This window comes from Sphingomonas sp., from assembly GCF_035998645.1.
GTDB lineage: Bacteria > Pseudomonadota > Alphaproteobacteria > Sphingomonadales > Sphingomonadaceae > Sphingomonas.
The window spans coordinates 574201-1019083 of record NZ_DASYHL010000003.1 but is presented as its reverse complement, the minus strand read 5'-3'; the positions used below and the strand labels follow the sequence as shown (position 1 = coordinate 1019083).

Here is a 444883-nt window from a genome sequence, read left to right as displayed (position 1 = left end):
GCGGCTTCAACGCTATCCGGCTCGGCATCAAGCGTCAGCACGACCTGCGCCGCCTCGCCCGGCGCCAGCGTGCTGACGACGCGATAGCCCGCGCCCTCCAGCAGCGGCTGGATGAAGGTGCCGAGCCAGCCGGTGTCGCCACCGCCCAACAGGCACAAAGGCGCAGCTTCGCTGTCGGAATCCGGTTCGCCATGTTCGCCGAACAGCCACATCGGGTCGAGCATCTCGACCGGCTCGCCATCGATCAGTGCCACGCCCGCGATCGGTCCGGGCAGGCTTGCCGGCGCAATCTCGGTCGGCATCGCGACGATGTCGGCCGGTTCGGCGATGGCGTAGGCGATCTCGGTCATTCCGTCGCGCAGGCGCAGGATCGATCCGGTGCGCTTGGGGTCTGCCCCCTCGACCGCGGCGACCGGCAGGATGCGATCGTCGATGGTCAGGCGCAGGCGGCCCGCGCTGCGATGGATCGCCCCCGCGCCGACCTTCTCGATCCGGTCCACGACCTCCAGCGGCACCGCACGCCGCGCGCCGTCCAGATCGGTGAACACCAGCGCCAGCGCGCCATCGTCAAGCGTCGCGCACGCCTCCTCGACCTCGACTTCGCGCGCCCGCTCGAACTGCAGCCCGGCATCACGCGCCAGCCCCGCGCAATCGAGCAGCAGCATCGGACAGCCGCTGTCGGGCAGAGTCTGCCCGGCATAGATCCCCGTCGCCATGATTGCGGGCGCCGCGGGCTTGATCACCAATTCCTCATTGTCGAGCACATCATCGACGCGCAGCGCATAGCTGCCCTCGCCCATGCTGACGATCGCGACCATCGGATAGCCGCTGCGCGCTACCGGCTTCAGACCCAGCTGGTCGGCCAGCACGATCATCGGCAGCCGCCGGTCGCGCAGCGTGACCACCCAGGCGCTGCCGATGCGGTCGACGCGGATCGCATCGCTGCGCTCGCTGACGATTTCCTCGATCGCCTGACGCGGGATCGCGAAGGACTGCCCCCCTGCCCCCACCACGATCGTTGGAATGATCGACAGGGTCAGCGGCACGTGGATCAGAATGCGCAGGCCACGGCCCGGATCATTGTGCAGTTCGACCCGCCCGCCAATCTGCTCGATCGCCGCGCGGACCACGTCCATCCCGACGCCGCGCCCCGAAACTTCGGTCACTTCGTCCTTGGTCGACAGACCGGCCTCAAAGATCAGCGCCAGCTTGGCGCGTTCGCCCAACGCACGCAGTTCGCGCTCGTCACGGCCGGTGTCGGCCAGTTTGCGAATCACCCGCTCGATATCGATGCCGCGCCCGTCATCCGAGACCTCGACGACGATCTGGTTGCCCGACTGGCGCGCGGATACGGTCAGGCGGCCATTCTCGCGCTTGCCCGCCGCGCGGCGCTCGGCCGGAGGCTCGATGCCATGGTCGATCGAATTGCGGATGATGTGGACCAGCGGATCGCGCAGCACCTCGATCATCTCGCGGTCGAGCTCGACCTCGGCGCCCTCGACATTGAGCAGCACCGATTTGCCCAGCCCCGCCGCCGTATCGCGCACCATGCGCGGCAAGGCGGAGAACAGCGCGTCGATCTTCTGCATCCGCGTCCGCGTCACCGTGTCGCGCAGATCGGCGACGGTCGCCGACATCCGCTCCAGCGCTGCTTCGACTTGCGGATCGACCTCGGCACTGCGCAGCCGGCGCGTCAGCTCGTTGCGCGCGAGCACCATGTCCGACATGCCGCTCATCATCCGGTCGAGCAGATCGACGTTCAGCCGCACGCTGCGGCTCTGCGCACGCTGCGCTACCGGGGCGCTCGGTTGCGCCACTTCGACAGCCCCGCCCGCCAGTGCGGCGATCAGCAGATCCTCACCGGTATCGTCCAGCGCCGCGCCCGCGTCGATCGCCTCGACAATCTCGCCGATCCGGTCGACCACGCCCAGCACGGCATTGACCAGCGCGCGATCCGGTACGCGATCGCCCGCGCGCACATCGGCCAGCACATCCTCGGCCGCATGGCTGAGCCGCGCGAGCCGGGGCAGATCGAGGAATCCACAGCTGCCCTTGACCGTGTGTACAAAGCGGAAAATCGCGTCGAGGCGCTCGCGGTCCCGCGGCGACGCCTCCCAGGCGACGATCTCACCCGACAGCGCTTCGAGCGTTTCCCGCGTCTCGGCAATGAATTCTTGTAACAGATCGTCCACGGCCGCCCCCACACCACCGTGCGGTCATTGCATCGACACGGTTAACAGGTGGTTAGAGCGAGGTCGGTGGAACCCGCAGACTCGTATCTCGGATCGGCCAAGTAATGTGCGCGGCCGAACGATGGGCTGTGGGTCAGCGTGCAAATACTCCCGTATTTGCACGGAGTACCCCCCGCTGCTGAATTGGTTTACCCAAATTGAGATCGGTGGGCGCCGGGTTATAACACCCAAAGCTTATTGGCCACTTGGGGGATCGGATGCCGACGCGACTTGACGTAATGCGTCTCAATTGCAGGTTCGTTACCCGAGTGCTCGGGGAAGAAATCTACGCCGCGACCCTAGACCTGGCGCATCGGCTGCCGCCCGATCTCGCGCGCGCGCGCATGGTCTGCATTCCAATCCTGATCTCCGTCACCCGCGACCTGATCGACCGCGAGATGCGCGCCATAGCGGTGGCGCGCGGCCCTTCGATCAATGCCATCGCCTCATCGCTCGACGTCCCGTTCGAAACGGCGCGACGTAATGTCCAGCGCATGGCGGACCTGGGCTGGGTAGAGATCGGCCATGGCGGCGGGGTGTCGCTACCCACACCTATGCCCCGCGCGCTTGCCGAATGGTGCATCGATCTGGGCGGACGGATGCGCCGTGCTGCCGACCGGATGGAGGCGCTGGGCGCGACCGATCCGGGTTCGCTCGGCGAAGGCACCTGCGACAATAGCTACATCCTTGCCGCACTCGATCTGATGCTCGTCATGGCCGGCACGTCGCAGCATTTCGGCCTGCGCTTTACCGAGTTGCTGCTCATCCACTTCGTTTGCACCGCCAGCGTCGTGCATCTCAACGCCCAGTCGGCGGGGACGGCGCCTTTCGCGCGAGCCGATACCGCGCCCGACCCCACCCAGCGCATTTTCATTCCGATGTCCCAACTTGCACGCGTGCTCGGCTTATCGCGCTCGACGGTGTACCGGCTCGTGGCCGATGCGGAGCGCGCAGACCAGTTCGAGCGTCGCGGCAATGGCGTGCGGGCATCCGACCGCTTCCTCAACAGCCCGGCGTATGTCGAGGCGCTCGAGCTGGTCTCAGGGCGTAGCGCAACCTTGTTCTCTCGGGTGAAGCGGCACCGCTGCGGGCTGGGCTGCACCGCACTGGATCACGTCCTGCGCCGCCCGCGCCCGTGGCGCCAGAGCCCAGGCGTGGCGCAACACGCGCACGCGGGGTAGCGACGTCGGCGTCTTGCGCATCTCCCGCCGGGCGCTAGCTTCACGGGATGCGCCTTCTGCTGCCCGCCTCGCTGTTCCTGTTATCGGCATGCGGCATCGATCCCGCCCGCGACACGCAGGTTTTGCAAGTCGCCCGCGACATCGGCAGCGACCGCTATGCGGCAACCGAGGTTCGCAGTTGCGGCGCCACCACCGACTTCGCCACCATCGTCCGGGTGGGCCGCGCAAGCGAACCCCAATCCGATGCCGTCGAGGTGTTTGTGGCGGACAGCGACCATGGCAAGGCCACCGCCGGGATGGGCGGCTCGATTTTCATGAACGTCGTCTGGACCGCGCCGGGCAAGCTGGCGATCGTCCATGACGAGCGCGGTCGGGTGTTCAAGCGCGTGGCCGAAGCGAAGGGAGCGGCGATCCAGTTTCGCGGCTCTGGTGCCGCGCCACCCGAGTGATTCAGCGCGCCCTCCCATCGTCAGCCCGGCCTTGAGCCGGGCCAAGGCTTCTTCTTCGACGTTAGAGAGGACAAGCCCTGTCCCGGATCAAGTCCGGGACGACGATCGTGTCAGGCGGCAGCCCCACCACGCCAAACCTCCCGAACCGCCATCACCCCCTCAAACAGCGGCGACCCCACAAACGCCGCCAACCACCCCTGCACCCGCACCAGATCCTGCGCCGCGAACCACTCCCGATTCACCGCAGCGAATTGCCGCACGAAAGGCAGGATCGCCGCATCGGCGAGGCCAAACCGAGCCCCGCCCAGATATGCGCCCTGCGCCAACCGAGCCTCGAGCGCCCCAAGCATCGCCAGCCCCGCCGCACGGTGATCCACGCCATCCGCCGCGTAGCGCTCAGGATATTTGTACCGGTCGAGATGCCCCTTGAACGCGCCGTCATTCGCCGCGATCAGCGCCGCGTCATCGCCCGCCAGCCAGTCCTCCGGGTCATTGCGCGCCAAGGCCCAGCGCATGATGTCGAGGCTCTCGTCGATCACCCGACCATCAGGCAGCACCAGCACCGGCACGGTCCCCTTGGGCGAGGCGGCCAGCATCTCCTCCGGCTTGTCGCGCAGCTTCACCTCGCGATGCTCGACCGCCGTCCCACTCACCGCCAGCGCCAGCCGCGCCCGGATCGCATAGGGGCAGCGGCGGAAGCTATAGAGGATCGGGTCAGTCAGGATCGCGCTCCGGGAACACCGCACCGACATGCGCCTCGCCGCGCTTCTCCGCCAACAGCGCCTGACGATGCCGCTCGGCATAGCTGGCGCGCTGTTCCTCGGTGCGCGTGCCGATACAGGCCGGGCAGCTGACGCCCTCGACAAAGTCCGCCGACGCCTGCCCCTCCGGGCTCACCGGCATCCGACACGCGCGGCACAGCACATGCTCGCCGACCTCAAGCCCGTGCTTCACCGCGACCCGCTCGTCGAACACGAAGCACTCGCCGTCCCACAGACTGCGATCCTGCGGCACCGCTTCCAGATAGGCGAGGATGCCGCCCTTGAGGTGATAGACCTGCTCCACCCCCTCCGCCTTCGCGAACGCGGTCGATTTCTCGCAGCGGATGCCGCCGGTGCAGAACATCGCGATCTTCGGCGTCCGCCCCTCCGCCTCGATCTCCGCACGCTTGGCGCGGAACCAGTCGGGAAATTCGCTGAAGCTGCGCGTCTGCGGGTCGATCGCGCCGCGAAAGGTGCCGATCGCCACCTCATAATCGTTGCGCGTGTCGATCAGCACCGTGTCCGGATCGGCGATCAGGTCGTTCCACTCGGTCGGCGCGACATAATGGCCGACGCCCGCGAGCGGATCGATATCCGGCTGGCCCATCGTCACGATCTCGCGCTTCAGCCGCACCTTCATCCGGTGAAACGGCATTGCGGCGGCGTGCGAGAATTTGACGTCGATCTCCGCGCATCCGGGCAGTGCGCGGACATGGTCCAGCACCGCGTCGATCGCCGCATCGCTCCCGGCAATCGTACCGTTGATCCCCTCCCGCGCGAGCAGCAGCGTGCCCTTCACCCCGTGCGCGACGCACAGGTCGAGCAACGGGCTGCGTAGCGCCGCCGGATCGTCGAACCGGGTGAACTGGTAGAGTGCCGCGACGCGGACCGGGCCGTCCATCAGCTGAGCTTGAACGCTGCCCCGAACAGCAGCACTTCGGCGTCGGGTGGCGACACTTGCAGCTCGCCGCCGCCCTGCGTCACCAGCTGGTGCACCAGATACGCCGCCGCCGCGCGCGGGGTCACCGGCGAGTCGCCGGTATCGCCGCTCAGCGCACCGCGTAGCTCGCCGTCCAGCACGATGCGCGGACCCTGCGCGCGCACCACAATCTCGACCATGTCGGCGCGCGCCTCGGCACCGATATCCAGCTGCCCGCCGCGCACCAGCGCGTCGCCGCCGATCAGCGCGAGGTTGAGCAGCACCTTGATCACTTGCTTGGGCAGCACCGGATCCTCGACCATCCAGCCGATCGACACGCGATGATTGTCGCCGAACAGCCCGTCGATCGCCGCCTGCGCCTCACGCGTGTCGACGGTATCGCCAAAGCCCCCCGCCGCGCCGAACGCGAGGCGGAAGAACTTCAGCTTGTTCGCGCTCGCCTTCGCGCTCTCCGCCAGCAATTCCAGGCAGCGCGCGCGCATCTCCGGATCATGCTCGTCGGCAAGCAGCTCAAGCCCATTATTGAGCGCGCCCACGGGGCTCAACAGATCGTGGCACAGGCGCGAGCAGAGCAGGCTGGCAAAGTCGGTCGGCGAAATGTTCATCCCACCCCTTTGGCCCAGCCGCGCCGCCGCTGCAAGCGCGGCAAACCACGATATGCAATGTTCTCACGACAAAATGTCAGGTTTTATTGACAAGCCGATTCTTTGGCGCAATATGTAAGGAAGACCTGACACCGGGTCGTGTCTTTTGAACAGCAAAGCGGGCGGCGTGCGGAACAGGTTGAAAGTGCTGCGCGCCGAACGCGACTGGAGCCAGGCCGAGCTTGCCGGGCGGATCGACGTGTCGCGTCAGGCGATCAACGCGATCGAGACCGGCAAGCACGATCCCTCGCTCTCGCTCGCATTCCGGCTCGCGCGTCTGTTCGGACAGCCAATCGGGGAAATCTTCAATGACGGGAATGACGATGACTGAACGCTGGGGTGAGCAACAACATGCGGCGCGCGCGGATCGTAGCAGGCGTCGCAATCGGTGGCTGACGATCGGGGTGGTCGCGCTGCTGATCGCGATCCCGTTCGCGATCGGGGTGGCCGACGGCATTCGCGGCGCGGCGGGCGACGGGATGCCGTTGCCGATCCGCTCGGCGCTGATGCTGGGTGTTGCGGCGTTGATCCTGGCCTATCTGTGGAGCAGTTGGCGCGCGGCCGACGAATATCACCGTGCGACCGCCACGCTCTGCCTCGCTGCCGCAGGCCTGGTCGCGTTGGTGGTGCCGCCGGTCGCGGAAGTCATCGCCCCCATGTTCGGCCAGACGCTATCGTTCGACCTGCCCTGGGCGCTCGCAGTCGTCGCCGCGATCGGCACCTGGCTCTGGCGTCGGCGCGGCTGAGGTTTCCCGCATTTCGGCATGTGCGCCGCGCGACGCCCCTTTCGTCGCGCGGCGCACCCGGCTAGCGTGCGGCAAAATTCATGGAGGGGATCGCATGTACCGCTTTGCACTGACAGCGTTGACGGCTCTGGCACTGGCGGCACCCATCGCCCCCGCACTCGCCCAGACCCGCGCGGCCCCCGCCGACGCGGTCAAGCTCGACACCAAGCGGATCGACGCGATGCTGGCGAAGATGGTCGCCGATGGCCGCGCGGTCGGCGGCTCGGTGCTGGTGTGGAAGGACGGGCGCGAGGTCCATTTCGCCGCGCGTGGCGTCGCGGATCGTGAGGCTGCCCGCCCCTTCGCCCGCGACACGCTGGTGCAGATTTATTCGATGACCAAGCCGGTGACCGGCGTCGCCCTCATGCAGCTGTGGGAACAGGGCAAGTTCCGCCTCGACGATCCGCTCGCCCGCTACCTGCCCGATTTCGCCAATATGCAGGTTCAGGACGGCACCGGCCCCGATGGCAAGCCGCTATGGCGCGCTGCCAGCCGTCCGATCACGATCCGCGACGTGCTGCGCCACACCGCCGGTTTCGCCTATGGCGACGGCCCGACCGCGGCACACAAGGCGTTCGCGGCCGCCGACCCGCTCAACCCGCAGAATACGCTGGCGGAATTCGGTCGCCGTCTGGCCAAGGTGCCCCTGCTCTCCGAACCCGGCACCGAATGGCATTACAGCGTCGCGGTCGACGTCCAGGCGCTGCTGGTCGAGCGCCTGTCGGGCATGAAGTTCACCGACTATGTCCAGAAGCACATCTTCGACCCGCTCAAGATGCGCGAGGCCGGCTGGCACCAGCCGATGGACCGCCTCCCCCGCTTTGCCGCCACCTATGTGAAGGGGCCGACCGGCATGACCCGCCAGCCAGAGGCGGCGATGCGCGAGCGCAACTTCCCCGGCGTGCCGCTGACCATGGGCGGCGCCGGCATCGTCGCGCCGATCGACGATTATATGCGCTTTGCCCGGATGCTGCTGAACGGCGGCGAGCTGGACGGCGCGCGCCTGCTCAAGCCCGCGACGATCCGCCTGATGGCGACCGATCACCTCGACCCCGCGATCAAGGAACGCGAATGGCTGATGGGCAAGATCGACGGCGGCTTCGGCGTCAACTTCGCCGTCCGCACCGCCCGCCCCGCGACGCCGGATCGCAACCGCGGCGCAGTCGGCGAATTCTTCTGGGACGGCGCGGCGACGACATTGTTCTGGGTCGATCCGGCCAACAATATGGCGGTGGTGTTCTTCGTCCAGACCTTCCCGTTCGACACCACGCTCCACACCGACATCCGCAAGGCGGTGTACGGCGCGGACTATCTGGGACCGAAGGGGGATTGAGTCCCCCCACATCCATTTGTGCTGAGCCTGTCGAAGCACCTGCCCCGACAGCGGTGGGACAAAGCCCTTCGACAGGCTCAGGGCAAACGGAGTCGGGGACACCCCTACCGCCCGTCAAACCCCTCGCGCGCCTTGGCCACCGCGTCGAGGTTCGCCTCAGCCCAGTGCCACACCCCGCAAAACGCCTCGCCCAGACTCTCGCCGAGCGGGGTCAGCCGATAGTCCACGCGCGGCGGCACCACTGCATGCACTGTCCGCGTCACGAACCCATCGCGCTCCATCCGCCGCAGCGTCTGCGTCAGCATCTTCTGGCTGATCCCCGGAATCGCCCTCGACAGCTGCGTGAACCGCAGCTCGCCGCGCTCATCCAGCGTCTCGAGCAGGATCATCGACCATTTATCGGCGACCGCGCCGATCAGGTCATAGACCAGCGCATCGACCCGCGGATCGCTCGCATGCCACTCGCCATTGCCCATCGCCCACACTCTCTTTTCGGTAAGTATAATTCTTTCGGGTGCCTTCTTTCGATACGATAGCGCGCGCCTAAATCCCCGTCACCACATCCCATGGAGACGCAGATGAAACAGTCCGGCAACACCATCCTCATCACTGGCGGCGGATCGGGCATCGGCGAGGCGCTCGCCCATCGCCTGCACGACGCGGGCAACACCGTGATCGTCGCCGGCCGCCGCCGCGACGCGCTCGACGCCGCGATCGCCGGTCGCGCGAACATGCACGCCATGAAGCTCGACATCGACATTGCCGAGACAATCGACACCTTCGCCGCCGACCTGATCGCGGCGCACCCGGCGCTCAATGTCGTCATCAACAATGCCGGCGTCATGCGCTACGAGGATCTGTCCGCCCGCCGCGACCTGACCGATGCCGAGGCGACGATCACCACCAACTTGCTCGGCCCAATCCGCCTGACCAACGCTCTGGTCGATCATCTGAAGGCGCAGGACGACGCGGCAATCGTCAACGTCACCTCCGGCCTCGCCTTCGTGCCCCTGGTCATCGCCGCAACCTACAGCGCGACCAAGGCGGCGATCCACAGCTACACCCTCTCACTCCGCGACGCGCTGGCGGGATCGGTGGAAGTCATCGAACTCGCCCCGCCCGCCGTCCAGACCGACCTCACCCCCGGCCAGCGCGAACGTGCCGCCTATCAGCCGCTCGACGATTTTGCTGACGAGGTAATGGCGCTGTTTGGGCAAAACCCGACGCCAAAGGAAGTGCTGGTCGAGCGCGTGCGGCCGCTGCGCAACGCCGAGGCCGAAGGCCGCTTCGACGCAACGCTCGAGCAACTCACTGCGATGGTGAAGGGCGCGCAGCATTGATCACCCCGTCGCCCCGGCCTTGAGCCGGGGCCGGGCTTCCTCAAGCGGCTTGCGCGCGCTCCACATGTTGGAACGCGCTCGTCAAACTCCGCGGCGTCCCCGCAGGAACTGCACGACCACGACAACCAGCGCGACGACGAGGATGAGATGGATCAGACCTCCGGCCACGTTGAGCGAAAAGCCCAGCAACCACAGGATCAGCAGGATGACGGCGATTGTCCAAAGCATGTTGATTCCCCTTTTGGTTCAAGGGAATAACCAGGTCGGAGCCGAAACGTTCCGCGAGACCCGCGCTGGCGGGTCCGAAGCGGCGTTTCGTCAGCTTGATTCCACCTCCACCCGCTCAAACCGCCCATGCAACCCGCGCGCGCCTGCGCGCCACGCCGTTACCGCGTCCCCCGCGACGATCACCCACAGCTTCCCGTCCGCCGCCGCCATCGCTGCGTCCGTAGTCGATGGTGTTGAGTCGCCCGAAGGATGCGAGTGCCAATAGCCAATGACCCGCTCCCCGCCCCCGCGCTCGGCCCGCAACGCCGCGATCAGCGCGCCCGGATCGATCTCGAACCGCCGCGCTGGATCGTCCGCAACATTCGCCTCCACGCTCGCCCGCTCGACCCCATCGGCACCGAACAACAGCCCGCACGCCTCCAGCGGCGCCGCGTCGGCCGCAGCACGCTGGATTAGCGCGATAACACAGCTTGAAATCCGTAAAGCCATTCCCATTTCCCTACAGCAATGAACCGGGGGGTTTCCACACTCGAAGCGCGGATCGCGGATGCAGCAGATGGCTGGCGGCTCGACCGGGCTTTGGCGGATGCGCTCCCCACGCTGTCGCGTGAGCGGATCAAGGCGCTCATCTCCACCGGCAACGTCACCGGCCCCGACGGCCTGATCCGCGATCCCAAGAAAAAGGCGCCCGGCGGGGCGCTATTCACGCTAAACGTCCCCGAACCCGAACCCGCGCATAACGAGGCGCAGGACATCGCGCTCAACGTGGTGTTTGAGGATGAACATCTGATCGTGATCGACAAGCAGGCCGGGCTGGTCGTCCACCCCGCCGCGGGCAATTTCGACGGCACGCTGGTCAATGCCCTGCTCCACCATTGCCGGGGCAGCCTGTCGGGCATCGGCGGCGTCGCGCGACCGGGCATTGTCCACCGCATCGACAAGGACACGTCGGGCCTGATGGTCGCGGCCAAGACCGATCGCGCGCATGTCGGCCTTGCCCGCCAGTTCAAGGATCACTCGATCGACCGCCGCTATCAGGCGATCGTCTCGGGCCGACCGAAAACGTCAGGCGGATCCGTAGATGCACCACTTGCGCGCTCACCCCAAAACCGCAAAAAGATCGCCATCCAGCCGGGTGGCAAGCGCGCGGTCACCCACTGGACGCTCGTAAAGCCGCTGTACGAGGCAGCTCTGGTCGAATGCCGCCTCGAAACCGGCCGCACGCATCAGGTGCGCGTGCACATGGCGTCGCTCGGTCACCCGTTGCTCGGCGACCCGGTTTATGGTAGAACGAAAAAAGAACACCGGGACGTGCTGGAAACCTTGGGTTTCGACCGCCAGGCCTTGCACGCCGCCCGGTTGGGGTTCATCCATCCTATCCATAGTCACGCTTTGGCGTTCGATAGCGAAATGCCGGCGGACATGCAGGAACTGATGGCTAACCTCATCGTATAGTAATTCTGACTCGTCCAAATGGAGGGTCGACCGGCGTCCTCGCCTATAAAGGGGGGAAGCCCAATTAAAGGGAGTAAGTGACCATGGCCCGCGGAAGCAATGTCCCGGCGACGATCCCAGCCCTCGGCGGTGAGGCAAGCCTCAACCGCTATCTGGCGGAGATCAAGAAGTTCCCGATCCTCGCGCCCGAGCAGGAATATATGCTCGCGAAGCGCTTTCAGGAGCATGGCGACCCCGAAGCGGCCGCGCAGCTGGTCACCTCGCATCTGCGCCTCGTGGCGAAGATCGCGATGGGCTATCGCGGCTATGGCCTGCCGGTCAGCGAACTGATTTCCGAAGGCAATATCGGCCTGATGCAGGGTGTGAAGAAGTTCGAGCCCGATCGCGGCTTCCGCCTCGCCACCTATGCGATGTGGTGGATCCGCGCCTCGATCCAGGAATTCATCCTGCGCTCGTGGAGCCTCGTGAAGATGGGCACCACCGCCGCGCAGAAGAAGCTGTTCTTCAACCTGCGCCGGATGAAGGCCAAGCTCGACGCGTTCGAGGACGGCGACCTCAAGCCCGAGGATCTGGCCAAGATCGCCACCGATCTCGGCGTGACCGAGGAAGAGGTCACGTCGATGAACCGCCGTATGGCGATGGGCGGCGACACGTCGCTCAACGTGCCGATGCGCGAAGATGGCGAGAGCCAGTGGCAGGACTGGCTGCAGGACGATAGCGCCCTGCAAGACGAGGTCGTTGCCGAAGCGCAGGAAGCCGATGTCCGCCACTCGATGCTGGTCGATGCGATGGACGAGCTGAACGAGCGGGAGAAGCACATCCTCACCGAACGCCGCCTGACCGACGATCCCAAGACGCTCGAAGAGCTGTCGCAGGTCTATGGCGTCAGCCGCGAACGCGTCCGCCAGATCGAGGTGCGCGCGTTCGAAAAGCTGCAAAAGGCGATGATGCGCCTGGCCGGCGACCGCCGCCTCCTCCCCGCGATGTAAGTCGCGGTCGGGGGCGGATGGACGACACCACCGACGCAATGGGCGGCGCGCGCCCGCTCCCCGACCTTGGCCATCTCGACGGAATCGGCATCCAGCCCGTGAAGCCCAAAAAGCCCCGCAAGCCGATCGGCCGCCGCATCCTTGGCTGGCTGTTCAAGGGCGCGCTCGCATTCGTGCTGGTGTCGGTGGCGATGGTGACGCTCTACCGCTTCGTCCCCCCGCCCTTCACGCTGACCATGATGGGCGACATCTTCACCGGCCATGGCGTGACCAAGAAATGGGTACCGCTCTCGCGCATCGACGCCGACATGGCCCGCGCCGCGATCGCCGCCGAGGACAGCAGCTTCTGCACCCATTCGGGCTTCGACTATGACTCGATGGCCGCGGCGATGCTGCGCAACGCTCAGGGCGGGAAAGTGCTGCGCGGCGGGTCGACGATCAGCCAACAGACCGCGAAGAACGTCTTCCTGTGGCAGGGCGGCGGCTATTTCCGCAAAGCGCTGGAAGCGTGGTTCACCGTCCTGATCGAGAATATCTGGGGCAAGCGCCGCATCATGGAAGTTTACCTCAACGTCGCCGAAACCGGCATCGGCACCTACGGCACCGAAGCGGGTGCGCGTCGCTATTTCAAGAAGGGCGCCGGCAACCTGACCCGTGCTGAGGCAGCGCGCATCGCCGCTGTCCTGCCGCTGCCCAAGAAGCGGGCGGCCACCGCGCCCAAGGGCTTCACCCGCCGCTATGGCAATTCGATCGCCGCGCGTATCGGCGTGGTCCAGCGCGAGGGCCTCGACGCCTGTCTGCGCTAAACTCCCCTCCCTGAAAGGGAGGGGTCGGGGTGGGTGCGCGCGTCTGCGGGCCCAAAAGACTCTAGGGAGAGGGCATGACGGGTCGCCGAAGTGGCAAACGTCAGTCGACCCGACATGCCCTCCCTACGCCCCTCCTACACAATAGGAGGGCGAGCGGGTCTTATTTCTTTTCGGCGGGAACTGCCTTTTCGATCGCGTCGCCGGCCTTCTCGGCGGTTTCGCCCACGGCCTGCGCCGCTTCGGTGATCGCCGCGTCCTTGCGCGTCTCGGAATTGTTGCTGAGGAAGTAAAAGGCGCCGACGACCACGATCACCAGCGCGATGATCCCGAGGATCAACCCGCCGCCACCACCGCGCCTCTCAATCACTGTCGTGCCGCCGCCAGCGTTGCGCTCGGTCACGCGCTCGGCAGTCATACCATCGGTGCGCTCGACAATCCGTTCTTCAGTCATCTCTCATCTCCCAACAGGAACATTGGCCGCCCAACGCCGTGAGCAAAGCCATTGTTCCCGTTGTGAAATGTTCAGGGAAACCCTCAGAACGGCAGCTTGAACCCCGGAGGCAGCGGAATGCCGCTCGACAGCTTCGACATTTCCGCCGACGCCGCCGCGTCCGCCTTCGCCCGCGCATCGTTGAGCGCGGCGGCGACCAGGTCTTCCAGCATCTGCTTTTCCGACGGTGCCAGCAGCGATTCGTCGATATCGACGCCGATGATCCGCCCCTTGGCGCTCGCCTTGACCTTGACCAGCCCGCCGCCCGACGCGCCCTCGACCTCGATCCCGTCGAGGTTCGCCTGCGCCTTGGTCAGCTCGTTCTGGACGTTCTGCGCCATCGCCATGATGTCTTCGATACTCTTCACCCAAACCTCCTGTTTTCGCGGGTCCAGCCGATCAGCTCGGCGGCTGGAAAGGCTTCGAGCGCGGCGGCAACCACCGGCGAGGCAAGCACGGCATCGCGCTCCGCCGCCTCCAGCGCCGCACGCTCCTCGTTCAACGTCTGCTGGCCCGGCGCATCGACGACGCGCAACGACCAGCGTTTGCCGAGCACGCGCCGCAACGCGTTTTCGAAATCATGGACCAGATCTGCCGGGATGCCGTGACTGCTGACCTCGACCACCGGCTCTTCCAACCGGATCAGGCGGACAAGGTTCCGCACGCGCGCCGCCAGATGCACCTCATGCGCGTCCGCCAGCCGCTCGACCAGTTCGGCCATGTTGCGCGGCGCGGGTGCCTCGGCCGGTGCGCTCGGGGCTGCGGCCGGTGCCGGCCCGCCCATCGGCGCACCCTCGGCAATCTTGCGCGCCAGCTCACCCGGATCGGGCAGGCTCGAGGCGTGGATCACCCGCAACAGCGCCATCTCGCACGCCTCGATCGGCAGCGCGGCGCGGATCACCTCGTCATGCCCCTTCAGCAGCAATTGCCACAGCCGGTGAAGCGCCGGAAAGCCGAGCTTGCCCGCCCATTCACCCAGCGACGCGCTCTCCTCGGCCGCCTGCCCGGGGATCACTTCGTTCCCCAGCTTCGCGAGCGTCACGCGATGCACCGTCTCCAGCAGCGACTTCAGCACCGCCTGCGGATCGACGCCCAGATCATATTGCCCGCGCAGCGCCGCCAGCGCGCCCGCCGCATCGCCCGCGATCACCAGCCCGAACAGGTCGCGGATCGCATTGCGGTCGGACAGGCCGAGCATGTCGCGCACCGCATCGGCAGTGACCGCCCCGCCCTCCATCCCGGCATGCGCAATCGCCTGGTCGAGGATCGACAGGCCATCACGCGCCGACCCTTCTGCCGCGCGCGCGATCATCGCCAGCGCCTCGGGCTCGGCCTGCGCGCCTTCCTTGTCGACCACCTCACCGAAATGCGCGGCGAGCTTGTCCGCTGGAATCCGCCGCAGGTCGAACCGCTGACAGCGCGACAGCACCGTCACCGGCACCTTCTGCACCTCGGTCGTCGCGAACAGGAACTTCACATGCCCCGGCGGCTCTTCCAGCGTCTTGAGCAACGCGTTGAACGCGTTCTTCGACAGCATGTGCACTTCGTCGATGATGTAGATCTTGTACCGCGCGCTCACCGCAGAATAGCGCGAGGCATCGATGATCTCGCGGACATCGTCGACGCCGGTATGGCTGGCGGCGTCCATCTCGATCACATCGATATGCCGCCCCTCGGCAATCGCGCGGCACGGTTCGCACACCCCGCACGGATCGATCGTCGGCCCGCCCTGCCCGTCCGGACCGATGCAGTTGAGCGCCTTGGCGATCAACCGCGCAGTCGAAGTTTTGCCGACCCCGCGCACCCCGGTCAGCAGGAACGCATGCGCCAGCCGGTCGCGTTTGATCGCGTTCCCCAGCGTCTGCACCATCGCATCCTGCCCGATCAGCTGGGCAAAGGTCTGCGGGCGATATTTACGCGCAAGCACGCGATACACGCTGTCCCGCGGCTGAGGCGGTTCGTCGAGGCCAAGGAATGAATCGGACATTGCGAAGGACCCTAGCGGGTCATGCGGCGCGCGTCATGTAGGGAAGGTCCGCGCCAGAACGACCGGGAACGAAAATCGTTACGGCGGCTTCCGCCCGCTAGGCCACGAGTCCGCGCTGGCGCGACAATCTGGCACCCTCCCCGCGATTCAGGTACGCTCCACGCCGCGACATGGATTCGGGGGGCCGCCATGAAAGACAGCGCGACGCCGGGGCTGGGACAGCAACTCATCTTCCAGCTGCTGTATCCCGCCTTTCTCGGAGCCTTCATCTTCGCGATCTGGCAATCTCCGCCCGGCTGGCCATGGTCATGGTGGGGCAGCGACACTCCGCCTTGGGGCGTACTGCTGGCAGTCTATTGTGCGCTGCAATTCGCCCGGACCCATGCTGCGCGAACCGATCGCCTATTCTGGTTGTTCGATGCCGCCGAACTGATCGTGCTGATCAGCGCATTTTCCCGCTTGGGCTATGGCGGCCCGGCTCCAGGGGATCAGGCGCCGCCGGACGGCGGAGCGCTCCTTTTGATGATCGCCCTGTTCGTCTTGCCCCCGCTGCGCTGGTTCTTTTTCGGCGAACGCTCGGCGCTGGGATCGTGGTTTGCGGGTCTTTCGGCGCTGGCAGTGGTGGGGTTGGCGCTGGCCTTTTCGGCAGCGATCAGCCCTTTCGTGGCCTTTTGGATCACCGCCATCGCGCTGCTCGTCTATGTCGCCTGCTTGCTACTGCAGGATTACGCCCGCTTCGGTCCAGGCGCCGTCCCCCCGCCCATCGACGCGCCGTAGCGCTGTCACTTCAGTTCACTCGAGCCTGCTCGAGACGATGCGCCTAATTGGCTGTCACGCTGGAGTGAAGGTGGGAGCCGGGACGACCCGACACGAAAATCGTTACGGCTGCTTCCTTCCGGATCTGACCGGGTTGGCGACGGCATCGTCCGCCCGACTCCCGCGGCGCAGATAGGCCGACTGTCGCGCGATTGCAATGACTCCGCCGCATGTCGCTGCTAAGCCGCTGCGCGATGCGCATTTTATTGCTGGGCGCCGGGGGGTTCATCGGCCGGCATATCCTGTCCGAACTACTGGCGAGCGGCCATCAGGTCCGCGCCGTCGCGCGCGATGTCGCGCGGCTGCGCGAGGCGGAGCCGGGCGCGGAGTGGGTCGCCATCGACCTCGCCCGCGCCACCGATCCGGAGGACTGGCGCGCGCACCTGTCCGGGATCGACTGCGTGGTCAACGCCGCCGGGGTGCTACGCGGCCCGGAGATGCAGGCTGTGCATGTCGACATGCCGCGCGCGCTCCACGCCGCATGCAAGCGCGTCGAGGTGCGCCGCGTCGTCCTGATCTCCGCCGTCAGCGCGCGGCCTGATGTCGCGACCGATTACGCCGCGACCAAACTCGCGGGCGAAGCGGCATTGCGCGACTCGGGGCTGCGCTGGACCATCTTCCGCCCCTCGCTGGTAATTGCGGAAAGCAGCTATGGCGGCACCTCGCTACTGCGCGGCCTCGCCGCCCTGCCCTTTGCCCAGCCGCTCGCGGGCGATGGCGACTTCACCTTCTCCCCGATCCATGCCGACGATCTCGCCCGCTCGGTCCGCCTCGCCTGCGAGGATTTGTGGTTCGTCGGCCAGAGCTTCGAGCCCGCTGGCCCGGAAACGCTCACCCTGCGCGAGTTGATGACGCGCTACCGCAGCTGGCTCGGCCTCGGCCCCAGCCGCTTCGTCCGCGTGCCGATGCCGGTGATGCGCGCGCTCGGCCGGATCGGCGACCTTGCCGGGTCCGGCCCGATCTCGACCAACAGCCTGACCCAGCTCGTCGCGGGCAACGCCGCCGACGGCACCGCTTTCGCCCAGGCGGTCGGCTTCCGCCCGCGCAGCGTCGCGCAAGCGATGCGCGACCGCGCCGCCGGGGTGCAGGATCGCTGGCACGCGCGCCTCTTCTTCCTCGCCCCCGCGATCCGCTGGGGCCTCGCGCTGCTGTGGCTCGCCTCGGCGCTGCTCGGCCTGTTTGCGGGCCGCGCACAAACGCTCGAATGGCTCGCCGCGATCGGAGCGCCCGAGGGTGCAGCGCTCCCGCTCCAGATCGGCACCGCCCTGCTCGACCTCGCCATCGCCGCGCTCGTGATCCGCGACCGCACCGCACGCACCGCCACCGCAGCCCAGCTCGCGGTCGTCACCGGCTACACGCTCGTGCTGACCCTCGGCCTGCCGTCGCTATGGGCCGATCCGCTCGGGCCGTTGCTCAAGAACATCCCGATCCTGCTGCTGATCCTTGTCCATGGCGCGATCGGAGACCGGCGATGACCTATCTGCTGGTCAAATGGGTGCATATCCTGAGTTCCACCGTCCTGTTCGGCTTTGGCGCAGGCACCGCCTGGTATCTGTGGAACGCACACCGCAGCGGCGATCCCGCGACGATCGCCAGCGTCGGCAAGATGGTGGTGCGCGCCGACTGTATCTTCACCGGCACCAGCGGCGTGGTCCAGCCGGTGAGCGGCCTGATTCTGCTCCACCTGCTCGGCATCTCGCTGACCGAAAGCTGGGTGCTGGCCAGTGTCGCGCTCTATCTGATCGCCTTCGCCTGCTGGGTGCCCGTTGTCGGCCTCCAGATCCGCGCCCGCAACCTCGCCCGCGCCGCGCTCGCCAGCGGCCAGCCGCTCGGCCCCGATTATCACCGCGCGATGCGGCTCTGGTTCATCCTCGGCTGGCCCGCCTTCCTCGGCCTCACCGCCGTCTTCTGGCTGATGGTCGCCAAGCCGCAATTATGGTGAGCGGTCAGGCGAGGTGGCGGGGTTCGTCCATCGCCGTATGGAGGACGCGCACGACATGCAGGTCAGTACCGCGCTTGTAGAACAAAATCGCGTGCCGACCGACCACCCAGCGCCGCACCTCACGGGCACCAACAATGCGCCCCGAACCAATCTCCGGCCGCTCGCGCAACAACTCAAACGCCGCGTTGATCATTTCGGCATAGGCGAATGCCTGCTCACTGCCCCATTCGCGCGCACCAAATCGCCATATCTCCGCCAGATCGCGATGGGCGCGTCGCGAAACGATCAGTCTGAGCGGAATTGCGACCTCGTCTCGTTCAGATGAGTCTCGCGCATCTCGCGCTTGAACGCTTCGAAATCGAACTCGACAAAGCCGCTCGCCTCGCCTCCCTCCAGCGCAGCGATCAACTCGGGCGTCACCCAATCGTCGCCTGTCAAATCCGCGCGGATGAGATCGCGAACATAGGTCTCCGCATCCTTGTAGAGCCCGGCCGCGACCCGCGCCTCGATCACCTCACGCAGATCGTCGGGGAGGAAGACTGTCAGCGTCGCCATCGGTGAAATGTCAGTTCTGGCGGTCAGCTTGTCAACCGGATCGGACCCATTTCCACCCATATCGGACCAATCACCCGAACAACGCCCCGACCAGCTCCCCCACCTTCGCATGCGCCGCATTCGCCTTCGCAGACTCCAGTCCCGGCGCATCGAGGTAGAAGGCGATCAGGATCGGCTTGCGCGCCGGCGGCGTTGCGATCGCGATCGTGTTGAAATAGCCCTCGCCGCTCGTGCCGGTCTTGTCGCCGACGCGCCAGTCCTTGGGCAGCCCGGCGCGCAGCCGGTCCTTGCCGGTGGGCGACGCTTCCATCCACCCGATCAGCTTCGCGCGCGACGCCGCCGACAGCACATCGCCCAGCAGCAACCGGTTCATCAGCCACAGCATCGCGTCGGGCGTGGTCGTATCGCGCACCTCGCCATTGCGGACGTTATTCAGCGACGGCTCGTCACGGTCCGATCGGGTGAGCTGGTCGCCCGCGTCGCGGATAAACTTGGTCAGCCCGCGCGGTCCCGAAACCTGCCCGAACAACAGGTTCGCGGCGCTGTTGTCGCTCATCACCACCGCAGCCTCACACAGCGCGTCGATCGACATCGCGCCCTTGGCCAGGTTCGCCTTCACAACCGGCGCATAATCGAGCAGATCGGCCTCGCCGAACCGGATTTCGCTGGCGAGGTTCAACTCACCCCGATCGACGCGCGCCAGCACCGCCGCGACGAGCGGCACCTTGAACGTCGAGCACATCGCAAACCGCGCCTCGGCCCCGTCCGAATAGCGCCGACCGGTGCCGCTATCATACACCGCCAGCCCCAGCCGTCCGCCGGTTTCAGCCCGAATGCGGTCGAACGGCCCGACCTTCTGCGCAAAGGCAGGAGCGGCGGCGAGCGCAGCGGCGCCCATCATTACGGTGCGGCGAGTCGTCATCATCATCGTCCCTGCATATCGCGATGTTCTGAAGGCAGGCTGACCGTCAGCCCGTCCAGTTCCGGCGTCAGCACGATCTGGCACGACAGCCGGCTGGTCCGCGTCGCCCCGACGGCCAGGTCGAGCATATCCTCTTCCTCCTCGCTCGGGCGCGGCAACCGGGCGAAATCTTCCGCCGCGACGATGACGTGACAGGTGGAGCACGCCATCTGCCCCTCGCACGTCCCCTCCAGCGGCATGCCGCGCGCCTGGCCAATCTCAAGCAGCCGGTCGCCCGCAGCCGCCTCGGCCTCGGCGGCAACAGCCCCATCGGGCGTCAGGAACCGCACCTTGATCATGCCGCGATCCTCTGCGCGCGGGCGGCGGCGTCGATGCGCTGGATGGCGTCCAACAAGTCCTCCTCAGTGGTATAGCGGCCAAAGCCCAGCCGGATGCTCGACCGCGCCTCGGCATCGCTCAGGCCCAGCGCCTGCAACACATGGCTCGGCCGACCCGATCCGCTGGCACAGGCCGACCCGGCCGAAAAAGCGATGTCGCGAAGCTCGGACATCAGCCGCGCAACGTCCAGCCCCGGATAGCGCAGGTTGAGATTGCCGGGATAGCGCTCATCCTTCGACCCATTCAGCGTCCAGCCCGCGCTGCCCAGCGCCTGAAACCCCGCGCGGAACAGCTGCGCCGCATGCGCCCGATCCGCGCCAAAGCGCTGCTTGGCCAACGCCGCCGCCGCGCCGAACCCGGCGCACAGCGCGGGCGACAATGTCCCCGACCGCCCCCCCGGCTCCTGCCCGCCGCCATGCAACAGCGGCTCGAGCGTCACGCCATCGCGCACCCACAGCGCCCCAACGCCCTTCGGCCCATGCACCTTGTGCGCCGACACCGCGACCAGATCGACGCCATCGGGGATCGCCACCCGCCCGAACCCCTGCACCGCGTCGGTCAGCATCAGCGCGCCCGCTGCCCTGGCCAGCTCGGCCAGCGCCTCGACCGGCTGGATCACGCCAATCTCGTTATTGACCAGCATCACCGCGACCAGCCCGGTCCCCGGCCCGATCGCCGCGCGCGCGGCATTCAGGTCGACCAGCCCGTCCGACCCGACCGGCAGCACCGTCACCGCGCGCCCGCGCCGTGTCTCCGCCGCCACCGTATCCAGCACCGCAGCATGCTCGGTCGCGATCGTCACGATCCCGCCACTGCTGCCCTTGATCGCCCAGTTCAGCGCCTCGGTCGCGCCGCTCGTGAAACTCACCGTCCCGCCAGCGGGCATCAGCCCGGCGACCTGCTCCCGCGCCACCTCAACCGCCGCCTTGGCCTTACGCCCGGCCGCATGCGCCGAATGCGGGTTGGCGAACTCATCGCCCAGCCACGGCAGCATCGCGGCGCGCGCCTCGGGCGCCAGCGGCGTCGTCGCCTGATAATCGAGATAGATCATGCCGCGCGGCTCCCGGCATCGGCGGCAATGTCGATCCACTGGTCGATAAAGGCGCGGATTTCCTCCGCCGTGGTGCTCCACCCGGTGCTGACCCGGATCGTCCGCGACGCGACCTCGGGATCGACGCCAAACGCCTGCAATACCCGGCTCTGCTTCAGCGTCCCCGATGCGCACGCGCTCCCCGCCGACACCGCAAAGCCCTTGAGGTCGAACCGGACGAGCTGCGCCGCGGCGCTCAGGCCCGGCATGGCGATCGCGCTGATATTGCTCACCGTTTCGCCATATCCCATCAGCTGCTGCCCGCCATAGGATTTGAGCGTGCGGAACATGTCGACCCGCGCTTCATGCCTGTCCATGTCGGGCAGCCCCACGCGCCGCGCCTGCCACGCCTCGACCGCGGCGGCAAAGCCCAGCACGCCCGGCAGATTCTCGGTCCCCCCGCGATAGCCAAACTCCTGCCCACCCGGCGCATCCAGCAACGCGAGATCGCCGACCAGCAGCGCCCCGACACCGATCGGCCCGCCCAATTTGTGTGCCGAAAGCACGATCAGATCGCCCTCGCGCGGAAAGCGGTTGAGCGCGAACATCTGCGACGCATCGGTCACCATCACCCCGCCGCCCTCGGCGATCATCGGCGCATAATGCTCGATCGGCTGCACCTTGCCCGTCTCGGGATTGACCCACTGGATCGCGATCACTGGCCGGTCGCCCACCGCCAGCGCATCGGCGAGCGCATTATAGTCGACATCCCACTCGCCATTGACCGGCAGCACGCCCGCATCCGGGGCCGCGCGCAGCACCGCGTCATGCTCGACACTCGACCGCCAGCGCCGCCCGCCCTTGGCCAGCCGCATCGCGATGCCCAGCGCCTCGCTCGCCCCGCTGGTAAAGATCACCTGCCCCTGCCACCCCAGCGCTGCCTTGATCCGCGCCCGCGCATCCTCCAGCGCCGCCCGCGCCGCGCGCCCCTCGGCATGGGGCGAGGACGGATTGGCCCAACGCAGCATTCCTTCGATCATCGCCTCGCGCGCTTGCGGCAGCATCGGCGTGGTCGCGGCATGGTCGAGATAGATGCGCTGGGTCAGGGGAATCGTTCCAATTGCTTGTCGGGGCGTGAGGACTATATAGCCTGCACCCGTTTCCGCGCTACCGCGCGCCCATCACAGAGCAGGTCCACTTTGCCCGAAGTCATCATTCCCGGTCCCGAAGGCCGCCTCGAAGGGCGTTTCGCCCCCGCCCCCCGCCCCCGCGCGCCGGTCGCGATGATCCTGCATCCGCATCCCAATGCCGGCGGCACGATGAACAACCGCATCGTGCAGGAGCTCTACAAGACCTTCCAGCGCCGCGGTTTCGCGACGCTGCGCTTCAACTTCCGCGGGGTCGGCAAGAGCCAGGGCACGTTCGACAACGGCATCGGCGAGCTGAGCGACGCGGCGAGCGCGCTCGACTGGGTACAGAGCTTCCACCCCGAGGCATCGACCACCTGGATCGCCGGCGTCAGCTTCGGCGCGTGGATCGGGATGCAGCTGCTGATGCGCCGCCCGGAAATCCGCGGTTTCATCTCGGTCGCGCCGCCCGCGAACATGTACGACTTCACCTTCCTCGCCCCCTGCCCCAGCTCGGGCATCATCATCCAGGGTGATGGCGACGAAGTGGTGACGCCGGGCGCGGTGCAGAAGCTGGTCGACAAGCTGCGCACGCAAAAGCACATCACCATCCACCACGACACCATCCCGCACGCCAACCATTTCTTCGAACATGAAATGGACCCGCTGATGCGCAGCGTGGACAATTATCTCGACATGCGCCTCGACCCCAACTCGCCGATCCGGTGACACTCAAGTCCTCCCCGGAACGGGGAGGGGGACCGCCGCCGCAGGCGGTGGTGGAGGGGGCCCGAGGCAAGCGAATTGCTTCGAGGAGGGCCCCCTCCGTCAGCGCTACGCGCTGCCACCTCCCCGTTCCGGGGAGGATTTTGGCTATGCTTTCCGCCCGCCGCACCGCATGATCGCCGCATGAAGCAATCCACCGCGATCAAGATCGCCGCCGGCGTCGCCGCTGCCACCATTGGCGGCCTGTTCCTCTACTCCCGCGCGACCCGCCCGCCGGTGATCAACCCCAACGTGCCGAAACCGGCCAAACCGGTCGACCTCACCCGCTACACCGGCACCTGGTACGAGCTCGCGCGGCACGAGAATCGCTTTCAGAAGGGCATGGATTCGGTCACCGCCGACTATGGTCTGGAGCCGAACGGCAAGGTCAGCATCGTCAACAGCGGCATTCGCGCCGGCGAAACCGAACGCGACGTCAGCGAAGGCACCGCGATCGTCGCGGACGAGGACACCGGCGCGAAGCTCAAGGTGTCGTTCTTCGGCCCGCTCTACACCGGCGACTATTGGGTGCTCGACCATGGCGACGCGTATGACTGGTCGATCGTCGGCGAGCCGTCGGGCCGCTACCTGTGGCTCCTCGCCCGCGCCCCCCGCCCCGACCCCGCGCTGCTCCAGACGCTCCTCTCCCGGGTCGAGGAACTCGGCTACGACCGCTGGGCGCTGCGCATCACCCAGCATCCCTGATCGGCTAGGGGACGGTCCAGATCAGCACATTCACGACCAGCACCGCTGCGCATACGATCATCAGCACGCCCTTGGTCCGGCTGCCCCCGGCCCGATCGCCCTTGCGGATCATCGTCACGCCGCCCCACACCAGCACGATGGCGGCGATGGTCAGCAGCGAGAGGGTCGTGTTCGCGGCAGTGGAGAGTTCGGGTCGCATGCCGCTTCCTTGCACGCCCTCCCCGCCCCGTCGAGATGCCCCGATTTATTGCGATTGCCTCGCAATAGAGAGCTCGCTAATGGCGCTGATAGATAAAGCTTTGGCCGCATAAGCTCGCAATGGGTTGCGCGCCATCGTCCCGCCATTTAGCGGAGCCCGCAAATGTCTGACCGTAACGCCATCCCGCTCGCCCCGTCCGCCGCGCTGACCGTGGAAACCGTCACCAGCGTGCGTCACTGGAACGAACATCTGTTCAGCTTCACGATCACACGCCCGCAAAGCTTCCGCTTTCGCTCGGGCGAGTTCGTGATGCTCGGCCTGCCGGGCGAAGGCCGCCCGCTGCTGCGCGCCTATTCGATCGCCAGCCCCGCCTGGGCCGAGGAACTCGAATTCCTCTCGATCAAGGTGCCGGATGGCCCGCTGACCTCGAAGCTGCAGCTGATCCAGCCGGGCGACCAGCTGTTCCTCGGTCGCAAGCCGACCGGCACGCTCGTCACCGACGCGCTGCTGCCGGGCAAGCGGCTGTTCTTCCTCTCGACCGGCACCGGCCTCGCCCCGTTCCTCAGCCTCGCACGCGATCCCGACGTGTACGAGATGTTCGACCAGATTCAGCTGGTCCACTCGGTCCGCCGCGTCAGCGACCTCGCCTTCCGCGAGGAGCTGGAGGCGCAGCTCGCCGGCGACCCGCTGGTTCAGGATCAGGCGCTGGTCCAGTTCAGCTACCTGCCCACCGTGACGCGTGAGCCGTTCCCGACCAGCGCTCGCATCGGCACGCTGATCGAAAATGGCGCGCTGTTCACCGGCCCCAACATGGCCGGCGAAAAGCGTCTCGACCCCGAAACCGACCGCATCATGCTGTGCGGCAGCATGGAGATGATCAAGGATCTCTCCGCGATGCTGGACGGCATGGGCTTCGAAGAAGGCTCGAACAGCAAGCCCGGCCACTACGTCATCGAACGCGCCTTCGTCGGCTGACCAATGCCGTCGCCCCGGCGCAGGCCGGGGCCGCCAGAGGCTCATTCCCCGATTGCCGACCCAGCGATGGTAACGCTATCACCTCTCCGAACGACCATTCGGAGAGCAAGGCGATGCCCCATACCCCCCTGTCACGACGCAGCTTCATCGAAGCCACCGGAGCCCTCGCCGCCACGCTGACGACCACCACCGCCAGCGCCGCCTCGCTCCAGTCTACCCCGGCGCAGCTCAAGGGCCTCCCCCTCCCCGGCGGCGTCCGCCTTCCCAGCACCCCGCCGCGCCGCAAGCGCGACGACAGCGTCGGCATCGCGATCATTGGCCTTGGCGACTACGCCCTCAACCAGATCATGCCGCGCATCGAACAGGCGGAGCGCATGCACATCAGCGCGCTCGTCTCCGGCAACCCGGACAAGCTGCGCCAAGTCGGCGACGCATACGGCGTGCCCGCGGACGCGCGCTATTCCTACGCAGACTTCGACAAGATCGCCGCCGATGACCGGACGCAGGCGGTGTACGTCATCCTCCCGACCGCCTTTCACGCCGACTTCACCCTGCGCGCGTTCGCCGCCGGCAAGCACGTCCTGTGCGAAAAGCCGATGGCGCTATCCAGCGCCGAGTGCGAAGCGATGATCGCCGCCAGCCGCCGCGCCAACCGCAAGCTGATGATCGCCTATCGCTGTCATTTCGAACCGTACAATGTCGAGGCAATGCGCCTGATGCGCGACAAGGCGGTCGGCACCATCCGCCTGATCCGCACCGAACAATCCTATCGCGCAGGTCAGACCACCCCGGCCCAAAACTGGCGCTTCAACCGCGCGCTCGCCGGCGGCGGCCCGCTCGAGGATTACGGCCTCTACGGCCTGCAATCGGCGCTCTACCTCAGCGGCGAGATGCCCGAAAGCATCAGCGCCACCAGCTTCCAGCCCAAGGGAGACCCCCGCTTCACCGAAATTTTCGCGCACGTCGCCGCGCAGCTGCGCTTTCCCTCGGGCGCGGTCGCGCAGCTCGCGACCTCCTATGACTCCGCAGGAGCCAATCTCTCCCAGGTGCGCGGCACCGACGGCACGCTGATCCTGGACCCCGCCACCGGCTATGCCGGGCAAAAGATGCGGATCGAAGGTCAGAACGCCCGCGACTTCACCCCCGGCGACCCGAACACCCAGTTCGCCGGCCAGCTCAACCACTTCGCCAACGCCATCCGTGACAACAGCCCGATCCTCACCCCCGGCGAAATGGGCCTGCGCGACATCCGCCTGATCGAGGCGATCTACGCCTCCGCGCGCACCGGCCGCACCGTCGCACTCGCCCCGGATGCCCGGATGCGCGGATAACGCAACAGGGGGAGCCCCGGCGACACCGGAGCTCCCCCATCTGCACGTCCGCGCCGCTTACGCCGCCATCAGCGCCGCACGACCCCTCGACGTATATCCCGCCCGGCGCGACTTCGAGTCACCGATTTCGAACTTGTCCGCCTGCTCCGTCAGCGCCGATACCTCGCCGGTCAGGTTGCGCGCCGCAGCCGCAGTCTGCTCGACCATCGCCGCATTTTGCTGGGTCGAATGATCCATCGCCCCGATCGCGGCCGAAATCTGCGTGATCGCGGTCGACTGCGCCTGATTGTCCGCGGCGATATCGCCCAGCAGCGTATGCACCTCGCTCACATCGCCGGAGATATCGAGCAGCGCGGCATCCACCTTCTGCACCATCTCCACCGCCGCGCCGATGTCGGTCTGCGTCGCGGTCAGCTGGTCGCGCGCGCGCCCGGCCTCTTCCTCGGCCCGCATCGCGAGCGCGGAGACGAGGTCCGCCACCACCGCAAAGCCGCGGCCCGCCTCACCGGCGCGCCCCGCCTCGACCGCAGCGTTCATCGCCAGCACGCGCGTCTGGAACGCGATCTTGTCGAGCCCCTCGATCACGCTGTCGATGCCCTTGGCCGAATCCGACACGCGCGTCATCGCCTGCACTGCTTCATCGGCGACGCTGCGCCCGCTGGTGACAGTGGCGATCGCACCATCCGCGCGCTCGACCGTACGTCCAGCCGCAGCCGCCGTCGCCTTCAGCCGCGTATCCATCTGCGTCACCGCCGCCGATGTTTCCTCAAGGCTCGCCGCATTCGCCTCGGTGCGCCGCGCCAGATCCTCGGACGCCTGCGTGATCTCGCTCGATCCGGTCCGGATCGCCCGCGTGCTCTCCGCAACCGACCCGATCAGCCCGCGCAACGACGCCAGCGCCGCGTTGAAATTGGTCTTCAGCTCGACATAAGCGCCCGGGAACTCGGCATCGATCGATGCCGTCAGGTCCCCGGTGGTCAGCGCCGACAGCCCGTTGCGCAGTGACGTGGTGACCACCTGCTGCTCGGCGGCAAGCCGCGCATCCGCTTCGGCCCGGTTCACTGCGGCCATGCGGAACTGCTCGACCGCGCCGGCAATATCGCCCAGCTCATCGGCGCGCTCGCGGAACGGAACCTTCGCCTCGCCCCCCTGCGCCAGCGTCGTGGTCGCGTCGGTCAGGTCGCGCAACGGCGCCGCAATCGTGCGCGCCAGCAGCCACCCCATCAGCAACGCGACCAGCGCCGTCAGCGCCGCGCCGCCCCACACCGCCACATTGGCAATCGTCGCCATGCTCGCCTGCTCGGCGCGCCGCTCGGCAATCACCTCATCCTGACGCGTGAGCAGCTCGGCAACCACCGCGCGCACCACCGGCAACTGCTTCTGCCCCGAAATCTCCTGCGCCCGCGCCCGCGTCTCGGGGTTGGCGGCCAGCGTGATCAGCTCGGCAAAGCGGCGATCGTTCAGGTCCTTCACCTCCGCCGTCAGCTTGGCAAAGCGCTCGCGCTGGTCGGCCAGCTTGACCCGCTCATCAAATTCCTTCGCCGCCTTGGCGAACACATCCTGATTGGCCTTATACTCGTCGAGCAATTCGGCGCGGCCCAGCATCGCATAGCCGCGCAGCGCATTTTCCTGCTGGATCACGCTCGCGAGCATCTCCGACACCAGTTCCTTGACGCGCAGGCTGTTCACATTCTCCAGCGTGCTGCCGCGCATCGCGCTCAACGACATGGCGACCACCACGCCCGACGCACAGACCATGAAGATCGCGAGTGCAAAGGACAGCACGATCTTGCGCGCCATTTTCAGGTTCGAGAAATAGTTCACCAAAGCCCCTTTGTGTTGAACGGCCGAAAGGACCGGCCACCCGACGGCGCCAGCCGGGGCGCGCACTCACAAGAGGTCGACCCTGCGTCATTATAGGAGGGGCCGACCGCGACTGGTGAAATGACTCAACGATTTTTCGCCCGCGGCCCAAGGTCCGCGACCGCCATCGTACCGCTTATCTCGCCGCGTGCAGGAACATCGTTTCGGCCCCAGCGTTAGGGGGTGATCGTCAGGCGATATGACCGCTGCGACCTTCAATGAGAGCAAAATCCATGAAAACCACTTTACTCATCGCGGCCGCCGCCGGCGCGCTGCTGTTTTCCGATGCCGCTGCAGCGCAGACGCAGCCACAGCAGCGTGGCGACGTCCTGCAGCAATTGTTCGGCGCGATATTCGGCGCGGACGAACAAGCCAGCGAGCGGGAACTCGAGTCCGATTGGAACGCGGGTCGCCGTCCTTTTGAACAGCGCCGCGAGCGGCTTGAAGCCCGCATCGACGCTGCCGTGCGCGATGGATCGCTGAACCGCCGCGAGGCCGATCAGATGCGCCGCGAATATAATGAAATCGTTCGGCTCGAGGCCGACTATTCGGCCAATGGCCGCATGTCGCCGCAGCAGCGCAGCGACCTGCGCACCCGCTATCGCGCCTTGTCGCAGCGGATCGGTGGCCAGGGCGCACAGACCCCCGACCAGGGTGACGGACGTTGGGAGCCGCTGGCGCAGCGCAGCCGCGATTTCGAACAGAAACTTGCCCTGGGTCTGCGCAATCGCACCCTGACCCAGCGCGAAGCGGCACAGCTTCGCGCCGACTGGCGCGCGCTGGCGCAGGTCGAGGCAAGCTATCAGCGCGGCGGCATCGACCAGCGCGAACAGGCTGATCTGTGGGCCCGGTACAATGCCATCGACAACCGGCTGGGCGGCGGCGCTGACGACCGGGCGCGCTGGACCCGTCTGGAAACCCAACTCGCCACGGCCGAACGCAACCGCAGCATCACGCCCGCTGAGGCGGTGCAGGTCCGCGCACAGCTAAGCGACCTGACGCGGCTCGACTCGGCCTACGCGGCTGGCGGCTATACCGCCGATGAGCGGTCGTACCTGACCCGTCGTCACGGCGAACTCGACGCCCTGCTGCGCCAATCCCGCCCGCGCCGCTAACCCAAACGATGCCCCTGCCCCCGGGGCGACCGCCATCAAGGAGCGGTCGGTTTCGGGGGCGGGTGGGACTTTGGGAACTTCACCCATTGAGCGAAAGCCCGGCACGTCAGCCGTTCAGCCCGACCTGCTTCAACGCCAGCGCGCGAATGTCGTCCACCGAAAGTCGCTGACCCCACTGACGCGCGCCTCATCGACCAGCCGCTGCACCTGCGCGACCTTTTCGCTCCGCTTCTGATCACGCCGGATCAGGTCGCGCACATAGTCGCTGGCATTGCTGTACCGCCCGCCATGCGTGCGGCTCTCGACCTATTGCTTCATGGGATCGGGGAGCGAGATGTTCATCGTTGCCATAATTCGTCTCCAGGCCATCTTTTGGCAAAGATTGTCACTCTATCGGCAACGTTGACGCCTGAGTATGCGGATGGTGTAGTCGCGCGGGAGGCAGGCTGCAGCATGATTGTTTCGATTTCGATCAGGTTGCGCACCCGATTCGAGCTCGACGCCCGCGAACCGCTGATGCGGCGGCCATGAGGCTTACGTCGGCACTCCTGCTGCTCGCCACCGCGATCGCGCCCCACGCCGTCGCGGCCGAACGTGAACGGGCAAACCCCGCCGCGGTCGCGGCGCTTGAGAAGGGCGACGAGCGCGCCGCTTATGCTGCAGCCGCGCCGCAGCTCGACGCCTGCCTGAAGGCGCACCCGGACGACGACACCTGCGTCGACCTGGCGGGGTTCGTCGCGTCGCTTGCGGTTGACGTCGACCCAAAGGTGGCGCGTGCACGCTTTGCGACCGCGCTTGCGCTCGCCGACCGTACGGTGCGGCCCGAGGGTGAGGACCATGCCCGCCTCGCCGGCAGCCTTGCGGCGGTATTCGTGAGCGAGGGCCGCGCGCGCGACGCACTGCCGCACGCGCAGCGCTCGGCGCGGCTTTGGGCGGCGGTGCTCGGGGCCACATCGCAACGCGCGATCGACGCGGCGGTGTTCGAGGCGAGCCTTTATGGCCTTGTCGGGCGGGCCAGCGAGGCAGCGGCCCGTCTGCGCCCATTGCTGGCTGCCTCGATTGCCGCGAAAGCAGGCCCGACGGTCGAGCTCGCGTTGCGGCGCGGACTTGCCGACGCATTGGTCGCGATCGGCGACACCCGTGGTGCCGAGGCGGCCTATCGCGATGCCCTGCCGCTGGCGCTGGCGGCAAAGGATGCCGGGGCCGAACAGGCTATTCTTCTCGACCTCGCCAAGCTACTCGCCGCGCGTGGCGAAGCGGCCGCGGCTGCGGTGCTGGCGCGGCGTGTCGCGGCGACCGCACGTCCCGGATCGACGCAGGCGGCGCGCGCCGCCGACTTGATTGCATCGGCGCCCGTCGCGCCTGAAGAAGCGGCGCTGCGCGGGCTGGTCGATCTGATACGCCGGGAGCAGGGCGCGGATTCGCCGGCACTGCCGCTCGCCGAGGCACGCCTCGCGATCTGGCTGGAGGAACATGGTCGCCGCGCCGAGACGGTCGACATGATGAAACGCATCAACGCCGCGCTCGCCGATCCTGCGACGCTGCCGCGTGTACGCAACGGCATTTTCTGGTCATTTGCCGGCTATCACTTGCGGCGCGGCGCGCACGCCAATGCGTTTGCTGCATTCGCCGCCGCGCACCGCGCCGCGCTGCTCGCGTTCCACGAAACTGACCCGATGCTGATCGAGCAGGAAGTTGGCTATGGCGGGGCGGCAATGATCGCCCGCGACAATGCGCGCGCACGGCGGCTGCTGAAGTCGGCCCAGGCGCGAACGCTGCGTCGATTGGCCACGACACCCGACTTCGATGACGCCGCGCAGGCCGAACTGCGCGCACGCGCGCCACTGTTCCGCTGGCTGGTGCGCACCGACTGGCATCTCGCGGCGGCGGGAAAATGAACGACCAGGCATCGACAGGAAGAAGGGCGCAACGCTGCCCCCTTCCAATGTTGGAAATTCCCTGATCTAAACTGATCGGTGAACCCCAACCCGCCGCAATCCCCTCCCAAAACCCCCACGCCTGACACCCGTCGCACAGGTGTCGCGCCACCGTCGCGCGCCTGTCGCCCGCGCGTCGCCCACCTGTCGCGTCATAGTCGCGTCGCAGGTGTCAGCCAGTCGCAAACCCGTCCTGACAGCCCGAAAACCCCCATTTTTCGTCAGCTTCGTACGGACACCCCCGCGACACCGTCAGTCGGCCCCGCTCAGCACCCGGGCATAGGCCGCGGGATCGGCGTTGCCGCCGCTCAGCACCACCAGCAGGTCGGGCCGCGCCTCGACCTTGCCGGCCAGCAGTGCGGCGAGTGCGACCGAACCGCCCGGTTCGATCACCAGCCGCAACTTCCGCGCCGCCCAGCGCTGCGCTGCCCGAACCTCGGCCTCGCTCACCCGCACCCCCGTTGCCCCGCGCCGCGACAGCACGTCGAAGGTCAGCGGGGAGACGCGCAGCGTCTGGAGCGAGTCGCATGCCGTCGGCGGCGGATTGTCGCCGACCGGCTCGATCCACCCCGCCTCCAGGCTGCGGCACATATCGTCCCAGCCCTCGGGCTCGACCACGGTGACCTGCGCATCGGGCAGCGCCAATGCGACCCCGGCGGCAAGCCCACCGCCGCCGCACGGCACCGCGACATAGGCCGGATCGGGCAGCTTCATCTCGGCCGCCTGGGTCAGCACCTCGATCCCCAGACTCCCCTGCCCCTCGATCACCCATGGGTCGTCAAATGGCGGCACCAGCGTAGCGCCACGGGCATGGGCGAGGTGCGCGGCGATCTTGTCGCGATTCTCGGTCATCCGGTCATAGCTGACCACCTCGGCACCCAGCGCCAGCGTTGCCTCGCGCTTCAGAGCCGGGGCGTCGCTCGGCATCACGATCACCGCCGGCACCCCGAGTCGCTTTGCGGCCCAGGCAACGCCCTGGGCATGGTTGCCCGACGAGAACCCGACCACGCCCTTGGCGCGGACATCCGGGTCTAGCGCGGTCAGCCGATGCCATGCGCCGCGAATCTTGAATGCGCCGATCGGCTGGAGCGATTCGGCCTTGAACATCACCGGCACGCCGCGAATTTCGGCCACAAACAAGGGGGTTGGCGGCAGGATCGCCGCCACCTTGGCCGCCGCGTCCCGCACCCCGGCCCTGGTCGGCTGTCGCAATATCGTCACATCTCACCCCGCAAAATTACGATGGTCCCGAAACCACTTTACAGGGGGGACCCCCCACCCTAAATGACCCCTCCGCTGCCCCATGGGACTTCCACCGCAAGGCAGTGTTTTTATCGTCTGCCGCAAGGCAATTGGAGGTCCCTTGAGTTGCACAAGCATCATAGCGCGCTGGGGCTAGCGAAAGCCCTTCGTCCCGTCGAGCCGGTAACGCTCGTTCGTCCGCACGCTGCAAAGCGCGCCGCCCGCTTCTTTGTTGAGAAGTTTCCGGGGACGGTGCTCTACGCGGTCAAGGCGAACCCCTCTCCTGAATTGCTCCAGATCCTCTGGGACAGCGGTGTGACGCATTATGACGTCGCGTCGATCGGCGAAGTGCGCATGGCGCGCCGCGCCCTGCCCCTCGCGACCCTGTGCTTCATGCACCCGGTCAAGGCCGAGGAAGCGATTGAGGAAGCCTATTTCGTCCACGGCGTCCGCACGTTCAGCCTCGATACGATGGATGAACTGGAAAAGATCGTTCGTGCCACCCGTGGTGCGGCCGACCTGAATCTGTGCGTCCGCATCCGCGTGTCGTCCGATCATTCGAAGCTGAGCCTCGCGGCAAAGTTCGGTGCGGAGCCCGAGGATGTTGCCGACCTGCTCGTCGCGACCCGTCAGGCCGCCGACGCGCTGGGCATCTGCTTCCATGTCGGTAGCCAGGCGATGACCCCGGCGGCCTATGCCGAGGCGATGGAGCGCGTCCGCGCGGCGATCGTCGCCTCGTCGGTCACGGTCGACATCGTCGATGTCGGCGGCGGCTTCCCGTCCAGCTATCCGGGCATGGAACCGCCCCCGCTCGAAACCTATTTCGGCGTGATCCACAATGCGTTCGAGAATCTTCCGATCTCGTACAGCGCCGAATTGTGGTGCGAGCCGGGCCGGGCCCTGTGCGCGGAGTACAGCTCGCTGATCGTCCGCGTCGAAAAGCGCCGCGGGGACGAGCTGTACATCAACGACGGTGCCTATGGCGCGCTGTTCGATGCCGCGCATGTCGGCTGGCGCTTCCCGGTCCGCGTCCTGCGCGACGACGCCGATGAAGCGACGGAGATGACCGAATACAGCTTCTACGGCCCGACCTGTGACGATCTCGATCACATGGCCGGCCCGTTCGAGCTGCCCGCGGACATCATCGCCGGCGATTATATCGAGGTGGGGATGCTCGGCGCCTATGGCTCGGCCATGCGCACCGCGTTCAACGGCTTCGGCTCGGACCTCGTCCACACCGTCACCGACGAACCGATGGCGACGCTCTATTCGGGCATCGCGATCGAGCGCCCGACCAACGTCGTCAGCCTCGATCAGTTCAAGCGCCGCGCCCGGCGCTGAACGGCAAGAAAAAAGGCCACTGTCCGATCGGACAGTGGCCTTTTTGCTGATCCGCTTGAGTTACTTGCGGGCTTTGCGAGCGGCGTAGCGCGCATCCCGCGCCGCCTTCATCTCCGCCGCACTCGGAGGCGTCAGACGGACTTCCTTCAGCGCTGCAGCCGCGTCGAGCGCAGCCTGCTCCTCCGCCTTGCGCTCCGCCTCAGCCTGCTTCAGCGCAGCCTTCTCAGCCTTGGCAGCAGCAGCAGCCTCAGCCTTTGCGGCGCGCTCTTCTGCCAGCGCCTTGTCCCGCGCTTCAGCAGCCTTACGGCGCTCTTCCAGCACCGCAGGATCAACTGCGGGCTTCGACCGCAGCAGTTCGAGTGCCTTCTGCTTTGCCCGGGCCGCCGCGGCAGTACGATCCTGAAATGACGGTTCCCTGTATGACGACATGCATGTTTTCCAATGAGTTCAGCCCGTGCTGCGTCAACGCCCGACTGGCGGTCACGCATCCCGGGCGATAAAAATAAATCGGCTCGCCGCAAACTGGCAAGCGCGACCCGCGCTTCGCCATGAGCAATCACTCAGGCCGCAGGTCGCGCCCGAGCGTTACTCCAATCAGGCGCGCCCGTCGAGGATCGCTGCAATCGCCGCAGTCACCTCGCCAATGTCGGCCATGCCATCGACCCGCTGAACCAGTCCGCGCGCCTCATAGATCGGCAGGATCGGCGCAGTCTTGGCGCGATACTCGGCCATGCGCGTGCGGACCGTTTCTTCATTATCGTCGGGACGACGCTTGAACTCGGTTCCGCCGCACACGTCGCAGACACCCTCAACCTTGGGCTGGTTGAAGCTGTCGTGATAGTTGGCGCCGCAGCTGGCGCAGCTGAAGCGCCCAGTGATGCGCGCCACCAGCGCGTCCTCGTCAACGACCAGCTCGATCACATGATCGAGGCTGCGACCGCGCTCGGCGAGCAGGCTGTCGAGCGATTCCGCCTGTGCGGCCGTCCGAGGATAGCCGTCGAAAATCGCGCCCTTGTCGCCGAGCGCATCCAGGCTCTCGCCAATGATGCCGCTGACGATCGCGTCGGAGACGAGCTCACCTGCCTCCATCACCGCCTTGGCCTGCAGCCCGACCGGGCTCCCCGCCTTGACTGCCGCACGCAGCATGTCGCCGGTCGACAGCTGGACCATGCCGCGCTCGCTCTCGAGCCGCGACGCCTGGGTCCCCTTGCCTGCGCCCGGAGGCCCCAACAGGATGATATTCAACTGGCTTCCCCTTCCATGCCCCTGCTTAACGCAGGCGGCCGCCTTTCAGCTTCGCCTTCTTGATCAGGTCGCCATACTGGTGCGCCAGCAGGTGCGACTGGATCTGCGTGACCGTGTCCATCGTCACGTTGACGACGATGAGCAGACTGGTCCCGCCGAGATAGAAGGGGATTGCGAGCGCCGAGACAAGATATTCCGGCAACAGACAGATGACGGTCAGGTACGCCGCGCCGATCACGGTGATGCGCGTCAGCACATAATCGAAATAGGCCTCGGTGTTCTTGCCCGGGCGGATGCCGGGGATGAAGCCGCCATATTTCTTCAGATTCTCGGCCGTCTCCTCCGGGTTGAACACAACCGCGGTGTAGAAGAACGAGAAGAAGATGATGCCCGCGCCGTAGAGCAGCATGTACACCAGGCTGCCATGCTGCAGATACTGGTTGAGCGTGATGATGAGATCGCCGCCCCAGCTCTCGCCGCTCTGCGCCTGACCCGCAAACTGGCTGACGGTCAGCGGCATCAGCAGCAGCGAGCTGGCGAAGATCGGCGGGATCACGCCCGCAGTGTTGATCTTGAGCGGCAGATGGCTGCGCTCGCTCTGCACGCCGCGCTGCGTCTGGCGCTTGGGATACTGGATCAGGATGCGGCGCTGCGCACGCTCCATGAAGCAGATGAACAGGACCAGGCCCGCCACCGCAGCAAGAATCGCGACCAGCGTCACCGGGTTCATCGAACCCGAACGGCCACCCTCGAACAGCTGCACCAGCGTCGTGGGCAAATGCGCGACAATGCCGGCCATGATGATCAGGCTGATCCCGTTGCCGACGCCGCGGCTGGTGATCTGCTCACCCAGCCACATCAGGAACATCGTACCGCCGATCAGCGAGATGACCGCAGCGATGCGGAACAACATGCCCGGCTCGACCACGGGGGCAAGACCCTGCGTCGCGCCCAACGTCTCAAGGCCGACAGCGATGAAATAGCCCTGGATCGCGGTCAGCGCGACAGTGCCGTAGCGGGTATACTGGTTGAGCCGCTTGCGCCCGCTCTCCCCGTCCTTCTTGATCGCCGCAAGCGTCGGCGAAAGCGAGGTCGCCAGCTGCACGACGATCGATGCGGTAATGTACGGCATCACGCCCAGCGCGATCACCGACATGCGCTCCAGCGCGCCGCCCGAGAAGGTGTTGAAGAAGTCGAGCACACCGCCCTGCGTGCGGTCGGCCAGCAGCCCCAGCTGCGTCGGATCGACGCCGGGCAGCGGCACGAAGCTGAGCATCCGGAAGATGATCAACGCGCCGAGCGTGAACCACAGGCGCTTCTTGAGTTCGGTGGCCTGTCCGAACTTGGACAGGTTGAGGCCGGATGCCATTGAATCGGCTGCGGATGCCATTGAACGATTATCCCGGAAACCAAAGCGGCGGAGAAGCGTTCGCCGCTCCCCCGCCGCCCATATAGGTTACTGTCGGAGCAGGGCAATGCGCTTACATCGCCCCGTCCACAGCTAAGTCAGGCCTTTCCGGCCTTCTTGGCGGCGATGACCTTCTGCACCGAGCGATGCTTTGCAGCATGCTTGTCGGCCGCAGGAACGATCGTCGGGATGGTGACGGTGCCGCCAGCCTTCTCGACTGCCTCGATCGCGCCCTTCGACGCGCCAGCGACGGTGAAGCTCAGCTTCGCCGAAAACTCACCCTTGCCGAGCAGACGGACGCCATGCTTGCCACCGCGCGCGAGGCCGACAGCCTGCAGCGCCGCATGATCGATCTCGGTCGCGGTCAGCGTGCCGGCATCGACCAGCTTCTGGATCATGCCCAGATTGACCTCGGCATAGTCCTTGCCGCGCGGGTTGTTAAAGCCGCGCTTCGGGATGCGCATGTGGAGCGGCATCTGACCGCCCTCGAAGCCGTTGATCGCGACGCCCGAACGTGCCTTGGCACCCTTCTGGCCGCGCCCTGCGGTCTTGCCCTTGCCCGAACCGATGCCGCGTCCGACGCGCATCCGGCCCTTGCGGGCGCCTTCATTGTCAGTGAGATCGTTCAGCTTCATGTCGTGCACTCGCTTTCGCTTTTGTCGCGCTGTGATGGGAAGCGCGTGCCCTTAGAGGCTGGACGCGCCAATGTCACCTGAAAAATGCGGGACCGGTGCGGCCTCCCGCGCCGAAGCTGGCCGCAGCCATCGCGCCGTGAGCCACTGACGCACCGGCGTGTCGAACAGCCGATCGAATGCATAGCCGAGCACCGTCACGCCGATCACGAACGCCAACGCGACTCCGGCCGATGGCGCAAGATCCCGCGCCCCGATTAGCTGAAGCCCGGCCAGTGTCACGAGCAGCAACGGCATATGCAACGCGTAGACGGGATAGGACGCCTTGCCCAGGAACAGCGCGACCATACCGGTCCGCGGTCCGGGTTCGAACCGCATCGCCGCCCAGGCGAGCGCTGGGAACAGCAGCAGCACAACCGCCGCGTCAAAACCGAACTGGCCCACCGGCGCCCAGAACACCACCACCAGCGCGCCCGCCGCCACCCACACCGCAGCTGTCGAGCGTATGGGCAGGCGCGACTCGAGGCGGGCGAGCGCCACCCCGGCAAAGAAGCCGAAGCCCGCCCGGCACGCGGCCAGCGCTGCATGCTCGATCGCAAAACCCTGATCGAAGCTGCCTTCAACCGGGATGAGCAGCACGACCCCCGCTGCCAGCGCCAGCAGAACCGCGAGGAGCCGCAGCCCGTGCAGCCACCGCCAGAACGCCGCAAAAGCGATGTTGACGAGCAATTCGAACGCCAGTGACCAGAACGGGCCGTTGAGCGGATAATAGCTGCGCCCATCCACCCAGGGCTGGGGGACCAGAAACAGTGTCAGCCCGGCACTCACCGCAATCGCGCCGACACTCTCGAACGGGATCACCCCGCCTCCCCTTCCCGTCGCCAGGATCGCGACGCTCAGCAGCGCAGCGATCAGCGTCGCCGCAGCGATCGTCGGCATCAGCCGGATCAGCCGCATCGCGGTGAAGCGGCGCAGGTCCAGCGTCCCGTCGGCAAAGCGCGCGTCATAGCTTGCCGCCATAACGATGCCGCTCAGGATGAAGAAGAAGTCGACGGCGAGATAGCCGTGCGCCGGTAGCAGCGGACCGAACAGCGTCGCGGCATGCACCCCGATCACGCTGATCGCGGCGAGCCCGCGCAACCCCTCGATCGCCACGAACCGTCGTTTCACTGCAACCGAATGCCCGCGCATGCCGCCCCCCAAGTCGGCATACCCGTACAGCGGATGCACTCGCGCGCAAGGACGTTTCGGCGCCGTCACCACGTCGCTACGCGCCGGACGCAAAACGGGGACGGTCGCCATGACGACCGCCCCCGCTTGTCTGTCTCAGCCGTCAGCCGGGCGTTCAGCCCTCGACGATCTCGACCATATGAGGCAGCTTGCGGATCATACCGCGGACCTCGGGGCTATCCTCGAGCTCGCTAACCTTGTGCATCTTGTTCAGGCCCAGGCCGATCAGCGTCGCGCGCTGATCCTTGGTCCGGCGGATCGGAGATCCGATCTGCTTTACCTTGATCTTCGCCATATCGCTTACTCCACGATCGCCGCGGCATCAGCCTCGGCGGTCTGCGAACCGCCGCGACCGAGCAGATCGGCAATCTTCTTGCCGCGACGCTGGGCCACTGCCTTCGGCGAATACTGGTCACCCAGTGCCTCGAAGGTCGCGCGGATCATGTTGTAGGGGTTCGAAGTGCCGACCGACTTGGTCACCACATCGGCAACGCCCAGGCTCTCGAACACGGCGCGCATCGGGCCACCGGCGATGATGCCGGTACCGGCGGGCGCCGAACGGAGGGTCACCTTGCCGGCGCCGAAATGGCCCTTGCCGTCATGGTGCAGCGTCCGGCCCTCGCGCAGCGGCACGCGGACCATCTTCTTCTTGGCAGCTGCGGTCGCCTTCGAAATGGCTTCCGGCACTTCGCGCGCCTTGCCATGGCCGAAGCCGACACGGCCCTTGCCGTCGCCCACGACGACCAGCGCCGCAAAGCCGAAGCGCTTACCGCCCTTAACCGTCTTGCTGACGCGGTTGATGTGGACGAGCTTTTCGATCAGCTCTTCACCGCCGTCGTCGGCACCGGGGCCACCACGACCGCGATTGTCGCGACCACGATTGCCGTCGCGACCACGGCCACCGCCGCCGCCACGATTGTCGCCACCACGGCCACCACGGCCACGACGGGGAGCATCGGCTGCAACGGCGTCGGGTGCTGCGCCCTCGACGGGCGTCTGGTTCTGTTCGTCAGCCATCTTAGAACTCCAATCCGCCTTCACGCGCGGCATCCGCCAGCGCCTTGACGCGTCCGTGGAACAGGAACCCGCCACGGTCGAACACGACCTGCGTCACGCCAGCCTGCTTGGCGACTTCCGCGATGCGTGCGCCAACAGCCTTGGCCGCATCGACGTTGCCGCCATTCGTGCCACGGACATCCTTGTCCAGCGTCGAGGCGGCGGCCAGGGTCTTGCCCTGGGCGTCGTCGATCACCTGCACATAGATGTGCTTGCCCGAACGATGCACCGACAGCCGCGGACGGCCGCCCGAACGCGCGCGCAGCGCAGTGCGGTTGCGGCGACGCCGCTTCTCGAAGAGAGAGAGACCCTTGCTCATTACTTCTTCTTCCCTTCCTTGCGGAAGATGAACTCGCCCTCGTACTTGATGCCCTTGCCCTTGTAGGGCTCAGGCTTACGCCAGCGACGAATTTCCGCGGCAAACTGGCCGACGGCCTGCTTGTCGTTGCCCGAGATTTCGACGGTCGTCTGGTCGGGGGTCTTCACCTCCACACCTTCCGGCACGTCGAGATCGACGTCATGCGAATAGCCAAGCTGCAGCTTCAGCTTGCGGCCCTGCGCGTTGGCGCGATAGCCGACGCCGGTGATGAGCAGCTTCTTCGAGAAGCCCTCGGTCACACCGGTCACCAGGTTCTGGACCAGCGTGCGCTGCATGCCCCAGAACGCCTTGGCGCGCTTGGTGTCGTTCGCAGGCTTCACCGTGATGGTGCCCTCGCCCATCTCGTACGAGATGTCGTCCGACGCAGGCATGGTCAGGGTGCCCTTGGGGCCCTTGACGCTCACGATGCCACCTTCGACGCTGGCGGTAACGCCGGCGGGAACGGGGATCGGCTTTTTACCGGTGCGGCTCATCAGAACACCTCCGCAAGCACTTCGCCGCCGACATTCTGGTCGCGCGCCTCGGCGTCCGACAGAACGCCACGAGGCGTCGAAACGATGGTGATGCCCAGGCCGTTGCGAACCTTCGGCAGCTCCTTGGAGCCCGAATAGACGCGGCGACCCGGCTTCGAGACGCGCGCGATCGACTTGATCGCGGGCTGGCCCTCGAAATACTTCAGCTCGATGCGGATGCCGGCCGCGGGGCCCATCTGCTCTTCACTGTAGCCACGGATATAACCCTCGCGCTGAAGCACGTCGAGGACACGCGCACGCAGCTTGCTTGCCGGCGTAAGAACAGAGTCCTTACGGGCGCGCTGGCCGTTGCGGATGCGGGTGAGCATATCACCCAGAGGATCGGTCAATGCCATCTTCGTGATCCTTACCAGCTCGACTTCGTGACACCCGGGATCAGGCCCTTGTTGGCCAGATCGCGCAGCATGACACGTGCGAGACGGAACTTGCGGTAGTAACCGCGCGGACGACCGGTCAGCTCGCACCGGTTGCGGATGCGGGTCGGGTTCCCGTTGCGGGGAATCTCGGCCATCTTCAAGCGCGCGATCAGACGCTCGGTCTCATCGAGCGACTTGTCGTTCGCAATCGCCTTAAGCTTCGCGTAGCGGCCGGCGTACTTCTTCACCAGCTGCTTGCGACGCTCGTTCTTGAGCACGGAACTCAGTTTCGCCATGACTTAAGTTCTCTTTCCCTTACGCGGCCTGCTTCGCTTCACCGTCCGCCTCGATGGGGAACGGGAAACCGAAGAGACGGAGAAGCTCGCGAGCTTCCTCGTCGGTCTTGGCGGTGGTGGTCACGATCACGTCCATGCCGCGCACCTTGTCGATGCGGTCATAGTTGATCTCGGGGAACACGATCTGTTCCTTGATGCCGCAGGCGTAGTTGCCACGGCCGTCGAACGACTTGTCGTTCAGGCCGCGGAAATCGCGCACGCGCGGCAGCGCGATGGTGATGAAGCGGTCGAGGAACTCGTACATACGCTCACGACGCAGCGTCACCTTGCAACCGATCGCCATGCCTTCACGCAGCTTGAACTGCGCGATCGACTTCTTGGCCTTGGTCACGACAGGCTTCTGGCCAGCAATCAGCTCCATTTCGGACGCTGCCTGCTCGACCTTCTTCTTGTCCTGGGTCGCTTCGCCGACGCCCATGTTGAGCACGATCTTCGAGATCTTCGGCACTTCCATCGCATTCTTGTAGCCGAACTTCTCGGTCATCGCCTTGGCGATTTCCGCGTCGTACTTCGACTTCATGCGGGGGGTGTAGGTATCAGCCATCAGATGACATCCCCGGTCTTGACCGCAACGCGGACCTTCTTGCCGTCACGCTCCTCGAAGCGGACGCGGGTCGCCTTGCCGTCCTTCGTCACATGCGCGACATTCGACACGTGCAGCGGAGCCTCGGCGCGCTTCAGGCCACCCTGCGGGTCGCCCTGGCTCGGCTTGGTGTGACGCACGGCGATGTTCACGCCCGACACCACGACCTTGTCGGCCTTTGGCATCGACTTGACGACTTCACCGGTCTTGCCCTTGTCCTTGCCGGACAGGACGATGACCTGGTCGCCCTTCTTGATCTTGGCAGCAGCCATCACAGCACCTCAGGGGCGAGCGAAATGATCTTCATGAAGCCCTTCGAGCGAAGCTCGCGGACCACCGGGCCAAAAATACGAGTGCCGATCGGCTCCTCGTTCTTGTTGACCAGGACGGCAGCATTGCCGTCGAAGCGGATCACCGAGCCATCGGCGCGGCGGACGTCCTTGGCGGTGCGGACGATGACGGCACGGTGCACGTCACCCTTCTTCACCTTGCCGCGGGGCTGTGCTTCCTTGATGCTGACGACGATGACGTCGCCGACGCCGGCGAAGCGACGCTTCGACCCGCCCAGCACCTTGATGCACTGCACCCGCTTCGCGCCGCTGTTATCTGCGACGTCGAGATTGGACTGCATCTGGATCATTGATCCGGTTCCTTCTCTCTTGGCCTACCGGAACATGTTCCGGGGGTTCCAGTTGAACTCTTGAGACCCTTGCGGGGTCTTAAGCGATGTCGGCCCGCTCGGGGGTCGCGTGGGTGTTAACCCGCTCGATCACCTTCCAGGTCTTCAGCTTGCTGATCGGCGCGGTCTCTTCGATCCGCACGGTCTCGCCCGCCTTATACTCGTTCGCCTCGTCATGGGCGTGATACTTCTTCGAGCGCCGGATGATCTTGCCGTAGAGCGGGTGCTTGACCTTGCGCTCCACGTTCACGACCACCGTCTTGTCGCCCTTGTCGGACACGATCTGCCCGGTCAGCACGCGCTTCGGCATGTTCGTTGTCCTCTTACTTCGCAGCCGAGCGCGAGCGCTCGTTCTGCAGCGTCTTGATGCGGGCGATGTCCTTGCGGACTTCCTTCACGCGGCTCGGCTTTTCGAGCTGGCTGGTCGCCGCCTGAAAACGCAGGTTGAATGCCTCGCGCTTCAGGTTGCCCAGCTCGTCGCCCAGCTGATCGTCGCTCTTGGCGCGCAGATCGGTTGCCTTGGTCATCTCTTAACCCTCCAGGTGCGACGTGTCGCCGAGGCGGGCCACGACCTTGGTCTTGATCGGCAGCTTCATCGCCGCACGCTCGAACGCTTCTGCAGCGAGCGGGCCGGGAACGCCGTCCAGCTCGAACAGGATGCGGCCAGGCGCAACGCGCGCTGCCCAATACTCAGGGGCACCCTTGCCCGAGCCCATGCGGACTTCGGCAGGCTTGCTCGACACCGGCAGATCCGGGAAAATGCGGATCCACAAACGGCCCTGACGCTTGATGTGGCGCGTGATCGCGCGGCGAGCCGCCTCGATCTGGCGTGCGGTGATCCGCTCCGGCTCCATCGCCTTCAGGCCGTACGACCCGAAGTTCAGCGTCGCGCCGCCCTTGGTCTCACCCTTGATCCGGCCCTTGAAGGCCTTGCGGAACTTGGTGCGCTTCGGTTGCAACATTGTCTCTAACCCTTAGCGACGGTCATCGCGCGCAGGGCGAACGCCCGACGTCTGCGATTCCATGTTCAGGCGATCGGTCGCCATCGGATCATGGCCCAGGATCTCGCCCTTGAAGATCCAGACCTTGACGCCGCACACGCCATAGGCGGTGTGCGCTTCGGCGGTGGCGTGATCGACGTTCGCGCGCAGCGTGTGCAGCGGAACGCGGCCTTCACGATACCATTCCGAACGCGCGATTTCCGCGCCGCCCAGACGGCCACCACAGTTGATCCGGATGCCTTCCGCGCCGAGACGCATCGCCGACTGAACGGCGCGCTTCATGGCACGACGGAACGCGATGCGGCGCTCCAGCTGATCGGCGATGCCCTGCGCAACGAGCTTGGCATCGACTTCCGGCTTGCGGATCTCGACGATGTTCAGCGACACGTCCGAGCTGGTCATCGACGCGAGCTTCTTGCGAAGCTTCTCGATGTCCGTGCCCTTCTTGCCGATGATCACGCCGGGACGTGCAGCAAAGATGCTGACGCGGCACAGCTTGGCCGGACGCTCGATCACCACCTTGGAGATCGCCGCCTGCGGCAGCGTCTTCATGATGAACTGACGCATCTTGAGGTCTTCAAGCAGCAGGCGGCCATAGTCGGCGCCTTCTGCGAACCAGCGGCTGTCCCAGGTGCGGTTGATCTGCAGGCGCAGACCGATCGGGTTGCTCTTGTGACCCATTATGCTTCTTCCTGCACTTCGCGCACCACGATGCGCAGACGGCTGAACGGCTTCAGGATGCGCGTCGACTTGCCGCGACCACGGGTGTGGAACCGCTTCATGGTGATGGACTTGCCGACCGACGCCTCGGCGACGACGAGTGCGTCGACGTCGAGGTTGTGGTTGTTCTCGGCATTGGCGATGGCCGAAGCCAGCACCTTGCGCGCGTCAACCGCCATCGCCTTCGTGCTGAAGGAGAGGATGTTGAGTGCGTCACCGGCACGCTTGCCGCGGATCAGGCCAGCAACCAGGTTCAGCTTCTGCGCCGAACCACGGATCTGCGTGCCAACCGACAGCGCCTCATTGTCGCCAACGCGACGGGGAGCCTTGGGCTTCGACATGTTAGCGCTTACCCTTCTTGTCGGCCGCGTGGCCCGGGAAGAACCGGGTCGGGGCGAACTCGCCGAGCTTCATGCCGACCATGTCTTCGTTGACCGACACCGGCACGAACTTGCGGCCGTTGTAGACGCTGAAGGTCAGGCCGACGAACTGCGGCAGGATGGTCGAACGACGCGACCAGGTCTTGATCGGACCGCTACGGCCCGAGCTCTCCTGAGCGACTTCCGCCTTCTTCAGGAGGTGGAGGTCCACGAACGGACCCTTCCAAACGGAGCGAGCCATAGGTTAGCCCTTCTTCTTCGCGTGGCGGCTGCGGATAATGAACTTATCCGTCGCCTTGTTGTGACGGGTGCGCGCACCCTTGGTCGGCTTGCCCCACGGGGTGACCGGATGACGGCCGCCCGAGGTCCGGCCTTCACCACCGCCGTGCGGATGGTCGACCGGGTTCTTGGCGACACCGCGGGTCAGCGGGCGGATGCCCTTCCAGCGGTTGCGGCCAGCCTTGGCGAGGTTAGTGTTGCCATTGTCGGGGTTCGACACGGCGCCAACGGTGCCCATGCAGTCCGCACGGATGTAGCGCTGCTCGCCCGAGTTCAGGCGAACGATCACCATGCCGCGATCACGACCGACGACCTGCACATAGGTGCCTGCCGAACGTGCGATCTGGCCACCCTTGCCCGGCTTCATCTCCACATTGTGGACGATGGTGCCGACCGGCATCTGGCCCAGCTCCATGGCGTTGCCCGGCTTCACGTCGGTCTTCTTGCCGGCGATCACCTTGTCACCAACGCCGAGGCGCTGGGGAGCGATGATGTACGCGACATTGGCCTTGCCTTCCGGCGTGTCACCATAGTTGATCAGCGCGATGAAGGCGGTGCGGTTGGGATCATACTCGATCCGCTCCACGGTGCCTTCGACGTCCCACAACCGGCGCTTGAAGTCGATGATGCGGTAACGCTGCTTGTGGCCACCCGCGATGCCGCGCGACGTCACGTGGCCCTTGTTGTTACGGCCACCGGTCTTGCGCTTGCCTTCGGTCAGCGCCTTGACGGGACCGCCCTTGTGCAGACCCGAACGGTCCACCAGGATCAGGCCACGCCGCGCCGGCGAGGTCGGGTTATAATTCTTCAGAGCCATGTCAGTTGACCCCCTGCGTGACGTCGATCGAATCGCCGTCCTTCAGCGTGACGATCGCCTTCTTGATGTCGCTGCGCGTGTAGGGCTTGCCCTTCCAGCGCTTCGTCTTGCCCTTCTGGACGATCGTGTTCACCGCGGTGACACCAACGCCGAAGATCGCCTCGACCGCAGCCTTAATCTGCGGCTTGGTCGCTTCACCGGCGACCTTGAAGACCACCGCATTGTGCTCGGAGACCAGGGTCGACTTCTCGGTGATGTGCGGCGCGACAATCACGTCATAATGACGGATGTCGATCTGCTCCTGCTTCTTAGCCATTGAAGCGCGCCTCCAGCTTTTCGACGGCAGCGCGGGTCAGGACCAGCGTGTCGTGCTTCAGGATGTCATAGACGTTGGCGCCGACTGCCGGGAGGACGTTGACGCCCACCAGGTTGCGTGCTGCGAGGAAACCGTCACCGGCTTCACCGTCGATCACCAGCGTCTTCTTGCCGACGTTGAGGCCAGCGAGCTGGTCCTTGAGCGCCGCCGTCTTGCTCGCCTCGAACCCGTCGAGGACGATCAGCGAACCCGCCTTGGCGTGGCTCGACAGCGCCATCTTCAGGCCCAGCGCGCGAATCTTCTTGTTCAGCGAGCTGTTAAAGTCACGGAGACGCGCACCGTGAGCCTTACCACCGCCGATGAAGATCGGGGCTGCGCGATCGCCGTGACGAGCGGTACCGCCGCCCTTCTGACGACCGAACTTCTTGCCGGTGCGCGACACCTCCGAACGCTCACGCGTCGGACGTGCGGTGCCGCGGCGATTCCACAGCTGCCAGGTGACGACGCGGTGCAGGATGTCGGCGCGCGGCTCGAGACCGAAGACTTCGTCCTTCAGCTCGATATCGCCCGATGCCTTGGCGTCGAGGGTTTGAACCTTGACCTTCACGTTCAGCCCTCCTGGCCGTCGGTCGCCGCAGGTGCCTCAGCCGTATCGGCCGGGGTGTCCGCTGCAGCGGTGTCGTTGGTGTTGGCAGCACTCTTGATGCCGGCGGGGAACGGCGCGTCGGCGTGACGCGCGACCTTGACCGCATCCTTGACATAGAGCCAGCCGCCCTTCGAGCCAGGGACCGAGCCCTTGACGAAGATCAGGCCGCGCTCGACGTCGGTGCCGACGATTTCGAGATTCTGCTGCGTGCGAAACTTGTCGCCCATGTGGCCGGCCATCTTCTTGTTCTTGAAGACCTTGCCCGGATCCTGGCGCTGACCGGTCGAACCGAGTGCACGGTGGCTGATCGAGACGCCGTGCGTCGCGCGCATACCACCGAAGCCCCAGCGCTTCATGCCGCCCTGGAAGCCCTTACCCTGGGTCTTGCCCTGGATATCGACATACTGGCCTGCGACATAATGGTCGGCCGAAATCTCGGCGCCCACGTCAAGCAGACCGTCTTCGTCAACGCGGAATTCCGCGAGGACCGCCTTGGGCTCCACTTCGGCCTTGCCGAACTGGCCACGCTGCGGCTTGGCGACATTCTTTGCCTTGGCGCTGCCTGCGCCAAGCTGGACGGCGGTGTAGCCGTCACGATCTTTTTCGCGAACCGAGACAACCTGCAGCCCTTCGAGGCTCAGGACGGTAACCGGCACGTGGCGGCCATCGTCCTTGAACAGGCGGGTCATCCCCAGCTTCTTCGCGATCACGCCAGTGCGCATGATCTGTTGCTCCTCAATACAGAGGCACCCCGCGGACCATTCCGAAGGGTGCGTGCTTCAGCCCAAATATGCAGTACGAGCCCCCGTCCGGGCTGAATTCCCACCCGAGGGCGGAAAAGACGGGGGACGCAGGCCCGGGCCATTTTCCTTGCGGAGCCTGACCCGGCGGTATCCCTATGTCGTTTGAGCTTTCGCTCCGGGTCGGATCATCGGATCGGGATCGATCCGGCCAGCCCTGCGCGACTCCAATGGAATCGCGAATCTCGTTGGGAGAGCGCGGCCTTTAGGCCAGCTTGATCTCCACGTCAACGCCAGCGGCGAGGTCGAGCTTCATCAGCGCGTCAACGGTCTGGGCGGTGGGCTGAACGATGTCGAGCAGGCGCTTGTAGGTGCGCGTCTCGAACTGCTCACGCGACTTCTTGTCGATGTGCGGGCCACGGTTGACCGTGAACTTGTCGATGTGGGTCGGGAGCGGGATCGGGCCACGGATCATCGCGCCAGTGCGGCGCGCGGTGTCGGCGATGTCGCTTGCGGCCTGATCGAGCACGCGGTGGTCGAACGCCTTCAGGCGGATGCGGATATTGTTGTCCATGTCCCTACCAATGCGAAAGAGCGGGGCGCGTGAAACACGCCTCTTGCTGGTTCATACGCTAAAACGAAGGCGGGCCACTACAGCGGAAGCGGGCGAATGGCAAGAGGGCAAGGCGCAGAAATTTCGCCTAACCCTTCCCTCCACCGTCACCCCGGTCTTCAGCCGGATCACGCTGCCCATCTTCGGCAAAGCGGGCACCCATCTCTGTAAAATGCTCCTCATCCGAAAACCCGCCACCCTCATCGTACAAGAAGAGAGTCACGGGACCGCGCTGTCCCATCGCCCACGCCACCGCATCACTCACGGAAACCGCCTCCAGGGCGTCATAGAGGACATAGGTCGCCGAATCCTGGTCAGGGGCCTGGTCTGCGTCCTTGCAGCTATTGTCGTGCTCCACCGCCTCTACGATCGCATTGATCGTCTTCCAGCGGTATTTGCGAGTGCGGTTGTCGACGATGTTCCAAATCATCTGCCAACGATATCGCTTCCGGCGCAGCCCACAAACAAAAAGCCCGGCCTCCCCTGGGGGAAGCCGGGCTCTTCATTCTCAGCCCTTGCGGGCGTCGATTACTTGTCGATCGAAGCGACGACGCCTGCACCGACGGTGCGGCCGCCTTCGCGGATCGTGAAGCGCTGGCCGATGTCCATTGCGATCGGCGCGATCAGCTTCACGCCCAGCGCGACTTCGTCGCCCGGCATGACCATCTCGGTGCCCTCAGGCAGCTCGATCGTGCCAGTGACGTCGGTGGTGCGGAAGTAGAACTGCGGACGATAGTTCGCGAAGAACGGCGTGTGACGGCCACCCTCGTCCTTCGACAGGACGTACACCGACGACTGGAAGTCGGTGTGCGGGGTGATCGAACCCGGCTTGGCCAGAACCTGGCCGCGCTCGACTTCGTCACGTGCAACGCCGCGGATCAGCGCGCCGATGTTGTCGCCTGCCTGGCCCTGGTCGAGCAGCTTGCGGAACATTTCGACGCCGGTCACGGTGGTCTTGCGGACGGTCGGCTGAATGCCAACGATCTCGACTTCCTCGCCAACCTTCACAACGCCGGTCTCGACGCGGCCGGTGACCACGGTGCCGCGACCCGAGATCGAGAACACGTCTTCAATCGGCATCATGAACGGCTTGTCCAGCGGACGCTCCGGCTGCGGGATCGATTCGTCGACAGCGGCCATGAGCGCGAGGATCGCGTCCTTGCCCAGCGTGTCGTTCGAACCCGACAGGGCGCAGGTCGCCGAACCGCGGATGATCGGAATATTGTCGCCGTCGAACTCGCGACGCGACAGCTCTTCGCGGATTTCCATTTCGACCAGCTCGAGGATTTCCTCGTCGTCGACCAGGTCAACCTTGTTCAGGAAGACGACCATGGTCGGAACGCCGACCTGCTTGGCGAGCAGGATGTGCTCCTTGGTCTGCGGCATCGGGCCGTCGGTGGCCGACACGACCAGGATCGCGCCGTCCATCTGCGCCGCGCCGGTGATCATGTTCTTCACATAGTCGGCGTGGCCGGGGCAATCGACGTGCGCATAGTGACGCGACTCGGTCTCATACTCGACGTGCGCGGTCGAGATGGTGATGCCGCGCTCGCGCTCTTCGGGAGCCTTGTCGATGTTGGCGAAGTCAACCGCTGCGTTGCCCGCGACGTTCTCTGCCAGGATCTTCGTGATCGCCGCCGTCAGCGAGGTCTTGCCGTGATCGACGTGACCGATGGTGCCGATGTTGAGATGCGGCTTGTTCCGCTCAAACTTTGCCTTCGCCATTAGTTTCCTACCTTCTGGATTCTGATTCGCGGCCTTCACGGCGCCACGCGAACGCGGCCCCATAACGGCTGTTTCTAGATAACGCCAGCCTTAGTCGGTTTGGGCTGCGGTGCCGGAGCGGGCCGGCACCGCGGATGCGCCAACGGCGCATCCCCCAAACAAATTACGCCAGCTTCGCCTTCACTTCCTCGGCCACGTTCGGCGGCACTTCGTCATAATGCGAGAACTGCATGCTGTACTGCGCGCGTCCCTGCGTGAACGAGCGGAGCTGGTTCACATAACCGAACATGTTGGCCAGCGGGACCATCGCATCGACGGTCTGCGCGTTACCACGGCTGTCGGTGCCCTGGATCTGACCACGACGGCTGTTGATGTCGCCGATGACGTCACCAAGATAGTCCTCGGGGGTCACGACCTCAACCTTCATCACCGGCTCGAGCAGCGTGATGCCCGACTTCTGCGCCGCTTCGCGCATCGCGGCGCGGGCACAGATTTCGAACGCCAGCGCCGACGAGTCGACGTCATGGTATGCGCCGTCATACAGCAGCACTTCGAAGTCGATGATCGGGAAGCCGACCAGCGAACCGGTCAGTGCCGTCTCGCGGAAGCCCTTTTCGATCGCCGGGATATATTCCTTCGGAATGTTACCGCCCTTGATCTCGTCCTTGAAGACGAAGCCCGAACCGCGCTCACCCGGGGTCAGCTTGACCTTGACGCGACCGAACTGGCCGGTGCCGCCCGACTGCTTCTTGTGGGTGTAGTCGATGTCGACCGGCTTCTTGAGGTATTCGCGATACGCCACCTGCGGCGCGCCGACATTTGCCTCGACCTTGAACTCGCGCTTCATGCGATCGACCAGGATCTCGAGATGGAGCTCGCCCATGCCCTTGATGATGGTCTGGCCCGACTCATGGTCGGTCGAAACGCGGAACGAGGGATCCTCGGCAGCCAGACGGTTGAGCGCGAGGCCCATCTTTTCCTGGTCGGCCTTGGTCTTCGGCTCCACCGACAGCTCGATCACCGGCTCGGGGAATTCCATCCGCTCGAGAATGATCGGGTGCGCGGTGTCGCACAGCGTGTCGCCGGTCGTGGTCTCCTTGAGGCCCGCGATTGCGACGATGTCGCCTGCACGCGCCTCATCGATGTCCTCACGCGAGTTCGCGTGCATGAGGAGCATACGGCCGATCTTTTCCTTCTTGTCCTTCACCGAGTTCAGATAGCTGCCCTTGGTCAGCGTACCCGAATAGATGCGGGCGAAGGTGAGCGAGCCGACGAACGGATCGTTCATGATCTTGAACGCGAGCAGCGACAGCGGCGCATCGTCGGCCGGCGGACGCGAATCCGGGGTCTCGCCGTCGAGCTTCACGCCCTGAACGTCCGGAATGTCGAGCGGCGAAGGCAGATAGTCGACCACTGCGTCGAGCAGCGGCTGAACGCCCTTGTTCTTGAACGCCGAACCGCAAACGATCGGCACGAACGACATCGCCAGCGTACCCTTGCGGATCAGCTTCTTGAGGTCGGCGACCGACGGCTCATTGCCTTCCAGATACGCTTCCATCAGCGCATCGTCCTGCTCGACGGCCATTTCGATCAGCTCGCTGCGATACTTGGCGGCCTTTTCGGCCATGTCCGCAGGGATGTCCTGATATTCGAACTTCGCGCCCAGCGACTCTTCGAGCCAGATGATCGCGCGGTTGTTGACCAGGTCGACCAGGCCCTTGAACCCGCCCTCGATACCGATCGGAAGATACAGCACCGCCGGACGCGCGCCGAGACGCTCGATGATCGAATCCACGCAGAAATAGAAGTCGGCGCCGGTGCGATCGAGCTTGTTGACGAAGCACATGCGCGGCACGCCGTACTTGTCGGCCTGACGCCACACGGTTTCCGACTGCGGCTCAACGCCGGCAACGCCGTCGAAGCACGCAACCGCGCCGTCGAGCACGCGCAGCGAACGCTCGACTTCAATCGTGAAGTCGACGTGGCCCGGGGTGTCGATGATGTTGATCAGATGCTCGGGGCCATTGCCGTCCTCGGCCTTCCACTTGCAGGTGGTGGCCGCCGACGTGATCGTGATCCCGCGCTCCTGCTCCTGCTCCATCCAGTCCATCGTCGCCGTGCCTTCATGCACTTCGCCGATCTTGTAGGACTTGCCGGTGTAATAGAGGATACGCTCAGTCGTCGTCGTCTTACCGGCGTCGATGTGCGCCATGATGCCGATATTGCGATAGCGATCGAGCGGATGGCTGCGGGCCATGATCGTGGTTCCTTAAGGATATGGGGAGCCGCCAGAAGCGACTCCCCGGGATATAGGTAAGAATGTTACCGGAAAAAGACCGGCAACGCCGTCATTACCAGCGGTAGTGGCTGAACGCGCGGTTCGCTTCCGCCATGCGGTGCGTGTCTTCGCGCTTCTTCACCGCGTTGCCGCGATTGTTCGAAGCGTCCAGCAGCTCACCCGACAGGCGTGCCGACATCGTGTTCTCGCTGCGGTTGCGCGCAGACGTGATCAGCCAGCGGATCGCCAGTGCCTGGGCGCGCTCGGGGCGCACCTCGACCGGGACCTGATAGGTCGCACCGCCGACGCGGCGGCTGCGGACTTCGATGCCCGGCTTGATGTTGTTGAGCGCTTCATGAAAGACGCCGATCGGGTCCTTCTTCGCACGCTGCTCGACAACCTGAAGCGCCGAATAGACGATACCTTCAGCGACGGCCTTCTTGCCGTCCAGCATCACGCTATTCATGAACTTCGACAGAACCTGATCTCCGTACACGGGATCGGGCAGGATTTCCCGCTTTTCGGGACGACGACGACGAGCCATCTTGAATTTCCTTCTAAAACTTCAGCCGGTTCCGGAACCTGTCCGGGGCTTACTTTGGCTTACTTCGGACGCTTCGCGCCGTACTTCGAACGGCTCTGCTTGCGATCCTTGACACCCTGGGTATCGAGAACGCCGCGCAGGACGTGATAGCGCACGCCGGGAAGATCGCGAACGCGACCGCCGCGGATCAGGACCACCGAGTGCTCCTGAAGATTGTGGCCTTCACCCGGAATGTACGAAATCACTTCGCGCTGGTTGGTCAGGCGAACCTTGGCCACCTTGCGCAATGCCGAGTTCGGCTTTTTCGGGGTCGTCGTGTACACGCGGGTGCAGACACCGCGCTTCTGCGGGTTCTGTTCCATCGCAGGGACCTTGCTCTTGGCCTTCTGCGGTTCGCGGCCCTTGCGGACCAGCTGGTTAATCGTCGGCATGAAGCCCTTCACCTTCCAATGGTTACTTTGCTGGAGCCATGATTCCGGAAAATACGAAAGGACCCTGGCGGCCCTAAAGCGGCCTCCGGGCCCTGGCGTCTCCAACAACGTTCAGCTCATTAAAGCTCGCGGGACGGAATCCCTGCGAGCGCGCGGCCTATATACGCGCACCCCCGACCGGTCAACGGGGTGTTTGGGCGCGAGTATCCGGTCGCGCGGGGATGCGCCACATATAAACGGTAGCGCCCCCGGCGCGGCGCTTCGCCTCCGGCTTCCAGTCGCCCATATCAAACGCATGGCTGACCACGCGGGTCCCGGGTTTGAGTTGCGCGAACAGCTGCGGGCGCAGGCGCAGATTGACCTCCGGCAGAAGGTACATGGTGACGACATCGGCCGAGCTCAAATCGGTCTCGAACAGGTCCGCCGCTTCGAATCGCACCTTGTCTGCCACACCAGCCTTGCGCGCCGCCGCACTTGCCTTGCGGATCAGCACCGGATCGAGGTCCACCCCCAGCCCCGTCGCCCCGCGTTCCTTCGCGGCGGCGATCAGGATGCGCCCATCGCCGGTCCCCAGGTCGATCACCGTGTCGCCGGGCTTCACCTCCCCCATCTCGAGCATCAGCGCGACCACCTCGCGCCGCGTGCTCTTGTAGGGGACATCCAGCGCCGGCCCGCCAAAGATCGTCGAGGCCGAACAGCTCACCATCGTCGGCAACATGCACCGCGCACCCAGCGCAATCAGGCCAAGCACGATCACCGCCAGGATCAGGGCGGCGATACGGAAGCGAGCGGCGGAGGACAATGCAGACAGCATCCGGTCCGACCCTGCCTTCTTGCGGGCGCCGTGTCCACCATCGGTGGCCGCCGAGATAATCGCTAGGCTTAACGCGATCTTAAACGCACCGTCTTAGGTTCTGCGCCAATGTCGTTCGTGAATGTCCGCCCGGGATCGTCCCCACCCGCGCCTGCGCAATGGATCGTCGCGATCGTCGTGCTCGTGGCGGCGGCTCAGGCGTGGGCCCTATGGCCGTTCTTCACACCGGACATCGGCATCGACTATGTGCCCTGGTTCAACTACGCTGTGACCCATGGTGGATGGCGTGCATTCGCCACCCCATTTGGCAGTTACTCCCCGCCCTACCTCTATTTGCTTGCCCTTGCCGCTCCGCTCAAGGGCGTGCTCTCTGACGCGCACGTCATCAAGGTTGTGGCATTTGTCGGAATGGCGTGGCTTGTCGGCTCGATCTGGCAGCTGCTGCGCGCCCTGAAGACACCGCACGCGTGGCGATATGCATTGTGCGTCCCGGCCCTTCCCAGCGTGATGTTGAACGCGGGCCTTCTTGGTCAGGTCGATGCACTTTATGTGGCGCCTTGCATCATGGCGGTGGCGGCGGCCCTCGAGCGCCGGCACATCACGATGTTTGCCTGGTGCGGCGTTGCCGTGGCGTTCAAGGCGCAGGCGGTCCTCATCGCCCCCTTTTTCCTCGCTATTGCAATCCAGCGTCGCATCCCGCTGGCGCAATGGCTTGCCGCCCCTGCAGCGTTGCTGGGGATGATGGTCCCGGCCTTGCTGGCCGGCTGGCCTCCCGCCGATCTTGCCACGATCTATTTCCGCCAGGCCGGCACGTTCAGCAACGACATCGCGCGCAATGCACCAAATATTTGGTCGCTCGCCGGTATGATAGCTCCCGATTTCGCGCCGCGCCTGTTCGGCCTCGCGCTCGCGACCGCGCTGGGTGCGACCGCATGGTTCGTCGCGAGGATGCAGGTGGTACGGTTCGACAAGGCCGGGCTGGTCGGCATGGCGGCGCTGGCCGCTTTGCTTACCGCAGGGCTGCTGCCACGCATGCACGAGCGGTACTTCATGCTCGCCGACATGTTGATCATCGCCTTCGCCATCGCCCGCGGCACACGCCCCGCATTCGCGCTCGCCGCACTGGTTCAGATCGGGTCGTTTGCGGCGATTACAGGGTATCTGGGCCTCGGCCCGCCGGTCGTCGCGTTGGGCGCGCTGTGCATGATTGCGGCAACGTTGATCGTGGCCAGGCCGCTCGCGATCCCGAATGCAAATGATAATCCCCCAACGGGACGAAATCCGCGACCAGCCATACTGCGGCCCTGATTCCGCTATGATATCGGACAGCGACTCAGTTTCCGGGGAAGTGCGGAGTGAAGATGTTCAGCAATAATCGTTCGCGTGATGACCGTTCCGGCACGTCGCCTGCACCGCTCACGCAGAGCGGCGGCGCGTCGAAGCGCGGCATGTTCTCGGTCATCGGGCCGGACATCGTCATCACTGGCAGCATCCGTGCGACGAGCGAGCTGCATATCGAGGGTCGCGTCGAGGGCGATGTCGATTGCAGCACGCTTGTCCAGGGCGCCGACAGCCAGATTTTCGGCAGCGTCACGGTCGAAAGTGCGCGCGTTGCCGGCGCGATCGAGGGCACCGTCCGCGCCAAGCTGCTTACCGTCGAGCGCACCGCGCGCATCACTGGCGATGTCGAATATGAGACTATCACGATCGAAAATGGAGGCCATGTCGATGGTCGCCTGAAGCATATGAGCGCGATCACCGCCGCGCCACTGCGTGCCGAACCGGTTCAATCCGTCTCGGACCAGCCGATCACGATCGCATCGATCATCGGATCCGACTAGGCCCGATCCTCAGCGTCAAGCGAACAAACGGGCGCGGTTCACACGAACCGCGCCCGTTTCGTAAGGCGCCTCAGTCGGCGACGCGCGCGCCGCCCTTGATCACATCGGTGACCTTGGTCAGCACGGTCACGTCCTTCAACGGATCGCCCTCGACCGCGATCAGGTCGCCATAGCGCCCGACCTCGATCGCGCCGACATCGCTGGTGCGCCCCAGCGCCTCGGCGGCGTTCACCGTCGCCGCGCGGATCGCCTGAATCGGCATCATCCCGTATTCGACCATATATTTGAACTGCCCGGCCGCCGTGCCGTGCGGCATCACGCCCGCGTCGCTGCCAAACACCATCTTCACGCCAGCGGCATGCGCCTTGCGGAAGTTATCGCGCTGGATCTGCCCGATCTCGCGGTCCTTGCGCAGATTGTCCTCGAGCACGCCGTTCTTCTTGCCCTCCGACTGGGTATATTCGGTGTTGTAGATATCCATCGAAAACCAAACCGGCTGCTTGCGCGCGACCGCCAGCCTGATCCCTTCGTCATCGACCAGGCTGGCATGTTCGATCGTGTCGATCCCCGCGCGGATCGCCGCCTTGATCCCCGCAGCACCATGCGCGTGCGCCGCGACCTTCAGGCCCCATTGATGCGCCTCATCCGCGATGGCGCGCATCTCGTCCTCCGACAGCTGCTGCTGGCCGGGTTCGGTATTGCGCGAGAACACCCCGCCGGTGGCGCAGATCTTGATGACCTCGGCACCGTATTTGCGCTGCTCACGCACGATCCGGCGCAACTCGTGCGCCCCGTCGCCGACCGCCACGCCCTTCGACTTGAACGAGGGCGGCAGATAGGTGCTGTCGCAATGCCCGCCCGTCGCGCCCAGCGAATGCGCGCCCGGCACGATCCGCGGCCCGGCGATCAGCCCCTCTGCAATCGCCTGCTTGTACCCGACATCGGCATAATTTTCGGACCCGACATTGCGGATCGTCGTAAAGCCCGCGCGCAGCATCGCCCGCGCATTCGCCGTCCCCTGAATCGCCCAGAAGCTGTCGGTGAACTGCAAGCCGGTATAGCCGCCGTAAACGGGATTGCTATCGAGATGGACATGCATGTCGATCAGCCCGGGCAGGATCGTCTTCCCGCTCAGGTTGATATGCCGGACATCGCTGCTCCAGCGCACAATGCGCGCGTCGGCAATGTTGGTGATGCGGCCATCGGTGATGAAGATCGCGGGATGCTCGACCACCTTGCCGCTGACCACGTCGATCATCCGGTCGGCGGTGACCACCACCGTCTCGGCGCCCGCGGGGGTGGCGGCGGCGAGCGCCAGCGCCGCACCGATCATGCTGAACTTCATACCAATATCCCCTGTCGTGTCCGCAGCACGCTCGCCGCGAACACGATCAAGGTCAATCAGATATGGATCACCCGCCCATAGGCCGCCAGCACGCTCTCGTGCATCGACTCGCTGATCGTCGGGTGCGGGAACACCGTTTCCATCAGCTCCGCCTCGGTCGTCTCCAGCGTCTTGCCGATGGTATAGCCCTGGATCATCTCGGTCACTTCCGCCCCGATCATGTGCGCGCCGAGCAGTTCGCCGGTCTTGGCATCGAACACCGTCTTCACGAACCCGTCGGGCTCGCCCAGCGCGATCGCCTTGCCGTTGCCGATGAAGGGGAAATTGCCGACCTTGACCTCGTAACCCGCTTCCTTCGCCTTGCCTTCGGTCAGGCCGACGCTGGCGATCTGCGGGTGGCAATAGGTACAGCCGGGGATGTTGCGCGGGTCCATCGCGTGCGGATGCTTGCCCGCAATCGCCTCGGCCGCGATCACGCCCTCATGGCTCGCCTTGTGCGCCAGCCACGGCGGCGCGGTGATGTCGCCGATCGCGTAGAGGCCATCGATGTTGGTCTTGCACGCCGGATCGGTCTTGAGGAAACCGCGATCGTCGACCTCGACGCCGAGTTCCTTGAGGCCGATGTCCGCCGTGTTCGGCACGATGCCGATCGCGACGATGACATGGCTGTATTCGCCCGCAACCGCCTTGCCGTCCTTGCCGGTGATCTTCGCCTTCACGCCGTTCTTGTCGGCGCTGATCGACTCGATCTTGGCGCTGGTCATGATATTCATGCCTTGCTTCTTGAGCGCCTTCTCGAGATGCGCGGAGATGTCCTTGTCCTCGACCGGCACGATGCGGTCGAGCATTTCGACCACCGTCACATCGCTGCCCATGTCGTTGTAGAAGCTGGCAAACTCGATCCCGATCGCGCCCGATCCGATGACCAGCAGCTTGCCCGGCATCTCCTTCGGCGTCATCGCATGGCGATAGGTCCACACGCGCTCACCATCGGCGGGCAGGTTCGGCAGGTCACGGGCGCGCGCGCCGGTGGCGAGGATGATGTTCTTCGCGGCCAGCTCGGTCACCTTGCCGTCCGCGCCGGTCACCGACAGCTTGCCCCCAGGCTTACCGGCGCCGGTCAGCTTGCCGGTGCCCATGTGCACCGCGATCTTGTTCTTCTTCATCAGGTGCGTGATGCCCTGATTGAGCTGCTTGGCCACACCGCGCGAGCGCTTGACCACCGCATCCAGGTCCGCGCTGATCTTCTCCGCAGCCAGACCATAATCCTTGGCATGCTGCATGAAGTGGAAGATCTCGGCCGAGCGCAGCAGCGCCTTGGTCGGGATGCACCCCCAGTTGAGGCAGATGCCGCCGAGCACCTCGCGCTCGACGATCGCGGTCTTGAGACCGAGCTGGCTCGCGCGGATCGCGGCGACATAGCCGCCGGGTCCGGAGCCGAGCACGATCAGGTCATAGGATTCAGCCATGTTTTTGCCCCTGGGGAAGGAAGGGTTGGAAGAGTGAGATGGGGTCGGTCGGACTATCCGTCCACCGGCCGTGGTTTGCGGTCCTCGCCGACCGCAACAAAGGTGAAGTTCGCCTGGGTCACCAGCTCGCGCTCCTCGCCATGGCGACAGCGGCGCCAGGCTTCGACCTCGATCAGCATCGAGCTGCGCCCGATTTTGACGATCTGGGCATAGACCGACACCTCGTCACCGACCGCAACCGGCGCGTGGAACTGCATCGAATCCATCGCGACGGTGACGGCGCGGCCCTTGGCGCGGCGCGCGGCGACGAGACCGGCGGCCAAATCCATCTGTCCCACCAGCCAGCCGCCGAAGATATCGCCATAGGCATTGGCGTCGGCGGGCATGGTGCTGACGCGAATCGCGGGTTCGATCGCGGGGGGCTCCCGGTCAGGCATCGTTGCCGCCTTTCACGCCCTGCGGGTTGCGCTGCAGCCACATTGCACGGCGCATCGGCCCCACGCCCATCACGATGATGCACAGGATCGCAATGCCCGTAACCAGCCACACATCCGCCCGCGCGAGCGGATAGGCCCAGCTCGCCAGCGCCCCGATCAGCAACGCGACCGCGATTCCTGCGGCGATATGAAGCGCTTCGATCAAGACACGCATGGCGGGGCGCTCAGGCCAGCAGGCCCATGGGCGATTCGATCAGCGCCTTGAGGACCTTCATCAGCTCGGCGCCATCGGCCCCGTCCACTGCGCGGTGATCGAAGCTGCCGGTCGCCGACATCACCGTCGCCACGCCCAGCGCATCATCGACGATGTACGGACGCTTCTCGCCCGCGCCGACCGCCAGGATCATCGCCTGGGGCGGGTTGATGACGGCGTCGAACTGCTTGATCCCGAACATGCCCATGTTCGAAATGCTGGCGGTGCCGCCCTGATATTCGTGCGGCTGGAGCTTGCCTTCCTTGGCGCGCTGGCCAAGCTCCTTCATCTGGGTCGAGATCGACGCGAGGCCGATATTCGCCGCGTCGCGGATGATCGGGGTGATCAGGCCAGTCGGCGTCGACACCGCGACCGAAATGTCGGCGCGGCTGTACTTGACCAGCTTGTCGCCGGCATAGGTCACGTTGCACTTGGGCACCTGCACCAGCGCGACCGCGAGCGCCTTGATCAGCATGTCGTTGACCGACAGCTTCACGCCGCGCCCTTCGAGGCTCTTGTTGAGCTGGCCGCGCAGCTTGAGCAGCGCGTCGAGCTGGATGTCGACGGTCAGATAGATGTGCGGGATCGTCTGCTTCGCCTCGGTCAGGCGGCGCGCGATCGTCTTGCGGATGTTGCTGAGCTTCTCGACCTCGTGCGGGATGCTCTCGTCATACCATACCGATGCCGGAGCCGCGGCCGGAGCCGATGCAGCAGCGGCGGCAGGCGCTTCGGCAGCCTTGGGCGCAAGGGCAGCACCGGCCTTCGCGTCGGCGACATCGGCCTTGACGATGCGGCCGTTCGGGCCGGAACCAGCGACGCCCGACAGGTCAACGCCCTTTTCGGCGGCGATGCGGCGCGCCAACGGGCTCGCCTTGACGCGATCGCCGTCAGCCTTTGGCGCAGCCGCCGGAGTGGGCGCAGGCGCAGCGGCAGGCGCCGGAGCAGCCTCGGCTTTGGGCGCTTCTGCCTTGGGAGCCTCAGCCTTTGGCGCGGAAACCGACGCGGCATCCTCGCCCTCGGCCGCCAGCACCGCAATGACGGTGCCGACCTTCACCCCGTCCGTGCCCTCGGCAATGACGATCTTGGCGATCACGCCCTCATCGACCGCCTCGAACTCCATCGTCGCCTTGTCGGTCTCGATCTCGGCCATCAGGTCGCCGGCTTTGACCGTATCGCCTTCTTTCACCAGCCATTTGGCGAGCGTGCCCTCCTCCATCGTCGGGGACAAAGCGGGCATCTTGATTTCGATCGACATGGGTGGGGAGGATCCTGTCGTGATATGGGGTGGGTTCTCGCGCCCTCCTTGCGCGATGAACGGCTTGGGTCAACCCCGCCCCTTGCGCTCGAGACCGCGACGCGTCACCACCTGTCACCTACGGAGGGGGGAACTGGTTTCATGCGTACCTATCTGGTCGTGGTCGACGAAAGCCCCGAGGCGCAGATCGCGCTCCGCTTCGCCGCGCGCCGCGCGGTCAAGACCGGCGGCGGGGTCGAGATTCTCGCGCTGATTCCCAAGCCCGACTTCGTCCAGTGGGGCGGCGTGATGGCGACGATCGAGGAAGAGGGGCGGCAACGCGCCGAAGCGCTGGTCGCGGGCGCGGCGGGCACGCTGATCCAGGAATCGGGGCTCAAACCCAGCATCACCGTAGTCGAAGGCGACGGCCCCACGGTCATCCGCGAGATGATCGAGGCGAATCCACAGATCGCCGCGCTCGTGCTCGGCGCTGCCGTCGGCGGCAAGCCTGGCCCGATCGTCACCCACTTTACCAGCGGCGACATGGCGATCCTGCCCGTGCCGCTGATGATCATCCCGGGGAGCCTCGACCGCGAGGCGATCGACCGGCTAAGCTGAGGATCTATGCGCACCATCTTCCTGTCCACGCTGCTGATCGCAGCCCCCGCCGCCGCCCAGCAAAAGTCCGTCGAAGCGCCGAGCCCCGAGCGGCTCAAGGCCGATGTCGAAAAGCTGGTCAGCTTCGGCACGCGCCACACCCTCTCCTCCCCCGAAGACCCCGTGCGCGGCATCGGCGCGGCGCGCAAATGGGGCGCGGAGGAGCTCGACCGGATCGGCGCGGCGTGCGGCAATTGCATCACCGTCGCGCGGATCGGCCGCACCTTCACCGGCCCGCGCGCGCCGAACGGGGTCGAAGTCGTCAACGTCCTCGGCTTCCAGCAAGGCGAAGATCCCAAGCGCGTCGTCATCGTCCAGGGCCATATCGATTCGCGCGTCAGCGACGTGATGGACTTCACCAGCGACGCCCCCGGCGCGAATGACGACGCATCGGGCACCGCCCTGGTGATCGAGGCGGCACGCGTCCTGTCGAAGCACAAGCTCAAGGCAACGATCGTCTATGCGCTGCTGTCGGGTGAGGAGCAGGGCTTGTGGGGCGGCACGTTGCTCGCCGAAACCGCGAAGGAGCGCGGCTGGGAAGTCATCGCCGTCCTCAACAACGACATTGTCGGCAACACCGTCGGCCAGAACGGCGTGCGCGTCGCCGATCGCGTGCGTGTCTTCTCCGAAGGCATTCGCGCGTCGGAAGACCTGCCCGGCCAGATCGGCCGACGCGGCGATGGCGGCGAGGATGACGGCCCCAGCCGCGCGCTCGCCAAGGCGATCGACAAGGTCGCGGATGGAATGCGCGAGTCGGACAAGGACGCGCTCGATGTGTTCGTCGTCCGCCGCCCCGACCGCTTCGGACGCGGCGGCGATCACGAGCCGTTCCTGCGCCTCGGCTATCCCGCGATCCGTTTCTCGGTCGCTGCCGAGAATTACGACCAGCAGCATCAGGACCTGCGCACCGAGCAGGGCCGCGTCTATGGCGACACGGTCGACAAGATGGACTTCCCCTATCTGGCGAAGGTCACCGCGCTTAACATCGCCACGATCCGCCGCCTCGCCAATGCGCCATCAGCCCCCTCAGGCGTGGTGCTCGACGGCGCGGTGAGCGCGGATACCAAGGTGCGCTGGAACGCCGTCCCCGGTGCGCGCGGCTACAAGGTCTATTGGCGCCGCAACGACACGCCGAACTGGACCGACGTGCGCGGCGTCGCCGGGCGGACCGAGACGGTGCTGAAGGATGTGGTAGTCGATGACCACTTCATCGGTGTGTCGGCAGTCGCGGCGGATGGCAGCGAGAGCATCGTGACGTTCGGGACAAGGCCGCCACGGAACTGACCCCAAATCGTCGCCCCGGCGCAGGCCGGGGCCGCCCAGGGGTGAGGGAATCCCGCTAAACTTGGCGGCCCCGGCCTGCGCCGGGGCGACGCAACTTACCGGCAGCAATCCTTGGTCGAACGCCGCACCGTCTTGCTCGGATAGCGCCGCACGGTCTTCACCGGCGCGCGATAGGTGCGGACTTGCTCGACCTCCTCGATCACCTCTTCGGTAACAGTGGTCGTCGTGGTCGCGCCCGACTGGATCACGATCGTCGTCACTGTCGGCCCGGCCATGTAATAGCCGCCACCATAATAACCGCGGGCGTAGCCGCCGCCCTGCGCACCGCATGGGTTAGCGCAGGACGGCGGGGCATACCCCCCCGGGTACCGCTGTGCGGGGATCGATCGCCGCGCGGGGCGCTCGTCCTCGTAATCCTCATCCTCATAGTCCGGAGCCGCGTAGCCCGCGCCATAACCGCCGCCGCCACCGCCGCCAGCCGCCGAGGCATAGCCGCCACCGGCATAGGCCGTGGCCGAACCACCGCCGCCGCCGCTCCAGTCGAGCCCGCTCACCGAATCCCAAACCCGCCCATTGCGGTCGGCCAGCACGGCATCGTCATAGTAACGCAGCCAGCCATAGCCATGTGCCGGGCGGCTCAGCCCCCAGTTCGACCAGTCATCGATCCAGAAGCCACCACCAACCCAATAGCTCGGCAGCGTCCAGCCGCGCACGGGGCGGCGATAGGCGCTCCACCCACCCGGCGCGCGCGTCCCGGCGTGCCAGCGTCCACCGACCATCGGGCCCCAGCGGCCGCCATGCGGGGTGGCGCGCGGCGGATCGATCCGCGTCGCAGGGACCGAGCGCGCCGGATAGCGCGCCGGCTCGCGATCGCGCTGAGCCCATTGCCCATCGCGCCATACGCGCTGCGCATCTGCTGGGGTTGCAACCGCAAGTGCGGCAATCGACAAAGTGGCGAGGGTCAGGGCACGCATCGGCTGGACTCACTGTTCTGGTGACGTGCGACCACTCAAGCGGGCAAGAAGGACCGCACCTCTTAACAGGTTCTTAACATTACCCGCGCCGACTTCCTACCACGGCGGATGGTTAAGAGAGTCCCGATCCGGGTCAGCTGACAAGTCGGGGAGCGAGTAACGCCATCAGCGCCTCACACCCCGCCGCATCCTCGGCATCAAACCGGCCAGTGACCGGGCTGTCGAGGTCGAGCACGCCGATCAATTCGCCGTCATGCACGATCGGCACGACCAGCTCGGCATTGCTCGCCGCGTCGCAGGCGATGTGCCCCGGAAACGCATGGACGTCCTCGACCAGCTGCGTCTCGCGCGTCGCCGCCGCCGCGCCGCACACGCCCCGGCCGAACGGAATGCGGATACACGCCGCCTTGCCCTGAAACGGCCCGAGCACCAGTTCCCCGCCGACATTCCGGTAGAATCCCGCCCAGTTAAGGTCGGGCAAATACTGGCCGATCAACGACGCGGCGTTCGCCATATTAGCGATCGCGTCAGGCTCCCCCGCCGTCAGCGCATCGAGCGCGGCGTGGAGATCGCGATAAAGTTCGGTCTTGGACCCGGCGGCAATGTCGAAGCTGTACATGCGCCGCAGGTGGCGTGTTCAGCGAACTTCGACAAGCCCCCCCCTGATCGTCACCCCCGCGAAAGCGGGGGCCCATCTCCCGGACTGCCCACACACAGCACCGATTCGAGTGTGAAACGCGCACGAGATGGGCCTCCGCTTTCGCGGGGGTGACGGCGAGGATTTGAGTCTAAGGACACCGCACCCGCGTCATCCCGTCCGACATCAGGCTGTTGCCATTAGCGGACAGCGTAAAGGTCCGCGTCGCCTCCCACGTCTCGCCCTCACCGGTATAGCGCGCCGCAACCCGGATTTCCTGCCCCGTGCCCGTCACCCCGGTCACGCTGGCGCTGCTTTCGTAGAAGCGCAGTTCTGCGGGCGCGATCGTCAGCCGGGTGACGTCGCCCCCCTTGCCGCAATCGCTGGCCTTGGCGCTCCACGCGCCCTGAAACGGGGCGGGAATGGTGTCGGTGGCGGCGGTCGCAGTCGGGCGTGGCTCGACCGGATCGGGCAGGCTCAACGGCTCCATTTCCTGCGCATTATTCTGGGTCATATCGTCCAGCGCCGGTTCCTGCGAACAGGCGGCGACGAGGACGAGCGGCAGTATCAGGGTCAGTCGGATCATCCCGTGCCAACGCACCGCGCCGGGGGATCGTTGCGCGAGATGATCAATCGAGCTGGACCCTGCCCCGCCCCGCCTTGATCGCGGACCGCCCCTTTTTCTCGTCCACGCGCCGTGCCTTGGCCGCCTTGCCAGGCTTGGTCTTGATCCGCCGCACCTGCCGCTCCAGCGCCTTGTCGATCAGCTCAACTACCCGCGCACGGGCATCTTCGCGATTGGCATCCTGCGTTCTGAACTTGCGCGCGGTGACCACCAGCTCGCCGCCCGACGTCATCCGGCTCCCCGCCAGCTCCTTGAACTTGGCATAGGCATAGGGCGGCAGTCCGAGTGCAAATACGTTGATGCGCAGCTGCACCGCGGTCGCGACCTTGTTGACATTCTGCCCGCCCGGCCCCGACGCGGCGAGGAACTTTTCCTCGACGATCGCCGCCTCGGGCAGTTCAGCCGGCATCGTCGCCCAGATCGTCCTGAGGCTGCCCGCCCGCAAAGCCGAACGCGCGGAACGAATCCGGGGTCGGCGCCTCGGCATGAATGTCGGGCTTGCCCGGTCGCGGCACGGTCAGCTGCGCGGCGTGGAGCATCATCTTGCGCCCGTTGGCGACGCCGTAAACCGGGTCCCCGGTGATCGGAAAGCCCAGCCCCTCGGCGGCATGGACGCGGATCTGATGCGTGCGCCCGGTTTCGGGATAGAATGCGATGAACGCGCGCCCGTCCTTCTGGGCCAGCATCCGCCAGCGCGTCCGCGCCGCCTTGCCATTCGGGCTTCCGGTCATTCGCCAGCCGCGCTCGGCGCTCGAAATCTTGATCAGCGGCAGATCGATCATCCCCGACGGCGCATCCGGGATGCCATCGATCACCGCCAGATAGCGCTTTGTCACCTGCCCCGCCTCGAACGCCTGCTGGAACCGCGCATGCGCCTTGGGATTGCGCGCCAGCAACAGGCACCCGCTGGTGTCGCGGTCGAGCCGGTGGACCGGCGTCGGCCAGCGCTGAAACCCGAAGGTCAGATTGCCGAGGTGATTTTCAAGGCTGATCGACCCGTCGCGCGGCGGATCGACCGGAAGCCCGGCAGGCTTGTCGATGATCAGCGCTTCGCCGTCGATGAAGAGTACGTGATCCTGGATCATGCGCCCGCTTTGGGCGGGAGCGCGCACAGTTGCAATCATCGAGTTGCCCGGGGCGGGGCCATCTGCCCCGCCCGGGCTGGCATTACGCGATCAGCTTGGTCGCGACCTCGGCAATGCGCTTGCCCTGATAGCGTGCGCCCGCCAGATCGATCGCGCTCGGCATGCGGCTGCCATCGCCGCCCGCGACGGTGGTCGCGCCATAGGGTGCGCCGCCCAGCACTTCGTCGATCTTGCCCTGGTCGGAATGGCCATAGTCCAGACCGACGATGGTCAGGCCGAAGTGCAGCAAATTGGTGATGATGCTGAACAGCGTGGTCTCGTTGCCGCCATGCTGGGTCGCGCTCGACGTGAACGCACCGCCGACCTTGCCGTGCAGCGCGCCCTGATACCACACGCCACCCGCAGTATCCCAAAACGCCGCCATCTGGCTCGCCATCCGGCCAAAGCGGGTCGGCGAGCCGACGATGATCGCGTCATAATCCTTCAGCGCGTCGGGGCCATCGATTAGCGGGTGGGCGCTGTCGGCCTTGAAGCCGGCGGCCTTGACCACCGCCTCGGGCGCGGTTTCGGGAACGCGGCGGATATCGACGGTCGCGCCAGCCGAGCGTGCGCCTTCGGCAACCGCTTCGGCCATCGCCTCGATATGGCCATAGGACGAGTAATAGAGCACCAGAACCTTGGTCATTTAAGTTCTCCTGAAAGTCCCCCCTCCCGCTTGCGGGAGGGGTCGGGGGAGGGAATGTTCGGGAGGGGGCGGACACGCCCTCCCCCAGCCCCTCCCGCAAGCGGGGGGGAGTTTCTAGAAAAAGGGGTGGAGCGGCCCGCCTTGGGAGGGGGAGGTAAGCGGACCGCTCCGGGGGGGCTGTTCAGTCGGAATCGACCAGGACGATTTCGGCATCCTCGATCGCGGTGATCGTGACCGTCTGGCCACCGCTCAGCGCGGCGCCATCGCGGGCGTTGAAGGGCCGGGCGCCTGCCCCGGCCTCCGAGCCGGGGGCGATGGTGATCTTGCCGACCGCGGGGACGAGATAGGCATGCCGCCCCTCGCCGACGCTGTGCGTCACGCTCTCGCCGGCCTTGATCGTCGCGCCGAGCACGCGGGCATCGGCGCGGATCGGCAGCGCGTCGCTGTCCTCGGCAAAGCCGCTCGCCAGCGTCACGAACTTGCCCGAACGCTCGCCCTTGGGGAACGGCTTGGCGCCCCAGCTCGGCGCGCCGCCACCGGCGCGGGGCATGATCCAGATCTGGAACAGCGTCGTCGTCTCGGATTCCAGATTATATTCAGCGTGCCGCACCCCGGTGCCCGCGCTCATCACCTGGACGTCGCCGGCCCCGGTCTTGCCGGTATTGCCCATCGAGTCCTGATGCGTGATCGCGCCGGTGCGGACATAGGTGATGATCTCCATGTCCTTGTGCGGGTGCGGCGGAAAGCCGCTGTTCGGGCCGATCTCATCGTCATTCCACACGCGGATCGCCCCCCAGCCCATGCGGGCGGGATCATAGTAATTCGCGAAGCTGAAATGGTGACGGGCATTGAGCCACCCGTGATCGGCATGGCCCAGACTTTCGAACGTGCGTTTGTCGATCATGGGAACCTCCTTGCTTGAGGTCCAAGATAGGCACGGCGTCCGACGCGTAAATGGAAACGTTTGAAACAGATCGTTTCGGGTTTATACAGGGTGGGTCACTTGGGAGTTCCAACGATGCGCCTGCCCGATTTCGAAGCCTGGGCGATCTTCGCCTGTGTGGTCGAGCATCGCTCGTTCAGCGGCGCGGCCGCCGCGATCGGGGTGAGCAAGGCCACCGTGTCCAAGGCGATCGCCCGGCTCGAGGCGCAACTCGGCACCGCATTGTTCCACCGCACCTCGCGCCGCCTGACGCTGACCGACAGCGGCACCGCACTCGCCGAACGCGCCGGACGCATCCTCGCCGAAGCGCAGGCGGCGGAAGAAGCCGCGATCGATTCCGCCAAGGCGCCATCGGGCCTCGTCCGCATCGCGGCGCCGATCACCTTCGGCATCCGCTTCGTCGCCGATGCCATCGCCGACCTGCTCACCGAACATCCCGGCATCCAGATCGACCTGCGCCTGTCGGATGCGCGGGTGGATATCGTCGCCGACGGCTATGACATCGCCCTGCGCATCGCTGACCTGCCCGACAGCTCGTTACGCGCCCGCCGCCTCGCGCCGGTCCAGTCGCGCGTCGTCGCCGCCCCCGCCTATATCGCGCAGCACGGAACGCCGCGCCATCCCGCCGACCTCGCGCACCATGCCTGCTTCCTCTACGCCAATGCGATCGGCGCGTGGCAGTTTCGCAAGGCCGATGGCGAGGAAGCGGCAGTGCGCCCTGCCGGGCCGCTGATCACCGACAATGGCGACGCGATGATGCCGGCCTTGCTCGCCGGGCTTGGCATCGCCCGCTTGCCCGACTTCATCATCGACCGCGAACTCGCCGACGGTCGCCTCGTCGAGATCCTTGCCGACTGGTCGCCGATGAACATTGCGCTCCACCTGCTCACCCCGCCCAGCACCCTGCGCCCCGCGCGGGTCGAACTGGTGATCGACTTCCTGTCCCAGCGTTTCCGCAACCTCTGCACGCGGGTTTAGCCGCCTCAAACACAAAGGGCCGGCCCGCATCGCTGCGGACCGGCCCCTTGCTTGGGTCAGTGATACCCGGTTTTAGAAATTCACCTGGGTCGAGAAGGTGAACGAACGGCCGCGCGGATCCGCGACGCGCGGCTCCCACGAGCTGCCCGCCCCGGTGTTCGAGTCATAGGTGATTGCGAAGGGCGGGTCGGTGTCGAAGATGTTGCGGACACCCATCGTCATCGTGAACCCCTTCTGCACGCGCACCGTCGCGGCAAAATTGTACAGCGTGTAGCTGTCGACCGTCGCATTATACTCGGGCCGCGTCGCCGAAGCGGGCAGCGCATTGTTGGTGTAGCCGTCGCGATAGATCTGCGAGAGGCTGAACGTCAGGTCCTCGTTGGTCCAGGTGATATAGGCATTGTGCTTCCACTTGAGGCCGAGGTCGCCGGCATAGGTGAAGCGCCCGATCAGGCTGGGACCATAAGGCGAGGTGGGCAGGAACCGCTCGCGCTTCTTGAGCAGGCGCGTGCCGTCGAGGCCAGCCGTCAGCACACCGCCGAACAGGTCGGTGCCGCCACGCAGCGAGACTTCGAGGCCCTGGGTGCGCCGTGATCCGATATTGTCGGCGCGCAGGTCAAGCAACGTGATCGGCGTCCCCGCACCGCCGGCCCGGATCACGCGATCGGGGAACAGCGACTGGTTGAACAGCAGCTGATCGATCGTCAGCGACCCGATCGTATTGTCGACCGCAATGCTCCAGAAATCCACCGACGCGCTGAACCGGGCCATCGGACGGAACACGACACCGCCGCTATACTGCTCCGACGTTTCCGGGCCGAGGTTCAAATTGCCACCGGTCTGCGTTTCGGGCGTGATTGCGGCACAACCCGGAATCGTCGAGTCTACCCGGCCCGCCGTGCACGTCGTCGGGTCGTAGCGCGAGTTGCCCGGGTTGGGCGAGATCGTCACGCCATTGAAGATCTGGTTGAAGCTCGGGACGCGGAAGCCGGTGTTGAACGATCCGCGGAACATCAGCCAGTCGAACGGCTGGAACTTCGCCGAAATCTTCGGATTGGTGGTCGTGCCAAAGCCGGTATAATCATCGACGCGCACCGCACCCCGCACCTCGAGCATCTCGTGGAGCGGGATGAGGATCTCGGCATAGGCCGCCTTCACGTCGCGGGTCTTGGGCGTCAGCGCATTGGCATTGTCGAACGCCGCGTTGAAGATCGCCGGGGAGCCAAGGGAGGCCGCCGACGACCCGTTGAAACCATATTCCTCGCGGCGATAGTCGACGCCTGCCGCCATCTGCACATCACCGCCCCAGATCGCGAACAAGGGGCCGGAGATCGACAGATCGGCCTGCTTCACCTCATATTTGCCCGAATACAGCGCGGTCCCGCGCGCCGAGACGGCATCCAACGCCGCCATCGCCGCAGCCGACTGGGTCAGCGAGAACGGATTGAGGATGCCGCTGTTGAACAGGCCGACAATGCCCGGTGCGCTCGCGCCGGGAGCGGTCGGCGCGCGCGAGTCCGCCCCGCCGACGACTGCACCGGGGACGCCCGACGTGCTGCCTGCGGCAGTGGCGGAGGTCGTCGTGAACACGCCCGTGTAATGATAGCCGCCGCCCAGCACCGACGCGGACTCGCTGCGGGCATAGGATGCGCCGATGCGATAGTCGAAACCGGCGCCGATCGGACCTTCGGCGCCGATCGCCGCGCGGAACGTCTTGGTCTCTGTCGTATAGTCACGGCGACCGCAATCGATGCAGCGATAGCGGAACGCGATCGGCCGGCCATAGTTACCGACGGCGTCCACCGTGCGGTCGCCCGGCGCACCGATCGCGGGGAACACCGAAGCGATGCGATCATACACGTCGTTATACGTCGCCGCCGTCAGCGAATTGAGCGGAAACGCGATCGGCAGCGACGTGTTGTTCGACGAATACTGGTTCTCCGAGAAGCGCTTGGCCGAGTTCGCCTGCGACCCCGTTACTTCGGCGGAGATGCGATGCGCACCGAGCGCAACCGTCGCGCGGCCATAATAGGTCAGCGTGTCGATCGGCTGCTGCAGCACGGCGGCGCGGCCGGTGTCGTAGGCGCAGGCATAGCGCGCGCCCGGCACCGCCCACAGCACTTCGTCATACGCCATGCCGCCGTCGAACGAGTCGCACCCCGCCCCGCCCGGCAGATCGAGGATATTGATGCCGCCATCGGCGCGCTGGGTGCCGCCGGGGAAGGTCAAGCCCGGCAGATAGAAGCCGCCGCCTGCTGCCGTGCTGGAGGCGCTGCCGAGCAGCGTGCCGCCCTGCGTGATGCCGACGCCCGCCGCAGTCGGGTTGATCGCGAACGCAGTTGCGATCGGCGTACCGCGCGTGTCGATCGACAGGCCGCGATTGGGCTGGTTACCGTTCACGAAATCGCGGTCGCGACCATAAAGCACGCCGTTCCAGCTCTTGCTGACGGCGGCCATCACGTTGAAGCCCTGCTCCTTCAGGTCGCCATAGCCGACGGTACCCGACACGCGATAGACCGGGGCGTCGCCCTCTTCGGTGATGTCGGTGAAGCCGTTGAGGGTCACGCCCTGGAAATTCGTCTTGGTGATGAAGTTGATCACGCCGCCGATCGCGTCGGTACCGTAAATCGCCGACGCACCGTCCTTCAGGATCTCGACGCGCTCGATCGCGGCGAACGGGATCTGGTTCACGTCGACCGCCGACCCGGTCAGGCCATGCGCAGCGACGCGGCGGCCATTGAGCAGCACCAGCGTCGAGGCCGAACCCTGGCCACGCAGATTGGCGGCGGACAGGCCGTTGGTGCCGCGCTGTGCGCCGCTGGTCACGTCGCCGTTCGCGGCAAGGTTGTCGGCGCCGTTGCCGTTGGTGCTGAGGAAGCTGATCAGCTGCTCGGGGCTGTTAATGCCCTCACGCGTCAAATCCTCGTTCGAAATGATCTGCAGCGGCAGCGCGCTCTTGGTCGGGTCTTGCTTGATCCGCGACCCGGTGACCAGGATTTCGCGGTCGCTGGACGACTCTTCCTGCGCAGGCGCCGAAGTCGGCGCATCCTGCGCGAATGCCGGAACCGTGAGGCTGCACGCCGTCACGAACAATGCGGTCTTGAACTTCATACCCCAACCCCCTTTTGATCCGGCGCGCATTTTTGTGTCGGCTTCGCCGGAAACCACGAAATTAATCACGCATATTCGCTGTTAGCAAATGCAAAATAACAGCCAAGGCTATAACCTTTGGCTATATCGCGCGATGATGATCTTGACAGGATTCGGCTCGAATCGGTTCAGACCCGTCCGTTGCCCCTCGCCCTGGTACACGCCGCGACTCGTGGAGTCAGGCCGGTTAGAGAAAAATTAACCTTTTGCCTTCATTCCAGCTTAGGTTAATGAATCAGTCGCGTTGTGTGCCACAGGGGGCCTGCAACCGGCACAGGGGAAATCAGCCGATGCGCGTGCTGCTGATCGAAGACGAGCCGACGACTGCCAAGGCCATCGAGCTGATGCTCGCGACCGAGGGGTTCAACGTCTACACCACGGATCTGGGCGAAGAAGGCCTCGATCTGGCGAAGCTGTATGATTACGACATCATCCTGCTCGACCTGAACCTCCCCGACATGCACGGCTATGACGTGCTGAAGAAGGTGCGGGTCGCGCGGGTACAAACTCCGGTCCTGATCCTGTCCGGCATCAACGAAATGGACAGCAAGGTCCGCTCGTTCGGCTTTGGCGCCGACGATTATGTGACCAAGCCCTTCCACCGCGAAGAGCTGATCGCTCGCATCCATGCCGTGGTGCGCCGCAGCAAGGGGCATAGCCAGTCGGTCATCCGCACCGGCAAGCTCGCGGTGAACCTGGATGCCAAGACCGTCGAGGTCGATGGCGCCCGCGTCCACCTGACCGGCAAGGAATATGCGATGCTGGAGCTGCTCTCGCTCCGCAAGGGCACGACGCTCACCAAGGAAATGTTCCTCAACCACCTCTATGGCGGGATGGACGAGCCCGAGCTCAAGATCATCGACGTCTTCATCTGCAAGCTGCGCAAGAAGCTCAGCATGGCGTGCGAAGGCGAGAATTATATCGAGACCGTCTGGGGCCGCGGCTATGTGCTGCGCGAGCCAGAGGAAGCGGCCGGCGCGGTCAGCGCCGTCGCCTGACACCAATTCGTCACGTGGGGCAAAAGGGGGCCGCGCTATCCGGGGGGATGGCGCGGCCTTTTCCATGGCACGCCCCAGTGGCTGCCGGGCGGCGAACGCTTTGATTTTCAAGGAATAAGTGGCGGAGAGGGTGGGATTCGAACCCACGTTACGGTTCCCCGTAAACCGCATTTCGAGTGCGGCGCGATCGACCACTCTGCCACCTCTCCGCGAGGGGTCCGCAGGGCATATGCATGCCGCTCCGTCCGGTCGAGCGGGCGCCTCTAGACCAAGGTTCGCGGGGTTGCAAGCACCTTGCCGCACTCTTCTTGTGCGGACGCGAAAGCGCACTAGATTACAGTCATGACTCGCGCCTCCGACCCGCTCGATCTGGCGACTGCCGGCGTCCCCGTCCCTCCTGTCGCGCATGCGCGCTTCAATCTGGGCGAAGTGGTCCGGCACCGTCTGTTCGATTTTCGCGGGGTAATTTTCGATATCGACCCGGTCTTCGCCAATACCGACGAATGGTATGACGCGATCCCGGAGGATGTCCGCCCGCGCAAGGACCAGCCTTTCTACCACCTGCTCGCCGAAAATTCCGAATCGAGCTATGTCGCCTATGTCAGCCAGCAGAATCTGGTGCCTGACGACAGCGACGAGCCGGTCGAGCATCCGGCGATCAGCGGGTTGTTCGATGAATTGAGTGACGGGCGGTATCAGCTCAAGCGTGAGCACCGGCACTAGGTTTGCCTGGAGAACGCTGAGGCGTTCTGCGGCACCGGGCCGCTCCCCCACCCGGCCACCCATAGAATACACTGGCGTTGGGTGGCCGGGTGGGGGAGCGGGCCGGTGCCGCATTCCGGGCGAAAGCCCGGACAAAAGCCCAACAACGGTTGACTTCCCCCAGCGAATCCCATAACCGCGCCGTTCCTCCCGCCGGGCTTGTCCTGCGCGGGCACATGCTTTTGAAATTGAGAAGAGGCCCATGTTCGCTATCGTGCGCACGGGCGGCAAGCAGTATCGCGTTGCCGCAGGAGACAAGATCGTCGTCGAGAAGCTCGACGGTGAAGCCGGCTCGACGATCACCCTTGGTGACGTGCTGCTCGCTGGCGAAGGTTCTGATCTGAAGTCGACCGACGGGCTGACCGTTTCGGCCGAGATCGTCGCTCAGCAAAAGGGCGAGAAGATCGTTATCTTCAAGAAGCGCCGTCGGCATAACTATCGCCGCAAGAACGGCCATCGCCAGAACCACACGATCCTGAAGATCACCGCCATCGGTGCGCAGGAGACCAAGAAGAAGGCCGCGAAGGCCAAGGCGACCGAGGGCGATGCCCCGGCGGCCGCGGAAGCGTAAGGAGTAACGCGAGATGGCACATAAGAAAGCAGGCGGCTCTTCGCGCAACGGTCGCGATTCGCATTCCAAGCGTCTTGGCGTGAAGAAGTTCGGTGGCGAAGTCGCCATTGCCGGCAACATCCTTGTCCGTCAGCGCGGCACCCGTTTCTATCCGGGCGCGAACGTCGGCATCGGTCGCGATCACACGCTGTTCGCGCTTACCGACGGCCGCGTGCGATTCCACGACGGCAAGCTCGGTCGCAAATTCTGCTCGGTAGAAATGATTGCGGCTGCGGCCGAATAAGCTGGGCACCGTTCGGGTTGCCCGCCAGGGTGACCCGGGTCTCCAACAGGAGACCGCAAAAGGGAGACGGGTCACCCCGGTCTCCCTTTTTCTTTGCTCCCTCCACCCGAAATCGTCGCGGTCCCGTCATCGAAACGGGCCACGGCGCGATGCGAGGAGAGTGTCGATGTTCGCAAGAACGCAAAGACTGATGCTGCGGCCCGGCTGGATCGAGGATGCGCCCGAACTCGCGCGCGCGATCGGACATCACGAGGTGGTGCGTAACCTCAGCCGTGCGCCATGGCCCTATAGTCTGGGCGACGCCCAGGCGTTCCTGCTGACCGAGCGCAAGGCGACCGCCCTGCCCGTCTTCCTGATCTGCGCGCGTGAGGGCGCGACCAGCCCCATCGTCGGCTGCATCGGGCTCGACCGCGTCGAAACCGGCGGCGTCGAACTCGGCTACTGGATCGCGCCGCAGGCATGGGGTCGCGGCTATGCGACCGAGGCCGGCCGCGCGGTGATCGACATCGCCCGCACGCTCCGCGTCCCCACGCTCACCGCCAGCCACTTCGCCGACAATCCGGCATCGGGCCGCGTCCTGCGCAAGCTCTGCTTCCGCCCGACCGGCCGCACGATTCCCCGCCACTCGCTGGGTCGCGGCGGCGAGGATGTGACGGTGGAGTTCGAACAGCGGCTGTCGGACTCGGACTGCACCGATCCCTGCGACCGAATGGCGGCGTGAGGTTCTAAAAGCCCCTCCCCTTCAGGAGTGGCGGGTTGGACTGCCCCCGGCAGTCCAAGCCCAGTCCGGGGACTGGGCGACCCGCCACTGGGTTGGGTTGGGGCCGCCTCGCTCAACCAGCACGTTCGAGCAGCGCGGACCAAACGCCGTCCGCAAACGGCTTGTAGACGATCGTCAGGGGCAGGCACGCAGACATCGCCAGCAGGACCGATCTGCGGTCGCGAAGCCATCCCACACACAGCAAGGTCACCAGAAGCGGCACATAGGTCAAAACAACCGTGACAAGCCGGAGCGCGCTTAATGACAGCACGATCTTAAGCGCGATCATCAAGAGCAGATTGCTTGCGATCATCGCGACGACGACAACCTTGCGATGCGCCATCGCATGATCATCCGGCCCGAGCATTGCGCCCTCGCGCGGGAATATCTGCGTTGCCGCGAAATAATATAGCAACGTCACCACCGCCGCACCTAGGGCGGTGAAATAGTCAACCTCAATGACGTCTTTGAGCAGCCATGTGTTGGTCCAGAAGCTGATCAAATCCGCCAGCATAATCATGCCGAGTAGCGGCGTGAGCCAGCCGATCTTCTGGCTAGCGCGCTTGTCCCAAGTGCGCGAAAATCCGCTTGCGAGTTCTGCGATGCTCAAGCCGAGCAAGATACCGTAAAAGCTGATCAGAAATTCGAATGCGCTCACGAGCCGCCCTCCGCGATACTGCCGATGGCGACGCTATCGGCAACGACACTGTCCGTCGACAGGCTCGGCACGCAGGATGATCGGACGGAGCCAGTTACGCAACACGACTCCGCCCGAAACTCTGGACCTCAGTTAGTGGCTACAGCCTCGCGCCGCACGGTATCCGGCGCGGTTTCCCAGCCGCCGCCCAGCGCCTTGAACAGCGCCACCTGCGCCTCCGCCAGCGCCGCATTCGACTGGGCGAGCGACGCACGCGCCCCTGCCCGCTCGCGCTCGGCGTCGATCCGCTGGAGCAGGCTGTCGCGTCCCGCCTCGAACCGCAGGATCGCGATCCGCGCGGCGTTGGTCGCCGACGCATCGGCGCGACGCAGCGCGACATTGCGCTCGATCTCACCCGAATAGCGCGCCAGCGCCTGCTCGACTTCACGCAGCGCCGTCAGCACCGTGCCGTCGAACGCGGCGAGCGAACCCTCCGCCCCCGCCTCAGCCTGACGCACGCGCGAGCGCGCTGCAGTCAGGTTGGGGAAATTCCAGCTGAGCAACGGCCCGAGCGAGAAGTTGAACGATGAGCTCTTGCCCAGATCCTCGATATTCTGCGCGCCCAGCGACACCGATCCGCCCAGCGTGATCGACGGATAGAGCGCGGCGGTCGCCACCCCGACCCGCGCGGTATCCGCCGCCAGCTGACGCTCGGCCTGACGCACATCGGGACGGCGGGCCAGCAAGGCCTGCCCATCGCCGACCGGGATCAGCGCCGACACGCCCGGCGGGGTCGCGCAGGCGTCGGCCTGCCCGTCCAGCTCCGCCGGCGGCTTGCCGGTCAGCGTCGCCAGCGCATACAGCGCCGCGCGCCGCTCCGCCTCGAACGCCGGCACCTGCGCGCGGGCATTCTCGGCCAGCACGCGCGCCTGATCGACATCGCGAATGGTGCCGCGCCCGGCGTCGACCAGCCGCTGGGTCAGGTCGAGCGTGCGGCTCTGCAGCTGCACCGTCTCGCGCGCCACCGCCGCCTGCGCGGCAAAGCCGCACGCCGCGGCATAGGTCCGCGCCGTCTCCGCGGCGATCGCCACGCGCGCGCCGTCGAGCGCCGCCTGCGCCGCATCGACATCCGCGCGCGACGCCTCGATCGAACGGCTCCCCCGCCCGAACAGGTCGACCTCATAGGATGCGTCCAGCCCGACCCGGAAGAAGTCGCCCTCGACCCCATCCACACCAGCCGGCAGCGCGCCCTGCGCACTCTCCGCCCCGGTGCGCGAGCGGGTATAGCCCGAACTCACACTGGTCCCCGGCAACCGCGCGCCACGCGATTCCGACAGGATCGCGCGCGCACGCTTCAGGTTTGCCGACGCCTGACGGATGTCGGTGTTGTAGGTCAGCGCCTCAACCACCAGTCGGTCGAGCGCGGGATCCTTGAACAGCCGCCACCATTCGCCCTCGACTGCCCCGGGCGAGACCTTGGTCATGCCGGGATCGACAAACGCTGCTGCCGCAGCGGGCGGGGTTTCGGGCCGCTGATAGGTCGGGCCAACCGAACAGCCCGCCAGCAACGCCGCGCTCGCGCTTACGATGAAAAGGCGCTTCATGCTGCGGGCTCCGTCACGGGGTCATGGGGTTTGCGGCCCAGGCGTGCGCGCTGTGCGCTCGCCCAGATGCCAAACTTGCGGCTGATGACATAGAATGCCGGGGTGAAGATCAGGCCGAAGATCGTCACACCGATCATGCCAAAGAACACCGCAACACCCAGCGCCTGGCGCAGCTCCGCCGCCGCCCCGCTCGCGATCACCAGCGGCAGCACGCCGAGGATGAAGGCGATCGACGTCATCACGATCGGCCGCATACGCTGGGCCGCCGCATGCTTGGCCGCCTCGAACATGTCCATGCCCTGATCCTCGTTCTGCCGCGCGAATTCGACGATCAGGATCGCGTTCTTCGCCGCCAGCCCGATCAGCACCACCAGACCGATCTGCGTGAGGATATTATTGTCCATCCCCATCACATTGACCCCAAGGATCGCGGCAAGCAGGCACATCGGCACGATCAGGATCACCGCCAGCGGCAGCACCAGGCTCTCATAGAGCGCAGCGAGCAGCAGGAAGACGAACACCACCGCCAGCGCAAAGGCGATCGTCCCGGTATTGCCCGCCGATTTCTGCTCGAGCGCCAGCTCGGTCCATTCGAAACTCATGCCCTGCGGCAGCGTCTGTGCCGCGAGTGCCTCCATCGAATCGAGCGTCTGGCCGGTCGAATAGCCGGGCTTGGAATCGCCCTGCAATTCGGCCGCCGGATAGAGGTTGTGGCGCACCACGCGATACGGCCCGCTGTCGTTCTTCAACGTCATCACCGAACTCATCGGCACCATCTCGCCCGACGCCGACCGGGTCTTGAGACCCTGAATGTCAGTGGCATCGTCGCGATAGGGTGCGTCGGCCTGCGCCGTCACGCGGAAGGTGCGGCCCAGATAGTTGAAGTCGTTGACATAGGACGAGCCGAGATAGGCACCCAGCGTCGAGAAGACGTTGGACACCGGCACACCCATCCGCTCGGCCCGCTCGCGATCGACATCCGCGGTCAGGCGCGGCGTGCCGGTGTTGAACAGCGTGAAGGCACCCGCGACGCTCTCCTGCTGGTTCGCGCCCATCATCATGCCAAAGGCGGATTGCGCCAGCGCCTGATAGCCCAGCCCTTCACGGTCCTGGATCATCATCTTGAACCCGCCGCCGGTGCCGATGCCCGGAACCGAAGGCGGCGCGATGACGAGGATGTCGCCGCCCTTGATCGGGGCGAGCGCGCCATAGAGCGCCTGCTGGATATCGTCTGCGCTCTGGTCACGGTCGGCATGTGGCGCGAGCCCGATGAAGAGCACGCCAGCATTGGACGCCGTCGAGAAGCTCGCACCGTCAAGGCCGGCAAAGCCAACGACATATTTGACGCCGGGGAGCTTGCGGGCGGCGACGATCGCCTCCTGCACAACACCATCGGTGCGGTTGAGCGACGAACCCGGCGGCAGCTGCACCGCGCCGATCAGATAACCCTGATCCTGCGGCGGAATGAAGCCCGACGGGGTCGCGGTGAAGCGCCACCCGGCCACCAGGATCAGCGCGACATACACCACGCCGACGACCATCAGCATGCGCACCAGCTTCGCGGTCAGCTTGCCGTAATTTTCGGCCAGCCGGTTGAAGCCGCGATTGAACGACGCCCCGGCCCGAGCCGGCAGCCCGCGCCAGCCCGGCGCCGGCTCGCTGTCATGCCCCTTGTGCTTCAGCACCAGCGCGCACAGCGCCGGGGAGAGCGTCAGCGACACGAATGCGGAGATCACCGTGGCCGACGCGATGGTGATCGCGAACTGCTGGTAGAAGGCACCCGAAATGCCCGGAATGAACATCGTCGGCACGAACACGCCGACCAGCACCAGGCTGATCGCGATGATCGCGCCCGACACTTCGTCCATCGTCTTGTGCGCGGCGTCCTTGGGGGATAGCCCCTCCTCTTCCATCAGCCGCTCGACATTCTCGACCACCACGATCGCGTCATCGACGACGATACCGATGGCAAGGACCAGGCCGAACAGCGACAGCGTATTGAGCGAGTAGCCGAACGCCAGCAGCACCGCGAACGCGCCGATCAGCGAAATCGGGATCGCCACGATCGGCACCACCGCCGCGCGCCAGCTTTGCAGGAAGATCAGGACGACGAGCACGACGAGCACCAGCGCTTCGATCAGCGTATGCTCGACCGCGGTGATCGATTCAGAGATGTACTCGGTCGGGTTATAGTCGATCGAATAGGTCATCCCCGGCGGGAAGTCCTTGGCCAGGCTGTCCAGCTCGGCCTTCACCGCATCCGCAGTCGCCAGCGCGTTGGAGCCGGGCAGCTGGAAGATACCCATGCCGACCGCGCGCTTGTCGTTGAGATAGCCGTTGAAGTTGTAATCCTGCGCACCCAGCTCGACCCGTGCGACCTCGCGCAAATGGGTCAGGCGGCCGGTGGTGTCGCGCTTGATGATGATCGCGCCGAACTCGTCGGGTGTGGTCAGACGGCCCTTGGTCTGCACGCCCAGCTCGAACGCGGGGCTGACATTACCATAAGGCGGCGCGCCGACGGTGCCGGCCGCGACCTGAACGTTCTGGCCACGGATCGCGTTGACCACTTCATCCACGGTCATGTCGCGCGCGGCGGCAAGGCCCGGATCGATCCACACGCGCATGTTATAGTCGCGCCCGCCAAACGCCTGCGCCTGACCCACGCCCGGGATGCGCGCGATGCGGTCCTGAACCTGCAGCGTGACGTAGTTGGAGATATACTGGATATCCAGGCTCTTGTCCGGCGAGGTGAAGAACGCGACCATCAGGAAGTCGGGCGAGCTCTTGTTCACCGTCACGCCGATGCGGCGGACATCTTCGGGCAGGCGCGGCTCGGCCGTCGCGACCTTGTTCTGCACCAGCACCTGCGCCTGATCGACATTGGTGCCCTGCTTGAACGCGATGGTGATCTGCGTCTGGCCGTTCCCGGTCGAGGACGACGTCATGTAGAGCATGTTGTCGACGCCGTTGATCGCCTGTTCGATCGGGGCGGCAACCGTTTCCGCCACCGTCTCGGCATTCGCGCCGGGATAGTTGGCGGTCACGACCACGGTGGGCGGCGCGATGTTGGGATATTGCGCGATCGGGAGCGATGGGTAGGCGACGGCCCCAACGATCACGATCAGGATCGAGAGGACCGCCGCAAAGATCGGCCGGTCGATGAAGAAATGCGGGAATTTCATGGCTTGCGCCCCTTACTGGACGGTCGCCTGGCCCGAAGCCGGCGGATCGATGGGACGCGTGGGCGCTGCCTGCTTGGTCGCGTCGGGCGTGATCTTGCCCGCCTTGGGCGTGACCGTCGCACCGGGCTGCAGCCGGCCGATGCCGGTCAGGATCACCCGGTCGGTCGGAGCAAGTCCGTCGCGGACGATGCGCAGCCCTTCGGCCTTCGCGCCCACCTCGACCACCCGCGGCGTCGCCTTGTTGTCCTTGCTCAGCACATAGACAAGGCGGCGGGTCTGGTCGGTGACGATCGCTTCGTCCGGCACCAGCATCGCGCGATAGCTGCCCGAACCGAGCAGGCGCGCACGCCCGAACATCCCCGGCGTCAGGAATCCGGTCGGGTTGGGAACCACGGCATGCGCGCGGATCGTGCCCGAATTGGGGTCCACCGCATTGTCGAGGAACGCCATCTGGCCGTTCCAGCGATAGCTGGCCTCATCGGCCAGCTGGATCTGCACCGGATTCGCCGTGGTGCGCGACGAGCCGCGCTCACCGCGCTGATCCTGCCGCAGGTTCTTGAGGTAAAAGGCTTCGGCCCCCTCAAACTCGAACCAGATCGGGTTGAGCGACACGACGCGCGTCAGCACCGTCTGCCCTTCGGCCACGAAATCGCCGATGCTGACCTTGCGATCGGAAATGCGCCCGCTGAACGGCGCGCGGACGGTGGTGAAGCCAAGGTTCAGCATCGCCTGCGACGCCGATGCGCGACCCGCGGCCAGATCGGCGGCAGCGCTGCGCTCGGCGGCGACGTTCGCCTCCAGCTCCTCGGCGCTGACTGCCTGCGCGCTCGCCAGCGCACGGCTGCGGGCGGTGACTTGGCGGGCATTGTTGAGCGCTGCCTGTGCCCGCGCAATCTGCGCCTGCGCCTGCATCAGCTGGGCGCGATACGGGCGCGGGTCGATCGTGAACAGCGCCTGGCCCTTGCGGACATCCTGGCCGTCGCGGAAATGGACTGCGGTGATGACACCGTTGACCCGCGCACGCAGCTCGACATCCTCAGGTGCGACGAAGCGACCGGTATAATCATCCCAGTCGACGACTTCGCGCTGGAGCGGCGTTGCGACCATCACTTCGGGCGGCGGCGGCGCAGCGGGCGGCTGTCCGCCACCACAAGCACTCAAAGCCGCCAGTGCCACAAAGCCTGCCAGGACACGCATAATCGTATTTCCCCTTATTGCACCGCAGCAATTGGGGAGCGGGAAAAGAGGTTTCAACCCCGCAACGGATAATTTCTGATATTTTACGTTCAGTAATTCAAAACACGGTCAGGCGGCGGCGGTTCCCTGAGGGAGAATCGCCGCTTCATAGTCGCTTTCCGCCTTCTGGATCAGCGCGCGATCGTCGTGGTTCCACGGGTGGAAACCGGGCAGGAAGTAGCTGATCCAGGCGGGAATCATCCGCGTGACAATGCCCGGCGAGACCAGCAGATACTTCGCCACCATCGCCTTGGCGCGCCAGCCGGTGCAGCCATCCTGCGCCATCAGGTCCAGCGTCCCCTCGATCCGGTGCTTCCAGAAGGTGAAGCTGATCAGCAGCATCGTCAGCGACTTGATCTTCCACCTTTTCCACCGGCTCATGCCGCGCGTCGCGTGGAGATAGGTGTCATAGGCGACACCCTTATGCTCGATCTCCTCCAGCGCATGCCAGCGCCACAGGTCTCCATTCGCCTGATCGGCCCCTTCCAGATGCTTCGGGTTCCGGATCAGCTCCGCAGCGAGGATCGCGGTATAATGCTCTAGCGCCATCGTCGCGGCGAGCTGGACGATCTTGGGCCGCGACCGCGCGATCGCCAGCACCTGATCGACGCGCGATTCCAGCCGGGTGATGTCATAGCCATGATCGAGCACACGCTTGTTGAACGCGACATGCTCGCGGCTGTGCACGACTTCCTGAACCGTGAACGCCTTGATCTCGCGCGCCAGCTTCTCGTCCACCCCGTCCCGGAACGCCTTCACGCTCTCGATGAAATAGGCTTCACCCTTCGGAAACGTCACCGACAGCGCGTTATAGAATGCGGTCGCGGCGACATCTCCGTTCAGCCACAGGCGGTCCTGCCGCTGTCCGCGCCCGAACCGGCGGTCGCGCGGGGTGATGGTGAGGTCAGCGGGAGTCTTTGCGTTCGACATGGTTTTGCTCCAAGGCAGTCGGGAACAGACTTATCGCTTACTTACACAAATGTCAATAACGCCCATCTCCGAACGCCGTCGGCTCAGCCCCGAAGAATCACGCGATGCCGCGCTGGAGGCGGCGCGCGCGATCCTGATCGAGGCGGGGCCGCAAGCCGTCACGCTCAAGGCCGTCGCCGCGCGGATCGGGCGCACGCATGCCAATCTGCTCCACCATTTCGGTTCGGCGGCGGGGCTTCAGCGCGCGCTCGCCCGCAGCCTGGCCGAGACGGTCTGCGCCCGCATCGTCCGCCTGATTCAGGAGGCACGCGCCGACGGCCAGGCCCCGACTGAGGACAAGCCACGCCAGGTCGTCGATCTCGCCTTCGACGCCTTCGACAAATCCGGCGCCGGCGCCCTCGCCAGCTGGATGATCCTGTCGGGCAATGAAGATGCGCTGGACCCGATCCTCGAAGTCATCCACGGCCTCGTCGATCAGATCGCCGCAGTCGAGGGCGAAGAATCGGGCGTCGCACTGCGTGAGGATACGCTGGCGCTCGTCCTCATGGCGATGGGCGACGCGCTGCTCGGCGAACAGCTGGCCCGCTCGCTCGACCTCCCCCGTGGCGCCGCGCGCGAAATCGCGCTTCGTCAACTTATCGGCTCCCCGCGCTTTCTAAAGATGTGGGGCCAGGACATTTAATCATGCATTTTCTCGACCAGGCAAAGATCTTCATCAAATCCGGCTGGGGCGGCGGCGGCGCCGTCGGGTTCCGGCGTGAGAAGTATATCGAATATGGCGGTCCCGATGGCGGCGACGGCGGCAAGGGCGGCGACATCATCTTTGAAGCCGTGCCCGGCCTCAACACGCTGATCGACTTCCGCTACACCCAGCATTTCCGTGCCCCGCGCGGCCATGGCGGTTCGGGCAGCAACAAGACCGGCGCGGGCGGCGACGATCTCGTCATCAAGGTGCCGATCGGCACCCAGATCCTCGCCGATGACGAGGAACGTACCCTGCTCGCCGACCTCACCGAGGAAGGCCAGCGCATCGTCTTCCTGCGCGGCGGCGATGGCGGGCGCGGCAATGCCAGCTACAAGACCAGCACCAACCGCACCCCGCGCCAGCACGGCACCGGCTGGCCGGGCGAGGAAATGTTCGTGTGGCTGCGGCTCAAGCTGCTCGCCGACGCAGGGCTCGTGGGCCTGCCCAACGCCGGCAAGTCCACCTTCATCAATGCCGTCACCAACGCCCAGGCCAAGGTCGGCGCCTACGCCTTCACCACCACCCGCCCCCAGCTCGGCGTGGTGCGGCACAAGGGCAATGAGTTCGTCATCGCCGACATCCCCGGCCTGATCGAAGGCGCAGCGGAAGGCGCCGGGATCGGCGACCGCTTCCTCGGCCATATCGAACGGTGCAAGGTGCTGCTGCATCTGGTCGACGCCAATGACGAGGACGTCGCCACCAGCTACCGCATCGTCCGCGACGAGCTCGACGCCTATGGCGCGGGCCTGCTCGACAAGAAGATCATTGTCGCTCTGAACAAGATCGACATGCTCGACGACGAACTGATCGCCGCCCTCTCCGCCGAACTCGAAGAGGCCAGTGGGGCGGAAGTCATCGCGATCTCCGGCGCGGCGGGCATCGGCGTCGACTGGGCGCTCGACAAGCTGCTCGAAGCCATCGGCCCCGACCACGCCCGCGTCAGCGACGACGATGACGGCGCGGAAGAGGTGGAGTGGTCGCCGATCTAGGCAGCTGACCGGATCGCTTTGCTGATTTCCAGGCCGCGTGGTAGTATCCTGCCATGCGCCGCGACCCAGCCTATCGCCCGATCACAGCGGACGAATTCCTTGAAATGGATTTCGGCACCGACAAGAAATTCGAGCTTCACGATGGCGTGATTTATATGATGACCGGCGGCACTCAGGCGCATTCTTGGGTGCAGGGTAATGTTCTGACCTGGCTGCGGCAAAAACTGCGCGGAAGCAGCTGCCGGCCGTATGGGCCAGACATGGCACTGAAGGTTACCGACACCGATGTGCGCTATCCTGATGTGACCGTCTATTGCGGCCAGTCGCCTGACCCGTTCACGGGCGAAACAACGCTTGAGAATCCGACAGTGGTGATCGAGGTGCTGTCGCCCAGCACTACGACATTCGACCAGGGCACCAAGCTTGAGGAGTATCGCGCGATGCCCAGCGTCAGCACCATCGCGTTCATCGACCCCGCAAACCAGTTGTGCCGATCGGTCGAGCGCCAGACAGACGGGTGGCTGGACCAACCTTTCTCGGCGACGCGCGGCATTCCCCTGCCCTCCCTCGACCTAACCATCCCGCACGACGAGATTTTCGCGCGCGACTGATTGGCGCTCGGCCAGCGATGCCCCAGGGTCCAGACCCATAGCTGGCAATGATCGTGATTGCCCTAACGGGTTCGCTGGCAAGGAGCGGCCCGCAGCGCGTAGCGGCGCTACGCGCAAGGGTCGCGACGCAGACCAGCGGGCGCGTCAGGGCAACCGCGGAGCGGCGGGCCGTCACGATCGTTGCCAGCTATGGGTCTGGACCCTAGGTTGCGACCCATGTTGCTTCGCTTCACGCCGCTCGCCCTTGTCGCCATCGCCCTGCCCGCCGCCGCGCAGGAGGAGGAGAAGGAGCGCGAACCGCTGCGCACCCGCATCTATGTCGGGCCGCAGCTCTCGCCCAAGACGCCCGGCGCCAAGGACCTCTCGTTCGGCCCCTTCTTTGAAGTCTCCCGCGCGCGCGGCGACGACCTGTTCGATTTCGAGGCGCCCGATGAGAGCTTCGGCTTCCCGGTCGTCGAAGCCGGCCCCGTCGAATTCGGCCCCGCGCTCGGCTTCAAGGGAAAGCGCAAGGCCGCTGACATCGGCGTTCCGCTGCACGAAGTCGGCTTCAGTTTCGAAATCGGCGGCTTCGCCCAGACCTATGTCGCCAAGAACCTGCGCGTGCGGGCCGAGGCACGACAGGCGGTCAGCGGCCATGATGGCCTGGTCGGCGAGCTGAGCGCCGACTACATCGCCCGCGACGGCGACCAGTGGCTGTTCTCGGTCGGCCCGCGCGTGACGTTCGCCGACGCAAAATATCACCGCGCCTGGTACGGCATCACCGCAGCCGACAGCGCCGCGTCGGGCCTGGCGCAATACCGCCCCGATGGCGGCGTCGAGGGGGTCGGCATCGCCGCCGGCTATCTGCGCCAGCTCAACAAGCGCATCGGCATCAGCGCCTATGCCCGCTACGACCATCTGGTCGGCGACGCCGGAAGCTCGCCCTATGTCCGCACCGCCGGGTCGCGCAGCCAGCCTTCGGTCGGCCTCGCGCTCAGCTACACCTTTGGCGGCGAGTAACCAGCACCGGACAGTTTCGGTTCAGCAATGACCTGCCAAAACCACGGCATCACGATCGCCGGAGGGTAAACATGGTCAGGCTGTTGGTTCTTCTCGCCGGGGTCGCCATCGTCGCCACACCCGTCGCCGAGGCGCAGCGCCTGCGCGAACGGCTGGCCGAACGCGCCGGTGCGCGCGGAGCCGAGGCTCCCGCCGCGGGGATGGTCGAACACAGCTTCGGCACCGACCCGCTGCAAAAGCTCGATTTCTGGGCGGCAAAGGACAAGGCCAAACCCGCACCGATCGTGATCTTCGTCCATGGCGGCGGGTGGAAGCGCGGCGACAAGCGCAACGCGACCGGCGCGGACAAGGTCACGCATTTCCTCGAACAGGGCTATGCCGTCGCCTCGGTCAACTACCGCCTCGTCCCCGCCGCAAAGGTCGAGGATCAGGCCGCCGATGTCGCCGCCGCCTTTGCCTGGCTGCGCAGCAACGCCACCCGCCTCAACATCGACCCGGCCAGGATGGTGCTGATGGGCCACAGCGCCGGCGCGCACCTCGTCGCTCTGGTCGGCACCGACCCCAGCTATGCCCGCGCCGCCGGCTTCGCCCTGTCCGACATTCGCGGCGTGATCCCGCTCGACGGCGCGGCCTATGACGTTCCCGCCCAGATCGCCGACGGCGGGCGGTTCATGCAGGATACCTATGCGCAAGCATTCGGCAGCGACCCCGCGCGCCAAAAATCGCTATCCCCCACCCTCCACGCCGCCGGACCGAACGCCCCCGCCTTCCTGATCCTCCATGTCGACCGCGACGACGGCAAGCGCCAGTCCGAAGGCCTCGGCGCCGCGCTGCGCAAAGCTGGCACCCCGGCTCAGGTCACGCGGATCGAGGGCCGTGGCCTCGTCGGCCATGCAGAGATCAATCGCAAGCTGGGGCAGCCCGACTATCCCGCGACGCCGGTCGTCGATGCGTGGCTGAAGACGCGGTTTTAGGCCGTGAACCTATGACGACCGCTTTTAGCGCGATGGCTACTGGCCCCATTCAAAAAATAGCCACCGATCTCACTCGAACTGAGTCAATAAATACGGAAAGGGTTCTCCGACCGCATTCACGAAAATATACAGTTCGTTAGATATGAAGAGCCGATAGTAATTTTCGTCAGATATCTCCTCGGTACCGAAAATGCCCATTTTCACAGCGTGCGGAGCGCCATCTACTATCGAAAAATGGAAATCCGCTTTCACCTGCATCAGAAATTCAAGCGGCTCACCGGTGTCCAATCTCTTTGGAGTTTCATCTTCCATCAGCCACTCAGCCGTCCCCAACCTTCCGAACAACCCGCGGGATTTTCGAGCGGAGAATTTGAGCTCCTTAAAGGCTACCAACTCGCGGTATTCTTCGCAGGTAACGATTTCATCGTTCGCGAAAAACAAGACCCGAAAGTTTCGCTGGTAGCCTGTGATGAAACCCCTTGGCACCACAGCGCCCTTCAGCGGGCCTCCAAGCATCTCCGGAATAAGACCTTCTTCGCGAGCGCACGAAACACATTGAAAAACGACCATCGTCTCGCCGTGACGCGGCAGGCCATCGGGGATACGCAACTGAAAGAAGAATGCTTGCTGCTTTCCGCACAAACCGCACGACGGTATCGGAAAGCGGTCCGGCAATTGCGGCCTGCCACCGACATACGAAGTCTGGCCTTCGCAACGCCCGTCGCTGACGATGAGAAACTCGTCCATAGTGTTACCCCACACGCCCCCGAAACAATGGGCATATGCATAGCGGTGCGCTGCATCAATCTTAGTTCGGCTGGGTGAACACAAAGGGGCGGTAGTGGCCTGTCCGCTTGGCCGTTTGCCCTGAGCTTGTCGAAGGGCCACAGCCCGCCGTCACAGAGCGCAGGAGTGGCGCGTCGACAAGCTCAGCACGATCGGCGTGAGGCCCCACACACACTTCCCCACTTCCCACATCGCCCGCCGCGCCTGTATGCCGCGCGCGATGAACCTCTTCCCGCCCGCCTCCTGCCCGCGCCTCGTCGTCAAGATCGGATCGGCGCTGCTCGTCGATCCCGATGGCGGCGTGCGGCGCGATTGGCTGGAGGGGATCGCCGCCGACATCGCCGAACGGGTGCAGGCGGGGCAGCAGGTTGCGGTCGTCTCCTCCGGTGCCATCGCACTCGGCGCGCGCCGCCTCAACCTCCCCAAAGGCGGCCGCGCCAGCCTTGAGGATGCTCAGGCCGCCGCTGCCACCGGCCAGATCGCGCTCAGCCAGGTCTGGGCCGAAGTGCTGGCCGCCAACGGCCTCACCGCCGCACAGATGCTGGTCACGCTCGACGATCTTGAGGATCGCCGCCGCTACCTCAACGCCGCCGCGACGCTGGGCCGCCTGCTCAGCCTCGGCGTCGTGCCGATCATCAACGAAAATGACAGCGTCGCGACGGCTGAAATCCGCTTCGGCGACAATGACCGCCTCGCCGCCCGCGTCGCGCAAGCCGCCGACGCCAACGGCGTGGTCCTGCTCAGCGATATCGACGGCCTCTACGACCGCAACCCCGCCCTCCCGGGTGCCGAGCATATCGCACAGGTCAACCAGATCGACGCGCGGATCGAGGGGATGGCCGATCGCGGCTCCGCCTCCGGCATGGGATCGGGCGGAATGGTGTCGAAGATCGAAGCGGCACGGATCGCGGCCAGCGCCGGGGTCAGCCTCGCCATCGCCAGCGGCCGCATCGATCGCCCGCTGTCCGCCGACGCCCGCCACACCATCTTCCTACCCGAAAAACGGACGCGCGCCCGGAAAGCCTGGCTCGCCGGACGCCTGACTGCCAAGGGGGCAATCGCAATCGACGCCGGCGCCGCCGCCGCGCTGACCGAAGGACGCAGCTTGCTCGCGATCGGCGCGACCGCGGTGCGCGGCATGTTCTTCCGCGGCGACCTCGTGACGATTGAGGGACCGAACGGCCCGATCGCGCGCGGCCTCGCCGAGTATGACGCAGGCGAAGCGCAGGCGATCCTCGGCACCCGCAGCGACGATCAGGGCGATATCCTCGGCTACGCGCCCCGCTCGGCTTTGGTCCACCGCAACCATATGGTGCTGCTGTGACCCTCACCCTCGCCCTCACCGGCGCCACCGGCTTCGTCGGCAAGGCGACCGTCGACCACGCCCTCGCCCGTGGCCACCGCGTCCGCGCGCTCACCCGCCGTGACCAGCCGCCGCGCGACGGCGTCACCTGGATCGCCGGCAATCTCGACAGCGAGGACGCGCTTGCCCGGCTCGCCAGCGGCGCCGACGCGGTGGTCCATATCGCCGGGGTGGTGAACGCGCTCAGCCCCGCCGGTTTCATCAACGGCAATGTCCACGGCACCGCGCGCATGGCCGCCGCCGCCGCATCAATGGGCGTGCGCCGCTTCGTGCACGTCTCCTCGCTCTCGGCGCGCGAGCCGCAATTGTCCGAATATGGCCGATCGAAGGAGCGCGCCGAGGACGAAGTGCGCAAATCCGGCCTCGACTGGACGATGATCCGCCCGCCGGGCGTCTATGGCCCGGGCGACATGGAGATGCGCGACGTCTTCCGCATGGCCAAGTTCGGATTCGTGGTGCTGCCCCCCGCAGGCCGCGTGTCGCTGGTCCATGTCCACGACCTCGCCCGGCTGCTGGTGGCGATGGCGGAGAGCGACAGCGGGCGGCACATCTATGAATGCGATGACGGGGTCGATGGCGGCTACAGCCATGCCGAATTCGCCCGGCTGGTCGGCGGCGCAGTCGGCAAGCGCCCGATCCCGATCCACGTGCCCCGCGCCTTGCTCCACCTTGCTGGCCATGCCGACCGCTTCCTGCGGGAGGCGAATGCCAAGCTGTCCCCCGACCGCGCCGCCTACCTGAGCCACCCCGACTGGACCGCGACCCCGCACCACCGCCCGCCGGCCGCGCTCTGGGCACCGCAGATCGCGACCCTCGACGGGCTGGTCCAGACCGCCGACTGGTATCGGTCGCAGGGATTGCTTTAGGCGTCTTAACCGCCCTTGAAATGTTGGATTTTCGCTGCTTGGGTTCAGGCGATGGTTCCGGCCCGCATCCTCCCGCTATCGCGTCGCGCAGACCGCCTGACACTTCGCATGACAACCGCTCAAAATTGTCAGCTTTCCCTCCACGGGGTGTCAGGCACCGCCCCGCTCTCCCCGCAATTCCGCCGCAATCGCTTGGCACTGCGGCACCACCCATCTAAGGACCGCGCATGAGCGACCGTAACGACACCTTTGCCACCATCTCGGCCCAGATCGAGCCCTTCAACAAGAAGGGCGTCGCTCTGAGCGACTCCACCACCTTTGCCGGCGATCTCGAATGGGACAGCCTGACGGTGATGGATTTCGTCGCGGCGATCGAGGACGAGTTCGACATCATCATCACCATGAATATGCAGGCGGAGATCGAAACCGTCGGCCAGCTGGTCGATGCGGTCCAGAAGCTGAAGGGCTGAACCCACGTGACCGACGCCATTGCCACTTCCGACGCTCCGGCTCCGCTGACGGGTGACAAGCCCGATCTGATGAGCAAGTTCGACGCCATCATCGCGGAGCGCAAGGCGCTGCTCGATGCCGGCTTCATCGATCCCTATGCGGTCGTGATGGAACAGGTGAAATCGCCGACCGAGGCGGTGATCAAGGGCAAGGACACGATCCTGCTCGGCACCTACAATTATATGGGCATGACCTTCGACCCCGACGTGATCGCGGCGGGCAAGGAAGCGCTCGACAAGTTCGGCAGCGGCACCAACGGCAGCCGCATGCTCAACGGCACGTTCCGCGACCATATGGACGTCGAACAGGCGCTGCGTGAGTTCTACGGCACGACCGGCGCGATCGTGTTTTCGACCGGGTACATGGCCAATCTCGGCATGATCTCGACGCTGGCCGGCAAGGGTGACTACATCATCCTCGACGCCGACAGCCACGCGTCGATCTATGACGGGTGCAAGCAGGGCGTCGCCGAAATCGTCCGCTTCCGCCACAACAGCGTCGAGGATCTCGACAAACGCCTCGGCCGTCTGCCGCCTGACGCTGGCAAGCTGGTGGTGCTTGAGGGCGTCTATTCGATGCTCGGCGACATCGCCCCGCTCAAGGAAATGGTCGCCGTCGCCAAAAAGCATGGCGCGATGGTCCTGTCCGACGAAGCGCATTCGATGGGCTTTTACGGCCCCAATGGCCGCGGCGTGTATGAAGCGCTCGGGTGCGAGGACGATGTCGACTTCATCGTCGGCACGTTCAGCAAGTCGGTCGGCACCGTCGGCGGCTTCTGCGTGTCGAACCACCCGAAGTTCGAGGCGATCCGCCTCACCTGCCGTCCGTACATCTTCACTGCATCGCTGCCGCCCAGCGTCGTCGCCACCGCCGCGACCTCGATCCGCAAGCTGATGACCGCGCATGAAAAGCGCGCGCGACTGTGGGACAATGCCCGCACGCTGCATGCTGGCCTCAAGGACATGGGCTTCAAGCTGGGCACCGAACAGGCCGACAGCGCGATCATCGCCATCATCCTGACCGATCAGGTTCAGGGTGCCGCGATGTGGCAGACATTGCTGGAAAACGGGCTGTACGTGAACCTTGCCCGTCCGCCCGCGACCCCGGCCGGCACGTTCCTGCTGCGCTGTTCGCTCTCCGCCGAACACACGCCCGAGCAGATCCAGCGCGTGCTGGGCATGTTCAAGGCGGCGGGCCAGGCGGTCGGAGTGATCGCCTGACCATTGGCACTGGCCATGGCCATCTAGACACCGGATGATGAGCGAGAGCAGCATCTCCCGACTGATGCGCCGCGCAACGGCGATGGATTGGCGCACCGCGCTGATGATCGTCGTCGCGCTGCTCGGCGTCGGGGTGCTGGTCCTGCTGCTGATCAACCTGCGCACTGCCGACGTCCAGCGCCAGGCCGCCCTCGCCCGCCAGTCCGACAGCTACGAGATCATGGTGCTGGCGCAGGGCTTCGCCGCCACCGCAGCCCGAGCCGAAGCCACACTCGGCCGCTACGTCGTCGCCGGGGAGCGCGCGGTGGGGCGCGATTATGTCGAGGAATGGAACCGCGCCGGTCGCCAGCTCGGCGTCCTCCAGCGCCGCGTCCAGGGCAATCGCGAGCAGGCGGCACGTTCCGCCCGGCTTAGGCAAGCCTATGACGCCCGCGGGCTCGAACTCGCCGAAGTCGCGCAGAACACCAATTTCGGCCGAAACGAAGCGGCCTATGCCTATTTCAATGAAGCGCGCCGCTCGCCCCATCTCGCCGCCTTGTCGCGAGAAACCGGCGCGATCTTCGACACTGAACGCGCCCTGCTGCGCCGCCATACCGACCAGACGCGGATCACCGCGATCGACGCAGCGGCGGAAACGCGGAATCTCGCCATCTTCGGTGTGCTGCTGGCCTTTGGCGCAATCGCGCTCGGCTGGCTAAACCTGCGCGCAATCCGCGACCGTGCCGCAGCCGCCGCAGAAGCCGATGCCCAGCGCGCACGATCGGTCGAGCTGGAGGCCGCCGTCGCCGCCGCCACCGCCGGACTTCAGGCCGAAGCCCGCGAACGCGTCGCCGCCGAAGAAAAGCTGCGGCAGATTCAGAAGATGGAGGCGGTCGGCCAGCTGACCGGCGGCATCGCCCATGATTTCAACAATATGCTCGCGGTCGTTCTGGGCGGGCTCGAACTCGCCCGGCGCAACCTGCCCGATGGCGCGAGCGATGCACTGCGGCATCTCGACAATGCCGGCGAAGGGGCCAACCGCGCCGCCGCGCTAACGCGCCAGCTGCTCGGCTTCGCCCGGTCGGAGGCGCTGACGCCCGAGGCGATCGAACCGACCGAGCTGGTCGCGGGAATGTCGGTGCTGCTCGACCGCACCCTGAGCGACGGCATCACGATCGAAACCCGCAGCGAAGGGACGCGCTGGCATGTCTGGGCCGACCGGGTCCAGCTTGAAAATGCCCTGCTCAACCTCGCGGTCAACGCCCGCGATGCGATGGACGGGCGTGGCACGATGGTGATCGCTTCGGGCCATGTGGCGCTCGACGGCGAGAGCGACGGCGACTGCGCTCCCGGCGATTATGTCAGCATCGCGGTCAGCGATACCGGCACCGGCATGACGCCAGAGGTCATGAACCGCGTGTTCGAACCCTTCTTCACCACCAAGCCGGTCGGCAAGGGCACCGGGCTTGGCCTCAGCCAGATCTTCGGCTTCGTCCGCCAGTCCGGCGGCGCAGTGCGGATCGAATCGACCGTCGGTGCGGGCACCACGGTGACGATGCTCCTGCCCTGCCACGCGGCGGATGCGGTCGCGGCAACAGCACCGGAACGGGTGACGCCCCGCGCCCAGCTTGATCGCGGGCTCGACATCCTGCTCGTCGAGGATGACCCGCGCGTCCTCTCCGCAACGCTCGCGGCGCTTGAGGAGCTCGGCCACCGCCCGATCGCCTGCCCAGATCCGCTCGCCGCGCCGCGCATCGTCGCCGGCCTGCGCGCGCTCGACCTGATCATGACCGACGTGCTGATGCCCGGCCAGACCGGGCCAGAGATGATCGCCGGCCTCGAACCCCAGCTTGATCGGGTCGCAGTGCTCTACGTCACCGGTTATGCCGGGGAAGCAGAGCAGGACCGCTTTGCCGGGCGCCCGGTGCTGCGCAAGCCGTTCACATTGGTAGCGCTGGAACAGGCGCTGGCGGACGCAATCGCGTCGCAGGCACCCGCCGATACGGTGACACCCTAGATTTACGCGCAACCTTCGATATAGCGGAGGTGTTCATGCCGGGCCGGCCGGCACTTAATCTGTTTGAAGGCGCGAACCGAACCCGATGACCGCACTCGACCGGTACATGGCGCGCCTGATCGCGGTCCCGCTGATCTCCACGCTGTTGATCTCCGCGATGCTGCTGGTGCTCGACCGCATGCTGCGGCTGTTCGACTTCGTGGCAAGCGAGGGCGGGCCGGTCAGCGTGGTGTGGCAGATGCTCGCCAATCTGCTCCCCGAATATCTGGGCCTTGGCATTCCGATCGGATTGATGCTCGGCATCCTCCTCGCCTTCCGCCGCCTCGCCACCACGTCCGAACTCGACGTGCTGCGCGCCGTCGGCATGAGCTATGGGCGGATGCTGCGCGTCCCCTTCATGTACGCGCTCGCGCTAGCCGCACTGAACCTCGCGATCGTCGGCTATATCCAGCCCTATGCCCGCTACAATTATGAAGGGCTGCGGTTCGAGCTGCGCACCGGCGCGCTCGGCGCATCGATCAAGGTCGGTGAATTCACCAATATGGGCGACCGCATGACGCTGCGGATCGAGGAAAGCAAAAACGAAGGCCGCGACCTCTCCGGCATCTTCGTCAACGCCCGCGCGCCCGGCGGCGACATCGTGTCCGCGACCGCGGAAAAGGGCCAGTTCCTGCGCACCGACGATCCCGACGTCATCATCTTCCGCCTGACGAAGGGCACGCTGATCCACCAGAGCCCGAAGTTCGACGTGCCGCGCGTGCTGACGTTCGACGCGCATGACCTGCCGATCGACCTGCCCAAGTTCGAACAATTCCGGCAGCGCGGCGAACGCAATCTCGAGCTGACCCTGCCCGAACTCGCGCGGATCGGCGGCGACGACAGCAAGTCCGAAACGGAACGCGACACCAGCCGCTCCGCCTTCCACTTCCGCGTGGTCGAGGTCGCGACGATGTTCCTGCTGCCTTTGCTGGCGCTGGCGCTCGGCGTTCCGCCCAAGCGATCGACCTCCGCGCTCGGCGTATTCCTTTCGATCGTGATGATCGTCACCTATCACAAGGTCAACGAATACGCCCAGTCGATCGGCAGCCTCGGGCGGATCGACCCGCTGATCGCGCTGTGGGGGCCGTTCCTGATCTTCGCGGCGCTGGTGCTCTGGATGTACTATACGATCGCCTATGTCCCCGGCGGACAGCCGATCGGCGCGCTCGAGAAGTTCTTTGCCAAGGCGTGGAAGGGAATCGCGAAATATCTGCCCGGCCGGCGCAAGCGGAAGGTCGCGGCATGATCCACGCACTCACCGATTTCTTCCCGTCGAAAACCGTGTCGCTCTACATGGCGCGGTCGTTCCTCATCAACACCTTCGCCTTCCTGTTCGGGCTGGTGCTAATCCTCCAGACGCTCGATCTGCTCAGCGAATCCGGGCGCATTCTCGCCTATCCGGGCAATGGCGATGCGCAGGTGTGGCAATATGTCAGCCTGCGCGTGCCCCAGATCGTCGCAACCTTCCTGCCCTTCTCGGTGCTGCTCGGCACGATCATCACCTTCACCACGATGAACCAGAATAGCGAGATCATCGCGCTCAAGGCCTCGGGCCTGTCGGCGCATCAGGTGCTCGCGCCGCTGATGATCGCGGGCCTTGGCGTGGCGATCATCTCCTTCACCTTCAACGACCGGATCGTCTCGCGCGCCAGCACGACGCTCGCCGCGTGGAAGAAGGTCGATTACGGCGCCTTGCCGATCGACCGCGGCGACCGCTCCAACGTCTGGGTCCGCGACGGGACCCACCTCGTCCACGCCCAGCAGATCAAGGGCCGCGGCGATGCTGCGATCCTGGGCGGCGTCACCGTCTATGAACGCGACGGCGCGGTGCTGAAGTCGCTGGTGCGCGCAAAGATCGGGCGCCGTGAAGGCAATGGCTGGCGCGTCGAGGGGGCCGACCGGTTCGATGTCGCGACCGGCAAGCTCACCCCGCTTGGCAGCGTCGTCGTCGCGCAGGGCGTCCGCCCCGACCAGTTCACCCTGTCCAGTGTCGATGCCGAAAGCATGTCGTTCGGCGCTTTGTCCGAAGCGATCGACGACCTGCGCGCCGCCGGCCGCCCGACCAAGGCGCTTGAGGGCGCATTGTGGCACAAGCTATCCGGCCCGCTCTCCGCCGTCCTGATGCCGCTGCTCGCCGCCGTCGCCGCGTTCGGCATCGCGCGCTCGGGCAAGCTGTTCGTCCGCGCGGTGATGGGGATGGGTCTCGGCTTCCTCTACTTCGTCGCCGACAATTTCGCGCTCGCGATGGGCAATCTCGGCGCCTACCCGCCCTTCCTCGCCGCCTGGGCGCCATTCCTGCTGTTCGCGATGATCGGCGAAGCGGTGCTGCTCAAGAGCGAGGAATAACCCTCCCACTGTCGCCCCCGGCTTGACCCGGGGGTGGGCTGTCTGCCTCGTTCAAGGGAAGAGCCCCGGCCCGGGTCAAGCCCGGGCAGACGAAAAGGGCGGCAAGGCATTCGCCCGCCGCCCCGTCCATTTCGACATCGACAACCGAGCGATTAGCCCACCCGCACCTTCATCGTGCTCGCCGCCAGCCGCGCCATCAGCCCCCGCAGCGTCGGGTAGTTCGCCCCCTGATAGGTCGACTCCGCCCCCAGCGCGTCCGACAGTCGCCGGTGCGCCTCACCCAGCGAATGATAGGGCAGGCTCGGCAGCAGATGGTGGAGCGCGTGGAAGCGCAGGCCCACCGGAGCCCACAGATAGGGCAGGAATCCGCCCGGCACGTTGACGCTGTCGAGATATTGCGCGGTCACCGTCAGCGGCTCGCCTTCATTCTCCCACAGATGCGCCACCAGGGTGCGGACCTGATTGAGCACCGCAACGCCCGAGATCACGACCATATAGGTCAGGAACGCCTTGAGCGGCAGCACGCCGGTCGCAACCGTGGCGATCAGCGTCACCGCAACGACGCTCGCGCCAATCTCCTGCCAGCGCCACTGGCGGGCAAACTCGCCCTCTGGGGACTTGCGCTCGAACTTCGGATTGATCTGCAGGCCCGAATAGCGGCCGACGACAACACGGCGCAGCTTCTTCGACAGCAGCGACAATGGCCCCAGCACGCCGAAACGCAGCAGCAACCCGACCGGCATCAGCGTCGACACCAGCAGGAACACCGGCAGCGTCCACGGCTTCATCAGCGCCAGCGGCAAGTATTCGGGATCCTCCACCGTGCCATAGCGGGTGCGCGTATGGTGGATGGTATGAATCCCCTCGTACATGAAGCTCGGCAGCATCATCGGGATGCCGAGCAGCACGTTCCAGCCCACGCGGAATCCCGGCAGGAGCGAATGCTTGAGATGGGTGATCTCATGGATGAACAGGCTCGCGCGATACAGCGCCAGCACCGCCAGCACACCGCTGGCCAATGCCCAGCCCAGCGACGGCGCCAGAATCGCGCCCGCGAGCGCGGCATAGCCGACCGCAGCCGAACCGAGGAAATCGGTCCAGTAGATGCGCGGGCTCGGCGTCTGCAAATCGCGCGTCAGCTCGGCCGCGGCGCGCAGCATCGCCTTGTCATCGGCCATGCCGGACAGACGGATCTTCGCCGCCGGAACTGGCGCACCGGTCGCGCGATCCTGCGCGGCCGCATCAAGGGCAAGACTGTTCATGGGTACAGGCATTGCCAACAGATCGTGGCCATTGCGTGGCATTTCAACAGTCTCCCCATGGCATGCGTGCATCCGGTTGACTTGCACGCGCCAAGGCGTGACTGAATTGACGCAAATCAACGAAAGGTGCCATTTCGTGGCCATTGCCCCGCTCGCCATCCGCCCGGTCAACAGCAAGGCGGACAAGCGCGACTTCATCGAACTCGCATACCGCCTCAATCGCGGCGATCCGAACTGGGTGCCGCCGCTGCGCAGCGAGGTCGCCGGCGCGATCGATCCCAAGAAAAATGGCTGGTTCAGCCATGCCGAGGCGCAGCTGTTCCTTGCCGAACGCGATGGTCGCCCGGTCGGCCGCATCGCCGCGCATATCGACCGGCTCGCGCTCGAAATGCCTGCCGAGCAAGGCTTTGGCCCCGGCACCGGATTTTTCGGCCTGTTCGAGGCTGAGGACGACACGGTCGCGCGCGCGCTGATCAACACCGCTCAGGACTGGCTGCGCAAAAAGGGGATGACCCGCGTGGTCGGGCCAATCTCGCTGTCGATCTGGGAAGAACCGGGGCTGTTGATTGAGGGCCATGACCATGCGCCGACGGTCATGATGGGTCACCACAAGCCAGCCTATCGCAACTACATCGAAGATGCTGGCTTCGCGCCGGTGAAACAGCTCAAGACCTACGATCTCGACATCACCCAAGAATTCCCGCCCTTGGTCCAGCGCATCATCGCGATGGGTGAGAAGAGCGACCGCATCCGCATCCGCACCGTCGACAAATCGCGCTTCGCGGAGGAAGCTGCGCTCATCCTCGGCATCCTCAACGATGCATGGTCGGACAATTGGGGCTTTGTACCGCTGACCCCGCCCGAAATCGACGACGTCGGCAAGAAGCTCAAGCCGATCGTGTTCGAAAAGCTGATCCGCATCGCCGAATTGGACGGCGAGGCCGTCGCGTTCATGATCACCCTACCCGACCTTAACGAGGCGATCGGGCCGCTCAATGGCAACCTTTTCCCGTTCGGCTGGGCCAAATTGCTGTGGTGGCTCAATCGCGGCAAGGCGCGGACGATGCGCGTGCCGTTGATGGGCGTGCTCAAAAAGCTGCAGGGGTCGCGCATGGCGAGCCAACTCGCCTTCATGATGATCGAATATATCCGCCGCGACGCGCTAGCCGATTTCGGCGCGACCCGGGGCGAAATTGGCTGGGTGCTCGACGACAATCAGGGGATGAATGCCATCGCCGAGACGATCGAGAGCAAGGTCAACCGCGTGTACCAAATCTACGCGAAAGAACTCGGATAACCCGACCGAGAGAGAATGCGGCCCGCGGCTATAGGGGACGCCGCGGGCCGCGCCCTCGTCAGCGCTGCGGCGCGAGGGGGTCGAAATTGTCGTCCGCGATCCAGTCCGCACGGGTCTTGCAGGTCTTTCTGGCCAGGCGCGATCCGGTCGTCTTGTCCGTGACGCAGTAGCGGGTATTGGCCTTGGGCGCGGGGGCTTCAGTCGTGGAAGCAGGGTTCGACGGCGCCGGTGCCGTATCGCGGGCCATCGCGGGGACGGCGGTGACTACTGCCAGGGCTGCGGCGGCGGTGGCGATGATCTGACGCATGACTTGGTCCTCTTTGGCTTGGGGGCTGCGGGCCGGCTGGCTGCTCTGCTCTACCCGTGCCTGTGTTAGTGCATTAGTCATGCCAAACACTCGTACTCATATATTTCAATGACTTAGCTTGTCACAAATGCGACAATGCGGAAATATTTCACTGAAGATTGGGAATTCGCGCCAATAGTGCGCAATCGTTTCAGGCGCGCAACTTCACCCAAGTCGGCGCGTGGTCGCTGGCCCTTTCGCGGCCGCGATAGTCCTTGTCGACACCCGCATCGGCAAAGTGATCGGCGGCAATCGGGCTGAGCAGCAAATGGTCGATCCGGAACCCCGCATCGCGCTGCCACGCGCCCGCCTGATAGTCCCAGAAGGTCCACACGCGCCCCGCCGGGAAGCGGGTGCGCAGCGCGTCGGTCCACCCCTGGGCCAGCAGCGCGCGATATCCCTGCCGCGATTCCGGCTGCATCAGCGCATCGTCCGCCATCGCCCGGACCGAATAGACATCATCGTCATTGGGGATGACGTTGTAATCGCCCGCCAGCACCACCGGGAGCTCCTCGGCGAGCAAGTCGCGCGCATGCGCCGAGAGTCGCTCGATCCAACGCAGCTTATAGTCGAATTTCGGACCCGGAACCGGGTTGCCATTGGGCAGGTAGATCGACGCGATCACCACGCCGTTCACCTCGGCCTCGATATAGCGGCTATGCTCGTCCTCGGGCTCGCCCGCCAGCCCGCGCTGGCGCTCGATCGGATCGGTGCCCTTGGCGAGGATCGCGACGCCATTGAAGCCCTTTTGCCCGTGCCACACCGCGCCATAGCCCGCGGCGCGGATATCCGCCTCGGGAAAGCCCTCGTCCGCCGATTTCAACTCCTGCAGGCAGACCACGTCTGGCTGCTGCTCGTTCAGATATTCGATCAGGCGCGGCAGGCGCGCCTTGATCCCGTTCACATTGTAGCTGACGATCTTCAAGGCGCGATCAGACGGCGAAGCTGGTGCCGCAGCCGCAGCCCGACGCGGCAAGCGGATTGGTCACGCGAAACGCCGCGCCACCCAGCGATTCGACGTAATCCACGCTGGCGCCGCGCACCAGATCCAGGCTGATCGAATCGACCAGCAACGTCACGCCATCGGTCTGTGCGATCGCATCGTCGTCTGCTGGCGCATCGGCCAGCTCGAACTTGTACTGAAATCCAGAACACCCGCCGCCCTCGACCGACAGGCGCAGCGTTGCAGGTTTGCCCTGCTTCGCCGCAATCGCGGCAACGCGTGCGGCGGCGGCGGGGGTGAGGCCAATCTCTTGGGAAAGCGCGGTTGCCATACAGGGCAGATAGGCGCGCACGGGCTGCGCCGCAACTAAAACGGAAAAGGGCCGCCCGGTTGTCCCGGTGCGGCCCCGTCCCTCTCCTGTTATCTCGTCTGGATCAGTTGCCGCCGACTGCGGTCATCTGAAGCCGTGCTGCGCTCTGCTCAACCTGTTCGATCACGCTGGCATTCTGCATGAACGGCATCGGGTTCACCGCCTTGCCGTCGACGCGCACTTCGTAATGGAGGTGGCTGCCCGTCGAGCGGCCGGTCGAGCCCATCAGGCCGATCAGCTGGCCGCGACGCACGCGAGTGTTCGGCGCAACCAGGATCTTCGACAGATGGCCGTAACGGGTCTCGATGCCCTTGCCATGGTTGAGGGTGACGAGGTTGCCATAGCCGCCAAAGCGACCCGTGCGGCCCGTCACGCCATCGGCGGTCGCGTAGATCGGCGTGCCGACCGGACCGGGAATGTCGATGCCGGCGTGCATTGCGGCGGTGCCGTGGAACGGGTCGGAGCGGACGCCGAAGCTGCTGGTCAGCCGCATATTCTCGACCGGCTGGAGCGAGGGAATGGCGATAACCGACTGCTCGAGCACGTCGAGCTTCTGCCAGGTCTGGAACAGCGAGCGGAACTGCGCGTCGCCGCTCGCTTCGCCTGCTGCGGCAGCACCCTCGGGCGCTGCCTCGAACGGGCCGCCCATGCCGCCGCCGACATAACGCTCGGGCTGGATCCCCATCTTGCGCAGCTGCTGCTGGGTCAGATGCAGGCGGATCTGTGCGGTGCGCTGCGCCTTGGCGGCCAGTTGCGCCTGACGCGCCTCGACCTGACGCAGCGGTGCGAGAACCTCACGCGCCATCGCGCTGTCGGCATCGAACGAGACGTTCTCGATCGGCAGACCGACATCGGCGGGCGAACCCTTGCCGTTCAGAACACCGGCAATGATCTTCTGGCGCTGTTCGACGCGCGCGGCGTGGACCTTGGCGGCTTCCTTGATGGCGGCGACATCGGCTTCGAGCCGGGTCATCTCGGCGCGCATCTTTTCCATCCGCGCTTCGGGGGTCGCTGCGGTACCGGCGACGCCGGTCGCCATGATCGCGCCGAACGCGGCCTGCGACACACCATAGGCAGAAAAGGTGACGGTGATCGCGGCGACACCGGCGAGGATCGCCTGGGTCCGGCCCGCGACGCTGAAGCGCTTGAGGTCGCGACCATCATGGAAGATGAAATCACGGGTCGTGAAGAGATCGCGGAACCGCGCGACGAAATTGGCGTTGAGTGCAGTGCTGACCATGAGTCCCCGGCAACCACAGACACGCGCCATTACCCTGGCACACGCCCTTGTTTAGCAATCACGTCTGGAAGCAGCCCCTCCGCATCCGACGCATTGGGTTAGAGACTGATCGGGCCCGGCACGGCAAGGCTTTCGTAATAGTCGCGCGTCAGACCGGCTGACTCGCGCGCCGAGTCGTTGAACGGAGGCTTAACCGTTCCTCCAAAGTAACGACCGAGCAGTGCGCGCCACTCCTGACGCGAATCGATCCCCCGCGCGGTGCACAGCGATTCGAACCAGCGGGTTCCCGCCGCGACATGGACGATCTCGTCGTTAAAAATCCGGCTCAGAATCGCCGCAGTTGGCAGGTCGCCCGCCGCTTTGAACCGCGCGATCGTCGCTGGCGTCACGTCCAGCCCGCGCGCCTCCAGCACCATCGGCACGACCGCCAGCCGCGCCGCCGCATCGCCCGCCGTCGCGACCGCGGCCTCCCACAGCCCGGCATGCGCGGGCATTTCGCCATAATGGCTGCCCAGCTGTTTGAGCCGCCGGTCGAGCAGCGCGAAATGCATCGCCTCATCCGCGCCGACCTTCATCCAATCGTCGGTAAAGGCGCGCGGAAACTGCCCGCCGAACCGCCCGACCATGTCGAAGGCAAGGTCGATCGCGACGAATTCGATATGCGCCAGCGCATGGATCAGCGCGATCCGCCCATGCGCCGACCCCTTGCCGCGCTTGGGCATGCGATTGGGCGGGAGCAATTCCGGGATAGCCGGACGCGCAGGCTCGTCGGGCATTGCCACGTCGAACGCGAAGTCCAGCCGTCCCAGCCGCCACTCCCGTGCAGCACGCCGCGCGGCGGCGACCTTCGCCAGCGGATCGGCGGCAGCGAGCACCGCCCGCGCCGCCCCGGCTACCGTCTGGGTCACGCGCCCTGGAGCTCCTTCGCGGCCTCCAGCACTTCGATCACATGGCCTGGCACGCGTACCTTCCGCCACGCGCGGACCAGCGCGCCATCGGCGTCGAACAGGAAGGTTGACCGGTCGATCCCCATATATTTCTTGCCGTACATCGACTTCTCGACCCACGACCCGAACGCCTCCAGCGCCTTGCCATCGGGGTCCGTCGCGAGCGGGACGGTCAGGTCATATTTGGTGACAAACTTCTGATGCTTGATCGTGCCGTCGCGCGACACGCCGAGCAGGCGGACGCCCAGCGCATCGAACTGGCTCTTGAACGCGCTGAAATCCTGCGCTTCGCGGGTACAGCCGGCGGTGTCGTCCTTGGGGTAGAAATAGAGCACCAGCGGCGCCCCCATCATCCCGTCCAGCCGAAAGCCATTGCCGTCGAGATCGATCAGCTCGACCGCCGGAATCTTGTCGCCTTCCTCAATCCGCATCGTCAGCTCCCTTGCGCCTGCGCCGCCGCGACCCAGGCCGTGGCGACCTCCTGCCGATGCTGGTCGAGCGACGCAACCACATCATGCCATTCCGCCGCACCGACCGCGTGCGCGACCATCGCGCGCGTGGCCTCGCCCGGCGGCTGGGCATCGGGCGCCACCAGCCGCAGCGTCACCAGCAGGCGCGTGAGGAAATCATGCGCCGGCCCGATCGTCTCGGGCAACAGCCCCTGCCCCGCCAGCGCATCGACCGCCGCGCGCAACCCTGACGAGAAGCCGGTGCGGTGCACCAGCTGGAGCGTGTGGACCGCGAATTCCAGGTCAACCAGACCACCCGGCAACAGCTTCGCGTCAAGCGGCCCCTTGGGCGGCTTGTGCGCCGCCATATCGGCACGCATCTTCGCCGCCTCCGCCGCGATATCGCGCTGCGGCCGGTCGCCCGACAGCACGCCAGCGATCACCGCCGCCACCGCCTCACGCCCCGCCGCCGATCCGAACACGGTGCGCGCGCGGGTCAGCGCCATATGCTCCCACGTCCATGCTTCTTCGCGCTGGTACCGGGCAAACCCGTCGAGCGAGACCACCAGCGGCCCCTGCGCTCCCGACGGACGCAGCCTTGTGTCGACCTCATACAGCGCCCCCGCCGCCGTCGCGACCGACAGCGCCGCGATCACGCGCTGCGCAAGTCGGTTATAATAGGTAACTGCGCCCAACGGCTTTTCGCCGTCGGACTCGGCAAGGTGATCGCCGGTGAACAGGAAGATGAGGTCGAGGTCGCTGGCATGGGTGAGTGCCCCGCCACCGAAGCGCCCCAGCGCGAGGATCACCAGTTCGCTATCCGGCACGCTCCCATGCCGCACCGCGAACTCCGCGACCGTCGCCTCGGCCAGCACCGCCAGCGCGGCCTCCGCCACGCGCGCATAACCGGCCGAGACATCGAGCGGGTCGCTCGCCCCCGCCACAATCTGCGCGCCCAGCGCAAAGCGCTTCTCGCCGACGATCTGGCGAACATGGTCGAGCAGCCGCTGATAATCGTCCCCCGCCTCACGCCGCGCCATGTCCCCGGCCAGTTCCGCGACCGACCCCACCGGCGCCAGCGCACTCGCATCGATCAGCCCGTCGAGCAGATCGACCCGCCGGGCCAGCGCATCCGCCAGCGTCGGCGCGTGGCTCAGAATCGTGCCCAGCAGCCGTGCGAGCGTCGGTCGCGCCTCAAGCAGATGGAACAGGTTGAGCGCGGTCGGCAGCCGCGAGAGGATCGTGTCGAGCCGCGCCAGCGCCGCGCCAGGATCGGGCGACTTGCCGATCGCGGCAATCAGCGGAGGCAGTGCCGCCTCCATCGCCGCCTGTGCCGGGGGGCTCCGCAGCGCGGCATAGCGTCCGCTGCGCCATCCCTCGATCAGCCGCGTCGCGCCTGCGGGATCGGCAAATCCGGCTTCGGCCAGCCCCGCCTCGGCCACCGCCGCCCCCGTCGCACCACGCCCGCCCTCATCACCGTCAAGCGCATCGTAGATCCGCCCGACGGCCTCGACATGCGGGCGCAACAGGTCGAGCAGGTCGCCGCCACCAGCGAGCCCGTGCAACCGCGCGACCGCATCCAGCGCCTCGCCATTTGGCAAGGTGTGGGTCTGGCGATCGTCGATCATCTGCACGCGGTGCTCGATCGTCCGGAACAGGATATACGCCTCGCGCAGTTGCGCCGCCGCACCCGCATCGATTCGCCCCGCCGCCGCCAGCGCCGCGAGGGCGTCGAGCGTCGCCGGCACCCGCAGCGCGGGATCGCGCCCGCCATGGATCAGCTGGTGGATCTGGGCGAAGAACTCGACCTCGCGAATGCCGCCGCGCCCGCGCTTGAGGTCGAACCCCGGCCCGAACGCCTGGCCCTGCGCATGATGGTCGCGAATGCGGCGGGAAATGCCGCGGATCTCGCGGATCGTCCCATAGTCGATCGCGCGCCGCCATACGAACGGGCGGATCGTATCGAGAAACTCCTGCCCCAGCGTGCAGTCCCCCGCCGCCGCGCGCGCGCGGATGAACGCCGCACGCTCCCATGGCAGCGCCTGCGATTCATAATAGCTGATCGCCGCCTCGGCCGGCAGCACGATCGGCGTCACCTCGGGCGAAGGGCGCAGGCGCAGGTCGATCCGCAGCACATAGCCATCGGCATCGCGCGCCTGCAGGATTTCCACCACGCGCCGCCCGATCCGTACCGCCGCCTCTTCCACCGCATCGCGCTCGCGGTGCGGCAGCGTCGCGGGATCGAAGATCAAAATCGGGTCGATGTCGGACGAGTAGTTGAGCTCATGGCTACCCTGTTTGCCCAGCGCGATCGCGGCGAGCCCGCGCGGCTCGGCCCCCGGCACCCGCTCGACGATCGCCCCCCTGATCGCAGCGTCCAGCGCATAATCGGCGAAATCCGACAGCGCGCGCGTCACCGTGACGAAATCGAGCTGCCCCGAAAGGTCGCCGATCGCCGCCGCCAGCGCCAGCCGCCGCCGCTCGAAACGCAGCCGCCGGGGCAGCGGCATGGTGGGATCATCGATCCGCGCCGCGCTAAGGGGATCGCGCGCCGCATTTGCGATGTCGGCGATCAACGCCGGCTCGCGCTCGATCAGGTGGGACAGGAACGGCGCATAGCGCGCGGCGCGTGCGATCGCGTCGTCAATCTCGGTATCGGATCCAGCCATGCGATTATCGTTTCGGCTGGTGATCAGACAGTTTCTGACCTGTCAAGCAACAAATTGCGAAAGGAGACGTTCTGTATCGCATGGGTTCAAAAGCACCTCGATCGCCCTCAGGGCAACGCGATAGCGGCTATTGGGTTGAAGCGCCACGCACGACCGACGCGATCGGCTTCGCGCTGCGCGACACCTATGCCGACGACCGCGACCTGCCCGACGATATGCGCGAGTTGCTGAGTCAGCTTAGCCGGGCAGATCAACACGGCGGGCGCGACAGCCACGGTTGATTGCTACGAACGCAACCGCGTCAGTCGCGGCTGAGTTCGTCCACCTCGTCCATGATCGTGTCGAGCGCGCTGCGCCCATCGCTCACGCTGTCCGCGCGCGACGGCAGGGTGCCGCCGTTCATCAACGCCTCGAGCGCAACGCGACCACGCGCAACGCGGCTCTTGATCGTACCGACAGCGACGCCGCAAATCTCGGCCGCTTCCTCATAGGCAAAGCCGCCCGCCCCGACCAGAATCAGCGCCTCGCGCTGTGGCTGCGGCAAGTGCAGCAAGGCGCGCTGCATATCCGCCAGCTCGACATGGCGATCCTGACTCGCCGGCGCGGCGAGGATGCGATCGGCAACCAGATCGTCCCACTCACCCTTGAAGCGGGCGCGGCGCATCTGGCTGAGATACAGGTTGCGCAGGATGATGAAGGTCCATGCGCGCATGTTCGTCCCGGCCTGGAACCGCTGACGCGCGGCCCATGCCTTCATCAGCGTTTCCTGAACCAGATCATCGGCAAGATCGCGGCTGCCCGACAGCGAGCGGCCAAACGCACGCAAATGCGGAATCACGACCGCGAGTTGCTTTTTGAACTCGGGGTCGGAGAGCGCAACATGCTCCACTTGCGTGTAATCGTCGGTGTCGCTCATTGGAATCCGTTCGTCTGGCGCAGCGTTCTGCTGCACCTCTAAAGATAGCCCTGTCGGCCCAATCTACCAACCCGGCCGATTAAATCAGCAGGAAGATCGCAAAGATGATCACGATCAGCGTCAGCGAGATGGCGAGGATGTAGCGGGTCATATGCGGGGTCGCCCCGGCACGCGCGCTATCAGTGTCGATATGAATGGGGGGGTCGTTTTGGTCAGCCATGACCCCACAACCCCCCAGAACCGTTTTAGGTCCGTAAGAAATGGAACTATCAGGTCGCCGGCACGGTCGCCTGATCGAAGAACAGCGCCTGGCTGATCGCCGCCTTCACCGTCGAACGCTGGAACGGCTTGGTGATCAGGAAGGTCGGCTCAGGCCGCTCGCCGGTCAGCAGGCGCTCCGGGAAGGCGGTGATGAAGATCACCGGCACGTTGAACTGCGCCAGGATATCCTTGACCGCATCGATGCCCGAGCTGTCATCGGCGAGCTGGATATCGGCAAGCACCAGACCCGGACGATCCTCCATCGCCAGCGCAACGGCTTCGTCGCGCGTGACGGCGACACCGGTCACGTCATGCCCCTGATCGCGAACGATCGTTTCCAGGTCCATCGCGATCAGCGGCTCGTCTTCGATAATCAGAACGCGCGCACGCGTCTGACGCTCGATCTCCGACAGCGCCTCCGACACCAGATCCTCGACCGAATCAGCGGATTCATCGAGCAGATAAGCGGTGTCCTCGCTGGTGAACCCCTCCATTGCGGTCAGCAGCAATGCCTGACGCGAGCGCGGTGCAAGGCGAGCGAGGCGGGCGCGCGCAATCGCTTCATTCTCATGCGGAACCCCGACATCGCCGGGGTCGCGGTCGGCGTCAGGATGGGTCGAGCCCCAGATCGCCTGAAACGTACGATACAGCCCCAATCGCGGATCGACCGAGCGCGGAAATTCTTCAGGCGCAGCGACAATCGCTTCAAGCGTGGCGCGCACATAACGATCGCCTTCGGTCTGGCTTCCGGTGAGCGCGCGACCATAGCGACGTAGAAACGGGAGGTGAGGCGCGAGCTGCTGTCCAAGCGACATGGGAACATATTCTCCTTCGGCGATACCGGCTGTATCGCCACGGTATCGGTGCATTACAAGACGTATGCTGATCCAAAGGAAGCCCCTCCCCGGATTTCGCATCGCCTGTGGAACAAACGAGCTTGGGATTGGTTTCATCCCCGCTGTACGATCTGGACATCGGACAGTTGGCGACTTGCAGCCGCGTATATTTTTGTGCATCCGCCCATTTCCCGGGCAATCAGGGGGACGAGGTGTTTTCGGCCGACGATAAAAGTAAAACACCGCCGCGAACCAGCGGCGATCAACCGCCGCGCAAAAGCGGGGCGGCGCCGCAGGCTGATCGCAATATCGGCGATGCGCTGCGTCGCGTGTATCAGGATGCCGCTGGTGAGGACGTTCCCGACGACCTGCTCGACCTGCTCCGCAAGCTCGACTGATCTCCGCGCCGATGGACGGGGATGAGCTGAAGCGTCGAAACGGCGCTGGCCCCGTGGCCGCAATTGCGCGAATGCCGACTGGGGCCAAGGTGTTCCTGATCCTCAGCGGCGCGTTGCTGCCGCTTGCGCTGATCGCCTTTCTCGCGTCGCTTCAAACCACCCGGATTGCGGATCAGGAAGTCCGAGCCCGGTTGCGCATTGCCATCAGCGAGGCCGCCCGCTCGTTGCGTGGCGAACTCGCATGGGAGCTGCGCGAGGTGCGCAGTGCCCTCCCCACCACGCCGGACCAAGCGCCCAATTGCGGGCGACTCGCCGGCCTCTTCGAACCGCAAGCGGCGGAGGGGATCCGCTATGCCGTGCTCGACCCGGCCAAGCGTCTGGTGTGCGGCCAGCCACTTCCCTCAGTCGCGACGCCTGTCGATGGCGCCGAAACCTCACCGATCCGCCTGCTCCCAGGTACCGGCGCACAGCTGGAGGTCACTGGCCCAACGGGACACACCGCCCGCGCGTTTTTCCCCACCCGCTTCCTCGCCGAATCGGCGGCCCCCACCGGAATGGCGGGCGACTTCGCGCTGGTCCTGATCGCCGCAGACCGGTCGGTGGTGCTGCGCGAACTCGACGCATCCGGCCCGCTCGCCCGGGCCGAGACTCAGATCGTCGATCTGGATATCGAGGATCTGCAACTGCAGATGACCGTGCCGAGCGCACCGGTGACGTCCTCCGCCGTCATTGCCGCCCTCTCACCCTTCCTGATGTGGTTCCTGGCCGCCGCGATCGCCTGGTTCGTGGTCGACCGGCTGCTGATCCGTCCGCTGCGACAGCTACGCACGACGGTCGAGGCGTATCAGCCCGGCGAAATGATTGATCCGATCGCGGGCAGCGACATCCCAGCGCAGGAGATTCGTGCGCTCGGCGATACCTTCCGCGAATTGAGCCAGACGGTGCAGCTCCATGAACGCGATCTCGCCGAAGGCCTGTCGCGCCAGACCAAGCTGACGCGCGAGGTGCATCACCGGGTCAAGAACAACCTTCAGGTCATCGCCAGCCTGATCAACTTCCACGCGCGCGTCGCAGTCGAGCCGGGCGCACTCGAAGCCTATGCCTCGATCCAGCGCCGCGTCGATGCGCTTGCGGTCGTTCACCGCCACCATTATGCCGGGTTCGAAGATACCCGCGGGATCGAGATCCGCTCGGTCATCGGCGAACTCGCCTCCAACATCCGCGCCACCGCGCCTGAGCGCAACGCGGTCGGCATCATGCTGAATATCGAACCGCTGCTGGTGTCACAGGACGCTGCAGTCGCGGTCTCGTTCCTGATCACCGAGATCGTCGAGCTGGCAATGCTGGCGTCGCCGGGTGCGCAGATCAATATCTCGACCCAGACCGACGCGGCCAAGCCCGACAGCGCGACGCTGCGCATCAGCTCCGCCGCGCTGGCCGACTCTCCCGAATTCGCCTCGCTGTACGAGCATCGCTACGGACGCGTGATCGGCGGGCTGGTCCGCCAGCTGCGCTCGCAATTGCATCATGATCCGCTGATCGGCGCATTCGAACTCACCATCGCGATCACCGGCCGCACCTAAACGCGCCCGCACGGCGGCACCGAACGGCCGGCCAAAAAAAAACCCGAAAAAAATTCACGCGCTTTGGAACCCCGGATCAGGTTCGACGTTTTTTACTTCGGATAGTGACCTTTTGCCCCCCCGCTCTCGCTATCCACGACACAGGCCCGGAAGCGTCTACCCCTCCCCCCCCCGGTGACGCTTCCGGGCCTTATTCGTCTCAGCGACGACTCCCATCTCATTCAAATCACACGCGGAACGAAGTCGCGTGCCGGGCATTTCTCCTTCGCACGAATGCGAAACGGAGAATTACCATGCGCAAGATTTTGACGATGGCGATACTCGCCGGTGGCCTCGCCCTTTCGGCCTGCAACACGGTCGAAGGACTGGGTCGTGACGTAGAGTCGGCTGGCGACACGGTCGCCAAGACCGCCGAAGACGCCAAATAAGCGACTTTTGCGCTATTCCCCTGCGGCGGCTTCGGCCGCCGTTTCTTTTTCACGGCGCTTGCGCGTGAACCAGATCGCGACCAGCGACAGGAAATACAGCCCGCACAGCGGCCCCGCGAGCAGCAGCTGCGACCCGATATCCGGCGGCGTCAGCACTGCAGCGATGGCAAAGGCAGCGACTACCGCATAGCGCCACGCGCTCTTCAGCTGCTCATACGTCACGATCCCCGCGCGCTCGAGCAGCATCAGCAGCACCGGCAGCAGGAACGAGATGCCGAACGCAAAAATGAACTGCATCACGAAGTCGAGATAATTGCCGACCGCCGGCAACGCTTCCTGCGTTACCCCGCCGCCCAGATCGCCCTCCAGCCCGAGCAGGAAGTTGAGAGCGACAGGAATCGCGAAATAATAGGCCAGCGCCGCCCCCGATACGAACAACACCGGCGTCGCCAGCAGGAAGGGCAGCAGTGCGCGCTTTTCCTTGCGATACAGGCCGGGTGCGACAAACTGCCACAGCTGGTTGGCGATGATCGGGAAGGAGAACATCAACGCCCCGAAAAACCCGACCTTGATCTGCACCATGAAGGCTTCGAAAATCTGGGTGAAAATCAGCTTGTCCTGCCCCGCCGCCGCCAGCGGATGGACCAGAAACCCAAAGATCGGCTTGGCGAAGTAGAAACAGACGCCAAAGGTCAGCACCAGCGCCACGACGCAGTAGAGCAACCGCCGACGCAGCTCGATCAGATGGTCGAGCAGCGGCGCTTCGCTATTGGCGAGTTCGTCGGTGTCGCTCACGACTCCGCCTTCTTCTTGCGTGGTGCGCGCGGCTTGCGCGTCGGTTCGACAGGGGTATCGAGCGCCGCATCGGCAGGCTCGGCCTTCAGCGCCGGGGGCTCGACCATCGCCGGCGGCGCGTCATCGTCCGGCCCAGCGATATTCGCCGGAGTCGCCCCTTGCGGATTGGGGTCATAGACCGGCCCCGTCAGCATCTTTTCGGGCGGATGCTCGCGCATGATCCGCGCATTTTCCTCCGCCCATTTCTTTTCCATCTCGGCGAGCTCGGACTCGCGGACCATCGTGTCCAGCCCGCTGCGGAACTGGCTCGCGACGCGGCGCGCCTTGCCGACCCAGTGGCCGACAAAGCGCATCGCCTTTGGCAAGTCCTTCGGCCCGATGACCAGCAGGGCGACGATGCCCACCACCAGAAATTCGGGTGCGTTGAAATCGAGCATCGATCAGCCGGTCCGCAAGGCCGCGGCAAAGCGCCGCAGCGGAAATATCAGCGCTCGTCCTGCGCCGGACGCGCTTCAGCCGCAGTGTTCTGCGCCTGGGGCTGCGGATCGACAACCCGCTTCGCCTCGATCTCGGCGGGCTTGGCGGGGGCCTCGTCGTCCTCGGCCATGCCCTTCTTGAACTGCTTGATGCCCTTGGCGACGTCACCCATCATGTTCGAGAAGCGGCTGCCCCCGAACAGAAGTATTACGAGGACACCGACGATCAGCCAATGCACCAGACTCATGCTACCCATCGGAACTCTCCGTTGATTCTGCGCCTATCTAGTCGTCTTCGTCCGGGGTTTCTACCGCTTCCCCGCCACCGGCTTCCGAATGTGCGGCTTCAAACGCCAAATCGACCGGATCGAGCAGCCCGGCGGCGCGCAGATCGTCGATTCCGGGCAGGTCGCGGCGGCTCGCCAGCCCGAAATGGCTGAGGAACTCGGGCGTCGTCGCATACATCAGCGGTCGTCCCGGCACCTCGCGCCGCCCCGCCGGGCGGATCCACCCGGCCTCCATCAGCACGTCGAGCGTACCCTTACTGATCTGAACCCCGCGAATCGCCTCAATCTCCGCGCGCGTCACCGGCTCGTGATAGGCGATGATCGCCAGCGTCTCGATCCCGGCGCGGCTCAGCTTGCGGCTGTCCTCGCGGTCGCGGCGCAGGAAATTGGCGAGGTCCGGCGCAGTCTGGAAATGCCACCGCCCGCCGCGCTCGACCAGCTCGACCCCGCGCCCGGCATAATGCTCCGCCAGCGCCGCCAGCGCCGCCGCGATATCCGCTTCATCCCCGACATAGGCGCGCAGGTCCGCCAGCGTCAGCGGCTGTTCCGCCGCAAACAGCACCGCCTCGACCGCGCGCATCGTTTCATCGGGCGGCGTCATGCCTCGATCCCCCGCAGATACAACGGCGCAAACGCCGACTTCTGGCGGATCTCGACCCGTCCCTGCTTCGCCAGCTCCAGCGCCGCGACGAACGAGCTGGCCAGCGCTGACTTGCGATAGGAACCGCTGGCATCCTCGGGCAGGAAACTCTCAATCGTGCTCCACTCGACCCGCTGCCCGATCAGCTCGGAAACGCGGTGGATCGCATCCTCCAGCGTCATCACCGGGCGCACCGCGACGATGTGCATCACCGGCCGCGTGCGCGCGCTGATCTGGCCATAGGCGGAGATCAGGTCATAGATTTCGGCCTGCCAGCGCGATTTGCGCACCGTCTTCAACCCCTCGGGCGCGCCGCGCGTGAACACGTCGCGCCCCAGCCGATCCCGCGCCACCAGCCGCGCCCCCGCCTCGCGCATCGCCGCCAGCCGCTCCAGCCGCAATTGCAGCCGCAGCGCCATTTCCTCCGGGCTCGGCTCGATCTCCGGATCGCGCGGCAGCAGCAGCGCCGATTTGAGATAGGCGAGCCACGCCGCCATCACCAGATAATCAGCGGCCAGTTCCAGCCGCAGCTCGCGCGCCTCGTTCACATAGGTGAGATACTGGTCGACCAGCTGCAGGATCGACAGCTGCCGCAGATCGACCTTCTGGCTCCGCGCCAGCGCCAGCAACAGGTCGAGCGGCCCTTCCCAGCCGTCGATGTCGATGGTGAGGGGCGCGGGATCGCTCATGCCAGCGCCAGCAATGCCTCCCGCTTGGCGACCAGCGCGTCGATCTCGCCCGCCTCGAGCCGCACGCTTGCCATCGCCCGCTCCAGCCGCGCCAGCGTCACCGGCGGCGCGTCGCTCAGGCGCCCGACAATCTCTTCCATCTCGCCCATCCGCGCCCAGCAATCGAGCACGACGTCGCACCCTGCCGCAATCGCCTGCGCCGCCTTCTCGCCCGCCGTGCCGGTCAGCGCCTTCATGTCGATATCGTCGGTCATCAGCAGGCCGTCGAAGCCGATCCGCCCGCGGATCACGTCGCGGATCACGGTGGGCGACAGCGTCGCCGGGTGCTCCGCGTCCCACGCCTTGAACACGACGTGGCAGGTCATCGCCATCGGCGCATCCTTGAGCGTGCGGAACGGCTCGATATCCCGCTCCAGCGCCGCATCATCGGCATCGACCACCGGCAGCTCATAATGGCTGTCGACCACACCGCGGCCATGCCCCGGCATATGCTTGACCACGCCGACCACCCCGCCCTTCGCCATCCCGTCGAGCATCGCGCGGCCCAGCGCCGCCACCCGCATCGGATCACTCCCGAACGTCCGCCCGCCCACTGCCGGCGTCGTCTCCGGCATGCGCACGTCGAGCAACGGCGCGCAGTTCACATTGACCCCGACCTCGGCCAGCATCAGCGCCAGCGCCTGTCCGTTCGCCCGCGCCGCCTCGATCGCCGATGACGGCGCGACCTCATACAGCGCATCAAACGCAGGTCCGGCGGGAAAGGCTGGCCATTCCGGCGGCGCCATCCGCGCGACGCGCCCGCCCTCCTGATCGATCAGGATCGGCACATCGTCACGGCCGGACAGGTCGCGCAAGCTGTCGGTGAGCGCGCGCATCTGCGCCCGATCGACGCAGTTGCGCCCGAACAGGATATAGCCAAGCGGATCCGCGTCGCGGAAAAACGCGGCTTCGTCGGCGGTAAGGACAGGGCCGGACAGGCCGAAAATGACAGGCTTCATGGCGCGGTTAGAACAGGGGCGCGACCAAGATTCCAGAGGCGCGCTCTAAAAAATCATCCCCCCGCCAGGAAACACGCCTCGCCCGCCGCCTTCAGCTTGCCGCACAGCTCGCGCGCCTGCCCGTTGCTGCCGGCATTCACGCGGAGCCGGTAGAACGTCTTGCCGTTCACATCCGCCTTGGCGATCCCCTTGCCCAGCGGGGCGAGGTAGGAAAACCGCTTCGCCAACCGCGTCCACGCCACATTCGCTTCCGCCTCACTGGGGAAAGAGCCGAGCTGGATCGTCGCGCTGCCCGCCGACGGCCCGGGCGCAGCCTGCGTCGGTGCAGCAGCCTTGGGCACTGACCCGCTCTGGATCGGCGCGACAACGCGGCTCGCGCCCTTGACCGGGGCCGGGCTCGCCTTGGGCGCGGCCTTGCCATCCACCGGAGTCTCCGGCACCGCCGAAACATCGACCGAGCCGTTGGTGGTCGCGCCCTCGCTCGCGGCGAAGACGGTGTCGCCCTCGCCCTCGACCTTCATCCCGCCCGGTTCGTCGGGCTTGACCTTGTAGCTGCCTTCCTGCGCGTTGATCAGCGCGCCGGTGCCCTCGCCCGTCACCGTGCGCTGATACCACCACCAGCCAAACAGCGCGGCGGCGATGATCGCCAGCCCGACCAGTACCAGCAGGATGATGCGCAGCGCCGACGGCCCCTCGCGATATTCATCCTCGACCGTCTCCAGCCACGGCAGCCGGTCGTCATTATAGTCCTCACCCGCGTTCATTCAGCTCAGCTCCTGAACGGCCTCGACCCCCATGATGTTGAGGCCGTTGCGCACAACCTGCCCGATCGCGTCGGCGAGGGAAAGCCGCGCGCGGGTCAGCGGCACATTGTCGGGCAGGATGAAGCGGCGCGACGGATCGTCATTGCCCATATTCCACCAGGCGTGGAATTCGGCGGCCAAGTCATAGAGATAAAAGGCAATCCGATGCGGCTCACGCGCCGCCGCTGCGCCCTCGACCACGCGCGGATACTGCGCGGCGAGCTTCACCAGCGCCAGCTCGCGTGTATCAAGCAGGGACAGGTCGGCATCTCCCGACAGGTCCAGCCCCGCGTCCGCCGCGCGCCGGTGCAGCGAAGCGACCCGCGCATGGGCATATTGGACATAGAAAACCGGGTTGTCCTTCGACGCCTCGACCACCTTGGCAAAGTCGAAATCCATCTGCGCATCGGCCTTGCGCGTCAGCATGGTGAAGCGGACCACGTCCTTGCCCACTTCCTGCACCACATCCGCCAGCGTGACGAAATTGCCCGAGCGCTTGGACATCTTCACCGGCTCGCCCGCGCGCAACAGGCGCACCATTTGGACCAGCTTGACGTCGAACCGCGTCTTCCCCTCGGTCAGTGCGGTCACCGCGGCGACGATCCGCTTGACCGTCCCGGCATGGTCCGCGCCCCAGATGTCGATCAGCTGGTCGGCCGATTGCGCCTTCTGGAAATGATACGCCATGTCCGCACCGAAATAGGTCCATTGCCCGTTCGACTTCTTGATCGGGCGATCCTGATCGTCGCCGAACTTGGTCGAGCGGAACAGCGGCAGCTCGACCGGCTCCCAGTCATCGGGCAACTCGCCCTTGGGCGCTTCCAGCACGCCGTCATAGATCAGGTCGCGCGCACGCAGCCACGCCTCGGCCTCTTCGGGCTTCCCCGCCGCCTGCAGCTCCGCCTCGGACGAGAACAGATTGTGGTGGATGCCGAGCAACGCGAGGTCGCTACGGATCATCACCAGCATGTCGGCGACGGCTTCCTTGCGGAACAGCGCCAGCCATTCGCTCTCGTCCTTGCCGATGAAAGCATCACCATGCTCGCGCGCCAGCCGCTCGCCAACGGGCATGAGATAGTCGCCCGGATACAGCCCCTCGGGGATCTCGATCGTCTCGCCCAGCGCCTCGCGGTACCGCAGATGCGCCGACCGCGCGAGGACATCGACCTGCCCGCCCGCGTCGTTGACATAATATTCGCGGATTACCTTGTGCCCGACCGCTTCGAGCAGGCTGGCGAGCGCATCGCCCACCACCGCGCCCCGGCAATGGCCCATATGCATGGGGCCGGTCGGGTTGGCGGAGACATATTCGATGTTCACGGTGACGCCCGCGCCACCCTGCGACCGGCCATAGGCATCGCCCGCCGCATGGATCGCGGCCAGCTCGTCGCGCCAGGTGCCATCGGTCAGACTCATATTGATGAAGCCCGGCCCGGCGACCGACACCGAAGACACCGCGTCGATCTTCTCCAGCTCGGCCGCGATCTTCTCGGCCAGCGCGCGCGGATTGGTCCCGGCCGGCTTGGCCAGCACCATCGCGGCGTTGGTCGCCAGGTCGCCATGCGTCACGTCACGCGGCGGCTCCACCGTCACCGCGCGTCGCTCCAGCCCAGCCGGCAGGTCACCGGATGCGACCAGGGCATCCAGCGCGGCGTCGAGATGGGCAGCGAAACGGGGATAGAGCGTCATGTGCAGGTCCGATGGTTTCAGGAGGCGGACCCTCTAGCGCAGCGCGCGCGGTTCGTCACGCAATGACGCGGCGTCTCCGTGCAGCGAGCAACCCATCGGCGGCGTAAATCGCAAGGCCCGTCCAGATCAGCGCGAAACAGATCAGGTGCGCGGTCGTCACGCGCTCTCCGAAATAGGTGATCGCCAGCACGAACTGCATCGTCGGCGCGAGATACTGCAACAGCCCCAGCGTCGAATAGGGCAGTCGCCGCGCCGCCCCGGCAAACAGCAACAGCGGCACCGCCGTCACCACGCCCGACAGCACCAGCAACGTCGTCGCCACCGGCTCATTGCCGAACTCCAGCCCGCCATGGGTCGATAGCCAGAACAGATAGCCAAGACCGAGCGGCGCGAGGATCGCGGTCTCCAGCGTCAGCCCTTCCAAAGCGCCGACCGGCGCAACCTTGCGGACGAGTCCATAGAAGCCGAACGAAAAGGCCAGCGTCAGGCTGATCCAGATGCCCTGCCCCGCCCCCACCGCCAGCACCGCGACGCCAATCCCGGCCAGCCCGACCGCCACCGTCTGCGCCCGCCCGAGCTTCTCGCGCAGCAGCACGACGCCCAGCAGCACATTGACCAACGGGTTGAGGAAATAGCCAAGGCTCCCCTCCAGCACATGCCCATTCTGCACCGCCCAGATATAGACCAGCCAGTTGACCGAAATCAGCGCCGCGCTGGCGCTCAGCAACAGCATCGCGCGGCGGTTGCGCAACGCGGCGATGATCGCCGACGTCCGGCCCAGCGCAAGGATGACGATCGCGAGCAGCCCGAGCGACCACAGCACACGCCCCGCAACCACTTCGCCCGCGCCAACCCCCTTCAACGCAAAGAAGAAGATCGGCAGCACGCCCCAGATGCCATAAGCAGCCAGCCCCTGAACCAGCCCGGCGCGGTCGAGGCGCTCGGGCGCTGGGGGCGGATCGGACCGGGCCATCTGCGCCAGATAGGACTTATGCTGCACCGCCGAAAGCCGTGCGGCGGGAAAGATTTGGTTTCGGGCGCGACGGTGCCGCTTCAGTCCTTGGGCGCGTCGTCGCGATCGACCTTCAGCCACCGCGCCCAATCGATGCTGACCAGTGCGACCAGCAGGCCCAGCATCGCCACCTGCAACGCGATCCCCCAGGGACTGGTGAGGTTGGCAAACATCACCTGACCGAAATCCGTCTCGCGCACCTTGCGCGCGGTCCAGCCGTAAAAGGAGTAGGTAAACAGGCGTCCGGTGAAGAATGCGGCGGTAAAGCCCAGCAGCGGCACCCGCGCCAGCCCGACGGCCATGAACAGCTGCGCCGACGGCAAGGGGGAGATCACGAACAGCGCCAGCAGGATCAGCACATTATGCTTGCGCCGCTCCACCGCGACCCGCGCCGCGGCGATGTTGCTTTGCATCCGCTGCGGCAGCCATTTCCCGAAATGCCGCGCCCCGACCGCCAGCACCAACCGCCCCAGCGCCGCCCCCATCGCCCCGATCAGCACCAGCGCCCAGAGCGGCTGATCGCCATTGATCCCGTACAGCACGATGATCGACCAGGTCGGCGGCCCGAACGCGGGCAACAGATTGACCCCGAACGCGAGCAGAAAAAGCGTGACATAGCCCATATCATGATCGGTGCGATCAAATGGCGCGCTAAGCAAGCTGTTGACGAATGTAACATTATATCATTATGGGAGCATCATGTCCGTCAAAGCACCCGCAATCCACGATCCCGCCCATTGGGATTCGGTCTCCACCAACTATGCCGCTGAAGCCGACCGGATGACCGGCCGCTATGCGCAAGCGGCGTGGGAACTGGCCGCCCTGCCCCACGGCGCGCGCGTGCTGGACGTCGCGACCGGCGCGGGCGCTTTGCTGGTGGCGGCGCTGCGTGACGGTGCGGACGCGATCGGCATCGACTTCTCCCCCGGCATGGTCGACATCGCCCAATCCCGCGCTGCCGAGATCACGCCCGGCCAGCGCGCGCTGGTGATGGACGGCCAGCGACTCGACTTCCCCACAGCGAGCTTCGACGCCGCCTTCTCGATTTTCGGCGTGTTCATGTTCCCCGATCCTGCTGCGGGCTTTTCCGAAATGGCGCGCGTGCTGCGCCCCGGCGGCCTCGCCGTGGTTGCGGTGTGGGAGAATGCCGGCGGTGCCGGCCCGGCCCAGCTCTTTGCTCAGGCTGCCCAGCGAATGTTCCCCGAACAGCCGGTACCGCTGCCGATGGCGCGGCTGTTCAACACCCCCGAACTGCTCGATGCCGCCTTTTTTGAGGCCGGATTACAGCCCGCAGCACTCCATCGCGTCGACTATGCCTGGCCCGCCCCACCGATCGACTGGTTCCGCGAGCACGCCAAGCTCGCCTATGGCTGGTCGCCGGTGTGGCAGATGCTCGACGACGCCCAACGCACAGCCTTCGCCGCAGAAGCCGCCGCCCTAGCCGCCGACCTGCCCCCCGAAGGGATCACCTCCACCGCGCTGGTGGGGATGGCGCGGAAGGCGAAATAGACCGTCGGGATCGACCACCTATCTTCCGTCACCCCCGCGAAAGCGGGGGTGACGATAGCGGCCTTAAACCCGCACCAGCCCGTCCAGCATCCGCGCGCTTTTCTGCCCCGGAAACAACGCCGGCATCGCCCGCGCCGGATCGACCCCGAAATGCGCCGCCGCCGCGCTGCCGATCACCGCGTCCAGCCCCGCCGTCGGCTTCAGATCGCGCCCTTCATACAACGCCGCATCGCTCAGCCCCGGCCAGTCGGCGACGACGCGCCCGCCCTTGACCGCGCCGCCCAGCAGCCACGCGACCGACGCCGTGCCATGGTCGGTGCCCTGCGTGCCATTGACCTTCACCGTCCGCCCGAACTCGGTCGCGACCAGCACCATCGTCTTGCCCCACAGCGGCCCGAGGCCGGTCTTAAGCGCCGCAATCATCTGGTCGAGGCCGTTGAGCTGTGCGCCCAGCCGTCCGCGCTGCCCGGCATGCGTGTCCCAGCCGCCCGTCTCGATCATCGCGATCCGCGCGCCATTCTCCGCCGCCAGCAACCGCGCGGCGAGCGCACCCGTCGCAGCGGCATTGCGCCCGTTATTCGCCGCCAGATCGCCAGTCAGCGTCCGCGTCGCCGTCGCCTGTTCCCAAATCGCGTGCAGTTGCGGATCCTCCGCATACAGCATCGCCACGCGCCCGAGCAGATCGTCGGACGCATCGGGCAGGACCGATGGCGCATAGGACGCGACCTCCACCTTCCCACGCAGCGCCATCGGGATCGTCGCCGCGACCGCAATGCCCTTGCGCTCATCGGCGGGCAGCACGGCAAGCAGCCGGTTCATCCACCCGTCCTTGAGCTGATACGCCGCCGCACCCCCCGTCTCGAGCACATTCTGCGCATCGAAATGCGACCGGTCGCGATAGGGCGACGCGACCGCATGGACGAACAGCGCCTCTTTCGCCGCATACATCCGCGCGACATTCTTGAGGTTCGGATGCAGCGCGAACATCGCGTCCAGCTTCGCCACATCGGCGAAATCCTGCGCCAGCACCCCGCGCTGCGCGGCAAACGCCGGATCGCCGACCGGCGCGAGCGTGCCAAGCCCGTCGGCCGCGCCGCGCTGGATAATGAACACGAAGCGGCGGTCGCTCGCCGCCTGCGCAAAGGCAAGGCGCGGCGCGAAGCCCAGCGACAGCGCACCCGCTGCGCCGGTGAGGACAAGATTGCGGCGGTTGATCATCACATTATCTCCGCATGAATTCGGGGGCGACGAGCATGAGCGCGACGCCCTGTGACGCGCTTTCGGCGCGCGCGATCGCCTGGCTCGTCGTGGCACTGAGCGCACCGGGGAACAGCACTGCCGCCCGCGCGCGCGCATCGATCGTATCACGGGTGCGCGCCGCCATCCGCTCCGCCGCCTCGACCCGGCGCATCACCGCATCCGGCCCGGCCCAGCTCGCGGCGATATCGTCGAAGCCCGCTGGCGATCCCGGCCGCCATACTGGCTGGCCGAGCTGGTTCATCAGCCCCAGCACCGCCTCGCCCGGAATCTCGCTTGTGCCGAGCGCGCGCATCGCCGCGATCGACCATTCCCACGGTGTGCGAAACTTGACCGGCTGCGCCACCCACGTCTCGGGCGCCTCGATCAACACGCGATACACGGTCGGCAGGTCGCCGCCGGACTTCAGGAACGCCGCCTCCAGCTTGCCGACCAGCGACGCGGGCGGTTCGTCCCCGGCAAAATGCCGCGCCAGCTTGGTCGCGAGATGCTTCGCCGTCGCCGGATGCACGGCAAGGTCGTCCAGCACCGCCGCCGCCTGCCGCTCGCCCTGCTGGGCATAGCTCTTGCCCAGGATCGTCCGCGACCCCGGCTCATGGATGCGCCCGGCAAACACAAAGCTGCCGGGCTGGCCCTCAAGTCCCGCAAAGCGCGCCGCCGGGCCGCGCGTAATCCCCGCGACGCTCCACCCGGTCATCGCGCGGGCAAATTCGGTGACGTCCGCCTGCGTATAGCCGGTCCGCACGCCCAGCGTGTGCAGCTCCAATATCTCGCGCGCCAGATTTTCGTTGAGGCCCACCCGCTGCGGCCCACCGCGCCGCGCCGCCGCCTGCCCCGCAACGCTGCCCGGCCCGACCGACTGCGCCTGATCAAGGTACAGCAGCATCGCCGGATGCCGCTCCACAGCGTGCAACATGTCGCGGAAACTGCCCAGCACGTGCGGCCGGATCGCGTCGAACTCGAATGCCCCGGCGAGCCCCACCATGGTCTGCTTGTCCGCCGAGACCGCAAAATGGTTCGACCAGAAATGCACCAGCCGCTCAACGAACGGCGTATCGCTCCCCACCGCCACCTGCGCGCGCGCGCCAGCGGCGGTCATGTAGAAATCCCGCCCCTGCTGCCGTCCCGCCTGACGCACCTGTCGCGCGGGGTCCGCAGCCTCGCCATCCGGCATGGCATCGCCCGTGCGGCGCTCCTGCCGCAAATCGCGCTGCACCATCCGCAATTCTTCCAGATAGTCGGCGACTGCGGCGGCAATCACCGGCGTGGCGGGCAACGCCGCAATCGCACCGGGTCGCACATCGAACCGCGCCATCTGCTCGATCAGCGCGCGGCGCGGATCGGCGGGTGCGGACGCATCCGCCCTTCCGCCTAATCCGAACCGGTTAAGGGCAATGCTCGCGTCCGACATGGGCAATATCCCGAAGAGTGACCATCGAACGCTACGCCCGCTTTGTCGCAAATCTGTGCCAGCGGCGCAGTTCGTCGCATCCAGCGCGCGACTCGTCCCCGATGCGTCCGGCGCAATCGCACTTGCATCCTTCGCGCTTGGCATTGCTGCGGCGCAGCATATCAATGGGCGCAAGAACAGAACAATATTGGATGCCGATCTGGCCCTTCAAATCTTCAAGGGAGAAAGATCGTGATCAAGACCTTCATCAGCGCCGCCGTCCTCCTCAGCCTGCCGGTCGCCGCCTATGCGAGCGAGCGCAGCTTCAAGCGTGACGGCGTCACCTATGTCTACACCAGCAAGCGCGACGGCGACGCCACCGTGCTCGAAGGCAAGGCATTCCCCGGCGGCTCGGCCTATACGCTGGTCGTCCGCGGCAAGAACGTCACCGGCCGCGTCGGCGGCACCCCGGTGTCGTTCCGCATCGCCAAGCCGCTTGCGACCACCGTCCAGACGGCTTCGCGCTAAGCGATCCACTCATTCCTCCCCTGAGCTTGTTCAGGGGAGGAATAGGGTCTCCTAGAAGCCCTCCGGCAGTTCGATCGGCCCCACCACCTCGCGATAGCGCGAAATCGCGTAGCGGTCGGTCATCCCCGCGATGAAATCGGCGATATGCCGGCTCCGCCACGGCTCGTCGCTCGGCAGCGTCTCACGCCAGTCCTCGGGCATCAGCGCCGGGTCCGCCGCATAGGCCGCATACAGCCCCGCGATCACGCCATGCGCCATCTCGGCCGCCGCCAGCTGGTGCCGATGGTGATAGAGATTGGCGTACATGAAGCGCTTGAGCGCCCGCTCCTCCTCACGCATTGCATCGGAAAAGCCGCACAGCGCCCGCCCGGCCGCGCGCACATCTGCCGCCGTTTCGATTCGTCCGTCGGCAATCCGCCGCCGCGTCTCTTCGAGCAAATCGTTGACCATCACCCCGATTTGCGCCCGCACCAGCTCGCGCATCAGCCGCTTTGGCGAGCCATCGGGGAACCGCGCCCGCACCGCATCCCACCCCCGCGCGACCAGCGGCACGTCCAACAGCTGATCCAGCGTGAGCAGCCCCGCGCGCAGCCCATCATCAATGTCGTGATTGTCATAGGCAATGTCGTCGGCAATCGCCGCGACCTGCGCCTCCAGCGAACTATGCTGCTCCAGCTCCAGCGGGAACGCCGCGTCCGCCGCCGCCAGCGCCCAGCCCGGGGCCGTCACCGGCCCATTATGCTTGGCCAGCCCCTCCAGCGTCTCCCAGCTCAGGTTCAGCCCGTCCCACCCGGGATAGGGGCAGTCGATGACCATCAGCGCGCGCAGCGTGTTGCCATTATGGTCGAACCCGCCCCGCCCGCTCAGCGCCTCTTCCAGTGCGCGTTCACCGGCATGGCCAAATGGCGGGTGGCCAATGTCGTGCGCCAGGCACAAAGCCTCGGTCAGATCCTCGTTCAGCCCCAAAGTCCGCGCGACCGTCCGCCCGATCTGCGCCACCTCCAGGCTGTGGGTCAGCCGCACGCGGAAATGGTCGCCGTCGGGCGCCATGAACACCTGCGTCTTGTGGCGCAGGCGGCGGAAGCTGATCGAATGGACGATGCGGTCGCGGTCACGCTGAAACGCATCGCGCGGCCCGCGCGCGGTCCCCTTCCCCTCGTCAAACAGCCGCCCACGGCTGCGCGCGGGATCGCTGGCATAGCGGGCGAGGGGCAACACAGCGGACATCAAACGGTTTTCACTTTCTAAGCCCCTCCCCTTCAGGGGAGGGGTTGGGGTGGGGCCTATCCACGCGGGCCACGGTCTCGATGAGACTTGGACGCCCCACCCCCAACCCCTCCCCTAAAGGGGAGGGGCTAGTAAAGTCATTTGACGTCGAGCTTCTCGATCTTCTGCCCCGCCTCGCTGCTCCAGGCAAAAGCCTCAACGCCCTTCTTCCGGATCGCGTTGACGAAGTCCTGCGCCGCCGCCGGCGTCTTGAACGGCCCGACCAGCAACCGGTTGGTAAAGCGCAATGGCGTGGTCCACGCCTGCTTTCCGCGGAACTCGGCCGGGGCATCGGCGACGATCGCCTTCCACGCCTTGGGCAGCGCCTTGACGTCCGCCCCTCCCGCAACCTGCGCCCAATGGCGCGCGGGTTCGGCCTTGGCGGGATCGACCTTGGGCTTGGCCTTTGCCTTGGGGTCGGTCTTGGCCTTCGGGTCGGTCTTCGCCTTGGGATCCGCTTTCGCCGTTACCACGGGCTTGGCTGCCGGCTTTGCAACCGGCTCGGGCTTCGGCTTCGGCGCCTCGACCACCGGAGCGGGTGCAGGCGCAGGTGCAGGTGCAGGCGCAGCTTCCGGCTCCGGCTCCGGTGCGCGACCGGGCATCGGATCAACGCCCAACTCGGATGCGGGGATCGTAATCCCGGCCATGATCCGCGCAATCACACTGTCCTCGCCGCCGACACGCGGCGCTGCCGGACGCGGTGCAGCCTCCGGCACTGGTTCAGGCGCACGCGCAACCTCGACCGGTGCAGGCGCAGGCGCAGGCGCAGGCGGCGGGGCAACCACCGACGCCGTCGCCGCCTCGGCTGCCCGCCGCGCCTCGGCCTCACGCACCGCGCGCTCCTGCGCCGCGCGCGCATCCGCCTCTCGCTGCGCCAGCGCCGCACGTTCCGCCTCGGCGATCCGCCGCGCTTCGGCGTCGCGCTGCGCTTGCGCGACCCGCTCCATCTCCAGCCTTTGCTGCTCGGCGAGCCGTGCCGCTTCGGCGCGGCGCTGCGTCTCCGCCTCCTGCGCCGCGCGCGCATCGGCGAGCCGCTTCGCCTCGGCATCTGCAGCCGCCTGACGTGCAGCCGCCGCTTCCTGCGCCCGCCGATCGCGCGCACTGACCCGCCGTTCCGGGCGCGCTGGCGTCGATGCCACCTCGGGCGCGCGCGGCGGCGGCGGGGCAGCGGCCACTCGCTCAGCTGCGATGAACGGCAAGGGCGGTGCAACCTGGGCATCCGCGACCCGCGACGGGGTGCGCCGCAACTCGCCGAAATGCACCGCAAACGCCTTGTCGGCTGCGGTCAGGCCCGGCAACCGGCGGAAGAACGGGGCCAGCGCAGTCCCCACCCCGCCCATCATCGTCGCCGCGATCCGGTCCGCCCCCGCCGCATCGCCATTCATCGCCAGGATGAACGCACGCGCACGCCACGCCCCCCGATCACTGCGGCGCAGCAGCGGGTCGAGGATCGTCATCGCCTCATCCGTGCGCCCGCTGATCCCCAGCGAATAGGCAAAGCGGCGGACCGTCTCGTCATCGGCGCCGCGCGCCATCGCAATCCGATGCTCACGCTGCGCATGCGGCTGCGCGCCGATCAGGTCATAGGCAAGCCCGCGATCGGAGGCATAGGGCTCCATCGCCACCCCGCCGCGCTCGGCCAGCGCAAACAGCCGCAGCGCCTCGCCCGGCCGCTCGGACCGCACCATCACCATCGCCTGCCCCGCCGCGACGCGCGGATTGCCCGGCGCCAGCGCCTGCGCACGCGCAAAGAACCCCGCCGCAGCCGAAGGATCGTTGAGCCGCGCGCTCAACTCGCCCGCAGCAAGCAGCGCGGGCACGTTGCGCGGATCGGTGGCGAGGATGCGCATCTGCTCGGCCAGCCGGTCGGCATTGGGCGTGGGGGGCGGCGCGATTTCCTGCGCAACCGCATTTGGCGCAACCGCCGGGGCGACCACGGCCAGCGCGGCGCTCAACAGCAAGGAAAGGCGGATGGATCGGGCTGCGCGTGTCATGGGAGTCCGCAGGCTACACCATCCAGGGTCTGAATATCTGCTGTCGTCGCGATGCGTTGGCGATGGGCCGACGCGCAACCGCGACAGGATGCCGGGGGCTCCGCACGCGTCGCGCGCGGAGCCCGTCCGGATTACTGGTTGTTCTGACGGTTGAGGAAGCGCGGGATGTCCAGCGGATCCTTGTCGTCATCGTCCTTCGAACCGCCGCGCGCCGCCGCCATCCGCTCAAACAGCGTGCCGCCGGTCTTCTTGGGCGCTTCGACCGGAGCCGGAGCGGGTGCCGCAACCTCTTCCTCGTCGCCACCGGTCAGCCAGCGGCGACGGATCGTCGGCTCGCGCGGCGGCTCCTGCGCGGCGGGTGCTTCGGGCACCATCGCGTCGGAACCGAGCACCAGCTCGTCCGCAGTGTCGGCGGGCAGCGCATCAGGCGCTTCCAGCGTCAGTTCGTCCTCATCGCGTGCGAGCGGCGCGGTGTCGTCGAACACCACCGGCGCAGGCGCAGGTGCGACCGGCTCTGCAACCGGTTCAGCCTCGGGCTCGGGCGCAGCGGCAGGTGCCTCAGCCGCCGGAGCACCAGCACCCAGCGGGCGGCGCACGGTGCCGAACGAAAAGCTGCGGCTGGTCTCGGGCGCGGCGGGTGCCGCGGGCTTGGCCGACGCATCCGCCTCGATGCCCGTCGCGACGACCGACACGCGGATCTTGCCTTCCAGCTCGGGGTTGAACGCCGAACCCCAGATGATGTTGGCATTGTCGTCGACCAGCTCGCGGATATGGTTCGCGGCCTCGTCGACTTCGAGCAGGCGCATGTCGTCGCCGCCGGTGATCGACACGATGACGCCCTTCGCACCATCCAGCGAGACGCCGTCGAGCAGCGGGTTGGCGATCGCCTGCTGCGCCGCCTCGATCGCGCGGTTGTCGCCGCTCGACTCGCCGGTGCCCATCATCGCCTTGCCCATCTCGCTCATCACGGCGCGGACGTCGGCAAAGTCGAGGTTGATCAGGCCCGGCATGACCATCAGGTCGGTGATGCCGCGCACGCCCTGCTGCAGCACCTCGTCCGCCATCTCGAACGCTTCCTTGAACGTCGTGTTGGCGTTGGCGACCAGGAACAGATTCTGGTTGGGAATGACGATCAGCGTATCGACGAACTTCTGCAGCTCCTCGATGCCCGCTTCCGCCGACAATGCGCGCTTCTTGCCTTCGAACGCGAACGGCTTGGTCACGACGCCGACGGTCAGGATGCCCATGTCACGCGCGGCCTTGGCGATCACCGGCGCAGCGCCGGTTCCCGTGCCGCCGCCCATGCCGGCCGCGATGAAGCACATATGCGCGCCCTTCAGCGCTTCCTGCACATGCTCGATCGTCTCTTCGGCTGCGGCGCGGCCGATCTCGGGCCGGCTACCTGCGCCCAACCCTTGCGTGATCTTCGCGCCCAGCTGGATGCGATGGCTGGCGCTCGACTGCTTCAGTGCCTGCGCGTCGGTGTTCGCCACCAGGAACTCGACCCCCTGCACCTCGGCGCGGATCATGTTCGCGATCGCGTTGCCGCCCGCGCCGCCTACGCCGATCACCGTGATGCGCGGCGTCAGTTCGTCCAGGTCGGGCGGAAGGAAATCGATGCTCATTGTCGTTCAGTCTCCTCGGGGTCGCGCCGGTCTTGAGCTGCCCCCGTCTAACCCCTGTTTCTGCACCATGCGGCGGTGCCGTTCCAGCGTTATCCGCCGCAGCTGACATGAAATGTCAATAATTGGCCCGAAACGCGGCCATCATCCGCTGCAACATCGCCTTCGGATTGCTCCGGATCACCAATTGGCCCCGCGAAGGCTCCAGATTGCGCAGGTCGACCGGATCGGCCGCGGCAAAGGTCGCCAGCCCCGCCAGCGTCGCAAACGCCGGCCCGGCATGCGCCTCGGGCAGCGCGGTCAGGCCGCGCGGACGTCCGACGCGGACCGACCGCCCCAGCGCCTGCTGCGCATAATCTGCGACGCCCTTCAGCTCCGCGCCACCGCCGGTCAGCACGATCTGCCGCCCGACCGGGTCCTCGAAATTCAGGCGCGTCAGCTCCTTGCTGATTTCCGCCATCAACCGGTCGAGCCGCAAGCGGATCACCGCGATCAGCTGCGCGCGCGTGATCCGTGCGCCCTCGCCCTCTTCCTCAAGGCTGGCGGGCGCGATGTCGATCATGTCGTGATTGTCGCGCGGCGTCATATTGGCGCTGCCATAAAAGCACTTCATCCGCTCGGCCTGGCCGCGCCGCGTCCCGAACGCGCTCGCAATGTCGTCGGTGATATCCGCCGACCCCTGCTGGATCGACGACAGGCCGGTCAGCACGCCGTCCTTGTACACCGACACATTGGTCACGCCCGCGCCGATCTCGACCAAAGCCACGCCCAGCTCGCGCTCTTCCTCGGACAGGCAAGCCAGCCCCGTCGCCACCGGCGCTGCGATGATCGACCGCACCTCCAGATGCGCCGAACGCACGCACAAATCGAGGTTGCGCACCGGTGCGCCCTCGGTCGACACGACATGGATATCGACGCCCAGCCGCTCGGCATGCAGCCCGCGCGGCTGCTTGACACCCGCCAAACCATCAAGCGTGTAGCGCGTCGGCTGAGCATGCAGAACCATCCGCCCACCCGGATTGATCGCCTCACGCCCGGCGCGCAGCAGATCGTCAATGTCCGACTGTTCGACGCGATGCCCACCTAGATCGACCTCGAGCCGCAGGATGTTGGACTCCAGCCCCCCGGCGGAGAAGCTGACCCACACATCCTCGATGTTGGTGCCCGCGATCCGCTCCGCCTGCTCGACCGCCTCGCGCACCGCAACTTCGGTGGCGGCCATGTCGGCAATATAGCCGCGCTGCACGCCCCGGCTCTCTCGCTGGCCGGTGCCGAGCACGACCAGTTCGCCGCCATCGCCCTTTTGCGCGATCAGCGCCGACACCTTCGACGAGCCGATATCGAGTGCGGTAATCAGTCCTTCGGGCGCGGTCTTGGCCATGTCTTATTCCCCCTGCACATTCACACTGGCAGTTTCTGCCGCAGATTCAATCTCTTTGCGGATCACCTGCCCCGGCATCCGCACCACCAGCCGCGTCGGATCGCGCAGGTCAAAGCGCAGATAACCGCGCCCCAGCAACCGATCCGCCCCGTCCAGCTCGGCGAACTTGACCAACGCCTTGGCCGCGGCCTCTTCGCCCTCAGGCAGCGCCAGCCGCTCGCCGGTATTGAAGCTCAGGTCCCAACGGCGATTACCGATCCACGTCGCCGCCTTGACCAGCGGGCGCAGCGCAGGCGCCGCCGCCAGCAATTTCTGGTACGCTGGCTGCTGTGCATAGGCGCCATCGCCGATCACCAGCGGCAGATCGGGCATCGCCTCAGCCGATACCGGCTCCAGCAGCACACCCTCGGCATCGATCAGCATGAGCTGCCCCTGATGCTGCCATACCGCCGCCGCCTTGCGCTCGACGATATCGACCACCAGCGTATCGGGCAGGCGGCGCGACACGCGCGCATCGGCCACCCATCCGATCGTCATCAACCGCCCACGCACCTCGTCCAGATCGACCAGCGGCATCGCGCGGCTCTTCTCGTCCAGCGCGTAATTATACACCGTCATCTTGTCGGCGCGCTTGATCCCGGTCACCTCGACCTGCTGCACGCGAAAGCCCGCCCGCCCGACAACTTCCGCCGCCGCCGTGCCGACCACGCCCGGCACGCCGAACAGCACCGCCACGCCGATCAGCGACGCGACCGCAATGCCGGTGATGCTCCACGCGATGATCCGGTGCAGCGTCGCCTCACTCACCGGTACAGCCGCGACCATCCGGTCGAGCAGATGCGGCTGCTTGCGCTTCGATTGCGCGCGGCGCTTGGGCTTGACGGTGGGGCGCTTGGGCGTCGGCTTGCGGCTCATCCCGCCTCCTCGCGAAACGCTTCATCGACGATCGCCTGCACCAGCTGCGGATAGCTCATGCCCATCGCCTTGGCCTGTTCCGGCACGAGGCTCAGCGGCGTCATCCCCGGCTGGGTGTTGACCTCCAGCAGGAACAGCCCGTCCAACCCCTGTTCGTCATCCCAGCGGAAATCCGACCGCGATGCGCCCTTGCACCCCAACAGCCGATGCGCATTGAGCGCGATCTTCTTGCACGCCTGCGCAATCTCATCCGGAATCTCCGCCGGACAGATATGGTCGGTCATCCCGTCGGTGTACTTCGCGTCGAAATCATAGAAGCCGCTCTTGGGCTTCAACTCCGTCACCAGCAGCGCCTTGTCGCCCAGCACTGCGGTGGTCAGCTCGCGCCCGCGAATGAACGGCTCGGCGAGCAGTTCGTCGAACTCCTGCCACGGCCCCTTGGCCTCGGCGCTGATCGGGTTGCCGTAATTCCCCTCGGTCGTGACGATCGCCACGCCGACCGACGACCCCTCATTGACGGGCTTCAGCACATAGGGCCGCGGCATCGGATCGGCTTCGTACAGCGACGCAGTCGACACGACCTGCCCGCCCGGCATCGGAATGCCATGCGGCACCAGCGCCTGCTTGGTCAGCTGCTTGTCGATCGCGATCACCGACGTGACCATGCCGGAATGCGTATAGCGCAGCCCCATCAGGTCGAGCATCCCCTGCACCGTCCCGTCCTCGCCGGGGGTCCCGTGCAGCGCATTGAACACGACATCGGGCTTCGCCGCAGCCAGCTTTGCCGCAACATCGCGGTCCATGTCGATCCGCGTGACGCGATGGCCAAGCGACTCCAGCGCCTCGGCAATCCCCGCGCCAGACATCAGCGACACCGGCCGCTCGGCCGACCAGCCACCCATCAGGACTGCGACGTGGAGGGGGGTAACACTCACGATACTACTCCGTCGCCCCGGCGCAGGCCGGGGCCGCCCTGTGGCGCCGCTTGAACTTCAAAACGTGGCGGCCCCGGCCTGCGCCGGGGCGACGATGCATGCTTCACTTCGCCACCCCCACGCGCTGAATTTCCCATTCCAACTCAACCCCGCTCGCCGCCTTCACTCGCGCGCGCACGTCATCCCCCAGCCCTTCGATATCCGCACTCGTCGCGTCGCCGGTGTTGATCAGGAAGTTGGTATGCTTCTCGCTCACCTGCGCCCCGCCGCGCGTCAACCCGCGGCAACCCGCCGCATCGACCAGCCGCCACGCCTTGTCGCCCTCGGGGTTCTTGAAGGTCGATCCGCCAGTCTTGCTCCGCAAAGGCTGCGACGCCTCGCGCGCTGCGGCGATGCGGTCCATCTCGGCCTGGATGGCAGCAGGCTCGCCCGGTTCGCCACGAAAGGTCGCGCTCACCACGATCGCCCCCTCGGGCAATTCGGAGTGACGATAGGTATAGCCCAGCGCCGCGACCGGCAGCGTGCGCTTCTCGCCCGACCGCAGCACGACTTCGCAATCGACCAGCACATCCTTGGTCTCGCGGCCATAAGCACCGCCATTCATCCGCACGAACCCGCCGACCGTGCCGGGGATCGACCGCAGGAACTCGACGCCCGCGATCCCCGCGTCGCGCGCAGTGGACGATACGAGAATCCCGCTCGCCCCGCCGCCACAGGTCAGCGTCTGGCCATCGGCCTGAACCTTCGCAAACGCCTTGCCGAGCCGCACGACCACGCCCGGCACCCCGCCATCGCGCACGATCAGGTTCGACCCCAGCCCCAGCGCCATCACCGGCACCGCCGGATCCAGATCGCGCAGAAAATCGCTCAAATCCGCGACATCCGCCGGCTCGAACAGCCACTCCGCCGTCCCGCCGCTCTTGAACCAGACGAGCGGCGCCAGCGGCGCGTCGGGGGTGAGGCGACCGCGCACTGTGGGGAGCGCGGCAATCATAGCCCCTCCCCTTCAGGGGAGGGGTTGGGGTGGGGCAGTGCGGCAGGCGGGCGGTCTCGGTGAGACTGACAGGCCCCACCCCAAACCCCTCCCCTGAAGGGGAGGGGCTTAAGAAGTGCGATCCTCACTTCATCCCCCACAATTTCGTCCACTGCTTCCAATAGGACAGGTTCGCCTCGGCCGCCTTCTGACCGGCTTCCTGCAGCGCCGCGACCTGCTTGCCCGTATCGAGCATCGTCTTCGCCGCATCCATCTGCGCCTGCTGCGCGCGCAGGATTTCGCGCTGCATATCGGTGGCGAGGGTGAACCAGTCGCTCATGCCGCAACGCTCCGCTGCGCGTCGACCGCCTCGGCCAGACCAGCCGCCCATTTCGTGATGTCGCCAGCGCCCAGGCACACGATCAGATCGCCCGGCAGCGCCACCTCCGCGATCCGCGCCGCCAGCGCGTCCGCATCGGCAACGCTCTCGGCCAGCCGATGCCCGCGCGCCAGCGTCCGTTCGACCAAAGCCTCACCGCTCACGCCCTCGACCGGCGCTTCGCCCGCGGCATAAACCGGGGTCACCAGCACCATGTCGGCATCGTTGAACGCCTGCGCAAAGTCATCCATCAGGTTGCCGAGCCGCGAGTAGCGATGCGGCTGCACCACCGCGACCACCCGCCCCTGCGCGCTCTCCCGCGCCGCCGACAGCACTGCGCGGATCTCGACCGGGTGGTGGCCATAATCGTCGATCACGATCGCGGGCGGCTGGCCCGCAAAGCCGATCTCACCGACCTTGGTGAAGCGCCGCTTGACCCCGCCGAACTTGGCAAAGCCGTTCTGGATCGTCGCGTCATCGATGCCCATTTCCAGCGCCACGCCAATCGCGGCCAGCGCATTCTGGACATTGTGCCGCCCCGGCATCGGCAGATCGATCCCCTCTATCGAGCGCGTCGTGCCGTCGCGATGGCGGATGATCGCCTCGAACTTGTTGCCGCCGGCATGCGGCGTGACATTGACCCCGCGCACGTCCGCCGACGCCGCAAACCCATAGGTCACGATCCGGCGATCACGCACACGCGGGATGATCGCCTGCACCTCGGGATGGTCGAGGCACAGTAGCGCCGCGCCGTAAAACGGCACATTCTCGACGAACTCGACATAAGCGTCCTTGGCGCGCTCGAAGCTGCCATAGTGATCGAGATGCTCGGGATCGATATTGGTCACGACCGCAATCGTGCCGTCGAGCCGCAAGAAGCTGCCGTCGCTCTCATCGGCCTCGACCACCATCCACTCACTGTCGCCCAGCCGCGCGTTGGAGCCGTACTGGTTGATGATGCCGCCATTGATCACGGTCGGGTCGATCCCGCCCGCATCCAGCAGCGCCGCGATCATCGACGTGGTGGTCGTCTTGCCATGCGTCCCCGCCACCGCAACGGTGGACTTCAACCGCATCAGTTCGGCCAGCATCTCCGCACGGCGGACCACCGGAATGCGGGCGGCATAAGCGGCCTGCACCTCGGGGTTATCGCGCTTGATCGCGGTGGAGGTCACCACCACCGCCGCATCGCCCAGATTATCCGCGCTCTGCCCGATCGTGATCGCAATGCCACGCTTGCGTAAGGCTTCGACGACATAGCCCTCGGCACTGTCGCTACCCTGCACCTTGTAGCCCAGGTTGTGCATCACCTCGGCGATGCCCGACATGCCGATCCCGCCGATGCCGACGAAATGGATCGTGCCGATATCCTTCGCGACACCCTTCACGCAAACGCCTCCCCGCCCTGCGCGATTTTCACCGGCTCGGCCCGTCCCATTCCTGCCGACGCCCAGTCGGCGTCGATCGATTCCACCAGATCCGCCAGATCGCGCACCGCATCCGGCCGCCCGACGCTGCGCGCACACGCTGCGGCATGCGCCAGCCCTTCGGGGTCCAGCCCCAGCTTCTGGATCTGCTTGGCCAGTTCCTGCGCGGTGAACGCCCGCTGCGGGATCGTCCGCGCCCCGCCCGCCGCACTGATCTCGCGCGCATTGGCGGTCTGGTGATCGTCGGTCGCGCTCGGCAGCGGCACCAAAATCGCCGGACGCCCCGCCGCGGTCAGCTCGGCGATGGTCGAAGCGCCCGCGCGCGCGATCACGATATGCGCCCATGCCAGCCGCTCGGGCAGGTCGGGCAGGTACGTCGCGATCTCCGCCGGAATGCCATGCTCGGCATATTTGCGGCGCACCTCGTCAATATCCTCGACCCGCGCCTGATGCGTCACCTGCAACCGGCGGCGGAAATGCACGGGCAGCAGCGCAAGGCCATCGGGCACCACCTGGCTCAGCACCGACGCGCCCTGACTGCCCCCCGTCACCAGCACGCGAAAAATGCCATCCTCCTCCAGCGGCGGATAGGGCCGCAACCGCAGCTCCAGCACAGCCTCACGCACCGGATTGCCGGTCAGATGGGTCTTGTTGGCATAAGCCGGCTTCAACCGCGCAACCTCGGCATAGCTGGTGGCGATCGCCCCCACCTTGCCCGCGACCAGCCGGTTGACCCGGCCCAGCACGGCATTCTGCTCATGGATCACCGTCGGCACCTTCGCCGCGAACGCCGCCGACAGCGCGGGCATCGACGCATAGCCGCCGAATGCCACCACCGCCGCCGGGCGGAACTGGCGATACAGCTTGCGCGCCTGCGACCGCCCCTTCGCCATCGTCCGCAGCGCCTTCAGCCACCCGATCGGCCCGCCGGCAAAGCGCGATGCCGGGACGACATGCGTCGCGATCCCGTCGAACAAATCGGGGAAGCGCACCCCGCGCTCGTCGGAGATCAGCGCAACGCTATGCCCGCGCCGCATCAGCTCTGCCGCCAATGCCGCAGCGGGAACCATATGTCCGCCAGTGCCCCCGGCGGCGAGGACGTAATGCCGTCCCGAAGTCATTTATTGTTTCCTCGAACCGTATAGTTGGAGCGCTTCAGATACGGGTTCCGCCGCGTGAAAGCGAGCAGCAGTCCCATTCCGATCGACAGCGCCACCATCGACGATCCGCCATAGGAAATGAAGGGCAAGGTCATCCCCTTGGAGGGGGCAAGGCCGGTATTCACCGCCATGTTGATCACCGCCTGAATCCCGAATTGGGCCGCCAGCCCCGCCGCCGCGAGCAAGCGGAACGCATCCTCCTCGTCCAACAGCTTGATCAACACGCGCACCACGATGGCCAAGTAGATCAGCGCGATGACGATGCACGCGATCAGCCCAAACTCCTCACCCATCACCGAGAAGATGTAATCGGTATGCGCCTCGGGCAGCTTGAACTTGACCGTCCCGCCGCCCGGGCCAGTGCCGGTCGCGCCGCCACCGGTCAGCACCGCATGCGCCATATCGGTCTGGTAATGCTCCGCCGCCGCCTTTTCGGGATCGGGGAACAGGAAGCTGTCGATGCGCGTGCGCGCGGTGTCGTAGAACAGATAGGCCGCGACCACCCCGGCGATCCCCGCCCCGCCCAGGAACCCGATCGCGCGCGTCGAAATCCCCGACAGCATCAGCAGGATCACCCACACCAGCGCAAAGATCATCGTCTGCCCGAAATCGGGCTGCTTCATCAGCAGAGCGGCGATGATGAAGGTCAGCACGCCGGTCAGCGGAATTACCGGCAGGCTCGGGTCCTTGGCACGCAGCGACAACAGCCACGCGGTGGTGACAATATAGAGCGGCTTCAGAAACTCCGACGGCTGGAACGACGCGATGCCAAAGCCGATCCAGCGCCGCGCGCCATTGACCTCGGCGCCAAAGAACGCGGCAATCCCGACCAGCAGCACACAGATCGCCGTGCCCAGGATCGCTGCGCGCCGGGCAAAGCCGACCGGCAGCATCGACACGACCAGCAGCACCGGGATCGACAACCCGATCCACAGCGCCTGCCGCCAGAAATAGTGCATCGCCGCGAACTGCTTGGTCGAATCCGAATAGCGCTCGGCCGATGCCGGCGACGCCGCCGCCACCGCGACCAGCCCGATCCCGATCAGCAGGAACGCGAGCAGCAACAGGATGCGGTCGATTTCCCAGAACCACAGGCCCAGCGGGGTCTTGCTCCCCCGGCTCAGTTGATCCTCGAACCGCTCGCGCAGCGGCTTGCGCTTGGTCGTCGCGCGAATGACGTCGCTCATGCCAAAGCCTCCACCGCCGCGCGGAACTGGTCACCGCGATCTTCATAGTCGCGGAACTGGTCGAACGACGCGCACGCCGGGGACAGCAACACCGTCTCCCCCGCCACCGCATTCGCCGCCGCCGCACGCACCGCCTCGGCGAGCGTGCCCGAGCGTTCGACCGGCATTTCGCCCTTCAGGATTTCCGCAAACATCTCCGTCGCTTCGCCGATGGTGTAGGCGCGGACAATATGGGGAAAGCCCGAACGGCAGGCGTCGAGATCGGCGGTCTTGGCCTTGCCGCCCAAAATCCAGTGGACGCGTGGATAGGCCGCCAGCGCCGGTGCGGTCGATTCCGCATTGGTCGCCTTGCTGTCATTGACGAACAGCACGCCGTTCCTGGTCGCGACCCGCTCCATCCGGTGCGGCAGCCCGGGAAAGCTCTCAAGGCCACGGTCGATGCTCGCCTGATCGACCCCCAGCGCCTCGCACGCGGCGATGGCGGCGAGCGCGTTCTGCGCATTATGCGGCCCCTGCAACGCGGGCCAGCGCGACTGGTCCATGCAGATGCCGGGCGCGATCTTGGTCACGTCCTCCGCCCGCCCGGAGCGCGCGACCTGCTTCGCCACGCCCTGCGACGCCTCGTCCCCGATCCCGATGATCGCGGCATGCCCCGTGGACTGCATCGCAAACAGCCGCGCCTTCGACGCCGCATAGGCATCGAACCCGTCATAGCGGTCGAGATGGTCCGGGGTGATGTTCAGCAGTACTGCGACCTCGCAATCAAGGCTTTGGGTCAGGTCGATCTGATAGCTCGACAGCTCGAGCACATAGACGCCACCCTCCGGCAACGGCTCCTGCCCCAGGATCGGCAACCCGATATTCCCGCCCAGCCGCGCGGGGATACCGGCGGTTTCAAGGATATGGTGGATCAGCGCAGTCGTGGTCGACTTGCCATTGGTCCCGGTAATCCCGACGACCTTGTGCGACGGAAGCTCGCCACGCGCCTGCGCGAACAGCTCGATATCGCCGATGATCGGGACGCCCGCGTCGCGCGCCTTCGCGGCGATCGGATGGGTGTTCAGTGGGACGCCGGGTGACAGAATAACGGCATCAAACCGCGTCAAATCGGTCGGGAAGCTGACCCAGTCCTTGCTCGTGAAACCAGGCTCTGTCCCCTCCGCCTCGCGATCCGCCTTGAGCTGCTCCCACAGCTTTTCCCGCGCCGCCTGATTGTCATCCCAGCCGAGCACGCTCGCTCCGCCAGCCACCAGCGCACGCACGGTCGCCGCCCCCGACCGCGCCAGCCCGAGTACCGCAAAGCGTTTCCCGCGCCAGGCGCGCGAAACGATCACCGCAGTTTCAGCGTCGCGAGCCCTGCCAGCGCCAGCACGAAGGCGATGATCCAGAAACGGATCACGACCGTCGGCTCGCTCCAGCCCAGCTGCTCGAAATGATGGTGGATCGGCGCCATCTTGAAGACACGCTTGCCGGTGCGCTTGTACCAGAACACCTGGATGATGACCGACAGCGCCTCGACCACGAACAGCCCGCCGATGATCCCCAGCACCAGCTCATGATGCGTGGTGACGGCAATCGCGCCCAGCGCGCCGCCCAGAGCCAGCGACCCCGTATCGCCCATGAAAACCGCCGCCGGCGGCGCATTGAACCACAGGAACGCGAGGCCCGCGCCAACGATCGCGCCGCAGAAGATCGCCAGATCGCCTGCCCCCGGCACATGCGGGATGCCCAGATACGTCGCGAACACCTTGTTGCCCACGACATAGGCGATCAGCATGAATGCCATGCTCGCGATGATCACCGGCATCGTCGCCAGCCCATCGAGCCCGTCGGTCAGATTAACCGCATTGCCGAACGCCACGATCGTGAACGCGGCAAACACGATGTAGAAATAGCCCAGGTCGACGCTGAACTGGCTGAAGAACGGCACATACAGCATCGTCCCGTTCTGCAGCGTGATCACCCACGCCGCGATGCCCGCAATCGCGAACTCGCCGAGTAGCCGCATCCGCCCGGACACACCCGCCGTGCTCGCCTTGCGCACCTTGTCATAGTCGTCGAGGAACCCGATCATCCCGAAGCCGAGCGTCACGAAGATGCACGCCCAGATATATGGATTGCTCAGGTCCATCCACAGCGCCAGCGATAGTGTCAGGCTGGTCAGGATCATCAGCCCGCCCATGGTCGGCGTGCCGCGCTTGGCCAAATGGCTCTGCGGTCCATCGGCGCGGATCGGCTGTCCCTTGCCCTGACGGACGCGCAGCCAGCCGATAAAGCGCGGCCCGATGATCAGGCCGATCAACAGCGCGGTCGCGACCGATGCACCGGTGCGGAACGACAGGTACCGGAACAGATTCAAAATGCCCGGAAAGCCCAGCCATTCGGCGATCTCGTATAGCATCAGCCCCTTCCCGCCAGCGCCGCGACGACCCGCGACAGCCCGACCCCGTTCGAACCCTTGATGAGAACCGCGTCCCCGGCCCGCAGCATCGCATCGAGCGACACGCGGGCGCTCGCCGCGTCGGGCACATGGACCAATTCGACCCGCCCCTCAAGCGCTGCGGCCAGCGGCTTCATCCCCTCGCCGACAAGAAGCACCGCTTCGACGCCTGCCGCCGTTACCGGCTCGGCCAGATCGGCGTGGAAGTCCCCGGATTGCTCGCCCAGTTCGCGCATTTCGCCCAGCACCGCGACGCGCCGCGTCGCCGGCGTCGCGGCCAGCACCGCCAGCGTCGCGCGCATCGATACCGGGTTGGCGTTGTAGCTTTCGTCGATCACCAGCGCCTCGCCGCCAGCGACCTGCGCGGCAAAGCGCGCGCCGCGCCCGGCAAGGCCACCCATCTCGCCCAGCGCAAGGCCGGCCTGCTCCAGATCGCCGCCCGCCGCGTTCACCGCCGCCAGTACCGCCATCGCATTGGCAACCCAATGGTCGCCCGGTTGCGACAGCGTAAAGCTCAGCGTCTTTTCGGCCCCGATCTTCGCGGTGACAAAGGTGCCGCCCGGCTGGCCGTGCATCACCTCGACCGCGCGCACGTCCGCGCCATTGCCAAGGCCAAAGGTCACGATCCGCGCCGCATGCCCGGTCGCCGCAGCAATCAGCCGGTCGCGGTGCGGGCTGTCGAACGGCACGATCGCGGTGCCGCCCGGCTCCAGCCCCTGAAAGATCTCGCCCTTGGCATCGGCGATCGCCTCTTCGCCATCGAAGAATTCGGTGTGCGCCGGCGCAATGGTCGTCACGATCGCGATGTGCGGCCGCACGATCCGGGTCAGCGCGGCCAGCTCGCCGGCATGGTTCATCCCCATCTCGAACACGCCAAAGCGCGTGTCGCGCGGCATCCGCGCGAGGCTCAGCGGAACGCCTGTATGGTTGTTGTAGCTTTTGACCGACCGATGCGCCTGCCCCGGCTCGGGCCGATCGAGGCAGTCGAACAGCGCCTCCTTGGTCCCGGTCTTGCCGACCGACCCGGTCACGCCGATCACCACCCCGCCCATCCGCGCACGGCTGGCATGGGCCAGGCGCTTGAGCGCCTCCGTCGTATCGGCGGTCAGAATATGAGGGTGCGGCGTCTGGGAGGAAACGACCGCCCCCGCCGCACCGCTGGCAAAGGCCTGGTCGAGAAACTTGTGCCCGTCGGTGGTCTCGCCGGTCAGCGCAAAGAACAGCGCGCCCGGTCCAACCTCACGGCTGTCGAACGCGACCGCGTCCACGTCGAAATCCGCCGAAGCCGCCCCGCCTGTCGCCGCAGCGATCTCGGCGGAGGTCCACAGCGGACTCACGCCGCCGCCTCGCGCGCGACGCTCACATCATCGAACGGCAGCACCATGTCACCGACGATCTGGCCCTGCTCATGCCCCTTGCCGGCGATCAGCACGATATCTTCCGGCCCCGCTGCCGCGATCGCCGCTTCGATCGCCGCGCGCCGGTCGCCGATCTCGGTCGCCTGCGGGGATCCCTTCATCACTTCGCGCCGGATCGACGCCGCATCCTCACCGCGCGGATTGTCGTCGGTCACGATCACCAGGTCAGCCCCCGCCACCGCGGCCTGCCCCATCGGCTGGCGCTTGCCCGCATCGCGGTCGCCGCCTGCGCCGAACACCAGGATCAGCCGCCCCGCAGCATGCGGCTTCAGCGCAGCAATCGCCGCCTCGATTGCATCGGGGGTATGCGCATAGTCGACATAGACCGGCGCGCCGGTCTTGCTGATCGCCGCGCGCTCCAGCCGACCGCGCACGGGCTGCAACCGCGCCAGATTGGCAAAGGTCTGCGCCGGATCGCCCCCGGTCGCGATCACCAGCCCCGCCGCGATCAGCGCATTCGCCGCCTGATACCCACCAATCAGCGGAAGGCCGACGCGATAGGTCTCGCCGCCGAACGCAATCTCCAGCTTCTGGTCGAGCAACGTCGGCGCGCGCGACACCAGCCGGATCCTGTCGCCATGTTCTCCGACAGTGATGATCCGGTTGCCGCGCATCCGCGCAATGTCGATCACCCGCTCGCTATGCGGATCGTCGGCCCACACCACCGCCGTCCCGCCGGGATCGAGCACATCGGCAAACAGCCGCAGCTTGGCGGTGAAATAATCCGCCATGTCCTTGTGATAGTCGAGGTGGTCGCGGCTCAAATTGGTGAACGCCGCCGCGCGCACTGGCAGCCCCTCGGTGCGGTACTGCGACAGGCCGTGGCTCGACGCCTCGAACGCCAGATGCGTCACACCCTCGCGCGCCAGCCCCGCGACGTTGGACAGGAACGTCACCACGTCCGGCGTGGTCAGCCCGGTCGACACCATCTCGCCCGCGGTGGTGACGCCCAGCGTGCCGATCGACGCAGCATGATGCCCCGCCATCCGCCACAGCTGGCGCACCATCTCGACGGTCGATGTCTTGCCGTTGGTCCCGGTGACGGCCACCGATGTCTCGGGGAACGGCGCAAAGAACCGCGCCGCGATCCGCGCGAACTCGGTGCGCGGATGGTCGCTTGCGATATGCGCCGCGCCTTCAACCGTCACTTCGGGCCGCGCCACCACTGCAATCGCCCCGCGCGCCACCGCCTCGGCAATATAATCCTCGCCGTTGAAGCGGGTACCGCGAAACGCGCCGAACACGGTGCCCGGCGCGATTTTGCGATGGTCGATGGCGAAACCGGTGACGATGCCCTGCTCGTCACCGCCGGTCAGTTCGGCGAGCTTCACTCGTCCACCCCCGCGCCGAGCGCGGCGGCGGCGGCGGGCTTGCCCTTCGCCTCCGCCTTCCACAGCAGCGGGGTGAGGTCCGAGACGTCCACGTCCCGGCGCTCGTCGGGAACCACGCCCAGCATCGCGCCGGTGCGCATCACGACGCGGTTGACGACGGGGGCCGCGGTCCACCCGGCGGTGGACTGGCCTGCGGACTGCGCGTTACCGATCGGCGAATCAAGCATCACCAGCACCACATAGCGCGGTGCGTCCATCGGGAAAGCCGCTGCGAAGGTCGATACGTTCTTGTTGCGCTGATATCCGCCGCGTCCGGGCACTTCGGCAGTGCCGGTCTTGCCCCCGACGCGATAGCCCGGCGCATCGGCCTTGCTGCCGGTGCCATGCGTCACGATCAGACGCATCAGCTGACGCATCCGCGCGCTGGTCGCCTCCGAAATCACGCGGCGGCCCGCCGGCGCCTTACCCGGTTCGATCTTGCGCAGCGTCGCCGGGCGCCACACCCCGCCATTGATCATCGCGGCATAAGCGCTCGCCAGATGCAGCGGAGTCACCGCGATGCCATGACCATAGGCGGTGGTCATCACCGTGGTCCGCGCCCAGTATTTCGGCCACAACGGCCCGGCCACGCCGCCCAGCTCGATCGGCGCCTTGGTGTCGAAGCCAAGGCCGCGGAACATCGCCTCCATCCGCTCCTTGCCCAGTTCGTCGGCGATCCGCGCGGTCGCGATGTTCGACGAATGGATCAGCGTCTCGGGGATGTTCAGCCAGCGCTTCTGCGCGTGATCGTCGCGGATGCGAAAGCCCCCGACCTGCAACGGCTCGGTCGCGTCGTAGCGTTTGGACATCGACGGCGCGATCCCGGTCTCGATCGCGAACGCCATCGTCAGCGGCTTGAAGGTCGACCCCAGCTCATAGACGCTCTGCGTCACATTGTTGCGGAAATGCTCGGGGTTCGCGCCCTTCACATTGTTCGGGTTGAACGTCGGCAGCGACGTCATCGCCACCACCTCGCCCGTCGCGACATCGAGGATCACGCCCGCCGCGCCCTGCGCCTGGAAGCTCGCCATCGCCGCGCCCAGCTCGCTGTCCAGCGCCGCCTGTGCGCGCAGGTCGATCGACAGTGCCACCGGCTGTCCGCGCTGCGCCGGATCGGTCAGCTGGCGGTCGAGGATATGCTCCATCCCGCTGACCCCCTTGCCGTTGAAATCGACAAAGCCCAGCGCGTGTGCGGCCAGCGTCGCCTGCGGATACAGTCGCTGCGGCTCGCGCGCGAACTCGATCCCCGGCTCGCCCAGCGCATGGACTGCGGCGACCAGCTCGGGCACCGCGCGCCGCTGAAGGTAGGTGAACTTCGCGCCGCTATTCAGCAGCTTGGCGTATTCCCCGGCGCTCTTGCCCGGCAGCGTCGCGGCCAGCATCTGCGCCAGCGCCGCCTTGTCGCCGATCACCCGGTCGGGCCGCACGCCGATCGACCAGGCGTCGATCGTGCGGGCGAGCGGCGCGCCATTGCGGTCGACCAGATCGCCGCGCAGCGGGACCAGCATCGCATTGACGCTCGGCGCACGCTGCGGCTCGGCGAACACCGCCAGCAGCGCCAGCCGTCCGACGATCACCGCAAACGCCGCCGCGAACAACAGGGTCAGGATCATCAGCCGCACATGCGCGACCGCAATCGGCGACGACCGGCTGCCATCGCGTGGGCGGATCCGCGGCGCAGGGGCGACCAGGACCGTCACCGCAATTTGCGCGCCTCCGCGCGGACGCCCTGCATCAGGTCGCCAAAGCTCGAATCCTTGAGCAGGCTGCGATCCAGCGCCGCCACTGCCTTGTCCTTCGCCACCACCGGGGCCGGCGCGACCGCACGCTTGGGCTTGGCAACGGCAGCAGCCGCCACCGCAACCGGTTCAGCCGCCGTCTTCTCGACCACCGCCGGCTTGACCGCCGCGACCGCATCGCTCGCCACCGTCGGGCCGGCCACCACTTCGGGCAGGCCCTGCGGCACGACCATCGCGGCATAGCGCTCGGCGGTCCCATCACCTTCCATCGGGCGCAGCGCCGCCAGCTCGGTATCGCTCGCCAGGAACTGGCGCGGCGTCGGCGCGGTGTAGCGCATCACTTCCCCGTTCCAGCGCTCAAGCTGGGCGAGGTTGGCGCGCGTGTCGAACTCGGTCTCAAGCCCGCGGATATCCTTGTGCGCCTTCGCAATCGCACGCTCGACCGCCTCGACCTTCGACCGCTCGGCCGCGACCTGCGACGACACCAGATAGCACGCCGGCGTCACGACCACGCCGGTCAGGAACCACCCGAATCCGCTCAATGCCTTGATCGCCATCACCGCCTCCTCAACGCCACGCCGGTGCCGCCGTGCGCCGCGCGACGCGCAACGTCGCGGACCGGGCACGCGGGTTCACCGCAATCTCATCCTCACCGGCCCGGATCGCCTTTGCGGGCGGTTCGAAGCTCGGCGCCTGTTCCGCCGCGACCATCGGGCGATGCCGTGATCCCGTCGGCTCGCTCCCGCTGCGTTCGCGCAGGAATTTTTTGACCATCCGGTCTTCCAGGCTGTGGAACGTCACCACCACCAGCCGCCCGCCGGGCTTCAACGCCCGCTCGGCCGCGACCAGCCCTTCCTCAAGCTCGTCGAGCTCGCGGTTGAGGTGAATCCGGATCGCCTGGAAGGTCCGGGTAGCCGGGTCCTTCTTCTCGTGCGGACGGTACCCAAGGGCGCGCCGCACCACATTGGCCAGATCCCCCGTGCGCGCGAGAGGCCGTGCCTTCACAATCGCTTGTGCCACACGTCGGGCCTGTTTTTCTTCCCCGTAATTCCGCAATATCGTGGTTAAATCAGACTCGCTGATTTCGTTAACGAGTTCGGCCGCGGTCATGCCCGACTGGTCCATGCGCATGTCGAGCGGACCGTCCGCCTGAAAGCTGAAACCCCGGTCGGCCTGATCGAGCTGCATCGACGACACGCCGATATCCAACGTCACGCCATCGACCGGCGACAGGTCGCGCACCGCCAGCTCCCGGTCCATCGCGGAGAACGGCGACTGGATCAGGATCAGACGATTTTCGCTCGCATTCACAAGCGCTTGACCGCCTTCGATCGCATCGGGATCGCGATCGAAGGCGGCCACCTCGGCGCCCCGCTCGAGGAACGCACGCGTGTAGCCACCGGCACCGAATGTCCCATCGACATGGCGCTCCCCGGGCACGATGGCGAGTGCGTCGAGCACCTCGGCCAGCATCACCGGAACATGTGGACGATCCTGGTTAACGGCATCGTGGGCGAAGGGCGCGGTCACAGCACCACCCCCTTCTCTTCCAGGCAATAGCGGCACGCCGCCTTGATCTGTTCGGAAATGGTCGGGTGGTCGAGCAAGGTGCGCGGGTTCCACACTTCGATCGTCGCGCCGACGCCCATGAAAAAGGCGTAGCTACCCTTGGGGATGCCCGCGAGGTGGCCGAGCATGCCCGGCAGCACGAACCGGCCCGATGGGTCGAACGCGATATTCTCGCTCGTGCCCACGCCGTCGCGCCAGATATTGGCGTCGGCCTGACCGCGCTCGCCGGCAAACTCGGTCGCGCGCGCGTCGAGCCGCTCCATCAGCGAGTCAAAGAAGGGCTCGTCATAGGCGACCAGGCATTTGTCGGTTTCGTGGGTGGACAGGATCGCGACGCGGGCGTCCTTGCTGTCGGTCGGCTGGCCGCTGTTCTTCTCCAGCGTTGCGCGCAGCCCGGCGGGGATGGCGACACGACCCTTGTCGTCCACCAGCTGTAAGCCAACCCCTCTGTAGCCGCTGCGTGCCACCCTTGCCCCTTGCCTCCCGGGCACGCCTTTCCGCCTGTCGCGGCGCGCCATCGCACGCCCCGGACCCATGATGGCCGACGATAAAGGTTACCCTGTTAACCGCTGGCCTATCGCAAGCAGTCCGGGTTTTCAATGCCTGAACTCGGGATTTCGCGGTAATTTGCCCCACTTGGCGCCTCACCTTACCGCTGTTTTCACTTCATTCGTTAAGTGAACACCTTCTGTTCCACAGGACTGGCAGGGCAAGATGGGGCGATCCGCCGCCGTTCGGGCAGGACGGGCGGACAGTGGCGACAATTCCCGGAAATTCCCGCGGCACGACACGGAGTCGCGGGCGTGGAGCGCTCATTCCCCGGTGGCGGGGGCTGGCGTGATATCAGACGCGGGAGATTCTGCGGTGCGCGGCGCGATGCCAAGCTCGGCGATCGGCTCGTCCTTGGGCTCGGCGGCGCTGTTGGTCACCATGCCCTCGGTCATGTTGGCGACCACTTCAGGCTTGGGCGCGCCCTCGGCGAGCACCGGAGCCTCGTCCCGCGCCGACGAAAAGATCGCGCTCGCCACGCCGATCAGCAGCAGGACGGTGGCAAGCCCGGTCAGTCCGACGCGGACCCGCTGCATACTGGATTGAGGATCGCTGGGCATCGACTTCATAAGCTGTGGCATAAATGTAACGCCTTAACAGCCGATTGTCGAACCCCGTTTTGTACCTTGATTACCCGCGATCAAGCCACTCGGGCACTTGCAGCCCCTTGAGTCGCAGCCACTCCGGATTGTACAGCGTTGAAAGATAACGGAATCCGGTATCGCACAGGATCGTCACGACCCGCGCGCCCGGCCCCAATTCGCGGCCCAGATGCACCGCGCCGGCGACATTGATCCCCGACGACAGCCCCAGGCACAGCCCTTCCTCGGCAAGCAGGCGGCGGACCCACTCCATCCCCTCATCGTCACCGATGCGGAACTGCGTATCGATCGGCGCGCCCTCAAGGTTCGCGGTGATCCGCCCCTGCCCGATCCCCTCGGCCACCGAAGACCCTTCGGCCTTCAACTCGCCATGCGCGTAATAGTTATACAGCGCCGCGCCATGCGGATCGCTCAGCGCAATGCGGACCTTCTCGTCCTTTTCCTTGAGGCCAAGGCCAACGCCCGCAATCGTCCCGCCGGTCCCTGCAGCACAGGTAAAGCCGTCGATCCGCCCCTCCATCTGGGTCCAGATTTCCTCCGCCGTCCCGACGATATGCGCGCGGCGATTAGCGATATTGTCGAACTGGTTCGCCCAGATCGCGTTCGGCGTCTCCTCGGCGATGCGGCGGCTGGTGTGCACGAAATGGCCGGGGTTCGAATAGGGCGCAGCCGGCACCAGCACCAGCTCCGCACCCAGCGCGCGCAGCGTGTCCATCTTCTCGCGACTCTGCGTCTCGGGCATGACGATGATCGTCTTGTAGCCCTTGGCATTGGCGACCAGCGCGAGGCCAATGCCCGTATTCCCCGCCGTCCCCTCGACGATCGTCCCGCCCGGCTGGAGCAGGCCCGTCGCCTCGGCATCCTCGACGATGAACAGCGCCGCGCGATCCTTCACGCTCGCGCCGGGATTGGCGAACTCGCACTTGCCGAAAATGTCGCACCCGGCGGCCTCGCTCGGCCCTTTCAGCCGGACGAGCGGGGTGTTGCCGATCAGCGCGATGGTATCCTGTGCAACTTTCATGGCCGGAACATAGGCACTGCCCCCGCCGCCCCGCAAGCAAGCGAAACTATGCGGGCACCGCCACACGCTTGCCTCGCCCTCCCGCTGACGCCGCTGGGATGCTAAGGGCCACGCCGTGTCGCACCCCGCCCCACCCCGCAAGGCCAGCTTCGCGCCGGTCACCGACGCCCGCACCCGCGTGCTCGTCTGCGGCAGCCTCCCCGGCGACCGCAGCCTCGCCGCGCGGCAATATTACGCGCACCCGCAGAACCAGTTCTGGCGCCTGATCGCCGCCGTCATCGCGCGCGACGACCTCCCCGCCTTGCCCTACGAAGACCGCCTCGCCGCGCTCATCGACGCCCGGATCGGCCTGTGGGACGCGGTCGCCAGTGCCACGCGACCGGGCAGCAGCGACGCCGCCATCGCCCACGCCGAACCCAACGACCTCGCCACCCTCGCCGCCACCCTGCCCGACCTGCGCGCGATCGCCTTCAACGGCGCAACCGCCCACCGCCTCGGCCTGCGCCAGCTCGGGGCAAGCGCTGCGAACTGGACGATCCTCCCCCTGCCCTCCTCCAGTCCGCTCCACACCGTCGGCCTGCGCGCCAAGCTCCCCGCCTGGCTTGCGCTGCGCCTCTTTCTCACCTGACGCCGCGCTTGCCGACGCCCTCCCGCACCCGCTGATCTTCAGCGTGTTGAGCCGCGAATGTCGGCTAAATCGACCCGCCCGAAGCAAGGAACGGCCGCAAGCTCAAAGTCGCGCGGCAAGTGCTCGATCGCCGGAAGCCCCCGTGGCCAGGCGCGATTCCGCCGGGCGGATGAAGTGGATCGCTGACGCACGCCGGTTGCATCTTGCGGCCGCCATTTCTATCGGGGCCTCGGCACACCGGTCCGTGCGGTCTTACAAGGTTAGCGTGTGAACGTGCGTATCGATCAATGGGTCGTCGTGAGCCCCGCGGTCTTCGCCGCCTCGCTCGACGAAAGTGCGGTGCTGCTCGACATTCAGTCTGGCCGCTATTTCGAATTCGATGCCATCGGGTCCGACATCTGGACCCGCATTGCGCAGCCGCGTCAGGTGGAGGCGCTGTGCGCCGATCTTGCAACGGCCTATGATGCTCCGCTCGACCGGATCCAGTCGAGCGTGCTCACCTTCCTGACGCACCTCGCCGAAAAAGGGCTGATCGAGGTACGGGAGGCATGACCGCGCCGTGGCACGGCGCCGCATGACGCTGCACCGCTACCATGTCGGCGGGTGGAGTGTCCGCTCTCCGCGCCCGCTGCCCTATCTGGCCCCCGATGTCGGTCCTGAGCGACCGGACCCGATCGACATCACCTTCGGCGCATTCGATCCGCCCGCCGCTCCGACCCGGACGGTTGGCCCGTTCACCATCCATGGCCCCGACCTGATCGACCTCCACCCGCCGGGCGGCCCACGGCTGCGCATCCGCGACGGGCGCGCGATCATCGTCGCGGACGACGACAACCTCAGCGCAGCGGAAGTCCACACTTTCCTGTTCGGCCCCGCCTTCACGATACTGGCGCATCAGCGCGGCCGCCCACCGCTCCATGCCGGCGCGGTCTCGCTCGACGGGCGCACCATCGGCATCGCCGGTAATAGTGGCGCTGGAAAATCGACCATGGTGCACGCGCTGGTCCAGCGCGGTGCGCGGCTGCTCAGCGACGATCAGCTGCTGATCGACCCCGCCACCCGCCTCGCCTACCCCGCCTATCCCTCGGCCAAACTCTGGGCGGCCAGCGCCGAACAACTCGCGGTGCCGACCGACGACGACGCGCGGGTCAAGCATGGGTTCGACAAGTTTCACATCGACCTTGGCGACACGTTTCTCGACGCCCCCCAACCGCTCGACCTGCTGCTCGTCCTCGCCCCGACCCCGGAGCTGACGGCGCCCGAAGCGCGCCGCTTCACACGCGGAGAGGCAACCGCCGTCCTCTCCCGCCTGACCCACTACGGCGAGGTGGCCAGCGCCGCCGGGCGCGGTGGTGCGATGCTGCAGCATGCCGCCGCCATCGCCGCGCAGGTGCCGGTCTATCGCGTCGCCCGCCCGCTGGATTTCGCGCAGTTCGATGCGCTGATCGACCTCGTCCTCAGCCTGGACGGCGAGGCATGACCGCGATCTGTGGCATCTGGCACCGCGACGGGCGGCCGGATGCAGCGCAGGACGTTGCGCGAATGCGCCGCGCGCTGCTGCCCTATGGCAATGACCGAGCGGGCACGTGGGATGACGGCGCAATCGCACTGGGCATCGGCCTCGCCCGGCTGTTGCCGGAGGACCGCTTCGACCGCCAGCCGCTCGCCGCGCGCGACCGCTTCCACCTCGTCGCCGATCTGCGGCTCGACAACCGCGCGGAGCTGGCCGAGGCGCTCGGCCTGACCCAGCGACTCTCCACCCTCGCCGACGCCGACCTGCTCCTCGCCGCATGGGAGCGCTGGGAGACCGATACCCCCGACCGGCTGATCGGCGACTTCGCCTTTGCGCTATGGGACGCAGAGCAGCGCCGCCTGCATCTGGTCCGCGACATCCTCGGCAACCGTCCGCTCTTCTACCATGCGACCCACGACCGGTTCGCGTTCGCGACCATGGCCAAGGGGCTCCACGCCCTCCCCGACATCCCGCTCGCGCCCGACGCCTTCACCCTGATGGACTGTATCGCGCTCGCCCCCCGCCGCGGCCCGCGCAGCTTCTTCGCCGAGATCAGCCGGGTCGAGCCGGGCCAGCGCGTCACCGTCCATGCCGATGGCCGCATCGATCTGGTGACCTGGTACGACTGGGACACCCCCCGCGACCTCGGCCTGCGCAGCGACGACGATTACGTCGAAGCGATGCGCGCGACCTTCGACACCGCAGTCGCCGCCTGCCTGCGCAGCGACGATCCCATCGGCAGCCACCTCAGCGGCGGCATGGACAGCAGCGCCGTCACCGCCTCCGCCGCGCTCCAACTCGCACAGCGCGGCCAGCGCCTCTCGGCCTACACCCATGTGCCGCTCGCTGGCGCGCGGCTCGATCATTGGGGCGACCGCACGCTCGACGAAGGCCCGCTCGCTGCGCTGCTCGCCGCGCGTCACGCCAATGTCGACCACATCCGCGTCGATGCAGCCGACCGCCAGATCGGCGATGACATGGACGCGCAGTTCCACGCCGCCGAATATCCCCCGTTCAACCTGTGCAATCAGGTGTGGATGACCGAAATCTGCCGCCAGATGCAGGACCGGCGCGAGCGCGTGATGCTCGTCGGCATCATGGGCAACGCCACGATCAGCCAGCAGGGGGTCGACCGGCTGCCCCTGCTCGCCACCACCGGCGCGTGGCCCACCCTGATCCGTGAAGGCGTCGCGCTCCACCGGCGCGGGTGGACGGCGCAGCGCGTCGCATCCTCCGCGATCGGCCCGCTGCTCCCCCCGCACCTGCTCGACGCGCTCCGCCGCCTGTTCCGCGGCAAGAGCCCCCCGCGCGACCTGCTCGCCTATGCCGCGCTCAACCCCGCGCTGGTCGAAAATCCCGACTATCGCGCGCATCTGGAGCAGCTCGGCCACGGCCTCCATTTGCCCAGCCTGCGCAGCCCGCGGGCCCTCGCCGTCAGCATCCTGCGCCACACCGACGTCATGGGCCTGACCGCCAAGGGTCAGCTCGCCCGCTTCGGCGTCGATCAGCGCGATCCGACCGGCAACCGCCGCGTGATCGACCTCACCCTCGCCATCCCGCCGCATCTGCTGCTGCGCGATGGCCAGACGCGGTGGATCTACCACCGCGCCTTCGACAACCGCATCCCGCCCGAAATCCGCAGCCAGGCGGGCAAGGGGCTGCAGGGTGCCGACTGGCCGACCCGGCTAGAACAGGCGCGCGGCACGCTCACCGCCGAGCTCGACCGCGCCAGTCCCACCGCCGACACCCTGCTCGCCATGCCGACCCTGCGCGCACTTGCCGCCGCCGATACCGGCACCGGCCGGGTCACCGACGCCCAGCGTTATGACCAGCGGATCAAGCTGTTGCGGGGTGCGTCCGTCGCCCATTTCATCCGTAAGGCGCAGCGCCGCAACGACTGAATCGCGCGGTACGCCTTCATGTCGCCGCGCCGTCGTTGACCATAATGAGTGTTCGTGTAGGGACTGAACGACGCAACGACTGGAGTTCTGTAATGTCCGAAGCCACCGTGGAAGCCGACACCCCGACCGCGCCGCTGGTTTGGGCCGATCCCGTCTGCACCGAATACGCCGTTGAGGCGCTGACTGCGACCTTCAATGGCGGTGCGGGCGATGGGAACACCGGATCGTAATATTGCTGCCGTCAGACGGCATTAGAGCCACTGAATTACACAGGACTGGAGAATCCGAATGTCTGACCATGTAGTCGCACCGCGCGAAGTCGAAACCCATGACGCCCGCACCCCCTGGACCGATCCCAGCTGCACCGAATATGCGGTCGAGGAACTGACCCAGGCCGGCGGCCCAGGTGTGACCGACAGCGGTATCCTGTCCTGACTTCTTATTGCAGTGGCGCGGAATAGCGCCACCGCCTTTGTCTTCGCAATCGCGCCGCCCGGCTCCCGGGTCGGCGCGATTTTGCGCCTGGCGACTTGGCAGGGTTCAAAATCGCACTGGGTATAAGCACGGATGCGGATGAAACATGATATTGTAACGATGCGACGCAATATGCGTTGAGTGTCTGTTATCCGTTATATCTTGACCCCCGATGCTGCGTACGCAAAGGAAAGTGCCGCTATGAACATGCGTCTCCTCCCCGCCGCCGCGGTCGCGCTGCTCGCGCTTTCCGCCTGTAACCAAGAACCAGAAGTGCTCAGCGAGCGCGCACCCGACCCGATGGAATCGCAACTCGCGAACGCCGCTCCGGTCGAACTGCCGCCGGCGATCAAGGCGACCGTCTCGATGCGCTGCCAGCCCGGCAACGCGCTCGTGTTCGTCGAGTTCTTCGACCGCGACAAGCTGGTCACCGTCGCCACCGAAAAGGGCGGCCCCAAGACCCGCCTGACCGCGCCGGAAGCTGGCCAGCCCTTCACCGCCGAAGGCGGCTGGAAGCTGACCGGCAACCCGACCGCAGCGACGGTCGAAGTTCCGGGCAAGGGCACGCTCACCTGCAAGGGCTGATCGTTCCGACCACCAATCCAACAAAAGAGCCGGTCGACACCGGCTCTTTTTTTGCCCGCAGCCGACCCGGCCCGTTGCGCTCCCCCCGCCGCTGCGTCACGCTATCCCCGGGGGCCGGAGAGGAGCAGACGGCGTGGCAACGATTGCGGTCTACAGTCTGAAGGGCGGCGTCGGCAAAACCTCGCTGGCGGTCAACCTTGCCTGGTGCGCCGCCACCCGCTCGGCCCGCCGCACCTTGCTGTGGGACCTCGATCCCCAGGCCGCATCGACCTTCCTGCTCGGCGGCGCCGGGGGCAAGGCGGTGGCCCAGTCGGTGTTCAGCAAGGATGTCGAACCGGCCAAGCTCATTCAGCCGACCGCCATCGACCGCCTCGACCTATTGGGTGCCGATGCCTCGCTCCGCGGCCTCGACCTGCTGTTCCACGAACTCGACAAGAAGAAACGGCTGGCCAAATTGCTCGCCCAGCTTGGCGGCGCTTATGATCGGGTTATCCTCGACTGCCCGCCCGGCCTCACCGAAACCAGCGAACAGGTCATGCGCGCCGCCGACCTGATCATCGTGCCGGTCATTCCCTCCCCACTCTCCGAACGCGCGCTGGACGAGGTCGAGCGGCACCTTGGCGGCAAGGCAAAGGTACCACTGATGCCGGTCCATTCGATGGTCGACCGCCGCCGCAAGCTCCACGCCGAGGCGCTGGAGCGCAATCCCGACTGGCCCGTCATCCCGATGGCCAGCCTGATCGAATCGATGGCGGTCCGCCGCGCCCCGCTCGGCGCCTTCGCCCCGCGCAGCCCCGGTGCGCGCGCCATCGACACGCTGTGGCAGGCGATCGAAAAGCGCCTCGCCAAACCGCGCAAAGAGAAGCAATGACGCGGCACACCGCCCGCGCCAGCGATCTCGACCCCGATCTGGTGCTGCGCGCCTATGCGATGGGCGTGTTCCCGATGTCGGAGCATCGCGATGACCCCAGCGTCTTCTGGGTCGAGCCACGCCAGCGCGCGATCCTCCCGCTCGACGGCTTCCACCTCGCCCGCTCGCTGCGCAAGACACTCGCCAGCGACCGCTTCCGGCTCACCGCCGACACCGCGTTCGAACGCATGATCGCGCTCTGCGCCGAAAGCGCGCCCGACCGACCCGATACCTGGATCAACCCCGCGATCGAGCGCGTGTTCGTCGCGCTCCACCGGCGCGGCTTTGCCCATTCGATCGAATGCTGGGACGGCGACCACCTCGTTGGCGGACTTTACGGCCTCGCGCTCGGCCGCGCCTTTTTCGGCGAAAGCATGGTCAGCCGCGCCCGCGACGCGTCAAAGGTCGCGATCGCCGCCCTCGTCGCGCGGTTGCGCATCGGCGGCTTCACTTTGCTCGATTGCCAGTTCATGACCGACCACCTCGCGTCACTAGGCGCGGTGGAGATCCCGCGCGACCGCTACCTGTCGTTGCTGTCGGACTCGCTCGGCGAAGGTGCCGCCGGGCTCGCTGCAGCCGCGGGGGGCGCGGCGTCGGTTTCCGCCGATTTCGGCGCGCTCGACCGCCCGGCATCCTCCGAAGCGCCGCCGCCCACCACCTCGCCCCCGGTGTCGGGGAAGGTCATCGCACAGCTCTTGACCCAGACATCATAGATCGGGTGCTGCACAAGGTTGAGCGCCGGGCGTTCCTTGTACAGCCAGCCTGAAAAGGCGCGCGTGAACTTGCCGTCGGTGCCACGAATATCGACCTGCGCAAACGCCCCGGTCAGCTGATCGGTCTCCCACGGCGCGGTCCTCTCGCACGCGCGCAGCCGGACGATCACATCCCCCACACGCATCGCCTGCCCCGGCTTCAACGTCAGCTCGCGCGCCGCACCGTTGCGCTTGTTGAGCAGGCCGAGCACCGCGACGCGCTCGCCCATCGGGGTCACGCCCGTGACCGAGGCGGTCGGCCCGGCATCGACGGTAACCACCTCCGCCCCGGCCCCCGCCGCAACCTCGGGCTGGACCTCGACCGTATCCACGGCGTCGGCCTTGTTCTCCGCCGGCTTGCCCCCGCACGCCGCAAGCGCGATCGGCGCCAACAGCAGCGCGGCAATCCCGACGCGGCGCATCAGGCGCCGGGCGTCCAGGCTTCGTAGTCGCCGGTCGCACCGACCCGATGGCCGCCCTTTTCCATCGCGCCAGGCGGGCGATAGGCGAGCGCACTACCGGTCAGATTAGGCAGCGCAGGCTGTTCCCACACCCGCACCGGCGGCAGCGCGCGGTCGGGCACATCGTCGATCTGGTGGTGCAGCCAGCTGAACCATTCGGGCGGCACGCGGCTCGAATCATTCGACCCCTTGTACATTACCCAGCGGCGCGTGCGGCCATGCATGTCGGCACCGCCCTGATAATAGAGGTTGCCGAGCGCGTCCTCGCCGACCTGCTCCTTGCCGCGCAGCCCGACCCAGGTTCCAAAGGTGGATCCGTTCCACCAGGTGAAGATGTTCGCGAAGATACCCATGACCCGCGCTTTACGCCGCCCGGCGCGGCTGGGCAACGACGATCATCGCTTGATGAACGCGGCCACCGCATCTGCCAGCCCCGGCGTCAACGGACGGCTGGCATCGGCATAGCTAGCAAGGTTCGCGGCACTTCCGTCGCCGTCCACATCCTTGAGGACGTGGTTCATCGCGGGCAGGAGCAGGTACCGGGCCGTGGGTGCCGCCATCCGCAGTGCGTCGGCATCCGCCTGCACGACCTGAAGATCGCGGCCACCCTGCACGATCAGCAAGGGGCCCATATATGCCGTCGCGAGCGCCGCCGGGTCATGCTTGAGCACATCGATCAGATACCCCTGCACGCCAATTGGGAAGATCGGCGCGATGGGCGGCGGCAGCATGTCCACCGGCACGGTCCGCCCCGCCTCGAGCGCATCCAGCAGCCCCATCAGCGCATCCATAAACGGCGCATTTGCCGGATTCGCGCGAAATTGCTCGCGCATCACCACGCCCAGCTTGCGGCCCGGCCCCGCCAGCAGCACCAGCCCGCAGATCGGTGCCTGGCGCTGCCCGGCGGTGAGCGCCACCAGGGTGCCTTCGCTATGCCCGGCAACCCAGACGCACCGCGCGCCCGTCCGGGCCTTTAGCATATTCACCCACGTCACCACGTCGTCGGCATAGCTGGCGATCGTCGCGCTATTGGGGTCGGCGACCGCAGCGCGGCTGCCGAACATACCGCGCTTGTCGATCCGCACGCTGCTGACACCGTTCGACGCAAGGCTCTCGGCGAGCTGACGAAGATATCCCGCAGTGACTCCCATCGGGCTGTTACCGTCCCGATCAGTGGGACCAGAACCCGGGATGATCAGCACAACCGGCGCGCCCTTACCGCCGTCGAGCAATGTTCCTTTGAGCGGTCCGATCGGCCCGGCGGCCTCCACTTCGATGCCCGCTGGTTCCACCTGCTGCGCCATTGCGTTGCCTGCCATCGCCACCACACCGGCCAAGATCACCAATTCGCGAATCATCGCCCAGCCCTCCGAAGCAACGATATCATCAAGTCAGATCCACGCCCCGGCAATGGCTACCAGCGCACCTTGTCCCCGGGCGATATCCCCAGCTCAGCCGCGCGCCCGCCATTGATCTCCAGCACCGCGGCCACCGGCTCGCCCGATTTCACCAGATCCTCGGAAAACGGAATCGTATTCTCGGCGATCGTCGCGATCGTGCCGTCCGCGCGGATAAAGATCAGGTCGAGCGAGCTCGGCGTGTCCTTCATCCAGAAACTCGCTTCGCGCGGGGGACCGCCTTCGGGGGGATAGGGCGCGAACAACATGCCGCCATCGGCCGGAATGCCGGTGCGGAACATCAGTCCCTGCTTCTGCTGCTCCGGAGTCCGCGCGAGATCGACCTTGAACACATGCCGATTCGCGCCGGATTCGATCGTCACGGTCGCCTGCTTGGCCTCCGCCTGCGCCGCCGCATCGCCATCTTGTCCGGCACAGCCGGGCAGCAGCAGCGCCGCGCCCAGCGCCAGCATCAGTGCGCGGTCAGGCCGGCTCCACGACGACCGCGAGCGGCCCTTTTTCACCTTCGACGATGCGCGCACGCAGCGGCTGATCGGGTTCGACGTCATAAATCTCCGCACGGCGCAGGGTTTCCATATGCACGAATATATCGGCCGAATCGGCGTCACGCACCAGAAAGCCATAGCCCTTGAGGCGGTTGAACCATTTGACGATCACCGGTTCAAACGGCCCGGCGTCCTCGATCAGCTTGATCCGGTCGATCCGGTCGCCCGCGCCGGGCCGCAGCCGCATCGGCTCAACGGCATCGGTCAGGTCGATCGACAGGATTTCCTTTGCCTGCAATCCCCGGTCGCGCTGCACCACCGAACATTCGACCCGCGCCCCCTCGGGCAGGCTGCGGCGACCATGCGACTGCAGGACAGAAAAATGGATCAGGATATCGCCGGCATCGGCATCATCGGCGACGATGAACCCGAACCCGCGGGTCACGTCGAACCATTTGACGGTGCCCCAGTGGCTCTCGTCTGCGGTCTCTGGGACGAGCACGGGAATCGAGGCCGGTTCATCCAGCTCTCCCTCCAGGCTCGACACACGCTGCAGGTCGGCTCGCATTACACTATTTCCCCCTGACCGCGGATGTTAACACAGCATTTCCAGAAGGTGCGAATCCTTTGTGATTATCGGTCGTCGAGCAGAAAATCCGGGTCATCTCCCGGATTCATCCGCGCAATCTGCCAGGCGATCCCCGGGGAGTGCCCCGCACGCACCATCGCCGCCACCTGTTTGGCCATGCGATCGCGGTCGGCGGGCTCGGCGGCAAAGGGACCGATTCGCTTGCGCCGGGCGAAATCGATCGCACTCTGCCCGACCCGTGCATCGACCTGCGGCGCGATCGCCTCGACATCATCTGCCTCCACCCCGGCATAGCGCAACGCCTCCCCCACCCGGCGCGCGCCCAGCCCCCGCCGCGCCATCGCCGCCGCCTTGCTCTCGGCATAGAGCCGGTCGTTGACATAGCCGAGTTCGGCGAAGCGTTCGGCAATCTCGGCCGGATCCGGCGGGGTCCCGTCAAAGCCACGCTCGCGGATCTTGCGGGTGAGATAGGCGGCCAGTTTCCCCCGCGTCGTGGCAAAGCGCTCGACATAACGCAGCGCCAGCCGATCCAGCGCGGGGCGGTCCAAAGGCGGGACAGGGCGGCGTTCGGTTCGCATGCGCCTTGTTTGTGCCACACTGACAACCGAATTTGAACGACAGTGCGTAGCAGAGCCGCCTGCATTTCTGGTGTGGGGCCTATCGTCGATGACGGGCGGGTGGCCTGACACGTCAGGGGGCACGGATTTTAGGATATGGCTTTGGACGTCAAGGATCAGGTCGAAACCACGGGCGTGGCGCTGGCACCCACCCCCACCGATTGCACGCTTCCCCGCCGCCTCGCGGACTTCGCGACGCTGGGCGATGCGCTGGACTATGCCGCGCAGGGCGGCCGCGGGCTGAATTTCCACGACGCACGTGGCACGCTGACCCGCGCCTATCGCTACAGCGAGATGCGTGACGACGCGCTGGCGCAGGCCCGCCGCCTGATCGCCGCGGGCGTGAAGCCGCAGGACCGGATCGCGCTGATCGCCGAAACCGGCACCGATTTCGCCTCGCTCTTCTTCGGCGTAATCTATGCCGGCGCCTGGCCGGTGCCGCTGCCGCTGCCGACCAGCTTCGGCGGCAGCCAGCATTATATCGACCAGCTCTCGGTCCAGCTCGAAAGCTGCGACCCGTCGATGCTGTTCTACCCCGCCGAACTGTCGGCGATGGCCGGTGAAGCTGCGCGCCTCAAGGGCGTCGAGGGCATCGACTGGGAGAGCTTCGCCACCCGCGAAGCACCCGAAGCGGAGCTGCCCAAGGCCGACACCAACGACATCGCCTATCTTCAGTACAGCAGCGGCTCGACCCGCTTCCCGCATGGCGTCGCGATCACCCACCATGCCCTGCTCAATAACCTGTCGGCGCACAGCCACGGGATGCTGCTGCAGGACAGCGATCGCTGCGTCTCGTGGCTGCCCTGGTATCACGACATGGGGCTGGTCGGCTGCTTCCTCTCGGTCGTCGCCAATCAGGTCTCGACCGATTATCTGAAGACCGAGGATTTCGCCCGGCGCCCACTCGCCTGGCTCGACCTCATCTCGCGCAACCGGGGCACGACCCTCTCCTATTCGCCGACCTTCGGCTACGACATCTGCGCGCGCCGCATGTCGAGCCAGACCAAGGCGTCGGAGCGCTTCGACCTGTCGCGCTGGCGCGTCGCGGGCAATGGCGCGGACATGATCCGTCCCGACGTGATGCAGAGCTTCGTCGACGCCTTCGCCGATGCCGGCTTCCAGGCCAGCGCCTTCCTGCCCAGCTACGGCCTTGCCGAAGCGACGCTCGCCGTCTCGATCATGCCTCCCGGTGAGGGCATCCTGGTCGAACTGGTCGAGGAAACCCAGCTGTCCGGCGGCGTCAATGGCGGCGACCGCCCCCAGCGCTTCCGCGCGATCGTCAACTGCGGCAAGGCGGTCAAGGACATGGAAATCCAGATCCGCGAAGAGGACGGCACCCCGCTGCCCGACCGCGCGATCGGCAAGGTGTGGTGCCGTGGCCCCAGCGTCATGGTCGGCTATTTCCGCGATCCTGAATCGACCGACGCCTGCATGAAGGACGGTTGGCTCGACACTGGCGACATGGGCTATATGTCCGACGGCTATATCTACATCGTCGGCCGGGCGAAGGACATGATCATCGTCAACGGCCGCAACCACTGGCCGCAGGACATCGAATGGGCGGTGGAACAGCTCCCCGCCTTCAAGCAGGGCGATGTCGCGGCGTTCGCGATCACCACGCCGGGCGGCGAGGAAACCCCCGCCGTGCTCGTCCAGTGCCGCACCAGCGACGACAGCGAGCGCCAGAAGCTGCGCGAGGAAATCCGTGAGCGCGTCCGCGCGGTCACCGGCATGAACTGCGTCATCGAACTGATCCCGCCGCGCACCCTGCCCCGCACCAGCTCGGGCAAGCTCAGCCGCGCCAAGGCCCGCAACCAGTATCTCAACGGCGAGATCAAGCCCTACAGCATCGCGGCATAAGGGCTGACGCCCCCACCAATCCTCCCCCGCCAGGGGGAGGATTTGAAGGGCGACTGCCCGCTGACCTCCATGAGAGCCAGCCCCACCCGCCTGATTTATTTCCCCCGCCCCCGCGATCTCTAACCGATCGCTAACCTCCTCTCGCGTAACCTCCGCGCGTGACGAGCCAGACCACCTCCCAGTTCGCGCGGCCGCGCATCGACATGCGCGCGCTGCTCGGGCTCTATGACCCGGCGGATACGACCGACTGGGGCCCCATCCGCGCGGCCCAGATGAATGCGGGCAGCCAGCTCGCCTTGTTCATGCTCGCCGCCAACGTCCTTGGCGCAACGCTGATCGTCCTCAACTTCGCCAGCCTCGTCCCGATCTGGAAACTCGCAAGCTGGGGCGCGCTCGTCGCCGCGGTCGGCGTGGCGGTCGCCTTCCGCCGCCTGGCCGTGCGCCACCGGACCGAGCGCACTGCAACCCTGCGCGACGTGCGCGACACGATGCTCGACGGCATCGCGCTCGGCGCGGTGTGGTCGATCGCCCCCCTCCTCTTCGGCGCCTCCGCCAATGCGCAGGCGGCAAATGGCATGTGGATCGTGCTGTCGATCCTGATGGTCGCCTCCTCCGTCGCGATGGCCGCGCTCCCGCTTGCCACGATCAGCTTCCTCGTCGTGCTCGGCAGCGCCAATGCAACCGCGCTCGCCCTGACCCAATCCCCCGCGCTCGGCGCGGCAGCGTTGCTCTTCACCGTGCTGCTCGTCATCGCCTGTTTCGCGCGCGGCAAGGCGCTGGTCGTCATCCGCGCGGGCGAGATCGCGCTCGCCGAACGCGACGAAACCGTCAGCCTGTTGCTGCGCGAGTTCGAGGACAAGAGCGCCGACTGGCTGTGGGAAACCGACGCCCAGCGCCGCGTCTTCCGCGCCAACCCGCGCTTCGCCGTCTCGCTCGGCCTCGATCCCAAGGCGATCAACGGCATGCCCTTCCTTCAGGTGCTCGCCGGCGCCGCCTGGGAAAGCGGCAATTTCTCGCAAGGGCTGCGCGACCTCGCCGATTCGCTCAAGAAGCGCGAACCGTTCCGCGACATCCTCCTCCCCGTCATCGTCGATGGCGAGGAACGCTGGTGGGAACTCACCGGCTCGCCCCGCCTCAATGAAGAGGGCAGCTTCGTCGGCTTCCGCGGCGTCGGTTCAGACGTCACCGAAGCGCGCGAGTCGGCGAACAAGATCAGCAAGATGGCGCGCTACGACACGCTCACCGGTCTGCCCAACCGCCTGCTCATCAACGAAGCACTCGCCACCGCGATGGGCGAGGCGGACAAATGGAACGCGCGCTGCGCCTTCATGATGATCGACCTCGACCGGTTCAAGGCGGTCAACGACACGCTCGGCCACCCGGTCGGCGACCGGCTGCTGACGCGCGTCTCCGAACGCCTCAAGCAGCTGATGACCCCGAACGAGATGATCGGGCGTCTGGGCGGCGATGAGTTCGCGGTCGTGGTCCGTGACGCCAATGATTCCGCTGCGGTCGAGCGGCTCGCGCGCACCATCATCGACGTCCTCTCCGCCCCGTACGACGTCGACAACCACACCCTCTACATCGGTGCCAGCGTCGGCCTCGCGGTCGGCCCGCGCGACGGGCGCACGGCGGAGATGCTGATCCGCTCCGCCGACCTCGCGCTCTACCGCTCCAAGGACGCCGGCGGAGGCCATTTCCACGCCTATGAACCCCAGCTCCATGTCGAGGCAGAGGAGCGTCGCGTCCTCGAAATCGCCCTGCGCGGCGCGATCGAGAACGACCAGCTCCACCTGCTCTACCAGCCGGTGGTTCAGGCCGGCACCGGCGCGCTGACGGGGTTTGAGGCGCTGCTGCGCTGGACCCACCCGGAGCTTGGCCCGATCTCCCCGGTCAAGTTCGTGCCCCTCGCCGAAGACGCCCGCCTGATCGGCGCGATCGGCGAATGGGTGCTGCGCGCCGCCTGCATCGAGGCGGCGAAATGGGACGATCCGATCCGCGTCGCGGTCAATATCAGCCCCGAACAGCTCCACAATGCCGGCTTCGCCTCGTTCGTCAGAAGCGCGCTCAAGGAAAGCGGCCTCCCCCCCAGCCGACTCGAACTTGAAGTCACCGAAAGCGTGTTCATGCGCGAAGGCACCGCCGCGGTGCAGACGCTGGAGGCAATCCTCGACATGGGCGTGCGCCTCAGCCTCGACGATTTCGGCACCGGCTATTCCTCGCTCGGCTATCTCAGCCGCACGCGCTTCAGCTCGATCAAGATCGACCGCAGCTTCGTCCAGGGCGCATCCAAGGGGCAGAAAGAGGCGATCGCGATCATCCGCGCCGTCGTCGCCCTCGCCGACAGCCTCGGCATGGCCACCACGGCGGAAGGCGTCGAGACCGAAGACGAACACCGCCTGATCCAGACGCTCGGCTGCACCAAGGTCCAGGGCTATTATTTCGGCCGCCCCCTCCCCGTCACCGAAGCCCGCACCCTCGCCACCCGCGACAGCCAGCCCGAAACCGCGCGCGTAGCGTAAGCCCCCCTTCCCCTCTCCCCTTCAGGGGAGAGGGTGGCCGAGCGAAGCAAGGCCGGGAGAGGGGCAGTAGGATAGGCAAAAGCCGCACCATCAGCCCCCTCTCCCCAACCCTCTCCCCGCAAGCGGAGAGAGGGAGAGGAAATCACCCTAATGGCCCCCCCACATCAAGCGCCGCCGCGGCGAAAGCCGCGAAGCGCACAGCGACCGTCTGCTCGCGATGGAATGCCTAGGCGCGTGAAGCTCGGTCGGCTTCTCTCCGGGCAAGCCGCGCAAAATGACATTGCCGCATCCGAAGGAGGCGTCCACACCGACGGAGATCAGGGTTTTCTGGGGGAAGAATGATGTCGTTCGAATATGTCGCCTATTACGTAGCCATGGTCACGTATCTCGTCCTGTTCGGATCGATCGCGCTGACCCTGCATCGAATGCAGCGCGTGCTCAGCCGGATCGCGGACAAGTTGGAAGCGCCATCCGCGATCGCTGGCGCGCCGCCAAAACCCGCTTCCGGCGCCGCTCTCGGGGACTTCATCGATGGTGGCGAGCAGGCCGGATAAGCGCCGCCGCGGCGAAAGCCGCGAAGCCCACAGCTACCGCCTGTCCGCCATGTACAAGGCCCGCCTGCAACGCGCCCGCGACGCCTTCGACATCGCCGAAGCCGAACGCCGCTCCGCGACGGCGGCGACGAGCGAAAGCCCGCATGAGGAGCCCTTCCCAACGCTACCGGCGCTCGATCAGGTCAAGGGGTGGCGGAAGGGGAAGGGGTGATCGGTTGGCGCTCGCTAGTTGCCGTGTAGGCGGGTGGGCGGGTGGGCGAGTGGGCGAGTGGGCGAGTGGGCGAGTGGGCGTGACGCCCTATGCTGCCGGCTTGCGGAAAATCAACGCGAGTAGGTCAAGATGAGCCATAGTTGACAATCCCAAAATGTTAGCTCAACCTTACCAGGCCCAGCGGATTCGTCTGCGGGTTTATTGGTCGCCTAGCGACACACTGGAAGGAACGTAAAATGGGCTCGACTACCCACCGGATTCGCGTGGCTGATGTGCGCCGCGTTAAGCATCCTGTTTTTCCTGAAATCGAAAAGCACTACATGACCGTACGGGCGCTGGATGTGCCCGTTGGCATTCGCAAAGACGCGAATGCGCGCGACGGCGAAGGCCAAGATCTTCGCAAGCAGGTGTACAAGGAGGTCCAGAAGAGCCTCCTTGCCGAGAACACCATGCCGGGCATCTTTGACCTGAAGAACAAGGGTATCGTCATCCTTGCCGAGAGCGTTCGCAAGATTGCCGATGACCTGTACGAGCTTCAGATCGAGGACGGTCAGGGCATCGTTGATGGCGGCCACACCTATGAGATTATCTGCAAGGCGCAGGCTGAGTCCGACATTCCAGAGGATCAGTATGTCGAAGTTCAGGTCCGTACCGGCGTGGCAAAGGAACTAATCACCGAAATTTCAGCAGGACTCAATACTGGTATAGCCGTTAAGCATCACTCCATCGCCAATCTGGATGGAAAATTCGATTGGATGAAGGATGAAATCGCCGGTCAGCCGTACGCCGATTTGATTGCTTGGCGAGAATCGGACGATGGCGATTATGATGTTCGTGATTTGATTTGCGTTCTGGAAGCGATGAACGTGGTAGACTACCCAAATGATAGCGGTACCCACCCTGTTTCAGCATACGAAGCGCGCGAACGGGTCATGAGAAAGTTTTCGGACGACCACGATCTGCACGAAAACGACCTCGATAAGTCGACGTTTGGAAAGCTACGCCCAATTTTGCGTGATGCACTCGTTCTGTACGACCGGATTCGTCATGATTTCCGCAACGTTTACAACGACGCCGATCTAGGTAATGCAGGCGCCCTCGATATCGTCGAACACGCGAAAGGTAAGAACAAGTTCACCTTCCCTTTCTGCGGGCTACCCGCGTCAGATTGGCGGCTGACAAAGGGTGCGCTTTACCCGCTCTTTGCGGCCTTTCGTAATAAGGTGATGATCGATCCGGAAACGGGCATGGCGAAGTGGGACGGCGACTTTTCGTCCGTGTTGACGCTTTGGGAAGAAATCCAAGTTGAGCTAGCGACCCAAACGAAGGCAGCCATCAAGGATTACGGCCGGAAACCGGACGTCTTGGGCAAATCTCGAGGCCATTGGAACAACGTTCACAAGACTGTGGAGAACCGCCTCTTGCGGGACTTCAAGCGCTCAGTATCGGAAAATCCGACCCGTCAGATGGCGTAGTCCGACTATCGGTACCCGCTTCTCTGCTAAAGGGGGTGGGTACCGGCAAGTTCAGGCTGCATTTCTGCCACTTTGTCGGAACAAAAAAGCCGGGGCTCTCACCCCGGCTTTCCCGTAACCCACACCCGGTTCGAAGTCTTACTTCGACCGCTCCACCTGATCGAAGTCCAGCTCGACCGGCGTCGCACGCCCAAAGATCGAAACGCTGACCTTGACCTTCGACTTGTCGAAATCCAGTTCCTCGACCACGCCGTTGAAGCTCGCGAACGGGCCGTCCAGCACCTTGACCGAATCGCCGATTTCGTAATCGACCTTGATCTGCTGCTTGGGCGCGGCGGCGGCTTCTTCCTTGGTGTTCAGGATGCGCGCGGCTTCGGCTTCGCTGATCGGCTGCGGCTTGCCGCTGCTGCCCAGGAAACCCGTCACCTTCGGCGTGTTCTTGACCAGGTGATAGACGTCGTCGTTCATCGCCAGCTTGGCAAGGACGTAGCCGGGGAAGAACTTCCGCTCCGACTGCACCTTCTTGCCGCGGCGCACTTCGGTCACCGTCTCGACCGGCACTTCGACCGATTCGACCAGCGCATCGAGGCCAAGCCGCGTCGCATCGGCCAGGATCTGGTCCCGAACCTTGTTCTCAAAGCCCGAATAGGCGTGAATGATGTACCAGCGCGCCGCCATGGATTTTCCCGTTATCTGGCCGCTCAGCCCGCAAGGCCGAGAAGGAAGTTCACGATCGCGCCGAACAGACGGTCGACGCCAAAGAAGAAGAGGCCGAGCAGCGTCGCCATGATCAGCACCATGACCGCGGTCATGATCGTTTCCTTGCGGGTCGGCCACACGACCTTCTTGGTCTCGGCCTGCACCTGGCGCATGAATTCCAGCGGATTCGTCTTCGCCACTTTTGCCTCACGAATAAAATGCCCGGCTTCGGGACAGGTTTCTCCGCCCGGCTCCTCACTCAAGGAACCCGGCGAACCCCATCACGCTGTCGGATTGGGGACGCTATCTAGCGACTTGGGTAGAGGGGGGCAAGGGGCTTGGGGGAGGTACCTAATTCCTCCCCTGAGCTTGCTCAGGGGAGGGGGACCGCCGCCGCAGGCGGTGGTGGAGGGGCGGCCGCGCAGACGGCCGTGGCCAGCTCGGCAAAATTCCGCCCTCTGGCGAGGGCGGCCCCTCCGTCGCCTGCGGCGCCACCCCCCCTGCAAGCAGGGGAGGAATTGCCCCCCTCACCGCAAATCCACAACCTCAACCACCGGCAGCGTCACCGTCGCCCCCTGCTCATCCCAATGCCGATAGTTGAACACCGACCCCTCACGCCGCACCCGCGCGACCTTGTCCGGGTCAATCTCCCCGAACACCCATCCCGGCGCATCCATCGCCCCGATCGCCACCACGCCATCGGCGGGAAAGCCCAGGTCGGGCGGGCCATAAATCCCCGCCGCGCCATGGCTGGTGCCGAGCGATGGGGTCCATTCGGCATCTCCCACCACCGAAGCCTGCACGACATAGCATTGGTTCTCCAGCGCCCGGGCCTGCGCCCCCACCCGCACGCGATGATAGCCATGCAGCGTGTCGGTCGCCGACGGCGCAAGGATCAGGGTCGCCCCCGCCTCTGCCTGCGCGCGGACCAGCAACGGGAATTCGACATCGTAACAGATCGCAATCCCGATCCGCCCGAGATCGGTGTCGAACACATGCAGCGGCGATCCCGCGCCGATATTCCAGATCTCGCGCTCGAACCGCGTCATCACGATCTTGCGCTGCGTGCCCATCTTCCCGCTCGGCGCAAACAGCCGGGCATGGTTGCGGAACACCCCGTCGTCCTCGCGCACCGGCAGGCTGCCCGCGCAGAGATGGATGCCGTACCGCACCGCCAGCTCGGCGTGCAGCGCATCGACCCGCTCAACCAGCGCCCCCATCGCCGCGATCGACCCGTGCAGATCCTCGACACTCGCCGCATCCTGCGCGGTCAGCTCCATCCCGGCATATTCGGGGAACACCGCAAGTTTCGCCCCGCCGTCCGCCGCCTCCGCCACCCAGCGCGCGATCTTCACGGCATAATCATCCCACGCGATCAGCTGCTCGACCGGATAAGCGGCGGTGGCGAGGGTGAAGGCGGTCATAGCGCGCGGCTCCAGAATTGCAGCGGATGGGGCGTCTCACCCGCCGCGCCAATGTCCGCCCAGTGCATCGTGCAGACAAGCCCCGGCACCTCGCGATAGCCGCGCGCGGTCCAGAACGCGGCATGGCTGCGTGCGCCCTCAGGCCGCATCGGATGATCGTCGGGCCGAATCACCGAACAGAAGGTGGCAACACGCGCCCCCGCGCGCCGCGCGCCAGCCTCGCGCTGGTCGAAAAACGCATGGCCGATCCCCTGCCCGCGCCATTGCGGCAACAGCACCGATTCGCCGAAGTAAAAGGTTGTGGGAACGTCGAACCCATGCGCCGCGACCGGCTCCAGCACTGCAGCGCCCTGCGCCGCCAGCGGTGAGGCCGTCGCCATGCCGATAATGTCATCGCCATCGAACGCCGCGACCAGCACCGCGTCGGGCGCGGCGGCAAAGCTGGCGAGATACCCGCTCTCATACCCGGCATCGCCGTCATAGAGGTACGGCCACTCGCGAAACACCGCGATCCGCAACCGCGCCAGATCGGCGATGCGATCCTGCACCTCGCCGGGATCGAGCGTGCGGACGCTGATGCTCATCCCCCGACCTGAGCGATCCAGTCGGCGAGGTTGTAATGGACCGACACGCGGGCGATTGCGCCGTCGCGAATCTCGAAAAACGCTCCGGCAGGCAGGACATAGGTCTGCCCGCTCGCCGGCGGCAGCCCCGCGTCGGTCGAGAGGTATTCGCCGTGCACGACAAACTCCGCCGCCGCGCGCGTCCCGTCCGGCGCCGTCATCACCACGATATCGGCCAGCCGCTCGCGGTAGCACCGGTCCATATGGGCCAGGAAATCGCGGAACGCCGCCTTCCCGCTCTGCCGCCCGCCCTGATTGATGTCGTGCGCGACATCCTCGGTCAGGCAGGCAAGCATGGCGTCATTGTCGCCCGCGTTGAACGCCGCGTAATAGCGCTCGATCAGCGCTGCGGTGGCGTCGCGCCCGCTCAAATCAGGGTAATCACGCCAAAGCCGCCGATCAGCAGCACCATCGCCAGCCAGCCGAGCAGCGTCAGCCGCTCCTCGATAAACGCCTGCACCGGCGCGCCCCAGCGATGGACGAGGAAGGCGAGCAGGTAGAAGCGGAAGCCCCTCCCGATGATCGCCAAAATCACGAACAGCGGGAAATTATAGCTGAAAAAGCCATTGGCGATGGTGATCAGCTTGAACGGCAGCGGCGTGATCCCCGCGGTCAGCGTGACCACCGCACCCCATTCGTCATACAGCGCGCGGACGCTCTCGACCTTGCCGCCCAGATGATACAGGTCGATCACCCACTGGCCGATCGTATCGAACAGGAAATAGCCGATCGCATAACCGGCAATGCCGCCCAGCACCGATGCGACGGTACAGATCGTCGCGATCCAATAGGCGCGCTGGCGCTGTGCCAGCATCATCGGGATCAGCATCACGTCGGGCGGAATCGGAAAGAAGCTCGATTCGGCAAACGACACCGCGGCCAGATAACGGTCGGAGTGACGATGGGCGGCCAGCCTCAGCGTCCAGTCATAGAGCGCGCGGAACATGCGGGGCGATACCTCTGCAAGGGAACCGGGGCGCGCCCGGGAAAGTGGCAGGGGAGCTCGGATTCGAACCGAGGGCCTTCGGTTTTGGAGACCGACGCTCTAACCAGCTGAGCTACACCCCTGTGCGGTGCCGCGCTTTAACGACGGTTCCGCAGCGCCGCAAGAGGCTCATTCACGCTTCATCGCTTGCCTTTGCGCCCCTGTGCGGTTAAGGGCGCGCGCTTCCACCGGATACCGTTGGAACTGCGGGAGCACCGGATCGCAAGTCCGGGGCGCTTGGACCGCTAAACTTGAACCGGACGCGGGCTTGTCCCCGTCCAGCGACAGAGTGAGAGCAATGGCAAAGAAAATTACGGGCTATATCAAGCTCCAGGTGCCTGCGGGCTCCGCCAACCCCTCGCCGCCGATCGGTCCGGCGCTGGGTCAGCGCGGCGTCAACATCATGGAGTTCTGCAAGGCGTTCAACGCGGCGACCGGCGAAATGGAAAAGGGCACGCCCCTTCCCACCGTCATCACCGTTTACGCTGACCGCAGCTTCAGCTTCGAAACGAAGCAGCCGCCGGCAACCTACCTGATCAAGAAGGCCGTCGGCCTCAAGTCGGGCTCGAAGGAGCCGGGCAAGGTTACCGCAGGCAAGATCACGCGCGCGCAGCTCGCCGATATCGCGACCGCGAAGATGAAGGATCTCAACGCTAACGATCTCGATGCCGCAACGCGCATCATCGAAGGCTCCGCCCGCGCGATGGGCCTCGAAGTGGTGGAGGGCTGAACCCATGGCTAAGCAGACCAAGAAGCAGAAGGCCCTGGCCGGCACCGTCGACCGCGAAAAGCTGTACGGCGTCGATGAAGCCATCGCACTGGCACAGAAGAACGCGACCTCGAAGTTCGACGAGACCATCGAAGTCGCGCTGAACCTGGGCGTCGATCCGCGTCACGCCGACCAGATGGTCCGTGGCGTCGTCACCCTGCCCGCCGGCACCGGCAAGACCGTTCGCGTCGGCGTGTTCGCCAAGGGCGCGAAGGCGGACGAGGCCCGTGAAGCGGGTGCGGACGTCGTCGGCGCCGAAGACCTGCTCGAGATCGTTCAGGGCGGCAAGATCGAGTTCGATCGCTGCATCGCGACCCCGGACATGATGGGTCTGGTCGGCCGCCTCGGCAAGGTGCTGGGTCCCAAGGGCCTGATGCCGAACCCGAAGCTCGGCACGGTCACCATGAACGTCGCCGAAGCGGTCAAGGCTGCCAAGGGCGGCCAGGTCGAATATCGCGTCGAAAAGGCCGGTATCATCCATTCGGGCATCGGCAAGGCGTCGTTCTCGGCCGCCGACCTGCGTTCGAACTTCGACGCGCTGGTCGAAGCGGTGATCCGGGCCAAGCCGTCGGGCGCCAAGGGCAAGTATCTGCGCAAGGTCGCAGTCTCGTCCTCGATGGGCCCGGGCGTGAAGGTCGACGTCGCCGAGGTTTCGGCGCTCTGATCTTCGCTCCCAAGCGAACCACGAAAAACCCCGGGGGGAACCCCGGGGTTTTTTGTTGCGCTCAGCCCGGCGTTCGCTGACTCCGCCGCCGCCGCAGCCACAGCATCCAGCCGGTAATGGCTAGGGCCGCAGTCAGAAAGCCGGACACGAACACGATCCACCGCCCCGGCTCACCCAGCGCTTGTCCGGAATGAAGCGGATATTGCCAGGCGAAGAAAACGTCGCCTGCGCTGTTCCCATTGTCATGCCGCTGGCCGAGGATGCGCGCGTCGGCCATCGCGACATAGGTCCACAACCGCCCCTGGTAATCGGGGTCGCGGGGATCGAAGGTCCGCACGGCATAAGCGGCATGATCGGGCAGCAGCCGCAAGCTGTGGACGTCGGCACGGTCTTTGGTCACCGCCGCGATCGCGCGATCCAGACCGATCGGCCGCTCCGGCGGGGTCACATCGGGCCAATGCTCATGCAGCCGTTCGCTGACCGGAGAGGCGATCGACACCGCGACACGGCTGTCCCCCGGCCACGCCAGCGTCACCCCGGTCAATGCCAGCACGAACGTGACCGGCCAGCCCCACATGCCCGGCGCACGATGCCAGTCGAACAACCGCCTCAGGCTGCCTGGCCGCCCGGCAACCGCAAAGGCGCTGCGCCATTTCACCAGCAGCGGCACGGCCAGCCACAGCGCAATCAGGTGATCGATCAGCCAGGCCAGCGAGACCAACCCGAAAAACCATGTCATCCATTCGCCCGCCAGCAGATCGACGTGCAGGCCGTAGAGGATGTCCATGATATGCCGCCGGTCGAGCGCCAGCTTGCCGCTTTCGCGCCAGCCGAGCGTGCGTCCGTCGCGCGGGTCGGCGAAGATCTGCACCGCACGCGGCCGACCCTCGCCGATCGGCGCGCGCCCCAGCATCCAGATTGTACCGCGCGGATGCGATGGCATCAGAATGTTGTTCGGCGCAAATCCCGGCAGCGCCGCCTGCGCCCGCGCCACGGCCCGATCGACTGGCGCATGATGCTCGGCCGCGACCGGAACGCTGCGCAAATCGGGGTTCAGCCAGCTGTCCAGCTCGTCATAAAAGGTGATCGCCGATCCGGTCACCGCGAGCAGCAACAGCCACAGGCCGCCCAGGATGCCGAACCAGCGATGCCATGCCCGCGCGAACGGGCGCCAGCGCCGCGATCGAGGCGCCCCCGCCTCCATCAGTAGCGGAACGAGACGCCGAGACGGATGTTGCGGCCCGGCTCGGGCAGGCCCTGCACGATCGCATAGCCCGGAATGCCGCTATAATCGCCGACGCTGGCATGCGCGCGATACTGTTTGTCGAACAGATTATAGACTGCGGCCTGCAGCTCGACGGTGTCGGTTCCGAACGGGCGCCAGCTGCCGAACAGATCGACGACCGTATAACCGGGCTTGTCGATGAACTGAGTGGTGGGGATGAAGCCCAGCTGCTGTTCGCGGAACAGCACCTCGATATCGTTCAGGTCTTCGTACCGCGTCACGGTCGCGCGCAGGCTGAGGCTGGATGACGGATCGAATGCCGCGCTCACCGCCCAATTGTCGCCGACGGAATTGCCGAGCGCAATCTGCTCATACCCCTCGATCAGCCGGTCGTTGAGGCGCGAATCATAATGGTTGTAATAGCCCTCGATCGAGAACGGCCCGGCGCGATAGCCGGCGCGCAGCTCGAACCCTTCCGCCCGGAAGGTGCCGACATTCTCGTAATAGGTCGAGGATTGCGGCGCCGGGCCGGAGCCCAGCTGGTCGAGCACCACGTCGCGAATCTTAGTGCGGTAATAGACCGCGGACGCGGTGATGCCGTCGCGCTGATACTTCACGCCGCCCTCGATATTGTCGACCCGCTCGGGGCGCAGGCCAGGGGCCAGCGAAATCCGGCCCGGCCGCTGCTCCAGCGTAAACGCGTCGCCGATTTCCTTGCCGCGAAACGCCTCGGCATAACCGGCATTGAGCGACAGACCCGGCATCACCTCCAGCGTCGCGCCAGCGTTGACGCTCACGCCATCGCTGTCGATCCCGCTGCGATAGGTGACCTGGTCGAGGTCATAGGCATCATAGCGCGCGCCAAAGCTGAGCAGCAGCGGTTCGATCACCTGCCAGCGATCCTGCAGATACACGCCCGAAAGCGACCCCTTTTCCACGAACTGACCAACGGCCGGGTTCCACGCCCAGGGCTGCCACACTGCCGCCGCCGCAAGATATTCGCTGAGCACCCGGTCCGACCGGTGCTCGAATCCGACCGTCACGTCGTGCCCACCCTTGCGGATGCGCGCACGCGCATCGAAGCCCCAGCTTTCGATATCGGCGCCGTACAGCCCCCAGCGGTCATAACGATCCTGGGTGAATTCGCTGCGCGTCCAATATCCCGTCGCCTCGATGTCGATCCCCGCACCGGTATCCAGGCCATAATTGGCGATGGCCGTCTTGCGCGTCCCCTCGACCCGGAACAGGCGGTCGGCGACGCGCACGGGCCAGTTGGGCCGCTGGCCGAACTCGCCTTCTTCCTCACGCTGCTCGTAACTGAGCGTCAGCCGATGCCCGCCGCCCAGCGCGCCACCCAGCTTGACGAAGCCGAGCTGTTGCTTGGCCCCGGTGCCGCGCCGCGTCGTTCCGTCACCATCGCGGAAATCCTCACGATCGACGTGCACGAACGACCCCAGGATGCCGATGTCCCCGGTCAGGCGCCCATAGACCGTGCCCGACAGCTTGTAGCCGTCGTTGCTGAACCAGCCGGCCTTGGCGATGGCGCCATAGTCGCGCCCTTCGCGCAACAGGTCGACCGGGTCCACGGTACGGAAGCGGATCGCGCCGCCGATCGCGCCGAAGCCCGAATCCGCCTCCCCTGCACCGGCCTGGACCTGCACGGTCTTGAGCAGTTCCGGCTCGATGCTGACGCGGCCGACATGGTGGAACAGCGTCCCGCGCTGCGGCGCGCCGTCGATCGTCACGTTGAGCAGCGAATCCTCGAGCCCGCGGACATAGATTTTCTGCGCGATCCCAAGCGAACCGCCCACCGCGACCGAAGGAACGTTGCGGAACAGGTCGCTCAGGTCATTGGCCTGGGTCGCCTGAATATCCTGACGATTGAGTGCGACGCTGGTCAGCGCGCCGACGACCACCACGACGTCATCGGTTTCGCTTTCGGCCTCTGCGGTCGTGTCGGCCGTCTGCTGCGCATGGGCGGTCGAAAGCGTGGCAAGCATCGCGGCGCCGAGCATCAACGCGGCATGGGCGGTCTTCATCGTCATCAAGGTTCCCCGGTCATTTTCGGGCGCGCCCTAGGTATTATTGCGACTTATTGTCAATAGCGAAATGGCCTCTTCGGATACCGACGACCCGCCCCCTCGCCAAACGCGATAAACTTCGCTATGGGGCAACGCTTCCGCGCCTGCACCTTTCTGCCGCGCGACCTATTGTGAGCTACATGACCTTTTCACATCTCCCCCCACGCCTCGCTGAGGCGCTGACGCAGCGCGGTTACGAAGCGCTGACCCCCGTTCAGGCCCAGGTGACGCAGGACGATGCGCGCGGCCGCGACCTGCTCGTCTCGGCCCAGACCGGCTCGGGCAAGACCGTCGCCTTCGGCCTTGCCATGGCCGAAGACCTGCTGGTCGATGGCGACCTTCCCGCGCCGCGCCTGCCGCTGGCGCTCGTGATTGCCCCCACGCGCGAACTGGCGCTTCAGGTCGCCAAGGAACTGGGCTGGCTCTACGCTGCTGCAGGCGCGCGCGTTGCGACCTGTGTCGGCGGCATGGACGCCTCGCGCGAGCGACGCGCACTGTCGCATGGCACGCATATCGTCGTCGGCACGCCGGGCCGGTTGCGCGACCATCTGGAGCGCGGCGCGCTCGACCTCTCCGCGCTCAAGGTCGCGGTGCTCGATGAAGCCGACGAGATGCTCGACATGGGCTTCCGCGAGGAGCTGGAGGCGCTGCTCGACGCGACCCCGACCGAACGCCGCACCTTCCTGTTCTCCGCCACGCTCGCCAAGCCGATCGTCGCGCTGGCCAAGCGCTATCAGCGCGACGCGCTCCGCATCTCGACCGTGGGCGAGGATCGCGGCCATGGCGACATCGCCTATCAGGCGATCACCGTCGCGCCGTCCGATATCGAACATGCCGTCATCAACCTGCTGCGCTTTCACGAAGCGGAAACGGCGATGCTGTTCTGCGCCACGCGCGACAATGTCCGCCACCTCCATGCCGGACTGACCGAGCGCGGCTTTTCCGCCGTCGCGCTGTCGGGTGAGCATAGCCAGAATGAGCGCAACGCCGCGCTTCAGGCGCTGCGCGACCGCCGCGCACGCGTTTGCGTCGCGACCGATGTCGCCGCGCGCGGCATCGATCTGCCGACGCTCAGCCTGGTCATCCATGTCGAACTGCCCCGCGATGCCGAGGCGCTTCAGCACCGTTCGGGCCGCACCGGCCGCGCGGGCAAGAAGGGCACCGCGATCCTCATCGTCCCCTACCCGCGCCGCCGCCGGGTCGAGATGACGTTGAAGCAGGCCAAGATCAACGCCGAGTGGCTGCCCGTCCCCAGCGTCGAGGACATCAAGGCCAAGGATCGCGACCGGCTGATCGAAAAGATCACCGCCCCGGTCGAGCAGGACGAGGATGATCGCGCCCTCGCCGCCGAGCTGATGGAAAAGATGACGGCGGAGGATATCGCCGCCGCCTTGGTCCGCGCGCACCGCGCGTCGATGCCCGCGCCTGAGGAACTGATCGACCGCACCCCCGGCGAAGGCCGCGACACGCGCGGCGCGGTCCATCGTCCCGGCTTCGACGACACCGTGTGGTTCAGCATGAATGTCGGTCGCCGCCAGAATGCCGATCCGCGCTGGATCCTGCCGCTGATCTGCCGTCGTGGTCATGTGACCAAGAGCGAGATCGGCGCGATCCGCATCGGTGCCGGCGAAACCCGCTTTCAGGTGCCGAGCGCGATTGCCGATCGCTTCATGCGTGAAGTCGCCAAATCGGCGGGGCCGGACGAGGATGTGCTGATCGAGCGCGCCGACGGCCCGCCCCCTCCGGGCACGCGCGGCGACCATGAACCGCGTCAGGGCCGGCCGCGCGACCACAGCCGCCCGATGCACCGCGCCCGCCCCGCCGGCGGCCCGGGCGCTGCCCGCTCGCCCAAGCCCCATCGCGGCAAACCGCCGAAGAAGTGACCCTCTTAAGCCCCTCCCCTTCAGGGGAGGGGTTGGGGTGGGGCCTATCCTCTTGGCCGCTGGTATCGGTGAGATTTCACTGCCCCAGCCCAACCCCTCCGCCGAACCGCAAGCGAGCGAAGTTCAACGGGAGGGGCTAAGGAAGACGCAATGCCCCCCCTCCACATCCTGGTCGACGCCGACGCCTGTCCGGTCAAGGACGAGATCTACAAGGTCGCGTGGCGCCGCGAGGTGGCGGTCACGATCGTCGCCAACAGCTTCATCCGCATCCCCGACCACCCGCTGATCGCGCGCGAGATCGTCTCGGACGGCTTCGACGCGGCGGATGACTGGATCGCCGAGCGTGCCGGACCGAAAACGGTCGTCATCACCGCCGACATCCTGCTCGCCGACCGCTGCCTCAAGGCGGGCGCAGTGGTCCTCTCCCCTACCGGCAAGCCCTTCACCACCAGCTCGATCGGCGCGGCCATCGCCACCCGCGCGATCATGGCCGACCTGCGCGCCGGCGGCGACCAGATCGGCGGCCCTGCGCCGTTCGGCAAGCAGGACCGCTCTCGCTTCCTCTCCGCGCTCGACGAAGCACTGGTCCGGCTCGCCAGGACTTGACCCCCACCCCCCGGGGGGTAAGAGGCACGCCGAACACCGGACCTGCCCGGTACGGCGCGCCGCCTCTTACGGGTTTCCGGCCTGCGCGCCCGTCCATTCCGAGCCCGCACGCATGGAGACTCCCGCATGGCGTGGATCATCCTCGGCATTGCCGTGTTCACCGAAATCATCTGGGCATTGAGCCTGAAATGGGCCGCGACCACCGGCACCTGGCAGTCGGCGATCGTGCCGATCGTGCTCAGCTTCCTCAACATGGCGCTGCTCGCGCTGGCGATGCGCGACATCCCGGCGGGAACCGCCTATGCGATCTGGACCGGGCTCGGCGCGGTCGGGGTCATCATCGGCGGCGTGATGCTATTCGGCGACAAGGTGACGCTGGTACAGGCCGGGTTCATGGCGCTGATCGTCATCGGCGTGGCCGGGACCAAGTTGAACGCGACGGTGTAATCGGGCGCGTCGGCGGGTGACAACCGCCGACGCTCGCCCTATCATTCCCCGCACCGGTGATAAGGAAGCAGTTTTCGATGTTCGCACGAACCGGGCCGCATGTGGTCGCGGCCTCTTTGGCGCTCTCAGCCGCGATCCCCGCGCTGGCGCAGACGGCTGCGCCCGCTCCATCGCCCAGCGCGACCCCGACCGGCGCGCCGCTTCAGGTCCAGCCGCTTCCCACCCCGCTCCCTTTGCCGACCGTCACGGCGGAACAGGCCGAGCAGCTGCGCCGCATCATCGTGCAGGGCCGGATCGCGCACGGCCTGCGCTATTCGACGCAGGCGGCAGAGGTGCTGCCCCCCGACGACACCGGCCTTGTCCGCGCCGCGCTGGATTACGCCCGCGCGATCCATATCGGCCGGCTCGACACCGCCGATTTCCAGGAAGATTGGGCGCTGCGCCCGGCGGCCTGGGATCCCCTGCCCGAATTCACCCGCGCGCTGGCGGAGAACCGCCTCGCCCGCTGGCTCGCTGATCTCGCCCCTCCGTATGAGGGCTATGAGACGCTGCGCACCGGCCTCGCCCGCTATCGCCTGATCGAAGCGGCGGGCGGCTGGAGCGCAATCCCCGCCGGCCCCGACATGACCGTCGGCGCCACTGGACCGCGCGTCGCCGCGCTACGTGCCCGCCTCGCGGTTGAGGATGACAACGTCGCCCGCCTCGGCAACAGCTTCGATGCCGAGCTGAAAGAGGCGGTGATCCGCGCCCAGCGCCGCTACGGCCTCAACCCCACCGGCACCGTCTCCAGCGGCACGCTCGGCGCGCTCAATGTGCCGGTCGAGGCGCGCGTGCGTCAGATCATGGCGAACATGGAACGGTGGCGCTGGATGCCCAAATCGATGCCGACCGACCGGGTCCAGGTGAATATCGCCTCGGCCAGCGTCGCGGTGTTCGAAGGCGACCGCCCGGTGATGTCGATGCGCGGCGTGACCGGCAAGCCCGGCGGCGGCGAGACGCCGATGCTGGTGTCCAACATCCATTCGGTCGTGGTAAACCCGCCCTGGAACGTCCCCGCCGGCATCGCCGCGCGTGAACTATTCCCCAAGGGCGAAGCCTATCTCGCCCGCAACGGGTTCAAGGTGATCGGCACCGGCGCCAATCGCCGCCTGCAACAGGCCCCGTCGCACTCGGCGCTGGGCAAGTTCAAGTTCGACTTCAACAACCCGTTCGCGGTCTATCTCCACGACACGCCGTCGAAAGGCACCTTCTCGCGCTTCGACCGGCTCGCCAGCCATGGCTGCATCCGGCTCGAACGCCCGGCCGACCTCGCCAACCTGCTGATGCAGGGAGACCCGGTATGGACGCCGGAAAAGGTCGCCGAGACGCTCGCCACGGGCAAGACGACGCGCGTCCCGCTGCAGAAGCAGGTCGCGGTCTATCTGCTCTACTGGACCGCTTATGGCAGTTCGAGCGGGACGATGAATTTCCGCGGCGATCCCTATAACTGGGACAAGGTGCTCGCATCAAAGATCGAGGCGCGCTCGGCCACCCAGGCCCAGGCCGCCCGCTGAACAGAACCGGGAGACACACAATGAACTATCGCCGCACGCTCCAGCTCGCCACCGCCCTCGCCGCCGCAGCCGCGCTCGCCGCCTGCTCGGGCGCGTCGGAGGAAACCGCGCCGGTCGAGAACGAGGTCAACGCGATGGAGCTGACCGAAGACCTGCCCGAAGAGAACCTCGCGGAGCCGGCGCCTTTGGTGGTCGAGAACACCGCGTCGGCCCCGGTCGCCGAACCCGCGCTGCCCGACGACGAGCAGATTCAGGACGACGCCGAATCGGTCGGCATGACCGCCCGCGTCCAGCGCGGCGACACCTCCGGCAACCAGACCGCCCCGGCGGAGTAATCTCTCAAATCCTCCCCGGAACGGGGAGGGGGACCAGCGAAGCTGGTGGAGGGGGCCCGAGCCAAGGGTTTCCGGTGCCTCGGGCCCCCTCCGTCAGCGCTGCGCGCTGCCACCTCCCCGTTCCGGGGAGGATTTGCGACCTTGGCGCCTGCGCCCCCGCTTGACTCCTGCCCCCCACCCGCTATGAGCGCGCCTTCGCGTCACTGGGTAACCTGTGCGCGTTCCGTCCGAGACAGTGGGTGTGCGGCAATTGGCCGCACTTAATTTCCCGCCAAGACGGGGACAGAGATTTACTCCGGTCGTATCCGCCTCGCGGGTCGTCCGGGTCAGCCCGCCGGACCCTTCCGGCCCTGACGATCATGCCCCCACGGACAATGGGGATCGGGCAGCCGCCCGGTTCCTGGCGTAACCGCTCCGGCTTTGGCCGGGGCATAGTGAGGAGACAGGCATGGATCGTTCTCAGAAGACCCAGGCCGTTGCCGAGCTGAACAGCACCTTCAACGAGGTCGCAGTGGTGGTCGTCACCCGCAACCTCGGGATGACCGTCAAGCAGTCGACGGACCTCCGTAACAAGGCGCGTGCAGCCGGCGCGAGCTACAAGGTCGCAAAGAACCGCCTTGCCAAGATCGCGATCGAGGGCACCGATTATGCGGTGCTCGCGGACCTGTTGACGGGTCCGACGGCGCTTTCCTATTCGACCGATCCGGTTGCCGCCGCCAAGGTGGTCGCGGATTTCGCCAAGACGAACGACAAGCTCGAAATCGTCGGCGGCGCAATGGGAAGCATGCTGCTCGACGCAGAAGGCGTGAAGGCACTCGCATCGCTGCCTTCGCTCGACGAACTGCGCGGCAAGATTGTCGGCCTGCTTCAGGCACCGGCAGCCAAGCTCGCGTCGATCACCCAGGCACCCGCGGCGCAGCTCGCCCGCGTGTTCAATGCCTATGCGGAGAAGGACGCGGCCTGAGCCGACGTTCATTTGCGATTTTTCGAACCAATCTGAATTTTTGAAGGGAATACCAAATGGCTGACCTGAACGCGCTTGTTGACCAGCTGTCGGAACTGACCGTCCTCGAGGCCGCTGAGCTGTCGAAGATGCTCGAAGAGAAGTGGGGCGTCAGCGCCGCTGCTCCTGTCGCAGTTGCGGCTGCTGGCGGCGCCGCCGCTGCCCCGGCTGCTGAAGAGCAGACCGAGTTCGACGTGATCCTCACCGGCGACGGTGGCAAGAAGATCAACGTCATTAAGGAAGTCCGTGCGATCACCGCGCTCGGCCTGACCGAAGCCAAGGCGCTCGTCGAAGGCGCGCCGAAGGCCGTCAAGGAAGGCGTGTCGAAGGACGAAGCCGAGAAGCTCAAGAAGCAGCTCGAAGAAGCCGGCGCGACCGTCGAGATCAAGTAATCTCACGGCTGCACCTGCAGCTTATGAAGGGGGCGGTCCGGCAACGGGCCGCCCCTTTTCGTTGGGGATAGTACGCAGCGCGCGGTCCAAAAATCCTCCCCGGCACGGGGAGGTGGCAGCGCGCAGCGCTGACGGAGGGGGCCCTCCGGGAACCGAGTCGCTTGCCTCGGGCCCCCTCCACCACCGCCTGCGGCGGCGGTCCCCCTCCCCGTTCCGGGGAGGATTTTTGCCTGCGCCAGCATCCTTGCAGGCAGCTACACCCTCACCGCAGCCGCCTGACAAGCCTCACCGTTGGCGGCGCACCCGCAAGCTGTTAGCGATCCAAACTGATGAACGAGGACAAGGACAGGCCCGCCAGCGTCGGCTTCGGCAGTGACGGCGATGAAATCGCGGCGATCAACGAGATCGAGATCACGTTCGGCGTCACGCTCGACTATGCCGACGCGCCGACCTGGCAAACCGCGGGCGACGTGTTCCGCTCGCTCCAGTCCCGCCTGCCAGCCGACGTCGCGAACACCCCCGACACCTGGAATCGGTTCGCCGCCGCCCTGACGCACGAAACCGGCGTCGATTCCACGACGATCACGCCCGAAAGTCCGCTGCTCGATGAAGGGTCGTCGTGGCGCGGTCTCGGAAATCTCAGCAGGATGATGGCGGTGCTGCTGATTGCCAGCGCGGCGATCGTCGTCCTGCTGCTGCTGGCCCTGCGTTAGGTTCCGCCAGCATCCTTCGGCACGTAGCGCTTCGCCGCCAGCCGCCCGAACCCATCCGCAGCACGCTCGACCCATAGCGGCCCCAGCCGGTCGCTGCCCGGCGCAGGCACGGTACCGACCATGAAGGAGTCGCGCAGCGTGCGAATCGACAGGCCAGCATACCATTTAAGCGCGACCGGCAGGATCGGTACGAACATCGGCTTGCCCTGGACATTGACGACCCGCATCTGGTCGCCCGACTGATTGACCTGACCCTTCAGCATATGGATGCCGCCCGGCGCGATGCTGAACGGCTCCGACCCCGGCGCCATCCGCGCAGCGCCGTGGAAGCCGGCGATCTGCGCGTCCTGATCCGGATTGGCGGCGAACAGCGCCAGCACCGCGCGGACATTGTCGGCAGACTCCGGCCCGCGATTCTGGATGTAGAGCTCGAAATCGATGCTCACCATCCCGTCGCGGATCGCCGCGCGCAGCGGGCGGATCTCCGTCACCAGCGGACCCGGCGGCGGCGGCACCGGCGCCATCACCGGCGCGGCGGGCGCCGGGCGTGGTGCAGCAGCGGGTTGTGGCGCAGGACGCGGCGGCGTCGTCACACCGGCCCGCGCGGGCGGCCCCGGCGTCGGCGGTGCAGCGACTACCGGCGTCTCGGCGACTTCAGCTTCGGCCTCCTCCTCACGACGGCGGCGGCGGCGCCCGGCAATCGCGATCCCGGCGACCAGCCCCACGACCAGCGCAGCAGCCGCGCCAAGCGCAGGCCACAGCCATGCCGGCAGCGTGTCTGATGCCGCATCGGGCGTGACAGTCGAACTGGCCGCAGGCGCAACCGCACCCGGCATCGCACCCGGCTGTGGCGTCGCCACCGGCGTGAAGTCGGACGGCCCGAACCGCGTCGGGCTGGGCTGCGGCGTGGGCTGCGCCTCTGGCGCCGCACTCGACCTCGCCGCAGGTTGCGACGCTGCAGCACGCGGCGACGGCGTTGCGCGCGGCGGGACCGGCACCGCGGTCACCGTCGGCTGCGGCGCGGGCGTCGGCGTGGGAGTCGCGCGCGGCGTCGGATTGGGGTTGATGTCGAAATCACCGATCGGCGGCGTGATGATCGTCGGCCGCTGGCCGCTCTGGGCAACAGCGGGGCTCGCAAGCAGCAGGATCAGGGTCAGCGCGGTGGTCGCGCGAAGGGTCGTCGCAGTCACCCGCCGCGCCTAGCATGGAGAAGGCGGACCCGCGCATCAAAAAATGCGCAGACCCGCCGGAAAAGCGACCCGCCCCGGCGCGAACCGGGGCGGGACAGGGATTACGGGTCAGACCTTGGCCGGAACGCCGACCAGTTCGGCCTCGATATCGGCGTACATCGACGGGTCGTCCTGGATCGCGATCGGCTCCAGATGCATGCCGCCATTGCTGCGCCCGATGCGGAAGGCGGCGGCAGTGCGCCCCTCGCTTCCATCGGGCAGGCGATAGCGGGCATCGGCGACCAGCACCGGGGTAAAGCCGGCATCATCGCCCGCGATCGCATCGACCGCGTCGCGCGGCATCGTCACCATCGCCTCCAGCGTGGTCCCGTCACCCGGCGCGATCGACTGCGCATCGACGCTCGAATCGGCGGGCGGGCTGATCAGCATCCGCTCGATCTCGCTCTGCTGCGCGGCATGTTCGCCCAGCATGAATGCACCGATCCGGACATTGTCGGCGGGCGCGCCACCGGCATTGGCAACGGTCAGCTCGAACCCGACCGTCGCACCGCGACGGCTCATGCCGGCACGGATCGGACGCATCGCCAGCTCAAGCTGCGGACGCCCGCCCGCTGGCTTGGCACCGCCGACCATCGCGGCGATGTCGGCCGGATCGGCATCGACCAGCTCGGCATTCTCCAGCGCCGGCTTGGCCTCATCAAGCTTGGTCCGCGCGACCGGCGCAGCGCGCTCGGCCAGTTCCGGCTCACGGCGCGGGGCGATGAACGCGGGTGCTGCGGCAACGGGGTTAACGTCGAGACGCTCGATCAGCGGATCGGGCTTGCCCCGCTCGGCAACGGGCACAGCAACCGGCTCGACCGGCGCAGCGACCGCAACATCTTCCTCAAGATAGGGCTCATCCTCGCGACGACGACGCAGCAGCATCGCGCCAGCGATCAGCGCGGCAACACCGCCCAGCGCCGCCAGAATCAGCCACGTCGTGCCGCTACCTTCGGTGGCCGGTGTAACCGGCTCGGGTGCAACCTCGGTCACGACCGGATCGGCAACCGGCGGCGCGGCCTGCGTCACGGGTTCAGCCGGTACCGGCGCAGCGGGTGCTGCCTCAGGTGCAGCAGCGACCGGAGCCGCAGGGGCCGCACGCTGCGGAGCCTCGACCGAACGCGCCGGACGCGCCGCACGCGCCTCAGCCCGGGCAGCAGCGGCACGCTCGCGCGCCTCCTGCTCAACCTGTTCGAGAGCGCCGGGAGCGATCGTGCTACGCGACTCAGCCGAAGGCGGAGTCTGCGCGACCGGAGCCTGAATCGGCGGCGGCGTCACCGGCTGGGGAACCGGAGCTGGCGTCGTCGGCACCAGCACGGTCGGCGGGGTCACCGTCTCCTGTGCCAGCGCGGTTGCGGGGAGAGCGGCGGCGGCGAAAAGCAGCGCCACTGCTCGGCGAAGCGCGGGTCGCGCATGATGTGCTGTGTGGGTCATAACGGGGGGTCAACAAGTGGAACCCGCAATTCGTCGCAGCCACACCTCAAAATTGCGGCGAGTTGTTAGCCGGCATCGGCCAGTCGATGATTCAGCTTTACTCGAAGACAAACGGGGACGACTTGCGCCGCCCCCGTGAGTAGTTGGACTTCAACATGAACAGATGTTCAGGGAACGGTCACCGTCTTGAACTCGACACCCTTTAGTTCGGGCAATGCCTGCAGCTGCGGCGTGACGACCTTCAGGTCACCGACAACCACCAAAGTCATCTTGTCGATCGGCAACCGCTTCGCCGCCTCGCTGATCTGCGCATTGGTCACACCCAGCGTCGCCGGGACATACTTGTCGAGCCAGTCGCGCGGCAGGCCCAGCGCGTCGCGCGTCGCCAGCGTGTTGACCAGCGCGCCCGGCGTCGAATTCTGGATCGCGAACAGCCCGGCCATATATTGCCGCATCCCGTTCGCTTCCTCGTCGCCCGGCGGGGTCGTCTGGAGCTCGCGGATTTCCTTGAACACCTCGGTCAGCGACGGCCCGGTCGCGGTCGTCGTCACATCGGCGTTGAAGCTCCACACCGCATTGGTCGGCAGCAGCGCGACCCCCGACCCGGGCGAGTAGGTATAGCCCTTATTCTCGCGAATATTGCGCGTGATGCGCGAGCTGAACGATCCGCCCAACAGCGCATTCATCACCCGCGTCGGGATGTCGCCCGGCGTTCCGGCGTCGGGCGCAGGAAAGACCAGGTTGATCGTCGATTGCGGCGAACCCGGACGGTCGATCAGCAGCACCTGCGGCCCCACCTTCGGATTGACCGGGATCAGCGCCCGCTCCGGCCCCGCGGTCCAGCCGCCGAACGCCTTCTCCACCGCCGCCTTCACCGCCGCCGCATCGAAACGCCCCGCGATGTAGAGGTGCGACCGCTTCGCCCCGAAGTTACCGGCATGCCACGCCTTCAGCTTGGCGGCGTCATAGGCGTTGAACTGCGCTGGCGTCGGCAGCACCCGGCCATAGGGGTGGTCGGTGCCGTAATAGGCCCGCGTCACCGCCGCATTGGCCAGCGTCCCCGGCTGGGTCAGCGCGATCGCAAGGCGGCGGTTCCAGTTCGCCTTGACCCGCGCCAGCTCGGCCTCGGGAAAGCTCGGCCGCTGCGCGACATCGGCAACCAATCCGATCGCATCGACCGTGCGCTCCGACAGCACGTTGATCGACACGCCGGAGGAAGTCGACCCCGACCCGGTGCCGATCCCGCCGCCCATCTCCGCCGCCTTTTGCGCGATCTGCGCCGCGGTCATCCCCGCAGCACCCTCCCGCATCATGTCGAGCGTCAGCCCGGCGAGCCAGGTGTCCGGCCCCTCATTGATCGACCCGGTATAGGTTTGCAGCGACACCACCGCCTTGGGCACGACGCCATAGGGGATCAGCGTCACCTTCATCCCGTTGGCCAGGACATAGGTTTCGCTCGCCGGCACCTTGAACGGCTTGGGCGCGGGGATCGGCGGCGGGGTGGTGGGAAGCTCCTGCGCGGCAACGCCCATCGGCGCGGCGAGCAGGGCGGCAGCCGTCAGGCTGGCGATCATGCGGCGCATCTCACTTGCCTCCTTGCTGAGCGGCGGGCGCGGCGGGCTGGGCCGCACCGGGATCGATGACATAGATCGAGCGGTTGGTCGGGCGCAGATAGTCCTGCGCGGTCTTCTGGATCAGCTCGGGCGTCACCTTGGCGAACCCGTCTTCCAGCGTGTTGACCTTGTTCGGGTCATTGTCGAACAGCGCATAGACGGCGAGCAGGTCGATGAGGCCGATCCGCCCGGTCCCGTCGATCGTCGAATAGAGCGAGGAACGCATCTTGGTCCGCGCGCGCGTCAGCTCTTCGGCGGACACGGGCTTGGTGCGCAGCTCCTCGATCACCGCGTCCACCGCGCTTTTGATCTCGTCACGGCTGCGATTGGCATCATGCGTGAAGTTAAAACTCCACAGCATCGGCCCCTGATAGTTGAACATGTTGCCCAGCGGGAAGTTGATCCCGCCGCTCACCTCGCCCGCAATTCCGGTCTCGGCGACCAGTTTGCGGTACAGGCGGCTGTCATTGCCCTTGACCAGCATCTGGTCGATCAGGCCCATCGCATACCATTCGGGCGTGCCGCGCGGGGGAACATGGTATCCCGCCGCCCAGCCCGGCTTGGGCGCAAGCGCATCGGTGCGTGCGCGATATTTCTCCGCCGTCTGGCGCGGTTCGCTGATGTCGGGCAGCTTGACTGGCGACGCCTTGGGCATCCAGCCATAATATTTCTCGACCATCGCCTTGGTCGCGGCATAATCGATGTCGCCCGCCACCACGAGCACGGCGTTGGACGGCTTGTAGAAGCTGTCGAAGAACTGCTTGGCATCCGCAACCGTCGCCGCCTCGATCTCCTTCAGCTCGCCGTAGAAGTTATGGCTGTTGTACCAGTTGGTATTGGCCAGCATCGGCAGGTCGATCCACGGCCAGGTGCTGTAGGGCTGGTTGAGGACGTTGACCTTCACCTCGTTGCCAACGACGCCCTGCTGGTTCTTCAGCACCTCGTCATTGATCACCGGCGCGGACATGCGATCCGCCTCCAGCCACAGCATCCGCTCCAGCGCATTCGACGGCACCACCTCGAAATAGTTGGTGAAGTCATAGCGGGTCGATCCGTTCAGGATGCCGCCGGCATTGCTGATCGTGCTGATATGCACGCCCTTGGGCGCGTTCTTCGATCCCTGGAACAGCAGATGTTCGAACAGATGCGCAAAGCCGGTGCGCTCGCGCGGTTCGATGCGAAATCCGATGCCGTAATAGACGCCGACCGTCACCGTCGGGCTCAGCGTGTCCTTGGCCAGCACCACGCGCAGACCATTGTCGAGCGTGAAATACTGCATCTCGACCTTAAGCTTTGCCGGCGCGGTCTGCGCCGCTGCGGGCGCGGCTGCCAGCCCCAGCGGCACCGCCGCCCCGGCCAGCGCGAGCGCCGTAACCCATTGTTTTACGGTCATGGTGATCCCCTCACTTGATCCTATGTGTATGAGGCTACCAGTACAGCCCGCAAAGGCGAAGGGGTATTCTCGCCTGCACCTTGGTACAGGTCTTACAGCTCCGGAATGACGATGCCCAGCGGAGCCAGCGCCGCCGCCGCGCGGCTCTTCACCTTGAAGAACCCCGCCGTCGCCAGCGGCCACAAAGCCGCGTCATACGCATTACGCAGTTGGGCCAGCGGATAGCCGTCGGGCAGGCTGTCGCGCAGCGGCCCGACCGTCAGCCACGGCGCGACCAGCGGCAGATCCCCCGGCTCGGGCCATTCCTGCACCAGCTCGACCGGACAGCCATAGATCGCACCCGCGCGCGCCGCAGCATCCGCCACCGCACCCCCGGCAAAGCCGCGCGCGGCGGCACTCCCACAGTCCAGCCCATGCGCGGTGACACCGACCACCCGCGCGGGCGGCGGCAGGCCTAGCGCGTCGAAGCCGCTATCGTCGGCATGGATCACCAGCGCATAGGGGCCGGTCGGCATCGCATCGCCCGGCGCTGGCGGGGTCAGCGGCGCATCGCCATCGAACGCCAGCGGCTCGGCGTCCTCGTCCAGCCCATGCGGATCGAACCGCCCTTCGGTATAGCGGCGGATATTCTCCGCCCGCGCCAGATAATGCTTTCCCCGCGTATGCAGCCCCGCGACCCAGCGCCACGACAGCGTGTTCGACGCCGCATCGCCATCGACCAGCGCGCGCAGGAACAGGTCCGCCCCCAGCTCCCACGGCAGCCGCAAGGTGAAGATCCAGATGCTCGCAAACCACATGCGCGCGTGGTTGTGCAGCCAGCCATGCATGCGCAGCTCGGCAGTCCACGCATCGAAACAATCGATGCCGGTGCGCCCCTCGACCGCCGCCGCCACCCGCCCAGCCAGCGCCGCATCACGCGCCACCGCAGCCCGCGCCGCGCCCAGTCCAGCGACATAGCGCTCCCAAATCTCCGGCCGCTGCTCCAGCCAGCCCTTGAAATAGCCGCGCCACAGCACCTCGCTGACGAACTTGGCGGCATCAGGGCCATGCCCTGCCGTCGCCATCTCCAGCAACTCGCGTTCGGCAATCAGCCGGCGGCGCACCCAGGGGGACAGCGCCGAAACCGCGCCCTGCCCCGGCTCGCTGTCGTAATTGCGCCGCGCGGCATAGGCGCTGCCCATGTTCGGCGCGAACGCTTCGGCGCGTGCCAGTGCTGCGGCGCGAGTCGCTTCCCACTGCGCCATGGCAGGATCAGATCCCGCCCTGCGTCACATCGCGCCCGGTCGCTTCCAGCTGGGTGGTCAGGTCGGCCAGGCACGCCTCGACAACAGCCGCTTCGGTCGCGCGGGCGACGAAGTTCGCCCCCACCCGCCCTTCGCGGAAGAACGGGTAGCTGCCGATCGCCACGCCTTCATGCGCCTTTTCGGTCGCGCGGAGCACATCGGCGACCTCGCTCTCGGCGACCCAGCATCCGATCGTCCCGCTCACCACCGGCTTGCCGCCCTCCAGCGTGCCGGTCAGCGCGTCGAGCATGCCCGCCGTGATGTGCGGCACCCCGGCCATGATGAAGATATTGCCGACCCGAATGCCCGGCGCGCCCGACATGCGATTGGGGATCAGGTCCGCCCCCTCCGGCACCCGCGCCATCCGCAGCCGCGCCTCGGTCAGCCCGCCGCGCGTCTCGTAATAGCTTTCCAGCGTCGCGCGCGCCTCCGGATGGATCACCACCGGAACACCCAGCGCCGCCGCGATCGCATCGACCGTGATGTCGTCATGCGTCGGCCCGATTCCGCCCGTGGTAAAGCAATAGTCATAGCGGGTGCGCACCGCGTCCACCGCCTCGATGATCCGCTCCTGCACATCGGGCACCACGCGCACGTCCGACAGCCGGATCCCCTGCACGTTCAGCCAGATCGCGATCTGCGCGACATTCTTGTCCTGGGTGCGACCCGACAGGATCTCGTCCCCGATGATGACCAGCCCGGCGGTCCAGATGCGCTCGCTCATAATCCCGCCATAGCGCGTGCTTCCAGCCTCGCAAAGTTGCCCTTTAGGCCCTATATGGCGCGCATGAGTGAATATGTTGCCGTAACCGCCGACACGAACTTCGCCCGCGACGGGGCGATCAAACTTTACGGTCCCGATGGCTTCGCCGGGATGCGCGCCGCGGGCAAGCTCGCTGCCGAGATTCTCGACGCGCTCGTCCCGCATGTCGTGCCCGGCGTGACCACGGCGGAGCTCGACGACATCGTCCGCCGCATGACGCTGGATGGCGGCGCGGTCCCCGCGACGCTCGGCTATCGCGGCTACACGCACAGCTGCTGCATCAGCGTGAACCATGTCGTCTGCCATGGCATTCCGAGTGCCAAGACGCTGAAAGACGGCGACATCGTCAATATCGACGTGACGCCCCTGCTCGATGGCTGGCACGGCGACACCAGCCGCATGTACCTCGTCGGCGACGTGCCGCTCAAGGCGCGCCGTCTGGTCGATGTCACCTATGAATGCCTGATGATCGGCATCGAAATGGCCAAGCCCGGCAACACCATGGGCGACATCGGCCACGCGATTCAGCGCCATGCGGAGAAGCACCGCTATGGCGTCGTCCGCGATTTCTGCGGCCACGGCCTTGGCCGCGTCTTCCACGACGCACCCGAAGTGGTCCATGTCGGCCGCCCCGGCGCCGGGCCAGAACTCAAGCCCGGCATGTTCTTCACGATCGAACCGATGATCAACATCGGCCGCCCCGACGTGAAGCTGCTCGACGATGGCTGGACGGCGGTCACCCGCGACCGCTCGCTCTCGGCCCAGTTCGAACATTCGATCGGCATCACCGAAACCGGCTGCGAAATCTTCACCCAGTCGGCGACGGGCCGCCACCAGCCTCCCTACGCCTGATGGCCGAGGGCAAGTTCGAACGCCACCGCCAACCCTGGCGGCAGGACGAAATCCAGAAGCTGCACACGCTGGCGAAGAAGGGCATGGCACTCAAAGCCATCGCCAAGGCGCTGACCCGCAGCGAGGAATCGGTCAAGGACCGCGCCAAGGAAGACGGCCTGTCGATCGCGAAGCTGCGGTGAGGGCTCAAATCCTCCCCGGAACGGGGAGGGGGACCGCGACGCGAAGCGGCGTGGTGGAGGGGGCCCGAGGCACCGGACTCCCTTGCCTCGGGCCCCCTCCACCATGCTGCGCATGGTCCCCCTCCCCGTTCCGGGGAGGATTATGACCTACGACGCCATCATCCTCGGCGCAGGCGCAGCCGGCCTGATGTGCGCGCTCACCGCCGGCCAGCGTGGCCGCCGCGTGCTGCTGATCGACCATGCCGATCAGGTCGGGAAAAAGATCCTGATCTCCGGCGGCGGGCGCTGCAACTTCACCAATCTCGGCATCGCCCCCGACCGCTATCTCTCCGCCAACCCGCATTTCGCCAAGTCCGCGCTACGCCGCTACACCCAGCATGACTTTATCGAGCTGGTCGACCGGCACGGCATCGCCTGGCACGAAAAGACGCTCGGCCAGCTGTTCTGCGACGGCAGCGCCAAGCAGATCGTCGCGATGCTGCTCGACGAATGCGACAAGGGTGCCGTCGAAATCGCGCTCGGCCACACAATCCGCGACGTAACCCACGCCGACGGCAGCTACACCGTCACATGGGGCGACCGCACCGCCGCCGCCCCCGCACTCGTCATCGCCACCGGCGGCCCCTCGATCCCGAAAATGGGCGCGACCGACTTCGCCTATGCCCTCGCGCGCAAATTCGGCCTCAAGGTGGTCGAGCCGCGCCCCGCGCTCGTCCCGCTCACGCTCGGCGGCGACGAGGTGCTGTTCCGCGAGCTGTCCGGCGTCGCCGCCCCGGTCACCGCCCGCGCCGGCAAGACCAGCTTCCGCGAAGCCGCGCTCTTCACCCATCGCGGCCTGTCCGGCCCCGCGATTCTCCAGATCAGCTCCTACTGGCGGCACGGCGACCCGGTCGGAATCGACTTCCTCCCCGACCGCGCGCCCGGCTGGCTCACCGACGCCAAGCGCATCGCCCCGCGCAGCACCCTGCGCAAGCTGCTCGGCGAGGCCCTCCCCAACCGCCTCGCCGACACGCTCGCCGACCAGCTCGCGCTCGACGGCGAACTCCAGCACGCCGCCGACAAGCGCCTCGCCGAAGCCGAGCGCACCCTCGCCGCCTGGACCTTCCACCCCAACGGCACCGAAGGCTACGCCAAGGCCGAAGTCACCATCGGCGGCATCAGCACCGCCGACCTCTCCTCGCAAACGATGGAGGCCCGCACCGCCCCCGGCCTCTACGCCATCGGCGAAGCGGTCGACGTCACCGGCTGGCTCGGCGGCTATAATTTCCAATGGGCCTGGTCGAGCGGCTGGGCAGCGGGAATGGCGATCTAAGTCCCAAAATTCCTCCCCTGCCCCGCAGGGGAGGTGGCAGCGCGAAGCGCTGACGGAGGGGCCGCCGCTGCAAGCGGCGGAGTTTTGCCGAGATGCTCACCGCCGTCTGCGCGGCCGCCCCTCCACCACTCGCTGCGCGAGCGGTCCCCCTCCCCTGAGACAAGCTCAGGGGAGGAATTTTCAATCACCCCCACCCGATTTCGACCGTTGCCGCACCCGCCCCCCGCTGCCACAACCCCGCGCGGGAGGATCGCCATGCGCATCATCGTTCTGGCCCTCGGCCTGCTTCTCGCCACGCCCGCGCTCGCGCAGGAAGCAGCGCCGGCGCAGCTCCCCGCCCTCCAGCCCGATGCTCAAGCCCGCGCCGACACCCTGCTGATCCAGGCCACCGAACACCTCATCGCCGGCCGCCGCGCCGAAGCCGCACCGCTGATCCGCGAAGCCCTCACCCTCGCCGGCCCCGCCGACGATGTCGCAAAGCTCGACGGCGACGACCGGTCCAGCGTCTATTCGCGCTGGCTCGAAGCCCGCACCGCCGCGATGAAGGCCCGCGACTTCGCCACCTTCGCCCGCTGGACCTGGCTCACCGCCGCCTATCGCATGAAGGGCGCGGCCGAGCGCACCACCGAGGCCGGCGCGGTCGAACTCGATGACATCAGCGACCTGTTCTACATGACCTACGGCCTCGTCCTCGCTGGAGACGAAGCCCGCGCCCGCGCCTTCGTCGCCCCCTTCACCACCACATCCGATCCGGGGTTCGAGATCGCCTTCGCCAAGGACATGGCGGGCCGCGCGGTCAGCTTCCAGAATTGGGGTGGGCAGGACAAGCCCCGCGCCGCCCGCCTCGTCGCCTTCGCGATCGCCGCCTTCGACCGCCCCGCCGCCCGCGCGCCCGACCCGGTCCGCGACCTCTACCGCGTGCAAGGCGTGATCCTGCGCACCGCCGGCGACTTCGCCGGAGCCCGCGCCGCCTATGCCAAGGCGCGCAAGCCCGGCACCCCGCCCGCCGACGCCGAACTCGCATTGATGTTCGCGATGGGCGACGTCGACGCCGCCATCCGCATCGTCCAGCAATTGGTCGGCGACAGTCCCGGCAGCCCCCTGTCCCGCCGCGCCGCCGACCGTCTGGTCGAGATCGACGGCCAGACCGGCAGCGGCAACGCCGCGACCATCGCGATCTATGAGCGCGTCTGGCCGGTGTACCTCCGCCTGCTCAAATTCGACGACCTCGCCCTGCAAAATGCCGGATCGATCCTCGCCAACCTCTATGTCGAGACCGGCGACCCCGCGCGCGCCGAGCCGATCCTGACCAGCCTGCTCGCCAGCGCCGAGAAACGCTGGGGGCCGGAATCCAACGGCGCGCTCGGCTATGTCATCGACCTCGCCGGCGCGGTCGAGGCGCAGAACCGCCTCGCCGAAGCCGAACTCCTCTACCGCCGCATCTGGGCGCTCTCGCTGCGCTACGACAATTTCGAGGGCGATGACTCGCGTGAGGCGTTCGCGGGGATCACCCGCACCCTGCTCGCACGCGGACTGGTCGCCGACGCACTCGCCTTCACCGCCGACGGCATCACCCGCGTGCGCGCCGCCAAGGACGTCAATGAATGGCGGCGCATGTTTTACCTGCTCGCCCGCGCCGACGCGCTCGAGGCATCGGGCGCGCTGACCGAAGCGGAAGCCGATGTGCGCGAGGCGCTGGCGCTCGGCGACAGCGACGACAAGATGAACATCGCCGCCGCATTCGACGACCCCAATGTCTACGCCCGCGCCCGCCTCGCGCACTTACTCGAACGCCAGAACCGCGCCGCGCAGGCCGAACCGATCCGCCGCCTGCTGCTCGCGAAGATCGAGGGCAACGACATGATCCCGTGGGAAGGCGAATACCGCACCGAAGCCCTGCGCGCACTCGCCGCCAACCTGACGATGCAGGGCAAGGATGAAGGCGCGCGGCTGTTCGCCACCCGCATCGCCGCCGCCACCCGCATCTACGGCGCGGACAGCCTGCAATTGCTCGATGTCGCCGAACCCTTCGCCCGCGCCCTGCTCCAGTCCGGCCGCCCCGGCGCCGCCCTCACCCCCGCCCGCCTCGCCCTCGCCGCCCGCACCTCAGCCCGCTTCACCGGCGACGCGGCGCGCGCCAACCTCAGCGACCTCGCCCTCGCCCGCAAACGCACCGAAGCCGCCCAGCTGATGGTCGAGGCGGCGTGGAAGGCGAGCAGGGCCGGCCGGTGATCCGGCGCACGGCCCGCCGCATGGTAACCCTCGCGCTGCTGGCGGCAGCAGCCTCCCCCGCCTTCGCCCAGATCAGCGGAGGCTCGATCGGTCGCGGGGCGCCTGCCGATACCACCCAGCCGAGCGATCTTCAGATCGCGACCTGGTTTGATCGCGGCGACACCGAACGCGCACTACAGGCGATCAGACAGGCAACAGGGCAGCCCCCCAAGGCACCGCTCGCGCCAGCCGCGATCGCCATGCTGCTCGATATCGCGTCGGTCGATCTTGGCCACGACCGCCCACCGGTCGCGATCTATCGCCTCGCCTACGAAGCGATGACACACCCCGGATACAAGGATCTGGGCGGTATCCTCGGGCGGCGCGGCCTGATCGCCATCTCGGCATCGACCGTGCGGCTCATGCTGGCAACGGCACTGCTCGAAGAGGGCTATGCGGCGGAGGCGGAGCCACATCTGCGCGCTCTGGCCGATCCGCACATGCAGGGAGAGGGTATCTCGGCCCCGGGCTGGAGACCGGCCTTCCAACTTGGTCTTGCACTCGAAGCGCTCGCACGGCCAGAAGAAGCCGAGCTTCTCTATCGCCGGTTGCTGGCGGGCTGCGCAGCGGGACCGTGCGATCCGATGTTCGCCGACCCGCTCGATCGCGCATTCGTGCGCGTGCTGATTGCGCGTGGGCGTGCGCAGGCGGCGGTCGACTTTGCGGCGCAACTGGCCGAACGCCCGGTCGCCGACGATCTGAACGACTTCCGCCTGATCGGCCGGCTCCTGCTGCTCGCGCGCGCCTTGGCGGCGGCTGGCGAGCCCGCGCGCGCTGAAGCGGCCTTACGCCGGGCAATCGCGCTTGCCCCCGCCCCGCTCACCCGCATCGAACCCGGCTGGAGCTATCCCGGCGAAAATGCCCGGCGGCAGCTGGCCGACCTGCTTGAGGCGACCGGGCGTGCAGAGGCGGCCGAACCCATCCGCCGCCAGCAACGCGACGCCATCGCTGCGTCACCGCGCACCCCCGTCGACGGATCGGCACCCCGCACCGCGACACTCGCGCTGGCGCACAACCTCGCCTTACAAGGCAAGGACGAAGCCTTCGCATTATATGGTACCTTATGGTTGCGGACGGTTGCGTCCTATGGCCCCGCCACGCCGCAAGCGCTCGACGTGGCCGAACCCTATGCCCGCGCGTTGCTCAGCGTCGGTCGCGCCGGCGACGCGCTGCCCCCCGCCCGCGCCGCGCTCGTCACACGCACCTCGGGCCGATTCCTTGGAGACTCGGCCAGCGTCGCGCCGCCCGATATCGCGCGGGCCAATCGCCGTCGCGAAGCCGCGCGGCTTATGGTCGAGGCGGCGTGGAAGGCGAGCCGTTGACGCCGACTTACTTCACCCCCGCCACCCAATCGTCGATCTTCTTCTCCAGCACCGGCATCGGCAGCGCGCCTGTGTCCAGCACCGCGGCATGGAAGCCGCGCGGATCGAACTTCGCGCCCAATGCCGCCTTGGCCTTGGCCTTCGCTTTGAGGATCGTCAGTTGGCCGATCTTGTACGACAGCGCCTGGCCCGGCATCGCGATATAGCGCTCGACCTCGGCGGTCGCGTCCGTCCGCGACATCGGCGAGTTGGTGACCATATAGTCGATCGCCTGATCGCGACCCCACCCCTTGGCGTGCAGCCCGCTATCGACCACCAGCCGCATCGCGCGCAGCATCTCGTCGTTCAGGCCGCCCATGCGCTGATACGGCTCGACCCCGACGCCCAGCTCATCGTGCAGCGTCTCGGCATAGAGCGCCCAACCCTCGACATAGGCGGTGTTGCCGCCAAAGCGCATGAACGCGGGCAGCGCCGCATTCTCCTGCGCCAGGCTGATCTGGAAATGATGCCCCGGCGCGCCCTCGTGCAGGTACAGCGTCTCCATCCCCCAGGTGTAGCGCGTCGGCAGGTCATAGGTATTGAAGTAGAACACCCCCGGCCGCGACCCGTCCGGCGTTCCCGACGCATAGCTGCCCGCCGCATCGGTCTTCTCGCGATAGGCCGGCACCGGCCGGATCTCGAGCGGGGTCTTGGGGATCAGCGAGAATTGCTCGCCGATCCGCGCATCCACCCGCTTGCCGATCGCCTCGAACCCGATCCGCAGCGCGTCGGCACTCTCCGGCTGAAAGCGCTTCTCGGTGCGCAGGTGGGTGAAGAATTCCTGCAAAGAACCTTTGAACCCGACCTTGGCCTTCTGCGCCTCCATCTCGGTCAGGATGCGCTTGACCTCCGACAGCCCCAGATCATGCACATAATCGGCGGTCAGCGGCAGCGTCGTGTTGCTCTCGATCGCATAGGCGTACAACGCAGCCCCGCCCGGCAGCGCCGACGTGCCCACGCTGTCGCGCGCGGCGGGGAGATATTCGGTCGCGAGGAACGCGCGGATCTTCTGGTGCGCGGGCAGGATCACGTCGCGGATCTGCGCGGCATAGGCGGCCTTCAGCCGCGCCTGATCCGCCGCCGAAACGCCCTCGGGGAATTTCGTCACCGGGCCGTAAAAGACCGACTCCTCCACGCCCTGTGCGATCAGATTGTCGAACTGCTCGATCATGTTGGTGACGACCAGCTTTGGCTGGACGATCTTGCGCTGCATCCCCTCGCGGAACAGGCCAATCACCCGGTCATAGGCCGCCGCATATTGGACGTTGCGCTTGAGGTTGTTGTCATAGTCCAGCACCGTCTTGAACGGTGCCGCGCCCTGCCCCGACGCGAAGTCCGGATAGAATGCCTGAAAGCCGGTGAAGTGATCCATCGGCAGATATTTCGACACCGACAGAATTTCCGGCCGGAACCCCTTTTGCGCGCGCAGCTGGTCTGCCTCGAACACGTCATAAGCGATCTTGTTGACGCTGGTCAGCTTCGCCCGGTCGATCTTGCGCAGCGCCGCCAGATCCGCTTCGCTCGCCGCAAGCTCGGCTGCCAGATAGGCATCGGTATAATAATTGCCGAGCTGGTCGGCATAGCGCAGGTCGCCGCGGAACAGCGCGTTCAGCGGGTTGCGCTTCAACGACGCTTCATCGCTCGCATGGAACAGCGCCTTGAGCCGCGCATCCTCCGCCCCCTCGCCCGGCAACGCTGCCGGGGCCGGCTGTTGCTGCGCAGCGGCGGGCATGGCGGACACGCCGGCAAGCAGGGCGGCGAGGAGAAGCGGAACGCGCATTGGGGAAATCCTTGGACTTGGTGTGATATGCGGACGTTACACCCGCGCCGCCCCCGCGCAAAGGCTGCACCGCAATCGCGCAACGATCCCGCGCCTCTGCCCATTTGTTAGGCAGTTGTTAACCCGCACCCGCGCCGTCCCGCGCATTTGCGGGAGAGCCGCAACTGGCACGGCTTGTGCAATGTCGCGCGACAGGGGCGTTCCACTTGATCGTGATCCATTCCGCCGTCACCCTGACCGCGGAACCGGACCGATCGGGACTCGCACCGGCGTCACAGAGGGAAGAAACCGTGAAAAAGATCGAAGCCATCATCAAGCCGTTCAAGCTGGATGAGGTGAAGGAGGCGCTTCACGAAGTGGGGGTGTCGGGCATCACCGTGACCGAGGCCAAGGGCTTTGGCCGTCAAAAGGGGCATACCGAGCTGTATCGCGGCGCGGAATATGTCGTGGACTTCCTGCCCAAGGTGAAGCTGGAAGTGGTGGTCGAGGACGCCCTCGCCGAACGCGTGGTCGAGGCGATCGCCAATGCCGCGCAAACCGGCCGCATCGGCGATGGCAAGATCTTCGTCACCGCGATCGAGACCGCACTGCGCATCCGCACCGGCGAGCGCGACGAAAACGCGATCTGACGACGCCCCTGAAACGGGTTGGCAGCGCGCAGAATTGACGCACTGCAAAAATTTCACGAAGCTGCATTGCAGCGCAAGATGATTCTCCGCACCCGGACCTCAACCGGGGCGGATCAGAGCAAAACAGAAAGGGCTTGGTTCCAATGGCTAACACCGCCGCCGACATTCTGAAGATGGTCAAGGATCAGGAGATCGAATGGATCGACCTGCGCTTCACGGACCCCAAGGGCAAGTGGCAGCACCTCACCATGGTCGCCAGCATCCTGGGCGAAGATGAGCTGACCGACGGCCTGATGTTCGACGGTTCGTCGATCGAAGGCTGGAAGGCGATCAACGAATCCGACATGATCCTGAAGCCGGATCTGGACGCGGTCTGGACCGATCCGTTCTCGGCCACCCCGATGCTGATCCTGGTGTGCGACATCGTCGAACCCTCGACCGGCGAACTCTATTCGCGCGACCCGCGCTCGACCGCAAAGCGTTCGGAGGCGTATCTCCAGTCGCTCGGCATCGGCGACACCGTCTATGTCGGCCCGGAAGCCGAATTCTTCATGTTCGACGACGTCCGCTTCGAGAACAGCTATTCGACCAGCTATTACGCGATCGACGACATCGAACTGCCCGGCAATTCGGGTCGCGAGTACGAGAGCGGCAATATGGGCCACCGCCCGCGCGCCAAGGGCGGCTATTTCCCCGTCGCGCCGGTCGACAGCGCCGTCGACATCCGTGGCGAGATGGTCTCGACCATGCTCGAAATGGGCCTGCCGTGCGACAAGCACCACCACGAAGTCGCTGCAGCACAGCATGAGCTGGGCCTGACCTTCGGCACGCTGGTGCAGACCGCCGACCGCATGCAGATCTACAAATATGTCGTGCATCAGGTCGCCCATGCCTATGGCAAGACCGCGACCTTCATGCCCAAGCCGATCAAGGAAGATAACGGCTCGGGCATGCACACCCACATCTCGATCTGGGACAAGGGCACGCCGCTGTTCGCGGGCAACGGCTATGCCGGCCTGTCGGAAATGTGCCTGTATTTCATCGGCGGCGTGATCAAGCACGCCAAGGCGCTCAACGCCTTCACCAACCCGTCGACCAACAGCTACAAGCGTCTGGTCCCGGGTTACGAAGCCCCGGTGCTGCTCGCTTATTCGAGCCGCAACCGTTCGGCCTCGTGCCGCATCCCGTACGGCGCGGGTGCCAAGGCGAAGCGCGTCGAATTCCGCTTCCCGGACGCGCTGGCCAATCCGTATCTCTGCTATGCGGCGCTGCTGATGGCCGGTCTCGACGGCATTCAGAACAAGATCCATCCGGGCGACCCGATGGACAAGAACCTCTATGATCTGCCGCCGGAAGAGCTGAGCCTCGTCCCCACCGTCTGCGGCTCGCTGCGCGAAGCGCTCGACAGCCTTGAGGCGGACATGGACTTCCTGCTCAAGGGCGACGTGTTCACCAAGGACCAGATCGAAGCCTATGTCGAACTGAAGCGCGGCGACGTTGCACGGTGGGAAATGACCCCGTCGCCGGTCGAGTACGACATGTACTATTCGTCGTAAGACGATCCTTTCGTCGCCGCTTCGGGGGAGGCGGCGCCGGACAGCGAGACGCCCGGACCTGGCAGGGTCCGGGCGTTTTTCGTTGCAGCGCAGCGTGGCCCATCGGCAACGTCATCAAAGCGTCATCGTTACGCCACCGTTGTGAAACGCAAATCGCGCCGAACTGACACGCGCCGGACCTAAGCGCCCCCTCGACTCATCTCGGGGGACACAATGAAATCGATTCTCACTTCGCTGGCCGGCGCCAGCATCGCCACGATCGCGCTCGCCACGGCCGCGCCGGCGCTCGCCCAGTCGGACACCCCCGCCGCCAGCGACGACAGCATCGAAACCGCGCAGGAAATCGTGGTCAAGGGCACCATCGCCTATCGCAATCGCACCGAAGGCGCCGAGCCCCAGCTGGTCTATGACCAGGACTTCTTCCAGCGCTTCGAACCGCTGACCGCCGGCGACGCCCTCAAGCGCGTCCCCAGCGTCACCTTCCTCTCCGACGTGATCGAGAGCGACGGCGCCCGCCTCCGCGGCCTCGACCCCGGCTATACCCAGATCCTGATCAACGGCGAAAAGGTGCCCGGCACCAATGCCGACCGCAGCTTCTTCCTCGACCGCATCCCGGCCGAGCTGGTCAAGCAGGTCGAGATCGTCCGCTCCTCCTCCGCCCGCCGCACCGGCGATGCGGTCGCCGGCACGCTCAACATCGTGCTGCGTGACGGCTATCAGCTCGACGGCGGCTATCTGCGCGGCGGCGCGCTGTTGTTCGACGATGGCAAGGTCAAGCCGAGCCTTGGCGCGGTATTCGGCACCCAGGTCGGCCCGGGCCGCCTGCTGATCGGCGCGAACCTTCAGGGCCGCTACAACCCCAAGAAGAAGTTCAGCCTGCGCTACGGCGACTCGCCCGAGAATGATCCGAACTACGCGGCCAACGAGTTCGACAATCGCGAAGACCAGTCGGACGTGCGCAACGGCACCGACTATGCGCTCAACGCCAGTTACAGCATCGATACCGAAACCACCGATTTCGAACTGTCGGGCTTCTGGGTCCATACCGACCGCCTCGAGACCGAGCGCTCGTTTGAATATGACACCGTCACTGGCTCGCGCGGCTCGGTGCGCAATGGCGGCGACGGCAATCTGCTGGTCGACAATTCGAACATCAACAACATCCTCCAGTATAACTATAGCCTCGCCGCCAAGCTGAGCCACCAATGGGCCGCGGGCGAGACCAAGCTGAAGGGCGGCTTCGCCAAGTTCATCGACAATCAGTGGGAAACCGAAAACGAGATCGAGTTCGACCGTTCGGCCCCCCGCTTCACCGGCGACCGCTTCGACACGCGGATCGTCGACAAGGAGCTGTCGTTCGGCATCGAGCACAAGGTGCCGGCGGGCGACAGCATCGATGTCGTGTTCGGCGGCTATTATCAGGACAAGGACCGCGACACCCGCATCGTCGAGGCGACGCGCCAGCGCTTCAACATGGCGACCTCGCTGCACACCGGCTACAGCCAGTTCGATGGCAGCCCGGAGAGCTTCGCTCGTGAATTCACCGGCTTCGCCCCGATCACCGGCGGCTTCAGCACGATCGAGGAACAGCGCAAGGACCTGTTCGCGCTGGTCGAAGGCAAGTCGGGCGCGATCAAGTGGGAAGTCGGCGTTCGCTGGGAAAACACCAATGTCGCGATCCGCGACCTGACCCCGGGCGGGGTCAGCATCGACACGGATTATGACCACATCCTTCCGAGCGCTTCGGCCAAGATCGAGCTGGGCGATGGCCGCGTCACCATCTCGGGCGCGCGCACCGTCCGCCGTCCGCGCTTCGACGATGCCTCGCCGATCCTGCTTGAGGAGGAACTGGGCGACAACGACTTCCTCGGCAACCCGCTGCTCAAGCCGGAATCGGCCTGGGGCGCGGACCTGGGCTATGAGCATCGCCTCGGCCGCACCGGCGTGGTCGGCGTCAACGTCTTCTACCGCCGCATCAGCGACCTGATCGAGCTGGCCAACACCGGCGTCCCCGGTGCCGCCGACGACCCCACGGGCGACCGCACCTGGATCTATCAGCCGCGCAACACCGGCGACGGCTCGGTCTATGGCGTCGAGTTCGACGTCTCGACCAGCCTGTCGTTCCTCGGCCTCCCCGACACCGGCATCTTCGGCAATTTGTCGCTGCTCGAAAGCGATATCACCGACGAGCTGGGCGAGCGCCGCTTCAACGGCCAGTCGAACATCGTCTATAATTTCGGCTTCATCCAGGACATCCCCAGCTTCGGCGCGGCGTTCGGTGCGACCTATCGCAAGCAGGGTGCTGCCTATGACCGTTTCGTCGCCGAAGAGGTCCGCACCACCTATGGCGCGGACCTCGAAGTCTTCGTCGAAAAGCGCTTCGGCAAGAACTTCACGATCCGCGCGGTCGGCTCGAACCTGCTCGACAGCGCCAAGGCCGAGGTGTTCAACAAGTTCAACACCACCCAGGACCAGATCGACCGCAACTTCGACGAGTACGAGCTGGAGCGCGAAACCGCTGGCCCGGTCTTCCAGGTCATGGCACGTCTGGCCTTCTGATGATGAAGCACCTCACCCTCGCCCTGCTGCCGCTGCTGGCAGCAGGCTGTGCGACCACCGGGCGTCAAGTCCCGGTGGTCCCCACCACCCCCGCCGCGAGCGTCCAGGCGCGCGGCCAGACCGATGCGGTCGGCACCGCCAATGCCGATGCGGCGGACGATCCCGCAATCTGGCGCAACCCGGCGAACCCCGCCGCCAGCCTGATCGTCGGTACGGACAAAAAGGCCGGGCTGCACATCTATGATCTGACCGGCAAGGACCGGTTCTTCATCGATGCGGGCCAGGTCAATAACGTCGATCTCAAGGACATGGGGCCGCTCGGCATCATCGTCGCGGCGAGCGACCGCAACGACCGCAAGAATGCCAAGCTCGCTTTGTTCCGCCTCGACACGGCGGCGGTGAAGCTGATCCCGCTCGGCGTCGTGCCGGTCGGCGCGGGCGAAGCCTATGGCCTGTGCCTGATGGCGGTCGGCAACACGCTGCACGCGTTCAACGTGATCAAGGACGGCACGATCCGCCAGGTCGCGCTCGACCTGACCGGTGCGACGCCGACCGGCACGATCGTCCGCACGATGAAGCTTGGCACCCAGTCCGAAGGCTGCGCCGCCGACGACCGCACCCAGCGGCTCTATGTCGGCGAGGAAAATGTCGGTCTGTGGCGCTTCGACGCCCGCGCCGATGGTCCCGTCGCCGGCACGCTGATCGCGCCTGCCGACGGCCAAAAGCTGGTGATCGATGTCGAGGGCGTGACGCTCGCGCCCGAAGGGACCGGCAATGGCGGTTATGTGATCGTCTCCAGCCAGGGCGACCACGCCTACACCGTCTATCGCCTGTCCGACGAAAGCTATGTCGGTCGCTTCCGGATCGCTGCGGGCAGCACCATCGGCGCGACGGAAGAAACCGACGGGATCGACTTCGCGCCCGGCGATTTCGGTCCCACCTATCCCGGCGGCCTGTTCGTGGCACAGGACGGCTACAACCCGCCCTACGCCCAGAACTTCAAATACGCCGCCTGGGCGGACATCAAGGCGGCACTCGGGATCGAGTAAAGTCTATTTGCAGGACATAGCGCGGCACAAAGCGACACCCCGGTGAAGACCGGCGGCGCGTTGTGCCGCGACATGTTCGCATTCGTGCATTTCGTGCTCCAACAGCAATTCGATACCGCATATTCGAATTGACGAAAAAGCGCCTTCGCCATTCCCTTTCCCCGGGTGCGCGCTAGGGTGTCGGCATGCTGAAACTTCTCGCGCCGCTCGCGCTCCTCGCCGCCCTCCCCGCCGCCGCGCAGACGCCCGCCGAAAGCAAGATGGCCACCACCATCACCGCCGAAACCGACCGCCACGTCGCGCTGCTCGAACGCCTCGTCAACCAGAATTCCGGCTCGCTCAACATCGATGGCGTGACCAAAGTGGGCCAGATGGTCCGCGCCGAGCTCGAACCGCTGGGCTTTGCGGTCGAGTGGATCGAGATGAAGGAAACCGGCCGCGCCGGGCATCTCGTCGCGACGCACACGGGCAATGGCAGGGGCAAGCGCGTCCTGCTGATCGCGCATCTCGACACCGTGTTCGAACCCGAAAGCCCGTTTCAGACCTTCGTTCGCTCCGGCGACCGCGCGACCGGCCCCGGCATCGGCGATGACAAGGGCGGGATCGTCGTGATCATCGCCGCGATGCGCGCAATGCAAGCGGCGGGCACGCTCAAACATGCAGACATCAAGATCGTGCTGACCGGCGATGAAGAGCGCACCGGCGCCCCGCTCGCGGTCGCCCGGCGCGACCTGATCGCTGCGGGCAAATGGGCCGATGTCGCGCTCGAATATGAAAATCTCGCGCGCGATGAAGGCAAGGATACCGGCACCATCGCCCGCCGCAGCTCGACCAACTGGACACTGCGCACCACCGGCAAGACCGGCCACAGCAGCGGCGTGTTCAACGCGACACTGGGCTATGGCGCGGCCTATGAGTTGGCCCGCATCCTCGACGAATTCCGCCGCACGCTCCTCGAGCCCAACCTCACCTTCAACGTCGGCGTAATGGCCGCCGGCACCCCCGCGACGCTCGCCGACAATAATTACCAGATGAGCGCGGGCGGCAAGACCAACATCGTCGCGGCGGAAGCGGTGGCACGCGGCGATCTGCGCGCGCTGACCCCGGAGCAAGAGGCCAAGACCCGCGCCGCAATGGTCGCGATCACGGCGAAAAACCTGCCCGGCACCACCGCCAGCCTCGACTTTCAGGAGGGCTATCCGCCGATGGCCCCGACCGACGGCAACCGCGCGTTGCTGGCCAAGCTCAACGCGGTCAATCGCGACCTCAAGCTCCCCGAAATGGCCGAAATGGATCCCGCCCGCCGCGGCGCGGCCGACAGCGCGTTCGTCGCTGCGGACGTCGACACGCTCGCCGGCCTCGGCGTCGCGGGCGGGAATGCGCATGCCGAGGGCGAATGGGTCGATCTCAAATCGATCCCGCTTCAGGCCCTGCGCAGCGCCGCCTTCATCACCCGCCTGAGCCGCGAAAAGCGCGACTGACGGAACGCTTCAGCATCCCCGCGCGTCGTGTGGGGATGCTGAACGCCCTAGCCCTTAACTGCACGCTCAAGGCCGACGAGTCCGAGCGCTCCTCCACCGATGCGATGATCGCGGTCCTCGCCGATAGCTTCGCCAAGCACGACGTCACCATCACCGAAACCGTCCGCGTCGCCGCGCTGAACATCAAACCCGGCGTGTCATCCGACGAAGGCGAAGGCGATGACTGGCCGGCGCTGCGCGAAAAGATCCTCGCCGCCGACATCCTCATCTTTGGTGGCCCGATCTGGATGGGCCAGATCTCCAGCATCGCCAAGCGCGTGCTCGAGCGTATGGACGCCTTCATCTCCGAAACCGACGATCAGGGCCGGATGCCCTCCTATTCGAAGGTCGCTATCGCCGCGATTGTCGGCAACGAAGACGGCGCGCATTTCAGCTCGGCGCAGCTGTTTCAGGCGCTAAACGACGTCGGCTACACCATCCCCGCCGTGGCCGCCTGCTACTGGGTCGGCGAAGCGATGGGCTCGACCGACTTTCAGGACCTCGACAAGACGCCGAAGAAGGTCACCGAAACCGCCGCGATGGTCGCCGGCAATGCCGCGCACCTCGCCGGGCTGCTCAAGGCCAAGCCCTACCCCGGCCAAGACTGACGCTCACGGAATCAGCAGCGTCGCGCCCATTGTCTCCCCGGCGGCGATGGCGCGATGCGCTTCCGCCGCCTCCTCAAGGGCATAGCGCCGCCCGATCTCAACCTGCAGCACGCCACGCGCGACCAGATCGAACATTCGCACGACACCCGCCGCCCGCTCCTCGGGCGTCGCGTAATAGTGATAAAGCGTCGGGCGCGTGACGAACAGCGAGCCATGCTGGCTCAGCGCCCCCAGATTGACCCCCGTCACCGGCCCGCCGGCATTGCCGAAGCTGACGGTCATCCCGCGCCGCGCAGTGGACTTGAGCGACGCCTCCCAGGTCGATCCACCGACCCCGTCCAGCACCACCGGCACGCCTTCGCCACCGGTAATCTCCCGGACCCGCGCGGCGATATCCTCGCGCTTATACTCGATGACGTGATCCGCGCCGATCGCCCGCGCGCGCTCGGCTTTGTCGGGCGACCCGACTGTGCCGATCACGGTCGCGCCGATATGCTTGAGCCACTGGACGATCAACTGCCCGGTCGCACCCGCAGCCGCATGGACCAGCACCGTCATCCCCGGCTGCACCCGCGCGCACCGCTCGATCAGGTACTCCGCCGTACAGCCCTTCAGCGTCACCGCCGCCGCGACGTCGAACCCGATGCCATCGGGGATCGGCAGCAGCGCGTCCGCCGCGACGTTGCGCGCGCTGGCATAGGCACCGAGCGTGGGGCCGTACGTCGTCACGCGATCACCCACCGCGATGGCGGTGACGCCCTCACCCACCGCCTCCACCACCCCGGCCGCCTCGCTGCCAAGGCCGCTGGGCAACGGCACCGGATACAGGCCCGAGCGATGATAGGTATCGATGAAGTTCAGCCCGACCGCTTCATGCCGCACGCGCGCCTCGCCGGGGCCGGGCGGCGGCAGATCGACCTCGACCCACTCGATCACTTCCGGTCCGCCGGTCCCCCGGATCACTGCCTGCCGCGCCATCGCCTCATCTCCAGTTTCAGGTTGCAACCCGTGCCCCCGCTCGCCACATAAAGCACCATACCCGAACCTCAAATTTTTCGGAGAGCGGAATGCGCAGCTATTTGAAGCACTATATCGGCGGCCGATGGATCGAAAGCGAAGGCGGCACCCGCCATCAAGTTATTGATCCTGCTACCGAATCTTCCACCACCGAAATCACTTTGGGGTCTCAGGCCGATGTCGACAAGGCTGTCGCCGCAGCGCGCACCGCGTTCGAGACCTTCTCGCGTACCAGCGTCGAGGAACGCCTCGCTCTGATCGAGCGCATCATCGCCGAATATCAGAAGCGCATGGACGACATGGCACACGCGATCAGCGCTGAGATGGGCGCGCCGCTCAGCCTCGCCAAGACCGCACAGGTCGGCTCGGGCATCGGCCACCTGATGTCCGCAGCCCGCGCGCTTAAGGAGTTCGAGTTCGAGGAAACGGTCGGCAACAGCCTTGTCGTCCACGAACCGATCGGCGTCGTCGCGATGATCACTCCGTGGAACTGGCCGCTCAACCAGATCGTGTCCAAGGTCGCCCCCGCGCTCGCCGCCGGCTGTACGATGATCCTCAAGCCCAGCGAGGAAGCGCCCGGCTGCGCCGTGATCTTTGCCGAGGTGATGGACGCTGCGGGCGTGCCTGCGGGCGTGTTCAACCTCGTCAACGGCGACGGCCCCGGCGTCGGCACCGCGCTGTCGCAGCACAAGGGCGTCGACATGGTGAGCTTCACCGGATCGACCCGCGCCGGCATCGCGGTCGCCAAGAACGCAGCCGACACGGTCAAGCGCGTCCATCAGGAACTGGGCGGCAAGTCGCCCTCGCTGATGCTGGAGGGCGCGGATGTCGGCGCAGCGGTCAAGGGCACGCTGTTCAGCGTATTGATGAACTCCGGCCAGAGCTGCATCGCGCCCGCCCGTCTGCTCGTCCCCGCCGCGCTGGAAAAGGAAGCCGCCGCCGCCGCTGCGGAGATGATGAAGGCCACCAGCTGCGGCGACCCCGCGCAGGAAGGCCGCCATCTCGGCCCGGTCGTCAACAAGGCGCAGTGGGAGAAGATCCAGGGCCTGATCCGCAAGGGGATGGAAGAAGGCGCGACGCTCGAAACCGGCGGCCCGGGCCGGCCCGACGGCATCGACACCGGCTATTTCGTCAAGCCGACGCTGTTTTCCGGCGTGCGCAACGACATGACGATCGCGCGCGAAGAGATCTTCGGCCCGGTCGTCACGATCATCCCCTATGACAGCGAGGAAGACGCCGTCCGCATCGCCAACGACACCGATTACGGCCTGTCAGCGGTGGTGTTCGGCAGCCCCGAAGCGGTCAAGCGCGTCGCCCCGCGCCTGCGCGCCGGCATGGTCTATATCAACGGCGGCCAGCCCAACCCCGACCTGCCGTTCGGCGGCTACAAGCAGAGCGGCAATGGCCGCGAGCATGGCAAATACGGGCTGGCGGAGTTCATGGAAGTAAAGGCGCTGGTCGGCGCGCTGGCATGACCTAATTCCTCCCCTGAGCATGCTCAGGGGAGGTGGCAGCGCGAAGCGCTGACGGAGGGGCCGCCCTCGCAGAGGGCGGAGTTTTGCCGAGATGTTCACGGCCGTCTGCGCGGCCGCCCCTCCACCCCTCGCTGCGCGAGCGGTCCCCCTCCCCCAGCGAGCTGGGGGAGGAATTGATCAGTCGAACAGCTCTTCCAGAAAGCTCTTCTTGCGCTTCTGCTTATAGTAACGCGGGTCGTGGCCCTGATGGCCGTAACCGCCGCCATAGCCCGGCTGCTGCTGCGGATAACCGCCGCCCTGCTGTGGCCACGGGCTGCCCTGCGGGGGCATCGGCGGCTGCGGGGGCATCGGGGGTTGCGGCGCCTGCGGTGCCATCGGCGCCTCGCCCACGCCACTGCGCTCGATGATCTTGTCGAGCTCGCCACGATCCAGCCAGATGCCCCGGCATTGCGGGCAGTAATCGATCTCGATCCCCTGCCGGTCGCTCATGTGGAGGCCGGTCTTGCACACAGGGCACAGCATTCCGGCAACGGCTTCGGCGGTTCGCATGATCTCTCCTTTTGTTCGGGTTCGGCACCGGCCCGCTCCCCCACCCGGCCACCCATCGGCAGGATATTCTGAAATGGGTGGCCGGGTGGGGGAGCGGGCCGGTGCCGGTTCAGCGCAAGCTGAACATCAAAGCTAGGAACCGCCCGGCCTTCACGCAACCGGCCAGAACCACAGGATCAGCGGCGGCCCGACGATCAGCACGATCAGCGACAACGGCGCACCCAGTCGCGCATAGTCGCTGAACCGATACCCGCCCGGCCCCATCACCAGCGTGTTGCACTGGTGCCCGATTGGCGTGAGGAAATCGCACCCCGCACCCACCGCCGTCGCCATCAGGAACGCCTCGGGCCGCAGCCCCAGGTCGCCCGCGAACGTCGCGGCGATCGGTGCCATCACCAGCACCGTCGCGGCATTGTTCAGGAACGGCGTCACCGCCATCGCCGCCGCCATGATCAGCGCCACCGCGCCCCAGGGCGGCAGCCCCGCCGCCGTCGCCGACAGCCATTGTCCGATCAGCTCGGTCACGCCGGTACTGCGCAGCGTGTCGCTGACCGGGATCAGCGCACCCAGCATGATCAGGATCGGCCATTCGATATGGTCATAGGCGTCGCGCACGGGCAGCGCGCCGAGCAGCACGACCGCCGCAGCCGCCGCAAAGAACGCGATCGTCACCGGCACCGCGCCGGTCGCGGTCGCCGCCATCGCCACCGCCAGCACCGCGATCGGCAACAGCCCCTTGCGCACGCTGCCCAACCGAAACTCACGCTCGGCCAGCGGCAGCGCGCCCAATTCGGTCAGCGTCTGGGGCAGGATGCCCAGCGGCCCCTGCAGCACCACCACATCACCCGCGCGGAACACGACATTGGGCATGCGCCGCACGATCCGCTCTCCCTGCCGCGACACCGCGATCAGATTGATGCCATAGCGCTGGCGCAGCATCAGCGACCCCGCAGTGCCCCCGACCAGCGGCGAATGGGCGGACACCACCGCCTCGATCACCCCGATTTCTTCGCCCTCCGGATTCTCCGGCGCCTCGCTCGTCCCGACAAAGTCGAGCTTGTCGCGCGCGATCACCCGCTCCAGGCTGTCCGGCGTACCGCCCAGGATCAGGATATCGCCCTCGTTCAGCACCGTGTCCGCAAGTGGCGTCGCGCGCACGCCATCGCGCAGGAACATGGTGATCGCGACTTCATATTCGTGCCGCTCGATGAAATCCGCCACCCGCTCGCCATTGGGGGTGGACTGCTCGACGATCTTCGCCTCGGTCGCATAGTCATGCACGTCGAGCGCCTCGCCCATCGTCGGAGCGGCGCGGCGGTCGGCGGGCAGCAGGCGATAGCCAAAGCGCAGGAAGACGAGGCCCACCAGCGTCAGGCCGATCCCGACCGGGGCGTAATCGAACATCCCGAACGGCTCGCCGGTCATCTCCTGCCGCACCCGGCTGACGATGATGTTGGGCGATGTGCCGATCAGCGTGATCAGGCCACCCAGTAGCGACGCGAACGCCATCGGCATCAGGAACACACTGGGCGAGCTTTTCGATTTCTTCGCCATCTGGAACGCGGCCGGCATCATCATCGCCAGCGCGCCGATATTCTTGACCAGCGCAGAGCCGAGGCCGACGCTGGCTGACAGCAGCAACAGTTGCGAACTGACCCGGGTCACCCGCTTCTGCAACAGGCGCATCAGCTGTTCGATCACCCCCGACCGCTGCACCGCGCCCGACAGGACCAGTGCCGAGCCGACGATGATCACGATGTCATCGGAAAAGCCCGAAAACGCGTCCGCGGGCGCCACGATGCCAGCAGCTATTGCCGCCAGCAGCGCCAGCACCGCGACCATGTCGTAGCGCAGCTTTCCCCAGAGAAACATGCCCATCATGCCGATCAGCACGGCGACGGACAGGATCTGCGGCAATGTCATAAGGCCCCCATGCGCGCTTAACGCGACGAGGGCGAGGGGGTTGCGTCGATTAGTGGACGGTCCCGACGGCGCGGTTCACGCTCATCAATACGATCAACCGCTCGATCTGACGCCAGCGGCAGAAATTGATGTGGTTGCCCAGGTCCCGGAACTTGTCCGCCCGCGCCGCCGCTTCCAGTCCCGCATCGTCGCCGAACGCACGGATCAGGTCCGCCGCGTCAAAGACATGGGCACGGTCGGCGAGATAGGGGATGGGCGACATCGGATATCCTTGCAAAGACACGCGCACACACGCACCGCGCGTGCCAGCTTCGCGCGATCCCCGCGTCCCTGCGGCTTGCGTGGGTAAATTGCTGGAAACCATAGACCTTTGCCCCGTGTCGCGCGTGCCGTGACGGGACAGTGGCGTCCCGACGCGGGACGTGGCATGGCGCGGGGATGAGCCGTTCCTCAAAGCCCGCGCCGATCGCCGGCGGCGCCCTCCTCGCCCTCTCACTGGTCGTCGGCACCATTGTCGGCGTGCGTCAGGGCCAACCCTCGATCGGCTTCCTCGCCGGCATGGCCATCGGTATCGCGCTGCTCATAATCGTCGCGCTGATCGACCGGGTGCGCGGGAGTCGTTAGCGCTCACAGCAGCGCGCGGTGCATCCACACCACGCGCCCGACCACGTCGATCGCGCGCACGGGCACGATCGCGCGCCCGTAATCCGGGTTGTCACTGATCAGCTCGACCTCGCCGCCCAATAGCCTCAGCCGTTTGACCGCAAGCATGCCGTCGCGGCGGAAGACATGGATCGCTGCGCGCGGCCCCGGCATCCGCCGCGCGCCATCGACCAATATCTCGTCCCCGTCGCACAGCGTCGGCTCCATCGACGCCCCCTCGACGCGGATGGTCGAGGCCATGTCGGCGCGCACCCCCAGCCGCCGTAACAGCGCCGGGTCGAGCAACAACGGGCTCGCCCGCTCGCTCTCCACCACCCGCCCGCGCCCGGCCGCCGCGCCGGCATCCACCCGCGCCACCGCCACCAGCCCTTCGACCGCCGGCCCGCCCAGCGCCGCATCCGCCACCCCCAGATAGCGCGCCAGCCGCCGCCGATCCCCTTCCGCCAGCACCCGCGGGCTCCCCCGCGTCACGAACTGCTGCAGATACGCCGCATTGCGCCCGAGCAGCCGCGACAGCGCCGCCAGCGACTCCCCCCGCGCCTCCGCCGCCTGCGCCAATGCGCGCCGCTGATCCTCTGACTCCATGATCGCATCCATAGCCGCAGGATTTTTCCTAGACAAGTTGGGAATGAGAACATCTAAGGAACACATGAGTCGGGGAACGGCCCCGCGAGTCGAGGAAGGGCGATGGCGATTCTGGGAAAGATTGAGCGATATTTGCGGCGGTACGACATGCCGCGCACCAAATTCGGGCGGTTGGCGGTCAATGACCCCCGGCTGGTCGATGACTTGCGCAACGGCCGCGCGCCGGGGCCGGAGCTATGCGCGCGGATCGAGGCGCAGCTCTCCCGCGCGCCCGCGGCTCCGGGTCAGGGAAACGCACGATGAGCCGCGGCCCCGATGCCGGCACGCTGCTCGAACGTGCCCTGCTGCGTCACGCCGCCGTGGCGCAGATCGACCTGTCGATCGTCTCGGCGGCCTGGACCCGCTGGGCCAGCGCGACCTTTGTTGGCGCGCGCCACGACCTGCTGCTCACCGCCGCCCCTTCCCCAGCACTCGACAACTGGATCGCCGACCTGCCCGAAGCCGACTTCACGCTCCGCCGCCACCTCGTCGCCGAACTGACCGTCGAATCGCGCACCCGCGTCGGCGACCGCATCGAAGTGCGGATCGGCGTACTGACGGTGGAGGATCGGTGATGCGACTTCCCCTCCCTGAAAGGGAGGGGTCAGGGGTGGGTGTAGCGAGGGGCGAGGCTCGATGCCTCGGCCCTCGCTTCCTGCCGATCGGTTGATGGGGTCTTCGGAGCGCACAGACGTGCGCACCCACCCCCAGCCCCTCCCTTTCAGGGAGGGGAGACCAGATTACGCCCGCATCGCCATTCGGCGCAGCTCGGCCAGCGTATCTTCCAGACTGCGCTCCGGTTCGGGCTCCGGCTGGGGTGCCGCAGGACCGAATTTCGACAGCCCCCGCTCCAGCCGGTCGAGCAGCGCATGCACGCTCGCCTCGGTCTGCGGTGCTGCGATGGCGGGCGCGGCAGGCGCGGCTTCGGGCGCGGGATGGCGGTCGAGCGCAGGCGCCGAACGCACCGCCGGGGTCAGCTCGAACGTCTCGAACCGCTCGCCCGAATCATAGATCGGCGCACGCGGCGCGCGGCGGCGCAGCGGGCGCACCGGCGGCGGCGGCGCCATCGGCACCTCCGGAATTGCCGAAGGATCGAACGCCGCCAGCGGCTGGCTCAGATCGACCGGCAAATCCTGCACCTCGGGCAACGGCGCGCTCAGTGGTCGCCCCTCCGACGGCGCCCCCATCGCGATCACCGGCTCGTCGGGCAATGCGGTGCCGGCAAGGTCGAGAATATCCGTCACGCTCAGCTCGTCCTCCGCCAAATCAGGCTCAGGCTCTACAGCAGGCACGGGGCCATAGACCGGCACCTCCAGGTCACTGGCACGCAGCGGGACGCGCGGGCGCGCGTCAGGATGCGCATCGGCGCGGCGCACGGTCGGGCGACGCTCGCCCTCCGGCCCCTCGCCCACTGCGCGCGAATCGACCCAGGCCACCAGCGCCGACAGTCCCATCCACGCGATCAGCGCGATCAGCCCGCCCACGAACAACCCGATGCACAGCCGCGCAGTGGTGCCCAGCGGCGGCTCGGCCGCAGGCACGAACGCCGCGATCCCACTGGAAAGCACCAGATTCTCGAGCAGCGCGCCCGGCAGCACCAGGCTCGCCAGCATTGCGCACGCGCCCACACCGCCGGCGAGCGCGAGCGCCACATTGGGGGTCAGACGTTGAACGAGGGCGTGCGCAACCATTTGGATTCCCGTGTGCGGGTAGCAATAAGACTTTGGTAAACAGGTTCGTAGCGTGAAATGTTTGACGACCAGTTACGCTCGGCTTCAACCCATCGCCGCGCGCGCACCCGCTGCGCATCCCAGCCGGAGCGATCCGCAAATACCCCCGCGACCGAACGGGCAAGCGCCGCAGGGTCGTCGGGCGGGAACAACGTGCCCGTATCGCCATGCCGGATCAGCTCGCGATGCCCGCCGACATCCGACGCCGCGACCAGCCGATGCTGCGCCATCGCCTCGATCGGCTTCAATGGCGTCACCAGATCGGTCAGCCGCATATGCTTGCGGGGGTACACCAGCAGGTCGATCAGCGAATAATAACGCTCGACCTGCTCATGCGGCACGCGCCCGACGAAATGGATCGCATGCGCCGCGCTCGACGCCGCCGCCTGCGCGCGCAACGCCTGCTCCATCGGTCCGCCGCCGACCATTACCAGCCGCGCCTGGGGCCGCTGCGCCAGCAACGCCGGCATCGCCGCGATCAGATCGTCCAGCCCCTCATAATCGTAGAAACTGCCGATGAACCCGATCGTGTCGGCCCCATCCAGCCCCAGCTGCGCCGCCAGCACTTCATCGCGCGGCACCGGATCGCCGAACAGATGCAGGTCCACGCCATTGGGCGACACCATGATCTTGCCCGCATCGATCCCGCGCGCGATCAGGTCGCGCTTCAGCCCCTCGCAAATCACCGCCACGCCATCCACGCGCCGCGCCGCCCACGTCTCCAATCCCCGGATCGCGCGATATTTCGCCGACCCCTCGGTCCCGGTCCCATTGCCGACCGCCGCATCCTCCCAGAAGGCGCGGATTTCATAGAGCAACGGCAAGCCGTAGCGCTTCGTCGCGCGCATCGCCGCCAGCGGGTCGATCACCGGCGAATGCGCGTGGAGGATATCGGGCCGAAACCGCTCGACCACATCGCCAATCCGCCGCGCAAACGCTGCGATCTCGGCCAGTTCGCCGACGACCGGCGGCAGGCGGCGCATCTGCTTCGTCCGGTGAAAGTCGATTCCGTCGAGCGTCTCAAACGGCGAATCGCCGGTATGGTAGCGCGGTCCGGTAACCCCCGCGACGGTCCAGCCACGCTCCATCTGCGCCTTCAAAATCGCGCGCGTGCGAAAGGTGTAGCCGCTGTGCAACGGCAGCGAATGGTCGAGGACGTGCAGGATCCGCATGCCGTCCCTCTGCCACGCGATCACTTAACGCCCCGTCAACCGGAAGCGGCTATCCCCGCATCACGATGATCGACACGCTGGTTCTCGCGCTAACCCACGGGCTGTTGCTCGTCGTCGCCTGGCGTCTGGTGAACAGCCCGGCGGTCGATGACGACAGCCTCGATGGCAAGCCACCGCCACCCAAGCGCGGCTGGAAACGCCCCGGTGCGTGATCTCGCCTTCATCGCGTTCTTGGGAGCCATCTTCGCGCTCGGCCTGCGCCGGCCGTTCCTGTTCGTGCTCGCCTATGTCTATATCGACATCGTCTCGCCCCAGCGGATGAGCTATTTCCTGCTCAACGCCTTCCCGATTTCGGCGATGGCAGTGGCGTTCGCGGTGCTGTCCTGGGCGGCGATGGACGACAAGCGCGACATGCGCGTCGCCCCGCGTCAGGGGCTGATGCTCGCATTGCTCGGCTGGTGCTATTACACCACGATTAACGCCGATTTCCCGATCGATGCCGCATATAAATGGGACTGGGTGTGGAAGGCGTTGGCCTTCGCGATCTTCTTGCCCCTCACACTGCGCACGCGCTTGCGGATCGAGGCGCTGCTGCTGTTCATGCTGCTCTCGGTCGCGACGATCATCATCGCGGGCGGGGTCAAGACGGCGTTGGGCGGTGGCGGCTACGGCCAGCTCAAGCTGATCGTCGACAACAACTCCGGCCTGTTCGAAGGCAGCATCATCTCTGCCGTCGCGATCTGCCTGATCCCGCTGATCCTGTGGTTCACCAAATATGGCACGATCTTCCCGCCCGACTGGCGCGTAAAGACGTTCGGCTACGCGCTCATCTTCGCCTGCCTACTGATGCCGATCGGAACTCAGGCGCGCACCGGCCTGGTCTGCGCGGGCCTGCTCGCCGTGCTGATGCTGCGCGACGTCAAGCGGCGCATCCTCTATGTCGCCGGTGCGGGCTTCCTCGCCGTCGCCTCGATCCCGTTCCTCCCCGCCAGCTTTACCGAGCGGATGGGGACGATCTCAAGCTATCAGGCCGACGCCAGCGCCTCGACCCGAATCGAGGTGTGGAAATGGACCTGGGAGTATGTGAAGACCCACCCGATGGGCGGCGGGTTCGAAGCCTATCGCCAGAACGAGATCAAATACGACAAGGTCGAGATCATCGGCGAAGGTGCCAGCCGCACCGTGGTGCGCACGCCCGAAATCGACAAGTCGCGCGCCTATCACTCGGCCTTTTTCGAAATGCTCGGCGAACAGGGCTGGCCCGGCTTCATCCTGTGGCTGATGATCCATTTGGGCGGCATCCTGCGCATGGAGGTGCTGCGCCGCCGCTACCGCAGCGTGCCGCCCGACAAGGCGTGGATCGCCCCGCTCGCCACCGCGCTTCAGCACGGGCACATCGTCTATCTGTTCGGGTCGCTGTTCGTCGGCATTGCGCTCAACCCGTTCGTCTACATGCTGGTCGGCGCGCAGATCGGCCTCGACACCTATCTCGCGCGCAAGCGTGCGGAGGAAGGCATCCGCCCGATGGGCAAGCCGCGCGTTTCACCCGCGCCCGCGGCGGCATGATCGGTTAGGACGCGACCATGGCCAGCCTGTTTCTTGTCCGGAACGATGACCCGCGCTTCGCTGATAGCGCGCTGGCCGAGGCGCGCGCGGTGCTCTCGGAACAAGGCTTTCCCGCACCTGTCGAAACGTCGTTCCCCGGCTGGATCCTGCTCCACGCCGGCCACATCATCGCCGGGCCGCCGTCGCTGTTTCAGCGCGGTGACGATCTCGTCGCGGTCGCCGGGACGCTGGTCGCAGACGGCAAGATGGGCGAACCCGCGCTCGCCGCCCTGCTCGCGATGGACCCGCTCGCGCTCGACTGGGACCGGCTCGGCGGCCAGTTCGTCGCGCTGGTCCGGCGCGGAGGGCGCAGCTTCCTGTTCGGCGACTATTTCTCCGCCTTCCAGCTGTTCCACGACACCAGCGACCGCGTCTTCGCCACCACCTTCCTCGCCGCCGCCCGCGCGCTCCCCCGGCTCAGCTTCGACGCGCAGGGCGTGTACGAACTCGTCTTCAACGTGATGCCGGTCGGCGACGACACGGTGTTCGAGCAGGTGAAGACGCTCTCGCCGCTATCGGTGGTCGAGCTGACCGCGACCGGCACCGTCCGCCCCAGCATCGCCAAGCCGCTCCCCGCCGCGCCGAGCGCCGATTCCTTGCCCGATCGCATTGCCCGCCACCGTGAACGGCTGCTCGGCATCGTCGGCGCGCATGTCGATGCGCTCGGCGGCAATGTCCGCGCGCCGTTGTCAGGCGGGCTCGACTCGCGCCTCGTCCTCGCCGCATTGCGCGACCGCGGCTGCGACCCGCACGTCTACGTCTATGGCGTGCCGGGCGACGAGGATGTCGTCATCGCCCAGCAGATCGGCGCCGAACTCGGCTTCCCGATCGAATGGCTCGACAAGGAGGATGGCGTCGTTCCGCCCGATGGTTTTGCCGAACTGGTCGACCGCAACTACCGCCAATATGACGGCCTTCCGACCTTCGGGAACATCTTCGACAACGGCACCAACGGCGCGGCCCAGCTTGCCCGCCACGCCGATGGGGCGCTCGCCGTGTCTGGCGGGTGCGGCGAGATCTACCGCAACTTCTTCTACCTCCCCGACCGCCACTTCACCGCGCACGACATCGCGCAGACCTTCTTCGCGCGCTTCACCCCGGCCGACGCGACCGAGCGCTTCGATCCCCACAGCTTCATCGACGCCATCGCGGGCAAGATCGCCGCATCGCTCGCCCCGCCCGACGCGACCGGCAAGCTCGCGCGGAACCGCGTCGAGCAGATCTACCCGCGCATCCGCTGCCGTGCCTTGTTCGGCCGCGAAATCAGTCTCGAGGCGCGGTTCAGCCCGTACCTCATGCCCTTCCTCGACCACCGCGTCGTGGCCGAAGCGATGACGCTGCCGATGCCGCTCAAATACGCCGGGCGGTTCGAGGCGGCGTTGTTGAACGCGATCGACCCGGTGCTCGCCGCCCAGCCCTCAGCCTATGGCCATGACTTCACCGGTCCGCCCAATCTCGCGCATCGCCGCACCGAATGGCTGACCCGCATCCGCCCGGTCTGGCTGCGCCGCCACAGCTACGCGCTGCGCCGCCGCCTCGGCCCGATGGGCGACGAACATGGCGGTGCGCTCAGCCCGGATTACATGGCGCGCGTGATCGACCTCGATTTCCCGGCGATGCGCGCCTTCTTCAATCCGCAAGCGATCACCGACAGCGCCGTCTGGCGCCGCGTCGCCAACCTCGAATATCTCGCCGCCCGGCTGGGATCGCGCGTGGTGGGGTGACGTACCCCCCTCCCTGAAAGGGAGGGGTCGGGGGTGGGTGCGCGCGTCTGCGCGCTCCAAAGAGCTTTGCCTGTCGCTACAAGGCATTGGGCGAGGCATCGAGCCTCGCCCAACGCAAACCCACCCCTGACCCCTCCCTTTCAGGGAGGGGAACAGAATTACCCGTCCGCCGGCACCGCCATCAGCGCATCATCCTTCGCACTCGCCCGCTGCGCCGCCTCGCGCGCCTGCACCCGCGCGACGAAGTTCACGAACACGTCGCGCTTGGGGATCGTCCCGAACTGCGTGCCCCAGGTCAGATGCGCGCCGACATACAGGTCCGCCGCAGTGAAGTGGTCCGCCGCCAGCCAGCCCTCGCCCGCCGCCGTCACCGCCGCCTCCAGCGTGTCGATCGTGCGGTCGTAATCGCCGAACCCAAGCATCCCCTGCTTCTGCGGATCGGCGCCCACGTCCCAGCCCATCGACCGGCTCGTCACCGCCTGCTCCAGCGGCCCGGCGGCAAAGAACAGCCAGCGATAATAGGCCCCGCGCGCGCCAATCGGCGGCGCCAGCCCGGCATCGGGAAACGCATCGGCCAGATACGCACAGATCGCGGCGCATTCGGTCACCACCACGCCATCATGGTCAATCGCCGGCACCTTCCCCATCGGGTTCACGGCCAGAAACTCCGGCGACCGCGGGCCATAGTCGATCACCACCGTGTCATGCTCGGCGCCGACTTCCTCGAGCATCCAGCGCGCGATCCGTCCGCGCGACATGGGGTTGGTATAAAGCGTGATCGCCATCGTCTTCCCTCCGAGTCGATTGAGAACGAAATAGGAACGAATTGACCAGCCGGGTCAAGCGCTAAGTAATCCTCCCCCGCCAGGGGGGAGGTGGCACGCGCAGCGTGACGTAGGGGGAGGAAGCACGACGGCAAGAGGCTCAAGGGCATAGCCGCCCTCCCCCTCCGTCGTCATACGGCGACACCTCCCCCTTGCGGGGGAGGATCACTTAATGTGCTACCAACTCAAAGCCCCTTGAACGTCTCGAGCAACCGCGCCCACGCCTTCTCCGCCTGCACCTGGTCATAGACCTGGCTATCGGGCGGGCACCATCCATGGTTCGCGGGATACACCTCGACCTCGGCGGCCAGCCCGGCACTGGCATAGGCCGCGCGCACCAGTTCCTTCTCGCTCGGATTGCGCTTGTCGTCATTCTCCGCGACCGCGAACAGGAACCGAGCCTTCATCTGCGGGACCAGCAGGTGCGGGCTGTCCGGCTTGTCCGTGGCAAGCCCGCCGCCATGGAACGACCCGCCCGCCTTGACCCGATCGGGCAGCGCGGCGGCGGTGCGCATCGTGAACGGCCCGCCCATGCAGTAGCCCGTGGTGCCGACCCCGCGCTTCTTGTCCACCGCCCGCTGCTTGTCGAGCCAGGCGACATAAGCGGTCGCGTCGCGCACCACCGCATCCGGGGTCAACAGCGCGCGCCACGGCCCGATCTTCTCGCGCACGCTCGGCGTCGCATAGCTTTCGCCCGGCTGCAGGAACCGCCCCTTCACCGACCGGTAGAACGGATTGATCGTCAGCACCGCAAAGCCCGATTGCGCCAGCCGCTCGCCCATCTGGCGGAATGCGGGGCGCAGGCCCATCACGTCGGGCCACACCAGCACCGCCGGGTGCTTGCCCTTGTTCGGCGCGGCATAATAGGCGTCGGCGGTCCCGTCCGGGGTCTTGAACGTCACGTCCGACGACTGGATGCCCAGCGCATTGGCAGGCGTCGGCAACAACGCCATCAGCCCCGCGGCACCCGCCGCCGCGCCGAAATCGCGCCGCGACAGCGGCTTGGCCATCAACTCATTATCGGCGTTGGTCAGATCATCGCACATCGCATCGCTCTCCAGATTCGCTTCCCGGCGAGCGGACGCTAACCTAACCCTTCATCCGATACCACCAGACGCCGTCGCGCACCTCACGCACCGCGCGTCCTTCGACCTCCAGCCGGCGCAGATGCGCCAGCGTCTCTCCGGTCGCGAGCCCCAGCATGTCGCCGGTGATCGTCCGCCGAAACATCCGCCCGAAACAATCGACCGCGCGGCGCGGCTCGACCAGATGCTCGGCAAGGATATCCAGCCGCAGGCGATGCTCGTCGCGCAGCGCCTCCAGCCGGACATGCAGCCCGGTGAACGGCGCGCCATGCGCAGGCAGCACTAGCAAATCGTCGGGCAGTTCCAGCAACTTGTCGATCGACGCCAGCCACTCGCCCAGCGGATCGGCCTCCGGCTCGCTCACGCCGAGCGAAACATTGGAGCTGATCCGCGGCAGCACCTGATCCCCCGCGATCAGCACGCCGTCGCGCGCGTTCCACAGACACGCATGTTCCGGGCAATGCCCCGACCCGACCACCACCCGCCAGGTCGCGTCGCCGATCGCAATGTCCTCGCCATCGACGATCCGGCGATAGCCGAGCGGCATCGGCGCAACCATGCGGCGAAACTGGCCAAAGCCCTTGGCGCTCGCCGCCGCGACCTGTTCGTCGTCCCACCCGGCCGCGCGCCAGAACGCGATCTGCTCATCCGGCACCGCGTCGCGCACATCGGCGGTCAGCAGCCGCCCCGTCAGCCACTCGCCCCGCGTCATCCAAATGCGCGCATCGAACTTGCGCCCCAGCCATCCGGCCAGGCCGATATGGTCGGGATGAAAATGCGTGCAGATCACCCGCCCCGGCGGCCGCGTCGCCAGCGGCTGCGCGTCGAACAGCGCACGCCAGGCATCGACCGACGGCTCGACGTTAAGCCCGGTGTCGACGATCGTCGTCGCATCGCCATCGGCGACCAGCCAGCAATTGATATGATCGAGCGGCCCCGCCATCGGGATGCGCACCCAATGCACACCGGGCGCCACCGCAATCGCCTCCCCCACCGCCGGCGTGCGCTCGCCCAGCGGATAGGTCAGCCCGCGATGACTGGTCGCGACGAAGCTCTCGTCCTGAGTCAGCGAGATGTCGGGCGAATGGGCAGGCTCAGCCATACCGCAAACAGTGACGGCGCGGGACCCGCTTGTCGAGTCCACGCGCCGTCGCGATACCGTAAAAACGAAAAAGCAGCTGGATCAGATCTTGAACAGCGTATCCCGGTCATATTCGACACCCGGGGTCGTATCCCGCGACGCCGCGTCACGCTCGGCGCGCAGCTGCTCGAGCAGCGCCTCACGGTCGCCCTCCAGCCGCGTGTCGACCGGCGCCTCGATGCCCGCCGCCTTCGCCGCCTTGGCCACCGCCGAATCCAGCTCGCGCTGGCTGGTCAGACCCAAAGTCACCGGATCCTTGGGCACGATGTTGCCGATGTTCCAGTGCGAACGGTCGCGGATCGCCGCGATCGTCGTGCGGGTGGTGCCGATCAGCTTGCCGATCGCGCCGTCGGTGATCTCGGGATGGTTGCGGATGATCCACGCGATGCCATCGGGCTTGTCCGCGCGCTTGGACACCGGCGTGTAGCGCGGCCCCTTGGTGCGGCGGATCTGCTCGGGGCCCTTGCTCATCTTGAGGCGATAATCGGGGTCGTCCTGACCCTTCTCAATTTCCTCGAGCGTCAGGTCGTGCGCGCGGACCGGATCGCGACCGGTCAGCTTGGTCGTGGCGGTGTCGTCCGCAATCGCCTGCACCTCCAGAATATGCAGGCCACAAAAGTCGGCGATCTGCTCGAAGCTGAGCGCGGTGTTGTCGACCAGCCAGGAAGCGGTCGCATGCGGCATGAGCGGCTGAGCCACGTCAAAGTCTCCAGAAACAATAAGGGCCGCCCTCCACGGGCGGCCGACTACGGGTCTGATTTACGCGCAAGGGGCGGCGGAGGCAAGCATTTTGGCCCTTATTTCGCCACCGATTGCCCTGCCCCGAAACGGAACCTAGACACACTTCGGGCGTCCTGCTCCGGACGACCCGAAGTTTCAGAGAGGAAATTCCATGAAAAAGGCACTTCTCCCGCTCGCCGCGTTCGCCGCGCTCGGCCTGTCCGCATGCAGCGACAAGGCGCAGAACGAAACCGCCGAAGCCGCCGAGGCGATCGGTGCCGACGCCAATGCGACGATGAGCGAAGCCGCCGATGACGTCGAGGCCGCGACCGACGGCGCGCTCAGCACCGCCGAAAACGCCGCCGACCGCGCCGGCAACGCAATCGGCGAGGGTGCCGACCGCGTCGGCAACGCCGCCGACGCCGCCGAAGACGAACTCGACAACAACTGACATTCCGCCGGGGCCGTCGCTGTGACGGCCCCGCGCATTTCCGGGGGGAACCATGCGCGCCATCATCCTGCTGCCACTCGCCCTGCTCGCCGCGTGCAACCGCACCGACGACACCACCGGCGTCTCGCCGGACGAGGCTGCACAGCTCAACGCTGCCGCCGACATGATCGACGCGAACGCCACCGAACCCGACGCGCGGGCCACCGATACGGCACGCTGACCCGTACCGTCACGGGGTTGACGCAACCCCGCTCCAGTGAAAGCCTCGCACGCACAACGCGTACGCGGAGGCTTCCATGGATCATGTCGCCCAGTATCACGAGCACGGCTATGCCATTGTTCGCGGCGTCTTTTCACCCGATGAAATCGCGCGGATCGGCGCCGCAGTCGATGCCGTCCATGCCGAGGGGGTCGCCCATGGCCGCAGCTTCCGGCACGGCAATTTGTTCTACAATGTCCGCTCCGACGACAATGGCACCCCGATTGTACCGATGGTGCAATGGCCGTCCTACCACAGCGCGGTGCTCAACGCAGTCCGCCTCGATCCGCGCTGGGTCGAGCTGCTCTCCCCGCTGATCGGCGGCGACCTCAAGCAGATCATCAACCAGCTCCACTGGAAGGCGCCGGGGTCGAAAGGCGACTTCGCCTGGCATCAGGATTCGCGCTTCCGCAAACCCGACGAAGCCTATCGCAACCTGGGTAGCTCCTACATCCAGACCGGCCTCGCGATCGACCCGCACACGCGGGCCAGCGGCGCGATGCGGATGATCCCCAACAGCCACCGTAGCGGCCCGCTCGCGCTCGACACCTCGACCGAAGTGCTGGGGAACGAGATGTCCGATGACGCCCTGCTCGCCGCCGGGATCGACCCCGCCGCCGTCATCGATCTCGAAATGGAGCCCGGCGATATCGCGATGTGGAGCCCGTATCTGGTCCATGGATCGGGCCGCAACACCGCCGATCACCAGCGCCGTTTGTACATCAACGGCTATGTCAGCGCGGCCGATTGCGACCGCGGCGAATGGGCCTTCCGCGACGGCCGACCCGTGCCGCTCGGCCCCGAACCGGTGCTGGTCCATTACGAGGCGCTGTACGAAAATCCCGAACCCCATTATGTCTGAACCGGCCTGATGCGCCTGCGCCAGCTCGAAATCGTCCACGCCGTCTACCAGCACGGCTCGATCAGCGCGGCGGCGCGCGCGCTCGGCGTCTCACAGCCGTCGGTCTCGAAAACGCTGCACCATGCCGAGGATAATCTCGGCTTCCGCCTGTTCCAGCTGTCGCGCGGCCGCCTGATCCCGACCGATGAGGCGCATGCGCTAATGCGCGAGGCCGGCGACCTGTTCGACCGGCTCGGCACGCTGCAGCTGACCGCGCGCAACCTCTCGCACTCCGGCGGCGGGCATATCCGGCTCGGCATCGTTCCCAGCCTCGCGCTCGACATGGTGCCCCAGGCGATGGCGCTGTTCCGCCGCGACTGGCCGCGCGTGACGTTCGAGGTGCATACCCACCACCATGACGACCTGCTGCGCTCGCTGATCGAGCGCGAGCTGGACCTCGCCATCGCCTACACCCCGCCGCCGCATCCCCGACTGGCGCGCGAGGCGATGGCGGAGGGCGAACTCGTCGTGCAGTACCCCGAGGGTATGTTCCCCGATCCCGGCGAGCGCTTCCCGCTCGAACAGCTCGCCGACCGCGACGTCATCGGCGTCGCCGCCGCCGGGCCGATCGGCGCGGTGCTGACCGAAGCCGCCCGTGCGCGCGGCATCGCCTTTCGCGAAACCGTGTCGGTGCAGACCTTCTTCATCGCCGCCCGCCTCGCCCAGCTTGAGCGCGGCGTGACGGTGATCGACGAATTCACCGCCCGCGCCTGGCGCGCGCCCGGCTTCACCTGGCTGCCGACCGATCCGCCGCTGCGCTTCACCATTTCGTGGGTCACGCTCGAGGAGCGCCAGCCCTCCCGCGCCGCCCACGCCTTCCTGCGCACCTTCCAGCAGGTGCTTGAGGAAAACCGCGCGAAGCCATAACCAAAGTCTATACCCTGAACAGCGATTGCGCGCTTTTCGTCGGCGGCGTGAACTTTAATGTCGCATTCGGGAGCGCGATTGGAATGTCCATCCAGTCGCGGTGATGGGGGAAGACGCATTCTGATCGACCGGAACCCGGAGCTGGCGGCATGACCGTCCCGCGCGAAGTGATCGTGCTGGGCGCGGGCGTGGTCGGCATGGCAACGGCGCTGACGCTGACCGAGCGCGGCCACCGCGTCACCGTGATCGATTCCGCCAAGGGCCCCGGCCTCGGCACCTCCTTCGCCAATGGCGCGCAGCTCAGCTATGGCTATACCGACGCGCTCGCCAGCCCCTCGACGCTGGCGCAGATCCCGCGCGTGCTGCTCGGCCTCGATCGCGCGCTGCGCTTCCATGTGCGGCTCGACCCCGACTTCATCGCCTGGGCATTTGCGTTCCTCCGCAATGGCACTGCCGCGCGCTTCCGCGACAACACCGTCGCCGGCCTCGACCTCGCCGCCCGGTCGCGCGCCGCGCTCGCCGGCCTCGCCGCGCGCCACGCGCTCGATTTCGGCCATGGCGCACCGGGCAAGATCCACCTCTACCGCAGCGCCGCCTCGTTCGCCGCAGCGCAGGAGATGGCCGCGCTCAAGGCCGCGCATGGCGTCAGCCAGTCGATCCTCGACCCCGACGGCGCGGTCGCCGCCGAACCGATGCTCGCCCCGATCCGCGATTCGATCGTCGGCGCGCTGCACACCCGTGACGAGGAGGTCGGCGACCCCCACCGCTTCTGCGTCAGCGCGCACGATGCGCTGCTGCGCGCGGGTGGCAGCTCGATGATGGGCACTGGGATCGACCGCATCCTGTCCAACGGCTCCGGCCCCGCACTCGTCACCAGCGACGGCACGCGCGTTGGTGCCGACCGGATCATCCTCGCCGCCGGCACCGGCTCGACCCGCCTCGCCCACCAGCTCGGCGTGCGCCTGCCGATTCAGCCGATGAAGGGCTATTCGATCACCCTGCCGCCCGGCGCCGCCGCGCCCAGCGCCAGCATCACCGATGTCTCCAACCGCGTCGTGTTCGCGCGCATCGGCAACCGCATGCGCATCGCCGGCCTCGCCGAGCTGGGCAAGCGCGATACGCGCGTCGAACCGGCACGGCTGCGCGTGCTGGTCGACAGTGCGCGCGCGGCGTTGCCTCAGGCTGCCGATTATGACCAAATAGAGTCGAGCTGGGCCGGCCTGCGACCGATGACCCCGAACTCGCTGCCGATCACCCGGACCATCGCGCCGGGCGTGATCGCGGCGACCGGGCATGGCGCATTGGGCTGGACCTACGCCGCCGGCAGCGCAGAACGCGTCGCGGAGATCATCGAAGAGAGGGGCTGAAGGCGCACCAGACGCCAAGGCAGATAATAACTGGGAACAGGGAAGACACGACCATGAAGACCAAGATCCGGATCGCAGGGCTGTTGGGCAGCATCTCGCTCCTCGCCACCGCCACCGCGGCAATCGCCCAGGATGCCCCCCAGACCGCCGCCGATGTTCAGGACGACACGACCGAGGAAGTCGTCGTCATCGGCTCGCAGATCAAGGGCGCGGACGTCGCTGGCGCACTCCCCACCGTCGTGCTGAACGAAGATGACATCGCCGCCGCCGCCGCCACCAGCGGTGACGACCTGTTCCGCTCGATTCCCCAGGCGGGCGATGTCGCCTTCAACGAAAGCCGTGACGCGGGCGGCATCAACGACGCGCGCGGCGACACCGCCTCGATCAACCTGCGCGCGCTCGGCACCGGCAACACGCTGGTCCTGCTCAACGGCCGCCGCATGGTCCTCCACCCCGGCACCCAGAGCGAAAACCTCGTTCCGGTGCAGAGCGTCAACACCAACGCCATCCCGGTGATGGGCGTGCGCCGGCTTGAGGTGCTGCTCGACGGCGCCGCCGCAATCTATGGCTCGGATGCCGTAGCCGGCGTGGTCAACACCGTGCTCAAGGACAATGTGAAGGGCGTTCGCGCCACCGCCGAACTCGGCTTCACCGAGGATTCGGGCCAGGTCGAATATGAATTCGCGTTCGAGGCCGGGCACAGCTTCAACGGCGGCAAGTCCAACATCTCGCTGTTCGGCTCCTACAACCACCGCGACCCGCTCTATGCCAGCGAACGCCGCAACTCGCGCTCGGCGGACATGCGGCCGCTGCTGGTCGGCACGCCGTGGGAGGGTAATCTCGACTTCGACAACACGTCGGTCGATACGTCTTGGGCCGAATTCTACTATCTTCGCCCCGACCTCAGCCGACCGGCCACCGGCAATACCGTGACGATTCCGCGCATCAATGGCACCGCGCTCGCCACGTCGACCACCGGCTCCTTTCACATTCAGCCCAACACCAATGAAGGCTGCATCGCCGCCGGACCGGCGGCGGGCACCTGCTGGGACAACAGCACGCTGGCGACGACCGGCTCCGACCGCAACTTGCGCTACGACATCAACCGGGATCGCACGATTCAAGGTCGCAACGACCGCATCAACCTGTTCGGTTTCTTCAACCATGACTTCGGCACGGGGATCGAATTTTTTGCCGAAGCGGGCTGGTATCGCGCCGACTATCAGTCGTTCCGCGAGCAGGAAACCAACCTGAGCAGCCAGCGGCTGATCATCCCCATCGCCGCTTATTATAACCCGTTCGGTCCGGTCGGCAGCCCCAACCGCATCCCGGGCCTGACCGGCGTTCCGACCACCGGCGCGGCGCTCGAACTGAACGACTATCGCCTGATCGACGCCGGCCCGCTGCGCGTCAATGTCCGCAACGACACGATCCGGGCACTCGCCGGGTTGCGTGGCGAGGTCCTGGGTTTCGACTTCGACAGCGCGCTGCTCTACTCACGCGCGCGCACCAACGACACGATGAACCAGCCCAGCCTGACGCTGTTTCAGGCGGCGCTGTCGCGCACCGATGCGTCGGCCTACAACCCGTTCAACGGCGGCAACCCGCTCGATCCGGCCGGTTATGACACGACGGGCAATCCGCAGGCCACGATCGACAGCTTCATGGTCGATGTGTCGCGCATCAGCACCACCGAACTGATGATGGCGGACCTCAAGCTCAGCAAGAACGACCTGTTCACGCTGCCGGGCGGTCGCGTCGGTATGGCGACCGGCGTCGAGGTTCGCCGCGAGACCTTTGCCGATGACCGTGACGACCGGCTCGACGGGACGGTGCGCTTCGTTGCGCTCGACGGCTCGAGCAACGGTTCGGACGTGATGGGCGCCAGCCCCACGCCCGACAGCTCGGGTGCACGCAACACCATTTCGGCCTATCTCGAATTCGCCGTGCCGCTGGTGTCGCCCGACATGGACATCCCGCTGATCCGCTCGCTCGACCTTCAGCTCGCCGGACGCATGGAATCCTATCAGGGCTTCAACACCGTCGCGAAGCCCAAGGTGGCACTGTCGTGGTACCCGGTCCGCAACCTGCAGCTGCGCGGCAGCTGGTCACAGGGCTTCCGCGCGCCAAACCTGCCGCAGCTGTTTGAAAAGGGCATCCAGCGCTCGAACACCCGCACCGACTGGATCCGGTGCGAAGCGGATCGACTCAACGGCCTCTCCAATCCCTACACCGATTGCAGCAGCCGCACGGACCGCAGCCAGGGCGTCGTCAGCAACCGTTCGGGCAGCGAATCGCTGATCCCCGAGGAATCCGACAGCCTTTCGCTCGGCGGCACGTACCAGCTCAACATGGGCAAGCTGGGCCGCCTCACCTTCACCGCCGACTATTGGGAAATCCGGCAAAAGAACGTGATCGGCCTGCTCGGCGACAGCAATGCCATCGCGCTCGATTATCTGCTGCGACTGCAGGGTTCGTCCAACCCGAATGTGCAGCGCGCTGCGCCGACACAAGAGGATATCGACGCCTTTGCCGGCAGCGGCATCGCCCCGGTGGGCGAGATCATCCAGGTGATCGACAATTACACCAACCTCGCCCCGCGCGCAGTGCGCGGCTATGATCTCGGCGTCTATTATCAGGTCAAGAATACCGGAATCGGCGACTTCAGCGTCCGGGTGAACGCCGCGCGCCTGCTCGAATTCTACCAGACCCCCGGCGAGGGATCGGCGGTGCAGGCGCTGGTCGACGCGCAGGCGGCCGGGACGATCAGCGACTTTATCACGATCACCGGCGCGCAGGATCTGGTCGAACAGAATGGCCGTCCGAAATGGCGCGCGTCGGCGACCGTCACCTGGCGCTACAAGGGCTTCGGTCTCGGCTATTATGGCGGCTATGTCGGCCCAGTCACCGATACGTCGGCGTCGCTGGACGACCAGACCCGCTTCCGCGTCGACGACTACATGACCCACAGCCTCTACGCGCAGTATGAGGTGGATGGCGGGCCGATGGACAGCCTCCGCCTGCGCGTCGGCGCACGCAATCTGTTCAACACGCTCGCCCCGATCGCCGATAACAGCAACGGCTATATCGGCGATCTCTACGGCAACCGCGGCCGCCAGATCTATTTCTCGGTCAGCAAGCGCTTCTGATGCGTCGCGCCGTCCGCGTTCTCGCGGCCCCGCTCCTGCTCCTGCCCATCGGGGCGGGGCAGGACCGGGTTCCCGCACTCCGCACGATCGACCTGGTCATCACCAATGGCCAGGTCATCGACGGCACCGGCACCCCGGCGCGGGTGGCGGAGATCGGCGTAAACGGCGACCGCATCCTCTATATCGGCCAGCGTCCGCGCGGGATCACCGCGCGGCGCACCCTCGACGCCACGGGCCTCACCGTCACCCCCGGCTTCATCGACCCGCACACCCATAGCGGCCCCGACGCCCGCGCCCCCGATGCGGCCAAGCGCCAACTCGCCAACCATCTGCTGCAAGGCGTCACCAGCATCGCCATCGGCAATGACGGCGGCGGCGACAGCGACATCGCCACCCTGTTCGCGCGCCTCACCGCCAACCCCACCGGCCCCAATGTCGCCAGCTTCACCGGCTTCGGCACGATTCGGCTGCAAGTCGTCGGCAACCGCGACCGCGCCCCCACCCCCGCCGAACGCGACACGATGAAGGCGCACGTCACCCGCGCCATGTGCAACGGCGCGCTCGGCCTCTCCGCCGGCCTCTATTACGCCCCGCAAAGCTTCGCGAAGACCGACGAAGTCGCCGCACTCGCCGCCGTCGCAGGTCGCCACCACGGCATCTACGAAACCCATCTCCGCGATGAGGGCAGCGCCTCGATCGGCCTGATCCCCGCGATCGACGAAGCCATCGCCATCGCCCGCGAAGGCCGCCTGCCGCTCCACATCGCCCATATCAAGGCGCTCGGCGCGGACGTTCAGGGCATGGCCCCCAAGGTCATCGCGCACATCGCCACCGCGCAGAAATCCGGCGTCACCATCACCGCCGACCAATATCCGTGGGAAGCCTCCAGCACCTCGCTCGCCGCCGCGCTCGTGCCCCGCCGTGCACAGGATGGCGGCGCACCCGCGATGGTCGCCAACCTCAAGACGCTCGACCCGCAACTCCGCAAGGAGATGGCCGAACAACTCCGCATCCGCGGCGGCCCGCACTCCATCCTGCTCGTCGCCGGCCCACACAAGGGCCAGCGCCTCGACGCCCTCGCCGCAGCGTGGCAGCTCGACCCAATCGACGCCGCCGCGCGCATCCTGATCGCCGATCCCGGCACCAGCATCGCCAGCTTCAACATGACCCAGCCCGACATCGACGCCTTCGCGCGCCAAAGCTGGGTCGTCGGCAGCTCCGACGCCACCAACGGCCACCCGCGCCGCATGGGCAGCTTCGCGCGCGGCTGGCGCATGTTCGTACGCGAGGCAAAGCTGATGACCCCCGAACGCTTCGTCCAGCGCTCGTCCGCGCAGACCGCGCAGATCCTCGGCCTCCCCGATCGCGGCATCCTTGCGCCGGGCAAGTTCGCCGACATCGCGATCCTGGACCCAAAAACCTACACCGAACGCGCCACCTATGACCGGCCCGACGAACCCAGCACCGGCGTCCGCTACGTCCTGGTCAATGGCAGCTTCGCGGTCGACAAGGGCCAGCTCACCGGCACCCTCGCCGGTCGCCCGCTCGCCAAGCCACGCCAAGCAAATTGGAACTGCCCCGCATGACCGATACCATCGCCCCCGAAGCCGAACGCCGCGGCCCGATCAAACGCGCCTTCGCCTGGTGGTTCGGCGTCGCACTGTGGAAGCGCATCCTCGCCGCGCTCGTCCTCGGCGCAGCGGCGGGCATCGTCTGGGGTGAAGGCGCAACGTCGATCGGCTGGATCGGCACCGCCTTCGTCCGCCTGATCCGCATGCTGGTCGTGCCGCTCGTATTCCTGACCATCGCCTCGGGCGTCGCCGCGCTCGCCGACCCCAAGCGGCTCGGCAGCATCGGCGTCAAGACGCTGGCGATGTACGTCTTCACGACGGCCCTCGCCGTCACCACCGGACTCATCGTGGCGACGATCATCGCCCCCGGCCTCGGCGCGAGCTTCGCCGGTGCGATCCCCAAGGCGATGGGCACCCCGCCCGACACCGCGCAGATGTTCATGGAGATCATCCCCGACAATCCGATCGGCGCGATGGCGCAGGGCAAGACGCTCGCGGTGATCTTCTTCGCGATCCTCGTCGGCGCGGGCGTGATCGCCGCGGGCAAGGGCGCCGAACCGGTGCGTCAGCTGCTCAATGCCGGTTCCGAAGTGATGCTCAAGATCGTCGGCTTCGTGATGGAAACCGCGCCGCTCGGCGTGTTCGCCCTCATCGCCGTCGTCATGGGCACGACCGGCCCATCGAGCTTCATCGCGGTGCTCAAGCTCGGCCTGTGCGTCGTGGTCGGATCGGCGATCGTCACCCTGCTGATCCACGGTGTTATCGTCGTGCGGCTGATGGCGTGGCTCCCGCCGCTCCCCTTCTTCCGCGGCATTGCCGACGCGATCATGGTCGGCTTCTCGACCTCGTCGAGCAGCGCCACCCTCCCCGTCGCGATCCGCGTGGCCGAGCGTAACCTTGGCGTCTCGCCCCCGGTCGCTTCCACCGTGCTCCCGCTCGGCGCGACAATCGGCATGGACGGCGCGGCAATGTATGTCGCGATGCTCACGCTGTTTTCGGCGCAGGCATTCGGCGTCGACCTCAGCATGGCCGATTATCTGGTGATCGCCGCCACCACCACCATCGTCGCGATGGGCGTCGCGCCGGTCCCGTCAGGCTCGCTGTTCGTCCTCGCCGCGGTGCTCCACGCGATCGGCATCACGCCCGAACAGACCGCGATCGTCGTCGGCTTCATCCTCCCATTCGACCGCATCCTCGACATGATCCGCACTATCCCCAACGTCACCTCCGACCTCTCGATCGCCACCGCCGTCGCCCGCTGGGAGGGCGAAATGGACGTCGCCGTCTACAAGGCGAGCGAGAATGAGTGAGGCCAACAAAATCCTCCCCGGAACGGGGAGGGGGACCAGCGAAGCTGGTGGAGGGGGCCCGAGGCAAGGGTTTCCGGTGCCTCGGGCCCCCTCCGTCAGCGCTACGCGCTGCCACCTCCCCGTCCCGGGGAGGATTTGAGAAAGTGAAACGGATCCCGCCCATGTTCCTGCGTAAACTCACCCTCACCCTCGCCGCCTTCGGCCTCGCCCTCCCCGCGCCCACGCTGGCGCAAAGCCGCCACCTCCTCGAATACCCCTCGATCCACTCCCCCGTCGTCGGCACGCGCGGGATGGTGGTCAGCCAGAACGAAATGGCCAGCAGCGTCGGCGCGCAGATCCTGCGCGACGGCGGCAATGCCGTGGACGCGGCGGTCGCCGTCGCCTTCGCGCTCGCCGTCACCCTGCCGCGCGCGGGCAATGTCGGCGGCGACGGCTTCATCACCGTCTATGACGCCAAGTCGAAACAGGTCCGCGTGATCGACTTCCGCGGCGCCGCCCCGCGCTCCGCTACCGCCGCGATGTTCGTCGACAACAAGGGCGAAGAGCGCGGCATCGCCTCCTATGGCTATCTCGCCCCCTCGGTCCCCGGCAGCGTCGCCGGCCTTGAACATGCCCATAAGAAATGGGGCAAGCTCCCCTGGGCCAAGGTCGTCGAACCCGCGCTCCGCCTCGCCCGCGACGGCGTCAAGCTCACCGCCGATGAAGCGTTCGTCTTCGGCTGGGGCCGTGAGCGGCTGTCGAACAGCGTGTCGGGCAAGGCGACCTTCTACAAACCCGATGGCAGCCTCTATGCCAAGGACGAGGTGCTGAAACAGCCTGACCTCGCCTGGACGCTCGGCGAAATCCAGACGGGCGGCGCAAAGGCCTTCTACACCGGCGAAATCGCCCGGCGCATCGTCGCGGATATGAAGGCCAATGGCGGCCTGATCACCATGGCCGACCTCGCCGCCTACAAGCCGGTCGAGCGCGACCCGCTGGTCGGCACCTATCGCGGCCACACCGTCTACACCCCGCCGCCGGCCAGCGCGGGCGGCGCGACCCTGCTCAACATGCTCAACATCCTCGAGCAGTTCGACATGAAGGCGGCGGGCCAAGGCAGCGCCGCCTCGCTCCACCTCCTCGCCGAAACGATGAAGCTCGCTTATGCCGACCGCTATCGCGTGCTCGGCGACCCCGCCTTCGTCACCGCCCCGGTCAAGGGCTTCGTGTCCAAGGGCTATGCCGCCGAGCGCGCCAAGCTGATCTCGACCGACAAGGTCATCCCCGGCCCCGACGCCCCGCATGGCGACCCGCTGAAATATGAAAGCCCCTCGACCACGCACCTCTCGGTCGCGGACGCCGATGGCAATGCCGTGTCGCTCACCACCACGCTCGGCTCGGATTTCGGCTCGGGCGTGATGATCGCGCGCACCGGCATATTGCTCAACAACCAGATGAACAATTTCAGCCATGAACAGGCATGGGAGGCACAGCGCACCGGCACCCCGCCCCCGCTCAACGCGATGGCCCCGGGCAAGCGGATGCTGTCGACGATGATGCCGACGATCGTGTTCAAGGGCGACAAGCCCTGGCTCGTTACCGGCACGCCCGGCGGCAGCACGATCCCGACCACCATGGTTCAGGTCATCGTCAACGCGATCGACTATGGCCTCAATATCGATGAGGCGACCCACCGCCCGCGCATCTATCAGGGAACCACCGCGTCGTTGCGCGTTGAACCCGGGTTCAACCCCGACACGGTTGCGGCGCTCAAGGCAAAGGGGCATCGCATCACCTCGGACGAAACCATGGGAAGCGCGCACTCGATCATGATCACCGACAATCTCTTCCTCGGCGCCGCCGACCCCCGCCGCCCCGGCGCGAAAGCCATCGAACCATGAAGCTGACCCGCACCCACTTCCTGCTCGCGCTCGCCGCGACCGGCCTCACCGCCTGCGCCCCGCGCGGCGCGGTCGAGACCACCGCCCCCGCGCCCGTCGCAGCGCCCGAGCGTCAGGCCTTCGTCGCCGCCGCGCACCCGCTCGCAGTCGAGGCTGGCCTCAACGTCCTGCGCAAGGGCGGCAGCGCAGTCGACGCTGCCGTCGCGGTGCAGGCGATGCTCAGCCTGGTCGAACCGCAGAGCAGCGGCCTTGGCGGCGGCGCGTTCATGGTCCGCTACGACGCCAAGACCAAAGCCGTCACCGTCTATGACGGCCGCGAAACCGCCCCTGCAGGCGCAACCCCCGACATGCTGATGGGCCCAGACGGCAAGCCGCTCGGCTTCCGCACCGCCGTCCTCTCCGGCCGCGCCACCGGCGTCCCCGGAGTCGTCCGCATGATGGCGCTCGCCCAAGGCAAGCACGGCAAGCTCGCCTGGCGCGACCTGTTCACCGATGCGCAGCAGACCGCCGCCTCCGGCTTCACCGTCACCGCCCGGCTCGGCCGCTTCATCAACTCCAGCGGGCCACAGGCGAACACCCCGGACTCGCTCGCCTATTTCCGCAACGCGGATGGCAGCAAGATCAAGACCGGCGATACGCTGCGCAACCCCGCCTACGCCGCCTTCCTCCGCCGCCTCGCCGCACAGGGGCCGGACGCGATGTACAAGGGCGAAACCGCCCGCCGCATCGTCGCCCGCGTGCGCGAAGGCGATCTCGCCAGCAGCATGACCGAGGCCGACCTCGCCGCCTACAAGCCGGTGGTGCGCGAAGGCCTGTGCAACCCCTATCGCAGCTACATCCTCTGCGCCCCGCCCCCGCCCTCCTCGGGCGTCGGGCTGTTGCAGCTGATGGCGATGATCGAGCGCACCGACATCGCATCGCGCGGCCCCAGTGACCCGGTCGCCTGGGTCAAATATGCCGAGGCCAGCCGCCTGATGTATGCCGACCGCGACGCCTATGTCGGCGATGTCGCGACGGTGCCGGTCAAGGGCATGCTCGACCCCGGCTATGTCGCCAGCCGCGCCGCGCTGATCGGCGATCGCGCCGGTCCCGCGCCTAGTGCCGGCACGCCCCCCGGCGCTGTCACCGCGCGCATCGACGCCACCAACGAAGTCGCCGGCACCTCGCACTTCATCGTCATCGATGGCGACGGCAATGCGGTGTCGATGACCACCACGGTTGAGAGCTTCTTCGGCACCGGGCGAATGGTCGACGGCTTCTTCCTCAACAACCAGATGACCGACTTCTCGTTCGTGCCGCAGGGGCCGAACGTGATCCAGCCCGGCAAGCGCCCGCGCTCGTCGATGGTGCCGACGGTCATCCTCAACCCCGACCGCAGCCTCGCCGGCGCGATCGGCTCGCCCGGCGGTAACGCGATCCTCGGCTATGTGTCCAAGGCGCTGGTCGGCATGATCGACTGGAAACTCCCCGTCGCCGACGCCATTGCCCTGCCCAACCTCGTCGCACGCGGCGGCAGCTTCAACGGTGAGGCCGACAAGTTCGCCCCCGCGCTCCACGCCGCAATGGCCGAACGCGGCGTCACCGTGCGCGGCGGCACCGGCGAGGATTCGGGCCTCCACGGCGTGATGATCCGCGACGGCAAGTTCGACGGCGGCGCCGACCCCCGCCGCGACGGCGTCGCCAAGACCATCACTTTGCCAGCGAGGAAATGAAGTCACCCTCTCCCTTCCCACCGCCTGCGGAGGCGGGCCCCTTCCCTCTCCCAGCGGGAGAGGGAGGGAGGCGCGAAGCGCCGGAAGGGTGAGGGTGACGACGCCCGAGGAGTATGACTGAATGCGCCACCTGCTCGCCCCCATCGCCCTGATCATCGCCGCTCCCGCCGCCGCGCAGCAGGTGCAGGTCGAGGAAGTCCAATTCCTCAGCCGCGACGGCAAGACCCAGGTGAAGGGCTATCTGTTCAAGCCCGCCAACGCGCCCGCCAAGGCGCCCGCAGTGGTGATGATGCACGGTCGCGGCGGCGCCTATTCCAGCCTCGCCAAAGGCCGCTACGACGCCACCACCCTCGCCTCACGGCACAAGGCATGGGGCCAGCTGCTCGCGCAAAACGGCTATGTCGCGCTGATGGTCGATGATTTCGGTGCGGTCGGCCACCCCACCGGCTTCGCCGCCGGCACCTATGCCGATCGACCGCCCGAAGTGGATGAGGTCGAATATCGCCCGCTCCACGCTTATGGCGCGCTGCGCTACCTCCAGTCGCGCCCCGACGTAACGCCCAACCGCATCGCGCTGCTCGGCTGGTCGAACGGCGCCAGCGCCACGCTCGCCGCGATGGCCGACGACAAGCCCGGCGATATGCGCAAGATCGGCTTCGCCGCCGGCGTCGCGCTCTACCCCGGCTGCGGCCTCAAAAAGCGCTACGACAAGGCCGGCTACAAACCCTACCACCCCGTCCGCGTGTTCATGGGCACGGCGGACGAAGAAGTCTCGCCCAAGCTCTGCGAAAGTTTCGTCGCGCGCAGCAAGGGCCAGGGCAACGACATTGCCCTGCGCATGTTCGAAGGCGCCACCCACAGCTACGACACCCCCACGAAGTCGCGCCAGTCGGTCGAAGCGAACGTCACGGCAAAAGCCGCGACCGAAGCCGACATCCTCGCGTTCCTGGCCGAGCGGCTGAAGAACTAAAAAATCCTCCCCGGAACGGGGAGGGGGACCAGCGAAGCTGGTGGAGGGGGCCCGAGGCAAAGGATTCCGGTGCCTCGGGCCCCCTCCGTCAGCGCTGCGCGCTGCCACCTCCCCGTGCCGGGGAGGAATTGCGACCAATCACCCCTTGCCCCCACCCCCCGCCATACGCCAAAGCCCCCAACGATGACCGCCCGTATCGACATGGGACTCGACAGCGGCGGCAACCCGGTTGCCGTCGATCTGGAGGAGTTGCTCGCCACCCGTCTGCTCGTTCAGGGCAATTCGGGCTCGGGCAAGTCGCACCTTTTGCGCCGCCTGCTCGAGGGCAGCGCCGCCTATGTCCAGCAGGTCGTGGTCGACCCGGAGGGCGATTTCGTCAGCCTCTCCGAAGCCTTCGGCCACATCGCGGTCGACGCCGCCGAATACAGCCTCACCGAACTCGCCCGCCTTGCGCTGCGCGTCCGCGAGCACCGCGCATCGGTGGTCCTCAACCTTGAGGGGCTCGAGATCGACGGCCAGATGCGCGCCGCCGCCGCCTTCCTTTCCGCTTTGTTCGACGCCCCGCGTGAACATTGGTACCCCGTCCTCACCGTGGTCGACGAAGCCCAGCTCTTCGCCCCCGCCGCCGCTGGCGAAGTGACCGAGGAAGCCCGCCGCACCTCGCTCGCCGCAATGACCAACCTCATGTGCCGCGGCCGCAAGCGCGGCCTCGCTGGCGTCATCGCCACCCAGCGCCTCGCCAAGCTCGCCAAGAATGTCGCCGCCGAAGCGTCGAACTTCCTGATGGGCCGCACCTTTCTCGACATCGACATGGCCCGCGCCGCCGACCTGCTCGGCATGGACCGGCGTCAGGCCGACACGATCCGCGACCTCGCGCGCGGCGAATTTCTCGCGCTCGGCCCGGCGATCACCCGCCGCCCGATCAGCATCCGCATCGGCGCGGTCCAGACCGGCTCAAAGGCGGTGAGCCCCAAACTCACCCCGCTCCCGACGGCACCGACCGAAGACATGCGCGACATGCTCTTCGCCCCGCCAACCGAAGACGAAGCGCCACCCCCGCCGCCGCCAGCCCCGGTGCCGATGGCCGACCTCATGCGCGCCGTCGCCACCCCCGCGCCCGCCCCGGTCCCCGACATGCCGGTGCTGGAAGAAGGCGAACAGGAAGAGATCCGCCGCGCCATCCTCGCCGAGATCGGCGCAGAGGACAGCCGCGCGCCGCTCGCCACGATCTTCCAGGATTATGGCGTGCGCTGTCGGATGCGCGGCGTCGAGCCCGGCATCGACTTGCCCGATTTCCGCTCCGCGCTCGCGCTCGCCCGCGTCGGCATCACCGACCGCACCGGCTGGGACGACGCCCTCACCCTCGCGGCCTCGCTGCCCGAGGAAATGCTCACCCCCTTCCTCGGCATCGCCAAGGCCGCCCGCACCGGTGAGCCGTGCCCGTCCGACGCGCGCATTGCCGCGCTGTACGGCACCAGCTCGCTCGGCCGCGCCAAGCGGATGATGATGCATATCGAGGAAAAGGGCCTGATCGTCGCGCGCACCGACCTGTCGGGCAAGCGCAGCGTCAGCCTCCCCCATCTCGGCTGGACCACCGCCCCGTCATGGCCTGACCCCGCCAAGCCGCCCCCCGTCGGCCGCACCGCAGTGCGCGCCGCGGAACGCGCGAAGCTGCTTTAAGCGCGGTCCCGCTTCGTCTGCCCGGGCTTGACCCGGGCCAGTGCTTCTTCTTCGACCTTGACCAAGGCAGCCCGGTCCCGGCTCAAGGCCGGGACGACGAGGGGCCGGAAACCGCCGCCTATCTCAAACCAGCGCCAGCCCCGCCAGCACCAGCAACCCGCACGCCCCGATCGCCTCGACATAAGCGCACCAGCGGATCGCCGGCTCAGGCGGCAACGCCTCCGCAGGCGTCTCGCGCAACAGTTCGGTGGCAGTATGGATCAACGACATCCGCATAACATCCTCCCCCAAGGATGAAGCATGCTGCCCCTATCCGCGCGCCATGTCGAGTCACAGAATCGTCACAGGGCCAGCAGCATACCCGAAACGGGATTTTGCAAATTGCCCCTCTCCCGTCTGCCCGGGCTTGACCCGGGCCAGGGCTTTTTTTCGCCCGGAGCGAAGGCAGCATTCGCTTGGCTAGGGAACGTGAACAGAGCGCACCGCAACTCGTAACGGATCCCGTCGAACGTCAGCATGCAATGTGAGATCGCTCACCGGCTCATGCTGGGTGGTCAGATCGACAAGCATCTCCCAGTGATCGCCCGAGCAACCATAGCAGGACCGCTCCCAGACTGCGGGGTCGAGCGGTGCCAACGGATCTCCATAAGCCGCAATGCACTTTTCGATAGATTCGGCCGTGTCGGCATCGATGAGGTCGACATCGGCAATACCGGCGGCGCGAAGCGAATAGTCGCCCGCGACAAAGGCGTCGACGATCTGCACGAAGACGCCCCGGAGTTCTTCCGGAATCGGATGCTCCTGCTCGTCCTGCGCCAACCTCACCCCACCATCTCCCCCGCCGCCCCAGCGCGCGCCGCGACCAGAAATTCGACATTCCCCTCCGGCCCCGTGATCGGGCTGGTCGTCACCCCCGCGACGCTCCAGCCCAGCCCTTCCAGCCAGCCGACGACCTCGGCGCATACCCGCTCATGCACCGCGGCATCGCGTACCACGCCGCCCTTGCCGACCTCGCCGCGCCCCGCCTCGAACTGCGGTTTGATCAGCGCGACCACCCATGCCCCCTCACGCACGAACGCGAATGGCCGCTCCAGCACCTTGGCCAGCGAAATGAAGCTCGCATCGCACACCACAATATCGATCGGCTCCGGAACGTGCGCCGCCGTCAGCACCCGCGCGCTGGTCTGCTCATGCACCACCACGCGCGCGTCCTGCCGCAGCTTCCACGCCAGCTGGTTGGTCCCGCTGTCCACCGCATAGACCCGAACCGCGCCCCGGCTCAGCAGCACATCGGTAAAGCCCCCGGTCGATGACCCCACATCGATCGCAACCATCCCCGCCGGGTCGATCCCAAAATGATCCAGCCCATGCGCGAGCTTCACCCCGCCGCGCGACACCCACGGATGGTCCCGCCCCTTGACCGTCAGCGGCGCATCCGGCGCGATCGGCTGCCCCGGCTTGTCCACGCGCTTGTCGCCGCTGAACACCAGCCCCGCCAAAATCAACGCCTGCGCCCGCGTCCGGCTCTCGGCAAGCCCGCGTTCGACGAGCAGCTGATCGGGTCGTGTCTTGGCCATGGCCTGCCCTAACGCCTCCCGGCGGCGCCGTCACGCCTCGCACACACCACACCCCTTTCGTCGCCCCGGGCTTGACCCGGGGCAGGGCTGTTCTTCTCGCCGGGCGAAGAAGCACGGTCCCCGACCAAGCCCCAAACGGCAAACACCCCCCTTTCCTACAACGAACCATATAGGTTATCGCGAGTCGGCAAGGAGGAACAAACAATGACCATTGACCAACTGATCGACGACGTGGTCGCCCGGGAGGGCGGCTATAGCGACCACCCCGCCGATCGCGGCGGCCCAACCCGCTGGGGCGTGACGCAGCGCGTCGCCCGCGCCCACGGCTATGCCGGCGACATGCGCGTCTTCCCGCGCAGCGAAGCCGCCGCCATCTACCGCCGCCTTTACTGGCTCCGCCCGCGCTTCGACCAGATCGCCGAACGCGCGCCAGCCCTTGCGGCAGAGCTGTTCGACACCGGCGTCAACATGGGCCCCGCCGTCGCCGCACGCTTCCTGCAACGCGCACTCAACGGCCTCAACCGCAACGGTCGCGACTATCCCGACATGGGCGTCGACGGCCAGATCGGCCCGATCACCCTCGCCGCACTCGCCGCCTTTCTCGACACGCGCGGCCCGCCCGGCGAGCGCGTGCTGCTCAAGGCGGTCGAGGCGCTGCAGGGCGAACGCTACATTGCGCTCGCCGAAAGCCGCCCTGCCAACGAAGCCTTTCTCTACGGCTGGCTCGCGAACCGCATCGGTTCGTAGCCGCAGCCCCTTTCGACAGGAGACCAACCATGAGCATCATCGAAAGCCTGATCGGCCCGATCGCCGGCCTGATCGACAAGATCATCCCCGACCCCAAGGCGCGCGACGCCGCAAAACTCGAGCTTCTCAAGCTCGAAGGAACGCAGGAGATGGAGGCGGTCCGCACCCAGCTCTCCGCCATCGTCGCCGAAGCGCAATCGCCCGACCCGTGGACCAGCCGCGCGCGCCCCAGCTTCCTCTACGTCATGTACGCGCTGCTGCTGTGGGCGATCCCGATGGGTCTGATCGGCGCGGTCCAGCCCGACATGGCGCGGGGCATCGCCGCCGCCATGAACGCCTATCTCACCGGCATCCCGGAATCGCTCTACGCACTCTTCGGCACCGGCTATCTCGGCTACACCGCCGCGCGTCAGTGGGGGAAGATCAAGGGCGTGGAGAAGTAGGGGGAGAAGCAGAAGCTGACAGAATGCAGCGCGCTCCGCGGAACTTCGTCAGTTTGCGCCGGGGGTCTTGGCAAGTCCAAGACCCCCTCCCCATATCCCGGCCCATGAGCGACAAGATACAATGGCACGGCACGACCATCCTTTCCGTGCGCAAGGGCGGCCGCGTGGTCATCGCCGGCGATGGCCAGGTCTCGCAGGGTTCGACCGTGATGAAACCCAATGCGCGCAAAGTCCGCCCGCTGGGTGACGGCAGCGTCATCGCCGGGTTCGCCGGCGCCACCGCCGACGCCTTCACCCTGTTCGAGCGGCTGGAAAGCAAGCTCGAGCGCCATCAGGGCCAGCTGCTCCGCGCCGCGGTCGAACTCGCCAAGGACTGGCGCACCGACAAATATCTCCGCAACCTGGAAGCGATGCTGATCGTCGCGGACAAATCGACGACGCTGATCGTCACAGGCAATGGCGACGTGCTGGAGCCCGAAGGCGGCATCGCGGCGATCGGATCGGGCGGAAACTTCGCCCTCGCCGCCGCCCGCGCGCTCAACGATTACGAACCCGATGCCGAGACGATGTGCCGCAAGGCAATGGCGATCGCCGCCGAGCTGTGCGTCTACACCAACGACCGCCTGACCATCGAAGCACTCGACGCCGCGGCATGAAATTCCAGATCGACTACGACCCCCGCCGCAACCGCCTCCATGTCGAAATCCGCGACTTCTGGACGGTCGAAACGGTGCGCGAATTCGCCGCCGCCTCGGGCGCCAAGGCCCAGCAGGCCCGCGCGATCCGCGACGATTACGACGTGCTGATCGACTCGCGCGACTTCCCGGTTCAGGCCAATGACGTCGCCGACCTGCTGCCCCAGATCGCCGAGGGCGGGCTTGCGCTCACCACCGGCCGCGCTGCGTCCGTGGTCGGCAGCCGCCTCAACAAGATGCAGGCCGAACGCACCCAGAGCCATCCGCGCCTGCGCATCTTCATGACCATGGCCGAGGCCGAAGCCTGGCTTGCCGCAGCGCCCGACGCCGAACTTGAACCGACCGCATCGAACCAGAGAATTTGACCCCCGCCATGAACAACAGCCTCACTCCCAAAGCCATCGTTGCCGCGCTCGACGCGCACATCATCGGCCAGCGCGACGCCAAGCGCGCGGTCGCCGTCGCGCTGCGCAACCGCTGGCGCCGTCAGCAGCTGCGCGCCGATCTGCGCGATGAGGTCACGCCCAAGAACATCCTGATGATCGGCCCGACCGGCTGCGGCAAGACCGAGATCAGCCGCCGTCTGGCCAAGCTCGCGGACGCCCCGTTCGTGAAGGTCGAGGCGACCAAGTTCACCGAAGTCGGCTATGTCGGCCGCGACGTCGAACAGATCGCCCGCGACCTCGTCGAAGAGGCAATCCGCCTCGAACGCGAACGCCGCCGCAGCGCGGTCAAGGACAAGGCCGAGGCCGCGGCGATGACCCGCCTGCTCGACGCGCTGACCGGCAAGGACAGCTCGCAAGCCACGCGCGAAGCCTTCCGCGAGCGCCTCAACTCCGGCCATCTCGACAACACCGAAATCGAGATCGAGGTTGAAGCGACCAGCGGCATGCCCTTCGATATCCCCGGCGCCGGCCCGCAGATGATCAATATCGGCGAGATGATGAAGGGCCTTGGCGGTCCCCAGCTCAAGCGCCGCAAGATGAACGTCCACGCCGCCTGGGCGAAGCTGGTCGAGGAAGAAGCCGACAAGCGCCTCGATCAGGACGACGTCGCCCGCGTCGCACTCGCCGATGCCGAGGCCAACGGCATCGTCTTCCTCGACGAGATCGACAAGATTGCGGTCAGCGACGTGCGCGGCGGCAGCGTCAGCCGCGAAGGCGTTCAGCGCGACCTGCTGCCGCTGATCGAGGGGACCACGGTCGCCACGAAATACGGCCCGATGAAGACCGACCACATCCTGTTCATCGCGTCCGGCGCGTTCCACGTCGCCAAGCCCAGCGACCTGCTCCCTGAACTTCAGGGCCGCCTGCCGATCCGCGTCGAACTCAAGGGCCTGACCGAGGATGATTTCGTCGCGATCCTCTCGGACACCACGGCGTCGCTGCCCGAACAGTATCGCGCGCTGATCGGCACCGAAGGCGTCGACGTCAGCTTTACCGAAGACGGCATCCGCGCCGTCGCCCGCATCGCGGCGGAAGTGAATGGCGAGATCGAAAACATCGGTGCCCGCCGCCTCCAGACGGTGATGGAAAAGCTGCTCGAGGAAATCAGCTTCAACGCCGAGGACCGCTCAGGCACCGCGCTCGTCGTGGACGCCGCCTATGTCGACAGCCAGCTGGCGAGCATCGCCCGCAACACGGACCTCAGCCGCTACGTGCTCTAACCCCTCGTCCCGCCCCCCTTTTCGTCTGCCCGGGCTTGACCCGGGCCAGGGCTTCTTCTGAACTCGCGCGAGGCAAAGAAGCCCAGCCCCGGCTCAAGGCCGGGGCGACGAGAAGGGAAGCGAACCGTGAAACTCTGGGCCCTCCTAGCCGCGCTGCTCGCAACCCTCCCCGCCACAGCCCAAAACCGTCCCCCCTGCCGCGAAGTCGCCGACACCCCGCACATCCAGATCGACCCGCAAGCCGCACAGCAACTCGCCCAGATCGGCCTCGACCGCACCGCGATCTTCGCCCGGATGCGCGAAACATCGATCCCCGAAACCATGGGCTGCTGGGCGATGCCGGTCGGCAATTTCGATTCGATGCTGGTCTCGGTCGGCATGTCGCAATGGAATTACGGCACCGGCAGCCTGCAACCGGTCCTCACCGCCTGGCGCGACAGCTTCCACAGCCGCCGCCGCTTCAAGCGCACCCTGAAAGAACTCGCCCCAACCTACGGCAAACTCCTCTTCTCAAAGGACTGCCTCAAAACCCCCGTCCGCCAGAAGTGCCGCGACGGCATCCTCGCGGCGCATGGGCAGGACGGCAAACTCAACGCGACCGCCATCGCCGAACTCACCGCAATCTTCGACCATGACGCAATGCTTCAGGTCCAGACCGACACCTATGTCGCCCTGCTCCTCGAAGTCCGCGCCGAACTCTTCCGCCTCTGGCCCACCGGCCCGATCACCGCGAGGAAGGTCAAATGGGCGATCGACACCCGCGTCCAGCAAAAGACGCTCCCCAACGACGAAGACGCCGCCCGCCTCCGCCGCAAGCTCGCGAACCTCACCCCCGCCGACCGCCCCGCCCGGCTGAAAGCAATGCTCGCCTGGTATCAGGGCCTCAGCGAAGCGGTCGATCAGGACGGCGTCAGCCGCGACTATGCGTGGAATGTCGCGCAATGGACCTGCCTGATCGACGCCGGCCAGATCGATGACGAGCAGTATGAACTGCTCCACCTCACCTATCTGCGCAGCCGCACCGCCACCGGCAATGCCGGCCGCTGGCAAGCCCTCACCTTCTCCCGCCGCGCCAAGATCATCCTCGGCGTGGGCAGTGTGAGTGGGGTGCGGGATGGCGGGTGCGGCCCAACCTAATTCCTCCCCCAGCTTGCTGGGGGAGGTGGCAGCGCGCAGCGCTGACGGAGGGGGCGTAGCTGCGATCAGCGATATGCCGGGGGCATATCGCAGCAGCGGAGCCGGCTTGCGGAGCAAGCCGTTGGCCGCAGAGGGCGGAATTTTGCCGAGCTGCTCACGGCTGTCTGCGCAGCCGCCCCTCCACTACCGCTTCGCGGCGGTCCCCCTCCCCTGAGACAAGCTCAGGGGAGGAATTGGCCCGTCAGAACCGCGTCCTCAGCCCGAACATCACCGTCCGCCCCTCACCGGGGTGAAAGATCGCACTCGCCGCAGTCGCCAAAATCGCCGCCGACTGATCCGACACATAATGTTTGTCGGTCAGGTTCCGGGCATCGGCGAACAACGTTACCCCAGCCAACTCAAAACCGGCGCCTATGCCCAGCAGCGCATAGCCCGGCACCTTCAGCGTGTTGCGATAATCCGCCCAGGTCGACTGCGGCCGCCAGTCGAGGTTCGGCTCGACAAACACCCCGCTCCCGCCCTCGTAGCGCAGCGAGGCCCGGTACGAATGCACCGGCGCGATCGGCAGCCGGTTGTCGCCGTACACCGCGTCCCCATCGAACCGGAAGTCCGACAAAGCATAGGTCTGGCGCAGCCGCAGCTTCCTCTGCGACCCGTCCAGGATCCACCAATCCAGGCTCGCCTCGATCCCCTGATGCACCGTCTTGTCGGCGTTGAAGATCGTCGAGGGAATGGTCGGCGACGTCAGGAAGCTCAGCAACTCCCCCTGCACCCACGCGCGATAGGCGGTGACATCCCACGCCACCGCGCCGTTGCGCCCGCGCGTCCCGATCTCCGCCGTCCACGCCCGCTGCGGGTCCAGCGGCGAGAACACCGATCCCAGCAGGTTCGTCTGCGCCAGCGCCCCGAAATGCGGCGGCTCCACCGACCGGGTGAAGTTCGCATAAACCTGCGCGTCACCGGTTTCGTAAAGCAGCCCCACGCGCGGCGCGAACCATTCATAATCCTGCTCGGCGGTGCGCCCGTTCAACCGGTTGAGATAATCGCGCCCGGCATGGCCCCAGCTCGCCCCGCCGACCAGCGCAAGGCCCTCGGTCACGAACAGCCGCCCCTCGGCGAACAGGTCGAGCGCATTGGCCATCTGCCGCGCATCGCCGATCCGCGGCCCCTGATTGCTCGCCGCGTTGACGAACAGATCCTGCTCGCCTCCGCCCTCGCGGTAAAAGGCGCCAAAGAACAGGTCGGCCTTCATCCCGCCCAGCTCACCCTTCCAGTCGAACCGCCCGAACGCGCCCTGCGTATCGGTGTCCTGGATGATGAAAATGCCGACCGGGTGGTACAGGTCGGTCTGCGTCGCATAGACCCCGCCCTCGAACGTCAGCGCATCGGTCAGCCGCAGCCGCGTCTGCAGCGTGCCGCGAAACGTGCCGAGATTGCGCCGCTGGTTCTGCGGCACCGCGCTCGTCCCCGCCGCGCGCGGATTGGTCAGCGCCTGATCCAGCGGCACCGTCCCCGGCACGCCCTGATAGACATCGGCGGCATAGAGGATCGCGCGCACCTCATTATCCTCGCCGAACGACCAGCCCAGGTTGAGCGTGCCGCGGATCTGATCCTGATAGCCCTGCACGCGATAGCCATCGCTGTGGAACGCGTTGACCCCGGCGTAGAAATCGAACGCGCCCGACTTGCCCGCAACCTGCGCGACGCCGCGCACGGTTTCGTCGGTCCCGCCCTCGACGCGGATCAGCACCGGCGACTGTGCGGTCTTGCCATTCGGCGTCACGAAGTTAATCGCCCCGCCCAGCTGCGCGCCACCGAACCGCAGCGCATTGCCGCCCTTATAGACCTCGACGAAACGCGCCCCCAACGGGTCGATCTTCTGGAAATCCGAAAAACCGTCGGCATCGGCGAACGGCACGCCATCCTGCGCCAGCAGCACGCCGCGCTGGTGGAAGCTCTGGTCCAGCCCCGATCCACGGATCGACAGCCGCCCTTCCTCACCATAACGCTTTGCGGCAAGCACACCCGGCACGTCGCGCAGGATATCGGGCGTCCCGACCGCGAACCGGTCCTCATAGGCTTCGGCCGCCACCACCGACACCGACCCCGGCGTCCGCGCCAGCCGCTCGCGCGCTTCGGCGACGACGGGCGGGTCTTCGGGATTGGCCTTGGCGGTGACGATGATCACCGGCACCTGATCGCTGTCATTGGCAAGCGCCGGAGTCGCAAGGCAAGTGGCCGCAAGCAGCGCGACCGCAAATTGAGTCTTCATGATATGGGTATTCCTGATCGGCGCGCAGGATCGTCGTCCCGCGCGCTGGTTCGTGTGAGGTTACGAAGGGATCAGGAAATCAGCGGCGGCCCGCGCATTGGCGGCCACAACTGCCGCGCCCGATCGACGCGCACCACTGCAGCGCCGACAAACCCAAGCGCCAGGATAAACGCCAGCGCCCCGGCCAGCAGCACCGGGTCCACCCCCGGCAGCATATCCAGCCCCAGTCCGGCAAACGCGCAAGGCTGTCCCGCCGCCCGCGTCGCGCCATCCTGCTTGGCGGGCATCCCCGGCACGTCGATCTCGACCTGCTGCTGGCCAGTCCCGGTACAGACCATCACGACGATCTTGCCCGCCTGTGCGACCGGCATGAACCCGGCCGGCACGGCAAGCTTCATCGCCAGCGCCAGCGCAATCAGCGCAGCCGCCCACCAACGATGCGAAAGGATCAGCCCCCGGAACACGGGGCGGCGGTTAGCGGCTGGAAACCGCCCTGTCATCCGCTAAAGGGTTGGCAAAACGACCCAGGGACAGGCAATGGCTACGATCAAGACCGACGACCTCATCGACAGCGTCGCCGACGCGCTTCAGTTCATCAGCTACTACCACCCGATGGACTATATCCGCGCTTTGGGCGTCGCCTATGAGGCCGAACAGTCCCCCGCCGCCAAGGACGCGATCGCCCAGATCCTGACCAACAGCCGCATGTGCGCCGAGGGACATCGCCCGATCTGTCAGGACACCGGCATCGTCAACGTCTTCATCAAATGGGGCATGGACTGCCGCCTCGACGACACCTCGCGTTCGCTTCAGGACGTAGTCGATGAAGGCGTCCGTCGCGCCTATCTCCACCCCGAAAACAAGCTGCGCGCCTCGGTCCTCGCCGACCCCGCCTTCACCCGCCGCAACACCCGCGACAACACCCCCTGCGTACTGCATGTCGAGATGGTCGCGGGCGACAAGGTGCATATCGACGTCGCCGCCAAGGGCGGCGGGTCCGAGAACAAGTCCAAGTTCAAGATGATGAACCCGTCGGACTCGATCGTCGACTGGGTGCTCGAAATGCTGCCCCAGATGGGCGCCGGCTGGTGCCCGCCCGGCATGCTCGGCATCGGCATCGGCGGCACGGCGGAACATTGCGTCCTGCTCGCCAAAAAGGCGCTGATGGAACAGATCGACATGGCCAGCCTCAAGCAGCGTGGGCCCCAGACCGATATCGAGGCGCTGCGCATCGAGATTTTCGACAAGGTCAACGCACTCGGCATCGGCGCACAGGGTCTCGGCGGCCTCTCGACCATTCTCGACGTCAAGATCATGGACGCCCCCTGCCACGCCGCGGGCAAGCCGGTCGCGATGATCCCCAACTGCGCCGCCACCCGCCATGCCCATTTCACCCTCGACGGCTCCGGCCCGGCCTGGCTCGAAGCGCCCAAGCTGGAGGAATGGCCCAACGTCAACTGGACCCCGGACAAGGCCGCGATCCGCGTCGATCTCGACGCGCTCACCCCGCAAGTCGTGCAGAGCTGGAAGCAAGGCGACCGCCTGCTGCTCAACGGCAAGATGCTCACCGGCCGCGACGCCGCGCACAAGCGCATCGCCGACATGCTCGCGGCGGGCGAGCCCCTGCCCGTCGAGTTCAAGGGCCGCGTCATCTATTATGTCGGCCCGGTCGATCCGGTGGGCGAAGAAGTCGTCGGCCCCGCCGGCCCCACCACCGCAACCCGGATGGACAAATTCACCCGCATGATGCTCGACCAGGGCCTGCTCGCGATGGTCGGCAAGGCCGAACGCGGCCCGGCAGCCACCGACGCGATCCGCGACGCCAAGAGCGCGTACCTGATGGCCGTAGGCGGCGCCGCCTACCTCGTCGCCCGCGCGATCAAGGGGGCCAAGGTCGTCGGCTTCGCAGACCTCGGCATGGAGGCGATCTACGAATTCGAGGTGCAAGACTTCCCGGTAACGGTTGCGGTCGATGCCGAGGGCAACAACGTCCATCAACTCGCGCCGCTGGTGTGGAAGGACAAGATCGCCAAGGAAAAGCTGCTAGCCTAACCCGTCGCCCCGGCGAAGGCCGGGGCCGCCACGATCTTGATCATCATTCTCCTCTCCCCTTGATAGGGGAGAGGATAGCGGAGCTTGGCAGCTTGCTGCCTTAGCGCAGCTTGGAGAGGGGTAGAGCGGAGCCTTGCTCCGCGCGGCTGCGATGCAGCCGCCCACCCCTCTCCCAGCTCCGACTAAGGCCTTGCTGCGCAAGACCCAAGTCTGCGCAACCCTCTCCCCTCCTGCGGAGGGGCGAGGGAAGAAGAGCTTGAACGCGATGCAACCCAACCCATGATCACCTCCCCCATCTGGCTCCCCGCCACCCTGCTCGCAGCAATCTTCCAGCCCTGGCGGACCGCAATCCAGCGGCGCGTAAGCCGCGATCTGTCGATCAACGCGGCGGGATTGGTCCGCTACCTCTACGGCCTCCCCTTCGCGCTCGCGATGGCTGCTGCCTACCAGTGGCTCATCGCCCCAGCCGCCTTCCCAACCCTCGGCCCGTGGTTCCTCGCCTATTGCATCGGCGGCGGCCTCGCGCAGATCGTCGCCACCAACCTCCTCCTGATGGCGTTCGACCAGCGCAATTTCGTCGTCGGCACCGCCTATTCAAAGACCGAAGCGGTGCAGGGCGCGCTGCTGTCGATCGTCCTGCTCGGCGAGCATCTTAACCGCCTCAGCTGGCTCGGCATCGCGCTCGGCGTCGCCGGGGTGATGACCCTTTCTGCGGGCGGCAAGCGCATGACGCCCGGCGAACTGCTCCGCGCGCTCGGCCAGCCCGGCGCGCGCTTCGGCATCGCATCGGGCTTCTTCTTCGCGCTCACCGCCATCGCGATCCGCAGCGCGACGGTTCAGGTCGGGACCAGCGACCCGATCCGCGCCGCCCTGATCGTCCTCGCAGTCACCGTCGCGCTCCAGACCGTCATACAGGGCGCGTTCCTCGTCTGGCGCGAGCGCGATCAGGTCGGCCCGGTGCTGCGCAGCTGGCGCGTCTCGGGTCAGGTCGGCCTGCTCTCCGCGCTCGGCTCGGCCTGCTGGTTCACCGGCTTCGCCACCGCACCCGTCGCGCTGGTCCGCGTCGTCGGCCAGATCGAGGTCGCCTTCACCATCGCCTTCGGCCATTTCTACCTCGGCGAGCGCGTGTCGCGCAGCGAAGTCGCCGGACTGGTGCTCGTCACCGCCGGTGTGATCGCGGCGCTGGCGGGAACACTCTAGCCGCGCCCGACCATCGCCTCATCCGCGGGTTGAGATCGCGCCGCCACGCGATACACTCGCCCCGAACCACACCGGGGGATCGGATGAAGCTCACGACCATCGCGCTGGCCGCCACCGCACTCGCCGTGACCGGCGCCCAGCCGACGCTGGCCCAATATTTCGACGGCCTCAAGGGCAAGAAGCTCCGCACCGCGATCGCGACCGCGCAGGCGCACCCCCTGGGCAGCGAGAAAAACCCGGTCCGCGCCAAGGGTCCGGCGGGCGAGCGCGCCTATCTCGCCCGTCTGCGCTGCGCCGATGGTAACGCCCCCGCGTTCGAACGGCTCGGCAGCACCGGCATCGGCCCCTATCGCAATATCCTCGACCTCTACACCGTCCAATGCGCCGGTGCTGCGCCACTGTCGGTCTATATCGACATGTACCACAAGCATGCGGAGCCTGCCCCGGTCCCCGGCTTCACCATCGTCGTGCCCTGAGCATCGGCATGGCGCGGATCGACCTCATCTCCCCCCACGCCCCGGTCAACGCCGCGACCCGGCTCAAGGCGGCGATGGAGGGGGTGACGCCCGACTCCCCGCAATGCGTGCTCGGCAGCGGGACCGAGCATGACATGACCCTCTGGGTCCACCGCCCCAATTTCCGCAACGACATGAAGACCCGCCTGATCGCGACGATGGAGCCGCATGCCGGCGGCACCCGCATCCGCGGACGCCTAGGGGGGCCGCGCAGCGTGTTCGTCTTCTTCGGCTGCTGGTTCGGCTTCGTGTCGCTGTTCCTGGTGATCGGCCTCACCATGCTCGCCGCATCATTCGCCGAGGGACTCGGACTTCACGCGCTGATGTTCGTCGTCGTACCCATCTTCATGCTGGCAGTCGGCGGCTTCATCCTGTGGGTCGGCAGCAGCCACGCGCGCAGCGACCGCGCCGCGATCCTAGCCTTCCTCCACCAAACGCTCGCCACCCGCCCGTTCAACCCGCGCGACCTTTAGCGATAGACGATCCGCACCTTCCCCGCAGCCGCAACCGCCACCCGCCGCGCGCTCTCGACATCCCCCGCCAGCGCCAGCGCCACCCCCATCCGCCGATAGGGCCGCGTCGTCGGCTTCCCAAAGATCCGCACATCGACCTCACCGCCCGGGGTCGCGAGCGCCTCGGCCAGCCCGTCATAGCCCGGCCCCTCGCTATCCCGATCCGCCAAAATCACCGCCGAAGCCGCCGCCCCGCGCAGCACCACTTCCGGCACCGGCAGCCCCATTACCGCACGCGCATGCAGGTCGAACTCGCTCAAATTCTGCGAGATCGACGTTACCATCCCCGTGTCATGCGGCCGCGGCGAGAGTTCGGAGAAGATCACCTCCTCCCCCTTCACAAAGAACTCGACCCCGAACAGCCCATAGCCGCCCAGATCATCGACCACCGCCCGCGCCATATCCTGCGCCGCCGCAATCGCGCCCGCAGTCATCGCCGCCGGCTGCCAGCTTTCCTGATAGTCGCCCCGCTCCTGCCGGTGCCCGATCGGCGGACAGAATACGACGCCGTCGCGCGTCCGCACGGTCAGCAACGTGATCTCATAATCGAAGTCCACAAACTCCTCGACGATCACCCGCCGCCGGTCGCCGCGCATGTTCGCCACCGCATAGTCCCACGCCGCCTCAAGGCTCCCCGCCTCGCGCACCGTCGTCTGACCCTTGCCCGACGAGGACATCACCGGCTTGATCACGCACGGCAGGCCGGTGTGCTCCGCCCCCGCCAGCACCTCGTCCAAGCTCTCGGCATAGCGGTAGCGCGAGGTGCGCAGCCCCAGTTCGACCGCCGCCACCTCGCGGATCGCATCGCGGTTCATCGTCATCATCGTCGCGCGTGCCGACGGCACCACCGTCACCCCCGCCGCCTCGACCTCCGCGAGCACTTCCGTGCGGATCGCCTCGATCTCCGGCACCACCAGATCGGGCGTATGCCGATTGATCGCGGCGCGCAGCGCGTCGCCGTCGAGCATCGAGAACACCTCGCACCCATCCGCCACCTGCATCGCCGGCGCGCCCGCATAGCTGTCGCACGCAATCACCTGCGCCCCCAGCCGTTTGGCCGAAATGACAAACTCACGCCCCAGTTCCCCGGAGCCCAGCAACAGGATTTTCGCGGTAAAGGTCATGGCGTGCACTCGTCGGCAAGGGTGTCCCCGCCGCCTCGCACATCCCCCGCGCGGCATCAATCCTGACCCGACACCAGCGCAGCGCCGGGCGCGCGGGCCTACCCGCACGCCCGGCAACAGGATCAGCCTTCGGGTTCGGCCATCTTGCGGTGGCGCTCGGCCAGCACCGATTGCGGCACCACACCCGCGCCCAGCACCTGAACCTTGTTCATCAGCCCGGATACGATGTGCCCCTTGCCCGCCATCAGCGCGTCCCAGCCATCCTGCGCGACCTTCGCGGGATCGGCCTTGTGCTCGTCCTTGCCCACCGGCGTGTCGAGCATGCCGGCGCGGGCAAAGAATTCGGTGTCGGTCGGACCGGGCATCAACGTCGTCAGCGTCACGCCCTTCGACTCCTGGATCTCGTTGCGCAGCGCTTCGGTGAAATTGTCGATAAACGCCTTGGTCGCGTTGTAGATCGCGTTGAAGCTGCCTGGAATATATCCGGCGATCGACCCGGTGACGAGGATCTTGCCGTCATCGCGCGCGACCATCTCCGCCAGCACCTTCTGGATCAGATAGACCGTGCCGGTGACATTGGTGTCGACCGCGTGCCGCCAGCTCGGCACATCCTGCTCCAGAAACGCGCCACCCGTCCCGGTACCAGCATTGGCGACGAGCAGATCGACCCGCCGCCCGTTCGCCGCCGCCAGCATTCGGTCCACGCCATCGATGGTGGACAGGTCGGTTTCGACCGACTCCACCTGCGTGCCGAACGTGCTGAAGTCCGCTGCCGCCGACTGGATCAGCGCCTCGTTCGCCACCACGATCAGGTCATAGCCCTGCTTCGCCGCGATCGTCGCAAGTTCGAACCCGATGCCGGTCGAGGCGCCGGTCACGATCGCCAGTTTGTTCGCCATATCGCTCACTCCGCCGCCAGTGCCATGCCGGGCTTCAGCACGACCTTGGTCACTTCATTCTGGTTGTCATGGAACATCTTGTACCCATCGGGCGCCTGTTCCAGCGGCAGCGTGTGGCTGATCAGGAAGGTCGTATCGACCTTGTCCTCCATCACCGCATTGAGCAGCGCCGGCATGTAATGCTGGACATGCGTCTGCCCGGTCTTGAGCGTCAGGCCCTTTTCCATGAACGCACCCAGCGGAAACTTGTCGACGAACCCGCCATAAACCGCAGGCATCGACACCCGCCCGCCCTTGCGGCATGCCAAAATCGCCTGCCGGATCGAATGGATGCGATCGGTGCCCAGGAACATCGACGCCTTGATCTGGTCGATGATGTTGTCGACGAAGAAGCCATGCGCCTCCAGCCCGACGCTGTCGATGCACGCGTCCGGCCCGATCCCGCCGGTCATCTCCAGCAGCGCCTCATAGGTGCTGGTCTCCTCGAAATTGATCGTCTCCGCGCCGAACTTGCGCGCGAGTTCCAGCCGGCGCGGGAAATGATCGATCGCGATGACCCGCTCGGCGCCCATCAGAAATGCCGACTGCACCGCGAATAGCCCGACCGGGCCACAGCCCCACACGGCGACCGTATCGCCCGGCTCGATGTCCGCATTCTCCGCCGCCATCCAGCCGGTAGGCAGGATATCCGACAGGAACAGCACCTTGTCGTCCTCAACCCCGTCCGGGATCACCAGCGGCCCGACATCGCTGAACGGCACGCGGACATATTCCGCCTGCCCGCCCGAATAGCCGCCGGTCAGGTGGCTATACCCGAACAGCCCCGCCATCGGCTGGCCATACAGCTCCTGCCCGATGTCCTGATTGTCGGCCGGCAACGCATTGTCGCACGCCGAATATTGATGCTTGCCGCAATGGAAGCACGACCCGCACGAGATCGTGAACGGCACCACCACACGCTGCCCTTTTTTCAGCGTCGATCCAGCGCCCGTCTCGACCACCTCGCCCATGAACTCATGGCCCAGAATGTCGCCCTTCTGCATCGTCGGGATATAGCCGTCGTACAGATGCAGGTCGGACCCGCAGATCGCGGTCGAGGTGATCTTGATGATCGCATCGCGCGGATTGAGGATTTCGGGGTCGTCGACCGTATCGACGCGCACGTCATGCTTCCCGTGCCAGACCAGAGCTCGCATCAGTTCTTTCCTTCCTCGAACAGGCGGCGGTTGCGCGCGCCCGTGGCGATTTCGCCGGTTTCCATCAGTTGCTTGAAGCGGCGCAGGTCGCGGCGCGCCTGGATCGCGGGTTCGCGCTGGAACATCTTGGCGATGACCTTGCCGATCAACCCGCCGGGCGGGTCGTACAGGATCGTCGCCGTCACCACCGTCCCGCGCCCGCCCTGTGCGTCGCGAAAGTCGACACGGCCGCTATTGGGGACGTCGGCGCCATCCTCCGAAGTCCAGGCGATGAATTCATTCTCGCGCTCTTCGGTGACCCGCGCGTCCCATTCGACGGTCCTGCCGCCGGGCGCCTTGACTACCCAGTGCGATCGGCTGCGGTCGAGCACGTCGATCCGCTCGATATTGTCCATGAACGACGCCAGCCGGGTAAAGTCGCGCCAATAAGCGAACAGCTCGTCGCGCGGGCGGTTGATCGTCACCGTCCGGCCGATCAGCGTATCGGCGTCCCCCTGAGCGGGCTTGTCGATCTCGGTCCGGATCGCGGCGTCCACCGCTTCGCTCGGGTGTTTCGACGTCGTCAGCGGCGCGTCGTCCGTCTGGTCGAGGGTGTCGGGCATAGCTGGGGCTCCTCGTTGCTGCAGATAAAACAAGGCGCGACGCCGCCTGTTCCCCTGCAATCACCCCGCTTCGTCGCAAGACTGGCCACGGATCAGGACGTAAAGCAGCCGTCACGCCGGCCCGCCGCGCCGTCAGCGATCCGGCACCAGCCCCTCACGCTCGCCGGCCAGCACCGCCTGCTCACGCGTCGGCGCGCATCAGCGCTTCACGGTGCGGCAAGAGCGAGAGAATGGCAGCGCGCGGGAACAGTAACATGCATAGGGCGGCCCGGCGCGACGGCGCGTGCGCTGCCCATCTTGGACAACAAGTCCTTAATCCCGATCACTACGACAATACCCCATCGCGATCCGTGAATTGGATTAAGCATCTGATACAGATCGCTTTTATTCCAATGTTCGCGATCTCCAACCATCAGCCGCTGCGAACAACCCAAGCTGCGCGCCCGGCGGCAGACACTCCCCTCCTATAAGTCAAATGATCCGCCTCCACGCCACAACGACGAAAGCGACCGAAAAACATGATGCGATGGTTCGAAGCTGAAGCGCCGATCCGGCAAAAGACCTTCATCGCGTTCGCGACGATGGTGGGCCTTTTGATGGTCGTTTCGTGCGTCGCGCTACTTCGCGGCGATTGGATTTTGGTCGGCGTCGGCGCCACCTGCGCCGCCATCGCTGCCGGGTTGGGCCACCGCTTTCGGCAGGCGATCTGCGACCCCTATGTCAATACCGTGGTCCGGATGGAGGCGCTCGCCGCCGGAGACCTCGACAGCGCGATCGCGTACACCGAGTACAAGGATTGCGTTGGTCGGATGACCCGCGCGATGTTCACCTTTCGCGACGCTGCCCAGGATCAGATCCGTTCTGCGGAAGAACAGGCCGCGGTGGTCACAACGCTGCGCAGCAGCCTTGCATCGCTGACCGAAGGTGACTTTACCGCAGAAATTCACGCCGAGTTCCCGCCCGCTTATGCGGAGCTCAAAACGAACTTTAACGCGGCGCTCACGTCGCTGCGGACGTTGATCGGGTCGGTCCTCGACGGCACCGAAACGATCGCCACCGGCTCTAGCCAAATCGCCCATGCTTCCGCAAATCTTGCACGGCGCACCGAAGCCAATGCAGCCAGCCTTGAGGAAACCACGGCGGCGGTCTCCCAGATCGAGGGGCAGATCAAGACGAGCACCGACGCCGCCGGACGTACGGTCAGTCGTGCGGATGGCGCAATTCAGAGCGTCGCGACCGGTCGCGTCACCACCGGCGAAGCGGTGCAGGCGATGACGCGGGTCAGCGAAAGCGCCAAGGGGATCGATTCGGTCATCGAAGGGCTGGACAAGATCGCCTTCCAGACGCGCGTGTTGGCGATGAACGCGGCTGTCGAAGCCGGGCGCGCAGGCGAAGCGGGCCGGGGCTTTGCGGTCGTCGCCGATCTCGTCTCCGCCCTTGCCATGCGCGCGGAGGAAGAAGCCGGCCGTGCCCGCGACCAGTTGACCGCCACCCAGACCGATATCGTATCGGCTGTTGAGATGGTGCAGAAGGTCGATACGGCGTTTGCCGATATTTCCGGCGATGTCGGCGCGGTCCACGTCCTGCTCGCAGAGATGGCGAACGCCAACGCAGCACAGGCAAGCGCCATCTCGCAGATCAGCGCCGCGATCGGATCGATGGATCAGGCGACCCAGCAAAATGCCGCGATGGTCGAACAGACATCCGCCGCAGCGCGCAACCTGTCCTCGGAAGTGGACACGCTGGCGGGGCAGGCCACCCGCTTCAATGTCGGCCAACCCTCGCTCATGGCGCGGCGCCCAACATCCGCGCGCGGCACTCGCGCAGGGGGGACCGTAACGCGCCTGTCCGCGTGACCAGGCTCTGCGAATACCGATGGCTGGGCAATGAACTGGCGTGCTGCGTCTCGAACCGCAGGATCGCTGCCCTTGCCCACTAGCGTGCATCTCGTATCCACATCGTCAATGCGATGCGAAGGTGGCGGGCTTCACCCCCGCCACCTTCGGTGCCGTAAATTCCCCTAGGCACCCGGAAACGGCCCAGTGACAGCCCCGCGCCTAAATAGCATGGCGATTAATGCGACGCCTAAATAACAAGGTCGAAATTCGCCTCAAATTCACGACCAATCCGGCTATAGTTGCAATATAATCCGCGCCGCCCAAGACAAGATCGCGAATTATTCCCATGGCCGTCCAACAGAATGAAATCCGCCATCCTATAAATTCCCTGAGTTGCTGATGGCCCCACAGAGGGTCGACTGAGGGAGTTTAACGATGACCAAGAATTATCTGGCGGGGGCGGCGCTGTCCGCCTTGCTATTCGCCACGCCGACGCTGGCACAGAGCGCGCCCGTCGATCAGGCCGAGCTGGTCGCGCTGCTCAAGGCGCAGGCCGAAGAGATCGCCGCCCTGCGCGCCCGGCTCGACAAGATCGAAACCGGCCACGCCGCCGCTCCCGCCGCCTCCGCGCCGCAGCAGCAGGCGGCAGCGCCCCGGCAGACCACCCGCGCCAGTGATGACGCGGTCGCCAATTCCTTCGCCCCGCAACTCGCCGCTGCCGATCTGGCCGACCAGTCGGTGGCGCAGGCGCGCGCGCTGCAGAATGTGTCGAACGTCACCACCGAATGGCGCGGCGGCCTGCCGATCTTCCGTTCGGCCGATGGCAAGTTCCTGTTCAAGATGCGCGGCCGCATGATCAATCATGTCAGCACGACCTTTGGGTCGGACTATGACGCGCGCAACATCACCACCACCGGCGCCCGCGCGCTGCGCATCGGGATCGAAGGCGCCGTCGGCCCACACTTCTTCTATCAGTTCGAAAACGACTTCGCCGACAACACCTCGGACGTCGGCACGATGTTCGTCGGCTGGCGCGACGATATCGGTTCGCTGTCGTACGACGTGCGCTTCGGCAACATGTTCAACGACCGCAGCTTCGAAGGCTCGGGGGGCTCGGACGCGCCGCCGTTCCTCGAACGCAACGTCGTCGCCACCTCGATCATCCCGCAGCGCGGTTTCTATGGCATCGCGCTCATGCCGCGCCTGTTCTGGAAGACCGGCCACGCCTCGGTCACGCTCAGCGGCGACGCCGTCGACGCCAGCCAGCCGATCAACGACAGCCGCACCATCCTCGCGCGCGCGCACTGGAACCCGTTCAAGACCGCGCGCTCGCTGGTGCACCTTGGCATCTGGGGCTTTGACGAGGAACTGTCCTCGCGCGGCACCGGCGCGCTGACCCGCAACACCGTGATCGGTGGCCGCTTCAACGGCAATCTGCGCGTGCAGACCGGCACGCTGACCGGCGGTACCGGCACCACCGGCTATGGCGCGGAAGTGGGCGGCTATGCCGGTCCCTTCTGGGTGATGGGCGAAGCGGGCAAGCGCGTCGCGCGCCTCAACGCCGGTCGCCCCGATTTCGAGACCACCGCCTGGAGCGTCTCGACCGGCTTCTTCATCACCGGCGACCTGCCACCCTATAACCCGCGCCTTGGCACCTTTGCCCAGCCGCGCGTGCTGCGCCCGGTGTTCGATGGCGGCCCCGGCGCGATCGAACTGCTCGCGCGCTATGAGAGCATCGAGTTTTCGGGCATCCCCAACGCGACCGAAGGCACCGCCGCGACGCTCGGCGCCAACTGGTATCTGGACAGCATCATCCGCTTCCAGCTCAACCTGATCCACTGGAACACCGACAACCGCGCCGGCAGCTTCACCGGCAAGGACAGCGGCCAGACGGTCAGCGCCGGCTTCGGCATCACCTTCTGATCGCGCAACCGGCCGACCAGCCATCGCCCGCGCCAGGGCGGCTGGTCGGCCGTGTCGCCCTTAGCGGGACGGCACAGCTCACCCTCACGGCACCAGCCCCGCACGCTCCCCCGCCAGCACCGCGCGCTCAAACTCCTGCCACGCATCGGCCCGCACCACCGCCTCGCGCCGCCGCCCCTGCGCGATCCGGTCCAGCGCCTTCAGCAACGCCGCATCGGTCTCGTCCGGCGCGGCATAGTCCGGCACCGTCCGCGCCTTCGCCGCCACCACCCGCTCCGCCTGCCGCGCTGCCTGTTCGCGCACCAACAGCGTGCGCAGCAGCGTCTCCGAATAGCGCCGCCGCGTCCCCGTCACCTTGCCGCCCTGCACGATCTCCTCGTCCCAGCCCTCGACGGCGCGCTCCCACGCCACCTGCTCCAGGCACGGCAGCGACCGCGCCAGCGCCGCCGCGCACGCCGCCGCAAATTCGGGAGACTTCGTCTTCAGCCGCGTCACCGAACTGCGCGATATCCCCACCCGCTGCGCCGCTTCCGTAATCGCGCCCGTCTCGCTCAGCGCGCGCAAAAACGCCCGCTTGCGCACCGCCGACCACCCGTCCCAGCGCTCACGCGGCCCGGTCTCCTCAGGAGGCGCGCCGCGCTGCGCGATCCAATCCGCCTGCCACGCATCCACCATCGCGTCCCAGCGTTCGCGAAACTCCGGCTCCCGCTGCCGCCGCTTATAGGCCGACCCGGCGCACCGCCCAATCGCAGCCGCCGCCGCCTGCGCCGTCCCGGTCTGCCGCAGCGCCAGCAAAAACGCCGTCTCGGTATCCTGCGTCCAGCGCATATAAGGTCGCTTGATCATCCCCCACCCCGTCCGCCACGTTGAGGGGGAACCAGTTATACGCGACGGGGCTTGTAGGAAAGAACATTTTGGGAACAAATTAGTCGATCCGGTCGATAGCCACTTCACCGGTCTTCACATTGATCACCTTGCCACCATCATAGCCCAAGATACCCGGGACAGGTACAAGGCGATTGATAAGACCGGCTCCAGGATGAAAGAACTTTCCGACCGCCTGATAATCTGCGGCGACGATCTTTTTCCCCAGCAACGACGCCGGAACTTTATCCTCGCTTCGCACCGGGCGCACAGTGCCAGCCGCCAGGTACAGGAACCCGTCGCTGCTCGGCCCGAATCCGGTCTCACTCGCCAATTCAGGAACGACCGACTTGGTCTTGGCCTGATCGAAGAGCAGGAAACCCAGATCGACGATCTCGCCTAACTTCGCTTCGAACCCTACCGTTCCCAGACAGAAGCAAACATGCAGACCGGATTCGAAACCAGCGCCCAACGTCACGCCGTACAACACGTACTGGGCGGCCGGGACCTCGACCAGATATGTCCGATCAACCCCATCCTGCGCGATCAAGTTCTTGTGCGGAATATGCTCCACATTCGAACCGTCGAGCCAATACAGAAACAGATTCTCGATCGTCGGTTTAGCCCAAACCCCAGAAAAGCTCGATTCGCGATCTTTATCGCCTTTCATTTTTGCCTTGTTGTAATTCTCGACCCACTTTGGCTTCCAATCTTGAAACGCTTTTTCCTTGGCTGCGAGATATTCGCTTACCTCTGCATCAGTGGGCACTCGCAAGAAGATGGGTTCGTGGCTATGGACACTTTTCGGACGATGCGTCCGAAACAGGATGTACGCCTTGTCGCTGCTGACGCTGGATAGGGTTTCGGGCGTGACGGGCCGCATGTGAACCGAACGATCTTTTGCCGCTGCAAAAGGCGCGACAAAAAATGCTGCCAAGAGCAACGCAAGAAACCGCATTATTTTGACTCCGGAAGCGGCTCTGCGTCGGGCGCGCCCATGGCCGCGATCTTCGCCTGCGTTGCGATCGACTTCAGCGAATATCCGTCGATGATCTTCTCCCATATGGCCTCCGCAACCGGGTATCGCTTATACCCCCTCGGCTCCATGCATCGCCGCATTCGCGACAACCGCGCGCGCCGATCAAGCGACTGGGATACCAGAGCGCCGATCAAACTGCCGCTTCCAGCAAACGCAGACTGCCCGCGATCCACACCCTGCTTGCCGTTCCAATTAATAAACAACGGAAGCATATTACCATAGCCGTACGCGGGTAAAAATTTGTAGCACTCGAACAGATCGAGATAGGCTTCTTTGTAACTAACGCCCTGCTTGTGGAAATAGAAGTTCTTCCAGCCAGATTGAACCACTTTTGGATCACGCCCACCTATCAAAGATGGAACTTCTACGGTTTCAGGGTCTGGAATGGCGATGTCTTGATACGCAACCGCCGGATCAACTAAAAAAGCCGTCACACCGATAAAGATGCACAGACCAGATACTCTAACACCCATCGCTTCCCCCTCATTTCATCTAACGCCGGTCTGACGAGCAAGGCAAGCCTCCCTCCGCGCACAATTCGCGCGCCTCCCGCCCCCTCACCCAAACGCCCCCACCACCGTCTCAATCGGCAGAAACAACGTCCGGCTATCCTCCGGAAACTCCAGAAACTCCGCGCAGCTCAGGTAAAACCGCCGCGCCGCCTCGCTCTTCGCCTGCACCATCACCGCCCCGATCCCGATGCTCTGCGACGCCACCGCGATCCGGCGCAGCGCGTCCGCCAGCATGTCGGCGCCAAGCCCGCGTCCGGCATGGGCGCGATCCACCGCCAGCCGCCCGATCACCGACACTGGCACGAAATTGGGCGCGTTGCGGCGCAGCTTGCCCGGCACCGCCGCGCGCGCCACCGATCCCGCCGAAATACAGAAATAGGCGACCACCCGATCGCCATCGCAAACGACATAGCTGCGCGAAAACCGGCTCTCATTGTCCAGCGCGCGGTGCTTGAGCCAGTCGTTCAGCGCAGGCTCGCCGCAATCGAAGCGGCTCAGATCATGGCCCGCACTCAGCGGGACCGGTGCCGCGAGCGCCATGCTGACGCGCTCAGGCTTCCCATGCCGGCTTGCGCCGCAACAGCGCGCGCAGCTTCGGCCCCGGCGCAGGCGGATTGTCGAGCGCGTCGACAAACGCACCGTACCGCGCGGCATCCAGTGCAAACAGCCGCTGGTCCAGCAGCACGTCAATTGCCTGCGCCCGCGCGCTGTCGACCATGAACTCGGTCCGCGTCTTCCCCAGCACCGCCGCCGCCTCATCGATCAACGCGCGCGTCTGCGCCTCAATCCGCAGGTTGATGCTGCCCTTGGCCTCGGCAGAGCGGCCCGGCGGGTCGATGGGGGCGTGCTTCGTCATGCCGGAAAGCTAGTAAAACGTATACACGATGTCAATACAGCACCCAATTCCTCCCCTGCCCCGCAGGGGAGGTGGCAGCGCGCAGCGCTGACGGAGGGGCCGCCCCGTAGAGGGCGGAATTTTGCCGAGCTGTTCCCGGCTGTCTGCGCAGCCGCCCCTCCACCACGCCCTTCGGGCGCGGTCCCCCTCCCCTGAGCAAGCTCAGGGGAGGAATGCCAAACCTCAGCTCCCCTTATACCCCCCAACAAAATCCCCACCCCGCCCCACGCCCCTCCCCTTCCCCAACCCCCCGCCCCCTGCTATCGGCCAAGCGAATCTTCGCTTTCGCACACCGGCGCGCTCGTGCGGCATGTTGCCGCCTCCCCGTGACGCCCGGCGTCAACAGAACAGGGAAAGGGACCCGCACATGACAGCCATCGGCCAGGACAGCCTCGGGACGCGCGACACGCTCACCGTCGGCGGCAAGAGCTATTCCTATTACAGCTTTGCCAAGGCGGCCGAGAAGCTCGGCGACGTCAGCCGCCTGCCCTTCAGCATGAAGGTGCTGCTGGAGAATATGCTCCGCTTCGAAGACGGCGTCACCGTCAGCACCGACGATGCCCAGGCAATCGTCGACTGGCAGAACAACCCGCGCGCGCCGGAGCGTGAGATCCAGTATCGCCCCGCGCGCGTGCTGATGCAGGATTTCACCGGCGTTCCCTGCGTGGTCGATCTGGCCGCGATGCGCGACGCGATGAACGCGCTCGGCGCGGACGCGTCGAAGATCAATCCGCAGGTGCCTGTCCACCTCGTCATCGACCACTCGGTCATGGTCGACGAATTCGGCACGCCCAAGGCGTTCGAGGATAACGTCGAGCTGGAATATCAGCGCAACATGGAGCGCTATGACTTCCTCAAATGGGGCAGCAAGAGCCTCGACAATTTCAAGGTCGTCCCTCCCGGCACCGGCATATGCCATCAGGTGAACCTTGAGAATATCGCGCAGGCGGTGTGGTCCTCGACCACCCCCGATGGCGATCTGGTCGCCTATCCCGACACCTGTGTCGGCACCGACAGCCACACCACGATGATCAACGGCCTTGGCGTGCTCGGCTGGGGCGTCGGCGGGATCGAGGCGGAGGCCGCGATGCTCGGTCAGCCGGTGTCGATGCTGATCCCCGAAGTCGTCGGCTTCAAATTCACCGGCAAGCTGCGCGAAGGCATCACCGCGACCGATCTGGTGCTGACCTGCACCCAGATGCTGCGCGCCAAGGGCGTGGTCGGCCGCTTCGTCGAGTATTTTGGCCCGGGCCTCGGCTCGCTCAGCCTCGCCGACCGCGCGACGCTTGCCAACATGGCGCCCGAATATGGCGCGACCTGCGGCTTCTTCGGCATCGACGACAAGACGCTCGATTACATGCGCCTCACCGGCCGCAGCGACGAGAATGTCGCGCTGGTCGAAGCGTACGCCAAGGCACAGGGCTTCTGGATCGACCCGGATCTGGATCCGGTGTTCACCGACGTGCTCGAGCTCGACCTCGACACCGTCCAGCCTTCGCTCGCCGGCCCCAAGCGCCCGCAGGACAAGGTGCTGCTCGGCTCGGTCGACGACGTGTTCAACGCCGACCTCGTCTCGGTGTACAAGAAGGATGAGCCGGTCCGCGTGCCGGTCGAGGGCCGCGACCACGATATCGGTGATGGCGACGTCGTCATCGCCGCGATCACCAGCTGCACCAACACCTCGAACCCCGACGTGCTCGTCGCCGCCGGCCTCGTCGCCAAGAAGGCGGTCGAAAAGGGCCTGAAGCCCAAGCCGTGGGTCAAGACCTCGCTGGCGCCGGGCTCGCAGGTCGTGACCGACTATCTCGAGAAGGCCGGGCTTCAGACCTATCTCAACCAGGTCGGCTTCAACCTTGTCGGCTATGGCTGCACCACCTGCATCGGCAATTCCGGCCCGCTGGCCGAGCCGATCAGCAAGGCGATCAACGCCAACGACATCGTCGCCGCGTCGGTCCTGTCGGGCAACCGCAACTTCGAAGGCCGCGTGTCGGCCGATGTCCGCGCCAACTTCCTCGCCTCGCCGCCGCTGGTCGTCGCCTATGCGCTCAAGGGCACCGTGGTTCAGGATTTCATCGCGACCCCGATCGGCACCGGCTCGGACGGCGCGCCAGTGTATTTGAAGGACATCTGGCCTTCGAATGACGAAATCCGCTCGGTCATCGACGGCGCGATCAGCCGCGACATGTTCGTTTCAAGATATTCGACCGTCTTTACCGGCGACGCCCGCTGGCAAGCCATCGACGTCACCGGAACCGCCACCTACAGCTGGCGCGCAGGCTCGACCTACGTCGCAAATCCCCCGTATTTTGAGGGGCTTACGATGACGCCTGCGCCGGTGATGGACATCATCGAGGCCAAGCCGCTGGCGATCTTCGGCGATTCGATCACCACCGACCACATCTCCCCCGCCGGCTCGATCAAGGCCGACAGCCCAGCGGGTAAGTGGTTGATGGAACACCAGGTTTCCCGCGCAGACTTCAACAGCTACGGCGCCCGCCGCGGCCATCACGAAGTCATGATGCGCGGCACCTTCGCCAATATTCGCATTAAAAATCAGATGCTTGACGGCGTCGAAGGCGGCATGACCAGCTACCACGGCGAAGTCATGCCAATCTACGACGCAGCGATGCGCCACAAGGCCGACGGCACCCCCCTGGTCGTCATCGGCGGCAAGGAATATGGCACCGGATCGTCGCGCGACTGGGCGGCAAAGGGCACGAATCTCCTTGGAGTCCGGGCAGTTATCGTCGAGAGCTTCGAGCGTATCCACCGCTCGAACCTGGTCGGCATGGGCGTCCTCCCGCTCCAGTTCGCCGAGGGCGTGACCCGCGAAACGCTGGGCCTCAAGGGCGACGAAACCTTCACCATCACCGGCGTTTCGGGCCTGCGCCCGCGTCAGGAGGTCGAGGTCAAGCTCACCCGCGCCGACGGCAGCACCGAGACGTTCCTGACCCGCTGCCGCATCGATACCGTCAACGAGCTGGAATATTTCCTCAACGGCGGCATCCTCCAGTACGTGCTGCGCAAGCTCGCGGCATGATCTGCATGGCGCTCCCGTTGTTCGCGGCCGGGCTTTGCCTCGACCGCGATCCGGGAGCGCCATGGGTCAAATTCGAGACCAAGGGGCAGGCGCCGGTCTTCGTCGATCCGACCAGCGTGAAGGATGAGGGCGGAGAGAAGGTGATCCGCCTGCTCGACACGGCCGAAACGCCGGCGACCAGCGACGTTTACATCGACCTGTCGGTCTCGTGCACGACGCGTCAGGCAATGATGATCCGCCTGACCGAGGCAAAGTCGGGCAAGGCGACAGACATCGCGCGGGAAAACCGCGAGCCAGTCGATCCCGACGACCCGTTCATGCGTAAACTGATCGACTTCGTGTGCGACGGAAAGCCACTCAAATGATCCGCGCCGCCATGGCCGTTGGCGTCCTCGCCCTCGCCCTCCCCGCCGACGCGCAGACGTGGAAGCCCGTCCCCGGCGCCGCCAATGCCTCGCTGTCGATCGACACCGCAGGGATAAAGCGTGAGGGCAAATGGCGCGTCTTCCGCACCCGCACCACGGCGCTCGGCATGGAGGGCACGATCATCGGCACGGTCGCGATGGACTGCGCCGCTGGGGTCACCGAATTGCGCGGCCAGCGCCTGCTCGCGCGCGGCAAGCTGGTGCGTGAACGCGTGTTCCCGGTCGCGAAACGCCCGCGCCAGAAAATCCCGAACCCCGCAAAGGACCCCGCGTTCCGGATGGTCTGCGGGCGCTAAACCGACCTAACGCCGCGCCATCACCGCGATCCGATCGGCCAAGTCATTGTCGCGGACCGTCACCGCATCGCGCGACCAGTTACCGACGAACGTCGTCGATTCCTTGAAGCCGGGCGAAAGCCACGCCTTGTTGCCCTCGATCACCAGCCCGGCGGAACTGTGCTTCACGCCCTCGGGCGCAACCGCGATCATCGTGCCGTAATTGTCCTTCGCCGGCCCCTGCTCGAACGCATTCCCGGCGATGCGCCCGGACGCGCCGTTCGACAGGTCGATCGCATAGTTGGTGTTGCGCCCCAGGCTGTCGTCGAAGCTGGAGTTGAGGATTTCGACCCGCGGCGCGCGCACCTTCACATAATGGCCACCGGTCCCACGCTCGAACCGCGATTCAACGACCTTCAGGCTCCCGTAATTGCCGACATAGATCGCATGCGCGCCATTGCCGGTCGGGTCCTTCCCAAGGCCAGCGAAGGTCGAACGCTCGACAAAGATGCTCCCGCGCGGATCGCTCGCGGTCAGGATGCCGCACTGGCCGTCGATAAACATCGCGTTGGTGACGTGGAGGTTACCGGTTTCCAGCCGGATGCCGGCGCCATTGCCATCCTCGACCAGCGTGCGCATGAACACGATGCCGTCCACCTTCGCGCCGCGCCCGCGCAAGACGAGCGTCGCCTTGCCCTCACAGATCGCTCGGTCGAACACCGACTTGCCGGGCACCTGTGCGACATAGGTAATGTCGCCCGCCTCCTGCACCGCGCATTCGCCATAGCGGCCCGGCGCGATACGGATGGTACCGCGGCGTTCGCCGATTGCCGATACCGCTTCCTGCAGGCTGGAAAAGGACTGGCCGGTCTCTTCCACCGTGAACGGCGCATCCTGCCCCTGCGGCAGCGCCGGGGCAGTCGTGGTGAGCAAGGCAGCGGCAAGGGCGAAAAGGCGCATGGGAAAGACTCCGGCGATGTGCCGAAACATATGCGCGCCGAATGTTAAAAAGCCCCTCCCATGCGCGGGAGGGGCTCGATCGGATCAGGCGTCCGCAGTCTCTTTGGTCAACGCCGCCTTGATCGCGTCGATGAACGCCGGGATGTCGTCGGGATTGCGGCTGGTGATCAGATTGCCGTCCACGACCACCTCTTCATCCACGACCGTCGCGCCGGCATTCTCCAGATCGGTGCGCAGGCTCGGCCAGCTGGTCGCGCGCTTGCCGTCGACGATATCCGCCTCGATCAGCAGCCACGGGGCGTGACAGATCGCGGCGATCGTCTTGCCGTCGTCGAAGAATTCCTGGATCAGGCCGATGGTGGCGTCGTCCATCCGCAGCGTGTCGGGATTATGGACGCCGCCGGGCAGCACCAGCGCGTCGAAATCCTCGCTGTCGACATCGCGGACCAGCGTGTCGGGGGTGATGCTCTCACCCTTTTCGCCGCCGCTCTCGCCCGTGATCGGGTCCATCTTCAGCGACGCCAGCGTCACCTGAACGCCCGCGTCGAGCAGCGCCTGCCGCGGCTTCATCAGTTCGGATTGCTCGAACCCGTCGGTTGCGATCATCAGCACGCGTGCCTGGGAAAGCTCGGTCATCATTCTATCTCCTCATGGGGTTGCCCCCTCAACAGGTCAGTTGCGACGCGGTTCCGGAACGATGCGGCGGGATGCGCATTGATCCGCCATGACGAGGGCGAAATGAGCGGCAAATTGCGATATTGCGACGATGGAGCGCCGGGCATCACCCGACGGGCGGTGCGCGGCGGATGGGGCTATTGGGACGCGGACGGCAACCGCATCACCGATCGCGACGAGATCGACCGCCTCAACGCCATCGCCCTGCCTCCGGCCTATATCGAAGCATGGTATTGCCCGCACGCCGATGGTCATTTGCAGGCGACCGGCGTCGATGCCCGCGGCCGCAAGCAATATCGCTACCACCCCGAGTTCCGCGCCGCACAGGAGGCAGCGAAGTACGACCGCTGCGCCAGCTTTGGCCAGCGCCTCGCCCGCCTGCGCGCCAAGATCGAAGTCGATCTGCGCAAGCGCGCGCTGAGCCGCGACCGCGCGGTTGCCGCCGTCGTCCGTTTGCTCGACCTCGGCCATGTCCGCGTCGGGAATGAGGGCTATGCCAAGGCCAACAAGAGCTTCGGCGCGACAACGCTGCGCCGCCGCCATGCCAAACTGGAGGGACGCAGCCTCAAGCTGCAATATCGCGCCAAGTCTGGCCGGACCCGCGTTTTGCGGATTACCGACGGCAGCCTGATCGGCTTCGTCAAGAAGTGCCAGGACCTGCCCGGACAGCATCTGTTCGGCTGGCTCGACGATGCCGGCGTGGCGCATCCGGTGACGTCAAGCGACGTCAACGCCTATATTCGTGAGGCGATGGGCGATGATTTCACCGCGAAGCATTTCCGCACCTGGGGGGCGAGCGTGATCGCGTTCGAGACGCTCGCCACCGCCGATTCCCATGTCGGGCTGAAGACCTTGCTGGAGCCGGTGACGGCCGCATTGGGCAACACACCGGCCATTGCGCGCAAATCCTACGTCCACCCCGACCTGATCGAACTCGCCCGCGACCGCGATGCTCAGGTTGCGTTTCGCGACGCCCTCGCGCTCCCGCGCACCACGCGCTACCTCTCCCGCGCCGAGCGGGGGCTGATCGCCTTTCTCGAGACCGGCGGAATCACCGCCAAGGCCGCCTGAAGGATTTTGATGACCGTCTCCAATACCGCCGCCGCAGCCGAGAAGGCTGCCTCCAACACCACCGATGCTGTCGAGGTGCAGACTCGAGCCTTCTTCGCCGACGCGATCTGGTGGGTCCAGACTCACTGGCTGCAAATCCTGATCGCCGCCGCCATTGCCGCCGGCATCTTCTTCGCGCTGCATGGGTTGCGTCGCTGGGGCACGAAGCTGTGCGATCGGTCGACCGGACCAGCCGGCTGGGGCACGATCCTTGGCCGCGCGGTGTCGCGGACCGGCAATTTCTTCATCATCATGACCTCGGCCAAGCTGGTGTCCGGCTACGCCATGCCGCCGGAGATGCTCGCCAAGACGATCGATTTCCTGTTCACCGTCGCTGCGGTGTTCCAGGCGGCGATCTGGGCGCGCGAGATCATCCTCGGCGCGATCGAGCGCAAGACCGAGGCGGAAAACTACCATGGTGAGGCGCTGCTCTCCGCGCTCGGCCTGATCCGGCTGCTCGTCACCGTCGCGCTGTTCGCGGTCGCTTTGGTGGTGGTGCTCGACAATCTCGGCGTCAACGTCACCGGCCTGGTCGCTGGTCTTGGCGTCGGCGGCATCGCCATCGGTCTTGCGGCGCAGGGCATCTTCGCTGACCTGTTCGCCGCGCTCGCGATCATCTTCGACCGCCCGTTCCGCCGCGGTGACAAGGTCATGTACGACCAGACCGTCGGCGTGGTCGAGGAAATCGGCCTCAAATCGACCCGCGTGCGCTCGTTCGACGGCGAAGTGCGGATCATCGCCAATAAGCAGTTGCTCGACAAGGAGATCCAGAACATCTCCAACCGCGACCATATCCGCATCAAGCTGCCGGTCGGCGTCGCCTATGAAACCCCGCCGGAGCAGCTCGAAGCCCTTCCCGAAATCCTGACCGGCATCGTCGAAGAGGCAGGCGGCACCGTCGCGCGGGCAAGCTACGAAGCGCTGGGCGCAAGCTCGGTCGACTTCAACCTGTGGTTCGACATTCCCGGCGACGACTGGCCGACCGCGCATAAGGTGCGGGACAAGGTCATCATCGGCATCCTGCGCCGCTTCGCCGCAGAAGGCATCTCGATTCCCTTCCCCACCCAGACGACCTATACCGCCGACCCCAGCGGCAAGCTGATCATGCCCTATCCCGAGGTGCAGCCGGTGCGACGTGTGGACAAGGAGGACGGCGAGCGCTGATTCGCCGCGCTCAATGTCGTTTTAGAAGATCGGGTTTGGCCCAACCTCCCCGGCTTCCCTTACGGAAGTCGGGGATTTCGCATTTCCAGTAGGCCCCACTTGCCCCGCGCCACGCTTGCCCCTAGATGCGGCTAAGGGCTTGCCGCAGGGATTTGTCATGGCCGATACCGATACGCAGGACAGCGTCACCATCCAGCAACTTGCGGCGCAGGCTGGCAAGGAGCGCGTGTCGGACTGGGTCACCGTATCGCAGGAGATGATCGACAAGTTCGCCGACGCGACCGGCGATCACCAGTTCATCCATGTCGATCCCGCCAAAGCTGCGATGACCCCGTTCGGCGGCACCATTGCGCACGGCTTCCTCACGTTGTCGCTGATGCCGCTGCTCAGCCAGAAGACGCCCCAGCCCCGGATCGAGGGCCTGAAAATGGGCGTCAACTACGGCGGCAACAAAGTCCGTTTCCTCACCCCGGTACGCTCTGGCAGCCGGGTGCGCGGCCGCTTCAAGACGCTCGAACTAGTCGAGAAGCGCCCCGGCCAGTGGCAGCAGACCGTCGAATTCACCATCGAGATCGAGGGGCAGGACAAGCCCGCCCTCGTCGCCGAATGGATCAGCCAGCTTTTTGTATAGACAATAAACCGAAGGGACCGTCCGCATGCGTTCTGCCGTCATCGTATCCACTGCCCGCACTCCGATCGGCCGCGCCTATCGCGGCGCGTTCAACGCGCTTCCGTCCCAGACGCTCGCCGCCCGTTCGATCGAGGCTGCCGTTGCCCGCGCCGGGATCGACGGCGCCGAGGTGCAGGACGTCGTCCTCGGCGCGGCGCTGCAGCAGGGACATCAGGCCGGCAACATCGCGCGCCAGGCGCTGCTGCGCGCCGGCCTGCCGACCAGCGTGTCGGGCATGTCGGTCGACCGCCAGTGCGCCAGCGGCCTGATGGCGATCGCTACCGCCGCCAAGCAGATCATCGTCGATAACATGGACATCACAATCGGTGGCGGCGTCGAGAGCATCAGCCTCGTCCAGACCCCGCAGATGCGCGTTGCGATGGATCCCGAATTGCTGGCGATGCACAAGGATGTGTACATGCCGATGCTGCAGACCGCCGAAGTGGTCGCCGCCCGCTATGGCATCAGCCGCGAAGTTCAGGACGAGTATGGCTTCCAGTCGCAGCAGCGCACCGCCGCCGCCCAGGCCGCGGGCAAGTTCGACGATGAGATCATCCCGGTCACCGCGACGATGAACATCGTCAACAAGGAGACCAAGGAAGTCACCCAAAAGGAAGTGACGCTGACCAAGGACGAGGGCAACCGCCCCGAGACCACGCTGGAGGGCCTTCAGTCGCTCCAGCCGGTCGTCCCCAACGGCACCGTCACCGCCGGCAACGCCTCGCAGCTGTCCGACGGCTCCTCGGCCAGCGTGCTGATGGAGGAAAAGCTCGCCGAGAAGCGCGGCCTGACGCCGCTCGGCCGCTATGTCGGCATGGCGGTCGCGGGCACCAAGCCCGACGAGATGGGCATCGGCCCGGTCTATGCGATCCCGGCACTGCTCGACCGCTTCAACCTGAAGATGGACGATATCGGCCTGTGGGAGCTGAATGAGGCGTTCGCGGTGCAGGTGCTGTACTGCCGCGACAAGCTCGGCATTCCGGACGAGCTGCTCAACGTCAACGGCGGCTCGATCTCGATCGGCCACCCCTATGGCATGACCGGCGCGCGCTGCACCGGCCACGCGCTGATCGAAGGCAAGCGTCGTGGCGCCAAGTATGTCGTGGTGACGATGTGCGTCGGCGGCGGCATGGGCGCGGCGGGGCTGTTCGAGGTTCTCTGAAGCCACCCCTGACTGATATCGAAAAGCCGGCGGAGCGATCCGCCGGCTTTTTGCTGCCTGTTACTTGTAGCTGCGTGGCGAAGCAGCCCGCTTGACGCCGCGCAGCCGCTGCCACATCGCAGCGTCATGGCGAACCGACAGTCCTTCACCCACCGCATCCGTGTCGAGGCACATGCCGTGTGGCTCGCCGTCCGCGATCCTCGGACGCCGCTGTTTGCCAAGCTGGTGGGGCTGCTCGTCGCCGCCTATGCGCTGTCGCCGATCGACCTGATCCCCGACTTCATCCCGGTGCTGGGACTGGTCGATGACGCCATCCTGATCCCGGCGGGCGTGTGGCTGTTCGAGAAGCTGGTTCCCGCTGGCCTGATGGCCGAACACCGCGCAACGGCCGAGGCCGCGTCGCAGCGTCCGGTCAGCAAATGGGGCATCGCCATCGTGATCGCGCTATGGGCGCTGATCGCGTTCGTGGTCTATGAGTTCCTGATGCTGGGCTACGACTGAACCGGGTGCCGCCCAGCTCAGCTGTGCGTCGCGATCCACTCTTCCAGCACCGGCGCGATGCGGTTGCGCCATTTGCTTCCGTTGAAGATGCCGTAATGGCCGACATCCTCGGCCATGTGGTACTTCTTCATCTTCGCTGGCAGCTTCGTAGCGATGGTCAGCGCCGCCTTGGTCTGGCCCAGCCCTGAAATATCGTCCTTCTCACCCTCGATCGCGAGGATCGCGGTGTCGGTGATCGCGGCTGGATCGACCCGGCGGCCGCGGTGCATCATCTCGCCCTTGGGCAGCGCGTGCGCCTGGAACACCACATCGATCGTCTGCAGGTAGAATTCCGACGTCATGTCGCAGACCGAGCGATACTCGTCATAGAAGCGCATGGTCGAATCCGCGCTCTCGCCATCGCCCTTCACCAGATGCTTGAACATCTCCCAGTGCGAATTCATGTGATTGCCCAGGTTCATCGTCATGAACCCGGCGAGCTGGAGGAAGCCCGGATAGACGGTCCGCCCGGCGCCCGGATAGGTGCCGGGGACGGTCGCGATCACATTCTGCTTGAACCAGCTATGCGGCCGCTCGGTCGCGAGCGTGTTGACCGCCGTCGGTGCCTCACGCGTGTCGATCGGCCCGCCCATCATCGTCAGCGTGCGCGGCGTGTTGGGGTGCTTGTCGGCGTTCATCAGCGCGACCGCGGCATAGGCCGGGACCGACGGCTGGCACACGGCGAGCACATGCGGGCGCGCATCGCCCTCTGCGCCGATCGTGGCGAGAAACTCGACCAGATAATCGACATAGTCGTCGAGATCGAAGCGTCCGTCGCTCAGCGGCACCTGCCGTGCATCGCGCCAGTCGGTGATGTAGACGTCGGCGACCGGCAGCATCCGCTGCACTGTCCCGCGCAACAGCGTGGCGAAATGTCCGCTCATCGGCGCGACGATCAGCAGCTTGGGACCGCCCTCGACGCCTTCACGGACGAAGTGCTTGAGCTGCCCAAACGGCTTACGCAGCACGATCTCTTCGTGCACCGCGACCTGCTTGCCGTCGATTTCGGTGAAATCGAGCCCAAATTCGGGCTTGCCGCGCGGTGCCGAAGCGTGGGCGAACACCTCAAGCGCGGAGGCGAGGATCGGGCCGCCGCCGAAATAGGCAAAGGGATTGGCGGGGTTGTTGAGCAGTCCTGCGCTGAAATTTGCCAGCGCGCTCGCGCCGGCCAGCATCGAGCGCTGAAGTTCATAAGCATTGTACAACATCGGCAATCAACATCCCCGCCCCGGCGGGGCAATGACAACGGTCTCACAGACTTTATAGCGGGCTCATGCTGCAGTGCAAACGCGGCGTACCGGATTTTCGATCCGCGAAGCCTGTTCCCTTGCACACGGCTTCGGGCTAGGCGGCTGCATGGCCGAGCCCGCACCGTCCCCCGCCCCTGCCCCGACCGCGCAACCGCAGCGCAAGCTGTCGAGCCTGACGATCGTCTGGGGCTATACCAGCCGCTATCCGCTGCAACTGACGCTTGCGATTCTCGCGCTGCTGCTCGCCGCAGGGGCGACCCTATGGATTCCGCGCACCTTCAAGGAAGTGGTGGACAACGGCTTCGGCCCTGACTCCGACCCCAGTCAAATCGGTGGCTATTTCCAGGGGCTGCTGCTCGTCGTCGTCGTGCTGGCCTTCGCCACCGCGATGCGCTTCTATTTCGTATCGTGGCTCGGCGAGCGCACGGTGGCCGACATGCGCGCTGCGGTGCACCGCAATTTGCTGCGCCTGCCCCCGCGCTGGTTCGAGGAGAACCGCCCGTCAGAGATCGCCAGCCGCCTCACCGCCGATACCGCCGTGGTCGAACAGATCGTCGGCACCACCGTTTCGGTCGCGCTGCGCAACCTGCTGATCGCGATTGGCGGCACGCTGTACCTGTTCGTCCTCGCGCCCAAGATCGCCGCCTATCTGCTGGTCGGCATTCCGGTGATCGTGCTGCCGATCATGTGGCTCGGCGGGCGCGTGCGCCGCTTTTCGCGCACCAGCCAGGATCGCGTCGCCGATATCGGGTCGATCGCATCGGAGACGCTCGGCGCAATGCGCATCGTCCAGGCGTTCGGGCAGGAGAACCGCGAGAGCGCGCGCTTCCAGGACGCGGTCGATCGCGGCTTTTCCACCGCGCGCAAGCGGTTCGCAACCCGCGCGCTGATGACCGCGCTGGTCATCTTCGCTTTGTTCACCGCGATCACGCTGATCATGTGGGACGCGGTCTATGGCGTGGCGCAGGGGCGCATCTCCGGCGGATCGATCACCGCCTTCGTCATCACCGCCGGTCTCGTCACCGGCGCGTTCGGCGCGCTGACCGAGGTGTATGGCGACCTGCTCCGCGCATCGGGCGCAGCGGGACGCCTTGCCGAGCTGCTGTCAGAGGAGCCGGAGATTGCCGCCCCCGCCAACCCGGTGGCGCTGCCCGAACCGGCGCAAGGCGCGATCGATTTCGATCACGTCACCTTCCGCTACCCCACCCGACCCGAAGTCTCGGCGCTTCAGGACTTCACCTTGTCGGTTGCACCCGGCGAGACCGTCGCCGTGGTCGGCCCGTCAGGCGCGGGCAAGTCCACCCTGTTCCAACTCGTCCAGCGCTTCTACGACCCCGAAGCGGGCGAAGTGCGCGTCGATGGCGTCGCACTGCCCAAGGCAGATCCGGGTGCCGTCCGTGCGCGCATGGCAATGGTGCCGCAGGAGACGGTGATCTTCGCCGCATCGGCCCGCGACAACCTCCGCTACGGCCGCTGGGACGCGACCGAAGAGCAGATCTGGCAGGCCGCCGAAGCCGCCAACGCCGCCGAGTTCCTGCGCGAGCTGCCGCAGGGGCTCGACACTTTCCTCGGAGAGGATGGTGCGCGCCTGTCGGGCGGCCAGCGCCAGCGCCTCGCCATCGCCCGCGCGCTGCTCCGCGACGCGCCGATCCTGTTGCTCGACGAAGCCACCAGCGCGCTCGACGCCGAGAGCGAACGGCTGGTGCAGGACGCGCTCGACCATCTGATGCAGGGGCGCACGACCCTGGTCATCGCCCACCGCCTCGCCACCGTCCGCGCGGCGCAGCGGATCATCGTGATGGATGACGGACACATTGTCGAAACCGGCACGCATGGTGAGCTGGTGGCCAAGGGCGGGCTCTATGCGCGCCTCGCCAGCCTGCAGTTCAGCGAAACGGCCTGACAACGGCGATGGCGCGCCCGGTCTATGTCCTCGGCACTGGCCTGTCGCACAATGGCTCGGCGGTGCTGCTGCGCGACGGGCGGGTGTGCGTCGGGATCGAAAAGGAACGCATCACTCGCCGCAAGCATGACGGCGGCAATGACAGCGCCGCAATCGCCTATTGCCTGGAGGCGGAGGGGATCGGCCTCGACGATCTGGCTCTGGTCGTCCAATGCGCCAACTTCGAAGTGCCTGATCGCGATCGCTATCGCGGGCCGCGCCTGTTCGCCGGGCGCGCGCATCCGCCGATCGTCAGCATCTCCCACCACCTCGCCCATGCGTGGAGCGCGGCGGGGACCAGCCCGTTTGACGACTGCGCGATCCTGATCGTCGATGGTTGCGGCAGCCCGCTGTCGCAATGCACCGATCTCGACGGCGTCGCCCTGCCCCCCGACCTGACCGGTCCGGACGCGGCGATGTGGTGCGAAAAGGACAGTTTCTACCAGTTTGACGGGCGGCAGATGACCGTGCTGGAAAAGGATTTCAGCCCGCTCGCCACCGCCGATCCGCGCGACCGCATCCGGCTCGGCACCACCCGCCATTCGATCGGCGGCTTCTACGCCGCGGTCAGCAACTATGTGTTCGGCAATCTCGACGATGTCGGCAAGCTGATGGGACTGGCCCCCTATGGCCGACCGGGCGCGCTCGACCACCGCGCCTTTGACGTGCGCGACGGGCGGCTGTTCGTCACCGACGGATGGCAGACGGCGCTCGACCGACCCGCCGCCGACTATGCCGCCTTCCGGGCCGATTTTGCTTATTATGCCGATGTCGCGCGCTGGGCGCAGGGTGAGGTGGAGCGTGCGGTCACGGCGCTGTTCCGCGCGCGGCTCGAACGCCATCCCGCCGACCGCGTCTGCTATGCCGGCGGGGTCGCGCTCAACGCCGTCGCCAATGCCCGACTGCTCGACGATCACGTCGTCCGCGACCTCTATATGGAACCAGCTGCAGGCGACAACGGCCTCGCGCTTGGCTGTGCCTATCATGGCTGGATCGCAGTGCTGGGCCAGGACAAGGTGCCGCATGATGGCAGCACCTGTTTCGGCCGTCCCTATCGCCCCGACGAGATCACCGCCGCGCTCGCCGACGCACCGGCCGACTGGACGATCGAGCGGCTCGACCACCCCGCGCTGATCGACCGCGCCGCCGCGCTGCTTGCACAGGGCAAGACCCTCGCCTGGTTCCGGGACGGCAGCGAATTCGGTCCGCGCGCGCTCGGGCGGCGCAGCATCCTGGCCCATCCCGGCACGCCCGGCATCGGCGACCATATCAATGCGAACATCAAGTTTCGCGAGGATTTCCGCCCGTTCGCACCCGCCGTCCTGCCCGAACACGCCGCAACCTGCTTCGCCGCCGGGCGCGACAGCCCGTACATGATCCTGATCGACCGCACCTTGCGTGAACATGCCGAGGCCCTGGCAAACGTCACCCATGTCGACGGCACCGCGCGGGTCCAGACCGTGGACCGGCGCTGGAACCCCGCCTTCGCTGCGCTGCTCGAGGCATTCCACGCCGCAACCGGTGTGCCGGTCCTGCTCAACACCAGCCTCAACCGCCGCGGCCAGCCGATGGTCGAACGCCCGGAAGAAGCCGTCGCCCTGTTCGCCGAAACCGCGCTCGATGCGCTGGTGCTTCAGGATGTGCTGGTGACGAAGCCCGCCGCCTAGTAGCGCGAGAGATACCAGGCAGCGAAGGCGAGCACCGCCCCCAGCGCAATCGCGACCTTCAGCTTCGGATTGCGCGTGGGCTCGCGCTCGCGCCCCATGCGGTCGAGGTCGAACCAGTAATGCGCGGGATGCGCCTCCCGGATCACGCCCGCGTCCCGTAACCGGTCGAATGCTGGCCGCTCGACCGGTCCCGGCGCATATTCAATCGCGGTCCCCGGCGAAATCGCGCGATGCTCCGCGAAATGACGCTGGACGCGAAACTGGCCAAGGTCGGATGCGCCGGTGGGCGGCATGGTCTGCATTTCTCCGTTGAAGCGCCGCCGATAGTCGGGAACCGGCACGCGGGTTTCAAGGCCGGATCATGCCGTGGCTTCATCCCGCCCAAGAATCGCCTGTTCCCAGCATCGCCATCCTCCCGATATGTCGCGGCATGTCATTCCGGATTTTCCACCCGATCCTCGCCGGTGCGCGGCCGCTCGACCGGATCGTAACCTGTATCGGTGCGACGATCTGCATCGCGCTCACCATGTTCGTCAGCTCTGGCCTTGAACTCACCGCATCAGACCTGCCGCTGATCGTCGCACCGATGGGCGCGTCGGCAGTGCTGATCTTCGCCGTCCCCGCTAGCCCGCTTGCGCAGCCATGGCCGGTGGTGGGCGGCAACACTGTTTCGGCGCTGGTCGGCATCGCGGTCTATCGGCACGTGGCCGATCCAATGGTCGCTGCCGGCCTCGCGGTTGGGTTGGCGATCTTTGCCATGTCGCTGTGCCGCTGCCTTCACCCGCCCGGCGGCGCCGCCGCGCTGACCGCTGTGATCGGCGGCGACAGCGTGCACGCGGCGGGCTACGCCTTCGCGCTCGCTCCCGTAGCGCTCAATTCGGCCGCGCTGGTGATGCTGGCGATGGTGTTCCACCGGCTATCGCCGCACAGCTATCCGCACCGGGCGGTGCCGGTTGTGATGCCGCCGGCCGCGAGCGGACTGCACCTTGAGGATATCGACCACGCGCTCGCCGAGCTGCCCGACAGTTTCGACATCAGCCGCGCGGATTTGGATGTACTCCTGTCGCTTGCCGAAACCCATGCGCAGGCGCGACGCGGGCGCTGACCCGGCCTTTCAATTTTTGGAAAGCCCGGTACGGTCGGACAAAACCGGAGAGGATGGCATGACCCGCGAGTTCGATCTGATCGTCTATGGCGCAACCGGCTTCACCGGCCGCCTCGTCGCCGAATATCTGGCGCAGCGCTACAATGATGGTTCGCTGCGCTGGGCGATGGCCGGCCGGTCGCTGACCAAGCTCGAACAGGTCCGCGACGAGATCGGCGCGCCCGCCGATACGCCGCTGCTCACCGCCAATGCCGACGACCCCGCCGCGCTGCGTGCGCTGACCGCGCGGGCGACCGTCGTCCTCACCACCGTCGGCCCCTACCAGCTCTACGGCAACGACCTCGTCGCAGCCTGCGTCGAGACCGGCACGGCCTATGTCGATCTGTGCGGCGAGCCCAACTGGATGCACGACGTGATCGCGCGCTATCAGGACTCGGCAAAAGCGAGCGGCGCGCGCATCGTGCTGTCGTGCGGCTTCGATTCAATCCCGTTCGACCTTGGCGTGTGGACCGCGGAGCAGGCCGCGATCGCCAAATGGGGCCGCCCTGCCCCGCGCGTGAAAGGCCGCGTCCGCAAGATGCAGGGCACCTTCTCCGGCGGTACCTTCGCCAGTGGCAAGGCGACTGCTGCTGCGGCGGCGAAGAACCCGGCGGTGTTCAAGGTGCTGCTCGATCCTTTCGCGCTAACCCCAGGCTTCACCGGCCCGGATCAGCCCAAGGGGATGATGCCCGAATATGACGAAGCGGTCGGCGGCTGGGTCGCGCCGTTCGTGATGGCGGTGATCAACACCAAGAATGTCCACCGCACCAACTTCCTTGCCGGCCACCCCTATAGCACCGACTTCCGCTATGACGAGATGATGGTCGCGCCGGGCCTGGGCGACATCGGCAAGGCGGCGGCCGAGGCGATCTCGAAGATGAACCCGATGAACGCCGACAAGGGACCCGCTCCTGGCGAAGGGCCTTCCAAGGAGGAGCGCGAGGCGGGCTTCTACGAACTCGACTTCATCGCCGAAATGCCGACCGGCGAGAGCCTGACCTGCACCGTCACCGGCGACCGCGACCCCGGCTATGGCTCGACCAGCAAGATGATCGCCGAAGCCGCGCTCTGCCTGATCCGCGATGTCGCGGGCGAAGGCGGCGTGTGGACCCCGGGCGCGCTGATGGCCGAGCCGCTAAAGGCGCGGCTGGAGGCCAATGCCGGACTGACCTTTACGGTGCGCTGACGCTAGCCGATCGATCCGATCGGCACATCGGTGTAGAAAGCCATCGCCACGATCGCGAGCAGCACCGCGACGACGATCGCCACCGGCACATATTTGCGCCGCTGGTGCACGATCACCGCGTCATGCGCGCGCAGGTCGAGCCAGAAATAGCCCTGCCCCTCGCGCCGGATCACCCGCTGCGCAATCATCTTGTCGAACACCGGCTTGAGGTCTTCGGGCGGCGTATAGAGGATCGTGTCAAGCGGCGTGATCGCGTGCTGCGCGCAGAAATGATCGACGATGCGACGCCGCCCGCGCGCGAACTTGGTAATCGGGACCGACTCGACCACGGCCATCAGCGCTTCTTCCCCTGATGTCGGATATTCGCCGGCCGTCCGCGCCGATGCAGCGGGCGTGGCGGTCCGCCCTTGCGGCGGCGATCCTCGCCCGATCCGCTCCCCTTGCCATCAGACAGCTCGAACCGCAGCGCGCCCGACACCGGATTCGCCTCGACCAGCTTCAGCTCCAGCCGCTGGCCCAGCCTGAACTCGGCGCCGGTATCCTCGCCCACCAGTCTTTGCCCGGCCTCGTCATAGCGGAAATATTCGCGGCCGAGGTCGCGCGCCGGGACCAGCCCGTCGCCCCCGACGCCATCGACCGTCGCGAAAAATCCGAAGCTCTGCACCCCGGTGATCCGCGCCTCCATCACCTCGCCAACATGCGCGGCGAGATAGGCGGCGACATAGCGGTCGATCGTGTCCCGCTCGGCCTCCATCGCCCGGCGTTCCAGCTTGCTGATCAGCTCGCCGGTCCGCTCCATGTCCTTGTCCGACGGCAACTCACCCCCCGGCCCCAGCTTGAACGCTTCGGTCAGCGCGCGATGGACGACAAGGTCGGCATAGCGGCGGATCGGCGAAGTGAAATGCGCATAACTGCCCAGCGACAGCCCGAAATGCCCCGCATTCTGCGGGCCATAATAGGCCTGGGTCTGCGTCCGCAGCACCTGCGTCATCACCTCGGCGTGGAAATCCGCCTCCTTGGTCCGCGCGATGACATGGTTGAACGTAGCCGGCTTGACCACCTGCCCCAGCGCAAAGGCGACATCGAGCGTCTTGAGATAGTCCTTGAGCGCGACCAGCTTCTCGCGGCTCGGCGGCTCATGGATGCGGTACATGACCGGCGCCTTCTTCTTCTCCAGCGCCTTGGCCGCCGCGACGTTCGCCGCGATCATGTAATCCTCGATCAGCTTGTGCGCGTCCAACCGCTCGCGCGGCGCAACCGAGAGGATGCGGCCCTTTTCGTCGAGCACGATGCGCCGCTCGGGCAGATCAAGGTCCAGCGGCTCACGCTTCGCCCGCGCCTTGTTCAGCGCCGCCCAGCAATCCCACAGCGGGCGGAGGATGGGAAGCAAGTCCCCCTCCCGCTTGCGGGAGGGGTTAGGGGAGGGCCTGTCCTCCGGGAGTGCGGCCTGTGCGGACAGGCACGCCCCCTCCCGCTCCGCGGAAGGGGAGTTTGCGGCATCGATCGCCGCCTGCGCATCCTCATAGGCGATGTTCGCCGCCAGCTTCACCACCGCGCGGCTGAACCGCCAGTCCGTGATCTCGCCATCGGCGCTGATCCGCATATGGCACGCCAGCGCCGCGCGCTCGACGCCCTCCTTCAGCGAACACACATCCGCCGAGAGCACCTCGGGCAGCATCGGCACCACACGATCGGGGAAATAGACACTGTTCCCCCGCTTGCGCGCCTCGCGGTCGAGCAGCGACCCGGGGCGGACATAAAAGCTGACATCGGCAATCGCGACGATCGCCTTCCACCCGCCTTCGTTCTTGGGATCATCGTCCGGCGTCGCCCACACCGCATCGTCATGGTCGCGCGCATCGGCCGGGTCGATCGCGACGATCGGCAGGTCGCGCAGATCTTCACGTCCCTCACCCAATGGCTGCTTCGCCACGCGCTCCGCCTCGGCGAGCAACTCCTCCGAAAACACGTTCGGAATCTCATGCTTGTGGATCGCGATCAGCGAAAAGCTGCGCGGCGCGAACGGATCGCCCAGAATCTCGCTGACCTTGGCGAACAGCCGTGGTCCCTTTCCGCTGATCTCCGCCATCACCAGATCGCCCGGCTCGGCACCGTTGCGCTCCGAAATGACGGGGCTTGCCCGCTCCTTCTTGTCGAGCCCCTGCAGATAGAGCCGCCCGCCCTCTTCCTTGACGACGCCCAGCACCGCTTCCTCGCCCTTGGCGAGCTTCTTCATCGGGTGCGCGATCCAGCCCTTCCCGGCCTCTTCGGTGCGCGCAAGGATGCGGTCACCGACGCCCAGCGCCCCGCCTGGCCCGCGCTTCTCGCGCACGCGCAGCCGTGGCACGGGGATGCCCTCGGCCTCCCACCGCTCCGGCACCGCCCACACCGTATCGCCATCGGCCTCGACGATACGCAGCACCGTCACCTTGGGCACCCCGCCCATTTTGTGGAATGCGCGGCCCGGCGCGACGTCGATCAGCCCCTCGTCGCTCATGTCCTTGAGCAGCGCCTTGAGCACGATCTTCTCCTGCCCCGACAACGCGAACGCCCGCGCGATCTCGCGCTTGCCCGCGGGCTGGTCCGACGAGGTGATGAAATCGATGATCTGCTGCCGCGTCGGCATACCGGGCGCGGGCTTGCTCTTGGCTTTGTTCTGTTTTGTCATTGGCCGCCAAGATAGTGCGCGCGGCGGCCAAGTCCAATCACGCTTTGACCGCAAAAAAGCCGCCACCGCGCACCGATCGGTCGCAGCACCCGCCTATGAAGCACCAAAGCCGTCCTTCGATTGCGAGAGCCCCCCATGCGCATCACCCGTCGCCATCTCTTCGCCGCCGCGGCCGCCGGCGGAGCCGCGCTTGCCACCCGCCCGCTGGTTGCCGCCGAGAGTGGCCATAGCGGCTCCACCATCACCCCCGAATCGGCGCTCGCGACGCTCAAAAAGGGCAACCAGGCCTTCACCATGGGCCGCGCGTTCAACTACGGCCTCAACGATGGCCAGCGCCGCGCCTTTCTCGCCGGCCAGCACCCCTTCGCGACGATCGTCTGCTGCTCCGACAGCCGCGCGGCGCCCGAACAGATTTTCGAAACCGGCGTCGGCCAGCTCTTCGTCGTCCGCAATGCCGGCAGCACTGTGGCCAACGCCCAGGCGATGGGCAGCATCGAATATTCGGTCGCCCACCTCGGCGTCCCGCTGGTCGTCGTGCTCGGTCACACCGCCTGTGGCGCGGTCAAGGCGGCGATCGAGGTCGCCGACAAACAGGCGGTCCTTCCCGGCAGCCTCGGCGCGATGGTCGATCCGATCCTCCCGGCGGTCCACACCGCGCACAAAATCTCAGGCGACCTGGTCGAAAACTCGATCCGCGAAAATGTCCATCATGTCGTCCACGACCTGCGCGCGCCCAACCAGCGGCTGCTCGCCGAGCCCCGCCGGGCAGGCAAGCTCAAGATCGTCGGGGCGGAATATCACTTTGCGTCGGGCATCGTGGAGTTCTTCGACGTCGAATAGCCGCGGAAATCGGTCGCTTCCTGCGCTGCCGCCGCATAGGCTGCGCGGGTGTCATACGACCTGCTCATCATCGGCGGTGGAATCAACGGCTGCGCCATCGCGCGTGAGGCGGCGCTACTGGGGTTGAACGTGCTGCTGGTCGAACGCGACCAGCTCGCTGCACACACCTCCTCGGCATCGAGCAAGCTGATCCACGGCGGCTTGCGCTACCTCGAAACCTATGAGTTCCGGCTGGTGCGTGAGGCGTTGGTCGAGCGCGAGCGGATGCTCGCCACCGCGCCGCAGCTGATCCGCCCGATGGCGTTCGTTCTGCCGCACGCCCATGCCGTCCGCCCGCGCTGGATGGTGCGGGCGGGGCTGTATCTCTACGATCTGCTCGGGCTCGGCTCCTCGCTCCCGCGCTCCCGATCCTTGCGCCGCGACGACCCTCGCCTCGCCCCGCTGACCCCGGACAGCGACGGCTTCCTCTATTGGGACGCTCAGGTCGACGACGCCGCTCTGGTCCGCGCCAATGCCAAGGATGCGGCTGCGAACGGGGCGGAGGTCGTCACCGACGTCGCGGTCACCAGCGCGCAACGCGATGGCAAGGGCTGGACCGTCACGCTCTCCGATGGCCGCTCGGCCGAGGCACGCGCCATCATCAACGCCGCCGGCCCATGGGTCCGCGACCTGCTCGACACGCTCGGCGTCGCGACCACCAGCGGCCTGCGGTTGATCAAGGGCAGCCACATCACCGTCCCTGCCCTATGGCAGGGCGACCACGCCTATATCCTGCAACAGCCCGACCGCCGCGTCGTCTTCGCCGCGCCATGGCGGGGGCAGACGATGATCGGCACCACCGACGTGCCGGTCGATCACCCCGGAGATGCGGGGATCGATGCGGACGAGATCGCCTATCTCTGCGCCGCCGCGAACCGCTATTTCCGCCATCAGATCGCGCCCGCCGACATCACCGGCAGCTGGTCCGGCATCCGCGCGCTCTACGACAATGGCGCGGACGAGGCGCGGACGGTGACCCGCGACTATCATCTCGACCTCGACACCGACGCCGCCCCGATCCTGTCCGTATTCGGGGGCAAGATCACCACAGCGCGCGCGCTCGCCGAACATGCCATGGTCAAACTCGCGCCGCTGCTCGGCGTCACCCCCCGGCCCGTCACGCGCGACCGGCTTCTCCCGTGACGATGGACCTTTTCGCCGCCTGAAGCGCTTGATGTCAGTAACTTGGCAATCAGGAGACTGACAATGAGCATCGAAGGAAAAGCAAAGGAAGCCGCCGGCTACGTCAAGGAAGAGCTTAACGAGCATCGCGATTCGCCCGAGGGCCAGAAGGCCGCTCAGGAAGGCCGCGATCTGCGCAATGAGGGTCGGATGGAAGACGGCAAGCTGCCGAAGACCACCGAACCGGGCACCGGCGCCAAGTAACTTCAAACTGCCCCCGCTCCAGCGGGGGCAGTCCGTTCAATAGGCGCGCGCGACCAGAATGCGCTCAACCGCCGGCCTGCCAGTAAACACGCACGCCCCGTCCACCGGCGCCGCGCCCAGCGGCACGTTGCGGAAGGTCAGCTTGAGCGCCTTGATCCGCTCGACCACCGCGTCCAGCTCTGCCCCCTCGGGCTTGCTCCACTGCACCTCGACCCAGCCCGGATACTTGCCCGAACTCTCGAAATGCGCCTTGAGCGCGTCGAAGCTCTCGACGCCGCGCACGATGTTCGCATCCAGCCGCGCGCTCGCATCGGCGTGCAGCCCGGCCTGGATTTCCTCGAGCAGCGCCGCCGCTCCGGCCACGAAATCGCCCTTCGCCACCACCGCGCTGTCGAGCTTGCCGTCCTCGCGATACAGCCGGTCGCGGCGGATCACGGAGACATTGCCCCCCGCCATGTCGCGCCCGCCAACCTCGATCACCACCGGCGCGCCCTTCTTGACCCAGCCCCAGCGCTTGGTCGCGGCCTTGGCCGCCTTGAGGTCGAGCAGCGCGCGAACGGGCTCGCCCAGCGCCGACGTCTTGGCCAGATCGGCCTGCAGCGCCTTACAATAATCGATCAGCGCGGCGTCCTCGTCATTGTCGCGCAGCATCGGCACGATCACGATCTGCCACGGCGCGATCCGCGGCGGTACGCGCAGGCCGTCATCGTCGCCATGCACCATGATGACGCCGCCGATCATCCGCGTCGAAACGCCCCAGCTGGTCGTCTGCGCCAGTTCCTGCACGCCTTCGGCATTCTGGAACTTGATGCCCTGCGCGCTGGAAAAGGTGGTGCCGAGGAAGTGCGACGTCCCCGCCTGCAGCGCCTTGCCATCCTGCATCATCGCCTCGATGCTGTAGGTCGCGACCGCGCCGGGGAAGCGCTCATTCTCCGGCTTCTCACCCGCGACAACCGGCATCGCCAGGCAGGTTTCCGCGAACTCGCGATAGACCTCGAGCATCTTCATCGTCTCTTCGCGCGCCTCGTCCACCGTGGCGTGGGCGGTATGCCCCTCCTGCCACAGGAATTCGGCGGTGCGCAGGAACATGCGCGTGCGCATTTCCCAGCGCACGACATTGGCCCATTGGTTGATCAACACCGGCAGGTCGCGCCACGACTGGACCCAGCGCGCCATCGCCGCGCCGATCACCGTTTCCGACGTCGGCCGCACGACCAGCGGCTCCTCCAGCTTCGCGTCGGGGTCGGGCACCAGCCGCCCGTCCTTCTGGATCAGCCGGTGATGCGTGACGACCGCCATTTCCTTGGCAAAGCCGTCGACATGCTCGGCCTCTTTCTCGAAATAGCTGAGCGGGATGAATAGCGGGAAATAGCAGTTCTCATGCCCCGTCGCCTTGATGCGATCGTCGAGCAGCCGCTGGATCCGCTCCCAGATGCCATAGCCCCATGGCCGGATGACCATGCACCCGCGCACGCCGCTTTCCTCGGCCATATCGGCTTCGGTGATGACGGCCTGATACCAGGCGGCGAAGTCCGCTTCGCGGGTGACGTTGAGTGCGCGTTTGATCATGCAAGCGCGATTAGCGCGGGAAATCCGGCCCGTCACGCCCCTTAGCGGGTTGCCCCCGCTCGCTTCGCATCTTAGGCGTTCGCACGTGCAAGGTGATCGTATTCTTACCGGCCTTGGCCTGCGTCTCGTCGCGATCCTGCTGCTCTCGACCATGGGCGCGCTGATCAAGCTGGTCGAGATGCGCGGCGCCCACCTCGCCGAAGTCCTGCTGTTCCGTCAGCTGTTCGCGATTCCGTTCATCCTCGCCTGGGTCGCCGCCGGCCCCGGCTTCGCCTCGCTGCGCACCCAGCGCTTTGGGCTGCACCTCAACCGCACCGTCATCGGCCTGACCGGCATGGTGTTCAATTTCGGCGCAGTGATGCTGCTCCCGCTGGCTGAAGCGACGACGCTGTCGTTCACCGCCCCGATCTTCGCGACGATCCTCGGCGCGCTGATCCTGCGCGAGCCGACCGGCTGGCGGCGCTGGGGCGCGGTGCTCGCCGGGTTCGTCGGCGTGCTGATCGTGACCCAGCCGGGCGACGGCCACATCCCCCTCACCGGCGCGCTGGTCGGCCTGACCGCCGCCTTCTTCGTCGCGCTGATCGCGATCCAGCTGCGCCACATGGGCAAGACCGAGGAGCCGGCCACCACCGTCTTCTGGTTCTCGACCCTCTCGATCCCGCCGCTCGCGATCGGCTATCCCTTTTTCGCGCAGATGCATGACTGGCAGACCTTCGCGATGCTGATCGGCATCGGCCTGGTCGGCGGCGCGGGCCAGCTCGCCCTCACCGCCGCGCTGCGCTTCGCCCCCGTCTCGGCAGTCGTGCCGATGGACTATTCCAGCCTGCTCTGGGCGACGCTCTACGGCTACGTCCTGTTCAGCGTGCTGCCCAGCCCCTGGACCTGGATCGGCGCCCCGATCATCGTCGCCAGCGGCCTCTACATCGCCTGGCGCGAGCAACGGCTGGGGTTGGCGCGGCGGGCGGGGCCAGTCGAAGCGGTTGCGGATGTGGACGACTAGCGGCGGTAATTGGCGTCGAGCGTTTCGGTGACCGCTTTCAGAATTCCGACATGCGCTCGCCCATGGTCGGAAATGAGTGGATTTCCAAGCGAGTACAAATGGACCGTACTTTCAGTCTCTCAGCACAGAGCCTATGATTCGTGGGATGGAGACCGACAAGCGCATAGCGACATTGACCGAGCGCGAGAAAATTTGCCTACGGCAATGGCCTCAACACAAAACCGCCAAGCAGATCGCGGCAGATTTGAATATCTCGCACCATGCGGTCGAGAAGCGCCTGAAGATTGCGAGGATCAAACTCGGAACCACGTCTTCTCGGCATGCCGCGCTGATTCTGCGTGAGGCAGAGAGGTCCGATCAAACGGTACCCCATCTGCCGGACCTTCAAGATTCGCACCCGACTATTCATCCATCCACTGGTCCAAAAATGATCATCGGAGGGATTGGAATGACGCTTCTAGCAGCCGCCTTATTTGCGCTCGCCTTGCACCCGTCGTCAGATGCTGAATCAACTCAGACAGCCGCGATCGGCGGGTTGATAGGCGAGTATGATGCCCAGCTTGATGAGGTGCTTCGCGCATTGATCGCCTCAGCCGAAGTCGGCCCTGATGGTGAGGTGCGCCTCTTGCACGCACAAAGCGACTCTCGTTTCCTCGAGCCCAATAGCGGCTACTACTGGCAGATTAGCTCAGAAGTTCAGGGCGACTTTAAATCACGCTCCCTGTGGGAACGAAGATTAGATTTGAGAAAACACTCGGCTCCAACCCCAATCCACTATGACTCGAACCAGTTCTCGTACGAACCGCTGCGAGTTGTCGAGCAGACGGTGTTGCTGTCGAACAGTCAAACACGGTGGAACTTCGCCGTAGCGCGCTCGCCAGGCAGACAGAAATGATCACGCTCTTGGCCTATGTTCGCCTTCGTTCGTTAGCCGAAAGACCGCTTAGGGACCGAACCCACGCTAAAATGCAGCTGCGACCGACAACGTCAACCTACGCGTCACCACTACAGCGATACACCAGCATCAGATTATTCGCCGGCATCGCAACGCGCTGCACGCGCCCGAACCCCCATTCCGCCGCGAGCCGGTCCACATCCCCCAACTCGCGCAGCCCCCATTCCGGATTGCGCGCCTTCAGCGATTCGTCGAACGCGAGATTGGACTCCGCCGTCTCCACCCCCGCCTCGCGATAGGGGCCGTAGAGGATCAGCGGGCCGCCTGGCGGCAACAGCGCGGCGCATGCGCGGAACAGCCCCACCGTCGCGTCCCACGGGCTGATATGCACCATGTTGATGCACAGCACCGCGTCCGCGGCAGCGATCGGCCAGTCCGCCGCCGCCGCATCAATGGTCAGCGGCGGCGCGACATTCGCCAATCCCGCGCACCACGCCGCGATCGACGCCCGCGCCGCCGCATCGGGGTCGCTGGGCACAAAGGTCAGGCCCGGAAAGCGCTCGGCAAAATACACCGCATGCTCCCCGCTCCCGCTCGCCACCTCCAGCACCGTCCCGCGCTCCGGCAACAGCGCAGCCAGCTCCGCTGCGATCGCCTCACGGTTGCGCAACGTCGCTGGCGCATGTTTGCGCACCGCACCGCTGTCCTCGGCGACGATCCACGGAGTCGGGTCGCTCACTTGGGCGCGCAGGCCGATCGGTCGCCCGCCTTGCACCGTGCGACCCGCGCCTCCCAATCGGCACGCACCCGCGCGGCTTCGGCCTCGCGCCGCGCCACATCGGCGCGCCACGCGGCCATCTTCGCGTCATGCTCGGCCTGTTGCCGCGCCAGATACAGATCATAGTCGGTCTTGCGGTCGAGATTGGTCTTGGCAACGCGATCCGCCTCGGCCTGATCGCGCTGCTTTTGCCGGTCGTACATCGCCTGCGCCTCGATCCGGTCGGCCTCGGCCTCTGATGCCGGGACGCGCGGATCGTGCGTCTGCGCCGCGACGGGCATGGCGGCGGCAAGCGCCAGCAGGACTGCAAAGCATCGCATCGATCGTCTCCCCGATCAGGCAGGCGCCACCGCCGCCCGGTTTCGCCAAGGCTATCGCGAAAGCCGAACGCGCGAAACAGACGAAATGGGTTTAGCGGCGAACCGGCGCGTAACGGATGCGCGCCACCCCTTCGGCCTCGACCGGCATGAACAGCCCCTGCCCGGTCGCGCGGATCGTGCCGTTGGTGACGCGCCGGATCTGCGCCGACAGCAGGAAATCGCCCTCGCGCCGCTCCGCCACCGCCCGCCGCGCCGCCGCCAGCACGCGCGCATAATCCTTGCCGAAGTCATGGCTCAGCGCGTCGCGGATCGTCGCCAGCACCTGTTCGTCGGCGAATAGCGGCACGAGCAGGTTGACCACGCGGCTGTCAGTCCCGGTCGCGATGCTCAAGTCACGGACCTTCACCAGCTGCGACCCCGGCTCGTTATACGGCGTGCCCCACAACCACACGACGCCCCGCGCCGCACCGAACGGTGTGTTGCGCGCATCGGCGCGTGCCTGAACCCCCACCGCCAGCCGCCCGCCATCGGTGGCGTAGATCGTTACATTCCCGAATTGCGCGTCGATCGGCCCGACCCCCTCCAGCGACACCCCCTTGCGCGCCAGCTTGGTCAGCGAACGCTCGACCACCGGCTCCAGCTGAGCATAGTCCGCCAGCACCGGGATGAAGAAGCGCAGCCCCCGGTCGCCGATCCGCCCCGCTGCGGGCGGCAGCGGCGTCGCAACGGGATCGGTCGGTCGGTCGCCGATGAACGTCTCGGTCAGCGCCTCGGCCGCCAGCGTCAGTTCGAGCGTCCGCCCCTGCACGCGATAGCCGCCAAAGCCCATGCGCTGCGGCGTGATCCGCATCCAGGCGGGCGGCTTGTCGCGGTTGAGTTCGATTGACGTAAAGCCCTGCCGCCACAGCCCATCCAGTTCGGATCGCACCTTCAGCTGCGCCAGTGCCCGCGGCAGGCTGCGCTCCAGCCCGGCGATCACCGGGGCCAGCTTCTCGTCCGCCTTGCCGGTAAAACGGATACGGCGGCCCAATATGTCGATGCCGGGCGCCTGGCTCCAGCCATAGCCGATCTCGACCCGCGCGGTCGGCGACCAGTCGCGCGCAAGGCCCAGCCGCACCCGCGCGCGCACGTCCGCCGCGCCCGTCGCAGTTTCCTGGCGGATCACCCCGCCCAGATCGCGGACCTGCACCGTCGCGCGGACCGGCATGTGCAGCATCAGCGTCTCGCCGCTCCCGCTCAGCCGGATCGGTCCGCGCCGCGCATTGCCGACGATGCGGCACGCAATGTCGGGCGTGACCTTGGTCCGCTCCAGCCCAAATTTGCATCCGACCTTGCGACATTTGCCGTTCTTGCATTCGCGCTTCGGCACCGGACAGATCGTCACGCGCTGGCCGGGGATGCACGCCGCCTCGCGCTGGTCGATCTGCCACAGCGTCGCGGGGATCGCGCGGTTCAGCTCCGCCTCGACCAAGTCGAGGCTGGTGCTGATCGGCACGACGATCGTCGATCCTTGCGAGGGCAGCTGCGCCGCCGCGGTCAGGCGCGGCGGCGCCGGGTTGACCAGCGGCGCGCTGCGGTCACTCAGGACCCACCACAGCGCGCCGCCCACCACGGCCAGCAGCAGGACGATCGCCGCGACCACCCATTTCAGTCGCGCGCGCCGTCCCGTTGCCATCATGCCTCGCTATTCGGCGGCCTGTGCCTGCGCCGGTTCTTTCCATACCAGTACCGGCTTGCGCGCGGCCAGCGTCTCGTCGAGGCGGCGGCGTGGCGCGAAATGCGGTGCGGTCTTGAGCGCCGCATCGCCCGCCTTGGCCCGCTGCGCGACCGAGCGGAAGGCACCGATGAACTGATCCAGCGCCGCCTTGCTCTCGGTCTCGGTCGGCTCGACCAGCATCGCGCCATGGACGACCAGCGGGAAATAGACCGTCATCGGGTGGAAACCCTCGTCGATCAGCCCCTTGGCGATGTCGAGCGTCGAGAAGCCCTCGGCCAGCCCATGGTCGCTGAAGATCGCCTCATGCATGCACGGCCCGCTGTTCGCGAACGGCGCATCGAGGACGTCCTCCAGGCTGCGCAGCACATAGTTGGCGTTGAGGACGCTGTCCTCCGCCACTTGGCGAAGGCCATCCGCGCCGTGCGACAGGATATAGGTGAGCGCGCGCGTGAACATGCCCATCTGGCCGTGGAACGACACCATCCGGCCAAAGGTGCCGGCATGATGCTCGCCCGCCGTCTCTTCCTCGATCAGGACGAACTTGCCATCCTGCTGCTCGACGAAAGGCAGCGGTGCGAACGGCGCCAGCGCCTCCGACAACACCACCGGCCCCGAACCCGGCCCGCCGCCGCCATGCGGGGTCGAGAAGGTCTTGTGCAGGTTGATGTGCATCGCATCGACGCCGAGGTCGCCCGGGCGCACCTTGCCGACGATCGCGTTGAAGTTCGCGCCGTCGCAATAGACATAGCCGCCAGCGGCGTGGACCGCGTCGCTGATCGTCTTGAGGTCGCGTTCGAACAGGCCGCAGGTATTGGGGTTGGTGATCATCACCGCCGCCACATCCGGCCCCAGCCGCGCAGTCAGCGCCGCGACATCGACGCGCCCGTCCGGGGTCGCCGGAATATCCTCGACCGCAAAGCCCGCGAACGCTGCCGTTGCCGGGTTGGTCCCGTGCGCGCTTTCGGGGACCAGCACCACGCGGCGATCTTCGCCCCGTGCTTCCAGCGCCGCCTTGATCGCGAGGATCCCACACAGCTCGCCATGCGCGCCCGCCTTGGGCGACATCGCCACGGCCTTCATGCCGGTCAGCGTGACCAGCCAGTGCGCCAGCTGGTCGATCACCTCCAACGCGCCCTGCACCGTATCGATCGGCTGCAGCGGATGGATGTCAGCGAAACCGGGCAACCGCGCCATCCGCTCGTTCAGCCGCGGATTATGCTTCATCGTGCAGCTGCCCAGCGGGAAGAAGCCGAGGTCGATGCCGTAATTCTGACGCGACAGGCGCGTGTAATGGCGCACCGCCTCCGGCTCGCTCAGGCCCGGCAGGCCGATGTCGCGATGCCGCTCCAGCCCGCCCAGCCGCAAGGTCGCCTTGGGCGCTTCGGCGAAATCGACGCCGGTCGTGTCGAGCGATCCGATCTCAAAGATCAGCGCCTCTTCCAGCATCAGCGCGCGGTTTCCCGTAAAGGTCGCCGCCGCTTCGCCCTCAATGGCGTTCATTTGCGGACGCCAGCCGCTCTGGTTGATCGTGCTCATGCCAGCACCTCCTGGAGAGCGGCGGCAAGGGTTTCGACATCCTCCGCCGTGGTGGTTTCGGTGACCGCGACGACCAGGCCGTTCTCCAACGCCCCCTCGCCTGGATAGAGACGGCCCAGCGACACGCCGGCGAGGATGCCCTTGTCGGCGAGTGCGCGCACGACCGGGCGCGCTTCCTTGGGCAGCTTCAGCGTGAATTCGTTGAAGAAGCTCGGCGTCACCAGCTCGACGCCCGGCACCTGCGCCAGCCGCTCCGCCGCCGCGCTCGCGCCGGCATGGTTGAGCGCCGCGAGCTGCCGCAGCCCCTTCTCACCCAGCAACGTCATGTGCACCGACCACGCCAGCGCGCACAGCACGGACGAGGTGCAGATGTTCGACGTCGCCTTCTCGCGCCGGATATGCTGCTCACGCGTCGACAGCGTCAGCACGAAGCCGCGCTTGCCCTCGGCATCCACCGTCTCGCCGGTCAGGCGACCGGGCATCTGGCGAACATATTTCTCCTTGCAGCCGAACAGGCCAACATAGGGGCCGCCAAACTGCAGCCCGACGCCGATCGACTGGCCCTCGCCCACGACGATGTCCGCGCCCATCTCACCCGGCGACTTGATCGCGCCCAGCGCAACCGGCTCGGTCACCACCGCGACCAACAGCGCCTTCTTCGCCTGACACGCCGCCGCCAGTTCCGACAGGTCCGAAATGCGACCGAGAATGTCGGGATATTGCACCACGACGCATGAGGTGTCGTAGTCGATCAGGTCGATCAACTTCGCCGTATCCGGCTCGGCGGTCAGTTCGGGCACTGCGGTCACCAGCGTGTCGCCGGTATACTTCGCCATGGTGTTGGCAACCGAGACATAATGCGGATGCAGCCCGCCCGACAGGATCGCCTTCGCGCGCTTGGTGATGCGCCGCGCCATGCCGATCGCCTCCCAGCATGCGGTCGAGCCGTCATACATCGACGCGTTGGCGACATCGGTGCCCAGCAGGCGCGCGACCTGGGTCTGGAACTCGAACATCACCTGCAGCGTGCCCTGCGCGATTTCCGGCTGGTACGGCGTATAGGCAGTCAGAAACTCGCCGCGCTGGATGATGTGATCCACGCTCGCCGGAACATGATGCTTGTACGCGCCACAGCCGAGGAAAAAGGGCGCGCTCCCCGCCGACAGGTTTTTCGCTGCCAGTTTGGACATATGCCGTTCGACCGCCAGCTCGCTCGCATGCATCGGCAGCCCCGCGACCGGCCCGGACAGCCGCGCGCTTTCGGGAACCTCGGCGAACAGATCATCGATCGTCGCGGCATTGACCGCGGCGAGCATCGCCTGCCGGTCGGACGGGGTAAGGGGAAGGTAGCGCATCGGAATTCCCGTCGCCCCGGCGGAGGCCGGGGCCGCTATCGGTAAAGCGCATGCTCCGCCACGGAGCGGCCCCGGCCTCCGCCGGGGCGACGCGCGATTAAAGCTTGCTCACGAAATCCGCGTAAGCGCTCTCGTTCATCAGTCCATCAAGCTCGCTGGAATCGCTCAGCGTCATCTTGAAGAACCAGCCATCGCCCTCGGGATCTTCGTTCACCAGCGCGGGATTGTCCTCCAGCGCCGGATTGCCCTCGACCACCGTGCCGCTCACCGGCGCATAGACATCGCTCGCCGCCTTGACGCTTTCGACCACCGCGGCGTCGTCGCCCTTGGCGACGTCCTTGCCCTCTTCGGGCACTTCGACGAACACGATGTCGCCGAGCTGGCTCTGCGCATATTCAGTGATGCCGACGGTCGCGATTTCGCCGTCGAGTTCGATCCATTCATGATCTTCGGTGAAGTAACGGCTCATTTCGATGCTCCCTGGCGAACATAATTGTGTGGAACGAAGGGCATGGCGACCACTTCGCCATGATGGATCTTGCCGCGCTGGCTCAGCGTCACGCGCGTGCCGATTTCGGCCATCGCGGTCGGGACATAGGCCATCGCGATCGGCTTCTGGACAGTCGGGGCAAAGCCGCCGCTGGTGACGCGACCGACTTCGTTGCCCTGTTCGTCCAGCACCAGTGCGCCCTCGCGCACCGGCTGACGCCCCTCGACGATCAGGCCGACGCGGCGCTGGATCGGGCCGTTCTCACGCTCCATCAGGATGCGCTCGGCACCGGGGAAGTTCGCTTCCTCACGCCGCCGCTTGCTCGCGACCGCAAAGTTCAGCGCCGCCATGATCGGCGTCGTCTCAGGGTCGAGGTCGTGGCCATAAAGCGGCAGATCGGCCTCAAGCCGCAGCGAATCGCGCGCGCCCAAGCCAATCGGCTTCACCTCGGGCTCGCCGCACAGCAGGTCGGCGACGGTCGCCGCCGCCTCGGCCGGAATCGAAATCTCGAAGCCGTCCTCACCGGTATAGCCCGAGCGGCTGATATAGGCTTCGACCCCGCCAATCTCGAACTTGCCGCCCTTCATGAACACCAAAGCATCGAGCGGATACTCGCCCGTGACATGGCGCTTGAGGGCATCAAACGCCTTGGGACCCTGCAGCGCCAGCAGCGCATGCTCGTCCATGTGATTGATCTCGATCGCGTCGGGCAGATGCTCACGCAAATGCGCGATATCGTCCCATTTGCACGCGCCGTTCACGACCATGTAGATGCCGCCCGGCCAGCGGCTGAACATCAGGTCATCGAGGATGCCGCCATTCTCGGCCAGCAACAGCGAATATTTCTGCTGCCCCACCGCGACGCCCGCAACATCGGCGGGGATCAACTTCTCCAGCTCCGCATCGAGCCCTTCGCCCGACAGGAACAGCTGGCCCATGTGCGACACATCGAACAGGCCGGCCGATTCGCGCACCCACAGATGCTCGGCCATGATGCCTTCATACTGGACCGGCATTTCATAGCCCGCGAACGGCACCATGCGCCCGCCGCGCGCGCGATGCCAGGCATCGAGCGGGAGCAGCATCAGTTCTTCGACGAAATCGGGCTCGCCCGTAAGGGAATCAGGGCTATCGGTCACGCGCGTGCTCCAGAATTGACGACGGAATGCCGCACAGCGCGGCCATTCATCCGTCGCCCCCTCTGTCACGGGAACCTGAGAGCTTTGATCCCGAACCTTGGTCCGGGACTTACCCCTTCGGTGGCTCACCCCTGACGGAGCAAGCGCTTTCCAGAGTGTCGTGGCTCACGCGGTCCCTGGTGCCTGAGAGATTCCGGGGCGGTTGCTCCTTCGGCGTTCCGGATCCGGAGACCCGTAAACTCTCCCGCGTGTGCCTTCACCGGTTGCCCGATGCCAACGCCATGGGAATGCTGCGCCGCACCGTTTGAGTCAATCGCGAAGTTGGCGTTTGTTTGTTTGCGGCACCGGCCCGCTCCCCCACCCGGCCACCCATAGAATACACTGCCGTTGGGTGGCCGGGTGGGGGAGCGGGCCGGTGCCGCGCGCCGCGCAAGCGGCGCCTGACAAACTAGCGCGTCGCGTTATACTTCAGCTGCGCGTCCGTTAGCTGGAACCCCACCAGCGCCTCGAACGTCGCGCGCAGCACCGCCTGGCGCACTTCGGGGCGGGCCAGTGGATCCATGGCCGCGGTCTCGTCACCCGCCTTGCGCTTCGCCAGAATCTGGCGGCGAATATCCTCGGGCAACGTCGCCGCAGCGCGCGAGACATAGGCGTTGGCAGTGCCGCTCGCCTGCGCACGCGCCTGACCCGGCTCGAAGCGCAACGTTACCTGCGCCACGCGCTTCGACACCACCGACGTGCCGCCCTGAACCACCGTCACGAAATAGGGCAATGTCACTTCGCGCGCGCCCTCGGTCGAGCGGCGGCTCGCTTGAACTTCGAACGCGATGTCGCTGCGGATCATCTCGCCGCTGTCGTCGCAATTGGAGGTGACGTTGGTCAGCGTCGCGGTCACGTCGATTGCGGTCGACGCCGTGCTGTCCGCCGGATTGAACAGGGTGATGTCGCCGGTCCCGGCCGGAACGCCGATGCGCGGGCAGGCCGAACGGACCGCAGTGATGCCGCCCTCGGCAATGTCGCCCTCACGGGAGCAGGCGGCGAGCGCCAGCGGGATCGTCGCGGCGAGAGCGAGTTTGCGAAAGTTCAACTGGGGCACCTTTCCCGAACAAGACATGCCTGCCTCCGCCATTTCTGGCGGACCCGGCCCGGCGGCGGGCACCATAGGCAGGGCGTCGGCTTCCCGCAACGCCCATCCGGCGGCTTTCGCAGCCCAGCCCGGAGGGCGTCTTTCGCAGGACGCCCGGATCGCGTAAGGCGACCGCGATGACCGACATGCACAAGCCCGTCCTTGAACTTCTCATCGCCGCGCCGCGCGGCTTTTGCGCCGGCGTGGACCGCGCGATCCAGATCGTCGAGCGCGCGATCGAGCTGCACGGCGCCCCGGTCTATGTCCGGCACGAAATCGTCCATAACAAATATGTGGTCGATACGCTGAAGGCGAAGGGCGCGATCTTCGTCGACGAACTCGATCAGGTGCCCGACGGCGTCCATGTCGTCTTCTCGGCGCATGGCGTCCCCAAATCGGTCCCCGCCGCCGCGCAGGACCGCGGCCTGTCCTATTTCGACGCCACCTGTCCGCTGGTGTCCAAGGTGCATCGTCAGGCCGAACGCCTCGTCGCCGCCGGTCGCCACATCCTGTTCATCGGCCATGCCGGCCACCCCGAGGTGATCGGCACCTTCGGCCAGGTGCCCGACGGCGCAATGACGCTGATCGAGACCGAAGAGGACGCGAATGGCTTTACCACCGACGCGCCCGACAACCTCGCCTTCCTGACCCAGACGACACTGTCGGTCGATGATACCGCCGCGATCCTCGCTATTCTCCAGGCACGCTTTCCCGCGATCGTCGCGCCCAAGGCCGACGACATCTGCTACGCCACGTCGAACCGTCAGGCGGCGGTGCGCGCCATCGCCGGATCGTGCGACCTGGTGCTGGTGATCGGCGCTCCCAACTCGTCCAACTCGCTGCGCCTCGCCGAAGTGGCGGAGCGTGAGGGCACGACGTCGAAACTGATCCAGCGCGCCGACGACCTCGATTTCGACTGGCTGGCGGGCGTCGGCACGCTCGGCATCACCGCGGGCGCCTCGGCCCCCGAAGTGCTGGTACGCGAAGTGATCGACCGCATCGCCACCCGCTACGCCGTCACCGAACGCATGGTCGAAACCGCACAGGAAACGATCACCTTCAAGCTGCCCAAGGGGCTGGAGGCGGCGTGACGAACATTCCTCCCCTGCGAAGCAGGGGAGGTGGCAGCGCGAAGCGCTGACGGAGGGGGCGTAGCTGCGATCAGCGATATGCCGGGGGCATATCGCAGCAGCGGAGCCGGCTTGCGAAGCAAGCCGTTGGGCGCAGAGAGCGGAATTTTGTCGAGATGTTCACGGCCGTCTACGCGGCCGCCCCTCCACCACCCGCTGCGCGGGCGGTCCCCCTCCCCTGAGACAAGCTCAGGGGAGGAATGATCGGGCTTAGCCACTCGATAATGCCAAATCCGCCTTGCCCCGGTTCTACCCAGCATCTACCCGCGACCCTCGAACACGCCACACGCACGGGGACCCGAATTGGCAGTCTACACCCAGGTCTCGGCCGAGGCGCTTTCCGCTTTCCTCGCCCGCTACGACGTCGGCGAACTGGTCTCTGCCAAGGGGATCGCGGAGGGCGTCGAAAACAGCAACTACCTCGTCGACACGACGCAGGGCCGCTTCATCCTGACGCTCTACGAAAAGCGGGTCGAGGCGGGCGACCTGCCCTATTTCATGGACCTGCTAGCGCATCTCGATGCCAAGGGCCTGTCGGTCCCGCCGGCGATCGTCGACCGCGACGGCGTAGCGATCCAGACACTGGAGGGCCGCCCCGCCTGCCTGATCAAGTTCCTGTCGGGCGTCTCGCTCTCGCACCCCACCCCGGCTCAGGCCGAGGCTGCGGCGCGCGCGATGGCCGACATGCACGCCGCCGTCGCCGATTTCGAACAGGACCGGCCCAATTCGATGGGCGTCGACAGCTGGTGGCCGCTGCTCGAACGTTGCGGCCACAGCCTCGACCAGATCGCGCCGGGGCTGCACGACGATCTGCGCACTGCACTCGACCACGTGCTGAGCGCCTGGCCGCGCGACGGCTTCGACCGCTGCGCGATCCATGCCGATCTGTTCCCCGACAATGTGCTGATGCTGGGCGACACCGTCACCGGCCTGATCGACTTCTATTTCGCCAGCACCGACATCCGCATCTACGACCTCGCGGTGATGCACAGCGCGTGGAGCTTCGACGCGACCGGTGAGACCTATCATGCTGAGATCGGCGACGCCCTGCTGCGCGGCTATCAGGCGCGCTTCCCGCTATCGGACGCCGAACGCGCCGCCTTCCCCCTGCTCGCGAGCGGCGCGTGCATCCGCTTCGCTTTGTCGCGCGCGTTCGACTGGCTCAACACCCCCGCCGACGCGCTCGTCACCCGCAAGGACCCGCTCGCCTATGTCCGCCGCCTCCATCACTATGAACGCATGAGCCGAACCGCATGACCGAACTCCCCCTCGTCGAAATCGCCACCGATGGCGCGTGCAAGGGCAATCCCGGCCGTGGCGGCTGGGGCGCGCTGCTGCGCATGGGCACAGTCGAAAAGGAATTGTCGGGCGGCGAGCCGCACACCACCAACAACCGCATGGAGTTGATGGCCGCGATTCAGGGGCTAAAGGCGCTCAACAAGCCGTGTCGGGTGAAGCTGTCGACCGACAGCCGCTATGTCATGGACGGCCTGACCAAATGGATCAAAGGCTGGCAGCGCAACGGCTGGAAGACCGCCGATCGCAAGCCGGTCAAGAACAGCGACCTGTGGATCGAACTGCTCGACGCCGCCAAGCCGCACCGCATCGAATGGCAATGGGTCAAGGGCCATGCCGGCCACCCCGACAACGAACGCGCCGACAAACTGGCGAGCGACGCGGCGTTGCGGGCGTGAGGCCAGCGCTTCAGTTCGCCTCCGTTGCCACCCGCTGGCGTTCGGTCTGACGCGCGATGTGCGCGAGCGAGAACCAGAAGATCGCGAATAGCGCGATGCTGAACCCGCTCGACCAGGCGAGCTTCTCCCAGCTCGGATTTTTCAAATTGAAATAGCCCAGCTGGAAGATGTTGAGCGCGACGATTCCGCGTAACATCCATTCGACGTTCAATTTGTGCAGGATGTAGCTACCAAACGGCGCCATGAACAACACCACCGGATAAGCGCATAGCCAGGTGCGGACCTGATAGTCGGTGATGTCGCCATCCCAAAAGAAGCGATAGGCGTAACCAAGGATGCTGATCGCCGCCATCACCATGATGCTCATATGCGTCGCGACCTTCTCGTCCATGCGAAAGCGCGTCACGAGCATCGTGTAGAGGACGATATCGGCGCCGGTCCCAAACAGGCTGGCGCACATGCCGCCTGCGATCAGGACCCCGGCGAGCATCGCATGATCGGCAGGTCCCTTTGCCTCGAGCACCAGTTGCGCGCCGCGATGCTTGCTCGACACATAGGCCAGTGCAAAGGTCAGGATCAGGCTGAGGAACAGCGCCTGGATGATGAAGACCGGGATCGCTTGCAGCAGCAGCATGCCGAGCACGAAGCCCAGAAAGCTGACCGGTACGAACCACAGGAGGGGCGCATAGGCCGCGAGATTGCGCCCCTTGCGCGACAGGATCCAGATGCTCGCGCTGGTCATCCCGACCGACTGGATCATCAGGCTGAAGTCGCGCGCCATCTCGCGCTTGATGTCGAAAAACACGCTGAGAACGGGAAACGCCACCGCGCCCCCGCCCTCCGGCGTCAGGCCGGCGACGAACGCCCCGAGGACCATGATCGCGGGATAGTGCCAATGGTCGAGCAGGAAGGGGATCGAGTTGAGTGCGGCGAACAAGACCACCCACAACACCATCATGCCGGCATACCAGCCGCGGAATATCCGGCTTTCGAAGAACATTCCCCGCCCCTTGTGCTGCGCCGTCAATTCATCCCATCGCGACGTAATCCGGCGCGCGGCTTGTCAGTCTTCCTCGACCGGCGCTCCGGGTCCGTTCTTCAGGATCGACTCGATCGCATTCTTCGCCGACGCCTTGCTCGAATAACCCTCGGTCCAGAAGATGATCTCGTTGTTATACTTGAACTTGGCGACGTACTCGCCAGCCTTGTTCTGCTCGATCACGAACTTGTGGGCCATTGAACGCTCCTTCGTTGCGAAGTCCCAACGATAGCAAAGCCGCGACGCCCGTCCAGCGGTTCAGGCGCGGAAGCGCCGGATCGAGTAGCGCTCGGGGTCGAGATGCGCGGCAATCGGATCGGCCGGGCGGTCGAGCAGCATCGCCGCCGCCAGCTTCGATGCGGCGGGCGCGGTCTGGATGCCGAAACCGCCCTGCCCGGCGCACCAGAACAGTCCCGGCACTGCCGGGTCAAAGCCATAGACCGGCAGCCGGTCCGGCGCGAAGGTGCGCAGCCCCGCCCAGCGCCGCTCGACCGCGTCGACTCGCCAATCGACTGCGCTGGCCAGCTTGTCGATCGCGACCGCGACGTCGATTTCCTCTGGCGCGGCGTCACATGGGTCGGTCGGGATCTCGTCATGCGGCGACAGCCAGATGCGCCCGCCCGCTTCGGGCTTGAAGTAGAACCGTTCATGCGCGTCGCGGACCAGTGGCAGCGTCATGGGCGCGGGCGGATCGACGCGCAGCTGCACCACCGTCCGGCGCAGCGGCCTCATCCCCGTCGGCGCAGCACCCGCCATCGCGCCCACCGCTTCGGCCCAGGCCCCGGCAGCGTTGACGAGAACATCCGCAGTGAAGGTCCCAGCCCGCGTCCCGATCGTCCAACCTCGCTCGCGCACCAGCCCGGTGACAGCCGCGTCGCAGACCAGCTCCGCCCCCGCCCGCCGCGCAGCGCTCAGATATGCGCCGTGCAGCCGCGCAACATCGATGTCGCTACAGGTCGGATCGTACAGCGCATCGGTCCATTCGGGGCGCAGGCCGGGGCAATAAAGCGCGGGATCGACCGCATCGAGCGCAACCCCCAACGCCGCGAACTTCGCAACATAGCCGTCGATGACTGCGCGGTCCTCGCGCCGGGCGATGAACAGTTCGCCGCGCGGTGACAGGAACCCCTCGCCCCCCATCTCCGGCGGCGGGTTATGCAGGAAATCGCCCGACGCGATCACCAGCGGCTGAACGTCCGGCCCGCCATAGGTCTCAGACCAGAACGCTGCGGAGCGCCCGGTGGCGTGATAGCCGGGATGCTCCTCCCCCTCCAGGATCAGGACGCGGGCGTGCGGCGCGATCTCTGCCGCCAGGCTCGCTCCGGCAATCCCCGCACCAATAATCGCAACGTCGTACTGGCTCATCCGCGCCGCGCCCGCGCTTCCAGGAACAGGTCGATTTCGCCGATCGCGCGATTGCGTACCTTGTCCGCCTCACGCAGAATCTCGTGCGCGCTTTCCTTGCCGAAGCGGACGATCCGCGCATCGGGCAACCGCGCCACCATCGCCAGCGCCGCTTTGGCATCAACCAGCCCGTCATGCTCGGCGATCAGTGCCAGCACCGGCACGTCCATCCGCTTGAGCGCCGGATTGGTGCGCAACTCACGCGTCGATCGGAACGCCTCGATCACCCATTTCCAGCTTGGTGGGCCGGTAACGTTGCCGGGGTTCGCCTGCTGCCACCAGATTTCGTCGTGATAGCGATCGGTGTCGTGGGTCAGCAGCGATTCGCGCGTGTCGGTGGTGTAGGGCCGCTCGTTCGACTTCCATGCAGGCCGCGCTGGATTACCCAGGCCGCCCAGCACGTGCGCCAGCCGCTCACCCAGCGCCGCACCGAACGGCCCTTTTAGGCCCAGCATTGGTGCGATCAGCACGGCGGCGTCTGGCCGCGCCACCCCTTCGACCAGCCCGCGCAGGACCAGATGCCCGCCCATTGAGTGGCCCATGATGATATGCGGTCTGGGGGTCGCGGCCTTCCAGTCGGCCACGAAGTCGCGGAAATCGGCGATATACTGCGCGAAATCCTCGATATGTCCGCAATTGCCGGCATCGGTTAGCCGGCCCGACCCGCCCTGCCCGCGCCAGTCGAACGACGTGATCGTCCAGCCGCGATCCTGCCAGTGGGCAAAGCTCTCCAGATATTTCTCGAAGACATCGCCACGCCCGCCCTGGAACAGGATCGATCCGCGCGGCGTGCCGCTGGCCGGCCAGGCGAAACAGCGCAGCACCCATCCATCGCGTGTGGTCCAGTTGGTGACGCTGGCGCCGGCGGGGATCGCGCGGCGATCGAACGGGGAAACGGTCATGGGCGCTGGTTACGGTTTGGAAAGCCCTCCCGTCTAGGGTTCGATTGAGATGGGGGAAATTGCACCTGCGATTCTGCTGGGCCTGCTGGTCCTGATCCTGGTTTCGGCCGGGATCGAGGACGCGCGAATCCGTGAGATCTCCAACTGGAAGAACGCGGCGATCGCGCTGTTGGCGCTGCCATGGTGGTTTGCGATGGGGCTCAACCCGTGGCCCGACATGGCGATCCAGCTGGGTATCGCGCTCGCGGTGTTCGCGCTGTTCGCTGCGGCCTTCCATTTCGGGATGATGGGCGGCGGCGACGTGAAGATGATCGCCGCGCTCGCTTTGTGGTTTCCATTCAATCAGCTGGTGACGTTGCTGGTCATCATGTCGCTCGCGGGTGGAGCGATCACCTTGGTGATGCTGGTCGAGAAATGGGTGCGCCGCCGCAGCGAGCAACCGGAGGTTCCTTATGGGATCGCCATCGCCATCGCCGCGCTGCTCACACTTCGCGAACCGATTTTTAACCCCTTCTTGTGATGCTTAACGCCAGAGCAACCCGGTCGGACAAAGAAAAGGCCTGAGACGTCATGGATGGACGGAAGATCATTCTGCTGGTGGGGGCGCTGTTTGTGGCCGCGATCACCGCGTTCATGGCGCGCAGCCTGATGACGGGATCCTCGGCTCCGGTCGCGGGCGCCGCGCCGATGCCCGGCCAGCCTGCGCCGGTCGATGCGATCGAAGTTCTGGTCGCAACCAAGGCGCTGCCCGTCGGCACCATTCTCGGCCCCGATTCGATCAAGTTCGTCGCCTGGCCCAAGGATCTGGTCGAGGGCGCCTATTTCCAGAAGGACGGCACCGACCTTGCCAAGCTGCAGGGCACCGTGGTCCGCTTCGCAATTCCCGCAGGCCAGCCGCTGACGCAGGGCGCGATCGTCAAGCCGGGCGACCGCGGCTTCCTCGCCGCTGCGCTGTCGCCTGGCATGCGCGCTGTGACCGTGCCGGTATCGGCGCAGGCCGCCGTCGCCGGGTTCATTTTCCCGGGCGACCGGGTCGATCTCATCCTGACTCAAGCGGTCGCGGGTGGCGGCGATGGCCCGCCGCTCAAGGCGTCGGAGACAGTGCTGCGCAATCTGCGCGTGCTCGCCACCGATCAGCGCACTGACAAGCAGCAGGACGAGGAGGGCAAGACCGTTGTCGCCACCTATTCGACCGTGACGGTCGAGGCGACGCCGCGCATTGCCGAAAAGATCGCGGTCGCGCAGACGCTCGGCACGCTGTCGCTGTCGCTGCGCTCGATCGCCGACAACACCAGCGAGCTGGAACAGGCAATCGCTTCGGGTGAAGTGACGATGCCCGATGGCAGCGATCCCAAGGCGGAAAAGGCGATGATCGCCCGCCTCGCGTCGCGGCCGTCCGAAGGTGGCAGCACGCTGACCACGGGTGCCGATGTGTCGCGCTTCCAGCGCAGCACCGTGCCCGGCAAGCCGCGCGACGAAAGCATGATGGCCGACGCGGGCGCACGTCCGGCGGGCGGCGGCTATCCGGGCGCGGCGGCAGCCGGTGAAGGTCCGATCGTCAAGATTTCACGGGGCAATGCGGTCACGGTTGTCCCGGTCGGGGGGAAGAATTGAGATGCGTGTGAGGGGAAACAAGCTCGGCGGAACGCTCGCGGCGGTCGCCGTGCTGGCGATGCCGGCGGCAACGCTTCCGGCACCGGTGCTGGCACAGACCGTCCATGCCGCGCCGCGCGACATGGTTCAGATCGCGACCGGGCGTGGGCGTCTGATCACGCTCAACGCGCCGATGTCTGACATCTTCGTTGCCGACAGCAACGTCGCCGACGTCCAGGTCCGCTCGCCCACTCAGCTGTGGGTGTTCGGCAAGAAGGCTGGCGAGACGACGGTCTATGCGACAACGAAGGCGGGCAAGGTGATCTATTCAACCACCGTCCGCATCGGCAACAATTTCGACAGCGTGCAGGGGATGCTCGACACGGCGATGCCCGAATCGAACATCACCGCGACGACGATGAACGGCTTCGTGCTGCTCACCGGCACCGTCGCCGCGCCGCAGGATGCGGCCGAGGCGGAGCAGCTAGCACAGGCGTTCGTCGGCGAGGAAACCAAGATCCTCTCGCGCCTCAAGACCGCGACCCCGCTGCAGGTGAACCTTCAGGTCCGCATTTCCGAGGTTAGCCGCAGCTTCGCCAAGAATATCGGCAGCAACTTCACCACGCTCGACGGATCCGGCGGGTTCAAATTCGGTATCGGCAGCGGCCGTCAGCCCGCGGCGAGCTGGACCACCGATCCTCGCCTCCCACTCGGCGTCGGCGGCAATGTCACGGGCTATACGAACGATCCGATCACCGGCGCCCTGGTCCAGCAGCCGGGCACCGCGATCACGCCGGGGCCCCAGCGCACGACGATCGGCGGCCTTGGACGGTTGTTCGGCCTCGACATTCTTGGTGCGCTCGACCTTGGCGAAACCAATGGCCAGGTCTCGACGCTCGCCAACCCGAACCTCACCGCGTTGTCGGGTGAGACCGGTTCGTTTCTCGCCGGTGGCGAGATCCCGATCCCGGTCAGCCAGGGACTTGGCGCGGTGTCGGTCGAATACAAGCAGTACGGCGTCAGCCTCGCCTACACGCCCACGGTGCTCGCCGATGGCCGCATCTCGCTGCGCGTCCGTCCCGAAGTGTCGCAGCTGTCGGCCGCCGGATCGGTGACGATCGGCGGCGTGCAGATCCCGGCACTCACCACCCGCCGCGCGGAAACGACGGTCGAGCTGGGATCGGGGCAGAGCCTGATGATTGCCGGCCTGCTGCAGAATTCGCACGACAATTCGATCGACCAGACCCCGGGCCTTGGCAATGTGCCCGTGCTTGGCGCGCTGTTCCGTTCCAACGGGTTCAAGCGGAACGAGACCGAACTGGTCATCGTCATCACGCCGTATCTGGTAAAGCCCGTCGACGGGAACCAGATCGCGTTGCCGACCGACGGGTACAAAGCCCCTGACGATGCCGAACGCGTGCTGCTCGGCCGCCTCGGCGGATCGGACAAGGGCGGCAAGCGCCCGACGCCACAAATGGCCCCGCCGGTCGGTGCCGAACCGTCGCTCGGCGCGGCAACCCCGATGCAGCCCGGCCCGCAGCCCCGGCCCGAACCGGTTCAGCCAGTGGCGACTCCGGCGCAGCAGCCGGCACCCAAGGGTGACACCAAAGACAAGCGCAAGCGCGGTGCGGCCCCCGCACCGGGTTTCGGTTTCAATTGATCGCGGCGAGGAACGACCATGTCGAAGCGTAACACGATCCTATTGCTGAGCGCCGCGGCCAGCCTGTTGTCCGCATGCGGCGCAGGCAGCAGCACGGGCCTCGAATCGGTCAACCAGCCGGTCGTTGCCCGCACCGACTATGTGTTCGATGCCTCCACCGACGGCAGCTATCTGGCGGCGGGCGAACAGGCACGGGTCGCCGGCTGGCTTGCCTCGTTGCGGCTCGGCTATGGCGACCGCCTCTACGTCGACGACCCCGCAGGGACCGGCGCCGCGCGTCAGGTGGCAACTGAGGCCGCGCGCTATGGCGTGCTGCTCTCCGGCCCCGCCCCGGTCACCACCGGCGCGGTTCAGCCGGGCATGGTTCGCGTGATCGTCAGCCGGATGAAGGCGAGCGTGCCCGGGTGCCCCGACCGCCGCGACACCGGCGAGGGAAGTTTCGGCGGCAAGACCAGCTCGGGCTATGGCTGCGCGGTCAACGGCAACCTTGCCTCGATGATCGCGCGTCCGGAAGATCTGGTGCGCGGCGAGCCCGGCTCGCCCACCGCCGATCCGGCGCAGATCACCAAGTCGATCAAGGCGCTGCGCGAAGCCGCGCCGTCCGGCGGCGGCGGAACCACGGTTAAAGCCGAAGGCACGGGAGGAGGCGGACAGTGAACGCGCCCTTCAACCCGCAGCGCGCCGCGCATCGCGAGCCGTTCGTTGCGTTCGTATGCGACGAGACCACCGCCGAAGCGATCCGCCCGATCGCAATCGAACAGGGCTGGAACCCGGACAAGGTCAATAAGGGCGGCCTGCGCAACGCCGTGCAGACGCTGTCGGTTTCGGCCAGCCCGAACATCCTGTTCGTCGACCTGTCCGAAAGCGGCGACCCGCTCAACGACATCAACGCACTTGCCGAAGTGTGTGAACCGGGCACCGTCGTGATCGCATCGGGACAGGTCAACGATGTCCGCCTGTATCGCGACCTCGTCGCATCGGGCATTCAGGACTATCTGCTCAAGCCGCTCAACCCCGACGTAATGCGCGAAGCGTTCGTGCACGCCCAGGCGATGCTCAGCGCGCCCAAGCATGTCGATGCGTCGTCCGACCGTCCGCATTGCGCGGTCGCGGTGATCGGAACGCGCGGCGGCGTCGGTGCCTCCACGCTAGCGACCTCGCTCGCGTGGCTGATGAGCGAGAAGAGCGGCCGTTCGACCGCGCTGCTCGACCTCGACGTCCATTTCGGGACCGGCGCACTGACGCTCGACCTCGAACCCGGACGCGGCCTGACCGACGCGATCGAAAATCCCAGCCGCATCGATGGCCTGTTCATCGAACGCGCAATGGTGAAAGCGTCGGACAAGCTGTCGGTCCTGTCGGCCGAAGCCCCGATCAACTCGCCGGTGATGACCGACGGCGCGGCGTTCTTCCAGCTTCAGGAAGAGATCCGCTCGGCATTCGAATGCACCGTGGTTGATCTGCCGCGGTCGATGCTGGTCAACTACCCGCACCTCATCTCCGACGTGCAGGTGGCGGTGCTGGTGACCGAGCTGACGCTCGCCGCCGCGCGCGACGCGATCCGCATCATCAGTTGGTTCAAATCGAACGCTCCGCATACCCAGCTGATCGTCGTGGCAAACCGCGTGCCCACCGGGGTGCTCGAGATCAGCCGCAAGGACTTCGAAGGCTCGATCGAGCGCAAGATCGACTATGTCATCCCGCTCGACAGCAAGACTGCGGTGCAGGCCGCCAAACTCGGCAAACCGCTCGCCGAGGCGGGAAAGAACGTCAAGGCGCTCGCCCCGCTCGCCGACATCGCCACCCGTGTGATCGCGATCACCGATTCGGGTGAAGAGGTCAGCCGCGACAAGGGCAAGAGCAAGGGCGGCAAGGGCGGCTCGCTGCTCGGCAAGCTGACCAGCTCGATGAAGCTCGGCCGTAAGGCAAAGGCATAACCGGCGCCGGCTGCGGCCGGCACCCCGTGACGGAGGCGTGAGAGAGTGGAATTGCTCCCGATGGTGATGTTGGCGGGCGGCACCTTCATGGTGCTGGTGCTGCTCATCCTCGCCTTTTCCGGGCCATCGGCGAAGGCGGAGGGCGCACGCCGCCTGACCGGCCTGCGCGATCGCCATGCCGGCGTCGTCGGCGCGGGCGCGGTCGAGGCGCAACTGCGCCGCATCTCAACCACCCGCGCCACCCGGATGGACAATGCGGCAGCGCGGTTCCTGCCCAACCCGGCCCAGCTCGGCAAACGCCTCGCGATGACCGGCAGGAACTGGTCGGTCGGCCAGTACGGCATGGCGTCGGCCGGCATCGTCGTGGTGGTCGCCGCCGCGCTGATGGTTCAGGGTCTGCCCGTGCTGCTGGCGTTGCTAGTCGGCATCGTCGTCGGTGGCGGCCTGCCGCACATGGCCATCGGCTTCCTGATCAACCAGCGCATCGCGAAATTCACCGCCAAGTTCCCCGACGCGATCGAACTGCTGGTCCGCGGCCTGCGCTCGGGCCTTCCGATCACCGAAACGATCGGCGTGGTGGGTGCAGAGGTTGAAGGACCGGTGGGCGAGGAATTCCGCTCGATCAGCGACAAGATGAAGATCGGTCGCACGCTCGATCAGGCGCTGCAGGAAACCGCCGACCGGCTCGGCACGCCCGAATTCCAGTTCTTCTGCATCACCATCGCGATCCAGCGTGAAACCGGCGGCAACCTCGCCGAAACGCTCGCCAACCTTGCCGAAGTGCTGCGCAAGCGCAGCCAGATGAAGCTCAAGATCAAGGCGATGTCGTCGGAATCCAAGGCGTCGGCCTATATCATCGGCGCATTGCCGTTCATCGTTTTCGGCATGATCTGGATGATCAACGACACTTATATGCAGGGGTTCTTCATCGATCAGCGGCTGATCATCGCCGGCGGTGGCGGGATCGTCTGGATGGGGATCGGGGCCTTCATCATGGCCAAGATGATCAATTTCGAGATCTGATGCGATGATGACCACCCCCACCGCACCCACCCTGCTCGGCGTCGACGTCTTCTACGTCGCAACGATCCTGGCCGGGGTAGCCGCATTCAGCGTGCTGCTTGCCATCTATGCCGCCGTGTCGGTGCGCGACCCGATGGCAAAGCGCGTCAGAGCGCTCAACGAACGGCGCGAACAGCTGAAGGCCGGTATTACCGCATCGACCAGCAAGCGCCGCGCCAAGCTGGTTCAGAAGAACGCGACCACCGACCGCATCCGCGACTTCCTGTCCTCGCTCAAGGTCCTGCAGGACTCGCAGGTCCAGACCGCGCAGATCAAGCTGATGCAGGCCGGCATCCGGTCCAAGGATTATGCCGTCGCCGTCATATTCGGCCGCCTGGTGCTCCCGATCGTGATCGGCGGGACGATGGTGTTCCTGGTCTATGGCACCGAACTGTTCTCGGACTGGACCCCGCTCAAGGCCTATGGCCTCGTCGCGGGCAGCGCGATCCTGAGCTACAAGGCGCCGGACATCTACCTCAAGAACAAGATCCAGAAGCGGTCCAGCGCGATTCGCAAGGGCATTCCCGACGCGCTCGACCTGCTGGTGATCTGCGCCGAAGCGGGACTCACCGTCGATGCCGCATTCGGTCGCGTCTCAAAGGAACTGGGCAAAGCCTATCCTGAGCTAGGCGAGGAATTCTCGCTCACCGCGATCGAGCTGGGGTTTCTCACCGATCGCCGCCAGGCCTTTGAAAATCTGGCGAAGCGCATCGACCTCGACTCGGTCCGCGGGGTCGTCACTACCATGATTCAGACCGAGAAATATGGGACGCCGCTGGCTTCAGCGCTGCGCGTCCTCTCCGCCGAGTTCCGCAACGAACGCATGATGCGCGCCGAGGAAAAGGCCGCACGCCTGCCCGCGATCATGACCGTGCCGCTGATCCTGTTCATCCTGCCGGTGCTTTTCGTCGTCATTCTCGGCCCGGCAGCCTGCTCGATCAACGACGCGCTGATGACCGGGTAAGGCCCCGTGCAAGGCGGAAGCTGCCGACGGAGCGGATCTAGCTGCGGCAAGAACGCATGATCAAGGCGAGCCAGCCGGAGGCGTGACCAGCGAGTGGCTGCCGCCGCATGTGCGGGCGGAAACCGCGCCGCAGCACTGATCCCGCGCCGGGTGATCCCGCGCCGGGTCAGCGTCCGCCGAGCAGCACCTGCTGATAATGCTCGACCACGGCGGCAAGGGGTCTGCCCGCGCCGTCGAGGACGATGGCGCGATGGCGCACCACCACCCCGGCCGCAGGGATGCGACCGGGGCGAGAGGTCCACGACCCATAGGTTTCCCGGCGGGGCGATAGCGGCAGGATGACGCGGCCGAACGGCGCATCGCTGGTTTCGAGCGCAGCGTTCATCTCCGGGGTCAGCCGGCTGGCGACGTACCAGTTGGTCGCCTCCGACAGCAGATGATCGCCGCACATCAGCCGCACGCGGCGGTATCCCAGCATCTCGTCCTTGCCGACCTTCAGCCGGGTGCGCGCGGGCGAGGCGCTGGCGACGACGCGGCCGCGCTTCACCTCGGCACGAACCCGCGGCGGATCGGCAAGGCCCAGTGCGGCGCAGCGCGATTCTAGCACCTGAGTCGCAGTCCGCGCGGCGAGCAACTCGGCATTGAGGCGTTCGACAGGCGTCATCTGGGCAGCGGCAACAGCCTCGATCAGCATCGCGAAGGGAAGCATCGCGCTCATCGCAGCAGACGCCCGGCATGCGCCGCGATCCGCAGCGCAGGGGGCAGGCAATAGGCAGCGCCGCCGGGCAAGTCGAGGTGCTTCGTCATGCCCGGGGTGCTAGGGTCCAGACCCATAACTGGCAATGATCGTGATTGCCCTGGACCCCAGCGCGCCGACTAGCCGTACGCGAGCCGCATCGACGGCGCCGGTACGGAGGTCGGGGGGCGCTCGCCTTTCGCCGAGCCGTTGGCCTGTTCGGCAAGCGTGGTAATCTCCCGCATCAAATTGCGTGCAGCCGCCGAAGTCTGTTCGACCATCGCGGCATTCTGCTGCGCGGTCTGGTCCATCGCCGCGATAGCGCTGGTAATCTCGCCAATCGCCGAAGACTGTTCGGCATTCTCGTTCGCGATCGTGTCGAGCAGTTGATGCACGTCCGACACATTCTCCGAAATCCCGGTCAATGCGCCATCGACCTGACGCACCGCCTCGACCGCGCTCATCACCTCGGCCTGGGTGACGGTCAGCTGGTCGCGGGCGCGCTTAGCCTCTTCCTCGGCGCGCATGGCGAGCGCGGAAACAAGGTCGGCGACGACGGCAAAGCCACGGCCTGCCTCCCCCGCCCGTCCCGCTTCGACCGCCGCGTTCATCGCAAGGACGCGCGTCTGGAACGCGATTTTATCGAGACCCTCAATGACGTCGTCGATCCCCTTTGCGGATTCGCTGACCCGCCCCATCGCGCTCACCGCATCCTCGGCGACGCTCCGTCCCGCGGTGACCGCGCGCATCGCCCCATCGGCGCGTGCGACGGTCTGCCCCGCCGCTTCGGCGGTCGCGCGCAGCCGCTGATCCATCTGGAGCACCGACGCGTTGGTCTCCTCCAGGCTGGCCGCCGTCGCTTCGGTCCGATGCGCCAGATCGTCCGACGCGGCCACGATCTCGCTCGCTCCCGTCAGCACCGCATCGCTGGTCTGGGAAATCGACACCAGCAGCGCATTGAGCGCAGCCTCCCGCTGCTGTGTTTCGGCGGCGGCTCGGTCGCGTTCGGCCTGCGCTTCCTCGAAATAGACCGTCACCGCCAGTTCGATGTCGAGCAGCACCGCCTTCAGCAGCACGGCGAGCTGGTCGGCATTGCCGGTGTCGTCGCGATTCAGCCAGCCGCGCTTCTGCGATCCCAGATAGTCGCGGATCAACTGATCCATCACGATCGCATAGGACCCGACATACCAGCGCGGCTCCAGGCCGATGCGGGCATGGACCTTGCCGACGCGACGGACGCTTTCGAGATAGTCCTGGTCGAACCTGCCGCTCCACAGTTTCTTCCAGTGCAGATCCTGCAGGCTGCGGGCCGACGTCATGTGCGCGGCGTCGCGGAAATGGGTGCGCAGGCTCGGCGTCTCGGCGATCTTGTCGTAGAGCCGTTTGTGGGCGGCGGCGACCAATGGCTGCAGCTCGCGCCCCAATTCCTGCAGCGTCTCGCGCTGGGTCTCGTCAAGGCCGATAAACGCGAGCCGGGGACCCAACATCTCATTAAGCATCTGGCGAACCTCTCAGTTAAAACGAGGAGGCTCCCTGTTCGATGCCAGCGTGGATCTCGTTCCACGAGAGCAACGACGGGAGCGTCGATGCTATCGTAGAACGGGTCCAAAACGGCCGGACGGCACCGGCAAAAATAATCGGAACGAAGTGGTCCGATTAACGTGCGCGTAACGCAGATTGCGCCGCCGCCAGCCGCGCGATCGGCACGCGATAGGGCGAGGCAGAGACGTAATCGAGCCCGGTCTGCTCACAGAATGCGATCGACGCGGGATCGCCGCCATGCTCGCCGCAAATGCCGAGCTTGATGTCAGGCCGGGTCGCACGGCCGCGTTCGGCGGCGATGCTGATCAGCTCGCCGACGCCTTCGACATCCAGGCTGACGAACGGATCGCGGGCGTAGATGCCCTTTTCCACATAGGTGGTCAGGAACCGCCCCGCATCGTCGCGGCTGACGCCCAACGTCGTTTGCGTGAGGTCATTGGTGCCGAAGCTGAAGAATTCGCCGACCTCGGCAATGTCCCCGGCGCGCAGTGCGGCGCGGGGCAGCTCGATCATCGTGCCGACCAGATACTCGATCGTCCGCCCCTGTTCGGCGAACACCGCCTGCGCGGCGCGATCGACGACGGTCTTCATCAGCTCCAGCTCGCGCCGGGTGCCGACCAGCGGGATCATCACTTCGGGCACCGGCGCCGCGCCGGACTTCTCCGCAACGGCGCACGCCGCCTCGAAAATCGCGCGCGCCTGCATCTCGTAGATTTCGGGATAGGTAACGCCGAGGCGACAGCCGCGATGGCCGAGCATCGGGTTGAACTCGTGCAGCTCCGCAGCGCGGCGACGCAGCGTTTCGACATCGAGCCCTGCGGCCTTGGCGACTTCCTCGAACTCCGATTCCTCGTGCGGCAGGAATTCGTGCAGCGGCGGATCGAGCAGGCGGATGGTGCAGGGCAGCCCGACCATGACCTCGAAAATCTCGATAAAGTCGCTGCGCTGTTCGGGCAGCAATTTGTCGAGCGCAGCGCGACGCCCCGCCTCGTCGCTCGCCAGAATCATCTGGCGCACCGCGGTGATGCGGGCAGCGTCGAAGAACATATGCTCGGTGCGGCACAGGCCAATGCCTTCCGCCCCGAACTCGCGCGCGGTGCGGCAGTCGAGCGGGGTTTCGGCGTTGGTGCGCACCTTCAGGCGGCGCACTTCGTCGGCCCACACCATCAGCGTGCCGAAATCGCCGGCCAGTTCGGGCTGGATCGTCGGAACGGCGCCCAGCATGACTTCGCCTGTCGAGCCATCGATCGTCAGCACTTCGCCCTCGCGCACTTCGCGCGTGCCGATGCGCATCACGCCTTCCGACGCCTTGATCGACAACGTGCCCGCGCCGGAGACGCAGGGACGGCCCATGCCGCGCGCCACCACGGCCGCGTGGCTGGTCATGCCGCCACGCGCGGTCAGGATGCCCTTCGCCGCGTGCATGCCGTGGATGTCTTCCGGGCTGGTCTCGACGCGGACCAGGATCACCGCCTCGCCATTAGCAGCGCGCTTTTCGGCGGTGTCGCTGTCGAACACCGCGATGCCCGACGCTGCGCCGGGCGAGGCCGGCAGCCCCTTGGTCAGCACGTCGCGCGGTGCGCTGGGATCGAGCGTCGGGTGGAGCAGCTGGTCGAGCGCTGAGGGATCGACGCGCAGGATCGCCTCGTCGCGGGTGATCAGCTCTTCATTGGCCATGTCGACCGCGATCTTGAGCGCCGCCTTGGCGGTGCGCTTGCCCGAGCGGGTCTGGAGCATCCACAATTTGCCGCGTTCGACCGTGAACTCGATATCCTGCATGTCGCGATAATGGCGCTCAAGCTGGTCGAACACGCGCGCCAGCTCGGCATAGGCCTCCGGCATCGCCTCTTCCATCGACAGCGGCTTGGCCCCTGCCCGCTCGCGCGCGGCCTTGGTCAGATATTGCGGCGTGCGGATGCCAGCGACGACATCCTCGCCCTGCGCATTGATCAGGAACTCGCCATAATAGGCGTTCTCGCCAGTCGCGGGGTCGCGGGTAAAGGCGACGCCGGTGGCCGAGGTGTCGCCCATATTGCCGAACACCATCGCCTGGACATTGACCGCCGTGCCCCAGTCGCCGGGAATGTCGTTGAGGCGGCGATAGACCTTGGCGCGCTCCGATTGCCATGATCCGAACACCGCGCCGATCGCGCCCCAGAGCTGGTCATGCACGTCCTGCGGAAACGGCTTGCCCCACAGTTCGACGACGATCGCCTTGTATTCCTCGACCAGCGTCTGCCAGTCGGCGGCGGTCATCTCGGTATCGAGGGTGTAGCCGCGATCCTCCTTGGCGATCTCCAGCGCTTCCTCGAACCGGCCATGGTCGAGTTCGAGCACGACGTCGGAATACATCTGGATGAAGCGTCGATAGCTGTCCCACGCAAAGCGCGCGTCGCCGCTGATCGTCGCGAGGCCAACCACGGTTTCGTCGTTGAGGCCAAGGTTGAGGACCGTGTCCATCATCCCCGGCATCGACACCCGCGCGCCGGAGCGGACCGAGACCAGCAGCGGGTCCGCCGCATCGCCGAAGGTCTTGTCGGTCACCCCCTCGATATGGGTGATGCCGGTCGCCACCTCAGCCTTCAGGCTGTCGGGAAAGCTCTCGCCATTGTCGTAATAGAGCGCGCAGACCGGGGTCGAAATGGTAAAGCCGGGAGGCACCGGAAGGCCGATCGACGCCATCCCATCGAGGTTCGCGCCCTTGCCGCCGAGCAGGTTCTTGTCCCCCTGGCCACCGTCGGAAACATTCCCGCCGAAGCGGTACACATAGCGAGTCATTCAAACCCCTTCCGTGACTTGGCGCGGGGCGTACCGCAGGTGCGAAGAGGGGGAAAGGGCCTGTCCACCGCTGTCAGGAGGAAGAAATGCTACAGCGGTGTGAAATTTGCGGGTGGGGGGCGGCAATCTTAGCCCCTCCCCTTCAGGGGAGGGGTTGGGGTGGGGCCTATCGTCTTGGCGAGCGGTCTCGGTGAGATTTCACTGCCCCACCCCCAACCCCTCCCCTGAAGGGGAGGGGCTTGAGAGACGCTACCCCTCGATCTTCCCGAAATCCGCCACGCGATGCACCGCATCCCGCATCCGCGCCAGCAACGCCAGCCGCGCCGCGCGCTTCGCCGGGTCGCTGTCGTTGACCATCACGCCGCTCTCCTTGTCGAAGAACGCATCGATCGGCCCGCGCAGCGTCGCGAGCGCGGCCATCGCCCCTTCGAACGCCTCCGCCTCAACCGCAGCCGCAGCCTTTGGCGCGGCAACGTCTAGCGCGGCGATCAGCGCCGCCTCTCCGGGTTCGGGCGTGTAGGACAGCGGAGCCGCCGCCTCGGCCTGCGCCGGGGCGACGAAGCCTTCCTTTTTCAGGATATTCGCCGCACGCTTGTACCCGGCGAGCAGGTTCGCCCCATCCTCGGTCGCCATGAACGCCTGAAGCGCATGGACACGCGCGAGCAAGCGGACGAGATCATCCTCCCCGCCCAGCGCAAACACCGCGTCGATCAGGTCGTGACGGACACCGGCCTCGCGCTGCTGGACCTTGAGGCGGTCGGCGAAGAAGTCGAGGAGCTCGTATGCGAAGGTCGGGTGAGCCTCGCCCAGAGGAGCAAGCTTCTGGCCGTTCGGAGACAGCTTTTCATACGAGTCCGCATCAGCCAACCAGAGGCGGCGATAGAAGCCGTCAAAAATCTGATCGGCCTTACCCGCAGCGTCCAGCAATTTAAAACGCAGACCATTCGTCAACACCGTCGAGACAACTGCGAGAACGGCGCGGCGCAGCGCAAACGGGTCCTTCGATCCCGTCGGTCGTTCCCGTGCGGCAAAGAACGCGAATAGGATGTCCAGCTTATCCGCCAGCGACACCGCCACCGTGACCGGCGCAGTCGGCACGTCATCCCCCTGCCCGACCGGCTTGTAATGATCGCGGATCGCGGCGGCGACTGCGGGGTCTTCGCCCTGCGCGGCTGCGTAATAGCCGCCCATCAGGCCCTGCAGCTCGGGGAATTCGCCGACCATGCCGGTGACGAGGTCGGCCTTGGCCAGCCGCGCTGCGCGTTCGGCGAGAGTGGCCAAATCCGTCGCCCCGGCGAAGGCCGGGGCCGCCTGAGGCTCTTGCGTCGCGCCATCGCGGGCGGCCCCGGCCTTCGCCGGGGCGACGATGCCTTCCTCCACCAACCACCGCGCGAGTTTCGCGACGCGATCGACCTTGTCGGCGACGGTGCCCAGCTTCTCATGAAACACGATCTTTTCGAGCTTGGGACGCAGGTCATCCAGCTTCGTTTTCAGATCGGTGTCGTAGAAAAACCGCGCATCGCTCAGCCGCGCCGCAAGCACCTTCTGGTTGCCCTCGACAATCCGCTCGCCACCATCCGCCGCGTCGATATTCGCGGTACAGATGAAGGCATTCGCCAGCTTGCCCTCAGCATTTGTGCAGACAAAATATTTCTGGTTCACGCGCGCGGTGAGCTGGATCACCTCGGGCGGGACATCGAGGAACGCCGCGTCGAAGCGGCCGAGCAGCGGCACCGGCCATTCGGTGAGGCCGGCATTCTCGATCAGCAGCCCTTCATCCTCGACCAGAGTCAGGCCAGCCTTGTTCGCCGCCAGCTTCGCGCCGACCGCGATGGTCGCGCGGCGTTCATTCTGGTCGACGATGACATGGGCGTCGCGCAGCTGCTCGACATAGCTCGCGGCGCTCGCAATCGTAATCGCGTCGGGATGATGGAAGCGATGGCCGACGGTGACGGCACCGGACTTCACGCCCGCGACCTCACACGCCACCACCGTCTCGCCCAGCAGCGCGACGATGCCCTGCAGCGGGCGGACCCAGCGCAGGCTCTCGGTGCTGAGCGACGCCTCGCCCCAGCGCATCGATTTGGGCCAGGGGAAGGCGCGGACGATTGCGGGGATCGCTTCGGCCAGCACCTCGGCAGTCGCGCGGCCCGGCTTGTCGATCACTGCAAACAGCGTCGCGCGGCCCTTCACGTCGCGGGTTTCCAGCGCGTCGCGGGTCAGCCCTGCCTTGCGCAGGAAGCCGTCGATTGCCGCATCGGGCGCGTCAGCGGGCGGGCCTTTCAGCTCCTCGCTCACCGCCGCCGTCTGCTCGGGCAGGTCGCGCGCGATCAGCGTCAGGCGGCGCGGGGTCGCATAGGTGACCAACGCACCCGCCTTCAGGCCCGCCTTGTCGAGTTCGGCGGCAAACAGGCGCGCAAGATCCTCGCGCGCCTTGTCCTGCATGCGTGCGGGAATTTCTTCAGAGCGGAGTTCGAGGAGGAAGTCGGTCACAGGCTCCACTCCGGGTACTTGGCGCTCCAGCCGGGCTTCATGTGTTCGATATACGCCTCACAACTGCCCTTCGCGAGATCGCGGACGCGGCCGATATAGGCCTGGCGCTCGGCGACCGAGATGACGCCGCGCGCCTGCAACAGGTTGAACAAATGGCTCGCCTCGATCGCCTGTTCATAGGCGGCGATGGGGACATTGTTGGTCAGGCAATTCTCGCACTCGGCCATCGCCTTGCGGAAGCCTTCGAACAGCGTGTCGGTGTCGGCGACCTCGAAGTTGTACTTCGACATCTGCCGCTCGTTCTCAAGGAACACGTCGCCATAGGTGACGCCGGCATCGTTGAACGCCAGATCGTACACGCTGTCCTTGTTCTGGATGTACATGGCGAGGCGTTCGAGGCCGTAGGTCAGCTCGCCTGCGACCGGCTTGCAATCGAACCCGCCCATCTGCTGGAAATAGGTGAACTGAGTCACCTCCATCCCGTCGCACCACACTTCCCAGCCAAGGCCCCAGGCGCCGAGCGTCGGCGATTCCCAGTCATCCTCGACAAAGCGGATATCGTGCTTGAGCGGATCAATGCCGATCGCGGTCAGGCTGCCGAGATAGAGTTCCTGCAGGTCGGGCGGGCTGGGCTTCAGGATCACCTGATACTGGTAATAATGCTGCAGCCGGTTGGGGTTCTCGCCATAGCGGCCATCGGTCGGGCGGCGGCATGGCTGAACGAACGCGGCGTTCCACGGCTCCGGGCCGAGCGCGCGCAGCGTCGTCGCGGTGTGGAAGGTGCCGGCACCCATGCGCATGTCATAGGGCTGAAGGATCAGGCAGCCCCGCTGGCTCCAATAATCATGGAGGCGCAGGATCATGCCCTGGAAGCTGAGCGGCGTGGTCATGGTGCCGGGCTTTGGCGAAAGGGCGATGCAGGGTCAACTGCGGTTGACGCGAGCGGCGCGGGCGGCTTTGAAGGGGCGATCATGTTGAAACGCCTGATCGCCCCCCTCGCCGCCCTGATGCTCTCCAGCTGTTCGCTGTTCGGCGAGGATGCCGACCCCGCTTTATGGGTGGTCAAGGATGCGGACACGACCATCTACCTGTTCGGCACGGTCCATGTCCTCAAGCCCCGGATGCACTGGTTCGACGAAGGCGTGCGCGTGGCGTTCGACGCGAGCGACGAAGTGGTGCTGGAAATCGCCGAGCCTGATCCACAGGCCATCGCCGCGCTGACCGCACAGCTCGGCACGCGCGGCGGCCCGCCCTTCGCGCCGGAGGTCGATGCGGCGGCGCGCGACCTCGGAATGCCGGCCGGCGCGATCGACAAGCAGGAACCGTGGCTGGCGGCGCTGACGCTGGCACAGCTGGCGGTGAAGAAGGCGGGCTATGATAGCGGGAATGGGGTCGAGGCGACCTTGTCCGAGGCGGCGGAGGATGCCGGCAAGCCGGTCAAGGCGCTGGAATCGGCGCGGGGGCAGCTGATGCTGTTCGATGGCCTGTCGGGCGCGGCGCAGAGCGCGATGCTCGAGGAAACGGTCAAGGCGCTCCCGGGCACCAAGGCGCGGCTCGACAAGTTCGTCGCCGCCTGGGCGAAGGGCGATGCCGAAAGCGTCGGGGCCGAGATGAATCGCGGCGCGCTCGCCTCGCCCGAAGTGGCCGACGCGCTGATCACCCGCCGCAACGCCCGCTTCGCCGACTGGGTCGCGGCGCGGATGAACCAGCCCGGCACCGTGTTCATCGCGGTCGGCGCGGGGCATCTGGCCGGCAAGGGTAGCGTGCAGACGCTGCTGGCCGAGCGCGGGATGACGGTCGAGCGGGTGGTGTACTAACGCATTCGTCCCCTGAGCGTGCTCAGGGTAGGGGGACCGCCGCCGAAGGCGGTGGTGGAGGGGCGGCCGCCCAGACGGCCGTCAACAGCGCGACAAAATTCCGCCCTCTCCGGGGCGGCCCCTCCGTCAGCGCTGCGCGCTGCCACCTCCCCCAGCGAGCTGGGGGAGGAATGGGATGGACTTTCCCGCCCCTCTCCCCTATAGGCGCGCGCTTCCGGTCAGGGTCATCCCTGGAGGCCTGATCGGGAATGGAAACACTTTAGCGCATTGGAACGACATATGAGCGACACGCTTACGCTGTCGGCCGAGACGCGCGACCGGGTTGGCAAGGGAGCCTCCCGGGCGCTGCGTCGTGAAGGCCGCGTCCCCGCCGTGATCTATGGCAACAATCAGGAACCGACCAGCATCCATCTGGATGAGCGCGCGCTGTACAAGGCGCTGCACACCGGCCACTTCATGAACTCGGTCGTGATGATCGAAGGTCTGGACGGCAAGGCGATCCGTACGATTGCAAAGGACGTCGCTCTCGACGTGGTGACCGAACGTCCGGTCCATGTCGATTTCCTGCGCATCGGTGAACACACCACGGTCACCGTCGCGGTGCCGGTCGTGTTCGCCGACGAAGAGGAATCGCCCGGCCTGAAGAAGGGCGGCGTGCTCAACATCGTCCGTCACGAGCTGGAGCTGGTGTGCGATGCGGCCGAGATCCCCAGCGAGATCACCATCTCGCTCAAGGGCCTCGAGCTTGGCGATTCGCTGCACATCTCGGCCGTCACGCTGCCCAAGGGCACGCAGAGCGCGATCGACGACCGCGACTTCACCATCGCGACGATCGCCACCCCGGCGGCGCTGAAGTCCGAAGGGGCTGAGGACGCGGACGAGGCAGCAGAAGGCGAGTAAGCCTTTCGCGGCATCTGCCGATCGATTACGAGCGCCCCCGCACCCCAAGTGCGGGGGCGCTCTTCGTTTGTGAAAAGGTAATGCGATGCAACTCTGGGTTGGCCTCGGCAATCCCGGCCCCGATTATGCGATGAACCGGCACAATGTCGGCTTCATGGCGGCCGATGCCATCGCCGAAGTGCATGGCTTTTCCGCGCCCGCGAAGAAATTCCAGGGCTGGTTGCAGGAAGGGCGGATCGGCGGCGACAAGATCCTGCTGCTCAAGCCCGCGACCTATATGAACGAAAGCGGCCGGGCGATCCGCGCGGCGCTCGACTTCTACAAGCTCGAGCCGGAGGCGGTCACGGTGTTCCACGACGAGCTCGACCTCGCCCCGTTTCAGGTCAAGGTAAAGCGCGGCGGCGGCGCGGCGGGACAGAATGGCATCCGCAGCGCGATCGCGCATATCGGCGCCGAGTTCCGCCGCGTACGCATCGGCATCGGCCATCCGGGGCACAAGGACCGCGTCACCGGATATGTCCTTGGCAACTATGCCAAGGCGGAGATCGAGGATCTGAGCGACCTGCTCGGCGCGATCGAGGCAGAGGCCGAGTGGCTGGCCAAGGGCGATGATGCGCGGTTCATGAACGACATCGCGCTGCGCCTGCAGCGATCCTGAGCGGACACAAAAAAGGCCGGGTCTCCCCGGCCTTTTTCGTTGGATCGAGCTGGATCAGTTCTTCTTGCCGACCACCACGCCAACCGCGCGGCTGTCGCCCGCTGCAACCGCACCGCTGATCGCGAAGCTGATGCCGATCTCGCCTGCCTGCGGACCATAGGCCAGGCCCTGGAAGGTGCCACCCACGGTGCTGCCGGGGCCGAAGCTGCCGGTGAACTGGTTGCTGCCCACCGGGATCGCGCCGGTGCCGGTGAAGGTGCCGTAGGTGACATTGCCGCCCGCGGTAACCCGCTGAAGGTTCAGCGTCAGCGTCACGAGGCCGGTCGCGTAATTGATCGACAGCGTAGCGGTGCCGCCGAGCTTATCGACGGGGCTTGCCCCTGCTGCCGGCGCGATGACCGAACGGCCAGCGATGCGCACCGTGTAGGTCGCAGTGCCGGTGGTCGGCATGTCGGTCGTCACAGTCGGATAGCCGAACACGCCATAGGTGATGCGCTTGGCACCCGCAGTGCTGTCACCGCGCCACCAGCCGGCATAGCTGGTGCGGGTCAGCGCAAGCGCGGTGTCCGACGTCACCTGACCGGTCACCGTGTTGTTGAGCAGATCCAGCTGGGTGAACGCTCCCGGCGTCGTCGGCGCGGTGCTCTCACGATAAACATATTCGGTCACCGCAGGAACCGGCGCGGTCAGCAGATCACCCGTACCGAACCGCGTTTCTTCGGCATTCTCGCGCACCACAATCTGTGCGGCATCGGTTGCAGGGGTGGAGCCCTGAAGCGCGAGGCGCACGCGGTTCGAAAACGCGTCGGTGCCCGCCACGCCGAGCGCGACCGGTCCGGCCGTCGCGTCACCGGTATAGCTGGTTGCAGCGCTGACGGTGAAGAATTCACCCGCCGTGTTCGCCGCGACCGGAAGGCTGGAATAGCTGACCGGCGACGGGGTCGGCGTAACGCTGGAACTCGGCGTTGGCGTCGGAGTCGGGGTCGGCGTGGCGTCATCGCCGCCGCTGCAGCCGGCTACGACCAGAACAACTGCAGTGCTGGCAATCAGGATGGAACGGCGAATCATACTGCGACTCCTGTAACGTGGCCGTCTGGAAGGCGCCTGGCGCCTGTACCGGGGATGAACGGGCCGCGCTGCCGCGACCACTCAGGATGACGCGGTAGCGTGGCTAGGCACGAAACGGAAGAGCGCCGACGCGGGATTCGCCGCATCGGCGCATAACCGCGTCAGTTACCCAGCTGCCCGAGCAGGCCGCGCAGCTGCTGAATCTTGCCGAACCGCTCGGCCGGGTTGAGCTTCGCCATCGGCCCAACGCTGCCGAATTCGGCCCCGCTCTGCAGGCAGGTGGTGACCTGCGCATATGCCTGCGCGCGATCGCCCGTGGTGAAATTGGTGTCGATCTGATCCTTGACCGCCCAGTCGAGATAGGTGTCGAGCCCGGCCTTGGACAGCTCCGGCTTGGGCGGCTCGGCGGGCATCACCTGATCGCCCAGCGTCTTTTCGATCATAACGCGATAATAGGTCAGGAACGGCGCCGCACCGCCTGCGATGCTCTTGGGCAATGGGCTGTTGAGCAGCCGCTCCTGCCACTTCACCGCGGCATAGCAGCGCACGTTGAGCGCCAGCTTGTCCTGCAGGTCGCGCGCCTTGCGCTTTTCCGCGGCCTTGGCCTTGGCCTCGGCAGCAGCCTTTTCCTGCGCGCCATTGTCGCCACACCCGGCGAGCGCGACGAGCGCCAGCGGCGCGAGAAATGCGAAGTGCTTCATGGACTTGATGTCCTCCCCTGATCCTTACAGATCGCGCGACTTTGACGCCGCGCCGCGCGCTGTCAACCAAGCGCCGCTTGCGCCGCGTCGCGGTCCATGCTGTGCGGACGGCATGACGATCAAGACGCTGTTCGCCACGCGCTTTTCAGAAACCACGCTCGACGACGCGGCATTGCTCGCCGAGCTGGCCGAGGCCAGCCGCGATCTCGCCACCGAGGACCGCGCAGGACAGCGCTGGTCGAAGGACCATGGCTATCGCGGCTACACCAGCTACGCGTCGCTCGACGACCTGCCGATCCGCGACCCGCGCTTTGCCGATCTGGTCCGCCACCTCAATCGCCATGTCGCGCAGTTCGCCGATGCCTGCGCGCTGGACCTGTCGCGCAAGCTCAAGCTCGATAGCCTGTGGGTGAATGTGCTCAAGCCCGGCGGGACCCATTCGGGCCATATCCACCCGCACAGCGTGGTTTCCGGAACCATCTATGTCGAAGTGCCGCCGGGCGCAGGTGCGCTCAAGCTGGAGGATCCGCGCCTGCCCATGCTGATGGCCGCCCCGCCCCGCCGCGCCGACGCGCCCGAGGATCTCCAGACCTTCGTCTATGCCCAACCGTCGCCGGGCAGCATCTTCCTGTGGGAAAGCTGGCTGCGACACGAGGTGACGCCGCACGCGGGCAAGGGTGAGCGGATCAGCATCAGTTTCAACTATCGTTGAACCGGGCCGAGCGAGGGGCTTGCTCGCGGAACCATTTCGCTCGTGATACGGTTAGCTTGCCTATGTTTTTCGGAGAATGACCATGCGTAAGAGCCTTTTCGCGCTATTGGCGCTGTCGCTCGCCGTGCCGAGCACCGCACTGATGACCACCACTGCGTCGGCGCAGAGCTGGCAGGAGCGCGAGCGCGAGCGTGACCGCGAGTATAATGAGCGGCGCGATCGTCGCGACGATCGGCGTGCCGACCGGCGCGATGATCGCCGTGACGCGCGTGCCGACTATCGCTGGCAGGGCGACCGCCGCGACCGCAACTGGGAGCCGTCGAGCGCCTATCGTCCGGGTCGTTACAGCGAACGTCGCCTGAGCCGTCAGGACCGCATCTATCGTGGCCGTGACAACCGCTATTATTGCCGCCGCAGCGACGGCACCACCGGCCTGGTCGTCGGCGCAGCGCTGGGCGGCATTCTGGGCGGCGCGATCGGCAATGGCGACGTGCTGGGCGTGATCCTGGGCGGTGCCGGCGGCGCGGTGCTGGGCCGTGAGGTCGAACGCGGCAACGTGCGCTGCCGTTGAGCCCTTCTAAATCCTCCCCGGCACGGGGAGGTGGCAGCGCGCAGCGCTGACGGAGGGGGCCCGAGGCAAGCGATATCGTTTGCCTCGGGCCCCCTCCACCACCGCCTTCGGCGGCGGTCCCCCTCCCCGTTCCGGGGAGGATTTTTTGCGCCACTAGCCTTTTCCCCGCGTCCGGCCTATCTGCGCGCCTTTCCCGGACCACAGGATCACAGGACAAATGGGCTTTCGCTGCGGCATTGTCGGCTTGCCGAACGTCGGCAAATCGACGCTTTTCAACGCGCTGACGCAGACTGCGGCGGCGCAGGCGGCCAACTATCCCTTCTGCACGATCGAGCCGAACGTCGGCAACGTCGCGGTTCCGGACGACCGTCTGGACGCGCTTGCGAAGATTGCGGGGTCGGGCAAGATCATCGAAACGCAGCTCGGCTTTGTCGACATCGCCGGGCTCGTGCGCGGCGCGAGCAAGGGCGAAGGCCTGGGCAACCAGTTCCTCGGCAACATCCGTGAGGTGGACGCGATCGTCCATGTCCTGCGCTGTTTCGAGAATGACGACATCCAGCATGTCGACAACAAGGTCGATCCGATCGCCGACGCCGAGACGGTCGAGACCGAGCTGATGCTGTCCGACCTCGAAAGCCTCGAGAAGCGCGTGCCGAACCTTCAGAAGAAGGCCGCGCAGGGCGACAAGGAAGCAAAGGTCGCCGCAACCGTGCTGGCGCAGGCGCTCGACCTGCTGCGCGAGGGCAAGCCCGCGCGGCTGGTAAAGCCCAGTGACGCCGAGGAAGAGCGCGTGCTCAAGCAGGCACAGCTGATCACCGCCAAGCCGGTGCTCTATGTCTGCAACGTAAATGAAGAGCACGCCGCCGACGGCAATGACTATTCCGCGCGCGTGTTCGAAAAGGCGAAGGCCGAGGGCGCGCAGGCGGTCGTCGTCTCCGCCGCGATCGAGGCCGAAATCGCCACGATGCCCGCCGAAGAGCGCGGCGAGTTTCTCGCGGAACTGGGGCTGGAAGAAACCGGCCTGACCCGCGTGATCCGCGCCGGATACAGCCTGCTGCACCTGCTGACCTTCTTCACCGTCGGGCCAAAGGAAGCGCGTGCCTGGACCACCCATGTCGGGGCCAAGGCTCCGCAGGCGGCGGGCGAAATCCACACCGATTTCGAACGCGGCTTCATCCGTGCAGAAACGATCGCGTTCGACGATTACGTCAAATTCAGTGGCGAAACCGGCGCACGCGACAACGGCAAGCTGCGCTCGGAAGGCAAGGAATATGTCGTCCAGGACGGCGACGTGATGCTGTTCCGCTTCAACGTTTAAGAAGTTCTTGGTTCACGCGGAGGCGCGGAGGCGCGAAGATGTGCTCCCGCCGCGTCAGCGGCGTTCATTCTTCTGCGGCTGCCGCTTGCCGCACGCCTGAGAGGTGAGAGACGCTTCGCGTCGCAAACAAACCTCTTCGCGCCTCCGCGCCTCCGCGTGAACCCATCCAACCGCTACCCCAGATAGCGGCGGCGCCGCTCCGCACTGGCGAGCATCACGACCAGCGTCGCGATCACCAGCAGCCCCGCGACGATCGTCGCCGTGGCGATCGCGGGATATGCCGCGCCGAGCTTCTGGTGGATCGCGAATAGCGCCCACAGGAACGGGAGCGGATACCACGGGTTCCCGCCCGTCCCGACCAAAGCCGCAGCGACGATCGCCCCGCCGACGATCAGGATCGCCGCTGCAATCAGTGGCGCCGGTCCGGGCAGAACGATGGCGTGAAAGTTGAGCGCCGCGGCGATGTTCACGATTGTCGCGGCGGTCAGCCATCCCGCCAGCGCGCTGAGCGGCAAGACCGCCGCCAGCCGCTCTCCGGCGGTAAAGCCCGGCATGCTGGCAAAGACGCGCAGGATCGCCAGCAGATTGACCAGCGTGAACAGGATGATCAGCACCGAGGGAAAGCCAAGGCCCCAGACCTGGGTATAGGCGACCCAGACCGCATTCCCCAGAAACGCGCCCGCCGCGTGCCAGCCGATGCGGCGGACCAACTGGCTGTCGCGCTGTGCCGGCAACAGCTGCCAGATCGCATAGGCGATCGTCCCGAAATAGAGCGGCCCCCAGATCGCAAAGGCCCATCCGGCGGGGGTGATCAGCGTCTGCGTCTGCCCCGATTGTTCACCAACCGGCTCACCGATGCCGATCATCGGCAGCAGCGGGGTGGCGATCTGGGCGAAGGCCAGGATCAGCGTGGCGAGGGCGCGGGGATTGCTCATGGCGCGACAACCTAAAGACCGGAATTTGGTTCCGCTAGTGAAACGCCCAGCGAAAGGTCTTTGCAATCGCCAGTGTCGATCCGCGCACCAGCGGCAGCGCCACCACCGGGCGTTGCAGCCCATGCATCGCGCGCGCCCAGTCGGGCAACAAGTCCACCGCCGCAGCGAAGATCGCCGCCTGTGCCGGCGCCATCGCCAGGCTCGGCGAGCGATGATTGAGCAGGAAACGGGCGACTTCGCGGGTGCGATCATCGACCAGCAGTTGCGGCCGCATCGCGGTGATCAGCCCCTCCGCCTCGAACCGGCTGCGCGGCACCGGATCGGCACCCAGCGCCTGCGCGATGCGCGCGGTTTCGGCGTAATAGACATCCTCTTCCGCACGGCTGACCGCCACGCCATAGCGCTGCCACGCGGCGAGGAAGCTCCACATCTCGGTGACATGCACCCAGGCGAGCAGTTGCGGGTCGTCGGCGCGATAGGGGGTGCCATCGGGCAGCGTACCGCCGACCCGCTCGTGCACCGCGCGCACTTTCGCGATCGACGCCTCGGCGATGCTGCGCTCGGCATAGGTCGTCTCGGCGATGAAGCGCGCGGTGCGGCGCAGGCGGCCGAGCATGTCCTTGCGGAACGCGCTATGGTCCCACACACCCGCCAGCACCGCCGGATGCAGCATCTGCAGCAGCAGCGACGCGACCCCGCCGACCATCATCGTCGTCACGTCGCCATGGACGCGCCAAGTGACGCTGTCGCGCGGGAACAGCGCGTGGTAGCTGCGCTGCACCGGCGCCTCGCCCCGCGCAGAATCGTTGAACGTCGCGCGCACTACGCCGATCAGGCGCTTGCGCAGTCCGGCGGCAAGATTGGGCGGAGGCATGGGGTCAAGCTAGGTTGTCGGCATGCTCACGGCAATGCTAGGGCGGCGGGATGCTGCGTCTGTTCATCCTGCTGGCATTGCTGCTCGGCACGCTCCCCGCTCCTGCGGCGGCGGCACCGGCGTGTCACGAGATGGCCGAGGTGACGATGGACCATGATGCGCCCGCTCCCCAGCCCGACAAGGCGCCGGCGATGGGCAAGGCGCTGTGCGTCGGCTGCATCGCCCCCTCGACGATGACGGCGAGCGCGGTGACGCCGCCCCTCCCGCTGGTCGCGCGCCACGACGCGACCGGGCCGGTCCGGCGGATGCCCGACACGATACTGGCGCCCGAACCACCCCCTCCGCGCGGGTGATCGCACGCGGGGCCTCACCCCGCTTCCCGATCATTCACGGAGTTTATCACGATGACCTATCGAACGACGTTCGCCGCCCTGATGGCGGCGACGGCGCTGCCCGTTGCGGCGGCAGCGCAGGAGCACGACCATGGCCAGCACGCGACCCCCGCGCCTGCCCCGGCTAAGACCGACCACCAGCATCATGGCGAGCCAGAAGAAGCAGCGAAGCCCAACGCGCAGATCGCGTCCGGCACAGCCCTGCTGCCCGCAGCCGAGGGCGGTCAGCATGGCGGGCTGCACGCCACGACCGGCGACTGGATGCTGATGGCGCATGGCTATGCCTGGGGCGCAGTGACCAGCCAGGGCGGCCCGCGCGGCGACGACATGGCATTTGTCCAGACCATGGGCATGGTCACCGCCAGCCGCCCGCTGGGCGGTTCCGCCCGGATCGAGCTGCGCGGCATGTTCAGCCTCGACCCGCTGATGGGCAAGCGTGGCTATCCCAACCTGTTCGCCGCGGGCGAGACCGCCAATGGCCGCCCGCTTGTTGATCGCCAGCATCCGCACGACCTGTTCATGGAGCTCGCCGCGCGGGTCGAGGTCGATGTCGCCGACGGCGCCACCGCTTTCCTCTATGGCGGCCCGGTCGGCGAACCTGCGCTCGGCCCGCCCGCCTTCATGCACCGCCGCTCGGCGCGCTATCAGACGATGTCGCCGATCGCGCACCACTGGTTCGATTCGACCCACATCACCTATGGCGTGGTGACGGCGGGCGTGCGCACGCGGGCGCTTCAGCTGGAAGGATCGGTGTTCAAGGGCCGCGAGCCGGATGAGGAACGCTGGGGCTTCGATCCGATCAAGCTCGATTCATGGAGCCTGCGCGCGACCCTCACCCCCAGCCCCAATTGGACGATGCAGGTCAGCCATGGCCGGCTCGAAAGCCCCGAGGCGCTGCACGGCGACGAGGACGAGGCGCGCACCACCGCCAGCATCCACTACGCCCGTGGCGGCCTGTCCGCGACGCTCGCCTGGTCGGCCAAGAACCGCATCCCCGGCGACGTGCTCAGCGCCTGGGTCGCGGAGGCGAACTGGGACATCGACGCGCGCCACAGCATCTTCGGCCGCGCCGAACTGGTCCGCAACGACGAGCTGTTCCCCGAGCACAGCCATCCGCTGCACGACCAGCCGTTCCGCGTCGCGCGGTTCGAGGGCGGCTATGCTTACCGCATCCCGCTGGGCGACAAGGTGTCGCTTGCGCTGGGCGGATCAGTCGCCGCCTATGCCAAGCCGGACGCGCTCGATCCCTATTATGGGAACAGCCCGGTCAGCGGCACGGCGTTCGCAAAGCTGACGCTGGGCGACTGACGGCAACCGGGGGCGGGTGCGCGCACCTGCCCCCTTGCCAAATTCCAGTTTCGGATAGAAACTGATCCCATGATCTATTTTGAAGACCTGACGGTCGGGGACAAGGCCAGCTTCGGCTCCTATGCGGTCACGCGCGACGAGGTGTTGGAGTTCGCCCAGAAATACGATCCCCAGCCCTTCCATATCTCCGACGAGGCGGCGGCAAAGACCCATTTCGGGCGGCTCGCGGCGAGTGGCTGGCACACCGCCGCGATGACGATGGCGATGCTGGTCGAACAGATGAAGGTGCGCCCGACCGCCAGCCTTGGCGCGGCGGGGATCGATGAATTGCGCTGGATCAAGCCGGTCTTCCCCGGCGACACGCTGCGCTGCGAAACCGAATTGCTTGAGAAGCGCCAGTCGGAAAAGCGCCCGGAAATGGGGCGCACCCGCTCGCGCATGCTGGTGTTCAACCAGCATGACGAGCCGGTGCTGAGCTTCATCGCCAACGCAATCGTGGCGCTTCGACCAGCCGGTTAGTTCGGACGGCGTCGGTCGCGGCGGTTTTCACGACGCAGTTCACGGCGATCATCACGATATTCGCGGCGGTACTCGCGCCGGTCCTCGCGGCGCTCGGCGCGCGCTTCAGGCCGGGTCACCTCACCCTGCCGATAGTCACGGCGGTCCTGGCGGCGATCCTGCCGATAGGCGCGATCGTCCTGGCGGCGATCCTGCGCGAATTCGCGCCAGTTCGCCCGCACCTGGCGGCGATCACCCCGCCACCCCTGGCGGCGCTGCTCCCAATAGCGGCGCTGGCTGTCGCTCCAGCGCACCGGACGACGGTCGCGGTCGTACACATAGTAACCGGTGCCGGGGTAGTAATAGTCACCCTGCCAGCCCCAATAGGGGTCGCCATAGTCGCCGGCATAATAGCCGCCGCCGCCACCGCCATAGCCGACCGCAACGCCGCTATAGCCATAGCCATCGGTACAGGCGGCAACGCCCAGCGCGGCCGCACCGATAAGGCCGAGCTTTACGATACGCATAGTGAACATGATGCTTCTCCCGGGCGCGTCACGGCGCCCTAATCGCTTGAGAACGGGGGAGAAGCGGTCGAAGTTCCGTCAGTGGCCCGGATAGCCGACCAGCGCAGTCACATGGAGCCCCTCGGCGCGCAGCGCATCCGCACCGCCCAGATCGGGCAGGTCGATGACGAACGCCGCCTGCGTCACCACTGCACCCACCTTGCGGAGCAGGCGCACGGCGGCCCGCGCAGTGCCGCCCGTGGCGATCAGATCGTCGATCAGCAACACGCGCGCGCCGGGAACAACCGCATCGGCATGGATGGCGATGCGATCGGTGCCGTACTCCAGCGCATAATCCTCCGCCACGGTCGCGCCGGGCAGCTTGCCGTCCTTGCGCACCAGCAACGTCCCCGCCCCCAGCGCCAGCGCGACGGGTGCCGCGAAGATGAACCCGCGCGCCTCGATCCCGGCGACCAGATCGACCGGACCATCCACCGCATCGACGATCCGCTCGACCGCGCGCGCAAATCCGGCGGCGTCGAGCAGCAAAGTGGTGATGTCGCGGAACATGATCCCCGGCTTGGGGAAATCGGGAATGGTGCGGATCAGCGCGGCGAGATCGTCATTGGTCGGGGTCACGGCATCGCTCCCAAGAAAACGGCCCGGGAATCGCTTCCCGGGCCGTCGGAGAAAAGTGTCAGGCGGACCTTAGTCCTTCACGTTCCGCCAGATCTGCTTCTTGGCGCCATAGGCGAGGAAGCAGAAGATCACGAGGAAGATCAGCGTCGCGAAACCGGCGGTCTTGCGTGCTTCCATCTTCGGCTCGGCGGTCCAGGTCAGGAACGCTGCGACGTCGGCCGCATAGTTCTTGGTGGTGGCTGCGGTGCCGTCGGAATAGGTCACCTGACCATCCTTCAGCGGCGCTGCCATCGCCAGGTTGAGCGTGTGGAAATAAGGGTTGTAGTGCAGCCCTTCCGGCGTCTTGGCTTCCGGGAACTTCTTGAGCAGTTCCGCAGGCTGCGCCTGATAGCCCGTCAGCAGCGAGTAGATATAGTTGCTGCCATCGGCACGCGCCTTCGCCATCAGCGACAGGTCGGGCGGGATCGCGTTGTTGTTCGCGGCCGCCGCGGCGATATTGTTTGCATAGGGCGACGGGAAGCGATCGGCAGGCATGCCGTCGCGCGTCGCCGGCTCACCCGTTTCGGGGTTGAGCGACGGGACCTGGAAGCCCTTGGCGATGGTCTTGATCTGACCCTCGCTATAGCCAAGCGCGGTCAGGTCGCGGAACGACACCAGACGCAGCGAGTGACAGGCGGCGCACACTTCCTTGTACACCTGCATGCCGCGCTGCAGCTGGCGCTTGTCGTAGGTGCCGAACGCACCCTCGAACGAGAAGCCACCCTCCGGCCCATGGGCGTGCGCGTGGAATTCTTCTTCCACGGTCGCCTTGGGCGGTTCCTTGATCCAGTTCGACACCGTGTCCCAGATGCCGAGCAGCAGGGCGAAGACGAAGCCGACGCCGACGATGAAGCCGCCAATGCGAACCATTTTCTTCAGCCCCTCTTATTCGGCAGCAGCGGTCTGGAGTGGCGAAGTGCCACCCTTTCCGGCGAGCACAGCTTCGGTGATCGAGTTCGGCAGCGGGCGCGGACGCTCCATCGCGGACACGATCGGCAGGACCACCAGGAAATGCAGGAAGTAATACGCGGTCGCGATCTGGCCGATCAGGATCACGCTCGGGCTCGGCGCCGCACCACCGATATAACCCAGCACCAGCACGTCCACGAGCAGGATGAGCAGGAACCACTTGTAGGTCGGGCGATAGTTTGCCGAACGCACCGGCGACGTGTCGAGCCACGGCAGGAAGAACAGCAGCAGGATCGAGCCGAACATGGCGAGCACGCCCCACAGCTTCGCCGAGATGATGAAGTCGACGGTGAACGACTTCAGGATCGCGTAGAAGGGCAGGAAATACCATTCGGGCACGATATGCGCCGGCGTCGAAAGCGGGTTGGCCGGGATGTAGTTATCCGGATGCCCCAGCAGGTTCGGCGCGTAGAAGATCAGCGAGCAATAGACGAGCAGCGCCACGCCCACACCAATGCCGTCCTTGGCCGTGTAATAGGGGTGGAACGGGACCGTGTCCTGCTCGTCCTTGACCTCGACGCCGGTCGGGTTGTTCGAACCGGGAATATGCAGCGCCCAGATGTGCAGGACGATCACGCCCGCGATCACGAACGGCAGCAGATAGTGCAGCGAGAAGAAGCGGTTCAGCGCGGCGTTGTCCGGCGCGAAGCCACCGAGCAGCCAGATGCGGATCGGCTCGCCGACGCCGGGGATCGCCGAGAAGAAGCCGGTGATCACCTGCGCGCCCCAGAAGCTCATCTGACCCCAGGGAAGGACATAGCCCATGAAGGCGGTCGCCATCATCAGCAGGAAGATGACCACGCCGAGCAGCCACACCATCTCACGGGGGGCCTTGTACGAACCGTACCACAGGCCGCGGGCGATATGGACATACACCACCAGCAGGAACAGCGACGCGCCATTGGCGTGCGCATAGCGGATAAACCAGCCCGCATTCACGTCGCGCATGATATGCTCGACGCTGTCGAATGCGATGCCGGCATTCGCCGCATAGTGCATCGCCAGCACGATGCCGGTGACGATCTGGATCGCCAGGAACATCCCGGCGAGGACGCCGAAGTTCCAGAAATAGTTGAGGTTGCGCGGAACCGGGTAACCGGCGCCGACGGCGTTGTAGACGAAGCGCGGAAGGGGCAGACGTTCGTCCACCCACTTCATCGCGGGATGCTTCGGCTCATACTGCTTTGCCCAGGGAAAGCTCATTTCAAGGTGCCCCCTCAGCCGACCCGGATTACGGTGTCGGAAATGAATGCGTATTCCGGAACGACGAGGTTCGTCGGTGCCGGACCGGTGCGGATGCGACCGGCGGTGTCATAGGCCGAGCCGTGGCACGGGCAGAAATAGCCGCCGAACGGACCTTTGTTCTCACCCTCGCCCGCGCCCAGCGGCACGCAGCCGAGATGGGTGCAGACGCCGAGGGTGACGAGCCAGTTGGCCTTACCCTCCTTGGTGCGCTCGGCGAGCGTCTGGGGATCGCGCAGGTCGCTGACCGGAGTCGCGTTCGCCGCTTCGATTTCAGGTGCCGTCAGGTTGCGCACGAACAAGGGCTGCTTGCGGAACGTCGCCTTGATCGACTGGCCCGGCTGGATCGCCGAAATGTCGAGTTCGGTGGTCGACAGCGCCAGCACGTCGGCCGACGGGCTCATCTGGTTGACGAGCGGGATCGCGACCACTGCCGCACCGACACCTGCCCAGGCGACCGCACCAATCGCGAGATAATCGCGACGGCGAGGATCGGCTGGCGCGTCACCCGCATCACCCGGAGGTACAGCTTCTTCAAGCGTTGCCATGCATCAGCCCTTGCACTTCAAATTCCGGCGTTTTCACGCCCCTGTCCCGGAAGCGAAGCGCGCGAACGCCACGCCCAGCCCCCCGGATTGCCCCCGGTGGCTGGCGGGCCTGATAGACGGCACGGGGCGACTTTGCCAACCGCCTTTTTGACTGGGTTGTGACGGGCGGGCTCCCTGCACTATCGGGGCATGATGCGCATCGCCCTGTTTCAACCCTGTATCGCCGGAAATGTCGGCGCGGTCCTGCGCATCGGCGCGTGTTTCGACACCGCCATCGACCTGATCGAGCCGATGGGATTCGCGTGGGACGACAAGCGCGTTGCGCGCGCCGGCATGGACTATATCGACCATGTTCGCGTCACCCGGCACCGCGACTGGGACGCGTTCCTGTCCACCGTGACGGGCCGCATCGTGCTGTTCACGACCAAGGGCGCGGGCCGCTTCGATGAGGCCGAGTTCCGCGCCGACGACATTTTGCTGTTCGGGTCGGAGGATGCCGGTGTTCCGGATCACGTCCATGACCGCGCCGACCTGCGCGTGAAAATCCCGATGAAGCCGGCAATGCGGTCCTTGAACCTGTCCGTATCCGCGGGCATCGCGCTGTCCGAAGCGCTCCGGCAAACCAAAGGCTACCCGCAATGATCGGACTCGACCCCCAGCAGCAGCGCGCCCGTGCGTGGTTCGAACAGCTGCGCGACGCGATCTGCGCCGAGTTCGAGGCGATCGAGCGTGAGGCCGGGTCGAACGCCGCGTTTGATTATATCGCGTGGGATCGCACCGACCCGTCGGGCGAACCGGGCGGCGGCGGCGTGCGTGGGGTGATGAAAGGGAAGGTGTTCGAAAAGGTCGGCGTCAATGTCTCGACCGTCGGCGGAACCTTCGAAGGCGATTTCGCCAAATCGATCCACGGCGCGGGCGATGACCCCCGCTTCTTCGCCACCGGCATCAGCCTGGTCGCGCATATGGCCAACCCGCATGTCCCCGCAGTCCACATGAACACGCGCTTCCTGGTGACGACGAAGCGTTGGTTCGGCGGCGGCGCGGATTTGAACCCGCCGCTCCCCTATGATGAAGACACAGTGGACTTCCATGCGCGTTTGAAGGCGGCATGTGACGACCATGACCCGGAACATTATCCGCGATTCAAAGCGTGGGCCGATGACTATTTCTACATCCCCCACCGCAATGTCCACCGCGGCGTCGGCGGCATCTTCTACGATCACCTGGAAAGCGAAGACAGTTCGGCATGGGAGGCGAATTTCGCCTTTACCCAGGATGTCGGGCGCGCGTTCCTCGACATCTTCCCCGCGATCGTCCGCCGACGGATGGCAACGCCGTTCACCGATGCGGACAAGGCCCAGATGCTCGAATGGCGCGGGCGCTATGCCGAATTCAATCTGGTCTATGACCGGGGTACGCTGTTCGGGCTCAAGACCGGCGGCAATATCGACGCGATCCTGATGAGCCTCCCCCCGCTGGCAACGTGGAGCTGAGATGGGGCTGCTTCCCGTAAAGCCCGGCGAGGTTGCGGCAATCGTCACGAGCCTCGAAATGCGCGAGCGGCCGCGGCCCCGGCCGATGCCCGAATCGCCGCTGCGGCTGGTGCGGTGGGAGGCACCCAGCCCCGACAAGTACCGGACCCTGTTCGCGCGCGTCGGCTCGCCCTGGCTGTGGTTCTCGCGGCTGGTGATGGAGGAGGCGCGGCTCACCGCGATCATCCACGATCCGCGACTCGAGATTTTCGCGGTCGTCGATCCGCGCGGGATCGAGGTCGGTATGCTCGAACTCGATTTTCGTGAGGCCGCGACGTGCGAGCTGTCGTTCGTGGGGCTGGTGCCCGAACTGACCGGCGCAGGGCATGGCCGCTGGCTGATGGCGCACGCGCTGATGCGGGCATGGCGGCCCGATGTGACGCGGGTGTGGGTGCACACCTGCACGCTCGATCACCCCAAGGCACTGGGCTTTTACCGCGCGTCGGGCTTCGTGCCGTTTACCCGGGCGATCGAGACCTTTGCCGATCCGCGCGTCACCGGGCACCTGCCCCGCGACGCAGCCCCTCACATCCCGTTGATCGACCCGCCCAGCCGACGATAGGCGGCGATCCGAACCAGCGTGAAGAAAGCGTAGGCCGCCGCCCCCGCCGCCGCGACCGGCACGAGCAGTACGGCGTAGACGAGCGTCCCGCCGCCGAACGCGGCCGCCAGCAGCTGGACCAGGATCACCAAGGCGAAAACTGCGGCGAAAATCACGGCCCCGACGCCAAAGCCGAGCAGCGCCAGCCACCAGCCATAACCGGCGCTAAGCCGAAACCCGCGCTCGATCGCGCCGAGCAGGCCGCGCTCCGGCTCCGCGACATAGGCCGCGCCCATCATCCAGGTCCGCCCGAAAATATAGACGCCGGGCAGGATGAACAACGCAAAGCCCAGTTGAAGGATCGCGCCATTGGCCATGGCGAGAAGCACCCAGGGGAGCAGCCGAAGCCCGCTCACGCGCAGCAACTCGCCGACACTCTTGCCGCGCTGGAGATAGAGGTTGAGCAACATCAGCGTGCCGAATTCGAGCGTCAGCGAGATCGCGACGACGGCAATGATGTTCGCGCGATAAAATGCCGCGACCGCTCCACGAATATCTTCGGGCGCAGCGTCAGGGGCGATCGCGATCGTCGTCGACAGATACGCGATGGCGAGGATCGGGAGCAGCAGGAACATGCCGACGATCGGCACCATCAGGTCGCGATCGGTACGCCACAGGATCGCGGCGTCCGCCAAAACGCCGCGGAATGAGAAGGTCATGCGCTCGCCGTTGCCTCATTCCGCGCGAGCAGCGCGATGTAGAGCTTGGCCAGGAACGCGGTACCGAGCACCGTGAAGCCCGTCGAAACCGCGCCGCCGACGATGGTCGTGAGGACCGAGGCGAGGGAGATACCCTCCTCCCCGCGGCCGGCGACCAGATACATGACTGCGCCGAACGCGGTGGTCGCAGCGAGGTTGGCGACGATCGAGACGATCCCATAGAGGATCAGCACGCCAACAATCTTGAGCGCCACGCCCCGCGTCAGCCGCCACGACCGCGTGATTGCGCCGATCGCCAGCCGGTCGCCGACGACCGACGGAATGACCACAGCCAGACGCGCGAAGACCCACACCGCCAGCACCAGGACTACCAAGAAGTACAGGAATACCCACACAGCGACGCTGGGGGGGATATCGGGCATCGCGCTGCCCTGTAGCGACGTCATGTCGACCCCGCCGACCGCCAGCATGACCCCGACGGGGATCATCAGCGCGACCATGACGACGACCAGGACGATCATCAGCAGCAGTGCGGCGGGAAAGCGGCGGGTGGCTACCCGGCTCGCCTGATGACCCTGCGCAGGGTCGATCGCGAGCGCGGTCACGGCCAACTGGCCCCAGAAGCTGATCATCGCGAGGAGGAACACGCCAAGGCCGAGCAACATGGCGGTGCCCGGCGTCGCGTTCTGCTGCAGCCCCGAAAGATTGGCCGAAATGGTGGAGGGAACGAAGATTGCCAGCAGCGCGATCGGCAACAAGCTACCGAGATTGTCGCTCAGAAACTCTGCGGTCCGATCCCAGACACTACCCATACTGACCATATGCACTACTCCCCTTAGCCGCTGCGTTAGCCGATCCGCGCGCGTGATGCCACATGCTTGCGCTGGCGCGTCCGGCATCGCATCTGGCGGGGATGGAACTGGTCGAAGGCATCGAATGGCGCGTGTCCGAAGGGCGCGTCCCCTACCCGCAAGCACTGGCGGAAATGGAGGCACGCGTCGCGGCGATTCAGGCGGGTGAGGCGCGCGAGCAGATCTGGCTGCTGGAGCATCCGCCGGTCTATACGGCGGGCACCAGCGCCGATCCGGCCGAGTTGATCGACCCGCGCTTCCCCGTGTTCGCGACCGGGCGCGGCGGGCGCTACACCTATCACGGGCCGGGGCAGCGCATCGGCTATGCGATGCTCGACCTGTCGCAGCGGAATAAGGATGTGCGCTGCTATGTCCATGCGGTCGAAGGCTGGGTGATCGCGGCGCTGGCCGAGCTGGGCATCAACGCATTCCGCGCCGAGGGGCGCATCGGCATCTGGACCCGCGATGGGGGCGAAGAGGCGAAGATCGGCGCGATCGGCGTGCGCGTGCGGCGCTGGGTGACGATGCACGGCTTTGCGGTGAACCTCGACCCGAACCTTGCCGATTTCGGTGGAATCGTCCCGTGCGGCCTGCCGGAATTTCCGGTGACAAGCGCGGCGCAGCTTGGAAAAACCATCACACCTGCAACTTTTGACGCGGCCCTGGCGTTTGCGTTTCCTGCCTTTCTGAATTCCGTAGGCGGAGCGTGCGCGCGCTTGCCCAACAGTGGGGCTTGAGGGCGTGGCGCGAAGCGTTTAGTATCTGACGTGGCGCGGGGATTTTGCGGTATGCCGCCCCCGCTTTTTATCTAGGGAGCCCAATTTTATGCGTGCACTTTTCACCAAGGCCGTTTCCGTGTCGATGGTCGCCAGCGCAGCGCTGCTCGTTTCGGCGTGCGGCGGCACCGCTGAGAACACCGCCGACAACACGACGGTCATGGACGCGAACACCACCGATGCAGGCATGATCGACGGCACCGTCAGCGACAACATGACCATGGTCGATGGCGCCACCGGCAACGACACCGGCATGGCCGGCGACATGATGGCGAACGACACCATGGGCAACGGCATGTAATCTGCCGTTCGGCAATTGCGTGTTTGAAGGGGCCGTCCGGGCGACCGGGCGGCCCTTTTGCATGGGTCGCAGGGCAACGCGTCCCGCCTGTCCCACGGCGGGGCGCGGCCCCTTGCGCCACCGCAACGACTCGGTGCCAAAAACCACTTGGGCGCGGCGCCAAAACTCCGTAACCCAACCCGGACAGGGTTCGAGAGGGTTGGTTAATGTTCGTTTCGCGTCTGGTTTTATCGGCTGCCCTGGGCGGCGCGATGTTCGCAGCGGCACCTGCATCCGCTCAATTTTATTTTAAGGCCCCGGAAATCGGTGCGCCGCGGATCACCGGTGCGGAAACCGGGATGCTCGCCTCGCCATTGCCGGGCGCGACGCCAGCCGAGTTGCGGGCGGCGATGGTGTGGAACCTGCGCGCCGCGCTCAACGTCGCCGCACTGCAGTGCCAGTTTGGCCCGACGCTGCTGACGCTTCCGAATTACAACACGATCCTGCGCGACCATAAGGTCGAGCTGAACAACTCCTACACCGTGCTGACCAAATATTTCATGCGGACGCACAAGACGCCCAAGGCGGGCCAGACCGCGCTCGATCAATATGGCACGCGCGTCTATTCGAGCTACTCGGCGGTGCATGCCCAGCTGACCTTTTGTCAGACCGCCGATTCGGTCTCGCACGCAGCGATCTTCACGCCGCGCGGCAGTTTTGGCGAGCTGGCCGCAGAGCAGCTTCCAGTGATCCGCAACAGCCTGGTGCGTTGGGGCGAGCAGCAATTCCCGATGCGTTTCGCTGAGGCGCAGCAATTCACCTATCCGCAGTTCGCGAACGAGGATTGCTGGGACAAGGGCGGCTATGTTCCCGCGCGGTGCGCACCCGGCGCGAAGAAGAAAAAGCGCCGCTAAGCCGGACGGGTCAGCGCAGCCCCAGCGTCTTGTGCGCCTGAAGCGTCAGGCGCCAGCGTGGGCGTTCGAGCGCGAAATCGACCGCCGCCTGAACGTTGGCGGGGGCATTGGCATCGTCCATCGGCTGGATCAGGAAATGGGCAAAGTCCCATTGCTCGATCTCCGCGACATCACTCCCCGCCTGCGGCCACACCAGCTTGAGCTCGTCGCCGCGTCGCTGGACCACCGCGCTGCCCGCCTTGGGGCTGATGCAGATCCAGTCGATGCCGGGGTGAACGGGCAGCGTGCCGTTGCTCTCGATCGCGATGCGAAAGCCGCGCGCGTGCAGTGCGTCGACCAGCGCGTCGTCCACCTGCAGCATCGGCTCGCCCCCGGTCAGCACGACGAAGCGGTGGTCCGCGCCCTCACCCCAGAATCCCGCGACGGCATCGCCCAACGCATCGGCATCGGCGAATTTACCCCCGCCCAGACCGTCGGTGCCGACAAACTGGGTATCGCAGAATTTGCAGATCGCCGTCGCGCGATCCTGCTCGCGGCCCGACCATAGATTGCACCCGGCGAAGCGGACGAACACCGCGCGCGCGCCGGCGTTCACCCCCTCCCCCTGGAGGGTCAGGAACATTTCCTTGACCGCATAGCTCATGACGATTGCCTCAGACCGCGACCGCATAGCGGGTCGGATCGGGGATGCCCGCTTCCTCAAACCCCTTGGCGCGCAGGCGACAGCTGTCGCAGCGACCACAATGCACGCCACCCGGCGCGGGGTCGTAGCACGACCAGCTGAGCCCGAGGTTGAGGCCCAGTTCGGTACCCTTGCGCACGATGTCCGCCTTGCTCATCGACACGAGCGGCGCCTGGATGCGGAACGGGTGCCCCTCGACCCCCGCCTTGGTGGCGAGTTCGGCGAGCTTTTCGAATCCGTCGATGAATTCCGGGCGGCAATCGGGATAGCCCGAATAATCGAGCGCATTGACGCCGAGATACAGGTCGCGCGCACCCATTGCCTCGGCCCAGCCGAGCGCAAGGCTGAGGAAGATCGTGTTGCGCGCCGGGACATAGGTGACCGGGATGTCCGGCCCGACGCCGTCCTTGGGCACATCGATATCGGCGGTCAGCGCCGACCCACCGAACAGCGACAGGTCGAGCGGGAGGACGATGTGTCGCTCCGCCCCCAGAACGGCAGCGATCCGCCGCGCCGCGGCCAGTTCGACCTGATGGCGCTGGTTATAGTCGATCGACAGCGCAAGCAGGCGGTGCCCGTCGGCACGCGCACAAGCGGCTGAGACGTAAGAGTCAAGTCCGCCCGATACGAGGGCGACGGCATAGCTGGCTTCGGTCATCCGCTCTGCGCTACCGCCTTTGCCGCGGTGCGGCAAGGAAGCGGAGTGGCCGCCTCAGCGGCAGGGGCCGGTGCGACGGCCTTCATATTCGAACGAGAACGGCAGGCCACGGCTGATCCCCTGACTTTCCAGACGGATCAGGCGGGGCGTCTCGACCACGACGCGGGTCGCGCCGTTGCCGATACCGGGGCAGCTATAGGTGATCCGCCCGCCCAGCGACCCATCCTCAACCACGAAGCGCGTGCACGCCGCGCCGCGATGGTGCAGCTGGAGCAGCATTTGGGGGTCGGTGACGCAGATGCTGCGCGATGATCCGTCGGCAGCCCGCAGCGTCCACTCGCCACGCTCGATCTTCCCGAGCGCGGTCAGACCATTGTCGGCACGCATCATGGCGCTCCCGGCAGCGAGGGAAGCAAGCAGGGCGACCGCAGTCGCAAGGGCGCGAAGCTTTTTCATTTCATCGCTCCTCTAGCACGTTTCACCTGTCAATTCGCTGACGATTTCAGTCATACGAAGCTGTCGAGCGCGATCGGGAATTTCTTTGCACAGAATGCGCAATCGACCGTGATGAAGCCGTCTTCGGCCATGTCGGCGCGATCCTCGGCCGGAAACTTGGCCAAGACCGATCCGATATAGTCGGGGTCGCAGCGGCAGCCACGGGCGAGATCGCCGCCGGACTGGACGCGCACCTCATCCTCGTTGAACAGCCGCCACAACAGGGTTTCGAGCGACGTCGCGGCGTCGGCCAGCTCGTCCTCGCCCAGCGTGCTGGCCAGCGCCTCGACATGCTCCCATTCAGGATGAACCTCGCGCGCGTGCAGCCGCTCGCCGCCTTCCTCGCCCTCGGGAAGATGCTGCAGGAACAGGCCGCCGCCGATGCACTTGCCGGCGGCGTCATGGCCGACGCCGAGCCGCACCAAGGTCGGGATCTGCTCCGACTGGTCGAAATAATTCTCCGCCGCCTCGGCCAGCGATCCGCCGTCGAGCGGGACAATGCCCTGATAGCGCTCGCCGGTCGTTGCCTGGTCGAAGGTCATCGCCAGATAGCCCTGGTTGAACAGCGCGTAGAGCGACGGATTGCTGCCCAGCTCCGCCAGCCGGTCGGCATCATACTGGACATAGCCGCGCAGCTCGCCGCCCTTGTAGTCGCACACCATCAGGCTGACGATGCCGCCCTGTGCCTGCGCTTGAAGCGTCAGCTGCCCGCCCGCATCCTTGAGCGTCGAGCCGAGCAACGCGGTCAGCGTCAGCGCCTCCGCCAGCAAGCGCTCGATCGGCGCGGGATAGGCGTGTGCGGCCAAAATCTCGCCCAGCACCGGACCCAGCCGCGCGATCCGTCCGCGCGCGTGGCGCTGGGGAATCGTGAAGTTGAGCGTGCGGTCGAGGTCGGTGGTCGTCATGTAAAGTCTTCCCTTCGTCACCCCCGCGAACGCGGGAGCCCATCTCGTGTCACCCGCCGCGCGCAACACGGCTGTCGGGCAGACGGAACATGCGGGAGGTGGGCCCCGGCTTTCGCCGGGGTGACGGCTAGGTGGGGGGCGAAGCGGCCCCCGTCAACTCACCCGATCTGCCCGAAGCACCAGCGGAGCACCGCTTTCTGCCCATGCAGGCGGTTCTCCGCCTCCGGCCAGATCAGCGATTGCGGACCGTCGATCACCTCGGGCGTCACCTCCTCACCGCGATGCGCGGGGAGGCAGTGGAGGAACTTCGCGTCGGGCTTGGCCTTGGCCATCAGCGCGGAGTCGACCTGATAGGGCGCGAGCGCGGCGAGCTTGGCCTCGGCGTGCAGCTGGCCCATCGAGATCCAGGTGTCGGTGACGATGATATCGGCCCCCGCCACCGCCTCGGCGGGATCGTTGACGCAGGTTGCGCGCCCCTTGCCCAGCGCCATTGCCGCGTCGGGGAGCGAAAAGCTCTGCGGGCAGGCGGCGACGACGTCGAAGTGCATCAGCCCCGCCGCCTCGACGATCGAGGCGAGGACATTGTTGCCGTCACCAAGCCAGGCGACCTTGAGCCCCGGCAGCGCCTTGCCATTCTCCAGGATCGTCTGGAGATCGGCGACGATCTGGCACGGATGGCTGTCGTCGGTCAGGCCGTTGATCACCGGAACGCTGGCGTATTCAGCCATTTCCAGCAGCTTGGCATGGTCGTCGGTGCGGACCATGATCGCGTCGCAATAGCCCGACAGGACCCGCGCGGTGTCGGCCACGGTCTCGCCACGGCCCAGCTGGCTGGTCGCGGCATCGAGCACGATCGCGCTGCCGCCGAGCTGGCGGATCGCCATTTCAAAGCTGACGCGGGTGCGAGTGGAGCTTTTCTCGAAGACCATCGCCAGCGTGTGCCCGGCAAGCGGCGCGTCGAAATCGACCGCACCCCTGGGCAGCCCGGCACGTGCCGCCTTGCGGTCGATCGCCTCGGCAAGGATCGCGGCCAGCCCATCGGGGCCAGCGTCACTCAGCGACAGGAAATTGCGGTAGGTCATTTCAGCTTCCCCCTACGGCCAGGGTTGCTCCCCCAGCGCACCGGGGGAGCAATTGGCTACGCCGCCTCCGGCATCTTGTAGCTGTGTGCGCCGGCGCTCAGCTTCTCGACCGCCTCGGCGACATGGCTGTCGTCGATGATCAGCGGTGGCAGGACGCGGAACACATTCTCGCCCGCCGCGACGGTCAGCAGGCCGTGATGGTCGCGCAGATGCGCCACGAAGTCGCGTGCAACCGCCGGTTCCTTCAGCTTGATGCCGAGCATCAGGCCCTTGCCGCGAATTTCCTCGAACAGATGGTCGTGGTTGGGAATCATCTGCTCGAACGCCGCACGCAGCCGATCGCCCATCGCGGTGACATGATCGAGGAAGCCGGGCTCCAGCATCACGTCGAGCACCGCCATGCCCGCCGCCATCGCCAGCGGGTTGCCGCCATAGGTCGAGCCATGGGTACCGAACACCATGCCCTTCGCCGCTTCCTCGGTGGCGAGGCACGCGCCGAGCGGGAAGCCGTTCCCGATCCCCTTGGCCACGGTCATGATGTCGGGGGTGATGCCGTAATGCTCATACGCCCACATCTTGCCGGTACGGCCATAGCCGCACTGGATTTCGTCGAGGATCAGCAACAGGCCATGGTCGTCGCACGCCTTGCGCAGGCCCTGGATGAACTCGGCCTTGCCCGCAGTCATCCCGCCCTCACCCTGCACGGTTTCGACCATGAAGCCGGCGGTGGTGTCGTCGATCAGGGCAAGCGCCGCGTCGAGGTCGTTGAACGGCGCATAGTCGAAACCGGGCAGCAAAGGCTCAAAGCCGTCGCGCATCTTCGCTTGATTGGTCGCCGAGATCGCGCCCATCGTCCGCCCGTGAAAGGCGTTGTGGAAGGTGATGATCTTGGTTCGCTGCGGGTTGCCGCTGACATAGTGATAGCGGCGTGCGGTCTTGATCGCGCACTCGATCGCCTCGGCGCCCGAATTGGTGAAGAACAGCGTGTCGGCAAAGCTCGTCTCGACGATGCGTGCGGCCAGCGCCTCGCCCTGCGGCGAGCCGTAGAGGTTGGACACGTGCATCAGCGTCGCGACCTGATCCTGCACCGACTTGATGAAGGTCGGGTGGCTGTGGCCCAGCGCGTTCACCGCGATGCCGGCGGCGAAGTCGAGATAGCGCTCGCCACGTTCGCCAATCAGGTAGCAGCCTTCGCCTCGCACCGGACGCACACCGCACCGTGGGTAAACGGGCATGAGCGGGGTGATCGACACGGGCAGCCTCCTTCAGAAAAGAAAAGGGCGGCCCATCTGCGAACCGCCCTCCCCGAACCCTAGGATTTCGTCTCCCAGGCGTCAACATCATGACGCGACCCCTCGCGTGCCCGCGACCTTTGGCGCAAACCGCTAATGACTTGTATCGCCGCGCGACGTAGATGAGCAGAAACGCGCGACACAAGCGCGCCGGTAGCGGGCGACTGCGCCGGGCGAGGTTAGAGAGAGGGCGGACGCGCGGTCGCGTCCGGCAAACGCATGAGGTGCCGATCCGCATGACCGCCCGGGAGTACAGCGCCTGATGCATCAGCGCCCCCGGATCTCGTTGGCGCTCGCCCTGGCGATCGGGGCGGCGCTGCTTCCGCTCGCGATCCTCGCCGGATGGTCGTTCGATGTCGCGCTGCTGAGAGGACTGGGCGCCCCGTCGCGTCCGATCCATCCGATGACCGCCTTTTCCTTCTTCCTGATGGCGAGTGCGGGGATTCTCAGTTCGATGGGCTTGCGCCGACCGGCTCAGGCGCTTTTGATTTTCCCGCTGATCTACCTGCTGCTGATCCTGATTCAGCATTTGAGCGGGCTGGATAGCGGTATCTCGCGCATGCTGTTCGCCGAGACGATGGCGTCGTCGGCGGCGCTTCAGCGACCGATCACACCAATGGGCGCGGTCGCAGTGCTTGCTGCGCTGCTGGCCGCGCTGTTCCTGCGCAGTTCCGGCTCGGCGATGGCGCGCGCGTGGGTCGGGCAGGTTACCGGGATCGCGGTCGCGGCGACCCTGCTCCTCCTCACCTTCACCGTTGCCACCCAATTCAGCGCGGGCGCGCGGTTCATTGGCGTGGCGGCGGCATCGGCGGTGCCCATTCTGCTGTTGTGCGGGTCGATCCTCGCGTCGCTGGAGATGGTGCGAAGCACGCCGCACCAGCACACACCGTGGGACACGCTGCAGCGGATCCAGCCACTGATCATTGTGTGCTCGGTAGTGCCGGCGCTGGTCCTGATCGGTCTGCGGCAGCGCGCGGTGCTGTCGGATGCCGAACTCTATTTCCTGATCGCGATGGCCAATCTGGTGGTGCTGGCGGCGCTGCTCTCCTACGTCACCCACCGCGCGAGCCGTCAGAACCGGATGCTCGCAGGCGGCGAAGCCAAGCTCCACTCGATCCTCGGCACCGCGCCCGACGCGCTGATCATCACCGGCGACGACCTGGTGATCCGTACCTACAGCGCATCGACGCCGTTGATGTGGCGATGCGGCGATACCGAGCTGACCGGCCAATCGCTCCACGCCCTGTTCGAAGCGCCGATCGACACGTTCGAGACGCTGGTGCGCACCCCGAGCGGCACGCATGGCGGTGCGACGATCACCACCGGGCGACGCTCCGACGACACCAGCTTCCCGGCCGAGCTGAGGCTGGGCATCGCCGAGCAGGAGGGCGAGCGCGTCTGCGTCGCCTTCGTCCGCGATTTGTCCGAGCGGATGTCGATGGAGGACCAGCTCAACGGCCTGAGCTTCCAGCTGATGCACCTGTCGCGGCAGAACGCGATGGGCGAGCTGGCGGGCGATATCGCGCATGAGATCAACCAGCCACTGACCGCCGCCACCAACTATGCCTCGACCGCCGCCTATGTGCTCGATCAGCGCGGCGACACCGACAAGGCGCGCGAGCACCTCAAGGAAGTCAGCACCCAGCTGCTCCGCGCCGGGGGCATCATCAGCCGACTGCGCGCATTTCTGGCCAATCGCGAGATCGAATTGCGGCGCGAGCCATTGGAAGCGGTGGTGCAGGACGCCGTCAATCTGGTGCGGATCGGTTCGCGCCGCGTGGCAGGACGGCTGACCGTCGATATCCCGCCTGATACCCCGCCGGTTTACGTCGATCGCATCCAGATCCAGCAGGTGCTGGTCAATCTGCTGCGCAACTCGTTCGAGGCGTGCGACGAATCGGGGCGCGAAGCCCGGATCGACATCGTTGCGCGGCAGGCGGGCGATCATCTGGTGGAAATCGAGGTTTCCGACAATGGCGCGGGCCTGCCCGAGGGCTTTGCCGAGCGGCTGGGCCAGCGTTTTTCATCGACCAAGGGCGAGACGGGCCTTGGCATCGGACTCAACATTTCCAAGCGGATTGTCGAGGCACATGGTGGCACGCTGGTCGCGGAAAGCCGCCAGCCACATGGTGCGGTGTTCCGCTTCACCGTCCCGGCGCTCGGCGACCTGCCCCAGCTTTAGCTTTTAATCTTCCAGCCCGAGCGCAGCAGCGCGTAGCAGGCGAGGGCCAAAGCGATGTCGAGCGCGAGGATCACCGCGCTGCCCACCAGGATCGGCGAGTCGGCGACGCCGAGGAAGCCGTAGCGGAAGCCGGAGATGATATAGAAGAACGGGTTGGCGTGGCTGATCGCCTGAAACAGCGGCGACAGGCGATCGACCGAATAGAAGGTGCCCGATAGCAGGGCGAGCGGCGCGACCACGAAATTGGTCACCGCAGCCGCGTGGTCGAACTTCTCCGCCCAGATCGAGGTGAGCACCCCCATCAGCGCCAGGAACAGCGATCCCAAGAACCCGAACCACAGGATCGCCCAGAAATGCGCCGGGGTCACGCTGACGCCAGGCCACAGCGCCATCGCCAGCCACACCGCCGCGCCGACGCAAAAGGCGCGCGTCACCGCGCCGCCGCACAAGGCCGCGAGCAACTCGCCCGTCGAAAGCGGCGGCATCAGATAATCGACGATCGTCCCCTGAATCTTGCCGACCAGCAGCGAGAAGCTGGCATTGGCGAACGCATTCTGGAGCATACCCATCACGATCAGCCCCGGCGCGAGGAAGTTGGCGAAGGGAATCGCGCTGTCGCCGAGCGTCACGGTGCGCCCGCCACCACCCAAAGCGACGGTAAATACCACGAGGAATAACAGCGTCGTAACCGCCGGCGCCCACACCGTCTGGAGCTGCACCTTGAAGAAACGGCGCACCTCCTTCACATAGAGGGTCCACAGCCCGCCCCAATTCACGTTACGGATTACCGGAACGCCGGGGCCGGCGATCATGCTTTCGGGCGGCGGGGACTGGTCGGTCATGCAAAGGCCGGTTAATCGCTGCGGCCACACCCGGCAACGGGATTGATTCTTTAGGGACGACAAATGAGCTGGACCGACGAACGGATCGAGACGCTGCGCAAGATGTGGGACAGCGGCCTGACCGCGACGCAGATTGCCGAGGAACTGGGCGGAGTGAGCCGCAATGCCGTGATCGGCAAGGCGCATCGCCTGGGCCTCGCCTCGCGCCCGTCGCCGGTCAAGGCGAACACGGCCGAGGCCAAGGCGGCCGCGGCCCCGGCTCCGGCCGCAGCGCCTGCGCCGAAGCCCGCTCCGGTAGCGCCCGCACCCGCGCCGCGCGCGGCTGCACCCGTCGCTGCCCCGCCGCCAGCCCCCGCCCCGGTCGTCGATGACGAGGATGCGGACGAGGATGAGGCGCCCGCCCCCACCCCCGCCCCGCGTGAAGGCCCGGTGCTGCGTTCGGTCGGCCCCGGCGGGTTCATCCGTCAGAACCCCGGCGAACAGGCCCCGCCGATCGCCCCTGCCCCGCCGCGCCGTCTGGTTCCCGCCAAGCCGAGCAAGGAGATCGAGGGCAAGACGACGTTGCTCGACCTCAACGATCGCATCTGCAAATGGCCGCTGGGCCATCCGGGCGAGCCTGATTTCCACTTCTGTGGCGAAAAGGTGAACCCCGGCTTCCCCTATTGCGTCGATCATTGCGGCCACGCCTATCAGGCGCAGCTGCCACGTCGTGATCGCCGCCCGCCGCCGCCAATGCCCTATGGCGGCCCGCGCGTCCGTTAAGGACGCGCGATCAAGCGGTTAGACCCTCAATCCGGGTAAACGGTCGCTTAACCACAAAGGCGTAGGTCGGAAGCATCATGTATGCTTTCCCCCTGCGCCGGCACGGTGCCATCATCAGTCAGGCCAGCCTCGTTCTGGTCAGCGTCGCAACCCTCGCGCTGTGGCCGCCGCGCGAGGGGCCGATGGTCCTGATCGCGCTGGATGGGCGCGATGCCGGACGGCTGGTCGGGCCGGCGCTGGAGGCTGGCGCGGTGCTGGCCGGACGCGGCCCAATGCCCAACATGATCATCGTCAACGGCGTTCGCGCACGACTCGCACCGCTTGCCTGGCGCGGCGTCATCGCGCTCGCCGCGCCGCGCGGCCTGTGCGGTCCGGGGAGCGCGGCATGACCCTCAACGATATTAGCTTGCTGCGTCAGCGCGGCGCGACCGTGCTGGTCACCGCCAGTTGGATCAACACCGCCGCCGTCCTGCTGATCAGCCTGATCGCGTCGAGCGACCGGCTGTTCCCGCTCGCCCTGATCGGGATTGCCGCGAATCTGCTTCCGACGCTGATGGTCCGCCGTCATCGCGTCGATGCGCAGGCGCGGCTGGTAATCGCCTCGCTCGCCGCAGTTCAGCCCGCGCTCGTGGTCTATGCGCTCAGCGGTCATGCCTGGCAGATGGACGGGCACATGTATTTCTTCGTCGCGCTGGCCGCGCTGACGGTTCTGTGTGACGCACGGGCGATCCTGTTCGCCTCCGCGCTGATCACCGTCCATCACCTCGTTCTGCAATATGCCGCCCCTGCCTGGGTGTTCACCGGCGCGGGCGATCTGGGGCGCGTGTTGTTTCATGCGCTGGCGGTGGTGCTGCAGGCGTCGGTACTGGTCTATCTGACGCAGACCATCCGCACGCTGCTGACCCGCAATACCGAGGCGCGTGCGCTGAGCGAACAGGCCGCCGCCACCGCCGAGCAGCGACGCGTCGAGGCCGAAACCGCGATGCGCGCAGCAGCCGACTCGGCGCGCCGCGAGAATCACGAACGCGCCGCACGCGAATCGCTGGCGCGCGAGGCCGAGGCGCAGCGGCGCGAAGCCGAAGCCAACCGGCGCGAAGACCATCGCCGCCTGGCCGAGAGCTTCCAGCAATCGATGACCGGGATCGTCGCGACGGTCGGCACCGCCGCCAGCGAACTCGACCAGCTCGCGGGATCGCTCAACGGCGTCGCCCGCCGCGCGAGCCGCGAATCGGGCGAGACGGCGGCGAGCGCCAGCCAGACCTCTGGCGCGGCAGAGACGCTGGCGATCCGCCTGCACGACCTGTCCACGTCGATCACCGCGATCGCCGCCAGCGCGGACCAGCAGGCGCAGCGCAGCGACGACGCCAGCAGCATCTCCGATGGCGGGCGCGGCGCGGTGGTCGCGCTGACGCAGCGTTCGCAGACCATCACCAGCTTTGCCGAATCGATCCACGAGATCGCGACGCGCACCAATTTGCTGGCGCTCAACGCCACGATCGAGGCGTCGCGGGCGGGCGAAGCGGGACGCGGCTTTGCGGTCGTCGCGCATGAAGTGAAGCAACTTGCCGGAGAAGCCGCGCGCGCGACCGGCGAAATCCGCCATCTCGCCGATTCGATGCATGGTGGCGCGGAAGTCGCGCAGGATGCGCTGTCGGAGATTACTGCGATGGTCGGTGACCTCGCCACTGCTGCCGAGGCGATCCGCGCCGCGGTGGACGCTCAGCGCGAAACCGCGACGGCGATCGACCGGTCGGCGCGCGATACCGCCACTGGTGCGGCCTTCATGGCCGAGCGCGTGCGGGGTGTCGCGGCGATGGCTGGGGAAACAGAGCAGCTGTCCGACCGCGTGGCGGCAGCCGCTGGCGCTTTGTCGCGTACGGCACGCGCGCTCGATGACTCGACCCGGGGGTTCCTGTCCAAGCTCGATGCCGCTTAGGGGTCGACCCAACATGGTCTCGCGGTCGAGTTGCGTAAAAAGGGAGCCAGCGGACCGGGCCGCTGACTCCCTGTTTTTGTTCCAACCGCTGCTTTAGAAGCGGAAAGCCACCACGGCACGCGCGCTGTGGAAGCGGAGCCGGTCGCCGCTACGGACAAGATCGGTACCAGTGGTGTTTGGAGCGAGCACGAACGGGTTCGTCGCCAGAGCCGTGCCGCGACCCACTCGGACGGTGTAGTCGTCCATTTTCAGGTCGGTCCAAAGATATTCAACGCCAACCGAGATGTTTTTCGAGATTTTCTGCTCCAAGCCACCACCCGCAGTGTAGCCCCAAGCGTCTTCACCGCCGGTCGGCGTGAAGCTGTTGGCGGTGTTCGACGTTTCGAAACGCGAGTCCAGATCCGCGTAAGCGCCACCGCCGGTCACGTAAAACAGGGTGGTGTTTGCCGCATAACCGGCTCGGGCCCGCAGCGACGCGTTCCAATCCATCCGGGTGCTGATCGTGTAGCTCGCCGGCGTCGTGCTGAACGCCGAAACGAAATCAACGGTGTTTGCCTTGCCGACTTCGCCGACAAGGCCAAAGACAAGATTGCCGCGCTGAACGTCGAACCCGACTCGCGCTGCGCCGCTCACGCGGCTGCGATCATTCTCACAGCCCGTATCGCGGATCGCGCTCTGTGCGCGACCATCGCAAAACCCGGGCGAGAAGGCGTCCGCGCCAGCATCGGTCGATACCTGATCCCCGAACGTGCCATCGAGATTACGGTCAAACGCGATGCGTTCGCCAGGATCATTGCCCTGGAAATCATAGGTTACCGCACCGCCCACATAAAAGCCCGAAAACTCGTCGGACCCGTCTTGAGCCGACGCCGAAGTGGCGGAAAGTGCGATGGCTGCGGCGGCTGCGCCGACGAGAAAAAGATTACGCATGTGACGGTTACTCCCTAGAACTTGCGGGGGCTCAACGACGCAAACCGCGCTTCTTTCCCGACCCGTTCCAAATTTCCGGGATCATGTTGCCGTGCAGCAACACCCGCGCTTGCCCCGGAGCATGGGGAGGACTAGCCAGAACAAATGTCGTCCGATCTTTTCCAGTCCGGTTCAGCCACCCCCTCCAACAGCTACGACGCCGCCTCGATCGAGGTGCTGGAGGGGCTCGAGCCCGTCCGTCGCCGGCCGGGCATGTATATCGGCGGGACCGACGAGCGCGCGCTGCACCACCTTGCCGCCGAGATCATCGACAATGCGATGGACGAGGCGGTGGCCGGCCATGCCAGCCGGATCGAGGTGACGCTGGACGTCGGCAACCGGCTGACCGTCGTCGACAATGGTCGCGGCATCCCGACCGATCCGCATCCCAAATTCCCCGACAAGTCGGCGCTCGAAGTGATCTTCTCGACGCTGCACGCGGGCGGCAAGTTTTCGGGCAAGGCCTATGCGACCTCGGGCGGGTTGCATGGCGTCGGCAGCAGCGTGGTCAACGCGCTGTCGACCGACATGGTGGTTGAGGTGGCGCGCGACCGCCAGCTCTATCGTCAGCGCTTCAGCCAGGGGCAGACGCTGGGGCCGATCGAGGCGGTCGGTGCCGCGCCCAACCGGCGCGGAACCAGCGTCGCCTTTACGCCGGACACCGAGATTTTCGGCGAGATGCAGTTCAAGCCCGCGCGGCTCTACAAGCTCGCGCGGTCCAAGGCCTATTTGTTCGCGGGCGTCGAAATCCGCTGGAAATGCGCGCCCGAACTGATTTCCGACGACACCCCGGCCGAAGCGGTGTTCCAGTTCCCCGGCGGCCTCGCAGACCACCTCAAGGAACAGCTCGGCGCGCGCGAGGGTGCGACGGCGGAGTTTTTTGCGGGGCGGCAGGACTTTCCCGGCGAAGCGCAGGGCAGCGTCGAATGGGCGGTCGCCTGGCCGCTATGGAGCGACGGCAGCTACAGCTGGTACTGCAACACCATCCCCACCCCGGACGGCGGCAGCCATGAACAGGGGCTGCGGCAGGCGCTGGTGCGCGGCATCCGCGCGTTCGGCGAGCTGGTCGGCCAGAAAAAGGCCAAGGACATCACCGCCGACGACATCATGGTCGGGTCGGAGCTGATGCTGTCGGTGTTCATCCGCGATCCGCAATTCCAGAGCCAGACCAAGGATCGCCTGACCTCACCCGAGGCGACCGGGATGGTCGAAAAGGCGGTGCGCGACCATTTCGATCACTTCCTCACCGACAAGATGGAGCGCGGCAAGGCGCTGCTCAACTATGTGCTCGAGCGCATGGACGACCGCCTGCGCCGCAAGCAGGAGCGAGAGGTCAAACGCAAGACCGCGACCTCGGGCCGCAAGCTGCGCCTGCCGGGCAAGCTGACCGACTGTTCCGCCGACGACCCTGCCGGCACTGAATTGTTCATCGTCGAGGGCGACAGCGCAGGCGGCAGCGCCAAGCAGGCGCGCGACCGCAAGACGCAGGCGATCCTGCCGATCCGCGGTAAGATCCTGAACGTCGCATCGGCGACCAGTGCCAAGATCGGCGCGAACAGCGAAATCGCCGACCTGACGCTGGCGCTCGGCTGTGGCACGCGCAAGGACTGCCAGCCCGACAATCTGCGCTACGAACGCATCGTCATCATGACCGACGCGGACGTCGATGGCGCCCATATCGCGACGCTGCTGATGACCTTCTTCTTCCAGGAGATGCCCGACATCGTGCGGCGCGGGCACCTCTACCTGGCGCAACCGCCGCTCTACCGTCTCACCGCCGGTGCCAAGAGCCTCTACGCCCGCGACGACGCGCACCGCGCCGAGATCGAGGCGGGGCCGTTCAAGGGGCGCAAGGTCGAGGTCTCGCGCTTCAAGGGCCTGGGCGAGATGAACCCCGGCCAGCTGCGCGAAACGACGATGGACCCCAAGACGCGCAGCATGCTGCGCATCACGTTGCCGCAGGAATATGAGGAGCGCGCGGGCGTCAAGGATCTGGTCGATCGGCTGATGGGCACCAACCCGGCGCACCGTTTCGCCTTCATTCAGGAAAATGCCGCGCGGCTGGACGAAGAGGCGATCGACGCCTGACATGGGCCGGTCCTGCCATTGCGGGGCGGGGCGGCGCGTGACAAGAATGACGGCATGAGCCTGCCCGCACCCGTCGCCGATCTTTCATGGACCTGGGACGACGGGGTCCGCGTCACCGCGACCAGCGACCCGCATTCGCCGGTGCTGCGCCGCTTTTTCGACGGTTACGACCGCGCCTTCATCCTGCCCGATGAGCGTGAGGAGTTTGACGGCTTCGTCCAGTGCCTCGCGCTCAATGAAACGCATCGCAACGCCTATAGCCGCCGCCATTGCGAAGTGGCGATGGCGTTCGAGGATGCGGACGGCGTGCTGCTCGGCGGCGCGAACTTCCTCGCCGCCACCACCGCAGGCGACGCCCCTGCCCCTGCGACGGTCGCGCTCAACTATGTCTATGTCGAAGCGGCCGCGCGCGGGCGCGGGCTGCTGCGCCGCATCCTCGCCGATGTCCGCCGCACAGCGCTGAGCGTGCTGGGCCTCGATCCGGACGGCCCCGCGCCGGTGCTGTTCATCGAACAGAATGACCCGCTGCGCCTGACCGCCGAAGCCTATGCCGCCGACAGCGACCATTCGGGGCTGGATCAGGTCGACCGTCTGGCCATCTGGGCGCGGATCGGTGCGCGGGTGGTCGATTTTCCCTATGTCCAGCCCGCGCTGTCGGCCGACCAGCATCCCGATGACGGGCTGATCTACGCCGCGATCGGCTATCCGGGCGATGCCGTTCCCGCTGCGCTGCTGCGCGATCATTTGCAGAGCTTCTTCGGGATTTCGGTGCTCAAGGGCGAAGCGGAAGCACCCGGCGGGCCAGCGGCGCAGCAACTGGCTGCACTCGCCGCCCGCGCCGATCCGGTCGCGCTGCTGCCGATGGTGCCGGCGCTCGCCCGGCTGGCCGCGACGCCTCGCCCCAATTTCGACTTTTTCCGCGATCTCGCACGGGAGGCTTGCAGACATGGCGATCAGGGGACGGGAGCATAAGCCCGGCAGCTATGACGCCGCGGTTCCGGGGACGATCTACTGGACCCTGTCGCTCTATATCGAGCCCGACCGGGTCGCTCAGGCGCTCGGTCGCAAGGCTGTCGAGCACCTCCCCTCTTCGGTGTTCCGCCGCGCACAGATGCGTCATTTGCCTTCGCTCGCGCTGCGCAATGCGATCGACCCGCTGTTCAACGACATCGCCGACCGTGAGACGCAGGGCGAGGTACAGGAATATCTGCTCGCCACCACCGCCGCGCAGTGCAACGACCTCGAAGACGCCGCCGCGCTGATCCGGCGGAGCGAGCCGCTGACATTCAAGGTCGATAAAAGCACGACCTGGATGACCGAGGGGGTGACGTTTGAGGCGCATCCCCCCGCGCTCGACGATCCGCGCCGCGTCGGGCTGCGCACCTTCTGGGTCTCGCACAACAACGGGGCGCTTACCTATCATCTGTCGTTCAACCACCATTATGCGGAAGTTTTCGACGAGAATGGCGTCGCGCGGTCGGGCTATGACCCATCGACCTATTATTTCCTGTCGCTGCTGCAGAAGCTGGCCGCGCCCAAGGAATATGCGCTCAAGCCCGAATTGCTGACCGCGCTGATCGAGACCGCCGATCCCTATGTCGATGTGTTCAGCGACACGCCGCTCGGCATCGACCCGCTCGATACGCTCAAGGTCGAAGATGCGGACGGCAAGGAGGCACGCTTCTGGCCGTTCGTTCAGCAGCGCCTCACGCGCGACGCACGAGCCCTGTTTCCGCGAGTCGCGCGCGAATTGGATATCCCTGCGCCGGCACACGGGTTCGAGACCGGCCTTGTCGACATGGTCCCGTTCATCGAGGTGCCGGGACTGAAGGTGCCCAAGTCGCGCTTCATGTTCGTCGTGCATGACGAGCGGTTGTTCGACCGGTTGATGCCGCTCGACGCCGCCGGACTCGCCTCGGTCCCGCGCAAATCGATGGTCCGCGATGGATGCTATGCGCCCTATCAGAAGCAGATCAGCGACCTGACCGCCCCCGATGCCAAGGGCCTGCCGCCCCGTCGCGTTCACCTTGGCGAACCGACGGCGGAAGAGGAGAAGAAGGAGGTCAATCCGCGCGACCGCGTGGCGGCGGATTTCTGGAACTGGGCCACAAAGCGGGCCGAATATGACGCGATGCTCGCCGCCGGTGGATTTGCGCGCGCCCCGGCGGAAGGCGCGAAAAAGGTACGGGGTGCGCCGCCCCATGTCGTGCTCAAGCCCAACGATCATGACGGCCTGAAAAAGGCGATGCGCGAAGGCACCTGTGTCCAGTTGCTCGATGCGAAACACCAACCGCTGGCGGCCCCGATCCGTCACCATGTGCCGGCGTTCGAGCTGAATCGCGCCGACTGCCTCGACTATCTGTTCCTCGCCGGGTTCAACCAGAACATCATCGACTTCATGAACCAGGACACGTCCGAGATCCTGGACAGCATCGACCCGATCTATCCCGACAGCGACGAACAGTCGGACGAGCGCTTCTTCGTCCGCTACGCCAACCACCGCGCGATGATCACCTATGTCCCGCGCAGCCGCAGCCTTGAGATCGGCAACGACTATATCGGTACCTGCCCCTACGCATTCCTGATTCACCTGTTGGCGCTGCACAACGAGTTCCTGGCGCGCGCGCATGAGGAACGCAGCATGGCGCGGATCGAACGGATCACGGCGATGACCGCAGGACGCACTCCGCACGACAGCGCGGCGCTGCGCGCGTTGCGGGATCGCGAAGAGATCGACCCCGACGATTCCGGCGACCCGACCGAGTTGTTGATCAATCGGGCCAAGCTCGCCGAGTTCGAGGATTATGAGCGGTTCCGCTACGCCAACCCGTTCCGCTACGATACCGAGCGCGATGTGTTCGCCAAGCTGCAGGACCTGCGCGGTACCAATCGCAAACAGGCTGCACTGACCACCGCGATCGCCAGCCTGGAGGATCACGCCAGCGACCTGCGCCGCCGCCGCCAGCAGCGCGCAGATCAGGAAAGCGCGCGCCGCGACCTGCGGATCAACCTGTTGCTGGGGGGCATGGGCATCTTTGGCGCAGGTCAGATGATCTATTGGATCGGTGAAAAGGCGGCTGGGGAGGACAATGCGCCCAAATCCCTGCTGTTTTCCACGGCGGCGGACAAGCAGGTCGGCACCGCGATCATGGGCAGCGTCGAGGTCGCGATGGCGATCGCGCTGGCGCTGTTCGTGCCGCTGCTGATCTGGATTCTGGTGGACGCCATCCGCGCCTCAACCCGGCGCTGATCGTCAGCCGCGCGTCGCCCATTCGTCGCGCAAAAGGCCATAGATGATCGTGTCACGCACGCCGATATGCGTTTCCCATTCGGCGCGCAGATGGCCTTCGAGCTTGAAGCCCAGCCGTTCGAGCAAGCCCCGCGACGCTGCATTGTCCGGGTCGACATCCGCGAACACCCGGCGCTGCCCTTCGTCGTGGAAGAGCAGGTCGATCACCCGCGCTACGGCCTCGTGCGCGATCCCCGAACCCCAATGATCACGCGCAAGAATATAGCCGATCTCGTTCACCCCGGGGCGACGTCGTATCACCGTCACCCAACCGATCGCCGGAGCGGCCTCGCCCAGCGAGATCGCCCAGCTGCGCATGCCGTCGGGATCGGGTGCATAGGTCAGGTAGGCGCGGGTCTCGGCAACATCGCCATGAGGTGCGCTGGACCACCAGCGCATCAACGGGGCGTCCGACAACACCGGGAACATCGCCTCGGCATCATCGGGGACGATTCCCCGCAGCCGGAGCCGCGCGGTTTCGAGCACGGGAAGCGCCGTCACGCCTCCGCCAGCGCCTCGACCAGCGACTTCACCTTTTTCTGCCGCCACTGCGGCAGCGGCGCGACCAGCCAATAGCCAAGCCTTGAGGGGATCGGGTCGCCGACCACCGCGACACGGCCCGCTTCGATGTCGGCGCGCGCGAGCAGTTCGGGCACTGTCGCGCGACCCAGCCCTTCAGCAGCTGCGTCGAGCGCGAGTCCGGCATCGCCGACCTTGACCAGCGCAGTGCCATCCTCGGCAACGCAGCCAGGCCAGCCGATCGGGGTTTCGCCGCGTCCGCCGGGCTTGGCGACAGTGACCATCCCGTCGCTCTCCAGCGCCTCGCCCTCATGCTCGCCTGGCCCTTCGCCCCAGCGGATGGCGAGGTCGAGATTGGCTTCGGTAAAGTCGATCGCCTCGTCCGCAGCGATCAGCACGAAGCGCAGTTCGGGATCGGCGCGCGCGATTTCGGCGAGGCGCGGCATCAGCCATTTTTCGGTCAGGTCGCGCGGTGCGGCGATGGTCAGCGACTTGGACGACTGCCCCGCCTGCATCGCGCGGACCGATTCCTCGAATTGAAGGAAACCGGCGCGCAGCGCGTCGAGCCCGGCATGCGCCTCGGGCGTCAGCTCCAGACCCTTGGTCGTGCGGCGGAACAGCACGACGCCCAGCGTATCTTCAAGCGCGCGAATCTGCTGGCCGACCGCCGCCGGAGTCACCGCCAGTTCGTCCGCCGCACGGGTGAAGGACAGATGCCGCGCCGCCGCGTCGAGCACGCGCAGGCCGTTGAGGGGGAGATGTGTACGCTTCATGCCTTACTCCGCCACCGCCGGCGCACGCAGCGCGAAGCGGGGGATCGCGACGTCGAATTCATGGCCGTCGGCGCCGAGCATCTGGTAGCTGCCCTCCATCCACCCGGTCGGCGTGGTCAGCGGGCAGCCGGAGACATAGTCGTAGCTCGATCCCGGCGCGATCATCGGCTGTTCGCCGACCACGCCTTCGCCCTCGACCATATGCTGGCTGCCGCGCCCGTCGGTGATCGTCCAGCGGCGCGAGAGCAGTTGCACCGCTTGGTGCGCGCCGTTTTCGATGCGGATGTGATAGGCCCAGAACCAGCGGCCGCGGCCGGGTTCGGATTGATCGGACAGGTAGCTGACCGACACGCGCACCGTGATGTCGCGCGTGACCGCTTCCTGGCCGAACAGCGCCTTCATAGACCAACCGCCGTCAGCGCCTGATCGAGGTCGGCGATCACGTCGTCGGCATCCTCAAGCCCCACATTGAGCCGCAGCATCCCTTCGCGCACGCCCATCAGCAGCCGCTGTTCTTCGGCGACGCCGCTGTGCGTGGTGGAGGCGGGGTGAGTCATCAGCGAGCGGGAATCGCCGATATTGTTCGAAATGTCGATGAGGCCGAGCGCGTCGAGCAGTCCGTGCGCCTGAGTGCGCCCGCCATCGAGTTCGAACGAGAAGATCGGGCCGACCGCCGCCATCTGGCTCATCGCCAAATTATGCTGCGGATGGCTGGGCAGACCGGGATAGTTGACCAGCGAAACGCGGCCTTCGAGGAAGCGCGCGACCTTCATCGCATTCTCGCTCTGGCGGCGGATGCGCAGGTCGAGCGTCTCCAGCCCCTTGAGCACCACCCACGCATTGAACGCGCTCAGCGTCGGCCCGGTGTTGCGGTGGAAGGGCAGCAGCGTGTTGGTGATGAACTCCTCGGTGCCGCAGATCGCCCCGGCGAGCACGCGGCCCTGCCCGTCCATCATCTTGGTCGCGCTATAGGCGACCACGTCCGCGCCGAACTCCATCGGCCGCTGCAGCGCTGGCGTGGCGAACGCGTTGTCGACCACGGTGGTGATGCCGCGTTCGCGCGCGATGTCGCACACGGCCTTCAAGTCGACGATGTCCATCGTCGGGTTAGCCGGGGTCTCGAAGAAGAACACCTTGGTATTCGGGCGGATCGCGTCGACGAACTGCTGCGGGTCGCGCGCGTCCACGACCGTCGTCTCGATCCCGAAGCGCGGCATCAGCGTGTCGGTCAGCCAGCGGCACGATCCGAACGCGGCGCGCCCACCGACCAGATGGTCGCCCGCCGACAGCTGGCACAGCAACGCCGCCGTCATCGCCGCCATGCCCGACGCGGTCGCACGGCATGCCTCGGCCCCTTCGAGCAGCGCGATGCGATGTTCGAGCATCTCGACCGTCGGGTTCTGGAGCCGCGAATAGGTCATGCCCTGCTGCTCGCCGGCGAAGCGGGCGGCGGCGTCCCCGGCACAGTCATAGGCATAGCCCGAGGTGAGGAAGAGCGCTTCGCTCGTCTCCCCCCATTCGCTTCGCGCAGTCCCGCCGCGCACTGCGAGCGTTGCAGGCTTCCAGTTGCGGGTAATGCTGCGATCTTGTCCGGTGCGGCGCTTCATGATGTCCCTCTAGAAGCGGATGGCGCGGGGGCGCAAGCGCAACGGGTGACGCACGCATCAAGCTCAGCTATCGACTCGGGCAATGCTCGACCGTATCGAACAGCGCCCCGTCCTGCTCGGCCTGCTTATCGCGGTCGGTGCGCAGATCCTGTTCACCATCGGCGTCGAGCGCCCGAGCATCCTGTTGTTCGACGAAGTGCATTACGTCACCGCCGCGCGCGTGCTGCTCGACTTCTCGCACATTACCAATCCCGAACATCCGATGCTGGGCAAGTCGCTGATTGCGTTGGGCATTCACCTGATCGGCGACAATGCGCTGGGGTGGCGGATCTTCTCGACGCTGTTCGGCAGCGCGACGATCGCCGGGGTCTATGCCTTTACCCTGTTGCTGACCCGCGCGACCCGCCCGGCCCTGTTCGCCGCGATCTTTGCGATACTGGGGCAGTTGGTGTTCGTGCAGGCGCGGATCGGGATGCTCGACGTGTTTATGGGCGGATTTCTCGTTTGGGCCGGGGTCGCGTTCCTCGCCGCAATGCACGCCGAGTCGCGGCGGGCGTGGGGCTATTGGCTCGCCTGCGCGGTGCTGTTCGGGGCGGCGGTCGGGGTGAAGTGGGCGGCGGTGCCCTATGTCGCACTGGCCGGGGTCGCGTTCCTGTGGCTGCGGCACCGTGACCCCAAGCGGTTCGGCGGGATGCACTGGCTGCCCGCGCTGGGCGTGCTCGGCGTGGTCAGCGTCTCCACCTATTTCGCGACCTTCGCCCCAGCCTTTTTCTACGCCACCAACCCGATGACGCTGGCGCGGCTGATCCCGTTCCAGTTCGAGATGCTGGCGCTGCAGACGCAGGTGCTGACTCCACACAATTATCAGTCGAACTGGTGGACCTGGCCGCTGATGCTGCGCCCGATCTGGTATTTCTATGAGCCGGATCAGGGGGCGATGCGCGGCGTTCTGCTGATCGGCAATCCGGCGATCCTGTGGACCGGCCTTGTCGCGGTCGCGGCGTGCTGGTGGGCGGGATTGCGGGACAAGGCGGGCGTGCCGCTCGCCGCCGCGATCCTGTGGACGTTCTCGCTCGGGGTGTGGGCGGTGATCCCCAAGTCACTGGGGTTCTTCTATTATTATTACCTGTCCAGCATCATTCTGTGCGTGGTGCTGGCGGTCGCCTTCCACCATTGGCGCGATGCGCTGAAACGACGCGACGAGTGGCTGCTGGTGCCCGCGATGGGGCTGTTTGCCTATTTTTATCCGATCATCGCGGCGCAGGACCTGACCGGCGCTGGTGCGTTCAAGCGATGGATGTGGCTTCCCGGTTGGGCCTAGCGCCAGCGTGGTCCGCTGATGTCCAGACCGCGCGCCTTGAACTGATCGAGCACCCCGCCGTCCTCTGCCAGCACCCGGATTGGCACGACCGCGAGCGTCACCCCGGGCTGGGCGAGCGCCTCATCGAGCGCGACCACCCATTGCCCGCGCAACTCCGCGCCGAGATTATTGTCGGTCCAGGGCCAGCAGCGGCCCAACGCGGTCTCGAGTGGGTTCGCCATCACCGCAGGGACGTCGTAGCCGGTCCAGGCCTTGCCGCGCGCGAGCACGATCTCGGGGCCGATCTCTGCCGCTGCCATCGCAGCGTCGAGGCATGGAATGTGCGTTTCCGGCGATGCGGCGAACAGATTGTCGAGCATGTCTTCGCCGCGCACTTCACCGACCGGTCGGGTCGGGATGTCGCCGCGCCGCGCCGCCTTGCGCACGACATCGGTCGCATCGTCCCCCGTGTCTTTGCTGAACGCCAGCCGCCGTGAGAGCAGGTCGAACGACGTGATCAGGAAATTGCGCCGATCATAATCCTGTTCGTAGCGCGCCTCGATCGCGCGCAACCGCGCCAGCCGGTCCGCGTCGAGATAGTCGGCGGCAACGCGCCCGTCGGGCAATTTGGTCAGCTTTCCGCCGGAAAAGATCAGCCGCAAGATGTCGCCCGGCGAGACCTTGGCCTTGGTGCCCAAGATGATGCGCTGTGCGCCGCCCGCCGCGCGTTCCAGCCGGTCGGGATACCATGGCGTCGCCTTCGGCACGTTGCGCATCTCGCCCACGACCAGCACCACCCCGGTGGGAGTCCGGACGGTCCACATCGGCGCGCCGGAGTTGCGGGCAGTGACGACCACCTCCTCCACACCGCCAGGCACCGCTTCCTGCGCGAACACGGGGCAGGCGATGCTCACCGAGAGCGCGAGGGCGAGACGCAGCAGGCGTGAACGGTTCATCGCCGCAGCTTCACCGGCAATCAAAGCGCCAATAAGGCAGCGTCAGTAGCGACCCCATACGAACCGTGACGACAGCGCGAAATTCCACACCGCCGCGACCGCAATTCCCGCCAGCGCAGAGGGGGCCCATTGCGCCTGCTGAACATCGTGCAGGAACGCCGCCACGCCGATATTCGCCACCGCCCCGACCGAGCAGACGATGCAGAAACCGATCCAGCCATCGAGCAGCGGCCTGAACCCCTTCAACCGCGCATCGCGATAGGTCAGCGCATTGTTGAGGAAGAAGTTGAACGTCATCGCGATCACCGTCGCTACGATCGTGCCGGTGAGGAAGCTGTATCCGAACATGCGGAAGAGCAGCCACAAGGCCGCAAAATGCACCCCCGCGCCGATCGCGCCGATCGCAGAGAACATCACGAACCGAACTGGCACCACCCGCCCGAACATGCGGTCGTAGAGCGCGATCAGGAACTCCATCGCGACGACATGGTCGAGCTTGCTCTCGCCGATCTGGCGCGTGCGGAACACATAAGGGAGCTCGACGAACTTGAGTGCGCGCGGGCTGGCGGTCAGGATGTCGAGCAGGATCTTGAACCCGATCGCCGAAAGATGCGGGATGATGCCACGCACCACATCGCTGCGGACCATGAAGAAGCCGCTCATCGGGTCGCTGAGATCTGCCTTGAGCACCTTGCGCGAAATGCGGGTCGCGAGTTCGGACTTCGCGACGCGGTCGCGATCCCATTCGCCGGTGCCGCCGCCCTCGACGAAGCGCGATCCGATCGCGACGTCGACGCTGTCGTCGGCGAGCAGCGCGTTGAGCATTTTGGGCAGCAGCGTCTCGTCATGCTGCATGTCGCCGTCGATCACCGCGACGAACGGGGCAGCGGTGGCGCACATGCCCTCGATCGTCGCCGAGGACAGGCCGCGCCGTCCGATCCGCTGCACCACCCGCACGCGCGGGTCGCTGCGCCCGATCGTGCGGGCAACGTCGGCAGTGCCATCGGGGCTGTTGTCGTCGACGAAAATCACTTCCCAGCGGCGCCCGGCCAGCGCCTTGTCGAGCGCCGCGACCATCACGGGCACGTTGCGTGCCTCATTGAAGGTCGGGACGACGACCGCCAGTTCGAGCATCGCCGCGCTCACGCCAGCGCCCGCACCACCGCATCGCCCATCGCCTGCGTCGACAGCGTGCCGCCGAGATCCGCGGTGCGCGCGCCGCCGGTGAGCGCCGCGGTGACCGCCGCCTCGATCCGGTCTGCGGCCTCCGCGAGCCCAAGCGAATAGCGCAACAGCATCGCCGCCGAGAAGATCGTCGCGCAGGGATTGGCTTTGCCCTGCCCGGCAATGTCGGGCGCGCTGCCATGAATCGGCTCGTACAGCCCCTTGCCGCTGCCATCGAGCGAGGCGGAGGGGAGCATGCCGATCGAACCCGCGCACATGCTCGCCTGATCCGACAGGATATCGCCGAACAGATTGCCGGTGACGATCACGTCGAACTGGCCGGGATTGCGCACCAGCTGCATCGCGGCGTTGTCGACATACATGTGGCTGAGTTCGATGTCGGGATAGTCGGCCGCGACCTCGATCACCACGTCGCGCCACAGCTGCGAGGTTTCCAGAACATTGGCCTTGTCGACCGAACACAGCTTGCCACGCCGGGCGCGGGCGGTTTCAAACCCGACCTTCGCGATGCGGACGACCTCATCCTCATTATAGGACATGACGTCATAGCCTTCGCGGCGGCCAGACGCGGTGGTGCGCATACCCTTCTCGCCGAAATAGACGTCGCCATTGAGTTCGCGGACGATCACCATGTCGATCGCGCCGGCGACCTCGGGCCGCAGCGCCGACGCATCCTCAAGACCGGGGAACAACGTGGCGGGGCGCAGATTGGCGAACAGGCCGAGTTCCTTGCGCAGCCCGAGGATCGCCTGTTCGGGGCGCAGATGCCGCTCGAGCGCGTCGCAGCGCGGATCGCCGACCGCGCCGAACAGGATCGCGTCGGCGCGCTTGGCCAGGTTGAGCGTCGCGGGGGGCAGTGGATGGCCGCTGTCGAAATAGGCAGCACCGCCGACCGGTGCCTCCTCGAACGTCAGGCCAAGATCGAGGGCGTCGAGGACGCGGCGTGCTTCGGCGGTGACTTCGGGGCCGATCCCGTCGCCGGGAAGGATTGCGATCAACGGCATGACTACTCCACCTGCTCAGGGTGCAGGCCCCTTGCCGTGGTGCGGCGCATCACGCAACTGCCCTGTTGATGCGGTCGACCAGCCGGGACCGGGCGGCGAGGATTTCGGCGGCGCGGCCGGAGAGCAGGTCGCGATTGAGGAAATGACCGGTGAGGCGGAGGCCGTCGAGGATGTCGTCCCACTCCGCTGCGCCACCCTGGCGGAGGAAGGGGGGCAGGCGGAACAGCCTCGCTTCATAGCCGGTGGCGGCCGCGGTACTGACGGCCATGCCGCTTTTCGGGCTGACGAACGCCAGATCCTCGGTCGCGCCGGTGGCGGCGCACTGGTCGAGGTCGAGGCCGAAGCCGAGCAGGGCGAGCAGCAGCAATTCGTAGCGGACCATCGCCACCGCCCAGCCCCGCGCCGCCGGGGCGGCTTCGATGGCGTCGAGCAGCCCCTCCAGCGCCGAATGGAGCTGCGGATAGGGCTGCCCCTCGGGCAGCGCTGCGGCGGTCAGCGCGGTGGCCCAGTCGATCGCTGCGGCGGGCAAGGGTTCGCGGAACAACGGTGCGCGGCTGTGCACCAGTTCCGCCACCAGCGCCGGCAGCTGATCCTCGGTCCGGGCGCGCCAGTCGCCGAGGATGATGTTGCCCGGCTGGAGCACCGGGCGGTGTTGTCGCGACCTGCCACCCCGGACATAGCCGGCCAGCAACCCCGCTTCGGCGGTCAGTGCCCGGACGATCGCGCCGCTTTCGCCATGCGGGCGGATCGCGACGACGATGGCGGAAGTGCGCAGATGCATCGCAAGGGCTTAGCCCCGGCGCAGCTTCTTTGACAGCTTCTCCAGTCCCACCGCGTCCACCAAAGCCTTGCCGCCGGCCACCGTCCGGTTGAACCCGCCGAGCGCGGCGGTGGTCACGCGGTTGGTGACGGTGGGGCGCAAGAGCAACAAGTCCACACAAGGGACGCCGCCGGTTGCGTATTGGCGTTTGTGTTGGCCATCGCCTTCGGTGAAGTCGAATCGGGGGAATTTTCCTTCACCGAACAGGTCGCGGAAGGCTTCTACTTGCAACACTGCGCCGGGGGACAGGTCGTTGAAGGCCGGATCGTGGCCGACATATTCATAGACCAATGTCTCGCCATGCGCGGGGCAGTAGAGATAGGCGGCGGGTTCCCCAGCGATGAACAACAGCCAGGCGCGGACGGTATCCGCCGCCGCTGCGGTCAGCATTCCCTGAATGAACTCGGGCGTCGCGGGCAGCCCCTCCCCCATCAGCTTTTCCTGATAGGTGCGCAGCGCGATGCGGCGGGCGATGTCGTGGAACGCCTCCAGCTCCGTCGGCGTGCGATATCTGCGAATGTCGAGATCGCCGCCGGAAACCTGCGCGATCTTCTTCGCCTTGCGCTTCGCCCCCTGCCGCGCATTGCCCGACAGGCTGGCCATATAGGCATCGAACCCGCCGGTCAGATCGGCATAATAGCGCGTATATTTCTGACGCACGAAGCCGATCATCTTGCCCGAGGCATAGGCCATCGCCTCCAGCCGATCCTCGGGCAGCGAGGTCACGACATAGCCATGCGCGTCGCGGGGTAGCGGCGGCAGCACCGGCAAACGGCCTTCGCGCGCCTCATCCAGGCTGAGCGGCACGCGGACCATGTCGCGCTGCACCGCCATCAATGTCCGCGCGCCGATGCGGAAATTGAGCGGGGTGGGTCGCGCGGTCGCGGTCATGCGGCGCGCTCCGCCACCAGATTGGACCAGAGCTGCTGCGCCTGACGCATCCGGGTGCGGATCAGGCTGGGGCCGAGGGGGGCGTCGTCCTGCCCCAGCGGCAGATGATTGAGGTCGGCGAAATGCACCGTCTCCATGCCCCCGCGCCGCTCAGCCAGCATCGCACACAGCGCGTCGAAGCGGGCGACATGCACCGCATTGGGGCGGGTACCGGCGCGGTTCGCCAGCTCAAAACCGTGGCTGACGATCGTCACTGCCGCATGGCCCGCCGCCGCCGCATGGTCGAGCGCGTCGCGCATCTCGGCGGTCGACAGCGCACAGATCTGGAAGTGCCGCAGATGGCCTCGCACATCCTCAATCAGCGTCACCGGCACTTCGATCACGCCGCGATGTTCGACCGGGGCAATCTGGCGCGGGTTCAGGCCGATGGCGCTGGGCCAGGGATGTTCGGAGCCATTATGGCTGCTGTCATAGCGGATGCCGAGCTCGGCCAGCGCGGCGAGCGTGTCGTCGCTGGCGCTGTAGCTGCCCGAGCGGAAGGCGATTGGGCGCGGCGCCCCGGCCGCGACGAGCAGGTCGGACGCGGCGCGGATCAGCTCGCGCTGTTCGGCGAAGGTGAAGTCGATCAGTTCGAACGACGCAGCGGCGCTCCGATCCTCGTCGCGTGCGGCGGCCCAATTGGGGTGGAGGTGCAGCTGAACCTCCTGCCCCGCCTCAAGGATCGCCTCGACCACGCGGCGGATCGGATCGAGCCCGTGCGCCACCGCCGGCATCGGATCGACGAAGAAGGTGGCTTTGAGGCCATGCTCCGCAAAGCGACGCAGTTGGTAGCCGACGCCGACCCCGGCCGGCTCCAGCGACCGCTCCGCGATCTCACCAATCGGCAGCCCGGCGGCATGGTGCCGCCACATCAATTCGGTATCGACCGTCAGGAAAACGCGCGTGGGCATGGCTGCGGCCTAGCGGGCTTGGGTGAAGAAATCGCAAAATGTGGGCGGGATTGGTGAACGCTTGCGTTCAGCATTCTGACAATTCTGACAAAAAACGCCGTATGTGAGGAAGCCGCCTGACACTTCCGCGCGATGCGGGCGTGCGGGGGAGGCGGGGTGCTGGGCATGGCAGGAGTGTAGTGATTTGGGGGCTTGTAGGACAGCCCCCGGAGGTGACGCTGCGTTCCCGACCTATGAAGCCTTCACTTAGCCGCGCCGGGGCTTCAATTCCCTTCGGCGTCGACCATGAATGTCACCGGCTTGCCCCGCGTCTCCGGCTCCCATCCCGCCGCCAGCGCGGCGCGCACGCAGCGCGAGATCGTCGCGTCATCGAGCTGGAGGCGACCGGGTGGCAACCCCTTCATCAGCCGCTTGGGCGGTGGAAATTCCACCAGCGCCTCGCGCCGGGCATCGCGCTGTTGCAGGGAGATCGTCATGCCCCTCCAACCCTCGTCATCGGATAGATGCGGCTCGCGTTGCAGGTGCCAATCGTAGAGCATGCCATCGACCTGGACGGCACCGCCTTTGCTTTGAGACTTTGACATAGGCGCCGCTCTAGCATGACCGATCTTGCAAGGACTAGCCGAACGTCTAGGCACGGTTTGCCAGCGGCCCCGAGGCAGAACGGCAGGGTTTTGGATTTTCAATGAATTACCGTCACTCCTTCCATGCCGGCAACAGCGCCGATGTCGTCAAACACAGCCTGCTGATTGCGCTGGTCCGGGCCTTGCAGCTGAAAGAGGGCGCACTGACCCTGATCGACACCCATGCCGGGTGCGGGCTGTACGACCTGGCCGGCGATCAGGCGCAGCGCACCGGCGAGGCGGCGCAAGGGGTGGTGCGGGTCTTTGCCGATGCGAACCCGCTGCTGGACGATTATCGCGCTGCCGTGCGGGCGGTGAATGTCGGGGAGGAGCCGCAGCTCTATCCCGGATCGCCGCAGGTTCTGGCGCATCTGTTACGCCCACAGGACGTGCTGATCGTCAACGAAAAGCATCCCGAGGACGCCTACGCCCTGCGCGGCGCGATGCGCGGGACGCCTGCTGCCGTGCATGAGCGCGATGCCTATGAGCTGTGGCTGGCGATGCTGCCGACCCGCACGGCGCGCGGCGTGGTGGTGGTCGATCCGCCCTATGAGCAGACCGATGAGCGCGCCCGGATCACCGCCACCCTCGCCGCGGCGCACCGCAAATGGGCGCATGGCGTGACGGTCATCTGGTATCCGCTGAAAGACCGCGTGACGCACCAGCAGTGGAAGAACAAGCTGCGGAACCTGCGCATCCCGAAATTCCTGGTCGTCGAGCATTGGTTATATGACGCCGACCAGCCCGGCATCTATAACGGCGCGGGCCTGTTCATCGTCAATCCGCCCTATGCCTTCACCCAGGCGCTGCCGCCGCTGTTGGAGGCGCTGCGCGCGACTCTCGCGCCGGACGGGCACAAGGGCGTGATCATGGCGGACTGGCTGGACGCCGAGGGTCGGTAATGGGCACGCCCGCCTAAAATCATATAGTTGCCGCCCCCTTCCCCCCTCCCCGGAACCTCCCCCGCCCCGGCGGGTTGGTCGCCCCATGATCGTTACGAATCCGGTTCGGTCCGCGCGATGAGTCGCTGGGCGTGGGTGTGGCGCGTGGTGTCGCGGCGGCTGTGGTTTCGCGCGGCGGCGTTTTCGCTGGCGGCGGTGGTGCTGGCGTTGCTGGCGCCGCTGGTTGCGCCGCTGGTCCCCTATACGTTGGGGGCGAAGATCGGGGCGGATGCGGTCGACAATATCCTGGGCATCATCGCGTCGAGCATGCTGGCGGTCACCACCTTTTCGCTGACCGCGATGGTGTCGGCCTATGGCGCGGCGACGTCGAACGTCACGCCGCGCGCGGTGGCGTTGCTGGTCGAGGATTCGACGTCGCAGAATGCGCTGTCGACCTTTCTGGGCGCGTTCCTGTTTGCGATCGTCGGGATCATCGCGCTGTCGACGGGATTTTATGGTCAGCAGGGGCGCGTGCTGCTGTTTGTGGGCACGATTGCGCTGATCGGGGTGATCGTCGTCACGCTGTTGCGCTGGATCCAGCATATCGCGCTGCTCGGGCGGGTGCATGACACGATCATGCGGGTCGAGCGCGCCGGGATCGGGGCGGCGGAGCGGATGCAGCATCGCCCGCGCATTGCCGGGCTGGCGGTGCCGCCGCTGCCCGAGAGCGCGCGACCGGTGCGCTGTGCCGGGCGGATCGGCTATGTCACCAATATCGATGTCGCCGAGCTGGGCGAGGCGATGGCCGGGTGCGGCGGGACGGTGCAGCTGGCAGTGCTGCCCGGCAGCTTTGTCGATCCCGGCCGGGTGGTCGCGTGGGTGGTCGGCGGCGATGCTGGGGTGGAGGCGCGGATTGCGAAGGCGATCACGGTCGAACGCGACCGCAGTTTCGACCATGACCCGCGCTTTGGCCTGATCGTGCTGTCGGAGATTGCGTCGCGCGCGCTGTCGCCGGCGGTCAATGATCCGGGGACGGCGATTGCGGTGCTGGGCGCGCAGTTGCGGGTGTTCGACAAGATGGCGCGGGTCGAGGGGCAGCCGGCCGATGACCGCGTGGTGTTCCCGGCGCTGGAGATCGAGAAGCTGGTGGTCGATGCGTTTCGCGCGATCGGGCGCGACGGCGCGGGGACGGTGGAGGTGGCGGTAAAGCTGCAAAAGACGCTGGCGGCGCTGGCGGCGGTTGCGCCCGACTGGGCAGCGGCGGCGCGGCATGCGGCGGAGGACGCCAAGGCGCGGGCGCGGGTTGCGCTGACGACGGAGGAGGAGCGGCTGGCAGTGGTGCGGGCGTTTGAGGATTGGCCGGATTAGAGGGGTGGGAGCCGGTGTGGCCGCTTTCGAGGCCATTGCAGATATTCGCGCCGTCGATCAGGATACCGAAATGGACCACGACCGAGTTCACGACCAGGCGTCATTCGCTGAGTACCTCGAGGGGTTGCGCGAAGAGCTTGGCAGCGGAGCGAATTGGGAAAACACGACGTTGCCTGACTTCCTTCAGGCAATGGAGGCATGGGCACGCGACTGGAACCAGCCAGCGGAAGCCAATCCGTGGCGACACGCCGCTGAAGTGATAACGGCCGCCACAATTTACGAGTAATCGTCTGTCCGCATTCCAGCCACTAGCAGGCGCTAGGTCACCGGCGCCGATCGCTCCCATTGATGACCCCACGGCCTAACCTCACCGCGAATGGTAGAAGTCGTAAACCTGCTGCGCCACCGCTGCGCTTACCCCCGGCGCCTTCTGTAGATCCTCCAGACTCGCACCGCGCACTGCCTTGGCCGTGCCGAAGTGCATCAGCAGAGCCTTCTTGCGCGCCGGGCCGATGCCCGGGACGTCGTCGAGCGGGCTGGCGCCGATGGCCTTGGCGCGCTTGGCGCGGTGCGCGCCGATGGCGAAGCGGTGGACTTCGTCGCGGAGTTTCTGGATGTGGAACAGCGCGGGGGCGTTGGTCGGGAGCATGCGTTCGCTGCCGTCCATCAGGTGAAAGACTTCGCGCCCTTCGCGGCCGTGGTGAGGGCCCTTGGCGACGCCGACCATGCACACATCCTCGATCCCCAGCTCCTCGAGCACGGCGCGGGCGGCGCTGAGCTGGCCCTTGCCGCCGTCGATCAGGACAAGGTCGGGCCAGACGCCCTTGTCGCGGTCGGGGTCTTCCTCCTGCGCGCGGGCGAAGCGGCGGGTGAAGACTTCGCGCATCATCGCGAAATCGTCGTTGGTGGCGGCGCTCTTGATGTTGAACTTGCGATACTGGCCGGTGCGGAAGCCTTCGGGTCCGGCGACGATCATCGCGCCGACGGCGTGGGCGCCCTGAATATGGCTGTTGTCATAGACTTCGATGCGGTCGGGCGGTTCGGGGAGGGCGAAGAGGTCCGCAATGTCGCGCAGGATCTTTGCCTGAGTGGTCGATTCGGCCATGCGGCGGTCGAGCGCCTCGATCGCGTTGCGCTTGGCCTGATCGAGCAGGCGTCGGCGAGTGCCACGCTGGGGCATGCCGATCGCGACCTTGCGCCCGGCGCGTTCGGCGAGGGCTTCGGAGAGGAGCTTCAGATCATCGAGGTTGCGGTCGACGAAGATGGTGCGCGGCGGGGGCACCTCCTCATAGAATTGCATGAGGAACTGGGTGAACACCTCATCCTCCGGCACGTCGGCGGTGTGCGCGGGGAAGAAGGCGCGGTGGCCCCAATTCTGGCCGCCGCGGATGAAGAAGGCCTGGATGCCGATCTGACCCTGTTTGGCGGCCATGGCGAAGATGTCAGCGTCGCCGATGCCCTCGGCGTTGATCGCCTGGCTGCCCTGGATGAAGGTGAGCGCCTTCAGCCGATCGCGCAGGATCGCGGCGAGTTCGAAGTCGAGATTTTCGGCGGCGGCCTGCATCTGCTCGCCCAGCTTGGCCTGAACCTTGGTCGATTTGCCCATCAGGAAGTCACGGGAATCGGACACGAGTTCGGCATAGCCCGCCTTGTCGATGCGATCGACGCAAGGCGCCGAGCAGCGGCGGATCTGGTAGAGCAGGCACGGGCGGTCCCGGGTGTTGAAGAAGCTGTCGGTGCAGCTGCGCAGGAGAAAGAGTTTCTGGAGCGCGTTGAGCGTCTTGCGCACCTGACCGGCGCCGGCGAAGGGGCCGAAATAGTCGCCCTTCGCCCGGCGGGCGCCGCGGTGGAGCTGGACGCGAGGGAAGGCGTGATCGCCGCGCAGGAGGATGTAGGGGAACGACTTATCGTCGCGCAGCAGGACGTTGTAGGGCGGGCGGAAGCGCTTGATCAGTTGGGCTTCGAGGAGGAGTGCCTCGGCTTCGTTATTCGTCGTGACGACGGTCATCGACCGGGTCTGGGCGATCATGCGGCGCAGGCGGTTCGAGAGCTTGGCCGGTTGCGTATAGTTGGCGACGCGGTTCTTCAGCGCGCGGGCCTTGCCGACATAGAGCACGTCGCCGCGCGCATCCTGCATGCGATAGACGCCGGGGCGGACGGGCAGCGTGGCGAGGACGTTGCGGATCGCAGCGACCCCGGCGTCGAGGTCAGGCGTCTCCGACCCGCGCACGGCATAGGTGGCGGAGTCTTCGTTGAAGCGGTTGGGGGAATTGGGGTCCGACATGCGTCGTCCGATCTAGGCATTGGATCGGGGCTAGGCCAGACTTCAATCGACCTGTATTGCTCATACAGCACACAGGAGGACGCATGCGGAGATTGGCAGGGGTTCTGGCCGGGCTCGCCCTGATGGCGGGCAGCGCGCACGCGCACGGATGGGATGCGGCACCCTGGCTCGCCGATGTCGCACAGATGCGGGCGGCGTTCGAAACCAGATACGCCAATCGCGACTGGCTGGAGCGCGAGCGCGGCTGGCAGATCAAGACACGTTTCGACCAGATCGCCGCTCAGGTGCAGGCCGCCGGCAGCGATGCCGAGGCGCGTGCGATCCTGGATCGCGCGATGCGCGGGATCGGCGACGGGCATGTCGCGCTGCGCTGGCCGCGCCCGCGACCCGCCGCCGTCGTCGGGGCGGGGGCGGAGGCAACCGCCCCGACCGCCGGAGCGCTCTGCAGCGCGATCGGATATGACGCGCGCAAGGCCCGGCCGGGAATCGCGTCGGCGCTGCCAGGCTATCGATCGCTCCCCGCCCCGGGCGTCCTTGATGCCGGGACCGCGCAGTCGGGCAATACGACGCTGGGCGTGCTGCGAATCCCGCTGTTCGACCCGCAGGCGTTTCCGCAGCTGTGCACCGATGCAGTCGCCGCGCTGAAGCTGGCGGTGGACAAGCCGTGCGACGACGGATGCCAGGGTGAAATCATCACCCGCGCTTTTGCCGCGCTCACCCGAGATGCCGAAGATCGGCTACGTCAGCTGCGCGCTGCGGGGGCAAGCGTGCTGATGGTCGATCTGACGGGCAATGGCGGCGGGACCGAATGGGCGGAGGCGGCAGCGCGGATGGTGACGCCGCGCCGGCTGGTCTCGGCTCAACTGGGATTCGTGCGCGGCGAACATTGGTCGCGCCATTGGGCGACGCTGGCCGAACGCCTGCGCGAATGGGCGAAGACGGCGCAGACGCAGGACCGCGCGAAGCTGCTTGCGCTGGCGGTAAAGGCCGATGCGGCGCGTGTGGTTGCCGACACGCCATGCGATCCCGCGAGCGGCTGCGAATGGCTCGGCCGGGCGGGCTATGCGACCGGATTGGTGGGCAGCGCCGCGCCGGGCGAATGGCTCGCCACCGACTGGGGCGGCTGGGTCTTCAGCGCGGGCCAGCACGATTATCATGAAGGGGTGTGGAACGGCCCGGTGACGGTGCTGGTCGATCAGGAGACCTGGTCGGCGGCGGAGGAGTTCGCCGCGCTGCTGCAGGATTCCAATGCGGCGGTGATCGTCGGCGCGCGCACCGGCGGCGCCGGCTGTGGCTACACACGGGGCGGTGTGCCGACGGTCCTGACCCACAGCGGCGCGACGCTGTACCTGCCCGACTGCGCGCGGTTTCGCGCCGATGGCAGCAACGAAGTGTCGGGAATCGTGCCAGACGTCACCATCGGCTGGCGCGCGACCGACAGCGACGCGTTTCGTTCGAGGCTGCTCGCGGCGGCGCTTCCGAGCGCGATCGCAGAGGCGCGCGCGCAGGCGGGCCGACGCTGAGCGCGGGCGTTGCGCGCACGCCGCCATCTGTTAGCCTGTGCGCCGACGCCACATGGGGATCACATATGCGCCTGCTCACCGCCCTGCTCGCTTCGTCGCTGATTGCCGCGCCTGTGCTGGCCGAGCCGGACTTCGCGCCGGCGGTGGAGGCGGATTATGCGGCGCATCTGGAGGCGCTGTTCGTCGATTTTCACAAGAACCCGGAGCTGTCGTACAAGGAGAGCCGCACCGCCGCGATCATGGCGAAGGAGCTGCGCGCGGTGGGCGGGATCACGGTGACCGAGGGGGTTGGCGGGACCGGCGTGGTCGGGGTGATGAAGAATGGCGATGGCCCCACCATCCTGCTGCGCGCCGATATGGACGGGCTGCCGCTAAAGGAGGATAGCGGGCTGGCCTATGCCTCCACGGTGACGCAGGAGGATATCGACGGCGTGGTGAAGCCGGTGATGCATGCGTGCGGGCATGATGTGCACATCACGTCGATGATCGGCACCGCGCGGCAGCTGGCGAAGCTCAAGAGCCGGTGGAAGGGCACGGTCGTGTTCGTGGTGCAGCCGGCCGAGGAGCGGATCGGCGGCGCGCGCAAGATGATGGAGGACGGGCTGTATACCCGCTTCCCCAAGCCCGATTATGCGGTCGCGTTCCACGTCACATCGGGCTTTCCGACCGGCAAGATCGGGCTGGAGCCGGGGATCAGTTCGTCGTCATCGGACAGCGTCGACATCACCATTCACGGCGTCGGCACGCATGGCGCGGCGCCGCATATGGGCAAGGACCCGATCGTGATGGGGTCGCAGATCGTGATGGCGCTGCAGACGCTGGTGAGCCGCGAGATCGCGCCGTTGAAGCCGGGCGTGGTCACCGTTGGCGCGTTCCATTCGGGATTCAAGCACAACATCATCAGCGACAAGGCCGAGCTGCAGCTGACGGTGCGGTCGGATGACGAGGGCACGCGCAAGAAGCTGCTCGACGGGATCAAGCGGATCGCGACCAATGTAGGGCGGATGAACGGGTTGCCCGAGGATAAGCTACCGGTGGTGAAGGTCGGGTTTGAGTCGACCCCGGTGACGCTCAATGATCCCGCGCTGACGGGGCGGGTGCGCGGGGCGTTCACCAAGGCGTTTGGCGCGGACATCCTCAAGACTGAGCCGCGCGAGAGCATGGGGGCGGAGGACTTCGCCTATTTCATCGAGCAAAAGCTGGGCGTGCCGGGGGCCTATTTCGTGGTCGGCGGAACGCCCCAGGCCGAGCTGGATGCGGCCAAGCGCGGCGAGAAGACGCTGCCCGCGCACCATTCGCCCTTCTTCAAGGTCGAGGCGAAGCCAGCGGTGACGCTGGGCACGACGGCGATGACGGTGGCGGTGCTGGATCTGCTCAAGAAATAGCCTCGCCGTTGATGAGCCACAGCGCGACGGTCAGCGCGAGTGCGCCGAGCGTATAGACCCAAGCGATCAGCCGAAGGTTGAGCGACCGCAGCGTGCGGATATTGTGCGCCGACAGCCGGCTCTGGATCGCGCACGCGCGCCGCTGCGCCATCCAGATGATCGCGACGCCGAGCGCGATGAACACGGTCGCGATCGCCTTGGGCAACCACGCCGGTTCGAGCGCGCCGAACAGGACGTGAAAGCCGAGGCCAATGCCGATCGTCGCGAGCGCGGTGCGCGCCCAGCCGCTGAAGGTCCGCTCATTGGCGAGCAGGGTGCGATCCTCGGCCAAGTCGGTGCGGTCTTCAGCCAGATCGGAGCGGGAGGGGGTGTCGTCGGTCATGGCGAGGCAACGCGTGAGATGGGCGATTGGCTTCGGGGGGGAAGCAGCCAGTCTCGTCACCCCGGACTTGTTCCGGGGTCCACTCCGACGCGCCCGCGAAGTGCGAGCCTCTTGCGCCGCGCTTGCCGCACAGTGGACCCCGGCACGGGGGCCGGGGTGACGACACAAAGAAAAGGGGCGCCGGTCTTTTGACCGACGCCCCTTTTTCTTGTCCGCAACCCGCCGCTCAGTTGAGGCGCGACAGGCCGGCGATCGTCTGGTTGACCAGTGCCTTGTCGGCGCTGGCGTCGTGCTTTTGCGCGATGATCGCACCGGCGGCCTTGGTCGCGGCTTCGGAGGCCGTGGCGCGGACCTGGTCGAGTGCGGTGCGCTCGGCGGCGGCGATCTTGTCTTCCGCCATCCGCGTACGGCGGCGGATCAGGTCCTCGGCATCAGCCTTGGCCTTGACCAGCAGCGCCTGAGCCTCCTCATCGGCATGGGCGACCATGGCGGCCGCCTCCTGCTCGACATTGGCGAGCTTGCGCGCATATTCCTCGCGCAGCGCCTCGGCCTCGGCGCGAAGCTGGTTGGCTTCGTCGAGGCGCGTACGGATTGCCGCAATCTGCTTGTCGAGCATGCCGCCGATTGCCGACGGCACCTTCTTCCACACCACGACGAGGATCAGCGCCAGCATCGCCAGACCGACCCACATGGTCGCGTCGATGCCGAATACCGCCGGAGCGGCGTGATACGCCTCGCCCGCCGCCTCGGTGCCGGTATGGGGAAGGCCCATGCCTTCGCCCTTGGCGGCTTCGCTGAGATTTTCAGCGACCGGATCGGTGGCGGTCGACGCCGTCACTTGTGCCTGTTCAGCCATTGAGCGCTGCCTTCACTGCCTGGCCGGCTTCCGCCGACGTGACGCTGACACCCGACAGGCGGGCGACGATGTCGCGGGCGGCGTCGGTCGCGACCGATTCGATTTCGCCCGCTGCGGCAGCACTGGCCGCCGCGATGCGTGCTTCGGCCGCGGTGACGCGACCTTCGATCTCGGCATTGGCCGATGCCAGTGCGGCGTCGGTCTGGGCCTGCCCCTGCGCACGTGCCTCAGCGAGGCGCTTGCGCGCGGCTTCACGCGCAGCATTTTCCTGCGCGCGCCAGGTCTCTTCGGCCTGATCGGCCGCCGAGCGCGCCGCTTCCGCAGCGGTAAGGTCGTCCGCAACCGACTTGTCGCGCGCATCCATCGTGCCGGAAACCTTGGGCAAGATACCCAGGCCGACGATCACGAAGGTGAGCCCGAAGGTCAGCAGCAGCCAGAAGATCTGCGACGCATAGGTCGCCGCGACTTGTTCGATCTGGGGCATTGGTCCGTCCTCTCGCGGTCCGTCCTCAAGTCCGCCCCGCGCGACGCGCAGGGCGGGAGAGACTTCAGGCGACGAAGATCAGCAGCACCGCCACGACGAACGCGAGCAGGCCGAGAAGCTCGGCAGCCGCGAAGCCGATGAACATGTTGCCCTGCTGGCTGGCAGCCGCGCCCGGATTGCGCAGTGCGCCCTGAAGGAACGCCGCGAAGACGTTACCAACGCCCAGCGCCGCGAGGCCAGCACCGATTGCCGCGAGACCGGCGCCGAGCAGCTTGAATGCTTCTGCTTCCATTGAAATCACTCCTTAGAAAATTCAGGTCTTGGTGGGAAAAACTCAGTGATGATCGTGCAGATGCACCGCGTCGTTGATGTACAGCGACGTGAGCAGCGCGAACACATAGGCCTGGACGCCGGCGACCAGAATCTCGAGCGCCGAGACGCCGAGCATCAGCGCAAAGCTGGGCACGCCGACGAGCAGGCCCCAGCCCGCGCCGGCATTGGCCGAATTGATGATGAAGCCGGCCAGCACCTTGAGCAGGATGTGGCCCGCGGTCATCGCGACGAACAGTCGCAGCGCCAGGCTGAACGGGCGGACCATGAACGAGACGAACTCGATCGGCGCCACGAGGATCAGCACGGGGATCGGCGTCCCCTTTGGCACGAACAGCGAGAAGAAGCGCAGGCCGTGCTTCGCAAAGCCGACGACGAGGACGATCGAGAAGGACAGGATCGCCAGCACGCCGGTCACGGTGAAGTGGCTGGTCGCGGTGAACGGATGCACGCCGGGGACGACGCCGAACGGCAGCAGGCCGATGACGTTGGCGAACAGGATGAACATGAACAGCGAGAAGACATAAGGCAGGAACTTGCGCCCCTCATGCCCGATATTCGCCTTCAGCAGGTTGTCGATGAAGCCGGTGAAGCCTTCGACCGCCATCTGCCAGCGGCCCGGAACCACCTCACGCTTCATGCCGCCCAGCATGAAGATCCACAGCGCGATGGCGGCGATCGCCATCCACAGCGCGCTATTGGTGAAGGCGATCTGCTGACCGCCGATGGTGAACATGTCGGCGATCGACTGCACCTCGAACTGGTGCATCGGATCGATCTTGCCTGCTTCTTCAGCCACGCCCGTTTCCCATGTAACGCAAGCGCCCGAAAGTCACTTCGAGCGCTGGTTCGAAATCCTGATGATGTTCCTGAACGCACTGACGATGCCTAGGGCAAGCAGCGTGAGCAGGAGCCATGGCGAGGTTCCCAGGAACCGATCGAGCACCCACCCGATCAGCGCCCCCCCAACCATTCCTCCGATCAGCTCGGCGAGGACGCGGTTGCCCATGCGATAATCACGATCGCCGGCCTGCTGCCCCTCGCCCCGCCGATCCGCCTCTTCGGATTTCGCCCGCGCCAGCCGCTCATTGAGCGAAGTGATGCGGGCATCCTCCTTGAGGGGGTCCGGTCCGGGCTCGTTCTCGGTCATTTCGCTTCCTCCGCCAGTCAGATACCAGGGCGAAACGCATGGGCCGAGCGGCGAGCCCGCCAAGGCACGCGCGCTTTAGAAAGGGGGGTGCCCCGAGTCAACCGCGGTGCAACATTGTTGCAATCCTAGAGTGATCCTCCCCCGCCAGGGGGAGGTGGCACGCGCAGCGTGACGGAGGGGGCGGAAGCACGCCGGCAAGAGGCGATTCCCCCTGGCGGGGGAGGATTATTTGCAGCCCCCCGCCTCTGCCGCTAGGCTCCTCTTATGGGGGACGGCGGCGAAGCGATTACCGATGGGACCGGGCATCGCGCGCGGTTGCGGTCGCGGCTGCTTGCCGATGCCGACGGGCTGCTTGACCATGAGCTGGTCGAATATCTGCTGACGCTCGCGATTCCGCGGCGGGATACCAAGCCGCTGGCCAAGGCGTTGCTGCACCAGTTTGGCGGAATTGCCGGGCTGCTGACCGCCGACGCCGCGGCGATCGCGCGGGTGCCGGGGATGGGGGAAACCTCCGCCGCCGCACTCAAGATCGCGCACGCCGCGGCGTTGCGCCTGTTAAAGAGTGAGGTGGCGGCGCGGCCGATTCTGTCGAACTGGCAAGCGCTGCTGGATTATCTGCGCGCGGATATGGCGCATCATGTGATCGAGCGCGTGCGGGTGCTGCATCTTAATAGCCGCAACATGCTGATCCGCGACGAGCTGATGCAGGAAGGGTCGGTGGACGAGGCGCCGGTCTATGTCCGCGAGGTGATCCGCCGCGCGATCGATCTGGGGTCGACTGCGATCATTCTGGTCCACAACCACCCGAGCGGCGACCCCAGCCCGAGCCGGGCGGATATCGAGCTGACGCGCAATATCGTCGAGGCGGGGAAGCGGCTGGGCATCGCGGTGCATGACCATATTGTCATCGGGACCGGTGGGCATGTCAGCCTGCGCGCGCAGGGGTTGATGTAAAGAGTGCATGAAAAGGGCCGCCGGAGCGAACTCCGGCGGCCGGGGCACGGGCGCGATGCGGGACGACCGTCCGGGGAGACCTGACTTACGAGGCGGCAGCGGGAGTCAGGAAGGTCTTGAGCTCGTCCTTGCTCACGCCGCCCGACTTGTCGCCGTCAGCCGAGGCGAGCGCCTTGCCGATCCATTCCTTGTCCGCCGTCGATTCGCCGGTGAAGGCGGGCTCGCTGGCCGAACGCAGTGCGACCATCCAGGCGCCGAACTCTTCCTGCTTCAGGCTGCCATCGGCGTCCGCGTCATAGGTCGGGAAGCCCTGATCGACGATCTGCGCAATCTGGACCGCATTGGCGGGCTGCTGCGACGGCTGGGTGGCCTGAGCCTGCTCCATGGCCTGCGGCTCAGGAGTCGGCGTGGGCGTGGGCGTCGGGGTCGGAGTCGGAGCCGGGGTCGGGGTTGCTTCCGGCATCGGCTGAGCGTCCTGCTGCGGCGCGGGTGCGGGGGCCTCCTGTGGCACCGGTTCGGTGCTTTCGGTCGGCGCCGGCTGCTCCTGGGGCGGCGGGGTCTGCTGTTGCGGCATGTCCTGTGCAAGTGCAGGGACAGACATTGCAACAGCGCTGGCGAGAAGGATAGATTTCAACATGATCATTCTCCAATCATCTCGAGTAAAACTACTTGTGCAGCGAACCAATTCATTCGATGCGTGTGATGATTGAACGCGTTGTATATTTATCACGTTCCCTGATAAAATTCTGAGACAATCGACTTGTCGGCAAACTCTATCATTTCACCCCTGTTCGGTGCCGTTAGTGCGACGAAACGAGTGGAACACCGCCGCGCAGCCGGGTTTGCCGCGCCGCCGGGGCTTTGCTAGGGGCGCCGCGTCCCACGAAAGGCTTCTCTATGGTCCCCCGCTATTCCCGCCCCGCCATGACCGCGATCTGGTCGCCCGAAACCCGCTTTGGCATCTGGTTCGAGATCGAGGCGCACGCGACGGAGAAGCTGGGCGAGCTGGGCGTGGTGCCCGAATCGGCCGCCAAGGCGCTGTGGGACTGGTGGGCGACCAACCCGACGATCGACGTCGCCGCGATCGACGCGATTGAGGCGGTGACGAAGCATGACGTGATCGCGTTCCTGACCTGGGTCGCGGAGAATGTCGGCGACGAAGCGCGCTTCATGCATCAGGGGATGACGTCGAGCGACGTGCTCGACACCTGCCTTGCGGTGCAGCTGACGCGTGCGTCGGACATCCTGCTCGACGATCTCGACCAGCTGCTCGCGGTGCTCAAGCGTCGCGCCTATGAGCACAAGCTGACCCCGACGATCGGGCGTAGTCATGGCATTCATGCCGAGCCGGTGACGTTCGGCCTGAAGCTCGCCGAGGCCTATGCCGAGTTCAAGCGCTGCAAGGCGCGGCTGGTCGCGGCGCGGGCGGACATTGCGACCTGCGCGATTTCGGGCGCGGTCGGCACCTTTGCCAATATCGACCCGCGCGTGGAGCAGCATGTCGCCGACAAGCTCGGCCTCGCGGTCGAGCCGGTGTCGACTCAGGTGATCCCGCGCGATCGCCATGCGATGTTCTTTGCGACGCTGGGCGTGATCGCCAGCTCGATCGAGCGGCTCGCGGTCGAGGTGCGGCATCTGCAGCGTACCGAAGTGCTGGAGGCGGAGGAATATTTCTCGCCGGGGCAGAAGGGTTCGTCGGCGATGCCGCACAAGCGCAACCCCGTGCTGACCGAGAACCTGACCGGCCTTGCCCGCATGGTCCGCGCGGCGGTGATCCCGGCGATGGAGAATGTCGCTTTGTGGCACGAGCGCGACATCAGCCACTCGTCGGTCGAGCGCTATATCGGGCCGGACGCGACGATTACGCTCGACTTCGCGCTCGCGCGGCTGACCGGGGTGATCGACAAGCTGCTGGTGTACCCGGCGCGGATGCAGAAGAATCTGGATCGCATGGGCGGGCTGGTTCACTCGCAGCGCGTGCTGCTGGCGCTGACGCAGGCCGGGGTGAGCCGCGAGGACAGCTATCGGCTGGTGCAGCGCAACGCGATGAAGGTGTGGGAGAGCGACGGGGAGCTGTCGCTGCTCGAACTGCTCAAGGGTGATGAAGAGGTCACCGCCGCGCTGTCGCCGCAGCAGATCGAGGAGAAGTTCGACCTCGACTATCATTTCAAGTCGGTCGATACCATTTTCGAGCGGGTATTCGCAGATTGACGGCATGCCTCCGGGTGTGTCAGTCGAATGACACACCATGGAGGCGTGAAGATGGCCAAGGCGAAGGACGCGACGAAGGCGAAGAAAAGCAAGGCCGCCAAGGCGCCGAAGACGGGCAAGGCGGCCAAGCTGCCCAAGACCGTCGCCGGGATCGAACTGCCCAAGGAGTTGCGTGAGCAGGGCGCGAAGTTGCTCGAGCTGACCAAGCATCCGCTGGTCGCCGACATCGTTGCGGCCGGACTGGTCGCGCTGGCGGGGAATGTGCGGAAAAAGGCGGCAGATGCGCAGGCGGCTGCGGCCCCCGCCCCCGCTGCGGCGGATGCGCCGAAGGCTTCTGGAATGGACGATTTCGCCAAGACGGCGTCCTCGCTCGCCAGCCTGATCGCGGCGCGGGCGGCGGAGAAGATTACGGCGAAGCTGACGGGGGAGAAGGCGCCGGAGGCACCCAAGGCGCCTGAGGCGCCGTCAGCGGAGACGCCGCCGACCCCTGCCAAGAAGCCCGCTGCGCCGAAGAAGCCGGTAGCCGCGAAAAAGCCGGCTGCTGCCAAGAAGCCCCCTGCGGCGAAAGCACCGACCGCGGCAAAGGCTCCGGCCAAGCCGCGTGCCGCGAAGCCGAAGACACCGTCGGCCTGACGATTTGCATTCCTCCGCTGCCCCGCAGGGGAGGTGGCAGCGAAGCTGACGGAGGGGCCGCCGCGAAGACGGCGGAATTTTGCTGAGCTGTTCACGGCCGTCTGCGCGGCCGCCCCTCCACCACCCGCTGCGCGGGCGGTCCCCCTCCCCTGAGCAAGCTCAGGGGAGGAACTGGTTAGTCGAACAGTTCGGCGAGGAAGTCGGTCATCGCCGCCCAACTCCGCCGGTCGGCGTTGGCGTTATAGCCGAAGCCGGGGCGGGTTGAGCCCTTCTGGCTCGCATCGGTAAAGCCGTGCCCTGCCCCACCATAGCCGTGAAGCTGCCAATCCGCGCCCGCTGCGCTCAGCTCGGCGGCAAGTCCGGTCACCGCCTCGGGCGGGGCGAGCGGGTCCTCCCAGCCGTGGCAGATCAGCAGCTTTGCCCGGATCGTCGTGGGATAGGCATAGCCGGGCGGGTCGAAGATGCCGTGGAAGGCGACCACGCCGCGCACATCGCCCCCTGCCCTCGCTAGGTCGATGACCGACTTGCCACCGAAGCAATAGCCGATGGCGGCGGTCCGAGCCGCGTCGACCTGAGGCAGCGCGTGGAGCGCGGCGAGGCTGGCGCGCAGACGGTCGCGCAGCAGCGGGCGATCGGCGTTGAGCGCGTTCATATACATCGCCGGATCGGGCGATTCGCGGGTGGTGCGCTTGCCCTGTCCGTAGAGGTCGGCGACGAATCCGACATGGCCGAGCGCCGCAATCCGCTCGGCGGTGACGCGATCCTGTTCCTTTTCGCCCAGCACATTGGGGACGATCAGCACGCCGGGGCGCGGGCCGGGCGCGGTGCTGTCGAACGCGGCGACGCCCTCGAACGGGCCGCCGGGGCCGTCATAGATGATGGTCTGTCTTTCGATTGCCATGGCCATCCTCCGTTGCCCTGTCGTCCCTATCCGCTAAGGACGCGGGCAATGTCCTGCAAGGAGGTCCCATGCCCACGCTCGTCCTGATCCGCCACGGCCAGTCGTCCTGGAATCTGGAAAACCGTTTCACCGGATGGTGGGACGTCGACCTGACCGAACAGGGCGTGCGCGAAGCCTGGGCCGCGGGCGAGCTGATGCGCGACAAGGGTCTCGACTTCGACATGACCTATACCAGCTTTCAGAGCCGGGCGATCAAGACGCTCAACCTGGCGCTGGAGGCGATGGGGCGGCTGTGGCTGCCGACCGAGAAGAGCTGGAAGCTGAATGAGCGGCATTATGGCGGGCTGACCGGGCTCGACAAGGCGGAGACCGCGGCGCTGCACGGCGACGATCAGGTCAAGATCTGGCGCCGCAGCTTCGACATTCCGCCCCCGCTGCCCGAGGAAGGGTCGCCGTGGGATCTCGCCAAGGACCTGCGCTACAAGGGCATCCCGATCCCGCAGACCGAGAGCCTCAAGGACACGATCGCGCGCGTCCTGCCCTATTGGGAAGAGCGAATCGCGCCGGACCTGCGTGCGGGCAAGCGCGTGCTGATTGCAGCGCACGGCAATTCGCTGCGCGCGCTGGTCAAGCATCTGTCGGGAATTTCGGACGCGGATATCGCGTCGCTCGAGATTCCGACCGGGCAGCCGATCGTGTATGAGCTGGCGGATGATCTGACCGCGACGGATCGGTATTATTTGAGCGAGCGGTAACAAAATCCTCCCCGGCACGGGGAGGTGGCATTGCGAAGCAATGACGGAGGGGCCCCGGGACAACGGATTCCTTTGCCTCGGGCCCCCTCCACCACGCCCTTCGGGCGCGGTCCCCCTCCCCGTTCCGGGGAGGATTTTTTAGTTCAGCTTGTGCGCCAGGCTGACTTCGGCGGTCATCAGCTTGGACACCGGGCAGTTCTTCTTCGCTTCGTCGGCGAGGTCGGCGAACTGGTCGGGGTCGATGCCGGGGACGGTGGCTTCCAGCGTCAGATCGGAGCGGGTGATGGTGAAGCCGCCATCCTTCTGCTCCAGCTTGATCGCCGCCTTGGTCTCGAGTGTGCCTTCGCTGAAGCCCGCTTTGGCCAGCGCGAAGCTGAGCGCCATCGTAAAGCAACCGGCATGCGCCGCGGCAATCAGCTCCTCGGGATTGGTGCCGGGTTCATCCTCGAACCGCGTGTTGAAGCCGTAGAACTGGTCGGTCAACACGCCGGACTGGGTCGTGATCGCGCCCTTCCCTTCCTTGCCGAAGCCGGAATAGCGGGCGGTGGCGGTGCGGATCGTCATCAGTGTTTCTCCTGTGGTGGACCAAGGCCCCGGATGTGGGACACCGGTTTGCATGTGAACCAGCAGTGCAACGATATCGTGACGGGCGTGTTCCGGCATTCTTCCCACCGGGCGACGTGCGATGTAGAGAAGCCGCCAACACGATGACCAATCCCACCATCTTCTCCCGCCCCTTTTTCGAACAGAAGAGCCGTGCGTTCTGGATGCTGCAGGGCGCGGGCTGGGGCGGCTATCTGCTGCTGCGGGCGGTTTCCAACTTTTCGAACCGGACGTTCAGCTTCGAGGATCTGATCCGCGTGACGATCGAGGCGATCGTCGGATATTGCCTGACGCTGCTGCTGTCGGCGCTCTATGGCTATTACCGACGGCTACCGCGGATCACCGGGATTCTTGCGTCAGTGATCACCCTGGCGGCGGCGACATTGGTCTATGCCGTCCTCAACGCCTTTACCGTGTCGGTGATGCGCGGCGATCCGGGGATCGAGCTGCCGCTGATTCTGGGCAGCCTGTTCCTCAATTTCACGGTGCTCGCGGGCTGGTCGGCGCTGTATTTCGGGATCAACTTCTATCTGATCGTCGAGGATCAGATCGACCGGATGCAAGTGCTGGAGAGTCAGGCGAGTTCGGCGCAGCTGGCGATGCTGCGCTATCAGCTCAACCCGCATTTCCTGTTCAACACGCTCAATTCGATTTCGACATTGGTGCTGCTCAAGCAGACCGACCGGGCGAATGCGATGCTGGCGCGGCTTGCTAATTTCCTACGCTACACGCTGGCCAATGAACCGACCGCGCATGTCACGCTGGCGCAGGAGGTGGAGACGCTGAAACTGTATCTCGAGATCGAGAAGATGCGGTTCGACGCGCGGCTTAAGCCCGAATTCGATATCGACCCGCGCACTGCCAAGGCGCGCCTGCCCTCGTTGCTGCTCCAGCCTTTGGTCGAGAATGCGATCAAATATGCCGTAACGCCGCAGGAAGAAGGCGCCGAAATCCGCGTCGCGGCTCGACTCACCGGCGAGCGGGTGCAGATCACCGTATCCGACACCGGTCCGGGATTGATCGAAGGCAAGAACCGGCCAAGCCTGTCCACGGGGGTTGGCCTCACCAATATACGCGAACGGCTGGCGCAGGCGTTCGGGGCGGAGCATCGCTTTTCGACGCATTCGGACCCCGGCGGCGGTTTCCGCGTTGAGATCGAAATTCCGTTCCAGTTCGAGGAGCCCACGAAGGAAGTGGCGTGATCGGAACCGGACCGTAATCATATTGTTGAAGGATCAAAGGCAGGGGTTGTGGGGCGTCGGACCGGGGGCATCGGGACGACGCGTTTATGAGTAGAGAGAGATATGACGATCCGCACCATCCTGGTCGATGACGAACCCCTGGCCATCCAGGGCCTCGAACTGCGCCTCGCCGCGCATGAGGATGTCGAGATCATCGACAAATGCCAGAACGGCCGCGAGGCGATTCGGTCGATCAAGACGCACAAGCCCGATCTGGTGTTTCTCGACATCCAGATGCCCGGATTCGACGGCTTTTCGGTCGTGCAGGGGTTGATGGAGGTCGAACCGCCGTTGTTCGTGTTCGTCACCGCCTATTCCGACCATGCGATCCGCGCGTTCGAGGCGAATGCGATGGACTATCTGATGAAGCCGGTCGACGAGGGTCGCCTTGCCGACACGCTGGAGCGCGTGCGCCAGCGGCTGACCGAGAAGCGCGGCGTCGAAGAGGTCGAGAAGCTCAAGGAAGTGCTCGCCGAGGTCGCGCCCGAGGCCGCCGAGGAACTCGCGGCGAGCGATGGCGACGTGTCGGCGAGCCGCTACGAAAAGCTGATCAACATCAAGGATCGCGGGCAGATTTTCCGCGTCGATGTCGACACGATCGAGGTGGTCGAGGCCGCCGGCGATTATATGTGCATCAAGACCGCCGACAACACGCTGGTGCTGCGCGAGACGATGAAGGATCTGGAAAAGCGGCTCGACCCGCGCCGGTTCCAGCGCGTCCACCGCTCGACCATCGTCAATCTGGATCAGGTCAAGCAGGTCAAGCCGCACACCAATGGCGAGTGTTTCCTGGTGCTCGATTCGGGGTCGCAGGTGAAGGTAAGCCGGAGCTATCGTGACGTGGTGGCGCGGTTCGTGCACTGACGCTCAAGCGCGCAAGAAATGGATTGTTCCGCTTTCGTTCCGTCCGTATCAAGGGCGGAACGAGAGGGGATGTTCATGAGCCGATTCGATCAATTCGCCGCGCTGCACGTGCCGGGCACGCCGCTGGTGCTGGTCAATGTGTGGGACGCGGGCTCGGCCAAGGCGGTTGCGGCGTCGGGGGCGAAGGCGATTGCGACCGGGAGCGCGTCGGTCGCGGCGGCGAACGGGTATAGCGACGCCGAGACGCTGCCGCTCGATCTGGCGCTGGGCAACGCCGCGCGGATCGTCGGCGCAGTGGACCTGCCGGTGTCGATCGATTTCGAAGGCGGCTATGCGGTCGCGCCGGATGCGCTGGCGTCGAACGTCGCGCTGCTCGCGGCGACCGGGGCGATCGGGTGCAACTTCGAGGATCAGGTCGTCGGCGGGTCGGGGATGCATGCACCGGAGGTGCAGGCCGTGCGCATCGCCGCGATTCGCGCTGCGACTGGCCCTGCGTTTTTCATCAACGCCCGCACCGACATCTTCCTGCAGGCCGCGCCGGAGACGCATGATGTGGCGAAGGTCGATGCCGCAATTGCCCGCGCGCATGCTTATGCGGCGGCGGGGGCGAGCGGGTTCTTTGTGCCGGGGCTGGCCGATCTCGACCTGCTGGCGCGGGTGTGTCGCGAATCGCCGCTGCCGGTGAACTTCATGGCGTTTCCGGGCGCGCCGGATGCTGCTGCAGTTGCTGCGGCGGGTGCGGCGCGGATCAGCCATGGGCCGTTCCCGTATCGCGCGGCGATGCAGGCGGTGGAGGATGCGGCGCGGGGGTTGCTGGGTTAGGCCCGCCCCCGCCCGTCACGATTTGGAGGCGGGAGTTACCACCCGTTTGTGCTGGTGAAAGGGTCGCCCATGCCCCCGGCATGGGCTGGAACGCCCTGGGGACGTTTCACCCTTTCAATGTCGAAGCACGGCCACCCTCACTTGGTGAGTCGCACGGCCCTTCGACGGGCTCAGGGCAAACGGAGCGTTACGCTTCGGCCTCTGGGTCGCCTTCGCCCTCAGGCGAAGATTCGAACCATGCCTCGACCGGGCCGGCGAGCTTGATCGTCAGGGGATTGCCCTTACGGTCCATGGTCTTGCCGACCTGCACGCGGATCCAGCTTTCCGAGACGCAATATTCCTCGACATCGCGGCGCTCGACGCCCTTGAAGCGGATGCCGATGCCGCGCTGGAGCAGCGCCTGGTCAAAAAAGGGGCTCTTTGGATTGACCGAAAGGCGGTCGGGAGGAGTGTCGCTCATGGCGCGCCTCTAAACAAAAGCGGCGCGGGAATAAACCCGCGCCGCCGATGTTATCGCGCCGCCCGGATTAGCGGCAGTAACGCACCTTCACCCGGTGCCCGAGATAGGGGTCGTACACGCGGCGGATCGTGCAGCCGCGCCAGTTGCGGCGCTCGTAATCGCGATAGTGATAGCTCTGACGCGGGTAATAGCCGCGCTGACGGTAATAGCCGTCATACCGGTCATAGCCGCGATAGTCGCGATAGCGCCGGTCGTCGTAGCGGTCGCGGCTCGATCCGGCGATCGCAGCGCCGATCACGACACCGGCGATGCCGGCGGCGATGGCGGTGCCGGTGTTGTCGCGGTCGCGGTGGCGATACCGCTGGGCCTCTGCCGGCGCGGCCGCGGTGAGCGCGGTGGCGCCGAGGGTGAGACCGAGCACCGCCTTGGTGATCATCGTCTTCATGTCGTCCTCCTCGTGCATCTGCACATTCCGACGTCTCAACGCTTTGAGGTCCGTCTGGATACCTTTTTGACCGAGTCGGCCTGAACGGACGCGGAATCCTGCATTCACTTGCGGTTTAGGTGGAGGGACGCGATGGAGGCGGCGAACAAGGAGCCTGTCCCGATGAATCTTTGGCTGATGAAATCCGAACCCGATGTGTTCAGCTGGGACGATCTGGTCCGCGACGGCAGCACCGAATGGGACGGCGTGCGCAACCACACCGCCGCGGGGAACCTGCGCGCGATGAAGCTCGGCGACCGCGCCTTTTTCTATCACAGCAATATCGGGCTGCAGATCGTCGGCATCATGGAAGTGAGCCGCGAAGCGAAGCCCGATGGCGAGGGCAAGCATTGGGTGTCGGTCGAGATGAAGCCGGTCGAACCGCTGCCCAACCCGGTCACACTCAAGCAGGTGAAGGCCGAACCCCGGCTGGAGGCGATGGAGCTGGTCAAATATTCGCGGCTGTCGGTTGGCAAGGTCAGCGCGGCGGAATGGGACGTGGTGCTGGAGATGGCGAAGGCGTGATGATCTGATCCTCCCCCGCCAGGGGGAGGTGTCGCCGTATGGCGACGGAGGGGGAGGACGGCTGCGCCCTCGAACCTCTTGCCGATACCCTTCCGCCCCCTCCGTCATGCTTCGCATGCCACCTCCCCCTGGCGGGGGAGGATTGAACGACACGGAACACCGCCGCCCCGCTTCCGTTCATTGCGCGTGCGCCCCATCCTGCCCGTGACAGTTGAACTTCGATTCCCCCCGCCGCTATGGGCAGTGCGGTGAGCGAATTCGACCTTCCCCCCGCGTCGGGCCGTTTCGACGGTGTCGAGCATGTCTTCCCGGTGCGTGTCTATTTTGAGGACACCGACCTGTCGGGGGTGGTGTATCACGCCAACTACCTGCGGTTCATGGAGCGCGCGCGATCGGATATGCTGCGCTGTGCCGGGATCGATCAGCGGGCGGCGCATGAGGCGGGCGAAGGCGTCTATGTCGTCCGCAACATCGCCATCCGCTATGTCGCACCCGCACGGCTCGACGATGCGTTGGTGGTCGTCAGCCGGGTGCTGCGCGTGCGGGCGGCGGCGGTGGATATTCAGCAACGAGTCATGCGGAACGGGGAATTGCTGACCCAGGCGGATGTGGAAGCGGCGTTCGTGACCCCTCAGGGTCGCGCGCGGCGGCAACCGCGGGAGTGGGTCGAAGCGTTCGTGCCGCTGGTCTGGAAGGGAAACTGAGCGACACATGGACTGGTTTGCGAATCTGAAATTCGATGGCGCCTCCTATCTTGGCCTGTTCATGCAGGCGGAATGGGACGTGAAGGCGATCATGATCGGGCTGGTGCTGGCCAGCATCTGGACATGGGCGATCATCCTGTCGCTGCGCGGGCGCATCGCCGCCGCGCGTAAGGCCGCCGACCGGTTCGAGGGCGGTTATCGCAAGACCGACGATATCGACGTGTTTTACAAGCTGCATGGGGATGAGGATCACCCGACCGCGCGCGTATTCGCGGCGGGGGTGACCGAATGGCGTCGCTCCACGGGCGGGCGGGCGCTCGACAAGGACGGTACGCGCGAGCGGCTGGCGACGACGATGGGCGCGGCGGTCGCGCTGGAGATCGACAGGCTGTCCGACCGGCTCAACATCCTCGCCACGATCGGGTCCACCGCGCCGTTCGTCGGGCTGCTCGGCACGGTACTCGGCATCATGCGCAGCTTTACCGCGATTGCGGGCGCGCAGAGCACGTCGCTCGCGGTGGTCGCGCCGGGCATCGCCGAGGCGCTGTTCGCTACCGCGATCGGCCTGTTCGCGGCGATCCCTGCGGTCATCGCGTATAACCGCTTCAGCCATGGCATCGACAAGGTCGAGGCGCGGCTGAACCGCTTCGCCGATGGCTTCCACGCCACCCTCAGCCGCCAGCTCGACAGCGCGCCTGCGAGCGGCAAGCCGCTGCTCTGATGGGCGCCCAACTCCCTTCTTCGCGCGGCAAGGGGCGGCGCGCGCCGATGGCGGACATCAACGTCACGCCATTGGTCGACGTGATGCTGGTGCTGCTGATCATCTTCATGGTCACCGCGCCGCTGTTGACCGCCGGGGTGCCGGTGAACCTGCCCGAAAGCCGCGCCAAGCCGCTGGAGCAGGACCAGAAGCCGATCCAGATTTCGATCAACGAGCGCGGCACCGTGTTCCTCGACGACAGTGAAGTGGCCGATGACCAGCTGCCGAGCCTGCTCGCCGACATTGCCAGCGCGCGCGGTGAGGAGAAGCCGCAAGTGTTCCTGCGCGCCGACACCCGGCTAGATTACGGCAAAGTGATGCGCGTGATGGGTGAGCTCAACCGCGCGGGGCTGAACAAGGTGTCGCTCGTCACCACGGGTGAGGGCAAGAACTGATGGCAGTGGCGATCGACCGCAGGGAAGGCATCGGCATCGGTGTGGCGGTTGTCGCCCATGCCGCGCTGTTTGCCCTGTTGTCGCTCAGCATCTTTCCGAAGGTCGATCCGCTTGAGATCAAGCCGACCCCGATCGAGGTGTCGCTGACCGATGAGGTCGGGCTGGTCAGCGAAGCACCGGTGATCGAGACCGAAGCGCCCGCCGAGCGGCTCGCCGAAGTCCCCGCTCCACCCGAACCCGATTCGCCGCCGCCGGTGCCGGAGACGCAGCCCGAGCCGGTGGCCAAGCCCGACCCGACCCCGCCCAAGGCCGCCCCTGCCCCGGCGCCACGACCGCAGCCCAAGGTGGAGGCGAAGAAGTCGAACCCCGCCCCGGCCAAGGCACAGCCCAAGACCGAGCGTAAGGCGGTGCGGCCGACCGGGCGCCTGACCGGCATCACCGACGGGCTGACGGACCAGGCGAGCAAGGGCAAGGCGACTACACCGCAGGCCAGCCAGATTGGTGCAGCAGTCAAATCCGCGCTGGGCGCCGAGATCATCCGCCAGTTGCGCCCGCATTGGCGGTCCCCGACCGGCGCCGATGTCGAGCTGTTGCGTACCCGCGTCGAGATCCGTCTGAACAAGGACGGCACCCTCGCCGCCCCGCCGCGCATCCTGTCGCAGGAGGGCGTCACCGCCAGCAATCGTCCGCAGGCCGACCTGCATCGCGAGCGCGCTATCGCGGCCGTGAAACTCGCCGCCCCTTTCCGCCTTCCCGCCGAATATTATGAGGCGTGGAAGCTCATCACCCCGACTTTCGACCGGAGGCTGTAACCGCCATGAAGCCGACCCCGCTGCTCGCCCTGATCCTCACCGCCGCGCCCGCGACCGCGCAGGAGGTGACCCCGCCGACCGTGACCGCGCCGCCCACAACTGCTGCACAGGAAGGCGAAGGCCTCGCGGTCGATGTGACCGACGAGAGCGCCCAGGACCTTACGATCATCATTCCGCCGATGCCGACGCAGCAGGTTGTCAGCACTCCGGCGGGCAGCACCGACGCGCTCGGTCGCCAGATCGCGCAGGTCATCACCGACAATCTGCGCAATTCCGGCCTGTTCAAGCCGCTCGGCCCAACCGGGGTGCGCGCGGTGCCGGTGAGCGAGGTGAGCGCGCCCGATTTTGGTTACTGGCGCGGCGCGACGGCGCAGGCGCTGGTGCAGGGGTTCGTGCGGGCCAATGGCGACGGCAATCTGACCGTCGGCTGTTACCTGTATGACGTAGCACTCGGCAGTGAGCTGGCGCGTGAAGGCTTTATCGTCAGCCCCGCCGACTGGCGTCGCGCCGCGCATAAATGCGCCGACACGATCTACACCCGCCTGACCGGCGAAGGGCCGTATTTCGACAGCCGGGTGATCTATGTCTCCGAAACCGGGCCGAAGAATCGCCGGATCAAGCGGCTGGCGATCATGGATCAGGATGGTGCCAACCACCGCTTCCTGACCAATGGCCAGTCGATCGTGCTGACCCCGCGCTTCTCCCCTGATGAGCGGCGCATCGCCTATATGAGCTATCAGGACGACAAGCCGTCGCTGTACGTCTATGATCTCAACGCGCGGACCCAGCGGCTGCTCGTCACCAATGTCAGCCTGGCCTTCGCGCCGCGCTTCTCGCCGGATGGTCGCTGGATCCTGTTCACCATGTCGACGGCGGGCAATGCCGACATCTATCGCATTTCGGCCAATGGCGGCACGCCCCAGCGGCTGACCAACGCGCCCGGCATCGACACCGGGGGTAGCTATTCGCCCGATGGCCGCAAGATCGTATTCGAGAGCGATCGCTCGGGTACGCAGCAGCTGTATGTGATGAACGCCGATGGCAGCAACCAGCAGCGGATCAGCTTTGGCGGCGGGCGCTATGCGACCCCGGCATGGAGCCCGCGCGGTGACCTGATCGCCTTTACTCGCATGGGCGGCGGCTTTCGCATCGGCGTGATGAACCCGTCGGGCGGCGGCGAGAAATTGCTGACGCAGGCGTGGGGCGATGAAGGGCCGAGCTGGTCGCCCAATGGCCGCGTGCTGTTGTTCTCACGCGGGGCGCAGGGCGCGTCGGGCAAGTCCGACATCTGGTCGGTCGACCTGACCGGCAGCAATGCGCGCCGGATTCCGACGCAATTGGATGGTTCCGATCCCTCATGGGGACCCCTGCGGCCCTAGGGTCTGAACCCAGTTAGAACGGAGATCGAGATTGCCCAGTCAAGGCCACCGGCAAGGAGCGCAGCGCAGTCGCGTAGCTGAAGCTACGCGCAAGCAAGCGACGCCGTCCGGCGGCTTTGACTGGGCAACCGCGAAGCGGCGGGCGCCTTTTGGTGCATGGCTTCGTCGCTCGTCGGTCACGATGCTTCGGCATCGCTCCCTCCTCGCTTCTCGCCCTGCACCAAAATCCGCTCCGTCTCGACTCCGTTCTAACTGGGTTCAGACCCTAAGCGGGTTGACCTTGGGGGAACATGCCCGCGCCCTGCCCGTTACGCAGGGGTATCGAATTTCACGAAAGCCAAGGGAGAAAAGACCAATGGCGAAGCTCAAAACCGCCCTGATCATCGCGACGATGGCCGTCGCCGTAGCCGGCTGCCAGAAGAAGCGCCCGGACACCCTTCCCCCCGGCCCCGGCGGCCCGGTCGAGCCCGGCCCTGGTCCCGGCCCAGACGGCGGCGGCGGCGTGGCCCAGCCCGGCACCCCCGAGCATTTCCGCCAGAATGTGGTCAGCGATACGATCAACTTCGATCTCGACCAGTATGACATCGATGCGCGTGCGCGGCAGATCCTGGACAGCCAGGCGCAGTGGCTGACGCAATATCAGAACACGCGGATTACGCTGGAGGGTCATGCCGACGAGCGCGGTACGCGTGAATACAACCTCGCGCTGGGCGACCGTCGTGCCAATGCGGCGAAGAACTATCTGGCCGCGCGGGGCGTGTCGCCGTCGCGGATCACGACGATCAGCTATGGCAAGGAACGCCCGATCGCGCTGGGTTCGGACGAAGCCAGCTGGGCGCAGAACCGCCGTGCGGTGACGATCGTCATCAACTGATCGGCTCAAGCTACCGAAACGAAGGGGCGCGGCGATGGTCGCGCCCCTTTTGTTTGCGCGGGCATTTCGCGCGATTGACCCTATATCGACCGGCAGCATGACGCCCGAGCCTCCCTCCAGCCCATCCCCAACCCGCGCGCCGCGCGTGGTGTGGCTGTGGCTGGCGAGCCTGTTGCTGGCGTTCAACGCGCTCACCGCCCTTCCGCAGGCACCCCGGCTCGACATCGCCGATCTGCGCGCGGCGGCGCTTACCGCGCCGGTCCCGGTCAATGCCCAGTTTCGCGACCCGGCCGCCGCGATCAAGGCGGCAGCGCACCGCACCTTAAAGGCGCAGGATCGCCCCGACGGCGATCCGCCACTCCCGGCGCAACACGCCGCCGTCACCCCGTCCCATCCCGCGCCCGCGCAGAGCGTCGCCGCACTGCGCGCGGATGCCGCGCCGAGTACGCGTCCGGCATCGCGCTATCGCGCCCGCGCACCACCGCTCTCCGCCTGAACCCCGAAACCTGATCGATCAAACAATCGCCCCCTGTGGCGGTCGGCGTGCGCGTGCGCGTGCGCGCTACAACGGGAATTTCAGCATGAACGAGACTGTGAACGACACCAGCCTGCGCGACCGCATCGCCGGGCTCCTCAACCGCTATCCCGCACTCGACCCGGTCGAGCGCGACGAGTTGATCGCCTTCATCAAAACCGGCCCGGCGGTCGACCGCGGAATGCTCAAGGGCGACCCCGCCACCGCCGCCGCGATCCGCCGGGTGGAGGCGGATCATCCCGAGCACTTCCGCTTGGGGCTCGGTCGCCAGCTGTTCGTCGCTGCGGCGATCGTCCTGCCCTTTCTGGCGATCTGCTGGCTGGCATGGGAGGTCGGCGCGAAGTGAGCTGACGGAAGTCGACGGGGCGCGGACCAGACGGGCCGCGCCCCGATCAATTGCCGATCGCACCCTCCGCAATGCCGAGATCGACGGCCAGTTCATGGAGCCGCCGGTCCCGCGTCCACAAGCGCGATCCCGGCGTCAGCCGCACCGCCGCGAGAAGATGCGCGTCGATGTAACCGATCCCGCGCCCAAACAACGGCTGGCCTTCGATCAGGATGCGCACCTCCGCATCGCTCGCCACCACCACCGTCGGGAGATCGCCCAGCGCGGTCAGCACAATCTCCCGCTGGCGCAGGCTGCCCAGCGCAATCTCACCGATGATGTGGGGATGAATGCAGATGCGGCCGGTATTTAGTCGCTCGACCATGATGGGGTCGCCGTGCCGCAGATGATCGACCCAGATGCTCGTGTCGGCCAGGATCATTCCGCGTCGGCACGCCGCCGCGCGGCAACCTCCAGGTCCGGCTCGCTTCCGCCGAGCAACGCCAAGCGCCGCGCGCTTTCGCGTTCGATCAACGCCCTCATCGCCTCACGCACGAGCTGCGACTTTTCGCGCAGGCCGGTGAATGCCTGCGCCTTTGCGATCAGGTCGTCATCGAGAATGATCGTGGTCCGCATGGCATTCTCCATCGATCGGCACGTATTTATCATCATTTGATGCGCCGTTCAATGCACCCAGCTTATCTCCGATTCCGCTTGCACGCCGCCTGATTCGATATAATGATGATATCATCTTTTCAGGGAGGCAAAAATGTCGGACTTCAATTCCAGCGCGCTGCGTTCGAGCGCCGAGCGCCCCGCCGCTACCGCCAGCGGCTATGCCATGCTGCTCGTCGCGCTCGCCGCGCTGATCGGGATCGTCGCGTCCGCGCCGCAGATCGGCGAGGCGGCTTGGGCACCGTTCGCGCTGGTGCTGGGCGTATTGATCCTCGCGTTCGTCGCACCGGGATTTTACCTGCTTCAGCCGAATCAGGCGGCGGCGATCCTGTTGTTTGGCGCGTACAGGGGCACCGACCGCACCACCGGGCTGCGTTGGACCTGGCCGTGGATGACCAAGTCCAAGGTTTCGGTGCGCATCCACAACATCACGTCGGAGCGGCTGAAGGTGAACGACCTACGCGGCAACCCGATCGAGATCGCGTCGAACGTGGTGTGGCGCGTCGCCGATACCGCGCAGGCGCTGTTCGACGTCGATGACTATCGCGAGTTCGTGCACATTCAGATCGAGAGCGCGGTGCGCGCGATCGGGTCGCGCTACCCCTATGACGATTTCACGCATGAGGAGATGACGCTGCGCGGCAATGCCGAGCATGTCAGCGAGGAGCTGCGCGTCGAGCTGCAGGAGCGGGTGCTGGCGGCGGGCGTGCATATCGACGAGTGCCGCCTCACCCACCTCGCCTATGCGCAGGAGATCGCGCAGGCGATGCTGCGCCGGCAACAGGCCGAGGCGGTGGTCGCCGCGCGCAAGACATTGGTCGAGGGCGCGGTCGGCATGGTCGAAATGGCGCTGGAGCAGCTGTCGGAGAAGAATGTCGTCGAGCTGGACGATGAGCGCCGCGCGGCGATGGTGTCGAACCTGATGGTCGTGCTCTGCTCCGAACGCGATACGCAGCCGGTGGTGAACGCCGGGTCGCTGTACCAGTAACCGGAGAGGAAGGCCCATGGCCGCTCCACCCAAAAAGGCGTTCCCGCTCCGTCTCGATCCAGCGCTCTACGGCGCGATCGAGCGGAGCGCGGCGACCGACCTGCGCAGCGTCAACGCGCAGGTCGAATGCCTGCTGCGCGAGGCGCTGGCCAAACGCGGCGTCAAGCTGGCCGACCCGGTACGCGCCAAGCGCGGGCGGCCGCCGAAGGAGGAATAGGATGCGTTCACACAGCTGCCCCAAATGCCAGAGCCAGATGGTCGAGGGTTTCGTCGCTGACGAGGGCTATGGCACCAAACATGTCAGCAAATGGATCGAAGGCGCGCCGGAAAAGAGCTTCTGGACCGGCCTGAAGATCGGCAAGCGCCGTAAGCTCGAGATCCGCAGCTGGCGCTGCCGCAATTGCGGGTTTCTGGAACATTACGCCCCCGCCTGAGCCAACGCAGGAGACTCATGATGCTGACCGCCCTGTTTGCCCCGCGCCGTCACCTGCCCTTGCTGATTGCCGCCTCCGCGCTCGCGCTCGGCATTGGCCTGTTGGGAACGCTCGCATGAGCCTGCAACGCTATCGCGCCGCACTCCGGGTGCGCGACGGGTACTGGTTCGCGCCCAAGCTGTTCGGCTGGGGCGCGACGCCGGTGACGTGGCAGGGGTGGCTGACCATGTTGGTCTTCATCCCTGCCATTGTCGCGGTGCTGAACTGGGCGCCCACCCAGTTTATCCGGCTTGGCGTCGCGCTGCCGATGCTCGCGGTCTTCGTCTGGTTTGTCTGGACAAAAACCGATGGCGGTTTCCGCTGGCGCTGGGGGCCGGACCGGGACTGAGGGTCAGCGGCGCGGCTGAACCGGCGGCGGCGGGCCGAAGGCTTCGTCGAGCAGCCGGGCGAGGCGCAGGCCGCCGCGCTTGATCTGGGCCTGCATCATCGGGACCAGCTTTTCGATGTCGGCATCGTCGAGCTTGCCGCGTGCGGGCAGATCGGCACGGCACGGGTCGCCGTCGAACGCCGCTTCATAGGCCATGTGCGACGCCTGCCAGTTCTCGCGGCTCCAGTCCTCGACGGTTCCGGCGCTTTCCTTCGCGCGCTCCTCGGCGGAATAGACCTGAATCACCGGCGGGGGCGAGGTGATCGCGCGCTCGGCGAGCCAGCCATCGGTGATGCTGTGCAGGTTGAGCCGCTCCGGACCATAGATGCCGTAATCGGTGCGCGCGCGGTTGCCGCCAAGGTCGCCCTTGTCGCCCGCATGCAGCGGCTGGTGGAGGTCGCCGACGAAGTGCGTCAGGAAGGCGAGCGCCATCACCTTTTCGCGGATCGGGACATCCTTGTCCTGCAACAGCTTCACGCCGCGATCGATCTGCGCCGACACGCAATTGCCGTCGGGGCAATTGCCCTTGAGTGTGAACGGCGTGCAGATGTTCACATTCTGATAGTGCCAGTTGTACGCATAGCTGAACCGCGCGCCGAGCGGCTTGATGCAGTCGGCCCAGACACTGGCCTCTTCCAGCGTCTTGGCCGGGCAGGTCGGGGTTTCCAGCAGGCCCTGCTGGCGCAACAGGCGATCGATCGCGCGGCGCGTTTCGGGCTTCACATTCTTGTAGGCGATGGTCGCCACGGTCTGATGCCCGAACTCCCAATAAGCGAGCGCGGGAGTGGCGGCAAAGCTGGCGGCGAGCGCGAACAGCGCGATGAGAGAGCGAATCATGGGGAAGCCTCTACTAAATCCTCCCCGGCACGGGGAGGGGGACCATCCGAAGGATGGTGGAGGGGGCCCGAGGCAACGGAAACCCTTGCCTCGGGGCCCCTCCACCACGCCGCTTCGCGTCGCGGTCTCCCTCCCCGTTCCGGCGAGGATTTTTTGGGTTAGTCCTCGTCGCCGTAAATCGCGACCGTCTTCGCGCCACCGGCTGAAACCTTGCCGCGATACATGCCGGGCGTGTTGAAGCTCCACGCCATCTCGCCGGTCGGGCCGGTGACGATGACGCCGCCGGTGCCGCCGAGCGCGCGGGTTTCGGCCATGACGGTGTCGGCTGCGGCCTTGAGGCTTTCGCCCTTGAAGCGCACGCGGGCGCAGATTTCGTGCGCCACACCTTCGCGGATGAAGAACTCCCCCGCCCCGGTCGCCGACACGGCACAGGCGCGGTTGTCGGCATAGGTACCGGCGCCGATCAGCGGCGAATCGCCGACGCGGCCCCAGCGCTTGCCGGTGACGCCGCCGGTCGAGGTCGCAGCGGCGACGTTGCCCGCCTTGTCCCGCGCCACTGCGCCGACCGTGCCGTACTTCATGTCGACATCGAACCAGCTGGTCTTCTGCGCCTTCATCTTCTCAAGCTGCTGGCGGCGTTCGTCGGTGGCGAACCAGTCGGGGCCGACCTGCTCCAGCCCCTTCTCCGCGCTGAACACATCCGCGCCCTTACCCGCGAGCATGACGTGCGGGCTGTCCTCCATCACTTTGCGCGCGAGGGCGATCGGGCTCCTGGTCCGGGTGACCCCGGCGACTGCGCCGGCCTTGCGATCGGCGCCGTCCATGATCGCGGCGTCGAGTTCGTTGGTGCCTTCATAGGTGAAGACCGCCCCGCGCCCGGCGTTGAAGTGCGGATCGTCCTCCAGCACCTTCACCGCCGCCTCGACCGCGTCGAGCGCGCTGCCGCCGCCGGCCAGCACCTTCGACCCCGCATCGAGCGCCGCGTCCAGCCCCTTGCGCGCGGCTGCCTCACGCTCCGGCGTCATCTTGTCGCGCTCGAGCACGCCGGCACCGCCATGGATGACGAGCGTCCAGTCGGGCTGGGATTGGGCGGTGGCGGGGGCGGACATCAGCAGGGCTCCGATCAGAAGGGAAAGGCGGTTCATACGGCCTCCGGGGTCATTTTAGGCGGGACGCGGTCCCGCCGGGCATAGCGCAGGCCGATCAACGGTCGCAGCCACGGCACTTCGCGCCCGTAGCGGTAGAAGAGCCAGCAGCCCAGCGCGGTCACCGGCACCAGTATGATGAACTCGACCGCTGCGGGCAGCGACAGCTTGAGCAGCCAGTACATCGCGACGACGATGATCGTCTGGTGAATCAGGTAGAAGGGGAACACCGCCTCGGTCAGCATCGGGCGCCAGCGATGGTCGCGGTTGAGGTACACCTCGGCAATCCCGATCAGCGCGGCGATCATCATCCACGCCTGAATATAGCGCGCGGCGAGCATGATGCGGCTGGGCAGCCACGGGGTGCGCGCGGGATAGGCGATGTCGATCGCGGCAGTGACGGCATATCCGGCGAGGCCGATCGCCAGTGCCGGTTTCCACAGCCGCGCGATCCACCCCATCACCGGCTTTGACCCCGCCAGCGCGAAGCCGAACAGAAAGGCGGGGAAATAGGCAAGGTGCGCGACGCCATCGCCGATCACGTCATGGGTGTCGCTCCACCGCTGAAACACCACCACCTGCGTCATCAGCAGCCAGGCGGCGGGGAGCCACAGCACGCGTGTTCCGGCGAACAGCTGGTCGAAGATCCGCTGCGCCGTTGCGCCACCGGGCAGGCTTGCCACCAGCACGAGGCCGAGCGTGTAGAGATAGAGATAGCCGACGAACCACAGATGGTTCCAGGTCGGCAGGGCGATCGGACCGAAGTCGCCGAAATGCCAGTAATGTCGGCTCCAGAAGGTCCAGTAATCGAACGGATAAGGCCATTGCGTGCGCAGCTCGACCCAGCTTTGCGGGGGGACGATCACCGCAATGCCGAACAGCAAGGGCAGGATCAGCCGCCAGCTGCGGTCGGCGACGAACCGGCCCGCTCCCTGCGACTTGAGCCACAGCGCGCGGCTGGCATAGCCCGACACGACGAACAACAGGGTAAGCCGCCACGGGTTGGTGAACAGCATCGGCACGGTCACCCACGCCGCCGGTTCGGCCGTCTTCACATGGTAACCCCATGGCACAAAGACCATGCCGATATGGTAGAAGATCAGCAGGCCGAACGCCCCGATCCGCAGCCAGTCCATGCCGTAATGCCGTTCCACCCGCGCGCCATAGCGGCGGATCGGCGTGGGCGAAAGCAGCACCGAGGGGCAGCTCAGGCGATTTGCGGCGACCTTTGCTTGTCAGCCGCCGCCGCGCGCGGTCCGAGGCCGATCAATGGGCGCAGCCAGCCAATCTCTCGCCCGATCAGATAGGTCGCGATACAGACGAGCGCAGTCCCGCCGAACAGCACGAGGAACTGCACCCCCGCCGACAGCCGCAACGGCAGCGTGTACCAGGCGATCAGCACGATCGCGGGCTGGTGGACGAGGTAGAAGGGGAACACCGCCTCCGCCGCCGTCTTGCGCCAGCGATGGTCGCGGTTCCAGAAGCGGTCGGCGCACTGGATCAGCACCAGCGTCATCGCCCAGCCCATCGCCACCTGCCCCGCCCGCGCCACCGCCATCACCCAGTGCGGGGGCACGGCATTGCCGGGATAGCGGGTCTCGACCAGCACCACGGCAACCCCGCTGACTGCGGCCAATGCGAGCGCACCGACCCAGACGCGGCGCAGCACCGGCCACAGCAAGGGCGATCCGGCGAGTACGAACCCGAACAGGAACAGCGGGAGATAATTGGCGTGCCCGGCCCAGTCGCGCAGCAACCCCTGTTCATCCGCGACGATGAATTGCAGGCTCAGCCGTGCGATCACCAACAGCACTGCGGGCACCCACACCAGCCGCCACCCCTGCGCCATCCACGGCACGACCCGATCGACCACCAGGTCATACAGGCGACGCCCGCGCCACAGGATAAGCGCGAGGACCACCGTGTACGCCCAGAGATAGACGACGAACCACAGATGCTCCCAACTCGGGAAGCTGCGGCCCCAAAACTCGCCGATGCGCCAGTAATCGACGCTCCAGAAGCGCAGATAGCCATGCGGATAGCCCGCCTCGACCACCCGCACCCACATCTCGACCGGGATCAGCACCGCCATGCCAAAGGCGAGCGGGATCAGCAGCCGCAGATTGCGGGCGTGCAGGAAGCTGCGCGCGTCACGCGACTTGGCGAACAGGTGCCAGGAGGCAAAGCCCGAGACGGCAAACAGCAGCGGCAGCCGCCACGGCGTCAGCAGCGCCATCGGCGCGATCAATTCCGAAAACTTGTAGTCAGTATGGATCACCCACGGCCAGGGCGAGAAGACCATGGCGATGTGATAGACGATCAGCAGCGCGAATGCGGCGACGCGCAGCCAGTCGAGGCCGTAATGCCGCCCGCCGCGCGCAAGACCATGGTTCGCTTCACTCACGCGTCGCGCTATAGGCGGGCGAGCCTCACCAATTGGTTAGCGGGAGCGTGAATGCGGCGGACGGGCATTTTATTCGGAGCGCTGTCGTTGCTCTGTGCGCTCACGGCCACCGACGCCGGCGCGCGTCAGGCCGCGATCCCCGACACCCCGCCCGCCGGTCGCTTCGACCCCGCCAGCGCGCCGCCCGCCCCCGATTATGCCGGGCCGACCCACTGGGCCTCGCTGCCCTGGACCCGCGACGATGGCGACATGACGCCGCACGGCGTGGCCGAGGGGCAGCAGCTGCGCGCGCCGGTCGATGTCTTCTTCATCCATTCCGCCGTGCCGCTGCGCCGACCGGTATGGAACGCCGACCCCCGCGATGTCTGGTATAATGGCGATGTCGGCCAGACGACGATCCGCAATCAGGCAAGCGCGTTCAACGGGTGCTGCGCAATCTATGCCCCGCGCTATCGCCAGATGAACCCGGCGGCGGATGACAGCGCGGCGCTGGAGCTGGCCTATTCGGACATCGCGCGCGCCTTTGCCGAATTTCGCCGCCGGGTCGGCGACCGGCCGTTCATCCTTGCCGGACATGGGCAGGGGGCGCAGCTGGGCCAGATGCTGATCGCGCGCGCGATCGACGGCCAGCCGATCGCGGCGCGGATGGTCGCGGCCTATCTGCCGGGTCATGCGATCGCGCTCGACTGGGTCAAGGCGCGGCGCAGCGTCCGCCTCTGCGCTGCCGCGACCGATACCGGCTGCGTCGCCACCTGGTCGAGCTGGGCCGAGGGCAGCAAGCGGTCGCGCGGGCGCACCGCCATCGCCTGCACCAACCCGATCAGCTGGTCTGAGGCACCCGCGCTCCCCGCCCAGCATCGCGGGGCGTGGATGCGCAACGGCCTCGCGCTGCCCGAGCCGTTGCGCGCACCCGAACCTGGCCTGATCGGTGCCCGCTGCGGCAAGGATGGGCGGCTGTATGTTTCGTCGCCCGGCAAACCCTACAGCGAGTTCGCCAAGTCGGACGGCGACACTCGCGCACTCGACATCCAGCTGGTGTGGATGGATCTGCGCGAGAATGCGGTTGGCCGCGTCGCCGCCTTTCTCGCCGCGCAGCGATAGGCTATAGGCGCGGCGAACTCTGAGGAAATCCGATGTCCTTGCGTCCCTGGCGCGATATTGCGCGCCGCCAAAGCCGTCAGATCATGGTCGGCAACGTCCCCGTCGGCGGCGATGCGCCCGTCACCGTCCAGACGATGACCAACACCCCGACGTCCGATCCCGTCGCGACGATCGACCAGATCCGCCGCTGCGAGGACGCGGGCGCGGACATCATCCGCGTGTCGTGCCCCGATGTCGAAAGCACTGCCGCGCTGCGCCAGATCGTCCGCGCCGCGCGGGTGCCGATCGTCGCCGATATCCATTTCCACTATAAGCGTGCGCTCGAAGCGGCGGACGCGGGCGCGGCGTGCCTGCGCATCAATCCCGGCAATATCGGATCGGCCGAGCGGGTGAACGAAGTGGTCAACGCGGCCAAGGCCAATGGCTGTGCGATCCGCATCGGCGTCAACGCCGGGTCTTTGGAAAAGGACCTGCTGGAAAAATATGGCGAGCCGTGCCCCGAGGCGCTGGTCGAAAGCGCGCTCGACCATATCAAGCTGTTGCAGGACCGCGATTTCCACGAATTCAAGGTCGCGGTGAAGGCGAGCGACCTGTTCCTCGCCGCCGCCGCCTATCAGCAGCTCGCCGAAGCGGTCGATTGCCCGCTGCACCTTGGCATCACCGAAGCCGGCGGGTTCGTCGGTGGGACGGTGAAGAGTGCGATCGGGATGGGGTCGCTGCTGTGGTACGGCATCGGCGACACGATCCGCGTGTCGCTCTCCGCCGAGCCGGAAGAGGAAGTGCGCGTCGGGTTCGAGATTCTGAAGGCGCTCGGCATCCGCAACCGCGGTGTCCGCGTGGTTTCTTGCCCCAGCTGCGCGCGTCAGGGCTTCGACGTGATCCGCACCGTCCAGGCGCTGGAGGAACGGCTCCAGCATATCCGCACCCCGCTGTCGCTCAGCGTGCTCGGCTGCGTCGTCAACGGCCCCGGCGAAGCGCGCGAGACCGATATCGGCCTGACCGGCGGCGGCAATGGCAAGCACATGGTCTATCTGTCGGGCGTGACCGACCACACGGTCGAGGACGCCGACATGCTCGAGCATATCGTCAAGCTGGTCGAGGCCAAGGCAGCGGAGATCGAGGCGGCGAGTGAGGCGGCGGCGGTAGTGGCGGCTTGAGTTGGAGCCACCTCATCGCTCAGGTCATGCCGACCTACATCATCGCGGTCGCGGTGTTTGCGATCAGGCACGCATTAAGTGCGCTGCTCTGGCCTCGGTTCGCGCGCCATGAGCGGTTTCACGCCAGCTTACCCCTGGGTTTTCAGATCGCTCGTCCGGCACCAGGCGGCATGTTCCTCGCTCTCCGAATTACGCTTTGGGGGATGGGACTCGGTGCCCTGTTCATACCGATCTTCCTCGCGGTCGTTTGGGAAGTGACCGACGACGGCGGCGACAACCGCTTGCGATTGCTCGCGCTCGCAAACGTGCTTCTGATCGTCTGCACCTACATGATCGACCGTCGCCTGATGCAGCGCTGGAAGGCCCGCGCCTTCGGCTGACCTGCTCACTTTCGTTCTTTCGCAGGGTTCGGCGGCTCGCATCCCGCCTTTGAAGCTGCTATCATCAGAGCATGAAGCCCGAACGCGCCCTGTACGAAGACGGCGATGCACCCGCGCGCGCGCGCGAGCGAGCATTGGCGGATATTGCGGCGGGCCGGACTGTCCGACATGAGCAGGTCGCCGAATGGCTGAAGACCTGGGGCACGCCTGACGAAAAGCCGATGCCATCGGAATGGCTCAAGTAATCTGGACGCGCGAGGCGCTTGCCGACCTCGCCGCCATACGCGCCTATATCGCGCAGTTCGACCCCGATGCAGCGGCCCGGTTCGCCGTACGACTGATTGAAGCTGGCGAAGGACTGGCGGATTTCCCCCGCAAAGGCCCGGAGATTGATGATGATCTGCGCCGCTGGTCGCTCGTGCAGCCCTGCTCGATCCGCTATCTGATCGACGGTGACGCGGTTTACATCATCGATATTGTCCACGGCGCACGCGACAAAACCGCTTGAGAATCACTTGATTCCACCGGACGCGTAAATCCTCTAGGGCGCCCGCCATGCGCCCCGCCTCCCCCCTCATCGCCTTTGCCGTCGCGTCGATCGGTATCGCCATCTTTTCGTCGATGGATGCGGTGATGAAGGGGCTGGTGCTGGCGCTGGGCGCCTATAACGCGCTGACCTGGCGCACGATGGCGGGGATTGTGGCGAGCGGCATCCCCTATGCGCTGTCGCGTCCCCCGCGGCCGAGCCGTGCGGCGATGCGGCTGCACCTGATCCGCGCGGCGGTGTCGGCGGTGATGGCGTTCCTGTTCTTCTGGGGGCTCGGTCGGGTGCCGATGGCGCAGGCGATTGCGCTGGCGTTTATCGCGCCGATCATCGCGCTGTTCCTTGCCGCCTGGCTGCTCAAGGAACGCATCACGCGCGTCACGATCATCGCCACCGCGCTTGCCTTTGCGGGCGTGCTGCTGATCCTGTGGGGACAGGCGCAGGCGGAGCTGGGGCGCGAGGCATTTTGGGGCGCGATTGCGATCCTCGTGTCCGCCGTGGCCTATGCCTGGAACATCATCCTGATGCGGCAACAGTCGCTGGTCGCCGGGGCGATCGAGGTGGCCTTCTACCAGTCGCTGTTCATTTCGATCATCTTCCTGTTCGCCGCGCCGTGGCTGCTCGAACTGCCTGCGGTCGAGCATGTCCCGGCGCTGGCGCTGGCGGCGGTGTTGGCGACGATGTCGCTGTTTCTGCTCAGCTGGGCTTATGCCCGCGCCGAGGCCAATTATCTTGCGCCGACCGAATATACCGGCTTCCTGTGGGCGACCCTGTGGGGATGGGTGGTGTTCGACGAGGGCGTCTCGCTGTTCACCGTGGCGGGCGCGTCGCTGATCGTCGGCGGCTGCATCATCGCGGCGCGGCGGCGCGACCATGCGCCGGTCGCCGATACGGAGGCACAGATTTGATCACGATTCGTCAAGCGGATGAGCAGGATTTCGCGCTGGTCGCGGACTTCATCCGCAAGCTCGCCGACTATGAGAAGCTCGCCCACGAAGTCCGCTTCGACGATGCGACGCTGCATCGCCACCTGTTCGGGCCGCGCCCCGCAGCCGAGGTGCTGATCGGCGAAGTCGATGGTGCGCCCGCCGGGTTCGCGCTGTTCTTCCAGACCTTCTCGACGTTCGAGGGCAAGCCCGGCATCTGGCTGGAGGATCTGTTCGTCGAGCGGCATGCGCGCGGTGCTGGTCTGGGCCGCGCGCTGCTGTCGCGCCTCGCGGCGTTGGTCATCGAGCGCGGCGGCGCGCGGCTGGAGTGGAATGTGCTCGACTGGAACGCGCTCGGCAAGGGCTTTTACCGCGGCATCGGTGCGGCGCATGTCGATGGCTGGGAGCGCTGGCGTATGCAGGACGATGCGCTGGAGGCGCTGGCCAATGGCGTATGACGCGGGGCTGATCGACTGGGCGAAGGAGGCGCTGGAGCCGCTCGGCGCGATCACCCACCGCCCGATGATGGGCGCCGCGATGCTGTATTGCGACGGCCTGGTGATCGCTGTCGTCGACGAGGAAGCGATCTACTTCAAGATCGACAAGGTCAGCGCGCCGGTGTGGGATGAAGCTGGCTGCCCGCCCTTTACGTTCACCGGCAAAGACGGCGAGACCGTATCGATGAACTATCGCCGCGCGCCGGACGAGGTCTATGACGACGCGGAAGCGATGCGCCGATGGGCGGCGCTGGCGCTCGAAGCCAGCCAGCGCGCGCCCATCAAACGCAAGCGGAAATAGCGGTCAGGCCGCCGCTGCGGCCGCAGCCTTGGCCTGCTTGGCCGCTTCGATCGCTTCGAGCACGATCCGCTTGGCTTCCTCGGCATCGCCCCATTCGCCGATGCGGACCCACTTTTCGGACTCCAGGTCCTTATAGTGTTTGAAGAAATGCTCGATCTGCTGGAGCACGATCGAGGGCAGGTCGCCGCGCTCGCCGACATCGGTGTAGTAAGGGAAGGTCGTGTCGACGGGCACGCACACCAGCTTTTCGTCGCCGCCAGCCTCGTCTTCCAGCTTCAGCACGCCGATCGGACGCGCGCGCACGACGCAGCCGGGGATGAAGGGCGAGCGCGAGATTACCAGCGCGTCGAGCGGGTCGCCATCGGGCGACAGCGTGTGCGGGACGAAGCCGTAATTCGCCGGGTAGCGCATCGGCGTGTGCAGGATGCGGTCGACGAACAGCGCGCCCGAATCCTTGTCGAATTCATACTTCACCGGCTCGCCGCCGGTCGGCACTTCGATGATGACGTTGAGGCTGTGCGGCGCGTTGTCGCCGACAGGGATTTTGTCGATACGCATTGGTCTTCCTTATATCTGGTTCGGCCGATGCCTTGCCCGCGTCAGCGAGCCTGCAACAACCTATCCAGGCCACCCTCTCCGGTGCCAATTTTTTCGAGGCGCGGATAGCGCAGCCCGCCGGTATAGTCGATGGCCGTTTCACGATAGCGGGTACCGCTCTTGATCATCAGCTTGATCGGGGTCTTGCTGGTCTTGGCCTCGACGATCGCGGCCTTGAGCCGGTCGTCGCTATATTCCCGGCCAGCGACCGCGACGATCGTGTCGCCCAGATCGAGGCCAGCGTTGAACGCGGGCGAATCCCAGGTGACGCTGCCGATCGCCCCGCCCTTGCCTACCGCAAGCCCCAGCGAATAGCTGAAGTCGGCGCGGCTGCCGCGCTTCTCCGCATTCTTGAACGCCGCGGTCGGTTCGTCGGTGTAGATCAGGCGGTAGCCGTTTTCGGTCAAGCCGGCGAGCGGCGCCTTGGGCGCGACGTCGTATACGCGCGCCTTGAGGAACCCAGCCCAGTCATAAGGCTGGATCCCGTTCAGCGTCCCCACGACCTCGTTGAGGTCATAGGTCAGCACACCCCAGTCGCCGTCGCGCATCCCGAAAAAGGCGCGGGCGAAATCGTCCATCGACTTCTTGCCGCGCGACAGCTCGCGCAGCTTGGCGTCGGCCTCAAGCCAGATCAGCAGGCCTTCATTGTAATAATCCTCCGACCGCTGCCAGCTGACCCAGCCTTTGGGGCGCCGCGCGGAGATCACCGGATCGTTGGTGGTATCGACCAGTGGCCGCCATTCGCGCGCCGGGCGGTTGTCGAGGCTGGCGGCGATATTGGCGAGCATGTCGAGCGTATCCGCCTTCGACACGATGCCGGAGCGCGCCTGCAGGACATAGCCCCAGAACTGCGTCTGCCCCTCATACACCCACAGCAGGGAATCGCGCATCGGGGTGCGGAAATCGGGAGTCCAGCTGTCGTTGCCGCGACGGAATTTGCCGTTCCAGCTGTGGACGAATTCATGCGGCAACAGGTTGCGCGAGCCCGGCCCCTCGCTCCACTTGGTGAAATATCCGGGGCCGACGCCGTTCTCGGAGCTGCGGTGATGCTCGAGGCCGATGCCGCCCATCTCGTCGCTGATCGCGAGCAGGAATTCATACTGGTCGTAATGCTGCGCGCCGAACAGCTTGATCGATTGTTCGACCAGCTTCCTGTGCGCCTCGATCTGCTCGGGTTTGGCCTCCAGCTCCTCGGGCTCGTCGGCAAAGACGTTGAGGTCGACGCGATCGGACAGTTTGAACTCGCGATAGTTGCGGCCAGCAAAGACCGGCGAGTCGATCAGCGTTTCATAGTCGGTGGTCTGATAGACATAGGCGTCGCCCTGCTTCGTCGCGGGCAGGCCCGACACGGCGGCCCAGCCCTTGGGATACGTCACGGTCGCCGACACCGGGATGCGGCGGGTGAAATAGCCGGCGGGGTAGAGGCTGACCTGTTCGAACTGCAGGTTGAGCATGTTGGGCGCGATCGACACGCGGCCCTGATCGCGATCGGTGGCGCCGAGGAACTGAAATTCCACATCGAGCTGCTTCGCGCCGGCGGGTGAGTCGAGATGGAATGCCCAGACATCGACCGTGTCGCGGGTCCAGGCGACCGGCTTGCCATTGGCGCTGATCTTGAGGCCGGCGAGCTTTTCGATCTCGCCGCGCGCGGCATGCTTGCCGGGCAGCCAGGCGGGCATCATCAGCACCATCGGTCCGGCGTCGGCGACGGGGATCGTCTGCTTCACGCGATAGATTGCCTGCTGAATATTGGTCGCATCGACCGTGACCGTCATCGTGCCGGGATAGGCTACGTCGCGCGCGACGGGGATGCGGTTGTCGAACGGCAGCGGCTGGGGGGTGCTGTTCTGGGCGGTGGCGGCAGAGGTGGCGAGCAACAGGACGGTGAGCGCAACGGCGCGACGCATGAACGGACCTTTCGGGAGGGATCGGGTTATTTTGTTACCCTAGCCACGCCCTGGACGCGCGTAAATCCTCCCCGAAACGGGGAGGTGGCAGCGCGTAGCGCTGACGGAGGGGGCCCGAGGCAACGGACTCACTTGCCTCGGGGCCCCTCCACCACGCCGCTTCGCGTCGCGGTCCCCCTCCCCGTTCCGGGGAGGATTGAATCCTTCACGGCTTGCTTACCATTTTCGAGCTAAGCCGTGCGCCATGTATCACGACCCCGCCCTCGCCCGCAGCGCCAAGGCCGATCCACGGCCCAAATCCGCCGTCAGCACCGGATGCGGCCTTGCCGGTCTGGTCGGCATGGGGCTGTGGCTGACCATTGCGCGGACCTATGGTCTCGACGGCCCGTTCGCGGCGTTGGTTAACCTCGCGGCGGGCGGCATCCCGATGGTGCTGTGGGCGGTGTTCGTCGACAAGGTGCACCGCAATCCGACGACGGGCGTGAAATGGAGCGATCCGCGCCCGCTCAGCGAAACGCGCGACATTTCGATCACCAAGCTGGCCGGGCTGTGGCTGACCTGGGGCGGGATCGCGGGCATCTATGCCGTGTGCCGCTTTTACTGGGAGGGCAATTTCGCCTTTGCCATGTGGTGTTTTCAGGTGGCGGCACCGGCGTTGTTCATCCTGTCGATCCCTTATGTGCTGTGGATCGACCGGCATCTCGAACAGCCCAAGGACGGCGCGTTCATGCTCGGCGCGTGGCTGATCGGGTCGAAGGAGCCGGTGGACGAGGCCGCGATCCACAATCATCTGCGCAGTTGGGCGGTGAAGGCGTTCTTCCTCGCCTTCATGCTCGCGATCGTGCCGCCGGGCTTCGGGGCGTTCGTGCGTGCCGACGCGACCGGCATCCTGACCAACCCGATCGCGCTGGCCAACTGGCTGATCACCGGCATGTTCATGCTCGACGTGGCGTTCGCGACGGTCGGCTATATCCTCACCTTCCGCCCGCTCGACAGCCATATCCGCACCGCCAACCCCTATGCGGGCGCGTGGGCGGTGGCGCTGATCTGCTATCCGCCGTTCATCCTGATGGGCAATGGCGGGCCGCTCGATTACCATCCCGGCACGTCGGATTGGACGCACTGGCTGGCGGGGCATGATGTGCTGTTGTGGATCGTCGGCGCGGTGCTGGTGGCGCTGACCGCCATCTATGCCTGGGCGACGATGGCGTTCGGCTTCCGCTTTTCCAACCTCACGCATCGCGGGATCATCACCCATGGTCCCTATGCGTTCACGCGGCACCCGGCGTATCTGTCGAAGAACCTGTTCTGGTGGATCGCGACCTGCCCGTTGCTGGTCACTACAGGGAGCCTCGCCGACGCGGCGCGCGCGAGCTTGCTGCTCGGGCTGGTCAGCCTGGTCTATTATGTCCGCGCCAAGACCGAGGAAAAGCATCTGGGCGAAGACCCCGACTACCGGGCGTATGGCGAGTGGATGGAGCGCAATGCGCCGATCCCGCGGTTTTTTGCGTGGGTGACAGGGAAGACTGGGAAGGCTGAGGTGGCGGGGTAAGTTGTGAGGCTGGACGCGGCAGATTTCGGCAAAGTGCCGAGATGTCAGACTATGGTTAGCTAGCTCCCGCCCAGTCTGTGCGTTGCGCGAACAACGGCTGCCACGAATGCAATGAAGTGAACAACCAAGGCAAGTGATACATAGCTGGCAGCCGTCAACAATGTGAAATCCGTCATCATACTGTCCGGCGGCAACCCGGTTTCTTCCAAGTATAACGATGATCCAAGCCTGACCACCGCGATTGCGGTGGGGATAAACAGAAGATGCGGTAGCCAATCCCAATGTGACTCAACCCGCCTATCCGCGATCCAGATCAGAACCGACAGTGATATCGGAACGAATGAAGCTGCAAGCCACCCGACTACAGCCAAAGCCGTTACTCTTTCAGCGACATCGTACGCGACTGCGAGCGCACTGATTGTGGCATCAGCGGTAAGCAGGGTGATCGCTGCTACCGCAATTCCATATGCAATATATCCACTGCGCTTCATCGCGACAGCATCGGCGCGTATGCGCACGTCCGCAATGGAGTCGTTTCCCAACCGACAGCTTTTGTAGGGCCGCGGTTTAAACGAAGCGCTTCGCCCCGGCCTTGTGCCGGGATCAACTCATCATCCCGCGTATCGCTTGAACCGCTTGCTTCACGCCGGCCTCCCGGTGGACCCCGGAACAAGTCCGGGGTGACGGTTGGGGTTGGGGTCAGCCCATCCACTCTACCCATGCTCCATGGGCATGCGCCGCCGCCAGCAGGTGCGGCTCTCCGCCCTCCGGCCAATACCGCACGGTCAGTTCGTGGCGGAAAGTCTGCCGGTTCGCCTCGACCGCGATCCAGGCGAGCGGGCGTTGGGCTGTCGCCGTCGCGCCCGCCGCCTCCATCGCGGCGGTGATCGCCGCTTGTCGCTCGACTCCGAGATATTGCCAGACGATCGAATGCATCAGCACGCGGGTCGTCCCCGTCGCCTGTGGCCGGGCGAGCGCCTCAACCACAAACTCGGCCGCGTCCGACTCGACCAGATCGGGCGAGCGGCGTGCCGCTTCCGCTGCCGCGATCTCCAGCCGCTCTGCGCGCACGCGATGCTCCGGCCAGGCATAGGCGCGCAGCCGCAGCAACGCCTCAGGGTCGGTCAGGTCAATCGGCGCGACGTCGCAGCCGCGTAGCGACACGATCTCGACTGCGGCTTCAGGCGGTGGCGGGCCGCGCCAGTCGGGGGCGATCCGCATCGCCGCATCCTGCGGCCCCACCCCCAACCCGCCAAGGTCGTAGCGGTAGCGGTCCATCATCAGGTTGATGCCGGCGCTCGACCCGATCTCGATACACTCGAACCGCCCGGGCAGGCCCCGCGCCGCCAGCCACAGCATCGCGGCGGCATAGTTGCTCGACCGCGCCGCCTCATTCGTCTGCGGCGGGCCGTCGAGCCAGGGGAGCAGCGCCGCGTCATGCGCGTCGATCGCGGCGTTGATCAGCGGCCCGGCATCGACCGCCTCCCCGGTATAAAGCCCGCCAAGCCACGGCGCCGCCCCGGTCAGATATAGCGCATGCAGCCCGCCAGCCGCGCGCAGCGGCAACGCGTCGGCCATCGGCTTGCCCGGCCAGTCGCGCAGCTTTGCGCGGAACGCCCCCGGACCGTCGATCCCGTCGAGGATCGCCTGCACCACGCTGGCGGTCAGGCCCGCGTCGTTCGCCCGGCAATAGTCCACCTGATTGGCGAACGCGGTCCGCACATCCTCCAGCGCCATCCAGTCGGCCATATGGTCCTCCGGCCCTCTTGTTGCGCCGCAACGCCCACCCAAGTAAAGGCGCGCAACCCATGACCGACACCAGCACCGATCCGATCATCCTTGCCGTACCCAAGGGCCGCATCCTCGAAGAGGCGCTGCCGCTGCTGGCGCATGCCGGAATCGTACCCGAAGCGGCGTTTTCCGATGAGAGCAGCCGCGCGCTGCGCTTCAAGACCAACCGCCCCGATATCGACCTGATCCGGGTGCGCGCGTTCGATGTCGCAACCTTTGTCGCGCATGGCGCGGCGCAGCTGGGCATTGTCGGATCGGACGTGCTCGCCGAATTTGCCTATTCGGAGCTGTATGCGCCGGTTGATCTTGGCATCGGGCATTGCCGCCTGTCGGTGGCCGAGCCCGCCGCGCTCGCCGCGACCGACGATCCGCGCGGATGGAGCCATGTCCGCGTCGCGACCAAATATCCGCATCTGACGCGCAAGCATTTCGAGGCGCGCGGCGTGCAGGCCGAGTGCATCAAGCTCAATGGCGCGATGGAGCTGGCCCCGCTGCTCGACCTCGCCCCACGCATCGTCGATCTGGTGTCGTCGGGCCGCACGCTCAAGGAAAACGGGCTGGTCGAGGTCGAGACGATCATGGAAGTCTCCAGCCGCCTGATCGCTAACCGCGCCGCGTTCAAGACGCGTCCTGAAATCGTCCCGCTGGTCGACGCCTTCCGGCGCGCGGTGGAAAGCGAGGCTGCCGCATGATCCGCCTGTCCACGTCCGAGCCGGGCTTTGCCCAGGCCTTCCGCGAACTGGTCGATGCGCGGCGCGAGGCCGATGCCGATGTCGCGCGCGACGTGCGCACCATCGTCGCCAGCGTGCGCGACGAGGGCGATGCCGCGCTGCACGCCTTTACCCGCAAGTTCGACCGCCACGACCTCAACGAAACCGGCTGGCGGATCGAGAAGAGCGACTGCATCGCGGCTTATGAGGCGCTCGCCCCCGATCTGCGCGCCGCGCTCGAGCTCGCGGCCAAGCGGATCACCGCCTATCACGAAAAGCAGAAGCCGGCGGACAGCGACACGACCGACGCCGATGGCGTGCGCACCGGCGCGCGCTGGGGCGCGGTCGAAGCGGCGGGGGTCTATGTCCCCGGTGGCCGCGCGGCCTATCCCAGCTCGGTGCTGATGAACGCGATTCCGGCCAAGGTCGCGGGCGTCGATCGCGTCGTCATGGTCACGCCGACCCCGGATGGTGAGATCAACCCGCTCGTCCTTGCCGCCGCGCACATCGCCGGGGTGGACGAAATCTGGCGCGTTGGCGGGGCGCAGGCGATCGCCGCGCTTGCCTATGGCACCGGGCGGATCGCCGCGGTCGATGTCATCACCGGCCCCGGCAATGCCTGGGTCGCGGAGGCCAAGCGCCAGCTATACGGCGTGGTCGGCATCGACATGGTCGCGGGGCCGAGCGAGATCGTCGTCGTCGCCGATGGCAAGAACGACCCCGAATGGATCGCCGCCGACCTGCTCAGCCAGTCCGAACATGACCCGACCAGCCAGTCGATCCTGCTGACCGACGACGCAGTACTGGCGGGCAAGGTGGCCGAGGCGGTCGATCGCCAGATCGGCGAGCTGTCGACGCGCAAGGTCGCGCGACAGAGCTGGGACGCCAATGGCGCGATCATCCTGACCGCGACGCTCGACGAGACGATCCCGCTGGTCAACAAGCTCGCGCCCGAGCATCTCGAGCTGGCGGTGGATGATCCCGACGCGCTGTTCGCGCGCGTGCGCCATGCCGGTTCCGTGTTCCTCGGCCGGATGTCGCCCGAGGCGATCGGCGATTATGTCGCTGGCCCCAACCACGTCCTGCCCACCGGCCGCCGTGCGCGCTTTGCCAGCGGGTTGTCGGTGCTGGATTTCATGAAGCGCACCAGCTTCCTCGCGCTCGATGCACAGGGGCTGGCGGCGATCGGCCCGGCGGCGGTGGCATTGGCGGAGGCCGAAGGGCTGCCAGCGCATGCCAAGTCGGTGGCGCTTCGCCTATAATATTCGCGACCTTGCCGAATGGCGGTCACGGTCCCTACAGACCTTCATATGGAGGGTCGCGCGCCGCGTGGCCCGAACGGAATTTGATCTATGCCCAGTCCCTCTGCCAAATCCCGCTCCAAAGCCCGCGCCGCAGCGCGGCTTGCCGCCGTGCAGGCGCTGTACCAGCAGGAGATGGAGAAGACCCCCCTCGCCCAGCTGCTCACCGAGTTCCACCAGCACCGGCTGGGCGCGACCATCGATGACGAAGAGTATATCGATGCCGACGCGACGTTTTTCGACGATATCGTGAAGGGCGTCGATGCGCGGCGCGATGAGATCGACGCGCTGATCGCATCAAAGCTGGCGGTGGACTGGAGCTTCGACCGGCTCGACCGCCCGATGCGCCAGATCCTGCGCGCGGGGACGTACGAGTTGCTGGCGCGCAAGGATGTGCCGGTTGGCGCGGCGATCAGCGAGTATCTCGACGTGACCGATGCGTTCTACGACCGGCGCGAGAAGGGGTTCGTCAACGGGCTGCTCGACGCGATTGCGAAGGTGGTGCGGGCTTAAGCTTTCTTAGCCCCTCCCGCCTTCGCGGGAGGGGTTGGGGAGGGTCTTCTTGAGGTAATCACTACGCCTCAAGAAGAAGACCCTCACCCTCCCACCGCTGCGCGGCGGGCCCCTCCCTCTCCCGCGAAAGCGGGAGAGGTGTAAAGCGGGGCCGCCTAGTTAGCCCCCACATCCTTTACCCGGCCCAGCGCGGGCGGCTCCACCACCTGCCCCCGCGCAAACCACGCCTCGAGCGCATCGAGGTCCAGCACCCCGCCCGCGACGATCCGCCCGACCTTCATCGTGGTAAAGCTATCGCCGCCCCCGGCGAGGAACCCGTTCATCGCCACGCGATAACTCGCCGCCGGGTCGAGCGGCTTGCCCTGGACCAGCGGGGCGATGATCCGCTGCCCCTCGGGCCGCGACCGGTCGTAGCTATAGGTCAGACCCGCCGGGAACAGCAGCTTCGGCCCGTCCTCATTGGTGAATTGCTGCTCCAGCACGGCGAGCAATTGCGCGCCGCTATACTCGCGGACTTGCAGGTTGTTGCCGAACGGCTGTGTCGTGAAGAGGTCGCCGAAGGTCACCGTGCCGTCGGCCGCCGGCGTGATCGACGCGCGCACGCCGCCGGGGTTCATCAGCGCGATCTGTGCCCCGTCCTTTTGCGTTGCCGCCAGCTGCGCGTCGGCGATCAGAAGACCGAGCGGCGATTCGACCATCTCACTATCTTCGTTGCGCAGGATCGGCGCCGACGCCTTGCCCACCGGACGGCGGGCGAGCGGCGCGGCGGCGGCGGCGTAGCGCGCGACATGCGCCGCGACCGCCGGGTCGGCGGGATAGGTCGGAAATGCCGGATTAGCCTTCACCGGGCCGGCCGCGCTGACCGCGCCATCGCCCTGTACGATCACCTGCCGCGCCGATCGTGCAGACACCTTGCGCGTTGCCGGGTCAAAGGTCAGGTCGATGCCGGTCAGCATCACGCCATTATTGCCCGCGCTGGTCAGCAGCACCGGCTTGGCGGGGTTGGTCGCGGAATAGTCGCAGACGTAAGCGCGGTGGGTGTGGCCCGAGACGATCACGTCGATACCGGGGTTCAGCCGCTCCATGATGTCGAGGATCGGCCCCGACAGTCCCTCGCACTGGTTTGGCTGGTCCGACCGCGCGGGATAGCCGCCCTCATGCACCATCATCACGATCGCGTCGGCGCCCTGCGCCTTGAGTTGCGGGATGAGCTTGTTCGCCGTCTCCGCCTCATCGGCGAAGCGATAACCAACGATCCCCGCCGGATCGACATAGGTGCCAGTCATCCGCGTGGTGAGGCCGATAAAGCCGATGGTGATCCTGCTGCGCCCCGTACCGAACGTCTTGAGCCCGGTCGCGGGCATCAGGCTGTTGCCTGACGCATCAAGCGTGTTCCCGGCGAGATAGGTGTAGGACGCGCCCTTGAAGGGTTCGAGCTGGCACGGCTGCGCGACCGCATTCTTGTCGCACCCGCCCTTTTGCAGCCGGAGGAGCTCGGTCGTACCGCGATCGAATTCGTGATTTCCGGCGGCGTTATACTCAAGGCCGGCCATGCTCAGCGCCTTGACCGTCGGTTCGTCGAGGAACAGCGACGAGACAAGCGGGCTGGCGCTGGTCAGGTCGCCCGCCGCGACGACGACATTGTGAGGATTGCCCGCCTTGAGCGCCTTTACCGCCGAGGCGAAATAGGCCGCGCCGCCGGCGGGCACCTTGACCGTCGTGCCATCCGCCGCCTGCACGTCGATCGGCCGCGCCGGGGTTTCGAGCGCGCCGTGGAAATCGTTGAACGCGATGATCCGCACGCTGACCGGAGCGGCTGGCGTCGCCGCCCGCTGCGACGCGCAGCCCGCGAGGGAAAGCCCTGCAAGCAGTCCAACGATCAGGCGCATGTCATTCTCCCGACGAGTCGTTCGCCGGTCAGGTACCAGCGTCGGCGTCAGCCGTCACCGACGCGTTCGATGTCTGCGCCGACGCCCTGCAGCTTTTCCTCCAGCCGCTCATAGCCGCGGTCGAGGTGGTAGATGCGGCTGACCTGGGTCTCGCCCTCGGCGACCAGGCCGGCGAGGATCAGGCTCATCGATGCGCGAAGGTCGGTCGCCATCACCGGCGCGCCGACCATGCGATCGACGCCGCGCACCACTGCGGTACGCCCGCTGACGGTGATGTCCGCGCCCATCCGCGCCAGTTCGGGCACGTGCATGTAGCGGTTTTCGAAGATCGTCTCGGTCAGCACGCTCGCGCCATCCGCCTTGCACAGCATCGCCATGAACTGTGCCTGCATGTCGGTCGCGAAGCCCGGATAGGGCGCGGTCGACAGGGTGATCGGCTTGAGCGGGCCATCGGCGGCGACGCGGATGCCGTTGGGCTTTTCCTCGATCGTCACGCCCGCCTCGACCAGCGCATCAAGCGTCGCGCGCATGTCATCGGCCTTGGCCCCTTCAAGCACCACGTCGCCGCCGGTGATCGCGGCGGCGCAGGCATAGCTGCCCGCCTCGATCCGGTCGGGCATGACGGCATAGGTCGCACCGTGCAGCCGCTCGCGGCCCTCGATCGTCAGCGTCTCGCTGCCGATGCCGTGGATCGACGCGCCCATCGCGACCAGCAGATTGCACAGATCGACGATTTCCGGCTCACGCGCGGCATTCTCCAGCACCGTCGTGCCGCGCGCGGTGGCAGCGGCCATCAGCGCATTTTCGGTCGCGCCGACCGACACGACCGGGAAACGGTAGCTGCCACCGGGCAGACGCCCGCCCGGCGCCGTCGCCTTCACATAGCCCGCAGCGAGCTCGATCTCCGCGCCCATCGCTTCGAGCGCCTTGAGGTGCAGGTCGATCGGACGATTGCCGATCGCGCAGCCGCCAGGCAGCGACACCGTCGCCTCCCCCTCACGCCCCAGCAGCGGGCCGAGCACCAGGATCGACGCGCGCATCTTACGCACGATGTCGTACGGCGCGACCGTCGAGGTCAGGCGCGACGCGCGCACGGTGAGCACGCGACCGAAATCACTCGGCCGTGTCCCCTCGATCGCGGTCGATGCGCCCAGTTCGTTGAGCAGATGCCCGAAGCTGTCGGCGTCAGCGAGGCGCGGCAAATTGCGCAGCGTCAGCGGCTCGTCGGTTAACAGCGCGCACGGCATCAGCGTCAACGCGGCGTTCTTCGCGCCGGATATAGCAATATTACCGGATAGGCGGTTTCCGCCGCGAATGAGAATACGGTCCATTCACGGGCTTCTATCGCGTGAAAGGGCGCGCGCAAGTGCGGCAGATCGTTCCGCGCCTTGATCGACTTTAATGCGCTGTTTTTTCAGGGCTGCTTTGCAGGAGGAAGTTGGGGGAAGGGACAGAGTGTCAGGGAGTTGTTTCGCGGAAATCCTGGGCGAGCTGGTTACGCTCGTGCCGGGAGAACGGGCCGCGCTCGAACGGCTGGAGGAACGTCAGCGCCATATCCGGCGCGGCGCGATCCTGCTGCGCGAGAATGAGCCGGCGGATGAGCTGTACATTCTGCGCAAGGGACTGGTGATGAGCTACGTCCTGCTGGACGATGGCAGCCGCCAGATCCTGCGCTTTCACTTCCCCGGAGATGTGATGGGCATTTCCAGCATCGTGTATCGCGAGTCGCCGGAAACCCTGTGCGCGCTGTCGGATTGCGTGGTGTGCCCATTCGATCGCCAGGCGTTCAGCGCGCTGTGCGTCGCGCACCCGCGCCTGTCGTCGCTGATCCTGGTGCTGTGCCAGATCGAGCGCGTTGCGCTGACCGACCGGCTGGCCGCGCTCGGCCGCACATCGGCCAAGGCGCGCGTCGCCGCGCTGCTGCTCGAACTGCGCAACCGGCTGCGCGGCACCGACAAGACGATCGACAAGGCGTTCAACCTCGGCCTGACGCAGGAAGAAATCGGCGACGCCACCGGCCTGACCTCGGTCCATGTCAACCGCATGCTGCGCCAGCTGGAGGAAGAGGGGATGATCGGCCGCGAATCGGGGCGCGTCACGCTGATCGACGAAGCGGCCCTCGCCCGCGCGGCGAATTATGTGAATCGGTATGAGGGGCTGGACTTGAGCTGGCTGCCGGAAGCGCGCTGAGCGACTACGCCTTTTCCAGCGTGCATTGCAGCGGGTGCTGGTTCTGCCGGGCGAAGTCCATCACCTGCGCGACCTTGGTCTCGGCGACTTCGTAGCTGAACACCCCGCACACCCCGACACCGCGCTGATGCACCGCGAGCATCACGCGCGTCGCCTCTTCCATGTCCATCTTGAAGAAGCGCTGGAGCACCAGCACGACGAACTCCATCGGGGTGTAATCGTCGTTGAGCATCAGCACGCGATAGGGCGTCGGCTTCTTCGTCTTGGCGCGGGTGCGCGTCGCGACGCCGGTATGGGTGCCCTCATCGTCGTCGCGATCGGAATCGCCCATCGCGAACGGGGCCATCGGGGTGGAGCTGCACAGCACTATCATGAGACCCGAGAAAATATGGCACCGCGGAGTCGAGGGCAAGGGGGGAGCGGCGACGTGCTGCATTTCGACGTAGCCGGACACGAAAAAGGGCGGCCGCGCATGGCGACCGCCCCAAATTCGTCCGATCAGGACCGTTGGCCGGTTCAGGCCGCGGTCTTGACCTTCTCCATCGCGACCGCGACGCGGTTCGAGACGGGCTGCGCGGCGTCGCCGGCGAGCTTGATGAACGCTTCGGTGTTCTTCGAGGTCTCGGCGACCATCGAGTCGAACGCGGTGCGGACATAGTCGCTCTGCAGCTTGAAGAAGTCGGCCGGCGACTTCACAGCGGCCATGCTCTTCATCGCGGCGGTCGCCTGCTCAAACTGCTTGCGGCTATATTCCGCAGCGTCCTGGCCCAGCGTCTCAAGGCCCTTGGCGGCGATCTTGCCGCTCTCGACCATCGCTTCAACATTGCCCTTGGCCAGCTCGGTCATTTCGCCGACCAGCTTGGTGTTCTTCTCGACCGCTGCCTTGGCGCGCTCGTTCATCTCGGCGAACATCGCCTGGCTCTTTTCCATCGTGGCTTCCATGATTGCAGTTCCCTTGCTTGCGGTTTCCGCCATCTGGGGGGCGGCATCTTCGATCAACTCGATTACAGGTGCGGCGGCCGTTTCGGCGGCGTCCGCGACGGGTTCAACGACCGTCTCCGTTACGGCGGGCGCGGCTTCCGCGACGGCCTCGACCGTTTCAACGACCGGAGCCGCAACCGCCTCGACGACGGGCGCGGGCTTCGGTTCGACGACTGGAGCGGCGGCTGCGACAGGCTTTGGCGCAGCCTTGGCGACCGGCGGCTTGTTTGCCGGTTTCTTCGCGCCGGTACGCGGACCCTTGCTGGCCATATCGACGTCCTCGCTGCGATTATTGCAATGCAGCATATACTAGGTCGAGCGGGTCAATTCAAGAGGTTTATTGTGCAGTGCACAAAACTGTCATCTTGTGCGGACATAGCGTCCTGGCGCGGACCCAAGATCCTCATCCGAAACGGGAATTCTTTTCCCCTTGGCAGGGACATGCGCGCCATCCAGACCGTCGATCCATCCGATCCAGTCGGGCCACCAGCTGCCCTTGGTCTCGACCGCGCCTGCAACAAAATCGTCAAGATTGGTCGCGCCGCCCTCGTTGATCCAATACTGATATTTGCCCGATGACGGCGGGTTGACCACGCCTGCAATATGCCCCGATCCGGCCAGCACGAAGCGGATCGGCCCGGCGAGATGCCCGGTCAGCTTCCACACGCTGCGCGGCGGGGCGATATGATCCTCGCGCCCGGCCTGGACATAGGCGGGCGTCATCACGCGGGTCAGGTCGATCGGCGTCCCCCCGATCGCCAGCGCACCCGGCTGGATCAGCAGATTGTCGCGATACAGGTCGGACAGATAGCTGGCATGCCATTTGGCCGGCAGGTTGGTGACGTCCGAATTCCAGTGGAGCAGGTCGAACGGCGTATAATCCTCGCCCAGCAGGTAATTGCTGGTGACATAATTCCAGATCAGGTCGCGCCCGCGCAACAGGTTGAAGGTCGCGGCCATATAGCGCCCGTCGAGGAAGCCGTCGGTGGTCAGCGACTGGATCGCCGCCAGCTGTTCGTCATCGACGAACACATTGAGGTCGCCCGCCTCGCTGAAATCGACCTGCGCGGTGAAAAAGGTCGCGCTTTTGACCTTCGCCGCCTCGCCTCGCGCGGCGAGCACCGCCAGCGTTGCGGCGAGCGTCGTGCCGGCGACGCAATAGCCGATCGTATGGACGCTCTCGACGCCCAGTAAGTCGCGGATCGTGTCGATCGCGTCGACCTGCCCGCGCTCGACATAATCGTCCCACACGACATCGGCCATGCTCGCGTCGGCCGATTTCCACGACACGACGAACACGGTCAGCCCCTGCTCCACCGCCCAGCGGATGAAGCTTTTCTCCGGCGTCAAATCGAGGATGTAGAAGCGGTTGATCCACGGCGGGAAGATCACCAGCGGCGTTTCGAACACGCTTTCCGTCGTCGGCGAATATTGGATCAGCTCATAGAGCGGGGTGCGCTTGACCACCCGCCCCGGCGTGGTCGCGATGTTTTCGCCCACCGCGAATGCGCCCTCGACCGTCTGGGTCATCTGCCCCTTGCCCATGTCGGCGAGCATGTGCGCGAGGCCCTTGAGCAGATTCTCGCCCTTGGTCTCGATCGTCCGTTCGACCACCAGCGGGTTGGTCGCGGGGAAGTTGCTCGGGCTCATCGCGTCGATAAAGCCCTGCGTCGCGAAGCGGAGCTGCTCCTTCTGCTTCGGGGTCAGCCCCTCGATCTGGTCTACGCCCTTGAGCAGATGGCCGGATAGCGTGAGGTAGCTCTGGCGGATGAAGTCGAACACCGGCTGTTCGCGCCATTGCGGCGCCTTGAAGCGTTTGTCGCGCGCCTGTTCGGGGGTTTCCTCGAACTTCGGGGCCTTGGCCGGATCGAGAAAGCGCTGCCACAGCGTCATCGTGTCAGCCCAGAACTCTGCGCCTGCGCGCATCGCGGCGGCGGGATCGACCGGCGGCATTGTCGGCATGGCCGGCATCTGCGGCATCGCGGGCATGTGGGTCGGCATCTGCCCGGCAAGGTCCAGCCCCTGCTCCATCATCATCTGCTGCGCCCGACCGAACACCCAGGTCCAGTGCTGGAGATCCTCAAGCGCGGGCGTGGGATCAGCTGCCGCTTCAGGGGCAGGCTTGGGATCGGGTTTCGGCTTTGCCGCACGCTTCGCCTTGGGCTTTGCGGTGGTTGTGGCGGTGTCAGGCTTCGTCTTTGCGGTCGTCGTCTTTTTCTTTGCCGTCGCCACGCGCCTCTCCTCTGGCTTGCCGCCCCGCCCCCTGTATAACGAGGCATCGCGCGTTGCGCGACCACCCCGAGGAGCCGGAACCCAATACGATGTCCGAAGAATTCTACCGCATGAAGCGCCTGCCCCCGTATGTCATCGCCGAAGTCAACGCGATGCGGGCAGCGGCGCGCGCGGCGGGGGAGGACATTATCGACCTCGGCATGGGCAATCCAGACCTGCCCCCGCCCGATCACGTCATCGAAAAACTGATCGAAGTCGCGCGCAAGCCCGACGCGCATGGCTATTCGCAGTCGAAGGGCATTCCCGGCCTGCGCCGCGCCCAGGCCAATTATTATGGCCGCCGCTTTGGCGTCGATATCGACCCGGATACCGAGGTCGTGGTGACGATGGGATCGAAGGAGGGGCTGGCCAGCCTCGCCACCGCGATCACCGCGCCGGGCGATGTCGTGCTCGCGCCGAACCCGAGCTATCCGATCCACACCTTCGGCTTCATCCTTGCCGGCGCGACGATCCGCGCGGTGCCGACGACGCCGGACGAGGCCTATTTCGAGAGCCTTGAGCGCGCGATCGCCTTCACCGTTCCGCGCCCGAGCATTCTTGTCGTCAATTACCCGTCGAACCCGACGGCGGAGACGGTCGACCTTGCCTTTTACGAGCGGCTGGTCGCGTGGGCGAAGGAGAACAAGGTGTGGATCCTGTCCGACCTTGCCTATTCGGAACTGTATTTCGACGGCAAGCCGACCGTCTCGATCCTGCAGGTGCCGGGCGCGAAGGATATCGCGATCGAGTTCACCTCGCTGTCGAAGACCTATTCGATGGCCGGCTGGCGCATGGGCTTTGCGGTCGGCAACAAGCAGCTGATCGCGGCGATGACACGGGTCAAATCCTATCTCGATTATGGCGCCTTCACCCCGATTCAGGCGGCCGCATGTGCCGCGCTCAATGGCCCGCAGGACATCGTCGAGAAGAACCGCCTGCTCTATCACAAGCGCCGCGACGTGCTGGTCGAGAGCTTTGGTCGCGCCGGATGGGACATCCCGCCGCCGCCCGCATCGATGTTCGCCTGGGCACCGCTCCCGCCCGCACTGGCGCATCTGGGCAGCCTTGAATTCTCCAAGCAGCTGCTGACCCATGCGAAGGTCGCGGTCGCGCCGGGCGTCGGCTATGGCGAGAATGGCGAAGGGTTCGTGCGCATCGCGATGGTCGAGAATGAACAGCGACTGCGTCAGGCGGCGCGCAACGTGAAGCGCTATCTTCAGTCGATGGGCGTCAACACCGGCGCGAAATCGGCCTGAGCTTGGCGGTGCGTGAAGGCTTCACCTTCGTCCATCGGCTGCGCGTGCGCTATGCCGAGATTGACGGGCAAAAGGTCGTGTTCAACTCGCGCTACCTTGAATATGCCGATGTCGCGCTCAGCGAATATTGGCGCTGGCTACAGCTCGCCGATCTGCCCGAATGGCGCGCGATGGAGTTTCACGTCGCGCGCGCTGGCGTCGATTACAAGGCGCCGTTCCGCTACGATGATGAGTTCGACGCGTGGGTCCGCACCGAGCGGGTGGGAACGTCGAGCGTCACCAGCCGCATCGAGCTGGTCCATGCGCAAACCGGCGCGCTCCACACCGTGATCGAGCTGGTCCATGTCAATGTTGACCTGGCAGCCGGTCGCTCTGCCCCCGTGCCGCCAGCGGTCCGCGATCGGATGCTCGAACCGCGCTGATTTGCGGTGGAACGCGGCGGCGCGCAACGCGCTGTTAACCGGGGCGGCCTAGCGTCTGCGCATGCGTCCCGTCCGCCTGTTCAGAAACGACCTGCTGGTGGTCGCTGCGGTCGCGTTCACCTATTTTCTGTGCGCAACGGGAGCGGTCGCGTTTACCCGGCTGACCGGCGATGTCGCGCTGCTTTGGATCGCCAACGGGCCATTGATCGCGGCACTGCTCACCCGCCCGGCCACCGAGCGCCCGCTGCATATCGCGGGCTGTTTTGCCGCATCGGTCGCAGCGTCGCTGGTAGCGTCACCCTACACGCCCTTGGCGCCGATGTTCGCGGTCGCCAATATGGGCGAGGCGCTGCTCACCTGGGTCTTGCTGCACCGGTTCCGCGCCGATGCGCGCGTGTTTCTGTCGCTTCGCGCGCTCGCGGTCTTTGTTGCCGCAGCGGGCATCGTTGCGCCGCTGGTCGCGGGAATTCTGCCTGCCGCGACCCTGGCCTACTATCAGGTGGGTGACCCCTGGGTGATGTGGATGAACTGGGGCATCGGCCACAGCCTCGGCACGCTGATCGGCACGCCGATCGCGCTGCTGGTGATGGCGCGATCGACCTATTGGGACAGGACGCCGCAAGCGGGCATGATTCCGCGCCTCTTGGCCATCACCGGGTTGCTGATCGTGGTCACTACGGTGAGTTTCGGGCAGACCCACCTGCCGCTGATGTTCGTGCCGATCCTTCCGCTGATCGCCGCGACGATGGCGTTTCGCGTCGCCGGGGCCACGCTCGGCGTGTTCCTGATCGCGCTGATCGGCGCGGCGTTCACCGTCTCCGACATCGGCCCGGTCGAGCTGATCGGGGGCAGCCACGCCTTCCGGCTGCAGTTCTTCCAATTCTATCTCGCTGTCCTGTTCCTGATCGCCGTCCCCTTCGCGACGATGATCGCCCAGAATCAGCGCCTTGCCGCAGCGGTCGCGGCGAGCGAGGCGCGCTACCGGCTCATCTCCGACCATGTCTCCGACGTGGTGCTGACGCTGAACCGGCAAGGCGAGGTACAGTTCGCCTCCCCATCGATGCGCGACGTGACCGGGCACACCCCCGAATCGGTCATCGGCAAGAGCCCCGCAGCGCTGGTCCATGAAGTCGATCGCGAGCGGGTGCGCGAGGCCTATCGCCAGGTGATCGCCGAGCCCGACTCGGTCCATCGCTTCGAGTTTCGCGGCCAGACCGCGACCGGCGGGATCCGCTGGTTCGAGACGACCGCCCGCGCCGTCCGCAATGCGGATCAGGAGGTGCAGAGCGTCGTCACCGTTGTGCGCGAGGTCAGCCAGCGCAAGGCGCGTGAGGCTGATCTGGTGCGTCAGGCCAGTACCGATCCGATGACCGGCGTGCTCAACCGTCGCGCCTTTCAGGACCGGATCGACCGGCTTCGCGACGACACCCCCGACCGCCCCGGCACGCTCGCCTTGTTCGACCTCGACCATTTCAAACAGGTCAATGACGGCCATGGCCATGATGCGGGCGATGCGGCCTTGCTGCACTTTGCCGATGTGCTGCGCGCCAGCCTGCGGGTCGAGGATGTGATCGGGCGGCTGGGCGGCGAGGAGTTCGCCGTGCTGTTCCCCGGCCTGTCCACCACCGCCGCGCTGGCGGCGTGCGAGCGGGTGCGCAACACGCTTCAGGATGGGCGCATCCATGCCGGCGGCGCGATCTTCACGATCACGGTCAGCGCCGGCGTCGCGCCGATCCGCCCCGATTTGTCGTCGGACGAGGTGTTCCGCATCGCCGATGCTGCGCTGTATCGGGCGAAGTCGCGCGGCCGCAACCGCAGCGAACTCGCCGCCGCGTAGCAACTGCGATCCAACCCAGGATCACTTCATTCCGTTTGTGCTGAGCTTGTCGAAGCACCGTTCCTGCGTTAAGCGAGGACGGGAAGCCGCCCTTCGACAAGCTCAGGGCAAGCAGGCGTAAATGCCCTAGGCTCGCATTACTCGGCAGCCTCTGCTGCAGCCTCGCCCACCACATCCTCAGGCAGCGACCACAGCAGGTCGTGCTTGCCCAGCACGCGACCGTCATGGCTGCGCACCTGAACCGGTGCGATGCGGCGATGATCGCGCGCATCGACCAGCACCGGCGTGGCTGGCATGCAAGTCTCCCAACGCTCGCCCCATTGCCGCAGTGCAACCATGGTCGGGAGCAGCGCGAAGCCCTTTTCGGTCAGGCGATATTCGACCTTGCGCCGGTCATCATCGCACGTCTGGCGCGCCAGGATACCGTGATCGACCAGCCGCGCGAGCCGATTGGCGAGGATGTTGCGCGCGATGCCGAGTTCCGACTGGAACTCCTCGAAATGATACAGGCCGTTGAACGAGGCGCGCAAGATCAGGAATGACCAGCGCTCTCCCATCGCCTCCAGCGCTGCCGGAAGGCTGCAGTTGGTGGCGAGCTGTCGAAGCGGCTCTCGCAGTCCGTTGTGGCCCATGACCGCCAAATCTACCTTATTTTGACCATTGCACAACGCGATAAGTTCCTTGCGGTGCAGCAACGGTTTCTAGTTGCAACTGAAAATCTATCCGAGTAAGTGGCGTTTCGCAACCTTTGTTGCAGTGCACCCCAGGGAGAGTATCATGATCCGCTTCGCCCCGATCGCCGCTGCCGCGCTCTGCCTCGCCAGCGCCGCGACCCCCGCTTTCGCCCAGTCGGGCCACTATACCGCCACGCCGGCAGAGGCGCCGAAGAAGGCCAGCTTCATCACCCAGACCACCGTCTGGAAGTGCAAGGACGGCACCTGCGCCGCACCCAAGTCGACGATGAGCGAGAAGGTGATGTGCGAGCGTGTCGTGCAGCGCGTCGGCGCACTGACCACCTTCACCGTCGGTGGCACCGCGTTCGACGCAGAGGCGCTCGCCGCCTGCAACGCGCGCGCCAAGTAAGTCACTTTCGCGCCACAGCTACGCGGGCATCGGCGGCGCCGGTGCCCGCAGTCGTTTGAAACCTGTTGCAAAGCAGCACCGCTCGCCCCCATCTTGAACCCGTGCTGCGTCAATATGAACTCGTCGACCGGGTCCTGTCTTACGACCCCGAAGCCAATGAAGCGCTGTTGAACCGCGCCTATGTGTTTTCGATGCACGCGCATGGCAGTCAGAAGCGCGCCAATGGCGACCCCTATTTCAGCCACCCGATCGAGGTGGCCGGCATCCTGACCGACCTGCACCTCGATGACGAAACGATTGCGACCGCGATCCTGCACGACACGATCGAGGATACGGTCGCTACCCCCGAAGAGATCCTCGCCAAATTCGGGCCGAGCGTCGCGCGCCTGGTCGATGGCGTGACCAAGCTGTCCAAGATCGAGGCGCAGACCGAGAGCGAGCGCGCGGCGGAGAATCTCCGCAAATTCCTGCTCGCCATGTCCGACGACATCCGCGTTCTGCTGGTCAAACTCGCCGACCGGCTGCACAATATGCGCACGCTGCATCATATCCCGAAGCCCGATAAGCGGCGGCGGATCGCGCGCGAGACGATGGACATCTATGCCCCGCTCGCCGAGCGGATCGGCATGTACGAGTTCATGAAGGAGATGCAGACGCTCGCCTTCCAGCAGCTCGAACCCGAAGCGCATGAATCGATCACCAAGCGGCTCGCGGCACTGACCGTCGAGGGCGAGGATCGCATCGCCAAGATCGGGTCCGGCCTCAAATTGCTGCTGTCGCGCGGTGGGGTCGAGACGGAGATTTCGGGGCGCGAGAAACACCCCTATTCGATCTGGAAGAAGATGTCGGAGCGGCACGTCAGCTTCGAACAGCTGTCCGACATCATGGCGTTCCGCGCGATCGTCGGCACCGAAGAGGAATGCTATCGCGCGCTCGGCATCATCCACCGCCGCTGGCCGATGGTGCCGGGGCGGTTCAAGGATTATATCTCGACGCCCAAGCGCAACGGCTATCGCTCGCTGCACACCAGCATCATCCATGCCGGCGACACCCGCGTCGAAATCCAGATCCGTACGCGCGAAATGCACAGCCAAGCCGAACACGGCCTCGCTGCGCACTGGTCGTACAAGCAGAACGCAGTGCGCCCTGACACGCAGGTCAGCTGGATCCGCGATCTGGTCGACATCCTCGAACAGGCCGAAAGCCCCGAGGAGCTGCTAGAACACACCAAGATGGCGATGTACCAGGATCGCATCTTCGCCTTCACGCCCAAGGGTGAACTGATCCAGCTGCCCAAGGGCGCGACGCCGATCGACTTTGCCTATGCGGTCCACACCGACCTTGGCGATCAGGCGGTGGGCGCGAAGGTCAATGGCCGCGTCGTCCCGCTGCGCACCGAAATCGCGCAGGGCGATCAGGTCGCGATCCTGCGCTCCAAGGCGCAGCGGCCGCAGGACAATTGGCTGAACTTCGCGATCACGGGCAAGGCACGCGCCGCGATCCGCCGCCATTTACGACACAAGGAGCGCGACGAGTCGATCGCGCTCGGCCGCAAACTCTATGACGACATTGTCGGCCGCCTGCCCGTGCCGATCGGCGAGGAGGCGCTGGGCGCCGCGCTGACCCGCCTCAAGCTCGACGATGCCGACACGCTGATGGAGGCAATCGCCCGCCAGAAGGTTACCGACGCGCAGGTGATGGAAGCGCTGATGCCCGGATCGACCGAGGACGAAACCGCGCTTCAGCCGGTGCAGCGCGTGCCGATCTCGATCAAGGGCCTCACCCCCGGAGTCGCCTTCACCCTTGCCGCCTGCTGCCATCCCGTCCCCGGCGACCGCATCGTCGGCGTGCGCCAGCCCGGCGCGCCGATCGAAATCCACCAGATCAGCTGCCCGAAACTCGACGCGGTCGAGGATCAGGACTGGGTCGATATCGGCTGGGGCGACAAGGCGGAGGGCGGCACCGCGCGCCTTGCCGTGACGCTGAAGAACGAACCCGGCGCGCTCGGCATGGTCGCGACGCTGCTCGGCCAGCACAAGGCGAACATCCTCAACATCCGCTTCGACACCCGCGACACGACCTTCCACACCAACATGATCGACGTCGAGGTGCGCGACGCCGCGCATCTGATGAAGCTGATCGCGGCGCTGCGCGCAGCCGACGCGGTGAGTTCGGCGGAGCGGGTTTGACACCATCCTAGCTGCAGGTAGCGCGACGGCAATCAGAGGAGCTCGATCAGGCTGCCGTCACGTAGTAATATTGCCAGATGTAATGATAATCGCAGCCACCTACCGGTCTCACGGTGCGCCGCGCAGCCCATCCCCGATCTGTCTTTGACAATAAGCCAATATAGCCAAGCTCCGGAAACTCTCGGCTAAGGACACGTCTCACGATCGCGCCAGTTAGCCTACGCTCCGTCCCAATCTCCACAAATCGACTTTCCACGAGGGTTTCGTTGAGCCCCTTCCGTTCGAAGACGCTGATCTTCACATGCGGCATTTCTGCACGATCTCACTGAACCAACTGGGTTAGGGCTTATTCGGCATAGGATGGGCGCAAAGCAAACAATATCCCACCTTGCCCTAACCTTACGTGCTGGAGTGGTGACCGCGTTCCTGGCCCGACGCCAAGAAAACGCCCGCCCCGGGGGCTGATCCGGGGCGGGCAGGAACCGGCGCGTTCGCGCGGGCCGGAGGGTCTGGTTCAGTTGGCAGCCTTGGTCGCCTGATCCATCAGTGCTTTGGCGGTCTTGATCGCCTCAGCTTCGGCAAGCTTGCCGCTCTGCACGTCGCCCGCGATTTCCAGCAGGCGGCTGGCGATCAGGGTGCCGGATTCCGCCGCTTCGGTGATGCGGATGCCATTCTTGGCGGCGGCGATGCGGTCCCATTCGCCGCGCACGGCGGCCCAATAGCCCTTGGTCGCCGCCCAATAATCGTCCGCCGCCTTGACGCTGTAGCCGTCGAACTTGGTGTAGGTGTTCAGCACATATTCCTGCACCACCGGTTCGAGCTTGCCGTCGAACTGGCCCATTTTGGTGTTGTCCTGCCAATGGACCCAGCCGCCGGGGAAGCTCTGGTGGCGGTTGATGCCGAGATAGCGGTCATAGACCGGCCCGCGGATCGCATCGCGGCGGGCGAGCGGGCGCCACGTCCAGTTGGAGCGCCAGCGCCGCACGCCCGCCTCGGTCGTCCACTGGCCCCAGCCGCCATAGCGCGGGCTGTCATCGACCTGATACACGGTTTGCGACCAGCGGCCCGCGCGCATCCGTTCGGGCACCTCTTCCCAAGCCCAGCTGTCCGGGCCGGAATAGACCAGCACCTTCTCCGGCTCATATTCCCAGTCCTGCCGCCAATGTTTGATGACATGATCCTTGCCTTCATGGCTGACGACCAAGAGGTGCTGGAGGCGGATGATGCGGCCGGTATCCTCGATCACCCGGACCGATTCATGCCCGCCCGAAATCTTCGCCTCGATCGGCACATAGCCCTCGCGCCACGGCGTCGATTCGCGCATGTCGAAGCGCACCTTGTAGTTGCCCGCCATCGCCAGAATGTCGCGGCGATCGGCTTCGAAAATTGCCTTTTCTTCCTCGGGCGATCGCACCCGTACCGGGCCGTCGGCCAGTGCCGGGGCGGCCGTCGCGGTCATCAGCGCGGCGGCGATGCTCAGTCGAATCCAGTGTTTCATCTTACCCTCCGTTTTATGTCGTTGTTCAGAAGCGGAAGCTGACCGACACGCTGCCGTTGCGGCCCGGCTGGGTGTAGGCGTCCTTGATGGTGGAAGTCGGCGACAGGCCGCGCACATCGCTCCACCAGGCATAGGTTTCGTCGGTCAGGTTGAAGACGCCGCCGCGCAGCGTGACGCTGTCGGTGACCTTCACGAACGCTGTCACGTCGAGCGTGGTGAACGACGGCGGGGTGTAGTTGCCGCCGGCGCGGTCGGTTTCCTTCTTCGCGCTGTGCGTGGCGATCACCTGTCCGCCGAACCGCCCGCCCGGATCGCGCCAACCCGCGCCGATCACGACCTTGAGCGGATCGACCGTCAGCAACGGCGAGCGGGTGCCGCCGGGCGCAATCTCGTCGCCAGTCGCGTAGGAAATGGCGAGACGACCGGTAAAGCCGGTGTCGCTCCACGCCTCGAACTTCGCCTCGACGCCCTCAACCTCGGCCTTGTCGATGTTGATATATTGATAGATCGCCGGATCGGTGGGGGTGAAGCTGCCACCGACCACCTCCTGCGAGATGAAGTCGTCATAATCGGCATGGAAGGCGGTGACGTCGAGCCGGACATTGTCGCCGAGGAAGCGCACGCCCGCCTCGAAGCTGGCGCTGGTTTCGGGGCGCAGATCCGGGCTGGGCGCGGCGATATAGCCAAAGCCGAGATTGCCGAAGAACGCGTTGACCTGGCTCGGCTCGGGCGCCTTGAACCCCTGAGCATAGTTGGCGAACAGGCGGACGCGGTTGCCGTGCTTCACCACCGCGCCGAGCTTGGGCGATACGTGGGAACCCGATTGCGCGACCGGGGTGATGCCGGGGAAGGTCTGGCTCATGTCCGGCGACAGGTCGAAATGGTCGAAGCGCAGCGCGGGGTGCAGCGTCACCGGGCCGAGCGTCACCTCACCCGCCGCGAACAGGCCGACCAGCGTGTAATCGGTGTCGGGAAAGGCACGGGTCGGGAAGGTCTCTCCTGCCGGCGGAACGGTGCCGTCGCGCAGCCCGTGTTGCTCGGTCTGGCTGATGTCTCCGCCGACGATCACGCGCAGCGGCAGATCCGCGGAGCCGAAGTTGAACCGCGCCTCGCCCGATGCGCCATAAACGCGGTTCTCGAAAATGTTCAGCCGAGTACGATCGGCAGAGGTGTTGCGGTCCTCGGCGGTGAACTGACTGTCCTGCGAATCCTGAAGATAGGCCGCCAGCCGGGCGAACTCGATCGTGCCGTCCCCGGTCCAGGTCCAGTCGAGCGCCGTGCGCCAGCGATGTCCGGTGTCGGTGGCATCGAGATTGAGCACGCTGGACGCAGAGAGCGGCGGCGGGGTGGTCGCGTGACCGGTCAGCACATCGGTGAAGAGGTGCGTATCGAGATACTCGCCGGTCAGGCGGAAGCGATGCCCGCCGCTTTCATAGACCAGCCGCCCCAGCGCGGCGTTCGATCGCCCGTCCTGCGGATTGGCCTGCGTCCGCGCCGTACCGGTGCCGCCGACCGTCCCCTGATTTTCATATTCGTGGAAGTCGCGGCGGGTGTACGCCGCCATCGCCGACCAGTCGCCCGAGCGGCCCACGACGATCGCGGTCTCGCTGAATTCGTCATCGGCGGAGGAATAGGCGGCGCGAACCAGTCCCCCGACATTCTGGCCGTCGCGCAGCAGATCCTTGGGATCGCTGGTGATGAAGCTGACCGCGCCCGCGAGCCCGTCGCTGCCATAAAGGGCGGAGGATGCGCCGCGCAGAATCTCGACCGACTTGATCAGGCCCAGATCGACATAGTCGCCGCGCCCGACGCCCTGCGCGCCGAAACTGAACCCATCGGGGACGCGCACGCCATCGACCTGGATCAGCACGCGGTTGCCGCCGAGGCCGCGGATGGTGAAGCCTTCATTGCCCGCGCGACCGGTGGTGCCGAGCGCCGCGCCGAAACGGGTCGGCTGGCGCGGGACGCTCACCCCGGGCTCGAACCGCACCAGTTCCTTGATGTCGGTGACCAGTTCGTCAGCGATCTGCTCCGCGTCGATCACGCTGACCGTGGCCGGGGCATCCTGCGTTGCGACCGGGGTGCGGGTTGCGGTCACGGTGACAATGTCCTTGGGATCGGCCTCCGCGTCATTGGCCAGGACTGGCGTGGCGAACAGCGCCGTGAGCGCGACTCCCGAGACGAGGACGATCCAATGCGACTTCATACGATACCCCTTCAATATGCGAATGCGAGTGATTCTCATTTGCGATGCGGGTAGGCGGGGTCGTTACGGGTGTCAACCGGGCCAGCGTAAACCGCGCACAAATCCCGCATGACGAGGGCCGCGCACCGCGCTAAGACCGCCGCATGCAACGTCCAAAGCTCTCGGTCGTCGTGCCGTGCTACAATGAAGAAGGCTGCCTCGAGCTGCTGCATGGCCGCATCTCCGCGGCTGCGCGCGCGGCGGTCGGCGACGATTATGAAATCGTGCTGGTCAATGACGGATCGCGCGACGGCAGCTGGTCGGTGATGCAGCGGCTGTCGGCCGCCGACCCGCATCTCGTAGCGGTCAATCTGTCGCGCAATCACGGGCATCAGCTCGCGCTGACCGCAGGGCTAGACCTGTGCGCGGGCGACGAGATCCTGGTGATCGACGCGGACCTGCAGGACCCGCCGGAGCTGTTGTCCGACATGCGCGCGACGCTGCGCGAACAGGGCGCGGACGTGGTCTATGCGGTGCGGCGCAAGCGCGATGGCGAGACGTTTTTCAAAAAGGCGACCGCCGCGCTGTTCTATCGCATGCTCGACCGGATCACCGACACGCCGATCCCGCTCGACACCGGCGATTTCCGCCTGATGAGCCGTCGCGCGCTCGACGCCTTCCTGTCGCTGCCTGAACAGGCGCGCTTCATCCGTGGCATGGTCGCCTGGGTCGGCTTCCGTCAGGTGCCGTTCGTCTATGACCGGCATGAGCGGCACGCTGGCGAGACGAAGTATCCGCTGGCCAAGATGGTCCGCTTCGCGCTCGACGCGGTGACCGGCTTCTCGACCGCGCCGCTGCGCTTTGCCAGCCATGTCGGCCTGGCGCTCACCGGCCTGTCGGTGCTGCTGTTCCTCTACATCGTCGTCGGCTGGTTGTTCGGCAACGCGGTGCAGGGCTGGACCTCGACCCTGCTGGTCGTCGTCTTCCTTGGCGCGGTGCAGATGTTCGTGCTTGGCATGATCGGCGAGTATTTGGGACGGCTGTATGTCGAATCGAAGCGGCGGCCGCTTTACCTCGTCGCCGATGTCGCGGGGCCGGTGAAGGGCCATGCCTCGCTTGGCTACCGTTTTCAGGACTCCGGCGAAGTGACCGTCGCCCCCTTCGCGCCGCCGCGCGCCGATGTGGAAGAGCCCGCGCCGGCCAAGGCGCCGAAGCGCAAGTCCGAGCCGCCCACGCTGCTGTGAGGACCGTATTCGCCCTCGTCGCGCTTGCGCTGGCAGCGCCGGTTCTGGCGCAGGACGCGCCGACGCTGCGTGATCGGGTCGAGACAGAGTTCGCCAAGGCCCCGACTGGCACCCGCTTCGGACTGGTCGTCAGCGACGGTGCGGGGCGTGAGATCGTGGCGATCCGCCCTGACGAGCGCTTCATCCCGGCATCGAATACCAAGATCGTGACCACCGCCGCCGCATGGTGGGCGATGCCCGACGCGATCATTGCGCCCGACGCCAGCGGCGGCGCGGCGGTGCGGTTCGCGGGCAAGGACGTGATCCTCACCGGGCGCGGCGACGCGCGGCTGTCGAGCGCAGCGGATTGCGTCACCAACTGCCTGAGCCAGCTCGCCAACGCCATCGCGGCGGGCATCCGGCGCGTCCGCAATATCACCGGCGACGCGACCCTGTTCCCCGACGAGCGCTGGAGCGCGGGGATGAGCTGGAACAACATCCCGTCGCGCTCCGGCACCGCCAATTCGGCGCTGACCCTCGACGACAATGAGCTGGTCGCGACCGTCACCCCGGGCAAGCCGGGCGAGCCAGCGCGCTTTGACCATCTCGGCTATGTGACGATCGACAATCGCGTCGTCACCGTCGCGGGCGGCAAGACCGACATCAATTTCAACCGCCTGCCGTTCGACCGCGCGATCCGCGTGACTGGCACGATCGCCGCCGATGCCAAGCCGCAGACGCTGCGCTTCGGCATCGACGATCCGGCCCATTATGCGGCGTGGCGGTTCGCGGCCTTGCTGCGCGAGCGCGGGGTCACGGTCAGCGGCACCGTGACGTCGCGCTATCGTGCGGCCGACCGGTCGGACGATCCCAAGCAGCGCGGTGCGATCCCGCCACGCCCGCCCGAACCGGTTTGGGTCGCCGCGCTGACCCCGCCCCCACTGGCGGAGGATGTGCGCACGATCAACAAGGTCAGCCAGAACCTCCACGCCGAACTGCTGCTGCGCCGCACCGGCCTGATCGATGGCACCGGATCGGTCGCTGACGGGCAGGCAAAGGTCGCCGCGATGTTCGCCGCCGCCGGGGTGTCGCGCACCGCGTTCGACTTTTCCGACGGCTCGGGCATGTCGACCTATAACCGCATCGCCCCGCGCGGCATGGTGACGCTGCTCGACTGGATCGCGCGCCAGCCCTGGGGCACGGCGTGGCGCGAGACGCTGCCGATTGGTGGCGTCGACGGCACGCTGGCGCGACGGTTCAAGGGCACGGCGCTGGAAGGTCGCGTCTTTGCCAAGACCGGATCGCTCAACGCGACCAATGCGCTGGCCGGCTATATGGTGGCCAAGAGCGGGAAATTGCTCAGCTTCGCCGCCTATGCCAATGATGTACCGGGGGATGCGTCGGGGACACCGATGATCGACGCGGCGCTGGTGGCGGTCGCCGAGGCGAACTGAGGCCACGCCGCCCCGACCGGGGGATAGGCCATGCTGCTCGCCGCGATGATGCTGGTTCAGGATGCGGCTTCGCTTGAGGCCGCCGGTCGCTATGCCGACGCCGAACGCGCGCGCCGATCCAGCTACGAACAGGCACAGCGGCGCGGCGCTGGCACCGTGGCGACAGCGGATGCGGCGGAGAAGCTGGCCGACAATCTCGCGATGCAGTTGCGCCTCGCCGATGCCGAACCCTTTTACCGCCGCGCATTTGAAATCCGTCTGGCAAAGCGCGGCGAGAAGCATGGCGACACCGCGCGCAGCCTGCGGCAACTCGCCTCGCTGGCGATGGCGCGGGGTGCATTGGGCGAGGCGGAAGCGCTCGCGCGGCGCTCGCTCGACATTCAGCGTGGGCTGGTGCCGGCCGTCGGCATGGAGCTGGCCTGGGCGCTCAATACGCTGGCCGAGGTGCTGGCGGCGCAGGGCAAGGCGTTCGACGCCGACCCGCTGTTCGGCGAGGCAATCGTCATCGCGCGGGTGCAGGGCGATGCCGACCTTGCCATTCTGCTCAACAATCGCGGCAATAATTTCTACCGCATGGCCACGGCCACGGTGATCCCGCCGATGTTCCGGCGCCGCGCCGGGGCGACGCGTTCGGTGGTCGCGCCGAGTGATCAGGACGCGAACGGCGGACTCAACCCGCTGCGCAAACGCGCCTTTCTGGCGCAGGGTCGCGACCTGCTGGACGAGGCGATGCGGATGTTCACCGCCGCTTCGGGGGCGGACCATCCCGATGTCGCCAACCTCCTCAACGGTCTGGCCGCCAACTACCGCGCCGCCGGGATGCCGGTCGAGGCCGAGGCGCGCTATCGCCAGGCGGTCGCGATCAAGGCGCGGTTCCTGCCGCCCGACAATCGCGATCGGATCGTCGGCGAGTGGAGCCTGGGCGACCTGCTCGCCACCCGACCGGGCCGCGAGGCCGAGGCGCGGACCCGGCTGCGCGCGGCGATGGCCGGGGCGATGGCATCACAGGCGCGCTTCCGCACCTTCGACGCGGCGGCGAGCAATGAGCTGCGCAGCTATGCCCCCGTCTTCGCGACGAGCATCCGGGTGGCGTGGCGGCTGTCCCGCCTCACCTCCGTTCGCGCTGAGCCTATCGAAGCGCCAGCGCCGTAGTTGCGCAGGAGCACCCCGATCCTCCCCCGCAAGGGGGAGGTGTCAGCGCAGCTGACGGAGGGGGAGGAAGCACGACGGTCGAGAGGGCGCAGCTGTCCTCCCCCTCCGTCGCCTGCGGCGCCACCTCCCCCTGGCGGGGGAGGATTATCTTCGAAGATCAACCCTTCGGCTGTGCCAGCACGATGATCGACAGGCCGGGCGGCATTGGCAGGCGGCCGAGCAGATGGCGCTCCAGCCCGAAAATCTTCTCGAACGCCCAGTTGAGCGGCCCCGGCGGCGGCGAATCGTCGCTGTCGTCCTTGCCACGCAGCTTGCCCGCCAGTCGCGCGGCGACCGCAGCGGGGAACAGCAGCGAGTTAAACCACCGCAGCTTGCGCCATTTGAGGCCCGCCTTGTCGAGCGCGGCGGTCAGCGTGGCCTTGGAGTAACGGCGCTTGTGGTGGTTCACCACGTCATGCGCGCTCCACATCCATTGATGCGCGGGGACGGTGATCAGGATCGTCCCGCCGGGCTTGAGCCGCTTCGCCATCCCCGCGAGCGCGGCGACATCGTCCTCAACATGCTCGACCACGTCGAGCACCGCGATCAGGTCATATTGCCCCTCGGCCACCCCGCTCAGCTCGGGCAATGGCGCGGTGCCGACTTCCTTGCCCAGCCGCGCGCTGGCGACGGTGCGTGCGGCCTCGTCGATCTCGATCGCGTCGACCGTGCCGAACGCACCGAGCATCGGCAGGTTATGCCCGGTGCCGCATCCGATCTCGAGGATCCGCGCACCCGCAGGCGGCTGAACATAGCGCGCGATATAATCGGCGAGGATGTCGCGGCGCGCCACATACCACCAATGGGTGGAATCATGCTCGGCCATGCGGTCGTAAACGATGCGGTCCATGAATTATCCAAACACCCATTGGCGGTTGAGTGCAAATGTCGCGACGGGCGTAACCGTGACAATCGGGATCAGCGGCACCCATTCGGGATAGTGCATCAGGTCGGCGAGCACCCAAGTGAACAGCGCATTGAGCAGCAGCCCAAAGCCCTGAACGATCAGAAATTTGAAATGCTGGCGCCCGCTATTGTCGCGGCTGCCATGCCCCTTGAAGCTCCAGAAGCTGTGCAGGAAAAAGCCGCAGGTGACCGCGACCGCAAAGGCGAACGGCACCGCCGCAACGGCAAGGTTGGGGAACACCCACCACACCAATGGCAGATACACGGCCGAATAGATCACGGTGGAGATGCCCCCCGCGATACCGAAGCGGATCAGCTGGCCGAGCATCCCGCTCCGCCGCAAATCGCCAATTCGTTGAATGAGTGAAGCCACGCCCGCCTTGCCCTGAAGTCGCGCGCCGCCCTAATGCTCGCGCTGCGGAAGGGGAAGCGGTTTTGAGTTCGAGACGATTCGCGGGGTTCGACCTCGAACGGGAACTGCGGACGCATTGGGTGCGCTGGACGCTGCTCGCCTGGGCGGTCATCGGCGGCTGGTATCTGTGGCAACGCTGGGGGCTGGTCAACGCGCTGGCGCTGAGCGACACCGACGATAATATGCGGCTGATGCAGGTGCGCGGCCTGCTCGCCGGGCAGGACTGGTATGACCTGCGGCAGTACCGGCTGAGCCCGCCGGGCGGCCTCGACATCCACTGGTCGCGTCTGGTCGATCTGCCGATCGCCACGCTGATCCTGTTGTTCCAGCCGTTCACCGGCACGGCGATGGCCGAGCGGCTGGCGGTGGGGATCGCCCCGCTCTTCCCGCTTGCCGTGACGATGCTGGCAATGGGTGCTGCGGTGCGCCGCCTGATCGCGCCCGCCGCCTGGCCGCTGTCGATCCTGATCCTGCTCGGCTGTACCGCGACGATGGCGCAGTTCGTGCCGCTGCGCATCGACCATCATGGCTGGCAGCTCGCCTTCCTCGCGCTCGCCGTCATGGGCATCGCGGATACTCAGCGGATGCGCGGGGGCCTGACCGTCGGCCTCGCCAGCGCGGGATCGCTGACGATCGGGCTGGAGCTGCTGCCCTTTTGCGCGATGGCCGGCGCGATCGTCGCGCTGCGCTGGGTATGGGATCGCGATGAAGTGTCGCGAATGCGCGCTTATGGCCTGAGCCTTGCGGGCGGGAGCAGCGCGGGGTTCGCGCTGTTCGCGTCCAACGCCAATTACGCGATGCGTTGCGACGCGCTGACGCCGGTGTGGCTGTCGGTGATGGTCGTCGCGGGCGCATTGCTGTTCGGGCTGAGCCTGCTCAACCCCGCCAATCGCCTTGCCCGGCTGGGGCTGGCGGTAGTCGCGGGCGGCATCGTCGCGGGCGGGTTCGCCGGACTGTTCCCCAACTGCCTGCAGCGCCCGGAGGGCGTGTCGGACGAGCTCGCCACCACCTGGCTCAACAATGTCCGTGAGGCGCGGCCAATCTACAAGCACAGCTTCACCATGGCCTTCCCGATGGCGGTGCTTCCGGTGATCGGGATCATCGGCGCGGGCTTTGCCGCATGGCGCGCGAAGACTGCCGACCAGCTGGTTGCGTGGGTTGCAATCGGGCTGTTCACCGCCTTTGCCGGCGCAATGCTGCTGTGGCAGGTGCGCGCGGGACCGGCGGCGCAGCTGCTGGCGGTGCCGGGCGCGAGCTGGCTCGCCTGGACGATCGTGCCGTGGTTCCTGGGGCAGCGCTGGATGCTGGTGCGGGTGCTGGGGTCGGTCGCGGCGTTTCTGCTGGTGTCGGGGCTGTTCGCCGGCTTCGTCGTCAAATATCTGCCCGTCAGCGCGCCGCCGACCAAATATCGCGCGACGGTGAGCAAGGCCAACAGCCGCTGCGCCAGCGCTCCGGCAATGCGGACGCTCGACCGCACCCTGCCCCCCTCGACCCTGTTCACCCATGTCGACCTTGGCCCGCGCCTGATCGTGATGACGCGGCACAAGGGCATCGCCGGGCCATACCACCGCAACGAACGCGCGATCCTCGACGTCCACCATGCCTTTACCGGCAAGCCCGAGGCATTTCGCGGCATCGCAAAGCGTTATGGCGCGCAGTATTTGCTGGTCTGCCCCAACATGGCAGAGACGACCGTCTATCGCGCGCGGGAGAAGGATGGCTTCTACGGGCAACTCGCCAAGGGCAAGGTTCCGCAGTGGCTGGAGCCGGTGACGCTGCCCAAGGGCGCGCCATATCGGCTGTGGCGGATCCGGTACGACCGCTGAACGGGCGATCGCATGGGGGAAGCGCAGGGGGCGACGCGCTGCGTCACCCCTCGCGAAGGGTTCAGAAGCTGAAGCGGACCGAGCCGGTGATGGTCCGCCCGTTGAGCGTCTGGGCATTGACGATGCCCGATGCCGGGACCGCCGCCGAACCGACCTGCACCAGCGCCAGCTTGTCGAACACATTGTACGCATTGAGGCTCAGTTCGACGCGCGCGGTCGGCCGGACCTGAAGGAACGGGCTGACGATCACATAACCCGGCTGTTTCAGCAGGTTGCTGTCCTGTGCATAGCTGCTGGTCGTGCCGAGAATATTGGCGCCGATCGAGAACAGCCCGGTCTGATATTGCGGCATCGCCTGGAAGATCAGGTCGGGCTGGTGCCGCGGCGTGTTGCCAACGGCGGTCGGATCGGTCCGGTCGCTGTCGATCGTTGCCTTGGTATAGGTCGCACCGACGCGCAGGCTGAACGGCCCGCGTTCGAACAGGCCTTCCACTTCGACGCCCTTGGCGCTGTACGACCGGTCGATCGTGATCAGCGCAACCGCACCGGTCGCGTCGGCACCGATCTGCAGGTTCTTGTCCTTGGTCGATGCCCAGAAACCGGTGACGAACAGGGTCATGCCCGGCTTGCGGAGCTTGACCCCGGCCTCGGCCTGTTTGACCGGCGCATAGGCCGCGCTGTCGTCCGTCAGCTTGCCCGATGCGGGATCGACTGTCGGCGAGAAGAACAGCCGGTCGGCGCTGGCGCGGGCGCCACGGCTGTAGCGTGCGAACAGCGATACCGGCTCGGCCAGGCGATAGTTCACCCCGACCGAATAGGAGGCATAGCCATAATCGTAATCGGCGAAGCCCGGCTGGGCGAGCGGGAGCACCGCAACCGCGGATTCAGGGCCTGAAATCACGCCGTCGCGATTGAGGTCCATCGCGGCAAGACCGACGCGGTTCCCGCCGAGATCCGCGCCATAGAGCGTGCCGCTCACCTTCCCGAAATCATAGCGCAGGCTGGCGCCCACGGCGAGCGGGCCTTGCTGATAGTTGACCGAGCCATAAGGGGCATAGACGCGATAGTTCAGGTCGTAACGCCGATGGTAGCCGCTACCGCCAAAGATGCCATAGCTCAGGACGCCGCCCTCGCTGACCGGGGTGCCATTCGCCGCAACCACATCGATAAAGGCGCTGTTGCCGTCCGACGCCAGATCATAGGCGCTGTTGCCGAAATCATAATAGAGATCGACGTCCTGCGACGACGCGTAGAAGCCGGCAGTGGTCGTCAACTTGCCATTCCCCAAGTTCCAGACGCGGCTGCCACGCAGGTCGTTGGTAAAATTGTCCAGGCTGTTGATCTGGGCATTGATGTCGATCGCATTGGCGACCAGCCCATTTCCGTTGATCGTGCTGGCAGGCGAAATCGTCGTGCCCGCATTCGGGCCTGTGGCGTAGCGGAGCGATGCGCCGGGTCCGCCGAACGCCATCGCAAAGACTGGCGCGGGCAGCGTCGCGCTGGGCAGGGTTTCGTTATAGCTGCCGGAAATCCGGGCATAGCGGACGCGGTTGCTCAGCGTCCAGCCAGCGACGTCGAACTGCGCCTCCAGCCCGAGCGACGAGACCTTGCTGCGATTGCCCTCGCGCCGATCCATCGTGGTAGGGTTGTTGTCCTGATCGACCGACAGCGTCGCGCCGCGGTACCGCGACCCCGACAGCGTGGCCCGGCGCGGATCAAAGCCCGGAAGCGCCGCATATTCGGGATCGGAATTGGTGCCGGTCAGCCGCACCGGAACCAGCCCGTAATTGGGCTCGCGATCGTCCAGATACTTCGCGTAGAGGCGCACGAAGCCGCTGCCCAGCGTCTTGGTGATGTTGAACTTCACCTGCCCGCCGCGGAACGCGTTGTAACCCGCGTCACGCGGCCCTTCGCCCTGGCGATAGAAACCACCGATATTGAACCGGACGCTGTCGCTCAGCCGCGCGCCATAGTTGAAATCGGCACGGCCGAGTTCATGGTCGAGACCCGAAGACAATTGGATCATGCCGCCCTCTTCCTCGCCCGTCCGGGAGATGAAGTTGACGATGCCGCCCGGCGAATTCGACGAGAAGGTCGAGGCCGAACCGCCGCGAATCGCCTGCACCTGCGACAGGCTGAGGTCGGTCCGCAGAAAGGCGGTGGTCGCGGCGAAGTGAATGTCGCCGAACTCCATGACCGGCAGGCCGTCCTCCTGAATCTGGAGGAACTTCGACCCGTCCGCCGCCAGCGGCAGGCCACGGATCGTGATCGCCGTCAGCCCGTCGGTTCCGCCCGTCTCGGCGCGAATGCCCGGAATGTTGCTGAGGACTTCGGTGATCGAGCGCGTGCCGATCTTCTGGATTTCGGCGTCGTCGAGAGTGCTCGCCGAAATCGCGGTGTCGAGCAGGTCGCGGCCCTTGGCGACGCCCGTGGTGAACGACTGCTTCTTGGCGGGTGCCTCTGTCGCACTACCGGAGGTGCGGTCTGCGGTATCAGCCTCCTCATTGGCATAGGCGGGCAGCGCACACAGTGCTGCGGATACAAGAAGGAATGCTTTGGTCTTTTTCACCACGGGCCCCATGATTAGGAAAGGTGGTGGGCCAATGGTGCCTGGTCGATTAAAGCGCGATCTTTGTCAGGCTATGTAGAAATACGTCGGACAGCAGCGCGCGATGCAGAACCCATCCAACCGTTAGTATGGTTACTTTAAGATCAACGATTAACGGTAAGAATACATATTCCCCCAACTATCCCTTATACAGGAAACGATCAGCCGTCTTAATCAGCACATCACACCGCCGGGATCCGCGCATCCTTGCGGTCCGTCACACCCCAAAGCTCTGCTTCAACCCGTCGACGACAAACTGGATCGCAAGCGCGGCGAGCAGCACGCCGAGCAGGCGGGTGATCACCGATTCGATCTTCGCGCCAAGGATCCGCATGAGCGGCCCCGCAGCGAGCAATGCGAGCAGGGTAAGCGCCAGCACCAGCGCCAGCGCGCCGAACACTGCAGCAGTCTGGCCCGGACCATCCGCGCGTGAGACCAGCAGCATGATCGTCGCGATCGAGCCGGGCCCCGCAATCATCGGCATCGCCATCGGGAAGACCGAGACGTCCTCGACTTCCGGCGTCTGCATCACCTTTTCCGCGCGGTCCTCGCGACGCTCCTGACGCTTTTCGAACACCATTTCGAGCGCGATGATGAACAGCATGATCCCGCCCGCGATGCGGAACGCGCTGAGGCTGATGCCGAGCGTGCGCAGCAGCGCTTCGCCCACCAGCGCGAACACCAGCAGGATCGCGGTCGCGATCATCACCGCGCGGATCGCCATCGCGCGCTGCTGATTGGGGAGTGCACCCTTGGTCAGGCCGGCATAGATCGGCGCGCAGCCCGGCGGGTCGATCACCACGAACAGCATCGCAAAGGCGGACAGGAACAGCTCGATCATTGCACTTGCCTCTCTGCCAGCGTGCGTTCCCAGGCGAGCGCATCGCGGACGATGCGGTCGAGATCGTCATATTGCGGTCGCCACGGCAGTGCCGCGAGGATCGCGCGATTGTCCGACACCAGTTCGTCAGGATCGCCCGCGCGACGGCCCTCAAGTCGGCGGTCGATCGTGACATTAGTCACGCGGTCGACGGCATCGAGCACCTCGAGCACCGAATAGCCGCGGCCATAGCCGGCGTTGAGCGTGTGGCTGCTGCCCGGATCGGCGATCAGCAGGTCGAGCGCATGGACATGCGCGGCGGCAAGGTCGCTGACATGGATGTAGTCGCGCACCCCGGTGCCGTCCGGCGTCGCGAAATCGGTGCCAAACACCGAAACCCCGTCGCGCTTGCCGGTCGCCGCTTCGACCGCGACCTTGATCAGGTGCGTCGCACCTGCCGTGCTCTGGCCGCTGCGCCCCTGCGGATCGGCGCCCGCGACGTTGAAATAGCGCAGCGCGCAATAGTTGATCGGGTGCGCGGCGGCGACGTCCTTCAGCATGACCTCGGTCATCAGCTTGGACATGCCATAGGGGTTGATCGGCTGCTTCGGCGCATCCTCGCGCACTGGTACCACTTCCGGGATGCCATAGGTGGCGGCGGTGGAGGAGAAGATGAAGTGCTTCACCCCCTCGGCCACTGCGCTCTCGATCAGGCTGCGGCTGGCGGCGGTGTTGTTGCGATAATATTTGAGCGGGTCGCTGACCGATTCCGGCACCACCACCGACCCGGCAAAATGCATGATCGCGGTGACATTGTGCTCGCGTAGTGCTGCGCGGACCTTCTCGACATCGGCGATGTTGGCAACCACCAGCGACGCGCGCGGATCGACCGCCCAGTCAAAGCCGGTGACGAGGTTGTCGAGCACGACCGCACGCCAGCCCGCATCGAGCAGCGCGAGCACCGCATGGCTGCCGATATAGCCAGCTCCACCCGTCACCATCACCGTGCCGTCGCGCATCTTTGTCTCACCCCTAGTTGAGCGTTGCGCTCAATCCTATCTTGGGCCTCGTAGCAAGGAGTTGAAGCGAATGACTACCGAAACCGCGATTTTGGCGGGCGGCTGCTTCTGGTGTGTTGAGGCAGTGTTCAAGGACCTGATCGGCGTCGAGTCGGTCGAAAGCGGCTATATCGGCGGCCATGTCGACAACCCGACCTACAAGGCGGTGTGCGGCGGCAATACCGGCCATGCCGAGGCGCTGAAGGTCACGTTCGATCCGCAGCAGCTGCGCTATGACGACCTGCTCGACATCTTCTTCGCGACGCATGATCCGACGACGCTCAACCGTCAGGGCGGCGATGTCGGCACGCAATATCGCTCGGCAATCTTCCCGCAGTCGCCCGAGCAGGAAGCGGCGGCGCGCGCCGGGATCGAACGCAATGCGAGCGAATGGCCCGCCCCGATCGTCACCACGATCGAGGCAAACGACACCTGGTGGCCGGCCGAGGACTATCACCAGAATTACTGGGAAGGCGAAGGGCAGCGGAACCCCTACTGCCTCGGCGTCATCCCGCCCAAGCTGAACAAGCTGCGCAAGAGCTTTGCCGAGCGGCTTAAGGCGAAATCTGGAGCGTAACCCTATCGTCGCCCCGGGCTTGACCCGGGGCTGGGCTGCCTCTTCACGCCGGCTTGGCAGAAGAAGCCCTGCCCCGGGTCAAGCCCGGGGCGACAACTGTTTAGCAGGTGGCCGCGCGTTTCAGCCGATCGTTGATCGCGATGCCGATCCCGTCCTCCGGCACCGCCGCGACGGCAATCGCCGCACGATCCGACGCATCCGCGCGGTGCAGCGCGTCGAACAGGCGGGTGGCGGCCTCGGTCAGATCGCCCTTGGCCGAAAGCGTGTCATCGCCGCTGACAGCGCCAAACCCGATCAGCCACTCGCCGTCCCGCGCCTCGATCGCATTGAGCCGCAGCGGCTTGCGCGGGGCATAGTGGCTGGCGAGCTGGCCCGGCGCTTCGATCGTGTCCCCTGCCGCCCCCAGCCAGCGCCCGATCTCCCGCTCGATCGCCGCCGCCGACACGGGGCCGGGGCGCAGCAGGCGCGGTTGCGCGCCGACCGCGACGATGGTCGATTCGATCCCGCCGCTAGTCGCGCCATCGTCGATGATCAGCGGCACGCGGTCTGCGAGCGAGGCGGCGACGTGCGCGGCGCGGGTCGGGCTGATCGTGCCGCTGGCATTTGCGGACGGCGCGGCGAGCGGCGTTCCGCAGGCGGCAAGCAATGCCTGCATCGCGCGATGCTGTGGCACGCGGATCGCGACGGTGGAAAGCCCCGCCGTGACCAGCCCCGCAATCGCCGCATCGGGGCGCAGCGGCAGCACCAATGTCAGCGGCCCCGGCCAGAAGGCATCGGCGAGTGCGCGCGCGTCACGGTCGAACATCGCAATCGCCTCTGCCGCACGGCGATCGGCGACATGGACGATCAGCGGGTTGAAGCTGGGCCGCCCCTTGGCCGCATAGATGCCCGCCACCGCCTCTGCATTGGTCGCATCGGCGGCGAGTCCGTACACCGTCTCGGTCGGAGTCGCGACGCATCCGCCCGCTGCGATGATCGCGGCGGCCTCGGCAATGGCAGCCTCGCCGTAGGGTAAGATGCGGGGATTTGGCGCGGTCATTTCCGATGGCTATAGCGCTGACAAAAGCGCTGCAAGAGAGAGGACGAAATGAGCTTCACCCCCGCCATCGCCGAACAGCGTTTCGTGCTGGAACATGTCGCGCAAATCGCGGACCTGGGCGTCGAATCCGACATCCTCGATGCGGTGCTCGAAGGTGCAGGCGCGTTCGCCGCGGGCGAATGGGCGCCGCTCGACCGCGCGGGCGATACCGTCGGCGCGAAATGGTCGCCTGAAGGCGTGACCATGCCCGATGGCTATCGCGCGGCGTATCAGGCCTATGTCGAGGGCGGCTGGGGCACGATCGGATCGCCGGAAGCCTTTGGCGGACAGGGGCTGCCCTTCGCGCTGTCGACCGCGGTGCTGGAGACGCTGGGCAGCGCGAATATGGGCTTTGCGCTGTGCCCGACGCTGACCGTCGGCGCGATCGAGTCGCTGATGCACCATGGCACGCCCGAGCAGCAGGCGGCGTATCTGCCGCACCTCGCCACCGGCGCGTGGACCGGAACGATGAACCTGACCGAGCCGCAGGCCGGATCGGACGTCGGCGCGCTCAAGACCAAGGCCGAGCCGCGTGCCGACGGCACGTGGAGCATCAGCGGGACCAAGATCTATATCAGCTTTGGCGACCATGATCTGGCCGACAATATCGTCCATCTGGTGCTGGCGCGCACGCCGGGGGCCCCTGCGGGGACCAAGGGCATTTCGCTGTTCCTGGTGCCGAAATATCGCCTGAACGCCGATGGCACACCCGGCGACTTCAACGATGTCCGCGTGGTGTCGATCGAGCACAAGATGGGCCTCCACGCCTCCCCCACCTGCGTCCTCAGCTTCGGCGACAATGGCGATTGTGTCGGCGAGCTGATTGGCCCGGAAATGGGCGGCATGCGCGCGATGTTCACGATGATGAACAATGCGCGGCTGAACGTGGGGCTGCAGGGCGTGCAGGTCGCCGAGCGCGCGACCCAGCGCGCCGTCGCCTATGCCCGCGACCGGGTGCAGGGCGTGCGCGAGGGCAAGCCCGCGACGATCGTCGAATTCCCGGATGTCCGCCGCATGCTGATGCGGATGAAGGCGCAGACCATGGCCGCGCGCGCGCTGGTCTATCTGGCGGCGGCGCAGGTCGATCGCGCCAATGCCGGCGACGCACAGGCGCGCGCGCTGCTCGACCTGCTCACCCCGCTCGCCAAGGCGCATGGCACCGACATCGGCTGTGAAGTGACCAGCATCGGCATCCAGGTGCATGGCGGCATGGGCTATATCGAGGAGACCGGCGCCGCCCAGCATTTCCGCGACGCGCGCATCACCCCGATCTATGAAGGCACCAACGGCATCCAGGCCGCCGATCTGGTCGGGCGCAAGCTCAACATGGATGGCGGCGCTACCTTGCTGGCGCTGCTCACGCGGATGAAGGCCGATGCGCAAGACGCCGGGCTGATCGCGCTGATCGACGCGTGCGAGGATGTCACGCGGCACATGCTGGCGGCTGACATGGATGACCGGCTGGCGGGCAGCTACCCGTTCCTCACCATGCTCTCGGTCGCGGTGTGCGGCTGGCTGATGGAAGCGCAGGGCCGGATCGCGGCCGGGGCCGAAGGCGACCCGGCGTTCCTGGCGATGAAGGTTGCGGCAGCGCGGTTCTACGTCGCTCAGATCGTGCCCGAAGCAATGGGCCTGAAAGCATCGGCGATGGCGAACGCGGAGGCGCTCTACGCGGTCGATGCGGAGATGTTCGCGGCATAACCGAAGCTGTCACCCCGGCCTTGTGCCGGGGTCCACCAGTCCGCAAGCGCGGCGCTAGAGCCTCTATCGCTGGAGTGACGGCACCGTGGACCCCGGCACAAGGCCGGGGTGACCAGCGAGAGTATCAGGCGATCTCGCGATCCAGCAGTTCGTGCGCGCTCAGGCCGAGCAACGCGATATGATCGCGCACCTTGGGCCAATAGCCGGTGAGGAAGCGGTCGCGCTCGGCGAGTTTCAGCCGTTCGACCGCACCCGCCAGCACGAACATGCCAACGCCGCGGCGGACCTCGACATAGCCGTCGTCCTGAAAGCTCTGATACGCCTTGGCCACCGTCAGCGGGTTGGCGCCATGTTCGGCGGCGAGCGCGCGCACCGATGGCAATTGATCCCCCGCCCGGTATTCGCCGCGCAGGATCGCGGTTGCGATCGTCGCACGCAGCTTCAGGTAAACCGGGCTGTCTTCATGTTCGAGCGCTGTCATGGTGACTTAATACAGCATGGGGCAGACAAGTTCCAGACCCAATAGGGTTTCTACTGAAACCATCTGACGCTCAACCTACCCAATTCGACACGATTGCGTCGAGATCGGGCCGGGGGCGCTCCTCCAGGGGCTTGGACTGGGTGCCGATATAGATGAATCCGGCAATCCGCTCGGGCGCGGCACCGAACAGGTCGCGCACCGCATCGCTGAAGGTGGCCCAGCCCGTGAGCCAGTTGCCCGCGAACCCCATCGCATGAGCAGCGTGGAGCAGGTTCATCGTCGCCGCGCCGACCGACAATTCCTGTTCCCATAGCGGGATGTGGCTGCCGACCTTGGGCGAATAGAGGACGACCACCAGCGTCGGCGATTGCCGCGCGAACTGTTCCATCGCCTCAATCTCCAGCCGCGCGGCGGTGGGGCGTTCGGCGCGATAGGCATCGACCAGCGCCGCGGCAAAGGCATCGCGCGCCTCTTGCGGCACCACCACGAAGCGCCACGGGGCGAGCTTGCCGTGATCGGGCGTGCGCGCGGCGATTTCCAGAATGTCGCGCAGCTGCGCCGCATCCGGGCCGGGCGCGACCAGATCGCGCGCCTTGCCCGAACGGCGGGTGCGCAGGAGCGAAAGCGGGGTGGTGGTGTCGTTGAAGCTCATTCCCACCCGTTAGCGCGCCGATCCCGCGCCGCAAAGGCCCATTGCGAGCGAGTCGCAATGGGCCAAGCCGAGCCGATCACGGTTTCCGCTGTAACAATCATGCTTCACATGCCGGTTTTCGCCGCTAGTCTCCCCGCCATCCGGCCCCAGAGCCAATAAATGTCAGGGAGTTTCGTGCCGATGGCGCACACATCAGCAGCCGCAGCGGGCGGCGAGCGGACCTTATTGGGTCATCCGCTCGGCCTGTTCATCCTGTTCTTCGCCGAAATGTGGGAGCGGTTTTCCTACTACGGCATGCGCGCGCTGCTGATCTTCTACCTGACCCAGCACTGGCTGTTTTCGGACGAAAAATCGGGCGTCATCTACGGCGCATACACCGCATTGGTGTACATCACCCCGGTGCTCGGCGGTTATCTCGCCGATCGCTATCTGGGCCAGCGCAAGGCAGTGCTGTACGGCGCGGTGCTGCTGACCTTCGGGCACTTCCTGATGGGATTCGAGGGTGATGGCGGGACCGATAGCGGCGCGCTCAACATCTTTTGGCTCGCTTTGTCCTTCATCATCGTCGGCTCGGGCTTTCTGAAAGCCAATATCTCGGTGATCGTGGGCCAGCTTTATCCGCGCACCGACGTGCGGCGCGATGGCGCGTACACGATCTTCTACATGGGGATTAACCTCGGCGCGGCGCTTGGCTCGCTGCTCTGCGGCTATCTCGGCCAGACCTATGGCTGGAGCTACGGCTTCGGCGCGGCGGGCGTCGGCATGCTGCTCGGCCTGATCGTGTTCGTGATCGGCAAGCCGCTGCTGATGGGCAAGGGCGAAGCACCCGATGCCGAAGCGCTCAAGAAGTCGGTGCTCGGCATCAAGTTCGAATGGCTGCTCTACCTGATCGGCGTCGCCGCCGTGGTCGGCATTTGGCAGCTGATCCAGTATCAGGCGGTGATCGGCTGGCTGTTGATGGTCGCGGGCGCACTGCTCGTCGGCTATGTCCTGTTCACGGCTGTCGTGAAGCTGGACCGCGAGGCGCGCGACCGCATCTTCGCGGCGATGTTCCTGATTCTCGGTTCGATCCTGTTCTGGGCATTGTTCGAACAGGCCGGTTCGTCGCTCAACCTGTTCACCGATCGCTATGTCGATCGTGCGGGCGTCCCGGCATCGATGTTCCAGTCGATCAACGCGATCTACATCGTGCTACTCGCGCCGCTGTTCGCTGCGGCATGGACCTATCTTGGCCGTCGCGGACTTGAGCCCTCGACCCCGGCCAAGTTCGGCTTGGCGATGCTTCAGCTTGGCCTTGGCTTCCTCGTCCTCGTCTGGGGTTCGCAGGCAGCGGGCATGGAGAACCTGACCCCGGTCATCTTCATTTTCCTGATCTACCTGCTGCACACCACCGGTGAGCTGTGTCTGTCGCCGGTCGGCCTCAGCGCGATGAACCGGCTGGCTCCCGCGCACATGGCGAGCCTGATCATGGGCACCTGGTTCTTCGCATCGGCGACCGGCAACTTCGCCGCGGGCCTGATCGCGGCGGCGACGGGGTCCGAGGCTGCGGCGGGCGAAGGCGCGAACAAGGCGGTCGTGCTCGACGTCTATACGACGGTCGGCTGGGTCGCGATCGGCTTTGGCGTCGCGGTCGTGCTGATCTCGCCGCTGGTCAAGAAGCTGATGCATCTCGACACGCTGAAGGACGACGATCTGGCGGGCACGGCGGAACTTGCCGAGCCGCAGGCGCCGGGCATCAACATCAAGGACGAAACACGCTGATCGTCTGAAACCGGGAGGGGAAAGTGGGTATTCTGATCGCGGCCTGTGCGGCGTTTCTGGGGACCCATTTCCTCCTCTCCCACCCCTTGCGAAAGCCACTGGTCGACGCTGTCGGCGAGCGGCTTTTTCTTGGGATCTACTCTCTGGTCGCCTTCGCCACATTGGGCTGGATGGCGCATGTCTATGGACGGATGCCGGACGCAGCACCGCTGTGGGCGGTCGATGACCGCCTGTGGGCGGTCGCCAGCGCGATCATGTTCCTAGCTTCGGTGCTGCTGGTCGGATCGCTGATCGGCAACCCCGCCCTTCCCGACCCAACCGGAAAGCCCAAGGCGGTGCCGCGCCCGCGCGGGGTGTTCGCGATCACCCGTCATCCGATGATGTGGAGCTTTGGCCTGTGGGCGTTGGCGCATATCCTCGTCTTCCCGCAACCGGCGCAGATCGTGCTGGCGTCCAGCATCGGCCTGCTCGCGCTGGTCGGCGCGGCGTTGCAGGACGGCAAGAAGCGACGGCTCCAGCCCGATTTCTGGCCGCGCTGGCAGAATGTGACGAGCTATTGGCCCTTCGTCGCCATCGCACAGGGCCGCGCGCAGGGTGCCGCGGCCTGGCCGGGTACGATCGCGCTGGTCGGCGGCACATTCCTGTGGCTCGGCGCGACCTGGGCGCATCTTCCGCTGGCGGATATGCCGGCGGGCGTGTGGCGCTGGCTAAGCTAGGGCCGCCTCGA

Annotated in this window: 468 protein-coding genes, 2 tRNA genes, 1 other RNA gene, 1 pseudogene and 1 riboswitch (2 of these 473 running past the window's edge); of the genes and pseudogenes, 216 read left to right on the top strand and 256 right to left on the bottom strand. The window is 66.2% G+C overall.

Features of this window, described 5'->3' with window-relative positions; translation table 11 throughout:
- Positions 1-2192: the 5' portion of a chemotaxis protein CheA gene (locus VGN66_RS08910; RefSeq protein ID WP_327518448.1), read on the bottom strand. It extends 118 nt beyond the left edge of the window; the window shows 2192 of its 2310 coding nt (coding positions 1-2192); its start codon is at positions 2190-2192; its stop codon lies off the left edge, out of view.
- A 308-nt stretch (positions 2193-2500) separates the two neighbouring features.
- Here VGN66_RS08910 and VGN66_RS08905 point away from each other — a divergent pair, with 308 nt between their 5' ends.
- Both VGN66_RS08905 and VGN66_RS08900 read left to right on the top strand, forming a co-directional pair.
- Positions 2501-3412, top strand: coding sequence for a hypothetical protein (locus VGN66_RS08905; protein ID WP_327518447.1), 912 nt, complete (start codon positions 2501-2503; stop codon positions 3410-3412).
- A 47-nt stretch (positions 3413-3459) separates the two neighbouring features.
- Positions 3460-3861, top strand: coding sequence for a hypothetical protein (locus tag VGN66_RS08900; protein ID WP_327518446.1), 402 nt, complete (start codon positions 3460-3462; stop codon positions 3859-3861).
- Between the two features lie 110 nt (positions 3862-3971).
- On the opposite strand, the gene VGN66_RS08895 is transcribed toward VGN66_RS08900, so the two are convergent.
- The 3 genes from VGN66_RS08895 to VGN66_RS08885 are packed head-to-tail and all read right to left on the bottom strand — an operon-like array spanning position 3972 to position 6167.
- Positions 3972-4613 (bottom strand): glutathione S-transferase, encoded by a 642-nt coding sequence (locus tag VGN66_RS08895; RefSeq protein WP_327518445.1) that lies wholly within the window; start codon positions 4611-4613, stop codon positions 3972-3974.
- On the bottom strand, positions 4576-5523 hold the full coding sequence (locus VGN66_RS08890) for a rhodanese-related sulfurtransferase (protein WP_327518444.1): 948 nt from the start codon (positions 5521-5523) through the stop codon (positions 4576-4578). The genes VGN66_RS08895 and VGN66_RS08890 overlap by 38 nt, the downstream gene beginning before the upstream one ends.
- A complete protein-coding gene (locus tag VGN66_RS08885) occupies positions 5523-6167 on the bottom strand; it encodes a histidine phosphotransferase family protein (protein ID WP_327518443.1) in 645 nt (214 codons plus the stop codon). The genes VGN66_RS08890 and VGN66_RS08885 overlap by 1 nt, the downstream gene beginning before the upstream one ends.
- Before the next feature lie 166 nt (positions 6168-6333).
- Between VGN66_RS08885 and VGN66_RS08880 the strand changes: the two genes are divergently transcribed.
- The 3 genes from VGN66_RS08880 to VGN66_RS08870 all read left to right on the top strand — a co-directional run bounded on the left by VGN66_RS08880 (position 6334) and on the right by VGN66_RS08870 (position 8324).
- A complete protein-coding gene (locus VGN66_RS08880) occupies positions 6334-6537 on the top strand; it encodes a helix-turn-helix transcriptional regulator (RefSeq protein ID WP_224920586.1) in 204 nt (67 codons plus the stop codon).
- Positions 6530-6952, top strand: coding sequence for a hypothetical protein (locus VGN66_RS08875; protein ID WP_327518442.1), 423 nt, complete (start codon positions 6530-6532; stop codon positions 6950-6952). The genes VGN66_RS08880 and VGN66_RS08875 overlap by 8 nt, the downstream gene beginning before the upstream one ends.
- 94 nt (positions 6953-7046) lie before the next feature.
- Positions 7047-8324, top strand: a complete 1278-nt coding sequence (locus VGN66_RS08870) for a serine hydrolase domain-containing protein (protein ID WP_327518441.1) — start codon at positions 7047-7049, stop codon at positions 8322-8324.
- A gap of 104 nt (positions 8325-8428) precedes the next feature.
- On the opposite strand, the gene VGN66_RS08865 is transcribed toward VGN66_RS08870, so the two are convergent.
- Entirely contained in the window at positions 8429-8800 is a 372-nt protein-coding gene (locus VGN66_RS08865; RefSeq protein ID WP_327518585.1) for a helix-turn-helix domain-containing protein, read from the bottom strand.
- 102 nt (positions 8801-8902) lie between these two features.
- Here VGN66_RS08865 and VGN66_RS08860 point away from each other — a divergent pair, with 102 nt between their 5' ends.
- Complete coding sequence (locus VGN66_RS08860) at positions 8903-9664, top strand: SDR family oxidoreductase (RefSeq protein WP_327518440.1); 762 nt, start codon at positions 8903-8905, stop codon at positions 9662-9664.
- Between the two features lie 81 nt (positions 9665-9745).
- Here VGN66_RS08860 and VGN66_RS08855 read toward each other — a convergent pair whose 3' ends face one another.
- Both VGN66_RS08855 and VGN66_RS08850 read right to left on the bottom strand, forming a co-directional pair.
- Positions 9746-9892, bottom strand: a complete 147-nt coding sequence (locus VGN66_RS08855) for a lmo0937 family membrane protein (protein WP_327518439.1) — start codon at positions 9890-9892, stop codon at positions 9746-9748.
- Between the two features lie 90 nt (positions 9893-9982).
- The gene (locus VGN66_RS08850) at positions 9983-10381 is read right to left on the bottom strand and encodes a M67 family metallopeptidase (RefSeq protein WP_327518438.1); all 399 of its coding nucleotides are present in this window, start codon (positions 10379-10381) and stop codon (positions 9983-9985) included.
- 18 nt (positions 10382-10399) lie between these two features.
- Here VGN66_RS08850 and VGN66_RS08845 point away from each other — a divergent pair, with 18 nt between their 5' ends.
- The 3 genes from VGN66_RS08845 (at position 10400) to mtgA (ending at position 13142) form a co-directional block, all read left to right on the top strand.
- Positions 10400-11347 carry an RluA family pseudouridine synthase gene (locus VGN66_RS08845; RefSeq protein ID WP_327518437.1) on the top strand — a complete coding sequence of 316 codons (948 nt, stop codon included), beginning with the start codon at positions 10400-10402 and terminating at the stop codon, positions 11345-11347.
- An 83-nt stretch (positions 11348-11430) separates the two neighbouring features.
- The gene (gene rpoH, locus VGN66_RS08840) at positions 11431-12336 is read left to right on the top strand and encodes an RNA polymerase sigma factor RpoH (protein WP_224920579.1); all 906 of its coding nucleotides are present in this window, start codon (positions 11431-11433) and stop codon (positions 12334-12336) included.
- Positions 12337-12353: 17 nt separating this feature from the next.
- On the top strand, positions 12354-13142 hold the full coding sequence (gene mtgA / locus VGN66_RS08835) for a monofunctional biosynthetic peptidoglycan transglycosylase (RefSeq protein ID WP_327518436.1): 789 nt from the start codon (positions 12354-12356) through the stop codon (positions 13140-13142).
- A gap of 160 nt (positions 13143-13302) precedes the next feature.
- Here the strand turns inward: mtgA and VGN66_RS08830 are convergent, their stop codons facing one another.
- The 3 genes from VGN66_RS08830 to VGN66_RS08820 form a co-directional block, all read right to left on the bottom strand.
- Positions 13303-13593: a hypothetical protein gene (locus VGN66_RS08830; RefSeq protein ID WP_327518435.1), complete on the bottom strand. Its 291-nt coding sequence runs from the start codon at positions 13591-13593 to the stop codon at positions 13303-13305.
- Positions 13594-13676: 83 nt separating this feature from the next.
- Positions 13677-14000, bottom strand: a complete 324-nt coding sequence (locus tag VGN66_RS08825; RefSeq protein WP_224920576.1) for a YbaB/EbfC family nucleoid-associated protein — start codon at positions 13998-14000, stop codon at positions 13677-13679.
- A complete protein-coding gene (locus tag VGN66_RS08820; protein ID WP_327518434.1) occupies positions 13997-15619 on the bottom strand; it encodes a DNA polymerase III subunit gamma/tau in 1623 nt (540 codons plus the stop codon). Before VGN66_RS08820 ends, VGN66_RS08825 begins: the two co-directional genes overlap by 4 nt.
- 189 nt (positions 15620-15808) lie before the next feature.
- On the opposite strand from VGN66_RS08820, the gene VGN66_RS08815 reads away from it, so the two are divergent.
- Positions 15809-16396 (top strand): hypothetical protein, encoded by a 588-nt coding sequence (locus tag VGN66_RS08815; protein ID WP_327518433.1) that lies wholly within the window; start codon positions 15809-15811, stop codon positions 16394-16396.
- A gap of 66 nt (positions 16397-16462) precedes the next feature.
- On the opposite strand, the gene ffs is transcribed toward VGN66_RS08815, so the two are convergent.
- Positions 16463-16561, bottom strand: an RNA gene (gene ffs / locus VGN66_RS08810) — signal recognition particle sRNA small type.
- A 44-nt stretch (positions 16562-16605) separates the two neighbouring features.
- On the opposite strand from ffs, the gene VGN66_RS08805 reads away from it, so the two are divergent.
- Complete coding sequence (locus tag VGN66_RS08805) at positions 16606-17910, top strand: SDR family oxidoreductase (protein WP_327518432.1); 1305 nt, start codon at positions 16606-16608, stop codon at positions 17908-17910.
- The gene (locus tag VGN66_RS08800) at positions 17907-18377 is read left to right on the top strand and encodes a DUF2269 domain-containing protein (RefSeq protein ID WP_327518431.1); all 471 of its coding nucleotides are present in this window, start codon (positions 17907-17909) and stop codon (positions 18375-18377) included. Before VGN66_RS08805 ends, VGN66_RS08800 begins: the two co-directional genes overlap by 4 nt.
- Positions 18378-18381: 4 nt before the next feature.
- On the opposite strand, the gene VGN66_RS08795 is transcribed toward VGN66_RS08800, so the two are convergent.
- From VGN66_RS08795 to VGN66_RS08770, 6 genes are all read right to left on the bottom strand, one after another.
- Positions 18382-18663, bottom strand: coding sequence for a type II toxin-antitoxin system RelE/ParE family toxin (locus VGN66_RS08795; RefSeq protein ID WP_327518584.1), 282 nt, complete (start codon positions 18661-18663; stop codon positions 18382-18384).
- A complete protein-coding gene (locus VGN66_RS08790; RefSeq protein ID WP_327518430.1) occupies positions 18663-18932 on the bottom strand; it encodes a ribbon-helix-helix domain-containing protein in 270 nt (89 codons plus the stop codon). Before VGN66_RS08790 ends, VGN66_RS08795 begins: the two co-directional genes overlap by 1 nt.
- 70 nt (positions 18933-19002) lie before the next feature.
- Positions 19003-19854: a class A beta-lactamase gene (gene bla / locus VGN66_RS08785; protein WP_327518429.1), complete on the bottom strand. Its 852-nt coding sequence runs from the start codon at positions 19852-19854 to the stop codon at positions 19003-19005.
- A 2-nt stretch (positions 19855-19856) separates the two neighbouring features.
- Entirely contained in the window at positions 19857-20192 is a 336-nt protein-coding gene (locus VGN66_RS08780) for a 2Fe-2S iron-sulfur cluster-binding protein (protein ID WP_327518428.1), read from the bottom strand.
- Positions 20189-21283, bottom strand: coding sequence for a cysteine desulfurase family protein (locus tag VGN66_RS08775; RefSeq protein WP_327518427.1), 1095 nt, complete (start codon positions 21281-21283; stop codon positions 20189-20191). The genes VGN66_RS08780 and VGN66_RS08775 overlap by 4 nt, the downstream gene beginning before the upstream one ends.
- Positions 21280-22356, bottom strand: a complete 1077-nt coding sequence (locus VGN66_RS08770) for a cysteine desulfurase family protein (RefSeq protein WP_327518583.1) — start codon at positions 22354-22356, stop codon at positions 21280-21282. Before VGN66_RS08770 ends, VGN66_RS08775 begins: the two co-directional genes overlap by 4 nt.
- 105 nt (positions 22357-22461) lie before the next feature.
- Between VGN66_RS08770 and VGN66_RS08765 the strand changes: the two genes are divergently transcribed.
- A complete protein-coding gene (locus VGN66_RS08765; RefSeq protein ID WP_224920569.1) occupies positions 22462-23118 on the top strand; it encodes an alpha/beta hydrolase in 657 nt (218 codons plus the stop codon).
- A 180-nt stretch (positions 23119-23298) separates the two neighbouring features.
- Positions 23299-23859: a lipocalin family protein gene (locus VGN66_RS08760; protein WP_327518426.1), complete on the top strand. Its 561-nt coding sequence runs from the start codon at positions 23299-23301 to the stop codon at positions 23857-23859.
- 4 nt (positions 23860-23863) lie between these two features.
- Here the strand turns inward: VGN66_RS08760 and VGN66_RS08755 are convergent, their stop codons facing one another.
- Entirely contained in the window at positions 23864-24058 is a 195-nt protein-coding gene (locus VGN66_RS08755) for a hypothetical protein (RefSeq protein WP_327518425.1), read from the bottom strand.
- A gap of 162 nt (positions 24059-24220) precedes the next feature.
- Here VGN66_RS08755 and VGN66_RS08750 point away from each other — a divergent pair, with 162 nt between their 5' ends.
- Positions 24221-25033, top strand: a complete 813-nt coding sequence (locus VGN66_RS08750) for a ferredoxin--NADP reductase (RefSeq protein WP_327518424.1) — start codon at positions 24221-24223, stop codon at positions 25031-25033.
- A gap of 113 nt (positions 25034-25146) precedes the next feature.
- Positions 25147-26364, top strand: a complete 1218-nt coding sequence (locus VGN66_RS08745; protein WP_327518423.1) for a Gfo/Idh/MocA family oxidoreductase — start codon at positions 25147-25149, stop codon at positions 26362-26364.
- Between the two features lie 57 nt (positions 26365-26421).
- On the opposite strand, the gene VGN66_RS08740 is transcribed toward VGN66_RS08745, so the two are convergent.
- On the bottom strand, positions 26422-28164 hold the full coding sequence (locus VGN66_RS08740) for a methyl-accepting chemotaxis protein (RefSeq protein ID WP_327518582.1): 1743 nt from the start codon (positions 28162-28164) through the stop codon (positions 26422-26424).
- Between the two features lie 296 nt (positions 28165-28460).
- On the opposite strand from VGN66_RS08740, the gene VGN66_RS08735 reads away from it, so the two are divergent.
- Positions 28461-29342 (top strand): hypothetical protein, encoded by an 882-nt coding sequence (locus VGN66_RS08735; protein WP_327518422.1) that lies wholly within the window; start codon positions 28461-28463, stop codon positions 29340-29342.
- Positions 29343-29471: 129 nt separating this feature from the next.
- On the opposite strand, the gene VGN66_RS08730 is transcribed toward VGN66_RS08735, so the two are convergent.
- Complete coding sequence (locus tag VGN66_RS08730) at positions 29472-29600, bottom strand: hypothetical protein (protein ID WP_327518421.1); 129 nt, start codon at positions 29598-29600, stop codon at positions 29472-29474.
- A 269-nt stretch (positions 29601-29869) separates the two neighbouring features.
- Here VGN66_RS08730 and VGN66_RS08725 point away from each other — a divergent pair, with 269 nt between their 5' ends.
- On the top strand, positions 29870-31240 hold the full coding sequence (locus VGN66_RS08725; protein WP_327518420.1) for a hypothetical protein: 1371 nt from the start codon (positions 29870-29872) through the stop codon (positions 31238-31240).
- A gap of 291 nt (positions 31241-31531) precedes the next feature.
- Here VGN66_RS08725 and VGN66_RS08720 read toward each other — a convergent pair whose 3' ends face one another.
- A complete protein-coding gene (locus VGN66_RS08720) occupies positions 31532-32500 on the bottom strand; it encodes a threonine/serine dehydratase (RefSeq protein WP_327518419.1) in 969 nt (322 codons plus the stop codon).
- A gap of 147 nt (positions 32501-32647) precedes the next feature.
- On the opposite strand from VGN66_RS08720, the gene VGN66_RS08715 reads away from it, so the two are divergent.
- A complete protein-coding gene (locus VGN66_RS08715; protein WP_327518418.1) occupies positions 32648-33862 on the top strand; it encodes a type III PLP-dependent enzyme in 1215 nt (404 codons plus the stop codon).
- Between the two features lie 60 nt (positions 33863-33922).
- On the opposite strand, the gene VGN66_RS08710 is transcribed toward VGN66_RS08715, so the two are convergent.
- From VGN66_RS08710 to VGN66_RS08560, 31 genes are all read right to left on the bottom strand, one after another.
- Complete coding sequence (locus tag VGN66_RS08710) at positions 33923-34291, bottom strand: DUF6481 family protein (RefSeq protein ID WP_327518417.1); 369 nt, start codon at positions 34289-34291, stop codon at positions 33923-33925.
- Between the two features lie 165 nt (positions 34292-34456).
- The gene (locus tag VGN66_RS08705; protein WP_327518416.1) at positions 34457-35107 is read right to left on the bottom strand and encodes an adenylate kinase; all 651 of its coding nucleotides are present in this window, start codon (positions 35105-35107) and stop codon (positions 34457-34459) included.
- 25 nt (positions 35108-35132) lie between these two features.
- Positions 35133-36497 carry a preprotein translocase subunit SecY gene (secY, locus tag VGN66_RS08700; protein WP_327518415.1) on the bottom strand — a complete coding sequence of 455 codons (1365 nt, stop codon included), beginning with the start codon at positions 36495-36497 and terminating at the stop codon, positions 35133-35135.
- Between the two features lie 116 nt (positions 36498-36613).
- Positions 36614-37150, bottom strand: a complete 537-nt coding sequence (gene rplO, locus VGN66_RS08695; protein ID WP_224920555.1) for a 50S ribosomal protein L15 — start codon at positions 37148-37150, stop codon at positions 36614-36616.
- A 51-nt stretch (positions 37151-37201) separates the two neighbouring features.
- Positions 37202-38338: an acyltransferase gene (locus VGN66_RS08690; protein WP_327518414.1), complete on the bottom strand. Its 1137-nt coding sequence runs from the start codon at positions 38336-38338 to the stop codon at positions 37202-37204.
- A gap of 154 nt (positions 38339-38492) precedes the next feature.
- Positions 38493-38672, bottom strand: a complete 180-nt coding sequence (rpmD, locus tag VGN66_RS08685; RefSeq protein ID WP_224920554.1) for a 50S ribosomal protein L30 — start codon at positions 38670-38672, stop codon at positions 38493-38495.
- 5 nt (positions 38673-38677) lie between these two features.
- The gene (gene rpsE, locus VGN66_RS08680) at positions 38678-39394 is read right to left on the bottom strand and encodes a 30S ribosomal protein S5 (RefSeq protein ID WP_224920553.1); all 717 of its coding nucleotides are present in this window, start codon (positions 39392-39394) and stop codon (positions 38678-38680) included.
- A 1-nt stretch (position 39395) separates the two neighbouring features.
- Positions 39396-39752, bottom strand: coding sequence for a 50S ribosomal protein L18 (rplR, locus tag VGN66_RS08675; RefSeq protein ID WP_327518413.1), 357 nt, complete (start codon positions 39750-39752; stop codon positions 39396-39398).
- Positions 39752-40285, bottom strand: coding sequence for a 50S ribosomal protein L6 (gene rplF / locus VGN66_RS08670; RefSeq protein WP_327518412.1), 534 nt, complete (start codon positions 40283-40285; stop codon positions 39752-39754). Before rplF ends, rplR begins: the two co-directional genes overlap by 1 nt.
- The gene (gene rpsH / locus VGN66_RS08665) at positions 40285-40680 is read right to left on the bottom strand and encodes a 30S ribosomal protein S8 (RefSeq protein ID WP_224920550.1); all 396 of its coding nucleotides are present in this window, start codon (positions 40678-40680) and stop codon (positions 40285-40287) included. The genes rplF and rpsH overlap by 1 nt, the downstream gene beginning before the upstream one ends.
- Before the next feature lie 11 nt (positions 40681-40691).
- On the bottom strand, positions 40692-40997 hold the full coding sequence (rpsN, locus tag VGN66_RS08660) for a 30S ribosomal protein S14 (RefSeq protein WP_224920549.1): 306 nt from the start codon (positions 40995-40997) through the stop codon (positions 40692-40694).
- A gap of 19 nt (positions 40998-41016) precedes the next feature.
- Complete coding sequence (gene rplE, locus VGN66_RS08655) at positions 41017-41601, bottom strand: 50S ribosomal protein L5 (RefSeq protein WP_224920548.1); 585 nt, start codon at positions 41599-41601, stop codon at positions 41017-41019.
- Positions 41601-41912 (bottom strand): 50S ribosomal protein L24, encoded by a 312-nt coding sequence (gene rplX, locus VGN66_RS08650; RefSeq protein WP_224920547.1) that lies wholly within the window; start codon positions 41910-41912, stop codon positions 41601-41603. Before rplX ends, rplE begins: the two co-directional genes overlap by 1 nt.
- On the bottom strand, positions 41912-42280 hold the full coding sequence (gene rplN / locus VGN66_RS08645; protein WP_066574426.1) for a 50S ribosomal protein L14: 369 nt from the start codon (positions 42278-42280) through the stop codon (positions 41912-41914). The genes rplX and rplN overlap by 1 nt, the downstream gene beginning before the upstream one ends.
- 79 nt (positions 42281-42359) lie before the next feature.
- Complete coding sequence (gene rpsQ / locus VGN66_RS08640; RefSeq protein ID WP_066574429.1) at positions 42360-42629, bottom strand: 30S ribosomal protein S17; 270 nt, start codon at positions 42627-42629, stop codon at positions 42360-42362.
- A 13-nt stretch (positions 42630-42642) separates the two neighbouring features.
- Complete coding sequence (gene rpmC / locus VGN66_RS08635; RefSeq protein WP_224920546.1) at positions 42643-42846, bottom strand: 50S ribosomal protein L29; 204 nt, start codon at positions 42844-42846, stop codon at positions 42643-42645.
- 3 nt (positions 42847-42849) lie between these two features.
- Entirely contained in the window at positions 42850-43281 is a 432-nt protein-coding gene (gene rplP / locus VGN66_RS08630) for a 50S ribosomal protein L16 (RefSeq protein WP_224920545.1), read from the bottom strand.
- Positions 43282-43293: 12 nt separating this feature from the next.
- Entirely contained in the window at positions 43294-44001 is a 708-nt protein-coding gene (rpsC, locus tag VGN66_RS08625) for a 30S ribosomal protein S3 (protein WP_224920544.1), read from the bottom strand.
- Complete coding sequence (rplV, locus tag VGN66_RS08620; RefSeq protein WP_294019501.1) at positions 44001-44381, bottom strand: 50S ribosomal protein L22; 381 nt, start codon at positions 44379-44381, stop codon at positions 44001-44003. Before rplV ends, rpsC begins: the two co-directional genes overlap by 1 nt.
- A gap of 1 nt (position 44382) precedes the next feature.
- Positions 44383-44661: a 30S ribosomal protein S19 gene (rpsS, locus tag VGN66_RS08615; protein WP_224920542.1), complete on the bottom strand. Its 279-nt coding sequence runs from the start codon at positions 44659-44661 to the stop codon at positions 44383-44385.
- 3 nt (positions 44662-44664) lie between these two features.
- The gene (rplB, locus tag VGN66_RS08610; RefSeq protein WP_224920541.1) at positions 44665-45516 is read right to left on the bottom strand and encodes a 50S ribosomal protein L2; all 852 of its coding nucleotides are present in this window, start codon (positions 45514-45516) and stop codon (positions 44665-44667) included.
- Between the two features lies 1 nt (position 45517).
- Positions 45518-45832 carry a 50S ribosomal protein L23 gene (locus tag VGN66_RS08605; RefSeq protein ID WP_224920540.1) on the bottom strand — a complete coding sequence of 105 codons (315 nt, stop codon included), beginning with the start codon at positions 45830-45832 and terminating at the stop codon, positions 45518-45520.
- The gene (gene rplD, locus VGN66_RS08600) at positions 45825-46439 is read right to left on the bottom strand and encodes a 50S ribosomal protein L4 (RefSeq protein WP_224920539.1); all 615 of its coding nucleotides are present in this window, start codon (positions 46437-46439) and stop codon (positions 45825-45827) included. Before rplD ends, VGN66_RS08605 begins: the two co-directional genes overlap by 8 nt.
- A 2-nt stretch (positions 46440-46441) precedes the next feature.
- Complete coding sequence (rplC, locus tag VGN66_RS08595; protein WP_224920538.1) at positions 46442-47200, bottom strand: 50S ribosomal protein L3; 759 nt, start codon at positions 47198-47200, stop codon at positions 46442-46444.
- 283 nt (positions 47201-47483) lie between these two features.
- Complete coding sequence (gene rpsJ, locus VGN66_RS08590; protein WP_066664400.1) at positions 47484-47792, bottom strand: 30S ribosomal protein S10; 309 nt, start codon at positions 47790-47792, stop codon at positions 47484-47486.
- Positions 47793-47919: 127 nt separating this feature from the next.
- Complete coding sequence (locus tag VGN66_RS08585) at positions 47920-48261, bottom strand: hypothetical protein (protein WP_327518408.1); 342 nt, start codon at positions 48259-48261, stop codon at positions 47920-47922.
- A gap of 98 nt (positions 48262-48359) precedes the next feature.
- Complete coding sequence (gene tuf / locus VGN66_RS08580) at positions 48360-49556, bottom strand: elongation factor Tu (RefSeq protein WP_224920537.1); 1197 nt, start codon at positions 49554-49556, stop codon at positions 48360-48362.
- A 163-nt stretch (positions 49557-49719) separates the two neighbouring features.
- Positions 49720-51813 carry an elongation factor G gene (gene fusA / locus VGN66_RS08575; RefSeq protein WP_224920536.1) on the bottom strand — a complete coding sequence of 698 codons (2094 nt, stop codon included), beginning with the start codon at positions 51811-51813 and terminating at the stop codon, positions 49720-49722.
- Positions 51814-51907: 94 nt separating this feature from the next.
- Positions 51908-52378 carry a 30S ribosomal protein S7 gene (rpsG, locus tag VGN66_RS08570; protein WP_224920535.1) on the bottom strand — a complete coding sequence of 157 codons (471 nt, stop codon included), beginning with the start codon at positions 52376-52378 and terminating at the stop codon, positions 51908-51910.
- Between the two features lie 59 nt (positions 52379-52437).
- The gene (gene rpsL, locus VGN66_RS08565) at positions 52438-52809 is read right to left on the bottom strand and encodes a 30S ribosomal protein S12 (RefSeq protein ID WP_019831557.1); all 372 of its coding nucleotides are present in this window, start codon (positions 52807-52809) and stop codon (positions 52438-52440) included.
- A gap of 181 nt (positions 52810-52990) precedes the next feature.
- The gene (locus tag VGN66_RS08560) at positions 52991-53623 is read right to left on the bottom strand and encodes an SAM-dependent methyltransferase (protein WP_327518407.1); all 633 of its coding nucleotides are present in this window, start codon (positions 53621-53623) and stop codon (positions 52991-52993) included.
- A gap of 108 nt (positions 53624-53731) precedes the next feature.
- Here VGN66_RS08560 and VGN66_RS08555 point away from each other — a divergent pair, with 108 nt between their 5' ends.
- The gene (locus VGN66_RS08555) at positions 53732-54931 is read left to right on the top strand and encodes a hypothetical protein (protein ID WP_327518406.1); all 1200 of its coding nucleotides are present in this window, start codon (positions 53732-53734) and stop codon (positions 54929-54931) included.
- A gap of 53 nt (positions 54932-54984) precedes the next feature.
- The gene (locus tag VGN66_RS08550) at positions 54985-55464 is read left to right on the top strand and encodes a polymer-forming cytoskeletal protein (protein ID WP_327518405.1); all 480 of its coding nucleotides are present in this window, start codon (positions 54985-54987) and stop codon (positions 55462-55464) included.
- 70 nt (positions 55465-55534) lie between these two features.
- On the opposite strand, the gene VGN66_RS08545 is transcribed toward VGN66_RS08550, so the two are convergent.
- Genes VGN66_RS08545 through VGN66_RS08525 form a run of 5 tightly spaced genes read right to left on the bottom strand, consistent with a single transcriptional unit; the run spans position 55535 to position 60223 of the window.
- Positions 55535-56809 carry a metal-dependent hydrolase family protein gene (locus tag VGN66_RS08545; protein WP_327518404.1) on the bottom strand — a complete coding sequence of 425 codons (1275 nt, stop codon included), beginning with the start codon at positions 56807-56809 and terminating at the stop codon, positions 55535-55537.
- 56 nt (positions 56810-56865) lie between these two features.
- Positions 56866-58278 (bottom strand): dihydrolipoyl dehydrogenase, encoded by a 1413-nt coding sequence (gene lpdA / locus VGN66_RS08540; RefSeq protein WP_327518403.1) that lies wholly within the window; start codon positions 58276-58278, stop codon positions 56866-56868.
- 53 nt (positions 58279-58331) lie between these two features.
- Positions 58332-58715: an acyl-CoA thioesterase gene (locus tag VGN66_RS08535; protein WP_066659757.1), complete on the bottom strand. Its 384-nt coding sequence runs from the start codon at positions 58713-58715 to the stop codon at positions 58332-58334.
- Positions 58708-58929, bottom strand: a complete 222-nt coding sequence (locus VGN66_RS08530) for a hypothetical protein (RefSeq protein WP_327518402.1) — start codon at positions 58927-58929, stop codon at positions 58708-58710. Before VGN66_RS08530 ends, VGN66_RS08535 begins: the two co-directional genes overlap by 8 nt.
- 10 nt (positions 58930-58939) lie before the next feature.
- Positions 58940-60223, bottom strand: coding sequence for a pyruvate dehydrogenase complex dihydrolipoamide acetyltransferase (locus VGN66_RS08525; protein WP_327518401.1), 1284 nt, complete (start codon positions 60221-60223; stop codon positions 58940-58942).
- A 141-nt stretch (positions 60224-60364) separates the two neighbouring features.
- On the opposite strand from VGN66_RS08525, the gene VGN66_RS08520 reads away from it, so the two are divergent.
- Together VGN66_RS08520 and VGN66_RS08515 are read left to right on the top strand one after the other, a co-directional pair.
- Positions 60365-60820, top strand: a complete 456-nt coding sequence (locus VGN66_RS08520; protein WP_327518400.1) for a universal stress protein — start codon at positions 60365-60367, stop codon at positions 60818-60820.
- 6 nt (positions 60821-60826) lie between these two features.
- Entirely contained in the window at positions 60827-62143 is a 1317-nt protein-coding gene (locus tag VGN66_RS08515; protein WP_327518399.1) for a M28 family metallopeptidase, read from the top strand.
- A 95-nt stretch (positions 62144-62238) separates the two neighbouring features.
- Here the strand turns inward: VGN66_RS08515 and VGN66_RS08510 are convergent, their stop codons facing one another.
- The 7 genes from VGN66_RS08510 to VGN66_RS08480 form a co-directional block, all read right to left on the bottom strand.
- The gene (locus VGN66_RS08510) at positions 62239-63117 is read right to left on the bottom strand and encodes an RcnB family protein (protein WP_327518398.1); all 879 of its coding nucleotides are present in this window, start codon (positions 63115-63117) and stop codon (positions 62239-62241) included.
- Between the two features lie 133 nt (positions 63118-63250).
- Positions 63251-63736: a GAF domain-containing protein gene (locus VGN66_RS08505; protein ID WP_327518397.1), complete on the bottom strand. Its 486-nt coding sequence runs from the start codon at positions 63734-63736 to the stop codon at positions 63251-63253.
- A 169-nt stretch (positions 63737-63905) separates the two neighbouring features.
- Positions 63906-64340 (bottom strand): hypothetical protein, encoded by a 435-nt coding sequence (locus tag VGN66_RS08500; protein WP_327518396.1) that lies wholly within the window; start codon positions 64338-64340, stop codon positions 63906-63908.
- Positions 64341-64383: 43 nt separating this feature from the next.
- Positions 64384-64788: an alternative ribosome rescue aminoacyl-tRNA hydrolase ArfB gene (gene arfB / locus VGN66_RS08495; RefSeq protein WP_327518395.1), complete on the bottom strand. Its 405-nt coding sequence runs from the start codon at positions 64786-64788 to the stop codon at positions 64384-64386.
- Positions 64778-65464: an RluA family pseudouridine synthase gene (locus tag VGN66_RS08490; RefSeq protein ID WP_224920522.1), complete on the bottom strand. Its 687-nt coding sequence runs from the start codon at positions 65462-65464 to the stop codon at positions 64778-64780. The genes arfB and VGN66_RS08490 overlap by 11 nt, the downstream gene beginning before the upstream one ends.
- 82 nt (positions 65465-65546) lie before the next feature.
- Positions 65547-66149: an NAD(P)H:quinone oxidoreductase gene (gene wrbA, locus VGN66_RS08485; RefSeq protein ID WP_224920520.1), complete on the bottom strand. Its 603-nt coding sequence runs from the start codon at positions 66147-66149 to the stop codon at positions 65547-65549.
- Positions 66150-66330: 181 nt separating this feature from the next.
- The gene (locus VGN66_RS08480; protein ID WP_327518394.1) at positions 66331-67053 is read right to left on the bottom strand and encodes a pirin family protein; all 723 of its coding nucleotides are present in this window, start codon (positions 67051-67053) and stop codon (positions 66331-66333) included.
- Between the two features lie 114 nt (positions 67054-67167).
- On the opposite strand from VGN66_RS08480, the gene VGN66_RS08475 reads away from it, so the two are divergent.
- On the top strand, positions 67168-68070 hold the full coding sequence (locus tag VGN66_RS08475; protein WP_327518393.1) for a LysR family transcriptional regulator: 903 nt from the start codon (positions 67168-67170) through the stop codon (positions 68068-68070).
- Between the two features lie 72 nt (positions 68071-68142).
- On the opposite strand, the gene VGN66_RS08470 is transcribed toward VGN66_RS08475, so the two are convergent.
- Complete coding sequence (locus VGN66_RS08470; protein ID WP_327518392.1) at positions 68143-71181, bottom strand: TonB-dependent receptor domain-containing protein; 3039 nt, start codon at positions 71179-71181, stop codon at positions 68143-68145.
- 329 nt (positions 71182-71510) lie between these two features.
- Between VGN66_RS08470 and ctrA the strand changes: the two genes are divergently transcribed.
- On the top strand, positions 71511-72218 hold the full coding sequence (gene ctrA / locus VGN66_RS08465; RefSeq protein ID WP_224920516.1) for a response regulator transcription factor CtrA: 708 nt from the start codon (positions 71511-71513) through the stop codon (positions 72216-72218).
- A 119-nt stretch (positions 72219-72337) separates the two neighbouring features.
- Here the strand turns inward: ctrA and VGN66_RS08460 are convergent.
- Positions 72338-72427: transfer RNA gene (locus VGN66_RS08460), tRNA-Ser, on the bottom strand.
- A gap of 133 nt (positions 72428-72560) precedes the next feature.
- On the opposite strand from VGN66_RS08460, the gene hspQ reads away from it, so the two are divergent.
- The 4 genes from hspQ to VGN66_RS08440 all read left to right on the top strand — a co-directional run bounded on the left by hspQ (position 72561) and on the right by VGN66_RS08440 (position 74555).
- Complete coding sequence (gene hspQ, locus VGN66_RS08455) at positions 72561-72941, top strand: heat shock protein HspQ (RefSeq protein ID WP_327518391.1); 381 nt, start codon at positions 72561-72563, stop codon at positions 72939-72941.
- A gap of 241 nt (positions 72942-73182) precedes the next feature.
- The gene (gene rplU, locus VGN66_RS08450; RefSeq protein ID WP_224923515.1) at positions 73183-73551 is read left to right on the top strand and encodes a 50S ribosomal protein L21; all 369 of its coding nucleotides are present in this window, start codon (positions 73183-73185) and stop codon (positions 73549-73551) included.
- A 13-nt stretch (positions 73552-73564) separates the two neighbouring features.
- A complete protein-coding gene (rpmA, locus tag VGN66_RS08445; protein ID WP_327518390.1) occupies positions 73565-73834 on the top strand; it encodes a 50S ribosomal protein L27 in 270 nt (89 codons plus the stop codon).
- 166 nt (positions 73835-74000) lie between these two features.
- A complete protein-coding gene (locus VGN66_RS08440) occupies positions 74001-74555 on the top strand; it encodes a GNAT family N-acetyltransferase (protein ID WP_327518389.1) in 555 nt (184 codons plus the stop codon).
- A gap of 112 nt (positions 74556-74667) precedes the next feature.
- Here VGN66_RS08440 and VGN66_RS08435 read toward each other — a convergent pair whose 3' ends face one another.
- The 5 genes from VGN66_RS08435 to VGN66_RS08415 form a co-directional block, all read right to left on the bottom strand.
- The gene (locus VGN66_RS08435; RefSeq protein WP_327518388.1) at positions 74668-75252 is read right to left on the bottom strand and encodes a hypothetical protein; all 585 of its coding nucleotides are present in this window, start codon (positions 75250-75252) and stop codon (positions 74668-74670) included.
- A 128-nt stretch (positions 75253-75380) separates the two neighbouring features.
- Positions 75381-76835 (bottom strand): TolC family protein, encoded by a 1455-nt coding sequence (locus VGN66_RS08430; RefSeq protein ID WP_327518387.1) that lies wholly within the window; start codon positions 76833-76835, stop codon positions 75381-75383.
- On the bottom strand, positions 76832-80017 hold the full coding sequence (locus tag VGN66_RS08425) for a multidrug efflux RND transporter permease subunit (RefSeq protein ID WP_327518386.1): 3186 nt from the start codon (positions 80015-80017) through the stop codon (positions 76832-76834). Before VGN66_RS08425 ends, VGN66_RS08430 begins: the two co-directional genes overlap by 4 nt.
- Before the next feature lie 12 nt (positions 80018-80029).
- Positions 80030-81214, bottom strand: coding sequence for an efflux RND transporter periplasmic adaptor subunit (locus VGN66_RS08420; protein ID WP_327518385.1), 1185 nt, complete (start codon positions 81212-81214; stop codon positions 80030-80032).
- A 108-nt stretch (positions 81215-81322) separates the two neighbouring features.
- Positions 81323-82183, bottom strand: coding sequence for a metal-dependent hydrolase (locus tag VGN66_RS08415; RefSeq protein ID WP_327518384.1), 861 nt, complete (start codon positions 82181-82183; stop codon positions 81323-81325).
- A 49-nt stretch (positions 82184-82232) separates the two neighbouring features.
- On the opposite strand from VGN66_RS08415, the gene VGN66_RS08410 reads away from it, so the two are divergent.
- From VGN66_RS08410 to VGN66_RS08390, 5 genes are all read left to right on the top strand, one after another.
- Positions 82233-82865, top strand: coding sequence for a TetR/AcrR family transcriptional regulator (locus VGN66_RS08410; RefSeq protein WP_224923507.1), 633 nt, complete (start codon positions 82233-82235; stop codon positions 82863-82865).
- Positions 82866-82867: 2 nt separating this feature from the next.
- Entirely contained in the window at positions 82868-83917 is a 1050-nt protein-coding gene (obgE, locus tag VGN66_RS08405; RefSeq protein WP_327518383.1) for a GTPase ObgE, read from the top strand.
- Positions 83918-83970: 53 nt separating this feature from the next.
- The gene (locus tag VGN66_RS08400; protein WP_327518382.1) at positions 83971-84528 is read left to right on the top strand and encodes a Uma2 family endonuclease; all 558 of its coding nucleotides are present in this window, start codon (positions 83971-83973) and stop codon (positions 84526-84528) included.
- A gap of 216 nt (positions 84529-84744) precedes the next feature.
- Positions 84745-85527: a MipA/OmpV family protein gene (locus VGN66_RS08395; RefSeq protein ID WP_327518381.1), complete on the top strand. Its 783-nt coding sequence runs from the start codon at positions 84745-84747 to the stop codon at positions 85525-85527.
- 71 nt (positions 85528-85598) lie between these two features.
- Positions 85599-86501, top strand: coding sequence for an alpha/beta hydrolase (locus VGN66_RS08390; protein ID WP_327518380.1), 903 nt, complete (start codon positions 85599-85601; stop codon positions 86499-86501).
- A 69-nt stretch (positions 86502-86570) separates the two neighbouring features.
- Here the strand turns inward: VGN66_RS08390 and VGN66_RS08385 are convergent, their stop codons facing one another.
- Positions 86571-87248, bottom strand: a complete 678-nt coding sequence (locus VGN66_RS08385; protein ID WP_327518379.1) for a hypothetical protein — start codon at positions 87246-87248, stop codon at positions 86571-86573.
- Between the two features lie 259 nt (positions 87249-87507).
- On the opposite strand from VGN66_RS08385, the gene proB reads away from it, so the two are divergent.
- The 7 genes from proB to lptG all read left to right on the top strand — a co-directional run bounded on the left by proB (position 87508) and on the right by lptG (position 95627).
- A complete protein-coding gene (gene proB, locus VGN66_RS08380) occupies positions 87508-88611 on the top strand; it encodes a glutamate 5-kinase (protein WP_327518378.1) in 1104 nt (367 codons plus the stop codon).
- Positions 88608-89516: an NAD-dependent epimerase/dehydratase family protein gene (locus tag VGN66_RS08375; protein WP_327518377.1), complete on the top strand. Its 909-nt coding sequence runs from the start codon at positions 88608-88610 to the stop codon at positions 89514-89516. The genes proB and VGN66_RS08375 overlap by 4 nt, the downstream gene beginning before the upstream one ends.
- A 227-nt stretch (positions 89517-89743) precedes the next feature.
- On the top strand, positions 89744-89986 hold the full coding sequence (locus VGN66_RS08370; protein ID WP_224923502.1) for an acyl carrier protein: 243 nt from the start codon (positions 89744-89746) through the stop codon (positions 89984-89986).
- Positions 89987-90055: 69 nt separating this feature from the next.
- Complete coding sequence (gene spt, locus VGN66_RS08365) at positions 90056-91246, top strand: serine palmitoyltransferase (RefSeq protein ID WP_327518581.1); 1191 nt, start codon at positions 90056-90058, stop codon at positions 91244-91246.
- A 37-nt stretch (positions 91247-91283) separates the two neighbouring features.
- Positions 91284-93242, top strand: coding sequence for an ATP-binding protein (locus VGN66_RS08360; RefSeq protein ID WP_327518376.1), 1959 nt, complete (start codon positions 91284-91286; stop codon positions 93240-93242).
- Positions 93243-93327: 85 nt separating this feature from the next.
- A complete protein-coding gene (lptF, locus tag VGN66_RS08355; RefSeq protein WP_327518375.1) occupies positions 93328-94527 on the top strand; it encodes an LPS export ABC transporter permease LptF in 1200 nt (399 codons plus the stop codon).
- Positions 94524-95627, top strand: coding sequence for an LPS export ABC transporter permease LptG (lptG, locus tag VGN66_RS08350; RefSeq protein ID WP_327518374.1), 1104 nt, complete (start codon positions 94524-94526; stop codon positions 95625-95627). Before lptF ends, lptG begins: the two co-directional genes overlap by 4 nt.
- 152 nt (positions 95628-95779) lie before the next feature.
- On the opposite strand, the gene VGN66_RS08345 is transcribed toward lptG, so the two are convergent.
- Positions 95780-96889, bottom strand: a complete 1110-nt coding sequence (locus VGN66_RS08345; protein WP_327518373.1) for a fatty acid desaturase — start codon at positions 96887-96889, stop codon at positions 95780-95782.
- 136 nt (positions 96890-97025) lie between these two features.
- Between VGN66_RS08345 and VGN66_RS08340 the strand changes: the two genes are divergently transcribed.
- Entirely contained in the window at positions 97026-98186 is a 1161-nt protein-coding gene (locus tag VGN66_RS08340) for an N-acetyltransferase (protein WP_327518372.1), read from the top strand.
- 58 nt (positions 98187-98244) lie between these two features.
- On the opposite strand, the gene VGN66_RS08335 is transcribed toward VGN66_RS08340, so the two are convergent.
- The 7 genes from VGN66_RS08335 to glnE form a co-directional block, all read right to left on the bottom strand.
- Positions 98245-98493, bottom strand: a complete 249-nt coding sequence (locus tag VGN66_RS08335; protein ID WP_327518371.1) for a hypothetical protein — start codon at positions 98491-98493, stop codon at positions 98245-98247.
- Between the two features lie 190 nt (positions 98494-98683).
- Positions 98684-99457, bottom strand: coding sequence for an exodeoxyribonuclease III (xth, locus tag VGN66_RS08330; RefSeq protein WP_327518370.1), 774 nt, complete (start codon positions 99455-99457; stop codon positions 98684-98686).
- A 7-nt stretch (positions 99458-99464) separates the two neighbouring features.
- Complete coding sequence (gene erpA, locus VGN66_RS08325) at positions 99465-99806, bottom strand: iron-sulfur cluster insertion protein ErpA (RefSeq protein WP_327518369.1); 342 nt, start codon at positions 99804-99806, stop codon at positions 99465-99467.
- 103 nt (positions 99807-99909) lie between these two features.
- On the bottom strand, positions 99910-101085 hold the full coding sequence (locus tag VGN66_RS08320; RefSeq protein ID WP_327518368.1) for a M23 family metallopeptidase: 1176 nt from the start codon (positions 101083-101085) through the stop codon (positions 99910-99912).
- Between the two features lie 98 nt (positions 101086-101183).
- Entirely contained in the window at positions 101184-101993 is an 810-nt protein-coding gene (locus tag VGN66_RS08315) for a ferritin-like domain-containing protein (protein ID WP_327518367.1), read from the bottom strand.
- Complete coding sequence (locus VGN66_RS08310; RefSeq protein WP_327518366.1) at positions 101990-102463, bottom strand: peroxiredoxin; 474 nt, start codon at positions 102461-102463, stop codon at positions 101990-101992. The genes VGN66_RS08315 and VGN66_RS08310 overlap by 4 nt, the downstream gene beginning before the upstream one ends.
- 2 nt (positions 102464-102465) lie before the next feature.
- Entirely contained in the window at positions 102466-105150 is a 2685-nt protein-coding gene (glnE, locus tag VGN66_RS08305) for a bifunctional [glutamate--ammonia ligase]-adenylyl-L-tyrosine phosphorylase/[glutamate--ammonia-ligase] adenylyltransferase (RefSeq protein WP_327518365.1), read from the bottom strand.
- 80 nt (positions 105151-105230) lie between these two features.
- Between glnE and VGN66_RS08300 the strand changes: the two genes are divergently transcribed.
- A complete protein-coding gene (locus VGN66_RS08300) occupies positions 105231-105431 on the top strand; it encodes a hypothetical protein (RefSeq protein ID WP_327518364.1) in 201 nt (66 codons plus the stop codon).
- Between the two features lie 20 nt (positions 105432-105451).
- Here the strand turns inward: VGN66_RS08300 and VGN66_RS08295 are convergent, their stop codons facing one another.
- The 3 genes from VGN66_RS08295 to VGN66_RS08285 all read right to left on the bottom strand — a co-directional run bounded on the left by VGN66_RS08295 (position 105452) and on the right by VGN66_RS08285 (position 107142).
- Entirely contained in the window at positions 105452-106066 is a 615-nt protein-coding gene (locus VGN66_RS08295; RefSeq protein WP_224923489.1) for a sigma-70 family RNA polymerase sigma factor, read from the bottom strand.
- Positions 106067-106145: 79 nt separating this feature from the next.
- Positions 106146-106286, bottom strand: a complete 141-nt coding sequence (locus tag VGN66_RS08290) for a hypothetical protein (protein ID WP_327518363.1) — start codon at positions 106284-106286, stop codon at positions 106146-106148.
- Positions 106287-106335: 49 nt separating this feature from the next.
- Positions 106336-107142 carry a response regulator gene (locus VGN66_RS08285; RefSeq protein ID WP_327518362.1) on the bottom strand — a complete coding sequence of 269 codons (807 nt, stop codon included), beginning with the start codon at positions 107140-107142 and terminating at the stop codon, positions 106336-106338.
- 107 nt (positions 107143-107249) lie between these two features.
- On the opposite strand from VGN66_RS08285, the gene VGN66_RS08280 reads away from it, so the two are divergent.
- From VGN66_RS08280 to VGN66_RS08270, 3 genes are all read left to right on the top strand, one after another.
- Complete coding sequence (locus VGN66_RS08280; RefSeq protein WP_327518361.1) at positions 107250-107561, top strand: NepR family anti-sigma factor; 312 nt, start codon at positions 107250-107252, stop codon at positions 107559-107561.
- Positions 107562-107632: 71 nt separating this feature from the next.
- Positions 107633-109144, top strand: coding sequence for a sensor histidine kinase (locus VGN66_RS08275; RefSeq protein WP_327518360.1), 1512 nt, complete (start codon positions 107633-107635; stop codon positions 109142-109144).
- A 293-nt stretch (positions 109145-109437) separates the two neighbouring features.
- The gene (locus tag VGN66_RS08270; RefSeq protein WP_327518359.1) at positions 109438-109572 is read left to right on the top strand and encodes an entericidin A/B family lipoprotein; all 135 of its coding nucleotides are present in this window, start codon (positions 109438-109440) and stop codon (positions 109570-109572) included.
- 12 nt (positions 109573-109584) lie between these two features.
- Here the strand turns inward: VGN66_RS08270 and tatC are convergent, their stop codons facing one another.
- From tatC to VGN66_RS08220, 10 genes are all read right to left on the bottom strand, one after another.
- On the bottom strand, positions 109585-110367 hold the full coding sequence (tatC, locus tag VGN66_RS08265) for a twin-arginine translocase subunit TatC (protein WP_327518358.1): 783 nt from the start codon (positions 110365-110367) through the stop codon (positions 109585-109587).
- Complete coding sequence (gene tatB / locus VGN66_RS08260; RefSeq protein ID WP_327518357.1) at positions 110364-110804, bottom strand: Sec-independent protein translocase protein TatB; 441 nt, start codon at positions 110802-110804, stop codon at positions 110364-110366. Before tatB ends, tatC begins: the two co-directional genes overlap by 4 nt.
- Positions 110805-110851: 47 nt before the next feature.
- Positions 110852-111100: a twin-arginine translocase TatA/TatE family subunit gene (locus VGN66_RS08255; RefSeq protein WP_327518356.1), complete on the bottom strand. Its 249-nt coding sequence runs from the start codon at positions 111098-111100 to the stop codon at positions 110852-110854.
- 28 nt (positions 111101-111128) lie between these two features.
- Positions 111129-111731: an SMC-Scp complex subunit ScpB gene (scpB, locus tag VGN66_RS08250; RefSeq protein WP_327518355.1), complete on the bottom strand. Its 603-nt coding sequence runs from the start codon at positions 111729-111731 to the stop codon at positions 111129-111131.
- Entirely contained in the window at positions 111728-112459 is a 732-nt protein-coding gene (locus tag VGN66_RS08245) for a ScpA family protein (RefSeq protein WP_327518354.1), read from the bottom strand. Before VGN66_RS08245 ends, scpB begins: the two co-directional genes overlap by 4 nt.
- Entirely contained in the window at positions 112456-113457 is a 1002-nt protein-coding gene (gene nagZ / locus VGN66_RS08240) for a beta-N-acetylhexosaminidase (RefSeq protein ID WP_327518353.1), read from the bottom strand. The genes VGN66_RS08245 and nagZ overlap by 4 nt, the downstream gene beginning before the upstream one ends.
- Before the next feature lie 53 nt (positions 113458-113510).
- A complete protein-coding gene (locus VGN66_RS08235; RefSeq protein ID WP_327518352.1) occupies positions 113511-114221 on the bottom strand; it encodes an SPOR domain-containing protein in 711 nt (236 codons plus the stop codon).
- Positions 114222-115949, bottom strand: a complete 1728-nt coding sequence (argS, locus tag VGN66_RS08230) for an arginine--tRNA ligase (RefSeq protein WP_327518351.1) — start codon at positions 115947-115949, stop codon at positions 114222-114224.
- A gap of 55 nt (positions 115950-116004) precedes the next feature.
- Positions 116005-116922, bottom strand: coding sequence for an EamA family transporter RarD (gene rarD, locus VGN66_RS08225; RefSeq protein ID WP_327518350.1), 918 nt, complete (start codon positions 116920-116922; stop codon positions 116005-116007).
- Positions 116923-117002: 80 nt separating this feature from the next.
- Complete coding sequence (locus tag VGN66_RS08220) at positions 117003-117584, bottom strand: VTT domain-containing protein (protein ID WP_327518349.1); 582 nt, start codon at positions 117582-117584, stop codon at positions 117003-117005.
- Positions 117585-117660: 76 nt separating this feature from the next.
- Between VGN66_RS08220 and VGN66_RS08215 the strand changes: the two genes are divergently transcribed.
- On the top strand, positions 117661-118470 hold the full coding sequence (locus VGN66_RS08215) for a class I SAM-dependent methyltransferase (RefSeq protein WP_327518348.1): 810 nt from the start codon (positions 117661-117663) through the stop codon (positions 118468-118470).
- A 63-nt stretch (positions 118471-118533) separates the two neighbouring features.
- Here the strand turns inward: VGN66_RS08215 and VGN66_RS08210 are convergent, their stop codons facing one another.
- A complete protein-coding gene (locus VGN66_RS08210; protein WP_327518347.1) occupies positions 118534-119688 on the bottom strand; it encodes a DUF1501 domain-containing protein in 1155 nt (384 codons plus the stop codon).
- A 4-nt stretch (positions 119689-119692) separates the two neighbouring features.
- Entirely contained in the window at positions 119693-121138 is a 1446-nt protein-coding gene (locus VGN66_RS08205; protein WP_327518346.1) for a DUF1800 domain-containing protein, read from the bottom strand.
- Here VGN66_RS08205 and VGN66_RS08200 point away from each other — a divergent pair.
- Together VGN66_RS08200 and VGN66_RS08195 are read left to right on the top strand one after the other, a co-directional pair.
- Positions 121137-121373, top strand: a complete 237-nt coding sequence (locus VGN66_RS08200) for a hypothetical protein (protein ID WP_327518345.1) — start codon at positions 121137-121139, stop codon at positions 121371-121373. The two genes, VGN66_RS08205 and VGN66_RS08200, sit on opposite strands and share 2 nt — an antisense overlap.
- On the top strand, positions 121370-121645 hold the full coding sequence (locus tag VGN66_RS08195; protein ID WP_327518344.1) for a hypothetical protein: 276 nt from the start codon (positions 121370-121372) through the stop codon (positions 121643-121645). The genes VGN66_RS08200 and VGN66_RS08195 overlap by 4 nt, the downstream gene beginning before the upstream one ends.
- Positions 121646-121696: 51 nt before the next feature.
- On the opposite strand, the gene VGN66_RS08190 is transcribed toward VGN66_RS08195, so the two are convergent.
- The 21 genes from VGN66_RS08190 to VGN66_RS08090 all read right to left on the bottom strand — a co-directional run bounded on the left by VGN66_RS08190 (position 121697) and on the right by VGN66_RS08090 (position 145592).
- Positions 121697-122872: a deoxyguanosinetriphosphate triphosphohydrolase gene (locus tag VGN66_RS08190; RefSeq protein WP_414713186.1), complete on the bottom strand. Its 1176-nt coding sequence runs from the start codon at positions 122870-122872 to the stop codon at positions 121697-121699.
- 137 nt (positions 122873-123009) lie between these two features.
- On the bottom strand, positions 123010-124866 hold the full coding sequence (locus tag VGN66_RS08185; protein ID WP_327518343.1) for a hypothetical protein: 1857 nt from the start codon (positions 124864-124866) through the stop codon (positions 123010-123012).
- A 170-nt stretch (positions 124867-125036) separates the two neighbouring features.
- Complete coding sequence (gene ftsZ / locus VGN66_RS08180; protein ID WP_327518342.1) at positions 125037-126530, bottom strand: cell division protein FtsZ; 1494 nt, start codon at positions 126528-126530, stop codon at positions 125037-125039.
- A gap of 115 nt (positions 126531-126645) precedes the next feature.
- The gene (ftsA, locus tag VGN66_RS08175; RefSeq protein WP_327518341.1) at positions 126646-127908 is read right to left on the bottom strand and encodes a cell division protein FtsA; all 1263 of its coding nucleotides are present in this window, start codon (positions 127906-127908) and stop codon (positions 126646-126648) included.
- 3 nt (positions 127909-127911) lie between these two features.
- On the bottom strand, positions 127912-128823 hold the full coding sequence (locus VGN66_RS08170) for a cell division protein FtsQ/DivIB (protein WP_327518340.1): 912 nt from the start codon (positions 128821-128823) through the stop codon (positions 127912-127914).
- The gene (locus VGN66_RS08165) at positions 128820-129758 is read right to left on the bottom strand and encodes a D-alanine--D-alanine ligase (protein ID WP_327518339.1); all 939 of its coding nucleotides are present in this window, start codon (positions 129756-129758) and stop codon (positions 128820-128822) included. Before VGN66_RS08165 ends, VGN66_RS08170 begins: the two co-directional genes overlap by 4 nt.
- 103 nt (positions 129759-129861) lie before the next feature.
- Complete coding sequence (gene murB / locus VGN66_RS08160; protein WP_327518338.1) at positions 129862-130752, bottom strand: UDP-N-acetylmuramate dehydrogenase; 891 nt, start codon at positions 130750-130752, stop codon at positions 129862-129864.
- Positions 130753-130876: 124 nt separating this feature from the next.
- Positions 130877-131071: a hypothetical protein gene (locus tag VGN66_RS08155; RefSeq protein ID WP_224923463.1), complete on the bottom strand. Its 195-nt coding sequence runs from the start codon at positions 131069-131071 to the stop codon at positions 130877-130879.
- Positions 131068-132498, bottom strand: coding sequence for a UDP-N-acetylmuramate--L-alanine ligase (murC, locus tag VGN66_RS08150; protein WP_327518337.1), 1431 nt, complete (start codon positions 132496-132498; stop codon positions 131068-131070). The genes VGN66_RS08155 and murC overlap by 4 nt, the downstream gene beginning before the upstream one ends.
- Positions 132495-133658: an undecaprenyldiphospho-muramoylpentapeptide beta-N-acetylglucosaminyltransferase gene (gene murG / locus VGN66_RS08145; RefSeq protein ID WP_327518336.1), complete on the bottom strand. Its 1164-nt coding sequence runs from the start codon at positions 133656-133658 to the stop codon at positions 132495-132497. Before murG ends, murC begins: the two co-directional genes overlap by 4 nt.
- Entirely contained in the window at positions 133655-134884 is a 1230-nt protein-coding gene (locus tag VGN66_RS08140; RefSeq protein ID WP_327518335.1) for a putative peptidoglycan glycosyltransferase FtsW, read from the bottom strand. The genes murG and VGN66_RS08140 overlap by 4 nt, the downstream gene beginning before the upstream one ends.
- A complete protein-coding gene (gene murD, locus VGN66_RS08135; protein ID WP_327518334.1) occupies positions 134881-136218 on the bottom strand; it encodes a UDP-N-acetylmuramoyl-L-alanine--D-glutamate ligase in 1338 nt (445 codons plus the stop codon). The genes VGN66_RS08140 and murD overlap by 4 nt, the downstream gene beginning before the upstream one ends.
- Entirely contained in the window at positions 136215-137285 is a 1071-nt protein-coding gene (mraY, locus tag VGN66_RS08130) for a phospho-N-acetylmuramoyl-pentapeptide-transferase (protein WP_327518333.1), read from the bottom strand. The genes murD and mraY overlap by 4 nt, the downstream gene beginning before the upstream one ends.
- Positions 137285-138661 carry a UDP-N-acetylmuramoyl-tripeptide--D-alanyl-D-alanine ligase gene (locus VGN66_RS08125; RefSeq protein WP_327518332.1) on the bottom strand — a complete coding sequence of 459 codons (1377 nt, stop codon included), beginning with the start codon at positions 138659-138661 and terminating at the stop codon, positions 137285-137287. Before VGN66_RS08125 ends, mraY begins: the two co-directional genes overlap by 1 nt.
- Positions 138658-140073, bottom strand: a complete 1416-nt coding sequence (locus tag VGN66_RS08120) for a UDP-N-acetylmuramoyl-L-alanyl-D-glutamate--2,6-diaminopimelate ligase (RefSeq protein ID WP_327518331.1) — start codon at positions 140071-140073, stop codon at positions 138658-138660. The genes VGN66_RS08125 and VGN66_RS08120 overlap by 4 nt, the downstream gene beginning before the upstream one ends.
- Positions 140070-141812: a penicillin-binding protein 2 gene (locus VGN66_RS08115; protein ID WP_327518330.1), complete on the bottom strand. Its 1743-nt coding sequence runs from the start codon at positions 141810-141812 to the stop codon at positions 140070-140072. Before VGN66_RS08115 ends, VGN66_RS08120 begins: the two co-directional genes overlap by 4 nt.
- Entirely contained in the window at positions 141809-142408 is a 600-nt protein-coding gene (locus VGN66_RS08110; protein WP_327518329.1) for a hypothetical protein, read from the bottom strand. The genes VGN66_RS08115 and VGN66_RS08110 overlap by 4 nt, the downstream gene beginning before the upstream one ends.
- A gap of 10 nt (positions 142409-142418) precedes the next feature.
- Positions 142419-143381, bottom strand: coding sequence for a 16S rRNA (cytosine(1402)-N(4))-methyltransferase RsmH (rsmH, locus tag VGN66_RS08105; RefSeq protein WP_327518328.1), 963 nt, complete (start codon positions 143379-143381; stop codon positions 142419-142421).
- Positions 143378-143848, bottom strand: coding sequence for a division/cell wall cluster transcriptional repressor MraZ (locus tag VGN66_RS08100; protein ID WP_327518327.1), 471 nt, complete (start codon positions 143846-143848; stop codon positions 143378-143380). Before VGN66_RS08100 ends, rsmH begins: the two co-directional genes overlap by 4 nt.
- A gap of 384 nt (positions 143849-144232) precedes the next feature.
- Positions 144233-144550 carry a hypothetical protein gene (locus tag VGN66_RS08095; RefSeq protein WP_327518326.1) on the bottom strand — a complete coding sequence of 106 codons (318 nt, stop codon included), beginning with the start codon at positions 144548-144550 and terminating at the stop codon, positions 144233-144235.
- Between the two features lie 49 nt (positions 144551-144599).
- On the bottom strand, positions 144600-145592 hold the full coding sequence (locus VGN66_RS08090) for a cysteine synthase A (RefSeq protein WP_327518325.1): 993 nt from the start codon (positions 145590-145592) through the stop codon (positions 144600-144602).
- Between the two features lie 115 nt (positions 145593-145707).
- Here VGN66_RS08090 and VGN66_RS08085 point away from each other — a divergent pair, with 115 nt between their 5' ends.
- The 9 genes from VGN66_RS08085 to aat all read left to right on the top strand — a co-directional run bounded on the left by VGN66_RS08085 (position 145708) and on the right by aat (position 152316).
- Positions 145708-146220 carry a DNA-deoxyinosine glycosylase gene (locus tag VGN66_RS08085; protein WP_327518324.1) on the top strand — a complete coding sequence of 171 codons (513 nt, stop codon included), beginning with the start codon at positions 145708-145710 and terminating at the stop codon, positions 146218-146220.
- A 267-nt stretch (positions 146221-146487) separates the two neighbouring features.
- Positions 146488-146772, top strand: a complete 285-nt coding sequence (locus VGN66_RS08080) for a PqqD family protein (protein ID WP_327518323.1) — start codon at positions 146488-146490, stop codon at positions 146770-146772.
- 7 nt (positions 146773-146779) lie between these two features.
- Positions 146780-147700 (top strand): hypothetical protein, encoded by a 921-nt coding sequence (locus tag VGN66_RS08075; protein WP_327518322.1) that lies wholly within the window; start codon positions 146780-146782, stop codon positions 147698-147700.
- On the top strand, positions 147697-149634 hold the full coding sequence (locus VGN66_RS08070) for an asparagine synthetase B family protein (protein WP_327518321.1): 1938 nt from the start codon (positions 147697-147699) through the stop codon (positions 149632-149634). Before VGN66_RS08075 ends, VGN66_RS08070 begins: the two co-directional genes overlap by 4 nt.
- A 92-nt stretch (positions 149635-149726) precedes the next feature.
- Entirely contained in the window at positions 149727-149864 is a 138-nt protein-coding gene (locus VGN66_RS08065; protein WP_327518320.1) for a hypothetical protein, read from the top strand.
- A 58-nt stretch (positions 149865-149922) separates the two neighbouring features.
- A complete protein-coding gene (locus VGN66_RS08060) occupies positions 149923-150069 on the top strand; it encodes a hypothetical protein (RefSeq protein ID WP_327518319.1) in 147 nt (48 codons plus the stop codon).
- A gap of 246 nt (positions 150070-150315) precedes the next feature.
- A complete protein-coding gene (locus VGN66_RS08055; RefSeq protein WP_327518579.1) occupies positions 150316-150693 on the top strand; it encodes a hypothetical protein in 378 nt (125 codons plus the stop codon).
- Positions 150694-150826: 133 nt separating this feature from the next.
- The gene (locus tag VGN66_RS08050) at positions 150827-151564 is read left to right on the top strand and encodes a ParA family protein (protein ID WP_327518318.1); all 738 of its coding nucleotides are present in this window, start codon (positions 150827-150829) and stop codon (positions 151562-151564) included.
- Positions 151561-152316 carry a leucyl/phenylalanyl-tRNA--protein transferase gene (aat, locus tag VGN66_RS08045; protein ID WP_327518317.1) on the top strand — a complete coding sequence of 252 codons (756 nt, stop codon included), beginning with the start codon at positions 151561-151563 and terminating at the stop codon, positions 152314-152316. The genes VGN66_RS08050 and aat overlap by 4 nt, the downstream gene beginning before the upstream one ends.
- A gap of 35 nt (positions 152317-152351) precedes the next feature.
- On the opposite strand, the pseudogene VGN66_RS08040 reads toward aat, so the two are convergent.
- The 6 genes and pseudogenes from VGN66_RS08040 to VGN66_RS08015 all read right to left on the bottom strand — a co-directional run.
- Positions 152352-152585, bottom strand: a pseudogene (locus VGN66_RS08040) (DUF2155 domain-containing protein); the annotation flags it as partial.
- 191 nt (positions 152586-152776) lie between these two features.
- A complete protein-coding gene (locus VGN66_RS08035; protein WP_224923441.1) occupies positions 152777-153169 on the bottom strand; it encodes an NADH:ubiquinone oxidoreductase subunit NDUFA12 in 393 nt (130 codons plus the stop codon).
- Between the two features lie 42 nt (positions 153170-153211).
- Complete coding sequence (locus tag VGN66_RS08030; protein WP_327518316.1) at positions 153212-154174, bottom strand: alpha/beta hydrolase; 963 nt, start codon at positions 154172-154174, stop codon at positions 153212-153214.
- A gap of 56 nt (positions 154175-154230) precedes the next feature.
- On the bottom strand, positions 154231-154686 hold the full coding sequence (locus tag VGN66_RS08025; protein ID WP_327518315.1) for a DUF192 domain-containing protein: 456 nt from the start codon (positions 154684-154686) through the stop codon (positions 154231-154233).
- A 10-nt stretch (positions 154687-154696) separates the two neighbouring features.
- Positions 154697-155287, bottom strand: coding sequence for a cold-shock protein (locus VGN66_RS08020; protein WP_327518314.1), 591 nt, complete (start codon positions 155285-155287; stop codon positions 154697-154699).
- A gap of 65 nt (positions 155288-155352) precedes the next feature.
- Complete coding sequence (locus tag VGN66_RS08015) at positions 155353-155886, bottom strand: regulatory protein RecX (RefSeq protein WP_327518313.1); 534 nt, start codon at positions 155884-155886, stop codon at positions 155353-155355.
- A gap of 135 nt (positions 155887-156021) precedes the next feature.
- Between VGN66_RS08015 and VGN66_RS08010 the strand changes: the two genes are divergently transcribed.
- The 5 genes from VGN66_RS08010 to VGN66_RS07990 all read left to right on the top strand — a co-directional run bounded on the left by VGN66_RS08010 (position 156022) and on the right by VGN66_RS07990 (position 162547).
- Positions 156022-157785, top strand: a complete 1764-nt coding sequence (locus VGN66_RS08010) for a fatty acyl-AMP ligase (RefSeq protein ID WP_327518312.1) — start codon at positions 156022-156024, stop codon at positions 157783-157785.
- 203 nt (positions 157786-157988) lie between these two features.
- The gene (locus tag VGN66_RS08005) at positions 157989-160307 is read left to right on the top strand and encodes a putative bifunctional diguanylate cyclase/phosphodiesterase (RefSeq protein ID WP_327518578.1); all 2319 of its coding nucleotides are present in this window, start codon (positions 157989-157991) and stop codon (positions 160305-160307) included.
- Between the two features lie 341 nt (positions 160308-160648).
- Positions 160649-160861, top strand: a complete 213-nt coding sequence (locus VGN66_RS08000; protein WP_327518311.1) for a hypothetical protein — start codon at positions 160649-160651, stop codon at positions 160859-160861.
- Positions 160842-161072, top strand: a complete 231-nt coding sequence (locus VGN66_RS07995; RefSeq protein WP_327518310.1) for a hypothetical protein — start codon at positions 160842-160844, stop codon at positions 161070-161072. Before VGN66_RS08000 ends, VGN66_RS07995 begins: the two co-directional genes overlap by 20 nt.
- Positions 161073-161308: 236 nt before the next feature.
- Positions 161309-162547: an AIPR family protein gene (locus VGN66_RS07990; protein ID WP_327518309.1), complete on the top strand. Its 1239-nt coding sequence runs from the start codon at positions 161309-161311 to the stop codon at positions 162545-162547.
- Between the two features lie 138 nt (positions 162548-162685).
- Here the strand turns inward: VGN66_RS07990 and nusG are convergent, their stop codons facing one another.
- The 7 genes from nusG to VGN66_RS07955 all read right to left on the bottom strand — a co-directional run bounded on the left by nusG (position 162686) and on the right by VGN66_RS07955 (position 166361).
- Complete coding sequence (nusG, locus tag VGN66_RS07985) at positions 162686-163225, bottom strand: transcription termination/antitermination protein NusG (protein ID WP_224923434.1); 540 nt, start codon at positions 163223-163225, stop codon at positions 162686-162688.
- Positions 163226-163248: 23 nt separating this feature from the next.
- Positions 163249-163446: a preprotein translocase subunit SecE gene (secE, locus tag VGN66_RS07980; protein WP_224923433.1), complete on the bottom strand. Its 198-nt coding sequence runs from the start codon at positions 163444-163446 to the stop codon at positions 163249-163251.
- A 327-nt stretch (positions 163447-163773) separates the two neighbouring features.
- Positions 163774-164670 carry a carbon-nitrogen hydrolase family protein gene (locus VGN66_RS07975; protein WP_327518308.1) on the bottom strand — a complete coding sequence of 299 codons (897 nt, stop codon included), beginning with the start codon at positions 164668-164670 and terminating at the stop codon, positions 163774-163776.
- Positions 164667-165254: a GNAT family N-acetyltransferase gene (locus VGN66_RS07970; RefSeq protein ID WP_327518307.1), complete on the bottom strand. Its 588-nt coding sequence runs from the start codon at positions 165252-165254 to the stop codon at positions 164667-164669. Before VGN66_RS07970 ends, VGN66_RS07975 begins: the two co-directional genes overlap by 4 nt.
- Positions 165251-165664 carry a ketosteroid isomerase-related protein gene (locus VGN66_RS07965; RefSeq protein WP_327518306.1) on the bottom strand — a complete coding sequence of 138 codons (414 nt, stop codon included), beginning with the start codon at positions 165662-165664 and terminating at the stop codon, positions 165251-165253. Before VGN66_RS07965 ends, VGN66_RS07970 begins: the two co-directional genes overlap by 4 nt.
- On the bottom strand, positions 165661-166239 hold the full coding sequence (locus tag VGN66_RS07960; RefSeq protein ID WP_327518305.1) for a YqaA family protein: 579 nt from the start codon (positions 166237-166239) through the stop codon (positions 165661-165663). The genes VGN66_RS07965 and VGN66_RS07960 overlap by 4 nt, the downstream gene beginning before the upstream one ends.
- Before the next feature lie 45 nt (positions 166240-166284).
- A tRNA-Trp gene (locus VGN66_RS07955) sits at positions 166285-166361 on the bottom strand.
- 215 nt (positions 166362-166576) lie between these two features.
- Here VGN66_RS07955 and rplK point away from each other — a divergent pair.
- Together rplK and rplA are read left to right on the top strand one after the other, a co-directional pair.
- Positions 166577-167008 carry a 50S ribosomal protein L11 gene (rplK, locus tag VGN66_RS07950; RefSeq protein WP_224923427.1) on the top strand — a complete coding sequence of 144 codons (432 nt, stop codon included), beginning with the start codon at positions 166577-166579 and terminating at the stop codon, positions 167006-167008.
- A 4-nt stretch (positions 167009-167012) separates the two neighbouring features.
- A complete protein-coding gene (gene rplA / locus VGN66_RS07945) occupies positions 167013-167711 on the top strand; it encodes a 50S ribosomal protein L1 (RefSeq protein WP_224923426.1) in 699 nt (232 codons plus the stop codon).
- Positions 167712-167772: 61 nt separating this feature from the next.
- On the opposite strand, the gene VGN66_RS07940 is transcribed toward rplA, so the two are convergent.
- Together VGN66_RS07940 and VGN66_RS07935 are read right to left on the bottom strand one after the other, a co-directional pair.
- A complete protein-coding gene (locus tag VGN66_RS07940) occupies positions 167773-168915 on the bottom strand; it encodes a PepSY-associated TM helix domain-containing protein (protein ID WP_327518304.1) in 1143 nt (380 codons plus the stop codon).
- Complete coding sequence (locus tag VGN66_RS07935) at positions 168915-170981, bottom strand: TonB-dependent receptor domain-containing protein (RefSeq protein WP_327518303.1); 2067 nt, start codon at positions 170979-170981, stop codon at positions 168915-168917. Before VGN66_RS07935 ends, VGN66_RS07940 begins: the two co-directional genes overlap by 1 nt.
- A gap of 176 nt (positions 170982-171157) precedes the next feature.
- Here VGN66_RS07935 and VGN66_RS07930 point away from each other — a divergent pair, with 176 nt between their 5' ends.
- The 8 genes from VGN66_RS07930 (at position 171158) to VGN66_RS07895 (ending at position 177949) form a co-directional block, all read left to right on the top strand.
- Positions 171158-172900: a DEAD/DEAH box helicase gene (locus VGN66_RS07930; protein ID WP_327518302.1), complete on the top strand. Its 1743-nt coding sequence runs from the start codon at positions 171158-171160 to the stop codon at positions 172898-172900.
- A gap of 150 nt (positions 172901-173050) precedes the next feature.
- A complete protein-coding gene (locus VGN66_RS07925; protein ID WP_327518301.1) occupies positions 173051-173506 on the top strand; it encodes a YaiI/YqxD family protein in 456 nt (151 codons plus the stop codon).
- A gap of 126 nt (positions 173507-173632) precedes the next feature.
- A complete protein-coding gene (locus VGN66_RS07920; RefSeq protein ID WP_327518300.1) occupies positions 173633-173953 on the top strand; it encodes a multidrug efflux SMR transporter in 321 nt (106 codons plus the stop codon).
- A 77-nt stretch (positions 173954-174030) separates the two neighbouring features.
- The gene (locus tag VGN66_RS07915) at positions 174031-175506 is read left to right on the top strand and encodes a L,D-transpeptidase family protein (protein ID WP_327518299.1); all 1476 of its coding nucleotides are present in this window, start codon (positions 174031-174033) and stop codon (positions 175504-175506) included.
- A gap of 20 nt (positions 175507-175526) precedes the next feature.
- On the top strand, positions 175527-175841 hold the full coding sequence (locus VGN66_RS07910) for a hypothetical protein (RefSeq protein WP_327518298.1): 315 nt from the start codon (positions 175527-175529) through the stop codon (positions 175839-175841).
- A gap of 448 nt (positions 175842-176289) precedes the next feature.
- A complete protein-coding gene (gene rplJ, locus VGN66_RS07905; protein WP_327518297.1) occupies positions 176290-176805 on the top strand; it encodes a 50S ribosomal protein L10 in 516 nt (171 codons plus the stop codon).
- 56 nt (positions 176806-176861) lie between these two features.
- Positions 176862-177236, top strand: coding sequence for a 50S ribosomal protein L7/L12 (gene rplL, locus VGN66_RS07900; protein WP_224923417.1), 375 nt, complete (start codon positions 176862-176864; stop codon positions 177234-177236).
- A gap of 329 nt (positions 177237-177565) precedes the next feature.
- Positions 177566-177949 (top strand): hypothetical protein, encoded by a 384-nt coding sequence (locus VGN66_RS07895; RefSeq protein ID WP_327518296.1) that lies wholly within the window; start codon positions 177566-177568, stop codon positions 177947-177949.
- Here the strand turns inward: VGN66_RS07895 and VGN66_RS07890 are convergent.
- From VGN66_RS07890 to VGN66_RS07865, 6 genes are all read right to left on the bottom strand, one after another.
- Positions 177946-179139, bottom strand: a complete 1194-nt coding sequence (locus tag VGN66_RS07890; protein ID WP_327518295.1) for a hypothetical protein — start codon at positions 179137-179139, stop codon at positions 177946-177948. The two genes, VGN66_RS07895 and VGN66_RS07890, sit on opposite strands and share 4 nt — an antisense overlap.
- A 108-nt stretch (positions 179140-179247) precedes the next feature.
- A complete protein-coding gene (locus VGN66_RS07885) occupies positions 179248-180567 on the bottom strand; it encodes an LPXTG cell wall anchor domain-containing protein (RefSeq protein WP_327518294.1) in 1320 nt (439 codons plus the stop codon).
- A 212-nt stretch (positions 180568-180779) separates the two neighbouring features.
- A complete protein-coding gene (locus VGN66_RS07880; protein ID WP_327518293.1) occupies positions 180780-182195 on the bottom strand; it encodes a pitrilysin family protein in 1416 nt (471 codons plus the stop codon).
- A 1-nt stretch (position 182196) separates the two neighbouring features.
- The gene (locus VGN66_RS07875; RefSeq protein ID WP_327518292.1) at positions 182197-183618 is read right to left on the bottom strand and encodes a pitrilysin family protein; all 1422 of its coding nucleotides are present in this window, start codon (positions 183616-183618) and stop codon (positions 182197-182199) included.
- A 92-nt stretch (positions 183619-183710) separates the two neighbouring features.
- Entirely contained in the window at positions 183711-184862 is a 1152-nt protein-coding gene (locus tag VGN66_RS07870) for an FAD-binding domain-containing protein (RefSeq protein WP_327518291.1), read from the bottom strand.
- Positions 184863-184869: 7 nt separating this feature from the next.
- The gene (locus VGN66_RS07865) at positions 184870-185625 is read right to left on the bottom strand and encodes a competence/damage-inducible protein A (protein WP_327518290.1); all 756 of its coding nucleotides are present in this window, start codon (positions 185623-185625) and stop codon (positions 184870-184872) included.
- Positions 185626-185688: 63 nt separating this feature from the next.
- On the opposite strand from VGN66_RS07865, the gene map reads away from it, so the two are divergent.
- From map to VGN66_RS07840, 5 genes are all read left to right on the top strand, one after another.
- Positions 185689-186516 (top strand): type I methionyl aminopeptidase, encoded by an 828-nt coding sequence (gene map, locus VGN66_RS07860; RefSeq protein ID WP_327518289.1) that lies wholly within the window; start codon positions 185689-185691, stop codon positions 186514-186516.
- Entirely contained in the window at positions 186516-186698 is a 183-nt protein-coding gene (locus VGN66_RS07855; protein WP_310040644.1) for a hypothetical protein, read from the top strand. The genes map and VGN66_RS07855 overlap by 1 nt, the downstream gene beginning before the upstream one ends.
- A gap of 142 nt (positions 186699-186840) precedes the next feature.
- Positions 186841-188010: an NAD(P)/FAD-dependent oxidoreductase gene (locus VGN66_RS07850; RefSeq protein ID WP_327518288.1), complete on the top strand. Its 1170-nt coding sequence runs from the start codon at positions 186841-186843 to the stop codon at positions 188008-188010.
- Positions 188011-188265: 255 nt separating this feature from the next.
- Positions 188266-190242: a hypothetical protein gene (locus VGN66_RS07845; protein ID WP_327518287.1), complete on the top strand. Its 1977-nt coding sequence runs from the start codon at positions 188266-188268 to the stop codon at positions 190240-190242.
- On the top strand, positions 190239-191603 hold the full coding sequence (locus VGN66_RS07840) for a hypothetical protein (protein ID WP_327518286.1): 1365 nt from the start codon (positions 190239-190241) through the stop codon (positions 191601-191603). Before VGN66_RS07845 ends, VGN66_RS07840 begins: the two co-directional genes overlap by 4 nt.
- Positions 191604-191610: 7 nt before the next feature.
- On the opposite strand, the gene VGN66_RS07835 is transcribed toward VGN66_RS07840, so the two are convergent.
- Positions 191611-193422: a DUF885 domain-containing protein gene (locus VGN66_RS07835; protein ID WP_327518285.1), complete on the bottom strand. Its 1812-nt coding sequence runs from the start codon at positions 193420-193422 to the stop codon at positions 191611-191613.
- Positions 193423-193712: 290 nt separating this feature from the next.
- Between VGN66_RS07835 and VGN66_RS07830 the strand changes: the two genes are divergently transcribed.
- The 6 genes from VGN66_RS07830 (at position 193713) to VGN66_RS07805 (ending at position 201343) form a co-directional block, all read left to right on the top strand.
- The gene (locus VGN66_RS07830) at positions 193713-194051 is read left to right on the top strand and encodes a P-II family nitrogen regulator (RefSeq protein WP_224923404.1); all 339 of its coding nucleotides are present in this window, start codon (positions 193713-193715) and stop codon (positions 194049-194051) included.
- A gap of 143 nt (positions 194052-194194) precedes the next feature.
- Positions 194195-195607 carry a type I glutamate--ammonia ligase gene (glnA, locus tag VGN66_RS07825; protein ID WP_327518284.1) on the top strand — a complete coding sequence of 471 codons (1413 nt, stop codon included), beginning with the start codon at positions 194195-194197 and terminating at the stop codon, positions 195605-195607.
- 213 nt (positions 195608-195820) lie between these two features.
- Complete coding sequence (locus tag VGN66_RS07820) at positions 195821-198166, top strand: TonB-dependent receptor plug domain-containing protein (RefSeq protein WP_327518283.1); 2346 nt, start codon at positions 195821-195823, stop codon at positions 198164-198166.
- Complete coding sequence (locus tag VGN66_RS07815; RefSeq protein ID WP_327518282.1) at positions 198166-199215, top strand: phytase; 1050 nt, start codon at positions 198166-198168, stop codon at positions 199213-199215. The genes VGN66_RS07820 and VGN66_RS07815 overlap by 1 nt, the downstream gene beginning before the upstream one ends.
- A 185-nt stretch (positions 199216-199400) precedes the next feature.
- A complete protein-coding gene (locus VGN66_RS07810) occupies positions 199401-200696 on the top strand; it encodes a M20/M25/M40 family metallo-hydrolase (RefSeq protein WP_327518281.1) in 1296 nt (431 codons plus the stop codon).
- A gap of 35 nt (positions 200697-200731) precedes the next feature.
- Positions 200732-201343 (top strand): flavodoxin family protein, encoded by a 612-nt coding sequence (locus VGN66_RS07805; protein ID WP_327518280.1) that lies wholly within the window; start codon positions 200732-200734, stop codon positions 201341-201343.
- Between the two features lie 3 nt (positions 201344-201346).
- Here VGN66_RS07805 and VGN66_RS07800 read toward each other — a convergent pair whose 3' ends face one another.
- Positions 201347-202321, bottom strand: a complete 975-nt coding sequence (locus VGN66_RS07800; RefSeq protein WP_327518279.1) for a quinone oxidoreductase — start codon at positions 202319-202321, stop codon at positions 201347-201349.
- Positions 202322-202410: 89 nt separating this feature from the next.
- On the opposite strand from VGN66_RS07800, the gene VGN66_RS07795 reads away from it, so the two are divergent.
- Complete coding sequence (locus VGN66_RS07795; RefSeq protein WP_327518278.1) at positions 202411-203835, top strand: aldehyde dehydrogenase family protein; 1425 nt, start codon at positions 202411-202413, stop codon at positions 203833-203835.
- A 177-nt stretch (positions 203836-204012) separates the two neighbouring features.
- Here VGN66_RS07795 and VGN66_RS07790 read toward each other — a convergent pair whose 3' ends face one another.
- The 3 genes from VGN66_RS07790 to VGN66_RS07780 all read right to left on the bottom strand — a co-directional run bounded on the left by VGN66_RS07790 (position 204013) and on the right by VGN66_RS07780 (position 206569).
- Positions 204013-204384 carry a zf-TFIIB domain-containing protein gene (locus VGN66_RS07790; protein WP_327518277.1) on the bottom strand — a complete coding sequence of 124 codons (372 nt, stop codon included), beginning with the start codon at positions 204382-204384 and terminating at the stop codon, positions 204013-204015.
- A 150-nt stretch (positions 204385-204534) separates the two neighbouring features.
- Positions 204535-206307, bottom strand: coding sequence for an SLC13 family permease (locus VGN66_RS07785; protein WP_327518276.1), 1773 nt, complete (start codon positions 206305-206307; stop codon positions 204535-204537).
- 49 nt (positions 206308-206356) lie between these two features.
- Entirely contained in the window at positions 206357-206569 is a 213-nt protein-coding gene (locus VGN66_RS07780; protein WP_224923392.1) for a hypothetical protein, read from the bottom strand.
- Positions 206570-206745: 176 nt separating this feature from the next.
- Between VGN66_RS07780 and VGN66_RS07775 the strand changes: the two genes are divergently transcribed.
- Complete coding sequence (locus VGN66_RS07775; protein WP_327518275.1) at positions 206746-206931, top strand: hypothetical protein; 186 nt, start codon at positions 206746-206748, stop codon at positions 206929-206931.
- Between the two features lie 3 nt (positions 206932-206934).
- On the opposite strand, the gene VGN66_RS07770 is transcribed toward VGN66_RS07775, so the two are convergent.
- Positions 206935-207555, bottom strand: coding sequence for a S24 family peptidase (locus VGN66_RS07770; protein WP_327518274.1), 621 nt, complete (start codon positions 207553-207555; stop codon positions 206935-206937).
- A gap of 102 nt (positions 207556-207657) precedes the next feature.
- Between VGN66_RS07770 and VGN66_RS07765 the strand changes: the two genes are divergently transcribed.
- Positions 207658-207858, top strand: coding sequence for a hypothetical protein (locus VGN66_RS07765; RefSeq protein ID WP_327518273.1), 201 nt, complete (start codon positions 207658-207660; stop codon positions 207856-207858).
- A complete protein-coding gene (locus VGN66_RS07760; RefSeq protein ID WP_327518272.1) occupies positions 207855-208169 on the top strand; it encodes a hypothetical protein in 315 nt (104 codons plus the stop codon). The genes VGN66_RS07765 and VGN66_RS07760 overlap by 4 nt, the downstream gene beginning before the upstream one ends.
- 165 nt (positions 208170-208334) lie before the next feature.
- On the opposite strand, the gene VGN66_RS07755 is transcribed toward VGN66_RS07760, so the two are convergent.
- Positions 208335-209246 (bottom strand): hypothetical protein, encoded by a 912-nt coding sequence (locus VGN66_RS07755; RefSeq protein ID WP_327518271.1) that lies wholly within the window; start codon positions 209244-209246, stop codon positions 208335-208337.
- A gap of 8 nt (positions 209247-209254) precedes the next feature.
- Positions 209255-210496 (bottom strand): TIGR04063 family PEP-CTERM/XrtA system glycosyltransferase, encoded by a 1242-nt coding sequence (locus tag VGN66_RS07750; RefSeq protein WP_327518270.1) that lies wholly within the window; start codon positions 210494-210496, stop codon positions 209255-209257.
- 65 nt (positions 210497-210561) lie between these two features.
- Between VGN66_RS07750 and VGN66_RS07745 the strand changes: the two genes are divergently transcribed.
- From VGN66_RS07745 to VGN66_RS07735, 3 genes are read left to right on the top strand one after another with little or no spacing between them, the layout of a single operon-like run.
- Positions 210562-210708 carry a hypothetical protein gene (locus VGN66_RS07745; RefSeq protein WP_156442820.1) on the top strand — a complete coding sequence of 49 codons (147 nt, stop codon included), beginning with the start codon at positions 210562-210564 and terminating at the stop codon, positions 210706-210708.
- On the top strand, positions 210701-212062 hold the full coding sequence (locus VGN66_RS07740; RefSeq protein WP_327518269.1) for a DUF5935 domain-containing protein: 1362 nt from the start codon (positions 210701-210703) through the stop codon (positions 212060-212062). Before VGN66_RS07745 ends, VGN66_RS07740 begins: the two co-directional genes overlap by 8 nt.
- A gap of 17 nt (positions 212063-212079) precedes the next feature.
- Positions 212080-213825, top strand: coding sequence for an asparagine synthase C-terminal domain-containing protein (locus tag VGN66_RS07735; protein WP_327518268.1), 1746 nt, complete (start codon positions 212080-212082; stop codon positions 213823-213825).
- Between the two features lie 158 nt (positions 213826-213983).
- On the opposite strand, the gene VGN66_RS07730 is transcribed toward VGN66_RS07735, so the two are convergent.
- The 4 genes from VGN66_RS07730 to VGN66_RS07715 form a co-directional block, all read right to left on the bottom strand.
- Positions 213984-214610, bottom strand: a complete 627-nt coding sequence (locus tag VGN66_RS07730; protein WP_327518267.1) for a glutathione S-transferase — start codon at positions 214608-214610, stop codon at positions 213984-213986.
- 224 nt (positions 214611-214834) lie between these two features.
- Positions 214835-215695: a dienelactone hydrolase family protein gene (locus VGN66_RS07725; RefSeq protein WP_327518266.1), complete on the bottom strand. Its 861-nt coding sequence runs from the start codon at positions 215693-215695 to the stop codon at positions 214835-214837.
- Between the two features lie 43 nt (positions 215696-215738).
- Positions 215739-216836, bottom strand: coding sequence for an MBL fold metallo-hydrolase (locus VGN66_RS07720; protein WP_327518265.1), 1098 nt, complete (start codon positions 216834-216836; stop codon positions 215739-215741).
- 81 nt (positions 216837-216917) lie between these two features.
- Entirely contained in the window at positions 216918-217574 is a 657-nt protein-coding gene (locus VGN66_RS07715) for a DUF1013 domain-containing protein (RefSeq protein ID WP_327518264.1), read from the bottom strand.
- 193 nt (positions 217575-217767) lie between these two features.
- Between VGN66_RS07715 and VGN66_RS07710 the strand changes: the two genes are divergently transcribed.
- The 12 genes from VGN66_RS07710 (at position 217768) to VGN66_RS07655 (ending at position 233712) form a co-directional block, all read left to right on the top strand.
- Positions 217768-218046 (top strand): hypothetical protein, encoded by a 279-nt coding sequence (locus VGN66_RS07710; RefSeq protein WP_327518263.1) that lies wholly within the window; start codon positions 217768-217770, stop codon positions 218044-218046.
- 52 nt (positions 218047-218098) lie between these two features.
- Positions 218099-218266 carry a hypothetical protein gene (locus VGN66_RS07705; protein ID WP_327518262.1) on the top strand — a complete coding sequence of 56 codons (168 nt, stop codon included), beginning with the start codon at positions 218099-218101 and terminating at the stop codon, positions 218264-218266.
- A 76-nt stretch (positions 218267-218342) separates the two neighbouring features.
- Positions 218343-219167: a phytanoyl-CoA dioxygenase family protein gene (locus VGN66_RS07700; RefSeq protein WP_327518261.1), complete on the top strand. Its 825-nt coding sequence runs from the start codon at positions 218343-218345 to the stop codon at positions 219165-219167.
- Between the two features lie 9 nt (positions 219168-219176).
- The gene (locus VGN66_RS07695) at positions 219177-220073 is read left to right on the top strand and encodes a LysR family transcriptional regulator (RefSeq protein ID WP_327518260.1); all 897 of its coding nucleotides are present in this window, start codon (positions 219177-219179) and stop codon (positions 220071-220073) included.
- A gap of 149 nt (positions 220074-220222) precedes the next feature.
- On the top strand, positions 220223-221440 hold the full coding sequence (locus VGN66_RS07690; RefSeq protein ID WP_327518259.1) for an FAD-dependent oxidoreductase: 1218 nt from the start codon (positions 220223-220225) through the stop codon (positions 221438-221440).
- Positions 221441-221493: 53 nt separating this feature from the next.
- Positions 221494-224589, top strand: coding sequence for a TonB-dependent receptor domain-containing protein (locus VGN66_RS07685; protein WP_327518258.1), 3096 nt, complete (start codon positions 221494-221496; stop codon positions 224587-224589).
- Complete coding sequence (locus VGN66_RS07680; RefSeq protein ID WP_327518257.1) at positions 224589-226175, top strand: N-acyl-D-amino-acid deacylase family protein; 1587 nt, start codon at positions 224589-224591, stop codon at positions 226173-226175. Before VGN66_RS07685 ends, VGN66_RS07680 begins: the two co-directional genes overlap by 1 nt.
- A complete protein-coding gene (locus VGN66_RS07675; RefSeq protein WP_327518256.1) occupies positions 226172-227470 on the top strand; it encodes a dicarboxylate/amino acid:cation symporter in 1299 nt (432 codons plus the stop codon). Before VGN66_RS07680 ends, VGN66_RS07675 begins: the two co-directional genes overlap by 4 nt.
- 161 nt (positions 227471-227631) lie before the next feature.
- The gene (ggt, locus tag VGN66_RS07670) at positions 227632-229350 is read left to right on the top strand and encodes a gamma-glutamyltransferase (protein WP_327518255.1); all 1719 of its coding nucleotides are present in this window, start codon (positions 227632-227634) and stop codon (positions 229348-229350) included.
- Positions 229347-231062, top strand: coding sequence for a gamma-glutamyltransferase family protein (locus VGN66_RS07665; RefSeq protein WP_327518254.1), 1716 nt, complete (start codon positions 229347-229349; stop codon positions 231060-231062). The genes ggt and VGN66_RS07665 overlap by 4 nt, the downstream gene beginning before the upstream one ends.
- 121 nt (positions 231063-231183) lie before the next feature.
- Positions 231184-232032 carry a dienelactone hydrolase family protein gene (locus VGN66_RS07660; RefSeq protein WP_327518253.1) on the top strand — a complete coding sequence of 283 codons (849 nt, stop codon included), beginning with the start codon at positions 231184-231186 and terminating at the stop codon, positions 232030-232032.
- A gap of 183 nt (positions 232033-232215) precedes the next feature.
- Positions 232216-233712 (top strand): ATP-binding protein, encoded by a 1497-nt coding sequence (locus VGN66_RS07655; protein ID WP_224921672.1) that lies wholly within the window; start codon positions 232216-232218, stop codon positions 233710-233712.
- 123 nt (positions 233713-233835) lie between these two features.
- Here VGN66_RS07655 and VGN66_RS07650 read toward each other — a convergent pair whose 3' ends face one another.
- From VGN66_RS07650 to VGN66_RS07640, 3 genes are all read right to left on the bottom strand, one after another.
- Positions 233836-233982 (bottom strand): hypothetical protein, encoded by a 147-nt coding sequence (locus tag VGN66_RS07650; RefSeq protein WP_327518252.1) that lies wholly within the window; start codon positions 233980-233982, stop codon positions 233836-233838.
- A gap of 189 nt (positions 233983-234171) precedes the next feature.
- A complete protein-coding gene (locus VGN66_RS07645; protein ID WP_327518251.1) occupies positions 234172-234531 on the bottom strand; it encodes a DUF7668 domain-containing protein in 360 nt (119 codons plus the stop codon).
- A gap of 2 nt (positions 234532-234533) precedes the next feature.
- Complete coding sequence (locus tag VGN66_RS07640; RefSeq protein ID WP_327518250.1) at positions 234534-235289, bottom strand: TlyA family RNA methyltransferase; 756 nt, start codon at positions 235287-235289, stop codon at positions 234534-234536.
- 204 nt (positions 235290-235493) lie between these two features.
- Between VGN66_RS07640 and VGN66_RS07635 the strand changes: the two genes are divergently transcribed.
- From VGN66_RS07635 to VGN66_RS07610, 6 genes are all read left to right on the top strand, one after another.
- Positions 235494-236036 carry a glycoside hydrolase family 108 protein gene (locus VGN66_RS07635; protein WP_327518249.1) on the top strand — a complete coding sequence of 181 codons (543 nt, stop codon included), beginning with the start codon at positions 235494-235496 and terminating at the stop codon, positions 236034-236036.
- A gap of 29 nt (positions 236037-236065) precedes the next feature.
- A complete protein-coding gene (locus VGN66_RS07630; RefSeq protein WP_327518248.1) occupies positions 236066-236479 on the top strand; it encodes a holin family protein in 414 nt (137 codons plus the stop codon).
- Between the two features lie 104 nt (positions 236480-236583).
- Positions 236584-237135, top strand: coding sequence for an ATP-dependent protease subunit HslV (gene hslV, locus VGN66_RS07625; RefSeq protein ID WP_327518247.1), 552 nt, complete (start codon positions 236584-236586; stop codon positions 237133-237135).
- Positions 237132-237539 carry a hypothetical protein gene (locus VGN66_RS07620; protein WP_327518246.1) on the top strand — a complete coding sequence of 136 codons (408 nt, stop codon included), beginning with the start codon at positions 237132-237134 and terminating at the stop codon, positions 237537-237539. The genes hslV and VGN66_RS07620 overlap by 4 nt, the downstream gene beginning before the upstream one ends.
- A gap of 8 nt (positions 237540-237547) precedes the next feature.
- Positions 237548-238840 (top strand): ATP-dependent protease ATPase subunit HslU, encoded by a 1293-nt coding sequence (gene hslU, locus VGN66_RS07615; protein ID WP_327518245.1) that lies wholly within the window; start codon positions 237548-237550, stop codon positions 238838-238840.
- 126 nt (positions 238841-238966) lie between these two features.
- On the top strand, positions 238967-239977 hold the full coding sequence (locus tag VGN66_RS07610; protein ID WP_327518244.1) for a hypothetical protein: 1011 nt from the start codon (positions 238967-238969) through the stop codon (positions 239975-239977).
- 241 nt (positions 239978-240218) lie between these two features.
- Here the strand turns inward: VGN66_RS07610 and VGN66_RS07605 are convergent, their stop codons facing one another.
- Both VGN66_RS07605 and VGN66_RS07600 read right to left on the bottom strand, forming a co-directional pair.
- Positions 240219-242249: a TonB-dependent receptor family protein gene (locus tag VGN66_RS07605; protein ID WP_327518243.1), complete on the bottom strand. Its 2031-nt coding sequence runs from the start codon at positions 242247-242249 to the stop codon at positions 240219-240221.
- Positions 242250-242320: 71 nt separating this feature from the next.
- Positions 242321-242749 (bottom strand): hypothetical protein, encoded by a 429-nt coding sequence (locus VGN66_RS07600; protein WP_327518242.1) that lies wholly within the window; start codon positions 242747-242749, stop codon positions 242321-242323.
- Between the two features lie 37 nt (positions 242750-242786).
- Between VGN66_RS07600 and VGN66_RS07595 the strand changes: the two genes are divergently transcribed.
- From VGN66_RS07595 to VGN66_RS07580, 4 genes are all read left to right on the top strand, one after another.
- The gene (locus VGN66_RS07595; RefSeq protein WP_327518241.1) at positions 242787-244301 is read left to right on the top strand and encodes a fumarate hydratase; all 1515 of its coding nucleotides are present in this window, start codon (positions 242787-242789) and stop codon (positions 244299-244301) included.
- 279 nt (positions 244302-244580) lie between these two features.
- Positions 244581-245501 carry a DMT family transporter gene (locus VGN66_RS07590; protein WP_327518240.1) on the top strand — a complete coding sequence of 307 codons (921 nt, stop codon included), beginning with the start codon at positions 244581-244583 and terminating at the stop codon, positions 245499-245501.
- Between the two features lie 83 nt (positions 245502-245584).
- Positions 245585-245977, top strand: a complete 393-nt coding sequence (locus tag VGN66_RS07585; protein WP_327518239.1) for a hypothetical protein — start codon at positions 245585-245587, stop codon at positions 245975-245977.
- An 8-nt stretch (positions 245978-245985) separates the two neighbouring features.
- Positions 245986-246489: a hypothetical protein gene (locus VGN66_RS07580; RefSeq protein WP_327518238.1), complete on the top strand. Its 504-nt coding sequence runs from the start codon at positions 245986-245988 to the stop codon at positions 246487-246489.
- On the opposite strand, the gene purT is transcribed toward VGN66_RS07580, so the two are convergent.
- The 4 genes from purT to VGN66_RS07560 all read right to left on the bottom strand — a co-directional run bounded on the left by purT (position 246486) and on the right by VGN66_RS07560 (position 250349).
- On the bottom strand, positions 246486-247652 hold the full coding sequence (gene purT, locus VGN66_RS07575; protein WP_327518237.1) for a formate-dependent phosphoribosylglycinamide formyltransferase: 1167 nt from the start codon (positions 247650-247652) through the stop codon (positions 246486-246488). The genes VGN66_RS07580 and purT overlap by 4 nt on opposite strands.
- A 122-nt stretch (positions 247653-247774) precedes the next feature.
- Positions 247775-248551: an SDR family NAD(P)-dependent oxidoreductase gene (locus VGN66_RS07570; protein WP_327518236.1), complete on the bottom strand. Its 777-nt coding sequence runs from the start codon at positions 248549-248551 to the stop codon at positions 247775-247777.
- A gap of 5 nt (positions 248552-248556) precedes the next feature.
- Positions 248557-249747, bottom strand: coding sequence for a zinc-dependent alcohol dehydrogenase (locus VGN66_RS07565; protein WP_327518235.1), 1191 nt, complete (start codon positions 249745-249747; stop codon positions 248557-248559).
- A complete protein-coding gene (locus VGN66_RS07560) occupies positions 249747-250349 on the bottom strand; it encodes an SRPBCC family protein (RefSeq protein ID WP_327518234.1) in 603 nt (200 codons plus the stop codon). The genes VGN66_RS07565 and VGN66_RS07560 overlap by 1 nt, the downstream gene beginning before the upstream one ends.
- A 518-nt stretch (positions 250350-250867) precedes the next feature.
- On the opposite strand from VGN66_RS07560, the gene VGN66_RS07555 reads away from it, so the two are divergent.
- Together VGN66_RS07555 and VGN66_RS07550 are read left to right on the top strand one after the other, a co-directional pair.
- A complete protein-coding gene (locus VGN66_RS07555; protein ID WP_414713185.1) occupies positions 250868-252205 on the top strand; it encodes a methyl-accepting chemotaxis protein in 1338 nt (445 codons plus the stop codon).
- 417 nt (positions 252206-252622) lie between these two features.
- The gene (locus VGN66_RS07550; protein ID WP_327518233.1) at positions 252623-254110 is read left to right on the top strand and encodes an OprO/OprP family phosphate-selective porin; all 1488 of its coding nucleotides are present in this window, start codon (positions 252623-252625) and stop codon (positions 254108-254110) included.
- 84 nt (positions 254111-254194) lie between these two features.
- On the opposite strand, the gene VGN66_RS07545 is transcribed toward VGN66_RS07550, so the two are convergent.
- The 5 genes from VGN66_RS07545 to VGN66_RS07525 all read right to left on the bottom strand — a co-directional run bounded on the left by VGN66_RS07545 (position 254195) and on the right by VGN66_RS07525 (position 257381).
- A complete protein-coding gene (locus tag VGN66_RS07545) occupies positions 254195-254956 on the bottom strand; it encodes a hypothetical protein (RefSeq protein ID WP_327518232.1) in 762 nt (253 codons plus the stop codon).
- A 79-nt stretch (positions 254957-255035) separates the two neighbouring features.
- On the bottom strand, positions 255036-255932 hold the full coding sequence (locus VGN66_RS07540) for a hypothetical protein (protein WP_327518231.1): 897 nt from the start codon (positions 255930-255932) through the stop codon (positions 255036-255038).
- Positions 255932-256486 (bottom strand): hypothetical protein, encoded by a 555-nt coding sequence (locus VGN66_RS07535; protein WP_327518230.1) that lies wholly within the window; start codon positions 256484-256486, stop codon positions 255932-255934. Before VGN66_RS07535 ends, VGN66_RS07540 begins: the two co-directional genes overlap by 1 nt.
- A gap of 84 nt (positions 256487-256570) precedes the next feature.
- Positions 256571-257065: a GNAT family N-acetyltransferase gene (locus VGN66_RS07530; protein ID WP_327518229.1), complete on the bottom strand. Its 495-nt coding sequence runs from the start codon at positions 257063-257065 to the stop codon at positions 256571-256573.
- 10 nt (positions 257066-257075) lie between these two features.
- Complete coding sequence (locus tag VGN66_RS07525) at positions 257076-257381, bottom strand: DUF1778 domain-containing protein (RefSeq protein ID WP_327518228.1); 306 nt, start codon at positions 257379-257381, stop codon at positions 257076-257078.
- A 406-nt stretch (positions 257382-257787) separates the two neighbouring features.
- On the opposite strand from VGN66_RS07525, the gene acnA reads away from it, so the two are divergent.
- From acnA to VGN66_RS07510, 3 genes are read left to right on the top strand one after another with little or no spacing between them, the layout of a single operon-like run.
- Positions 257788-260460 carry an aconitate hydratase AcnA gene (gene acnA / locus VGN66_RS07520; protein WP_327518227.1) on the top strand — a complete coding sequence of 891 codons (2673 nt, stop codon included), beginning with the start codon at positions 257788-257790 and terminating at the stop codon, positions 260458-260460.
- Positions 260461-260465: 5 nt separating this feature from the next.
- Positions 260466-260825, top strand: a complete 360-nt coding sequence (locus VGN66_RS07515; protein WP_327518226.1) for a hypothetical protein — start codon at positions 260466-260468, stop codon at positions 260823-260825.
- A complete protein-coding gene (locus VGN66_RS07510) occupies positions 260822-261181 on the top strand; it encodes a hypothetical protein (protein ID WP_327518225.1) in 360 nt (119 codons plus the stop codon). Before VGN66_RS07515 ends, VGN66_RS07510 begins: the two co-directional genes overlap by 4 nt.
- A 6-nt stretch (positions 261182-261187) precedes the next feature.
- On the opposite strand, the gene VGN66_RS07505 is transcribed toward VGN66_RS07510, so the two are convergent.
- Together VGN66_RS07505 and VGN66_RS07500 are read right to left on the bottom strand one after the other, a co-directional pair.
- Positions 261188-262120 (bottom strand): right-handed parallel beta-helix repeat-containing protein, encoded by a 933-nt coding sequence (locus tag VGN66_RS07505; protein ID WP_327518224.1) that lies wholly within the window; start codon positions 262118-262120, stop codon positions 261188-261190.
- Positions 262121-262204: 84 nt separating this feature from the next.
- Positions 262205-262756, bottom strand: a complete 552-nt coding sequence (locus tag VGN66_RS07500; RefSeq protein WP_327518223.1) for a type 1 glutamine amidotransferase domain-containing protein — start codon at positions 262754-262756, stop codon at positions 262205-262207.
- A 102-nt stretch (positions 262757-262858) separates the two neighbouring features.
- On the opposite strand from VGN66_RS07500, the gene VGN66_RS07495 reads away from it, so the two are divergent.
- From VGN66_RS07495 to VGN66_RS07475, 5 genes are all read left to right on the top strand, one after another.
- Positions 262859-263866 carry a DNA topoisomerase IB gene (locus VGN66_RS07495; RefSeq protein ID WP_327518576.1) on the top strand — a complete coding sequence of 336 codons (1008 nt, stop codon included), beginning with the start codon at positions 262859-262861 and terminating at the stop codon, positions 263864-263866.
- Positions 263867-263875: 9 nt separating this feature from the next.
- Entirely contained in the window at positions 263876-265069 is a 1194-nt protein-coding gene (locus VGN66_RS07490; protein WP_327518222.1) for a mechanosensitive ion channel family protein, read from the top strand.
- Positions 265070-265226: 157 nt separating this feature from the next.
- Entirely contained in the window at positions 265227-265700 is a 474-nt protein-coding gene (locus tag VGN66_RS07485) for a MaoC family dehydratase (RefSeq protein ID WP_327518221.1), read from the top strand.
- A 25-nt stretch (positions 265701-265725) separates the two neighbouring features.
- Positions 265726-266901, top strand: coding sequence for an acetyl-CoA C-acyltransferase (locus VGN66_RS07480; protein ID WP_327518220.1), 1176 nt, complete (start codon positions 265726-265728; stop codon positions 266899-266901).
- A 126-nt stretch (positions 266902-267027) separates the two neighbouring features.
- Entirely contained in the window at positions 267028-267402 is a 375-nt protein-coding gene (locus VGN66_RS07475; protein WP_327518219.1) for a YkvA family protein, read from the top strand.
- Positions 267403-267419: 17 nt separating this feature from the next.
- Here the strand turns inward: VGN66_RS07475 and VGN66_RS07470 are convergent, their stop codons facing one another.
- Positions 267420-268649: a polyhydroxyalkanoate depolymerase gene (locus tag VGN66_RS07470; RefSeq protein WP_327518218.1), complete on the bottom strand. Its 1230-nt coding sequence runs from the start codon at positions 268647-268649 to the stop codon at positions 267420-267422.
- A gap of 148 nt (positions 268650-268797) precedes the next feature.
- Between VGN66_RS07470 and VGN66_RS07465 the strand changes: the two genes are divergently transcribed.
- Both VGN66_RS07465 and VGN66_RS07460 read left to right on the top strand, forming a co-directional pair.
- Positions 268798-270594, top strand: coding sequence for an ABC transporter transmembrane domain-containing protein (locus VGN66_RS07465; RefSeq protein ID WP_327518217.1), 1797 nt, complete (start codon positions 268798-268800; stop codon positions 270592-270594).
- Positions 270595-270602: 8 nt separating this feature from the next.
- Positions 270603-272300 carry a carbamoyltransferase family protein gene (locus tag VGN66_RS07460; RefSeq protein WP_327518216.1) on the top strand — a complete coding sequence of 566 codons (1698 nt, stop codon included), beginning with the start codon at positions 270603-270605 and terminating at the stop codon, positions 272298-272300.
- On the opposite strand, the gene VGN66_RS07455 is transcribed toward VGN66_RS07460, so the two are convergent.
- On the bottom strand, positions 272297-272641 hold the full coding sequence (locus tag VGN66_RS07455; RefSeq protein WP_327518215.1) for a hypothetical protein: 345 nt from the start codon (positions 272639-272641) through the stop codon (positions 272297-272299). The genes VGN66_RS07460 and VGN66_RS07455 overlap by 4 nt on opposite strands.
- Positions 272642-272730: 89 nt before the next feature.
- On the opposite strand from VGN66_RS07455, the gene VGN66_RS07450 reads away from it, so the two are divergent.
- Both VGN66_RS07450 and VGN66_RS07445 read left to right on the top strand, forming a co-directional pair.
- Entirely contained in the window at positions 272731-273405 is a 675-nt protein-coding gene (locus VGN66_RS07450; RefSeq protein WP_327518214.1) for an HPP family protein, read from the top strand.
- A gap of 58 nt (positions 273406-273463) precedes the next feature.
- Positions 273464-274630: a saccharopine dehydrogenase family protein gene (locus VGN66_RS07445; RefSeq protein WP_327518213.1), complete on the top strand. Its 1167-nt coding sequence runs from the start codon at positions 273464-273466 to the stop codon at positions 274628-274630.
- A gap of 2 nt (positions 274631-274632) precedes the next feature.
- Here the strand turns inward: VGN66_RS07445 and VGN66_RS07440 are convergent, their stop codons facing one another.
- The gene (locus tag VGN66_RS07440; RefSeq protein ID WP_327518212.1) at positions 274633-274965 is read right to left on the bottom strand and encodes a hypothetical protein; all 333 of its coding nucleotides are present in this window, start codon (positions 274963-274965) and stop codon (positions 274633-274635) included.
- Positions 274965-277298, bottom strand: a complete 2334-nt coding sequence (locus tag VGN66_RS07435; protein WP_327518211.1) for a ribonuclease R family protein — start codon at positions 277296-277298, stop codon at positions 274965-274967. The genes VGN66_RS07440 and VGN66_RS07435 overlap by 1 nt, the downstream gene beginning before the upstream one ends.
- Before the next feature lie 135 nt (positions 277299-277433).
- Between VGN66_RS07435 and VGN66_RS07430 the strand changes: the two genes are divergently transcribed.
- The 3 genes from VGN66_RS07430 (at position 277434) to VGN66_RS07420 (ending at position 279563) form a co-directional block, all read left to right on the top strand.
- Positions 277434-278138 (top strand): carbonic anhydrase, encoded by a 705-nt coding sequence (locus tag VGN66_RS07430; protein ID WP_327518210.1) that lies wholly within the window; start codon positions 277434-277436, stop codon positions 278136-278138.
- Positions 278139-278186: 48 nt separating this feature from the next.
- Positions 278187-279320, top strand: a complete 1134-nt coding sequence (gene glpD / locus VGN66_RS07425) for a glycerol-3-phosphate dehydrogenase (protein WP_327518209.1) — start codon at positions 278187-278189, stop codon at positions 279318-279320.
- Positions 279321-279383: 63 nt separating this feature from the next.
- Complete coding sequence (locus tag VGN66_RS07420) at positions 279384-279563, top strand: hypothetical protein (protein WP_327518208.1); 180 nt, start codon at positions 279384-279386, stop codon at positions 279561-279563.
- A gap of 36 nt (positions 279564-279599) precedes the next feature.
- Here VGN66_RS07420 and VGN66_RS07415 read toward each other — a convergent pair whose 3' ends face one another.
- The gene (locus VGN66_RS07415; protein ID WP_327518207.1) at positions 279600-281132 is read right to left on the bottom strand and encodes an aminoacyl--tRNA ligase-related protein; all 1533 of its coding nucleotides are present in this window, start codon (positions 281130-281132) and stop codon (positions 279600-279602) included.
- An 85-nt stretch (positions 281133-281217) separates the two neighbouring features.
- On the opposite strand from VGN66_RS07415, the gene VGN66_RS07410 reads away from it, so the two are divergent.
- Together VGN66_RS07410 and VGN66_RS07405 are read left to right on the top strand one after the other, a co-directional pair.
- A complete protein-coding gene (locus tag VGN66_RS07410; protein ID WP_327518206.1) occupies positions 281218-282132 on the top strand; it encodes a DMT family transporter in 915 nt (304 codons plus the stop codon).
- Between the two features lie 145 nt (positions 282133-282277).
- Positions 282278-283027: a helix-turn-helix domain-containing protein gene (locus VGN66_RS07405; protein WP_327518205.1), complete on the top strand. Its 750-nt coding sequence runs from the start codon at positions 282278-282280 to the stop codon at positions 283025-283027.
- A 97-nt stretch (positions 283028-283124) separates the two neighbouring features.
- On the opposite strand, the gene VGN66_RS07400 is transcribed toward VGN66_RS07405, so the two are convergent.
- From VGN66_RS07400 to VGN66_RS07365, 8 genes are all read right to left on the bottom strand, one after another.
- Entirely contained in the window at positions 283125-283766 is a 642-nt protein-coding gene (locus VGN66_RS07400; RefSeq protein WP_327518204.1) for a DUF938 domain-containing protein, read from the bottom strand.
- Positions 283763-284125, bottom strand: a complete 363-nt coding sequence (locus VGN66_RS07395) for a hypothetical protein (RefSeq protein ID WP_327518203.1) — start codon at positions 284123-284125, stop codon at positions 283763-283765. Before VGN66_RS07395 ends, VGN66_RS07400 begins: the two co-directional genes overlap by 4 nt.
- A gap of 91 nt (positions 284126-284216) precedes the next feature.
- Positions 284217-285800: a DUF4403 family protein gene (locus tag VGN66_RS07390; RefSeq protein ID WP_327518202.1), complete on the bottom strand. Its 1584-nt coding sequence runs from the start codon at positions 285798-285800 to the stop codon at positions 284217-284219.
- Between the two features lie 9 nt (positions 285801-285809).
- Complete coding sequence (gene gcvPB / locus VGN66_RS07385) at positions 285810-287378, bottom strand: aminomethyl-transferring glycine dehydrogenase subunit GcvPB (RefSeq protein ID WP_327518201.1); 1569 nt, start codon at positions 287376-287378, stop codon at positions 285810-285812.
- Positions 287375-288733, bottom strand: coding sequence for an aminomethyl-transferring glycine dehydrogenase subunit GcvPA (gene gcvPA / locus VGN66_RS07380; RefSeq protein ID WP_327518200.1), 1359 nt, complete (start codon positions 288731-288733; stop codon positions 287375-287377). The genes gcvPB and gcvPA overlap by 4 nt, the downstream gene beginning before the upstream one ends.
- 97 nt (positions 288734-288830) lie before the next feature.
- Positions 288831-289202 carry a glycine cleavage system protein GcvH gene (gcvH, locus tag VGN66_RS07375; RefSeq protein WP_224921619.1) on the bottom strand — a complete coding sequence of 124 codons (372 nt, stop codon included), beginning with the start codon at positions 289200-289202 and terminating at the stop codon, positions 288831-288833.
- Positions 289199-290308 (bottom strand): glycine cleavage system aminomethyltransferase GcvT, encoded by a 1110-nt coding sequence (gene gcvT / locus VGN66_RS07370; RefSeq protein ID WP_327518575.1) that lies wholly within the window; start codon positions 290306-290308, stop codon positions 289199-289201. Before gcvT ends, gcvH begins: the two co-directional genes overlap by 4 nt.
- A 214-nt stretch (positions 290309-290522) precedes the next feature.
- Positions 290523-290619: riboswitch (glycine riboswitch) on the bottom strand.
- Between the two features lie 191 nt (positions 290620-290810).
- Positions 290811-291476, bottom strand: coding sequence for a hypothetical protein (locus VGN66_RS07365; RefSeq protein ID WP_414713184.1), 666 nt, complete (start codon positions 291474-291476; stop codon positions 290811-290813).
- Between the two features lie 149 nt (positions 291477-291625).
- Between VGN66_RS07365 and ispH the strand changes: the two genes are divergently transcribed.
- The 3 genes from ispH (at position 291626) to rnhA (ending at position 294312) form a co-directional block, all read left to right on the top strand.
- Entirely contained in the window at positions 291626-292579 is a 954-nt protein-coding gene (gene ispH / locus VGN66_RS07360; protein ID WP_327518198.1) for a 4-hydroxy-3-methylbut-2-enyl diphosphate reductase, read from the top strand.
- 342 nt (positions 292580-292921) lie between these two features.
- The gene (gene thrB, locus VGN66_RS07355) at positions 292922-293875 is read left to right on the top strand and encodes a homoserine kinase (protein ID WP_327518197.1); all 954 of its coding nucleotides are present in this window, start codon (positions 292922-292924) and stop codon (positions 293873-293875) included.
- Positions 293872-294312 (top strand): ribonuclease HI, encoded by a 441-nt coding sequence (rnhA, locus tag VGN66_RS07350; protein ID WP_327518196.1) that lies wholly within the window; start codon positions 293872-293874, stop codon positions 294310-294312. The genes thrB and rnhA overlap by 4 nt, the downstream gene beginning before the upstream one ends.
- A 10-nt stretch (positions 294313-294322) precedes the next feature.
- Here the strand turns inward: rnhA and VGN66_RS07345 are convergent, their stop codons facing one another.
- From VGN66_RS07345 to VGN66_RS07330, 4 genes are all read right to left on the bottom strand, one after another.
- A complete protein-coding gene (locus tag VGN66_RS07345) occupies positions 294323-295312 on the bottom strand; it encodes a sulfite exporter TauE/SafE family protein (protein ID WP_327518195.1) in 990 nt (329 codons plus the stop codon).
- Positions 295313-295375: 63 nt separating this feature from the next.
- Entirely contained in the window at positions 295376-295549 is a 174-nt protein-coding gene (locus VGN66_RS07340) for a YegP family protein (protein WP_327518194.1), read from the bottom strand.
- Positions 295550-295609: 60 nt separating this feature from the next.
- Positions 295610-296716, bottom strand: coding sequence for an FAD-binding oxidoreductase (locus tag VGN66_RS07335; protein WP_327518193.1), 1107 nt, complete (start codon positions 296714-296716; stop codon positions 295610-295612).
- Positions 296713-297657 (bottom strand): alpha/beta hydrolase, encoded by a 945-nt coding sequence (locus VGN66_RS07330; protein ID WP_327518192.1) that lies wholly within the window; start codon positions 297655-297657, stop codon positions 296713-296715. The genes VGN66_RS07335 and VGN66_RS07330 overlap by 4 nt, the downstream gene beginning before the upstream one ends.
- Positions 297658-297706: 49 nt before the next feature.
- Between VGN66_RS07330 and VGN66_RS07325 the strand changes: the two genes are divergently transcribed.
- The 7 genes from VGN66_RS07325 to VGN66_RS07295 are packed head-to-tail and all read left to right on the top strand — an operon-like array spanning position 297707 to position 304873.
- Positions 297707-298177: an A24 family peptidase gene (locus VGN66_RS07325; protein WP_327518191.1), complete on the top strand. Its 471-nt coding sequence runs from the start codon at positions 297707-297709 to the stop codon at positions 298175-298177.
- 50 nt (positions 298178-298227) lie between these two features.
- Positions 298228-299271, top strand: a complete 1044-nt coding sequence (cpaB, locus tag VGN66_RS07320; protein WP_327518190.1) for a Flp pilus assembly protein CpaB — start codon at positions 298228-298230, stop codon at positions 299269-299271.
- Between the two features lies 1 nt (position 299272).
- The gene (locus VGN66_RS07315; protein ID WP_327518189.1) at positions 299273-300910 is read left to right on the top strand and encodes a pilus assembly protein N-terminal domain-containing protein; all 1638 of its coding nucleotides are present in this window, start codon (positions 299273-299275) and stop codon (positions 300908-300910) included.
- Positions 300911-300928: 18 nt separating this feature from the next.
- Positions 300929-301567 (top strand): CpaD family pilus assembly lipoprotein, encoded by a 639-nt coding sequence (locus VGN66_RS07310; protein ID WP_327518188.1) that lies wholly within the window; start codon positions 300929-300931, stop codon positions 301565-301567.
- Positions 301564-302847: a pilus assembly protein CpaE gene (locus tag VGN66_RS07305; RefSeq protein ID WP_327518187.1), complete on the top strand. Its 1284-nt coding sequence runs from the start codon at positions 301564-301566 to the stop codon at positions 302845-302847. The genes VGN66_RS07310 and VGN66_RS07305 overlap by 4 nt, the downstream gene beginning before the upstream one ends.
- Positions 302848-302892: 45 nt before the next feature.
- Entirely contained in the window at positions 302893-303870 is a 978-nt protein-coding gene (locus tag VGN66_RS07300; protein WP_327518186.1) for a type II secretion system F family protein, read from the top strand.
- A gap of 7 nt (positions 303871-303877) precedes the next feature.
- The gene (locus VGN66_RS07295; protein WP_327518185.1) at positions 303878-304873 is read left to right on the top strand and encodes a type II secretion system F family protein; all 996 of its coding nucleotides are present in this window, start codon (positions 303878-303880) and stop codon (positions 304871-304873) included.
- Between the two features lie 166 nt (positions 304874-305039).
- Here the strand turns inward: VGN66_RS07295 and VGN66_RS07290 are convergent, their stop codons facing one another.
- The 5 genes from VGN66_RS07290 to VGN66_RS07270 all read right to left on the bottom strand — a co-directional run bounded on the left by VGN66_RS07290 (position 305040) and on the right by VGN66_RS07270 (position 313312).
- Positions 305040-305591, bottom strand: a complete 552-nt coding sequence (locus VGN66_RS07290; RefSeq protein WP_327518184.1) for a hypothetical protein — start codon at positions 305589-305591, stop codon at positions 305040-305042.
- A gap of 158 nt (positions 305592-305749) precedes the next feature.
- A complete protein-coding gene (locus tag VGN66_RS07285) occupies positions 305750-307093 on the bottom strand; it encodes a globin-coupled sensor protein (protein ID WP_327518182.1) in 1344 nt (447 codons plus the stop codon).
- 172 nt (positions 307094-307265) lie between these two features.
- Complete coding sequence (ppdK, locus tag VGN66_RS07280) at positions 307266-309929, bottom strand: pyruvate, phosphate dikinase (RefSeq protein WP_327518181.1); 2664 nt, start codon at positions 309927-309929, stop codon at positions 307266-307268.
- Positions 309930-310178: 249 nt separating this feature from the next.
- Positions 310179-312422: a glycine--tRNA ligase subunit beta gene (gene glyS, locus VGN66_RS07275; protein ID WP_327518180.1), complete on the bottom strand. Its 2244-nt coding sequence runs from the start codon at positions 312420-312422 to the stop codon at positions 310179-310181.
- On the bottom strand, positions 312419-313312 hold the full coding sequence (locus tag VGN66_RS07270) for a glycine--tRNA ligase subunit alpha (protein WP_327518179.1): 894 nt from the start codon (positions 313310-313312) through the stop codon (positions 312419-312421). Before VGN66_RS07270 ends, glyS begins: the two co-directional genes overlap by 4 nt.
- 81 nt (positions 313313-313393) lie before the next feature.
- On the opposite strand from VGN66_RS07270, the gene VGN66_RS07265 reads away from it, so the two are divergent.
- The 3 genes from VGN66_RS07265 to pth all read left to right on the top strand — a co-directional run bounded on the left by VGN66_RS07265 (position 313394) and on the right by pth (position 315797).
- A complete protein-coding gene (locus VGN66_RS07265) occupies positions 313394-314239 on the top strand; it encodes a TraB/GumN family protein (protein ID WP_327518178.1) in 846 nt (281 codons plus the stop codon).
- A 279-nt stretch (positions 314240-314518) separates the two neighbouring features.
- Positions 314519-315139 carry a 50S ribosomal protein L25/general stress protein Ctc gene (locus VGN66_RS07260; protein WP_327518177.1) on the top strand — a complete coding sequence of 207 codons (621 nt, stop codon included), beginning with the start codon at positions 314519-314521 and terminating at the stop codon, positions 315137-315139.
- An 85-nt stretch (positions 315140-315224) separates the two neighbouring features.
- On the top strand, positions 315225-315797 hold the full coding sequence (gene pth, locus VGN66_RS07255; protein WP_327518176.1) for an aminoacyl-tRNA hydrolase: 573 nt from the start codon (positions 315225-315227) through the stop codon (positions 315795-315797).
- A 54-nt stretch (positions 315798-315851) separates the two neighbouring features.
- Here the strand turns inward: pth and VGN66_RS07250 are convergent, their stop codons facing one another.
- Together VGN66_RS07250 and VGN66_RS07245 are read right to left on the bottom strand one after the other, a co-directional pair.
- Positions 315852-316865 (bottom strand): hypothetical protein, encoded by a 1014-nt coding sequence (locus VGN66_RS07250; protein WP_327518175.1) that lies wholly within the window; start codon positions 316863-316865, stop codon positions 315852-315854.
- 161 nt (positions 316866-317026) lie between these two features.
- The gene (locus VGN66_RS07245) at positions 317027-317566 is read right to left on the bottom strand and encodes a hypothetical protein (protein WP_327518174.1); all 540 of its coding nucleotides are present in this window, start codon (positions 317564-317566) and stop codon (positions 317027-317029) included.
- A 112-nt stretch (positions 317567-317678) separates the two neighbouring features.
- Here VGN66_RS07245 and VGN66_RS07240 point away from each other — a divergent pair, with 112 nt between their 5' ends.
- The 3 genes from VGN66_RS07240 to ychF all read left to right on the top strand — a co-directional run bounded on the left by VGN66_RS07240 (position 317679) and on the right by ychF (position 320167).
- Entirely contained in the window at positions 317679-318278 is a 600-nt protein-coding gene (locus VGN66_RS07240; RefSeq protein ID WP_327518173.1) for a TIGR02466 family protein, read from the top strand.
- Between the two features lie 82 nt (positions 318279-318360).
- Positions 318361-318849 carry a glycine zipper 2TM domain-containing protein gene (locus VGN66_RS07235; protein ID WP_327518172.1) on the top strand — a complete coding sequence of 163 codons (489 nt, stop codon included), beginning with the start codon at positions 318361-318363 and terminating at the stop codon, positions 318847-318849.
- 217 nt (positions 318850-319066) lie between these two features.
- Positions 319067-320167: a redox-regulated ATPase YchF gene (ychF, locus tag VGN66_RS07230; RefSeq protein ID WP_327518171.1), complete on the top strand. Its 1101-nt coding sequence runs from the start codon at positions 319067-319069 to the stop codon at positions 320165-320167.
- A 173-nt stretch (positions 320168-320340) separates the two neighbouring features.
- Here ychF and VGN66_RS07225 read toward each other — a convergent pair whose 3' ends face one another.
- Together VGN66_RS07225 and VGN66_RS07220 are read right to left on the bottom strand one after the other, a co-directional pair.
- Positions 320341-321102 (bottom strand): hypothetical protein, encoded by a 762-nt coding sequence (locus tag VGN66_RS07225; RefSeq protein WP_327518170.1) that lies wholly within the window; start codon positions 321100-321102, stop codon positions 320341-320343.
- 34 nt (positions 321103-321136) lie between these two features.
- Positions 321137-321976, bottom strand: coding sequence for an oxygenase MpaB family protein (locus VGN66_RS07220; RefSeq protein WP_327518169.1), 840 nt, complete (start codon positions 321974-321976; stop codon positions 321137-321139).
- 50 nt (positions 321977-322026) lie between these two features.
- Here VGN66_RS07220 and VGN66_RS07215 point away from each other — a divergent pair, with 50 nt between their 5' ends.
- The 3 genes from VGN66_RS07215 (at position 322027) to VGN66_RS07205 (ending at position 324195) form a co-directional block, all read left to right on the top strand.
- On the top strand, positions 322027-322329 hold the full coding sequence (locus VGN66_RS07215) for a hypothetical protein (protein WP_327518168.1): 303 nt from the start codon (positions 322027-322029) through the stop codon (positions 322327-322329).
- A 51-nt stretch (positions 322330-322380) separates the two neighbouring features.
- On the top strand, positions 322381-323676 hold the full coding sequence (locus VGN66_RS07210; RefSeq protein WP_327518167.1) for a hypothetical protein: 1296 nt from the start codon (positions 322381-322383) through the stop codon (positions 323674-323676).
- 69 nt (positions 323677-323745) lie between these two features.
- Complete coding sequence (locus VGN66_RS07205) at positions 323746-324195, top strand: MaoC family dehydratase (protein ID WP_327518166.1); 450 nt, start codon at positions 323746-323748, stop codon at positions 324193-324195.
- Here the strand turns inward: VGN66_RS07205 and VGN66_RS07200 are convergent.
- The 5 genes from VGN66_RS07200 to petA form a co-directional block, all read right to left on the bottom strand.
- On the bottom strand, positions 324192-324710 hold the full coding sequence (locus VGN66_RS07200) for a hypothetical protein (RefSeq protein WP_327518165.1): 519 nt from the start codon (positions 324708-324710) through the stop codon (positions 324192-324194). The genes VGN66_RS07205 and VGN66_RS07200 overlap by 4 nt on opposite strands.
- 69 nt (positions 324711-324779) lie before the next feature.
- Positions 324780-325319, bottom strand: coding sequence for an adenine phosphoribosyltransferase (locus tag VGN66_RS07195; RefSeq protein ID WP_327518164.1), 540 nt, complete (start codon positions 325317-325319; stop codon positions 324780-324782).
- 69 nt (positions 325320-325388) lie between these two features.
- Entirely contained in the window at positions 325389-326228 is an 840-nt protein-coding gene (locus VGN66_RS07190) for a cytochrome c1 (RefSeq protein WP_327518163.1), read from the bottom strand.
- 15 nt (positions 326229-326243) lie between these two features.
- Positions 326244-327530, bottom strand: a complete 1287-nt coding sequence (locus VGN66_RS07185) for a cytochrome b/b6 (protein WP_327518162.1) — start codon at positions 327528-327530, stop codon at positions 326244-326246.
- A gap of 14 nt (positions 327531-327544) precedes the next feature.
- On the bottom strand, positions 327545-328117 hold the full coding sequence (gene petA / locus VGN66_RS07180; RefSeq protein ID WP_327518161.1) for a ubiquinol-cytochrome c reductase iron-sulfur subunit: 573 nt from the start codon (positions 328115-328117) through the stop codon (positions 327545-327547).
- A 192-nt stretch (positions 328118-328309) separates the two neighbouring features.
- Between petA and VGN66_RS07175 the strand changes: the two genes are divergently transcribed.
- From VGN66_RS07175 to VGN66_RS07165, 3 genes are read left to right on the top strand one after another with little or no spacing between them, the layout of a single operon-like run.
- On the top strand, positions 328310-328759 hold the full coding sequence (locus VGN66_RS07175) for a tRNA (cytidine(34)-2'-O)-methyltransferase (protein ID WP_327518160.1): 450 nt from the start codon (positions 328310-328312) through the stop codon (positions 328757-328759).
- Entirely contained in the window at positions 328756-329610 is an 855-nt protein-coding gene (hemF, locus tag VGN66_RS07170) for an oxygen-dependent coproporphyrinogen oxidase (RefSeq protein WP_327518159.1), read from the top strand. The genes VGN66_RS07175 and hemF overlap by 4 nt, the downstream gene beginning before the upstream one ends.
- A gap of 1 nt (position 329611) precedes the next feature.
- On the top strand, positions 329612-330211 hold the full coding sequence (locus VGN66_RS07165) for a GNAT family N-acetyltransferase (protein WP_327518157.1): 600 nt from the start codon (positions 329612-329614) through the stop codon (positions 330209-330211).
- On the opposite strand, the gene VGN66_RS07160 is transcribed toward VGN66_RS07165, so the two are convergent.
- Together VGN66_RS07160 and VGN66_RS07155 are read right to left on the bottom strand one after the other, a co-directional pair.
- Complete coding sequence (locus VGN66_RS07160; RefSeq protein ID WP_327518156.1) at positions 330175-330909, bottom strand: hypothetical protein; 735 nt, start codon at positions 330907-330909, stop codon at positions 330175-330177. The two genes, VGN66_RS07165 and VGN66_RS07160, sit on opposite strands and share 37 nt — an antisense overlap.
- On the bottom strand, positions 330906-331730 hold the full coding sequence (locus tag VGN66_RS07155; RefSeq protein WP_327518155.1) for a hypothetical protein: 825 nt from the start codon (positions 331728-331730) through the stop codon (positions 330906-330908). Before VGN66_RS07155 ends, VGN66_RS07160 begins: the two co-directional genes overlap by 4 nt.
- A gap of 92 nt (positions 331731-331822) precedes the next feature.
- Between VGN66_RS07155 and lipB the strand changes: the two genes are divergently transcribed.
- The 3 genes from lipB (at position 331823) to VGN66_RS07140 (ending at position 333730) form a co-directional block, all read left to right on the top strand.
- Positions 331823-332497: a lipoyl(octanoyl) transferase LipB gene (lipB, locus tag VGN66_RS07150; RefSeq protein WP_327518154.1), complete on the top strand. Its 675-nt coding sequence runs from the start codon at positions 331823-331825 to the stop codon at positions 332495-332497.
- An 88-nt stretch (positions 332498-332585) separates the two neighbouring features.
- Complete coding sequence (locus VGN66_RS07145; RefSeq protein ID WP_327518153.1) at positions 332586-332837, top strand: hypothetical protein; 252 nt, start codon at positions 332586-332588, stop codon at positions 332835-332837.
- A 338-nt stretch (positions 332838-333175) separates the two neighbouring features.
- On the top strand, positions 333176-333730 hold the full coding sequence (locus tag VGN66_RS07140; RefSeq protein WP_327518152.1) for a hypothetical protein: 555 nt from the start codon (positions 333176-333178) through the stop codon (positions 333728-333730).
- 10 nt (positions 333731-333740) lie between these two features.
- Here the strand turns inward: VGN66_RS07140 and queE are convergent, their stop codons facing one another.
- The 6 genes from queE to VGN66_RS07110 form a co-directional block, all read right to left on the bottom strand.
- Positions 333741-334373: a 7-carboxy-7-deazaguanine synthase gene (gene queE / locus VGN66_RS07135; protein ID WP_327518151.1), complete on the bottom strand. Its 633-nt coding sequence runs from the start codon at positions 334371-334373 to the stop codon at positions 333741-333743.
- Positions 334374-334383: 10 nt separating this feature from the next.
- Positions 334384-335070: a 7-cyano-7-deazaguanine synthase QueC gene (queC, locus tag VGN66_RS07130; RefSeq protein WP_327518150.1), complete on the bottom strand. Its 687-nt coding sequence runs from the start codon at positions 335068-335070 to the stop codon at positions 334384-334386.
- A gap of 54 nt (positions 335071-335124) precedes the next feature.
- On the bottom strand, positions 335125-335526 hold the full coding sequence (locus VGN66_RS07125; RefSeq protein ID WP_327518149.1) for a hypothetical protein: 402 nt from the start codon (positions 335524-335526) through the stop codon (positions 335125-335127).
- A gap of 50 nt (positions 335527-335576) precedes the next feature.
- Positions 335577-336470 (bottom strand): Hsp33 family molecular chaperone HslO, encoded by an 894-nt coding sequence (locus VGN66_RS07120; protein ID WP_327518148.1) that lies wholly within the window; start codon positions 336468-336470, stop codon positions 335577-335579.
- 158 nt (positions 336471-336628) lie between these two features.
- Entirely contained in the window at positions 336629-337552 is a 924-nt protein-coding gene (argF, locus tag VGN66_RS07115; RefSeq protein WP_327518147.1) for an ornithine carbamoyltransferase, read from the bottom strand.
- Positions 337553-337608: 56 nt separating this feature from the next.
- Positions 337609-338805, bottom strand: a complete 1197-nt coding sequence (locus tag VGN66_RS07110) for an aspartate aminotransferase family protein (RefSeq protein WP_327518146.1) — start codon at positions 338803-338805, stop codon at positions 337609-337611.
- A gap of 301 nt (positions 338806-339106) precedes the next feature.
- Between VGN66_RS07110 and VGN66_RS07105 the strand changes: the two genes are divergently transcribed.
- Positions 339107-341026 carry a sensor histidine kinase gene (locus tag VGN66_RS07105; RefSeq protein WP_327518144.1) on the top strand — a complete coding sequence of 640 codons (1920 nt, stop codon included), beginning with the start codon at positions 339107-339109 and terminating at the stop codon, positions 341024-341026.
- Here the strand turns inward: VGN66_RS07105 and VGN66_RS07100 are convergent.
- Positions 341023-341868 carry an ABC transporter permease gene (locus VGN66_RS07100; RefSeq protein WP_327518143.1) on the bottom strand — a complete coding sequence of 282 codons (846 nt, stop codon included), beginning with the start codon at positions 341866-341868 and terminating at the stop codon, positions 341023-341025. The two genes, VGN66_RS07105 and VGN66_RS07100, sit on opposite strands and share 4 nt — an antisense overlap.
- A gap of 63 nt (positions 341869-341931) precedes the next feature.
- Between VGN66_RS07100 and VGN66_RS07095 the strand changes: the two genes are divergently transcribed.
- The 3 genes from VGN66_RS07095 to VGN66_RS07085 all read left to right on the top strand — a co-directional run bounded on the left by VGN66_RS07095 (position 341932) and on the right by VGN66_RS07085 (position 344566).
- Positions 341932-342630 carry a GcrA family cell cycle regulator gene (locus VGN66_RS07095; protein ID WP_327518142.1) on the top strand — a complete coding sequence of 233 codons (699 nt, stop codon included), beginning with the start codon at positions 341932-341934 and terminating at the stop codon, positions 342628-342630.
- A 77-nt stretch (positions 342631-342707) separates the two neighbouring features.
- Positions 342708-343019, top strand: coding sequence for a hypothetical protein (locus VGN66_RS07090; RefSeq protein WP_327518141.1), 312 nt, complete (start codon positions 342708-342710; stop codon positions 343017-343019).
- Complete coding sequence (locus tag VGN66_RS07085; protein ID WP_327518140.1) at positions 343016-344566, top strand: methyl-accepting chemotaxis protein; 1551 nt, start codon at positions 343016-343018, stop codon at positions 344564-344566. Before VGN66_RS07090 ends, VGN66_RS07085 begins: the two co-directional genes overlap by 4 nt.
- A gap of 93 nt (positions 344567-344659) precedes the next feature.
- On the opposite strand, the gene VGN66_RS07080 is transcribed toward VGN66_RS07085, so the two are convergent.
- Positions 344660-345496, bottom strand: a complete 837-nt coding sequence (locus tag VGN66_RS07080) for an outer membrane protein (protein ID WP_327518139.1) — start codon at positions 345494-345496, stop codon at positions 344660-344662.
- A 144-nt stretch (positions 345497-345640) separates the two neighbouring features.
- Here VGN66_RS07080 and parE point away from each other — a divergent pair, with 144 nt between their 5' ends.
- Genes parE through VGN66_RS07065 form a run of 3 tightly spaced genes read left to right on the top strand, consistent with a single transcriptional unit; the run spans position 345641 to position 350873 of the window.
- The gene (gene parE, locus VGN66_RS07075) at positions 345641-347623 is read left to right on the top strand and encodes a DNA topoisomerase IV subunit B (protein WP_327518138.1); all 1983 of its coding nucleotides are present in this window, start codon (positions 345641-345643) and stop codon (positions 347621-347623) included.
- 54 nt (positions 347624-347677) lie between these two features.
- Entirely contained in the window at positions 347678-348595 is a 918-nt protein-coding gene (locus tag VGN66_RS07070) for a hypothetical protein (RefSeq protein WP_327518137.1), read from the top strand.
- Positions 348570-350873, top strand: coding sequence for a hypothetical protein (locus VGN66_RS07065; protein ID WP_327518136.1), 2304 nt, complete (start codon positions 348570-348572; stop codon positions 350871-350873). Before VGN66_RS07070 ends, VGN66_RS07065 begins: the two co-directional genes overlap by 26 nt.
- A gap of 3 nt (positions 350874-350876) precedes the next feature.
- Here VGN66_RS07065 and VGN66_RS07060 read toward each other — a convergent pair whose 3' ends face one another.
- The 4 genes from VGN66_RS07060 to metZ are packed head-to-tail and all read right to left on the bottom strand — an operon-like array spanning position 350877 to position 353811.
- A complete protein-coding gene (locus VGN66_RS07060; protein ID WP_327518135.1) occupies positions 350877-351413 on the bottom strand; it encodes a GNAT family protein in 537 nt (178 codons plus the stop codon).
- Positions 351410-352204, bottom strand: coding sequence for a LysR family transcriptional regulator (locus tag VGN66_RS07055; RefSeq protein WP_327518134.1), 795 nt, complete (start codon positions 352202-352204; stop codon positions 351410-351412). The genes VGN66_RS07060 and VGN66_RS07055 overlap by 4 nt, the downstream gene beginning before the upstream one ends.
- Before the next feature lie 3 nt (positions 352205-352207).
- Complete coding sequence (gene apaG / locus VGN66_RS07050) at positions 352208-352606, bottom strand: Co2+/Mg2+ efflux protein ApaG (protein ID WP_327518133.1); 399 nt, start codon at positions 352604-352606, stop codon at positions 352208-352210.
- Positions 352603-353811: an O-succinylhomoserine sulfhydrylase gene (gene metZ, locus VGN66_RS07045; RefSeq protein ID WP_327518132.1), complete on the bottom strand. Its 1209-nt coding sequence runs from the start codon at positions 353809-353811 to the stop codon at positions 352603-352605. The genes apaG and metZ overlap by 4 nt, the downstream gene beginning before the upstream one ends.
- Before the next feature lie 82 nt (positions 353812-353893).
- Between metZ and VGN66_RS07040 the strand changes: the two genes are divergently transcribed.
- Positions 353894-355132, top strand: coding sequence for a glycosyltransferase family 39 protein (locus tag VGN66_RS07040; RefSeq protein ID WP_327518131.1), 1239 nt, complete (start codon positions 353894-353896; stop codon positions 355130-355132).
- Here the strand turns inward: VGN66_RS07040 and VGN66_RS07035 are convergent.
- From VGN66_RS07035 to VGN66_RS07005, 7 genes are all read right to left on the bottom strand, one after another.
- Entirely contained in the window at positions 355129-356067 is a 939-nt protein-coding gene (locus VGN66_RS07035) for a TraB/GumN family protein (protein WP_327518130.1), read from the bottom strand. The genes VGN66_RS07040 and VGN66_RS07035 overlap by 4 nt on opposite strands.
- 42 nt (positions 356068-356109) lie before the next feature.
- A complete protein-coding gene (locus tag VGN66_RS07030; RefSeq protein ID WP_327518574.1) occupies positions 356110-357201 on the bottom strand; it encodes a glycosyltransferase family 2 protein in 1092 nt (363 codons plus the stop codon).
- 8 nt (positions 357202-357209) lie between these two features.
- Positions 357210-358256: a 3-isopropylmalate dehydrogenase gene (gene leuB, locus VGN66_RS07025; protein WP_327518129.1), complete on the bottom strand. Its 1047-nt coding sequence runs from the start codon at positions 358254-358256 to the stop codon at positions 357210-357212.
- Between the two features lie 49 nt (positions 358257-358305).
- Entirely contained in the window at positions 358306-359037 is a 732-nt protein-coding gene (gene recO, locus VGN66_RS07020; protein ID WP_327518128.1) for a DNA repair protein RecO, read from the bottom strand.
- 9 nt (positions 359038-359046) lie between these two features.
- Complete coding sequence (locus VGN66_RS07015; protein ID WP_327518127.1) at positions 359047-359967, bottom strand: GNAT family N-acetyltransferase; 921 nt, start codon at positions 359965-359967, stop codon at positions 359047-359049.
- The gene (locus tag VGN66_RS07010) at positions 359964-360917 is read right to left on the bottom strand and encodes a polysaccharide deacetylase (RefSeq protein ID WP_327518126.1); all 954 of its coding nucleotides are present in this window, start codon (positions 360915-360917) and stop codon (positions 359964-359966) included. Before VGN66_RS07010 ends, VGN66_RS07015 begins: the two co-directional genes overlap by 4 nt.
- A gap of 263 nt (positions 360918-361180) precedes the next feature.
- Positions 361181-361501: a hypothetical protein gene (locus VGN66_RS07005; RefSeq protein WP_327518125.1), complete on the bottom strand. Its 321-nt coding sequence runs from the start codon at positions 361499-361501 to the stop codon at positions 361181-361183.
- Positions 361502-361602: 101 nt separating this feature from the next.
- On the opposite strand from VGN66_RS07005, the gene VGN66_RS07000 reads away from it, so the two are divergent.
- From VGN66_RS07000 to VGN66_RS06990, 3 genes are all read left to right on the top strand, one after another.
- Positions 361603-362442 carry a 23S rRNA (adenine(2030)-N(6))-methyltransferase RlmJ gene (locus VGN66_RS07000; protein WP_327518124.1) on the top strand — a complete coding sequence of 280 codons (840 nt, stop codon included), beginning with the start codon at positions 361603-361605 and terminating at the stop codon, positions 362440-362442.
- A 117-nt stretch (positions 362443-362559) separates the two neighbouring features.
- On the top strand, positions 362560-363789 hold the full coding sequence (locus VGN66_RS06995) for a DUF2254 domain-containing protein (protein WP_327518123.1): 1230 nt from the start codon (positions 362560-362562) through the stop codon (positions 363787-363789).
- A 16-nt stretch (positions 363790-363805) separates the two neighbouring features.
- Positions 363806-364075, top strand: a complete 270-nt coding sequence (locus VGN66_RS06990) for a DUF7660 family protein (RefSeq protein ID WP_327518122.1) — start codon at positions 363806-363808, stop codon at positions 364073-364075.
- A gap of 81 nt (positions 364076-364156) precedes the next feature.
- Here the strand turns inward: VGN66_RS06990 and uvrC are convergent, their stop codons facing one another.
- Entirely contained in the window at positions 364157-366073 is a 1917-nt protein-coding gene (uvrC, locus tag VGN66_RS06985) for an excinuclease ABC subunit UvrC (protein WP_327518121.1), read from the bottom strand.
- 83 nt (positions 366074-366156) lie between these two features.
- On the opposite strand from uvrC, the gene VGN66_RS06980 reads away from it, so the two are divergent.
- Positions 366157-367596: a S41 family peptidase gene (locus tag VGN66_RS06980; RefSeq protein WP_327518120.1), complete on the top strand. Its 1440-nt coding sequence runs from the start codon at positions 366157-366159 to the stop codon at positions 367594-367596.
- 65 nt (positions 367597-367661) lie between these two features.
- Complete coding sequence (locus tag VGN66_RS06975; RefSeq protein ID WP_327518119.1) at positions 367662-368981, top strand: amidohydrolase; 1320 nt, start codon at positions 367662-367664, stop codon at positions 368979-368981.
- Here VGN66_RS06975 and VGN66_RS06970 read toward each other — a convergent pair.
- The 6 genes from VGN66_RS06970 to VGN66_RS06945 form a co-directional block, all read right to left on the bottom strand.
- On the bottom strand, positions 368971-369363 hold the full coding sequence (locus tag VGN66_RS06970; RefSeq protein WP_327518118.1) for a DUF202 domain-containing protein: 393 nt from the start codon (positions 369361-369363) through the stop codon (positions 368971-368973). The two genes, VGN66_RS06975 and VGN66_RS06970, sit on opposite strands and share 11 nt — an antisense overlap.
- Positions 369364-369589: 226 nt before the next feature.
- Positions 369590-370219, bottom strand: a complete 630-nt coding sequence (locus VGN66_RS06965; protein WP_327518117.1) for a F0F1 ATP synthase subunit B — start codon at positions 370217-370219, stop codon at positions 369590-369592.
- A complete protein-coding gene (locus VGN66_RS06960; protein WP_327518116.1) occupies positions 370212-370703 on the bottom strand; it encodes an ATPase in 492 nt (163 codons plus the stop codon). The genes VGN66_RS06965 and VGN66_RS06960 overlap by 8 nt, the downstream gene beginning before the upstream one ends.
- Positions 370704-370767: 64 nt before the next feature.
- Positions 370768-370995 (bottom strand): F0F1 ATP synthase subunit C, encoded by a 228-nt coding sequence (locus VGN66_RS06955; RefSeq protein WP_066658331.1) that lies wholly within the window; start codon positions 370993-370995, stop codon positions 370768-370770.
- 42 nt (positions 370996-371037) lie between these two features.
- Positions 371038-371802, bottom strand: coding sequence for a F0F1 ATP synthase subunit A (locus tag VGN66_RS06950; protein WP_327518573.1), 765 nt, complete (start codon positions 371800-371802; stop codon positions 371038-371040).
- Between the two features lie 63 nt (positions 371803-371865).
- Entirely contained in the window at positions 371866-372183 is a 318-nt protein-coding gene (locus VGN66_RS06945) for an AtpZ/AtpI family protein (RefSeq protein ID WP_224921538.1), read from the bottom strand.
- Positions 372184-372447: 264 nt separating this feature from the next.
- On the opposite strand from VGN66_RS06945, the gene radC reads away from it, so the two are divergent.
- Positions 372448-373137 (top strand): RadC family protein, encoded by a 690-nt coding sequence (gene radC / locus VGN66_RS06940; RefSeq protein WP_224921537.1) that lies wholly within the window; start codon positions 372448-372450, stop codon positions 373135-373137.
- An 85-nt stretch (positions 373138-373222) separates the two neighbouring features.
- Here the strand turns inward: radC and VGN66_RS06935 are convergent, their stop codons facing one another.
- Positions 373223-373738, bottom strand: coding sequence for an EF-hand domain-containing protein (locus VGN66_RS06935; protein ID WP_327518115.1), 516 nt, complete (start codon positions 373736-373738; stop codon positions 373223-373225).
- Between the two features lie 296 nt (positions 373739-374034).
- On the opposite strand from VGN66_RS06935, the gene purB reads away from it, so the two are divergent.
- Both purB and VGN66_RS06925 read left to right on the top strand, forming a co-directional pair.
- The gene (gene purB, locus VGN66_RS06930; RefSeq protein ID WP_327518114.1) at positions 374035-375348 is read left to right on the top strand and encodes an adenylosuccinate lyase; all 1314 of its coding nucleotides are present in this window, start codon (positions 374035-374037) and stop codon (positions 375346-375348) included.
- A gap of 51 nt (positions 375349-375399) precedes the next feature.
- Complete coding sequence (locus tag VGN66_RS06925) at positions 375400-375981, top strand: hypothetical protein (RefSeq protein WP_327518113.1); 582 nt, start codon at positions 375400-375402, stop codon at positions 375979-375981.
- Between the two features lie 175 nt (positions 375982-376156).
- Here the strand turns inward: VGN66_RS06925 and VGN66_RS06920 are convergent, their stop codons facing one another.
- Entirely contained in the window at positions 376157-376882 is a 726-nt protein-coding gene (locus tag VGN66_RS06920; protein ID WP_327518112.1) for a dienelactone hydrolase family protein, read from the bottom strand.
- A gap of 68 nt (positions 376883-376950) precedes the next feature.
- Here VGN66_RS06920 and gpmA point away from each other — a divergent pair, with 68 nt between their 5' ends.
- Positions 376951-377637, top strand: coding sequence for a 2,3-diphosphoglycerate-dependent phosphoglycerate mutase (gpmA, locus tag VGN66_RS06915; protein ID WP_327518111.1), 687 nt, complete (start codon positions 376951-376953; stop codon positions 377635-377637).
- 138 nt (positions 377638-377775) lie between these two features.
- Here the strand turns inward: gpmA and VGN66_RS06910 are convergent, their stop codons facing one another.
- Complete coding sequence (locus VGN66_RS06910; RefSeq protein ID WP_327518110.1) at positions 377776-378201, bottom strand: OsmC family protein; 426 nt, start codon at positions 378199-378201, stop codon at positions 377776-377778.
- A 143-nt stretch (positions 378202-378344) separates the two neighbouring features.
- On the opposite strand from VGN66_RS06910, the gene VGN66_RS06905 reads away from it, so the two are divergent.
- The 3 genes from VGN66_RS06905 to VGN66_RS06895 all read left to right on the top strand — a co-directional run bounded on the left by VGN66_RS06905 (position 378345) and on the right by VGN66_RS06895 (position 381167).
- Entirely contained in the window at positions 378345-379442 is a 1098-nt protein-coding gene (locus tag VGN66_RS06905; RefSeq protein WP_327518109.1) for a sensor histidine kinase, read from the top strand.
- Positions 379443-379544: 102 nt separating this feature from the next.
- Positions 379545-380345, top strand: coding sequence for a LytR/AlgR family response regulator transcription factor (locus VGN66_RS06900; RefSeq protein ID WP_327518108.1), 801 nt, complete (start codon positions 379545-379547; stop codon positions 380343-380345).
- Positions 380346-380420: 75 nt separating this feature from the next.
- Positions 380421-381167: an isocitrate lyase/phosphoenolpyruvate mutase family protein gene (locus VGN66_RS06895; protein WP_327518107.1), complete on the top strand. Its 747-nt coding sequence runs from the start codon at positions 380421-380423 to the stop codon at positions 381165-381167.
- Between the two features lie 187 nt (positions 381168-381354).
- Here VGN66_RS06895 and VGN66_RS06890 read toward each other — a convergent pair whose 3' ends face one another.
- Entirely contained in the window at positions 381355-381627 is a 273-nt protein-coding gene (locus VGN66_RS06890; protein ID WP_327518106.1) for a DUF3297 family protein, read from the bottom strand.
- A gap of 67 nt (positions 381628-381694) precedes the next feature.
- Positions 381695-382072: a hypothetical protein gene (locus VGN66_RS06885; protein WP_327518105.1), complete on the bottom strand. Its 378-nt coding sequence runs from the start codon at positions 382070-382072 to the stop codon at positions 381695-381697.
- Positions 382073-382234: 162 nt separating this feature from the next.
- On the opposite strand from VGN66_RS06885, the gene VGN66_RS06880 reads away from it, so the two are divergent.
- The 9 genes from VGN66_RS06880 (at position 382235) to VGN66_RS06840 (ending at position 388441) form a co-directional block, all read left to right on the top strand.
- On the top strand, positions 382235-382636 hold the full coding sequence (locus tag VGN66_RS06880) for an EVE domain-containing protein (protein WP_327518104.1): 402 nt from the start codon (positions 382235-382237) through the stop codon (positions 382634-382636).
- Between the two features lie 236 nt (positions 382637-382872).
- Positions 382873-383340 carry a tol-pal system-associated acyl-CoA thioesterase gene (gene ybgC, locus VGN66_RS06875; RefSeq protein WP_414713183.1) on the top strand — a complete coding sequence of 156 codons (468 nt, stop codon included), beginning with the start codon at positions 382873-382875 and terminating at the stop codon, positions 383338-383340.
- A gap of 7 nt (positions 383341-383347) precedes the next feature.
- A complete protein-coding gene (gene tolQ / locus VGN66_RS06870) occupies positions 383348-384061 on the top strand; it encodes a protein TolQ (protein ID WP_327518102.1) in 714 nt (237 codons plus the stop codon).
- Positions 384061-384495 (top strand): protein TolR, encoded by a 435-nt coding sequence (tolR, locus tag VGN66_RS06865; RefSeq protein ID WP_327518101.1) that lies wholly within the window; start codon positions 384061-384063, stop codon positions 384493-384495. The genes tolQ and tolR overlap by 1 nt, the downstream gene beginning before the upstream one ends.
- Positions 384495-385307, top strand: coding sequence for a cell envelope biogenesis protein TolA (locus VGN66_RS06860; protein WP_327518100.1), 813 nt, complete (start codon positions 384495-384497; stop codon positions 385305-385307). Before tolR ends, VGN66_RS06860 begins: the two co-directional genes overlap by 1 nt.
- 5 nt (positions 385308-385312) lie before the next feature.
- The gene (gene tolB, locus VGN66_RS06855; protein ID WP_327518099.1) at positions 385313-386686 is read left to right on the top strand and encodes a Tol-Pal system beta propeller repeat protein TolB; all 1374 of its coding nucleotides are present in this window, start codon (positions 385313-385315) and stop codon (positions 386684-386686) included.
- 355 nt (positions 386687-387041) lie between these two features.
- A complete protein-coding gene (pal, locus tag VGN66_RS06850) occupies positions 387042-387560 on the top strand; it encodes a peptidoglycan-associated lipoprotein Pal (RefSeq protein WP_327518098.1) in 519 nt (172 codons plus the stop codon).
- 97 nt (positions 387561-387657) lie between these two features.
- Positions 387658-388056, top strand: a complete 399-nt coding sequence (locus VGN66_RS06845) for a hypothetical protein (RefSeq protein ID WP_327518097.1) — start codon at positions 387658-387660, stop codon at positions 388054-388056.
- Between the two features lie 85 nt (positions 388057-388141).
- On the top strand, positions 388142-388441 hold the full coding sequence (locus tag VGN66_RS06840) for a hypothetical protein (protein ID WP_327518096.1): 300 nt from the start codon (positions 388142-388144) through the stop codon (positions 388439-388441).
- A gap of 46 nt (positions 388442-388487) precedes the next feature.
- Here the strand turns inward: VGN66_RS06840 and VGN66_RS06835 are convergent, their stop codons facing one another.
- A complete protein-coding gene (locus VGN66_RS06835) occupies positions 388488-388862 on the bottom strand; it encodes a type II toxin-antitoxin system VapC family toxin (protein ID WP_327518095.1) in 375 nt (124 codons plus the stop codon).
- Entirely contained in the window at positions 388859-389056 is a 198-nt protein-coding gene (locus tag VGN66_RS06830; protein ID WP_327518094.1) for a type II toxin-antitoxin system VapB family antitoxin, read from the bottom strand. Before VGN66_RS06830 ends, VGN66_RS06835 begins: the two co-directional genes overlap by 4 nt.
- Before the next feature lie 133 nt (positions 389057-389189).
- Between VGN66_RS06830 and VGN66_RS06825 the strand changes: the two genes are divergently transcribed.
- From VGN66_RS06825 to VGN66_RS06810, 4 genes are all read left to right on the top strand, one after another.
- Positions 389190-390083, top strand: a complete 894-nt coding sequence (locus VGN66_RS06825) for an SPFH domain-containing protein (protein WP_327518093.1) — start codon at positions 389190-389192, stop codon at positions 390081-390083.
- Positions 390084-390099: 16 nt separating this feature from the next.
- Positions 390100-390300, top strand: a complete 201-nt coding sequence (locus VGN66_RS06820; RefSeq protein WP_327518092.1) for a toxin-antitoxin system HicB family antitoxin — start codon at positions 390100-390102, stop codon at positions 390298-390300.
- A 1-nt stretch (position 390301) separates the two neighbouring features.
- Entirely contained in the window at positions 390302-390517 is a 216-nt protein-coding gene (locus VGN66_RS06815; protein WP_224921514.1) for a PF20097 family protein, read from the top strand.
- A gap of 115 nt (positions 390518-390632) precedes the next feature.
- On the top strand, positions 390633-390905 hold the full coding sequence (locus VGN66_RS06810) for a hypothetical protein (RefSeq protein WP_327518091.1): 273 nt from the start codon (positions 390633-390635) through the stop codon (positions 390903-390905).
- Positions 390906-390908: 3 nt separating this feature from the next.
- On the opposite strand, the gene VGN66_RS06805 is transcribed toward VGN66_RS06810, so the two are convergent.
- The 4 genes from VGN66_RS06805 to VGN66_RS06790 all read right to left on the bottom strand — a co-directional run bounded on the left by VGN66_RS06805 (position 390909) and on the right by VGN66_RS06790 (position 395330).
- Complete coding sequence (locus tag VGN66_RS06805) at positions 390909-391781, bottom strand: S1/P1 nuclease (protein WP_327518090.1); 873 nt, start codon at positions 391779-391781, stop codon at positions 390909-390911.
- 158 nt (positions 391782-391939) lie between these two features.
- Positions 391940-392890, bottom strand: coding sequence for an isoaspartyl peptidase/L-asparaginase (locus VGN66_RS06800; RefSeq protein ID WP_327518572.1), 951 nt, complete (start codon positions 392888-392890; stop codon positions 391940-391942).
- A gap of 32 nt (positions 392891-392922) precedes the next feature.
- Positions 392923-394122 carry an acyltransferase family protein gene (locus VGN66_RS06795; protein WP_327518089.1) on the bottom strand — a complete coding sequence of 400 codons (1200 nt, stop codon included), beginning with the start codon at positions 394120-394122 and terminating at the stop codon, positions 392923-392925.
- 11 nt (positions 394123-394133) lie between these two features.
- Positions 394134-395330: an acyltransferase family protein gene (locus VGN66_RS06790; protein ID WP_327518088.1), complete on the bottom strand. Its 1197-nt coding sequence runs from the start codon at positions 395328-395330 to the stop codon at positions 394134-394136.
- Between the two features lie 87 nt (positions 395331-395417).
- Here VGN66_RS06790 and VGN66_RS06785 point away from each other — a divergent pair, with 87 nt between their 5' ends.
- From VGN66_RS06785 to VGN66_RS06750, 8 genes are all read left to right on the top strand, one after another.
- On the top strand, positions 395418-396431 hold the full coding sequence (locus tag VGN66_RS06785) for a DUF3089 domain-containing protein (RefSeq protein ID WP_327518087.1): 1014 nt from the start codon (positions 395418-395420) through the stop codon (positions 396429-396431).
- A gap of 32 nt (positions 396432-396463) precedes the next feature.
- Entirely contained in the window at positions 396464-397588 is a 1125-nt protein-coding gene (gene ispG / locus VGN66_RS06780) for a flavodoxin-dependent (E)-4-hydroxy-3-methylbut-2-enyl-diphosphate synthase (RefSeq protein ID WP_327518086.1), read from the top strand.
- Between the two features lie 26 nt (positions 397589-397614).
- A complete protein-coding gene (locus tag VGN66_RS06775) occupies positions 397615-397968 on the top strand; it encodes a hypothetical protein (protein ID WP_224921508.1) in 354 nt (117 codons plus the stop codon).
- Between the two features lie 71 nt (positions 397969-398039).
- Positions 398040-398213: an antitoxin gene (locus tag VGN66_RS06770; RefSeq protein ID WP_327518085.1), complete on the top strand. Its 174-nt coding sequence runs from the start codon at positions 398040-398042 to the stop codon at positions 398211-398213.
- Complete coding sequence (locus tag VGN66_RS06765; RefSeq protein ID WP_327518084.1) at positions 398201-398476, top strand: type II toxin-antitoxin system RelE/ParE family toxin; 276 nt, start codon at positions 398201-398203, stop codon at positions 398474-398476. Before VGN66_RS06770 ends, VGN66_RS06765 begins: the two co-directional genes overlap by 13 nt.
- A 47-nt stretch (positions 398477-398523) precedes the next feature.
- Positions 398524-399420 (top strand): DMT family transporter, encoded by an 897-nt coding sequence (locus tag VGN66_RS06760; protein WP_327518083.1) that lies wholly within the window; start codon positions 398524-398526, stop codon positions 399418-399420.
- Positions 399417-399896, top strand: a complete 480-nt coding sequence (locus VGN66_RS06755) for a GNAT family N-acetyltransferase (RefSeq protein ID WP_327518082.1) — start codon at positions 399417-399419, stop codon at positions 399894-399896. Before VGN66_RS06760 ends, VGN66_RS06755 begins: the two co-directional genes overlap by 4 nt.
- Positions 399886-400236, top strand: a complete 351-nt coding sequence (locus VGN66_RS06750; protein WP_327518081.1) for a TfoX/Sxy family protein — start codon at positions 399886-399888, stop codon at positions 400234-400236. Before VGN66_RS06755 ends, VGN66_RS06750 begins: the two co-directional genes overlap by 11 nt.
- A 3-nt stretch (positions 400237-400239) precedes the next feature.
- Here the strand turns inward: VGN66_RS06750 and ppa are convergent, their stop codons facing one another.
- Together ppa and VGN66_RS06740 are read right to left on the bottom strand one after the other, a co-directional pair.
- A complete protein-coding gene (gene ppa, locus VGN66_RS06745) occupies positions 400240-400794 on the bottom strand; it encodes an inorganic diphosphatase (protein ID WP_327518080.1) in 555 nt (184 codons plus the stop codon).
- 41 nt (positions 400795-400835) lie between these two features.
- Positions 400836-402740: a peptidase M61 gene (locus VGN66_RS06740; protein ID WP_327518079.1), complete on the bottom strand. Its 1905-nt coding sequence runs from the start codon at positions 402738-402740 to the stop codon at positions 400836-400838.
- Positions 402741-402984: 244 nt separating this feature from the next.
- On the opposite strand from VGN66_RS06740, the gene VGN66_RS06735 reads away from it, so the two are divergent.
- Positions 402985-404292, top strand: coding sequence for a methyltransferase family protein (locus tag VGN66_RS06735; RefSeq protein WP_327518078.1), 1308 nt, complete (start codon positions 402985-402987; stop codon positions 404290-404292).
- Positions 404293-404351: 59 nt separating this feature from the next.
- Here the strand turns inward: VGN66_RS06735 and VGN66_RS06730 are convergent, their stop codons facing one another.
- Positions 404352-404783, bottom strand: a complete 432-nt coding sequence (locus tag VGN66_RS06730; protein ID WP_327518077.1) for a hypothetical protein — start codon at positions 404781-404783, stop codon at positions 404352-404354.
- A 208-nt stretch (positions 404784-404991) separates the two neighbouring features.
- Positions 404992-406041, bottom strand: coding sequence for a DUF2332 domain-containing protein (locus VGN66_RS06725; RefSeq protein WP_327518076.1), 1050 nt, complete (start codon positions 406039-406041; stop codon positions 404992-404994).
- Between the two features lie 59 nt (positions 406042-406100).
- Between VGN66_RS06725 and hisG the strand changes: the two genes are divergently transcribed.
- The 3 genes from hisG (at position 406101) to nusB (ending at position 408607) form a co-directional block, all read left to right on the top strand.
- Positions 406101-406775: an ATP phosphoribosyltransferase gene (hisG, locus tag VGN66_RS06720; RefSeq protein WP_294018709.1), complete on the top strand. Its 675-nt coding sequence runs from the start codon at positions 406101-406103 to the stop codon at positions 406773-406775.
- Positions 406772-408055 carry a histidinol dehydrogenase gene (gene hisD, locus VGN66_RS06715; RefSeq protein ID WP_327518075.1) on the top strand — a complete coding sequence of 428 codons (1284 nt, stop codon included), beginning with the start codon at positions 406772-406774 and terminating at the stop codon, positions 408053-408055. Before hisG ends, hisD begins: the two co-directional genes overlap by 4 nt.
- A gap of 90 nt (positions 408056-408145) precedes the next feature.
- Positions 408146-408607 carry a transcription antitermination factor NusB gene (nusB, locus tag VGN66_RS06710; RefSeq protein ID WP_327518074.1) on the top strand — a complete coding sequence of 154 codons (462 nt, stop codon included), beginning with the start codon at positions 408146-408148 and terminating at the stop codon, positions 408605-408607.
- 155 nt (positions 408608-408762) lie between these two features.
- On the opposite strand, the gene VGN66_RS06705 is transcribed toward nusB, so the two are convergent.
- Both VGN66_RS06705 and murA read right to left on the bottom strand, forming a co-directional pair.
- Positions 408763-410496, bottom strand: a complete 1734-nt coding sequence (locus tag VGN66_RS06705) for a bifunctional metallophosphatase/5'-nucleotidase (RefSeq protein ID WP_327518073.1) — start codon at positions 410494-410496, stop codon at positions 408763-408765.
- A 47-nt stretch (positions 410497-410543) separates the two neighbouring features.
- Positions 410544-411827: a UDP-N-acetylglucosamine 1-carboxyvinyltransferase gene (gene murA / locus VGN66_RS06700; RefSeq protein WP_327518072.1), complete on the bottom strand. Its 1284-nt coding sequence runs from the start codon at positions 411825-411827 to the stop codon at positions 410544-410546.
- A 124-nt stretch (positions 411828-411951) separates the two neighbouring features.
- Between murA and VGN66_RS06695 the strand changes: the two genes are divergently transcribed.
- Positions 411952-412686: a Crp/Fnr family transcriptional regulator gene (locus tag VGN66_RS06695; protein WP_327518071.1), complete on the top strand. Its 735-nt coding sequence runs from the start codon at positions 411952-411954 to the stop codon at positions 412684-412686.
- A 4-nt stretch (positions 412687-412690) separates the two neighbouring features.
- Here the strand turns inward: VGN66_RS06695 and clpS are convergent, their stop codons facing one another.
- From clpS to VGN66_RS06680, 3 genes are all read right to left on the bottom strand, one after another.
- The gene (gene clpS / locus VGN66_RS06690) at positions 412691-413017 is read right to left on the bottom strand and encodes an ATP-dependent Clp protease adapter ClpS (protein WP_327518070.1); all 327 of its coding nucleotides are present in this window, start codon (positions 413015-413017) and stop codon (positions 412691-412693) included.
- Between the two features lie 185 nt (positions 413018-413202).
- A complete protein-coding gene (locus tag VGN66_RS06685) occupies positions 413203-413937 on the bottom strand; it encodes a phasin family protein (RefSeq protein WP_327518069.1) in 735 nt (244 codons plus the stop codon).
- A 90-nt stretch (positions 413938-414027) separates the two neighbouring features.
- Positions 414028-415704, bottom strand: coding sequence for a PHA/PHB synthase family protein (locus VGN66_RS06680; protein WP_414713195.1), 1677 nt, complete (start codon positions 415702-415704; stop codon positions 414028-414030).
- 284 nt (positions 415705-415988) lie between these two features.
- Here VGN66_RS06680 and VGN66_RS06675 point away from each other — a divergent pair, with 284 nt between their 5' ends.
- The 3 genes from VGN66_RS06675 (at position 415989) to VGN66_RS06665 (ending at position 419453) form a co-directional block, all read left to right on the top strand.
- On the top strand, positions 415989-417194 hold the full coding sequence (locus VGN66_RS06675) for an LL-diaminopimelate aminotransferase (RefSeq protein WP_327518570.1): 1206 nt from the start codon (positions 415989-415991) through the stop codon (positions 417192-417194).
- A gap of 8 nt (positions 417195-417202) precedes the next feature.
- A complete protein-coding gene (locus VGN66_RS06670; protein WP_327518068.1) occupies positions 417203-417616 on the top strand; it encodes a thioesterase family protein in 414 nt (137 codons plus the stop codon).
- A gap of 61 nt (positions 417617-417677) precedes the next feature.
- The gene (locus VGN66_RS06665) at positions 417678-419453 is read left to right on the top strand and encodes a diguanylate cyclase (protein ID WP_327518067.1); all 1776 of its coding nucleotides are present in this window, start codon (positions 417678-417680) and stop codon (positions 419451-419453) included.
- Positions 419454-419590: 137 nt separating this feature from the next.
- Here VGN66_RS06665 and VGN66_RS06660 read toward each other — a convergent pair whose 3' ends face one another.
- Complete coding sequence (locus VGN66_RS06660) at positions 419591-420085, bottom strand: winged helix-turn-helix transcriptional regulator (RefSeq protein ID WP_327518066.1); 495 nt, start codon at positions 420083-420085, stop codon at positions 419591-419593.
- Between the two features lie 145 nt (positions 420086-420230).
- Here VGN66_RS06660 and VGN66_RS06655 point away from each other — a divergent pair, with 145 nt between their 5' ends.
- Both VGN66_RS06655 and VGN66_RS06650 read left to right on the top strand, forming a co-directional pair.
- Positions 420231-420536, top strand: coding sequence for a CC_3452 family protein (locus tag VGN66_RS06655; RefSeq protein ID WP_224921482.1), 306 nt, complete (start codon positions 420231-420233; stop codon positions 420534-420536).
- A gap of 101 nt (positions 420537-420637) precedes the next feature.
- Positions 420638-422725 carry a bifunctional (p)ppGpp synthetase/guanosine-3',5'-bis(diphosphate) 3'-pyrophosphohydrolase gene (locus VGN66_RS06650; RefSeq protein ID WP_327518065.1) on the top strand — a complete coding sequence of 696 codons (2088 nt, stop codon included), beginning with the start codon at positions 420638-420640 and terminating at the stop codon, positions 422723-422725.
- A 514-nt stretch (positions 422726-423239) separates the two neighbouring features.
- Here the strand turns inward: VGN66_RS06650 and VGN66_RS06645 are convergent.
- Positions 423240-424223 carry a DUF6607 family protein gene (locus VGN66_RS06645; RefSeq protein ID WP_327518064.1) on the bottom strand — a complete coding sequence of 328 codons (984 nt, stop codon included), beginning with the start codon at positions 424221-424223 and terminating at the stop codon, positions 423240-423242.
- A gap of 25 nt (positions 424224-424248) precedes the next feature.
- A complete protein-coding gene (locus VGN66_RS06640; RefSeq protein WP_327518063.1) occupies positions 424249-426429 on the bottom strand; it encodes a TonB-dependent hemoglobin/transferrin/lactoferrin family receptor in 2181 nt (726 codons plus the stop codon).
- Positions 426430-426572: 143 nt separating this feature from the next.
- Between VGN66_RS06640 and VGN66_RS06635 the strand changes: the two genes are divergently transcribed.
- The 3 genes from VGN66_RS06635 to VGN66_RS06625 are packed head-to-tail and all read left to right on the top strand — an operon-like array spanning position 426573 to position 430237.
- Complete coding sequence (locus VGN66_RS06635) at positions 426573-427652, top strand: glycosyltransferase family 2 protein (protein WP_327518062.1); 1080 nt, start codon at positions 426573-426575, stop codon at positions 427650-427652.
- Positions 427649-429085 (top strand): D-alanyl-D-alanine carboxypeptidase/D-alanyl-D-alanine endopeptidase, encoded by a 1437-nt coding sequence (gene dacB / locus VGN66_RS06630; protein ID WP_327518061.1) that lies wholly within the window; start codon positions 427649-427651, stop codon positions 429083-429085. Before VGN66_RS06635 ends, dacB begins: the two co-directional genes overlap by 4 nt.
- 30 nt (positions 429086-429115) lie before the next feature.
- Positions 429116-430237, top strand: coding sequence for a tetratricopeptide repeat protein (locus tag VGN66_RS06625; RefSeq protein ID WP_327518060.1), 1122 nt, complete (start codon positions 429116-429118; stop codon positions 430235-430237).
- Between the two features lie 157 nt (positions 430238-430394).
- Here VGN66_RS06625 and VGN66_RS06620 read toward each other — a convergent pair whose 3' ends face one another.
- A complete protein-coding gene (locus VGN66_RS06620) occupies positions 430395-431126 on the bottom strand; it encodes a class I SAM-dependent methyltransferase (protein ID WP_327518059.1) in 732 nt (243 codons plus the stop codon).
- 3 nt (positions 431127-431129) lie between these two features.
- Positions 431130-431510: a GtrA family protein gene (locus VGN66_RS06615; RefSeq protein WP_224921476.1), complete on the bottom strand. Its 381-nt coding sequence runs from the start codon at positions 431508-431510 to the stop codon at positions 431130-431132.
- 107 nt (positions 431511-431617) lie between these two features.
- On the opposite strand from VGN66_RS06615, the gene VGN66_RS06610 reads away from it, so the two are divergent.
- A complete protein-coding gene (locus VGN66_RS06610; RefSeq protein WP_327518058.1) occupies positions 431618-433420 on the top strand; it encodes an AcrB/AcrD/AcrF family protein in 1803 nt (600 codons plus the stop codon).
- Between the two features lie 61 nt (positions 433421-433481).
- Here the strand turns inward: VGN66_RS06610 and VGN66_RS06605 are convergent, their stop codons facing one another.
- The 3 genes from VGN66_RS06605 to galE all read right to left on the bottom strand — a co-directional run bounded on the left by VGN66_RS06605 (position 433482) and on the right by galE (position 437867).
- Complete coding sequence (locus VGN66_RS06605; RefSeq protein ID WP_327518057.1) at positions 433482-435989, bottom strand: TonB-dependent receptor domain-containing protein; 2508 nt, start codon at positions 435987-435989, stop codon at positions 433482-433484.
- A 256-nt stretch (positions 435990-436245) separates the two neighbouring features.
- The gene (locus VGN66_RS06600; protein WP_327518056.1) at positions 436246-436869 is read right to left on the bottom strand and encodes a MarC family protein; all 624 of its coding nucleotides are present in this window, start codon (positions 436867-436869) and stop codon (positions 436246-436248) included.
- The gene (galE, locus tag VGN66_RS06595; protein ID WP_327518055.1) at positions 436866-437867 is read right to left on the bottom strand and encodes a UDP-glucose 4-epimerase GalE; all 1002 of its coding nucleotides are present in this window, start codon (positions 437865-437867) and stop codon (positions 436866-436868) included. The genes VGN66_RS06600 and galE overlap by 4 nt, the downstream gene beginning before the upstream one ends.
- A gap of 70 nt (positions 437868-437937) precedes the next feature.
- Here galE and msrA point away from each other — a divergent pair, with 70 nt between their 5' ends.
- Complete coding sequence (gene msrA, locus VGN66_RS06590) at positions 437938-438483, top strand: peptide-methionine (S)-S-oxide reductase MsrA (RefSeq protein ID WP_327518054.1); 546 nt, start codon at positions 437938-437940, stop codon at positions 438481-438483.
- 100 nt (positions 438484-438583) lie between these two features.
- On the opposite strand, the gene VGN66_RS06585 is transcribed toward msrA, so the two are convergent.
- The gene (locus VGN66_RS06585) at positions 438584-439522 is read right to left on the bottom strand and encodes an L-threonylcarbamoyladenylate synthase (RefSeq protein ID WP_327518053.1); all 939 of its coding nucleotides are present in this window, start codon (positions 439520-439522) and stop codon (positions 438584-438586) included.
- A 48-nt stretch (positions 439523-439570) separates the two neighbouring features.
- On the opposite strand from VGN66_RS06585, the gene VGN66_RS06580 reads away from it, so the two are divergent.
- Positions 439571-441262, top strand: a complete 1692-nt coding sequence (locus tag VGN66_RS06580) for an acyl-CoA dehydrogenase (protein WP_327518052.1) — start codon at positions 439571-439573, stop codon at positions 441260-441262.
- Between the two features lie 124 nt (positions 441263-441386).
- Here VGN66_RS06580 and VGN66_RS06575 read toward each other — a convergent pair whose 3' ends face one another.
- Together VGN66_RS06575 and VGN66_RS06570 are read right to left on the bottom strand one after the other, a co-directional pair.
- Complete coding sequence (locus VGN66_RS06575; RefSeq protein ID WP_327518051.1) at positions 441387-441743, bottom strand: GntR family transcriptional regulator; 357 nt, start codon at positions 441741-441743, stop codon at positions 441387-441389.
- Between the two features lie 70 nt (positions 441744-441813).
- Positions 441814-442395 carry a nitroreductase gene (locus tag VGN66_RS06570; protein ID WP_327518050.1) on the bottom strand — a complete coding sequence of 194 codons (582 nt, stop codon included), beginning with the start codon at positions 442393-442395 and terminating at the stop codon, positions 441814-441816.
- Between the two features lie 180 nt (positions 442396-442575).
- On the opposite strand from VGN66_RS06570, the gene VGN66_RS06565 reads away from it, so the two are divergent.
- Positions 442576-444156 carry a peptide MFS transporter gene (locus VGN66_RS06565; RefSeq protein ID WP_327518049.1) on the top strand — a complete coding sequence of 527 codons (1581 nt, stop codon included), beginning with the start codon at positions 442576-442578 and terminating at the stop codon, positions 444154-444156.
- A gap of 23 nt (positions 444157-444179) precedes the next feature.
- Complete coding sequence (locus VGN66_RS06560; protein ID WP_327518048.1) at positions 444180-444872, top strand: NnrU family protein; 693 nt, start codon at positions 444180-444182, stop codon at positions 444870-444872.
- On the opposite strand, the gene VGN66_RS06555 is transcribed toward VGN66_RS06560, so the two are convergent.
- A protein-coding gene (locus tag VGN66_RS06555; RefSeq protein WP_327518047.1) for an O-acetyl-ADP-ribose deacetylase crosses the window boundary here: on the bottom strand, positions 444864-444883 show its 3' portion. The gene runs 487 nt beyond the window's last position; 20 of the gene's 507 nt are visible here — the last part of the coding sequence; the start codon falls outside the window, past its right edge; it ends in the stop codon at positions 444864-444866. The two genes, VGN66_RS06560 and VGN66_RS06555, sit on opposite strands and share 9 nt — an antisense overlap.

Coding starts and splice junctions, on each gene's coding strand:
- VGN66_RS08900 (WP_327518446.1), top strand. CDS start 3,460: ATGCGCCTTCTGCTGCCCGCCTCGCTGTTCCTGTTATCGGCATGCGGC.
- VGN66_RS08895 (WP_327518445.1), bottom strand. CDS start 4,613: ATGTCGGTGCGGTGTTCCCGGAGCGCGATCCTGACTGACCCGATCCTC.
- VGN66_RS08890 (WP_327518444.1), bottom strand. CDS start 5,523: ATGGACGGCCCGGTCCGCGTCGCGGCACTCTACCAGTTCACCCGGTTC.
- VGN66_RS08885 (WP_327518443.1), bottom strand. CDS start 6,167: ATGAACATTTCGCCGACCGACTTTGCCAGCCTGCTCTGCTCGCGCCTG.
- VGN66_RS08875 (WP_327518442.1), top strand. CDS start 6,530: ATGACTGAACGCTGGGGTGAGCAACAACATGCGGCGCGCGCGGATCGT.
- VGN66_RS08870 (WP_327518441.1), top strand. CDS start 7,047: ATGTACCGCTTTGCACTGACAGCGTTGACGGCTCTGGCACTGGCGGCA.
- VGN66_RS08865 (WP_327518585.1), bottom strand. CDS start 8,800: ATGGGCAATGGCGAGTGGCATGCGAGCGATCCGCGGGTCGATGCGCTG.
- VGN66_RS08860 (WP_327518440.1), top strand. CDS start 8,903: ATGAAACAGTCCGGCAACACCATCCTCATCACTGGCGGCGGATCGGGC.
- VGN66_RS08855 (WP_327518439.1), bottom strand. CDS start 9,892: ATGCTTTGGACAATCGCCGTCATCCTGCTGATCCTGTGGTTGCTGGGC.
- VGN66_RS08850 (WP_327518438.1), bottom strand. CDS start 10,381: ATGGCTTTACGGATTTCAAGCTGTGTTATCGCGCTAATCCAGCGTGCT.
- VGN66_RS08845 (WP_327518437.1), top strand. CDS start 10,400: ATGAACCGGGGGGTTTCCACACTCGAAGCGCGGATCGCGGATGCAGCA.
- rpoH (WP_224920579.1), top strand. CDS start 11,431: ATGGCCCGCGGAAGCAATGTCCCGGCGACGATCCCAGCCCTCGGCGGT.
- mtgA (WP_327518436.1), top strand. CDS start 12,354: ATGGACGACACCACCGACGCAATGGGCGGCGCGCGCCCGCTCCCCGAC.
- VGN66_RS08830 (WP_327518435.1), bottom strand. CDS start 13,593: ATGACTGAAGAACGGATTGTCGAGCGCACCGATGGTATGACTGCCGAG.
- VGN66_RS08820 (WP_327518434.1), bottom strand. CDS start 15,619: ATGTCCGATTCATTCCTTGGCCTCGACGAACCGCCTCAGCCGCGGGAC.
- VGN66_RS08815 (WP_327518433.1), top strand. CDS start 15,809: ATGAAAGACAGCGCGACGCCGGGGCTGGGACAGCAACTCATCTTCCAG.
- VGN66_RS08805 (WP_327518432.1), top strand. CDS start 16,606: ATGTCGCTGCTAAGCCGCTGCGCGATGCGCATTTTATTGCTGGGCGCC.
- VGN66_RS08800 (WP_327518431.1), top strand. CDS start 17,907: ATGACCTATCTGCTGGTCAAATGGGTGCATATCCTGAGTTCCACCGTC.
- VGN66_RS08790 (WP_327518430.1), bottom strand. CDS start 18,932: ATGGCGACGCTGACAGTCTTCCTCCCCGACGATCTGCGTGAGGTGATC.
- bla (WP_327518429.1), bottom strand. CDS start 19,854: ATGACGACTCGCCGCACCGTAATGATGGGCGCCGCTGCGCTCGCCGCC.
- VGN66_RS08780 (WP_327518428.1), bottom strand. CDS start 20,192: ATGATCAAGGTGCGGTTCCTGACGCCCGATGGGGCTGTTGCCGCCGAG.
- VGN66_RS08775 (WP_327518427.1), bottom strand. CDS start 21,283: ATGATCTATCTCGATTATCAGGCGACGACGCCGCTGGCGCCCGAGGCG.
- VGN66_RS08760 (WP_327518426.1), top strand. CDS start 23,299: ATGAAGCAATCCACCGCGATCAAGATCGCCGCCGGCGTCGCCGCTGCC.
- VGN66_RS08755 (WP_327518425.1), bottom strand. CDS start 24,058: ATGCGACCCGAACTCTCCACTGCCGCGAACACGACCCTCTCGCTGCTG.
- VGN66_RS08750 (WP_327518424.1), top strand. CDS start 24,221: ATGTCTGACCGTAACGCCATCCCGCTCGCCCCGTCCGCCGCGCTGACC.
- VGN66_RS08745 (WP_327518423.1), top strand. CDS start 25,147: ATGCCCCATACCCCCCTGTCACGACGCAGCTTCATCGAAGCCACCGGA.
- VGN66_RS08740 (WP_327518582.1), bottom strand. CDS start 28,164: ATGGCGCGCAAGATCGTGCTGTCCTTTGCACTCGCGATCTTCATGGTC.
- VGN66_RS08735 (WP_327518422.1), top strand. CDS start 28,461: ATGAAAACCACTTTACTCATCGCGGCCGCCGCCGGCGCGCTGCTGTTT.
- VGN66_RS08725 (WP_327518420.1), top strand. CDS start 29,870: ATGAGGCTTACGTCGGCACTCCTGCTGCTCGCCACCGCGATCGCGCCC.
- VGN66_RS08710 (WP_327518417.1), bottom strand. CDS start 34,291: ATGTCGTCATACAGGGAACCGTCATTTCAGGATCGTACTGCCGCGGCG.
- secY (WP_327518415.1), bottom strand. CDS start 36,497: ATGGCATCCGCAGCCGATTCAATGGCATCCGGCCTCAACCTGTCCAAG.
- rplO (WP_224920555.1), bottom strand. CDS start 37,150: ATGAAGCTGAACGATCTCACTGACAATGAAGGCGCCCGCAAGGGCCGG.
- VGN66_RS08690 (WP_327518414.1), bottom strand. CDS start 38,338: ATGCGCGGGCATTCGGTTGCAGTGAAACGACGGTTCGTGGCGATCGAG.
- rpmD (WP_224920554.1), bottom strand. CDS start 38,672: ATGGCGAAGATCAAGGTAAAGCAGATCGGATCTCCGATCCGCCGGACC.
- rpsE (WP_224920553.1), bottom strand. CDS start 39,394: ATGGCTGACGAACAGAACCAGACGCCCGTCGAGGGCGCAGCACCCGAC.
- rplR (WP_327518413.1), bottom strand. CDS start 39,752: ATGAGCAAGGGTCTCTCTCTCTTCGAGAAGCGGCGTCGCCGCAACCGC.
- rplF (WP_327518412.1), bottom strand. CDS start 40,285: ATGAGCCGCACCGGTAAAAAGCCGATCCCCGTTCCCGCCGGCGTTACC.
- rpsH (WP_224920550.1), bottom strand. CDS start 40,680: ATGGCATTGACCGATCCTCTGGGTGATATGCTCACCCGCATCCGCAAC.
- rpsN (WP_224920549.1), bottom strand. CDS start 40,997: ATGGCGAAACTGAGTTCCGTGCTCAAGAACGAGCGTCGCAAGCAGCTG.
- rplE (WP_224920548.1), bottom strand. CDS start 41,601: ATGGCTGATACCTACACCCCCCGCATGAAGTCGAAGTACGACGCGGAA.
- rplX (WP_224920547.1), bottom strand. CDS start 41,912: ATGGCTGCTGCCAAGATCAAGAAGGGCGACCAGGTCATCGTCCTGTCC.
- rplN (WP_066574426.1), bottom strand. CDS start 42,280: ATGATCCAGATGCAGTCCAATCTCGACGTCGCAGATAACAGCGGCGCG.
- rpsQ (WP_066574429.1), bottom strand. CDS start 42,629: ATGCCGAAGCGCGTGCTGACCGGGCAGATCGTGTCCGACAAGGGCGAC.
- rpmC (WP_224920546.1), bottom strand. CDS start 42,846: ATGACCAAGGCAACCGATCTGCGCGCCAAGAGCGACGATCAGCTGGGC.
- rplP (WP_224920545.1), bottom strand. CDS start 43,281: ATGTTGCAACCGAAGCGCACCAAGTTCCGCAAGGCCTTCAAGGGCCGG.
- rpsC (WP_224920544.1), bottom strand. CDS start 44,001: ATGGGTCACAAGAGCAACCCGATCGGTCTGCGCCTGCAGATCAACCGC.
- rplV (WP_294019501.1), bottom strand. CDS start 44,381: ATGTCGAAGCCCAAGGCTCCCCGTCGCGTTGGCGACAATGAGGCGCTG.
- rpsS (WP_224920542.1), bottom strand. CDS start 44,661: ATGGCTCGCTCCGTTTGGAAGGGTCCGTTCGTGGACCTCCACCTCCTG.
- rplB (WP_224920541.1), bottom strand. CDS start 45,516: ATGGCTCTGAAGAATTATAACCCGACCTCGCCGGCGCGGCGTGGCCTG.
- VGN66_RS08605 (WP_224920540.1), bottom strand. CDS start 45,832: ATGGCTAAGAAGCAGGAGCAGATCGACATCCGTCATTATGACGTGATT.
- rplC (WP_224920538.1), bottom strand. CDS start 47,200: ATGCGCACTGGCGTGATCGCGAAGAAGCTGGGGATGACCCGCCTGTTC.
- rpsJ (WP_066664400.1), bottom strand. CDS start 47,792: ATGGACAACAATATCCGCATCCGCCTGAAGGCGTTCGACCACCGCGTG.
- VGN66_RS08585 (WP_327518408.1), bottom strand. CDS start 48,261: ATGATTTGGAACATCGTCGACAACCGCACTCGCAAATACCGCTGGAAG.
- tuf (WP_224920537.1), bottom strand. CDS start 49,556: ATGGCGAAGGCAAAGTTTGAGCGGAACAAGCCGCATCTCAACATCGGC.
- fusA (WP_224920536.1), bottom strand. CDS start 51,813: ATGGCCCGCAGCCATCCGCTCGATCGCTATCGCAATATCGGCATCATG.
- rpsG (WP_224920535.1), bottom strand. CDS start 52,378: ATGGCTCGTCGTCGTCGTCCCGAAAAGCGGGAAATCCTGCCCGATCCC.
- rpsL (WP_019831557.1), bottom strand. CDS start 52,809: ATGCCGACGATTAACCAGCTGGTCCGCAAGGGCCGCGAACCGCAGAAG.
- VGN66_RS08560 (WP_327518407.1), bottom strand. CDS start 53,623: ATGCTGTCTGCATTGTCCTCCGCCGCTCGCTTCCGTATCGCCGCCCTG.
- VGN66_RS08555 (WP_327518406.1), top strand. CDS start 53,732: ATGTCGTTCGTGAATGTCCGCCCGGGATCGTCCCCACCCGCGCCTGCG.
- VGN66_RS08550 (WP_327518405.1), top strand. CDS start 54,985: ATGTTCAGCAATAATCGTTCGCGTGATGACCGTTCCGGCACGTCGCCT.
- VGN66_RS08545 (WP_327518404.1), bottom strand. CDS start 56,809: ATGAAGTTCAGCATGATCGGTGCGGCGCTGGCGCTCGCCGCCGCCACC.
- lpdA (WP_327518403.1), bottom strand. CDS start 58,278: ATGGCTGAATCCTATGACCTGATCGTGCTCGGCTCCGGACCCGGCGGC.
- VGN66_RS08535 (WP_066659757.1), bottom strand. CDS start 58,715: ATGCCTGACCGGGAGCCCCCCGCGATCGAACCCGCGATTCGCGTCAGC.
- VGN66_RS08530 (WP_327518402.1), bottom strand. CDS start 58,929: ATGCGTGTCTTGATCGAAGCGCTTCATATCGCCGCAGGAATCGCGGTC.
- VGN66_RS08525 (WP_327518401.1), bottom strand. CDS start 60,223: ATGTCGATCGAAATCAAGATGCCCGCTTTGTCCCCGACGATGGAGGAG.
- VGN66_RS08520 (WP_327518400.1), top strand. CDS start 60,365: ATGCGTACCTATCTGGTCGTGGTCGACGAAAGCCCCGAGGCGCAGATC.
- VGN66_RS08515 (WP_327518399.1), top strand. CDS start 60,827: ATGCGCACCATCTTCCTGTCCACGCTGCTGATCGCAGCCCCCGCCGCC.
- VGN66_RS08510 (WP_327518398.1), bottom strand. CDS start 63,117: ATGCGTGCCCTGACCCTCGCCACTTTGTCGATTGCCGCACTTGCGGTT.
- VGN66_RS08505 (WP_327518397.1), bottom strand. CDS start 63,736: ATGTACAGCTTCGACATTGCCGCCGGGTCCAAGACCGAACTTTATCGC.
- VGN66_RS08500 (WP_327518396.1), bottom strand. CDS start 64,340: ATGATCCGACTGACCCTGATACTGCCGCTCGTCCTCGTCGCCGCCTGT.
- arfB (WP_327518395.1), bottom strand. CDS start 64,788: ATGCCGGCTGAACTGCCCGAGGCGGCGATCGTCGAGGAAAAGTTCCTC.
- VGN66_RS08490 (WP_224920522.1), bottom strand. CDS start 65,464: ATGATCCAGGATCACGTACTCTTCATCGACGGCGAAGCGCTGATCATC.
- wrbA (WP_224920520.1), bottom strand. CDS start 66,149: ATGACCAAGGTTCTGGTGCTCTATTACTCGTCCTATGGCCATATCGAG.
- VGN66_RS08480 (WP_327518394.1), bottom strand. CDS start 67,053: ATGATCGACAAACGCACGTTCGAAAGTCTGGGCCATGCCGATCACGGG.
- VGN66_RS08475 (WP_327518393.1), top strand. CDS start 67,168: ATGCGCCTGCCCGATTTCGAAGCCTGGGCGATCTTCGCCTGTGTGGTC.
- VGN66_RS08470 (WP_327518392.1), bottom strand. CDS start 71,181: ATGAAGTTCAAGACCGCATTGTTCGTGACGGCGTGCAGCCTCACGGTT.
- ctrA (WP_224920516.1), top strand. CDS start 71,511: ATGCGCGTGCTGCTGATCGAAGACGAGCCGACGACTGCCAAGGCCATC.
- hspQ (WP_327518391.1), top strand. CDS start 72,561: ATGACTCGCGCCTCCGACCCGCTCGATCTGGCGACTGCCGGCGTCCCC.
- rplU (WP_224923515.1), top strand. CDS start 73,183: ATGTTCGCTATCGTGCGCACGGGCGGCAAGCAGTATCGCGTTGCCGCA.
- rpmA (WP_327518390.1), top strand. CDS start 73,565: ATGGCACATAAGAAAGCAGGCGGCTCTTCGCGCAACGGTCGCGATTCG.
- VGN66_RS08440 (WP_327518389.1), top strand. CDS start 74,001: ATGTTCGCAAGAACGCAAAGACTGATGCTGCGGCCCGGCTGGATCGAG.
- VGN66_RS08430 (WP_327518387.1), bottom strand. CDS start 76,835: ATGAAGCGCCTTTTCATCGTAAGCGCGAGCGCGGCGTTGCTGGCGGGC.
- VGN66_RS08425 (WP_327518386.1), bottom strand. CDS start 80,017: ATGAAATTCCCGCATTTCTTCATCGACCGGCCGATCTTTGCGGCGGTC.
- VGN66_RS08420 (WP_327518385.1), bottom strand. CDS start 81,214: ATGCGTGTCCTGGCAGGCTTTGTGGCACTGGCGGCTTTGAGTGCTTGT.
- VGN66_RS08415 (WP_327518384.1), bottom strand. CDS start 82,183: ATGTCGAACGCAAAGACTCCCGCTGACCTCACCATCACCCCGCGCGAC.
- VGN66_RS08410 (WP_224923507.1), top strand. CDS start 82,233: ATGTCAATAACGCCCATCTCCGAACGCCGTCGGCTCAGCCCCGAAGAA.
- obgE (WP_327518383.1), top strand. CDS start 82,868: ATGCATTTTCTCGACCAGGCAAAGATCTTCATCAAATCCGGCTGGGGC.
- VGN66_RS08400 (WP_327518382.1), top strand. CDS start 83,971: ATGCGCCGCGACCCAGCCTATCGCCCGATCACAGCGGACGAATTCCTT.
- VGN66_RS08395 (WP_327518381.1), top strand. CDS start 84,745: ATGTTGCTTCGCTTCACGCCGCTCGCCCTTGTCGCCATCGCCCTGCCC.
- VGN66_RS08390 (WP_327518380.1), top strand. CDS start 85,599: ATGGTCAGGCTGTTGGTTCTTCTCGCCGGGGTCGCCATCGTCGCCACA.
- VGN66_RS08385 (WP_327518379.1), bottom strand. CDS start 87,248: ATGGACGAGTTTCTCATCGTCAGCGACGGGCGTTGCGAAGGCCAGACT.
- proB (WP_327518378.1), top strand. CDS start 87,508: ATGAACCTCTTCCCGCCCGCCTCCTGCCCGCGCCTCGTCGTCAAGATC.
- VGN66_RS08370 (WP_224923502.1), top strand. CDS start 89,744: ATGAGCGACCGTAACGACACCTTTGCCACCATCTCGGCCCAGATCGAG.
- spt (WP_327518581.1), top strand. CDS start 90,056: ATGAGCAAGTTCGACGCCATCATCGCGGAGCGCAAGGCGCTGCTCGAT.
- VGN66_RS08360 (WP_327518376.1), top strand. CDS start 91,284: ATGAGCGAGAGCAGCATCTCCCGACTGATGCGCCGCGCAACGGCGATG.
- lptF (WP_327518375.1), top strand. CDS start 93,328: ATGACCGCACTCGACCGGTACATGGCGCGCCTGATCGCGGTCCCGCTG.
- lptG (WP_327518374.1), top strand. CDS start 94,524: ATGATCCACGCACTCACCGATTTCTTCCCGTCGAAAACCGTGTCGCTC.
- VGN66_RS08345 (WP_327518373.1), bottom strand. CDS start 96,889: ATGAACAGTCTTGCCCTTGATGCGGCCGCGCAGGATCGCGCGACCGGT.
- VGN66_RS08335 (WP_327518371.1), bottom strand. CDS start 98,493: ATGCGTCAGATCATCGCCACCGCCGCCGCAGCCCTGGCAGTAGTCACC.
- erpA (WP_327518369.1), bottom strand. CDS start 99,806: ATGGCAACCGCGCTTTCCCAAGAGATTGGCCTCACCCCCGCCGCCGCC.
- VGN66_RS08320 (WP_327518368.1), bottom strand. CDS start 101,085: ATGGTCAGCACTGCACTCAACGCCAATTTCGTCGCGCGGTTCCGCGAT.
- VGN66_RS08310 (WP_327518366.1), bottom strand. CDS start 102,463: ATGCGGATTGAGGAAGGCGACAAGATTCCGGCGGTCGAGCTGATCGAT.
- glnE (WP_327518365.1), bottom strand. CDS start 105,150: ATGGCTGGATCCGATACCGAGATTGACGACGCGATCGCACGCGCCGCG.
- VGN66_RS08300 (WP_327518364.1), top strand. CDS start 105,231: ATGGGTTCAAAAGCACCTCGATCGCCCTCAGGGCAACGCGATAGCGGC.
- VGN66_RS08295 (WP_224923489.1), bottom strand. CDS start 106,066: ATGAGCGACACCGACGATTACACGCAAGTGGAGCATGTTGCGCTCTCC.
- VGN66_RS08290 (WP_327518363.1), bottom strand. CDS start 106,286: ATGGCTGACCAAAACGACCCCCCCATTCATATCGACACTGATAGCGCG.
- VGN66_RS08285 (WP_327518362.1), bottom strand. CDS start 107,142: ATGTCGCTTGGACAGCAGCTCGCGCCTCACCTCCCGTTTCTACGTCGC.
- VGN66_RS08275 (WP_327518360.1), top strand. CDS start 107,633: ATGCCGACTGGGGCCAAGGTGTTCCTGATCCTCAGCGGCGCGTTGCTG.
- VGN66_RS08270 (WP_327518359.1), top strand. CDS start 109,438: ATGCGCAAGATTTTGACGATGGCGATACTCGCCGGTGGCCTCGCCCTT.
- tatB (WP_327518357.1), bottom strand. CDS start 110,804: ATGCTCGATTTCAACGCACCCGAATTTCTGGTGGTGGGCATCGTCGCC.
- VGN66_RS08255 (WP_327518356.1), bottom strand. CDS start 111,100: ATGGGTAGCATGAGTCTGGTGCATTGGCTGATCGTCGGTGTCCTCGTA.
- scpB (WP_327518355.1), bottom strand. CDS start 111,731: ATGACGCCGCCCGATGAAACGATGCGCGCGGTCGAGGCGGTGCTGTTT.
- VGN66_RS08245 (WP_327518354.1), bottom strand. CDS start 112,459: ATGAGCGATCCCGCGCCCCTCACCATCGACATCGACGGCTGGGAAGGG.
- nagZ (WP_327518353.1), bottom strand. CDS start 113,457: ATGAAGCCTGTCATTTTCGGCCTGTCCGGCCCTGTCCTTACCGCCGAC.
- VGN66_RS08235 (WP_327518352.1), bottom strand. CDS start 114,221: ATGAACGCGGGTGAGGACTATAATGACGACCGGCTGCCGTGGCTGGAG.
- argS (WP_327518351.1), bottom strand. CDS start 115,949: ATGACGCTCTATCCCCGTTTCGCTGCCCATCTCGACGCCGCGCTGGAT.
- rarD (WP_327518350.1), bottom strand. CDS start 116,922: ATGGCCCGGTCCGATCCGCCCCCAGCGCCCGAGCGCCTCGACCGCGCC.
- VGN66_RS08220 (WP_327518349.1), bottom strand. CDS start 117,584: ATGGGCTATGTCACGCTTTTTCTGCTCGCGTTCGGGGTCAATCTGTTG.
- VGN66_RS08215 (WP_327518348.1), top strand. CDS start 117,661: ATGTCCGTCAAAGCACCCGCAATCCACGATCCCGCCCATTGGGATTCG.
- VGN66_RS08210 (WP_327518347.1), bottom strand. CDS start 119,688: ATGATCAACCGCCGCAATCTTGTCCTCACCGGCGCAGCGGGTGCGCTG.
- VGN66_RS08200 (WP_327518345.1), top strand. CDS start 121,137: ATGGGCAATATCCCGAAGAGTGACCATCGAACGCTACGCCCGCTTTGT.
- VGN66_RS08205 (WP_327518346.1), bottom strand. CDS start 121,138: ATGTCGGACGCGAGCATTGCCCTTAACCGGTTCGGATTAGGCGGAAGG.
- VGN66_RS08190 (WP_414713186.1), bottom strand. CDS start 122,872: ATGTCCGCTGTGTTGCCCCTCGCCCGCTATGCCAGCGATCCCGCGCGC.
- ftsZ (WP_327518342.1), bottom strand. CDS start 126,530: ATGAGCATCGATTTCCTTCCGCCCGACCTGGACGAACTGACGCCGCGC.
- ftsA (WP_327518341.1), bottom strand. CDS start 127,908: ATGGCCAAGACCGCGCCCGAAGGACTGATTACCGCACTCGATATCGGC.
- VGN66_RS08170 (WP_327518340.1), bottom strand. CDS start 128,823: ATGAGCCGCAAGCCGACGCCCAAGCGCCCCACCGTCAAGCCCAAGCGC.
- murB (WP_327518338.1), bottom strand. CDS start 130,752: ATGATTGCCGCGCTCCCCACAGTGCGCGGTCGCCTCACCCCCGACGCG.
- VGN66_RS08155 (WP_224923463.1), bottom strand. CDS start 131,071: ATGAGCGACTGGTTCACCCTCGCCACCGATATGCAGCGCGAAATCCTG.
- murG (WP_327518336.1), bottom strand. CDS start 133,658: ATGACTTCGGGACGGCATTACGTCCTCGCCGCCGGGGGCACTGGCGGA.
- VGN66_RS08140 (WP_327518335.1), bottom strand. CDS start 134,884: ATGAGCGACGTCATTCGCGCGACGACCAAGCGCAAGCCGCTGCGCGAG.
- mraY (WP_327518333.1), bottom strand. CDS start 137,285: ATGCTATACGAGATCGCCGAATGGCTGGGCTTTCCGGGCATTTTGAAT.
- VGN66_RS08110 (WP_327518329.1), bottom strand. CDS start 142,408: ATGGCGATCAAGGCATTGAGCGGATTCGGGTGGTTCCTGACCGGCGTG.
- VGN66_RS08095 (WP_327518326.1), bottom strand. CDS start 144,550: ATGCCACAGCTTATGAAGTCGATGCCCAGCGATCCTCAATCCAGTATG.
- VGN66_RS08090 (WP_327518325.1), bottom strand. CDS start 145,592: ATGAAAGTTGCACAGGATACCATCGCGCTGATCGGCAACACCCCGCTC.
- VGN66_RS08070 (WP_327518321.1), top strand. CDS start 147,697: ATGACCGCGATCTGTGGCATCTGGCACCGCGACGGGCGGCCGGATGCA.
- VGN66_RS08065 (WP_327518320.1), top strand. CDS start 149,727: ATGTCCGAAGCCACCGTGGAAGCCGACACCCCGACCGCGCCGCTGGTT.
- VGN66_RS08060 (WP_327518319.1), top strand. CDS start 149,923: ATGTCTGACCATGTAGTCGCACCGCGCGAAGTCGAAACCCATGACGCC.
- VGN66_RS08055 (WP_327518579.1), top strand. CDS start 150,316: ATGCGTCTCCTCCCCGCCGCCGCGGTCGCGCTGCTCGCGCTTTCCGCC.
- aat (WP_327518317.1), top strand. CDS start 151,561: ATGACGCGGCACACCGCCCGCGCCAGCGATCTCGACCCCGATCTGGTG.
- VGN66_RS08035 (WP_224923441.1), bottom strand. CDS start 153,169: ATGGGTATCTTCGCGAACATCTTCACCTGGTGGAACGGATCCACCTTT.
- VGN66_RS08030 (WP_327518316.1), bottom strand. CDS start 154,174: ATGATTCGCGAATTGGTGATCTTGGCCGGTGTGGTGGCGATGGCAGGC.
- VGN66_RS08025 (WP_327518315.1), bottom strand. CDS start 154,686: ATGCTGGCGCTGGGCGCGGCGCTGCTGCTGCCCGGCTGTGCCGGACAA.
- VGN66_RS08020 (WP_327518314.1), bottom strand. CDS start 155,287: ATGCGAGCCGACCTGCAGCGTGTGTCGAGCCTGGAGGGAGAGCTGGAT.
- VGN66_RS08015 (WP_327518313.1), bottom strand. CDS start 155,886: ATGCGAACCGAACGCCGCCCTGTCCCGCCTTTGGACCGCCCCGCGCTG.
- VGN66_RS08010 (WP_327518312.1), top strand. CDS start 156,022: ATGGCTTTGGACGTCAAGGATCAGGTCGAAACCACGGGCGTGGCGCTG.
- VGN66_RS08005 (WP_327518578.1), top strand. CDS start 157,989: ATGCGCGCGCTGCTCGGGCTCTATGACCCGGCGGATACGACCGACTGG.
- VGN66_RS08000 (WP_327518311.1), top strand. CDS start 160,649: ATGTCGTTCGAATATGTCGCCTATTACGTAGCCATGGTCACGTATCTC.
- VGN66_RS07990 (WP_327518309.1), top strand. CDS start 161,309: ATGGGCTCGACTACCCACCGGATTCGCGTGGCTGATGTGCGCCGCGTT.
- nusG (WP_224923434.1), bottom strand. CDS start 163,225: ATGGCGGCGCGCTGGTACATCATTCACGCCTATTCGGGCTTTGAGAAC.
- VGN66_RS07975 (WP_327518308.1), bottom strand. CDS start 164,670: ATGACCGCCTTCACCCTCGCCACCGCCGCTTATCCGGTCGAGCAGCTG.
- VGN66_RS07970 (WP_327518307.1), bottom strand. CDS start 165,254: ATGAGCATCAGCGTCCGCACGCTCGATCCCGGCGAGGTGCAGGATCGC.
- VGN66_RS07960 (WP_327518305.1), bottom strand. CDS start 166,239: ATGTTCCGCGCGCTCTATGACTGGACGCTGAGGCTGGCCGCCCATCGT.
- rplK (WP_224923427.1), top strand. CDS start 166,577: ATGGCAAAGAAAATTACGGGCTATATCAAGCTCCAGGTGCCTGCGGGC.
- rplA (WP_224923426.1), top strand. CDS start 167,013: ATGGCTAAGCAGACCAAGAAGCAGAAGGCCCTGGCCGGCACCGTCGAC.
- VGN66_RS07940 (WP_327518304.1), bottom strand. CDS start 168,915: ATGGAGGCGGGGGCGCCTCGATCGCGGCGCTGGCGCCCGTTCGCGCGG.
- VGN66_RS07935 (WP_327518303.1), bottom strand. CDS start 170,981: ATGACGATGAAGACCGCCCATGCCGCGTTGATGCTCGGCGCCGCGATG.
- VGN66_RS07930 (WP_327518302.1), top strand. CDS start 171,158: ATGACCTTTTCACATCTCCCCCCACGCCTCGCTGAGGCGCTGACGCAG.
- VGN66_RS07925 (WP_327518301.1), top strand. CDS start 173,051: ATGCCCCCCCTCCACATCCTGGTCGACGCCGACGCCTGTCCGGTCAAG.
- VGN66_RS07920 (WP_327518300.1), top strand. CDS start 173,633: ATGGCGTGGATCATCCTCGGCATTGCCGTGTTCACCGAAATCATCTGG.
- VGN66_RS07915 (WP_327518299.1), top strand. CDS start 174,031: ATGTTCGCACGAACCGGGCCGCATGTGGTCGCGGCCTCTTTGGCGCTC.
- VGN66_RS07910 (WP_327518298.1), top strand. CDS start 175,527: ATGAACTATCGCCGCACGCTCCAGCTCGCCACCGCCCTCGCCGCCGCA.
- rplJ (WP_327518297.1), top strand. CDS start 176,290: ATGGATCGTTCTCAGAAGACCCAGGCCGTTGCCGAGCTGAACAGCACC.
- rplL (WP_224923417.1), top strand. CDS start 176,862: ATGGCTGACCTGAACGCGCTTGTTGACCAGCTGTCGGAACTGACCGTC.
- VGN66_RS07895 (WP_327518296.1), top strand. CDS start 177,566: ATGAACGAGGACAAGGACAGGCCCGCCAGCGTCGGCTTCGGCAGTGAC.
- VGN66_RS07880 (WP_327518293.1), bottom strand. CDS start 182,195: ATGCGCCGCATGATCGCCAGCCTGACGGCTGCCGCCCTGCTCGCCGCG.
- VGN66_RS07875 (WP_327518292.1), bottom strand. CDS start 183,618: ATGACCGTAAAACAATGGGTTACGGCGCTCGCGCTGGCCGGGGCGGCG.
- VGN66_RS07870 (WP_327518291.1), bottom strand. CDS start 184,862: ATGGCGCAGTGGGAAGCGACTCGCGCCGCAGCACTGGCACGCGCCGAA.
- VGN66_RS07865 (WP_327518290.1), bottom strand. CDS start 185,625: ATGAGCGAGCGCATCTGGACCGCCGGGCTGGTCATCATCGGGGACGAG.
- map (WP_327518289.1), top strand. CDS start 185,689: ATGAGTGAATATGTTGCCGTAACCGCCGACACGAACTTCGCCCGCGAC.
- VGN66_RS07855 (WP_310040644.1), top strand. CDS start 186,516: ATGGCCGAGGGCAAGTTCGAACGCCACCGCCAACCCTGGCGGCAGGAC.
- VGN66_RS07850 (WP_327518288.1), top strand. CDS start 186,841: ATGACCTACGACGCCATCATCCTCGGCGCAGGCGCAGCCGGCCTGATG.
- VGN66_RS07845 (WP_327518287.1), top strand. CDS start 188,266: ATGCGCATCATCGTTCTGGCCCTCGGCCTGCTTCTCGCCACGCCCGCG.
- VGN66_RS07835 (WP_327518285.1), bottom strand. CDS start 193,422: ATGCGCGTTCCGCTTCTCCTCGCCGCCCTGCTTGCCGGCGTGTCCGCC.
- glnA (WP_327518284.1), top strand. CDS start 194,195: ATGGCTAACACCGCCGCCGACATTCTGAAGATGGTCAAGGATCAGGAG.
- VGN66_RS07820 (WP_327518283.1), top strand. CDS start 195,821: ATGAAATCGATTCTCACTTCGCTGGCCGGCGCCAGCATCGCCACGATC.
- VGN66_RS07815 (WP_327518282.1), top strand. CDS start 198,166: ATGATGAAGCACCTCACCCTCGCCCTGCTGCCGCTGCTGGCAGCAGGC.
- VGN66_RS07810 (WP_327518281.1), top strand. CDS start 199,401: ATGCTGAAACTTCTCGCGCCGCTCGCGCTCCTCGCCGCCCTCCCCGCC.
- VGN66_RS07805 (WP_327518280.1), top strand. CDS start 200,732: ATGCTGAACGCCCTAGCCCTTAACTGCACGCTCAAGGCCGACGAGTCC.
- VGN66_RS07800 (WP_327518279.1), bottom strand. CDS start 202,321: ATGGCGCGGCAGGCAGTGATCCGGGGGACCGGCGGACCGGAAGTGATC.
- VGN66_RS07795 (WP_327518278.1), top strand. CDS start 202,411: ATGCGCAGCTATTTGAAGCACTATATCGGCGGCCGATGGATCGAAAGC.
- VGN66_RS07790 (WP_327518277.1), bottom strand. CDS start 204,384: ATGCGAACCGCCGAAGCCGTTGCCGGAATGCTGTGCCCTGTGTGCAAG.
- VGN66_RS07785 (WP_327518276.1), bottom strand. CDS start 206,307: ATGACATTGCCGCAGATCCTGTCCGTCGCCGTGCTGATCGGCATGATG.
- VGN66_RS07780 (WP_224923392.1), bottom strand. CDS start 206,569: ATGTCGCCCATCCCCTATCTCGCCGACCGTGCCCATGTCTTTGACGCG.
- VGN66_RS07775 (WP_327518275.1), top strand. CDS start 206,746: ATGAGCCGTTCCTCAAAGCCCGCGCCGATCGCCGGCGGCGCCCTCCTC.
- VGN66_RS07770 (WP_327518274.1), bottom strand. CDS start 207,555: ATGGAGTCAGAGGATCAGCGGCGCGCATTGGCGCAGGCGGCGGAGGCG.
- VGN66_RS07765 (WP_327518273.1), top strand. CDS start 207,658: ATGGCGATTCTGGGAAAGATTGAGCGATATTTGCGGCGGTACGACATG.
- VGN66_RS07760 (WP_327518272.1), top strand. CDS start 207,855: ATGAGCCGCGGCCCCGATGCCGGCACGCTGCTCGAACGTGCCCTGCTG.
- VGN66_RS07750 (WP_327518270.1), bottom strand. CDS start 210,496: ATGCGGATCCTGCACGTCCTCGACCATTCGCTGCCGTTGCACAGCGGC.
- VGN66_RS07745 (WP_156442820.1), top strand. CDS start 210,562: ATGATCGACACGCTGGTTCTCGCGCTAACCCACGGGCTGTTGCTCGTC.
- VGN66_RS07735 (WP_327518268.1), top strand. CDS start 212,080: ATGGCCAGCCTGTTTCTTGTCCGGAACGATGACCCGCGCTTCGCTGAT.
- VGN66_RS07730 (WP_327518267.1), bottom strand. CDS start 214,610: ATGGCGATCACGCTTTATACCAACCCCATGTCGCGCGGACGGATCGCG.
- VGN66_RS07725 (WP_327518266.1), bottom strand. CDS start 215,695: ATGTGCGATGATCTGACCAACGCCGATAATGAGTTGATGGCCAAGCCG.
- VGN66_RS07720 (WP_327518265.1), bottom strand. CDS start 216,836: ATGGCTGAGCCTGCCCATTCGCCCGACATCTCGCTGACTCAGGACGAG.
- VGN66_RS07710 (WP_327518263.1), top strand. CDS start 217,768: ATGAAAAAGGCACTTCTCCCGCTCGCCGCGTTCGCCGCGCTCGGCCTG.
- VGN66_RS07705 (WP_327518262.1), top strand. CDS start 218,099: ATGCGCGCCATCATCCTGCTGCCACTCGCCCTGCTCGCCGCGTGCAAC.
- VGN66_RS07700 (WP_327518261.1), top strand. CDS start 218,343: ATGGATCATGTCGCCCAGTATCACGAGCACGGCTATGCCATTGTTCGC.
- VGN66_RS07695 (WP_327518260.1), top strand. CDS start 219,177: ATGCGCCTGCGCCAGCTCGAAATCGTCCACGCCGTCTACCAGCACGGC.
- VGN66_RS07690 (WP_327518259.1), top strand. CDS start 220,223: ATGACCGTCCCGCGCGAAGTGATCGTGCTGGGCGCGGGCGTGGTCGGC.
- VGN66_RS07685 (WP_327518258.1), top strand. CDS start 221,494: ATGAAGACCAAGATCCGGATCGCAGGGCTGTTGGGCAGCATCTCGCTC.
- VGN66_RS07680 (WP_327518257.1), top strand. CDS start 224,589: ATGCGTCGCGCCGTCCGCGTTCTCGCGGCCCCGCTCCTGCTCCTGCCC.
- VGN66_RS07675 (WP_327518256.1), top strand. CDS start 226,172: ATGACCGATACCATCGCCCCCGAAGCCGAACGCCGCGGCCCGATCAAA.
- ggt (WP_327518255.1), top strand. CDS start 227,632: ATGTTCCTGCGTAAACTCACCCTCACCCTCGCCGCCTTCGGCCTCGCC.
- VGN66_RS07665 (WP_327518254.1), top strand. CDS start 229,347: ATGAAGCTGACCCGCACCCACTTCCTGCTCGCGCTCGCCGCGACCGGC.
- VGN66_RS07660 (WP_327518253.1), top strand. CDS start 231,184: ATGCGCCACCTGCTCGCCCCCATCGCCCTGATCATCGCCGCTCCCGCC.
- VGN66_RS07655 (WP_224921672.1), top strand. CDS start 232,216: ATGACCGCCCGTATCGACATGGGACTCGACAGCGGCGGCAACCCGGTT.
- VGN66_RS07650 (WP_327518252.1), bottom strand. CDS start 233,982: ATGTCGTTGATCCATACTGCCACCGAACTGTTGCGCGAGACGCCTGCG.
- VGN66_RS07640 (WP_327518250.1), bottom strand. CDS start 235,289: ATGGCCAAGACACGACCCGATCAGCTGCTCGTCGAACGCGGGCTTGCC.
- VGN66_RS07635 (WP_327518249.1), top strand. CDS start 235,494: ATGACCATTGACCAACTGATCGACGACGTGGTCGCCCGGGAGGGCGGC.
- VGN66_RS07630 (WP_327518248.1), top strand. CDS start 236,066: ATGAGCATCATCGAAAGCCTGATCGGCCCGATCGCCGGCCTGATCGAC.
- hslV (WP_327518247.1), top strand. CDS start 236,584: ATGAGCGACAAGATACAATGGCACGGCACGACCATCCTTTCCGTGCGC.
- VGN66_RS07620 (WP_327518246.1), top strand. CDS start 237,132: ATGAAATTCCAGATCGACTACGACCCCCGCCGCAACCGCCTCCATGTC.
- hslU (WP_327518245.1), top strand. CDS start 237,548: ATGAACAACAGCCTCACTCCCAAAGCCATCGTTGCCGCGCTCGACGCG.
- VGN66_RS07605 (WP_327518243.1), bottom strand. CDS start 242,249: ATGAAGACTCAATTTGCGGTCGCGCTGCTTGCGGCCACTTGCCTTGCG.
- VGN66_RS07600 (WP_327518242.1), bottom strand. CDS start 242,749: ATGACAGGGCGGTTTCCAGCCGCTAACCGCCGCCCCGTGTTCCGGGGG.
- VGN66_RS07595 (WP_327518241.1), top strand. CDS start 242,787: ATGGCTACGATCAAGACCGACGACCTCATCGACAGCGTCGCCGACGCG.
- VGN66_RS07590 (WP_327518240.1), top strand. CDS start 244,581: ATGATCACCTCCCCCATCTGGCTCCCCGCCACCCTGCTCGCAGCAATC.
- VGN66_RS07585 (WP_327518239.1), top strand. CDS start 245,585: ATGAAGCTCACGACCATCGCGCTGGCCGCCACCGCACTCGCCGTGACC.
- VGN66_RS07580 (WP_327518238.1), top strand. CDS start 245,986: ATGGCGCGGATCGACCTCATCTCCCCCCACGCCCCGGTCAACGCCGCG.
- purT (WP_327518237.1), bottom strand. CDS start 247,652: ATGACCTTTACCGCGAAAATCCTGTTGCTGGGCTCCGGGGAACTGGGG.
- VGN66_RS07570 (WP_327518236.1), bottom strand. CDS start 248,551: ATGGCGAACAAACTGGCGATCGTGACCGGCGCCTCGACCGGCATCGGG.
- VGN66_RS07565 (WP_327518235.1), bottom strand. CDS start 249,747: ATGCGAGCTCTGGTCTGGCACGGGAAGCATGACGTGCGCGTCGATACG.
- VGN66_RS07560 (WP_327518234.1), bottom strand. CDS start 250,349: ATGCCCGACACCCTCGACCAGACGGACGACGCGCCGCTGACGACGTCG.
- VGN66_RS07555 (WP_414713185.1), top strand. CDS start 250,868: ATGATGCGATGGTTCGAAGCTGAAGCGCCGATCCGGCAAAAGACCTTC.
- VGN66_RS07550 (WP_327518233.1), top strand. CDS start 252,623: ATGACCAAGAATTATCTGGCGGGGGCGGCGCTGTCCGCCTTGCTATTC.
- VGN66_RS07545 (WP_327518232.1), bottom strand. CDS start 254,956: ATGATCAAGCGACCTTATATGCGCTGGACGCAGGATACCGAGACGGCG.
- VGN66_RS07540 (WP_327518231.1), bottom strand. CDS start 255,932: ATGCGGTTTCTTGCGTTGCTCTTGGCAGCATTTTTTGTCGCGCCTTTT.
- VGN66_RS07535 (WP_327518230.1), bottom strand. CDS start 256,486: ATGGGTGTTAGAGTATCTGGTCTGTGCATCTTTATCGGTGTGACGGCT.
- VGN66_RS07530 (WP_327518229.1), bottom strand. CDS start 257,065: ATGGCGCTCGCGGCACCGGTCCCGCTGAGTGCGGGCCATGATCTGAGC.
- VGN66_RS07525 (WP_327518228.1), bottom strand. CDS start 257,381: ATGACGAAGCACGCCCCCATCGACCCGCCGGGCCGCTCTGCCGAGGCC.
- acnA (WP_327518227.1), top strand. CDS start 257,788: ATGACAGCCATCGGCCAGGACAGCCTCGGGACGCGCGACACGCTCACC.
- VGN66_RS07515 (WP_327518226.1), top strand. CDS start 260,466: ATGGCGCTCCCGTTGTTCGCGGCCGGGCTTTGCCTCGACCGCGATCCG.
- VGN66_RS07510 (WP_327518225.1), top strand. CDS start 260,822: ATGATCCGCGCCGCCATGGCCGTTGGCGTCCTCGCCCTCGCCCTCCCC.
- VGN66_RS07505 (WP_327518224.1), bottom strand. CDS start 262,120: ATGCGCCTTTTCGCCCTTGCCGCTGCCTTGCTCACCACGACTGCCCCG.
- VGN66_RS07500 (WP_327518223.1), bottom strand. CDS start 262,756: ATGACCGAGCTTTCCCAGGCACGCGTGCTGATGATCGCAACCGACGGG.
- VGN66_RS07495 (WP_327518576.1), top strand. CDS start 262,859: ATGAGCGGCAAATTGCGATATTGCGACGATGGAGCGCCGGGCATCACC.
- VGN66_RS07490 (WP_327518222.1), top strand. CDS start 263,876: ATGACCGTCTCCAATACCGCCGCCGCAGCCGAGAAGGCTGCCTCCAAC.
- VGN66_RS07485 (WP_327518221.1), top strand. CDS start 265,227: ATGGCCGATACCGATACGCAGGACAGCGTCACCATCCAGCAACTTGCG.
- VGN66_RS07480 (WP_327518220.1), top strand. CDS start 265,726: ATGCGTTCTGCCGTCATCGTATCCACTGCCCGCACTCCGATCGGCCGC.
- VGN66_RS07475 (WP_327518219.1), top strand. CDS start 267,028: ATGGCGAACCGACAGTCCTTCACCCACCGCATCCGTGTCGAGGCACAT.
- VGN66_RS07470 (WP_327518218.1), bottom strand. CDS start 268,649: ATGTTGTACAATGCTTATGAACTTCAGCGCTCGATGCTGGCCGGCGCG.
- VGN66_RS07465 (WP_327518217.1), top strand. CDS start 268,798: ATGGCCGAGCCCGCACCGTCCCCCGCCCCTGCCCCGACCGCGCAACCG.
- VGN66_RS07460 (WP_327518216.1), top strand. CDS start 270,603: ATGGCGCGCCCGGTCTATGTCCTCGGCACTGGCCTGTCGCACAATGGC.
- VGN66_RS07450 (WP_327518214.1), top strand. CDS start 272,731: ATGTCATTCCGGATTTTCCACCCGATCCTCGCCGGTGCGCGGCCGCTC.
- VGN66_RS07445 (WP_327518213.1), top strand. CDS start 273,464: ATGACCCGCGAGTTCGATCTGATCGTCTATGGCGCAACCGGCTTCACC.
- VGN66_RS07440 (WP_327518212.1), bottom strand. CDS start 274,965: ATGGCCGTGGTCGAGTCGGTCCCGATTACCAAGTTCGCGCGCGGGCGG.
- VGN66_RS07435 (WP_327518211.1), bottom strand. CDS start 277,298: ATGACAAAACAGAACAAAGCCAAGAGCAAGCCCGCGCCCGGTATGCCG.
- VGN66_RS07430 (WP_327518210.1), top strand. CDS start 277,434: ATGCGCATCACCCGTCGCCATCTCTTCGCCGCCGCGGCCGCCGGCGGA.
- VGN66_RS07420 (WP_327518208.1), top strand. CDS start 279,384: ATGAGCATCGAAGGAAAAGCAAAGGAAGCCGCCGGCTACGTCAAGGAA.
- VGN66_RS07415 (WP_327518207.1), bottom strand. CDS start 281,132: ATGATCAAACGCGCACTCAACGTCACCCGCGAAGCGGACTTCGCCGCC.
- VGN66_RS07405 (WP_327518205.1), top strand. CDS start 282,278: ATGGAGACCGACAAGCGCATAGCGACATTGACCGAGCGCGAGAAAATT.
- VGN66_RS07395 (WP_327518203.1), bottom strand. CDS start 284,125: ATGCGATGCTTTGCAGTCCTGCTGGCGCTTGCCGCCGCCATGCCCGTC.
- VGN66_RS07390 (WP_327518202.1), bottom strand. CDS start 285,800: ATGGCAACGGGACGGCGCGCGCGACTGAAATGGGTGGTCGCGGCGATC.
- gcvPB (WP_327518201.1), bottom strand. CDS start 287,378: ATGAGCACGATCAACCAGAGCGGCTGGCGTCCGCAAATGAACGCCATT.
- gcvPA (WP_327518200.1), bottom strand. CDS start 288,733: ATGCGCTACCTTCCCCTTACCCCGTCCGACCGGCAGGCGATGCTCGCC.
- gcvH (WP_224921619.1), bottom strand. CDS start 289,202: ATGAGCCGTTACTTCACCGAAGATCATGAATGGATCGAACTCGACGGC.
- gcvT (WP_327518575.1), bottom strand. CDS start 290,308: ATGCTGCTCCCGCTCGATGCCTGGCATCGCGCGCGCGGCGGGCGCATG.
- VGN66_RS07365 (WP_414713184.1), bottom strand. CDS start 291,476: ATGTCTTGTTCGGGAAAGGTGCCCCAGTTGAACTTTCGCAAACTCGCT.
- ispH (WP_327518198.1), top strand. CDS start 291,626: ATGACCGACATGCACAAGCCCGTCCTTGAACTTCTCATCGCCGCGCCG.
- rnhA (WP_327518196.1), top strand. CDS start 293,872: ATGACCGAACTCCCCCTCGTCGAAATCGCCACCGATGGCGCGTGCAAG.
- VGN66_RS07345 (WP_327518195.1), bottom strand. CDS start 295,312: ATGTTCTTCGAAAGCCGGATATTCCGCGGCTGGTATGCCGGCATGATG.
- VGN66_RS07340 (WP_327518194.1), bottom strand. CDS start 295,549: ATGGCCCACAAGTTCGTGATCGAGCAGAACAAGGCTGGCGAGTACGTC.
- VGN66_RS07335 (WP_327518193.1), bottom strand. CDS start 296,716: ATGAGCCAGTACGACGTTGCGATTATTGGTGCGGGGATTGCCGGAGCG.
- VGN66_RS07330 (WP_327518192.1), bottom strand. CDS start 297,657: ATGACCGTTTCCCCGTTCGATCGCCGCGCGATCCCCGCCGGCGCCAGC.
- VGN66_RS07325 (WP_327518191.1), top strand. CDS start 297,707: ATGGGGGAAATTGCACCTGCGATTCTGCTGGGCCTGCTGGTCCTGATC.
- cpaB (WP_327518190.1), top strand. CDS start 298,228: ATGGATGGACGGAAGATCATTCTGCTGGTGGGGGCGCTGTTTGTGGCC.
- VGN66_RS07315 (WP_327518189.1), top strand. CDS start 299,273: ATGCGTGTGAGGGGAAACAAGCTCGGCGGAACGCTCGCGGCGGTCGCC.
- VGN66_RS07310 (WP_327518188.1), top strand. CDS start 300,929: ATGTCGAAGCGTAACACGATCCTATTGCTGAGCGCCGCGGCCAGCCTG.
- VGN66_RS07295 (WP_327518185.1), top strand. CDS start 303,878: ATGACCACCCCCACCGCACCCACCCTGCTCGGCGTCGACGTCTTCTAC.
- VGN66_RS07290 (WP_327518184.1), bottom strand. CDS start 305,591: ATGAGCGCGATGCTTCCCTTCGCGATGCTGATCGAGGCTGTTGCCGCT.
- ppdK (WP_327518181.1), bottom strand. CDS start 309,929: ATGACTCGCTATGTGTACCGCTTCGGCGGGAATGTTTCCGACGGTGGC.
- VGN66_RS07270 (WP_327518179.1), bottom strand. CDS start 313,312: ATGACCACGCCGCTCAGCTTCCAGGGCATGATCCTGCGCCTCCATGAT.
- VGN66_RS07265 (WP_327518178.1), top strand. CDS start 313,394: ATGTTGAAACGCCTGATCGCCCCCCTCGCCGCCCTGATGCTCTCCAGC.
- VGN66_RS07260 (WP_327518177.1), top strand. CDS start 314,519: ATGAGCGACACGCTTACGCTGTCGGCCGAGACGCGCGACCGGGTTGGC.
- pth (WP_327518176.1), top strand. CDS start 315,225: ATGCAACTCTGGGTTGGCCTCGGCAATCCCGGCCCCGATTATGCGATG.
- VGN66_RS07250 (WP_327518175.1), bottom strand. CDS start 316,865: ATGATTCGCCGTTCCATCCTGATTGCCAGCACTGCAGTTGTTCTGGTC.
- VGN66_RS07245 (WP_327518174.1), bottom strand. CDS start 317,566: ATGAAGCACTTCGCATTTCTCGCGCCGCTGGCGCTCGTCGCGCTCGCC.
- VGN66_RS07240 (WP_327518173.1), top strand. CDS start 317,679: ATGACGATCAAGACGCTGTTCGCCACGCGCTTTTCAGAAACCACGCTC.
- VGN66_RS07235 (WP_327518172.1), top strand. CDS start 318,361: ATGCGTAAGAGCCTTTTCGCGCTATTGGCGCTGTCGCTCGCCGTGCCG.
- ychF (WP_327518171.1), top strand. CDS start 319,067: ATGGGCTTTCGCTGCGGCATTGTCGGCTTGCCGAACGTCGGCAAATCG.
- VGN66_RS07225 (WP_327518170.1), bottom strand. CDS start 321,102: ATGAGCAATCCCCGCGCCCTCGCCACGCTGATCCTGGCCTTCGCCCAG.
- VGN66_RS07220 (WP_327518169.1), bottom strand. CDS start 321,976: ATGCCTCCGCCCAATCTTGCCGCCGGACTGCGCAAGCGCCTGATCGGC.
- VGN66_RS07215 (WP_327518168.1), top strand. CDS start 322,027: ATGCTGCGTCTGTTCATCCTGCTGGCATTGCTGCTCGGCACGCTCCCC.
- VGN66_RS07210 (WP_327518167.1), top strand. CDS start 322,381: ATGACCTATCGAACGACGTTCGCCGCCCTGATGGCGGCGACGGCGCTG.
- VGN66_RS07205 (WP_327518166.1), top strand. CDS start 323,746: ATGATCTATTTTGAAGACCTGACGGTCGGGGACAAGGCCAGCTTCGGC.
- VGN66_RS07200 (WP_327518165.1), bottom strand. CDS start 324,710: ATGTTCACTATGCGTATCGTAAAGCTCGGCCTTATCGGTGCGGCCGCG.
- VGN66_RS07190 (WP_327518163.1), bottom strand. CDS start 326,228: ATGGTTCGCATTGGCGGCTTCATCGTCGGCGTCGGCTTCGTCTTCGCC.
- VGN66_RS07185 (WP_327518162.1), bottom strand. CDS start 327,530: ATGAGCTTTCCCTGGGCAAAGCAGTATGAGCCGAAGCATCCCGCGATG.
- petA (WP_327518161.1), bottom strand. CDS start 328,117: ATGGCAACGCTTGAAGAAGCTGTACCTCCGGGTGATGCGGGTGACGCG.
- VGN66_RS07175 (WP_327518160.1), top strand. CDS start 328,310: ATGCGCATCGCCCTGTTTCAACCCTGTATCGCCGGAAATGTCGGCGCG.
- hemF (WP_327518159.1), top strand. CDS start 328,756: ATGATCGGACTCGACCCCCAGCAGCAGCGCGCCCGTGCGTGGTTCGAA.
- VGN66_RS07165 (WP_327518157.1), top strand. CDS start 329,612: ATGGGGCTGCTTCCCGTAAAGCCCGGCGAGGTTGCGGCAATCGTCACG.
- VGN66_RS07160 (WP_327518156.1), bottom strand. CDS start 330,909: ATGACCTTCTCATTCCGCGGCGTTTTGGCGGACGCCGCGATCCTGTGG.
- VGN66_RS07155 (WP_327518155.1), bottom strand. CDS start 331,730: ATGGTCAGTATGGGTAGTGTCTGGGATCGGACCGCAGAGTTTCTGAGC.
- lipB (WP_327518154.1), top strand. CDS start 331,823: ATGGAACTGGTCGAAGGCATCGAATGGCGCGTGTCCGAAGGGCGCGTC.
- VGN66_RS07145 (WP_327518153.1), top strand. CDS start 332,586: ATGCGTGCACTTTTCACCAAGGCCGTTTCCGTGTCGATGGTCGCCAGC.
- VGN66_RS07140 (WP_327518152.1), top strand. CDS start 333,176: ATGCTCGCCTCGCCATTGCCGGGCGCGACGCCAGCCGAGTTGCGGGCG.
- queE (WP_327518151.1), bottom strand. CDS start 334,373: ATGAGCTATGCGGTCAAGGAAATGTTCCTGACCCTCCAGGGGGAGGGG.
- queC (WP_327518150.1), bottom strand. CDS start 335,070: ATGACCGAAGCCAGCTATGCCGTCGCCCTCGTATCGGGCGGACTTGAC.
- VGN66_RS07125 (WP_327518149.1), bottom strand. CDS start 335,526: ATGAAAAAGCTTCGCGCCCTTGCGACTGCGGTCGCCCTGCTTGCTTCC.
- VGN66_RS07120 (WP_327518148.1), bottom strand. CDS start 336,470: ATGACGACCACCGACCTCGACCGCACGCTCAACTTCACGATTCCCCAG.
- argF (WP_327518147.1), bottom strand. CDS start 337,552: ATGACCTACCGCAATTTCCTGTCGCTGAGTGACGCTGGCCCCGATGGG.
- VGN66_RS07105 (WP_327518144.1), top strand. CDS start 339,107: ATGCATCAGCGCCCCCGGATCTCGTTGGCGCTCGCCCTGGCGATCGGG.
- VGN66_RS07100 (WP_327518143.1), bottom strand. CDS start 341,868: ATGACCGACCAGTCCCCGCCGCCCGAAAGCATGATCGCCGGCCCCGGC.
- VGN66_RS07095 (WP_327518142.1), top strand. CDS start 341,932: ATGAGCTGGACCGACGAACGGATCGAGACGCTGCGCAAGATGTGGGAC.
- VGN66_RS07090 (WP_327518141.1), top strand. CDS start 342,708: ATGTATGCTTTCCCCCTGCGCCGGCACGGTGCCATCATCAGTCAGGCC.
- VGN66_RS07085 (WP_327518140.1), top strand. CDS start 343,016: ATGACCCTCAACGATATTAGCTTGCTGCGTCAGCGCGGCGCGACCGTG.
- VGN66_RS07080 (WP_327518139.1), bottom strand. CDS start 345,496: ATGCGTAATCTTTTTCTCGTCGGCGCAGCCGCCGCAGCCATCGCACTT.
- parE (WP_327518138.1), top strand. CDS start 345,641: ATGTCGTCCGATCTTTTCCAGTCCGGTTCAGCCACCCCCTCCAACAGC.
- VGN66_RS07070 (WP_327518137.1), top strand. CDS start 347,678: ATGAGCCTGCCCGCACCCGTCGCCGATCTTTCATGGACCTGGGACGAC.
- VGN66_RS07065 (WP_327518136.1), top strand. CDS start 348,570: ATGGCGATCAGGGGACGGGAGCATAAGCCCGGCAGCTATGACGCCGCG.
- VGN66_RS07055 (WP_327518134.1), bottom strand. CDS start 352,204: ATGAAGCGTACACATCTCCCCCTCAACGGCCTGCGCGTGCTCGACGCG.
- apaG (WP_327518133.1), bottom strand. CDS start 352,606: ATGAAGGCGCTGTTCGGCCAGGAAGCGGTCACGCGCGACATCACGGTG.
- metZ (WP_327518132.1), bottom strand. CDS start 353,811: ATGAAGCGCCGCACCGGACAAGATCGCAGCATTACCCGCAACTGGAAG.
- VGN66_RS07040 (WP_327518131.1), top strand. CDS start 353,894: ATGCTCGACCGTATCGAACAGCGCCCCGTCCTGCTCGGCCTGCTTATC.
- VGN66_RS07035 (WP_327518130.1), bottom strand. CDS start 356,067: ATGAACCGTTCACGCCTGCTGCGTCTCGCCCTCGCGCTCTCGGTGAGC.
- VGN66_RS07030 (WP_327518574.1), bottom strand. CDS start 357,201: ATGCTCGAACTGGCGGTCGTCGTCCCGACCTTCAATGAGGCACGCAAC.
- leuB (WP_327518129.1), bottom strand. CDS start 358,256: ATGCCGTTGATCGCAATCCTTCCCGGCGACGGGATCGGCCCCGAAGTC.
- recO (WP_327518128.1), bottom strand. CDS start 359,037: ATGCATCTGCGCACTTCCGCCATCGTCGTCGCGATCCGCCCGCATGGC.
- VGN66_RS07015 (WP_327518127.1), bottom strand. CDS start 359,967: ATGACCGCGACCGCGCGACCCACCCCGCTCAATTTCCGCATCGGCGCG.
- VGN66_RS07010 (WP_327518126.1), bottom strand. CDS start 360,917: ATGCCCACGCGCGTTTTCCTGACGGTCGATACCGAATTGATGTGGCGG.
- VGN66_RS07005 (WP_327518125.1), bottom strand. CDS start 361,501: ATGTCAAAGTCTCAAAGCAAAGGCGGTGCCGTCCAGGTCGATGGCATG.
- VGN66_RS07000 (WP_327518124.1), top strand. CDS start 361,603: ATGAATTACCGTCACTCCTTCCATGCCGGCAACAGCGCCGATGTCGTC.
- VGN66_RS06995 (WP_327518123.1), top strand. CDS start 362,560: ATGAGTCGCTGGGCGTGGGTGTGGCGCGTGGTGTCGCGGCGGCTGTGG.
- uvrC (WP_327518121.1), bottom strand. CDS start 366,073: ATGTCGGACCCCAATTCCCCCAACCGCTTCAACGAAGACTCCGCCACC.
- VGN66_RS06980 (WP_327518120.1), top strand. CDS start 366,157: ATGCGGAGATTGGCAGGGGTTCTGGCCGGGCTCGCCCTGATGGCGGGC.
- VGN66_RS06975 (WP_327518119.1), top strand. CDS start 367,662: ATGCGCCTGCTCACCGCCCTGCTCGCTTCGTCGCTGATTGCCGCGCCT.
- VGN66_RS06970 (WP_327518118.1), bottom strand. CDS start 369,363: ATGACCGACGACACCCCCTCCCGCTCCGATCTGGCTGAAGACCGCACC.
- VGN66_RS06965 (WP_327518117.1), bottom strand. CDS start 370,219: ATGGCTGAACAGGCACAAGTGACGGCGTCGACCGCCACCGATCCGGTC.
- VGN66_RS06960 (WP_327518116.1), bottom strand. CDS start 370,703: ATGCCCCAGATCGAACAAGTCGCGGCGACCTATGCGTCGCAGATCTTC.
- VGN66_RS06955 (WP_066658331.1), bottom strand. CDS start 370,995: ATGGAAGCAGAAGCATTCAAGCTGCTCGGCGCCGGTCTCGCGGCAATC.
- VGN66_RS06950 (WP_327518573.1), bottom strand. CDS start 371,802: ATGCACCAGTTCGAGGTGCAGTCGATCGCCGACATGTTCACCATCGGC.
- VGN66_RS06945 (WP_224921538.1), bottom strand. CDS start 372,183: ATGACCGAGAACGAGCCCGGACCGGACCCCCTCAAGGAGGATGCCCGC.
- radC (WP_224921537.1), top strand. CDS start 372,448: ATGGGGGACGGCGGCGAAGCGATTACCGATGGGACCGGGCATCGCGCG.
- VGN66_RS06935 (WP_327518115.1), bottom strand. CDS start 373,738: ATGTCTGTCCCTGCACTTGCACAGGACATGCCGCAACAGCAGACCCCG.
- purB (WP_327518114.1), top strand. CDS start 374,035: ATGGTCCCCCGCTATTCCCGCCCCGCCATGACCGCGATCTGGTCGCCC.
- VGN66_RS06925 (WP_327518113.1), top strand. CDS start 375,400: ATGGCCAAGGCGAAGGACGCGACGAAGGCGAAGAAAAGCAAGGCCGCC.
- VGN66_RS06920 (WP_327518112.1), bottom strand. CDS start 376,882: ATGGCAATCGAAAGACAGACCATCATCTATGACGGCCCCGGCGGCCCG.
- gpmA (WP_327518111.1), top strand. CDS start 376,951: ATGCCCACGCTCGTCCTGATCCGCCACGGCCAGTCGTCCTGGAATCTG.
- VGN66_RS06910 (WP_327518110.1), bottom strand. CDS start 378,201: ATGACGATCCGCACCGCCACCGCCCGCTATTCCGGCTTCGGCAAGGAA.
- VGN66_RS06905 (WP_327518109.1), top strand. CDS start 378,345: ATGACCAATCCCACCATCTTCTCCCGCCCCTTTTTCGAACAGAAGAGC.
- VGN66_RS06900 (WP_327518108.1), top strand. CDS start 379,545: ATGACGATCCGCACCATCCTGGTCGATGACGAACCCCTGGCCATCCAG.
- VGN66_RS06895 (WP_327518107.1), top strand. CDS start 380,421: ATGAGCCGATTCGATCAATTCGCCGCGCTGCACGTGCCGGGCACGCCG.
- VGN66_RS06890 (WP_327518106.1), bottom strand. CDS start 381,627: ATGAGCGACACTCCTCCCGACCGCCTTTCGGTCAATCCAAAGAGCCCC.
- VGN66_RS06885 (WP_327518105.1), bottom strand. CDS start 382,072: ATGAAGACGATGATCACCAAGGCGGTGCTCGGTCTCACCCTCGGCGCC.
- VGN66_RS06880 (WP_327518104.1), top strand. CDS start 382,235: ATGAATCTTTGGCTGATGAAATCCGAACCCGATGTGTTCAGCTGGGAC.
- ybgC (WP_414713183.1), top strand. CDS start 382,873: ATGGGCAGTGCGGTGAGCGAATTCGACCTTCCCCCCGCGTCGGGCCGT.
- tolQ (WP_327518102.1), top strand. CDS start 383,348: ATGGACTGGTTTGCGAATCTGAAATTCGATGGCGCCTCCTATCTTGGC.
- tolR (WP_327518101.1), top strand. CDS start 384,061: ATGGGCGCCCAACTCCCTTCTTCGCGCGGCAAGGGGCGGCGCGCGCCG.
- VGN66_RS06860 (WP_327518100.1), top strand. CDS start 384,495: ATGGCAGTGGCGATCGACCGCAGGGAAGGCATCGGCATCGGTGTGGCG.
- tolB (WP_327518099.1), top strand. CDS start 385,313: ATGAAGCCGACCCCGCTGCTCGCCCTGATCCTCACCGCCGCGCCCGCG.
- pal (WP_327518098.1), top strand. CDS start 387,042: ATGGCGAAGCTCAAAACCGCCCTGATCATCGCGACGATGGCCGTCGCC.
- VGN66_RS06845 (WP_327518097.1), top strand. CDS start 387,658: ATGACGCCCGAGCCTCCCTCCAGCCCATCCCCAACCCGCGCGCCGCGC.
- VGN66_RS06840 (WP_327518096.1), top strand. CDS start 388,142: ATGAACGAGACTGTGAACGACACCAGCCTGCGCGACCGCATCGCCGGG.
- VGN66_RS06835 (WP_327518095.1), bottom strand. CDS start 388,862: ATGATCCTGGCCGACACGAGCATCTGGGTCGATCATCTGCGGCACGGC.
- VGN66_RS06830 (WP_327518094.1), bottom strand. CDS start 389,056: ATGCGGACCACGATCATTCTCGATGACGACCTGATCGCAAAGGCGCAG.
- VGN66_RS06825 (WP_327518093.1), top strand. CDS start 389,190: ATGTCGGACTTCAATTCCAGCGCGCTGCGTTCGAGCGCCGAGCGCCCC.
- VGN66_RS06820 (WP_327518092.1), top strand. CDS start 390,100: ATGGCCGCTCCACCCAAAAAGGCGTTCCCGCTCCGTCTCGATCCAGCG.
- VGN66_RS06815 (WP_224921514.1), top strand. CDS start 390,302: ATGCGTTCACACAGCTGCCCCAAATGCCAGAGCCAGATGGTCGAGGGT.
- VGN66_RS06810 (WP_327518091.1), top strand. CDS start 390,633: ATGAGCCTGCAACGCTATCGCGCCGCACTCCGGGTGCGCGACGGGTAC.
- VGN66_RS06805 (WP_327518090.1), bottom strand. CDS start 391,781: ATGATTCGCTCTCTCATCGCGCTGTTCGCGCTCGCCGCCAGCTTTGCC.
- VGN66_RS06800 (WP_327518572.1), bottom strand. CDS start 392,890: ATGTCCGCCCCCGCCACCGCCCAATCCCAGCCCGACTGGACGCTCGTC.
- ispG (WP_327518086.1), top strand. CDS start 396,464: ATGTCCTTGCGTCCCTGGCGCGATATTGCGCGCCGCCAAAGCCGTCAG.
- VGN66_RS06775 (WP_224921508.1), top strand. CDS start 397,615: ATGCCGACCTACATCATCGCGGTCGCGGTGTTTGCGATCAGGCACGCA.
- VGN66_RS06770 (WP_327518085.1), top strand. CDS start 398,040: ATGAAGCCCGAACGCGCCCTGTACGAAGACGGCGATGCACCCGCGCGC.
- VGN66_RS06765 (WP_327518084.1), top strand. CDS start 398,201: ATGGCTCAAGTAATCTGGACGCGCGAGGCGCTTGCCGACCTCGCCGCC.
- VGN66_RS06760 (WP_327518083.1), top strand. CDS start 398,524: ATGCGCCCCGCCTCCCCCCTCATCGCCTTTGCCGTCGCGTCGATCGGT.
- VGN66_RS06750 (WP_327518081.1), top strand. CDS start 399,886: ATGGCGTATGACGCGGGGCTGATCGACTGGGCGAAGGAGGCGCTGGAG.
- ppa (WP_327518080.1), bottom strand. CDS start 400,794: ATGCGTATCGACAAAATCCCTGTCGGCGACAACGCGCCGCACAGCCTC.
- VGN66_RS06740 (WP_327518079.1), bottom strand. CDS start 402,740: ATGCGTCGCGCCGTTGCGCTCACCGTCCTGTTGCTCGCCACCTCTGCC.
- VGN66_RS06735 (WP_327518078.1), top strand. CDS start 402,985: ATGTATCACGACCCCGCCCTCGCCCGCAGCGCCAAGGCCGATCCACGG.
- VGN66_RS06730 (WP_327518077.1), bottom strand. CDS start 404,783: ATGAAGCGCAGTGGATATATTGCATATGGAATTGCGGTAGCAGCGATC.
- VGN66_RS06725 (WP_327518076.1), bottom strand. CDS start 406,041: ATGGCCGACTGGATGGCGCTGGAGGATGTGCGGACCGCGTTCGCCAAT.
- hisG (WP_294018709.1), top strand. CDS start 406,101: ATGACCGACACCAGCACCGATCCGATCATCCTTGCCGTACCCAAGGGC.
- hisD (WP_327518075.1), top strand. CDS start 406,772: ATGATCCGCCTGTCCACGTCCGAGCCGGGCTTTGCCCAGGCCTTCCGC.
- nusB (WP_327518074.1), top strand. CDS start 408,146: ATGCCCAGTCCCTCTGCCAAATCCCGCTCCAAAGCCCGCGCCGCAGCG.
- VGN66_RS06705 (WP_327518073.1), bottom strand. CDS start 410,496: ATGCGCCTGATCGTTGGACTGCTTGCAGGGCTTTCCCTCGCGGGCTGC.
- murA (WP_327518072.1), bottom strand. CDS start 411,827: ATGGACCGTATTCTCATTCGCGGCGGAAACCGCCTATCCGGTAATATT.
- clpS (WP_327518070.1), bottom strand. CDS start 413,017: ATGGGCGATTCCGATCGCGACGACGATGAGGGCACCCATACCGGCGTC.
- VGN66_RS06685 (WP_327518069.1), bottom strand. CDS start 413,937: ATGGCCAGCAAGGGTCCGCGTACCGGCGCGAAGAAACCGGCAAACAAG.
- VGN66_RS06680 (WP_414713195.1), bottom strand. CDS start 415,704: ATGATGATGGAGCAGGGGCTGGACCTTGCCGGGCAGATGCCGACCCAC.
- VGN66_RS06675 (WP_327518570.1), top strand. CDS start 415,989: ATGTCCGAAGAATTCTACCGCATGAAGCGCCTGCCCCCGTATGTCATC.
- VGN66_RS06665 (WP_327518067.1), top strand. CDS start 417,678: ATGCGTCCCGTCCGCCTGTTCAGAAACGACCTGCTGGTGGTCGCTGCG.
- VGN66_RS06660 (WP_327518066.1), bottom strand. CDS start 420,085: ATGGGCCACAACGGACTGCGAGAGCCGCTTCGACAGCTCGCCACCAAC.
- VGN66_RS06655 (WP_224921482.1), top strand. CDS start 420,231: ATGATCCGCTTCGCCCCGATCGCCGCTGCCGCGCTCTGCCTCGCCAGC.
- VGN66_RS06645 (WP_327518064.1), bottom strand. CDS start 424,223: ATGAAACACTGGATTCGACTGAGCATCGCCGCCGCGCTGATGACCGCG.
- VGN66_RS06640 (WP_327518063.1), bottom strand. CDS start 426,429: ATGAAGTCGCATTGGATCGTCCTCGTCTCGGGAGTCGCGCTCACGGCG.
- VGN66_RS06635 (WP_327518062.1), top strand. CDS start 426,573: ATGCAACGTCCAAAGCTCTCGGTCGTCGTGCCGTGCTACAATGAAGAA.
- VGN66_RS06625 (WP_327518060.1), top strand. CDS start 429,116: ATGCTGCTCGCCGCGATGATGCTGGTTCAGGATGCGGCTTCGCTTGAG.
- VGN66_RS06620 (WP_327518059.1), bottom strand. CDS start 431,126: ATGGACCGCATCGTTTACGACCGCATGGCCGAGCATGATTCCACCCAT.
- VGN66_RS06615 (WP_224921476.1), bottom strand. CDS start 431,510: ATGCTCGGCCAGCTGATCCGCTTCGGTATCGCGGGGGGCATCTCCACC.
- VGN66_RS06600 (WP_327518056.1), bottom strand. CDS start 436,869: ATGATCGAGCTGTTCCTGTCCGCCTTTGCGATGCTGTTCGTGGTGATC.
- galE (WP_327518055.1), bottom strand. CDS start 437,867: ATGCGCGACGGCACGGTGATGGTGACGGGTGGAGCTGGCTATATCGGC.
- msrA (WP_327518054.1), top strand. CDS start 437,938: ATGACTACCGAAACCGCGATTTTGGCGGGCGGCTGCTTCTGGTGTGTT.
- VGN66_RS06585 (WP_327518053.1), bottom strand. CDS start 439,522: ATGACCGCGCCAAATCCCCGCATCTTACCCTACGGCGAGGCTGCCATT.
- VGN66_RS06580 (WP_327518052.1), top strand. CDS start 439,571: ATGAGCTTCACCCCCGCCATCGCCGAACAGCGTTTCGTGCTGGAACAT.
- VGN66_RS06575 (WP_327518051.1), bottom strand. CDS start 441,743: ATGACAGCGCTCGAACATGAAGACAGCCCGGTTTACCTGAAGCTGCGT.
- VGN66_RS06570 (WP_327518050.1), bottom strand. CDS start 442,395: ATGAGCTTCAACGACACCACCACCCCGCTTTCGCTCCTGCGCACCCGC.
- VGN66_RS06565 (WP_327518049.1), top strand. CDS start 442,576: ATGGCGCACACATCAGCAGCCGCAGCGGGCGGCGAGCGGACCTTATTG.